This is a genomic window from Neobacillus sp. 114, from assembly GCF_030127045.1.
GTDB classification, from domain to species: domain Bacteria; phylum Bacillota; class Bacilli; order Bacillales; family Cytobacillaceae; genus Neobacillus; species Neobacillus rhizophilus.
On sequence record NZ_CP126144.1, the window covers coordinates 2,120,268 to 2,581,640 of the forward strand.

General features: G+C 40.3%; 404 protein-coding genes, 2 tRNA genes and 6 pseudogenes (2 of these 412 running past the window's edge). 335 read left to right on the top strand and 77 right to left on the bottom strand.

The annotated features are described in order from the left end of the window. The 9 genes from fmt to spoVM form a co-directional block, all read left to right on the top strand. Nucleotides 1-900 carry the 3' portion of a methionyl-tRNA formyltransferase gene (fmt, locus tag QNN06_RS10645; protein WP_213116375.1) on the top strand. Its footprint begins 45 nt before the window's first position, so only the last 900 of its 945 coding nucleotides appear in the window; the start codon falls outside the window, past its left edge; its stop codon occupies nucleotides 898-900. Nucleotide 901: 1 nt separating this feature from the next. Continuing rightward, entirely contained in the window at nucleotides 902-2,254 is a 1,353-nt protein-coding gene (gene rsmB / locus QNN06_RS10650; protein ID WP_213116374.1) for a 16S rRNA (cytosine(967)-C(5))-methyltransferase RsmB, read from the top strand. Nucleotides 2,255-2,257: 3 nt separating this feature from the next. Then, complete coding sequence (gene rlmN, locus QNN06_RS10655; RefSeq protein WP_213116373.1) at nucleotides 2,258-3,346, top strand: dual-specificity RNA methyltransferase RlmN; 1,089 nt, start codon at nucleotides 2,258-2,260, stop codon at nucleotides 3,344-3,346. A 4-nt stretch (nucleotides 3,347-3,350) separates the two neighbouring features. After that, the gene (locus QNN06_RS10660) at nucleotides 3,351-4,103 is read left to right on the top strand and encodes a Stp1/IreP family PP2C-type Ser/Thr phosphatase (protein WP_213116372.1); all 753 of its coding nucleotides are present in this window, start codon (nucleotides 3,351-3,353) and stop codon (nucleotides 4,101-4,103) included. Next, nucleotides 4,103-6,085, top strand: a complete 1,983-nt coding sequence (pknB, locus tag QNN06_RS10665) for a Stk1 family PASTA domain-containing Ser/Thr kinase (RefSeq protein WP_213116371.1) — start codon at nucleotides 4,103-4,105, stop codon at nucleotides 6,083-6,085. The genes QNN06_RS10660 and pknB overlap by 1 nt, the downstream gene beginning before the upstream one ends. Nucleotides 6,086-6,122: 37 nt before the next feature. Beyond that, nucleotides 6,123-7,004, top strand: a complete 882-nt coding sequence (gene rsgA, locus QNN06_RS10670; RefSeq protein ID WP_284037537.1) for a ribosome small subunit-dependent GTPase A — start codon at nucleotides 6,123-6,125, stop codon at nucleotides 7,002-7,004. Between the two features lie 2 nt (nucleotides 7,005-7,006). After that, nucleotides 7,007-7,651 (top strand): ribulose-phosphate 3-epimerase, encoded by a 645-nt coding sequence (rpe, locus tag QNN06_RS10675; RefSeq protein WP_213116369.1) that lies wholly within the window; start codon nucleotides 7,007-7,009, stop codon nucleotides 7,649-7,651. Between the two features lie 123 nt (nucleotides 7,652-7,774). Continuing rightward, complete coding sequence (locus QNN06_RS10680) at nucleotides 7,775-8,425, top strand: thiamine diphosphokinase (protein WP_213116368.1); 651 nt, start codon at nucleotides 7,775-7,777, stop codon at nucleotides 8,423-8,425. A 111-nt stretch (nucleotides 8,426-8,536) separates the two neighbouring features. Further along, a complete protein-coding gene (gene spoVM / locus QNN06_RS10685) occupies nucleotides 8,537-8,620 on the top strand; it encodes a stage V sporulation protein SpoVM (RefSeq protein ID WP_042356285.1) in 84 nt (27 codons plus the stop codon). 145 nt (nucleotides 8,621-8,765) lie between these two features. On the opposite strand, the gene rpmB is transcribed toward spoVM, so the two are convergent. Beyond that, nucleotides 8,766-8,954, bottom strand: coding sequence for a 50S ribosomal protein L28 (gene rpmB / locus QNN06_RS10690; protein ID WP_007087786.1), 189 nt, complete (start codon nucleotides 8,952-8,954; stop codon nucleotides 8,766-8,768). Between the two features lie 286 nt (nucleotides 8,955-9,240). On the opposite strand from rpmB, the gene QNN06_RS10695 reads away from it, so the two are divergent. The 40 genes from QNN06_RS10695 (at nucleotide 9,241) to rseP (ending at nucleotide 49,841) form a co-directional block, all read left to right on the top strand. Then, a complete protein-coding gene (locus tag QNN06_RS10695; protein WP_213116367.1) occupies nucleotides 9,241-9,603 on the top strand; it encodes an Asp23/Gls24 family envelope stress response protein in 363 nt (120 codons plus the stop codon). A gap of 15 nt (nucleotides 9,604-9,618) precedes the next feature. Then, nucleotides 9,619-11,301: a DAK2 domain-containing protein gene (locus QNN06_RS10700; RefSeq protein ID WP_284037538.1), complete on the top strand. Its 1,683-nt coding sequence runs from the start codon at nucleotides 9,619-9,621 to the stop codon at nucleotides 11,299-11,301. A gap of 113 nt (nucleotides 11,302-11,414) precedes the next feature. Continuing rightward, nucleotides 11,415-12,077 (top strand): L-serine ammonia-lyase, iron-sulfur-dependent subunit beta, encoded by a 663-nt coding sequence (gene sdaAB, locus QNN06_RS10705; protein WP_284037539.1) that lies wholly within the window; start codon nucleotides 11,415-11,417, stop codon nucleotides 12,075-12,077. A gap of 27 nt (nucleotides 12,078-12,104) precedes the next feature. Further along, a complete protein-coding gene (gene sdaAA / locus QNN06_RS10710) occupies nucleotides 12,105-12,989 on the top strand; it encodes an L-serine ammonia-lyase, iron-sulfur-dependent, subunit alpha (protein ID WP_284037540.1) in 885 nt (294 codons plus the stop codon). Further along, entirely contained in the window at nucleotides 12,986-15,034 is a 2,049-nt protein-coding gene (gene recG / locus QNN06_RS10715) for an ATP-dependent DNA helicase RecG (protein WP_284037541.1), read from the top strand. The genes sdaAA and recG overlap by 4 nt, the downstream gene beginning before the upstream one ends. A gap of 325 nt (nucleotides 15,035-15,359) precedes the next feature. Beyond that, entirely contained in the window at nucleotides 15,360-15,926 is a 567-nt protein-coding gene (gene fapR, locus QNN06_RS10720) for a transcription factor FapR (RefSeq protein ID WP_213116362.1), read from the top strand. Nucleotides 15,927-15,938: 12 nt separating this feature from the next. Continuing rightward, entirely contained in the window at nucleotides 15,939-16,940 is a 1,002-nt protein-coding gene (gene plsX, locus QNN06_RS10725) for a phosphate acyltransferase PlsX (protein ID WP_284037542.1), read from the top strand. A gap of 13 nt (nucleotides 16,941-16,953) precedes the next feature. After that, the gene (gene fabD, locus QNN06_RS10730; RefSeq protein ID WP_284037543.1) at nucleotides 16,954-17,901 is read left to right on the top strand and encodes an ACP S-malonyltransferase; all 948 of its coding nucleotides are present in this window, start codon (nucleotides 16,954-16,956) and stop codon (nucleotides 17,899-17,901) included. Further along, nucleotides 17,898-18,641, top strand: coding sequence for a 3-oxoacyl-[acyl-carrier-protein] reductase (gene fabG, locus QNN06_RS10735; protein ID WP_284037544.1), 744 nt, complete (start codon nucleotides 17,898-17,900; stop codon nucleotides 18,639-18,641). The genes fabD and fabG overlap by 4 nt, the downstream gene beginning before the upstream one ends. 65 nt (nucleotides 18,642-18,706) lie before the next feature. Continuing rightward, on the top strand, nucleotides 18,707-18,940 hold the full coding sequence (acpP, locus tag QNN06_RS10740) for an acyl carrier protein (protein WP_213116358.1): 234 nt from the start codon (nucleotides 18,707-18,709) through the stop codon (nucleotides 18,938-18,940). Nucleotides 18,941-19,092: 152 nt separating this feature from the next. Then, a complete protein-coding gene (rnc, locus tag QNN06_RS10745) occupies nucleotides 19,093-19,839 on the top strand; it encodes a ribonuclease III (RefSeq protein WP_213116357.1) in 747 nt (248 codons plus the stop codon). Between the two features lie 51 nt (nucleotides 19,840-19,890). Continuing rightward, the gene (gene smc / locus QNN06_RS10750) at nucleotides 19,891-23,457 is read left to right on the top strand and encodes a chromosome segregation protein SMC (RefSeq protein WP_284037545.1); all 3,567 of its coding nucleotides are present in this window, start codon (nucleotides 19,891-19,893) and stop codon (nucleotides 23,455-23,457) included. Nucleotides 23,458-23,474: 17 nt separating this feature from the next. Continuing rightward, nucleotides 23,475-24,461: a signal recognition particle-docking protein FtsY gene (gene ftsY, locus QNN06_RS10755; protein ID WP_284037546.1), complete on the top strand. Its 987-nt coding sequence runs from the start codon at nucleotides 23,475-23,477 to the stop codon at nucleotides 24,459-24,461. A 136-nt stretch (nucleotides 24,462-24,597) separates the two neighbouring features. Then, a complete protein-coding gene (locus QNN06_RS10760) occupies nucleotides 24,598-24,930 on the top strand; it encodes a putative DNA-binding protein (protein ID WP_213116354.1) in 333 nt (110 codons plus the stop codon). A gap of 12 nt (nucleotides 24,931-24,942) precedes the next feature. Then, nucleotides 24,943-26,295: a signal recognition particle protein gene (gene ffh, locus QNN06_RS10765; protein ID WP_213116353.1), complete on the top strand. Its 1,353-nt coding sequence runs from the start codon at nucleotides 24,943-24,945 to the stop codon at nucleotides 26,293-26,295. A 244-nt stretch (nucleotides 26,296-26,539) separates the two neighbouring features. After that, nucleotides 26,540-26,812, top strand: coding sequence for a 30S ribosomal protein S16 (gene rpsP / locus QNN06_RS10770; protein ID WP_213116352.1), 273 nt, complete (start codon nucleotides 26,540-26,542; stop codon nucleotides 26,810-26,812). A 13-nt stretch (nucleotides 26,813-26,825) separates the two neighbouring features. Further along, nucleotides 26,826-27,056, top strand: a complete 231-nt coding sequence (locus QNN06_RS10775; protein WP_213116351.1) for a KH domain-containing protein — start codon at nucleotides 26,826-26,828, stop codon at nucleotides 27,054-27,056. A gap of 82 nt (nucleotides 27,057-27,138) precedes the next feature. Next, complete coding sequence (locus QNN06_RS10780; protein ID WP_213116350.1) at nucleotides 27,139-27,528, top strand: YlqD family protein; 390 nt, start codon at nucleotides 27,139-27,141, stop codon at nucleotides 27,526-27,528. Nucleotides 27,529-27,534: 6 nt separating this feature from the next. Continuing rightward, nucleotides 27,535-28,053, top strand: a complete 519-nt coding sequence (rimM, locus tag QNN06_RS10785) for a ribosome maturation factor RimM (protein WP_213116349.1) — start codon at nucleotides 27,535-27,537, stop codon at nucleotides 28,051-28,053. Continuing rightward, nucleotides 28,053-28,793 carry a tRNA (guanosine(37)-N1)-methyltransferase TrmD gene (trmD, locus tag QNN06_RS10790; RefSeq protein WP_213116914.1) on the top strand — a complete coding sequence of 247 codons (741 nt, stop codon included), beginning with the start codon at nucleotides 28,053-28,055 and terminating at the stop codon, nucleotides 28,791-28,793. The genes rimM and trmD overlap by 1 nt, the downstream gene beginning before the upstream one ends. A gap of 142 nt (nucleotides 28,794-28,935) precedes the next feature. Beyond that, a complete protein-coding gene (gene rplS, locus QNN06_RS10795; RefSeq protein WP_213116348.1) occupies nucleotides 28,936-29,280 on the top strand; it encodes a 50S ribosomal protein L19 in 345 nt (114 codons plus the stop codon). A 156-nt stretch (nucleotides 29,281-29,436) separates the two neighbouring features. Continuing rightward, a complete protein-coding gene (lepB, locus tag QNN06_RS10800) occupies nucleotides 29,437-29,997 on the top strand; it encodes a signal peptidase I (RefSeq protein ID WP_213116347.1) in 561 nt (186 codons plus the stop codon). Between the two features lie 42 nt (nucleotides 29,998-30,039). After that, nucleotides 30,040-30,909, top strand: a complete 870-nt coding sequence (gene ylqF / locus QNN06_RS10805) for a ribosome biogenesis GTPase YlqF (RefSeq protein ID WP_217032878.1) — start codon at nucleotides 30,040-30,042, stop codon at nucleotides 30,907-30,909. A gap of 56 nt (nucleotides 30,910-30,965) precedes the next feature. Beyond that, nucleotides 30,966-31,763 (top strand): ribonuclease HII, encoded by a 798-nt coding sequence (locus QNN06_RS10810; protein WP_217032876.1) that lies wholly within the window; start codon nucleotides 30,966-30,968, stop codon nucleotides 31,761-31,763. Nucleotides 31,764-31,972: 209 nt separating this feature from the next. Then, nucleotides 31,973-33,133: an ADP-forming succinate--CoA ligase subunit beta gene (gene sucC, locus QNN06_RS10815; protein WP_284037547.1), complete on the top strand. Its 1,161-nt coding sequence runs from the start codon at nucleotides 31,973-31,975 to the stop codon at nucleotides 33,131-33,133. A gap of 23 nt (nucleotides 33,134-33,156) precedes the next feature. Next, nucleotides 33,157-34,059 carry a succinate--CoA ligase subunit alpha gene (sucD, locus tag QNN06_RS10820; RefSeq protein ID WP_213116343.1) on the top strand — a complete coding sequence of 301 codons (903 nt, stop codon included), beginning with the start codon at nucleotides 33,157-33,159 and terminating at the stop codon, nucleotides 34,057-34,059. 82 nt (nucleotides 34,060-34,141) lie between these two features. Next, nucleotides 34,142-35,020, top strand: a complete 879-nt coding sequence (gene dprA / locus QNN06_RS10825; RefSeq protein ID WP_213116342.1) for a DNA-processing protein DprA — start codon at nucleotides 34,142-34,144, stop codon at nucleotides 35,018-35,020. 317 nt (nucleotides 35,021-35,337) lie between these two features. Next, entirely contained in the window at nucleotides 35,338-37,416 is a 2,079-nt protein-coding gene (topA, locus tag QNN06_RS10830; RefSeq protein WP_213116341.1) for a type I DNA topoisomerase, read from the top strand. A 151-nt stretch (nucleotides 37,417-37,567) separates the two neighbouring features. Next, nucleotides 37,568-38,872 (top strand): FADH(2)-oxidizing methylenetetrahydrofolate--tRNA-(uracil(54)-C(5))-methyltransferase TrmFO, encoded by a 1,305-nt coding sequence (gene trmFO, locus QNN06_RS10835; protein WP_284037548.1) that lies wholly within the window; start codon nucleotides 37,568-37,570, stop codon nucleotides 38,870-38,872. 326 nt (nucleotides 38,873-39,198) lie between these two features. Then, entirely contained in the window at nucleotides 39,199-39,741 is a 543-nt protein-coding gene (gene hslV, locus QNN06_RS10840; protein WP_213116339.1) for an ATP-dependent protease subunit HslV, read from the top strand. 19 nt (nucleotides 39,742-39,760) lie between these two features. Further along, nucleotides 39,761-41,164 carry an ATP-dependent protease ATPase subunit HslU gene (gene hslU, locus QNN06_RS10845; protein ID WP_213116338.1) on the top strand — a complete coding sequence of 468 codons (1,404 nt, stop codon included), beginning with the start codon at nucleotides 39,761-39,763 and terminating at the stop codon, nucleotides 41,162-41,164. An 89-nt stretch (nucleotides 41,165-41,253) separates the two neighbouring features. Next, nucleotides 41,254-42,033 (top strand): GTP-sensing pleiotropic transcriptional regulator CodY, encoded by a 780-nt coding sequence (gene codY / locus QNN06_RS10850; RefSeq protein WP_213116337.1) that lies wholly within the window; start codon nucleotides 41,254-41,256, stop codon nucleotides 42,031-42,033. A gap of 192 nt (nucleotides 42,034-42,225) precedes the next feature. After that, nucleotides 42,226-42,930 (top strand): 30S ribosomal protein S2, encoded by a 705-nt coding sequence (gene rpsB, locus QNN06_RS10855; RefSeq protein ID WP_213116336.1) that lies wholly within the window; start codon nucleotides 42,226-42,228, stop codon nucleotides 42,928-42,930. 256 nt (nucleotides 42,931-43,186) lie between these two features. After that, nucleotides 43,187-44,071 (top strand): translation elongation factor Ts, encoded by an 885-nt coding sequence (gene tsf / locus QNN06_RS10860; protein WP_213116335.1) that lies wholly within the window; start codon nucleotides 43,187-43,189, stop codon nucleotides 44,069-44,071. 118 nt (nucleotides 44,072-44,189) lie between these two features. After that, a complete protein-coding gene (gene pyrH, locus QNN06_RS10865) occupies nucleotides 44,190-44,915 on the top strand; it encodes a UMP kinase (RefSeq protein WP_213116334.1) in 726 nt (241 codons plus the stop codon). Next, entirely contained in the window at nucleotides 44,915-45,472 is a 558-nt protein-coding gene (gene frr, locus QNN06_RS10870) for a ribosome recycling factor (protein ID WP_213116333.1), read from the top strand. The genes pyrH and frr overlap by 1 nt, the downstream gene beginning before the upstream one ends. Nucleotides 45,473-45,720: 248 nt before the next feature. Then, nucleotides 45,721-46,497 carry an undecaprenyl pyrophosphate synthase gene (locus tag QNN06_RS10875; RefSeq protein ID WP_213116332.1) on the top strand — a complete coding sequence of 259 codons (777 nt, stop codon included), beginning with the start codon at nucleotides 45,721-45,723 and terminating at the stop codon, nucleotides 46,495-46,497. A 32-nt stretch (nucleotides 46,498-46,529) separates the two neighbouring features. Then, nucleotides 46,530-47,318 carry a phosphatidate cytidylyltransferase gene (locus QNN06_RS10880; protein ID WP_213116331.1) on the top strand — a complete coding sequence of 263 codons (789 nt, stop codon included), beginning with the start codon at nucleotides 46,530-46,532 and terminating at the stop codon, nucleotides 47,316-47,318. A gap of 30 nt (nucleotides 47,319-47,348) precedes the next feature. Next, entirely contained in the window at nucleotides 47,349-48,491 is a 1,143-nt protein-coding gene (gene dxr / locus QNN06_RS10885) for a 1-deoxy-D-xylulose-5-phosphate reductoisomerase (protein ID WP_213116330.1), read from the top strand. Nucleotides 48,492-48,578: 87 nt separating this feature from the next. After that, the gene (rseP, locus tag QNN06_RS10890; protein WP_213116329.1) at nucleotides 48,579-49,841 is read left to right on the top strand and encodes an RIP metalloprotease RseP; all 1,263 of its coding nucleotides are present in this window, start codon (nucleotides 48,579-48,581) and stop codon (nucleotides 49,839-49,841) included. A gap of 286 nt (nucleotides 49,842-50,127) precedes the next feature. Here the strand turns inward: rseP and QNN06_RS10895 are convergent. Beyond that, nucleotides 50,128-50,337 (bottom strand): annotated as a pseudogene (locus QNN06_RS10895) (transposase); the annotation flags it as partial. 400 nt (nucleotides 50,338-50,737) lie between these two features. Between QNN06_RS10895 and QNN06_RS10900 the strand changes: the two are divergent. The 50 genes and pseudogenes from QNN06_RS10900 to QNN06_RS11145 all read left to right on the top strand — a co-directional run bounded on the left by QNN06_RS10900 (nucleotide 50,738) and on the right by QNN06_RS11145 (nucleotide 105,718). Beyond that, nucleotides 50,738-55,063 (top strand): PolC-type DNA polymerase III, encoded by a 4,326-nt coding sequence (locus QNN06_RS10900; protein WP_213116328.1) that lies wholly within the window; start codon nucleotides 50,738-50,740, stop codon nucleotides 55,061-55,063. A 314-nt stretch (nucleotides 55,064-55,377) separates the two neighbouring features. After that, on the top strand, nucleotides 55,378-55,848 hold the full coding sequence (gene rimP, locus QNN06_RS10905; protein ID WP_213116327.1) for a ribosome maturation factor RimP: 471 nt from the start codon (nucleotides 55,378-55,380) through the stop codon (nucleotides 55,846-55,848). Nucleotides 55,849-55,886: 38 nt separating this feature from the next. After that, nucleotides 55,887-57,014, top strand: coding sequence for a transcription termination factor NusA (nusA, locus tag QNN06_RS10910; RefSeq protein ID WP_213116326.1), 1,128 nt, complete (start codon nucleotides 55,887-55,889; stop codon nucleotides 57,012-57,014). A 17-nt stretch (nucleotides 57,015-57,031) separates the two neighbouring features. After that, nucleotides 57,032-57,316 (top strand): RNase P modulator RnpM, encoded by a 285-nt coding sequence (rnpM, locus tag QNN06_RS10915; protein WP_213116325.1) that lies wholly within the window; start codon nucleotides 57,032-57,034, stop codon nucleotides 57,314-57,316. Then, entirely contained in the window at nucleotides 57,313-57,615 is a 303-nt protein-coding gene (locus tag QNN06_RS10920) for a YlxQ family RNA-binding protein (protein WP_213116324.1), read from the top strand. The genes rnpM and QNN06_RS10920 overlap by 4 nt, the downstream gene beginning before the upstream one ends. Before the next feature lie 20 nt (nucleotides 57,616-57,635). Next, nucleotides 57,636-59,942: a translation initiation factor IF-2 gene (gene infB, locus QNN06_RS10925; RefSeq protein ID WP_213116323.1), complete on the top strand. Its 2,307-nt coding sequence runs from the start codon at nucleotides 57,636-57,638 to the stop codon at nucleotides 59,940-59,942. Continuing rightward, nucleotides 59,942-60,220, top strand: a complete 279-nt coding sequence (locus QNN06_RS10930; protein WP_213141302.1) for a DUF503 domain-containing protein — start codon at nucleotides 59,942-59,944, stop codon at nucleotides 60,218-60,220. Before infB ends, QNN06_RS10930 begins: the two co-directional genes overlap by 1 nt. Before the next feature lie 17 nt (nucleotides 60,221-60,237). Beyond that, nucleotides 60,238-60,609: a 30S ribosome-binding factor RbfA gene (rbfA, locus tag QNN06_RS10935; protein WP_213116322.1), complete on the top strand. Its 372-nt coding sequence runs from the start codon at nucleotides 60,238-60,240 to the stop codon at nucleotides 60,607-60,609. 106 nt (nucleotides 60,610-60,715) lie between these two features. Continuing rightward, complete coding sequence (truB, locus tag QNN06_RS10940) at nucleotides 60,716-61,636, top strand: tRNA pseudouridine(55) synthase TruB (RefSeq protein WP_213116321.1); 921 nt, start codon at nucleotides 60,716-60,718, stop codon at nucleotides 61,634-61,636. A gap of 30 nt (nucleotides 61,637-61,666) precedes the next feature. Next, nucleotides 61,667-62,629 carry a bifunctional riboflavin kinase/FAD synthetase gene (gene ribF / locus QNN06_RS10945; RefSeq protein WP_213116320.1) on the top strand — a complete coding sequence of 321 codons (963 nt, stop codon included), beginning with the start codon at nucleotides 61,667-61,669 and terminating at the stop codon, nucleotides 62,627-62,629. A 159-nt stretch (nucleotides 62,630-62,788) separates the two neighbouring features. Then, nucleotides 62,789-63,058 carry a 30S ribosomal protein S15 gene (rpsO, locus tag QNN06_RS10950; protein WP_213116319.1) on the top strand — a complete coding sequence of 90 codons (270 nt, stop codon included), beginning with the start codon at nucleotides 62,789-62,791 and terminating at the stop codon, nucleotides 63,056-63,058. A gap of 220 nt (nucleotides 63,059-63,278) precedes the next feature. Continuing rightward, on the top strand, nucleotides 63,279-65,396 hold the full coding sequence (gene pnp, locus QNN06_RS10955) for a polyribonucleotide nucleotidyltransferase (protein WP_213116318.1): 2,118 nt from the start codon (nucleotides 63,279-63,281) through the stop codon (nucleotides 65,394-65,396). A gap of 116 nt (nucleotides 65,397-65,512) precedes the next feature. After that, nucleotides 65,513-66,460: a polysaccharide deacetylase family protein gene (locus tag QNN06_RS10960; RefSeq protein WP_213116317.1), complete on the top strand. Its 948-nt coding sequence runs from the start codon at nucleotides 65,513-65,515 to the stop codon at nucleotides 66,458-66,460. Between the two features lie 100 nt (nucleotides 66,461-66,560). Next, nucleotides 66,561-67,799, top strand: coding sequence for a M16 family metallopeptidase (locus QNN06_RS10965; protein ID WP_284037549.1), 1,239 nt, complete (start codon nucleotides 66,561-66,563; stop codon nucleotides 67,797-67,799). Between the two features lie 105 nt (nucleotides 67,800-67,904). Next, entirely contained in the window at nucleotides 67,905-68,147 is a 243-nt protein-coding gene (locus QNN06_RS10970) for a YlmC/YmxH family sporulation protein (protein ID WP_213116315.1), read from the top strand. 727 nt (nucleotides 68,148-68,874) lie between these two features. Further along, on the top strand, nucleotides 68,875-69,777 hold the full coding sequence (dpaA, locus tag QNN06_RS10975; RefSeq protein WP_213116314.1) for a dipicolinic acid synthetase subunit A: 903 nt from the start codon (nucleotides 68,875-68,877) through the stop codon (nucleotides 69,775-69,777). Further along, the gene (gene dpaB / locus QNN06_RS10980; protein ID WP_213116313.1) at nucleotides 69,774-70,373 is read left to right on the top strand and encodes a dipicolinate synthase subunit B; all 600 of its coding nucleotides are present in this window, start codon (nucleotides 69,774-69,776) and stop codon (nucleotides 70,371-70,373) included. Before dpaA ends, dpaB begins: the two co-directional genes overlap by 4 nt. 186 nt (nucleotides 70,374-70,559) lie before the next feature. Beyond that, nucleotides 70,560-71,609, top strand: a complete 1,050-nt coding sequence (gene asd, locus QNN06_RS10985; protein ID WP_284037550.1) for an aspartate-semialdehyde dehydrogenase — start codon at nucleotides 70,560-70,562, stop codon at nucleotides 71,607-71,609. 24 nt (nucleotides 71,610-71,633) lie between these two features. Next, a complete protein-coding gene (gene dapG / locus QNN06_RS10990) occupies nucleotides 71,634-72,878 on the top strand; it encodes an aspartate kinase (protein ID WP_213116912.1) in 1,245 nt (414 codons plus the stop codon). Between the two features lie 69 nt (nucleotides 72,879-72,947). Then, nucleotides 72,948-73,820: a 4-hydroxy-tetrahydrodipicolinate synthase gene (dapA, locus tag QNN06_RS10995; protein WP_213116311.1), complete on the top strand. Its 873-nt coding sequence runs from the start codon at nucleotides 72,948-72,950 to the stop codon at nucleotides 73,818-73,820. A gap of 132 nt (nucleotides 73,821-73,952) precedes the next feature. After that, nucleotides 73,953-75,620 (top strand): ribonuclease J, encoded by a 1,668-nt coding sequence (locus QNN06_RS11000; protein WP_254124405.1) that lies wholly within the window; start codon nucleotides 73,953-73,955, stop codon nucleotides 75,618-75,620. A 134-nt stretch (nucleotides 75,621-75,754) separates the two neighbouring features. Further along, complete coding sequence (locus QNN06_RS11005; RefSeq protein ID WP_284037551.1) at nucleotides 75,755-76,510, top strand: ClpP family protease; 756 nt, start codon at nucleotides 75,755-75,757, stop codon at nucleotides 76,508-76,510. Beyond that, on the top strand, nucleotides 76,507-76,725 hold the full coding sequence (locus QNN06_RS11010) for a YlzJ-like family protein (RefSeq protein WP_213116309.1): 219 nt from the start codon (nucleotides 76,507-76,509) through the stop codon (nucleotides 76,723-76,725). Before QNN06_RS11005 ends, QNN06_RS11010 begins: the two co-directional genes overlap by 4 nt. Nucleotides 76,726-76,866: 141 nt before the next feature. After that, nucleotides 76,867-79,215 (top strand): FtsK/SpoIIIE family DNA translocase, encoded by a 2,349-nt coding sequence (locus QNN06_RS11015; protein ID WP_284037552.1) that lies wholly within the window; start codon nucleotides 76,867-76,869, stop codon nucleotides 79,213-79,215. A 212-nt stretch (nucleotides 79,216-79,427) separates the two neighbouring features. Beyond that, nucleotides 79,428-80,153 carry a GntR family transcriptional regulator gene (locus tag QNN06_RS11020; protein WP_213116307.1) on the top strand — a complete coding sequence of 242 codons (726 nt, stop codon included), beginning with the start codon at nucleotides 79,428-79,430 and terminating at the stop codon, nucleotides 80,151-80,153. Between the two features lie 84 nt (nucleotides 80,154-80,237). Beyond that, nucleotides 80,238-81,323: a BMP family lipoprotein gene (locus QNN06_RS11025; RefSeq protein WP_213116306.1), complete on the top strand. Its 1,086-nt coding sequence runs from the start codon at nucleotides 80,238-80,240 to the stop codon at nucleotides 81,321-81,323. A 210-nt stretch (nucleotides 81,324-81,533) separates the two neighbouring features. After that, on the top strand, nucleotides 81,534-83,063 hold the full coding sequence (locus tag QNN06_RS11030; protein ID WP_213116305.1) for an ABC transporter ATP-binding protein: 1,530 nt from the start codon (nucleotides 81,534-81,536) through the stop codon (nucleotides 83,061-83,063). Further along, nucleotides 83,056-84,105, top strand: a complete 1,050-nt coding sequence (locus QNN06_RS11035) for an ABC transporter permease (RefSeq protein ID WP_213116304.1) — start codon at nucleotides 83,056-83,058, stop codon at nucleotides 84,103-84,105. The genes QNN06_RS11030 and QNN06_RS11035 overlap by 8 nt, the downstream gene beginning before the upstream one ends. Next, nucleotides 84,106-85,065: an ABC transporter permease gene (locus tag QNN06_RS11040; protein WP_213116303.1), complete on the top strand. Its 960-nt coding sequence runs from the start codon at nucleotides 84,106-84,108 to the stop codon at nucleotides 85,063-85,065. 155 nt (nucleotides 85,066-85,220) lie between these two features. After that, the gene (yfmF, locus tag QNN06_RS11045; RefSeq protein ID WP_284037553.1) at nucleotides 85,221-86,501 is read left to right on the top strand and encodes an EF-P 5-aminopentanol modification-associated protein YfmF; all 1,281 of its coding nucleotides are present in this window, start codon (nucleotides 85,221-85,223) and stop codon (nucleotides 86,499-86,501) included. Further along, nucleotides 86,501-87,796 (top strand): EF-P 5-aminopentanol modification-associated protein YfmH, encoded by a 1,296-nt coding sequence (yfmH, locus tag QNN06_RS11050; protein WP_284037554.1) that lies wholly within the window; start codon nucleotides 86,501-86,503, stop codon nucleotides 87,794-87,796. Before yfmF ends, yfmH begins: the two co-directional genes overlap by 1 nt. Before the next feature lie 60 nt (nucleotides 87,797-87,856). Continuing rightward, a complete protein-coding gene (gene ymfI, locus QNN06_RS11055) occupies nucleotides 87,857-88,579 on the top strand; it encodes an elongation factor P 5-aminopentanone reductase (RefSeq protein WP_284037555.1) in 723 nt (240 codons plus the stop codon). An 80-nt stretch (nucleotides 88,580-88,659) separates the two neighbouring features. Further along, entirely contained in the window at nucleotides 88,660-88,905 is a 246-nt protein-coding gene (locus tag QNN06_RS11060) for a DUF3243 domain-containing protein (RefSeq protein ID WP_213116299.1), read from the top strand. 155 nt (nucleotides 88,906-89,060) lie between these two features. Next, on the top strand, nucleotides 89,061-89,849 hold the full coding sequence (locus QNN06_RS11065; protein ID WP_213116298.1) for a DUF3388 domain-containing protein: 789 nt from the start codon (nucleotides 89,061-89,063) through the stop codon (nucleotides 89,847-89,849). A 20-nt stretch (nucleotides 89,850-89,869) separates the two neighbouring features. Then, complete coding sequence (locus tag QNN06_RS11070; protein WP_213116297.1) at nucleotides 89,870-90,781, top strand: helix-turn-helix domain-containing protein; 912 nt, start codon at nucleotides 89,870-89,872, stop codon at nucleotides 90,779-90,781. A 78-nt stretch (nucleotides 90,782-90,859) separates the two neighbouring features. Further along, a complete protein-coding gene (gene pgsA, locus QNN06_RS11075) occupies nucleotides 90,860-91,438 on the top strand; it encodes a CDP-diacylglycerol--glycerol-3-phosphate 3-phosphatidyltransferase (protein ID WP_213116296.1) in 579 nt (192 codons plus the stop codon). Nucleotides 91,439-91,464: 26 nt separating this feature from the next. Beyond that, nucleotides 91,465-92,721, top strand: a complete 1,257-nt coding sequence (locus QNN06_RS11080; RefSeq protein WP_213116295.1) for a competence/damage-inducible protein A — start codon at nucleotides 91,465-91,467, stop codon at nucleotides 92,719-92,721. 621 nt (nucleotides 92,722-93,342) lie between these two features. Beyond that, nucleotides 93,343-93,534 (top strand): annotated as a pseudogene (locus tag QNN06_RS11085) (recombinase RecA); the annotation flags it as partial. A gap of 59 nt (nucleotides 93,535-93,593) precedes the next feature. Continuing rightward, nucleotides 93,594-94,682, top strand: coding sequence for an endonuclease domain-containing protein (locus tag QNN06_RS11090; protein WP_217037245.1), 1,089 nt, complete (start codon nucleotides 93,594-93,596; stop codon nucleotides 94,680-94,682). A gap of 290 nt (nucleotides 94,683-94,972) precedes the next feature. Next, a pseudogene (locus QNN06_RS11095) lies at nucleotides 94,973-95,389 on the top strand (recombinase RecA family protein); the annotation flags it as partial. 331 nt (nucleotides 95,390-95,720) lie between these two features. Then, on the top strand, nucleotides 95,721-96,155 hold the full coding sequence (locus QNN06_RS11100; protein ID WP_372447569.1) for a recombinase RecA family protein: 435 nt from the start codon (nucleotides 95,721-95,723) through the stop codon (nucleotides 96,153-96,155). A 328-nt stretch (nucleotides 96,156-96,483) separates the two neighbouring features. Continuing rightward, on the top strand, nucleotides 96,484-98,043 hold the full coding sequence (gene rny / locus QNN06_RS11105; protein ID WP_284037556.1) for a ribonuclease Y: 1,560 nt from the start codon (nucleotides 96,484-96,486) through the stop codon (nucleotides 98,041-98,043). Nucleotides 98,044-98,132: 89 nt separating this feature from the next. After that, on the top strand, nucleotides 98,133-98,930 hold the full coding sequence (locus tag QNN06_RS11110; protein ID WP_213116292.1) for a TIGR00282 family metallophosphoesterase: 798 nt from the start codon (nucleotides 98,133-98,135) through the stop codon (nucleotides 98,928-98,930). A gap of 160 nt (nucleotides 98,931-99,090) precedes the next feature. Beyond that, the gene (spoVS, locus tag QNN06_RS11115) at nucleotides 99,091-99,351 is read left to right on the top strand and encodes a stage V sporulation protein SpoVS (RefSeq protein WP_038541258.1); all 261 of its coding nucleotides are present in this window, start codon (nucleotides 99,091-99,093) and stop codon (nucleotides 99,349-99,351) included. Nucleotides 99,352-99,837: 486 nt separating this feature from the next. Then, complete coding sequence (locus tag QNN06_RS11120; RefSeq protein ID WP_213116291.1) at nucleotides 99,838-101,574, top strand: 2-oxoacid:acceptor oxidoreductase subunit alpha; 1,737 nt, start codon at nucleotides 99,838-99,840, stop codon at nucleotides 101,572-101,574. Further along, nucleotides 101,575-102,441, top strand: a complete 867-nt coding sequence (locus QNN06_RS11125) for a 2-oxoacid:ferredoxin oxidoreductase subunit beta (protein ID WP_213116290.1) — start codon at nucleotides 101,575-101,577, stop codon at nucleotides 102,439-102,441. Between the two features lie 207 nt (nucleotides 102,442-102,648). Beyond that, nucleotides 102,649-104,193, top strand: a complete 1,545-nt coding sequence (miaB, locus tag QNN06_RS11130; protein WP_213116289.1) for a tRNA (N6-isopentenyl adenosine(37)-C2)-methylthiotransferase MiaB — start codon at nucleotides 102,649-102,651, stop codon at nucleotides 104,191-104,193. 1 nt (nucleotide 104,194) lies between these two features. Beyond that, on the top strand, nucleotides 104,195-104,650 hold the full coding sequence (locus QNN06_RS11135) for a YlbF/YmcA family competence regulator (RefSeq protein WP_213116288.1): 456 nt from the start codon (nucleotides 104,195-104,197) through the stop codon (nucleotides 104,648-104,650). A gap of 212 nt (nucleotides 104,651-104,862) precedes the next feature. Further along, complete coding sequence (locus QNN06_RS11140) at nucleotides 104,863-105,408, top strand: outer spore coat protein CotE (RefSeq protein ID WP_213116287.1); 546 nt, start codon at nucleotides 104,863-104,865, stop codon at nucleotides 105,406-105,408. 109 nt (nucleotides 105,409-105,517) lie between these two features. Beyond that, the gene (locus QNN06_RS11145) at nucleotides 105,518-105,718 is read left to right on the top strand and encodes a hypothetical protein (protein WP_213116940.1); all 201 of its coding nucleotides are present in this window, start codon (nucleotides 105,518-105,520) and stop codon (nucleotides 105,716-105,718) included. Between the two features lie 11 nt (nucleotides 105,719-105,729). On the opposite strand, the gene QNN06_RS11150 is transcribed toward QNN06_RS11145, so the two are convergent. After that, the gene (locus QNN06_RS11150) at nucleotides 105,730-106,287 is read right to left on the bottom strand and encodes a GNAT family N-acetyltransferase (RefSeq protein ID WP_213116286.1); all 558 of its coding nucleotides are present in this window, start codon (nucleotides 106,285-106,287) and stop codon (nucleotides 105,730-105,732) included. A 186-nt stretch (nucleotides 106,288-106,473) separates the two neighbouring features. Between QNN06_RS11150 and QNN06_RS11155 the strand changes: the two genes are divergently transcribed. From QNN06_RS11155 to QNN06_RS11175, 5 genes are all read left to right on the top strand, one after another. Next, the gene (locus tag QNN06_RS11155; protein ID WP_213116285.1) at nucleotides 106,474-107,217 is read left to right on the top strand and encodes a prolipoprotein diacylglyceryl transferase; all 744 of its coding nucleotides are present in this window, start codon (nucleotides 106,474-106,476) and stop codon (nucleotides 107,215-107,217) included. Beyond that, entirely contained in the window at nucleotides 107,210-108,625 is a 1,416-nt protein-coding gene (locus QNN06_RS11160) for a radical SAM protein (RefSeq protein ID WP_213116284.1), read from the top strand. Before QNN06_RS11155 ends, QNN06_RS11160 begins: the two co-directional genes overlap by 8 nt. Before the next feature lie 29 nt (nucleotides 108,626-108,654). After that, nucleotides 108,655-108,948 carry a hypothetical protein gene (locus tag QNN06_RS11165; protein ID WP_213116283.1) on the top strand — a complete coding sequence of 98 codons (294 nt, stop codon included), beginning with the start codon at nucleotides 108,655-108,657 and terminating at the stop codon, nucleotides 108,946-108,948. Between the two features lie 104 nt (nucleotides 108,949-109,052). Then, nucleotides 109,053-109,520 (top strand): flavin reductase family protein, encoded by a 468-nt coding sequence (locus QNN06_RS11170; protein ID WP_213116282.1) that lies wholly within the window; start codon nucleotides 109,053-109,055, stop codon nucleotides 109,518-109,520. Nucleotides 109,521-109,676: 156 nt separating this feature from the next. After that, a complete protein-coding gene (locus tag QNN06_RS11175) occupies nucleotides 109,677-110,207 on the top strand; it encodes an HXXEE domain-containing protein (RefSeq protein WP_217037242.1) in 531 nt (176 codons plus the stop codon). Between the two features lie 176 nt (nucleotides 110,208-110,383). On the opposite strand, the gene adhE is transcribed toward QNN06_RS11175, so the two are convergent. Continuing rightward, nucleotides 110,384-112,984: a bifunctional acetaldehyde-CoA/alcohol dehydrogenase gene (gene adhE / locus QNN06_RS11180; RefSeq protein ID WP_284037557.1), complete on the bottom strand. Its 2,601-nt coding sequence runs from the start codon at nucleotides 112,982-112,984 to the stop codon at nucleotides 110,384-110,386. A gap of 277 nt (nucleotides 112,985-113,261) precedes the next feature. Between adhE and QNN06_RS11185 the strand changes: the two genes are divergently transcribed. Beyond that, nucleotides 113,262-114,059 (top strand): ABC transporter ATP-binding protein, encoded by a 798-nt coding sequence (locus tag QNN06_RS11185; protein ID WP_217037240.1) that lies wholly within the window; start codon nucleotides 113,262-113,264, stop codon nucleotides 114,057-114,059. A gap of 31 nt (nucleotides 114,060-114,090) precedes the next feature. Here QNN06_RS11185 and hpaB read toward each other — a convergent pair whose 3' ends face one another. Next, the gene (hpaB, locus tag QNN06_RS11190; protein ID WP_284037558.1) at nucleotides 114,091-115,533 is read right to left on the bottom strand and encodes a 4-hydroxyphenylacetate 3-monooxygenase, oxygenase component; all 1,443 of its coding nucleotides are present in this window, start codon (nucleotides 115,531-115,533) and stop codon (nucleotides 114,091-114,093) included. Between the two features lie 254 nt (nucleotides 115,534-115,787). Between hpaB and QNN06_RS11195 the strand changes: the two genes are divergently transcribed. From QNN06_RS11195 to QNN06_RS11245, 11 genes are all read left to right on the top strand, one after another. Further along, complete coding sequence (locus QNN06_RS11195; protein WP_284037559.1) at nucleotides 115,788-117,131, top strand: S8 family peptidase; 1,344 nt, start codon at nucleotides 115,788-115,790, stop codon at nucleotides 117,129-117,131. A 219-nt stretch (nucleotides 117,132-117,350) separates the two neighbouring features. Next, nucleotides 117,351-117,485 (top strand): BA3454 family stress response protein, encoded by a 135-nt coding sequence (locus QNN06_RS11200; RefSeq protein WP_213116276.1) that lies wholly within the window; start codon nucleotides 117,351-117,353, stop codon nucleotides 117,483-117,485. 183 nt (nucleotides 117,486-117,668) lie between these two features. After that, a complete protein-coding gene (zwf, locus tag QNN06_RS11205) occupies nucleotides 117,669-119,171 on the top strand; it encodes a glucose-6-phosphate dehydrogenase (RefSeq protein WP_284037560.1) in 1,503 nt (500 codons plus the stop codon). A gap of 25 nt (nucleotides 119,172-119,196) precedes the next feature. Further along, the gene (gene tkt / locus QNN06_RS11210) at nucleotides 119,197-121,194 is read left to right on the top strand and encodes a transketolase (RefSeq protein ID WP_213116910.1); all 1,998 of its coding nucleotides are present in this window, start codon (nucleotides 119,197-119,199) and stop codon (nucleotides 121,192-121,194) included. A gap of 53 nt (nucleotides 121,195-121,247) precedes the next feature. Then, nucleotides 121,248-122,141: a phosphogluconate dehydrogenase (NAD(+)-dependent, decarboxylating) gene (gene gnd, locus QNN06_RS11215; protein ID WP_284037561.1), complete on the top strand. Its 894-nt coding sequence runs from the start codon at nucleotides 121,248-121,250 to the stop codon at nucleotides 122,139-122,141. Nucleotides 122,142-122,175: 34 nt separating this feature from the next. After that, the gene (gene fsa, locus QNN06_RS11220; RefSeq protein ID WP_213116273.1) at nucleotides 122,176-122,835 is read left to right on the top strand and encodes a fructose-6-phosphate aldolase; all 660 of its coding nucleotides are present in this window, start codon (nucleotides 122,176-122,178) and stop codon (nucleotides 122,833-122,835) included. A gap of 77 nt (nucleotides 122,836-122,912) precedes the next feature. Further along, nucleotides 122,913-124,250, top strand: coding sequence for a glucose-6-phosphate isomerase (locus tag QNN06_RS11225; RefSeq protein WP_284037562.1), 1,338 nt, complete (start codon nucleotides 122,913-122,915; stop codon nucleotides 124,248-124,250). Between the two features lie 243 nt (nucleotides 124,251-124,493). Beyond that, nucleotides 124,494-125,129, top strand: coding sequence for a sporulation-specific diadenylate cyclase CdaS (cdaS, locus tag QNN06_RS11230; protein WP_213116271.1), 636 nt, complete (start codon nucleotides 124,494-124,496; stop codon nucleotides 125,127-125,129). A 29-nt stretch (nucleotides 125,130-125,158) separates the two neighbouring features. Beyond that, nucleotides 125,159-126,484 carry a glycoside hydrolase family 18 protein gene (locus tag QNN06_RS11235; RefSeq protein WP_284037563.1) on the top strand — a complete coding sequence of 442 codons (1,326 nt, stop codon included), beginning with the start codon at nucleotides 125,159-125,161 and terminating at the stop codon, nucleotides 126,482-126,484. Nucleotides 126,485-126,518: 34 nt separating this feature from the next. Then, nucleotides 126,519-126,842, top strand: coding sequence for a 2Fe-2S iron-sulfur cluster-binding protein (locus tag QNN06_RS11240; RefSeq protein ID WP_213116270.1), 324 nt, complete (start codon nucleotides 126,519-126,521; stop codon nucleotides 126,840-126,842). A 481-nt stretch (nucleotides 126,843-127,323) separates the two neighbouring features. Then, complete coding sequence (locus tag QNN06_RS11245; protein WP_213116269.1) at nucleotides 127,324-127,806, top strand: CBO0543 family protein; 483 nt, start codon at nucleotides 127,324-127,326, stop codon at nucleotides 127,804-127,806. A 114-nt stretch (nucleotides 127,807-127,920) separates the two neighbouring features. On the opposite strand, the gene QNN06_RS11250 is transcribed toward QNN06_RS11245, so the two are convergent. After that, entirely contained in the window at nucleotides 127,921-128,415 is a 495-nt protein-coding gene (locus QNN06_RS11250) for a hypothetical protein (protein ID WP_213116268.1), read from the bottom strand. 286 nt (nucleotides 128,416-128,701) lie between these two features. Between QNN06_RS11250 and spxA the strand changes: the two genes are divergently transcribed. The 3 genes from spxA (at nucleotide 128,702) to wrbA (ending at nucleotide 130,946) form a co-directional block, all read left to right on the top strand. Continuing rightward, nucleotides 128,702-129,106, top strand: coding sequence for a transcriptional regulator SpxA (gene spxA / locus QNN06_RS11255; RefSeq protein ID WP_284037564.1), 405 nt, complete (start codon nucleotides 128,702-128,704; stop codon nucleotides 129,104-129,106). A gap of 158 nt (nucleotides 129,107-129,264) precedes the next feature. Further along, a complete protein-coding gene (locus QNN06_RS11260; RefSeq protein WP_284037565.1) occupies nucleotides 129,265-130,209 on the top strand; it encodes a ring-cleaving dioxygenase in 945 nt (314 codons plus the stop codon). Between the two features lie 71 nt (nucleotides 130,210-130,280). Next, nucleotides 130,281-130,946 carry an NAD(P)H:quinone oxidoreductase gene (gene wrbA, locus QNN06_RS11265; protein WP_284037566.1) on the top strand — a complete coding sequence of 222 codons (666 nt, stop codon included), beginning with the start codon at nucleotides 130,281-130,283 and terminating at the stop codon, nucleotides 130,944-130,946. An 85-nt stretch (nucleotides 130,947-131,031) separates the two neighbouring features. On the opposite strand, the gene QNN06_RS11270 is transcribed toward wrbA, so the two are convergent. Then, nucleotides 131,032-132,194, bottom strand: a protein-coding gene (locus QNN06_RS11270) for an IS3 family transposase (protein ID WP_284037567.1) whose coding sequence is annotated in 2 segments (ribosomal slippage) — nucleotides 131,032-131,915 and nucleotides 131,915-132,194 — 1,164 coding nt in all. Because the reading frame shifts where the segments join, the coding sequence is not laid out codon by codon here. Between the two features lie 161 nt (nucleotides 132,195-132,355). Here QNN06_RS11270 and QNN06_RS11275 point away from each other — a divergent pair. Both QNN06_RS11275 and QNN06_RS11280 read left to right on the top strand, forming a co-directional pair. Further along, nucleotides 132,356-133,630, top strand: coding sequence for a diguanylate cyclase domain-containing protein (locus QNN06_RS11275; protein WP_284037568.1), 1,275 nt, complete (start codon nucleotides 132,356-132,358; stop codon nucleotides 133,628-133,630). Between the two features lie 116 nt (nucleotides 133,631-133,746). Continuing rightward, nucleotides 133,747-134,379: an FMN-dependent NADH-azoreductase gene (locus tag QNN06_RS11280; RefSeq protein WP_213116263.1), complete on the top strand. Its 633-nt coding sequence runs from the start codon at nucleotides 133,747-133,749 to the stop codon at nucleotides 134,377-134,379. A gap of 157 nt (nucleotides 134,380-134,536) precedes the next feature. On the opposite strand, the gene QNN06_RS11285 is transcribed toward QNN06_RS11280, so the two are convergent. After that, complete coding sequence (locus tag QNN06_RS11285; protein ID WP_213116262.1) at nucleotides 134,537-134,848, bottom strand: winged helix-turn-helix transcriptional regulator; 312 nt, start codon at nucleotides 134,846-134,848, stop codon at nucleotides 134,537-134,539. A gap of 327 nt (nucleotides 134,849-135,175) precedes the next feature. On the opposite strand from QNN06_RS11285, the gene glpX reads away from it, so the two are divergent. The 6 genes from glpX (at nucleotide 135,176) to qoxD (ending at nucleotide 141,855) form a co-directional block, all read left to right on the top strand. After that, a complete protein-coding gene (gene glpX / locus QNN06_RS11290) occupies nucleotides 135,176-136,126 on the top strand; it encodes a class II fructose-bisphosphatase (protein WP_284037569.1) in 951 nt (316 codons plus the stop codon). Nucleotides 136,127-136,159: 33 nt separating this feature from the next. Further along, complete coding sequence (locus QNN06_RS11295) at nucleotides 136,160-137,578, top strand: MFS transporter (protein WP_213116260.1); 1,419 nt, start codon at nucleotides 136,160-136,162, stop codon at nucleotides 137,576-137,578. Between the two features lie 475 nt (nucleotides 137,579-138,053). Beyond that, a complete protein-coding gene (gene qoxA / locus QNN06_RS11300) occupies nucleotides 138,054-138,965 on the top strand; it encodes a cytochrome aa3 quinol oxidase subunit II (protein ID WP_284037570.1) in 912 nt (303 codons plus the stop codon). 64 nt (nucleotides 138,966-139,029) lie between these two features. Then, nucleotides 139,030-140,976, top strand: coding sequence for a cytochrome aa3 quinol oxidase subunit I (qoxB, locus tag QNN06_RS11305; protein ID WP_213116258.1), 1,947 nt, complete (start codon nucleotides 139,030-139,032; stop codon nucleotides 140,974-140,976). Continuing rightward, a complete protein-coding gene (gene qoxC, locus QNN06_RS11310) occupies nucleotides 140,976-141,572 on the top strand; it encodes a cytochrome aa3 quinol oxidase subunit III (RefSeq protein WP_213116257.1) in 597 nt (198 codons plus the stop codon). The genes qoxB and qoxC overlap by 1 nt, the downstream gene beginning before the upstream one ends. A gap of 1 nt (nucleotide 141,573) precedes the next feature. Then, nucleotides 141,574-141,855: a cytochrome aa3 quinol oxidase subunit IV gene (gene qoxD, locus QNN06_RS11315; protein WP_213116256.1), complete on the top strand. Its 282-nt coding sequence runs from the start codon at nucleotides 141,574-141,576 to the stop codon at nucleotides 141,853-141,855. 119 nt (nucleotides 141,856-141,974) lie between these two features. On the opposite strand, the gene QNN06_RS11320 is transcribed toward qoxD, so the two are convergent. The 4 genes from QNN06_RS11320 to QNN06_RS11335 form a co-directional block, all read right to left on the bottom strand. Then, nucleotides 141,975-142,244, bottom strand: coding sequence for a hypothetical protein (locus QNN06_RS11320; protein WP_284037571.1), 270 nt, complete (start codon nucleotides 142,242-142,244; stop codon nucleotides 141,975-141,977). A gap of 273 nt (nucleotides 142,245-142,517) precedes the next feature. Beyond that, nucleotides 142,518-142,940 (bottom strand): pyridoxamine 5'-phosphate oxidase family protein, encoded by a 423-nt coding sequence (locus QNN06_RS11325; RefSeq protein ID WP_213116254.1) that lies wholly within the window; start codon nucleotides 142,938-142,940, stop codon nucleotides 142,518-142,520. 13 nt (nucleotides 142,941-142,953) lie between these two features. Further along, nucleotides 142,954-143,982: a spore photoproduct lyase gene (gene splB, locus QNN06_RS11330; protein WP_213116253.1), complete on the bottom strand. Its 1,029-nt coding sequence runs from the start codon at nucleotides 143,980-143,982 to the stop codon at nucleotides 142,954-142,956. After that, entirely contained in the window at nucleotides 143,975-144,229 is a 255-nt protein-coding gene (locus tag QNN06_RS11335) for a transcriptional regulator SplA domain-containing protein (protein WP_213116252.1), read from the bottom strand. Before QNN06_RS11335 ends, splB begins: the two co-directional genes overlap by 8 nt. 194 nt (nucleotides 144,230-144,423) lie before the next feature. Between QNN06_RS11335 and QNN06_RS11340 the strand changes: the two genes are divergently transcribed. The 3 genes from QNN06_RS11340 (at nucleotide 144,424) to QNN06_RS11350 (ending at nucleotide 146,419) form a co-directional block, all read left to right on the top strand. Then, nucleotides 144,424-144,690, top strand: coding sequence for a hypothetical protein (locus QNN06_RS11340; protein ID WP_284037572.1), 267 nt, complete (start codon nucleotides 144,424-144,426; stop codon nucleotides 144,688-144,690). Between the two features lie 72 nt (nucleotides 144,691-144,762). After that, nucleotides 144,763-144,963 (top strand): hypothetical protein, encoded by a 201-nt coding sequence (locus tag QNN06_RS11345; RefSeq protein WP_284037573.1) that lies wholly within the window; start codon nucleotides 144,763-144,765, stop codon nucleotides 144,961-144,963. A 199-nt stretch (nucleotides 144,964-145,162) separates the two neighbouring features. Next, the gene (locus QNN06_RS11350) at nucleotides 145,163-146,419 is read left to right on the top strand and encodes an ATP-binding protein (RefSeq protein WP_213116250.1); all 1,257 of its coding nucleotides are present in this window, start codon (nucleotides 145,163-145,165) and stop codon (nucleotides 146,417-146,419) included. A gap of 134 nt (nucleotides 146,420-146,553) precedes the next feature. Here the strand turns inward: QNN06_RS11350 and QNN06_RS11355 are convergent, their stop codons facing one another. Beyond that, on the bottom strand, nucleotides 146,554-147,465 hold the full coding sequence (locus QNN06_RS11355) for a c-type cytochrome (protein WP_217037234.1): 912 nt from the start codon (nucleotides 147,463-147,465) through the stop codon (nucleotides 146,554-146,556). A 300-nt stretch (nucleotides 147,466-147,765) separates the two neighbouring features. Between QNN06_RS11355 and QNN06_RS11360 the strand changes: the two genes are divergently transcribed. The 4 genes from QNN06_RS11360 (at nucleotide 147,766) to QNN06_RS11375 (ending at nucleotide 153,674) form a co-directional block, all read left to right on the top strand. Beyond that, on the top strand, nucleotides 147,766-148,779 hold the full coding sequence (locus QNN06_RS11360; RefSeq protein ID WP_213116248.1) for an ABC transporter substrate-binding protein: 1,014 nt from the start codon (nucleotides 147,766-147,768) through the stop codon (nucleotides 148,777-148,779). Beyond that, nucleotides 148,772-150,868, top strand: coding sequence for an ATP-binding protein (locus QNN06_RS11365; protein WP_284037574.1), 2,097 nt, complete (start codon nucleotides 148,772-148,774; stop codon nucleotides 150,866-150,868). Before QNN06_RS11360 ends, QNN06_RS11365 begins: the two co-directional genes overlap by 8 nt. Continuing rightward, complete coding sequence (locus tag QNN06_RS11370) at nucleotides 150,847-152,181, top strand: sigma-54-dependent transcriptional regulator (RefSeq protein WP_284037575.1); 1,335 nt, start codon at nucleotides 150,847-150,849, stop codon at nucleotides 152,179-152,181. The genes QNN06_RS11365 and QNN06_RS11370 overlap by 22 nt, the downstream gene beginning before the upstream one ends. A 242-nt stretch (nucleotides 152,182-152,423) precedes the next feature. After that, complete coding sequence (locus tag QNN06_RS11375) at nucleotides 152,424-153,674, top strand: ATP-binding protein (RefSeq protein ID WP_217037231.1); 1,251 nt, start codon at nucleotides 152,424-152,426, stop codon at nucleotides 153,672-153,674. A gap of 480 nt (nucleotides 153,675-154,154) precedes the next feature. Here QNN06_RS11375 and QNN06_RS11380 read toward each other — a convergent pair. Continuing rightward, nucleotides 154,155-154,228: transfer RNA gene (locus QNN06_RS11380), tRNA-Arg, on the bottom strand. A gap of 211 nt (nucleotides 154,229-154,439) precedes the next feature. After that, nucleotides 154,440-155,183, bottom strand: a complete 744-nt coding sequence (locus QNN06_RS11385) for a YwaF family protein (protein ID WP_213116244.1) — start codon at nucleotides 155,181-155,183, stop codon at nucleotides 154,440-154,442. Between the two features lie 248 nt (nucleotides 155,184-155,431). Here QNN06_RS11385 and QNN06_RS11390 point away from each other — a divergent pair, with 248 nt between their 5' ends. The 3 genes from QNN06_RS11390 to mutL all read left to right on the top strand — a co-directional run bounded on the left by QNN06_RS11390 (nucleotide 155,432) and on the right by mutL (nucleotide 162,786). Continuing rightward, nucleotides 155,432-157,273 carry a M6 family metalloprotease domain-containing protein gene (locus QNN06_RS11390; protein WP_284037576.1) on the top strand — a complete coding sequence of 614 codons (1,842 nt, stop codon included), beginning with the start codon at nucleotides 155,432-155,434 and terminating at the stop codon, nucleotides 157,271-157,273. Nucleotides 157,274-158,185: 912 nt separating this feature from the next. Beyond that, a complete protein-coding gene (mutS, locus tag QNN06_RS11395; RefSeq protein ID WP_217037229.1) occupies nucleotides 158,186-160,828 on the top strand; it encodes a DNA mismatch repair protein MutS in 2,643 nt (880 codons plus the stop codon). Between the two features lie 20 nt (nucleotides 160,829-160,848). Next, on the top strand, nucleotides 160,849-162,786 hold the full coding sequence (gene mutL, locus QNN06_RS11400; RefSeq protein WP_284037577.1) for a DNA mismatch repair endonuclease MutL: 1,938 nt from the start codon (nucleotides 160,849-160,851) through the stop codon (nucleotides 162,784-162,786). 109 nt (nucleotides 162,787-162,895) lie between these two features. Here the strand turns inward: mutL and QNN06_RS11405 are convergent, their stop codons facing one another. The 3 genes from QNN06_RS11405 to QNN06_RS11415 form a co-directional block, all read right to left on the bottom strand. Beyond that, a complete protein-coding gene (locus tag QNN06_RS11405; protein ID WP_284037578.1) occupies nucleotides 162,896-163,720 on the bottom strand; it encodes a DUF4179 domain-containing protein in 825 nt (274 codons plus the stop codon). Next, complete coding sequence (locus QNN06_RS11410) at nucleotides 163,707-164,252, bottom strand: sigma-70 family RNA polymerase sigma factor (protein ID WP_213116239.1); 546 nt, start codon at nucleotides 164,250-164,252, stop codon at nucleotides 163,707-163,709. The genes QNN06_RS11405 and QNN06_RS11410 overlap by 14 nt, the downstream gene beginning before the upstream one ends. 77 nt (nucleotides 164,253-164,329) lie before the next feature. After that, the gene (locus QNN06_RS11415; protein WP_284037579.1) at nucleotides 164,330-165,196 is read right to left on the bottom strand and encodes a D-alanyl-D-alanine carboxypeptidase family protein; all 867 of its coding nucleotides are present in this window, start codon (nucleotides 165,194-165,196) and stop codon (nucleotides 164,330-164,332) included. Between the two features lie 659 nt (nucleotides 165,197-165,855). On the opposite strand from QNN06_RS11415, the gene QNN06_RS11420 reads away from it, so the two are divergent. Beyond that, nucleotides 165,856-166,308, top strand: a complete 453-nt coding sequence (locus QNN06_RS11420; protein ID WP_213116237.1) for a hypothetical protein — start codon at nucleotides 165,856-165,858, stop codon at nucleotides 166,306-166,308. A 289-nt stretch (nucleotides 166,309-166,597) separates the two neighbouring features. Here the strand turns inward: QNN06_RS11420 and mreBH are convergent, their stop codons facing one another. Beyond that, nucleotides 166,598-167,605 carry a rod-share determining protein MreBH gene (gene mreBH, locus QNN06_RS11425; protein ID WP_213116236.1) on the bottom strand — a complete coding sequence of 336 codons (1,008 nt, stop codon included), beginning with the start codon at nucleotides 167,603-167,605 and terminating at the stop codon, nucleotides 166,598-166,600. Between the two features lie 430 nt (nucleotides 167,606-168,035). On the opposite strand from mreBH, the gene miaA reads away from it, so the two are divergent. The 3 genes from miaA (at nucleotide 168,036) to spoVK (ending at nucleotide 170,480) form a co-directional block, all read left to right on the top strand. Then, nucleotides 168,036-168,992: a tRNA (adenosine(37)-N6)-dimethylallyltransferase MiaA gene (gene miaA, locus QNN06_RS11430; RefSeq protein ID WP_284037917.1), complete on the top strand. Its 957-nt coding sequence runs from the start codon at nucleotides 168,036-168,038 to the stop codon at nucleotides 168,990-168,992. A 27-nt stretch (nucleotides 168,993-169,019) separates the two neighbouring features. Continuing rightward, the gene (gene hfq, locus QNN06_RS11435; protein WP_213116235.1) at nucleotides 169,020-169,250 is read left to right on the top strand and encodes an RNA chaperone Hfq; all 231 of its coding nucleotides are present in this window, start codon (nucleotides 169,020-169,022) and stop codon (nucleotides 169,248-169,250) included. A gap of 279 nt (nucleotides 169,251-169,529) precedes the next feature. Then, nucleotides 169,530-170,480, top strand: coding sequence for a stage V sporulation protein K (gene spoVK, locus QNN06_RS11440; protein ID WP_213116234.1), 951 nt, complete (start codon nucleotides 169,530-169,532; stop codon nucleotides 170,478-170,480). 33 nt (nucleotides 170,481-170,513) lie between these two features. Here spoVK and QNN06_RS11445 read toward each other — a convergent pair whose 3' ends face one another. Beyond that, complete coding sequence (locus QNN06_RS11445; RefSeq protein ID WP_213116233.1) at nucleotides 170,514-171,122, bottom strand: trimeric intracellular cation channel family protein; 609 nt, start codon at nucleotides 171,120-171,122, stop codon at nucleotides 170,514-170,516. Nucleotides 171,123-171,285: 163 nt separating this feature from the next. Here QNN06_RS11445 and hflX point away from each other — a divergent pair, with 163 nt between their 5' ends. From hflX to glnA, 4 genes are all read left to right on the top strand, one after another. Further along, nucleotides 171,286-172,542 (top strand): GTPase HflX, encoded by a 1,257-nt coding sequence (gene hflX, locus QNN06_RS11450; RefSeq protein ID WP_213116232.1) that lies wholly within the window; start codon nucleotides 171,286-171,288, stop codon nucleotides 172,540-172,542. Nucleotides 172,543-172,556: 14 nt separating this feature from the next. Continuing rightward, entirely contained in the window at nucleotides 172,557-173,828 is a 1,272-nt protein-coding gene (locus QNN06_RS11455; protein WP_213116231.1) for a methionine gamma-lyase family protein, read from the top strand. Between the two features lie 532 nt (nucleotides 173,829-174,360). Continuing rightward, on the top strand, nucleotides 174,361-174,735 hold the full coding sequence (locus QNN06_RS11460) for a MerR family transcriptional regulator (RefSeq protein WP_213116907.1): 375 nt from the start codon (nucleotides 174,361-174,363) through the stop codon (nucleotides 174,733-174,735). 27 nt (nucleotides 174,736-174,762) lie between these two features. Further along, nucleotides 174,763-176,097: a type I glutamate--ammonia ligase gene (gene glnA, locus QNN06_RS11465; RefSeq protein ID WP_284037580.1), complete on the top strand. Its 1,335-nt coding sequence runs from the start codon at nucleotides 174,763-174,765 to the stop codon at nucleotides 176,095-176,097. A gap of 133 nt (nucleotides 176,098-176,230) precedes the next feature. Here glnA and QNN06_RS11470 read toward each other — a convergent pair whose 3' ends face one another. Next, on the bottom strand, nucleotides 176,231-176,650 hold the full coding sequence (locus QNN06_RS11470) for a hypothetical protein (RefSeq protein ID WP_213116229.1): 420 nt from the start codon (nucleotides 176,648-176,650) through the stop codon (nucleotides 176,231-176,233). A 239-nt stretch (nucleotides 176,651-176,889) separates the two neighbouring features. Here QNN06_RS11470 and QNN06_RS11475 point away from each other — a divergent pair, with 239 nt between their 5' ends. From QNN06_RS11475 to QNN06_RS11495, 5 genes are all read left to right on the top strand, one after another. After that, entirely contained in the window at nucleotides 176,890-178,149 is a 1,260-nt protein-coding gene (locus tag QNN06_RS11475) for a cation:proton antiporter (RefSeq protein WP_284037581.1), read from the top strand. Nucleotides 178,150-178,231: 82 nt separating this feature from the next. Beyond that, complete coding sequence (locus tag QNN06_RS11480; protein WP_213116227.1) at nucleotides 178,232-178,609, top strand: PepSY domain-containing protein; 378 nt, start codon at nucleotides 178,232-178,234, stop codon at nucleotides 178,607-178,609. A gap of 101 nt (nucleotides 178,610-178,710) precedes the next feature. Continuing rightward, nucleotides 178,711-179,187 (top strand): DUF2680 domain-containing protein, encoded by a 477-nt coding sequence (locus QNN06_RS11485; protein WP_213116226.1) that lies wholly within the window; start codon nucleotides 178,711-178,713, stop codon nucleotides 179,185-179,187. 74 nt (nucleotides 179,188-179,261) lie between these two features. After that, on the top strand, nucleotides 179,262-179,639 hold the full coding sequence (gene crcB / locus QNN06_RS11490) for a fluoride efflux transporter CrcB (protein ID WP_249366527.1): 378 nt from the start codon (nucleotides 179,262-179,264) through the stop codon (nucleotides 179,637-179,639). Between the two features lie 8 nt (nucleotides 179,640-179,647). Then, entirely contained in the window at nucleotides 179,648-180,010 is a 363-nt protein-coding gene (locus QNN06_RS11495; protein ID WP_217037221.1) for a fluoride efflux transporter FluC, read from the top strand. A gap of 125 nt (nucleotides 180,011-180,135) precedes the next feature. Here the strand turns inward: QNN06_RS11495 and lexA are convergent, their stop codons facing one another. Further along, nucleotides 180,136-180,759 carry a transcriptional repressor LexA gene (gene lexA / locus QNN06_RS11500; RefSeq protein ID WP_213116223.1) on the bottom strand — a complete coding sequence of 208 codons (624 nt, stop codon included), beginning with the start codon at nucleotides 180,757-180,759 and terminating at the stop codon, nucleotides 180,136-180,138. 159 nt (nucleotides 180,760-180,918) lie between these two features. Here lexA and yneA point away from each other — a divergent pair, with 159 nt between their 5' ends. The 10 genes from yneA to QNN06_RS11550 all read left to right on the top strand — a co-directional run bounded on the left by yneA (nucleotide 180,919) and on the right by QNN06_RS11550 (nucleotide 190,077). Further along, nucleotides 180,919-181,242, top strand: a complete 324-nt coding sequence (yneA, locus tag QNN06_RS11505) for a cell division suppressor protein YneA (protein WP_213116222.1) — start codon at nucleotides 180,919-180,921, stop codon at nucleotides 181,240-181,242. A gap of 14 nt (nucleotides 181,243-181,256) precedes the next feature. Next, nucleotides 181,257-181,904 carry a YneB family resolvase-like protein gene (locus QNN06_RS11510; protein WP_213116221.1) on the top strand — a complete coding sequence of 216 codons (648 nt, stop codon included), beginning with the start codon at nucleotides 181,257-181,259 and terminating at the stop codon, nucleotides 181,902-181,904. An 82-nt stretch (nucleotides 181,905-181,986) separates the two neighbouring features. Next, a complete protein-coding gene (locus QNN06_RS11515; RefSeq protein WP_213116220.1) occupies nucleotides 181,987-182,217 on the top strand; it encodes a DUF896 domain-containing protein in 231 nt (76 codons plus the stop codon). A 178-nt stretch (nucleotides 182,218-182,395) separates the two neighbouring features. Next, on the top strand, nucleotides 182,396-184,402 hold the full coding sequence (gene tkt / locus QNN06_RS11520) for a transketolase (protein ID WP_213116219.1): 2,007 nt from the start codon (nucleotides 182,396-182,398) through the stop codon (nucleotides 184,400-184,402). Nucleotides 184,403-184,604: 202 nt separating this feature from the next. Next, nucleotides 184,605-185,045: a sporulation inhibitor of replication protein SirA gene (sirA, locus tag QNN06_RS11525; protein WP_284037582.1), complete on the top strand. Its 441-nt coding sequence runs from the start codon at nucleotides 184,605-184,607 to the stop codon at nucleotides 185,043-185,045. 79 nt (nucleotides 185,046-185,124) lie between these two features. After that, nucleotides 185,125-185,337 (top strand): YneF family protein, encoded by a 213-nt coding sequence (locus tag QNN06_RS11530; RefSeq protein WP_213116217.1) that lies wholly within the window; start codon nucleotides 185,125-185,127, stop codon nucleotides 185,335-185,337. Nucleotides 185,338-185,506: 169 nt separating this feature from the next. Continuing rightward, nucleotides 185,507-185,767 (top strand): YneF family protein, encoded by a 261-nt coding sequence (locus tag QNN06_RS11535; RefSeq protein WP_284037583.1) that lies wholly within the window; start codon nucleotides 185,507-185,509, stop codon nucleotides 185,765-185,767. A 235-nt stretch (nucleotides 185,768-186,002) separates the two neighbouring features. Further along, a complete protein-coding gene (locus tag QNN06_RS11540; protein ID WP_213116216.1) occupies nucleotides 186,003-186,203 on the top strand; it encodes a cold-shock protein in 201 nt (66 codons plus the stop codon). Nucleotides 186,204-186,530: 327 nt separating this feature from the next. Beyond that, nucleotides 186,531-188,282 carry an ABC transporter transmembrane domain-containing protein gene (locus QNN06_RS11545; RefSeq protein ID WP_284037584.1) on the top strand — a complete coding sequence of 584 codons (1,752 nt, stop codon included), beginning with the start codon at nucleotides 186,531-186,533 and terminating at the stop codon, nucleotides 188,280-188,282. 1 nt (nucleotide 188,283) lies between these two features. Beyond that, on the top strand, nucleotides 188,284-190,077 hold the full coding sequence (locus QNN06_RS11550) for an ABC transporter ATP-binding protein (protein ID WP_213116214.1): 1,794 nt from the start codon (nucleotides 188,284-188,286) through the stop codon (nucleotides 190,075-190,077). A gap of 53 nt (nucleotides 190,078-190,130) precedes the next feature. On the opposite strand, the gene QNN06_RS11555 is transcribed toward QNN06_RS11550, so the two are convergent. After that, nucleotides 190,131-190,313, bottom strand: coding sequence for an aspartyl-phosphate phosphatase Spo0E family protein (locus QNN06_RS11555; protein ID WP_213116213.1), 183 nt, complete (start codon nucleotides 190,311-190,313; stop codon nucleotides 190,131-190,133). A gap of 254 nt (nucleotides 190,314-190,567) precedes the next feature. On the opposite strand from QNN06_RS11555, the gene QNN06_RS11560 reads away from it, so the two are divergent. Together QNN06_RS11560 and QNN06_RS11565 are read left to right on the top strand one after the other, a co-directional pair. After that, nucleotides 190,568-191,275 carry a cytochrome c biogenesis CcdA family protein gene (locus QNN06_RS11560; protein WP_213116212.1) on the top strand — a complete coding sequence of 236 codons (708 nt, stop codon included), beginning with the start codon at nucleotides 190,568-190,570 and terminating at the stop codon, nucleotides 191,273-191,275. 168 nt (nucleotides 191,276-191,443) lie between these two features. Further along, a complete protein-coding gene (locus QNN06_RS11565; protein WP_213116211.1) occupies nucleotides 191,444-191,923 on the top strand; it encodes a CcdC family protein in 480 nt (159 codons plus the stop codon). 438 nt (nucleotides 191,924-192,361) lie between these two features. Here the strand turns inward: QNN06_RS11565 and QNN06_RS11570 are convergent, their stop codons facing one another. Continuing rightward, entirely contained in the window at nucleotides 192,362-192,793 is a 432-nt protein-coding gene (locus QNN06_RS11570; RefSeq protein WP_217037217.1) for a DUF2621 domain-containing protein, read from the bottom strand. A 244-nt stretch (nucleotides 192,794-193,037) separates the two neighbouring features. On the opposite strand from QNN06_RS11570, the gene QNN06_RS11575 reads away from it, so the two are divergent. Beyond that, nucleotides 193,038-193,134: transfer RNA gene (locus QNN06_RS11575), tRNA-Sec, on the top strand. A 176-nt stretch (nucleotides 193,135-193,310) separates the two neighbouring features. Here the strand turns inward: QNN06_RS11575 and QNN06_RS11580 are convergent. After that, entirely contained in the window at nucleotides 193,311-194,864 is a 1,554-nt protein-coding gene (locus tag QNN06_RS11580) for an ABC-F family ATP-binding cassette domain-containing protein (RefSeq protein WP_284037585.1), read from the bottom strand. Between the two features lie 660 nt (nucleotides 194,865-195,524). On the opposite strand from QNN06_RS11580, the pseudogene QNN06_RS11585 reads away from it, so the two are divergent. The 9 genes and pseudogenes from QNN06_RS11585 to QNN06_RS11625 form a co-directional block, all read left to right on the top strand. Further along, nucleotides 195,525-195,755, top strand: a pseudogene (locus tag QNN06_RS11585) (restriction endonuclease subunit S); the annotation flags it as partial. Nucleotides 195,756-196,338: 583 nt separating this feature from the next. Further along, nucleotides 196,339-197,532, top strand: coding sequence for a CaiB/BaiF CoA transferase family protein (locus QNN06_RS11590; RefSeq protein ID WP_213116207.1), 1,194 nt, complete (start codon nucleotides 196,339-196,341; stop codon nucleotides 197,530-197,532). 15 nt (nucleotides 197,533-197,547) lie between these two features. Next, nucleotides 197,548-198,480 carry a hydroxymethylglutaryl-CoA lyase gene (locus tag QNN06_RS11595; RefSeq protein WP_213116206.1) on the top strand — a complete coding sequence of 311 codons (933 nt, stop codon included), beginning with the start codon at nucleotides 197,548-197,550 and terminating at the stop codon, nucleotides 198,478-198,480. A gap of 44 nt (nucleotides 198,481-198,524) precedes the next feature. Beyond that, a complete protein-coding gene (locus QNN06_RS11600; protein WP_284037586.1) occupies nucleotides 198,525-199,685 on the top strand; it encodes an acyl-CoA dehydrogenase family protein in 1,161 nt (386 codons plus the stop codon). A gap of 28 nt (nucleotides 199,686-199,713) precedes the next feature. Then, nucleotides 199,714-200,499, top strand: a complete 786-nt coding sequence (locus tag QNN06_RS11605) for an enoyl-CoA hydratase/isomerase family protein (protein ID WP_213116204.1) — start codon at nucleotides 199,714-199,716, stop codon at nucleotides 200,497-200,499. 12 nt (nucleotides 200,500-200,511) lie between these two features. Continuing rightward, entirely contained in the window at nucleotides 200,512-201,930 is a 1,419-nt protein-coding gene (locus QNN06_RS11610; RefSeq protein WP_213116203.1) for an MmgE/PrpD family protein, read from the top strand. A gap of 11 nt (nucleotides 201,931-201,941) precedes the next feature. Next, nucleotides 201,942-202,982, top strand: a complete 1,041-nt coding sequence (locus QNN06_RS11615) for a TRAP transporter substrate-binding protein (RefSeq protein WP_213116202.1) — start codon at nucleotides 201,942-201,944, stop codon at nucleotides 202,980-202,982. Nucleotides 202,983-203,076: 94 nt separating this feature from the next. Beyond that, nucleotides 203,077-203,583, top strand: coding sequence for a TRAP transporter small permease (locus QNN06_RS11620; protein ID WP_213116201.1), 507 nt, complete (start codon nucleotides 203,077-203,079; stop codon nucleotides 203,581-203,583). 1 nt (nucleotide 203,584) lies between these two features. Continuing rightward, entirely contained in the window at nucleotides 203,585-204,865 is a 1,281-nt protein-coding gene (locus QNN06_RS11625) for a TRAP transporter large permease (protein ID WP_213116200.1), read from the top strand. A gap of 92 nt (nucleotides 204,866-204,957) precedes the next feature. Here QNN06_RS11625 and QNN06_RS11630 read toward each other — a convergent pair whose 3' ends face one another. Then, on the bottom strand, nucleotides 204,958-205,860 hold the full coding sequence (locus QNN06_RS11630) for a LysR family transcriptional regulator (RefSeq protein WP_217037213.1): 903 nt from the start codon (nucleotides 205,858-205,860) through the stop codon (nucleotides 204,958-204,960). A gap of 311 nt (nucleotides 205,861-206,171) precedes the next feature. Here QNN06_RS11630 and QNN06_RS11635 point away from each other — a divergent pair, with 311 nt between their 5' ends. The 7 genes from QNN06_RS11635 to QNN06_RS11665 all read left to right on the top strand — a co-directional run bounded on the left by QNN06_RS11635 (nucleotide 206,172) and on the right by QNN06_RS11665 (nucleotide 218,663). Further along, nucleotides 206,172-207,617 carry a DEAD/DEAH box helicase gene (locus tag QNN06_RS11635; protein WP_284037587.1) on the top strand — a complete coding sequence of 482 codons (1,446 nt, stop codon included), beginning with the start codon at nucleotides 206,172-206,174 and terminating at the stop codon, nucleotides 207,615-207,617. A 226-nt stretch (nucleotides 207,618-207,843) separates the two neighbouring features. Further along, entirely contained in the window at nucleotides 207,844-208,917 is a 1,074-nt protein-coding gene (locus tag QNN06_RS11640) for a Wadjet anti-phage system protein JetD domain-containing protein (protein ID WP_284037588.1), read from the top strand. Then, nucleotides 208,908-210,422: a hypothetical protein gene (locus QNN06_RS11645; protein ID WP_284037589.1), complete on the top strand. Its 1,515-nt coding sequence runs from the start codon at nucleotides 208,908-208,910 to the stop codon at nucleotides 210,420-210,422. Before QNN06_RS11640 ends, QNN06_RS11645 begins: the two co-directional genes overlap by 10 nt. After that, nucleotides 210,419-211,165 carry a DUF6063 family protein gene (locus QNN06_RS11650; protein ID WP_284037590.1) on the top strand — a complete coding sequence of 249 codons (747 nt, stop codon included), beginning with the start codon at nucleotides 210,419-210,421 and terminating at the stop codon, nucleotides 211,163-211,165. The genes QNN06_RS11645 and QNN06_RS11650 overlap by 4 nt, the downstream gene beginning before the upstream one ends. Then, nucleotides 211,143-215,609 (top strand): coiled-coil domain-containing protein, encoded by a 4,467-nt coding sequence (locus QNN06_RS11655; protein ID WP_284037591.1) that lies wholly within the window; start codon nucleotides 211,143-211,145, stop codon nucleotides 215,607-215,609. The genes QNN06_RS11650 and QNN06_RS11655 overlap by 23 nt, the downstream gene beginning before the upstream one ends. 135 nt (nucleotides 215,610-215,744) lie before the next feature. Then, nucleotides 215,745-216,197: a S1 domain-containing RNA-binding protein gene (locus tag QNN06_RS11660; protein ID WP_213116193.1), complete on the top strand. Its 453-nt coding sequence runs from the start codon at nucleotides 215,745-215,747 to the stop codon at nucleotides 216,195-216,197. Between the two features lie 972 nt (nucleotides 216,198-217,169). After that, nucleotides 217,170-218,663, top strand: a complete 1,494-nt coding sequence (locus QNN06_RS11665) for a class I adenylate-forming enzyme family protein (RefSeq protein WP_213116192.1) — start codon at nucleotides 217,170-217,172, stop codon at nucleotides 218,661-218,663. An 82-nt stretch (nucleotides 218,664-218,745) separates the two neighbouring features. Here QNN06_RS11665 and QNN06_RS11670 read toward each other — a convergent pair whose 3' ends face one another. After that, the gene (locus QNN06_RS11670) at nucleotides 218,746-220,059 is read right to left on the bottom strand and encodes an MFS transporter (RefSeq protein WP_249366425.1); all 1,314 of its coding nucleotides are present in this window, start codon (nucleotides 220,057-220,059) and stop codon (nucleotides 218,746-218,748) included. Nucleotides 220,060-220,185: 126 nt separating this feature from the next. Between QNN06_RS11670 and QNN06_RS11675 the strand changes: the two genes are divergently transcribed. Beyond that, nucleotides 220,186-221,028, top strand: a complete 843-nt coding sequence (locus QNN06_RS11675; RefSeq protein WP_284037592.1) for a LysR family transcriptional regulator — start codon at nucleotides 220,186-220,188, stop codon at nucleotides 221,026-221,028. A 209-nt stretch (nucleotides 221,029-221,237) separates the two neighbouring features. Here the strand turns inward: QNN06_RS11675 and QNN06_RS11680 are convergent, their stop codons facing one another. From QNN06_RS11680 to QNN06_RS11690, 3 genes are all read right to left on the bottom strand, one after another. Continuing rightward, complete coding sequence (locus QNN06_RS11680; protein WP_213116190.1) at nucleotides 221,238-221,903, bottom strand: DUF3862 domain-containing protein; 666 nt, start codon at nucleotides 221,901-221,903, stop codon at nucleotides 221,238-221,240. Between the two features lie 286 nt (nucleotides 221,904-222,189). Continuing rightward, nucleotides 222,190-223,035, bottom strand: a complete 846-nt coding sequence (locus QNN06_RS11685) for a hypothetical protein (protein ID WP_284037593.1) — start codon at nucleotides 223,033-223,035, stop codon at nucleotides 222,190-222,192. 415 nt (nucleotides 223,036-223,450) lie between these two features. Further along, on the bottom strand, nucleotides 223,451-224,038 hold the full coding sequence (locus QNN06_RS11690; RefSeq protein WP_372447565.1) for a YczE/YyaS/YitT family protein: 588 nt from the start codon (nucleotides 224,036-224,038) through the stop codon (nucleotides 223,451-223,453). Between QNN06_RS11690 and QNN06_RS11695 the strand changes: the two are divergent. The 6 genes and pseudogenes from QNN06_RS11695 to QNN06_RS11720 form a co-directional block, all read left to right on the top strand. Next, nucleotides 223,995-224,806: pseudogene (locus QNN06_RS11695) on the top strand (SPFH domain-containing protein); the annotation flags it as partial. The gene QNN06_RS11690 and the pseudogene QNN06_RS11695 sit on opposite strands and share 44 nt — an antisense overlap. A 307-nt stretch (nucleotides 224,807-225,113) precedes the next feature. Beyond that, nucleotides 225,114-226,364, top strand: coding sequence for an allantoate amidohydrolase (locus QNN06_RS11700; RefSeq protein WP_284037594.1), 1,251 nt, complete (start codon nucleotides 225,114-225,116; stop codon nucleotides 226,362-226,364). Nucleotides 226,365-226,453: 89 nt separating this feature from the next. Next, nucleotides 226,454-227,806, top strand: coding sequence for an allantoinase (locus QNN06_RS11705; RefSeq protein WP_284037595.1), 1,353 nt, complete (start codon nucleotides 226,454-226,456; stop codon nucleotides 227,804-227,806). 406 nt (nucleotides 227,807-228,212) lie between these two features. Next, entirely contained in the window at nucleotides 228,213-228,881 is a 669-nt protein-coding gene (locus QNN06_RS11710; RefSeq protein ID WP_284037596.1) for a GntR family transcriptional regulator, read from the top strand. 287 nt (nucleotides 228,882-229,168) lie between these two features. Further along, complete coding sequence (gene allB, locus QNN06_RS11715; protein WP_284037597.1) at nucleotides 229,169-230,557, top strand: allantoinase AllB; 1,389 nt, start codon at nucleotides 229,169-229,171, stop codon at nucleotides 230,555-230,557. A 103-nt stretch (nucleotides 230,558-230,660) separates the two neighbouring features. Continuing rightward, complete coding sequence (locus QNN06_RS11720; RefSeq protein WP_217037190.1) at nucleotides 230,661-232,055, top strand: NCS1 family transporter; 1,395 nt, start codon at nucleotides 230,661-230,663, stop codon at nucleotides 232,053-232,055. A 242-nt stretch (nucleotides 232,056-232,297) separates the two neighbouring features. On the opposite strand, the gene QNN06_RS11730 is transcribed toward QNN06_RS11720, so the two are convergent. Continuing rightward, nucleotides 232,298-233,032 carry an SH3 domain-containing protein gene (locus tag QNN06_RS11730; RefSeq protein WP_213116184.1) on the bottom strand — a complete coding sequence of 245 codons (735 nt, stop codon included), beginning with the start codon at nucleotides 233,030-233,032 and terminating at the stop codon, nucleotides 232,298-232,300. Nucleotides 233,033-233,037: 5 nt separating this feature from the next. Then, the gene (locus QNN06_RS11735) at nucleotides 233,038-233,958 is read right to left on the bottom strand and encodes a hypothetical protein (protein ID WP_284037598.1); all 921 of its coding nucleotides are present in this window, start codon (nucleotides 233,956-233,958) and stop codon (nucleotides 233,038-233,040) included. Between the two features lie 313 nt (nucleotides 233,959-234,271). Between QNN06_RS11735 and QNN06_RS11740 the strand changes: the two genes are divergently transcribed. The 11 genes from QNN06_RS11740 (at nucleotide 234,272) to QNN06_RS11790 (ending at nucleotide 247,265) form a co-directional block, all read left to right on the top strand. Then, nucleotides 234,272-235,075, top strand: coding sequence for an enoyl-CoA hydratase/isomerase family protein (locus tag QNN06_RS11740; RefSeq protein WP_284037599.1), 804 nt, complete (start codon nucleotides 234,272-234,274; stop codon nucleotides 235,073-235,075). A 296-nt stretch (nucleotides 235,076-235,371) separates the two neighbouring features. Further along, a complete protein-coding gene (locus tag QNN06_RS11745; protein WP_254124848.1) occupies nucleotides 235,372-236,067 on the top strand; it encodes a DNA replication protein DnaD in 696 nt (231 codons plus the stop codon). 95 nt (nucleotides 236,068-236,162) lie between these two features. Then, the gene (locus tag QNN06_RS11750; RefSeq protein ID WP_213116181.1) at nucleotides 236,163-237,719 is read left to right on the top strand and encodes a spore germination protein; all 1,557 of its coding nucleotides are present in this window, start codon (nucleotides 236,163-236,165) and stop codon (nucleotides 237,717-237,719) included. Next, on the top strand, nucleotides 237,712-238,827 hold the full coding sequence (locus QNN06_RS11755; RefSeq protein ID WP_249366423.1) for a GerAB/ArcD/ProY family transporter: 1,116 nt from the start codon (nucleotides 237,712-237,714) through the stop codon (nucleotides 238,825-238,827). Before QNN06_RS11750 ends, QNN06_RS11755 begins: the two co-directional genes overlap by 8 nt. Next, nucleotides 238,824-239,891 (top strand): Ger(x)C family spore germination protein, encoded by a 1,068-nt coding sequence (locus QNN06_RS11760; protein WP_284037600.1) that lies wholly within the window; start codon nucleotides 238,824-238,826, stop codon nucleotides 239,889-239,891. Before QNN06_RS11755 ends, QNN06_RS11760 begins: the two co-directional genes overlap by 4 nt. 220 nt (nucleotides 239,892-240,111) lie before the next feature. Next, entirely contained in the window at nucleotides 240,112-241,440 is a 1,329-nt protein-coding gene (locus tag QNN06_RS11765; RefSeq protein ID WP_284037601.1) for a nucleobase:cation symporter-2 family protein, read from the top strand. Nucleotides 241,441-241,500: 60 nt separating this feature from the next. After that, a complete protein-coding gene (locus QNN06_RS11770) occupies nucleotides 241,501-242,112 on the top strand; it encodes a nucleotidyltransferase family protein (RefSeq protein WP_284037602.1) in 612 nt (203 codons plus the stop codon). Between the two features lie 166 nt (nucleotides 242,113-242,278). After that, nucleotides 242,279-244,351 (top strand): xanthine dehydrogenase family protein molybdopterin-binding subunit, encoded by a 2,073-nt coding sequence (locus QNN06_RS11775; protein WP_284037603.1) that lies wholly within the window; start codon nucleotides 242,279-242,281, stop codon nucleotides 244,349-244,351. A gap of 20 nt (nucleotides 244,352-244,371) precedes the next feature. Next, nucleotides 244,372-244,848 (top strand): (2Fe-2S)-binding protein, encoded by a 477-nt coding sequence (locus QNN06_RS11780; RefSeq protein WP_284037604.1) that lies wholly within the window; start codon nucleotides 244,372-244,374, stop codon nucleotides 244,846-244,848. Further along, nucleotides 244,833-245,702 carry an FAD binding domain-containing protein gene (locus QNN06_RS11785; protein WP_284037605.1) on the top strand — a complete coding sequence of 290 codons (870 nt, stop codon included), beginning with the start codon at nucleotides 244,833-244,835 and terminating at the stop codon, nucleotides 245,700-245,702. The genes QNN06_RS11780 and QNN06_RS11785 overlap by 16 nt, the downstream gene beginning before the upstream one ends. 768 nt (nucleotides 245,703-246,470) lie before the next feature. Then, complete coding sequence (locus tag QNN06_RS11790; RefSeq protein ID WP_213116174.1) at nucleotides 246,471-247,265, top strand: XdhC family protein; 795 nt, start codon at nucleotides 246,471-246,473, stop codon at nucleotides 247,263-247,265. Nucleotides 247,266-247,658: 393 nt separating this feature from the next. Here the strand turns inward: QNN06_RS11790 and katG are convergent, their stop codons facing one another. From katG to QNN06_RS11810, 4 genes are all read right to left on the bottom strand, one after another. Then, nucleotides 247,659-249,875: a catalase/peroxidase HPI gene (gene katG / locus QNN06_RS11795; RefSeq protein ID WP_284037606.1), complete on the bottom strand. Its 2,217-nt coding sequence runs from the start codon at nucleotides 249,873-249,875 to the stop codon at nucleotides 247,659-247,661. 569 nt (nucleotides 249,876-250,444) lie between these two features. Then, the gene (locus tag QNN06_RS11800; protein WP_284037607.1) at nucleotides 250,445-251,113 is read right to left on the bottom strand and encodes a TerC family protein; all 669 of its coding nucleotides are present in this window, start codon (nucleotides 251,111-251,113) and stop codon (nucleotides 250,445-250,447) included. Nucleotides 251,114-251,355: 242 nt separating this feature from the next. Then, nucleotides 251,356-251,487, bottom strand: coding sequence for a hypothetical protein (locus QNN06_RS11805; protein ID WP_261363766.1), 132 nt, complete (start codon nucleotides 251,485-251,487; stop codon nucleotides 251,356-251,358). A gap of 92 nt (nucleotides 251,488-251,579) precedes the next feature. Further along, nucleotides 251,580-253,010 carry a PQQ-dependent sugar dehydrogenase gene (locus tag QNN06_RS11810; RefSeq protein WP_284037608.1) on the bottom strand — a complete coding sequence of 477 codons (1,431 nt, stop codon included), beginning with the start codon at nucleotides 253,008-253,010 and terminating at the stop codon, nucleotides 251,580-251,582. Nucleotides 253,011-253,660: 650 nt separating this feature from the next. Between QNN06_RS11810 and QNN06_RS11815 the strand changes: the two genes are divergently transcribed. The 11 genes from QNN06_RS11815 (at nucleotide 253,661) to QNN06_RS11865 (ending at nucleotide 265,706) form a co-directional block, all read left to right on the top strand. Then, nucleotides 253,661-254,488: an electron transfer flavoprotein subunit beta/FixA family protein gene (locus QNN06_RS11815; protein WP_284037609.1), complete on the top strand. Its 828-nt coding sequence runs from the start codon at nucleotides 253,661-253,663 to the stop codon at nucleotides 254,486-254,488. Further along, a complete protein-coding gene (locus QNN06_RS11820) occupies nucleotides 254,489-255,523 on the top strand; it encodes an electron transfer flavoprotein subunit alpha/FixB family protein (protein ID WP_284037610.1) in 1,035 nt (344 codons plus the stop codon). It abuts the gene before it with no gap. A 258-nt stretch (nucleotides 255,524-255,781) separates the two neighbouring features. After that, complete coding sequence (locus QNN06_RS11825; protein WP_284037611.1) at nucleotides 255,782-256,321, top strand: GNAT family N-acetyltransferase; 540 nt, start codon at nucleotides 255,782-255,784, stop codon at nucleotides 256,319-256,321. A gap of 160 nt (nucleotides 256,322-256,481) precedes the next feature. Next, nucleotides 256,482-257,780 (top strand): hydroxylamine reductase, encoded by a 1,299-nt coding sequence (hcp, locus tag QNN06_RS11830; RefSeq protein ID WP_284037918.1) that lies wholly within the window; start codon nucleotides 256,482-256,484, stop codon nucleotides 257,778-257,780. 1,375 nt (nucleotides 257,781-259,155) lie between these two features. Beyond that, nucleotides 259,156-259,413: a TOBE domain-containing protein gene (locus QNN06_RS11835; RefSeq protein ID WP_284037919.1), complete on the top strand. Its 258-nt coding sequence runs from the start codon at nucleotides 259,156-259,158 to the stop codon at nucleotides 259,411-259,413. A gap of 164 nt (nucleotides 259,414-259,577) precedes the next feature. Then, nucleotides 259,578-260,840 carry an MFS transporter gene (locus QNN06_RS11840; RefSeq protein WP_284037612.1) on the top strand — a complete coding sequence of 421 codons (1,263 nt, stop codon included), beginning with the start codon at nucleotides 259,578-259,580 and terminating at the stop codon, nucleotides 260,838-260,840. 224 nt (nucleotides 260,841-261,064) lie between these two features. Then, entirely contained in the window at nucleotides 261,065-262,333 is a 1,269-nt protein-coding gene (locus tag QNN06_RS11845; protein WP_284037613.1) for a cytochrome P450, read from the top strand. A 132-nt stretch (nucleotides 262,334-262,465) separates the two neighbouring features. Beyond that, entirely contained in the window at nucleotides 262,466-263,206 is a 741-nt protein-coding gene (locus tag QNN06_RS11850; RefSeq protein ID WP_284037614.1) for an SDR family NAD(P)-dependent oxidoreductase, read from the top strand. A 13-nt stretch (nucleotides 263,207-263,219) separates the two neighbouring features. Then, entirely contained in the window at nucleotides 263,220-263,981 is a 762-nt protein-coding gene (locus QNN06_RS11855; RefSeq protein WP_284037615.1) for an SDR family NAD(P)-dependent oxidoreductase, read from the top strand. A 30-nt stretch (nucleotides 263,982-264,011) separates the two neighbouring features. Continuing rightward, entirely contained in the window at nucleotides 264,012-264,788 is a 777-nt protein-coding gene (pcaD, locus tag QNN06_RS11860) for a 3-oxoadipate enol-lactonase (RefSeq protein WP_284037616.1), read from the top strand. Nucleotides 264,789-264,899: 111 nt separating this feature from the next. Beyond that, entirely contained in the window at nucleotides 264,900-265,706 is an 807-nt protein-coding gene (locus QNN06_RS11865) for an alpha/beta fold hydrolase (RefSeq protein ID WP_284037617.1), read from the top strand. A gap of 96 nt (nucleotides 265,707-265,802) precedes the next feature. On the opposite strand, the gene QNN06_RS11870 is transcribed toward QNN06_RS11865, so the two are convergent. Then, a complete protein-coding gene (locus tag QNN06_RS11870) occupies nucleotides 265,803-266,723 on the bottom strand; it encodes a LysR family transcriptional regulator (RefSeq protein ID WP_284037618.1) in 921 nt (306 codons plus the stop codon). Between the two features lie 152 nt (nucleotides 266,724-266,875). On the opposite strand from QNN06_RS11870, the gene QNN06_RS11875 reads away from it, so the two are divergent. The 14 genes from QNN06_RS11875 (at nucleotide 266,876) to QNN06_RS11935 (ending at nucleotide 280,271) form a co-directional block, all read left to right on the top strand. Next, complete coding sequence (locus QNN06_RS11875; protein WP_284037619.1) at nucleotides 266,876-268,276, top strand: acetyl-CoA carboxylase biotin carboxylase subunit; 1,401 nt, start codon at nucleotides 266,876-266,878, stop codon at nucleotides 268,274-268,276. Nucleotides 268,277-268,392: 116 nt separating this feature from the next. Beyond that, entirely contained in the window at nucleotides 268,393-269,373 is a 981-nt protein-coding gene (locus QNN06_RS11880) for an NADPH:quinone oxidoreductase family protein (protein WP_284037620.1), read from the top strand. Nucleotides 269,374-269,701: 328 nt separating this feature from the next. Beyond that, a complete protein-coding gene (locus QNN06_RS11885; protein ID WP_284037621.1) occupies nucleotides 269,702-269,923 on the top strand; it encodes a biotin/lipoyl-binding carrier protein in 222 nt (73 codons plus the stop codon). Nucleotides 269,924-269,950: 27 nt separating this feature from the next. Next, on the top strand, nucleotides 269,951-271,237 hold the full coding sequence (locus QNN06_RS11890) for a CaiB/BaiF CoA transferase family protein (protein WP_284037622.1): 1,287 nt from the start codon (nucleotides 269,951-269,953) through the stop codon (nucleotides 271,235-271,237). A 71-nt stretch (nucleotides 271,238-271,308) separates the two neighbouring features. Then, nucleotides 271,309-272,907 carry an acyl-CoA carboxylase subunit beta gene (locus QNN06_RS11895; protein WP_284037623.1) on the top strand — a complete coding sequence of 533 codons (1,599 nt, stop codon included), beginning with the start codon at nucleotides 271,309-271,311 and terminating at the stop codon, nucleotides 272,905-272,907. A 271-nt stretch (nucleotides 272,908-273,178) separates the two neighbouring features. Further along, nucleotides 273,179-274,438: an LLM class flavin-dependent oxidoreductase gene (locus QNN06_RS11900; protein WP_284037624.1), complete on the top strand. Its 1,260-nt coding sequence runs from the start codon at nucleotides 273,179-273,181 to the stop codon at nucleotides 274,436-274,438. 27 nt (nucleotides 274,439-274,465) lie between these two features. Then, nucleotides 274,466-275,275 (top strand): alpha/beta fold hydrolase, encoded by an 810-nt coding sequence (locus QNN06_RS11905; protein WP_284037625.1) that lies wholly within the window; start codon nucleotides 274,466-274,468, stop codon nucleotides 275,273-275,275. Nucleotides 275,276-275,939: 664 nt separating this feature from the next. Then, complete coding sequence (locus QNN06_RS11910; protein WP_284037626.1) at nucleotides 275,940-276,386, top strand: riboflavin kinase; 447 nt, start codon at nucleotides 275,940-275,942, stop codon at nucleotides 276,384-276,386. 71 nt (nucleotides 276,387-276,457) lie between these two features. After that, nucleotides 276,458-276,640 carry an aspartyl-phosphate phosphatase Spo0E family protein gene (locus QNN06_RS31370; protein ID WP_481819246.1) on the top strand — a complete coding sequence of 61 codons (183 nt, stop codon included), beginning with the start codon at nucleotides 276,458-276,460 and terminating at the stop codon, nucleotides 276,638-276,640. Between the two features lie 123 nt (nucleotides 276,641-276,763). After that, on the top strand, nucleotides 276,764-277,045 hold the full coding sequence (locus QNN06_RS11915) for a hypothetical protein (protein ID WP_284037627.1): 282 nt from the start codon (nucleotides 276,764-276,766) through the stop codon (nucleotides 277,043-277,045). A 161-nt stretch (nucleotides 277,046-277,206) separates the two neighbouring features. After that, nucleotides 277,207-277,707, top strand: a complete 501-nt coding sequence (locus QNN06_RS11920; RefSeq protein WP_284037628.1) for a flavin reductase family protein — start codon at nucleotides 277,207-277,209, stop codon at nucleotides 277,705-277,707. A 150-nt stretch (nucleotides 277,708-277,857) separates the two neighbouring features. Further along, nucleotides 277,858-278,388: an NADPH-dependent FMN reductase gene (locus tag QNN06_RS11925; RefSeq protein WP_284037629.1), complete on the top strand. Its 531-nt coding sequence runs from the start codon at nucleotides 277,858-277,860 to the stop codon at nucleotides 278,386-278,388. Nucleotides 278,389-278,773: 385 nt separating this feature from the next. Beyond that, entirely contained in the window at nucleotides 278,774-279,910 is a 1,137-nt protein-coding gene (locus QNN06_RS11930; RefSeq protein ID WP_284037630.1) for a GerMN domain-containing protein, read from the top strand. 178 nt (nucleotides 279,911-280,088) lie between these two features. Then, nucleotides 280,089-280,271 (top strand): Fur-regulated basic protein FbpA, encoded by a 183-nt coding sequence (locus tag QNN06_RS11935; protein WP_284037631.1) that lies wholly within the window; start codon nucleotides 280,089-280,091, stop codon nucleotides 280,269-280,271. Between the two features lie 60 nt (nucleotides 280,272-280,331). On the opposite strand, the gene QNN06_RS11940 is transcribed toward QNN06_RS11935, so the two are convergent. Beyond that, nucleotides 280,332-280,763: a MarR family winged helix-turn-helix transcriptional regulator gene (locus QNN06_RS11940; protein ID WP_213116165.1), complete on the bottom strand. Its 432-nt coding sequence runs from the start codon at nucleotides 280,761-280,763 to the stop codon at nucleotides 280,332-280,334. 141 nt (nucleotides 280,764-280,904) lie between these two features. Here QNN06_RS11940 and QNN06_RS11945 point away from each other — a divergent pair, with 141 nt between their 5' ends. Next, nucleotides 280,905-282,416: an MDR family MFS transporter gene (locus QNN06_RS11945; RefSeq protein WP_249366422.1), complete on the top strand. Its 1,512-nt coding sequence runs from the start codon at nucleotides 280,905-280,907 to the stop codon at nucleotides 282,414-282,416. A gap of 280 nt (nucleotides 282,417-282,696) precedes the next feature. On the opposite strand, the gene QNN06_RS11950 is transcribed toward QNN06_RS11945, so the two are convergent. The 4 genes from QNN06_RS11950 to QNN06_RS11965 form a co-directional block, all read right to left on the bottom strand. Further along, complete coding sequence (locus QNN06_RS11950; protein WP_213116164.1) at nucleotides 282,697-282,939, bottom strand: hypothetical protein; 243 nt, start codon at nucleotides 282,937-282,939, stop codon at nucleotides 282,697-282,699. 27 nt (nucleotides 282,940-282,966) lie between these two features. After that, entirely contained in the window at nucleotides 282,967-283,401 is a 435-nt protein-coding gene (locus QNN06_RS11955) for a glycine/sarcosine/betaine reductase selenoprotein B family protein (protein WP_217037138.1), read from the bottom strand. Between the two features lie 34 nt (nucleotides 283,402-283,435). Further along, nucleotides 283,436-283,936: a redoxin domain-containing protein gene (locus QNN06_RS11960; protein ID WP_254124836.1), complete on the bottom strand. Its 501-nt coding sequence runs from the start codon at nucleotides 283,934-283,936 to the stop codon at nucleotides 283,436-283,438. 212 nt (nucleotides 283,937-284,148) lie between these two features. Next, a complete protein-coding gene (locus QNN06_RS11965) occupies nucleotides 284,149-284,646 on the bottom strand; it encodes a CcdC family protein (RefSeq protein ID WP_213116160.1) in 498 nt (165 codons plus the stop codon). A gap of 333 nt (nucleotides 284,647-284,979) precedes the next feature. Here QNN06_RS11965 and QNN06_RS11970 point away from each other — a divergent pair, with 333 nt between their 5' ends. From QNN06_RS11970 to QNN06_RS12050, 17 genes are all read left to right on the top strand, one after another. After that, entirely contained in the window at nucleotides 284,980-287,916 is a 2,937-nt protein-coding gene (locus tag QNN06_RS11970; RefSeq protein WP_284037632.1) for a fibronectin type III domain-containing protein, read from the top strand. 149 nt (nucleotides 287,917-288,065) lie between these two features. Continuing rightward, nucleotides 288,066-288,797 (top strand): rhamnogalacturonan acetylesterase, encoded by a 732-nt coding sequence (locus QNN06_RS11975; RefSeq protein WP_284037920.1) that lies wholly within the window; start codon nucleotides 288,066-288,068, stop codon nucleotides 288,795-288,797. Nucleotides 288,798-289,436: 639 nt separating this feature from the next. After that, nucleotides 289,437-290,792: a glycoside hydrolase family 28 protein gene (locus tag QNN06_RS11980; protein ID WP_284037633.1), complete on the top strand. Its 1,356-nt coding sequence runs from the start codon at nucleotides 289,437-289,439 to the stop codon at nucleotides 290,790-290,792. 100 nt (nucleotides 290,793-290,892) lie between these two features. Continuing rightward, nucleotides 290,893-293,505 (top strand): Ig-like domain-containing protein, encoded by a 2,613-nt coding sequence (locus tag QNN06_RS11985; RefSeq protein WP_284037634.1) that lies wholly within the window; start codon nucleotides 290,893-290,895, stop codon nucleotides 293,503-293,505. 205 nt (nucleotides 293,506-293,710) lie between these two features. Then, on the top strand, nucleotides 293,711-294,658 hold the full coding sequence (locus QNN06_RS11990) for a carbohydrate ABC transporter permease (protein ID WP_213116156.1): 948 nt from the start codon (nucleotides 293,711-293,713) through the stop codon (nucleotides 294,656-294,658). After that, nucleotides 294,658-295,494: a carbohydrate ABC transporter permease gene (locus QNN06_RS11995; RefSeq protein ID WP_213116155.1), complete on the top strand. Its 837-nt coding sequence runs from the start codon at nucleotides 294,658-294,660 to the stop codon at nucleotides 295,492-295,494. Before QNN06_RS11990 ends, QNN06_RS11995 begins: the two co-directional genes overlap by 1 nt. 50 nt (nucleotides 295,495-295,544) lie before the next feature. Continuing rightward, a complete protein-coding gene (locus QNN06_RS12000; RefSeq protein ID WP_284037635.1) occupies nucleotides 295,545-296,888 on the top strand; it encodes an ABC transporter substrate-binding protein in 1,344 nt (447 codons plus the stop codon). 70 nt (nucleotides 296,889-296,958) lie between these two features. Continuing rightward, complete coding sequence (locus QNN06_RS12005) at nucleotides 296,959-298,116, top strand: oligogalacturonate lyase family protein (RefSeq protein WP_213116153.1); 1,158 nt, start codon at nucleotides 296,959-296,961, stop codon at nucleotides 298,114-298,116. A gap of 20 nt (nucleotides 298,117-298,136) precedes the next feature. Further along, nucleotides 298,137-299,255 carry a glycoside hydrolase family 88/105 protein gene (locus QNN06_RS12010; RefSeq protein ID WP_213116152.1) on the top strand — a complete coding sequence of 373 codons (1,119 nt, stop codon included), beginning with the start codon at nucleotides 298,137-298,139 and terminating at the stop codon, nucleotides 299,253-299,255. A gap of 149 nt (nucleotides 299,256-299,404) precedes the next feature. Further along, entirely contained in the window at nucleotides 299,405-301,222 is a 1,818-nt protein-coding gene (locus tag QNN06_RS12015; RefSeq protein WP_213116151.1) for a sensor histidine kinase, read from the top strand. Beyond that, complete coding sequence (locus QNN06_RS12020) at nucleotides 301,222-302,799, top strand: response regulator (protein ID WP_213116150.1); 1,578 nt, start codon at nucleotides 301,222-301,224, stop codon at nucleotides 302,797-302,799. The genes QNN06_RS12015 and QNN06_RS12020 overlap by 1 nt, the downstream gene beginning before the upstream one ends. Nucleotides 302,800-302,879: 80 nt before the next feature. Next, nucleotides 302,880-304,196, top strand: coding sequence for a multi antimicrobial extrusion protein MatE (locus QNN06_RS12025; RefSeq protein ID WP_213116149.1), 1,317 nt, complete (start codon nucleotides 302,880-302,882; stop codon nucleotides 304,194-304,196). 65 nt (nucleotides 304,197-304,261) lie between these two features. Beyond that, entirely contained in the window at nucleotides 304,262-305,095 is an 834-nt protein-coding gene (locus QNN06_RS12030) for a sugar phosphate isomerase/epimerase family protein (protein WP_284037636.1), read from the top strand. Nucleotides 305,096-305,281: 186 nt separating this feature from the next. Then, nucleotides 305,282-306,823 (top strand): bifunctional GNAT family N-acetyltransferase/carbon-nitrogen hydrolase family protein, encoded by a 1,542-nt coding sequence (locus QNN06_RS12035; protein ID WP_213116147.1) that lies wholly within the window; start codon nucleotides 305,282-305,284, stop codon nucleotides 306,821-306,823. Between the two features lie 98 nt (nucleotides 306,824-306,921). Next, entirely contained in the window at nucleotides 306,922-307,548 is a 627-nt protein-coding gene (locus QNN06_RS12040; RefSeq protein WP_213116146.1) for a fumarylacetoacetate hydrolase family protein, read from the top strand. 135 nt (nucleotides 307,549-307,683) lie between these two features. Beyond that, entirely contained in the window at nucleotides 307,684-308,241 is a 558-nt protein-coding gene (locus tag QNN06_RS12045; RefSeq protein ID WP_261363775.1) for an MMPL family transporter, read from the top strand. Between the two features lie 235 nt (nucleotides 308,242-308,476). Then, nucleotides 308,477-309,049: a hypothetical protein gene (locus QNN06_RS12050; protein WP_213116145.1), complete on the top strand. Its 573-nt coding sequence runs from the start codon at nucleotides 308,477-308,479 to the stop codon at nucleotides 309,047-309,049. A gap of 65 nt (nucleotides 309,050-309,114) precedes the next feature. On the opposite strand, the gene QNN06_RS12055 is transcribed toward QNN06_RS12050, so the two are convergent. Continuing rightward, nucleotides 309,115-309,315 (bottom strand): hypothetical protein, encoded by a 201-nt coding sequence (locus QNN06_RS12055; RefSeq protein WP_213116144.1) that lies wholly within the window; start codon nucleotides 309,313-309,315, stop codon nucleotides 309,115-309,117. 218 nt (nucleotides 309,316-309,533) lie between these two features. Here QNN06_RS12055 and QNN06_RS12060 point away from each other — a divergent pair, with 218 nt between their 5' ends. The 6 genes from QNN06_RS12060 to QNN06_RS12085 all read left to right on the top strand — a co-directional run bounded on the left by QNN06_RS12060 (nucleotide 309,534) and on the right by QNN06_RS12085 (nucleotide 319,476). Beyond that, nucleotides 309,534-313,139, top strand: coding sequence for a bifunctional 2',3'-cyclic-nucleotide 2'-phosphodiesterase/3'-nucleotidase (locus QNN06_RS12060; RefSeq protein WP_284037637.1), 3,606 nt, complete (start codon nucleotides 309,534-309,536; stop codon nucleotides 313,137-313,139). Nucleotides 313,140-314,037: 898 nt separating this feature from the next. Continuing rightward, a complete protein-coding gene (locus QNN06_RS12065; protein ID WP_213116142.1) occupies nucleotides 314,038-316,434 on the top strand; it encodes a M14 family zinc carboxypeptidase in 2,397 nt (798 codons plus the stop codon). A gap of 168 nt (nucleotides 316,435-316,602) precedes the next feature. Beyond that, on the top strand, nucleotides 316,603-317,532 hold the full coding sequence (gene glsA, locus QNN06_RS12070; RefSeq protein ID WP_213116141.1) for a glutaminase A: 930 nt from the start codon (nucleotides 316,603-316,605) through the stop codon (nucleotides 317,530-317,532). 256 nt (nucleotides 317,533-317,788) lie between these two features. Next, the gene (locus QNN06_RS12075; protein ID WP_213116140.1) at nucleotides 317,789-318,892 is read left to right on the top strand and encodes an AI-2E family transporter; all 1,104 of its coding nucleotides are present in this window, start codon (nucleotides 317,789-317,791) and stop codon (nucleotides 318,890-318,892) included. Between the two features lie 212 nt (nucleotides 318,893-319,104). After that, nucleotides 319,105-319,248: a hypothetical protein gene (locus tag QNN06_RS12080; protein ID WP_213116139.1), complete on the top strand. Its 144-nt coding sequence runs from the start codon at nucleotides 319,105-319,107 to the stop codon at nucleotides 319,246-319,248. A 90-nt stretch (nucleotides 319,249-319,338) separates the two neighbouring features. Then, nucleotides 319,339-319,476, top strand: a complete 138-nt coding sequence (locus QNN06_RS12085; protein WP_213116138.1) for a hypothetical protein — start codon at nucleotides 319,339-319,341, stop codon at nucleotides 319,474-319,476. A 123-nt stretch (nucleotides 319,477-319,599) separates the two neighbouring features. Here the strand turns inward: QNN06_RS12085 and QNN06_RS12090 are convergent, their stop codons facing one another. Then, a complete protein-coding gene (locus QNN06_RS12090) occupies nucleotides 319,600-324,357 on the bottom strand; it encodes a LysM peptidoglycan-binding domain-containing protein (protein ID WP_284037638.1) in 4,758 nt (1,585 codons plus the stop codon). A 123-nt stretch (nucleotides 324,358-324,480) separates the two neighbouring features. On the opposite strand from QNN06_RS12090, the gene QNN06_RS12095 reads away from it, so the two are divergent. The 6 genes and pseudogenes from QNN06_RS12095 (at nucleotide 324,481) to QNN06_RS12115 (ending at nucleotide 329,908) form a co-directional block, all read left to right on the top strand. Further along, nucleotides 324,481-326,325: a C40 family peptidase gene (locus tag QNN06_RS12095; protein WP_284037639.1), complete on the top strand. Its 1,845-nt coding sequence runs from the start codon at nucleotides 324,481-324,483 to the stop codon at nucleotides 326,323-326,325. Between the two features lie 298 nt (nucleotides 326,326-326,623). After that, the gene (locus QNN06_RS12100) at nucleotides 326,624-327,412 is read left to right on the top strand and encodes a sulfite exporter TauE/SafE family protein (protein ID WP_213116136.1); all 789 of its coding nucleotides are present in this window, start codon (nucleotides 326,624-326,626) and stop codon (nucleotides 327,410-327,412) included. Between the two features lie 52 nt (nucleotides 327,413-327,464). Beyond that, nucleotides 327,465-327,758: pseudogene (locus QNN06_RS31375) on the top strand (C39 family peptidase); the annotation flags it as partial. A 168-nt stretch (nucleotides 327,759-327,926) separates the two neighbouring features. Next, a complete protein-coding gene (locus QNN06_RS12105; RefSeq protein ID WP_213116134.1) occupies nucleotides 327,927-328,214 on the top strand; it encodes a putative quinol monooxygenase in 288 nt (95 codons plus the stop codon). 138 nt (nucleotides 328,215-328,352) lie between these two features. Further along, nucleotides 328,353-329,615, top strand: a complete 1,263-nt coding sequence (locus QNN06_RS12110) for a flavin-dependent oxidoreductase (protein WP_213116133.1) — start codon at nucleotides 328,353-328,355, stop codon at nucleotides 329,613-329,615. Beyond that, nucleotides 329,615-329,908 carry a Dabb family protein gene (locus QNN06_RS12115; protein ID WP_213116132.1) on the top strand — a complete coding sequence of 98 codons (294 nt, stop codon included), beginning with the start codon at nucleotides 329,615-329,617 and terminating at the stop codon, nucleotides 329,906-329,908. The genes QNN06_RS12110 and QNN06_RS12115 overlap by 1 nt, the downstream gene beginning before the upstream one ends. A 131-nt stretch (nucleotides 329,909-330,039) precedes the next feature. On the opposite strand, the gene QNN06_RS12120 is transcribed toward QNN06_RS12115, so the two are convergent. Both QNN06_RS12120 and QNN06_RS12125 read right to left on the bottom strand, forming a co-directional pair. Continuing rightward, complete coding sequence (locus QNN06_RS12120) at nucleotides 330,040-330,714, bottom strand: YetF domain-containing protein (protein ID WP_213116131.1); 675 nt, start codon at nucleotides 330,712-330,714, stop codon at nucleotides 330,040-330,042. A 486-nt stretch (nucleotides 330,715-331,200) separates the two neighbouring features. Further along, nucleotides 331,201-332,958, bottom strand: coding sequence for a glycoside hydrolase family 27 protein (locus QNN06_RS12125; RefSeq protein ID WP_284037640.1), 1,758 nt, complete (start codon nucleotides 332,956-332,958; stop codon nucleotides 331,201-331,203). Nucleotides 332,959-333,158: 200 nt separating this feature from the next. Between QNN06_RS12125 and QNN06_RS12130 the strand changes: the two genes are divergently transcribed. The 15 genes from QNN06_RS12130 (at nucleotide 333,159) to kduD (ending at nucleotide 351,107) form a co-directional block, all read left to right on the top strand. Next, nucleotides 333,159-333,596 carry a universal stress protein gene (locus QNN06_RS12130; protein ID WP_213116129.1) on the top strand — a complete coding sequence of 146 codons (438 nt, stop codon included), beginning with the start codon at nucleotides 333,159-333,161 and terminating at the stop codon, nucleotides 333,594-333,596. A 661-nt stretch (nucleotides 333,597-334,257) separates the two neighbouring features. Beyond that, on the top strand, nucleotides 334,258-334,983 hold the full coding sequence (locus tag QNN06_RS12135) for a metallophosphoesterase family protein (RefSeq protein WP_213116128.1): 726 nt from the start codon (nucleotides 334,258-334,260) through the stop codon (nucleotides 334,981-334,983). Nucleotides 334,984-335,045: 62 nt separating this feature from the next. Continuing rightward, the gene (locus QNN06_RS12140) at nucleotides 335,046-336,014 is read left to right on the top strand and encodes an NAD(P)H-dependent flavin oxidoreductase (protein WP_213116127.1); all 969 of its coding nucleotides are present in this window, start codon (nucleotides 335,046-335,048) and stop codon (nucleotides 336,012-336,014) included. Nucleotides 336,015-336,072: 58 nt separating this feature from the next. Continuing rightward, on the top strand, nucleotides 336,073-336,396 hold the full coding sequence (locus QNN06_RS12145) for a hypothetical protein (RefSeq protein ID WP_249366418.1): 324 nt from the start codon (nucleotides 336,073-336,075) through the stop codon (nucleotides 336,394-336,396). A gap of 90 nt (nucleotides 336,397-336,486) precedes the next feature. Further along, on the top strand, nucleotides 336,487-337,131 hold the full coding sequence (locus QNN06_RS12150; protein WP_213116126.1) for a GntR family transcriptional regulator: 645 nt from the start codon (nucleotides 336,487-336,489) through the stop codon (nucleotides 337,129-337,131). Between the two features lie 173 nt (nucleotides 337,132-337,304). Then, nucleotides 337,305-338,726 carry an amino acid permease gene (locus tag QNN06_RS12155; protein ID WP_213116125.1) on the top strand — a complete coding sequence of 474 codons (1,422 nt, stop codon included), beginning with the start codon at nucleotides 337,305-337,307 and terminating at the stop codon, nucleotides 338,724-338,726. A gap of 102 nt (nucleotides 338,727-338,828) precedes the next feature. Then, a complete protein-coding gene (locus QNN06_RS12160; protein ID WP_284037641.1) occupies nucleotides 338,829-339,944 on the top strand; it encodes a M20 metallopeptidase family protein in 1,116 nt (371 codons plus the stop codon). A 200-nt stretch (nucleotides 339,945-340,144) separates the two neighbouring features. After that, nucleotides 340,145-342,136, top strand: a complete 1,992-nt coding sequence (locus tag QNN06_RS12165; RefSeq protein WP_284037642.1) for an alkyl/aryl-sulfatase — start codon at nucleotides 340,145-340,147, stop codon at nucleotides 342,134-342,136. Nucleotides 342,137-342,463: 327 nt separating this feature from the next. Continuing rightward, the gene (locus tag QNN06_RS12170) at nucleotides 342,464-343,690 is read left to right on the top strand and encodes an MFS transporter (protein WP_284037643.1); all 1,227 of its coding nucleotides are present in this window, start codon (nucleotides 342,464-342,466) and stop codon (nucleotides 343,688-343,690) included. Between the two features lie 103 nt (nucleotides 343,691-343,793). Next, nucleotides 343,794-344,702, top strand: coding sequence for a LysR family transcriptional regulator (locus QNN06_RS12175; protein ID WP_284037644.1), 909 nt, complete (start codon nucleotides 343,794-343,796; stop codon nucleotides 344,700-344,702). A gap of 160 nt (nucleotides 344,703-344,862) precedes the next feature. Beyond that, nucleotides 344,863-346,035: an acyl-CoA dehydrogenase family protein gene (locus tag QNN06_RS12180; RefSeq protein WP_284037645.1), complete on the top strand. Its 1,173-nt coding sequence runs from the start codon at nucleotides 344,863-344,865 to the stop codon at nucleotides 346,033-346,035. Between the two features lie 28 nt (nucleotides 346,036-346,063). Then, nucleotides 346,064-347,635, top strand: a complete 1,572-nt coding sequence (locus QNN06_RS12185) for a class I adenylate-forming enzyme family protein (RefSeq protein WP_284037646.1) — start codon at nucleotides 346,064-346,066, stop codon at nucleotides 347,633-347,635. A gap of 63 nt (nucleotides 347,636-347,698) precedes the next feature. Continuing rightward, entirely contained in the window at nucleotides 347,699-348,514 is an 816-nt protein-coding gene (locus QNN06_RS12190; protein ID WP_213116118.1) for a sulfite exporter TauE/SafE family protein, read from the top strand. A 935-nt stretch (nucleotides 348,515-349,449) separates the two neighbouring features. Further along, the gene (kduI, locus tag QNN06_RS12195) at nucleotides 349,450-350,280 is read left to right on the top strand and encodes a 5-dehydro-4-deoxy-D-glucuronate isomerase (protein WP_213116117.1); all 831 of its coding nucleotides are present in this window, start codon (nucleotides 349,450-349,452) and stop codon (nucleotides 350,278-350,280) included. A gap of 44 nt (nucleotides 350,281-350,324) precedes the next feature. Beyond that, nucleotides 350,325-351,107 carry a 2-dehydro-3-deoxy-D-gluconate 5-dehydrogenase KduD gene (gene kduD / locus QNN06_RS12200; RefSeq protein ID WP_217034150.1) on the top strand — a complete coding sequence of 261 codons (783 nt, stop codon included), beginning with the start codon at nucleotides 350,325-350,327 and terminating at the stop codon, nucleotides 351,105-351,107. 46 nt (nucleotides 351,108-351,153) lie between these two features. Here kduD and QNN06_RS12205 read toward each other — a convergent pair whose 3' ends face one another. Both QNN06_RS12205 and QNN06_RS12210 read right to left on the bottom strand, forming a co-directional pair. Next, nucleotides 351,154-352,419, bottom strand: coding sequence for an erythromycin esterase family protein (locus QNN06_RS12205; protein WP_284037647.1), 1,266 nt, complete (start codon nucleotides 352,417-352,419; stop codon nucleotides 351,154-351,156). A gap of 206 nt (nucleotides 352,420-352,625) precedes the next feature. Further along, entirely contained in the window at nucleotides 352,626-353,456 is an 831-nt protein-coding gene (locus QNN06_RS12210; RefSeq protein WP_213116104.1) for a chemotaxis protein, read from the bottom strand. A gap of 203 nt (nucleotides 353,457-353,659) precedes the next feature. Here QNN06_RS12210 and QNN06_RS12215 point away from each other — a divergent pair, with 203 nt between their 5' ends. The 5 genes from QNN06_RS12215 to QNN06_RS12235 all read left to right on the top strand — a co-directional run bounded on the left by QNN06_RS12215 (nucleotide 353,660) and on the right by QNN06_RS12235 (nucleotide 358,337). Next, entirely contained in the window at nucleotides 353,660-354,358 is a 699-nt protein-coding gene (locus QNN06_RS12215; RefSeq protein ID WP_217034147.1) for a pirin family protein, read from the top strand. 78 nt (nucleotides 354,359-354,436) lie between these two features. Beyond that, complete coding sequence (locus QNN06_RS12220; RefSeq protein ID WP_249366416.1) at nucleotides 354,437-355,264, top strand: GNAT family N-acetyltransferase; 828 nt, start codon at nucleotides 354,437-354,439, stop codon at nucleotides 355,262-355,264. A 167-nt stretch (nucleotides 355,265-355,431) separates the two neighbouring features. Then, nucleotides 355,432-356,148, top strand: coding sequence for a (Fe-S)-binding protein (locus QNN06_RS12225; RefSeq protein WP_213116102.1), 717 nt, complete (start codon nucleotides 355,432-355,434; stop codon nucleotides 356,146-356,148). A 40-nt stretch (nucleotides 356,149-356,188) separates the two neighbouring features. After that, nucleotides 356,189-357,613: a LutB/LldF family L-lactate oxidation iron-sulfur protein gene (locus QNN06_RS12230; protein WP_213116101.1), complete on the top strand. Its 1,425-nt coding sequence runs from the start codon at nucleotides 356,189-356,191 to the stop codon at nucleotides 357,611-357,613. A 4-nt stretch (nucleotides 357,614-357,617) separates the two neighbouring features. Further along, entirely contained in the window at nucleotides 357,618-358,337 is a 720-nt protein-coding gene (locus tag QNN06_RS12235) for a LutC/YkgG family protein (protein WP_284037648.1), read from the top strand. 115 nt (nucleotides 358,338-358,452) lie between these two features. Here the strand turns inward: QNN06_RS12235 and QNN06_RS12240 are convergent, their stop codons facing one another. The 4 genes from QNN06_RS12240 to QNN06_RS12255 are packed head-to-tail and all read right to left on the bottom strand — an operon-like array spanning nucleotide 358,453 to nucleotide 361,146. After that, nucleotides 358,453-358,752, bottom strand: a complete 300-nt coding sequence (locus tag QNN06_RS12240) for a hypothetical protein (protein ID WP_284037649.1) — start codon at nucleotides 358,750-358,752, stop codon at nucleotides 358,453-358,455. A gap of 16 nt (nucleotides 358,753-358,768) precedes the next feature. Next, nucleotides 358,769-360,025, bottom strand: a complete 1,257-nt coding sequence (locus QNN06_RS12245) for a cation:proton antiporter (protein WP_284037650.1) — start codon at nucleotides 360,023-360,025, stop codon at nucleotides 358,769-358,771. Nucleotides 360,026-360,032: 7 nt separating this feature from the next. Further along, nucleotides 360,033-360,533, bottom strand: coding sequence for a cation:proton antiporter regulatory subunit (locus QNN06_RS12250; protein ID WP_213116097.1), 501 nt, complete (start codon nucleotides 360,531-360,533; stop codon nucleotides 360,033-360,035). A gap of 52 nt (nucleotides 360,534-360,585) precedes the next feature. Continuing rightward, nucleotides 360,586-361,146 (bottom strand): tyrosine-type recombinase/integrase, encoded by a 561-nt coding sequence (locus tag QNN06_RS12255; RefSeq protein ID WP_213116096.1) that lies wholly within the window; start codon nucleotides 361,144-361,146, stop codon nucleotides 360,586-360,588. A 248-nt stretch (nucleotides 361,147-361,394) separates the two neighbouring features. Here QNN06_RS12255 and QNN06_RS12260 point away from each other — a divergent pair, with 248 nt between their 5' ends. From QNN06_RS12260 to QNN06_RS12280, 5 genes are all read left to right on the top strand, one after another. After that, complete coding sequence (locus QNN06_RS12260) at nucleotides 361,395-362,639, top strand: aminopeptidase (RefSeq protein ID WP_213116095.1); 1,245 nt, start codon at nucleotides 361,395-361,397, stop codon at nucleotides 362,637-362,639. 252 nt (nucleotides 362,640-362,891) lie between these two features. Beyond that, nucleotides 362,892-363,536: a GntR family transcriptional regulator gene (locus QNN06_RS12265; RefSeq protein WP_213116094.1), complete on the top strand. Its 645-nt coding sequence runs from the start codon at nucleotides 362,892-362,894 to the stop codon at nucleotides 363,534-363,536. 234 nt (nucleotides 363,537-363,770) lie between these two features. Continuing rightward, nucleotides 363,771-364,460 (top strand): CoA transferase subunit A, encoded by a 690-nt coding sequence (locus QNN06_RS12270; protein ID WP_213116093.1) that lies wholly within the window; start codon nucleotides 363,771-363,773, stop codon nucleotides 364,458-364,460. Beyond that, on the top strand, nucleotides 364,460-365,134 hold the full coding sequence (locus QNN06_RS12275) for a 3-oxoacid CoA-transferase subunit B (protein WP_213116092.1): 675 nt from the start codon (nucleotides 364,460-364,462) through the stop codon (nucleotides 365,132-365,134). The genes QNN06_RS12270 and QNN06_RS12275 overlap by 1 nt, the downstream gene beginning before the upstream one ends. 335 nt (nucleotides 365,135-365,469) lie before the next feature. Further along, nucleotides 365,470-365,793: a hypothetical protein gene (locus QNN06_RS12280; RefSeq protein WP_213116091.1), complete on the top strand. Its 324-nt coding sequence runs from the start codon at nucleotides 365,470-365,472 to the stop codon at nucleotides 365,791-365,793. Between the two features lie 168 nt (nucleotides 365,794-365,961). Here the strand turns inward: QNN06_RS12280 and QNN06_RS12285 are convergent, their stop codons facing one another. Then, on the bottom strand, nucleotides 365,962-366,846 hold the full coding sequence (locus QNN06_RS12285) for a LysR family transcriptional regulator (protein WP_213116090.1): 885 nt from the start codon (nucleotides 366,844-366,846) through the stop codon (nucleotides 365,962-365,964). Nucleotides 366,847-367,014: 168 nt separating this feature from the next. On the opposite strand from QNN06_RS12285, the gene QNN06_RS12290 reads away from it, so the two are divergent. The 4 genes from QNN06_RS12290 to QNN06_RS12305 all read left to right on the top strand — a co-directional run bounded on the left by QNN06_RS12290 (nucleotide 367,015) and on the right by QNN06_RS12305 (nucleotide 374,214). After that, a complete protein-coding gene (locus QNN06_RS12290) occupies nucleotides 367,015-369,903 on the top strand; it encodes a 2-oxoglutarate dehydrogenase E1 component (RefSeq protein WP_217034128.1) in 2,889 nt (962 codons plus the stop codon). Between the two features lie 190 nt (nucleotides 369,904-370,093). Continuing rightward, nucleotides 370,094-371,344 (top strand): 2-oxoglutarate dehydrogenase complex dihydrolipoyllysine-residue succinyltransferase, encoded by a 1,251-nt coding sequence (odhB, locus tag QNN06_RS12295; RefSeq protein WP_213116088.1) that lies wholly within the window; start codon nucleotides 370,094-370,096, stop codon nucleotides 371,342-371,344. 502 nt (nucleotides 371,345-371,846) lie between these two features. Further along, the gene (locus QNN06_RS12300; RefSeq protein WP_284037651.1) at nucleotides 371,847-372,416 is read left to right on the top strand and encodes a penicillin acylase family protein; all 570 of its coding nucleotides are present in this window, start codon (nucleotides 371,847-371,849) and stop codon (nucleotides 372,414-372,416) included. Nucleotides 372,417-372,465: 49 nt separating this feature from the next. Further along, nucleotides 372,466-374,214: a penicillin acylase family protein gene (locus QNN06_RS12305; RefSeq protein ID WP_284037652.1), complete on the top strand. Its 1,749-nt coding sequence runs from the start codon at nucleotides 372,466-372,468 to the stop codon at nucleotides 374,212-374,214. 61 nt (nucleotides 374,215-374,275) lie between these two features. On the opposite strand, the gene QNN06_RS12310 is transcribed toward QNN06_RS12305, so the two are convergent. Both QNN06_RS12310 and QNN06_RS12315 read right to left on the bottom strand, forming a co-directional pair. Then, nucleotides 374,276-374,521, bottom strand: a complete 246-nt coding sequence (locus QNN06_RS12310) for an acylphosphatase (protein ID WP_284037653.1) — start codon at nucleotides 374,519-374,521, stop codon at nucleotides 374,276-374,278. Between the two features lie 95 nt (nucleotides 374,522-374,616). Next, nucleotides 374,617-374,892 (bottom strand): YqhV family protein, encoded by a 276-nt coding sequence (locus QNN06_RS12315; RefSeq protein WP_213116087.1) that lies wholly within the window; start codon nucleotides 374,890-374,892, stop codon nucleotides 374,617-374,619. A 164-nt stretch (nucleotides 374,893-375,056) separates the two neighbouring features. Here QNN06_RS12315 and QNN06_RS12320 point away from each other — a divergent pair, with 164 nt between their 5' ends. From QNN06_RS12320 to QNN06_RS12335, 4 genes are read left to right on the top strand one after another with little or no spacing between them, the layout of a single operon-like run. After that, a complete protein-coding gene (locus QNN06_RS12320) occupies nucleotides 375,057-376,616 on the top strand; it encodes a spore germination protein (RefSeq protein WP_217034124.1) in 1,560 nt (519 codons plus the stop codon). Next, nucleotides 376,613-377,767: a Ger(x)C family spore germination protein gene (locus QNN06_RS12325; RefSeq protein ID WP_284037654.1), complete on the top strand. Its 1,155-nt coding sequence runs from the start codon at nucleotides 376,613-376,615 to the stop codon at nucleotides 377,765-377,767. Before QNN06_RS12320 ends, QNN06_RS12325 begins: the two co-directional genes overlap by 4 nt. Nucleotides 377,768-377,770: 3 nt before the next feature. Further along, on the top strand, nucleotides 377,771-377,989 hold the full coding sequence (locus QNN06_RS12330; RefSeq protein WP_213116084.1) for a hypothetical protein: 219 nt from the start codon (nucleotides 377,771-377,773) through the stop codon (nucleotides 377,987-377,989). Continuing rightward, nucleotides 377,986-379,089 (top strand): GerAB/ArcD/ProY family transporter, encoded by a 1,104-nt coding sequence (locus QNN06_RS12335; protein WP_284037655.1) that lies wholly within the window; start codon nucleotides 377,986-377,988, stop codon nucleotides 379,087-379,089. The genes QNN06_RS12330 and QNN06_RS12335 overlap by 4 nt, the downstream gene beginning before the upstream one ends. Nucleotides 379,090-379,145: 56 nt before the next feature. Here the strand turns inward: QNN06_RS12335 and QNN06_RS12340 are convergent, their stop codons facing one another. The 3 genes from QNN06_RS12340 to QNN06_RS12350 all read right to left on the bottom strand — a co-directional run bounded on the left by QNN06_RS12340 (nucleotide 379,146) and on the right by QNN06_RS12350 (nucleotide 381,557). Then, the gene (locus QNN06_RS12340) at nucleotides 379,146-379,910 is read right to left on the bottom strand and encodes a sulfite exporter TauE/SafE family protein (RefSeq protein ID WP_213116082.1); all 765 of its coding nucleotides are present in this window, start codon (nucleotides 379,908-379,910) and stop codon (nucleotides 379,146-379,148) included. A 124-nt stretch (nucleotides 379,911-380,034) separates the two neighbouring features. Continuing rightward, the gene (locus tag QNN06_RS12345; protein WP_284037656.1) at nucleotides 380,035-380,316 is read right to left on the bottom strand and encodes a hypothetical protein; all 282 of its coding nucleotides are present in this window, start codon (nucleotides 380,314-380,316) and stop codon (nucleotides 380,035-380,037) included. A gap of 14 nt (nucleotides 380,317-380,330) precedes the next feature. Next, entirely contained in the window at nucleotides 380,331-381,557 is a 1,227-nt protein-coding gene (locus QNN06_RS12350) for an MFS transporter (RefSeq protein WP_307852012.1), read from the bottom strand. A gap of 187 nt (nucleotides 381,558-381,744) precedes the next feature. Between QNN06_RS12350 and QNN06_RS12355 the strand changes: the two genes are divergently transcribed. The 6 genes from QNN06_RS12355 to QNN06_RS12380 are packed head-to-tail and all read left to right on the top strand — an operon-like array spanning nucleotide 381,745 to nucleotide 386,136. Further along, complete coding sequence (locus QNN06_RS12355) at nucleotides 381,745-382,512, top strand: phosphosulfolactate synthase (RefSeq protein ID WP_213116079.1); 768 nt, start codon at nucleotides 381,745-381,747, stop codon at nucleotides 382,510-382,512. Further along, a complete protein-coding gene (locus QNN06_RS12360) occupies nucleotides 382,497-383,030 on the top strand; it encodes a histidine phosphatase family protein (protein ID WP_213116078.1) in 534 nt (177 codons plus the stop codon). Before QNN06_RS12355 ends, QNN06_RS12360 begins: the two co-directional genes overlap by 16 nt. A 19-nt stretch (nucleotides 383,031-383,049) precedes the next feature. Then, the gene (locus QNN06_RS12365) at nucleotides 383,050-383,763 is read left to right on the top strand and encodes a phosphoadenylyl-sulfate reductase (protein WP_284037657.1); all 714 of its coding nucleotides are present in this window, start codon (nucleotides 383,050-383,052) and stop codon (nucleotides 383,761-383,763) included. A 29-nt stretch (nucleotides 383,764-383,792) separates the two neighbouring features. After that, nucleotides 383,793-384,962, top strand: coding sequence for a sulfate adenylyltransferase (sat, locus tag QNN06_RS12370; RefSeq protein ID WP_213116076.1), 1,170 nt, complete (start codon nucleotides 383,793-383,795; stop codon nucleotides 384,960-384,962). Continuing rightward, the gene (gene cysC, locus QNN06_RS12375; protein ID WP_213116075.1) at nucleotides 384,949-385,548 is read left to right on the top strand and encodes an adenylyl-sulfate kinase; all 600 of its coding nucleotides are present in this window, start codon (nucleotides 384,949-384,951) and stop codon (nucleotides 385,546-385,548) included. The genes sat (QNN06_RS12370) and cysC (QNN06_RS12375) overlap by 14 nt, the downstream gene beginning before the upstream one ends. 33 nt (nucleotides 385,549-385,581) lie before the next feature. After that, entirely contained in the window at nucleotides 385,582-386,136 is a 555-nt protein-coding gene (locus QNN06_RS12380; RefSeq protein WP_284037658.1) for a hypothetical protein, read from the top strand. A gap of 55 nt (nucleotides 386,137-386,191) precedes the next feature. On the opposite strand, the gene QNN06_RS12385 is transcribed toward QNN06_RS12380, so the two are convergent. Then, nucleotides 386,192-386,809 carry a YitT family protein gene (locus tag QNN06_RS12385; protein ID WP_213116073.1) on the bottom strand — a complete coding sequence of 206 codons (618 nt, stop codon included), beginning with the start codon at nucleotides 386,807-386,809 and terminating at the stop codon, nucleotides 386,192-386,194. Between the two features lie 348 nt (nucleotides 386,810-387,157). Between QNN06_RS12385 and QNN06_RS12390 the strand changes: the two genes are divergently transcribed. Then, nucleotides 387,158-388,627: a PAS domain S-box protein gene (locus QNN06_RS12390; protein WP_249366511.1), complete on the top strand. Its 1,470-nt coding sequence runs from the start codon at nucleotides 387,158-387,160 to the stop codon at nucleotides 388,625-388,627. 168 nt (nucleotides 388,628-388,795) lie between these two features. Then, entirely contained in the window at nucleotides 388,796-390,676 is a 1,881-nt protein-coding gene (htpG, locus tag QNN06_RS12395) for a molecular chaperone HtpG (protein ID WP_284037659.1), read from the top strand. Nucleotides 390,677-391,386: 710 nt separating this feature from the next. Here htpG and QNN06_RS12400 read toward each other — a convergent pair. Together QNN06_RS12400 and QNN06_RS12405 are read right to left on the bottom strand one after the other, a co-directional pair. Continuing rightward, nucleotides 391,387-392,244, bottom strand: a complete 858-nt coding sequence (locus QNN06_RS12400; protein WP_284037660.1) for an MBL fold metallo-hydrolase — start codon at nucleotides 392,242-392,244, stop codon at nucleotides 391,387-391,389. 72 nt (nucleotides 392,245-392,316) lie between these two features. Next, nucleotides 392,317-393,186 carry a cation diffusion facilitator family transporter gene (locus QNN06_RS12405; RefSeq protein ID WP_217034112.1) on the bottom strand — a complete coding sequence of 290 codons (870 nt, stop codon included), beginning with the start codon at nucleotides 393,184-393,186 and terminating at the stop codon, nucleotides 392,317-392,319. 378 nt (nucleotides 393,187-393,564) lie between these two features. On the opposite strand from QNN06_RS12405, the gene QNN06_RS12410 reads away from it, so the two are divergent. The 7 genes from QNN06_RS12410 to QNN06_RS12440 all read left to right on the top strand — a co-directional run bounded on the left by QNN06_RS12410 (nucleotide 393,565) and on the right by QNN06_RS12440 (nucleotide 399,179). Beyond that, nucleotides 393,565-393,675, top strand: coding sequence for a YezD family protein (locus QNN06_RS12410; protein ID WP_378581377.1), 111 nt, complete (start codon nucleotides 393,565-393,567; stop codon nucleotides 393,673-393,675). Between the two features lie 75 nt (nucleotides 393,676-393,750). Beyond that, on the top strand, nucleotides 393,751-394,470 hold the full coding sequence (locus QNN06_RS12415; RefSeq protein ID WP_372447563.1) for a phosphoadenylyl-sulfate reductase: 720 nt from the start codon (nucleotides 393,751-393,753) through the stop codon (nucleotides 394,468-394,470). Between the two features lie 34 nt (nucleotides 394,471-394,504). After that, nucleotides 394,505-395,554 carry a sulfate permease gene (locus QNN06_RS12420; RefSeq protein WP_213116895.1) on the top strand — a complete coding sequence of 350 codons (1,050 nt, stop codon included), beginning with the start codon at nucleotides 394,505-394,507 and terminating at the stop codon, nucleotides 395,552-395,554. A 27-nt stretch (nucleotides 395,555-395,581) separates the two neighbouring features. Further along, on the top strand, nucleotides 395,582-396,730 hold the full coding sequence (gene sat / locus QNN06_RS12425; RefSeq protein ID WP_217034110.1) for a sulfate adenylyltransferase: 1,149 nt from the start codon (nucleotides 395,582-395,584) through the stop codon (nucleotides 396,728-396,730). Nucleotides 396,731-396,741: 11 nt separating this feature from the next. Then, nucleotides 396,742-397,341 (top strand): adenylyl-sulfate kinase, encoded by a 600-nt coding sequence (gene cysC / locus QNN06_RS12430; protein WP_284037661.1) that lies wholly within the window; start codon nucleotides 396,742-396,744, stop codon nucleotides 397,339-397,341. 90 nt (nucleotides 397,342-397,431) lie between these two features. Next, complete coding sequence (locus QNN06_RS12435; protein WP_284037662.1) at nucleotides 397,432-398,160, top strand: sirohydrochlorin chelatase; 729 nt, start codon at nucleotides 397,432-397,434, stop codon at nucleotides 398,158-398,160. 176 nt (nucleotides 398,161-398,336) lie between these two features. Then, nucleotides 398,337-399,179 carry an aldo/keto reductase gene (locus QNN06_RS12440; protein WP_213116064.1) on the top strand — a complete coding sequence of 281 codons (843 nt, stop codon included), beginning with the start codon at nucleotides 398,337-398,339 and terminating at the stop codon, nucleotides 399,177-399,179. 53 nt (nucleotides 399,180-399,232) lie between these two features. Here the strand turns inward: QNN06_RS12440 and QNN06_RS12445 are convergent, their stop codons facing one another. Continuing rightward, nucleotides 399,233-400,474 carry an MFS transporter gene (locus QNN06_RS12445; protein ID WP_213116063.1) on the bottom strand — a complete coding sequence of 414 codons (1,242 nt, stop codon included), beginning with the start codon at nucleotides 400,472-400,474 and terminating at the stop codon, nucleotides 399,233-399,235. A gap of 183 nt (nucleotides 400,475-400,657) precedes the next feature. Between QNN06_RS12445 and QNN06_RS12450 the strand changes: the two genes are divergently transcribed. Then, a complete protein-coding gene (locus tag QNN06_RS12450) occupies nucleotides 400,658-401,086 on the top strand; it encodes a MarR family winged helix-turn-helix transcriptional regulator (RefSeq protein WP_213116062.1) in 429 nt (142 codons plus the stop codon). 39 nt (nucleotides 401,087-401,125) lie between these two features. Here QNN06_RS12450 and QNN06_RS12455 read toward each other — a convergent pair whose 3' ends face one another. After that, nucleotides 401,126-403,540 (bottom strand): cytochrome P450, encoded by a 2,415-nt coding sequence (locus QNN06_RS12455; protein WP_349654936.1) that lies wholly within the window; start codon nucleotides 403,538-403,540, stop codon nucleotides 401,126-401,128. Between the two features lie 434 nt (nucleotides 403,541-403,974). Here QNN06_RS12455 and aspA point away from each other — a divergent pair, with 434 nt between their 5' ends. The 4 genes from aspA to QNN06_RS12475 all read left to right on the top strand — a co-directional run bounded on the left by aspA (nucleotide 403,975) and on the right by QNN06_RS12475 (nucleotide 410,085). Further along, nucleotides 403,975-405,399, top strand: a complete 1,425-nt coding sequence (gene aspA, locus QNN06_RS12460) for an aspartate ammonia-lyase (RefSeq protein WP_213116060.1) — start codon at nucleotides 403,975-403,977, stop codon at nucleotides 405,397-405,399. A 223-nt stretch (nucleotides 405,400-405,622) separates the two neighbouring features. Beyond that, the gene (locus QNN06_RS12465; RefSeq protein ID WP_217034105.1) at nucleotides 405,623-407,107 is read left to right on the top strand and encodes an amidohydrolase family protein; all 1,485 of its coding nucleotides are present in this window, start codon (nucleotides 405,623-405,625) and stop codon (nucleotides 407,105-407,107) included. Nucleotides 407,108-407,217: 110 nt separating this feature from the next. Beyond that, nucleotides 407,218-408,786, top strand: coding sequence for a glutathione ABC transporter substrate-binding protein (locus QNN06_RS12470; RefSeq protein WP_284037663.1), 1,569 nt, complete (start codon nucleotides 407,218-407,220; stop codon nucleotides 408,784-408,786). Between the two features lie 78 nt (nucleotides 408,787-408,864). Next, nucleotides 408,865-410,085 (top strand): amidohydrolase, encoded by a 1,221-nt coding sequence (locus QNN06_RS12475; protein ID WP_213116056.1) that lies wholly within the window; start codon nucleotides 408,865-408,867, stop codon nucleotides 410,083-410,085. A 255-nt stretch (nucleotides 410,086-410,340) separates the two neighbouring features. Here the strand turns inward: QNN06_RS12475 and QNN06_RS12480 are convergent, their stop codons facing one another. The 7 genes from QNN06_RS12480 to QNN06_RS12510 form a co-directional block, all read right to left on the bottom strand. Next, the gene (locus tag QNN06_RS12480; RefSeq protein WP_213116055.1) at nucleotides 410,341-411,642 is read right to left on the bottom strand and encodes an SLC5/6 family protein; all 1,302 of its coding nucleotides are present in this window, start codon (nucleotides 411,640-411,642) and stop codon (nucleotides 410,341-410,343) included. Beyond that, the gene (locus QNN06_RS12485) at nucleotides 411,639-412,331 is read right to left on the bottom strand and encodes a response regulator transcription factor (protein WP_213116054.1); all 693 of its coding nucleotides are present in this window, start codon (nucleotides 412,329-412,331) and stop codon (nucleotides 411,639-411,641) included. Before QNN06_RS12485 ends, QNN06_RS12480 begins: the two co-directional genes overlap by 4 nt. Then, a complete protein-coding gene (locus QNN06_RS12490) occupies nucleotides 412,328-413,095 on the bottom strand; it encodes a sensor histidine kinase (protein WP_284037664.1) in 768 nt (255 codons plus the stop codon). Before QNN06_RS12490 ends, QNN06_RS12485 begins: the two co-directional genes overlap by 4 nt. A gap of 98 nt (nucleotides 413,096-413,193) precedes the next feature. Next, nucleotides 413,194-414,189, bottom strand: coding sequence for an ABC transporter ATP-binding protein (locus tag QNN06_RS12495; protein WP_213116052.1), 996 nt, complete (start codon nucleotides 414,187-414,189; stop codon nucleotides 413,194-413,196). Then, the gene (locus QNN06_RS12500) at nucleotides 414,189-415,205 is read right to left on the bottom strand and encodes an ABC transporter ATP-binding protein (RefSeq protein ID WP_213116051.1); all 1,017 of its coding nucleotides are present in this window, start codon (nucleotides 415,203-415,205) and stop codon (nucleotides 414,189-414,191) included. Before QNN06_RS12500 ends, QNN06_RS12495 begins: the two co-directional genes overlap by 1 nt. 16 nt (nucleotides 415,206-415,221) lie before the next feature. Beyond that, nucleotides 415,222-416,142 (bottom strand): nickel ABC transporter permease, encoded by a 921-nt coding sequence (nikB, locus tag QNN06_RS12505; protein ID WP_213116050.1) that lies wholly within the window; start codon nucleotides 416,140-416,142, stop codon nucleotides 415,222-415,224. Nucleotides 416,143-416,157: 15 nt separating this feature from the next. After that, entirely contained in the window at nucleotides 416,158-417,012 is an 855-nt protein-coding gene (locus QNN06_RS12510) for an ABC transporter permease (protein ID WP_249366509.1), read from the bottom strand. 341 nt (nucleotides 417,013-417,353) lie between these two features. Between QNN06_RS12510 and QNN06_RS12515 the strand changes: the two genes are divergently transcribed. The 3 genes from QNN06_RS12515 (at nucleotide 417,354) to QNN06_RS12525 (ending at nucleotide 421,491) form a co-directional block, all read left to right on the top strand. Next, nucleotides 417,354-418,931, top strand: coding sequence for a glutathione ABC transporter substrate-binding protein (locus tag QNN06_RS12515; protein ID WP_213116048.1), 1,578 nt, complete (start codon nucleotides 417,354-417,356; stop codon nucleotides 418,929-418,931). A gap of 83 nt (nucleotides 418,932-419,014) precedes the next feature. Further along, nucleotides 419,015-420,253, top strand: coding sequence for an amidohydrolase family protein (locus tag QNN06_RS12520; protein WP_213116047.1), 1,239 nt, complete (start codon nucleotides 419,015-419,017; stop codon nucleotides 420,251-420,253). Nucleotides 420,254-420,270: 17 nt separating this feature from the next. Further along, the gene (locus QNN06_RS12525; protein ID WP_213116046.1) at nucleotides 420,271-421,491 is read left to right on the top strand and encodes an amidohydrolase; all 1,221 of its coding nucleotides are present in this window, start codon (nucleotides 420,271-420,273) and stop codon (nucleotides 421,489-421,491) included. A gap of 178 nt (nucleotides 421,492-421,669) precedes the next feature. Here the strand turns inward: QNN06_RS12525 and QNN06_RS12530 are convergent, their stop codons facing one another. Beyond that, nucleotides 421,670-422,542, bottom strand: coding sequence for a LysR family transcriptional regulator (locus QNN06_RS12530; protein ID WP_213116045.1), 873 nt, complete (start codon nucleotides 422,540-422,542; stop codon nucleotides 421,670-421,672). Nucleotides 422,543-422,902: 360 nt separating this feature from the next. Here QNN06_RS12530 and QNN06_RS12535 point away from each other — a divergent pair, with 360 nt between their 5' ends. The 6 genes from QNN06_RS12535 to QNN06_RS12560 all read left to right on the top strand — a co-directional run bounded on the left by QNN06_RS12535 (nucleotide 422,903) and on the right by QNN06_RS12560 (nucleotide 429,983). Continuing rightward, nucleotides 422,903-424,081, top strand: a complete 1,179-nt coding sequence (locus tag QNN06_RS12535; protein WP_213116894.1) for an MFS transporter — start codon at nucleotides 422,903-422,905, stop codon at nucleotides 424,079-424,081. 529 nt (nucleotides 424,082-424,610) lie between these two features. After that, nucleotides 424,611-425,597 (top strand): cell division protein FtsZ, encoded by a 987-nt coding sequence (gene ftsZ, locus QNN06_RS12540; protein ID WP_213116044.1) that lies wholly within the window; start codon nucleotides 424,611-424,613, stop codon nucleotides 425,595-425,597. A 348-nt stretch (nucleotides 425,598-425,945) separates the two neighbouring features. Next, entirely contained in the window at nucleotides 425,946-426,941 is a 996-nt protein-coding gene (locus QNN06_RS12545; protein ID WP_217034098.1) for a DUF4822 domain-containing protein, read from the top strand. A gap of 125 nt (nucleotides 426,942-427,066) precedes the next feature. Then, nucleotides 427,067-428,524, top strand: coding sequence for a sensor histidine kinase (locus tag QNN06_RS12550; RefSeq protein WP_213116042.1), 1,458 nt, complete (start codon nucleotides 427,067-427,069; stop codon nucleotides 428,522-428,524). A 4-nt stretch (nucleotides 428,525-428,528) separates the two neighbouring features. Beyond that, nucleotides 428,529-429,227, top strand: coding sequence for a response regulator transcription factor (locus QNN06_RS12555; protein ID WP_213116041.1), 699 nt, complete (start codon nucleotides 428,529-428,531; stop codon nucleotides 429,225-429,227). A gap of 48 nt (nucleotides 429,228-429,275) precedes the next feature. Next, on the top strand, nucleotides 429,276-429,983 hold the full coding sequence (locus tag QNN06_RS12560; RefSeq protein WP_372447562.1) for an ankyrin repeat domain-containing protein: 708 nt from the start codon (nucleotides 429,276-429,278) through the stop codon (nucleotides 429,981-429,983). 147 nt (nucleotides 429,984-430,130) lie between these two features. Here QNN06_RS12560 and QNN06_RS12565 read toward each other — a convergent pair whose 3' ends face one another. Both QNN06_RS12565 and QNN06_RS12570 read right to left on the bottom strand, forming a co-directional pair. Further along, on the bottom strand, nucleotides 430,131-431,438 hold the full coding sequence (locus QNN06_RS12565; protein ID WP_213116040.1) for a cytosine permease: 1,308 nt from the start codon (nucleotides 431,436-431,438) through the stop codon (nucleotides 430,131-430,133). Between the two features lie 287 nt (nucleotides 431,439-431,725). Beyond that, on the bottom strand, nucleotides 431,726-433,435 hold the full coding sequence (locus QNN06_RS12570) for a PucR family transcriptional regulator (protein ID WP_213116039.1): 1,710 nt from the start codon (nucleotides 433,433-433,435) through the stop codon (nucleotides 431,726-431,728). Between the two features lie 253 nt (nucleotides 433,436-433,688). On the opposite strand from QNN06_RS12570, the gene QNN06_RS12575 reads away from it, so the two are divergent. From QNN06_RS12575 to QNN06_RS12605, 7 genes are all read left to right on the top strand, one after another. Continuing rightward, complete coding sequence (locus QNN06_RS12575; RefSeq protein ID WP_213116038.1) at nucleotides 433,689-434,594, top strand: oxamate carbamoyltransferase subunit AllH family protein; 906 nt, start codon at nucleotides 433,689-433,691, stop codon at nucleotides 434,592-434,594. Beyond that, the gene (fdrA, locus tag QNN06_RS12580; protein WP_213116037.1) at nucleotides 434,572-436,119 is read left to right on the top strand and encodes an acyl-CoA synthetase FdrA; all 1,548 of its coding nucleotides are present in this window, start codon (nucleotides 434,572-434,574) and stop codon (nucleotides 436,117-436,119) included. Before QNN06_RS12575 ends, fdrA begins: the two co-directional genes overlap by 23 nt. 2 nt (nucleotides 436,120-436,121) lie before the next feature. Continuing rightward, nucleotides 436,122-437,549: a YlbE family protein gene (locus QNN06_RS12585; RefSeq protein WP_213116036.1), complete on the top strand. Its 1,428-nt coding sequence runs from the start codon at nucleotides 436,122-436,124 to the stop codon at nucleotides 437,547-437,549. A 119-nt stretch (nucleotides 437,550-437,668) separates the two neighbouring features. Further along, nucleotides 437,669-438,844: an ankyrin repeat domain-containing protein gene (locus QNN06_RS12590; RefSeq protein WP_284037665.1), complete on the top strand. Its 1,176-nt coding sequence runs from the start codon at nucleotides 437,669-437,671 to the stop codon at nucleotides 438,842-438,844. A gap of 15 nt (nucleotides 438,845-438,859) precedes the next feature. Next, nucleotides 438,860-439,822 carry a carbamate kinase gene (gene arcC, locus QNN06_RS12595; protein ID WP_213116035.1) on the top strand — a complete coding sequence of 321 codons (963 nt, stop codon included), beginning with the start codon at nucleotides 438,860-438,862 and terminating at the stop codon, nucleotides 439,820-439,822. Nucleotides 439,823-439,900: 78 nt separating this feature from the next. Beyond that, entirely contained in the window at nucleotides 439,901-441,448 is a 1,548-nt protein-coding gene (locus QNN06_RS12600) for a xanthine permease (RefSeq protein ID WP_213116034.1), read from the top strand. Between the two features lie 89 nt (nucleotides 441,449-441,537). Continuing rightward, the gene (locus tag QNN06_RS12605; protein WP_213116033.1) at nucleotides 441,538-441,993 is read left to right on the top strand and encodes a nucleoside deaminase; all 456 of its coding nucleotides are present in this window, start codon (nucleotides 441,538-441,540) and stop codon (nucleotides 441,991-441,993) included. Nucleotides 441,994-442,042: 49 nt separating this feature from the next. On the opposite strand, the gene QNN06_RS12610 is transcribed toward QNN06_RS12605, so the two are convergent. Then, complete coding sequence (locus tag QNN06_RS12610) at nucleotides 442,043-442,915, bottom strand: alpha/beta hydrolase (RefSeq protein ID WP_213116032.1); 873 nt, start codon at nucleotides 442,913-442,915, stop codon at nucleotides 442,043-442,045. A 305-nt stretch (nucleotides 442,916-443,220) separates the two neighbouring features. On the opposite strand from QNN06_RS12610, the gene QNN06_RS12615 reads away from it, so the two are divergent. Beyond that, the gene (locus QNN06_RS12615; RefSeq protein WP_213116891.1) at nucleotides 443,221-444,519 is read left to right on the top strand and encodes a purine/pyrimidine permease; all 1,299 of its coding nucleotides are present in this window, start codon (nucleotides 443,221-443,223) and stop codon (nucleotides 444,517-444,519) included. Between the two features lie 47 nt (nucleotides 444,520-444,566). On the opposite strand, the gene QNN06_RS12620 is transcribed toward QNN06_RS12615, so the two are convergent. Next, nucleotides 444,567-444,905 (bottom strand): hypothetical protein, encoded by a 339-nt coding sequence (locus QNN06_RS12620; protein WP_213116031.1) that lies wholly within the window; start codon nucleotides 444,903-444,905, stop codon nucleotides 444,567-444,569. Nucleotides 444,906-445,386: 481 nt separating this feature from the next. After that, entirely contained in the window at nucleotides 445,387-446,802 is a 1,416-nt protein-coding gene (locus QNN06_RS12625; protein WP_213116030.1) for a sigma-54 interaction domain-containing protein, read from the bottom strand. 213 nt (nucleotides 446,803-447,015) lie between these two features. Between QNN06_RS12625 and pruA the strand changes: the two genes are divergently transcribed. From pruA to QNN06_RS12670, 9 genes are all read left to right on the top strand, one after another. Beyond that, nucleotides 447,016-448,560: an L-glutamate gamma-semialdehyde dehydrogenase gene (pruA, locus tag QNN06_RS12630; RefSeq protein WP_284037666.1), complete on the top strand. Its 1,545-nt coding sequence runs from the start codon at nucleotides 447,016-447,018 to the stop codon at nucleotides 448,558-448,560. Nucleotides 448,561-448,623: 63 nt separating this feature from the next. After that, on the top strand, nucleotides 448,624-449,826 hold the full coding sequence (locus QNN06_RS12635) for an ornithine--oxo-acid transaminase (protein WP_284037667.1): 1,203 nt from the start codon (nucleotides 448,624-448,626) through the stop codon (nucleotides 449,824-449,826). A gap of 67 nt (nucleotides 449,827-449,893) precedes the next feature. Beyond that, nucleotides 449,894-451,159 (top strand): Glu/Leu/Phe/Val family dehydrogenase, encoded by a 1,266-nt coding sequence (locus QNN06_RS12640; RefSeq protein ID WP_217034186.1) that lies wholly within the window; start codon nucleotides 449,894-449,896, stop codon nucleotides 451,157-451,159. A gap of 46 nt (nucleotides 451,160-451,205) precedes the next feature. After that, complete coding sequence (locus tag QNN06_RS12645) at nucleotides 451,206-451,460, top strand: biotin/lipoyl attachment domain-containing protein (protein ID WP_213116028.1); 255 nt, start codon at nucleotides 451,206-451,208, stop codon at nucleotides 451,458-451,460. A 350-nt stretch (nucleotides 451,461-451,810) separates the two neighbouring features. Continuing rightward, complete coding sequence (locus tag QNN06_RS12650; RefSeq protein WP_217034082.1) at nucleotides 451,811-453,253, top strand: amino acid permease; 1,443 nt, start codon at nucleotides 451,811-451,813, stop codon at nucleotides 453,251-453,253. Between the two features lie 82 nt (nucleotides 453,254-453,335). Further along, nucleotides 453,336-453,509, top strand: coding sequence for a hypothetical protein (locus tag QNN06_RS12655; protein ID WP_213116026.1), 174 nt, complete (start codon nucleotides 453,336-453,338; stop codon nucleotides 453,507-453,509). A gap of 225 nt (nucleotides 453,510-453,734) precedes the next feature. After that, on the top strand, nucleotides 453,735-454,082 hold the full coding sequence (locus QNN06_RS12660) for a PadR family transcriptional regulator (protein WP_213116025.1): 348 nt from the start codon (nucleotides 453,735-453,737) through the stop codon (nucleotides 454,080-454,082). Further along, on the top strand, nucleotides 454,063-454,701 hold the full coding sequence (locus tag QNN06_RS12665) for an HAAS signaling domain-containing protein (protein WP_213116024.1): 639 nt from the start codon (nucleotides 454,063-454,065) through the stop codon (nucleotides 454,699-454,701). The genes QNN06_RS12660 and QNN06_RS12665 overlap by 20 nt, the downstream gene beginning before the upstream one ends. A gap of 69 nt (nucleotides 454,702-454,770) precedes the next feature. Then, the gene (locus QNN06_RS12670) at nucleotides 454,771-456,231 is read left to right on the top strand and encodes a DUF4153 domain-containing protein (RefSeq protein WP_284037668.1); all 1,461 of its coding nucleotides are present in this window, start codon (nucleotides 454,771-454,773) and stop codon (nucleotides 456,229-456,231) included. 68 nt (nucleotides 456,232-456,299) lie between these two features. Here QNN06_RS12670 and QNN06_RS12675 read toward each other — a convergent pair whose 3' ends face one another. Then, entirely contained in the window at nucleotides 456,300-457,091 is a 792-nt protein-coding gene (locus QNN06_RS12675) for a TIGR00266 family protein (protein ID WP_213116022.1), read from the bottom strand. A 437-nt stretch (nucleotides 457,092-457,528) separates the two neighbouring features. Here QNN06_RS12675 and QNN06_RS12680 point away from each other — a divergent pair, with 437 nt between their 5' ends. The 4 genes from QNN06_RS12680 to QNN06_RS12695 form a co-directional block, all read left to right on the top strand. Then, nucleotides 457,529-459,277, top strand: coding sequence for a SulP family inorganic anion transporter (locus tag QNN06_RS12680; RefSeq protein WP_284037669.1), 1,749 nt, complete (start codon nucleotides 457,529-457,531; stop codon nucleotides 459,275-459,277). 24 nt (nucleotides 459,278-459,301) lie between these two features. Next, the gene (locus tag QNN06_RS12685) at nucleotides 459,302-459,658 is read left to right on the top strand and encodes an ArsR/SmtB family transcription factor (protein ID WP_213116020.1); all 357 of its coding nucleotides are present in this window, start codon (nucleotides 459,302-459,304) and stop codon (nucleotides 459,656-459,658) included. Between the two features lie 385 nt (nucleotides 459,659-460,043). Continuing rightward, nucleotides 460,044-460,244: a cold-shock protein gene (locus QNN06_RS12690; RefSeq protein WP_042463935.1), complete on the top strand. Its 201-nt coding sequence runs from the start codon at nucleotides 460,044-460,046 to the stop codon at nucleotides 460,242-460,244. Nucleotides 460,245-460,427: 183 nt separating this feature from the next. After that, a protein-coding gene (locus QNN06_RS12695) for an exonuclease SbcCD subunit D (protein ID WP_217034079.1) crosses the window boundary here: on the top strand, nucleotides 460,428-461,373 show its 5' portion. The gene runs 200 nt beyond the window's last position; only the first 946 of its 1,146 coding nucleotides appear in the window; its start codon is at nucleotides 460,428-460,430; its stop codon lies beyond the right edge, outside the window.

Below are 461,373 nucleotides of genomic sequence, written 5' to 3' on the forward strand. Positions count from 1 at the left end.
ATTTTAGGACAAATCATTAAAGATGGCTACGAGGTAATTGGCGTGGTAACCCAGCCGGACAGGCCCGTCGGTAGAAAAAAGGTTTTAACACCGCCTCCCGTTAAGGTAGAAGCGGTAAAGCAGGGCATCCCTGTCTTGCAGCCGGAAAAAATTCGTCATTCAGAAGAGCTCAGTAAAATCCTCGCTTTGAAGCCGGACTTAATCGTAACGGCAGCCTTTGGCCAAATTTTACCAAAGGAGCTGCTGGATGCCCCGAAATTTGGCTGTATCAATGTCCATGCTTCCTTGCTTCCGGAATTACGCGGCGGAGCTCCAATCCATTATGCTATTATGCAGGGGAAAAAGAAAACAGGCGTTACCATTATGTATATGGTCGAGAAATTAGATGCCGGTGATATGTTATCAAAAGTGGAAGTTCCAATTGCCGAAGATGATAACGTTGGTACACTACATGAAAAACTTAGTGCGGCAGGTGCCAAACTGCTTTCAGAAACGTTGACTAGGCTCCTCGAGGGCAAATTAAACCCAGTGCCGCAGAATGACAGCGAGGCGACCTTTGCTCCCAATATTAAGCGAGAACAGGAAAAAATTAATTGGGCCAAAACAGGCGCTGAAATATATAATCAAATTCGCGGCTTAAATCCATGGCCTGTTGCTTTTACGATATTAGATGGCCAGGTGCTAAAAATTTGGCAAGCGGAGAAAATTAAAAATGCCAAGCAGGACGTACCCGGGACAATCATCAACATTGAGCCGGACGGCTTAACGGTCAGCACCGGAGATGATACGGCGATTAAAATTATCGAACTGCAGCCATCTGGAAAAACAAAAATGGCCAGTGAGCAATTTTTACGGGGAGCGGGTTCGAAAATTTCAGCAGGCAGTAAATTAGGAGAATAAAATGACAACCAAAGCGAGAACGAATGTACGGGAAGCGGCAATGGATCTTCTTGTTACGATAGAAAAAAATCAATCCTACAGCAATCTTCTGCTTAATCATGCAATCAATAATAATCAAATTTCGCAAAAGGATATCGGCTTATTAACGGAATTAACCTATGGGACGTTACAAAGAAGAATGGCCTTAGATTTCTTTCTCAAGCCTTATATAAAAGACCATAAAAAATTGGCGGATTGGATTATTCATTTACTTAGACTTACTGTTTATCAAATGGTTTATCTTGACCGAATTCCTGATCGTGCTGCTATATATGAGGCAGTAGAAATAGCCAAAAAACGTGGACATAAAGGAATTGCAGGTTTGGTTAATGGTGTGCTTAGAAGCATTCAAAGAGAAGGACTTCCATCTTTAAATGAAGTTTCTGACCCAATTGAAAGATTATCACTGGAAACGAGTCACCCATTATGGCTTGTGGGCCGCTGGGTCAGCCAATTTGGCTATGATAAAACAAAAGAAATGTGTGAGATCAATCTGACGGCACCGATGCAAATTGCCAGAGTCAATCTCACCAAGATTTCTCGAGATGAATGTGCCCAGGTGCTGGAAGAAGAGGGGTTTGAAATTGAAAAAAGCCCGATTATTCCAGAGGCGATTAGGTCGTTAAAGGGAAATCTGGCTACTAGCATTGCTTTTAAATATGGAATGTTCACAATTCAAGATGAAAGTTCAATGCTTGCAGCCTATGCATTAGGAGCCGAAAAAAATGAATTTGTCCTTGATGCTTGTGCAGCCCCTGGAGGTAAAAGCACGCATATTGCTGAAAAGATGCAAAATACTGGCGAAGTGATTTCCGTTGACCTTCACCAGCACAAAGTAAGACTAATCAATGAAAATGCCCGCCGATTAGGGTTATCAAATATAAAGACAAATGTCTCTGATTCAAGATTGTTGCAGGAAAAGTTCAAGCAGGAAACATTTCATCGCATTCTGCTTGATGCACCATGTTCCGGGCTTGGGGTAATGAGAAGAAAGCCTGATATGAAGTATACCAAGACCGAAAAGGACTTAGAGCGTTTAAGCAGTATTCAACAAAGTCTATTAACATCTGTTGCGCCTCTACTGAAAAAAGGCGGTACCCTTGTATATAGTACCTGTACAGTAGATAAAGAGGAAAATGAACATACAGTAAAGACATTTTTAGAAAACAATCCGGAGTTTGAGGGAGATTTATCATTCAAAAACAGGATGCCAGAAGCGATTCAACCGCTCATTACCGGATTTGATTTACAAATATTCCCACAGGATTTTGGGTCAGACGGCTTTTATATAGCCGCTTTAAAAAGGAAGGTGTAACGATTGGAACAACTAAATACAGCAGAGAAGAATACAGCATTGGACAAAAAGAAATCGATTTACTCACTGGAGCTTCAAGATTTAAAGGAATGGCTGAAAGAGAATGGCGAAAAACCATTCAGAGCTGAGCAAATTTTTGACTGGCTTTATAAAAAACGGGTCACTACCATTGAGGATATGAGCAATTTGTCCAAAGGATTAAGAGAGAAACTGGACGCCGCGTTTCAAATTACTACCTTAAATACGGTTATTCAGCAAACATCCTCGGATGGAACGATCAAATTTCTGTTTGAACTTCATGATGGATATTCCATTGAGACAGTTTTAATGCGTCACGATTATGGAAACTCAGTTTGTGTAACGACTCAGGTTGGCTGCAGAATTGGCTGTACCTTTTGTGCTTCCACTCTTGGCGGCTTAAAAAGACATTTAGAAGCTGGTGAAATCGTTGCCCAGGTTGTCAAGGTCCAGCAAGCTCTTGATGAATCAGATGAACGCGTCAGTTCCGTTGTCATTATGGGTATTGGCGAGCCATTTGATAATTACGATAATATGCTGTCTTTTCTAAAAATTATCAATCACGAAAAGGCGTTAAATATCGGGGCTCGTCATATCACTGTTTCAACAAGCGGTATTATCCCGAAAATCTATCAATTTGCCGATGAAAATATGCAAATTAATTTTGCCATCTCCCTGCATGCTCCTAATACGGAATTAAGGTCAAGGTTAATGCCGATTAATAAAGCTTTTAAACTTGATGACTTAATGAAAGCAGTGCGGTATTATATCGATAAGACAGGCAGAAGAATAAGTTTTGAGTATGGCCTTTTTGGCGGTGTTAACGATTCTGTAGAGCATGCCGAGGAATTGGCAGAACTGATAAAAGGGCTTAAATGCCATGTGAATCTGATACCTGTTAACTACGTTCCGGAAAGGGATTACGTCCGCACGCCTAGAGAAAAGATTTTTGCTTTTGAGAAAACGCTAAAAACGCGTGGTATAAATGTAACCATTCGCCGGGAGCACGGCCATGATATTGATGCAGCATGCGGGCAGCTTCGTGCAAAGGAGCGAAAAGAGGAGACGATGTAAAGGTATGAAAGAAGTATTTCAAACAGACCGAGGGAAAGTGCGTCTTCACAATGAGGATGCCGGGGGAGTTTTTATTAACCTTGACGGGGACCGCCTTGCCATCGTAGCCGATGGGATGGGCGGCCACCGTGCGGGTGATGTAGCAAGTGAAATGAGCGTATCGCATTTAAAACAAGAATGGGAAAAAACCAAAGGAATTAAAGATGCCGAGACGGCCGAAACGTGGCTCGAGGAGCATATTAAAAAGGTAAATGAAATTCTTTTTGACCATGCCTTAAGTCATACGGAATGTGACGGAATGGGGACGACGATTGTCGCTGCCATCGCTACGAGTTTGTTTGCGACAATGGCAAATATAGGCGACAGCCGCGGTTATATTCTTAATGAATCTGGTTTTAAGCAAATTACCGAAGACCATTCCCTTGTTAATGAATTAGTCAGAACCGGGCAAATTTCCAAAGAGGATGCAGAGCATCATCCTCGTAAAAATGTATTGCTGAGGGCATTGGGGACTGAAAAAACAGTCGAAATGGATATTAAAACAATCACTTTCGAAGAAGGCGATTTACTCCTTTTATGTTCTGACGGTCTTTCCAATAAAGTCAGTGAAACAAGGATGAAAGATACGCTGTTAAGCAGCGGCCATCTTGAGGAAAAAGCGAAAACCCTTATCTCACTTGCAAATGAAAATGGCGGAGAAGACAACATTACATTGGCTATAGTAGAGTTTTTGGAAGCCAGTGAGGGTGGTATGTAATGTTGATTGGTAAAAGACTAAGCGGCCGCTATAAAATCATTGATATGATTGGCGGAGGCGGCATGGCCAACGTTTACCTTGCTCATGATATGATCCTTGACCGGGACGTTGCGGTTAAAATGCTCCGGCTTGATTTTGCAAATGATGAAGAGTTTATTCGGCGGTTTCATCGAGAAGCACAATCTGCTACAAGCCTTGCACACCCAAACATTGTCAATATATTTGATGTTGGCGAAGAAGATGATTTATATTATATCGTTATGGAATTTGTAGATGGGAATACATTGAAACAATACATACAGCAAAATTCTCCTCTTAAAGTGGAAGAGGCAATTGAAATTATGAAACAGTTGACCTCGGCAATTTCTCATGCTCATCATAACCATATTATTCACCGTGATATTAAACCGCATAATATTTTGGTAGACCATGATGGGAATGTGAAAATCACGGATTTTGGTATTGCCATGGCTTTAAGTGCCACAAGCATTACGCAGACTAATTCAGTTCTTGGGTCTGTCCATTATTTATCGCCAGAGCAGGCCCGAGGCGGTATGGCCAATCGAAAGTCAGATATATATTCGCTGGGGATTGTTATGTTCGAATTATTGACCGGCAGACTTCCTTTTTCCGGAGAATCTGCTGTATCAATTGCTCTTAAGCATTTGCAATCCGAAACTCCGTCTGTCAGAAGATGGAATCCAAACATTCCGCAGAGTGTAGAAAATATCGTCTTAAAAGCGACGGCGAAAGATCCATTTCATCGCTATAATAGCGTCGATGAAATGGAGGAGGATTTACGGACAGCGCTTGATCCGGATCGACTGTTTGAACCCAAATTTATCATACCGATTGATGATGAAGCGACAAAGGCCATCCCGATTATTACAAATGATAAGCCATTAAAAAACTTAGATGAAACAATTGTTCACACCAGTGAAAAAAATACTAGCGGTTCGGGTGGCACTTCAGATTCGAAACAAGGAAAAGGGGCAAATAAAAAGCGAAGAAAATGGCCAATCGTTTTAACATCACTTTTAGTTTTGCTGGTTTTGCTTGGACTATCCGCCTATTTTGTTCCGGGATTAATCTCAGCAAAGGATGTCAAGATTCCTGATGTCAGCGGAATGAAGGAAGACGATGCAATTTCAAAGTTAAGAACTCAGGGGCTGACTATTGATAAGAGAATTAAACTAACTGACGAAGAAATCGAAAAGGGCAGTGTTATTAAAACGAATCCCGAAGCGGATACAATCGTTAAAGAAAAATCAAAGGTAACACTTTATATTAGTACCGGAAAAGAAAAATATGAATTATCCGATTATGTGGGCCGGCAATACGATGATGTAATTCGTTTGTTAGATAATCAGAATTTTAAAGATATAAAGAAGACTGAGAAAAACGATGACAGCGAACCGGGAACGATTCTCAGCCAAAATCCTTCCGGCGGGAAAAAGGTAGTTCCAGAGGATACTGTTTTGGAATTTGAAGTTAGTAAGGGCCCGGAAAAAATCGTTTTATTGGATCTAACACAATATAGTGTAAAAGCTGCACAGGATTATGCGGCATCGTTCGGTTTAACGTTAGATGCTTCTCAGGAACAATATAATGAAACCATTCCAAAGGGTATGATCATTTCGCAAGAACCTAAACAAGGGACTCAGCTTCAAAAAGGTGATAAAGTCACCGTGATTGTCTCAAAAGGAAAAGAAGAAAAACCCCCTAAGGAAAAAACGAAAGAAGTTACCATTGATTACGAACCTCCTATACCAGGTCAGCCTGGACAAAAACAAGAGGTAAGGATTTATATTGATGATATGAATCACAATATGAGTGTGCCTGCGGATGTCTTCTATATTACAGAAACAACAACAAGGCAAATTAAATTGATTATTGTGGAAGGTAAAAAAGCCAGCTATCAGGTGTTTCGTGATTCAAAAGTTATTGCAGAAGAAACGATTAATTATAACGACGTAGAATAACTTTTTTAAATTAAATCTTTTTACAAGGAGGGCTGCTATGCCTGAAGGGAAAATTGTAAAAGCATTGAGCGGTTTTTATTATGTTCTTTACAACGATGATTTAATTCAGTGCCGGGGAAGAGGAGTGTTTCGGAAAAATAAAATCACTCCCCTTGTGGGGGATGAAGTTGTTTTTCAAGCGGAAAATGACCAAGAAGGGTACATTTTGGAAGTGAAGGAACGAAAAAATGAATTGGTTCGCCCGCCAATTGCAAATGTCGACTTGGCGATTTTGGTTTTTTCCGCCGTCGAACCTGAATTTAGTACCGTACTCCTGGATCGTTTCCTTGTCCTAGTCGAGTTTAATCAAATTGAGCCGATTATATGTATTACCAAAATGGACTTAACAAATGATGAGGAGCAGCAGAAGATTTCAGAATATGCCGCACACTATCAGGCCGCCGGTTATGAAGTGATTATGACATCATCCGAGACCGAAACAGGCATTGAATTATTGCATCCACATCTTGAGGATAAAATATCTGTTTTTGCCGGCCAATCAGGGGTTGGCAAATCATCTTTGTTGAATGTACTAAGACCCGATTTGGAATTAAAAACAAATGATATCTCTACCCATTTGGGAAGGGGAAAGCATACAACAAGACACGTTGAACTGATAAAAGTCGGCAATGGACTATTAGCGGATACACCAGGATTTAGCTCTTTGGATTTCACGGATATCGAAGCAGAGGAATTAACCTCCTGTTTTCCGGAAATCTTAAGGGCAAGTGAAAATTGTAAATTCCGCGGCTGCTTTCATCTGAGCGAACCGAAATGCGGTGTTAAACAGGCAGTAGAATCTGGTGAGATTCCAACGTATCGTTACGACCATTATGTCGATTTCCTCCAGGAAATTAAAGATAGAAAGCCGAGGTACTAGTTATGGTAAAAATCGCCCCATCTATTCTTTCAGCTGATTTTGCAAAATTAGGGGAAGAAATCTTAGCAGTTGAAAAAGGGGGAGCAGATTACATTCATGTAGATGTGATGGATGGTCATTTTGTCCCGAATATCACAATCGGTCCACTTATCGTCGAAGCCATTCGTCCGGTAACCAAACTGCCGCTTGATGTTCATTTAATGATTGAAAATCCGGACCAATATATTGAAGCCTTTGCGAAGGCAGGTGCGGATTATATAACGGTCCATGTCGAAGCATGCCGTCACCTGCACCGCACGATTCAAAACATTAAATCCTTTGGTGTAAAGGCCGGGGTTGTCTTAAATCCTGCCACACCTGTAGAGTCAATCCAGCATATTATCGGGGATATCGATATGGTACTGTTAATGTCAGTCAATCCAGGATTTGGCGGGCAAAAGTTTATTCCTGAGGTGTTGCCGAAAATCAAGAAAGTAAAACAAATGGCAGTGGAAAAAGGATTAGAAATTGAAATTGAAATCGATGGCGGTGTCAATCCGGAAACAGCAAAGCTATGTATTGAGGCCGGCGCAAATGTCCTTGTCGCAGGGTCGGCCATCTATAATCAAGAGGATTATGCGAAGGCCATTTCGCATATAAGAGGATAAAGAAAACTCGCCGATTGGCAAGCCCCAAAGGGCGCAGACAGAGGCGTAGTTGCACTTATACTTCACTATTAGCTAACAAAGTCGGCTTAACGCCGGCTTTTTGTTTATATAAAAGGAGTTAAGATGATGATTATTCATATACTCGCCGGAGGTCCGGAGGATCTTCTGCCCGATTTAACGGAATATATCGAAGAAGATGCAATATGGGTGGGTGTTGACCGCGGTGTATTTCATTTGATATCGAGAAACATTACACCAGCAATTGCCTTTGGTGATTTTGATTCCGTGACAAAAGCGGAATTAGCGGTTATCGAAGATAAGGTAATTAAATTAAAAAAATTTATTCCTGAAAAAGATGAAACGGATATGGAGTTAGCTTTAAACTGGGCATTAAAGCAACAGCCGGAGAAAATCCTTCTTTTTGGCGCCACAGGGGGAAGGCTTGACCATTTACTGGCGAATGTCCAGCTGTTAATTCATCCGCTAAATGCCAAAACTGAAACGGAAATTTTTCTGATTGACCGTTACAATATTGCTTTTTTAAAAGGGCCAGGCACACATACACTTAGAAAAATGAAGGATAAAAAATATATTTCTTTTGTGCCATTAACCCTAGATGTTTTCGGGATTACCCTGGATGGGTTCAAATATCCTTTGAAGAACCGTCATATTTCCCTCGGATCCACACTATGTATAAGTAATGAACTTATTAGCGATTATGGTACTTTTTCATTTTCGGAAGGCATATTATTAGTGATAAGAAGCCATGATTAAAAGCCTCGAAAAATCGGTACTGATTTTGTTCGTTTGAATAAAATGGTAAGGGCGTACGGATTTAGGGTAAAGAATAAAATGTTAGACGTGAGATTTGTGAGGAGGGACAGTATGAAATTTTATACAATTAAACTGCCGAGATTTTTAGGTGGAATTGTCCGAGCGATGATTGGCGTGTTTAATAAAAAAGAATAGGAAAAGGCCTCATTCCCCCAAAAAGGGCTTATTACCTTTCATAAACCTAAAGCACCCATTCGAATAAAATGGGTGCTTTTTATTTTTATTAATTAGGACAAAATAAAAGAAAATGAGGCTGTCAGATGACAGCCTCACTAAAAAATTATACGCGTTCTACTTTACCGGATCTTAACGCTCTTGCAGAAACCCAAACACGCTTTGGTTTTCCATCAACAAGGATACGTACTTTTTGTAGGTTAGCACCCCATGTACGCTTGTTAGCGTTCATAGCGTGAGAACGGGCGTTACCAGTAGTGGTTTTCTTTCCAGTTACTACACATTTGCGCGGCATTAAATTTCCCTCCTTAACACGAAAAGCTTAACCAGTATTCTTTAAGATACTAATCATATAGAAAAATGGCATAGCCAAATTTTCTGTCTTAAGATACCTTAATAATTTATCACACAACCATTATGAATGCAATAGCTTAGTTAAATGGTTTCAAGAAAAAAACCTTGACATTACCCTGAAATAAATGCTGTTATAGTAAACGTACCAGGAATGGCTTTCAATATTTAAGCTACTATAGTAAAATGACTGTAGTTAAGGAGCAATTTTTCAGGAGGGGGAACGATTCATGTCCATTGAATTAAAAACGAAGTACGGACAAATTGATATTTCAAATGAAGTAATCGCAACCATTGCCGGAGGAGCAGCGGTAGAATGCTATGGAATTGTCGGCATGGCCTCTAAAAATCAGATCAAAGATGGCATAACTGAAATTCTTAGAAGAGAAAATTTCACCCGCGGTGTCATTGTCCGCCAGGAAAATGAAGCATTACATATTGATATGTATATTATTGTCAGCTATGGAACCAAGATTTCTGAAATTGCTCACAACGTGCAATCAAAGGTTAAGTACACCCTTGATAAGACAGTTGGACTTGCCGTTGATTCGGTTAATATTTTCGTTCAGGGAGTTCGTGTGACGAACCCGTAGTAAGGAGTGAAGTTTGTGTCAATTACAGCATTAGATGGAAAACGTTTTGCCGAGATGATTATTCAAGGCGCCAATCATCTGTCAGCCAATGCTAAAATGGTAGATGCTCTTAACGTTTTTCCAGTTCCGGATGGCGATACAGGGACTAATATGAATTTATCCATGACCTCCGGTGCAAAAGAGGTTAAAAATAATGTTCAAGAACATATTGGAAAAGTTGGGGTTTCCCTCTCAAAAGGACTGCTCATGGGAGCACGGGGAAACTCTGGCGTTATTCTTTCACAATTGTTCCGCGGTTTTTCTAAAGCAATAGAAGCTAAAGAAATCATTAATGGAAAAGAATTTGCAGGAGCGCTTGAGGCCGGAGTTGAAACTGCTTATAAAGCTGTTATGAAGCCGGTCGAAGGAACAATTCTGACCGTTGCCAAAGATGCTGCCAAAAAAGCTGTGCAAACTGCGCAAAAATCAAATGATATTGTTGTTATTATGGAAGATGTTCTAAAGGAGGCTAAAGCTTCCCTAAAGCGTACGCCTGACCTATTGCCTGTCTTAAAGGAAGTCGGGGTTGTTGATTCCGGCGGGCAGGGGCTTGTCTGTGTGTATGAAGGCTTTCTTGCTGAATTAAAGGGAGAAAAACTGCCGGACTCACCAGAAGCCATGCCATCAATGGATGAATTAGTCAATGCCGAGCATCATAAAAGCGTTCAGGGCCATATTAACACTGAAGATATTGTATATGGCTACTGTACAGAGTTTATGGTCCGTTTTGAAACAGAAAAGATAGCAAAGCATCCATTTAATGAGACTGCTTTCCGCAATGATCTAAGCAATTATGGAGATTCATTATTGGTGATCTCTGATGATGATATTGTGAAAGTTCATATTCATTCCGAGCAGCCTGGTGAAGTATTAACATACGGTCAGCGCTACGGCAACCTTATTAATATGAAAATTGAAAATATGCGCCAGCAGCATTCCAATATTGTCGGAGAAACACATACTCCGCTTGCCGCTGCTGTGAAAGAAACACCAAAAGAAAAGCAGGAATACGGAATTGTCGCTGTTTCAATGGGCTCGGGCGTTGCCGACCTTTTCAAGAGCATCGGGGCCCATTCAGTCATTGAAGGCGGCCAGACGATGAATCCAAGCACAGAGGATATTGTCAAGGCTGTCAAAGAAGTAAATGCCAAAAAAGTATTTATTTTGCCGAATAATAAAAACATCATTATGGCAGCTGAGCAGGCTCGCGATGTATCGGATGAAGAAATTTATGTGATTCCATCCAAAACTGTTCCGCAAGGGCTTTCCGCTCTGCTTGTCTTTAATCCTTCCGCAGATGCCGAGGCAAATGCTGCTGCCATGACAGAGGCGCTAAGCCATGTGAAAACCGGACAAATCACCTTTGCGGTCCGCGATACACAAATTGATGGACTGGATATTGAAACTGGGGATTTCATGGGGATTGCCGAAGGGAAAATTATTGTTAAAAACAAAGATAAAGAAAAAGCAGCAGAAGACCTGTTAACAAATATGCTTGATGAAGATTCTGAAATTCTTACCATCATTTATGGTGAAGATGTGACAGAGGAAGAACTCAGCCAGCTTACCGAATTCGTTGAAGAAAAATTTAGCGATGTGGAAATAGAGGTTCATAATGGCAAACAACCATTATATTCTTATATCTTTTCAATTGAATAAATAACGGCTAAAATAGAAGGGGGTCCATAGGGACCACCCTTCTTTTTTTGGATAATATATACTAACTATTTTTTAATAAAGATAGAAAGACATAGGCAAGGGGGAATAGATTCATGAAGTATAGAAGTGTGTTTGATATCATTGGCCCGGTCATGATTGGCCCATCAAGCTCTCACACTGCCGGTGCTGCGAGAATCGGCCGCGTCGCTAGAAGTTTATTTGGCAGGGAGCCAAAATGGGCAAATATTTCGTTATACGGATCCTTCGCGCAAACGTACAAGGGTCACGGTACGGATGTTGCGATTGTGGGCGGATTATTGGATTTCGATACGGACGATAAAAGGATTATCAATGCTATTGAGATTGCTGAAGAACACGGAATGAAAATTCGCTTCATTGAAGAGGATGCTGTTACAGACCACCCCAATACCGCTAGAATCATAATTGGCGATCACAATGGGGAGCTTGAATTGGTAGGCATTTCCATTGGCGGAGGAAAGATTGAAATCATCGAGTTGAACGGTTTTGAATTGAAGCTTTCTGGCAATCACCCTGCCATCTTAGTTGTTCATAATGACCGGTTCGGTGCCATTGCAAGTGTCGCCAATACACTGGCGAAATATGAAATAAATATCGGCCATATGGAGGTTTCCCGTAAGGAAGTCGGAAAAATGGCCCTGATGACAATTGAGGTCGACCAAAATATTGATGATACCCTGATCGAGGAACTCGAACAGCTGCCAAACATCTTGAAGGTAACAAAAATTGTTGATTAAACATACACAGCGAAAGGGGGGCATTTTATGTTTCGTAATGTTGCAGAATTAATAGAACTGGCCAACAGTCAAAATAAAAAAATTTCCGAAATTATGATTGAGCAGGAAGTCACCGTAACGGGACGGTCCAAGGAAGAAGTAATCGGCTTTATGGACCGTAACCTCAAAGTGATGGAAGAAGCAGTTGAACGCGGATTGAAAGGGGTTACATCTGTTACCGGCTTAACAGGCGGAGATGCAGTACTATTGCAAAAATATATTGAAAAAGGCAATTTCTTATCCGGTGAAACGATTCTCGATGCCGTCAGCCGGGCTGTCGCAACAAATGAAGTAAATGCGGCGATGGGTACGATTTGTGCCACACCGACTGCCGGATCAGCAGGTGTCGTTCCGGGGACGTTGTTTGCTGTAAAGAAAAAGCTAAACCCAACAAGAGAGCAAATGATTTCGTTTTTATTTACCGCCGGAGCGTTCGGCTTTGTTGTCGCAAACAATGCCTCCATATCCGGTGCTGCAGGGGGCTGCCAAGCCGAGGTGGGATCTGCAGCTGGAATGGCCGCAGCGGCAATCGTCGAAATGGCCGGCGGAACACCGGAACAATGTGCCGAAGCAATGGCCATCACATTAAAAAATATGCTTGGCTTAGTTTGTGACCCGGTTGCCGGTCTTGTGGAAGTACCTTGTGTAAAACGAAATGCCATGGGTGCAGCCAATGCCATGGTAGCCGCAGATATGGCACTCGCCGGAATCAAGAGCCGAATTCCATGTGATGAAGTGATTGACGCAATGTATAGAATCGGCCAATCAATGCCAACAGCCTTAAAAGAAACAGCGCAGGGAGGGTTAGCGGCAACACCAACTGGCCGGGCGCTGCAGGCCAAAATTTTCGGAATGCCGCTTACAGAAAAGTGAATTCATATCTAAACCAGCCAATAACAGTTATAAAGGGCATTGGTGACGAAACGGCGGAAATTTTTTCAGAAATGAACATTTTCAACATTCATGATTTACTGGAGTATTTTCCCTATCGTTATGAGGATTACCGCCTTCGCGATTTGATGGAAGTACAACATGACGAGAAAGTGACGATCGAAGGGAAGGTTCAAAGTGAGCCTTCTCTTGTCTATTATGGCAGGAAGAAGTCAAAGCTCTCCTTCCGCTTTTTTGCAGGACAATACTTAATCAAAGTCGTTTTCTTTAACCAGCCCTATTTAAAAAATAAAATCACCATCAATGAAACGTTAACAATTACGGGAAAGTGGGATGCCCATCGGCAGACGATTACTGCCAGTGAACTCCAGATAGGGGAAAATGTGAAAGGTAAAGATTTTGAACCTGTATATTCTCTTAAAGGAAGACTGACAACAAAGGGCATGCGCAAATTTATTAACTTAGCTTTTCAACAATTTGGAGCGTATATTGATGAAACGCTGCCGGATTACTTCATAACAAAATATCGGCTTTTAAACCGGAGAGATGCCATAAAAGCGATGCATTTTCCTGGCGGCGGGGAGGATCTCAAGCAGGCAAGACGACGCTTTGTGTACGAGGAATTTCTAATCTTTCAGCTAAAAATGCAGGCACTTCGGAAGTTTGAGCGTGAGCATTCACCCGGAATCAGCCAAAACTATGACCTTGGGAAATTGAAGGAATTCATCGTCCGCCTGCCGTTCCCATTAACAAATGCCCAGAAACGAGTAGTAAATGAAATACTATCCGACCTTAAGTCGCCTTATCGAATGAACCGCCTTCTGCAGGGAGATGTTGGATCAGGAAAAACGGTGGTGGCAGCGGTTGGTCTGTACGCAAGTGTAACGTCAGGCTATCAGGGGGCGCTGATGGTACCGACGGAAATATTGGCCGAGCAGCATGCAGAATCATTGAAAACCTTATTGGAACCCTTTGGAATAAAATGTGAATTGCTGACAAGTTCCATAAAAGGAAAGCGCCGCCGGGAAATCCTTGAGCAGCTTACGGAGGGAAATATTGATATCTTAATAGGGACACATGCGCTAATTCAGGATGAGGTAACATTTAAGAAATTAGGTTTTGTTATTACCGATGAGCAGCATCGTTTCGGTGTGGAGCAGCGCCGTATCCTAAGGGAAAAGGGAGAAAATCCTGATGTGCTGTTCATGACTGCCACCCCGATACCCCGGACGCTTGCCATTACCGTTTTTGGCGAGATGGATGTATCCATCATTGACGAAATGCCTGCTGGCAGGAAAACAATTGAAACCTATTGGGCCAAGCCAGAAATGCTTGAACGGGTATTGGCATTCGTAGAAAAAGAATTACGGAAGGGCCATCAGGCATACGTCATTTGTCCATTAATTGAGGAATCGGAAAAGCTTGATGTGCAAAATGCTATTGATGTGCATGCAACATTAAGCGGCTATTTTCAAAATCGCTTTACAGCAGGGCTGATGCATGGGCGATTAAGCTCTGAAGAAAAGGATTCCGTTATGAAGGCGTTCAGTGCAAACGAGGTTCAAGTGCTCGTCTCGACAACTGTAGTTGAGGTTGGCGTGAATGTGCCCAATGCAACAGTCATGGTTATTTATGATGCAGAAAGATTTGGTCTCTCCCAGCTTCACCAGCTCCGTGGCCGTGTCGGCCGGGGAAGTGATCAATCCTATTGCATTTTGCTGGCCAGTCCAAAATCAGAGACAGGCCAGGAAAGAATGCGGATCATGACGGAAACCAATGATGGTTTTGTATTAAGTGAAAAAGATTTGGAGCTAAGGGGACCGGGAGACTTTTTTGGCAAAAAACAAAGCGGCATGCCAGAATTTAAAGTGGCTGATATGGTTCATGACTACCGCGCCCTCGAAACCGCAAGAAGCGACGCCGCCACCCTAATCCAGTCCGAAACCTTCTGGAAATCGGAAGAATATCAATTGTTAAGAAGCCAGCTAGAAGAATCTGGGGTCCTTGAAGGAGAAAAGCTGGATTAATTTTTTGCTGCGTACAAATTGCAACCGGTTGATTGGAGCGGAAGGGGCTCGACTCCTGCGGGAGTACGGGACAGGGGAGACCCCGCAGGAGCGCAGCGACGAGGAGGCTCCCCGAACCGCCCGCGGAAAGCGAGCCCCTCGGGACAGGCAAAGAGCAGCCTGTCCCTGCGATGATTATTCTAAAGGAGCTTTCCTTAGTGGAGCGTAAATCAACATCTCATAAGTAAAAAGCAGACTGCAGGAGAAAACTAATCCTTGCAATCTGCTTTTTTAAATTTTATACTACTCTTAGTACCTAGTCATAAGTTTTCGGACGGTGTGAAAAATGAGAAGAAGCAAAAAAGAACGTCAGCAGCTGCTTAGCTCAACCATTCAAGAGAATCCATTTATTACAGATGAAGAGCTTGCTGAAAAGTTTCAGGTAAGTGTCCAAACGATTCGATTAGACCGCCTGGAATTATCGATACCCGAACTTCGCGAACGAATTAAAACAGTTGCAGAAAAACGCTTCGATGATGAGGTTCGTTCCCTTCCGCTTGAAGAGGTAATCGGGGAAATCATTGATATGGAACTAGACCAGAGCGCCATCTCCATTTTTGATGTAAAAGAGGAGCATGTTTTTAAACGAAACCAAATTGCCCGGGGCCATCACTTATTTGCCCAGGCAAATTCGCTTGCTGTTGCTGTCATTAACGATGAATTAGCATTAACGGCAAAAGCCAACATCCAATTTAAGCGTTCCGTAAGATTAAATGAACGGGTCATTGCCAAAGCCAGGGTCATGAATATTGATGATGTGACGGGCCGGACGTTGGTCCAGGTATCAAGCTTCGTAAATAATGAACTTGTATTTACGGGTGATTTTCAAATGTACCGTTCGAAAAACAACTAAAGGATGAGACATATGAAACTTGCGATTGATGCAATGGGCGGAGATAATGCCCCAAAGGAAATCGTTTTGGGAGCCATGAAGGCGGTAGAAACCTTTCCAGACTTACATATCACCCTTGTCGGGGATGAAAATAAAATTAACGAAACTTTAAAGAAACATGACCGGATCACGGTTTTACATACGACAGAAGTTATTCTCGGAACAGATGAACCTGTAAGAGCAGTCCGCCGAAAAAAAACGGCCTCTATGGTTCTAGCGGCGCAACAAGTTGCCGATGGTGCAGCAGATGCCTGTTTGTCCGCAGGGAATACGGGTGCGCTTATGGCTGCCGGACTTTTTGTGGTCGGAAGAATTGAAGGAATTGACCGGCCTGCCTTAGCCCCAACTCTGCCAACCATAGGTGGGGAAGGATTTTTATTGCTTGATGTGGGCGCTAATGCCGATGCCAAACCGGAACATCTGGTGCAGTATGCCATCATGGGCTCCATTTATAGTAAAAAAGTAAGAGGGATTGAGAGTCCGCGTGTCGGACTTTTAAATATTGGAACAGAAGAGAAGAAAGGCAATGAACTAACAAGACATGCCTTTGATCTTTTAAAACAGGCCGATTTGAATTTTGTTGGCAATGTCGAGGCCCGTGATCTGCTTGATGGCGTCGCTGATGTCGTCGTAACGGATGGTTTTACAGGTAACATGGTATTGAAAACCATTGAGGGAACGGCCCTTTCCATGTTTAAAATGTTGAAAACAGCGCTGATGAGCAGTTTTACAAGCAAGCTGGCAGCAGCCGTTTTAAAACCGAATTTAATGCAGTTAAAAGGTAAGCTGGATTATTCAGAATATGGCGGGGCAGGGTTATTTGGCTTAAAGGCACCGGTTATTAAGGCGCATGGTTCGTCAAATGCCCAGGCTGTCTTTAGTGCCATCCGCCAGACAAGAGAGATGGTTACAAACGATGTAGTCGGCTTAATTAAACAAACAGTCGAAGCAAATAACGAAACTATAGTACGATAGGGGGATTCTTATTTTGAGTAAAATAGCTTTTGTGTTTCCTGGGCAAGGTTCCCAAACAGTTGGAATGGGTAAAGACTTGGCAGAAAAATATCCTGAAGTGATGTCCTATTTTAAAAAGGCGGATGAAACTCTTAAAGTCCCTTTAAGCCAGCTGATTTTTGAAGGGCCTAAAGAAGATTTGACACTGACAATTAATACACAGCCAGCCCTTTTAACAACCAGTTTGGCGGTCTTATCGTTCTTCCAAAATTCAGGGGTTAAACCAGACTTTGTCGCCGGTCACAGCTTAGGGGAGTATACAGCCCTTGTAGCGGCAGGCGTGATGAGTTTTGAAGAAGGCGTATATGCCGTTAGAAAAAGAGGCGAGTTCATGGAAAATGCCGTGCCTAATGGGGAAGGCTCCATGGCGGCAGTTCTTGGTCTTGATCGGGATAAGTTAGCTGCGGTAACCGAAGAAGTGACAAATGAGGGCAATCCGGTGGCCCTGGCCAATTTAAATTGCCCAGGGCAGATTGTCATTTCCGGATCCAAAAAGGGTGTTGAAGATGCAGGAGCGAAAGCAAAAGAGGCAGGTGCCAAAAGGGTCCTGCCATTGGAAGTGAGTGGTCCGTTCCATTCACCGCTGATGAAGCCTGCATCCGGACAATTGCGTGAAGTTTTAGATGGAATCGATATGAAAGATGCGGAGGTACCGGTAGTTGCTAACGTATCTGCTGAGCCGGTAACCTCCGCAGCTGAAATTAAGGATAAGTTAATTGAACAGCTATATTCACCTGTTTTATGGGAAGACTCTGTTCAAAAAATGATTGAATTAGGTGTCGATACCTTTATTGAAATTGGTCCGGGCAAGGTTCTTTCCGGCTTGATCAAGAAAATCGATAAAACGGTGAAAATCTATTCTGTATCAGATGAGGAAAGTTCACTCGCAGTAATCGACGCGTTGAAGGAGGAAAAGCTATGAGTTTAGCAGGAAAAGCTGCTCTTGTTACCGGTGCATCACGGGGAATCGGCAGGGAAATCGCTCTTGAATTGGCAAGGCAGGGCGCAAATGTAGCTGTTAATTTTTCCGGAAGTGAAGCTAAGGCAAATGAAGTTGTCGACGAGATTAAGGCGCTCGGCCAAGAAGCTTTCGCGATTAAATGTAATGTTTCAAATACTGAAGAAGTAAGTGAAATGGTCAAGGCAGTTATTGAGCAATTTGGCAGGCTCGACATCCTTGTTAATAATGCTGGAATAACAAGGGATAATTTGTTAATGAGAATGAAGGAAGAAGAATGGGATGATGTCCTCAATATTAATCTCAAGGGAGTCTTCCTGGTCACAAAGGCTGTTACAAGACAGATGATGAAACAGCGGGTTGGCAGAATTATTAATATTTCCTCTGTTGTCGGCGAAAGCGGAAATCCTGGACAGGCCAATTATGTGGCAGCGAAAGCCGGTGTGATTGGTTTAACGAAAACAACCGCAAAGGAACTGGCGTCCCGCAATATTACGGTTAATGCGATCGCCCCAGGGTTTATTACAACAGATATGACCGATAAACTGCCTGAGGATGTAAAAGCGGAAATGTTAAAACAAATTCCGTTAGCTAGACTTGGCGAACCAAAGGACATCGCCAAAGCCGCAACATTTCTTGCTTCCGATGATTCTGCATACATTACAGGACAAACGCTGCATATCAACGGCGGCATGGTAATGTAAAAAATAAAAAACAATTTGTATTCATCCAGGAAAATCACTATAATACTTGAGGGGAGGTGAAAGTGATGGCAGAAGTATTAGAGCGTGTAACAAAGATCATCGTTGACCGTTTAGGAGTAGACGAATCTCAAGTTAAACTTGAAGCGTCTTTCAAAGACGACCTTGGCGCAGATTCCCTTGACGTTGTAGAACTAGTGATGGAATTAGAAGATGAATTCGATATGGAAATTTCCGATGAAGATGCCGAAAAAATCAGCACTGTTGGTGATGCTGTGACCTACATAGAAAGCCAAAAGTAATCTTCTTGGAATAATTCCTAAAGCTCCGTTTTCAAACGGAGCTTTATTCTGTAATATAGAACTTGGCACAACAATTGCCAAGTTTCTTTGCGTTTTAAACGTAAATTACTTAAACTTAGGCTATGCAAATTGGAAACAAGGTGGAGAATTTAATGCGCAAGAACTGGAAGGAAAAAGAAATTAACAATCGCGCAAACGAAAAACAATTTAAAGAACTGCAAAATTCAATCGGTGTCATTTTTGAAAACGAAAAATTACTAAAACAGGCTTTCACCCATTCATCATATGTGAATGAGCATCGCAGAAAACCTTTTGAAGATAATGAGAGGCTCGAATTTTTAGGAGACGCTGTGCTAGAACTGACGATCTCCCAATTCCTTTTTAAAAAATATCCGACTATGACCGAAGGAGAATTGACCAAGCTTAGAGCAGCCATAGTATGCGAACCATCCCTGGTAGCATTTGCGAATGAACTTCATTTTGGCAAACTAATCTTGCTTGGCAAGGGTGAAGAAATGACCGGCGGCAGGGAGCGCCCTGCTCTTTTGGCCGATGTGTTTGAAGCGTTCATCGGCGCTCTCTATTTGGATAAAGGAATCGAAGTGGTTATTCAGTTTCTTGAAAAGGTAGTTTTTCCTAAAATTGATGCTGGTGCTTTTTCTCATGTGATGGATTTTAAAAGCCAATTGCAGGAGCTAATCCAAAGAGATGGATCGGGCATGATTGAATATTGTGTCCTTCAGGAAAAAGGCCCTGCCCATAATAAGGAGTTTGTCTCTAAAGTGACTTTAAACGGCGATGAGCTGGGAGTGGGTACAGGAAGGTCGAAAAAGGAAGCAGAACAGCATGCTGCTCAAATGGCACTACAAATGTTAAAAAATGAGTCAGCCCAGAATTAACAAAAAAAGTTTTTGAGGAGAAATCCCCGGGCATTTTAGGAGGATTAATGAATGTTTTTAAAACGGTTGGACATTATTGGCTTTAAATCCTTTGCGGAGCGAGTTGGCGTGGAGTTTGTCCCTGGCATTACCGCAGTGGTTGGTCCAAATGGGAGCGGCAAAAGTAATATTACTGATGCCATCCGCTGGGTGTTAGGGGAGCAATCGGCCAAATCACTAAGGGGAAGCAAGATGGAGGACATCATCTTTGCCGGCAGCGATACGAGAAAAGCGCTCAATTTTGCCGAAGTAACCTTGACATTAGATAATCAGGATCAGGGGCTCTCGATTGATTATAACGAAGTAAGTGTCACGAGAAGGGTGACTCGCTCAGGGGATAGCGATTTTTATATTAATAAACAGCACTGCAGGCTTAAGGATATTATTGATTTATTCATGGATTCCGGCCTTGGCAGAGAAGCCTTCTCAATCATAAGCCAAGGAAAGGTAGAAGAAATTTTAAACAGCAAGGCTGAAGACCGAAGGACTATTTTTGAGGAAGCGGCCGGGGTATTAAAATATAAAAACCGCAAAAAAAAGGCAGAATTTAAGCTTTCAGAAACCCAGGAGAACCTTAATCGGGTTCATGACATTTTATTTGAGCTGGAAAGCCAGGTAGAACCTTTAAAAATCCAGGCATCCATGGCCAAAGACTATTTGGAGAAAAAGGAAGAGCTTGAAAAATTCGAGGTTTCGTTGACGGTGTATGAAATCGAAGACCTCCATCAAAAGTGGGAAAGTCTTTCGAAACAGCTTGATGAGCATCAACACAAAGAACTTGGGATTTCTTCGGATTTGCAGCTAAAAGAAGCAAAGATTGTTGAAATAAGGGATCAAATTGCTGCGTTGGATGAGTCGATAACCGACCTTCAGAATGTCCTCCTTCATGCCAGCGAAGAGCTTGAAAAGCTTGAAGGGCGTAAAGAGGTTCTGAAAGAACGGAAGAAAAACGCATCGCAAAATAAAGATCAGCTCAAGCAAAATATTACTGATTTAACGAATCGTATCGCCGAGCTGTCAGGTGCCCGGGACTTGCAAATTGAGACTTTCAACACATTGGAGAAACAGGTTAAGGAATTGCAGGCCCAACTGAAGGAAAAGCAAGAGAAGCTTCATTTGTTTGCGGAAAATCTTGATGAGAAAATTGATAGCTTAAAGAGTGAGTATATCGACCTGTTAAATGAGCAGGCAGGTGCAAAAAATGAGTGGAAATACATCAACGAACAGCTTGAGCAGCAGGATCATAAAAGTACGCGGCTTGATGCGGAAAATGAAAAATTCCTGTTAGAACGGGAGGCGGCTCTTACTAAAAAGCAGCAGGTTCAATCTTCTTTAGTTGCTGTTCAGGCTAAGCTGGAAGCACAGGTCGTAACGTTCCGCGAGCAGCAGCGAAAGCTGGAGTCACTCAGGGCCAATTACCAAAAACAGGAGAAAACATTATACCAAGCATATCAGCTGCTTCAGCAGGCAAAATCAAAAAAAGAAATGCTGGAAGAAATGGAAGAGGACTTTGCAGGCTTTTTTCAAGGGGTTAAGGAAATCCTTAAGGAGCGTGGAAAAAAGCTTGCCGGCATTGAAGGTGCCGTTGCAGAACTCGTCACTGTTCCGAAGGAATATGAAACAGCCCTTGAAACAGCCTTCGGCGGGGCTCTACAGCATATCGTCGTAGATACTGAGGAAAACGCCCGCAAGGCAATTGGATACCTAAAACAAAATTCCTTTGGCCGCGCCACCTTCTTACCATTAACGGTCATTAAAGGAAGGCCCTTATCAGCGGCTCAATTGAATTTAATACAACACCATCCAGCTTTAATCGGAACGGCCGTAAGCCTCGTTCAGTTTGACGGGAAATATGCAGAGGTTATGAATAATCTCCTTGGTAATGTAGTCATCGCAAAGGACCTAAAAGGGGCTAATGAACTGGCAAAGATGCTGCAATATCGGGTACGCCTGGTAACCCTAGACGGGGACGTCGTAAATCCTGGCGGTTCGATGACAGGTGGTGCCGTCAAACAAAAAAGTTCATCTTTATTATCACGAAAAACAGAGCTAGAGGGTTTAAAAGAAAAACTGGTCATCATGGAAGATAAAACGGCTGATTTAGAGAAGACCGTTAAATCCCTGAAAGAGGAAGTGCAGACCTCAGAAGCTGCGCTTGAGGAAATCCGCAAATCCGGGGAGGATTTAAGACTATCGGAGCAGTCGATTAAAGGGGATTTACGAGAAGCGGAGCTTGAAGAAAAGAATATTAATGACCGACTGGCCATTTATGATTTGGAAAAGAATCAAATAGCCAAAGACCGTTCAGAACTTTTGGCAAGAAAAACGAAGGTGTCCGACTCACTCGAAACATTTAAAAAGACCATTGCTGACCTGGATCAGAAAATCCTGATCCTGACAAATCAAAAGACACAGGATTTAACATCCAAAGAATCGCTCACCACTGCGATAAATGAACTTAAGATTGAATTTGCCTCAAAAAATGAACAGTTTTTACATGCAAAAGAACGGCTCGAGCAAATGAAGCGGGATATCGTTGAAAACGAACAAAAGCTGACTATTTTCACCGAGGACCTGAATTTCCTGACAGCGGAAATGACCAACAGTTCAACCGGTGAGGAGCAGCTAGAGGAAGCCGCCAAACGCAAGCAGCAGGACAAAGAAAATACGCTTAAGCTGATTGCGGCCAGGAGACAGGAACGCCTAGAGCTGCAAGGCGACCTGGAGAATTTGGAGCTTGAAACAAAGGAATTAAAACGAGTTCATAAAGGATTAACCATCGCCATCAAGGACGAGGAAGTAAAAATGAACCGTTTGGATGTAGAGCTGGAAAACAGGCTGACGCACCTTAGAGAGGAGTATTTATTATCCTTTGAGGGAGCCAAGGAGCAATTCCCACTAACTGTTTCGGTCGAGGAAGCACGCAAAAAGGTGAAATTGATTAAGCTTGCCATTGAAGAGCTAGGCCATGTTAATCTTGGTGCGATTGAAGAATATGAACGGGTATCGGAACGCTATGAATTTCTAAGTGAACAAAAGGCTGATCTTCAAGAAGCAAAGGATACACTATTCCAGGTCATTGGAGAAATGGATGAAGAGATGAAGAAACGGTTCAGCCAAACCTTCGAGGGAATCCGGGAACATTTTGAACCGGTTTTTCGGGCGTTATTTGGCGGCGGCCGCGCAGACCTAATCTTAACAGAGCCAGAAGATCTCTTGAATACCGGTGTTGAAATCGTTGCCCAGCCGCCTGGTAAAAAACTGCAAAATTTAGGGCTTTTGTCTGGGGGAGAGCGGGCCTTAACGGCAATTGCTCTGTTATTTTCGATTTTAAAGGTACGGCCTGTTCCATTCTGTATCCTTGATGAGGTTGAAGCCGCCTTAGATGAGGCCAATGTCCACCGTTTCAGTCAATATTTAAAACGCTTTAGTAAGGAAACCCAGTTTATTGTTATCACTCATCGAAAAGGGACAATGGAGGGTGCCGATGTCCTTTACGGGGTGACAATGCAGGAATCCGGCGTATCAAAGCTTGTATCGGTCCGCTTGGAGGATACCAAAGAACTAGTAGAATCATAAGGTCAGGAAGTGAGAAAATGAGTTTTTTTAAAAAATTAAAAGAAAAGATTACAAAGTCGACGGATAATGTAACAGAAAAATTTAAGGAAGGACTCACCAAAACAAGGGACAGCTTTTCCGGCAAGGTCACCGACCTGATTGCAAGATACCGGAAAGTCGACGAGGAATTCTTTGAAGAGCTCGAAGAAATCTTAATCCAGGCGGATGTCGGTTTTGATACAGTTATGGAGCTGATTGATGAGCTGAAAATGGAGGTAAAGCGCCAAAATATTCAGGACCCTGTTGAAGTCCAAAGTGTCATCTCTGAAAAGCTGGTCGATATTTATAATTCCGGGGAAGAACAATCATCGCAATTAAATATACAGAAGGATGGACTGACGGTAATTCTATTCGTCGGAGTAAATGGTGTCGGTAAAACTACAACCATCGGCAAGCTTGCCTATAAGTTTAAGTCCGAGGGAAGAAAAGTAATATTAGCGGCTGGAGACACCTTCCGTGCCGGTGCGATTGATCAGCTTGAGGTTTGGGGAGACCGAGTGGGAGTCGAAACCATTAAGCAGGCTGAGGGCTCAGATCCGGCAGCTGTCATGTATGATGCCATCCAGGCCGCAAAATCAAGAAACGCTGATATTCTCCTCTGCGATACAGCCGGCAGATTGCAAAACAAAGTAAACCTGATGAAAGAGCTTGAAAAGGTGAAGCGGGTAATTGAAAGGGAAATCCCGGGTGCGCCGCACGAAGTTCTCTTGGTGCTTGATGCCACAACCGGCCAAAACGCACTCATTCAGGCAAAAACCTTTAAAGAAGCCACCAATGTAAGCGGAATTGTCCTGTCCAAACTCGACGGAACCGCCAAAGGCGGAATCGTCCTAGCAATCCGCAACGAATTGAAAATCCCCGTTAAATTCGTAGGACTAGGAGAAAAAATGGACGACCTGCAAGAATTCGACGCCGAAAAATACGTCTATGGACTATTCGCGGAGCAGATTGAAAAGTCTGAATAGAATAATGTCCAGCTTCAGCGCCTTTTCGAGGCGCTTCCGCTTTTCTTTTTGTAAAGATGTTTTGCTTGACACTAACTGTTCGCCCATGTAAACTACTTCGTAAAGGCTTTTCGCTTTACAAAAAGGGGGATGCAGCATGCTTGAAAAGACGACACGAATGAACTACCTGTACGACTTCTATCATTCGCTGTTAACGCCAAAGCAGCAAAGCTATATGTCTCTCTATTATTTGGACGACTACTCACTCGGTGAAATCGCCGAAGAATACGAAGTCAGCCGTCAGGCCGTTTATGATAATATCAAACGGACAGAGGCAATGCTCGAGGAGTACGAAGAAAAGCTATTATTATTTCAAAAATTTCAGGAACGCAACCGGCTCGTCAAGCTTCTGAAAGAACTGCTCGATGAAGAGCAGCCAAGCAAGCAGGCGATGCAAGCCACAATCGCTGAGCTGGAGAATTTAGATTAGGAGTTGGGATAAATGGCGTTTGAAGGATTAGCCGACCGACTGCAAAATACAATCCAAAAAATCCGCGGCAAAGGGAAAGTCTCTGAAGCGGATGTAAAAGAAATGATGCGTGAAGTGCGTCTCGCCTTGCTTGAGGCGGACGTTAACTTCAAGGTCGTCAAAGATTTTGTTAAAAAGGTAAGCGAACGCGCCGTTGGACAAGAGGTACTAAAGAGCTTAACTCCCGGACAGCAAATCATTAAAATCGTTAATGAAGAATTAACGGAATTAATGGGCGGAGAGCAAAGCAAAATTGCTGTGTCAAATCGCCCGCCAACCGTTATCATGATGGTCGGTCTGCAGGGGGCTGGTAAAACAACGACCTCAGGGAAGCTGGCTAATTTGCTGCGGAAGAAGTATAACAAACAGCCGATGCTCGTTGCTGCCGATATTTATCGCCCAGCCGCAATCAAACAGCTTGAAACACTAGGCAAGCAATTAAACATGCCTGTTTTCTCCCTTGGTGACAAGGTAAGTCCGGTTGAGATTGCCAGACAAGCTATCGTCAAAGCCAAAGAGGAGCATCATGATTATGTTCTGATCGATACTGCCGGCCGGCTCCATGTTGATGAGACCTTAATGAACGAACTAAAGGACATTAAGGAACTGACCAAGCCGGATGAAATCTTTCTAGTTGTCGATGCGATGACAGGTCAAGATGCTGTCAACGTGGCACAAAGCTTTAATGAACAGCTTGGCCTGACTGGGGTCGTGCTGACAAAGCTTGACGGTGATACAAGGGGCGGTGCTGCTCTGTCTATCCGGTCCGTCACTCAGACACCAATTAAATTTATTGGTATGGGTGAAAAGATGGATGCCTTGGAACCGTTCCATCCGGAGCGAATGGCATCACGAATTTTGGGCATGGGTGATGTGCTGACCTTAATTGAAAAAGCACAGGCCAATATCGACGAAGAAAAAGCCAAAGAGCTTGAGCAGAAAATGCGGACAGCGTCGTTTACACTTGATGATTTTCTCGACCAGTTAGGGCAGGTCCGCCAACTTGGTCCGCTTGACGAACTGTTAAAGATGATGCCTGGCGCTAATAAAATCAAAGGTTTGAACAATCTGCAAATCGATGAAAAGCAAATAGCCCATGTTGAGGCCATTATCAGGTCGATGACTAAACAAGAAAAGCTTCACCCCGAAATCATGAACTCAAGCCGCAAACGCCGGATTGCCGCAGGAAGCGGACGTACCGTTGCCGAGGTAAACCGTCTGTTAAAACAGTTTGAGGACATGAAGAAAATGATGAAGCAAATGACTGGCATGCAGCAAAAAGCCAAGAAAAAAGGCGGATTTAAATTTCCTTTTAAGCCGTTTTAATTCGAAATGCGGAAGCGCCTTGTTCAGGGGCGACAGGCATAAGACGAGCCTTCTTGACGGATTGGCTTATGACCCCGAGCCCCTAGGCGCTGGAGCTGGACACCAGTCTAAGTTCATGTTTGCATTCTGTTTTAATTCTGTAATATTTGGAAATAATAACTGTAAAGAAAAAACACTTTACAAATAAAAAAACAATTGGTATTATACTATCTTGTGTGAAACTATTCGGAGGTGCTTATTTAAAATGGCAGTAAAAATTCGTTTAAAGCGTATGGGAGCTAAGAAAACTCCTTTCTATCGTATTGTAGTAGCAGATTCTCGTTCACCACGTGATGGACGTTTCATCGAAACAGTTGGAACTTACAACCCAGTTGCTGAACCAGCTTTAGTTCAAATCAACGAAGAACTAGCTCTTAAGTGGTTGCAAAACGGCGCGAAGCCATCTGATACAGTACGTAACTTGTTCTCAAAACAAGGCATTATGGAAAAATTCCACAATGCAAAATTAAGCAAGTAATCGTGGAGAAGCGATGAAAGAACTGATCGAAACGATTGTTAAGCCCCTTGTTGATTTTCCTGAGGAAGTTCGGGTTGAAACCATTGAAGATGATACTCGAATTACCTATCACTTAACCGTCAATAAAACGGACATCGGTAAGGTAATTGGCAAGCAGGGGCGTGTTGCAAAGGCCATTAGGACTGTTGTCTACGCAGCAGGATCATCACAACAAAAGAAGATTTTCTTGGAAATTGGTGAATAGCTTTTTGCATCAAGAAAGAAAGGGAGGGATTAAAGTCCTCCCTTTTTTGTTAGTTGTTCAAATTTTTAAGGGGGCAATAAACATGCAAATTATTCAACACGTTGTGGTGAAGCAAGTCTTAACCGAAAAAAGCAAACAACAGCTTTTTGACAAGTATCATGCAAGGAAACGGCAGTTTGAAAAAGAATGCGACCAGCTTCAATTCGAATTAAAACGCTTGGAAAAATCGAAAAACTACCCTCAGGGCACACTAAAAAAGCACTTTGAAAAAGAAATTGAAATGAGACGGGAAAAAATAAAATTACTTGATTTTCAAATAGAACAATTACATATCCTACCAATAGGCAGTGAATTAAAGGAAAAGGAAGTCCAGGCTCTCATTGAGGTTAAAGCAGGGGACCTTTGGATTGACCAAGATTTACAGCCTGAGATTATTATTAAAGATGGTATCATTGAGGAAATTAGAAGGTGAGTACATATGGAAAGATGGTTCAATGTTGGTAAAATAGTCAATACCCATGGTATAAAAGGAGAAGTCCGCGTCATTTCGAAAACCGATTTTCCGGGAGAGCGCTATAAACCGGGGAATACATTATATTTATTTCAAAAGGCATCAAGCACACCGCTTGAATTAACCGTTAAAAGCCACCGCAGCCATAAAAACTTTGATTTGCTTGTTTTTGAAGGGTATGAAAATATTAACCTGGTGGAGAAGTTTCGTGAAGGAATTTTGAAGGTTCCGGAGTCACAGCTAAGTGAACTAGAGGAAGATGAATTCTATTATCATGAAATTATCGGCTGTCTCGTAGCCACTATAGATGGGGAAGAGATTGGAAAAATTACTGAAATCCTTACTCCGGGTGCGAACGATGTTTGGGTGGTCAAAGGAAAAGACGGAAAAGAGGTTTTAATCCCGTATATCCATGATGTTGTCAAGAAAGTGGATGTAAAGGAAAAGGTTGTCCTTATTGAACCAATGGAAGGACTTTTGTCATGATGCAAATCGACATTCTTACCCTTTTTCCTGAGATGTTTACCGGGGTACTTGGGAGTTCGATTTTAAGCAAAGCAGCGGAAAAGTCAGCTGTCCAATACAATGTCGTTAACTTCCGTGAATTCTCCGATAACAAGCATTCCACAGTGGATGATTATCCATACGGAGGCGGTGCTGGCATGGTTTTAAAACCGCAGCCGATTTTTGATGCGGTTGCCTCTCTTACAGAACAGGCTAACACCAGCCGCCCAAGAATCATTTTGCTTTGCCCTCAAGGGGAGCGCTACAGCCAAAGGAAAGCGGAAGAATTGGCCGGTGAGGAACATCTGATATTTATTTGCGGTCATTATGAAGGCTATGATGAAAGGATCAGGGAGCATTTGGTCACCGATGAAATATCAATAGGCGACTATGTTTTAACAGGTGGTGAGCTTGGTGCCATGGTTGTGATTGATAGTGTTGTCCGTCTGCTCCCCGAGGTGCTTGGCAATCAAGAATCCCATATTAAGGATTCGTTTAGTACAGGTCTGCTTGAACACCCTCACTATACAAGGCCTGCTGATTTCCGCGGCATGAAGGTGCCGGATGTACTATTATCCGGCAATCACAAGTTAATTGAAGAATGGCGCAATAAAGAAACCCTAAGAAGAACTCTATTAAGAAGACCTGACCTATTTGAAAAAATAGAACTAACACCAGACCAACAAAAGTGGCTGGAAGAAGTAAAAAAAGAATACGAGTAGTATTGCAGGGTCTTTAAGATTATGTTATGATATTTCTTGTGACTTGAGCTGAGTCTCTCAGTTTAATGTCTTATAACGATGTTCCGCTGCAATTGATAAATTCTTGGTATGCATGAGCGTCTGTTGGAAGGAGTTGAAAACGATGCATAAATTAATAGAAGAAATCACGAAGGAACAACTTCGTTCTGACCTTCCTGCGTTCCGTCCTGGTGACACTGTACGTGTTCACGTTAAGGTTGTCGAGGGTACTCGTGAGCGTATTCAGTTATTTGAAGGTGTTGTGATTAAGCGTCGTGGTGGTGGTATCAGCGAAACTTTCACAGTTCGTAAAATTTCTTACGGTGTAGGCGTTGAGCGTACATTCCCTGTACACACACCAAAAATCGCGAAACTTGAAGTGATTCGCCGCGGTAAAGTTCGCCGTGCTAAGCTTTACTACTTGCGTGAACTACGCGGTAAAAAAGCTCGTATTAAAGAAATTCGCTAATAAGAAAAAGAGAGCTTGCTCTGCAAGCTCTTTTTTTATCTATTAACAAATTATTAAATTTGATAAAAAACTTTAATCCCCTCGTGTTAATTAGTTGCAAGTTATGTAAAATAGGCTTTATAAGACATTTTTTACTGGATTGGTGGGGACAAAAGAATGGCAAAAAAGAAAAATGAATTTTGGGAATGGACAAAAGCGCTTTTAATTGCTGTCATCCTGGCAGCAGTAATTCGCTATTTTCTCTTTGCACCGATAGTAGTGGACGGCTTATCAATGATGCCTACTTTAAAAAATCAGGATCGTATGATTGTTAATAAGTTGAGTTATAAAATAGGTGAACCGCATCGATTCGACATCATTGTTTTTCATGCACCTGAGCATAAAGATTACATAAAACGGGTCATTGGTCTTCCAGGAGATAGAATTGAATATAAGAATGATACTTTATATGTGAATGGCAAAGCGTATAAAGAGCCATATTTGGATGAATATAAAAAACAAGTGGAGGACGGTCCATTAACAGACTCCTTCACATTGGAAGAAACACCGGTCGGTCAAATTACAGTTCCAAAAGGGGAATTATTTGTAATGGGTGATAACCGCCGCTTCAGCAAAGATTCCCGTCATATCGGATCCGTTCCAATGAGCAAAGTCATTGGCAAGACAAGCATCGTCTACTGGCCGCTAAACGATGCCCATATAGTTTCTGTGAAATAAATAATATTTTTGCAGAGTGTATAGTAAAAGGAGGTGACTGCTTTGACGATTCAATGGTTTCCCGGTCACATGGCTAAGGCTCGCAGAGAGGTCACGGAAAAATTAAAATTAGTTGATATCATTTTTGAATTAGTAGATGCCAGAATTCCATACTCATCAAGAAATCCGATGATAGATGAAATCATTCAACATAAACCGCGTTTGGTGTTATTGAATAAAGCGGATATGGCCGATAAGAATGTTACCAAGGAATGGATTGCCTTTTTTGCCAAAAAAGGTGTGAAGGCACTGGCGATTAATTCCCAGGCAGGAGAAGGAATGAAGGAAATTGCCAATGCTGCCCAGGAAATTTTGAAAGAAAAATTTGACCGCATGCGGGCAAAAGGAGTAAAGCCGAGAGCGATCCGGGCCATGATTGTCGGCATTCCCAATGCCGGTAAATCAACACTCATTAACCGCCTGGCGAAAAAAAATATCGCCAAAACTGGCAATACCCCGGGTGTGACGAAATCCCAGCAGTGGATAAAAGTAGGCAAAGAAATGGAGCTTCTAGATACTCCGGGAATATTATGGCCAAAGTTTGAGGATCAAGAGGTCGGCATGAAATTGGCGATCACTGGGGCAATAAAGGATACGCTCTTAAATCTGCAGGACTTGACCGTTTACGCACTGGATTTTTTAGAGCGAGAATATCCCGAACGCTTGACGGAGCGCTATAAGTTTACCGAAATTCCGGATGACGTTGTCCTTAAGTTCGACCACATCGGCAAGCTTCGCGGCTGCCTGATGGGCGGAGGAATGGTAGACTACGATAAAGTGGCGGAATTGGTGATCAGAGAAACCCGTTCCGAGAAGTTTGGTCCTCTATCATTCGAAAGGCCCAAGGATTTTCAAACAGAAAATGAAGAATAACGAAAAGCTCTCCTAATGGGGAGCTTTATTAACGCTAACCTAAAAGGTGAATAAGAATGAAACGTTTGTCGATTACAGAAATTGAAGAACAGCTGAATAACATTAAAGCAGATAACGACCCTTTCCTAATTAGTCTAGAAGGAGATGAGCGAAAAGGGGTGCAAACCTGCCTAGCGAGATGGAAGAAGCAGCGGGCCCAAGAAAACGACCTTGCGGAGAAATTTTTTGAAATGACGACCTTTGAGCGTAAATACCGCGGTCAAGGCTTTCAGTATATCGCTGGTGTGGACGAAGTGGGCAGGGGGCCGCTGGCTGGTCCGGTTGTGTCCGCAGCGGTCATTTTGCCGACGGATTTTTTCCTGCCAGGGATTGATGATTCGAAAAAGCTGTCTGAAAAAAAACGGCTTGAATTTGATGAAATCATTAGGAGAGAGGCGCTTGCATTCAGCGTGGCCATGGTTCATGCTCCAGTAATAGACGAAATCAATATCTATCAGGCAACTAAAAAAGCAATGAAATCGGCTATTGCAGGTCTAGGAACAAACCCGGATGTAGTGCTCATCGATGCCATGAAACTTGACACTCCTTACCTGACAGAATCGATCATTAAAGGGGACGCCAAAAGTATTTCGATTGCAGCCGCATCTATTGTGGCTAAAACAGCAAGAGATTCCCTTATGAAAGAAATTTCGGGGCGGTTTCCGCAATATGGTTTTCAAGAAAACGCAGGCTATGGAACGAAGGAACACCTGCTTGCGATTAACAAGTATGGAATCACTCCTTATCATCGTAAGAGCTTCTCACCCATCAAGGATACTTTGACAAATCAATTATCGTTTTCGTTGGGTACATAAATCTAGCTTAGGTGATTTATAATAAAACAGGCTGAATAAAGCCTGTTTTTTATTTTTGGAAAATAATAGTTTTGCATTATATAACTAATTATTTTCCTTGATTTTTATATAAATATTATTTATAGCATAATGGTGGACAAGGTTTGTTTCATTATATAAAATGTAAACGGAGTCAAATTTTTTGAACAGTTTGATTAGGAGGATGGGAAATGAATATCCATGAGTATCAGGGGAAAGAAATCCTCAGAAAATATGGGGTAGCGGTTCCGAATGGAAAAGTGGCTTTCACTGTTGAAGAAGCAGTTGAAGCAGCGAAAGAATTAGGCACACAAGTATGTGTGGTAAAAGCGCAAATCCACGCAGGCGGACGGGGAAAAGCCGGCGGTGTTAAGGTTGCCAAAAACCTTGATGAGGTTCGTACATATGCCAGCGAAATTCTTGGTAAAACATTGGTTACACACCAAACAGGACCTGAAGGTAAAGAAGTTAAGCGTCTCCTAATTGAAGAGGGCTGCGACATTAAAAAAGAATACTACATTGGATTAGTATTAGATCGTGCTACTTCCCGCGTGGTATTAATGGGTTCTGAAGAGGGCGGAACAGAAATCGAAGAAGTTGCCGCTAATACACCTGAGAAAATTTTCAAAGAGGAAATTGATCCAGTTCTTGGATTAATGCCATTCCAAGCACGTCGTTTGGCATTTAATATCAATATTCCAAAGGAATTAGTCAATAAAGCTGTTAAGTTTATGACAGGCCTTTACAACGCTTATATTGACAATGATTGCTCAATTGCCGAAATCAACCCGTTAGTTGTAACTGGCGATGGTAACGTTATGGCATTAGATGCAAAATTAAACTTCGATTCCAATGCACTGTACCGTCAAAATGAGGTTTTAGATTATCGTGACCTTGAAGAAGAAGATCCAAAAGAAATCGAAGCTTCCAAGTATGACTTAAGCTATATCGCATTAGACGGCAATATCGGCTGTATGGTTAACGGTGCCGGACTGGCAATGGCTACAATGGATATCGTTAAGCACTATGGCGGCGAACCGGCAAACTTCCTTGATGTTGGCGGCGGTGCAACAGCTGAGAAGGTTACGGAAGCATTTAAAATTATCCTTTCCGATCCAAACGTAAAAGGTATTTTTGTTAATATCTTCGGCGGTATCATGAAGTGTGATGTCATTGCTGATGGAGTAGTAGAAGCAGCAAAACAAGTTGGCCTATCTATTCCGCTTGTCGTTCGTTTAGAGGGAACAAATGTTGACTTAGGTAAGAAAATCCTATCTGAGTCAGGTCTTAATATCACAGCTGCTGAATCCATGGCAGACGGCGCACAAAAAATCGTTTCATTAGTGAAATAGGATCAAGAGAAAGGGGAATTAACGTGAGCGTTTTTATTAATAAAGACACAAAAGTAATTGTTCAAGGTATTACAGGCGGAACTGCCCGTTTCCATACAAAGCAGATGCTTGAATACGGTACACAAATCGTCGGCGGAACTTCACCAGGCAAAGGCGGCCAAGAGGTGGAAGGTGTTCCTGTTTTCAATACTGTGAAAGAGGCAGTTGAAGCAACAGGCGCAAATGCATCCGTTATTTATGTTCCAGCACCATTTGCTGCAGATTCCATTATCGAAGCGGTTGATGCTGAACTAGATCTTGCTATTTGTATTACAGAGCATATTCCTGTATTGGATATGGTGAAAGTTAAGCGTTACATGGAAGGCAAGAAGACTCGCTTAGTGGGTCCAAACTGCCCTGGAGTTATTACAGCTGATGAGTGTAAAATCGGTATTATGCCTGGCTACATTCACACTAAAGGACATGTTGGCGTTGTTTCCCGCTCTGGTACTTTAACATATGAAGCTGTTCATCAATTAACTCAAGCAGGTATTGGCCAGACAACTGCAGTTGGTATTGGCGGAGACCCTGTTAACGGAACAAACTTCATCGATGTATTAAAAGCATTCAATGAAGATCCTGAAACATATGCGGTTATCATGATTGGTGAAATCGGTGGAACAGCAGAAGAGGAAGCGGCTGAGTGGGTTAAAGCAAACATGACTAAGCCTGTTGTCGGCTTCATCGGCGGACGTACTGCACCTCCTGGAAAGCGCATGGGCCATGCTGGTGCGATTATTTCCGGCGGAAAAGGTACTGCTGATGAAAAAATCCGCGTTATGAACGAATGCGGCATGAAAGTAGCTGCTACACCTTCCGTAATGGGTGAAACTTTAATTGAAGTACTTAAAGAACAAGGCTTATACGAAAAGTGTAAGACTCACTAAAATACACCATGATCAACAGATAGTCCCTCATACTTTGAGGGGCTATTTCTGTTTAAAAAATTTAAAATGGAGGAAATTAACAGTGAATGAGTTTACTGAAAAACTAATATCCCTGCTTCATTATCCTGATATATCGTGGCATACGATCTATCAAATATTAAAAAGAGACCCGGGACTTGAATCTCTAAAATCCTATCAACAAACAGATCAATTGAGCATGTTCCCTCCTCCGGCCTCCGCCATTGCTGCATACCCTGCAACCGAACCCTTTTATCCCGAAATCATTTATGATCAAATCCGCCAATACAAAACAAATGATATCTCCGTCATCACCGTATTTGACCCGCTGTATCCCCGTTATTTAAAAGAAATTTATCAGCCTCCTTGGGCAATCTTCGCCAAAGGTGACTTATCTCTGCTTGAGAAAGAGCCGAAATTAGCTGTGGTTGGTTCTAGGCAAGCGACCCAGTACGGAAAAAATGCCATCCGTTTAATTTTCCCGGAATTAATTGATAATGGATTGCTAATTGTCAGCGGTTTAGCGAAAGGTATTGATACACTCGCCCATGAATACGCTATTAAAAATGGAGGAAAGACGATTGCTGTGATTGCCGGAGGCCTGTACCATATTTATCCAAAGGAAAATATGAATCTGGCATTGGAAATGATGAAAACACAGCTTGTACTGTCCGAATACCCCCCGGATACACAGCCGCAGAGATGGCATTTTCCAGCGCGAAACCGAATCATTAGTGGAATGTCCCGGGGAACATTTATTATAGAAGCAAAAAGGAAAAGCGGCTCATTAATAACCGCCAACTATGCCGTTAATGAGGGCAGAGACGTTTTTTCGCTTCCTGGAAGCATTTTTAATCCCTATTCAATCGGGGCAAATGAACTTATTCAGCAAGGAGCAAAACTTGTCACAAAAGCCGGGGATATATTAGAGGAAATAAGATAAAACTGTATTTTATTGAATAAATTTTTAATTTTTGCAGGGTTTTTTGTATAAATGAAGAAAAGTTAGGATAAAAAGGTTGAAATAATTTCTAATATGTATTACATTTTCCAACATAAGTTCAAAAACTAGAATGAGACAATACTATTGAAAGTATTATATAAATAATTTGGGATATGGGAGTTTTGGAAAGTATTTCTTGAAGCAAAGTTGTCATAACTAGAATTTAGAAAACTTCTCAAAAAAATCGAGCATCTTAGAAGCAGGCTTTTGCCAGATTCGAGGCGCTTTCACACTTTCCCTCTTAAGGAGGAACATACATGTCGGAGTTTCTTGTCATCGTTGAATCGCCTGCAAAAGCGAAAACGATTGAGCGATATTTAGGAAAAAAATATAAAGTAAAAGCATCAATGGGACACGTTAGAGATTTGCCGCGCAGTCAAACGGGGGTTGATGTTAACAACGGTTTTGAACCGAAATATATTACGATACGCGGGAAAGGCCCTGTTTTAAAGGAATTAAAGACAGCAGCCAAAAAAGCCAAAAAGATTTATCTGGCGGCCGACCCCGATCGTGAAGGAGAAGCAATCGCTTGGCATTTGGCGCATAGCCTTGATGTGGATATTAACTCGGACTGCCGGGTAGTATTTAATGAAATCACCAAGGATGCCATCCAGGAATCCTTTAAACATCCACGGCCAATCAATAAAGACTTGGTGGATGCACAGCAGGCCCGCAGAATTCTTGACCGCCTGGTGGGCTATAATATCAGTCCGCTGTTATGGAAAAAAGTCAAAAAAGGGTTAAGTGCGGGAAGAGTCCAATCGGTTTCTGTCAGATTGATTATTGACCGGGAAAATGAAATTAAAGCCTTCATTCCAGAAGAATATTGGACGATTGACGGCGAATTTTTAAAGGGGAAAGATCAATTCAGTGCTTCGTTTCATAGTCTTGTAGGACAGAATAAAACAGAAGTAAGCTCTGAAGAAGATGTGCAAAAGATTCTGCAGCAAATGGAGGGAAACAAGTTCACGGTCATTGCCGTAACAAAAAAAGAGCGGCGCAGAAATCCTGCCCCGCCATTTATAACCTCCTCCCTGCAGCAAGAAGCAGCCAGAAAATTAAACTTTAGGGCCAAAAAGACCATGATGCTGGCCCAGCAGCTGTACGAAGGAATCGAACTTGGCAAAGAAGGGACAGTCGGTTTGATTACCTATATGAGAACAGATTCCACCAGGATTTCTGAAATAGCTCAGGAAGAAGCGGCTAATTATATCAAGGCTGAATATGGGGAGCAATTTCTAAAAACAGAGCAAAGGAAAGAGAAGAAACAGACAAATGCTCAGGATGCGCATGAAGCGATTCGGCCGACCAGCACATTCAGAGATCCGAGCAGTTTGAAGGAGTTCCTTTCAAGAGATCAACTGCGTTTATATAAATTAATTTGGGAACGATTCTTAGCCAGTCAAATGGCCCAAGCTGTAATGGATACAATGAGTGTTGATTTACAAAATGGCAATGCGGTGTTTCGGGCTACTGGTTCGAAAATAAAGTTCCCCGGATTTATGAAGCTATATGTTGAAGGTACGGATGATCAAGTGGAGGAATCCAACAAAATGCTTCCTGACCTCAATGAAGGGGATGAAGTTTTCCAGAAGGATGTTGAGCCGAAACAGCATTTCACACAGCCGCCGCCTCGGTATACGGAGGCAAGGCTTGTAAAGACGCTTGAGGAACTTGGAATCGGCAGGCCTTCTACCTATGCCCCAACGCTCGATACCATTCAAAAACGGGGCTATGTAGCACTCGACAATAAGCGTTTTGTTCCGACGGAGCTTGGAGAAATTGTCCACGAATTAATGGTCGAGTTTTTTCCGGAGATTGTGAATGTGGAGTTTACCGCCAAAATGGAACAAGATTTGGATAATGTTGAAGAAGGAAAAACACCCTGGGTAAAGATCATCGATGAATTCTATCAGGATTTTGAAGTTCACCTAAAAAAAGCGGAAAAGGAAATGCAGGAAGTTGAAATCAAAGACGAACCTGCCGGTGAAGACTGTGAAAATTGCGGCAGCCCGATGGTGTTTAAAATGGGCCGCTACGGCAAATTCATGGCTTGCAGTAATTTCCCGGACTGCCGGAACACAAAACCGATTGTTAAAGAAATCGGCGTTACCTGTCCTACTTGTAAAGAGGGAACAATCGTTGAAAGAAAAAGTAAGAAAAAGAGATTGTTCTATGGCTGCAGCCGCTTCCCAGAGTGCGATTTCCTATCATGGGATAAGCCGCTTCCTAGAAACTGTCCAAAATGTGAGGGACTCCTTGTCGAGAAAAAACTCAAAAAGGGTGTCCAAGTCCAATGTGTATCCTGTGACTATAAAGAAGAACCGCAAAGCTAAGGAGTGGGAAATATTCCACTCTTTTTAATTTTTTTGAACATAAAACTTTTTTGTTTGTCATTCGTATAGTAAAATGCAAGATGGACTGAATTCGAGGGAATGGTAAAAAGTAAGGACATATTTAATATTTGAATGTTTCAGGAGGATTAACATGGATATAACAGTAAACGTTGTAGGTGCCGGTTTGGCAGGCAGCGAAGCAGCGTGGCAGCTCGCCAAGCGCGGTGTAAAGGTACGTCTTTACGAAATGAGACCAGTCAAACAAACTCCAGCCCATCATACAGATAAATTTGCCGAACTGGTCTGCAGTAACTCGCTTAGAGCTAATACATTAACAAATGCAGTCGGTGTATTAAAAGAAGAAATGAGAAGGCTTGATTCCGTTATTATCGCTGCTGCTGATGCCTGCAGTGTTCCGGCCGGAGGGGCATTGGCTGTTGACCGTCATGAATTTGCGGCAAAAGTTACCGAAATGGTGAAAAACCATGAAAATGTGACAGTCATCCATGAAGAAGTCACAGATATTCCGGAAGGACTAACGGTCATCGCAACTGGCCCACTAACAAGTCCGGATTTATCGGCCAAACTGAAAAGTTTAACAAATGAAGACTATTTATATTTTTATGATGCAGCGGCACCGATTATCGAAAAAGACAGCATTGACATGGATAAAGTTTATTTAAAATCCCGCTATGATAAAGGGGAGGCAGCATATTTAAATTGTCCGATGACGGAAGAGGAATTCGATCGTTTTTATGAAGCTTTGGTCTCAGCTGAAACCGTCCCTTTAAAGGAATTTGAAAAGGAAATCTTTTTCGAAGGCTGCATGCCGATTGAAGTAATGGCAGCAAGAGGGAAGAAAACCATGCTCTTCGGTCCATTAAAGCCAGTCGGGCTAGAGGATCCAAAGACAGGTAAAAGACCCTTCGCAGTTGTTCAGTTAAGGCAGGACGATGCAGCAGGTACACTGTATAATATTGTTGGTTTTCAAACCCATTTAAAGTGGGGCCCGCAGAAGGAAGTGCTTCAATTAATACCAGGTCTTGAAAATGCTGAAATTGTTCGCTATGGAGTAATGCATCGCAATACCTTTATCAATTCACCAAAAGTGCTAAAAGCAACTTACCAATTCAGAAACCAGGAAAATTTATTTTTCGCTGGACAAATGACGGGTGTTGAAGGGTATGTGGAATCTGCTGCGAGCGGTTTAATCGCGGGAATTAATGCTGCAAGGCTCGCGACGGGAATGGAAACTGTAGAATTCCCTGCTGAAACGGCAATCGGCAGTATGGCACGTTATATTACTTCTGCAAACCCGAAAAATTTCCAGCCGATGAATGCCAATTTTGGATTATTTCCAGAACTGCCTATGAAAATAAAAGGAAAGCAAGAACGGAATTTGCAGCATGCAAATAGAGCGTTGGAAACAATTCAGAACTTTGTGAAGGTTTTGTAAAATTTATTGCAAGGGCTATCGAATTGTGATACTATTTAGAAGCCCTTGTGATAGAAAATGTTGATAATTGTGAATGTTTTGTTAACATTTTCGATTCGTTATTTACAACTGGACAGGAATTGCGCAAAATACTAAGGGACTTATTCAGCTTTATTTTAGTGATTTTGTTATGTTCATAGCTGAGCAAAAGGTGAAGAAAAATGTATAGAAAAAAACATCCCGGGGTATAAATGAATACAGTTTTCATAATTATCTTGTAAGGGTTTTTTTACATACTTTGTTTTGAACTAAAAGAAAAAACTCCAAAAATGAAGGAGGATATCTTAATGGAACAATTTCATGCCACCACGATATTTGCCATCCATCATAATGGCGAATGCTCAATGTCAGGTGATGGCCAAGTTACCATGGGCAACGCTGTTGTGATGAAACATACAGCTCGTAAGGTTAGAAAGATATTTAATGGGAAGGTATTGGCAGGCTTTGCTGGTTCTGTAGCAGATGCTTTTACTCTTTTTGAATTGTTTGAAGGAAAGTTAGAGGAATTTAACGGGAATCTTCAAAGAGCAGCAGTTGAGCTTGCAAAAGAGTGGCGAAGTGATAAAGTCCTAAGAAAACTGGAAGCTATGCTGATTGTGATGAATCGTGAAAGTTTGCTGCTTGTGTCCGGCACAGGTGAAGTTATTGAGCCCGATGATGGAATTCTTGCAATTGGATCAGGCGGGAACTATGCATTATCAGCAGGTCGCTCATTAAAGAAATATGCCGGAGATCATTTATCGGCTAGGGAAATTGCGAAAGCATCGTTAGAAATCGCTGCTGAAATCTGCGTCTATACAAACCATAATATTATCGTGGAAGAGCTATAGCGGGAAGGAGCTAAAAATAATGGTCAGAACAACCAATTTAACCCCCCGGCAAATTGTTGAAAAGCTGGATCAATATATTATCGGCCAAAAGGATGCGAAGAAAGCCGTTGCGGTAGCCCTAAGAAACCGATACAGAAGGGGCCTTCTGGACGATAAGCTTCGAGATGAAATTATCCCTAAAAATATCTTAATGATTGGCCCGACTGGAGTTGGGAAAACGGAAATTGCCCGGAGAATTGCCAAGCTTGTCGGTGCACCATTTATTAAGGTGGAAGCAACGAAGTTTACCGAAGTCGGTTACGTCGGTCGTGATGTAGAATCCATGGTTCGTGATTTGGCAGAAACATCTGTCCGTCTTGTAAAGGAAGAACGGATGCTAAGCGTGAAAGAACGTGCTGAAGAAAATGCAAACAGCAGACTTGTTGACCTATTGGTTCCATCAGCAAAAAAATCATCTAACTATAAAAACCCGCTCGAAATGTTATTTGGCGGCGGGAACACTGCAAACGAGCAGGAAACACACCAAGAGGATTTTTCTGTCCAGGAAAAAAGAAAGATTGTCAAAGAAAGATTGGCTCTTGGTCAAATGGAGGATGAAATTGTCACGGTTGAAGTGGAAGAGCAGGCGCCTTCCATGTTTGACATGCTCCAAGGCTCAGGTATAGAACAAATGGGGATGAATATGCAGGATGCCCTAAGCAGCTTCATGCCGAAAAAGCGCAAAAAAAGAAAACTTACTGTTCGAGAAGCAAGAAAAGTATTAACGAGTGAAGAAGCTGCGAAGCTGATTGATATGGATGAAGTAACATCAGAAGCCATTTATCGCGCTGAGCAAAACGGAATCATTTTTATTGATGAAATTGATAAAATAGCCAGCAAAAATCATGGCGGCTCATCGGCTGATGTTTCCAGAGAAGGTGTGCAAAGGGACATTCTGCCAGTGGTTGAAGGTTCCACGGTGGTAACAAAATTTGGCCCGATTAAAACCGACCATGTCTTATTCATTGCGGCGGGTGCCTTTCATATGGCGAAGCCTTCCGATTTGATCCCGGAATTGCAAGGGCGTTTTCCAATCCGGGTGGAATTGACAAAGCTTACAGTCGAGGACTTCTTTAGGATTTTAATCGAACCAGACAATGCCTTAATTAAGCAATATCAGGCATTATTGGAAACAGAGGGTATACAAATTGAATTTTCTGACGAAGCTATTCGTAGAATAGCTGAAGTAGCATTTGAAGTGAATCAAAATACCGACAATATCGGTGCCAGACGGCTTCACACGATCCTCGAAAAACTATTAGAGGATCTATCCTTCGAAGCGCCGGATATTACGATGGATAAAATCACCATAACACCTCAATATGTTGACGAGAAGCTAGGCGCTATATCGAAAAACAAAGATTTGAGTCAATTTATTCTTTAAGTTCTTATCTTGTTACCTAATACGTTGCAAAAATCGTATTACCAATAAAAATTTAATAATGGTTGTAGTTATTTAGGAGGAAGAAACAGATGGATTTACTTACAAAAACAAGAAGAATTAATATTTTGTTGCAAAAGGCAGCAGGCAAACCGGTAAACTTTAAAGAAATGGCAGCAACATTAAGTGAAACCATTGAAGCAAATGTTTACATCGTCAGCCGCCGTGGGAAATTGCTTGGTATTACTATTTATCAGCAAATCGAAAACGAACGTATGAAAAAAATGTTCGAGGATCGTCAATTTCCGGAAGAATACACAAACAATTTGTTCTCAATTACCGAAACATCCCCGAATTTAGATGTGGATAGTCAATATACAGCTTTCCCTGTGGAAAATAAGGATTTATTCCAGGAAGGTTTAACAACAATTGTTCCGATTATTGGCGGCGGTGAACGTCTTGGTACTTTGATCCTGGCAAGATTGCATGATAAGTTCAATGATGACGATTTAATCTTAGCTGAATATGGTGCAACTGTTGTTGGAATGGAAATCCTTCGTGAAAAATCCGAGGAAATTGAAGAGGAAGCACGAAGCAAAGCTGTTGTGCAAATGGCCATCAGCTCCTTATCTTACAGTGAGCTAGAAGCCATTGAACATATTTTTGAAGAGCTAAACGGTAATGAAGGGTTATTAGTCGCTTCAAAAATTGCAGACCGTGTAGGAATTACCCGCTCCGTTATTGTTAACGCTTTAAGAAAGCTCGAAAGCGCTGGAGTTATTGAATCCCGCTCCCTTGGAATGAAAGGAACTTACATTAAAGTTCTTAATGACAAGTTCTTGGTCGAGCTTGAAAAATTAAAATCACATTAATGTTTTAATGGATTCCCGGCAGGAGCCGGGAATTTTTTTTGAAACAAAACCTTGATTGTTTAATGGCCATGTGCTATATTATTTCATGGTGTTATTACACACGCTTGTTGATTTAGGCAGATGGTGCTTAACTTTAAGTCCTGCTTAAAGATGAGATAAGCGGAGGAAAACAAACCATTAGGAGGAAAAAACATGTCAGTCATTTCTATGAAGCAATTGCTTGAAGCTGGTGTACATTTCGGACACCAAACTCGCCGTTGGAACCCAAAGATGAAGAAATATATCTTCACAGAGCGTAACGGCATCTACATCATCGACCTTCAAAAGACAGTTAAGAAGGTAGAAGAAGCTTATAACTGGGTTAAGGAACTTGCTGCAGAAGGCGGTACAGTCCTTTTCGTTGGTACAAAGAAACAAGCTCAAGATTCTGTTAAAGAAGAAGCAGCTCGTTCTGGTATGTACTATGTTAACCAACGTTGGTTAGGTGGTACATTAACAAACTTTGAAACAATTCAAAAGCGTATCGGCCGCTTAAAAGATATTGAAAGAATGTCAGAAGACGGTACTTTTGAAGTATTACCTAAGAAAGAAGTTGTTCAACTTAAGAAAGAACAAGAACGCCTTGAGAAATTCTTAGGCGGAATCAAAGATATGAAACAGCTTCCAGATGCATTGTTCATCATCGACCCTCGTAAAGAGCGCATTGCAGTAGCAGAAGCTAAGAAATTGAACATTCCTATCGTAGGTATCGTTGATACAAACTGCGATCCGGATGAAATCGATGTTGTTATCCCAGCAAACGACGACGCAATCCGTGCTGTTAAATTATTAACTGGCAAAATGGCGGATGCTATCTTAGAAGCAAAACAAGGCGAAGAAGTAGCTGTAGAAGCATAGAAAAGCGGAAGCGCCTTGATCAGCCCCGACAAGCATAAGACAAGCCGGCAGGAAGGTTGCTTTTTAACCTTCATGACGGATTGGCTTATGACCTCGAGGGGCTAGGCGCTGGAGCTGGACAGTTCAAATAGCCAGAACTAATAAAAGGTGATAAGAGGGAGACCCTTTATCACCTTTTTTTAGAGAATGAAAGTTTAACCCGGGTCTCATTGGTAAAGATATGAATACATAGTTAATTGAAGGAGGATATTAAATTATGGCAATTACTGCTCAAATGGTTAAAGAATTACGTGAAAAAACTGGCGCAGGTATGCTTGATTGCAAAAAAGCGTTGACAGAATCAGACGGTGACATGGACAAAGCCATTGACTACCTACGCGAAAAAGGTATCGCAAAAGCTGCGAAGAAAGCAGACCGTATTGCGGCAGAAGGCTTAACTTCCATTTCAACAAATGGCAACGATGCTGTTATCCTAGAAGTAAACTCCGAAACTGACTTCGTTGCGAAAAACGAGGGCTTCCAAACACTTGTAAAGGAGCTTGCTGAACATTTACTTAAGAACAAGCCTGCTACAGTGGAAGAAGCATTAACTCAAACAATGGAAAACGGCGCAACAGTTGATGCTCATATCAATGCGGCAATCGCAAAGATCGGCGAAAAACTGTCTCTTCGCCGCTTTACAGTAGTTTCTAAGACTGACAATGATGCATTTGGTGCTTACCTTCATATGGGCGGACGCATTTCTGTATTAACTGTTCTTGAAGGTACTACAGAAGCAGATGCTGCAAAAGATGTTTCTATGCACATCGCTGCGTTAAATCCTAAATATGTTTCTCGTGACCAAGTGTCTCAAGAAGAAGTTGAGCATGAGCGTCAAGTATTAACTCAGCAAGCCCTTAACGAAGGCAAGCCTGAAAATATCGTGACTAAAATGGTTGAAGGCCGCCTCGGCAAATACTTTGAAGATGTTTGTGTTCTTGACCAGGCATTCGTTAAAAATCCTGATCAAAAGGTTCGCCAATTTGTTGAATCTAAGGGCGCTACAATCCGTGAATTCATTCGCTACGAAGTAGGCGAAGGTATCGAAAAGCGTGAAGATAACTTTGCTGAAGAAGTAATGAACCAAGTGAATAAAAAATAGTCAATTATTCTCGGGCTAACAGGTTTGAAGTTTTTGTAATTGATGTTTGAATAGGGGACACGCTGTGTTCCCTATTTTTTAAGACGAAAAAAAGTTAGAATTTTTTATGGAGGTTTATATGAGCGGTCCTAAGTACAAACGCGTTGTGTTAAAATTAAGCGGAGAGGCTCTTGCTGGTGATTCGGGCTTTGGAATTAAACCATCTATCATCAAATCAATTGCCACTCAAGTAAAGGAAATTGCTGAGCTTGATGTAGAAGTGGCCGTAGTTGTCGGCGGCGGCAACATCTGGCGTGGTAAAATTGGCAGTGAAATGGGGATGGACCGGGCAACTGCCGATTATATGGGGATGTTGGCAACAGTAATGAACTCTCTTGCCTTACAAGACAGTTTAGAGCACTTAGGGATTGAATCACGGGTACAAACCTCAATTGAAATGCGCCAAGTTGCAGAACCATACATAAGACGCCGTGCAATCAGACACTTGGAGAAGAAACGGGTAGTCATTTTTGCAGCAGGAACTGGAAATCCGTACTTTTCGACAGATACAACAGCTGCTTTAAGAGCCGCGGAAATTGATGCGGAAGTTATCTTGATGGCGAAGAATAATGTCGATGGTGTTTATTCTGCTGACCCACGTGTTGATTCCAACGCTGTAAAATATGATGACCTTTCATTCCTGGATGTTTTAAAGGAAGGCTTGGCAGTTATGGATTCAACAGCATCATCCCTATGTATGGATAATGATATTCCACTAATTGTTTTTTCTATCATGGAGCAGGGCAATATCAAAAGGGCCGTTATGGGTGAAAAAATCGGAACGATTGTTAGGGGGAAAAACTAATGGCAAAAGAAGTCATCAATTCCGCAAAAGAAAGAATGACAAAAGGAATTCAAGCTTATACTCGCGAGCTTGCCAGCATTCGTGCCGGCAGAGCGAGTGCTTCGCTTTTAGATCGAATTACGGTCGATTATTACGGTGCGCCAACGCCTGTTAATCAGCTGGCGGGAATCTCGACTCCTGAAGCCCGGCTATTGGTCATCCAGCCATATGATAAAACGATCCTTGGCGATATTGAAAAAGCGATTCTGAAATCTGATTTAGGCTTAAATCCTTCCAATGATGGTTCCATCATTCGGCTTGCAATTCCTCAATTAACAGAGGAGCGCCGTAAAGAATTGGTAAAAGTGGTGAAAAAGGAATCAGAAGAAGCGAAAATCGCGATCCGCAACGTTCGCCGCGATGCCAACGATGAGTTGAAAAAGCTTGAAAAAAATGGTGAAATCACAGAAGACGCCCTGCGCGGTTACTCTGATGATATTCAAAAACTTACCGATGACCACATCCATAAAATTGATCAAATCACAAAAGATAAAGAAAAAGAAATTATGGAAGTGTAACTTAAATAGTTAAGAATGACCCTCTTTTTAGGGGGTTTTTTCACTATTAATAGAAAAAATTTAAAATACATAAGTTAGGATTGTTTGACATTATTCTTAATTCTTTCTATTTTACATAGTATGAAATGAGATATCTTTTTTCTTTTTTGGTATGATATAGGCATGCTGGATTCCAATCTATTACATACTATAACAAGTTCGATGAAGTTTATTATCGGAGGAAAGCTAATAATGGAGGAGCGCTTGCCATGTTAAATAAAATAAAAATCTGGAAGAACCAAAATAACTCTTCCACACTCCGAGATAAAATTGAAGGAATTAAAAAATTGCCGGTACCGGAACATGTGGCCATTATTATGGATGGAAATGGCCGATGGGCTAAAAAACGGGCACTGCCGCGCATTGCCGGTCATCATGAAGGAATGAAGGTTGTCCGAAAAACAACTATGCTGGCCAATGACCTTGGGCTAAAAGTGCTGACATTGTATGCTTTTTCAACAGAGAATTGGAAAAGGCCAAAAAATGAAGTGGATTATATTATGAAGCTTCCAGAGGAATTCCTAGGGACCTTCCTTCCAGAATTGGTGGCCAATAATGTTCAAGTGAAAATGATGGGCTATAAGCATCAACTGCCAAAACATACTTTAAATGCCATTGAAAAGGCGATGGAACAAACAAAGAATAATACAGGACTTGTATTAAACTTTGCTTTGAATTATGGAAGCAGGGCTGAGATTCTTGATGCGGTCAAGCAAGTCTTAAATGATTATAATAGTGGCATACTGAAGGAAACCGATTTAAATGAGGAGGCATTTTCCTCCTATCTAATGACTTCCAATTTCAAAGATCCTGACCTATTAATCCGGACAAGCGGCGAAATTCGCTTAAGCAATTTTATGTTATGGCAGTTAGCCTATTCGGAGTTTTGGTTTACTGATGTGTTGTGGCCTGATTTCAGTGAGGATCATTTGTTAGAGGCGATCGAGGTGTTTCAAAAGCGCCAGCGTCGATTTGGAGGTATATAAATTTGCAGTCAAAAAAGGTGTTGAAACAGTAAATGAAACAAAGAATTATTACAGGAGTCGTAGCAGCGGCACTTTTTTTGCCAATTGTATTTTACGGCGGGCTTCCGTTCGTATTATTGACTTATTTGCTCGCAACCATTGGACTATATGAACTATTAAGGATGAAGGGCTTGAGCATCTTTTCTCCATACGGGTTCCTTTCTCTGCTTTTCCTTTGGGTTATTTTATTCCCTGCACAATATAATGAAATAATGGCGGACTTTTACTATTCAAAAACGGAGCTAGGCATTGCGTTTATCCTATTGTTATTGACCTATACAGTCATTACAAAAAATAGTTTTACTTTTGAGGATGCCGCTTTTACAGTGCTTTCGGCAATTTATACAGGTATTGGTTTTTATTATTTCATGGAAACGCGAGAAGCTGGTCTTGTGTATATTTTTTATTCCTTATTCATCATTTGGGCAACGGACTCAGGGGCTTACTTTATTGGTAAGGCAATGGGCAAGAAGAAATTATGGCCGGAAATCAGTCCTAACAAAACGGTTGAAGGCTCGATTGGCGGTATTATTTGTGCCGCTGTAGTGGCTATTTTGTTTGGTGTTTTTGGCGAAATGAATGCAGGGATTGTAACACTAATAGGCATGACCATCGTTCTATCTGTTTTTGGACAAATCGGGGACCTTGTCCAATCTGCCTATAAACGCCATTTTAATGTAAAGGATTCAGGGACCATTTTACCGGGACATGGAGGCATTCTAGACCGGTTTGACAGTTTATTATTTGTGTTGCCATTATTGCATTTTTTCCACCTTTGGTAAAAAGGCTTTTCTTTTTAGGAGTTGACTAGTTTGAAGACAATTAGCTTACTGGGGGCGACCGGGTCCATCGGTACCCAAACCATGGATATTATCCGGGAGCACTCTGAAGAGTTTAAATTAGCTGCCATTTCCGTTGGCAAAAACATCGATTTAACGCGAAAAATAATTGCGGAATTTCAGCCTGAGCTTGTTTCTGTACAAACGATGGCTGATTATAATACATTAAAAGCAGAATTCCCGAAAAACAAGTTTACGTTTGGCGAGGAAGGGCTAATTGAGGCAGCGGTTTATGACAAGTCCGATATTCTTGTCAATGCCGTTCTCGGCAGCGTAGGGTTAAACCCGACTCTGCAGGCGATTGAATGCGGGAAAACAATAGCCATTGCCAATAAAGAAACGCTGGTGACGGCCGGACATTTAGTGATTGAAGCAGCGAAGAAAAATAATGTGGCACTTCTCCCGGTAGACAGCGAGCATTCGGCCATTTTTCAAGCGCTGCAAGGAGAGAAAGAGAAAAACATTGAACGCTTAATTCTAACTGCCTCCGGCGGCAGCTTCCGTGACCGCGCCCGCAGTGAACTAGAGAAAGTGACAGTTGAGGAAGCATTAAATCATCCTAACTGGTCGATGGGTGCGAAAATCACGATTGATTCGGCAACCATGATGAATAAGGGACTCGAAGTAATAGAAGCGCATTGGCTGTTTTCACTCAGTTATGAAAAAATTGATGTATTGCTTCACAAGGAAAGTATTATTCATTCCATGGTCGAATTCCATGATACAAGCGTGATTGCACAGCTGGGAACACCGGATATGAGAGTACCTATCCAATTTGCGCTCACCTATCCGGATCGTTTGCCTCTTACCACAGGGAACCGCTTAAATTTGGCGCAAATTGGCACCCTTCATTTCCAGGAAATGGACATGGAAAGGTTCCGCTGTTTGAAGTTTGCCTATGAAGCTGGGAAAATCGGTGGAACGATGCCAACTGTTTTGAATGCAGCAAATGAAGCGGCAGTCGCAGCATTCCTAGAAGGAAAGATTCGCTTCCTGCAAATAGAAGACTTGATTGAGCAGGCATTAAGCGCTCATCAAACAACCAAAAATCCGAGTCTAAGTGTAATCCAAGAGGTTGACAAGGAAACGCGACAGTTTGTAAATTCATTGCTATAAAGTTAATAAGCGCCTTGACCAAGGGCGACAGACAGATATTGAGGTCTAAAGGTACTTTCTAAACCAAATAAAAAGGTGGTTTTATTATTGAGTACAGTCATTGCCTTTATTGTGATATTTGGCGCACTCGTTTTTTTTCATGAATTAGGACATTTTATATTTGCAAAACGGGCAGGCATCCTTTGCCGCGAATTTGCGATTGGGATGGGTCCGAAGGTTTTTTCCCACCAAAAAGGGGAAACCACATACACTATTCGTCTATTGCCAATCGGCGGATTTGTTCGAATGGCTGGCGAAGATCCGGAAATGGTTGAAATAAAACCTGGCTATAGAATTGGACTATTATTTGATAAGAACGGCCAAGCAACCAAGCTTATCTTGAATAATAAAGAAAAGTATCCAAATTGCCGTATTGTTGAGGTTGAATATGCAGATATTGAAAAGGACCTAATCATCAAAGGGTACCCAGAGGATGACGATGAAAATTTGCAAACCTTTACGATTCATCCAAAGGCAGTCATTGTTGAAAATGGCGTGGCATCACAAATCGCACCATTGGATCGGCAATTTGCTTCTAAAACGTTAGGACAAAGATTTATGGCCATCTTTGCGGGCCCGATGATGAATTTTGTATTGGCATTTGTAGTATTTATTATCATTGCTTTATTGCAGGGAGTACCGACTAACGATCCGAAACTGGGTGAGATTACCTCGGATGGTGCCGCGAAGGCAGCAGGACTACAAAAAGGGGATATTGTCCAAAGTATCGATGGCTCTGAAATTAGCAGCTGGTCTGATGTTGTTGAAATTATCCGCAAAAATCCAAACGAAAAGCTTGATTTTTCAATTGTACGTAACGGAAAGGAAATGGATATATCAGTTACGCCTAATGAGAAAACGGTGGAAGGCAAAAAAATGGGGATTATCGGTGTTTACAGCCCAGTTGAAAAGTCGCCAGTCCAAGCCGTTACAGCAGGCGCCAAAGAAACCTATTTCTGGACAACGCAGATTTTTGTTATGCTTGGCAAATTAGTAACCGGACAATTTTCCATTGATGCCTTATCAGGCCCGGTCGGAATTTATGTTTCCACGGATGAAGTGGCCAAATCGGGGATCTTCTACCTCATGAAGTGGGCCGGAATTTTAAGTATCAACCTTGGGATTATGAACTTACTGCCAATCCCGGCATTGGACGGGGGAAGGCTGATGTTCTTCGCAGTAGAGGCAGTTAGAGGCAAACCGATTGACCGTCAAAAGGAAGGAATGGTCCACTTTATCGGCTTCGCTCTGCTAATGCTGCTGATGCTGGTTGTGACCTGGAACGATATCCAAAGATTTTTCTTAAAATAATAAAGAAGGGACCTTTATAAGGCCCCTTCAGATTGTCGAGAAAGGGTATTTTTCTCGGCATTTTTTTTGTCAAAACCTTAATTACTAAACTTTTATTGTTTATTCCTGCTAACTGGCCTGTTGATTTCCGCTCCAGGCACTCGCTTTCCGCGGGGAGGTCCTGAAGCCTCCTCGGCGATGAAAGCGCCTGCGGGGTCTCCAGTGACCTCTATATCCCGCAGGAGTCGAGTGCCCTCCGCTCCAATCAACAGGGGGGAAAATCAACCTAAGTATTGCAACACACATTAAACTTATGTTTATTGGGGTTTGCCTTTAAATGAGTTGAATCTGTAAATAATGCACGTCCCCCAACCATTTTGTGTTTCATTGCTAGAAGATTAATTTCAGCAAAAACATCCTGAAAGATATTAGTACCTTTAAAGAGGTGTTGACGATTCCAACTAATCGTAGAATGATGTGGAACTGCATCATGGAAGTTTAAGCCTAAAAACCAACGACATTTGGCTTAAAAAATAAATTCACTACTTATGTTATTGGAGTTGAAGGACTAATGGAAAACACCTGTTGATTTGCGCGGAAGGCACGAAGACTCCTGCGGGAGTACGGGGCAGGGGAGACCCCGCAGGAGCTTTAGCGACGAGGAGGCTCCCCGGCACGCCCTAAGGTGCGCGAAGTGCCTGGAGCGCCAATCAACAGACTTGTTGAAAAGCCTTATATTAATAACATTAAAACAAATTAACGCGATGAATTGTTAAAGAAATTGAGTGAAATTTTTTTGCTAAAAATGGATAAAGGTTTCTGTCGAATTAACCCGAATCTTTTCGGATGATATGGTATAATTACTTTCTGAAATAGACTAGATAAAAAGAATTTTGATAGAGGGGAGAGATGAGAGGATGAGCGAAAATGCCTTAGGCAAAAAAGAGCGATTCCAACTCTTGCTCCAGCAGCTGCAATTAACTGAAGATGCAGTCGTTATGCATTTCCAAAATGCGCAAATCGAAAGGCTACTGGTAGAAAAGAAAGCGAGAAAATGGCATTTTCAATTTTTATTGGATAAAGTCCTGCCATTCAATGTATTCACGCGGTTTACTGCCCAAATCGAGCGAACTTTTTCAAACATTGCAGCAGTATCATATGATATTAATGTTACCAATCAAGAAAACGCCTCAGAATTAATCAGCGAATACTGGAGCTATTGCATCCAGCAAATTGATGGAATCTCCCCGCCGCTCATTAAACTTTTACATGAACAGTTGCCTGTAGTAAGTGGCAATAAGCTTACCGTTTCGGTTAGAAACGAGGCAGAGGGATTAACCCTAAAACGTAAATATGGGCCATTAATCGGTGAGATTTATCAGTCCTTCGGATTCCCGCTGTTTTCCTTTGAGATTGATATAAAAAGTGAAGAACATAATGAGGAATATCAACAATTTTTACTTGCTAAACAAAAGGAAGACCAAGAACGTGCCTTAATGGCAATGATCGAAATGCAGAAACAGGATGCCGAGAAAGAACAGGGCGGCGGTGATATGCCGCAAGGTCCGCTTTCAATCGGTTTGACAATTAAGGATAACAGCGAGCACCGCAGCTTAATTGATATTGTCGATGAAGAAAGACGAGTTGTCGTCGAAGGTTATATATTTGATGCGGATATTCGCGAGCTGCGCAGCGGCCGCTCCTTGTTAACCTTTAAAATTACCGACTACACCAGTTCCATAATGGTTAAAATGTTCTCCCGTGATAAAGAGGACGCAAATGCTTTCCAACTTGTTAAAAAGGGAATGTGGGTAAAGGTCCGCGGCAGCATTCAAAATGATACTTTCGTTCGTGACCTTGTCATGATCGGTAATGATATTAATGAGATTAAGCCTGCTGGCCGGAAAGATACTGCTCCAGATGATGAAAAACGGGTCGAACTGCATTTGCATACCCCGATGAGCCAGATGGATGCCGTCACTCCTGTCGGCACTTTAATTGCCCAAGCCAAAAAATGGGGCCATAAAGCGATTGCCGTTACAGACCACGCCGTCGCTCAATCCTTCCCGGAAGCCTACAGTGCCGGGAAGAAGAATGATATAAAGATTCTTTATGGTGTTGAAGTGAATCTGGTCGATGATGGTGTACCGATTACCTTTAACGATGCCCACAGGCTTCTTGCTGAAGATACTTATGTCGTGTTTGACGTTGAAACAACCGGTCTTTCAGCCGTATACGATACGATAATCGAGCTTGCTGCTGTAAAGATAAGGAACGGCGAAATCATCGATCGGTTTGAATCGTTTGCCAATCCGCACCATCGCTTGTCAGCGACCACCATCAACCTGACGGGCATTACCGATGATATGGTGCAAAACGCTCCGGAAGTAGCTGAGGTTTTACAGAAATTCTTTGACTGGACTGGGGATGCGGTCTTAGTTGCACACAATGCTTCCTTTGACATGGGATTCTTGAATGTCGGTTATAAAAAAATTGGTATTGGAAAAGCCAAAAACCCTGTCATCGATACGCTGGAATTGGGCCGTTTCCTGTATCCAGAATTAAAAAACCATCGTTTAAATACCTTGGCCAAAAAATTTGATATCGAGCTGACACAGCACCATAGAGCGATTTATGATGCGGAAGCGACCGGATATTTGTTAATGAAGATGCTGAAGGATGCACAGGCAAAAGAGATAAATTACCATGATGAATTTAATGATCACATGGGAAAAGGAAATGCTTATCAAAGGGCCCGTCCGTACCACTGCACACTGATGGCGCAGACAGAGCACGGCTTAAAAAATTTATTTAAGCTCATTTCCATTGCCCATATTGAATATTTCTACCGTGTGCCGCGAATTCCACGGTCGGTGCTGCAAAAATACCGCGAAGGCATCCTTGTTGGTTCCGCCTGTGATAAGGGAGAAGTATTCGAGGGAATGATGCAAAAGTCTCCAGACGAAGTGGAGTCTGCAGCAGTCTTTTATGATTATATCGAGGTCATGCCAAAACAGGTCTATGCTCCGCTCCTAGAAATGGAACTGGTCCGTGATGAACGGGCGCTTGAGGAAATTATCGGCAACATCGTTGCGCTTGGAGACAAGCTTGGAATACCGGTTGTGGCTACGGGCAATGTTCACTACTTGAACGAAAACGATAAGATTTACAGAAAAATATTAATCAACTCACAGGGCGGTGCTAACCCGCTGAACCGTCATGAACTTCCGGATGTTCATTTTAGAACGACAAATGAAATGCTCGATGCCTTTTCATTCTTAGGCAAAGAAAAGGCAAAGGAAATCGTCGTCACAAATACAAATAAAATTGCGGATATGATTGACGTCATTAAGCCAATTAAGGATGATTTGTATACACCGAGAATTGAAGGTGCCGATGAGGAAATGCGGGAAATGAGTTATGCCATGGCCCGGAAAATATACGGCGAAGAGCTTCCAGAAATTGTTGAAGCCCGTTTGGAAAAGGAATTGAAAAGTATCATCGGGCACGGATTTGCCGTTATTTATTTGATTTCCCATAAGCTTGTTAAAAAGTCCTTGGATGATGGGTACTTGGTCGGATCGCGTGGATCGGTCGGTTCCTCACTTGTCGCAACGATGACGGAAATTACCGAGGTTAACCCATTGCCGCCGCATTATATTTGTCCATCCTGTAAGCATTCAGAGTTTTTTAATGATGGATCGGTCGGTTCAGGCTTCGATTTGCCTGATAAGGATTGCCCACATTGCGGCACAAAATATCGAAAAGATGGCCATGACATCCCGTTCGAAACCTTCCTTGGCTTTAAAGGAGATAAGGTTCCCGATATTGATTTGAACTTCAGCGGTGAATATCAGCCCCGTGCCCATAACTATACAAAGGTCCTTTTTGGAGAGGAATATGTTTACCGTGCTGGGACAATAGGTACGGTTGCCGATAAAACAGCTTTCGGATATGTAAAGGCCTATCAGCAGGATAACAATCTACAAATGCGCGGCGCCGAAGTGGAACGGCTTGCTTCTGGCTGTACGGGTGTAAAAAGAACAACTGGTCAGCATCCCGGCGGTATCATCGTTATTCCTGATTATATGGACGTTTACGATTTTACGCCAATCCAATTTCCGGCTGACGATCGAAATTCGGAATGGAAAACGACCCATTTTGATTTCCATTCCATTCACGATAACGTTCTAAAGCTTGATATTCTCGGACACGATGACCCGACAGTGATCAGGATGCTACAGGATTTGAGCGGTATCGATCCAAAAACAATCCCTACGGATGACCCTGAAGTTATGAAAATATTTAGCGGAACGGAATCCCTAGGTGTAACAGAAGAACAAATCATGTGTAAAACGGGAACGCTAGGCATTCCCGAATTTGGTACCCGGTTTGTTCGACAAATGCTTGAAGATACAAAGCCAACAACCTTCTCAGAACTTGTTCAGATTTCAGGTTTGTCACATGGTACGGATGTTTGGCTCGGAAATGCGCAGGAATTGATTCAGAATAAGACTTGTACCCTTAGTGAAGTAATCGGCTGCCGGGACGATATCATGGTTTACCTAATTTATCAGGGACTTGAGCCATCCTTCGCTTTCAAAATAATGGAATCCGTCCGTAAAGGAAAAGGATTGTCGGAAGAAATGGAAGCGGAAATGAGAAGGAACGAGGTACCGGAATGGTACATTGACTCTTGTAAAAAAATTAAGTACATGTTCCCGAAAGCCCACGCGGCTGCATATGTCTTGATGGCTGTAAGGATTGCCTATTTTAAAGTTCATCTTCCCCTTCTTTATTATGCTGCTTATTTCACTGTCAGGGCAGAGGACTTTGATTTAGAAACAATGACGCGCGGCTCTGAGGCCATCCGTGCGAAAATTGGCGAAATAAATGCGAAGGGTTTGGAAGCATCGAACAAGGAGAAAAACCTGCTGACGGTGTTGGAGCTTGCGCTTGAAATGACTGAACGCGGCTATTCCTTCCAGAATTATGATTTGTACAAATCGGATGCATCGGAATTTATTATTGAAGGAAATACGTTAATTCCGCCGTTCAACTCCATTCCTGGGCTGGGAACAAATGCTGCCGTAAATATTGTTAATGCCCGCGGAGATGGAGAATTTCTATCGAAAGAAGACCTCCAGCAAAGAGGGAAGGTTTCCAAAACAATCCTTGAGTATCTGGACAAGCAAGGCTGCCTAGGCGCATTGCCTGAGCAAAACCAGCTTTCGCTCTTTTAACCTTCCGCTTTTCTGACTCTAGCTTCAGCGCCTAGGGGCTCGGGGTCATAAGCCAATCCGTCAAGAAGGCTAAAGAACAGCCTTCTCGCCGGCTCGTCTTATGCCTGTCGCCCCTGTGCAAGGCGCTTCAGCTTTTGATAATATTTGCAACTAATTCATGGTTATGTTATAGTTTTATTGGAAATACTAAGACATACTCTCGTGTACAAGAGTGGGGATTCTCCCACTCTTTCGTGTTGTTTAGGATAGTTTTTCATCAGTATTTTAAACTTGCATAGCTACATAGAAGATATTGCTGGAAAAGGAGGTAGGGCATGAGTAAAGTCACCGAGGTTGTTGAAGAACTGGCTGCACCTATTTTTCAAGAGCTTGGCTTAGAATTAGTAGAAATTGAATACGTTAAAGAAGGAAAAAGCTGGTTCCTTCGCGTATATATCGATAAAGACACAGGCGTTGATATTGAAGACTGCGGAATTGTCAGTGAACGACTTAGTGAAAAACTTGATGAAGTGGATCCAATTCCTCATAACTATTTTCTTGAAGTATCATCGCCAGGTGCAGAACGCCCTTTAAAGAAGGATAAAGATTTTGAAAAAGCAATCGGGAAAAATATTTTTATCAAAACTTATGAGCCCCTTGATGGTGAAAAAGGTTTTGAAGGGACTCTCTTAGCTTTCGATGGTCAAACTGTTACAATCGAAGTGAAAATAAAAACCCGTAAAAAAACGATTGAAATTCCATACGAAAAAGTGGCAAATGCAAGGCTTGCTGTAACGTTTTCTTAAACTTAGAAAAATACAATAGAATAGGGGGAAATACTCAAATGAGCAGCGAATTAATAGATGCTCTTATTGTCCTGGAAAGAGAAAAAGGTATTTCCAGGGATGTTTTAATTGAAGCCATTGAAGCAGCACTTATCTCGGCCTACCGCCGCAATTTTAATCAAGCGCAAAACGTCAGAATTGATTTAAACCTGGAAACTGGTTCAATGCGTGTTTTTGCACGTAAAGAAGTAGTGGACGAAGTGTTTGATCCACGTCTTGAAATTTCCTTAGAAGATGCGACAAGAATCAATCCAAACTATCAAGTTGAGGATATCGTCGAAATGGAAGTTACACCGAAGGATTTCGGCCGAATTGCTGCCCAAACTGCTAAACAGGTTGTGACACAAAGAGTCAGAGAAGCGGAAAGAGGAATTATTTATTCTGAATTTATTGACCGTGAAGAAGATATCATGACTGGTATCGTCCAAAGGCTCGATTCAAAATTTATTTATGTCAGCCTTGGTAAAATAGAAGCTCTGCTCCCAATCAATGAGCAGATGCCAAATGAACGTTATAAGCCGCATGATCGAATTAAAGTATTTATTACTAAGGTAGAAAAAACAACAAAAGGGCCTCAAATATTTGTTTCAAGGACTCATCCGGGATTATTAAAACGTTTATTTGAAATCGAAGTGCCGGAAATCTATGATGGGACGGTAGAAATTAAATCCGTTGCCCGTGAAGCAGGCGACCGTTCGAAGATTTCAGTTCATTCCGATAACCCTGAGGTAGATCCAGTTGGATCCTGTGTTGGTCCGAAGGGTGCCCGTGTTCAAGCAGTTGTTAACGAATTAAAGGGCGAAAAAATCGATATTGTAAAATGGTCTGATGACCCTGTTGTTTTTGTCGCCAATGCGCTCAGCCCATCGAAAGTGCTGGATGTTTCAGTAAATGAAGAAGAAAAAGCGACGACGGTTGTCGTGCCAGATTATCAGCTTTCCTTAGCAATCGGGAAACGCGGCCAAAATGCCCGTTTAGCGGCTAAATTAACAGGCTGGAAAATTGATATTAAATCAGAATCTGAGGCTCGTGAAATGGGGATTTATCCTCGTGAAGAAACAATTCGTCTATTCGATGATGGGGCCGATACCGATTTTGACGATTTTAACGATGAAGAATTAGATTAGAGCAGAGGTGAATGATGGTGAACACAAGAAAAAAAGTTCCTATGCGGAAATGTGTGGCCACTGGTGAAATGAAGCCGAAAAAAGAACTCGTTCGCATCGTTCGCTCAAAAGAAGGAGATGTATCCGTCGATTTAACTGGAAAAAAATCGGGCAGGGGTGCATATCTTTCAAAGGAAAAAGATGCCGTCCTCTTGGCAAAGAAAAAGAATATTTTGGCAAACCATTTAGAGGTTACGATTTCCGAATCGTTATATGATGAGCTTTTAGAGTTGATAGAGAAGGAGAACGGGTCGTCTAAATGAACGAAAACCAATGGATGTCATTACTTGGACTGGCCAATCGAGCACGAAAAGTAATATCAGGTGAGGAGCTGACCGTTAAGCAAATCCGCAGTGGAAATGCGAAGCTCGTTTTATTATCCGCAGATGCATCTCAAAATACGACAAAAAAAATTACCGACAAATGTAATTCGTATGAGGTTCCAATTAAAATGGTTGAAAATCGTTACCTTCTTGGCCAGGCGATTGGCAAAGAGGCCCGCGTTGTGGCAGCCGTTTTGGATGATGGATTTGCCAAAAAACTTAAACAAGTGCTCGATTAAATCTTGCGGGGGTGAAAATAATGAGTAAAATGCGTGTTTATGAGTATGCAAAAAAACATAACCTATCTAGTAAAGAAATCATTACAAAATTAAAAGAAATGAACATAGAGGTTTCAAATCATATGGCAACTCTAGAATCATCAGATATTAAAAAGCTTGATGCTGCCTACAATAAAAAGGAAACTAAAGAGCAGCAGAAAAAGACTGGAAATACAGCCGAACAAAACCGAAACAATAACAATAACAATGGTCGACAAACTCAGCAAAAGGTTCAGACAAAGCCTCAGGTGCAGACTAAAACGACGCCAAAGGCTTATGAGGAAGATGATGAAAAACTTGTCGTGCCTTCCAAAGTAAAGGTTGCTCCGGGAGCACCAAAAGCCAAAGAAGGCAAAAAACATGAACAGGAATTTCAATCCAAAGAAAATAAAGCATTTCAAGCTGGGAAAAACAAAAATCGTCCCCATAATAATCAACAACAAAATCGTAATCATCAACAAAATAAGAAGCGGAATCATCAACAAAACCATACGCAGCAATCCCAAGCGCCGCAAAAGAAGAAAGAGAAGGAGCTTCCAGCTAAAATTACCTTCAGTGAATCTTTAACGGTTGCAGAACTGGCCAAGAAGCTGCACAGAGAGCCTTCTGAAATAATCAAAAAGCTGTTCCTGCTTGGCATCATGGCAACAATCAATCAGGATTTAGACAAAGATGCGATTGAATTAATTGCCGGTGAGTATGGTGTCGAGGTCGAAGAAGAAATTAAAGTTGATACGACCGATTTAGAAATTTACTTCACAGAGGATACAGCGGAAAACCAAGTGGAACGCCCTGCTGTTGTGACAATCATGGGACACGTTGACCATGGTAAAACAACCTTGCTTGACTCCATCCGAAATACAAAAGTTACCGAGGGAGAGGCAGGCGGAATCACTCAGCATATTGGTGCCTACCAGGTAATCGAAAACGGTAAGAAAATTACATTCCTTGACACACCTGGACACGCTGCGTTTACAACAATGCGGGCCCGTGGTGCGCAAATTACAGATATTACAATCCTAGTGGTTGCTGCTGATGACGGAGTTATGCCGCAGACAGTAGAAGCAATTAACCATGCTAAGGCAGCTGAAGTTCCGATTATTGTTGCTGTTAATAAAATGGATAAACCAGCAGCAAATGCCGACCGGGTTATGCAAGAGCTTACTGAGCACGGTTTAGTAGCCGAGGCTTGGGGCGGGGATACTATTTTTGTTCCGCTTTCCGCTAAAACAGGTGAGGGAATCGACAGTCTTCTTGAAATGATCCTGTTAGTAAGTGAAGTAGAAGAATATAAAGCAAATCCGAAACGGAATGCAGTAGGAACTGTCATTGAGGCTAGATTGGATAAAGGACGCGGATCCGTTGCAACCTTGCTTGTTCAGAATGGAACGCTAAAAATTGGCGATCCAATTGTCGTCGGTAATACATTCGGACGTGTACGGGCAATGGTGAACGATTTAGGACGCCGGGTTAAGGATGCAGGTCCATCTACACCGGTTGAAATTACCGGACTAAGTGATGTACCTCAGGCTGGAGACCGCTTCGTTGTATTTGACGATGAGAAAACAGCCCGTCAAGTTGGAGAATCACGTGCTCAAATCGCATTGGTTGCCCAGCGCGGTGAAAAAACCCGTGTCAGCCTAGACAATCTCTTTGAACAATTAAAGCAGGGAGAAATGAAGGATCTGAATGTCATTTTGAAATCAGACGTTCAAGGTTCTGCAGAGGCGTTAGCTGCTTCCTTGCAAAAAATTGATGTCGAAGGTGTAAACATCAAAATTATCCATAATGGAACAGGTGCCATTAACGAATCTGATATCACGCTCGCGGCTGCTTCAAACGCCATAGTCATCGGCTTTAATGTTCGTCCTGACGTGAATGCCAAACGTGCAGCAGATGCGGAAAAAGTAGATGTCCGTTTGCACCGCATTATTTATAAAGTCATTGAAGAGATGGAAGCGGCCATGAAGGGTATGCTTGATCCGGAATTTGTTGAGAAAGTTATCGGTCAGGCTGAGGTCCGCCAGACATTTAAAGTTTCAAAGGTCGGAACGATTGCCGGTTCATATGTAATCGACGGAAAAATTACCCGTGATAGCGGTATTCGTGTCATTCGTGATGGGGTTGTTATTTTTGAAGGTGAGATTGATGCCTTAAAACGCTTCAAGGATGATGCCAAGGAAGTATCCCAAGGCTACGAATGCGGTATCACCATTAAGAACTTTAACGATGTTAAAGAGGGAGATATTATTGAAGCGTTTGTAATGGAGGAAATCGAGCGGAAATGATAATCGGCGCCGCCGTTTGTGAATGCATCATTTACGATGCACATTCCTTAAAAGAGAAGCGAGCTGTTTTACAGCGAATTCTAACTCGTTTAAAACAAAAATTTAATGTGTCAGCAGCAGAGGTTGATTATCACGATGTCTGGCAGCGAACAAAAATAGCCATTGTCGCTGTTACAGCAGCGCGGGTCTCAACAGAGCATGAGCTGCAGAATGCATTAAAACTAATTGACTCATTTCCAGAGATAGAAAGAACAGTCACCGAAATGGAATGGCTTTAAATGAAGAGGTGAATTGAATGAGCCACAGACCAAATCGTGTTGGAGAGCAAATGAAAAAAGAACTGAGTGACATTATCGGACGCAAGATAAAAGATCCTCGGATTGGTTTTGTGACCGTTACAGACGTTCAGGTAACAGGCGATTTGCAGCAAGCTAAAGTTTTTATTTCGGTATTGGGTGATGATGAACAGAAGGAGAATACGCTTAAAGGCCTTGCAAAAGCAAAAGGATTTATTCGAAGCGAAATCGGCCATCGTATTCGCCTTCGCAAAACTCCGGAAATTATCTTTGAATTCGACGAATCCATTGATTATGGGAATCGCATCGAAACACTTCTTCATGATTTACATTCCGACGGAAGCCCGATGGAAAAAAATGAAGAAGAATAACTCATCTTATACCAAATAGTTTGCATATCCTCACAAATGAGGAAAATGGATAGACGAAAAAGTCTATCCATTTTTTTCGGGGATAACAGGAAAGAGGTTGTGAAAATTGGAAGGCATTTTACCATTATTGAAGCCGGCGGGGCTTACCTCTCATGATTGTGTTTTTAAATTACGGAAAATCTTAAAAACAAAGAAAATCGGTCATACTGGAACACTTGACCCTGATGTAACCGGAGTTCTCCCAATCTGTATCGGGAAAGCGACAAAAATAGCCGAGTATATTACAGATGCAGGCAAGGCGTATGAAGGGGAAGTAACCATTGGTTTTTCCACGACAACGGAAGATGCTTCTGGTGAAGTGGTAGAAAAGAAAATGGTTAACCGGACCATCAGCCGCGAAGAAATTCTAAAGGTACTGCAGTCGTTAACCGGCGAAATTGAGCAAACACCGCCAATGTATTCCGCCGTTAAAGTGAATGGGGTCCGTCTTTATGAATATGCCCGAAAAGGGATTGTGGTGGAACGCCCATCGAGGAAAGTAATGATTTATTCGATTAACCTTATGGATGAGAGGACTGAATTTGCTGGCGAAACCATCAGCTTCCGCTTTCGGGTTAGTTGCAGTAAAGGCACTTATATTCGAACCTTGGCTGTCATGATTGGTGAGGCCTTGGGGTTTCCAGCGCATATGTCGAAATTGGTAAGGACGCAATCGGCTTCGTTCACGCTTACTGATTGCCTAACGCTTGAAGAAGTGGAAAGGTTTATGGCTGAAGGGAGCATTTCACAGGTTTTACGACCATTGGAATCGGCACTTTCTCATTTGCCGAAAATGCGGATTAATGATAAAGTAGCAGAGAAAGTGAAAAACGGTGCACTTTTAGAAATTCCAGAGAATTTAAAAACTTGTGACGGACCTATTATTGCCGAAACGGCTGAAGGGCTGGCGCTTGCTATCTATGCAAAGCATCCCAATAAGCAAGGCCTCTTAAAGCCGATGAAGGTTCTAAGAAATGAACTCGAATAAAGGTTCCTGTATAGAAAAGGTGAGTTTCAGTTGGAAGTAAAAAGATTAAGTTTTCCACTAAATGTGTCAGATCTGCGGGCGCTGCCTCCCTTATCAATGGCCCTTGGCTATTTCGATGGCGTGCATCGCGGACATAGGCAGGTAATACTTGAAGCAAAGAAGCAAGCTGATGAACAAGGACTGTCAAGCGCAGTCATGACTTTTGACCCTCATCCTTCAGTGGTTTTAGGGAAAAATGAAAAGCATGTAAAATCCATTACCCCATTAGCAGAAAAAATCAAAATTATCGAGGGAATGGGTATTGATTATCTTTTTGTCGTTCACTTTACCGTTGAATTTGCCAATCTTCTGCCTCAAGAATTTATTGATCAATACGTCATCGGGCTGAATGTGCAGCACGCGACCGCAGGCTTTGATTTTACCTACGGCCGGATGGGCAAAGGGACGATGGAGACCATTCCATTTCACTCAAGAGAGAAATTTACCTTTTCTGTTATACCGGAATTTACCGAGGGGAACGAAAAGGTGAGCTCGACCAGAATTCGCCGACTTCTTAAAGAAGGGACTGTTGAGGAACTTTCGCACCTTTTGGGAAGGTATTACACAACTTCAGGGCATGTCGTCCATGGCGATAAACGCGGACGGACCATTGGTTTTCCGACGGCAAATATTGAATTAAATGATGAATACATTATTCCCCCTACAGGTGTTTATGCGGTAAGGATGATGGTTAGCGGCATTATGCATAATGGTGTTTGCAATGTTGGCTATAAGCCTACCTTTAATAAGGAGGCAGTCAAGCTGTCGATTGAAGTTCATTTATTTGATTTTCATAAGGATATCTATGGGGAGGATGCCGTAATTGAGTGGCATCTATTCCTACGAAATGAACAAAAGTTTTCTGGAATAGAAGAGCTTGTAAAGCAAATTGAAAAAGATAAAAATAAGGCTTTGGAATATTTTGCGGCAAAACACAAGCTACTTGATGTATAGAAGAAGAGAAGTTTTCCTATAATATATGATGGATTGAACTTGCATTTTGCGACAAAACATTGTATTCTTAAATACGTACTAAATGAACCTTTGCTTGGCAAGTCGAATCACCGACGCTTGCTCGGCATGAGGGGATTGAGAAATAGGAGGTGAACCTGGATGGCAATCACACAAGAACGTAAAAACGAAATCATCAATGAGTATAAAACTCATGAGAACGACACAGGATCTGCTGAAGTTCAAATCGCTGTCCTTACAGAATCAATCAACAATTTGAACGAGCACTTACGTACTCACAAGAAAGATCATCACTCACGCCGTGGTCTTTTGAAAATGGTTGGTAAACGTCGTAATCTTTTGACTTACCTGCGTAACAAAGATGTTCAACGTTACCGCGTGTTAATCAATAAGCTTGGTCTACGTCGTTAGTTTACAGAAGCGGGATTTTTCCCGCTTTTTTGTTAGCTTTTAAAAGTTATTGAATATTTCATACATAATTTTTAAGTCATGATTTTTTGTGCATACTAATACTAATTTGGTTTGACATCACAAGCGTTTTCGCTTTTTTATAGTTACATTAGAAAGATGATACCAGCGAATAGGTTTCGCGTCATCCTCCTAAGTGATTTAGATAGAGAGGGGTAAAAATATGGATCAGCAAAAACATGAGTATTCCATGGAATGGGCCGGCCGTAAACTGACGGTTGAAATTGGCCAGCTTGCCAAGCAGGCAAATGGTGCAGCCTTGGTCCGTTATGGAGACACAGCCGTTCTAAGTACGGCTACAGCGTCTAAAGAACCTAAAAACTTGGACTTTTTTCCATTAACAGTGAATTATGAGGAAAGATTATATGCAGTCGGAAAAATTCCTGGTGGCTTTATCAAGCGGGAAGGACGTCCAAGTGAAAAAGCCATCTTGGCAAGCCGTTTGATTGACCGGCCAATCCGCCCGCTTTTCGCCGATGGTTTCCGAAATGAAGTTCAAGTCATCAGCATTGTCATGAGTGTGGATCAGGATTGTTCTTCAGAAATGGCCGCTATGTTCGGGTCATCACTTGCTTTATCGGTATCGGATATCCCGTTTGAGGGCCCGATTGCCGGCGTCGTAGTCGGCCGCGTAAATAATGAATTCGTGATCAATCCAACGGTGGAGCAGGCTGAAAAGAGTGACATCCATCTAACGGTTGCCGGTACAAAGGATGCTATTAACATGGTTGAAGCAGGGGCCGATGAGGTACCTGAAGAAATCATGCTCGAGGCAATCATGTTTGGTCATGAAGAAATCAAGCGGTTAATTGAATTCCAAGAGAAAATCGTTGCTGAAATCGGCAAAGAAAAAAGGCAGATAAACCTGTATGAGCTCGACAAGGAGCTTGAAGCAAAGGTACGAGAAATGTGTGAAACAGACATGATCAGTGCCATTCAGGTTCAAGAGAAGCATGCTAGAGAAGCTGCCATCACTGATGTGAAAAATCGAGTATTGGCTCATTTCGATGAGCAGGAAGTTGCCGATGATGAGCGAAAACAGGTTAAACAAATTTTGGACAAGATGGTCAAAGGTGAAGTCCGCCGCTTAATCACGGTTGAAAAAGTCCGTCCAGACGGCCGAAAGATTGATGAGATTCGTCCTTTATCATCCCAAGTAGGGATCCTGCCGCGTACCCATGGTTCGGGGTTATTTACAAGAGGACAAACCCAAGCGTTAAGCATTTGTACCCTTGGTGCAATGGGGGATGTGCAAATTCTTGATGGTCTTGGGATTGAAGAAGAAAAACGCTTTATGCACCATTACAATTTCCCTTCCTTCAGCGTTGGGGAAACGGGACCAATCCGCGGGCCAGGCCGCCGCGAAATCGGTCACGGTGCTTTAGGGGAACGTGCCCTCGAACCGGTAGTTCCAAATGAAAAGGATTTTCCATATACAATCCGCTTAGTATCCGAGGTTCTTGAATCAAATGGTTCTACCTCACAGGCAAGTATTTGTGCCAGTACATTAGCCATGATGGATGCCGGTGTACCGATTAAAGCACCTGTTGCCGGTATCGCTATGGGTCTTGTGAAATCTGGTGAACATTATACCGTTTTAACGGACATTCAAGGGATGGAAGACCATCTTGGTGATATGGACTTTAAAGTAGCCGGTACAGCAAAAGGTGTTACCGCTCTGCAAATGGACATTAAAATTGAGGGTCTTTCCCGTGAGATTTTAGAGGAAGCATTGCAGCAGGCCAAGGTCGGAAGAATGCAAATCCTTGATTCCATGCTTGCTACGCTTGCTGAACCAAGACTTGAACTTTCACGTTTTGCGCCAAAAATTCTGACGATGGCGATTAATCCGGATAAGATCCGCGATGTTATTGGACCTAGTGGGAAGCAAATTAACAAAATTATTGAAGAAACTGGGGTTAAGATTGACATCGAGCAGGATGGAACCATTTTCATTGCTTCAGCTGACTCAGAAATGAATCAAAAAGCAAAGCAAATTATCGAAGATATTGTCCGTGAAGTTGTGGTCGGGCAATTGTATCTTGGTAAAGTAAAACGGATTGAAAAATTCGGTGCTTTCGTCGAAATCTTTGCTGGTAAAGACGGCTTAGTCCATATTTCTGAACTGGCCGAAGAGCGGGTAGGAAAAGTGGAAGATGTCGTGAAAATCGGCGACGAAATTTTAGTGAAAGTGACCGAAATTGATAAACAAGGCCGCGTTAATTTATCACGTAAAGCTGTCCTTAAGGAACAGAAGGAAAAAGCTGAACAAAATCAATAATCGTTCAAAAAGTCAGGAGGCCGCTCCTGACTTTTTCTTTTTCTATTGGCCTGCTTTATCATCGTTCTACCTTGTCCCTGCTCGTCATAATCTGTATAGAAGGGGGAAGAGGAAGAATGAAAAAAAAGATAATTATCGCGGTAATTGTGCTTGCTGCTTTCCTGATTGTAAATAGTCCAATTGTACATAATTATGTTTCCGCCTTAAAGGGATCAGCACTTCCAGCAGTAAAGGAGACGGATTCCTTATACCAAAGCATTGTAAAAAATGCGCCTGAATATGAGAAACCACCTTCAGATGCGAAAATCGATCCGGTTTGGAAGGCGATACCGGGATACAATGGCCTTGTAGTTGACCTAGCTGCTTCTTATCAAAATATGAAAAAGAAAGGCACTTTTGATGAGAAGAAGCTTGTCTTTAAACAGGTGAAGCCTAAAGTGCAGCTTAAGGATCTGCCGCCCTCACCTATTTATAAGGGGCATCCCGATAAACCGATGGTCAGCTTTATCATTAATGTTGCATGGGGAAATGAATATTTATCAGATATGCTGGCAACGTTAAAAAATCATAACGTATCGGCAAGTTTTTTTCTAGAAGGCAACTGGGCAAAAAAGAATCCTGAGTTGGCCAAAATGATTATCAGTGCCGGGCATGAGGTAGGAAACCATTCATATTCCCACCCGGATATGGCAAAGCTTACAGCTGCCCAGACCAGAGAACAAATGGTGAAAACCAATGAAATTATCGAAGCGGTAACTGATAAAAAGACAGAATGGTTTGCTCCTCCGAGCGGCAGTTATCGCGACGAAACAGTCAAAATCGCTGACGAATTAAACATGAAAACAGTCATGTGGACGGTAGATACAGTGGACTGGAGAAAGCCATCTCCAGACGCCTTGATTAATAGGGTTATGGGCAAGGTTAGCAATGGTTCGTTAATCCTTATGCATCCAACTGAATCGACGGCGAAATCTTTAGATCGATTAATTACCTTAATCGAACAAAAGAATTTACAGATTGGGACGGTTTCTGAATTAATGAGCGAGGAAAGGGTCATAAAATAAATTGAGGGAAGAAATACCTAAAAGTTGGAGAATATAGTGATTATAGGTATAATTAACAATTGGGAAGTAGCATCTGCTGTTTATAGACAGGAGGAAGTCGATGATTAACAAATACACGTGCCAAAATGGAGTAAGAATTGTATTAGAACAAATCCCTACCGTAAGGTCCGTTGCCATTGGTATCTGGATTGGAACGGGATCAAGAGATGAAAATCCTGAGACAAACGGGATTTCCCATTTCCTCGAACATATGTTTTTTAAAGGAACCACTACCAAAACTGCCAAAGAAATTGCGGAATCCTTTGACAGCATTGGCGGTCAGGTAAATGCGTTTACCTCAAAGGAATACACATGCTATTACGCTAAGGTACTTGATACCCATTCAAAGTTTGCTTTAGACGTATTGGCAGATATGTTCTTTAACTCTACCTTTGTGGAAGAGGAATTAAAGAAAGAAAAAAATGTGGTTTTAGAAGAAATAAAGATGTATGAAGATACACCTGATGATATTGTCCATGATTTGCTGAGCAGGGCTGTTTATGAAGACCATCCGCTTGGCTATCCAATTCTTGGTACAGAAGAAACATTGAACGCTTTTACAGGCAATTCGTTAAAGGAATATATCCATGAAAGATACACACCTGAGAATGTTGTGATTTCGATTGCAGGTAATGTTCCAGAAAGCTTCATTCAAGAAGTGGAAGCCTACTTTGGCTCCTACCAAGGCGGAAGCACAACAGTACAAGAAAATGTTCCTGTTTTCCATGCCAACCGGATCTCACGGAAAAAGGAAACTGAACAGGCGCACCTTTGTATCGGGTTTAAAGGATTAAAGGTTGGTCATGAAGATATTTATAGCTTAATTACCTTGAATAATATTTTGGGTGGAAGCATGAGCTCCAGATTATTTCAAGAGGTACGTGAGCAAAGAGGATTAGCTTATTCCGTTTTTTCCTATCATTCTGCTTATCAAGACAGCGGCATTGTGACTATTTACGGCGGTACCGGGGCAAAGCAATTAAATGTATTGTTTGATACTGTTCAGGAAACGCTTGATAAATTAAAACAAACAGGTATAACGGAAAAGGAATTAACGAACAGCAAGGAACAGCTGAAGGGCAGTCTTATGTTGAGTCTGGAAAGCACGAACAGCCGGATGAGCCGGAACGGAAAAAATGAACTTCTTTTAAAACGCCACCGCTCGCTTGATGAAATCATTGAACAAATTGATGCAGTGACAAAAGAAAGCGTAGACAAAATGGCAAGGGATGTATTTACCGATAAGTATTCCGTATCGTTAATCAGCCCTGACGGAGAATTCCCAACCAATTTAGTATAATTAAAGAAATAAACAGTTTGCCTCGGTGAACTGTTTTTTTCTTTATTCTAAATAAGGACTTCCCTCTATAAATATATAGTAAGTGAGGAATAGGGGGCGGCTTATATGAGGTTGAGTGAATTAAGCGGAAAAGAAATTGTCGATGTAAAAAAAGCAGAGCGACTTGGTGTCTTGGGCCAAACTGATCTAGAAATAAATGAAAACACAGGTCAGATCCAGGCGCTCTTAATCCCTTCCGTCAAATGGTTTGGATTGAGAAAGCAAGGGGATGAAATAAGAGTACCCTGGCAGCACATTAAAAAGATTGGATCAGATATGATCATCATCGATGTTCCGGAAGAAGATTAATATTGATGGTCCCTGCTAATGGGCCTGATGATTTCCGCTCCGGGCACTCGCTTTCCGCGGGGAGGTCCTGAAGCCTCCTCGGCGCTTTTTGCGCCTGCGAGGTCTCCAGTGACCTCTATTTCCCGCAGGAGTCGAGTGCCCTCCGCTCCAATCATCAGGGTATCCAAATCAACCTAAAGGATTGCAACACACATTTTGCATCGTTTCTAAGTGTGTTGCAATCTTTTTCATATTTTGGCAGTCTGCAGTCGAGTAGCGATTTTTCGCGTGGTACTAATTCATCTATAAAAAGGAAATTATTCACTTTAGCTATACTTTTTTTGCTGAAACATTTATTTCACCACTTATTTATATTATTTATTGTGAGTTAAATGTCCTAATTGAAAAACTGTTGATTGGAGCGGAAGGAGCGAAGACTCCTGCGGGAGTACGGGGCTGGGGAGACCCCGCAGGCGCTTTAGCGCCGAGGAGGCTCCCCGGCACGCCCGCGGAAAGCGAAGCTCCTGGAGCGGAAATCAACAGACCTATTTAAAGCCTCTATATTAATAACATTTAATAAGTAGAAAAAAGACAGCCTGAAGCCCAAGCAATTTAATTTGCTTGGGCTTTTTTGCATATTCCCGCGTGGAAAACTCACCGATTGAAACTTTCTTACATAAGATGGGGAAGTGATAAAGAACAAAGGAAAATTGAATGGATTCTTTAAAAAAAGAAGGTGAATGTTTTCATGCTGACAGGGATGCAGATAGCCGTTATTGGTGGAGATGCCAGGCAGCTGGAAATTATCCGAAAGTTAACGGAATTAGATGCTAAACTAGCACTGATTGGATTTGAACAGCTTGACCACGCCTTTACCGGTGCAGTCAAGGAGAAAATCTCCGAGGTTGACTTTTCGAATATCGATGCCATTATTCTGCCAGTTGCTGGCACAAATTTAGAAGGTCAAGTAGAGACGATTTTCTCCAACGAGAAAGTGGTCTTAACAGAGGATATTCTTTCGAAAACTCCTGAGCATTGTACCATTTATTCAGGAATCAGCAATTCCTATTTAAACGGGATTGTTGAGCAAACAAGCAAAAAACTAGTCCAGTTGTTTTCAAGAGACGATGTAGCCATTTATAATTCGATTCCTACTGTTGAAGGAACGCTTATGATGGCCATCCAGCATACTGACTTTACGATTCATGGTTCTAATGTAACTGTCTTAGGATTGGGACGGTGCGGTATGAGTATTGCAAGGGCGTTCCATGCATTAGGGGCAAAAGTAAAAGTCGGGGCAAGAAAAAGTGAGCATCTTGCTAGAATTACGGAAATGGCACTGACACCGTTTCAATTAAGCAATATCGAAAAGGAAGTGTCGGGTACAGACATTTTAATCAATACAATTCCGCTGCCAATTGTTAATGCAGCAGTAATTGCCAAACTACCCGCACATACCATAGTAATCGACATTGCCTCAAAACCGGGAGGAACCGATTTTCGTTACGCAGAAAAGAGAGGAATCAAAGCCCTCCTTGCACCCAGCCTGCCTGGAATTGTCGCTCCCAAAACAGCGGGGCAAATTTTAGCAGATGTCCTATCCCAGCTGCTTTCAGAGACAGAACCAGATCGAAAGGGGAATGGAAAATGAGTTTAAAAGGTAAAAGAATTGGTTTTGGATTAACGGGTTCACATTGTACGTATGACGCTGTTTTTCCGGAAATTGAAAAACTGGTGCAGGCTGGCGCAGAGGTGGTTCCGATTGTAACCTTTACGGTTAAAAATACCGATACCCGCTTTGGAAAAGGCGAAGATTGGGTCCAGCGAATTGTCGATTTAACTGGCAATAACCTAATTGATTCCATTGTAAAGGCAGAACCGTTAGGACCGAAAATGCCGCTCGATTGTATGGTAATTGCTCCTTTAACTGGAGTATCGATGAGCAAGTTTGCAAATGCCTTGAATGACAGCCCTGTTTTAATGGCGGCAAAAGCAACGCTTCGAAATCTAAAGCCGGTTGTCTTAGGTATTTCCACGAATGACGCTTTAGGGTTAAATGGGGTAAACTTGATGAGACTGATGGCCACTAAAAACATTTTCTTTATTCCTTACGGACAGGATGACCCTATTAATAAACCAAATTCGATGGTCGCGAGAATGACAATGCTTCCGGAAACAGTGGAAGCAGCAATGGAAGGTAGACAGATTCAGCCGGTATTGGTTGAAAGATACAAAGATGAGGACTAAATTCCTTTCCCTTCATTAAAAAAGGTTATTTCTTTCAAATAATATGATAAAATAAATTAATCTTTCATCAGTGGGTTAATAAGTTAATCCGCTGATGAAAACAATTCATAAAAATATTACTATACTGGCAGCAAAATAACTTAAACTTAAGGAATAACCGGCCAGTGAATAGGAAGGGGAACTAGAATGAGTCATCAAAATGGATTTCACGTCGCAGTTGTCGGAGCAACAGGCGCTGTTGGCCAACAAATGATCCAAACTTTAATGAAAGAAAATTTTCCAATTAGAGAGTTAACCCTGCTTTCCTCCGCTCGTTCGGCAGGAAAAAAGGTCGATATAAATGGCAGTGAATATACAGTGCAAGAAGCAAAGCCAGAGAGCTTTGAGGGTGTAGATATCGCATTGTTCAGTGCGGGTGGAAGCGTCTCCAAAGAATTAGCTCCTGAGGCAGCAAAACGCGGTGCAGTTTGCGTTGATAACACCAGTGCATTCCGTATGGACACCGATATTCCTTTAGTTGTTCCAGAAGTTAATGAAAAAGACTTATTTGAACATAATGGAATCATTGCTAATCCAAACTGTTCTACCATCCAGATGGTGGTTGCTTTAGAACCAATCCGTCAAAAGTTTGGCTTGAAAAAAATTATTGTTTCCACCTACCAAGCTGTTTCTGGCTCAGGTGCTGCAGCGGTGGAAGAACTTTTTCAACAGACAAAGGCAATTTTAAATGAAGAATCGTATGAACCACAAATTTTACCTGTGAAATCTGATAAAAAACACTATCAGATTGCTTTTAATGCGATTCCGCAAATTGATAAATTCCAGGAAAATGGCTATACCTATGAAGAAATGAAAATGATTAATGAAACCAAAAAGATCATGCATCTTCCGGAGCTTCAGGTTTCTGCAACTTGTGTCCGCCTGCCTGTAGCTGTGGGACATTCAGAATCTGTTTATTTTGAAATCGAAGAAGATAATGTAAGCGCCGCTGACATCAAAGCGCTTCTTAAGGATGCACCTGGAGTAATTTTGCAGGACGACCCGGAAAACCAAGTTTATCCAATGCCGGCTGACTGTGTTGGAAAGAATGATGTCTTTGTAGGAAGAATTAGAAACGACCTTGATGAACCAAAAGGATTCCACATGTGGGTTGTTTCCGACAATCTTCTTAAAGGAGCAGCATGGAACTCCGTACAAATTGCGCAAAGATTAGTGGAATTAGGGCTTGTAAAATAGAGAAGGCAGGTTTTGGTGTTTACCATGAAAATCATTGTTCAAAAATTTGGCGGAACCTCCGTCAAAGATGAAACTAGCAGGAAATATGCACAGGGACATATCGAAAAAGCATTGGCTGAAGGCTATAAAGTAGTCGTTGTCGTATCCGCGATGGGAAGAAAGGGCGATCCTTATGCAACTGACACGTTACTGTCCCTGATTGGCGGCAATACAAGTAACATTTCTAAACGTGAGCATGATTTATTGCTATCCTGTGGAGAAGTAATCTCTAGCATTGTGTTTACGAATATGCTGCTTGAGAGCGGTATTAATGCAACGGGATTAACTGGGGCTCAAGCAGGGTTTAGAACCAATAACGACCATACCAATGCAAAAATTGTCGAGATGAAGTGCGACCGCTTGCTTAGGGAACTGGAAAGCCATGATGTCGTCGTGGTTGCCGGATTCCAAGGAGCAGCAAAAAATGGCGATGTGACGACGATTGGCCGCGGCGGCAGCGATACATCCGCTGCTGCCTTGGGAGCAGCACTTAATGCTGAATGGATTGATATTTTTACCGATGTAGAAGGAATTATGACTGCTGACCCGCGCATTGCCGAAAATGCCCGGCCATTATCGGTTGTTACCTATACAGAGGTTTGTAATATGGCCTATCAGGGAGCAAAGGTCATTCACCCTAGGGCAGTTGAAATCGCAATGCAAGCAAAGGTTCCGATTCGGATTCGTTCCACTTATTCAGAATCCGAGGGAACATTAGTGACTACTTTAAATAAAAATAATCGCGGCAGTGACATCAAGGAACGGTTGGTAACGGGAATTGCCCATGTTTCGAACGTTTCGCAAATAAAGGTTTTTGCCAAAAAGGAACAGTACTACCTGCAGGCAGAAGTATTTAAAGCGATGGCAAATGAGAAGATTAGTGTGGATTTTATCAACATTTCTCCAAGTGGAGTTGTATATACGGTTACAGAAGAAATGACAGATAAAGCAATCCGGGTACTAAATGAATTGGGACACGAGCCAGAGGTTGAACGTCATTGTGCCAAGGTTTCCGTAGTGGGTGCCGGGATCGCAGGAGTGCCGGGGGTTACTTCAAAAATTGTAACTGCCCTTTCAAATCAAGGAATCCGGATTCTGCAATCGGCAGACAGCCATACGACGATCTGGGTCCTTGTCAAGCAGGAGGATTTAGTAAAATCAGTAAACGCCTTGCATAGTGCCTTTCACCTTGAAGATGAATCACTAGAATTAAATAGCTTGGATTTTTAAGAAAACCTTTTGAATAGGAAGTTGGAAGCACCAGATTTGGGGAGCGAAAGTTTCGAAAGGAGTAATAAAATGGTTCATTTCGGGCGAGTATCCACTGCAATGGTAACGCCTTTTGATAAGAAAGGGCATATTGACTTTGGCAAAACCACGAAGCTAATTAATTATTTAATTGATAATGGTACAGATTCACTTGTTGTGGCAGGTACAACAGGTGAATCACCAACCTTATCGAAAGAAGAAAAACTGGCATTATTCAGCCATGTTGTGAAAGCCGTAAATAAGCGAATCCCTGTTATTGCCGGAACAGGCAGCAATAATACGTACGCATCAATCGAGATGACAAAAAAAGCGGAGCAGGTCGGTGTGGACGCTATTATGCTGGTCGCACCGTATTACAATAAACCGAATCAAGAGGGTCTATACCAGCATTTTAAAGCAATTGCCGAATCAACTACCCTTCCGGTAATGGTCTACAATATCCCGAGCAGGTCGGTCGTGACAATTCACCCAGATACGATTATCCGCTTGTCAAAAATACCAAATATTGTGGCTGTGAAAGAAGCGAGTGGAGATTTAAATGCCATGACGCACATAATTGCTAATACCGATGATGACTTTGCATTATACAGCGGCGATGACGCAGTCACGCTGCCTGTGCTGTCCATCGGGGGCGCAGGGGTTGTTTCAGTTGCCTCTCATGTCATTGGCAATGAATTACAAGAGATGGTAAAAGCATTTTTTGACGGAGAAAATCAACTGGCAGCCAAATTACATCAGCGTCTGCTCCCGATGATGCAGGGATTATTTGCTGCACCAAGTCCAGCACCTGTGAAAACAGCCCTGCAAATCAAAGGCTTGGATGTTGGATCCGTCAGATTGCCGCTAGTGGGATTAACAGAGCAGGAACGTGCTAATTTGATTGAAATTTTAAATGAGAAATAAATGCGAAGAAACCAACCGCCAAAAGCTCGGTTGGTTTTTTCCTTTTTTACCATTGTAAAGGTTTTCCGATTTCAAGTATAATAAACCTAACTGATTTCGATCGGAGCAACTTAGGTTTAGGAGGAAAAGGATTTGATAAAGAAAAAAAATCAATCCATCAAGATTATTGGACTTGGTGGAATAGGGGAAATCGGAAAGAATATGTATTTGGTGGAAGTGGACAAGGACATATTCGTCATTGATGCTGGGCTAATGTTCCCCGAGGAAGAAATGCTGGGCATTGACATGGTTATACCTGATATTACCTACTTAAAGGAGAATAAGGACCGGGTTAAAGCAATATTTTTAACGCATGGCCACGAGGATCATATTGGAGCGCTTTCCTATATACTTCGGCAGATCAATGTGCCTGTCTACGGAATGAAACTGACACTTGCACTGGCAGGAGCCAAATTAAAGGAGCAGGACTTTAATGGAAAAGCTAACTTTATCGAAATAGATTCCAATATGGTTCTCGATTTAGATACTGTCCAAGTAAGCTTCTTCAGAACAAATCATAGTATTCCAGATTCAGTTGGGGTTTGTATCCACACTTCAGAAGGAATCATTGTTTACACGGGCGACTTTAAATTTGATCAGGCAGCCACCAGGCTTTATAGGCCGGAGATTGGAAAAATGGCAGCCATCGGTGAACAAGGTGTATTATGCTTGCTGTCAGACAGTACCGAAGCTGAAAAGCCGGGTTATACAACGTCTGAAGCGATTGTCGAGCGCGAATTGTCGAACGCGTTTTACAATGCACCGGGGCGGATTATTGCTGCCTGCTTTGCATCTGATATTAATAGAATTCAGCATATTTTTAATGCTGCCAAGGAGAACAACCGTAAAGTCGCAGTAGTTGGAAAAAGTCTTGAACGAATTTACCACATCGCCATGGATTTAGGTTATTTAGAGGTGGCGGATGATTTAATCATATCTATTGATGAGATTAAGAATTATCAAGACAAGGAAATTGCCGTCTTGATGACTGGGAGCCAGGGTGAACCTATTGAGGCTCTGCAAAAAATGGCCAAGCAGACACACAAGCTAATCAATATCCAGCCCGGTGATACTGTCTTGATAGCAGCCTCGCCGCTAAAGGGCAGCGAAGTATTTTTATTTAAAACAATTGATATGCTGTTTAGAGCGGGCGCTAATGTTGTTTCCGGAAAACGAACCATCCATGTTTCAAGCCATGGCAGCCAAGAAGAATTAAAATTTATGATTAACCTAATGAAGCCTAAATTCTTTATTCCTGTTCACGGCGAATACCGGATGTTGAAAGCCCATCGGAAAATTGCAATGGAATGCGGTCTTCGCGATGAGCAGATTTCCATTCCTGATCGCGGTGACGTGGTGGAGTGGAAGGATGGGAAGATTGCCATTACAGGTAAAGTGCCATCCGGAAATGTTCTGATTGATGGAATTGGCGTAGGCGATGTAGGGAACATTGTGTTGCGGGACCGTAAATTATTGTCTCAGGATGGCATATTAATAGTTGTCGTCACCCTGACAAAGCAGGAAAAGAAAATTGCCGCCGGACCAGAAATTATCTCAAGGGGATTTGTTTATGTCCGGGAGTCTGAAAAGTTAATGGATGACTCCACTAAATTAGTCCGTGATATCGTTGAAAGAAATATTGCCAAGGAAAGCTTTGAATGGTCCAGCTTAAAGCAGGAAATTAGAGATGAACTAAATCGCTACCTCTTTGAAAAGACAAAAAGACGGCCGATGATTCTGCCTATTATAATGGAAGTATAAACTTATAGGGGCCTGCCCCCGCTGCTTAAGATCCACGCAGCGGGGGAAAGGCCCTTTTTGATGTTTATTTTTCAAGCATGAATTTATTTCATAGGCAAATACTAAAAGATATCATGCTTGAAGGGAGTATTGGGATGAATAACAATTTTATTAGAAATGATGCGGAGAATCCAGGAGGCGCTGAGCCGCAAAAAGAGGAAAAATCTGCTTCTCCGTTAATAGAAAAAATACAGCAACTAGGTCAAACGAATGTCCCTCAATTATCCGCCGATTCAAAAATTCACTGTTTGACAATCGTGGGACAAATTGAGGGGCATATGGCGCTTCCACCGCAAAACAAAACGACGAAATATGAACATATTATTCCTCAGCTTGTAGCGATTGAACAAAACCCGAATATTGAAGGATTATTGATTATCTTAAATACGGTAGGCGGTGATGTTGAGGCGGGACTCGCCATTTCGGAAATGCTGGCCACTTTATCGAAACCAACCGTTTCGATTGTTCTTGGCGGCGGCCATTCAATTGGAGTTCCGATCGCTGTTTCCTGCACGTACAGCTTTATTGCAGAAACAGCAACGATGACAATCCATCCAATCCGCTTGACAGGACTGGTCATCGGTGTCCCTGCAACCTTTGAATATCTGGACAAAATGCAGGAGCGGGTTGTTAGTTTCGTAACCAAGCATTCAAAAATACCGGAAGAAACCTTTAAAGAATTAATGTTTGCTAAAGGGAATTTAACGAGAGATATTGGAACAAACGTGATTGGTGAAGAAGCTGTGAAATATGGGTTGATAGACGAAGTAGGGGGCCTCGGCTATGCGATGAAGAAACTGAATGAATTGATTGAGTTAAAAAAGGATGAAAATAAGGGACTGATTCAATGATTTTATATACGATGATGCCGCAGGAGCTAATATTCCCTTATGATGCAGATGCCTTCAAAAATCAGCAAACGATTTCCTACCAGGGCATCCCTTTATTGGTCGAGCAAACAGACCAGCAAAATTATCAAGTCATTCGAGTATTAAGTAGTGATCCGCAGCATTTTTTGAATGATCAGATTTGCCCTGGTGCAAAAATTTCTTTTTCTAATCTATAAGGATAAAGGAAAACTATTAACGCATTATGGTATAATAAGGGTAAAGAGACAAGAGCAGCCAAAATAAGGCTGCTTTTCTGCCTTTATCACAAAAAAGTCGAGGCATCATTAGAATAAAATCAATAATATAAAGGTGATTGAATGGCCAAAAAAAAGAAACGACAACCGAAAAGACGAGATACCCAGTTAAAACGGACGGTCCAATATGAATTATCGGCACTGGCAATCCTAGCATTAGCGATTATTTCAATTGCAAAGCTTGGGGCAGTCGGCAGAGCAACCGTCCTGTTCTTCCGTTTTTGGATGGGTGAATGGTATATGCTTAGTTTACTGGGGCTGGTTATACTGAGTATTTATTTAATGTGGAAAAGGGAGATTCCATTTTTCTTTCATATTAAAATTGTAGGCAGTTATTTTATTGTTTTAGCTCTTCTTCTATTGAGTCACGTTACATTGTTTGATTTGCTGAGCAATAATGGGAAATTTAAGAACCCCAGTGTCATCAACAATACATGGGAGTTATTCATGATGGAGGTCCGGGGGGAAACCAGTACACATGATCTCGGTGGAGGAATCCTTGGGGCCATATTGTTTGCTCTGTTTCATTATTTATTTGCAGAAACCGGTACAAAAATCATTGCCTTTATTTTTATTTTAGTAGGGTTTATTTTATTAACCGGCAAATCATTTGGCGATTTCGTAGCAAAAATCTTGATGGGGGTTTTTGGCTTTTCAAAAACCCAGTGGCAAGCCTTTAAAACGGATGTAGCCGAATGGAAAGAGAAACAGCAGGAAAGGCGGACCGAGCGTAGCAATCAAAGAAGGCAGGCCCAAGAAAACAGGCGGACTCAGGAGACTGCCGTAAATGTTCCCGAACCACGGGCGGCTACGGACGAAGCTGTCATCCCGGAACCGTTAATCTCCAATTTTGCGGACCGGGCATATCAGGAGGAGCTGCCTAGGGAAAGACCGCAGCGAGAGCCGGCAAAGAGCAGAAGGAGCAAGCAAGAGGAACCAGAGGAAGATATTACTCCACCTATCTCATTTGCTGAAGTGGAAAATGCCGCCTATGAATTGCCGCCGCTCAGGCTTCTGAAACTTCCAAAGAAAACCGATCAAAGCGGTGAATATGAGCTAATCAACAAGAATGCAGCTAAACTGGAAAGAACCTTTCAAAGCTTCGGGGTCAAAGCACGCGTCACTCAGGTTCACCTAGGGCCTGCGGTCACAAAATATGAGGTTCATCCTGATGTCGGTGTAAAAGTCAGCAAAATCGTCAGTCTCAGCGATGATTTGGCATTAGCACTGGCAGCGAAGGATATTCGAATGGAAGCCCCTATTCCCGGAAAATCAGCGATTGGAATAGAGGTGCCAAATTCGGAAATTGCCATGGTTTCACTGAGAGAGGTATTGGAGGCAACCCAAAATGACAAGCCGGATGCCAAGTTGATGATAGGTCTCGGCAGGGATATTACCGGCGAAGCAGTAATGGCTGAACTTAATAAAATGCCCCATCTGCTTGTAGCTGGAGCGACAGGAAGCGGTAAAAGTGTCTGCATCAATGGTATTATTACCAGCATTCTGATGAGGGCCAAGCCTCATGAAGTGAAATTAATGATGATAGATCCAAAAATGGTCGAGCTTAATGTATATAACGGGATACCCCATCTGCTTGCGCCAGTTGTGACAGAACCCAAAAAGGCCTCCCAGGCCTTGAAAAAAGTGGTCAGCGAGATGGAAAGAAGATATGAATTATTTTCTCACACCGGAACAAGGAATATTGAAGGCTATAACGACCATGTTAGAAAACATAATCTTGAAGAAGATGATAAGCAGCCGTTATTACCGTATATTGTCGTTATAGTGGACGAGCTAGCCGATTTAATGATGGTTGCCTCTTCAGATGTAGAGGATTCCATCACTCGTCTAGCGCAGATGGCCCGTGCGGCCGGGATTCATCTTATTATTGCGACCCAGCGCCCTTCGGTCGATGTCATCACCGGGGTCATCAAGGCAAATATTCCTTCACGGATCGCATTCGCAGTATCAAGCGGAACAGACTCACGCACGATCCTCGATATGGGCGGGGCGGAAAAGCTTCTTGGCAGAGGGGACATGCTTTTTATGCCGGTCGGTGCCACAAAACCGGTCCGCGTCCAAGGCGCCTTCCTCTCCGATCAAGAAGTAGAGGACACGGTTGAATTTGTTATCTCCCAGCAAAAGGCCCAATATCAGGAGGAAATGATCCCTGATGATATTCCAGAGGCTACTGGCGAGGTTGAAGACGAATTATATGACGAGGCAGTTGAATTGATTGTTGATATGCAAACAGCATCTGTATCAATGCTGCAGCGCCGCTTCCGGATTGGCTATACAAGAGCAGCAAGACTGATTGACGAAATGGAGCTCCGCGGAGTGGTAGGGCCATATGAAGGAAGCAAACCTAGGGCGGTCTTAATTACTAAGCCAAACGAAGAAAAAAGCTCATAAAAAAGAGTCTTAGGACTCTTTTTTTATTCTATTTTTATCGGGAATTGATAAGATAGTAATAGTGGTGAATAATGATTTTTATGATTTCGTCTTTTTTCGACAAAATTATGAATTTCTATTTATTTCTCACAGAAAACATGATAAGATTATTGCGATTAGTAGGAATGATATCAGAGGTCTGATGTCTAAGGAAAAGGCTGGAGGAAAGCAGCATGTCCATCAAGTCAGATAACCGGCATTTATATTTACAAGTAATCGATCGGCTTAAGCAGGATATTGATGACGGGATATACAAAGAAAAAGAAAAACTGCCATCGGAATTCGATCTTGCCAAGCAGCTTGGTATTAGCAGGGCTACACTTCGAGAAGCTCTAAGGATTCTTGAAGAGGAAAATGTGATTATCAGGCGCCATGGGGTTGGTACGTTTGTTAACGCAAAGCCATTGTTCACATCAGGGATTGAACAGCTTAGCAGTGTTACTGACATGATTAAACAGGCTGGCATGAAACCAGGAACCATTTTCTTAAAGTCGTCAACTCAAAGCCCAACGGAAGAGGATATACGTCGTTTCTCATGTTCCGCTGATGAGGAAATGGTCGTGATTGAGAGAGTAAGAACCGCAAATGGGGAACCGGTCGTTTATTGCATTGACAAGGTTCCATCACATATACTGCCGGAAACCTTTTTACATGGTGAAGAATCAATCTTCAACATTTTGGTAGAAGAGGCCAACAGAAGGATTACATATGCGGTTGCCCAAATCGAGCCAATTGGCTATCATGAGAAAATTTCCCCAATATTGGAATGTGATCCCGAAACTGCATTGTTGGTTTTAAAACAGATGCATTTCGATGAAATGGATGAACCTGTCCTTTTTTCAGTAAACTATTTTAAAGCGGACAAATTTAGTTTTCATGTTCTAAGAAAACGTGTTTAATTTTTTTTAATTGGCAATGAAAACGTAATCAGTCCATGCTTTAACATTTCTACTAACAAACAACATTCTTAGGGGGAAAATACCTTGAAAAAGCGTAAAGTTGGAATGGCGCTATCACTTGTTCTTGCTGCTGGAACACTATTAGGTGCTTGTGGAAAAAGTGATGACAACAAAGGAACTGAAACATCAAAAGGCGGAGAAAAAGGAAAAGCATTCTCTGTAGCAATGGTTACTGACGTCGGCGGTGTAGATGACAAATCCTTTAACCAATCAGCGTGGGAAGGTCTTCAAAAGTTCGGTAAAGATAACGGCATGAAAGAAGGAAAAGGCGGTTATTCTTACCTTCAGTCTAAATCAGATGCTGACTATGCAACAAACTTAAATACTCTTGCTCGCCAAGATTTTGACTTAGTATATGGAATCGGCTTCTTAATGCAGGCAGCCGTTGAAGAAATTGCAAAACAACAAAAAGACCATCATTTTGCAATCGTTGACGCTGAAGTAAAACAGCCAAACGTAGCAAGTATCCTTTTTAAAGAGCAGGAAGCAGCATTCCTTGCGGGTGTAGCGGCTGCTTTAACAACAAAAACAAACCATATCGGTTTTATCGGTGGTATGGAAATTCCAGTTATCGAGCGCTTTGAATCAGGCTTCCTTGCTGGTGTAAAAGCTGCTAAACCAGAAGTACAGGTTGACGTTCAATATTCTGGTGCATTTGACAAGGCAGAATTAGGGCAATCTATTGCATCCAAAATGTACTCTTCTGGTGCAGACGTTGTCTTCCACGCAGCTGGTGCTACTGGTAACGGTCTGTTCAAAGAAGCAGTTGACCGTAAAGCGAAAGAACCAAGCAAAGACTTCTGGGCGATCGGGGTTGACCGTGACCAAGCTGACATGGGACCAGACGTTGTCTTAACATCTGCATTAAAGCGTGTTGACGTAGCAGTTCAAGACTTGTCCAAAAAGTCAATGGATGGCAACTTCCCTGGCGGCGAAGTGGTATTATACGGTTTACATGAAGATGGCGTAGGTTTGGCACCAATTAACGCAAAGGCTCCAAACAAAGATGCGATTGATAAAGCGGTTAAAGAATATATTGAAAAAATCAAATCCGGTGACTTAAAAGTTCCTCAAACTCGTGATGAATTGAAAAACTTTAGTGCAAAATAAAACTACTAACAGGGAATAAGCGGATATTATCGAGATAATCCGCTTATTCCTTCTTAATGAAATCTTAATTGAAGTGCAGAAATGATTTTCTGCCTTTCAATTAAGGTTTTAATGGGGAGATATCCCTGTTTTTTAAATCTTGGAAAGGTCTGACCTCTTACTTTTATTGGTCGAAATTTCCATCACCTTTATTACAGGGAGTGAGAATAAATGGAATATGTAATTGAGATGCTTAATATTCGAAAAGAATTCGGCAGCTTTGTTGCTAATGATAACATTACTCTCCAATTGAAAAAGGGAGAAATTCATGCCTTGCTTGGCGAAAACGGAGCAGGTAAATCAACTTTGATGAACGTGCTTTTTGGTTTGTATCAACCGGAAGCAGGAGAAATTAGAGTAAAAGGAAAGTCTGTTAAAATTACCGATCCTAACGTCGCTAATGACCTTGGAATCGGAATGGTCCATCAGCACTTTATGTTAGTGGACACATTTACAGTAACTGAAAACATTATCCTTGGCAGAGAGATTACATCTGCTGGCCGGATTGACATTAAAAAGGCAGAACAGGAAGTCCGGCAAATTTCCGAACAGTACGGATTAGCTGTTGATCCACAGGCTAAAATATCCGATATCTCTGTAGGTATGCAGCAAAGGGTAGAAATATTAAAAACGTTATACCGAGGAGCGGAGATTTTAATTTTCGACGAACCGACTGCCGTGTTGACTCCACAAGAAATTAAAGAGTTAATTCAAATTATGAAAACTCTTATTAAAGAGGGTAAATCTATTATTCTGATTACCCATAAGTTAAAAGAGATAATGGAGGTCGCCGACCGCTGTACTGTTATCCGTAAAGGTAAGGGAATTGGTACGGTCAATGTCAGTGAAACCAATCCAAATGAACTGGCTAGCTTGATGGTTGGACGGGAGGTTGTCTTTAAAACAGAAAAGAAGCCTGCCGAACCAAAGCAAGAAGTGTTAGTGGTTAAAGATTTAACGGTGAAGGATTCACGTGGTGTCACGGTTGTTAATAGTTTGGATTTAACAGTTCGGGCCGGTGAAATTGTTGGAATTGCTGGTGTAGATGGAAACGGACAGTCAGAACTAATTGAAGCGCTTACAGGACTACGCAAATCAGATAACGGCAGCATTCAACTGAATGGAAAAGAATTAATTAACCATGCCCCTAGAAAAATTACAGAATCAGGGGTAGGCCATATTCCACAGGACCGTCATAAACATGGACTTGTGTTAAATTATCCAATTGCCGAAAATATGGTTTTGCAAACCTATTATCAGAAGCCTTTTTCTAAAAGCGGAGTATTGAATTTTAAGGAAATTTATAATAAGGCAAGAAAATTAATCAGTGAATTTGACGTACGTACACCAAGTGAATATACGTTGGCGCGCGCTCTTTCTGGAGGTAACCAGCAAAAGGCAATCATCGGCCGTGAAGTGGACAGGAATCCTGATTTGTTGATTGCCGCTCAGCCGACACGTGGCTTGGATGTGGGTGCCATTGAATTTATCCACAAACGCCTCATTGAGCAGCGCGATCATGGCAAGGCCGTCTTGCTTGTTTCTTTTGAATTAGATGAGATTATGAATGTCAGCGACCGAATTGCTGTTATTTATGAGGGGAAGATCGTTGCTGTTGTCAATCCAAAAGAGACAGACGAACAAGAACTTGGATTGTTAATGGCAGGATCGAATAGAAAGGAAGCGGGTGCAAATGTCTAAGCGCTTAACAGGTATCTTAACACCAATCATTTCGGTGTTATTAGGAATTATCGTAGGAACCATTATTATGTTAATCAGCGGATATGACCCGGTTGCCGCTTATACAGCACTTTGGAACGGTGCTTTTGGGGAAGTTTACTATGTTGGGGAAGTTATTCGCCAGTTTACACCGTATATTTTGGCGGGGTTGGCGGTAGCGTTTGCTTTCCGTGTGGGTCTATTTAACATCGGGGTAGAGGGACAATTTATTGTCGGTTGGCTGGCATCGGTCTGGGTAGGGGTTGCTTTTGACCTTCCAAAAGTCATTCATCTGCCGCTTGCCATCTTGGCAGCTATTGTTGCAGGTGCCCTGTGGGCCTTTATCCCTGGCTTTTTGAAGGCGCGTTTTCGCGTCCATGAAGTTATTGTCACCATTATGTTGAACTATGTTGCTTTGCATGTGACTAACTATATTATAAGAAATGTTTTAGCTGCTAAGAGCGGTGATAAGACAGAAATGATTCATGAATCTGCAAGCCTGCGTTCAGAATGGCTCCAAAGCCTGACAGATTATTCCCGTCTTCACTGGGGGATTATCCTTGCAATTGCCTGCTGTTTTATCATGTGGTTCTTATTAGAAAAAACAACAAGAGGATTCGAACTGCGGGCAGTGGGTTTTAACCAGCATGCAGCGCACTACGCTGGGATGAATGTAAATAGAAATATCATTCTTTCCATGGTAATTTCCGGTGCTTTTGCTGGTTTGGCAGGTGCAATGGAGGGACTCGGAACCTTCGGATATGCGGCCGTTAAAGGCGGATTTACCGGTGTAGGGTTTGACGGTATCGCGATTGCCTTGCTTGGTTCTAACACGGCATTAGGGGTATTCTTCTCAGCGATTTTATTCGGCGCCTTAAAAGTAGGGGCTTTAAACATGCCGCTTGAAGCGGGTGTGCCAAATGAACTCGTTGATATTATTATCGCACTTATTGTTTTCTTTGTTGCATCCAGCTATATAATCAGAGCATTTCTTGATCGAATCGGTAAGAAGGGGGTGAAGTAAGTGAGCTTAATGGACATTTTAACAATTGTTGTTCCATCTACACTTTTATGGGCTGCTCCACTTATCTTCACTGCGTTAGGCGGTATTTTCTCAGAGCGTTCCGGTGTCGTAAACATCGGTCTCGAAGGATTAATGGTTATTGGGGCATTTACTTCCATCGTGTTTAACTTAACATTTTTTGATACATTCGGAAATGCAACCCCTTGGATTGCCATCTTAGTAGCGATGGTCGCCGGTGCCATTTTCTCGCTATTGCATGCAGTAGCGTCCATCACTTTTCGAGCCGATCACACCGTTTCCGGTGTAGCTATTAACTTACTTGCAGTTGGTTTAACAATGTTCCTTGTTAAACAAATTTATGGCAAAGGTGAAACAGGGATTATTTCCAAGGGCTTCAGCAAAATTGATGTGCCTGTTTTAAAAGACATTCCAGTTATTGGGGAAATCTTTTTCCAAAATACCTATTGGACATCCTTTGTAGCGATTATCGTTGCCATTATTGCTTGGTATATTGTTTATAAAACACCGTTCGGCCTTCGTCTTCGTTCCGTCGGAGAGCATCCAATGGCGGCAGATACAATGGGAATCAATGTAACTAAAATGCGTTATTTAGGTGTAATGCTTTCTGGAGCACTTGGCGGAATCGGCGGAGCTGTCTATGCACAGTCCATAACTTCTAATTTCAGTCATGCTACCATCAGCGGACAGGGCTTCATGGCGCTGGCGGCCATGATTTTCGGAAAATGGCATCCGCTTGGAGCACTTGGAGCAGCTATTTTCTTTGGATTCGCACAAAGTATTAGTATCATCGGTTCAAGCTTGCCATTCTTAAAAGAAATACCAAACGTGTATTTGTTAATTGCTCCATACGTTTTAACTATTCTAGCCTTAACTGGATTCATCGGCCGCGCCGATGCCCCAAAGGCAGTTGGAACACATTATATAAAAGGAAGCAGGTAGATACTTGCTTGGACCCCCAGATTTTCTGGGGGTTCTTTTTTTAAGCTTGAATTGTACAGGTTTTATAGTATAGGTTTTATATGAAAGGAAAAAATATAAAGAAAAATGTTTTCATATCATATGTTAAGACCCTTTAACAGACAGGAGGAAGATAAATGGAAGCAGTCGTTGAAAAAATAACGCAAATGCAAGGCTATAAACTCCATGTTGTTGAAACTGATAAATATAAAACGAATACTCTGGTCTGGAGAATGAAAGCGCCATTGTCAAATGAGGATGTCACGAAAAGAGCGCTTTTGCCCTATGTGCTGCAGTCTAGTTCTGCCAAATATCCAACGACGACACAGCTCCGTTCCTATTTGGATGATCTATACGGAGCTACTCTTTATGTCGATTTAGGAAAAAAGGGCGAGTATCATATTGTCAGCTTTCTGATAGAAATTGCAAATGAAAAATTCTTGACCGACCCTAGTCCTTTATTGAAAAAGGGCTTTGAATTATTGGCAGAAATTTTGACGAAGCCCAATGTCTCCGGTCAGGCGTTTGATAAGGAAACAGTTGAAAAAGAAAAACGCACACAAAAGCAAAGAATTCAATCAGTGTATGATGATAAAATGCGCTACTCCAATGTCCGCCTCATTCAGGAAATGTGCAAAGGGGAGCAGTATGCTCTAGAGGTTAATGGCGAGGCTGAAGCAGTCGATGCAATTTCTCCTGAAAACTTATTCGAATATTTCCAGAGAGCCTTTAATGAGGATGAAATGGATCTTTACGTGATTGGCGATGTAAAAGAAGAAGAAGTGAAGACTATTGCAGAAGGGCTTCTGCAATTTGAAAATCGCACTCCACAAAAGGCTTCCGCTACTGAGGTTCAAAACAGAACAGAAGTAAATGAGGTTAAGGAAGTTCAAGATGTCAAACAAGGAAAATTAAATATGGGTTACCGAACAAATATCGTCTTTGGCAATCCCGATTATTTTGCATTGCAGGTTTTTAACGGCATTTTTGGCGGCTTTGCCCATTCGAAACTGTTTATCAATGTCCGGGAAAAGGCAAGTCTCGCCTATTATGCAGCCAGCCGGCTTGAAAGCCATAAGGGTTTAATGATGGTCATGTCGGGTATCGATAATAAAAATTATGATCAGGCTGTTAAAATCATTCGCGAGCAAATGGAAGCAATGCAAAAGGGGGACTTCACGGACGCCGAGCTAGTTCAAACTAAAGCCGTCATTCGCAACCAAATTCTTGAAACCATTGATACATCGCGGGGGTTACTCGAGCTTCTATATCATAACGTCGTTGCAAACCAAGATATTAAGCTCGAATCATGGATTACTGATATGCAGAAAATAACCAAAGAAGAAATTATCGCAGTGGCTAATAAGATCAACCTTGATACCATTTATTTCTTAACAGGAACGGAGGCGGGCAAGTAATGGAGAAAATCAGCTTTGACCAGCTTCAAGAAGAGCTTTATCACGAGAAAATGTCAAACGGCTTACATGTCTACATCTTACCGAAAAAAGGCTTTAATAAAACCTATGCAACCTTTACAACTAAGTACGGTTCGGTTGATAATACGTTTGTGCCTTTGGGAAAAGACGAATTTGTCAAGGTTCCTGATGGGATTGCCCATTTTTTGGAGCATAAGCTGTTTGAAAAAGAAGATGGCGATGTCTTTCAGCAATTCAGCAAACAGGGAGCATCGGCCAACGCCTTTACATCATTTACACGGACTGCCTATTTGTTTTCGAGCACCTCAGATGTTGAAAAAAACTTAGAAACATTGGTGGATTTTGTTCAGGACCCATATTTCTCTGACAAAACAGTGGAAAAAGAGAAAGGCATCATTGGGCAAGAAATCACGATGTATGACGATAACCCAGATTGGCGCTTATATTTCGGGATCATCGAAAATCTATTCCAAAACCATCCCGTCAAAATTGACATTGCGGGAACAATTGAGTCCATTTCCGAAATCACAAAAGAATGGCTGTATGAGTGCTATAATACTTTTTATCACCCAAGCAACATGCTTTTGTTTATTGTTGGAGCGGTTGACCCGGACAAAATCATGAAACAGGTAAAAGACAATCAGGCTAAGAAGGACTATAAGGAAATGCCTGAAATTAAGCGGAAGTTCGAAGAGGAACCCCTAAAGGCAGCGGAGAAAAAACAGGTTTTGCAAATGAATGTGCAAACATCAAAATGCTTGGTTGGTATTAAGGCGCTGCACGTGGATCAGCAAGGCCCGGAAATGTTAAAAAATGAGTTAACCATGAATGTGCTCCTTGATTTACTATTTGGGAAGAGCTCTGAAAACTATTACAAGCTATATAATGACGGATTGGTCGATGAATCATTCTCCTTCGATTATACGCAGGAGCAGGGCTTTGGCTTTGCGATGATCGGCGGCGATACGAATAATCCGGACCAACTAGCAGACAGAATCCAAAAAATCCTGTTGGATGCAAAGGGTGTCCAAACATTTACCGAAGAACAGCTAGAAAGGGCTAAGAAAAAGAAAATTGGTGCATTCCTGAGGGCGGTCAACTCTCCTGAATATATCGCAAACCAATTTACCCGCTACGCCTTTAACGACATGAACCTATTTGATGTCGTGCCAACACTTGAAAAAATCACTCTGGGAGACGTTCAGTCACTGGCTTCGGAAGTAATTGCCGACGAGCGGATTTCAGTCTGCCAGGTCGTGCCCAAAAATAAACAATAGAAATCCAGAGGCCTGCCCCCTAGGGATCAGGCCTCCTTATTTAAAGAGAGAGTGAACAATATGCATAAATATGTTCTTATTACGGGAGCGAGCGGAGGAATTGGCCAGGCGGTAGCTTACCAATTGGCAGAAAAAGGATATCATCTTTACTTGCATTACAATCAAAATGAAGAGTCGATTAAAGAGTTGCTGAACAAGCTTTCCCCCTTTAAGGGGGAGTACATACCGATTCATGCCGATTTGGCTGTGCCGGAAGGTTATTTAAAGGTTAGCTCGCAAATCTTTTCGCTGGATGCGATTGTACATTGCGGCGGAATGGGGCAATATGGATTGTTAATGGATTTAAAGCTGGACGAAGCGATGGCACTCATGAATGTCCATGTATTAAGTCCCTTAATGCTGACAAAAGAACTTCTGCCAAAACTTATCACTAAAAAATCAGGAAATATTGTGGTAATCACATCAATTTGGGGACAGACTGGTGCTGCCTGTGAAGTTGCCTATTCTGCCGCAAAAGGAGCGCAGATTTCCTTTGTGAAGGCCTTAAGCAAGGAAGTTGCATTAAATGGAATTCGTGTGAATGCCATCGCTCCTGGGGCGATAGATACGCCGATGATGGCCGGCTTTACGGAGGAAGAAACCGAAAGAATTGCCTTTGAAATTCCGATGGGCAGGCTGGGGCAGGCCGAAGAAATTGCTAAGGGCACAGCCTTCCTTTTATCTGATGATTCCAGTTATATGACAGGCCAGGTGCTTGCCATCAATGGCGGCTGGTATACCTAAAAATTCATATTTTCAGGATGTATAGAAATTGCCTCCGCTTTGCAAAATATACTTGTACCATCTTAAAAGGAGGCAAAATTATGTCTGTTTTAGATAACTGGAAACAATGGCAGGACTTCCTTGGGGATCGCCTAAACAACGCACAATCTCAAGGAATGAGTGAAGGAGCAATCAACACCATTGCTTACCAAATTGGTGACTATCTGGCAAGGAACGTTGATCCAAAGAATGAGCAAGAAAGAGTTCTTTCCGATATGTGGTCAGTTGCTGATCCACAGGAGCAGCAAGCCATTGCCAACGTAATGGTTAAGCTTGTAAAACAATAGTGTGTAAAGAGAGGAGAAATCTCCTCTCTTTTTTGATAGATATTAATTACTATTTGGACATGTTTTTTCTTTCATCTTCTATCAAAATCATTTATGATAAGGTTTAGGGCGTTTTGAAACTGAAAATGATTGATATCCTAAATGGGGGTTAAAGCATGAAGAAAGAATGGTATCTAGAATATGAAATTACAAAAAACCGTCCGGGTTTGTTAGGTGATATTTCATCCCTCTTAGGAATGCTTGCTATTAATATTGTAACTATTAATGGTGTCGATGAAGGAAGACGCGGCTTGCTTATACTGGCAAAAGATGATGATCAAATTAAACGTCTTGAGTCAATTTTAAATACTATGGACACAATAAAACTAATAAAATTAAGAGAACCAAAACTGCGGGACCGTCTTGCTGTCAGACATGGCCGCTATATACAACGGGACGCAGATGATAAAAAAACGTTCCGATTCATCAGAAGCGAGCTTGGGGTTTTAGTGGATTTTATGGCAGAAATATTTAAGGAGGAAGGCCACAAGCTGATTGGCATTCGCGGCATGCCACGTGTCGGTAAAACGGAATCACTGGTTGCCGCAAGCGTTTGTGCCAATAAGCGCTGGCTGTTCGTCTCATCAACCCTGCTTAAGCAAACGATCCGTAATCAGCTAATCGAAGACGAATACAATGCAAATAATCTGTTTATTCTTGATGGCATTGTTTCGACCCGCAGGGCAAATGAGCGGCATTGGCAGCTAGTCCGTGAAATTATGCGTCTCCCTTCTGTAAAGGTGATTGAGCATCCGGATATTTTCGTCCAAAACTCCGAGTATACGCTTGATGATTTTGATTATATTATTGAGTTAAGGAATCACGCTGACGAAGAAATTACATATGAGGTAGTTGATCAACACAATATGTTCTCCGGATCGGATTTTGGAGATTTTGATTTTTAAAAAATTGGAAGGTGTTAACGGTGACTGAATTAGGGAATCGATTAAAAGAAGCCCGTTTAGCCAAAGGTTTGAGTCTTGATGATTTGCAGTCTATGACAAAAATCCAAAAGCGTTATTTAGTTGGAATTGAGGAAGGCAACTATTCAGCCATGCCCGGAAATTTCTATGTGCGGGCATTTATTAAGCAATATGCAGAAGCCTTAAATCTAAATCCCGAAGAGCTTTTTGAAACGTATAAAAGTGAAATCCCGGCTTCTTATAGCGATGAACTGCCGCAGCAATTATCAAGAGTAACTACGCACAAGAAAATTTCACAAGGAAATTCGAAAATTTTTGATGTGCTGCCAAAGGTGTTAATTGGTGTTTTCGTCATTGGTATTGCTAGTCTTTTATATTATTTTTTCGCTACGAATGCGGGTACAGATTCAAATCAATCAACGAACAAGGATAATGAACAGGTAAAATTAGTCAAGAACGCACAGCTTGAAAAAGCTCAAGCCGAGGAAAAGGCGAAGGAAGAAAAAAAGAAAAAAGAGATTGCTAAGGAAGAACCAAAAAAGGAAGAAGCTAAAACACCTGTGGAGGAACCCCCGAAGCAAGTTTTATCAGTGGTACAAACCAGTGGAAGAAATTCGACTTATTCAGTGAATAATGCGGATAAATTCGTCGTCAAGATTGTATCGCGTGGCGTGTCCTGGGTTAGTGTAAGGAATGGCAAAGGAAAATCTTTCTATTCCGGAACACTGCAAGCAGGCGGTGTTGAATCCCAGACTATTGATTTATCAGCGGAAACAGAAGCTGTCATCACGATTGGAAGAACGTTGGATGCCGATATTTATGTAAATGATCAAAAGATCGAGTATGCAGTCGCACCAACTGAGAAGGTTCGTCAGGACATTACGATCCAATATGTTCCGAAGACCCAACAATAGTCATCCTTTCGATGGCTATTTTTGGCGTGTATTTTATAGTGCACTTAAAGCACGCTGGTTTTTTAGGAGGAAATTTTGATGAATATACCAAATAGAATTACCGTTTCAAGAATATTTTTAATCCCGATATTTATGATTATTATGTTGGTTCCTTTTGATTGGGGACAAATGTCCTTGCTTGGGGCGGACATGCCTGTTACACATTTTGTCGGGGCGCTGATTTTTATTTTAGCCTCCACGACTGACTGGGTAGATGGCCATTATGCCCGTAAGTATAACCTTGTAACCAACATGGGCAAATTTCTCGATCCGCTTGCCGATAAGTTGCTTGTTTCAGCTGCTTTGATTGTTCTTGTGGAACTTGGATATGCCCCGTCCTGGATTGTCATCATCATCATCAGCCGGGAATTTGCTGTCACAGGTCTCCGCCTCCTGCTTGCAGGAGAAGGAGAGGTTGTCGCAGCCAATATGCTTGGAAAAATTAAAACCTGGACACAAATTATTGCGATTTCCGCTTTACTATTACATAACATTATTTTTGCGCTGTTTCCTTTCCGCTTTGATATTCTGGCATTGTGGGTCGCGATGTTTTTCACGATTTGGTCAGGATGGGATTATTTTGCGAAAAATAGCCATGTGCTGAAGAATTCGAAGTAAACTTTGATTTGGAAGGGGCGATAGATGTGAATGCTGAGATTATTGCAGTTGGCTCAGAGCTTTTACTCGGGCAGATTGTGAATACGAATGCACGATTTCTATCTCAGCAATTAGCTGAGCTCGGAGTGGATGTATATTTTCATACGGTGGTTGGCGATAACCCTGACAGGCTGAAGGCAGCGATTGACATAGCCGAGAAGCGTTCGGAAATCATTATTTTTACTGGCGGACTGGGACCGACCAAGGATGATTTAACGAAGGAAACAATTGCCCGCCATATTGGTACAGAACTTGCGCATGATGAAACGGCATTAGAATCGATTGAGGATTATTTCAAACGAACAAACCGGGTAATGACGGAGAATAACAGGAAACAGGCATTGGTTTTGAAGGGATCTGAAGTTTTGCCGAATGACTTTGGCATGGCTCCGGGTATGGTGATGAAAACGGGCGGTCATATTTATATGCTCCTGCCAGGACCTCCAAAGGAAATGGAGCCGATGTTTTCCCGCTATGGCAGACAGGCGCTTGCTTCGGCAACCGGCTCGACGGAACAAATTGTTTCCCGAGTGCTGCGCTTTTTTGGGATTGGCGAGGCGGCCCTGGAAACAGAAATTATCGATTTGATTGATGCTCAAAGCAACCCGACGATTGCGCCGCTTGCAGGTGATGGGGAAGTGACGTTGCGCTTGACTGCAAAGCACTTGGATACTGCGGCTGCTGAGGCAATGCTGGATGAAGTTGAGGCTGAGATTCGCGGGAGGGTCGGACAATTTATTTATGGATATGGTGGCTCCTCGTTGTTAGAAGAACTGACTAAGGTATTAAAGGCTCGGCAATTAACCATTACAGCAGCTGAGAGTTTAACAGGCGGGCTGTTCCAGCAGGAGATTACCTCGATTTCTGGAGCAAGCTCTGTATTCAAAGGCGGCGTTGTATGTTATGCCAATGAAATTAAGCGGGATGTTGTCGGAGTTAGGCAGGAAACGCTTGATCAGCATGGGGCTGTAAGTGAAGAATGTGCCCGTGAGCTGGCGGAAAATTCGGCTCGGATTTTTGGGACTGATATCGGAATTAGCTTTACCGGTGTGGCCGGACCGGATGAACTGGAAGGGAAACCGGTTGGGACGGTTTATATTGGGATGGCTGTTGCTGGTAAGCCGACGGTCGTAGAAAAATTAACTCTTGCCGGTGGAAGGGCCGCAAACAGGGTGAGGGCTGTTAAATTTGGGTGTTATTATCTATTAAAGTTATTAAAAGCTAAACCACAGGATACCGTTTAGGTGTTTTGTGGTTTTTTTGTTTTTCGAAGGTTTGTGAAGGGCGGAGAATGTTTTCATGAAGGGTTTATTTCCCTGAGAGGCGCTTGATAGGCAAAAATGGTAAAAATTAGTGATGTATTTTTCCCGTAAAGGTGCTGTTGAGGAACTAGTGGTAAAAATAGAGCGATTATTTTACCCGTTTGACGTGAAGGAGATGGGCAACGGTAAAAATGAAGCGGTTATTTTGCCCGTTAGTCGTGAAGGGGAGGGGCAACGGTAAAAATAGAGGGGTTATTTTACCCGTTTGGTCTGAGTGAGGGGGCATTGGTAAAAATAGAAAGGCAATATTACCTAGTAAGCTGGTTGAAGGCTTGCATTGGTAAAAATACGAGTGAACTCTAGTCATTTTATAGTTTTCTGACAATTAGTGAATTTCCTTTGTTTATTCATAAACCATTATGAAAAATAAATTTTCTCAAGTGTAATTGTATTTTTCCTTACATAAATTACTTAGAAATAGGTCGAATAGATGTTCGCGTTTTTCCTCGACAAATTGCCCAAAAGAGGTTATATTATTAATAGGTTTCAATTAATAGATTCCAGCAATAATTTAAATTTATAAATAAAAAGGAGGAACTATTTGTGAGTGACCGAAAGGCCGCCTTAGAAATGGCGCTAAAGCAAATAGAGAAACAATTCGGTAAAGGTTCCATCATGAAAATGGGAGAGCAGCAGGAAACAAGGATTTCCACAGTACCAAGCGGCTCCCTAGCACTTGACGTAGCACTTGGTGTAGGTGGATATCCACGGGGAAGAATAATTGAAATTTATGGTGAATGATATCGTTAGCTGATGGAATGCTTTCTCCTATTAATTAATAAAGGAGAATAATCATGACACATATTTCAAGAAAATGGACAGATGATGAGATTGATTTCCTGATTAATAACTTCTTAACTATGACTGACCAAGAGATTGGGAACTATTTATCAAGAACGAAGGATGCAATTGAAAGAAAAAGAGCCAAATTAAAGTTAAATAAGAATGAGAAGCTTTGCCTTGACCAATCGACAATTAAAGAGATTCTTTCATCAAAATTAACTTATCAGGAAATTGCTGAAAGGTATCATATTACAAGAGAACAAGCTAGGAATATATATCGTAAATATGATCCAAAAGGTTATGTTGCAAAAACTAAACTCTGGTCAAATGAGGAAGAGGTATTTTTAATTAAAAATTATTTGACTATGGGTGATGAGAGCATCGCTTGTATTTTAGAAAGAAGCCCTTCATCAATTCTAAAAAAAAGATTAAAGTTGGGGCTACACAGGAATGATTTTCACATCGTTGAGAATCCTCCTGATAAGTATTGGACTGAAGAAGAAATAGAGTTTTTAGTGTCCAATATCGATATGTTAACTTATGAGGAAATTTCTCAAAAATTAAAGCGGTCGGTTAAAGCAGTAATGATTAAAGCTTCTAAATTAGGTTTAGTAACTAATGGATCGAAATGGTCCGAAAAAGAAGATTCTCTTCTCATGCAATATTCAAGAAAAACGATTGAGGAAATTGCATTTATTTTGGATAGAAGTCCGAAAGCCATTAAACATCGTTTGAATAAACTTGGAATTGCCCGCAAAAGTGGTCAAGATACTAGCCTTGAACAAAAAGTAGAGAAGATTATAAAGGATCTTGGTGTAAAGTATTTAAAACAAGTAATTTTAGGCTCTGATTTTAATTTTAAAGCAGACTTTGTAATTGGTACCATAGTTATAGAGGCTAATGGGGATTATTGGCATGGAAATCCGATTCTTTATCCAATTCCTAATGAAATGCAGAAACTTGCAATTGAAAAAGATCTGATAAAAAAACGGTATTTCGAGGAATTAGGATATAAAGTCTATGAAATCTGGGAATATGATGTTAATACTGATTTTCCAAAAGTGAAACGAAAAATCGCCCGCTTATTGGGAAACCAATAGGTTGAAAGGGGCAAAATCGGAAAACATCTCAGGTCATGAGAAAATTCCGAGGTAACTGGATGAATTAAAAAGCATTCAGCACCGTAACGCGTACCGAGTGAACCTACATAAATATGTAGAATATAATCTCGGCAAGAGTGTCCCTTCCCTAACAGAGTGAGCTGAGGGAGAATATGTACGCTGAGCTGAGCTGGAATGGACCAGCTGTAGTTACATGTCTAACCAGAGCGTGTAATGATGAGGGTGACCTCCAGAAGCAAGGATAAAAAGCCTTGTGTATAACAATACTGCCCGAATCATCTGGTAAAACAACCGTAGCCCTTCACGCAATCGCAGAAGTGCAGGCAAAAGGCGGACAAGCGGCGTTTATTGACGCTGAGCATGCCTTGGACCCTACTTATGCCCAAAAATTAGGCGTAAACATTGATGAACTATTATTATCCCAGCCAGACACTGGTGAACAAGCACTTGAAATCGCTGAAGCACTGGTACGAAGCGGTGCAGTTGATATCATCGTAATCGACTCAGTAGCTGCCCTAGTTCCAAAAGCAGAAATCGAAGGTGAAATGGGGGACGCCCACGTAGGTTTACAAGCCCGTTTGATGTCTCAAGCTCTTCGTAAACTATCAGGTGCAATCAACAAATCAAAAACAATTGCAGTATTTATCAACCAAATCCGTGAAAAAGTCGGAGTTATGTTCGGAAATCAACTCGTAGTTGCTTAATCTATTAAAAGATTAAGGAGTTTACACTGGGTTTCCCTTGCTAGTGATAGCATGCAAAATACCTTGTGAACCCAATTGCCTAGGGGTGTGATGGAAACATCGCTAACGGTGAAGCCCGCCACTAAATGGGTAATACCGTGCCGAGCCTTACATATGTGTGAGGAAGGTGTAGAGACTACCAAAAGGGGCTATTAAGATAGCTAACTGAGTAGGGTACGGCAGAGGATAGGCTGCTGCCGGAAGTGCAAGGCTCTCTAATTTAAGTAGAGATGAAGAGATAGTCCGTGCTATAGAAATGGTAAATCTATAGAATATGCCAGAAACAACTCCTGGTGGTAGGGCTTTGAAGTTCTACTCGACAATCCGTCTTGAAGTCCGCCGTGCTGAAACCCTTAAGCAAGGCGCTGAAATGGTTGGTAACAAGACAAAAATTAAGGTTGTTAAGAACAAAGTTGCGCCTCCATTCCGTACAGCTGAAGTCGATATTATGTATGGAGAAGGCATCTCAAAAGAAGGCGAAATCGTCGATATGGGTTCGGAACTAGAAATTGTCCAAAAAAGTGGTTCCTGGTATTCCTATAGCGATCAAAGAATCGGACAGGGCCGGGAAAATGCAAAACTGTTCCTAAAGGAAAACCCTGATATCCGCCTTGATATCCAAACAAAAATCCGTGAACACTACGGGTTGGATGGTGAAAAAACTGTCACCGAAGCGGATGACGATGATCAAATTGAGCTACTAGATTAATTTTAAAGAGCAAAGCCTTTTCTCTAAGGTTTTGCTCTTTTTGAAACAAATTGCATTTTTATTCAGTAATATACATAAAAATACTTCTGTAAAAACAGCCCATTTCCCAGTCACGTCATACTAAATTCGAAATATTTCAAAATGCCAATTGGACTAAACCTTGACAATGATTGGCACCACATTTACAATTAACATGTATATTTTACATTTTTGGAAATATTACATTGCGAAAAAGCCTTAGTGCTTGCTGTATGTTGAGTCTAAACAATGTACATGCCGACACTTAAAAAAATGTAAGAAAAGTTCATAGCAAGAGGAGGTGTAACGATTGGATTTAATTACTATCATCTCCATTTTGCTTGGCCTTATCGTCGGTGCCGTTGTTGGCTATTTTATTCGTAGATCCATTGCTGAAACAAAAATAGCAGGAGCTAATAATGCTGCAGAGCAAATCTTAGAGGATGCAAAACGCGATGCTGAATCCTTAAAGAAAGAAGCCCTGTTAGAGGCAAAGGATGAAATTCACAAGCTTCGTACTGAAGCAGAACGTGAGGTTCGTGAACGAAGAAATGAACTGCAAAAACAAGAAAACCGTTTACTGCAAAGAGAAGAGAATTTAGACAGGAAGGATGAAACGTTAAACAAGCGTGAAGTTCTTCTAGAAAAGAAGGATGATTCTCTAAATCAAAGACAACAGCATATTGAAGAGATGGAAAGCAAAGTGGACGAGTTGGTACGTACACAACAATTAGAACTCGAACGAATTTCGGGCTTAACTCGTGAGGAAGCGAAGTCGATCATTATAGATCGGACTGAGAATGAACTCGCTTATGAAACCGCGATGATGATTAAGGAAAGCGAAAATCGTGCAAAAGAGGAAGCTGATAAGAAAGCGAAAGAAATACTTTCCTTGGCTATCCAGCGTTGCGCAGCTGACCATGTAGCAGAAACAACTGTCTCAGTCGTAAACCTTCCAAACGACGAAATGAAGGGCCGTATCATTGGACGTGAAGGACGAAACATTCGTACGCTTGAAACGTTAACAGGTATTGATTTAATCATTGATGATACTCCTGAAGCTGTCATTCTATCAGGCTTTGATCCTATTCGTCGGGAAACCGCTCGCTTGGCGCTTGAAAAGCTTGTTCAAGACGGACGCATCCATCCAGCCCGGATTGAGGAAATGGTTGAGAAATCACGCCGCGAAGTGGATGAGTATATCCGTGAAGTTGGCGAACAGACCACCTTTGAAGTCGGCGTTCATGGACTCCATCCAGACCTGATCAAAATCCTTGGCCGCCTGAAGTTCCGTACAAGCTACGGTCAAAACGTGTTAAAACACTCAATGGAAGTAGCACAGCTTTCGGGATTATTAGCCGCAGAGCTTGGACAGGATGAAACACTGGCAAGACGTGCCGGACTTCTCCACGATATCGGGAAAGCAATTGACCATGAAGTGGAAGGAAGCCATGTCGAAATAGGTGTTGAGCTTGCGACCAAATACAAGGAACATCCGGTAGTCATCAACAGTATCGCTTCACACCACGGAGATACCGCACCAACATCGATTATTGCGGTCCTTGTTGCAGCAGCTGATGCCTTGTCAGCAGCAAGACCAGGTGCACGAAGTGAAACTCTTGAAAACTACATCCGCCGCCTTGAAAAGCTAGAGGAGATTTCTGAATCCTATGAGGGTGTTGAGAAATCCTTCGCTATCCAAGCAGGCCGTGAGGTACGGATTATGGTCAGACCGGAAGCAATTGATGATTTGGCTGCACACCGCCTGGCACGGGATATCCGGAAGCGAATTGAGGAAGAGCTTGACTATCCAGGTCATATTAAAGTAACAGTTATCCGTGAAACTCGGGCTGTTGAATACGCGAAATAAAGCGGTGCTTTTGCATCGCTTTATTTTTTTGCATAAAAAAATATGCTAAACTTCTAATTAACACATTTTATTTACGAAAGGGCAAAAACATGAACATACTTTTTATCGGCGATGTCGTCGGTTCTCCAGGCAGGGATATGGTAAAAGAATATCTGCCAAGATTAAAAGAAAAATATCGTCCGCAAATAACGATTATTAATGGTGAAAATGCCGCAGGCGGTAAGGGAATTACGGAAAAAATATACCGGCAATTTTTAGAGCAGGGTGCACAGGCTGTAACATTAGGCAATCATGCCTGGGATAATCGCGAAATATTTGAATTTATCGATCAGGCCAAATATTTAGTCCGACCGGCCAATTTTCCGAAGAACACGCCTGGTAAAGGAATTATTTTTCTAAAAATAAACAGCTTTGAAGTGGCAGTCATTAATTTACAGGGAAGGACATTCATGAATCCTATTGATTGCCCGTTTCAAAAGGCCGATGAGCTCGTTGCATTGGCGCGGACACGCACGCCATTCATCTTCGTTGACTTCCACGCTGAAGTGACGAGTGAAAAGCAGGCCATGGGCTGGTATTTAGACGGAAGGGTATCGGCTGTTGTAGGGACCCACACACATGTCCAAACAGCCGATAACCGCATTCTTCCAGGGGGAACGGCTTATTTAACTGATGTGGGCATGACGGGCCCGTATGACGGTATTCTTGGCGTGGAAAGGGAAGCGGTCTTGAAACGGTTTCTTACAAGCCTGCCTGTACGATTTGAAGTCACAACAGGCGGAAGAAATCAATTAAGCGCAGTGCATATGGTCCTGGATCAAAAAACAGGCCTTGCAAAAAAAATTGAACCAATCTTAATCAATGATGACCATCCATGGTATTCATAGGAGCAAACACTCTCGTTTGCTCTTTTTATATGCCTTATTTTTGTCCAAGCTGGAATATGTTATTTGATTCGTGAATATAGTAGCAGTGGAATGTTTTATACCTGATTGATTCATGAAACTGCTCATGCGGGATCGGGATTATTACAAGGGGGAGCTAGGAATGGAAATATTAAAAGTTTCAGCAAAATCTAATCCTAATTCTGTAGCTGGTGCACTTGCCGGAGTTCTGCGTGAAAGAGGTGCAGCAGAAATACAGGCAATAGGTGCGGGTGCATTAAATCAAGCCGTTAAGGCAGTAGCCATTGCAAGAGGATTTGTAGCGCCTAGCGGAGTTGACTTGATTTGTGTCCCTGCGTTTACCGATATTTTAATCGATGGGGAAGAACGCACAGCTATAAAATTAATTGTAGAACCGCGGTAGAAAAAAGCCGTGGGTATAAAAAATTCAAAATTTTTATCTGCCTGGTTGTTTTATACAAGCAGGTATTTTTGTGTTCTTGTTGAGAGAATTCATTGTTTGCTTACCATAATTAAAGAATACTATTCTGATATAGGAGAGAATGTTTTGGAAATGGAAAACTGGGGGCATAACCGTAAAGGCTGAAGAATTGGCAAAACTGTTTAAAAATACTGTAATTGCCCATTTATTCTTGATATTTTTAGAAGGTAAATCAAGTAATTTAAAATAATAAAAAAATATTCATATTTTAGACATTATTTCGAGCCAAAGGGTTGCATTTTTTACTTTATAGGTCTAGAATTGTAAGCGTTTAGTACATCTCCGTGACGCTAGTTTTTAGGCTTTAAAGCATTAAAAATCACAATTTCTAGTGGTTTACTCGGAAATGTGCTATAATCTACATGATTTTATTTAATTATCTTTTACATATCCAAAGGGGTGTAAGTCATGATTAAGCAACTTTCATGGAAAGTTGGCGGACAACAAGGTGAAGGTATTGAGAGTACCGGTGAAATCTTTGCAATCGCACTGAATCGCTTAGGTTATTACTTGTATGGTTATCGACACTTTTCATCACGTATTAAGGGCGGCCATACGAATAATAAAATCAGAGTAAGCACGACAGAAGTTCGTTCTATTTCTGATGATCTTGATATCCTAGTCGCTTTTGACCAAGAAACAATTGATGTAAACTACAAAGAACTTCACAGCAAAGGACTAATCCTTGCTGATGCTAAATTTGGTCCAACTAAACCTGAAGATACAGAAGCTTCTTTATTTGTAGTTCCATTTACGGAAATTGCAACAGAGCTTGGTACTTCATTAATGAAGAACATGGTTGCAATCGGCGCTACCGCGGCCGTTTTAGATTTGGATATCCAAGTCTTTGAGGAAGTTGTACGTGAAATTTTTGGCAAAAAAGGCGACCAGGTAGTTGCAAAGAATATGGATGCCATTAAAGCTGGCTTTGACAATATGAAAGATAAGCTTGGACAAGGCGTCGAGCCAATGCATCTTGAAAAAGCTGACGGCAAACACCGTATGTTTATGATCGGTAACGATGCGATTGCCCTAGGTGCTATTGCAGGCGGATGCCGTTTTATGGCTGCTTACCCTATTACACCTGCTTCTGAGATTATGGAATACTTAATTAAGAAGCTTCCTGCACTTGGCGGAACAGTTATTCAAACAGAAGACGAAATTGCTGCAGCTACAATGGCTATTGGTGCTAACTATGCTGGTGTTCGTACAATTACTGCCTCTGCAGGCCCTGGCCTTTCTTTGAAAATGGAAGCAATCGGCCTTGCGGGTATGACTGAAGTCCCGTTAGTTATCGTTGATACACAGCGCGGTGGTCCTTCAACAGGATTACCAACAAAACAAGAACAATCAGACCTTATGGCCATGATTTATGGAACACATGGAGAGATTCCAAAAATCGTTATGGCTCCAAGTACAGTAGAAGAAGCTTTCTATGATACAGCAGAAGCTTTCAACCTTGCTGAAGAATATCAAGTTCCGGTAATTATATTATCTGACCTGCAATTATCCTTAGGAAAACAAACTGTAGAACCATTAAACGTTGATAACGTTGAAATTCGTCGTGGTAAGCTGTTATCTGGCGATCTTCCAGAGATCGAAGCAAAAGGCTACTTCAAACGTTATGAAGTAACGGAAGATGGTGTTTCACCACGTGTCATCCCTGGTATGAAAAATGGTATTCACCATGTAACAGGTGTTGAACACGCTGAAACTGGTAAACCATCTGAATCAGCTGCAAACCGCTTGGCACAAATGGATAAGCGTATGCGTAAATTAGAAAATATTCGCTTTAATACACCTGTATATAAAAATGCGAAGCATGAAGAAGCTGACGTTTTATTCGTTGGTTTTAACTCTACTCGCGGTGTTATTGAAGAAGCAATGGGACGTCTTGAAAATGACGGTTTAAAAGTGAACCATGCCCATATTCGCTTAATTCACCCATTCCCAACTGATGAGGTTCTTCCGCTTATTCAATCAGCGAAGAAGGTTGTCGTGTTAGAAAATAATGCGACTGGTCAATTGGCTAATATTATAAAAATGAACGTTGGACATGCAGACAAGATTGTAAAGCATGTGAAATATGATGGTAATCCATTCTTACCTCACGAAGTTTATACAAAAGCAAAGGAGTTGTTCTAAATGGCCACTTTTAAAGATTTTAGAAATGATGTAAAACCGAACTGGTGCCCTGGCTGTGGCGACTTCTCTGTACAAGCGGCAATTCAACGTGCTGCTGCAAACGTTGGTTTACAACCTGAAAATTTAGCGGTTGTTTCCGGTATCGGCTGTTCCGGTCGTATTTCCGGTTATATTAATTCATACGGATTCCATGGAATCCATGGCCGTTCACTGCCAATCGCACAAGGCGTTAAAATGGCTAACCGCGATTTAACGGTTATCGCTTCCGGCGGTGACGGTGACGGCTTTGCGATTGGTATGGGTCATACTATCCATGCAATCCGTCGTAACATTGACGTTACGTATATCGTTATGGACAACCAAATTTACGGTTTAACAAAAGGTCAAACTTCTCCGCGCTCAGCTGCTGGCTTTAAAACAAAGTCAACACCAGCAGGTTCCATCGAACAAGCGATTTCCCCAATGGAAATGGCACTGACTGTGGGTGCAACATTTGTTGCTCAAAGCTTCTCAACAGATTTGAAAGATTTAACTGCGTTAATTGAAGCTGGTATTAATCACAAGGGCTTCTCTTTAATCAACGTATTCAGCCCATGTGTAACTTATAATAAAGTAAACACTTATGACTGGTTCAAAGAAAATCTTACTAAGCTTAGCGATATCGAGGGCTATGATCCACATAACCGCGAAGCGGCGATGCAAACATTAATGAAGCATAAAGGCTTAGTAACTGGTCTTATTTATCAAAATACGGAGCAAAAATCCTACCAAGAATTAGTTCATGGCTACAAAGAAACTCCATTAACTCAAGCAGACCTTGAGCTTGATCAAAATTATTTTGATAAATTAGTTGCGGAATTCATGTAATGGTGAAGAAAATCCCGAGGCACTCCCTCGGGATTTTTTTTATAGAGTGTGATTGTCGAAAGGAGTCTAGATTTTCTATTGTTTTCAGGTTCGTAAACCTTTATACTATTATAATGTGCAGATGTATGGTTAATTCTATGCACAGTAAAAAATTAACATTCTTTATAATAATAGAAGTAATTTTTTTAAGAAAGGGGTTTAAACCACATGAACGAAAAGCAACGATTAGAAGGTCAGCAAGTAAACGCTGCTAATTCTTCGGACAAAAAATCCGCCAAGGATTACAGCAAATACTTCGAACAAGTAATTACTGGACCTTCTTTAAAAGATGCAAAAAAGCGTGGTAAAGAAGAAGTAAAGTACCAAAATGATTTTGCTATTCCAGAAGAATTTCGCGGAATGGGTAAAGGCCGTAAGTTTTATATTCGCACTTACGGATGCCAGATGAACGAACACGATACAGAAGTAATGTCAGGGATCTTTTTAGCTTTAGGTTATGAGCCGACTGACCGTACTGAGGATGCCAATGTTATTCTGTTAAATACTTGTGCGATTCGCGAAAATGCGGAGAATAAAGTATTCGGTGAGCTTGGCCACCTGAAAGCATTAAAAATGGAAAAGCCGGACCTGCTTCTCGGTGTCTGCGGCTGTATGTCACAGGAAGAGTCAGTCGTTAATAAAATTTTAAAAACATATCAGCAAGTAGATATGATTTTTGGTACTCATAATATTCACAGACTGCCTAATATCCTTCATGAAGCGTACATGTCTAAGGAAATGGTAGTAGAAGTATGGTCCAAGGAAGGCGACGTAATTGAAAACCTTCCAAAAGAACGCCGCGGCAATATCAAGGCATGGGTCAACATTATGTACGGCTGTGATAAATTCTGTACGTATTGTATCGTTCCATTTACACGAGGTAAAGAACGCAGTCGTCGTCCTGAAGAAATCATCCAGGAAGTGCGCCAGTTAGCAGCACAGGGCTATAAGGAAATCACCTTACTTGGTCAAAACGTGAATGCCTATGGAAAAGACTTTGAGGATATGAAATATGGACTTGGAGACCTGATGGATGAAATCCGTAAAATTGATATTCCAAGAGTTCGTTTCACAACAAGCCACCCGCGCGACTTTGATGACCATTTAATTGAAGTCCTAGCACAGGGCGGCAATTTGATGAATCATATTCACTTGCCAGTACAATCGGGCTCAACTGATGTATTGAAAATTATGGCTCGTAAGTACACTAGAGAACAATATTTAGAGCTAGTTAGAAAAATCAAAACCGCAATTCCGGATGTCGCATTGTCAACAGATATTATTGTCGGATATCCAAACGAGACCGACGAACAATTTGAAGAAACAATGTCACTTTACCGTGAAGTAGGTTTTGAAATTGCTTATACGTTTATTTACTCTCCACGTGAAGGCACTCCAGCGGCCAAGATGGAGGATAACGTCCCAATGGAAGTAAAGAAAGAACGTTTACAGCGTTTAAACAACCTTGTAAACGAGCTTTCTGCTGAGGCTATGAAAAAATATCAAGGCCAAATTGTCGAGGTACTTGTGGATGGGGAAAGTAAAAACAATCCGGATGTCCTTGCCGGCTATACAAGCAAGAACAAATTAGTCAATTTTATTGGTCCTAAGTCAGCGATTGGCAAAATTGTAAAAGTAAAAATTAATGAAGCAAAAACATGGTCATTAAACGGAGAAATGGTGGAAGAACTAGAACCAGCAGAGGTGAACTAAAGTGGCGAAGTATACAAAAGACGATATCGTCGCTCGTGCAAAAGAATTGGCTCGTATGATTGCAGATACCCAGGAAGTGGATTTCTTTAAACGGGCAGAAGCGCAAATTCATGATAATCAAAAGGTGAAAACATTAATTGCTGATATTAAGGGATTGCAAAAGCAAGCCGTTAACCTGCAGCATTATGGAAAACCGGAAGCCTTAAAAAAGGTTGAAGATAAAATCGCTTCAATCGAACAAGAGCTGGATGACATTCCAGTTGTTCAAGATTTTAAGGAATCGCAAATCGAAGTAAATGAATTGCTTCAGTTAATTGCAACAACAATTTCAAATACTGTCACAGATGAAGTCATTATTTCAACAGGCGGAGATGTTCTGCTTGGGGAAACGGGCGCCAGCATGAAAAATGGCGGCGGGTCTTGCGCGGGACATGATGATTGCGATCACGAGCATTAAAAATGTAAGCCGGACTTTCTGAAGTCTGGCTTATTTTTTTCCTAATATGGATTCCTCCGCAAAAGACTACCCCCTTAAGGCACACACCTAGACATCCCGCATAAGATGAATCATGACTAAACTTTTATCCAGTATTCGCAGATTTAGATATCACACTAGTATAGACATTCGCATAGGATGAAATGAAACTGAATGAGGAGGGTTCGCGCAAAATGGGAGAATATAGAGAGATATTTGCGAAGGCCGTAGTAGCGAAGGGACGGAAGTTTACAAAGTCCAATCATACGATTAGCCCGGCACACAATCCATCCAGCGTTCTCGGCTGTTGGGTTATCAACCATAAATATAACGCGAAAAAAGTTGGTAAAACAGTTGAGATACACGGACATTATGACATCAATACTTGGTACTCCTTTAACGATAACACAAGAACAGAAGTGGTTACGGAACGGGTCCAATACACAGATGTCATTAAGTTAAAATACCGTGACCATGACTGCATGGACGACAGTGAAATTGTAGCAAAAGTACTGCAGCAGCCAAACACCTGTGAAGCCGTCATTTCCCCAAATGGCAACAAAATCATCGTTCATGTCGAAAGGGAGTTCTTGGTTGAAGTCATTGGCGAAACCAAGGTTTGTGTCCGCGTAAATCCTGAAGGATGCAAAGACAATGATGATGAATGGGGCATGGATGTTGACGACGAGGAATTCGAGGAATTAAGTCCCGATTTCTTAGTAGGTGGCGAAGAAGAATAACTTTAACTAGGAGGTTTTTGCTTCCTAGTTTTTCTTTTTTTCGAGAAATGTTTAAATGTATGTTTACCAGTTAAAATCAGCATGCTAATTTCTAGGAGGTGGTAATCACTTGGAACCGAAACAACCGGGAAATAGCAATATGACTGATTTTGATAAGTTAAATGACCGAATCATTGCGGAAAGTCCAACCGGACCCATGTTAGTAATTAAAACAAATTTGGACCCAAAGAACGTTACCGAAAATAATCCTTATTATCATAATGAAAAGGCAAAGGATCCGAAGGAATTTAAAGACTACTTTGAAGAATGAAAAGAGCCAGGTTACTTATTTTCCTGGCTCTTTTCCCATTCTGGCTTTAGTATCGATAATACATATGTATCATGAATATGATTGCTTTGATGCATATAGCCCCGTAGAATGCCCTCTTTCGTAAAGCCCATTTTTTGAAGCAGGTTGACCGAGGCTACGTTTTCGGGATAGACGATGGCCCCGATCCGATACAGATCCATTTGCGTAAAACTAAACTGTAATACTTCTCTAATGGCTTCAGTCGCATATCCTTTTCTCCAATAGGCAGGATTAAGTTCATAGCCAATTTCGGCCCGTTTGTTTTTCAATTGCAAGTTATTAAGACCAATGGTTCCAATAATCTTTTGATTTTCCTTCAGCTTAATTCCCCAGCGGATTCCCCGTTTATCTTGATAATTCTTTTGAAACAAATCAATTAATTTCATGGCCTCGGCCGGCAGGGTAAACCGGTCGGTTCCGTAGAACCTCGTTACTTCATCTCGCGAAAATATTTCAAACAAACTGTCGACATGGCGATGGGTGAGTTTGATTAATTGTAATCTTTTTGTTTCAAGGATTGGAAAGTTCACAGATTCACCTCGGATAAAACTTGTTCAAAAACTTGTTCATCTATCAGTTTATATCGAGGATCGAAAAAAAGAAAGAAATACAACAACGTTTAGAAAATTTTAAAAAATATGATAAATTTTCCCTATGGTTCTGTTAAGATAAAGAAGAAAACATGGAATATTCTTTGAAAGGAGCATAACGTATTAGTGAACTTCCCTTTCTATATTTTTGGCATTCACCCCCATCTATTATTAGAATCATTAGCCTATTTTATCGGCTTCCGCGTTTATTTATATACACGAAATAAAGAAAGAATCCCAATGGATAAAGCCCTTTGGGTAATTGTTGGGGCAATCTTAGGCGCTGCTTTAGGCTCCAAATTCCTCTATTGGCTTGAAGATCCAAAGAAAACGTTGGAAAATTGGCATAATCTTATTTATTTAATGGAAGGAAAAACAATCGTCGGCGGATTACTAGGCGGGCTGATTGGAGTTGAAACAGCCAAAAAATGCATTGGCTGGACGCGCTCGACCGGCGATGACTTTGTTTTGCCATTGGCTGTTGGTATGATGATTGGCCGAATTGGCTGTTTTTTAACCGGCTTAGATGACCACACTTATGGGACGGCTACAACTTGGATCACCGGGGTGGACTTTGGTGACGGAATAAAGCGGCACCCCACACAGCTTTATGAAATAGCTTTTTTGGGTGCTCTTGCCTTCGCACTTCTTCAGCTAAAGAGAAATAGTATCGGCTGGGAAGGCCTGCTATTTCAGCTGTACATGCTTGGTTATTTAACGTTTCGGTTCATGATTGATTTTATTAAACCAACCCCGCACCCATATTGGCTTTTAAACAATATTCAAGTGGCAAGCTTGCTGGGGATCTTGTATTACATATGGCTCATTAATAAAAAACAAACAGAGAAGAGGAGTGAAATTCATGCCTAACCGGCCGTATTTATTTTATGAATTAACAAACAGCATCTGCTCGACCTGTCATCGTAAAGTGGAAGCCAAGGTCATCATTGAAAATGAAAAGGTTTATTTGGTTAAGCATTGTATGCAGCACGGCAGGGAAAAGGTTTTGATTTCAACAGACGTCGATTATTATAAGTGGTGCCGTGAATTTATTAAGCCCTCGGAAATGCCATATCGCTGGAATACGCCAATTAAATATGGCTGCCCGTATGATTGTGGCCTATGTCCGGACCATGAACAGCATAGCTGTTTGACATTATTAGAGATTACCGAGCGATGCAACCTGAAATGCCCAATTTGCTATGCGGATTCCTCGCCGAATAAAGGGACCTTCCGCAGCATAGAAAAAATAGAATTTATGCTAGATAGCATTATTAAAAATGAGCGTGAGCCTGATATCGTCCAAATTAGCGGCGGCGAACCAACGATTCATCCGCAGTTCTTTGACATCCTGGACATGGCAAAATCACGGCCGATCCGTCATATAATGGTTAATACAAATGGGCTCCGAATTGCCAATGACAAGGAATTCGTCAAGCGCCTAGCCTCGTATTCTCCTGGCTTTGAAATCTATCTTCAATTTGACAGCTTTGAAAAAGAAGCATTGGAGGAATTAAGGGGAGTAGATTTACGAGATATTCGTCAAAAGGCGATTGACCATTTAAATGAATTTAATATATCTACTACACTTGTTGTCACATTGAAAAAGGGATTAAACGACCATGAAGTAGGCAAAATCATTCAATATGGGCTGCAGCAGCAATGTGTCCGCGGGGTGACCTTCCAGCCGATTCAAGCTGCAGGTAGATTGGAAGAATATGACCCTTCTGTTAACCGCTTAACGCTGAGTGAAGTGCGGCAAATGATTATCGACCAATCGAATGTGTTTGGTTCAAAGGACATTATCCCTGTCCCATGCCATCCTGATTGCCTGGCAATGGGCTATGCCTTAAAGCTTAATGGGGATGTGACGCCGCTAACAGGCTTAATCGATCCGAATATTTTGCTGGAAGGCGAGCGCAACACCATCGTTTTTGAACAGGATGATAACATTAAAAATATGATTTTTAAATTGTTCTCATTGAACCATTCTCCGGATTCCTCTGCCTTGTCCTTGAAGGACTTACTATGCTGTCTGCCAAAGGTGGCAATGCCGGGAGAAATCGGATATGACAACGTCTTTCGGGTGATTATTATGCAGTTCTTGGATGCACATAACTTTGATGTCCGTTCCGTTAAAAAATCCTGTGTCCATATCGCCCATCCGGATGGCCGGATTATTCCGTTTGATACGTACAATTTATTTTATCGGGATAATAAGGAAGAAGAATTGAAGAAAATTCAGCAGGAACTGGAAGAACGTACATTTAATAAATAGCACCTTCATAATTAAAGGGGGAGACTGGCATGGTCCAAAATCAAGGAAACACTTCGAAGGATGGAAGTTTAAAAGACCTTTGGCTTGGGATAGGCATCACCATCGGGATCTATCTTATGGGCTTATTGATTTTGTTTGTCTTTTCCCCGATGTTTTTTGCATATTTATGTATAGCCGCCGTTGCCTTGATTTTGATTCCGATCATTTGTTTTTCGAAGGGACGGAAGCGGATGGGCCAGGGGGCTTTGATTGGCCTCGGAATTAATATTCTATTATTTACAGCTTGTTTTGGGATCCTGATTTCCGGGCTGGGTGGTTTATAGAATAGGAGAAGCAGGTGCTTTTTTGAGGTGCCTGCTTTAACATTCATTTATATTGGTTTTGCAACATAGTTATAAATTAATGTGGAAAACTGGGAGGGACACTAATGGATGATCGTTTATTTCGAAATGCGATGGGGAAGTTTGCAACAGGGGTAACAGTGGTGGCAACAGAGGTGGATGGCAAGGCTCACGGAATGACGGCAAATGCGTTTATGTCTGTATCGCTAAACCCAAAACTTGTTGTCATATCAATCGCGGAAAAAGCATCTATGCTTGAAAAAATCAAAAAAAGCAACACATTCTCTGTGAATATCCTGTCGGCTGACCAGCAGGAGTTGTCGATGATTTTCGCAGGGCAGTTGAAGGAGCATCGAGAAGTTGTATTTGATCGGCTTGGCGGGGTGCCAGTTATTGCCGGGGCACTGGCGCAGGCTGCATGTGAAGTAACAGCTACACATGTGGAAGGGGACCATACACTATTTATAGGTAGGGTAATTGAAATTTCCGTTGAAGAATCTAACGCAGACCCGCTTATTTATTTTAGCGGGAAATACAGGTCTCTATCAGAATAGGATATAAGAATCAAAAAATGGATTAAGCCAGCCTAATTCAAACCGCTTGTTTGAAGGGGTGGCTTTTTTTGTTTTGGATAATTATCTCAATTTGATATAGAAATTTGATATCATAGTTTTTGAGAAATAAGTCATTTAGTTAGAGGGAGGAGGAAGATGACATTAACAATTCTTATCTGGGCGGTCGCAAGTGTCTTCATCATCCATGATTTTGAAGAAATAATCGTCATGGAAGGCTGGCTGAAACGGAACGAGAAGGATATTTTAAAGGTCTTGCCAAAAAGGTTCCATAACTACTTTATCCGTGTCTTTCCACGGCACACAGCCGGTTTTGCTTTGGCTGTATTATTTGAGTATATAGGTATTTTGCTGACTATTATTCTGGCAATGGGCGGGGCAGCAAAGCATTGGACTTTAATCGGAATTCTTTCAGTCGTTTCCATTTTGTTTATTCATTCATTTACCCACATTGGCCAGGCTATCATTCTTAGAAGATATACTCCTGGTGTAGTCACGGCCGTTATTTTATTGATCCCGTTTTGTCTATATTTCTATCAATTTGCTTTAGAGATTGAGGCCATTGATTGGCCAATGATTTGGATTAGCATCCCGGTTGGCGTCATCTTAGTGGTTTTCTTTAATCAAGTAGGGCTAATATGGGGGAAGAGACTGGAAACATATCTTTAAATCTATAAGAAAATTTGAGATTTTTATTAGAAATAGGTATATTTCCAATACTCGGACTCGACTTCGGAAATATATCTGCGAATTCCCAAACTTATCTGCGAATCGTTATTATTGGATAAAACAATCCAAAGAAAGTGCCTCAAATCCCCACTTGAGGCACCTCCCATATATAAAAATTATACCCCTTTATAAGCTTGACGCAGGATTTCCATCAGTTCTCTAGTTAATGGACGCTTCGGATTGACGTTTGTATCAGGATCATGGAAGGCATGTAGGGCCATCTCAGTAATCTTGCTTTCATATACAGGTTGGCTAACGCGGCATTCCTCAACGCTTAACGGCATATCGAGCTCTCTCGCTAGGTTGATAACAGCTTCAATCAAGCTTTCAATACCTTCTTCCGTTGTCCGTGCCGGAAGCTCCAGCATTTTTGCCAGCTCAGCATAACGTTTATCGGCCTTATAATACTCATAGCCGGCAAATGGAGTGAATTTTGTCGGCTTAACAGCATTAAAGCGAATAACAAGCGGCAGGAAAATCGCGTTTGCGCGACCGTGAGCGATATTGAACTCGGCTCCAACGGCATGGGCAAGACTGTGATTAATTCCTAAATAGGCGTTATTAAATGCAAGACCCGCAATCGTTGAAGCGTAATGCATTTTCTCGCGGGCCAGCTCATCAGAACCGTCACGGTACGCCCTTGGCAAATACTTAAATACTAGCTGAATGGCCTTAATAATCTGTCCATCTGTAAAATCATTGGCAACGACTGAAACAAAAGCTTCAAGAGCATGTGTTAAGACATCCATTCCAGTGTCTGCCGTGATTTCCTTCGGAACAGTCATCGAGAACTGTGGATCGATGATCGCTACATCCGGTAAAAGTTCAGGATCGGAAAGCGGATATTTAATATTCGCTTTTTTATCCGTGATGACGGCAAAGGAGGTAACCTCCGAACCGGTTCCGGAAGTAGTCGGAATCGCGATAAACTTTGCCTTCTCGCGAAGCTTCGGATACGTCACAACTCGTTTTCTAGGATTAAGAGTTTTCAGTTTCAGAGTGTTAAAGTTTGCTTCAGAATCCTCGTAAAATAACCACATCGCTTTTGCTACATCAAGGACAGAACCGCCTCCTAAGGCAATGATCATATTCGGCTTAGCGTGTCTCATCAGTTCAGCACCCGCCATGACCGTTTCGATGCTAGGGTCCGGTTCCACCTCTGAAAACACCTCATAGTGGACAAAATCAGGTCGTTTTGTTAGAAAATGGAGTACCTTATCGACATAACCGTTTTTCACCGAACTTGGGCTCGTGACAATAAATGCCTTTTTAATATCCGGGATGATTTCCAATGCCTGAACAGAATTCTTACGATAATAAATTTGCGGCGGTGTCCTTAGGATTTGGGCGTTATTATTGCGTTTGGCGACCTTTTTAATGTTTAGTAAATGCATGGCGCCGACATTGACTGAAACGGAGTTGCCTCCATAAGTCCCTGTACCGAGAGTTAGTGTCGGCAGTAAATCGTTATAAACGTTTCCAGTTGCCCCTTGGGCGGAAGGAGTATTGATAAGGATTCGTCCTGCTCTCATTCTCATTGCGTACTGTTCAACAATCTGGTCATTAGCCGTATGAATGGAAGCGGTGTGGCCGAGTCCGCCGTATTCTAATATTGCTTCTGCAAGGTTAAGAGCTTCTTCCGTACTATTTGCTTTATAGCAGGCAAGAACAGGGCTTAGCTTTTCACAGGAAAGCGGATATTTTGGTCCAACACCTTCTAATTCGACCACTAAAACCTTGGTATCAAATGGGACTTCGATTCCGGCCATTTGGGCAATTTTAAAGGCTGGAAGACCGACAATCATCGGATTGAGGAATCCGGTTTCTTCTTTTATCGCTACTTTTTCTAACTGTTTCCTTTCCTCCTCATTTAAAAAGTAACAGTGATTGGCGATCATTTCCGTAATGACTTCGGTATAGATTTCTTTATCGATGATTAAGGCTTGCTCAGAGGCACATATCATTCCATTATCATAGGTTTTCGACATAATCAGGTCTTGGACGGAGCTCTTGATATTGGCAGTTTTTTCGAAATAACAAGGTACATTTCCTGGGCCGACACCAATTGCCGGTTTGCCGGAACTATATGCGGCTTTCACCATGCCAGAACCGCCAGTCGCAAGAATTAGCGATACCTTTGGATGCTTCATTAACATATTGATACCATCTAGAGTGGTAGTTTCCAGCCATTGAATACAATTTTCAGGAGCGCCTGCACGGACAGCGGCTTCTCTTAGAAGTGCAGCTGTGAACCTTCCCGATTTCTGTGAAACAGGATGAAAGGAAAAAATAATCGGATTTCTTGTTTTCATAGAAATAAGAGATTTATAAATGACAGTGGATGTTGGATTTGTTACAGGCACCAGCGCGGCGATGACCCCGACAGGTTCGGCAATTTCATAGCTGCCCTCATGATTGTTTTCACTGATAATGCCGACCGTTTTCAGATTTCGAAGGGTGTGATAAATCATCTCTGTTGCAAACATATTTTTTGTGATTTTATCTTCGTAAAGGCCTCGATTCGTTTCCTCAACAGCCATTCTGGCAAATTTATCGTGGTTCTCGAGTGCAACAATTGCCATATGCTTGACAATTTCATCGACCATTTCCTGCGTAAAGCTGCGAAACTCCGTAGCTGCCTGAGCCGCATTAGCTGCTAATCGGTCAATCATCGAAACTGTCTGCTGTTGCTGTAACATTTTTTCTTCCACTGCCATTGATTGTTCCTCCCCATAAATATTTTATTGTGAATGATTGAACAAGGGAGAATTACTATTTTCCTCCCGTTCAATCTGTTATCAAATATAGCAATTGGGAACCGAGAATTTTGTAGAATTATGCTGCGAAAGTTGGGGAAACCCTTATAAATAGAATAGTTTCAAAGAATGTTCATAATTGCTATTTTTGAAGTGGAAAACACTCTAAAATTTTTATTTTCTAAAAATTTTGATACTATATAATGTATCAAGGCAATCATAAGAAGGGAGTAAAATAATGATTCTACAACTAGAGGACGTTTCGCTCAAACGGAGCGACAAGTGGATTTTAAAAAATGTCAATTGGCAAATAGAAAGAGGGGAGCATTGGGTTTTATTCGGTTTAAACGGTTCTGGTAAAACAGCCATCCTCAATTTGCTGAACGCCTATAATTTCCCGACAAAGGGAAGAATTAATGTTTTAGGAATGGAGTTTGGGAAAACCTATCTTGCTGAAAAGCTGCGCAAGCAAATTGGCTTTGTTTCATCCTCACTTCAGGAAAAATTTCATCCGGGAGATAATGCCTTTGAAGTGGTACTAAGCGGAGCATTCGCTTCCATCGGTCTCTATGAAAATCCAACAAACGAAATACGAATAAAGGCCATTTCCCTACTTGAGGAGCTTGGCTGCATCGATTATGCCAACCGAAATTATGAAACTTTATCACAAGGGGAAAAGCAGCGGGTGTTGATTGCCCGCGCGTTAATGGCTGACCCGTCTTTGCTGATTCTAGATGAGCCAACGAACGGTCTGGACTTTATTGCCCGTGAAAAACTATTGGAATCAATCGAAACGATTGCCAAAAATCCAAATGCACCAGCCATCATTTATGTTACTCATCATGTGGAAGAAATTCTGCCTGTATTTAATAAAACCTTATTGCTGAAGGATGGGCAGGTTTTTGCAGCAGGAAACACCGGTGAAATGTTATCGAGCGAGAGCCTTACCCAATTTTTCAATCTCCCGGTTCGGGTTTCTTGGGAAAATGAAAGACCATTTCTGTCAAAGTTGCAGGTGACACATCAAAATAGTTAGAAGAATAGGATATCCCGTATGGAGGGATATCCTATTCTTTTAAATCAAGCATATCTTTAATTCGCTTGCAATACTCCTCTTTTGGATAGGTTTGATACAAACCGCTAGACAAGCGGACAGGGTCGCCGAAGAAGTACCGTTCATACTGGGTTTGCCTTGTGCCAAATGAGCTCATCGTCAGGTCCCAGGCCAATCGAAAAAGCTTCACACGGTCCTCAGCATGTTTGCTTGAGCCTTTCAGGTAAATGTCCAAATCTTTTTTTAGAGGTGAAGCAAAATCCTTTTCCGTTGGTAAGGTAATCATTCCGCTCGCACCAATTAATTGAATGATTTCACTGAATCTAGGATAAATTTTTGGAAAGACATTACTAGCAACTTTAAGGGGGATGAGACTTGGCCTCATATAACCACACTCATCTAATGCCGCTTCTTCCTCTGACTTAAGTAAAAGTGCCTTCATCGTTTCAAGACCGATGATGATTTCAGAAAGCTTTTCCTGTATATGCTGATATCCGTAAACATTTATGGTATCCGCCAAGGTTTCAGCAAGTCCCAGAAGAAATTCAGTTTTCACAGTCTGCCTTGTAATGGCCTGATGGTAGGCATGATTATGAAATGAGCTTTTGAGCATGAAGTCATTAGCCGCACCCACATTTTCGTAAAAAAAGACTCTCTCCCATGGCACCAGGACATGATCAAAAACCAAAATAGTATCCATTTCTTCATAGCGCGAGCTTAGCGGATAATCAAAGGAAGACTTGCCACCCACGAACGATTCCCGACAAATAAATTTTAAGCCTTCCGTATCGGAGGGGATGGAAAAGGCATAAGCATCCGTCTCATTCATAACACCGCCAGCTGAATAAACAAGGACCTCGTCGGTTAAACCTCCTTGTGTCGCTAACAGGCGGGCACCCTTAATAATAATTCCATTTTCATTTTTTTCAACAATCTTGGCGGCAATAGGTTCTTTTGATGTTTCAAAGTAGATTTGCGACCGGTTAACCTGAGGGGTTATAAAAGTATGGGTAAACGAGAGATCTTGATTCTTTGCTCTTTCATAGAGGGAAATAATATTTTCCGGAAAGCAATTCTCACTCCCTTTTAAAAATAAGGCGGAGGAGGCAAAGGCCATAACGACTGAATTCATATAATCCGGACTTCTACCCATCAGCCCATTGGTATGCCTGGCCCAAATTTCAATCATTTCCCGCCTTCTTTTTAAATCCTCTTTCGTCAATGGCTGTAAATAGGATAGCCCAATCCGTTCTCCCGTTTCTGGAGATAGAAAGGTTAGCTTTTCTTTCAGGGTCGAATCAAACTGCAAATCATATAATGATGCTTTACTTTGAATTAGACCTCTAAATGCAGGATGTTCAGAAATATCCCCTTCCAATAGTTCTCCATCCAGCCAAATTTCTTTGTTTAACCGATTCATTCGCTCGATAAATTCTTTTCCGTTAATTGCTCCCATTTGACCACTCCCTAATACATGGAGCATTAAAAGTTTTGTAATTTATTTTATTGGGAAAGTGTTTGTCCTGCATGGGTTATCCAAACAATTGGACGAATTTGGGTATCGGTGGAAATTTTAGTGGGGGATTATTCAAAAATAGGGAAAAAGTGGTGTGTGAAAAGATTGTAATGAGGACTTTAGTCGAATGTCTACAGTCCTTTAAAAATAATATAATGAAAATTGAGAAAAAGAGAAAGGGAGAGGTTGAAACGATGAAGAAGAAGATTGTTGGAAGCGCTTTATCTGTTGCTTTAGGAGCTTCGGTTATTTTTAGCGGAGGGATTTCAAAAAGCAGTGCTGCACCTGTGGACAAGGAATACATAGTTGTTTTTAAGTATCAATCCCAGCTGCCAGCCGGATATGAAAAATTAATTAAGGATGCCGGCGGGAAAGTGACAGGTAAACTGGATAAACTAGGGGCTGTTGAAGTAAGTTCAACGAATACTGCGTTTTTGGACAAGGTGAAAAAATCGAACCTAGTTCTGGATGCTGGGGTTGAACATACCATTTACCCTGAAAAACCAGTTTATCAGGAAGCAGTTACACTTGACGATATAACTGACGGAGCAGATGTCTATAAAAATTATCAGTGGGATATCAAACAGGTAACGAATAATGGGGCGTCGTGGAATCTGGCTGGAGGAACCGGCAAGACAGTTTCCGGGGATGACATTGTTGTGGGTGTTATTGATACGGGTATTGACTATAACCATCCAGATATTAAACCCAATTATGCCTATGGAAAATCATTTGTTCCGGGATATCCAGATGCTATGGATGAAGATGGCCATGGAACTCATGTTGCTGGTTCAATTGCCGGTAAGGGGAGAATTTTAGGAATTGGACCGGATCTGAAAGTAGCAGCCTACCGTGTCTTTGGACCAACAGGCGGTGCTGAAACTGCTCATATTGCAGATGCTTTGATGACAGCAGCTGATGACAATGTTGATGTAGTGAATATGTCCCTAGGCGGGTACGATTGGTTCCAAGACCCTGAGTATGCTACAAAAGATGTTGTAGCAGATGTTCGCTTATTTAACCGTGCCATTCAATACGCCATCCAAAAAGGGGTAACAGTTGTTGGATCTGCCGGTAATAATGGCGTAGATATTAGCAGTCCGGGAAAATTAGCTGGTGATGACAAAGGTGCTGTTCACAGAAGCCCAAGCAGTCAAACCATGATTCGGGTTTCAGCGGGTGGAGCTCTAAAAAATCTAGCATTCTATTCTAATTACGGCGTAGGAAAAATTGATGTAATGGCACCAGGCGGTGATCTAGGGCCAAATTATGATCCTGCTACAAAAACAGGAAGAGACAATTCTTATCTTTGCTATAGTTCTGTACCGGGAGGGTATTCTGGTTATGCCGGCACCTCAATGGCTTCACCAAAAACAGCTGCCTTAGCGGGAGTAATCATTGCGAAGTACGGAAAAGACGTTCTTAAACCTGCGCAAGTAAAACAAATCATCCAGTCTTCAGCGGAAGATGTGTTCAAACCAGGCTATGATGAAAAGGCTGGGTTTGGATTAATCAATGCGGTTAGTGCCTTAAAATAATAATAATGAACCAAAAAAAGCGATCGGTTTTGATCGCTTTTTTTTATTATTTCCAAATCACACGCCGACAAAAAAAATATCTCAAATTCGAGATACTTCACTTGACGATAATTTATGTAAGAGATATTATGGTTACGTAAAGTAACCAAGGATATTTTAAGTTCCTTTTAAATAAAAGTTATCAAAGTGTGGAATTTAAAAAGGTTAGGGGTGAAACAAATGATAGAAGTGACAGTGAAATTAAATTATAAAGGAAAAAATTATTTAACCAATGTAATTGTCAACAAGGACACACCTGAAAAACAAATTTTGCATATCGCACAAGAGCAAATTAAGAAACAATGGCTAAATTAAAAAATGAATCTCCAGATCTTTAAATGAAAAAGGGACAGAAGGCCTTGAATGAAAAAAGAAGTTGGAGAAAAAGCTGTAGTTTATATTTGTTGGAATGGCAGAAGCTGTCATTTCAATCAATCGTCATAAAAAGATTATCACGAAAGTCCACAGGTAGAAAAGACGAACATGGGGGAAAGAAGCATGGAATCAATGACCTTTGTCTTATTTGGAGCAACAGGGGATTTAGCAAAGAGGAAAATTTTCCCTGCACTATACAATTTGTATGTTGATCAAAAATTACCAAAGTCCATTTCCATTATCGGACTCGGTAGAGGAGATCTATCCCACCGAGAATTCCAAGAAAAAGTAAAAGAATCTGTCTTGGATTTTTCACGCCGCTTAGAACATGATGCAGCGAGTATGGGAGAATTTTTAGATGACTTCCGCTACAGTAAGTTGGATGTTAACCGCAAAGAAGATTTTCAAGCTTTACTTCAGTTAGTGAAGCAGCGTGAAGAGGAGCTAAATTTAGAAGAAAATCGGATGTTTTATCTTTCAGTAGCACCAGAGTTTTTTGACACCATTGCCTTAAATATAAAAAATAGCGGGCTTGGTCAGACAAAAGGCTGGAAAAGATTAATCATTGAAAAGCCATTTGGCCATGATCTCCAATCTGCACGTGAACTGAATGAAAAACTAAGCCGTGCCTTTGCGGAAGAGGAAATCTATCGAATCGACCATTACTTAGGTAAGCCAATGGTTCAAAATCTCGAAGCTTTGTCATATGCAAACCCGATTCTACAGTCCCTTTGGAGTAAAAAACATATTGCCAATGTCCAAATTACAGCAAGTGAGACGGTTGGGGTAGAAAAGAGAGCAGGCTATTACGATCATGCAGGAGCAATACGCGATATGGTTCAAAACCATTTGCTGCAAATTCTGATGATGACAGCGATGGATACACCCGAAAAAATCAATGCTGCAGAAATAAGAAAGATGAAGCAGAAGGTCATGGAGTCACTGCGTCCTTTAAAAGAAGAAGATGTTCAAAATGATATTGTCCGCGGGCAATACATTTCTGGAGAGGTAAATGGTCAGTATGTACCTGGGTATTTAGGAGAGCCAGGAGTCAATCCTCCTTCCACCACAGATACATTTGTTGCTGCTCGTTTGTGGATTGATAATCCATCTTGGGCTGGGGTTCCTTTTTATATCCGCACAGGAAAGAGAATGAAGGAAAAATCAACGCGGATTGTCATCGAATTCAAAAATAATGCGAACCACCAATATAAAAATTCTCAAATGGATCCTAACTTATTGGTTATTGAAATCAATCCTAATGAAAATATTTCTTTCCAATTAAACAGTAAAAACCCATTGAACAATGGAAAAGTAGAACCTGTTAAGATTGATTTTTCGAAGGAACAAACAGAATTTGGAGTACCTGAAGCGTATGAAAGACTTATTTATGATGCTTTTAATGGAGATTCTACTTTCTTTGCTCATTGGACGGAAGTTGAATTGTCATGGGAATGGGTTCAGCCGATTCTGAATGCATTCGAGGACAATCGAGTACCGCTCTATGAATACAATTCAGGTTCTTATGGTCCTGTTGCAGCTGATTTATTGCTTTTGGAAAATGGCTTTAAATGGTGGCTCAATGAAACAATTCAAGAAAGCAAGGAAAAGGTACTACACACCTAAGAATATCCAGGAGGAAAAATAAATGATGTCACAAAACATTGAAAATCTATCCGTTACTACCATTCGTACTTTATCAATTGATGCAATTAATGCAGCAAATTCAGGTCATCCTGGTCTCCCGATGGGGGCAGCGCCAATGACGTATGCATTATGGGCAAATCATCTTCAACACAACCCTGAAAACCCAAAATGGTTTAACCGGGACCGCTTTGTTTTATCGGCGGGCCATGGATCAAGTTTGCTGTATAGCATGCTTCATTTAGCCGGCTATAATGTCACCATTGATGATTTGAAAAACTTTAGGAAGTTAAACAGCAGAACGCCAGGTCATCCTGAATTCGGTCATACACAGGGAGTAGAAGCAACCACAGGTCCATTAGGCCAAGGAATTGCAAACGCAGTTGGAATGGCAATGGCAGAAGCACATTTAGCAGCAAAGTTTAATAAAGAGGGACATCCGGTTATTGATCATTATACTTATGCGTTAGTTGGTGATGGCGATTTAATGGAAGGAATCTCCTATGAAGCGATGTCGATGGCTGGTCACATGAAACTTGGGAAATTGATTGTACTATATGATTCAAATGATATTTCTCTGGATGGGGAGTTAAACGTTTCGTTCTCTGAAAATATTGAGAAAAGAGTAGAATCAGCACACTGGCACTATTTAAGAGTAGAAGATGGAAATGACATCGAAGCCATTTCTGAAGCCATTGAAGCAGCCAAACAAAATACAGATCAGCCAAGCTTGATTGAAATCAGAACGATTATTGGATATGGAAGTCCAAAGGTGGCGGGAACAAATAAAGCACATGGAGCACCACTGGGGGCAGAAGAAGGAAAAGCAACCAAACAAGCCTATAACTGGCTTTATGAAGAAGATTTCTATGTTCCAGAAGAAGTAAAAGAGCATTTTGCACAATTAAAGCGTAAAGGGATTGATGCTGAACAAAGCTGGATGAGCTTGTTCGAATCCTATAAGCAAGCCTACCCAGAATTAGCCAATCAATTAACAAATGCTATAGAAGGAAAAGTTTTGATTGATGCAAAAGATATTTTAACCTTTGATACAGGAAAAGCTGTTTCAACACGTGTGGCCAGCGGAGAAGCCATCAACCATTATGTGATATCTGTTCCAGCGATATTTGGTGGAAGTGCAGACTTATCCCATTCAACGATGACGGAAATAAAAGGGGAACAAATTTACGCCGTTGAATCATACGGTGCGCGCAATGTTTACTTTGGAGTTCGTGAACATGCAATGGGCGCTGCAGCCAATGGTATGGCCTATCATGGCGGTATAAAACCTTTTGTAAGTACATTCTTTGTCTTTAATGATTATCTTCGTCCGTCTATCCGCCTGGCGGCATTATCAAAGCTGCCAGTGACCTATGTATTTACACATGATTCCATTGCAGTTGGAGAGGATGGGCCTACACATGAACCGGTTGAACATCTGGCAGCACTTCGTTCCATTCCGGGCTTAACGGTTATTAGACCAACAGATGCAAATGAAACAGCAAGTGCTTGGGCATATGCACTCCAGCAAACAGAGGGACCTGTTGCATTGATTCTTAGCCGCCAAAACTTGCCAGTGTTTAATGAAACAAAAGCAAATCTAGAGAACCTATCTAGAGGAGCTTATGTATTAGCAGAAACAACTTCATCACCAGATGTCATTTTAATTGCTACTGGTTCAGAGGTGACCTTAGCAGTGAACGCAAAAGCAGAACTTGAAAAGGAAAATATTTCTGTTCGCGTTGTTTCAATGCCAAGTTGGGAATTGTTTAGCCAGCAAGCTAAAGAATATAAAGAAGCGGTACTCCCTTCATCGAATTCAAAACGTGTTGCCATTGAAATGGGTATTTCACTTGGCTGGGAACGGTTTGTTGGATTTGAAGGAAAAATCCTTTCAATTGAGACATTTGGTGCCTCAGGCGATGGAACTGCAGTCATGAAAGAGTTTGGTTTTACTACAGATAATGTAGTCCGTATCTCAAAAAGCGTCCTAAATCCTTCCTAAGAAGGGTAAATAAAATATAGCAAAATATTCATATTCAATTGGAGGAAAACATAATGAAGGTTGGACTTATTGGTTTAGGAAAAATGGGCTTAAACTTGGGACAAAATTTAATCGACCACCATCATGAAGTGGCAGCATATGATGTAAATCCAAGTGCAGTAGAAAATATGAAAGAATATGGAGCTGTCGGTGTATCAAGTTATAAAGAACTCGTTCAGTCCTTAGAACATCCAAGAATTTTGTGGATTATGGTCCCTCATGCGGTTGTAGATTCCGTAATTGGTGAAATCACACCATTTTTGGAAAAGGGGGATATTGTGATCGAAGCAGGTAATTCCCATTATAAAGAATCAATCCGCCGGTATAATGAACTGGCTGCACATGGTGTAAGGTTTATGGATGCAGGGACATCAGGCGGTATGGAAGGTGCTCGCAATGGAGCTTGTTATATGATCGGCGGAGACCCTGATGCCTGGGAGGTGGTGGAGCCTATTTTTAAAGATACTGCTGTTGAGAATGGCTTCTTATATGCGGGTAAAGTTGGCAGCGGGCATTTCTTGAAAATGGTTCATAATGGCATCGAGTATGCCATGATGGCTGCGATAGGCGAAGGCTTTGAAGTGCTGGAGAAAAGCGAATTTGATTTTGATTACGAAAAGGTCGCAAGAGTTTGGAATAATGGATCTGTTATTCGTTCATGGCTGATGGAATTAACCGAAAATGCATTTTCTAAATACCCAAACTTGGAAGAAATTAAAGGGATTATGCATTCCTCAGGTGAAGGAAAATGGACAGTAGAAGCAGCATTAGATCTTAAGACTGCTACGCCAGTTATTGCCATGTCATTATTAATGCGTTATCGCTCCCTAGAGGATGACACCTTTACAGGAAAAGTGGTAGCGGCGTTAAGAAATGAATTTGGCGGACATGTTGTCGAAAAGAATTAAAAAAATACTAAATTAAATCTGGAGGAAAAATACCATGAAATTTTTTATTGATACTGCAAACTTAGATGAAATCAAAAAAGCCTATAAGATTGGCGTATTATCAGGTGTAACCACCAACCCTTCTTTAGTAGCGAAAGAAGGCGTCAAATTTGAAGATCGGATTGCTGAGATTCTTAATGCCGTACCAGAGGTAGAGTCTGTCTCCGCTGAAGTAACACCTAATGCTTTGACAGCGGAACAAATGATTGCGGAAGCAAACGAGCTCATCAAAATTAATGGCGGCGATAAGAATATAACCATTAAACTTCCAATGACATTGGATGGCTTAGAGGCATGCCGTTATCTAACTAAAAAAGGTGTTAAAACGAATGTTACCCTTATTTTTAGTGTGAACCAAGCATTATTGGCTGCACGCGCAGGCGCAACTTATGTTTCACCATTCTTAGGCCGATTAGATGATATCAATGAAGATGGTGTCCAACTTGTTGCGAAAATTGCTGAGTTGTTCCGAGTTCAAAACTTGGATGCACAAATCATTGCTGCATCTGTCCGCCATCCAGACCATGTTACTCGTGTAGCAATGGCTGGAGCTCATATTGCAACCATACCATTTAAGGTTATTGAACAATTATCAAAACATCCTTTAACAGACCAAGGACTTGAAAAGTTTGCAGCTGACTGGAAAACTGTATAAAAACGATTAAAAGCCTAAGGGCGTTATTTTTCGACTTAACGCCCTTACATAAATAAACTGAAGAGGAGAACAAACGTATGTCTATTACTTTTGATTATTCTAATACATTATCTTTCATGCAGCAGCATGAGGTAGATTATTTAAGTAATTTTGTAAAAGCTGCCCATGAAATGCTTCATGAGAAAAAAGGACCGGGATCTGACTACCTTGGTTGGGTAGATTTACCGCATAACTACGATAAAGCAGAATTTGCGCGTATCAAAGCGGCAGCTGAAAGAATTCGCAGTAATTCAGATGCTTTAATTGTCATAGGCATCGGTGGCTCCTATCTTGGTGCAAGAGCAGCCATTGAAGCATTGTCCCATACGTTTCATAACCAGATGGATGATAAAACAGAAATTTATTTTGCCGGACAAAATATAAGTGCAACTTATATTTCCCACTTGTTTGATGTGCTGAAAGACAAGGACATTTCCGTCAATGTCATTTCTAAATCAGGAACAACTACAGAGCCCGCCATTGCGTTCCGGATTTTCCGTGATTATATGGAGAAAAAGTACGGGAAAGAAGAAGCAAAAAAACGTATTTATGCGACAACGGATCGTGCGAAAGGGGCTTTAAAAACTCTTGCTGACGAGGAAGGTTATGAAACCTTTGTTATTCCTGATGATGTTGGGGGCAGATACTCCGTATTAACTGCAGTAGGATTATTACCGATTGCAACTGCTGGCTTGGATATTGATAAAATGATGGCAGGTGCTGCCGCTGCTGCGGATAAGTATAATAATCCAAACTTGGCAGAAAATCAAAGTTATCAGTATGCTGCTGTCAGAAATGCCCTTTACCGAAAAGGAAAATCAATTGAACTATTGGTGAACTTTGAACCATCCCTTCATTATGTATCTGAATGGTGGAAACAGTTATTAGGCGAAAGTGAAGGAAAGGACCAAAAAGGACTTTATCCAGCTTCTGTCGATTTATCCACTGATCTTCACTCCATGGGACAATATGTACAAGAAGGACGCCGTGACCTTATTGAAACTGTTATATCCGTAAAAGCACCTAAACTAGATATTACACTTAAGGAAGAGGCCGCTGATCTGGATGGCTTAAACTATCTTGCTGGTAAAACAATGGACTATGTCAATAAGAATGCTGCACAAGGTACGGTTTTAGCCCATGTTGATGGAGGAGTTCCTAACCTATCCGTAGAGCTGGATCAATTAAATGAGTATACCTTCGGTGAAATGGTTTATTTCTTCGAAAAGGCATGTGGAATAAGCGGTTTGCTAATGGGAGTTAATCCTTTTGACCAGCCAGGAGTTGAAGCATATAAAAAGAATATGTTTGCACTTCTGGGCAAGCCAGGATTTGAAGCGGAAAAAGCAGAATTACTAAAACGCATTTCTAAATAATTGGAACATAAGAAACATCCTTGTCTTAATTGAAGATAAGGGTGTTTTTAATTATTGGTTTGGTTTTAAATTTCCGATTTATATAAACAAAGTAACTAACAAATACTATTTCTAAATTAAAATGGAGATTTTGTTATTTCAAAACAATCTTATTTGTTTTTTTTAATATATGCTTTTGTTTTGGGCATTTTCCACTATACATATGTAAGTCCTGAAGTAAAAACGGATATGGAGTGATTGTAAATGGACAGCAATAATTGTGACTTTTCACCTATGAAACAAAATTTAGAAGATGGCATTCAACAACTGATTCTTATGCTCCAATCCAATTTAGAAATTCTGGGCAACGAAAATTTTTGTGTATTGGGAAGTCTTGAGGATGTTAAAGAACATCTAATGGAAATTGAATCAATGGCTGCTTCTTTTTATTTGAATTGCTATTTATCATCTTTTACAGACACTTATGAACATTTATCCACTGCTGCTCAACACCTATCGAAACACAGGCATGGCGCCTTAATTGTTGTTGAACGTTGTGATTTGGTCGAGCCTATTATTCAAAAAGGTACAACAATAGGAGCAATAGTAACACCTAAATTATTGGAATCGATTTTTTACCCGGGCAATCCACTGCATGATGGGGCTGTTTTAATTCGGGGAAACCACGTTGTATCGGCAGGAAATGTCCTTCCATTAACAACAATTATAATTGAAGAAAAAAAACTTGGAACACGGCATCGAGCAGCTCTTGGTATTTCAGAGCGAAGTGATGCGCTAGCATTGGTTGTATCCGAAGAAACGGGAAAAATTTCATTTGCATTAAAAGGGAAGCTATATCCAATTAACACAACTCAACCCATTAAATTTGAACTTCATTAAAGATCTATTAAATATTAAGGAGGTTCCTTGTGATTAAAAAACTATTTTTTATCTTTATTTTAGTTTTTATGATTTTAATGATTCCCATTTCAACTTATGCCCAAGTAATCCATGAAGTGAAATATGGCGACAGCCTGTCCAAAATTTCGAAACAGTACCAAATTAACAAAGACAATCTGGCTGAGCTAAATGGTTTAGCTAAAAATGCCCAACTAGTCCTAGGTCAAGCATTGTTAATACCCGAGGCGAACTATATAGTTCAACCTGGTGAAAGTGTTTGGGAAATAGCTAATCGTCACGCCATTAGTGAGGAAACATTGATGCGGCAAAATGGTTTAAAAAGTCGTGTGATTTTTCCAAGACAGAAATTGAGTATTCCTCGACCGCCGAAAATGAACATTTGGACAGGTACCTACTTTGTTCCAAAAGATAAGAATTCTAATGCTTGGATGCTGAAAAATTATAAAAGTACTCTTAGTAGTATTTTCGTGTTTGAGTATCGCTCTGACGAACAAGGAAACATCATCGAAACGCCTGAAAACCAGTCACATAAGATTGCGTGGAAAGAGAACCTCCCGCCATTCGCAACTCTTACAAATCTAAGCGAAAAGGGATTTGATCCGAATCTTACTCATAAATTAATAAGCACTCCTTGGTTAAGGCAGAAATTTGTTAAAAATATTTATGCTCTTTTAGATAGTCATGACTATAAAGGAATAGTCATTGACTTTGAACAAGTAAAGACAAAAGATCGGGCGAACCTTAACCAGTTTATTGTGGAATTAGCTGCAAAGCTGCATCCAGCAGGAATGGAAGTTATGATGGCGGTGCCTCCAAAAGAAGGAGATCAAATTCCAGCTTATTCTACAGCCTATGATTACCGAACGCTTGGGAAATACCTAGATAAAATGTTTTTAATGACTTATGATTGGCATTGGCCAGGGGGGCCCTCAGGTCCGATTGCTCCAATAGACAAAGTAAAAGCAACCCTTGATTATGCCGTTTCAGTTGTAGATAAATCAAAGTTGATGCTTGGAATTCCTCAATATGCCTATGACTGGGTTATCGGAACTAATAAGCGATCAGGCTCTGCTTATTCCACCCAACATGCCATTGACTTGTATACTGGTTATCAAAGTCAAGTTCACTATGATGAAAATGCTGCTGCGCCTTGGTTCCGTTATATTGACAAAAAAGGAAATCACCATGAAGTATGGTTTGAGGACCCACGAAGCCTGCTTGTTAAGTTCCGTCTTGTTCGTCAATATGGATTAGCTGGAATGGGCTGCTGGCATCTGGGTCTAACTATGCCCCAAACAGAAAAAATGCTGCTTGAGGAATTTAATGTGCACTAATCATTAATTTGAAAACCGCCAAGGAGGTACAAAAATGCCCAAAATCACTGTTTTGGGACATGGGACTTTTGATGTTGAACGTGGGAAAAAGTTGGTACTAGCATTAGAAGATAACGGTGTAAAAATCCTGCACCAATGTGGTGGGAAGGCAAAATGTACAACCTGCAGAGTAGAAATATTGGGGGGGAAATATTGCGATTTAACAAATGTTGAAAAAAATGCATTTTATGAGAAGGGAATTTTTGATGATCATTTACGTCTGTCCTGTCAAATCCGCGTTGATGGAGATTTAGAGGTACGGCCAATAATGACGGTGGAAAATTCCGGGATGAATGAAGGTCCAAGGCCTGAAGGTTGAAAAATTTAAGTTACAAGCATAGGTAGAGTCAAAATGAGAAGAATTAGAAAAAACCCTTAAATAAGATTCAATTGAGTTAAAAAGAGCTGCTTAATTATGTATGAAGATTTACAAAGATAGTTTAAAAGTGAGTTAAAAAGGCAAATTTAAAAACAGTAAAAAGCTAATCGATACTTCGGTTAGCTTTTACCATTATGAAACTAAGGGATATTGAGTATATTCCTCTTCAATTGAATTTAAAGTTTTGAAAGTTTCTACTACCTGTATGTCACCACTATAAATGCTCCTAAAAACAAGAAATTTTGTGGCGAAATATGCCCTTGTAATCACTAGATGACTGTTAACGTGTTTCTAGATATGTATTCCTTAATTAGGATATCAAATAAGAGTGAAGGAAATAATCTAATAACGAATAATATTTATGGTGTGTTATGGAAAATGTATTAGTATAACTATTACCTATTTGAAAGGAAGAACATATGTGGAAAAAAAGTTGTTAAACTTACTTACATCATTATGCCTCGTTTCTCTTCCCTTTTTATTCAGAGGATCAAAAATGAGAGAAAATCTAGTTATTTTTTTCTCAAAAGGAGTTATTGCAACATTAATTGATGCCTATGTTGTAGGGACAAAGAGAATTGAATACCCTGTTCGTCCTTTTCCTAAAATTTTTAAAACAAACATTATTTATGACATATTATTTTTTCCGATTTTAAGTGTAATCTGGGTTAAAATGTCATATAATGACAACTTTTTGAAAATCCTTTTAAAAAGTTTAATTTTTAGTGTGCCTATGAGTATCGGTCAATGGTACTTTGAAAAGAATTCCCGACTATTTAAATGGAAAAAATGGTCACCGTTTCATACTTTCGGAAGTGTAAGCTTTACTTTGTTTACTATAAGAGGATTGGTTGGATTAATAAAGAAATTGGATAAATTAAAACATCCAAATATAGCCGAATGATAAAGGTTGATTTTATGAAAACCTATGTTTTATCCTTGTGTTTACAGGAACAGAGCCATTACCCTACAGTAATTGCTCTGCTCTTTAAGGATTAAGGATTTTCTTTTTTGTTCTTCAAGCTATATTTTCCCTTAGAACCTTGAAGTGAATTTCTTCATCACTTACATTTAATAATCTTTCCAGTACAGCTAATTTTACCTTTAACTCTTTCATTTCCAATCCAGTAAATACATTTTCCTTTTTTAAGTTATTGATCATGTCTGTTACCATGTGTTTAAAAGATTGCGATTCGACTAATAAATAACGAATTAATTCAATTGCAGCTTCTTTTTCTTGTTTATTTTTGACGGCAAAAATACTTTGGATCTCAGGCTCTATAATGAAAAGAGACTGTAAATCTTCCGAAATTCTGATACTAACGTAACTTTTTTTAGTACCATAATATTCGTCTTCTCTAATCCGAATAAGATCTAGGCCAATCTTAAATTCATAATAGGAAGTACTCTTATCAAGAGAGCGGAAGCCGTTAATTACAATGTTTGATTTTTTATCAATAAAAATTTCTTTTTCAAATCTAGTTTGAATTACTTTGGATTCTAACATATTCATTTTCTTTCCCTCTTTCCAAAAATAGTTTTATATTAAAAGTAACATGTATACTAAAAGTAACCTAACTACATTATAGTAAACTTGGTTAAATAAATCAACAAGGTTGTCTGAGATTTTGTTAGGAAAGCTTCCTTCTATTTAAATTATTATTTATCATCCTTTCCTTAGTTCAATAGTTGTTGACAAGTGGGGAAGATGATATATAATAAAAATATCCTTAATTCAAGATATTTTAATTCAAGAAGTTTAAAATTTTGATTAAAAAGGTAAAGAGGAAGTGTTTAAAATGGTAACTTTATATCTTTCACCAAGTTGTACCTCATGCCGAAAAGCGAGAGCTTGGTTTGAGGATCATCAAATTCCTTTTAAAGAAAGAAATATTTTTTCTGAAAAACTTACAACAGATGAGATTAAGAATATCCTTCAATTTACAGAGGAAGGAACAGATGAAATTATCTCGACAAAGTCAAAAGCTTTCCAGAAGTTGAATGTAAATATGGATTCTTTATCACTTCAAGAATTATATAAAATTATTGAAGAAAATCCTGGGTTATTAAGAAGACCATTAATCCTAGATGAAAAAAGATTTCAAGTAGGTTTTAATGAAGAGGAAATACGTAGTTTTCTGCCACGTAATAGGCGTGTATTCCAACTTGATGAAATTGGTAGCTTTTATAAAGAAGTTCAATAAAATATTTTTTTAATAAATATCTCGAAATCGAGAATATCAATTCAAGAATAACTTAAATAAATCTACAATAAATTGATATCATAATTAAAAAGGAAGTATCGGTGAGATTTTTGAAATCGAACGACCTAAATAATCCATTTAAGAATGGAGATAAAAAAATGCAAAAAACTGCTGGTATTCATCATATTTCAGCGATGGTAAACGATGCCCAACGAAATATTGATTTTTATGCAGGCGTCCTAGGGCTTAGGCTTGTTAAAAAAACAATAAACTTTGATCGACCTGAAGTGTACCATCTATATTTTGGCAATGAATCAGGTCAACCAGGTACTGTCATCACTTTTTTTCCATGGGCTAAACAATTAAAAGGTCGAATTGGTATGGGGCAAGTTGGTGTAACCAGTTATATCATACCGAAGGGTTCAGTTCCATTTTGGGAGAGTCGATTAGGTCAATTCGGAGTTGAGTTTACTTCATCCACTCGATTTGGTGAAAAATATTTAAAATTTAACGATCCAGATGGGCTGCAACTTGAACTGACTGAACGAGATGAAGGACCCATGAATACTTGGAACTTTGGAGGAGTTCAAGCCGAACATGCCATTAAAGGTTTTGGTGGTGCTGTTCTGATTTCGGCACAGCCTCATAAAACGACGGACGTGCTAGAAAATACTTTGGGATTGGAATGTATTGGGCAGGAGAATGAATTCCTTAGATTTAAATCTGAAGGACATCTTGGGAATACGATAGATATTCAATTAAATCCTTCAGTCAGAGGGCTGATGGGGGCTGGAACGGTTCATCACATAGCATGGAGAGCAAAGGATGAAGAAGATCTTCTAAGATGGAGTTCACTTCTCCAAGACAAAGGATACAATCCAACAGAAATTCGTGATCGAAACTATTTTAAAGCAGTGTATTTTCATGAAGAAGGGGGGATCCTCTTCGAAATAGCGACAGACCCGCCAGGTTTTACGGTTGATGAATATGCAGGTGAACTGGGAAGAAAGCTGATGCTTCCATCGTGGTTAGAGTCAAAAAGAGAAGAATTAGAAAAAACCTTACCGCCTGTGAATGTTCGTGTACTGGAAGGAGATAAATAAAAAAGGATTCTAATGAGTAAAAAATCGGGAATAATAAATTTAAAAGAATGACAAAATAGGTGGTGTGACAAATGGGGTTCTTATCTAAATTATTTGGAAGTAAATTAGAAAAGGAGACAGAAAAAATGACAAATGTAAAATTAGCAGTAATTTATTACAGCATGGGTGGAACAAATTATCAACTAGCAAGATGGGCTGAAGAAGGTGCTAAAGAAGCTGGTGCAGAAGTAAAGGTATTAAAAGTACCAGAATTAGCTCCACAATCAGCTATCGAAGGAAATCCGGTTTGGAAAGCTACAGTTGAAAAAACAAAGGATGTACCAGAAGTGAAATTAGAAGACCTAGAATGGGCAGATGCGATTATTTTCAGTGTGCCTACTCGATTCGGTAACATGCCATCTCAAATGAAACAATTCCTAGATACAACTGGTGGTCTTTGGTTTAATGGGAAGCTAGTGAATAAAGTTGTTAGTGCAATGGCTTCAGCACAAAACCCTCACGGTGGACAAGAGGCAACCATTTTATCACTTTATACAACCATGTATCATTGGGGTGCAATTGTTGCTGCTCCTGGTTATACTGACCCTGTAACATTTGGTGCAGGTGGTAATCCATATGGAACAAGTGTGACAGTTGGACAAGATGGAAAAATGATTGAGGATGTTCAAGCCGCTGTAAAACATCAAGCTAAGCGTACAGTTACAGTTGCAGAATGGGTTAAAAAAGCAAATCAATAAACGGAATAAATAGAATAAATAGAATAAAAAGAGCTAATCAAAGGTGAACTGACCTATTAAAATGAGACAACGAAAAAGCACCAATTTATGCTGCCTGTTCCCTAAACTCAATAGGGGACAGATAGTTTAATTTTGCCTGAAGTCGTGTTTGATTATAATGATTGATGAACTTCTCAACTCTTTCGATTACAATAGAATTTGTAAGAAACTCTCTTCCTTGAGAGTAGAATTCTTCCGACTTTATGGTGGAGTGGAAGGATTCAATAACGGCATTATTCAAGCAATTGCCTTTCCTAGACATGCTTGTGGTAATGCCTTTTTCTTTTGCTATTCTTTGAAATGAATGGGACGTATACTGAGCTCCCTGATCGCTATGTAATATTAAGCCACTCGTATCACGGCCTTCTACAGCGTCTTTTAATGTGTTTACCACTAAAGACACATCTTGGCTGGTACTAATTCGGTATGCGATTATTTCATTATTAAATAAATCCATGATTGTACTTAAATACAACATAGATTGGCCGAATGGCAGATAAGTAATATCTGTAACCCATTTTTCATTTGGTTTAGAAGAAGTAAAATTTCTATTTAAATGGTTAGGGACTACTATCTTAATTTCTCCAGCTATATTATTCTTACGTTTAGGCTTCACCTGGCATTGGAGATTATATTTTTGCATAATACGTTGGACAGTATTTCGGTTAACTTTCCTTTTATAATCACGTAATAACCAGGCTTTAACTGTCCGATGACCAATTAAAAATTTATGACGTTTACAAATTTCAGTGATTTGTATTTCGAGTTCAGTTTTACCTTTTGGACCTTGATTCCTCCATCTATAGTAAGTTGATTTCGGGATACCTAGGCACCTACAAAGAAAGGTTACAGAATATTTTTCCTTTAATTTTTCAACTAAGGTGACTACAGCTTCTGGAACCAACTCCTCTCGATTTCTTGGTACTTTTTTAAAATTTCTAATTGTGCCTTTAAATACTCATTTTCTCTCTTTAATTTTTCCATATCAGATAATTCTTCGGGACCCTTCCCATAACTGTACTGTTTACCAATCCCCTGTGCCAAACGATATTTTTGTCCTTCACGATACCACTGCATCCACCTTTTGACCTGAGTAACATTTGTTATTCCAAATTTGTCCATAATCTCACGGTTTGAATACTCACCACTTAATTTCATCTCAATAACAGCCATTTTAACTTCTTCTGAGTAAGCATTTTTCTTCCCCATAAGAAAACACCTCCTGAGTTACGTATTATTTAAATACGATCCAGGGGGTGCTTTTTCCTTTGTCTTATTTAACTAGGTCTCTTCAAAGGGTAATGATTGGCTCTTTTTCTAATCTTGTCACACTGTACGGTTTATAGGAATAAAAGAAATGGGGAAATAAAATGACTAGTCTATTATTAGATAATCCGAAAATTGGAGAAGAAGCACTTGAACTAATTTGGGAGAATACTAATGATGCGATTTTTTTAATTGGCCAAGATGGAGAGATCCTACATGCAAATCCGACTTTTACTGACCTACTTGGCTGGACAATTGAGGAAATGAAAGGGCTGATTCCACCCCCAGCCTTGCATACCATGACGAAAGAACAACATGAAGCACTGTTAAATACATTAAGGGAAGGAGAAAATATTAATTATAGTTTTACAAAAAGAATGTGTAAAGATGGGGAAATACTAGATATTTTAGCAACCTACCGACCAATCAACAAGGGTGAGGTTCTTGCTGTAGGAATGTATAAAGACTTTACCGAACAGATGGAAATACAACGGCAGCTGGAGGAAAGTGAAGTCTGTTATCGAAAACTTGTTGAATTTTTACCAGAGGCAATAATTGTTCAAAATAACCATCATATTGTTTTTGCAAATCCAGCTGGAGTAAAGTTTTTAGGACAGGACAGTTTAAAGTACATAATCGGTAGATCAATTTGGGAGTTTATTGATGCTGAAAATAAAGAAAGTATCCAGCACCAGTTAACAGACATGGTGGTAAAAAGTGATGGCGCGAAACCAACTCCAATTATAGAGAGATTGGTAGGATTTGAGAATAAGGATTTTTTTGCAGAAATTACAGCCATCCCGATGGTTTATAATGGAGAATCAGTCATGCAAATTCTCTTTAAAGATATCACGGCTCGAAAATTATACGAGGAAGAGTTGGAGAATTTGGCTTACCACGATTCGCTTACTGGCATAAGAAATAGGCTAAGCTTCAACGAATTGATGGGACGATCGATTGTGTCTGCAAGTGAAAAGGGAGAAAAGTTGGCCTTATTGTACATGGATTTGGACAAATTCAAAGAAGTAAATGATACATTAGGGCATGATGTAGGAGATGAGCTCCTTATCCAATTTGCTAATAGGTTAAAAAATAATGTAAGAGGAAATAGTATCATTGGCCGTATAGGAGGCGATGAATTTTTAATCCTATTAAAAGATATTAAGGATTCACAAAGTGTTAAACAGGTTGCGTTAAGGCTGCAAAAAACGCTTCAGCAGACGTATCAAATTAAGGGGCATTTCATTAATACAACTGCAAGTATAGGTATTTCTATTTTTCCAAAGGATGGAATGAGCAGTGAAATACTTATAAATCATGCTGACCAAGCTTTGTATTTAGCTAAGGAAACGAGAAACCAATTCAAATTTTATAATTAAATTAGGAAATATCTACTAGGGAAATTTCATTGACAACAATACTATATCAATATATTATCAATTCGAGATATTTTAATTTAAAATATTGAAATTAAAGGTAAAAAGGAGAATTATATATGAATATATTAGTTGTTAAAGCAAATAACCGACCAGCTTCGGATGCAGTTTCAAGTAAAATGTATGAAACTTTTATGGGAAACTTAGAGGGTGTAAATGTATCAACTTTCGATGTTTTTGCTGAAGATATGCCTTACATTGGCCAAGATTTATTCAACGCTTTTGGTAAACTAGAATCAGGAGAGGAAATGACGGATCTAGAAAAACGTCTTCTTGCTGCGAAGCAAAAAGCAATGGATGCTCTTACAGCAGCTGACGTAGTTGTTTTTGCATTCCCACTATGGAACCTAACCATTCCAGCACCATTACAAACGTTTATTGATTACGTATACCAGGCTGGTTTTACTTTCAAATACGATGAAAATGGTCAAGCCGTACAATTAATGACACACAAAAAAGCGATCATCTTAAATGCACGCGGCGGCGTTTACTCAACACCTGAAGCAGCACCTATGGAAATGTCTGCAACTTATATTAAAAACGTTGTTGGTGGCGTATTCGGCATGGAAATTGTAGATGAAGTCATTATTGAAGGTCATGCTGCAATGCCTGCTCAAGCAGAAGCAATTATAGCTGAAGGTCTTGAAAAAGTAAAAGAAGCAGCAAAGAAATTATCAGCAGTAGCTGTTTAATCATAATGAAATAAACAATTTAAGATATAAAATAAAGGAACTTGGATACCAAGTTCCTTTATTTTATATCTATTTAATTCTAAAACAGAAAGAATGTTTATCGTGACAATAAATAAAAACCTCTTCAATAAAATGTATAATTGAAGAGGTTTTTAATTTATAACCATTTATCTGCCCATGCCTCTAAGGCCTTGAGCGATCTTCCTAATTCTGTTCCTTTTTTGGTTAATGAATATTCGGTCCGTACAGGACGGTCTGCAATGACATTTCTTAATACAATGCCATTGTCCTCAAGCTCTTTCATCCGTTCGTTTAATACTCTTTTGCTTAAATCTGGTATAAAGGCATGGATTTCACTAAATCTTTTCGGTTCCTCCATTAGTGTATGGACGATTAAACCCATCCATTTTTTTCCCATAATATGATAGCATTCTTCAACTTTGTTGCACAATTTATTTTCTGTATCCATTTATAAACACCTCCAAATTGTTTCTAGGTTATTTTTAATAACTTTAATTTAATATTATCAGAATCAGTTGTTAAAATAAAGTATTTACTGGATTTAAATTACCAAACACACAAGTTCTGACGTTATTCGTTCACGAATTCGACACAAATAAATTGACAGCTTAAAAATAAAAAGTTATTATGGTTACATAAAGTTACCTAGTAATTAATGCGAAGTGTGTTGGTTGAAATGATAGGAAAAGTAGGTATTGTTTTTTTGTATTATATCTTGAATTCGAGATTATTGAATTCGAACAAATATTTTCAGAAAATTTGGAGGCGTTTTGAAATGGATAGAAGTTTATCAATGGAACTTGTTCGTGTAACTGAGGCTGCAGCACTTGCTGCCGGACGGTGGTTAGGAAGAGGGAAGAAGGAAGAAGCGGATGCTGCAGCTACACAAGCTATGAGAGAGATGTTCAATTCTATTCAGATGAAAGGAAAAGTTGTGATCGGAGAAGGTGAAATGGATGAAGCACCGATGTTGTATATTGGTGAACAACTAGGAACCTGTGAAGGGGTAGAAGTTGATATTGCAGTAGACCCATTAGAGGGAACCAATATTGTTGCTGCAGGTTCTTCGAATGCTCTTGCTATTATTGCAGTTGCAGAGAGAGGTCATTTATTGCATGCTCCAGATATGTATATGGAAAAAATTGCTGTTGGACCTGAAGCAGCAGGGAAAATTGATATTAATGCACCCGTCTTTGAAAATTTAAAGGCTGTTGCAAAAGCAAAAAATAAAAACATTGAAGATCTGGTTGTAGCAATATTAGATCGAGAAAGACATGAAAAAATGATTCATGAAATCCGCCAATCGGGAGCAAGAATCAAACTGATGCAAGATGGAGATGTTGCGGCAGCAATAAATACAGCATTTGATAATACAGGTGTTGATATCATGCTTGGTTCTGGAGGTGCGCCGGAAGGGGTAATAGCAGCAGCAGCACTCAAAAGCTTGGGAGGAGATTTTCAAGGAAAGCTAATCCAACAAACTGAAGAAGAAAAAATTCGTTTAAATAAGATGGGCATTTCTGATTTTAATAAAGTTTTGTTGATGGATGACATCGTAAAAGGCGATGATGCCTATTTTGTTGCAACAGGTGTGACCGATGGTGAGCTATTAAGAGGAGTGCAATATAAGGGGAATATTGGCACAACTCATTCGGTTGTTATGCGTGCTAAAACAGGGACAATTCGTTTTATTGAAGGACAACACAGTTTGAATCAAAAACGATAATCGTTTTCGGATGAAAAGAATTGAGGGATTAAAATGATTCAAAGTACCAGTCATAAAATGAAAGATTCTAAACCAATCTCCACTAATAGAAAGGTCAAAGAATTTGGATTTAGAGATAAAATTGGCTATATGTTTGGGGATTTTGGGAATGACTTCTCTTTTGTTTTAGTAAGTTCATTTTTAATGGTATATTATACAGATGTTTATGGGATTAGTGCCGCTTTTGTTGGAATACTCTTTTTAGTTGCACGATTATGGGATGCCATTGCTGATATCACCTGGGGAAGGTTCATTGATACAAGAAAACCCGGAAAACATGGTAAATTTAAACCCTGGATTTTTAGAATGTCACTTCCACTTGTTATTTCTGGAATATTAATATTCATACATATTCCAGGAATGTCAAACGGGTTTTATGAAGCCTATGCATTTGTCACATACATCTTATGGGGAACTTTATATAGTACTGTTAATATTCCTTACGGTTCAATGGCTTCAGTGATTACCAATGACTCTGTAGAGCGTACAGCGCTATCAACATACAGAACGATGGGGGCAATGCTGGCAAGTTTAATTATCAATGGAGTTGGACCCATAATCATATTTACAGATAATAAAGCAAGTGCCAATGGATTTTTATCGGCTGCTGTAATATTTGGGATTTTATCTTACGCGTGTTACCTAGCATGTTATAAATTATCTACTGAACGGATTGTGTTGGATGAAAATGAAGTGCCTAAAGGTAAGTTAGGTAATACAATAAAAGGGCTCTTAAAAAATAAACCTTTAATATCAATCCTTGGAGCATCATTAATATTCATGATGAGTACGATGCTGATTGGTACAGTTAATGTGTACTTGTTTAAAGATTATTTTAGTAATACTGCAGCATTAAGTGTTGTAGGGGTTATTCAAACGGTCACAGTATTCATTGCCATTCCAATTGTAAAGCCATTAGTGAGTAAATTTGGCAAAAAGGAAACGGCAACAGTAGGAATGTTGCTTTCTGCTGCTGTATACATTCTTTTATTCTTACTTCCAACTTTAACCGCAACTCAATATATTGCGCTAACAGCAATTGGGATGTTTGGATATGCCTTCTTTAATATTATGATATGGGCTTTTGTCACAGATGTAATCGATTACCATGAATTTTTAACTGGACTAAGAGAAGATGGGACAGTTTATTCTTTCTATTCTTTTGCCCGCAAAGTGGGACAAGCATTGGCTGGTGGAATCGGCGGTTTTGCCATTACAGCCATAGGATATAATGCTGCCAAGGAAGTTCAAACAGAGGGTACACTTAAAGGAATATATACATTGGCTACCATCGTACCTGGTGCCATCTATCTATTGATTTTCTTTATATTAGTCTTTCTATATCCATTAACAAAACAGCGCATGAAACAGCTTAGCATTGTTTTAGCAGAACAAAGAAAGGCTAAAAAATAAATGACATACGACTTTAATGACGGCGAAATTATTCGCCGTCATTGTATTTAAATAAATAAAGGATTCCATTTCCTCAACCTTGTCTCCGTCCAATTTCCCATTCGTCATTTTATAACCTGCTACTAAATTTCCCACTAATTGTTCCAGTTGTGAATAAGACCTTCGATTTCATTTCCTTCCTTCTTTATATTCCCTTTTCTAACCGTAACATAAATATGAAGGAAATTTAAGGGTGCTTTTCCATAATCCTTAAACTACCCGCTAACCAATATTAAAAATATATTAAAAAAGCAAATGTATAGAGCCTACCTTTACAAAATGTCGAATTCTTTTTGAACATTTAGTGACAAATCTTATGAATGGGTGTCTTTTAATAATGTTTGGTATTAAGATAGTTACTAATGATGTGATGTAAATCACAAACAAAAAATTTTTTTAACATGACATTTTTTAAATAAAAGAAAGGGGTACTAGCATGAAAGTAAAATCGGCATTATTACTGCTTGTTTTAACTATTGCCACAGTGCTAACAGGATGTGAACCTCTTATGGTTCTTGATCCTAAAGGGCCGCAAGCCGAAAGGCAAGCCCACGATATTTTGTTATCTATTGGGATCATGTCGTTCATAGTAATTGTAGTTTTCGCTATTTTGATTTATGTGCTAATTAAATATCGTGCCTCAAAGGCAAGCCCAGATTATGAACCGCCTCACATTGAAGGAAATAAATGGGTTGAGCTGATTTGCGTCGGTATTCCTGTCATTATTGTTACTTACTTTTCAATCGTTTCAGTTCAAAGTAACAATATTGTAGAAGCAAAACCAATAAAATATCAGGATAAAGATCCTTTAGTCATTTATGCATCCTCTTCTGACTGGAAATGGCATTTTAGTTATCCGGAACAAAATATTGAAACGGTGAACTATTTGTATATTCCAACAGACCGGCCGATTGAATTTAAGCTTTATTCCTACGGACCAATCACCAGCTTCTGGATTCCACAACTTGGCGGACAAAAATACGCCATGTCCGATATGGTGACGACACTGCACTTAGCTGCTGATGAACCGGGTGAAATGATGGGCCGTAACGCGAACTTCAGCGGTAAAGGTACTGCTGAAAATACGTTTAATGTCACAGCAATGTCTGAAAAGGATTTCGATAAATGGGTAAAAGACGTAAAGAAAACGGCAAAACCTTTATCAGAGAAAAACTTTGATGAGTTATTAAAACCAGGACACCTTGGACAAATGACATTCACAGGGACTCATTTAAAATTTAGTCCGGCACCAGAACACGATCACAGTCCATCTGCCAAACCAGAGGAAGGTCAAACTGACCACTCAAAAATGGATATGGATATGTCAGACCACCAAAATCATGAGTAATTGTTAATGGGTTAATGAAACGAATTATTGAAAAAATTAATCTCTCGAAAGGAGTTAATAAAGGATGGAGTTCTTTGAACGTTTTGCCATACCAAATCCAAGTCTTGCAATCTATGCATCTATGGTAGCGATTGGCCTAACAGTGGTTGCCATTATTGCAGGCTTAACCTATTTCAAAAAATGGGGATATTTATGGCGCGAATGGTTAACAACAGTTGACCATAAACGGATTGGGATTATGTATTTACTCTCTGCCTTAATTATGTTATTCCGCGGCGGCGTGGATGCGATTATGCTGCGTGCCCAGCTGGCTGTACCTGATAATAAACTGCTTGATCCTCAGCATTACAATGAAGTTTTCTCAACACACGGGGTTATCATGGTCATGTTTATGGCAATGCCATTCATCTTTGCTTTCATGAACTATGTTGTTCCATTACAAATTGGCGCCCGTGATGTGGCCTTCCCAAGATTGAACGCATTGAGCTTCTGGTTGTTCTTCTTTGGTGCGATGCTGTTTAATATCTCTTTTGTTATCGGCGGATCTCCTGATGCAGGATGGACTTCTTATTTCCCGCTCGCAGGTAATGATTTCAGTCAACATGTCGGAACGAACTATTATATGATTGCGATTCAAATATCCGGTATTGGGTCACTAATGACCGGTATTAACATGATTACAACGATCATGAAAATGAGAGCACCTGGCATGACCTTAATGAAAATGCCGATGTTTACATGGTCTGTTTTAGTAACAAATCTTATCATCGTAACGGTTTTCCCTGTCATTACAGTTGCGCTTGCGATGGGAACCATGGACAGATTGTTCGGAACTCATTTCTTTGCAACGACAAATGGCGGTATGGATATGCTCTGGGCCAACCTATTCTGGGTTTGGGGACATCCTGAAGTTTATATCCTTATATTACCTGCATTTGGTATTTACAGTGAGATTATCTCAACCTTTGCAGGCCGTAACCTTTATGGCTATAAATCAATGGTTGCATCCATGGTTATTATCTCAGCACTATCCTGTATGGTTTGGGCGCACCATTTCTTTACGATGGGGCAGGGGGCAGTTGCAAACAGCTTCTTCTCCATTACAACAATGATGATTGCCGTTCCAACAGGTGTTAAGATTTTCAACTGGTTATTTACGTTATGGAAGGGGAAAATACGATTTACCGTTCCAATGTTATACTCTCTAGGGTTTATTCCGCTATTTGTAATCGGCGGGATGACAGGGGTCATGCTAGCGATGTCAGCTGCTGACTATCAGTACCATAACACAATGTTCTTAGTAGCTCACTTCCATAACACAATTATCCCGGGTGTAGTATTTGCTATGCTTGCTGGTCTAACCTATTATTGGCCAAAAATGTTTGGCTTTATGTTAAATGAAAGAATTGGGAAATGGTCATTCTGGACGCTTACGATCGGATTCTGCTTAGCGTTCTTCCCAATGTATATTACTGGTTTAGATGGTCAGGCACGCCGTATGTACACTTATTCAGAAGCAACAGGTTATGGACCATTAAATATGGTTTCATTCGTTGGTGCAGGTGTTATGGCCATCAGCTTTGCCTTAATTGTCTATAATGTTTATTACAGTGTTCGTTATTCACCAAGAAACATTGGTGCGGATCCATGGGATGCACGTTCGCTTGAATGGGCAACACATACTCCAGTACCGGAATACAACTTTGCCGTCGAGCCACAGGTTGCTTCTAGTGAAGGATTCTGGGATGCTAAGAAAAAAGGTCATGCGCTGTTTCCGGGTAAAGTGGAAAAAATTCATATGCCAAATAACAGCGGAGTTCCATTTATTATGGGCGCGATCTTCTTTGTGTTAGGATTTTCACTGGTCTTCTCCTTATGGATTCCGGCAATTCTTTCACTAATTGGTATTTTGGCATGTATGGCTCTTCGCTCATTCGAACAGGACCATGGCCGTTATATTTCTGTTAAAGAAATAGAAGAAACTGAAACAAAACTGCGAGGTGCTAAATAATGAAAGTCGATCACTCGCTGCCATTAGAATATGGTACAAAACAAAATGGACTGAATATTTTTGGCTTTTGGGTTTTCCTTGCAGCTGAAATTATGCTGTTTGCTACACTGTTTACCTCTTACTTTACGTTAGAGCATAGAACCGGAAGCGGTCCAAGTGGTACAGAGATTTTTGAAATAGCTCCGGTTATAATAGAAACACTTTTGTTATTAACAAGTAGTTTTACCATCGGACTTGGCGTTCACGCAATGCGTCTAGGACGCAAAAAAGCAATGATGACTTTCTTTGTGATTACACTTCTTCTTGGTCTAGGGTTCTTAGGCTTTGAAATTGATGAGTTCATCACTTATATCCATGATGGTGCAACATTGCAGACCAGCGCGTTTACAGCCATGCTGATGACTACATTAGGAACTCACGGACTGCACGTTACCTTCGGATTATTCTGGGGAACAGCTATCCTTTTGCAAGTGAAAAAACGCGGCTTAACGCCTGAAACTGCGAATAAATCCTTTATCTTTTCACTTTACTGGCATTTCTTGGATGTTGTCTGGATCTTCATCTTCAGCTTCATCTATTTGAAAGGAATGATGTAAGATGAGCGAATTATTCCCACGAAAACAAATAATAGGTTTTGTCTTTTCCTTAGTTCTAACGGCAGCTGCTCTTGCAGTCTATTTCTTGAAACTGTCCTTTGCACAAGGAATGGTTGTCCTAGTTGTCACAGCATTTGTTCAGGCTCTTCTGCAGCTTGTTGTGTTTATGCACGCTGGCGAATCAGAAGATAAGTGGGTAATTTATGGCAAGGTGTTTTTTATGATTGCCATGGCCCTGATTACCGTTTTTGGAACATTACTCATTTTCCTTTGGGATATGTAAATAGAATGAAGAAGGGAGCGTCTTTAGAGACGCTCTCTTTCTTTAGCTTATAGGAAATAATAAATTCAACTACGTCTCTGTCTTCGTCCTATCGAACTCGCCATTCGACGAGTTTTCATTTATCTTTTTACTAAATATAATCTCGGTTTCATTGGCATTGGCGGGATTTCCAATCCCTTGTCTGTTTTTTCTACCATTTCCTCTGTCGCGATAAAAAACATTCCCATCAGAAAGAACATCACCGCTCCAACAATGGTTCCAATCCCAATCCCGGTGATCGGCATTAAACCGCTTACAATTCCGTATAAAAAAATCATGATACCCGTTAGTAAGGTAATACTGCCGGCCCATTTTGTTGCATGTAATATTTTCATTCGCGAATTCATCATTACGACCTCCTTGGGATGGGGATGATTTACACTTCCAAATCTCTTATACTATATATTATTCACCGAGTTCACAAAATTGTCAAAACTTTGTTCACAAAATTGTCAAAAAATATTTCGGATTTGTCACAAATATATGGTACGCACTGAAAACTACAAATAGGATTCAGTTACACGACTGAATCCTGTTACTATTAAAGTCTCTATTTAATATAAAAGTTTAGTGAGTCAAGAACTTCCTATTTATGTGGATAAGGGTAACCTTTGTGGTTAAGTTTACAAATTCAATTCTTGTGATGGTTCACCGTTAAGATTCATAATACGAACGGTTTCTGGTTTTATCTCAAGAAAAATATAGTTCGGATCGTCAGGGCCGTTGAACCATTGACTAAATGACTCTTCCCAATATTGTTGTTTCAGCTGATTAGAATCATTAACAGCGGTAGTTCCGGATATTTCAACATAGGAATCAGTTTGTCCTTTTTTTTCATAACCCAATAGAACAGATACGTTCGGATTTTTCTCAATTTCCCCGATTTTTTCAGTATCCCTTTTTGTTGGTGTATATAAGGTTAATTCGTCGTTATAAAAAGTCATATACCGGGAATGGGGTTTATTATTTTCAACTGTCGAAAGAATGCCCGTTTTGTGGTCAGAGATAACCTTCTGGACCTTTTCTTTTAGATCTGAATTTGTCATGAAATCTACTCCTTTAAGTGAAATACTCAATTTTCGCTTCAGGGAAATAATTATGGATATATGAACCCAAGGTATCCTTGATATCCTCTTGCTCTTGGTCGGTATACACGTACTTTCCGATCCCATAGCGACCCCATTTCCATTTCCGTTTCGACTCATCCAATTCCAATTTCGTCATTGGATAGTTTTTTTCTATGACCTTTTTTGCCGGTTTGGTAAAGCGATGTTGAATCAGCTCGAAGGTTAAGTCCCTTTTCGCTGTATCTGGAAGTTCGGCCTCTAATTTTTCAAACATTTCCTTATAGCCTTCCTTCCAGCCGTCATGTAAATAGATAGGGGCGATAATAAAACCTAAAGGAAATCCTGCATTTGCGACTTTTCCAGCCGCCTCAATTCTTTCGTGCTGGCGGGAGGTGCCTGGCTCAAAATTTTTGATGATATAATCGTCGTTCATACTGAACCGAAAGCGTGTTTTCCCGTTATGTTTAGCATCGAGCAAATGATCAACATGGGCGAACTTTGTGACAAAACGAAGCTTTCCATATTCAGATTCACCAAAAAACTCAATCGCTTTTTTTAAGGTATGGGTTAAATGATCCACACCGACGATGTCCGAAGTACAAGATGCTTCAAACCGTGTAGGTTCCGGAGCACGTTCTTTCATATAGTTCTCGGCTGCTTCAAAAATATCATCAATGTTGACATACGTGCGGATATAAGGCTTGCTGCCCATCGTCGTTTGCAAATAACAATAATGGCAATGACCCATGCAGCCAGTCACAAAGGGAATCGCATATTCTGCTGAAGGTTTGGAGGTATCAAATTTCAGCGTTTTTCTTACTCCGACGACGAGTGTTGATTTGGCGACACGATACCTCTGAAAGTCATTCTCCCCGGGTAAATTCCGAATTTGGTTATGGGAGGTGGTTTGCCTTATCTCAATCCCCATATTCTCAAATTTGGACACAAGCTCTTTTCCAAGTGGATAGGTCAATGCATCGGGTTCTACATAGACAAGTTGAGGGACAAAGGGTTTAACCATAATAACCCTCGATTTCTGTGTAGCCGAATGCTTCCTGAAAGGCATTTTCTGCCTCGGAAGAAGAGCTAAAAACTGCTACTTCATCATTTAATGGATAATAGGTTTCATACACAAACAGCGCCAAATCACCTGGTGACTCAGGATTTTGGACAACCGCTGCTTCTTGGACATTGGCCACATCCTGTGCATGAGGATTGCGGATAATTACATATACTATTTGTCCCGGTTGAAAGGATTGAATCGACATGGTTTCATCCTTCCTTTCCTAAATGTCGTTTATTAACATATCCATGCTAATCCTTCATTATTTTCTCCAAATTAAAATAAGTTATTTCTATTAAAGAAATACAAAAAATCCCTATTTTGTGAAACAATAATGACCTTTTTCCTCCGTCTAATACAATGCTGTAAAAAGCAATAGAGAAATAGGGGGAAAACAAAATGGAGAAGTTTTTATTATCAATCGCAGCATTAACCATGACTATTGGACTTGCTGCATGCTCAAGTAGTGACGAGGCAAAAACGCCAGAGAAGGAAAAGAAAAATACTGAGGAAGCAGTAGCACCCAAGACGGAAGTAAAGAAGGAATTAGTTAAATTTTATACGGAGCTTGGTAAGAAAATTAACGCGAAAGATGTGTCTTTAGATACATATGTAGCGAAGGCATCCAAGGAAGACGCAAAGCCAGAAGACCTGCCAACTGTTTAGGATAAAGCAGATGCAATTGCAGCTGCAGCAGCAATTGCCGCTGAACTAAACAGCATTCAAATTCCAGCAAAGTTGAAGGACCATCAGGCAGAGCTTGAAGCCGTCCTAAAAGAATTTGCAGCGTCCTATCAGGCAAAAGCTGATGAATTGAAAAAAGAAGCCCCAAATTTTGAAGCAGCCGACGCAACCTTTGAAAAAGCTGACGAAGCACTTGGAAAGGTATTTGAAAGTGAGAAGTTATTGCCGCCTAGCTTGGGGAATCAAGTTAATTAACCATAATTATAATGACAAGCCGGATTCATTTCGGCTTGTTTTTTCTTTGTTTAAATATTCTTTCATTGTTTTATAAAACTAATATGGGAATTCTATTTCGTCTGTGATAATATCTTTTTAGATTAACCGTTTTAAATCCCAAAAACCAAATAGTGATGCAGCATATATAGAAGGAAATGCAGATGAAGGGGAATTCTTAATGATTAATGAAAGCAGTAATATGCTTTTTAACTTATTGGTTATCATAATCGCAATGATTGTTCATCAATTCTGGAATGAAAGTAAGCCTGAAAGTCCATTTGTAAAAAAGTATGGAATTCTCGCCACCTATGGAATCGCTATATTGTTTTGTATGGTATTTTCCTTCTATAAAGATAATGGTTTGAATTTTGATTTGCGGAGGATCCCTCTTTGGTTGGGTACCTTGTATGGCGGCCCTTTTATCGGATTTTTACTCGCAATCGAAACTATCTTCATTAGAATTATTCAAGGTGGTCCGGGTATACTCGGTTCTATTATTAGTACAGTTTCACTGTTTCTCATTGGTCATTTTGTTAGACCTATTTATTTTCGATTGAAAACTTTTAATAAAGTGTTTTTGGCTGCCGGCATTAATATGCTTTTTTCGGTTATTGTTCTTTTTTATGGATCTGACCACCTTATTCAATCAGATACCATAAATTTTTCGATTAACTATCTCATCGTGAACCTTTTAGGGATCATTCTAGTAAGTTTATCTGAGGAAGCGATACGGAAAAATTATCGAAAGCGGATGGAGCTATTTCAAGCGGCCAGGCTCGAGACGGTGAGTCATTTAGCAGCTGCAGTCAACCATGAGGTTAAAAACCCGTTAACCACTGCTCGCGGGATGGTGCAATTACTGAAATATGACCAAACCATGCCTCAGGAAAAAAGAGACTTGTTATTTCAATTAGCTCTAGATGAAATCGACCGCGTTGACCGGGTCGTAACAGACTATTTAACATTTGCCAGACCTTACCCTAACCAAATGGAAAAAATGGATATAGAAGTTTCCATAAAGGAAGCGGTTTCGATTATGGAACCATATGCCAATCAGTATAACGTCCAGATCTCCAATCATCACTCTAGCTGCCAATGTTATGTACTTGGAGAACCAGCAAAAATGGTACAGGCCTTGGGGAACATCTTAAAAAATAGTATTGAAGCCATACCGAATGGTGGAGATATCACCATTAAAACTGATCTCAAGGATAGGGAATGTCATATACGCATACTGGATAATGGTATTGGAATGAGCAGAGAAGTGCTCGAAAGGCTAGGCGAGCCCTATTTTACCATGACGGGAAACGGAACTGGGCTGGGGATGATGGTGGTTTACAGAATCATTGAAAGTATGAATGGCAAAATTAAGATTCATAGTTCACCCGGTAAAGGTACAGAAGTCATCCTTTCTTTACCGGCAATCTTAGGATAAATTTCAAAATGGCGGATTCCCAATTTAAAAGTCAATTGAAATTTAAATTTACTACAATAAAAAACATCCATTAAAAAGCTCTTGAATCCATGATTCAAGAGCTTTTTTTGTCCTAGTTTTTTTGCGATCATCAATTACTTTTTACTGCTTTTTAATTCATAGGGTACATCTGCAGGAGCATCTCCTAACGGCCAATCGTTTGCCTTTTCAGCAAAATCAGGGCGTTCTTTCGCAAGGATAAAGCCTGCAAGGTCCGCAGCTTGTTGATCGCTTAAGCTGCCCTGTTTAATACCGCCCATTTCCCCAAGAGGCATATTTCTTTTAATATAACCTGCTGCTGTTGAGATTCTTCCCATTCCGGCTCCGATATTAAAGGATTTATCTCCCCAAAGTGCCGGACCAGTTGTAGGGCCGGTTCCAGAACCATCTGCTCCATGACATTGTGAGCAGGATTGCTGAAATTGCTTTTCACCATTTGCAAGATCTGGTTTTGGAACGTTTTGCATTGAGTTTTTCACAACCCAAGGTCGTTCTTTTATACCAATTGGCACATCTGTAGAAATATAGTTTAAGTAGGCAACCATCGCCCGCATTTCATCACTAGTTGCTTCCAGCGGCTTACCATTCATACTTCTCTTGAAGCAGCCATTGATTCTGTCTTCGATTGTCAATACTTTACCGGCCCGCGGATTATAAGCGGGATAGACTGCTGTAACACCCGTTAAAGGGGACGTTGCATCCGTTCCGGCCGTACCGTGACAGCTTGAACATGCCAAATTATTGCCTACATTGTTAGGAACTACGGTATTGGTTTCATGCATTAATTTATATCCATATTTAATAGAGTCACCGAGGGGCCCTTCTGGTACTTTATCCAGACTAGGCGGCTGATACGATTTCATGGCTGTTTGTTCTACTGTTGCTTCCTGAGTTTTTGTTGATTGCTTAGCTTCAGCCGGCTTGTCAGAATTGCATCCCGCCAGTAGGAATGCACTGGCTACAATTGTCAGGACATATCCTTTTTGAGTCTTGGTTAACTTAATCATTTTTCCCACTCCTAGTTTCATTTATTTATCTACAATTACTATTAATGCAATTTCCGTGCCAAATCTTTGCTCTAGGATATTAACGGGTTTAAAAAATTTTTTTGCCAACATAGCCATGACAAAAAGTCACAGTGTGACAATTTGTCAGGCTTTTAAAGGAAGACCCATCCTACAAAACATTTATTTGAAGGAGCAGAGGCTTGCTTGTATTGTTCATAAAGTTCTCCTAATTACTAAGGTAGTAATGTTATTTTTTTCGATATAGTTATAAAAAAGAAGACAAAAGTGGAGGCAAATGAAGTGAAAATTAAATGGTATCTTTCTATCCTAATCATCCTTACGATTTCCGTCTTCATTTATCACTATGTCGAAACCAATGAGCAGCCGTCGTTAAAAATCGGCATCGTTATGATGGGAGATAGCCGAAACGAGAAGTTTTCCGGGTTGCAACAGGGACTCCAAGATCTCGGCTATAAGAAGAAAGAAATAAACTTTATTTTAAAAAATGCGAATGACCAAGAGGGACGATTAGAGAGACAAATTAAAGATTTGTTAAAGGATCGTCCCAATTTAATTGTCACTCTTGGCGGGATTGAAACCACTACATTAAAAGCTGAAATGGAGAAACAGCATCTTAACATTCCTATTGTTTTTGCGGGAGTGGCAGCACCGAGGGAAATTGGGTTGATTCAAGACTATCAATCTCCCGGGGGACTTTTAACTGGGGTCAATAATTATCATACAAAGATTTCGGGCAAACGCCTGGAAATATTGCATGACTTAGTTCCGTCAATTAATCGAGTTCTCGTTTTATACGATGATGAGATTGAAATAAGCAGAATCAGTTTAAAAGAGACGGTAGAAACAGCAAAAATACTTTCTATACCAATTTTACCTGTAAATGCGGCTGAATCTGATTTTTTGCAGAGCCTGCAAAAGAGTGTAAGGCCGAATGATGCGATATTAATTTTGCCAGGATTTCGCATTGAATCAGCTACAAAGGAAATTGTCGCGTTATCCCAAAAATACAAGATTCCGACAATGGGAATCTATGAGCATGAGGTCGAGCAGGGCTTTTTAGCCAGTTATGGGGCAAGCTTTTTTGATCAAGGATACCAAGCTGCAAGGTATGTAAGCTTAATTATCCAAGGAAACTCACCAGGAGACCTTCCAGTTGAGGTGCCAGACCGGATCCGTTTTATTATTAATGATCAGGTGAGAGGTAAATTAGGATTTTCCTTAAATAAAAATATTGGGAGCATGGCCGAAACGATAAACCCAGCAAAAGGGGAGGGGTTGGAAAAGAATGAGTAGAATCAGAAATACTTTTATTAATTCCATCCCTATTCGAAACAAGGTCCTAGTATTTGGATTAATCATGTCCTCTGTGCCTCTCTTGCTAATCAGTTTTTACTATTACTCTTTTATAAAAGCAGATTTAGAAGAAAGAATCATAGATAAACAGAAACTGATACTCGAGAATCTCTCTAATCAAATTGAAATGGAGTTTGATCAAACGATTCAGCGAATCCAAGTATTTTCTTCCTTTAAAAATCTTCAGATGGAAAAAGATACTTTATACGAACTTCTTGTAAAAAATGACTCAATAGAGGAAGTTGTTGTCACAGATAAAAATGGAACGGTGGAGAAGAGGGTTTCCCGTTACAAATTGAATCGCCCAGAGAAAAATGAAAACTGGTTTACGAAGGACATGTGGTCTGCCTTTCAGAAGAAGGAAAAAATCTACGGGGGAGTCGAGTTCAATCAGTTCGACCAACCGGTGATAAAGCTGGCGGTTCCCTTTTACGATAATGGTGAGAGAAAGGGTATTGGCGTGGTGGTACAATTGCAGAAAATCATCGGGCAAATTTCCTCTCTTCGTCCTAACGATTCTGCGTACCTTTATTTAGTCGATCGAAATGGGAAAGTGATTGCCCATCAAGACTATCGTAAGTTGTGGGCAAAACAGGAGCCGGTTAACCCAAAAGAGGTATTAGGGGTAAAAACAAAAATAAACGAACTTGACTGGACACTTGTGATGGAACAGCCGAAAGATACAGCCTATCAACCCATTTATCATATGATGAAAAGCGGGTTTTGGGCAGCTGCCCTAGTTACCTTAATTGTTAGCTTTATTAGTGTTTATGCTGGCTTTTATTTTACAAAGCCGATAATTATATTAGAGAATGCAATGAGAAAATTAACAATTGGCTCCAAAAATAAACCAGTAGAAATTACAAGAAAAGATGAGCTGGGACAGCTAACAGCATCGTTTAATGAAATGAGCAAGGAGCTTGAGGATAAAACCATCAGGCTGGCACAGGAAAAAGAACGACTAGATGTTGTGGTCAGCGGAATAGGTGCCGGACTGGCACTCATAACGAACCAATATGCCGTCACGTGGATGAACCCCATTTTGAAACAATGGTTAAAAGACGACCAGGTTTCTCTTCCTTGTTATAGGTTAATAGGCGAAAAAAACTTACCATGCGAAAATTGCCCCTTGCCTTGCCCAGAGAAGGAGACTGCAGTAGATAAAGTAATGAATTTGAAATTCGATGCCGGGACAGATAGGATTTTTAGACGACGTGTTTTTCCTCTAAATCATGCAATTGCTGGAGAAGGGGAATTCCTAATTGTGATAGAGGATATTACCGAGCAAAAACATATGGAGGAAAAAATCATTCAAACGGATAAACTCGCAGCGTTAGGGCTCATGGCATCCAGTTTTGCCCATGAAGTGAATAACCCGCTTACAACAATAAATGTTTACGCAGAAGACTTGATGGACCGTATCCAAGATGATGAACAAATCGTGCATGAAGAAGTATTTTTATATTTGAAGAAAATTAAAGAAAATACAGAGAGATGCAAAAGAATAACTGGAAATCTCCTGAATTTCTCCCGAAAATCAAATTGGACATTGTCCCGTATAGATTTGTCTGAAACGATTCAAAACAGCATTAGTTTAGTTGAATATTCGTTAAGAAAAAATCACATCAAGCTGGAAGTAGAGATGGGGGAAAACCTTCCGAATATTGCTGGAGACAGCATCAAACTGATGCAAGTGCTTGTCAATTTAATCAATAATTCCGTTGATGCCATGCCTGATGGCGGAATAATTAAGATTGGAGCCAAAACAGACAACATGAATCTTGTATTAATAGTTTCTGATAATGGAAGTGGCATTTCAAAAAGAATTCTCCCGAAAATTTTCGACCCTTTTTATACAACCAAACCGGTTGGTAAAGGGACAGGACTTGGTTTATCCGTTTGTTATGGGATCATCCAGCAATTCGGGGGAACGATTGAAATCGATAGTGAACTGGGAATGGGTACCACTATAGAAATTCACATTCCTGTTGGGAGGGAAGAGAAGCGATGGCTGCAGCAAAGCTCTTAATTGTTGACGACGAGAAGGATTTACTTGAGCTTCTGGTTCGTCGATTAAAACGTAAAGGATATGAAGTGGAGAGTGCAGAAAATGCAGAAGATGCGTTATCTAAATTAAAAAAACAATATTATGATGTGGCGGTTTATGATATAAGGCTCCCAGGGATGGACGGAATTTCCCTTTTAAAAGAAACAAAGAGATTACAGCCTGAAACAGAAATCTTAATGCTGACCGGCCATGGAACGATTGAAACAGCGATTGAAGCCATGAAGTTTGGCGCCTTTGATTATATCACCAAACCGTATAATCTTTCAGAATTAGAGCTGACCATTGAAAAGGCCAAACAAAGCAAACTGTTAAAAACGAAGAATGATAGTATGAGGAGAATTATCAAGCAGCAAAATGAATTTCATATTATCGGGGAAAGTCCAAATTTCAAGCAGGTATTGGACTTGATCAGAAGAATTGCAAGCAGCGACGTTCCTGTTTTGATTGAAGGGGAAAGCGGTACTGGCAAAGAGTTATTTGCCAAGGCTCTCCATTATTGGAGCATTCGTTCCGAAGAGCCGTTTGTGCCGGTGAATTCCGGGGCATTGCCGGAACAGCTGCTGGAAAGTGAACTATTTGGCTATGTAAAAGGAGCGTTTACCGGTGCAAACCAGGACAAAAAGGGGCTTGTAGAGGCCGCGGACGGGGGGACCTTGTTTTTGGACGAACTTGGCGAAATGCCGCTTTCTGTACAAGTAAAGCTATTAAGATTTTTGGAATCCGGAGAATTTAGAAGGGTTGGCGATATCAGAGAGAGGCGCGTAAAGGTACGGGTAGTTGCCGCGACCAATCGGGAGATGGAAAAGGAAATAGCGGAGGGCAAATTTCGCGAGGACCTTTATTATCGTTTAAACGTAGTAAAGCTGGTGATTCCTCCGCTTAGGAAACGGAAAGAAGACATTCCATTGTTAATTGATTGTTTTATTAAACAATCAAGGACACCCCATAAAAAGCTGTCTCCTGATGCGATTGAGGCGCTTTGCTGCTACTCCTTTCCAGGGAATGTAAGGGAGCTGCACCATGTTATCGAGAGGGGATTGCTCTTATCGACAGGTGAATGTATTGAAACACATGATCTGCTGCTTCCCGTTGACAAAAGACCAACAGAGCTGGAGGCCTCTTCTTATTTTACATTAGAAGAACTAGAAAGGAAGCATATTGCATCTACTCTGAAGAAACAAAATTGGAATAAGACGAAAGCAGCCGATTCACTAGGGATTAGCGTGAGGAATCTTTATCGAAAAATTGAACAATATGGATTAAACGGGGAATGAATAGGGCAAATTGTCAGTATCCTTACAACAGAAATGGCACCTAATGGAAAGTAGGTGCCATTTTTTGAATTGAAGCGTTGAACCCATTCCAGCATATCAAACCATTCCATAAAAATTACTCTTCTAGATTTTAAAAAATTTCATTATTTTCAAAAACTAAGTCGACAAATTTTGAAAAATTTAAAGTATAATATGAATATTATTAATAGAATTTTGGTAACGGTATACGAAAGGTAACGAAGATGAGTATCGTAAAGGATTTTTTGCTACAGCTGACTCTTACGGTCATTCCCATATTTATTTACTCTACCTTTATTACGGAAAAGGTAAAGAGCGAAAAAAATAAACATGTCATAATGACCATTTTGTGGGGGATTTCAATAATACTTTGCATGTCCTTTCCAGTGAGTTTTGGTCAAAATGCCAGGTTGGAGTTAAGAATTATCCCTCTTCTGTTAGGAAGCCTATACGGAGGATTTTGGCCGAGTATTTTCCTCGCGGGCCTAATCCTACTGTATCGACTTAATTTCGGCATCAGCGTGGGTTTTTATAATACCGTACTTGTCTTATTGATATCACTTCCTTTTATATTGTTTTTTCAAAAGTCTTTCAAAAAGGCGAAAAAAGATAAAAGGGTTAAAATTGCAGTGGGCCTTTCCGTTTACTACTGTTTAATTGGCCTTACTGTTTTTGGGATGTTAAGAGGTTTTACGTTTGAACATCTTAAAGTACAGATGATTCATTTGATTTTTGCTGTCGTATTTACCTGGTCCTTCACTTTGTTAATTGAAAAAATCAGGGAGATCCACCAGCTGCGGCTAGAGATGCAAGACTCAGAGAAATTACGAGTAATCAGTGAGTTAACAAGTGTTTTTGCTCATGAAATTAGAAATCCGATGCAGGTGACTCGAGGTTTTCTGCAGCTTCTTGACGAACCCAATTTGGCTCAAAAGAAAAAGGAATACATCCAGCTATCCATCGAAGAATTAGATCGAGCCAATGAAATTATTAATGATTTCTTATCTTTTGGGAAACCAACCATCCATAACGAAATAAGAGTTGATGTAGGAAACCAATTACATCGTGTGGTTAATCTTATTCACAGTTACGCCCTTGGCTATAATGTTGAGATAAAAACGGATATTTATGAAAATGGTTGGATTTATGCTAATCCTCAAAAATTAAACCAGTCCTTGATTAATATTTTGAAAAATGCAATCGAGTCGATGCCGACCGGTGGAATGGTGTGGATTTCATGTGTTTCAAATGAAGATGGGTATATAAAAATTAGCATTAAGGATCAAGGAATCGGGATGAGCCAAGAGCAAATCGACCGGCTTGGCTCTCCGTTTTATTCCTTAAAGGAAAGCGGGACGGGACTCGGAATGATGGTAAGCTTTCAAATTATCAGTTCTTTTAAGGGGAAGATCCAAGTGAAAAGCGAAAAGGGAGTGGGGACAGAATTTATTATTCTTTTGCCTCAGATAGCCTAAAGCGAAAATAATATTTGGAAGGATTATTAAACCAAGCCGGATTTTTTCCGGCTTGGTTTTTTAGTAAAAATGAAGGGACAAGTGGATTACATTCAATTTTGCAGGATTAAACACACTAATCAAAACAACTACCTTCATTTGATAATTAGACAGAATACCGAATTAATTTTTGTCCTAACAGATTTGTTTTTTGTACTTTGTTATAAAACTCTCAATAGTTATGATCTCTTCCAAGGCATGGAACATAAACATGACAGGGAACAACCAGATTATGTTTTCAATATTAATAAGTTCATGAAATGTTTCAATCATAATATTCCTCCTGACCTGATTCGGGAAACCGAAGCATGTCTAATAATCTATTTTTATGCCATGAAAGGAATTTCATTACTTATATGTTGAACACGCTAACTGAGTGATAATGGAAACTAAGAGAGCAAAACAAAGACACCCTTGCAGCGGCAAGGGTGTCTTTACGTACGTCCCGAAGAGGATTCGAACCTCCGACCTACAGTTTAGGAAACTGTTGCTCTATCCTGCTGAGCTATCGGGACAAATTTACAACTGAATATTTAGTTCCATCACACAAAAAAGTGTGGCTAAATCCCGTCCTGACCTCAGTAAGCTTAATCAAGCAGCAGTTCGGTCAGTAGGCTGAAGCATATTCAAGGGAGCGGATTCGAACGTGCTGAGCTATCGGGACATTTAAAATTAAGGAACGTTTATTATTATAATTCGAACTTCGAAAAAGGTCAATAATGAAGTTTAGCGAATTGGTAGTTCCTTAATTCTTTTGGTGTTTCCGTTTCCTTTTTCACGGAAGATTAACCAGACGATTAGGCTAAGTGAGATTAACAGCGCTTCAAGCGATAAAATATAGTATGGGTATGGCCCCAAGACGTCTAATAAACTTGCTGTTTTCGGTTTATGGCTTAAATACATATAATTTCCGCCGACTAGTTTATTGATCCACATGATGATTGGCATTAACACATTTAAGAAAACAAAAAGCTTTACGACAGACCAAATGGTAGGCCGGTAGCCCCTAGCCCATGTAAAGTAGAGCACCACCCAAATATCCATTAAATGTGTGTAAAAGAAATGAAAGAAACGAAAATGCGGGAAGTCAAAGTTTAAGGCTGGGGTGAAAATGGCCTGTGACGCTCCCAATAGGGCTGTGAACAACAAAATTTCGTATATGATTTTCTTCCTAGTTAATAACAAAAGAACAGTTAAAATTAAGCTGATGCTGCAGAGTTCTAATGGAATAGCGTGACTAACGTCCCAGTCTCCGTTTATATACATCCAGAAATGATAGGTCAGTTCAATTAAAATTAACGAGACCGCTGCCCCAATCTCCGCCTTTCTCCATTTGTTGTTGTCGAAAAATTTTTCCCGATTTACAAAAATTGCAGTGGATCCTAGAAGTAAGATGGCAATGATCATCCAATGACTGTTTGAGAACATTTCAAAATCAAAGTCTTTATAGCTGCCCCCAAACCAATCCATCGACACCATCTCCTATTTCCATTCGATTTTAAACACTTCTAAATATATTATGACCGTTTTATATGCTGCATGTAAGGACCTATCGGTTTGCAAATTATTACAAAATTTTACAAAAAATATTTAAGTTTTGATCAAAGGTCTTACTTCTTATAATTTTTTGAAAACGCTACCAAAGTTATGGGGATTAAGTACCTTTTGACTATTGGAAAATTTTGATATGTTTGAATAGTACGATTTTATTAGGAGGGATGCTCTTGTTAAAAGTATTATCAAAAACGGGTCTAACATTGGCGTTGGCAGGAAGTATCGCATTGGCGGGATTCCAGCCGGGCGGGGAAGCAAAACAGGCTTCTAGTACATATGGTTTAAGTTTGGCGCATTATGTAGGTGCGTCTCCGGAACTAGCTGAAAAAGCTAAGAAGTTGGGAAAAGACCTTTCAAAGGTTGACCCTGCAGAAAAGCTAGCTAACCAAGGGACAAAATTCCAGCAGGCTGGTGACAATCATGTTGCTTACCGTGACGCAAAAGGTGATGTGCCAGTACTTGTTATTTTGGCTAAATATAAAGATGGTGACGAGCCGATTGGGGACCTGCCAGGACAAGTGCCGGCGCATTACTATGAGGATTTGATTTTTGGTGATGAATATAACCCTTATGAGTTAGATTATTTTAAACAATATGCGGAATTTAATGGTGTGAAAGCTCCGACTGATCGCACTATGCATAATGCTTATAAAGAATCGAGTTATGGCAAAGTGAACCTTGTTCGTAAGGAAAACACAGAGTTTGTTTGGGTGGAACTGCCTAAAGGTGCTTCCTACTATTTAGATCAGGAAGGTACGTATGCTGAAAGTGGTAAATATGTTTTAGGTAATGTGAATGGTGATGCCCACACAGGTGAATTTATCCGTGACCTGTTAAAGGCTGCTGATGACCAAATTGATTTTTCAAAGTACGCAGTAGATGGAGAGGTTCCAAATGTATTCGTTATCCATGAAGGAACGGGTGCGGAGTGGAGCGCTGACCCTGCTCAATTTTGGTCACATAAATGGAGTCTATTAAGTGCGTTATATTATGGGAAATACTATGAAACTGGTAAACCTGCTGATGTTTATGCTGGGATGAGCCAGCCTGCGTGGATTAATAAGACGGTTGCGGAGGACATGACGTATGATGGAGTCATCGTCAATAACTACAACATCCAACCGGCCATCGGCGGGAACGTCGCTGGATTTAACGAGGCTACTGGTGGTTACGACGAAGCAGCGAAAACGGGTCCATATCCTGCTACTGCCGGGGTTTATGCCCATGAATTCGGCCACGCTTTAGGATTGCCGGATTTCTATGATACAGCATACTCATCTGAAGGAGTAGGAAACTATTCCATGATGGCAGGTGGCTCTTGGATGCGTTATCCAGATAGTGGGGCTTATTCCGGAAACTCACCGACTCACTTTGATCCTTTTTCAAAAGTATTCTTAGGATGGGCTGAGCCGATTGAGGTTAAACTAGGGGATGCTGTTAAGGAAATCACGTTGCCAGCAATTAATAAGGCTGCTGCTAATAACGGTATTGTAAAAATGGAAGTCCCAAGTTCCAATGGAACAGAGTATTTCTTGTTTGAAAATGTCCAGCAGGACGGATTTAACAAAGGGTTAATTCGCCAAGGTGCTGATTCCCATGGTTTAGTAGCATGGCATGTTGACGAAAATATCATCAGTCTCTATCAGACTGCAGGTTTCCGTCCGAATAACGTCGAAAACTGGATGAACAAACGCTTCCAATCCAACCAGTCATCGAAAGCTAGCGACGGTACAGTTGTTACTCACTATGGATTATCTGTCGTGCAGGCGGACGGAAAATATGACTTAGAGAAAAATAAAAACCGCGGTGATGCTGGGGACTTCTTTAAGACAGGTTCCAAGATTACACCAACCACCTCTAATGTCCATACTGGTTCGTATTATTTCTGGAAGGGTAACAGTGCAACACCGGCCGATTCTGGAATCCATGTAACCGATATTAAAGAAAATGCAGATGGGTCAATTACGGCGAAGTTCTTCTATAATACTAATGAAAGTACAAGATAATAGAAAAGGAGGAAACCTGGGCAATTTTTTTAGCTCAGGTTTCTTGCGTTTTTCATAATATTAGTTTATTAAAAAAATGAGCTAATAAAATTTAAGTAATAAATTATGAAAATGTAGACTACAAAAATCAGGTGAAGTTTCTAATAAAGGTTATTGGAGCCCGAACCTAAGAAAAATCCGCCAGTTCGGTAGCCAATAAAGGGTATGGGAGCCCGAACCCAAGAAAAATCCACTAGTTCGGTAGCCAATAAAGGGTATGGGAGCCCAAACCCAAGAAAAATCCACCAATTCGGTAGCCAATAAAGGGTATTGGAGCCCGAACCCAAGAAAAATCCACCGGTTGGGTAGCCAATAAAGGGTATGGGAGCCCAAACCCGCAAAAAATCTGCTGGTTCAGTAGCCAATAAAGGGTATTGGAGCCCGAACCCAAGAAAAATCCGTCAGTTCGGTAGCCAATAAAGGGTATTGGAGCCCGAACCCAAGAAAAATCCACCAGTTGGGTAGCCAATAAAGGGTATTGGAGCCCGAACCCAAGAAAAATCCGCCAGTTCGGTAGCCAATAAAGGGTATTGGAGCCCGAATCCAAGAAAAATCCGCCAGTTCGGTAGCCAATAAAGGGTATTGGAGCCCGAACCCAAGAAAAATCCCGCCAGTTTGGTAGCCAATCAAGGAGATTGAAGCCTAAACCCAAGAAAAATCCACCAGTTCGCTAGCCAATAAAGGGAATTGGAGCTCGAACCCAAGAAAAATCCGTTGGTTCGGTAGCCAATAAAGGGTATTGAAGCCCGAACCCGAAGAAAATCCGCTGGACCGATAACCCAGATAGTTTTTTCTACCAACAAATAATCCCTTCATTTATGATATAATTGTTTGTCGAAGATAATCGAAAGTTTTGAAACGGTGGAGGAAATTATGACAGCATACACGCCGATGATACAGCAATATTTAGCAGTTAAGGCAGATTACAAGGATGCCTTTTTATTTTTTCGCTTAGGCGACTTTTATGAAATGTTTTTCGAGGATGCCATTAATGCATCCCAGGAATTAGAGATTACATTAACCAGCCGCGAAGGCGGTACAGAGGAACGGATTCCAATGTGCGGCGTTCCTTACCATTCAGCTGCCAACTATATTGAACAATTAGTTGCAAAGGGCTACAAGGTAGCAATTTGTGAGCAAACAGAGGATCCGAAGCAGGCCAAAGGGGTCGTACGCAGGGAAGTGGTTCAGTTAATCACCCCGGGAACGGTGATGGACGGCAAAGGGTTAACAGATAAAGAGAACAACTATATTGCCTCAGTTACCGCTTTCGACGATACCACATACGGACTAGCATATAACGATATTTCTACAGGTGAAAGCAGAGTAACTCTACTGACCAATTTTGACGAGGTCCTGAACGAGTTAGCAGTTTTAGGCGCCAAAGAAGTTGTCGTCGCAAGCAATTTTGACGGTGAACTTCAGAAGAAGATGCGCGAACGCGATGTACTGGCCATTTCTTTTGAGGATAATAGTTCAATAGAGATGAATTTTGCCAACCTTCTTGAAGATTTGAACCAAGATAAATTGAAGCAAACAGCAGCAAGGCTGTTTCACTATCTATACCGGTCGCAAAAGAGAAGCCTTGACCATCTTCAGCCCGTCACAACCTATCAAATCCATCAATTTATGAAAATTGATTACTATTCGAAGCGCAACCTGGAATTAACCGAGACGATTCGCTCGAAAGGGAAGAAAGGGTCGTTATTATGGCTGTTGGATGAAACGATGACAGCAATGGGCGGCAGGACATTAAAGCATTGGATTGACCGGCCGTTGATTGACCGTGAACAAATAGAGCATCGCCATTCATTGGTGGAAGTTCTCATGAACCATTATTTTGAGCGTCAGGAGCTTCGTGAAAAACTAAAGGAAGTTTATGATCTGGAACGTTTGGCGGGTCGTGTTGCCTTTGGTAACGTGAACGCCCGTGATTTGGTGCAATTAAAGTATTCGCTCCTGCAGGTACCATTTTTAAAAGAAATTCTTCTCAACATGCAGGATTCCAGGGTAAACGAAATCGCGGAAAAATTGGATCCGTGTGAGGAAGTTACCGATTTATTAGAGCAGGCGATTGTCGAGAATCCACCGATTTCGTTAAAAGAAGGAAATATCATCCAGGACGGCTACAATGAGCAGCTTGATCAGTACCGTGATGCTAGCCGCAACGGCAAAACGTGGATTGCCCAGCTGGAGCGGGAAGAGCGCGAGAAAACCGGTATCAAATCCTTGAAAGTCGGTTACAACCGTGTGTTTGGCTATTATATAGAAGTAACAAGAGCGAACCTGCACCTTCTGGAAGAAGGCCGTTATGAGCGGAAGCAGACTTTAACAAATGCGGAACGCTTTATTACTCCTGAACTAAAGGAAAAAGAAGCATTAATTTTACAAGCGGAAGAAAAAATTGGCGAGCTTGAATATGAGTTGTTTACGGAAATCCGTGAAACTGTAAAGGAATATATTCCACGTCTGCAAGCTTTGGCGAAAACTGTGAGTGGTTTAGATGTCCTGCAATGCTTTGCACAAGTGAGTGAAAATCGCCGATATGTGAAACCGCAGTTTTCATCAGAACGCCGTGTCGTGGTGAAGGATGGCCGCCACCCAGTTGTGGAAAAGGTGTTAAATACTCAGGAATATGTACCAAATGACTGTTTTATGGACAGCGACCGTGAAGTGCTGTTGATTACAGGTCCGAATATGTCAGGTAAAAGTACTTACATGCGCCAGATTGCGTTGACATCAATCCTAGCGCAAATCGGTTGTTATGTACCGGCATCTGAAGCAGTTCTGCCGATTTTTGACCAAGTATTTACCCGCATTGGAGCAGCAGACGATTTGATTTCCGGGCAAAGTACCTTTATGGTGGAAATGCTTGAAGCCAAGAATGCAATCGCCAATGCCACGCAGAACAGCTTGATTTTATTTGATGAAATCGGCCGCGGGACATCCACTTATGACGGGATGGCACTAGCCCAGGCGATCATCGAGTATATTCATACCCGTATCGGGGCGAAAACGCTATTTTCTACGCACTATCACGAATTGACGGTATTGGAAGAAGAGCTTTCCAAATTGAAAAATATCCATGTCAGTGCGATTGAGCATAATGGCAAGGTTGTCTTTTTACACAAAATTAAGGAAGGCCCGGCAGATAAGAGTTACGGAATTCATGTGGCACAGTTGGCCGAGCTTCCGGCTGAATTAATTGCAAGGGCAAATGAGATTTTGACTGCTTTTGAACAGCAACCAGGAGGTCCTGGGGAAGTGAAGGAACAACGAGTGGCCGTGGCTGCTCCTGCTGCAGTTCAGGAATCAAAAGCAGCGGAGGCTGACCAAGTGGTTCCAGATCATCTCACTCAGCTCTCGTTCTTTGATGAACCAAAGGAAACGAAGAAACCGGAGCTTTCTACCAAAGAAAAGAAGGTTCTTGATAAAATTAAGGAACTGGATTTATTGGATGTTACCCCACTTCAGGCGATAAACGTGCTGTTCGAATTGCAGAAGAAATTAAAGTAGTTTTTAAGGAGGCGGAAAAGATGGGGAAGATTATCCAGCTAGATGATGCCCTTTCAAATAAAATAGCGGCGGGAGAAGTAGTCGAACGCCCCGCCTCTGTTGTCAAAGAACTGGTGGAAAACGCCATTGATGCCGGCAGTACGGTGGTTGAAATTGAGGTCGAAGAAGCGGGACTCGCGAAAATCCGCATCACCGATAATGGCAATGGAATAGAAGAGGATGACGTGCTCCTCGCTTTCCAGCGACATGCCACGTCAAAAATAAAAAATGAAAATGACCTGTTCCGCATTCGGACGCTGGGTTTCCGCGGTGAGGCCCTGCCGAGTATCGCCTCTGTTTCGAGACTTGAGCTGAAAACCTCAACCGGTGAAGGTGCTGGGAATCGAGTGGTGATCGAAGGCGGAAAGGTTGAAATTTTTGAAAAAGCTTCAAGCAGACGGGGAACAGACATCACCATCACCGATTTGTTTTTCAACACGCCTGCACGTCTGAAATACATGAAGACGATTCACACAGAGCTTGGGAATATCACCGATGTTGTTAACCGACTAGCGCTTTCTCATCCAGAAGTAGCTTTCCGCTTGATTCACAATGAGCGAAAACTGCTGCAAACAAACGGAAACGGCGATGTCCGCCAGGTTCTTGCGTCCATTTACGGCATGAGCATCGCCAAACAGCTGGTGCCGATTTCGGGTAGCTCGCTAGATTATAAAGTAAGTGGATTTGCTTCCATGCCTGAGGTGACAAGGGCTTCAAGGAACTATATCTCGACGATGATTAACGGCCGGTTTATTAAAAATTATTCGCTGGCTAAGGCGATTACCGAAGGGTATCATACGCTGTTGCCGATTGGCCGGTATCCAATCGTGCTTCTCAATATTGAGATGGATCCGCTGCTCGTCGATGTGAACGTCCACCCGTCGAAAATGGAGGTCCGCTTTAGTAAAGAAGCAGAGATGAACGAACTAGTAACTTCTATAATAAAAAATGCATTTAAATCGAAGATACTGATTCCAACGGCCTATACGAAAAGAGAGGAACCTAAAACAGAGCAGACGGCTTTAGCGCTCGATGAGGGGACCTCTCCTGCTCGTTCTTCCTCTGGATTTGGCGGGGAGCGTGGCGGGGAGCGGCCGACTGCTGTTGCTGAGCCATTTTTTACAAAAATTAAAGAAGAACCCGTTCGGGAAACTGGCTTTTCGAATATGAAAGAAGAATTCGTCCCGCAACCTGAAGTTGGAATACCTTTTTTTAGGGAAATTGAAAAAGATAAACCGACTAGTGAAAGGGAATATGATTCATTTGAAGATGAGGAAATTCCTCAACACGAGCCTGAGGAATACCCTGAAGTGGAGCCGGTTGTAGACACAGAGAGCCGGGTCCCACGGTTGTATCCAATTGGACAAATGCACGGAACGTATATATTTGCACAAAATGAGAATGGCTTATATATCATCGACCAGCATGCGGCGCAGGAACGGCTTAAGTATGAGTACTTCCGCGAAAAGGTCGGCCAGGTCGCACCGGAGCTGCAGGAGATGCTGGTCCCGTTGACTTTTGAATATTCAACAGATGATTATATTAAAATTACCGAGCATAAGGACGAACTTGAGAAGGTCGGTGTTTTCCTTGAAGAGTTCGGAATCAATAGTTTCATTGTCCGCTCCCACCCTCAATGGCTGCCAAAGGGGCAGGAGAAGGAAATCATTGAGGAAATGATTGAACAGCTGTTATTAATGAAAAAAGTGGATATTAAAAAACTCCGCGAGGAAGCGGCTATCATGATGAGCTGTAAAGCCTCCATCAAAGCGAACCGCCACTTAAGGGATGATGAAATCCAAGCGCTTCTCGACGATCTGCGAAAGGCATCAGATCCATTTACCTGCCCGCACGGCAGGCCGATTATTGTTCATTACTCGATTTACGAGATGGAGAAGATGTTTAAGCGCGTGATGTAGGATATTTTTGGAAATATTGTATTTATGAGAAAAGCCTTGGATTTTTTAATACCAAGGCTTTTCTTATTGAAGAATCTTGCTGTCATAGTAAAAAGATTACTGTATTTTTTTATTTATTCTTTTCTAAATTTATAGCCTGGTTATCGATATTTTTTGCAATTCCAGTTAGTTTCTCGATGGAGGCTGTACCAGCTAAAACGAAAGTAAATTTATTTCTTTTCCATGTAATATAATTCGTTCTGTTTTCTTTGTCGGTTTGGCTGAATTGATAGGAGAGCATGTCAGCCTTTACTCCACTTATATCAATGGTGGGTCCGATTACTGGATTTACACTTTGACCCTCAAACTGTGGAGAATTAACGGCATATGGAACAACACTCAATACGACATCTTCACCGTTTAAAGATCCCATTTCGATAATCTCGAACTGCTTTTCACCGTGTTTATCTACCCTAATAGTCAAGTGGTCGGCATTCCTGTCCAGGTGGGGAATCTTCATTCTAATATAACTCTCAACTTCTTCTGTATAATCAGTAAAGATCTTTACTTTAACGGAGTCCCCTTCGGTATTAAAGGGACCTTTTTCCCCGTAGTGAAACTGGGAACCCCTTAACAAATGCGGATCTTCCTGCTCCTTAGATACATCTTTATAAACAGCAGAAAAAATGAAGTTTAAACCAGGCACTTTGATGAGCATGTCAGCCATAGCGGGAGAAGCAAATCCGGATCCGAGTATCCCTACGCCCAGAAAACCTGCTGCCGCAGCAGAGTAGAGCCACTTTCTGCTCTTCTTTTTTAAAGGCTTATTTTCAGTAAAACCAGGCAGGTTGGCTAATGCCTGATCAATGCCCTTGCTAAAAGCTGCTGGTACAACAGTATTTCTCTGTTGATTAACAAATGCATTCAGTTCTCGGTCCAATTTAGATTCTTTCATTTCTTATACCTCCCGCTTCTGTATCGTTCGATAGCCATTTTTCAAGCTTTTTTCTGGCACGGCTTAATCTGGATTTAACCGTTCCTTCGGGTTGATCAATGATTTCAGCAATATCCTTAATGGATAGGTCCTGAAGATAATAGAGTGAAATGACAACCCTATATTCGCTTTCGAGTCTGCTTATACCATCTCTCACATCTAACTTTTCTTCTATAGAAGCTTCAGGCTGCTGTGTATTTATATCCAAATTCAAGGGAACAACCTTATTTTTTACTTTTAAAAGACGCATGCACTCCCTTATTAAGATTCTCGTAACCCATGTCTTAAAGTATCGAGGCTCTTTTAGTGTATGTAGGGAAAGATATGCCTTCACAATCGTTTCCTGAGCAGCATCCAGGCTGTCAGTTTCTGATTTCATAATCGTGGAGGCTATTCGGTAGAAGCTAGGCTCCATTGCTTTGATGAGGCGTGTAAAGGCTTCGTGGTCGCCCTTTTGTGCCCTTAGAACGTCAAGTTCCATTTGTGAATCCAATTCCTTACACTCCTTTCTTTTTTTACATTTATTTGAGCAAATATAGGCAACAAATGGTTCCCGTTAAATTAAAATTTTTATGGGGAAGTAGAAAAACCCTTATTTAATAAGGTTGTTGAGTCCTTCCAAACACCATCCTGTGAAGATTTTAAAACAACAGCTATATATTCTTTTCCATTTCGTTCTGCAGAAGAGATGAGACAATAGCCTGCTTCATCCGTAAAACCAGTCTTTATTCCGTTCGTTCCTTTAAAATAGTAGGTGCTATTAGAATCAAGAAGCTTATTCGTATTTTGATATGTAAGGAGTGGATTTGTAAAGTTTTGTAGGTTTACAATTTCTTGAAAGTCTTTATGTTTCATAACTGCTTTAGAAATTAGAGCTAAATCCTCGGCAGTAGAATAATGTTCGGGATGGTGAAGCCCTGTTGGATTCATAAAATGAGAATGATTGGCTCCAACTTCTTCAGCCTGTTGATTCATCATGGCAACAAAATGATTGATGGCTTCCTCATCTGAAATATTTGGCGTACCCAGGTGTTTTTTACCAATATGAACAGCCACTGTTCTTGCGGCGTCATTCCCCGATGGAAGCATCATTCCGATTAATAATTCTCTTAGTGTAAGGGTTTGTCCTTCCTTCAGCCAAGCAGTACTTTCCCCAGGAGATCGAAAAGATACCTCTTTTCCAACCTTTACCTGTTCATTTAAATCTCCATGTTTGATTGCAACCCAAGCGGTTAAAACCTTAGTTGTACTCGCAGGAAAAAGTTTCTCACTTTCATTTTTCGAAAATAACACCCGGCCTGAGTGAAAATCCATCAAAAGGGCTGCTTCCGCCCTAATTGGTAAATTCGGCTGCTCCGGTCCGTTTGAACCCTTTACCCATACTCCGAACAGACAAAGTGTTGAAACTAGTAAAACAGGAATCTTTTTAATAATCATGATGAAGCTCTCCTTTAAACAAAAATATAATTCTGTTTAATTAGAGCCTAAGATGGGGATTTTGGTTCCCATATGTATAAAAATATTTCGCGCTGTTAAATTAGATAATAAAAGAGAGGGAAATTTGGATTTGCCCCCCTTCTTCTGAAATTTGATTTTACATTAATAGACATTTCGAAATGGGACGTATGGCCCCAGGTATGGAAATGCGGGTGGATACCCGTAAAGTGTGGGTACCAAGTGATAGATATGATGTCCAATGTGAATGGTATCATAGTTGTGCTGTAAGGGTTGGTTCCAGGGACCAACTATAGGTGCATGTACACCTGAATAGATTGCCCAATTTGGTCCGGTTATGATATGGGTCATGCTATCACCAACTTATCTGTTTTTTTCATTATATGTATTTATGAGAATGCCCGCCAAAAAAACTAAGGTTCAATTCGGGGGGGGGATGGTAAAAATAGAGCCGTTATTTTACCGGAGAACTGTCCTTTAGCTGAAAATAACCTATAAGTTGCCGATTGCCAATGAAATAGAAACCCAAAAAGATTGCGAAATTTGCAACAAAATAACCTTAAATCGTATTGGAATGATTTAACATTGGTGAAATAATTATATTGTAAGGATTGACCATTTGAAAAAATGGGGGAGAGGCCTTGATTGCCTATAGTCTATTAAGTATATTTTTACCTGCAGTTTTGCTTATTTTTATTGTTGTTTCTGTAGTGAAATATAAAGACAAGGGGGGAGAGGCAGTGATTCGCCATCTTTACACGTATTTGGTATTATTTGCAACCCTGATGATGGTCATCGGAGGCGGGATATCGATTTTTATGGCGGCAGCTGATTTGATCAGTCCGCCAAGTTATTATCAAAGCTATGATGATTACAAAATGATGAAAGAAAGCGGTAAGATTCCGAACGAAAATGGAGAAAAATTGACAGAAAAAGAACTGCGCGCGAATTACGAACAGGCCGTCGAAGATCAAAAGAACCAAACACGGGGACAGGCAAAGAACCAAATCATCAAAAGCCTGGGATTCATTATTATTCCATTGCCTATTTTTCTGTATTTTAATAGTTTACGAAAAAAACAGAATGATATCTAAATTAAAAAGCCGCATTCTCCTTCAATAGTTGAAGGAATGCGGCTTTTTGCATGAAAAGTTAAAAACTTGAGTTACTTATAATGGATTTCTAATAATTTATATGGTATCTCAACAAAATTTGCATCAGTTGGTGACTTCAAGATTGAGATTCCAAATATATCTACGAAATTTTTCAATATATCTACAATTCTCAGAATATATCTACGAAATATTCCAATATATCTACGATTATCAGATTATATCTACGAATCCCGAATTTTCGGCCTTGTAAGAACCGCCGATTTTAAATTTATTTCACCGCAACCTGAATCTTACTCATATACTGCAGTGCCTTACCAGTGCCGATTGCGACTGACTCAAGCGGACTAGGTGCCAGCTGGACAGGTACAAAAATTTCACTGCTCAGCCATGCCTCCATCCCGTTCATAAGCGCACCGCCGCCCGTGATAATTACACCGCGATCGACGATATCACCGCTTAACTCGGCCGGGCTATCTTCAAGTGTGGCGCGGATGACCTCTAAAATATGCAATAGTGATTCCTTCATCGCCGCGCGAATTTCGTAGGATGAAAGTTTAATGGTTTTTGGCAGACCAGTCAACAGGTCGCGGCCGCGGACATCCATGAACTTTTCCTCATGGTCGATTAATGCATAACCGATTTCAAATTTCACATTCTCAGCCGTTCTTTCACCGATTAGCACATTGTACTCTTTGCGGACATACTGAATAATATCATCATCGAGACGGTCGCCGCCAATTTTTATAGAATGATAGGCAACCACGCCGCCGAACGAAATAATTGCCACCTCTGTGTTGCCGCCGCCGATATCCACGACCACATTGGCAACCGGCTCGTCGATCGGCATGCCTGCACCAATTGCCGCTGCTACCGGCTCCTCAATCAAGGTAATTTTCTTGGCTCCGGCGTTACGGACGGCATCTTGAATCGCCCTTCTCTCAACACTTGTCGAACCGGAAGGAATACAGACTACAACATTCGGCTTCCGCATCGCAAAGCCAATCTTTTTAGAAGCCATTTTCAAGATTTGTTTAAGCATTTCTGTTGTGACATCAAAGTCAGCAATGACACCATCTTTTAACGGACGTATCGCCACGATTTTTTCGGGTGTTTTCCCAATCATTTCTTTCGCTTCTGTACCGACAGCGACGATATTTTTCGAAACGGTATCTATTGCCACAACGGATGGCTCGTTTACGGCAATCCCCTTATTTTTGCTATAAACCAATGTATTTGCAGTACCTAAATCAATTCCAATATCAAAAGTAGATAACATTCTATTCACCTAATTTCTAATTTTTCTCCATCCAATGACAAAATGCGATTATTTTTTACAAAATATCTTACGAATAAGCCTATCATGAATGTGGGGGTAGAAAGCGCTTTGTAAAAAAACCGTTATCTTTTTGTAATTACACGAAATGTAATTCTTACATTTGAAATATAAATTCCTCTTCAAAAAGTGCATAGAAAAGAATATTATTGTATATACTTATTTGATGTTCTACTGCTTTTAAAAATTATGTTACGATAAAGGAGAAACGCCCCTAACAGGCGTCGATTGTAAATGAAAACTCGTCGATGGCGAGTCCGATAGGACGAAGACAGAGGCGTAGTTGAATTTATGCGTTAAGAAAGTAAAAAGCTTTCGATAGAAAGTTTATACTTTCTTATTAGCTAAAAAGGGATAAGGCAGTGTGAAAAGATTGGAATTAAATCAGAAATTATTAGTGATCATCGGACCAACTGCTGTAGGAAAAACAAAGCTGAGCATTGAAATGGCTAAATGTTTTAATGGCGAAATCATCAGCGGGGATTCGATGCAAATTTACCGCGGCATGGATATTGGAACGGCGAAAATCAGGAAAGATGAAATGGAAGGGATTCCGCATCATTTAATTGATATAAAGGAGCCGGATGAAAATTTTTCCGTTGCTGAATTTCAAACCCTTGTTCGAGCTAAAATAAAGGAAATTGCCGAAAAAGGGAAACTTCCCATCATTGTTGGCGGGACAGGGCTTTATGTTCAATCTGTCATCTATGATTATCAATTTTCCGATGCTTCTGGAGATGACGAATTCCGCAGGCTGCTTGAGGAACGTGCGAATAGAGAAGGGAATGAGGCTCTCTATAAGGAACTCATCGAGGTTGACCCAGAAAGTGCAGCTGAGATTCATCCAAATAATCTCAGAAGGGTAATTCGTGCTCTTGAAATCTTCCATCTTACAGGAAAAACCAGACAGGAATTTCAAAAGTCTCAAGTGCCGGACCTGCTTTACCAAACCGCCCTTGTCGGATTAACGATGGAGCGTGATAAACTTTATGAGCGAATCAATGCCCGAGTCGATTTAATGATGCAGGAAGGGCTATTTGAAGAAGTAAAGGGATTGTACGGACAGGGCTTGCGAGATTGCCAATCCATTCAGGCAATAGGCTACAAAGAGATTTATGACTATCTTGATGGTAAAATATCATTAGAGCAAGCTGTCGAGAACCTAAAGCAAAACTCGCGGCGTTATGCCAAACGGCAGCTGACATGGTTTCGAAACAAGATGGAGGTTGAATGGTTTGATGTGACAAATGTGAACAGCTTCGCAAAAAAAATCATGGAAATTTCACAATATGTTGAAGGAAAGCTTCAAGTAAAATCGAATACATATTAGTAGAGATAAAAGAGGAGGATATACAAAATGAAAACAACAATCAATATTCAGGACCAATTTTTAAACCAATGCAGAAAAGACAATACCAATGTAACGGTATTCCTTTTGAATGGATTCCAATTACGAGGCCAAATCAAGGGCTTTGATAATTTTACGGTGTTGTTTGAATCAGAGGGGAAACAGCAATTGGTTTATAAGCATGCCATTTCAACCTTTGCACCGCAAAGAAATGTGCAGTTGGACTTGGAAAATCAATAAATCTTCACCCGTGGGCCCATACATTTGGGCTCTTTTTTTGCTAATAGGAAAGCATAAATTCAACTACGCCTCTGTCTTCGTCCTCACGGACTCGCCAATCGGCGAGTTTTCTTTTATTTTTTTCAAAGGAAAACTTTTTTAATGAATTTCCCGAACGGTGAATACAAATAGAATGAAGGATTATGATTTTCTTGAAATAACTCACCACAAACAAGAAAGGCATAAATTTCCTGCAAGCTATTTTACGTATCCTGGTTGCGTTTAGGAGAGGTGAAGGCTTTGGATCAACCGATTCGTATGAAAAGCAATGGCCAAATAAGTGTTTCTCTCAACTCCCAAAAAAGAAAAACAGTAACGAAAACGTTAACTGATTTTCAAGTTGCTCCAAAGGTTATTCCCCCTGAGCATTCCGCCTTAAAGGAAATCGAAGAGGAACTTGGTGCTTTGGTTGGCATGGACGAAATGAAACGAACGATAAAAGAAATTTATGCATGGATTTATGTCAATAAAAAGCGCGAAGAAATGGGTCTCAAAGCAAAAAAGCAAGCCCTTCATATGATGTTTAAAGGTAATCCGGGAACGGGGAAAACCACAGTCGCACGGCTGATTGGCAAGCTTTTTCAAAAAATGAACGTGCTAACGAAGGGACATTTAATCGAAGCGGAGCGGGCTGACCTCGTTGGGGAGTATATCGGCCATACAGCACAAAAGACGAGGGACTTGGTAAAGAAAGCTCATGGCGGGATATTGTTTATTGATGAAGCTTATTCCTTAGGACGCGGCGGCGAAAAGGATTTTGGCAAAGAAGCGATTGATACTCTCGTGAAGCATATGGAGGATAAACAGCATGAGTTTGTCCTCATTCTAGCCGGCTACTCAAGAGAAATGGATTATTTTCTATCGTTAAATCCAGGGCTCCATTCCCGTTTTCCACTAGTGATTGATTTCCCGGATTACAATATTGAACAATTAATGCAAATCGGGGCGAAGATGCTGGTGGAAAGGGAATATTCGTTAAGTCATGAGGCAGAAAAGAAAATAAAGGATCATTTAATATGGGTGAAGTCTGTCTTAAGTCCCAATCATTTTTCCAACGGGAGATATGTCCGCAACATCATTGAAAAATCGATTCGGGCCCAGGCGATGAGGCTGTTATTGCAAAACAGTTATGACCGGCACGAATTGATGACGATCCGCAGTAATGACTTGGTGTTTGAGGAGGATGGATAAAAAAATCGACGGGGGAGAGTCCCTCGTCGATTTTTAGTTCATTCGCTGTAACCCGCGTGTTGGCAGTTTCCAGTCATATGTGTAGGAAAGAACGCGAAGCGCAGTTATGATAATAAACAATGTATACAATTCCCATGCTTGTGTAGCTAGTTTAAGTCCGATGACGACCCCGGCAAGAATCGCCCAAACTGCGTATATTTCGGAACGCAGCACAATCGGCTTTCTGCCAGCCAATAAATCACGGATGATTCCGCCGCCGCTTCCTGTTAAAACAGCCGCTACAATCACAGCACTCAGCGGGTGATTCATATTTGCCGCATAAATGGCACCTTGAATAGCAAATGCTGACAGCCCAATGGCATCAGAGAAATTACCCCACTTTTGCCAATGTTTTAAAAGATTAGTTGGAAATAAGAATACAGCCGTAATCGATAATATAGCAATTTGAAAAAATAACCCCTGTTCCCAAATAGCTGAAACGGGAACTCCTATTAAAAGATTGCGAATCGCCCCGCCGCCAAAAGCAGTGACAATTCCCAAAATATAAACTCCTAAAATATCATATTTTTCTTCCATGGCCACAATCGCGCCACTGACCGCAAAAGCGATGGTGCCGATCATGCTTAATACTTCCCATGCCATTTCGTTCAGCTTCTCTCCGATGAATATTCTTTTTATAAACAAACAATAAAATTTTATCACGTTACTCCAAAATTACAATAAAAAAGTATTGGGAAAATTAGAGTATCGGAGTGTTTTTTGTTAAGATGGAAATTAGAGCTTTAACGGAAAGGAAGGATGCCGTTTGGAACAAAGAGAAACAAAGGAAAAAGCCATTCTGGTCGGCTGCCAAATCGATGATGACGACCTAAGGTTTCAATATTCAATGGATGAGTTAGGATCCTTAACGGAAACGGCGCAAGGAGAAGTATTGGCTTCGCTTGTCCAAAAGAGAGACCGTCTCCATCCAGCAACGTACATAGGTAAAGGAAAAGTGGAAGAATTATCGGCGCTTGTGGCCGAATTGGAGGCTGACCTGGTCATTTTCAACGATGAGCTCTCTCCAAGCCAGAAACGGAATTTGGCTTCCGGAATTGAGGCGAGGATCATTGACCGGACCCAGCTGATTTTAGATATTTTTGCACAAAGAGCCCGCTCCAAGGAGGGGAAACTTCAGGTAGAGCTTGCCCAGTTACAATATATTCTGCCGCGTTTGGCCGGACAGGGTACGGCGTTATCACGCCTTGGTGGTGGAATCGGTACAAGAGGCCCAGGGGAAACAAAACTGGAGTCAGACCGCCGTCACATCCGCCGCCGCATTGACGACATCAAAGGCCAACTTTCGGTGGTTGTTCAGCATCGCGAGCGTTACCGTGAGCGTAGGAAGAAAAATAAAGCCTTTCAGGTTGCGATTGTCGGTTACACGAATGCCGGGAAATCGACTCTTTTTAACCGGCTTTCCGAGGCAGATTCATATGAAGAAAACCAGTTATTCGCCACGCTTGACCCGATGACGAGAAAGCTTATTTTACCAAGCGGCTTCTTGTCATTAATTACTGACACCGTCGGATTCATTCAGGACTTGCCGACAGCGCTGATTGCTGCCTTCCGCTCAACTCTTGAAGAGGTGAAAGAAGCCGATCTGCTGCTTCATGTCGTCGATATGTCGAACCCGGATTATTTTCAGCATGAAAAAACGGTGATTAAACTTCTTGAAGACTTGGATGTCAAAGATATCCCGCAATTAACCGTTTATAATAAACGGGATCTTCAGCATCCCGATTTCGTACCGACCGCCGACACGCCGACAGTGTTCATCAGCGCTTTTAATGAAGATGACCGTCATGCGTTAAAGGTGAAAATCGAGCAGCTTGTCGTGGGCATGATGGAACCATATGAAGTAATGGTGCCTTCAACAGAAGGAAAGCTCTTGTCGCAATTAAAAAATGATACGATTCTCAGGGAACTTACCTTTGATGAAGAAACTCAAGACTACCGTTGCAAAGGATATTCCCTAAAGGACCATCAAATAACAGGCCAATTACAGAAATTCAATGAATAAAGGGAGTTAACAGCATGTTTCAACACTTGAAAAATGGGGAAAAGCTTCAGCCGATTGTAAAGGAAGTCGAAAAACAAATTGCTGAAGTCCATAAAGGAATCGAGGAACGCATTGAATCCAATCAGTTCCGAGTTTTACAAAGCTTTCAAAAGCACCGGGTAAGTGATTCTCACTTTATTCCTTCTACTGGGTATGGTTACGACGATATCGGCCGTGATACATTGGAATTAGTGTATGCGGATGTTTTCGGCGGTGAGGCCGGACTGGTTCGTCCACAGATTATATCGGGCACTCATGCCATATCGATTGCATTGTTTGGTGTGCTTCGCCCCGGCGATGAACTTTTGTATATTACCGGAAAACCTTATGATACCCTTGAGGAAATCGTCGGAATCCGCGGGAATGGCGTAGGTTCCCTGAAGGAATTTGGGATTTCGTATGACAGTGTATCGTTGATAGATGAAGGCGGGATTGATTGGGAAGGAATTGCTCGAAAGATTAAACCTAATACGAAAATGATTGGCATCCAGCGTTCCAAAGGCTATGCGGTCCGACCATCGTTTACGGTTGCTGAGATAGGCGAGATGATTAGTTTCGTTAAGGAGATTAAGCAGGATGTTGTCGTGTTTGTTGATAACTGCTACGGAGAATTTGTTGAGGAAATAGAGCCGTGCCATGTCGGTGCTGATTTAATGGCGGGGTCATTGATTAAAAATCCAGGCGGCGGCCTAGCTAAAACCGGCGGCTATATCGTTGGAAAAAAACAATGGGTCGAAGCTTGTTCTTATCGGATGACATCTCCGGGAATTGGTGCCGAAGCGGGGGCTTCACTTTATAGTTTGCAGGAAATGTATCAGGGCTTTTTCTTGGCGCCGCATGTGGTCGGGCAGGCTCTGAAAGGTGCGGTCTTTACTGCTGCCATGCTGGAAAGGCTGGGGATGAATTCTTCTCCACGCTGGGATGCGCGGCGGACAGATTTGATCCAATCCGTTCAATTTGATGACCGGGATAAAATGGTTGCCTTCTGCCAGGCCATCCAGTTCGCCTCACCTGTGAATTCTTATGTGACTCCGCATCCAAGCTACATGCCTGGTTATGAGGATGATGTAATTATGGCAGCTGGAACCTTCATTCAAGGTGCGAGCATCGAGTTGACGGCAGATGGCCCGATCCGCCCGCCATATGTCGCTTATGTGCAAGGCGGATTAACCTATGCCCACGTGAAAATGGCTGTATGTTTGGCTTTGGATCATTTGGTTGAGAAAGGGTTACTGGTGCTAGAGTAGGGGAGGATAGGGAAGGACAGCGGGTTGGGCTTTGAGGAGGCTCCATAACGCCCGAAGCAAAGAAGATAATACCAGTTCAGTTGTTATGGAGGCTTCATAACAACTGAAGCAAAGAGGAATATACCAGTTCAGTCGTTATCGAGGCTCCATAACGCCCGAAGCAAAGAAGATCATACCAGTTCAGTCGTTATGGAGGGCTTCATAACGACCGAAACAAAGAGTGAAATATCAATTCAGTGGTTATAAACGCTTCATAACCCCCGAAACAAAAGAAAAATTCCCTATCCAGTAGTTTTGACCGCTTCATAACTACTCAATAAAAGAAATTCGTTTGGGTTCGGTCGTTATCAATGAATCATCACTCCTCTTGCCAAGGTTTGTAACCAAAATTACAATAATAAGAAACTACTAAAAAACCATGTTAGATTATCTTACATATCATTGACATATTTCCTAACACCAAATATAATACAAATATAAATTAGCAAAAGGGAGGAGAAAATTGGTGAGTGGAAAAGAAATTCGCCGATCAATGCCGTTGTTTCCCATTGGTACAGTGATGCAGCTGACCGAACTTACCGCCAGGCAAATTCGCTACTATGAAGAACACCAATTGATATCTCCGGCACGTACGGAGGGAAACAGGCGACTTTACAGCCTAAATGACATTGACAGGCTATTGGAAATAAAAGACTTAATTGACCAGGGAATAAATATGGCTGGCATTAAGCAGTTATTATTGGTCAAAGAACAGCAAGAGTCGCTACTTGAACAGCAAGCGAAAAGTGCAAAGCGCGAGGTTACCGATGATGAGCTGAGGAAACTTCTTCGCAATGAACTGATGCATTCAGGCAGACTGAATCGTTCGTCTTTAAGGCAAGGAGATCTTTCACGCTTTTTTCATTAATTTTTATAAAAATTGGAGGAATTACAAATGCCGAAGTACACAAGAGAAGATATTCAACGCTTGGCTAAAGAAGAAAACGTTAAATTTATCCGCCTTCAGTTTACGGATATTCTTGGAACTATTAAAAACGTGGAAATTCCAATCAGCCAATTAGAAAAGGCACTTGATAACAAAATGATGTTTGACGGCTCCTCTATCGAAGGGTTCGTACGTATTGAAGAATCTGATATGTACCTGTACCCAGATTTAAACACTTGGGTAGTATTCCCTTGGACTGCTGAAAAAGGGAAAGTGGCCCGCTTAATCTGTGATATTTACAATTCAAACGGAACACCATTTGCCGGGGACCCGCGCAATAACTTAAAGCGTGTATTAAGGGAAATGGAAGAGCTTGGCTTCACTGACTTCAACCTTGGGCCTGAGCCAGAATTCTTCTTATTTAAATTAGACCAAAAAGGCGAGCCAACATTAGAGTTGAACGACCAAGGCGGATACTTTGACTTAGCGCCTACAGATCTTGGTGAAAACTGCCGCCGTGATATCGTACTTGAGCTTGAAGAAATGGGCTTCGAAATCGAAGCATCCCACCACGAAGTAGCACCTGGTCAGCACGAAATCGATTTTAAATATGCAGATGCTCTTACAGCATGTGACCAAATCCAAACTTTCAAGCTAGTTGTAAAAACAATTGCCCGCAAGCACGGCTTGCATGCAACCTTTATGCCAAAGCCATTGTTCGGCGTTAACGGTTCCGGAATGCACTGCAACGTTTCCTTATTCAATAATGGCAAAAATGCATTCTTTGAACCAACAGGCGACCTGCAAATGAGCGACACTGCCCGTCAATTTATCGCAGGTGTTCTAAAGCATGCACCATATTTCACGGCAGTAACTAACCCAACTGTTAACTCTTACAAGCGTTTAGTTCCAGGTTACGAGGCACCTTGCTATGTAGCATGGTCTGCACAAAACCGTTCACCGCTTGTCCGTATCCCTGCTTCCCGAGGCTTGAGCACACGTATCGAGGTTCGCAGTGTTGACCCTGCGGCAAACCCGTACTTAGCGTTGGCGGTCATTTTAAAAGCTGGTCTTGATGGAATCAAAAACAATTTAACACCTCCAGAACCAGTTGACCGGAACATCTATGTTATGACGAAGGAAGAAAGAATCGAAGAAGGCATCATTGATCTTCCTGCAACATTGGCAGCAGCACTTGAGCTATTGAAATCAAACGAAGTTATCGTTTCTGGTTTAGGCGAGCATATCTTCGAACACTTTGTGGAAGCAAAAGAGATTGAATGGGATATGTTCCGTACCGTTGTACACCCTTGGGAACGCGAACAATATATGAGCATGTATTAATACCTTAATCTACTATTAAAGCATCAGCAAAACACTCAGTAAATATTGTACTGAGTGTTTTTTATTATCAATTTTTTAAGAATAGTCTTTCCTCTATAGTTTGGTACATATCAATACAGAAATAATGAACAATCTATTTCAATAATCGTATGTCCCCTTCAGAATAATATCTAAAATAATTACAGACTTCTAACTGATAGTCTTCTCCGTTGGGAATATTTTCAAAGGTATGCTTAAATTCTTTTTCGCACTGGTCGCCATTAATGACGATACTATCAACATATTCAGTGCGTAAACCAAAATGGCTCACTTTTATGATGGAATACCTAATCGGCCATGAATGATCATAGGTACATTGGGTGCCAGTCACTGTGACGGTGTTGTTGTCTATCGAAAATTTTGAAGTGAAAAAATATGGCACATCCACGCACAGCCGCCATTGATAATGATCCCCCTTTTCTTTCTTCCTTTTTACCCTTTGTGTCTGGAACAAGCCTAGTAAGAATGTATATAGGAAAGTGAGTATTCTCTTCCTAAAAACTTCCATAGCCATTTTATTTCCTCACTTTCTGATTTATATCCTACTATATTATCTGCACTGCCTCGAACAGATGGAACGGCATTATCCCAGCTTGTCTAAATGTTTCTAATAAACTTTGCCCTTTTTAAGACAAACCTTTCCCCTTAAATACTGACGAGCATATATTGATTAATAAATAAAAAGATAATGCGGAATCTACAAGGGCATTTATAGTTGGTTGGTGGTTTTAGTAAAAAAATGGAGGGAGAGAGATGTTTACAATTACACAAGTACAGGTTAGCCATTTTTTGTTTGCAATGGGCTTTTTACTAGCTACTGCTCATATCCTTGGCTATCTTTGCGAACGTTTTTATATACCAAGAGTAATAGGGGAGGTTGGAGCGGGGATCATTCTAGGTCCAAGTTTGTTAGGATATTTTTATCCAAACATATTTGATTGGATGTTTAATGGATTTCCTTTGGAGCATCAGCTGTTCGGTTTAATTTATCAATTGGGATTAATTCTGTTGATGTTTGTGTCAGGCTTAAAATTCCATACGGAATTTAAACAAGAGGACTTGAAAATAACAACGGCCATTACAATTGGTTCAAGTGTTCTTCCATTTATTTTAGGCTGGATTATTACCAACTTTCTTGATATGTCTAGATTTGTGGGTGAGGTCGGTAACTTGCTGGCTTTTAAATTAGTGGTTTGTATTTCAATCGCCGTCACGTCTATACCAGTCATTTCAAAGATATTTATTGATTTGGGGATAATGAAAACAAGGTTTGCGAAACTTGTTATTATTATAGCAGGGGTGCATGATATCATTTTATGGATAGTTTTGGGCGTGGCTACCAACCTGGTTGCCAACAATAGTAAGACACTGTCTTTTAATGATATATTTTTAAGCATTGGAACCATCTGTCTGTTCCTGGTCGGAATGCTGTATGTGTTAAGAATCCTTTTTAAATACTTTACCATCCATAACCGAAACATTTTCTTTCGATCTTCCAATTTAGGTTACCTATTATTTATCTTATTTATAGCATGTGTCTTGGCCTATCTGTTTCAGGTTGAAACCATTTTCGGAGCTTTACTGGTTGGTATAGCGGCGAAAATTTATCTCCCGCAAGAAGTATCATCGAAAGTGGAAGAAGGAGTATCAAATCTATCCTTCTCCTGGTTTATCCCTATTTATTTTGCCACGGTTGGGCTGCAGCTCGATTTAGCAAATTCATTTGATTTCATTTTCTTCGTACAATATCTATTGCTTGCCACCTTTATTCAAATAACCATCGTTTACTTTACATGCCGATTAATAAAACTCAATTCACTGACCAGCTTGAATTTCGGCTTTGCCATGAATGCCAGGGGTGGTCCTGGAATCGTCCTTTCAACAGTGGCTTATATGTCTGGCATCATCAATCAGGAATTTTTTGCTATCCTCATTCTCCTAGCTCTTACAACCTCATGGATAACCGGTACATGGCTAAGATTTTTAGTGAAAAATGAATGGGATTTGATGTGAGTCTTTGAAAATATTCTCAAAACATGAATAAGTTTTAAACTCTTACACAAGATATAAAAAAATAATTAGGGAGTGTAAGAGTATGAAGAAATTAATATGGTTAATTGCGTTACTATTAACAATTAGTTTTGCTGCAAAATTAGAAAACGCCTTTGCTGCAGTCAAGGATGGGCAGCCAAAAGAACAAAAACAAATTTCAGAAAAAGAGGCTGGAGAAATTGCCCTACAGAAAGTAAAAGGCAAGATTTTAAGCGTGAAATTGGAAGAAGATGATGGCAGGAATGTCTATGAGGTAATGGTGAAAACAAACGAAGCCATTTACGAAGTTGAGATTGATGCTGCAACTGGCAAGGTTTTGGAAATTGAAAAAGAAGGCCGGCATGACAATGGCCGTGAGGATGAGGATGGTCATGACGATGATGATGGCCATGACGATGATGATGGCCATGGAGACGATTAAATCCACACTCATGAAGGTATTGAAATAATTCTTCAAGCTGCATATCAATTTAGATGTGCAGTTTTACATTTTTAAGTCATTTATTTTTAAGGAGAAAAGAAATGATAATAAAATATGTAAGCATCGTCGTTTTGTTTCTAAGCTATTCGCTCATGCCCTTCCAAGCCTCTGCCAAAATGGAGTCCTTTAATAAAGAAAAAACTGTCGAAGATACTGGTTCAAATAAGGAAAGTTTAAAGAAAGAAAAGAGTCCAGTCAATAAACAACCGAAAGAAGATACGGATGATCCAGAAAATGAAAATGAAATGGATAACGACTTAGACTGCACAAAGGATATTCGATTTACGGAAGCCCAAAAAAAACGTCTTGATCAAATTTACCATCAGATTTATATGGATTATATTTCTTTGATTGAAACCTATGCTTGGGCGGGAGCGTTAACTCAAGATCAAAAAACCATTCGATACAACATGTTAAAAAACTATATTCTTACTTTTCAAAAAAGAAATTATAAATGGTGTAGTGAATACGAAGAAGACGAATGGGAGGAAGAATGGTATAACAGCGATAATGATTAAAGTTCGTTTTGATAATAGTCCAAGTTAGCATTTTATTTCATAGCATTGAATATATTGGGAATAAAAAAGAAGTGATGGAAATGGTCTATCTGGCTGTTGGATGCGGAGGAGTAATCGGTGCGGTATTTCGGTTTTTATTAGATGGTTTGATTTCCCGTACCGCACTCCCTCTTTCCTCGGGTATATTATTTGTGAACATGATCGGCTGTTTTATCATTGGATTCACTTTATCATTAAATCCAAACCGTTTCTCTTCGTTGTTTAAACTTGGATTTGTAACTGGATTCCTAGGCTCATTTACAACTTTCTCCTCTTTCAGTGTGAAAACAATTGAACTTTTTCTGAAATGGGGTATTCAACCAAGCATTGTTTACTTGGCACTAACAATAATTGCAGGTTATGGATCTGTAAAAATTGGACGTGTTATCGCATTGAAAATAGAGAAAGGGTAATTTTGGCTATGATAATAACACTGTTGGTTATTGGTGCAGGAGGATTTCTTGGTGCTATTTCTCGTTATCTACTTAGTACCTTTTTCTTTAAATGGAATATTAATAAAATCCCACTGGGCACTCTCATCATAAATGTCTCAGGTTCGTTTGCAGCAGGAGTTCTTTTTGCAAAGGACAACATATCAGAAACACAAATAAATTTCCTGATGATTGGCTTTCTTGGGTCCTTTACTACTTTTTCAACCTTTAATTATGAATTGCTGCAGCTTGGGGAAAGTAACGGAAAGGTTCATTTTTTGATTTATGGAGCTGCCATGTACGCAGCCAATATTTTGGCGGCTTATCTTGGATATTCATGGTCAAATAACTAGAGTGATAAATAAATAGAAAAGATGGACTTCCTCTTTCGAAGCGTACGCTGTCTAGTAAACACCTAAATTTTGATTAAAAAAAGCCAGCAGTTATGCTGGCTTTACCGTACCCCTATGGAGTGTTTTTAATGAATTTGTCTATATACCCCAATTACCTTCCCCAAAATGGTAACGTTGTTTAAAATGATTGGATCCATAGAAGAGTTTTCCGGCTGCAGGCGGATGTAGTCTTTCTCCTTGAAGAATCTCTTACAGGTAGCCTCGTCTTCTTCGGTCATCGCAACAACGATATCCCCGTTGTTCGCAGACGGCTGCTGTTTTACAATAACGTAATCTCCGTCAAGAATCCCTGCTTCAATCATACTTTCTCCCATGATTTCAAGCATGAAGACATTCTCGCTAGAAGGAGCTAGTCTTTCGGGAAGAGGAAAATATTCCTCAACATTTTCAATGGCCGTAATCGGCAGTCCGGCAGTAACTTTACCGACAACTGGGACATTTACAACATGGTTTCGAGGGATATGAGCAGCTTCATCCGCTTCCAGGATTTCGATAGCCCTTGGTTTTGTTGGATCCCGTCTAATTAAACCCTTGCTTTCTAATCTGGCTAAATGCCCATGTACAGTAGAACTCGATGCTAGTCCGACTGCTTCGCCAATTTCCCGAACAGATGGCGGATATCCCTTTGTTTTCACTTCTCCTTTTATGAAATCAAGGATATCCTGCTGCCGCTTTGATACTTTTACCATGATAAATTACACCTCGCCTGGTTAATGTTGTCTTTATTATAACATGTTCGCATAATTTATACAAACATAAGTTCGAATAATGCTTGACAACAAACAAACGTTCGGATTATAATCAAATCAAATAAAACGAACATACATTCTAATCAGGGGTGTTTTATAATGAAAAAAATATGGAACCAATACTCATACGCTATTATTCTTCTATTATTAAGCTGCTCATTAGCATTTGTATTAGCATTTCAGCAAAGTCCGAAAAATCAGGATAAATATTTGAAAGTGACTGTAGCAGACGGAGACACACTATGGGAAATTTCCCAAAAGTATGCTGGCGAGCATTCATTATCAAACAAGGAATTCGTCAACTGGGTGAAAAAACATAATCGGGATGTTGGGGATGAAATTTTTCCAGGTGAAGAAATTTTAATTCCGGTTAGTAATGAAGCACCCGCAGAAAGGGAATTAGCAAGTGCATTAGAGAAATAGGAAGGACCTAAAAAATGAACGCAATCATCTACTGCCGAGTAAGTACGAATAAGGAAACACAGGAAACATCATTGAGACGCCAGGAAGACGAGCTAGTCCAGCTCGCCAACCGATATCAATTCCATATCGATTCAATCATTAAAGAGCAGGCGAGCGGCTATGATTTAGAAAGAGATGGTATCCTGCAACTTTTGGAGCGCATTAAAGATAAACAAGTCCAGGCTGTACTAATCCAGGATGAAACAAGGCTCGGCCGAGGGAATGCCAAGATTGCCATCCTGCATTGCATTTTAAAAGAAGGAATTAAACTATACAGCATTTCGCATAATGGTGAATTGCAGCTTTCCGAATCGGATTCAATGGTCTTAAAAATCGTCAGCATGGTGGAAGAGTACCAGCGCAAGCTTCATAATGTAAAAATAAAACGTGGCATGAAGCGGGCAGTTGAAAAAGGCTATAGGCCGGAAAAAAATTTAAAAAATCTAGGCGAACATTCGGGACGGGATAAAATTGAAGTACCTGTCCAAGAAATTGTCAGGTTGAGAAAAAATGGCCTGACCTTTTCGGAAATTGCCGCAACATTAAGAGGCTTTGGCTATAACATTTCGAAAGCCACTGTACATAGAAGATACCAGGAATTCATAGAAGAGCAGGCGGAATAAACCTTCATCCTTGCCAGGTGGATTCTTTTCTAGTACAATCTTGTCTTAATGTTAGCAGTTTTTTGGAAAGGAATGTACTTGAATGCTATCCAAGGAAAAAATGGCCAGAATCAATGAATTGGCAAGGAAAAAGAAAGCGACAGGTTTAACAGAAATCGAAGCAAAAGAGCAGTCATCACTTAGAAGTGAATATTTAGCTGCTTTTCGATCGCAAATGCTGGATACCCTGACAAATACAAAAATAATTGATCCACTTGGTAATGACGTTACACCTGAAAAAATAAAAACCAGGAAAAAAAATAATCTTCATTAAAGCATCTGGGAATACAAGTTATTTGTATTCCTTTTTACATATATAGCGCTTTCATGTGTCAAAATATATAATAAAGTGAATTTTGCTACAAAATACGTAGTAATTTGTTGAATAAAAATCCACAGCACTATAATATTAAAGTTGTTTGTATTTTCCGAAGAAGGAAGGTTGTAAAAAGATGTTTAACACAATTGATGATTTATCTGTCACCACGATTCGTACGCTTTCAATTGATGCTATCGAGAAAGCAAACTCTGGACACCCTGGAATGCCGATGGGTGCTGCTCCAATGACCTATACATTATGGACAAGATTTATGAACCACAACCCTAAAAATCCACATTGGTTCAACCGTGACCGCTTCGTATTATCTGCAGGTCATGGATCTGCATTGCTTTACAGCATGCTTCATCTATCCGGCTATAATTTATCCATGGATGATTTAAAGCAATTCCGCCAATGGGGAAGCAAAACTCCAGGACATCCTGAATATGGCCATACTGAAGGAGTAGAAGCAACGACTGGGCCGCTTGGTCAAGGGATTGCTATGGCAGTGGGAATGGCTATGGCAGAACGCCATGTTGCTAGCGTTTATAACAAAGACAAATATGAACTTGTGAATCATTTTACATACAGCGTTTGTGGAGACGGCGACTTAATGGAAGGCGTATCTGCTGAGGCTGCATCACTTGCCGGTCACCTAAAGTTAGGCCGTTTAGTCGTATTATATGATTCAAATGATATTTCCTTAGACGGAGATTTGAATAAATCTTTCTCTGAAAGTGTGAAGGAGCGCTTCCAATCTTACGGATGGCAGTATCTTCGTGTCGAAGACGGTAACAACTACGAAGAAATTGCTAAAGCACTTGAAGAAGCAAGAAATGATTTAGACAGACCAACCATGATTGAAGTAAGAACAGTGATTGGTTACGGTTCACCTAACCGTGCCGGCACATCAGGTGTTCATGGGTCACCACTTGGTGCAAATGAGCTAAAGCTTACCAAAGAAGCTTATAAGTGGACTTTCGAGGAAGATTTCCATGTTCCACAAGAAGTTTACGATAACTTCCAAAAGCTTATCGTTGAAAATGGTGAGAAAAAAGAAAAAGAGTGGAACGACATGTTCGCTCAGTATAAAAACGAATATCCAGAGTTGGCTCGCCAGCTTGAACAAGCACTAAATCATGAACTTCCTGAAGGATGGGATAAGGATGTTCCGGTTTACACTGAAGGCAAGGGGCTTGCAACTCGTGCTTCTTCAGGTGAAGCGCTAAATGGCATTGCCAAGAACCTGCCGATTTTAATTGGTGGTTCTGCTGACCTTGCCGGTTCTAACAAAACAATGCTTAAAGGGACAACAGACTTCATGCCAGGCGCATATGAAGGCCGCAACATCTGGTTCGGCGTTCGTGAATTTGCAATGGGTGCTGCAATGAATGGTATTGCTCTGCATGGCGGGGTTAAAGTTTTTGGAGGAACATTCTTTGTATTCTCTGATTATCTTCGTCCGGCAATTCGCCTTGCAGCAATAATGGGTCTACCAGTTACTTATGTATTTACACATGACAGTATCGCAGTTGGGGAAGATGGACCAACTCACGAGCCAATTGAGCAACTTGCGGCATTACGCGCAATGCCAGGACTATCACTAATCCGTCCTGCTGATGCCAATGAAACAGCAGCAGCATGGAAGCTTGCAGTAGAATCAACAAACAAGCCGACAGCTTTAGTATTAACTCGTCAGGACTTACCAACATTAAAAGATACAGATAAAAATGCATATGTTGGAGTTTCTAAAGGAGCATATGTGGTTTCCGCAGCAGGAAAAGATACTCCAGATGCCCTATTACTAGCAGCTGGATCCGAAGTAAGTCTTGCAGTGGAAGCACAGAAAGCACTTGCTGGTGAAGGAATCCAGGTTTCTGTAGTCAGTATGCCATCATGGGATCGCTTTGAACAGCAATCACAAGAATACAAAGACTCTGTCCTTCCAAAGAGCGTGAAGAAGCGTCTTGCTCTGGAAGTCGGAGCATCCTTCGGCTGGCACAAATATGCTGGTGATGAAGGTGACGTATTAGCTATCGATCATTTTGGAGCATCTGCACCAGGTGAAAAAATCATGGAAGAGTTCGGATTTAGTGTGCCAAACGTCGTTGCTCGTGTGAAAGCACTTGTACAAAAATAATCAAATGACGAGGGAGAGGGGAAATTCCGCTCTCTCTTTTTTATGGAGGAAATCCGTCAGCTTCTATCGAAATAAATTACTGATATAGCACTCTAATTGCAAATCGACAAAATAAGTGAAAGTTTTTGCCGCGATAAGACAAATGTTTCTTTGCCGATTCTTTATAATAGATAAAAGGATTGTCAGCGGAGGAGAGGTTGGAATGAGGAAATATCAGCTTTATTTAATAGAAGATGAATTTGCCACCCATTACTTCGGACGAGAGCGGTTGTTTTTTCAACTATTCCAGGAACATCAGCAAGCACGGGGCGAGCTTCAATTTATAACAAAAAAACAAATTGTCTATATAACAAAGAAAATAGAAGTATTAAAAATCCACCAGCTGATTCAAAGACAGCTTGGAAAAATAAAGGGCTTTAAAGCAGACCATGGTGCATATACGATTGATCTTAGTGGAAAAATAAGTAGGGCAAAATTGGAAGTCTACCAGGATTTAATCTCGCTGGAGGCACATGGAAGCTATGAAGCGGAGACAGCGTTTTTTGAAGTGCTGAGAAAGTGTGAATCCTCCTTTTTGGCGATTGACCTAGAACATGAGCGGTTTGGCTGGTTAAAGCCGATTAAAGAAAGAAAATATGTCTAATTAAAATCGAATATTGTCTAATTTCGTTTTATTTAGTACACTGTTGTATGGTAGACAACATGAAGGAGGAAATTATAATATGATGTACGTTCTAGTTGGTATACTGGCACTTGTAGCTGGTGTAGCACTAGGATTTTTCATTGCTCGCCGTTATATGATGAGCTATTTAAAGAAAAATCCGCCAATCAATGAGCAAATGCTTAAAACCATGATGATGCAAATGGGTATGAAGCCTTCACAGAAGAAGATCAACCAAATGATGCAAGCCATGAATAAGCAAACTGGGAAGTAAAACGTTGTTATATCAAGGTTTTTCAGATGGTTGAGAGTGATTTTTAAGAATAGGATAAGTTAAAGACTTAATCCTTCATCATAAATTCTTATAAAATTGCTTAATCCTTCAATATTTCAACACAAAACCACTTTTTCGGATGAATGATTAACCGAAGGGTGGTTTTTTTGTGCTATTAGAAGATGTAATTGAAGAATATTTGTACCATTGTTTAGTAAAAGGTTTCACCGATAAAACCATGAAAAATAAACGTCAGGATTATAAACAATTACTTCAATTTCTTAAAGAAAAAAGGGCAGTAACAGAACTTGAAAGTATAACCGTGTACGATTTAAAGGATAGATTGCTTTTCCGAGTTTTGATGCAAATGGGTATGAAGCCTTCACAAAAGAAGATCAACCAAATGATGCAAGCCATGAAAAGCAAATGAAATAAGAATCCTTAATTCAAAGCCACTTTTACCGGTTGAAAAAATTAGCCGGAAGGGTGGCTTTTTATTTTATTTTTTAGATGCTTGCTTTTGTTATAGAAGCGTGTTATACTAGTAAAGAATTATTTTTGTTCGGTGTAAAGGATAGTATAAGGAAAACTTTTCGTCTTGATGATCACTGAGAGCAAGGATAGTATTAACATTGTGTGTGTACACACACCAGGAGGCAACAAAAATGGAAAACGGTAAAGTAAAATGGTTTAACAGCGAAAAAGGTTTCGGATTCATCGAGCGCGAAGGTGGAGACGATGTATTCGTTCATTTCTCAGCTATCCAAGGCGAAGGTTTCAAAACTTTAGAAGAAGGTCAAGCAGTGACTTTCGATGTTGAGCAAGGACAACGCGGACCTCAAGCAGCTAACGTTCGTAAAGCTTAATTAAACCAAAAACAAACAGGCTCTGTAAAGGGTCTGTTTTTTTATACATAAAAAAACCCCTATTCACGAATGAATAGGGCCATGAAAACAGTAAATCAAATGGTAAACCAAGTGTATCATATAATCTTGAAATTACCTAGTTTTTTCGAAAATTTGTTACTAAGTACACTCATAATAGCGTTGAGTGTCTTTTTTATTGCGTTAAAGCGTTAATTTCTTAATCTTCCTTATTTTAGAAAAATTTGATAAAATAAATCTTCGTCAGGCTAAATATTTTTTACCAGTAATGAACGGTACATGAATTTGATCCGTTTTGGGGGAGGTTATATGAAGGTTTTTTTGGAGCTAGGCTGGTTTTTTAAACAAGAGAAAAAAGCATACATATCAGGGGTATTCTTTTTACTAGTAGTGGCTTTTTTACAGCTTGTGCCGCCAAAGGTCATCGGAATTGTGGCGGACCATATAAATGACGGAACCGTGACAAAAGGACTACTTGCAGAATGGGTCGTTGTTCTGGTTGCTGTCGGACTTGCTACCTACATCCTAAGATACTATTGGCGGATCATGATTTTCGGATCCTCAGTAAAGCTAAGCAAAATTTTAAGAAATCGTTTATATCATCATTTTACAAAAATGTCCCCTGCCTTTTATCAAAAAAGCAGGATTGGGGATTTAATGGCACATGCTACCAATGACCTTCAAGCCATCCAGCAGACAGCAGGGGCGGGGGTTTTGACTTTAGTAGACTCATTGTCAACCGGTGGTTTTGTTATTCTGACCATGGCTTTTACAATCAGCTGGAAATTAACGCTTATTTGTTTAATCCCGCTGCCATTTATGGCGATGCTGACAAGCTGGTTTGGTACCATGCTGCACAGAAGCTTTCATAAAGCCCAGGAAGCTTTTTCATCCTTAAATGATAAAACCCAGGAAAGCATTACAGGAATAAAGGTCATCAAGACATTTGGCCAGGAACAAGAGGATATTGAAGACTTCAGAAAACAATCAGATGATGTCGTTCAGAAAAATATCGTCGTCGCCAAAATCGATTCCCTCTACGATCCGACTATTTCCATCATCGTCGGAATTTCCTTTTTCCTATCCATTGTATTCGGTGCAAAGTATGTGCTGAATGGTGAGTTGACGATTGGTCAATTAATATCTTTTACTACTTATTTAGGTTTATTAATCTGGCCGATGCTGGCATTCGGATGGTTATTTAACATTGTGGAGCGCGGCCGGGCTTCCTATGACCGTGTTGCAAAGCTCCTTGGCGAAAAGGTCGAAATAACGGACCAAAAACAAGCGACGGAAATGGTACCATGTGGTGATGTAGAGTATCGAATCCATGAATTTGCGTATCCGGGCGAATTGCAGCCAATACTTAAAAATATTCAGTTTAGATTAAACAAAGGGGAAACTCTGGGGATCGTTGGAAAAACAGGCGCCGGAAAAACGACACTATTAAAACTCCTGATTCGCGAGTTTGAAGGGTACAATGGGGAAATCCTGTTTGGCGGCGCGGCTCTACAGGATTATAAACTGGAAAAATTAAGAGAAGCCATTGGTTATGTACCGCAGGATCATTTCTTATTCTCTGCTACAGTTGCGGAGAACATTGCCTTTACGAATCCATCAGCGGACTGTGTAGAAATTGAATTGGCAGCGAAATTAGCTAATATTCATGAAGATATTCTCCAGTTTACGGATGGGTATAAGACAATCGTCGGTGAGCGGGGAGTGTCGTTATCAGGTGGGCAAAAACAGCGAATTTCGATAGCAAGGGCACTTCTGATGAATCCGGAACTGCTGGTGCTTGATGATTCCTTATCGGCCGTTGATGCGAAAACGGAGGAAGCGATCCTTTCGGCGCTTAAGGAAAATCGTGAAGGGAAGACAACCATCATTACGTCCCACCGATTAAGCGCCATTGCGCATGCCAACCTCATCCTGGTTTTAGAAGACGGAAAAATCATCGAACGAGGAACACATGAGGAATTGATGGAGCAGAACGGCTGGTATAGGGAAATGTATTTACACCAGCAGCTAGAAGAGCTGGTCGAGCATGGGGGACATTAATATGGAAGAAAAAGTTCAATTATCGGAACGTGAACAAAGAAAAGTCTTATACCGTCTCCTTTCCTATACAAAACCGCATAAAAGAACGATTACGCTTGCCTTCGTCCTGCTGCTGTTAACAACAGTGGGGGATATTGTCCTGCCGATTCTCGTCAAAATCTTCCTAGACGATTATTTAACACCGGGGAATCTGGAGTTTAAGCCATTGTTGCTGCTTGGCTCTTTGTATATGGGAATCCAGATCGTGAAAGCGATTCTCTTGTTCTTTCAATTGGTGAAATTTCAGGAGATTGCCCTGTATATCATCCAGCAGCTTCGAATCGATGTTTTTTCAAAAGTGCAAGCATTGGGATTGAAGTATTTTGATAAAACACCGGCGGGGAGTATTGTCTCACGGGTTACCAATGATACGGAAGCAATTAAAGACATGTTTGTCACGGTGCTGGCAACCTTTATTCAGAGCGGTTTTTTGCTGTTTGGTATTTTCATAGCCATGTTTATCTTAAACGTGAAGCTAGCCTTGCTATGTGTCATCATCATTCCGATTCTTATTTTTGTTATGGTCTTATATCGAAAGATGAGTTCGCGCTTTTATTTGGAAATGCGGGAGCGGTTAAGTCAGTTGAATGCCAAATTAAACGAATCGCTGCAGGGGATGGCGATTATTCAGGTGTTTCGTCAGGAAAAGCGCCTTCGCAGTGAATTTGGTGATATCAATGAGCAGCACTATAAGGCGGGGATGAAGAATATTAAAATAGACGGTCTATTGTTAAGGCCTGCTATTGATTTAATTTATATTTTTGCCTTAATCATCGTGCTTAGTTACTTTGGGATTACTTCCTTTAATACTAGTGTGAAAATTGGTGTCATATACGCATTTATCAATTATCTGGATCGTTTCTTTGAACCGGTAAATCAGATGATGATGCGCCTGTCTCTATACCAGCAGGCGATTGTGGCCGGCTCACGGGTATTTAAATTGCTCGATGAAGACACCTTGGCACCTGCCCAGAAGGAGGAAGGTGCAAGCCAGATTGAAAAAGGGAAAGTAGAATTTATGAATGTGAGTTTTTCCTATGACGGAAAACGCGATGTCTTAAAAAATATTTCCTTTGCCGCTAATCCAGGTGAAACGGTTGCGTTAGTCGGACATACGGGAAGCGGGAAAAGCTCTATCATCAATCTGATGATGCGGTTTTATGAATTTGAACGCGGTGAAATTTTGATTGACGGGGAATCCATCCGCCACTATTCAAAGGTTGAGATACGCAAGAAGCTTGGTCTAGTCCTTCAGGATCCGTTTTTGTTTTACGGGACCGTAAAGGATAATATTCGTCTTCATAATACCGACTTGACTGACGAGCAAATTGAAGAGGCTGCCCAGTTTGTTCAGGCCAATACGTTTATTGAGAAGCTTGAGGATGGCTATCGGCATAAGGTAGTCGAGCGAGGCGCCACTTTCTCAAGTGGACAGCGACAGTTAATTGCATTTGCAAGGACGATTGCGGCGAATCCAAAAGTTTTAGTTCTTGACGAAGCGACTGCCAATATTGATACAGAGACGGAGGAAGCAATCCAGACGGCCCTGGCAAAAATGCGTAAAGGCCGGACTACCATCGCGATTGCCCACCGTCTATCCACCATTCAGGATGCCGATTTAATCTTAGTCTTGCATCAAGGCGAAATTGTAGAGCGTGGGAACCATCAGGAGCTTCTGGCGCAAAAGGGACTCTATCATAAAATGTTTCTGCTGCAAAACGGGATGGTAGAAAAGATGGAGGATGTCATCAACTAGAAGAGAAAACAAATAAAAGAAGCCTGGGTTGCCAGGCTTCTTTTATTTGTAGGTTATTGAGCAACAAATGATGATGGGACTTTTTCTATATATGCTCGATTATATTCATTTATTAAGTGGTCAAGCTCCTGACTGTAGCGAATGGCAATAGAGGAGGTTAAACCGTTTTTGGTCGCAACTTTATAAAGTTCAGCACGCTTTTTTTCAATTAAAGTAACTATATCTTGTTTAACCACGGCTGATATCCTTTCTGGAAAAGTCCCGAAATTTTACTTAAAGGTCTGACTTCTAAACTATTAAATGGAAACTGTTTTACTAGTATAACCTAAGTTGTAAATTATTTCAAAGATAATTTGTAAATAAATATCCATCTAAAATGGCGATATTTGCTAATATCAATGATAGACACAAAATATTCATGATAATCATTATCTTTTAGCCTTTAGTTTTGTTAGAATGAAAGGGTATCGACTATAGTGGGAGTGTTAATATGGCAGATGTGAATTTATTTTTAGCGCTGGGGGCAGGGTTTTTAAGCTTCATTTCTCCATGCTGCTTACCGCTTTATCCTGCGTTCTTGTCGTATATTACGGGGATGTCAGTGGGTGAATTAAAAAGCGAAAATGCGATGCTGACGAAACGGAGCCTTTTACATACATTATTTTTCCTGATTGGTTTTTCCGTTATTTTTATTGCGATTGGTTTTGGTACATCATTCGTTGGCAGCTTCTTTCAGGAATACAAGGATTTAATCCGGCAGCTAGGCGCCATATTTATCGTTTTCTTCGGATTAGTGATTGTCGGCATTTTAAATCCAGAATTTTTGATGAGGGATCGACGTTTTGAATTTAAAAACCGTCCATCCGGTTATATTGGCTCGATTTTAATTGGGATGGCGTTCGCAGCAGGATGGACTCCTTGTACTGGTCCGATTCTTTCATCGGTTATTCTGCTTGCCGCGTCCAATCCAGGTTCTGGCGTTTTATACATGACTGCCTATTCGCTTGGCTTTGCGATTCCGTTCTTCATTTTATCATTCTTTGTCGGCCGGATGAGTTGGATCAAGAAACACAGCGTTAAAATTATGAAAATAGGCGGCACCTTAATGATTATCATGGGGGTTATGCTTTTCTTTGATTGGATGACAAAAATTATTCAAATCGTATCGCCACTTTTCGGCGGCTTTACAGGATTCTAAAGACTTCATGAAACCATTTTTGATTTTGTTAAAAATGGTTTCCTTTTTTTGGACTAGTTTCCTTGTGCATTCAATTTTTCCACGAGGATAACAGTAAAAATCTTTATCCCATTTTCATAATTATGAAGTATAATGGGAAAGTAAATTAAAGGGTAAGGAATGAATCCAATGAATTACGTTCTTCTTTCAACGATTGGTGCCGTTTTTATGGGCACTTTAGCATTTTTTGTACGAATGAAAGCTGCCGCAAAGCCCACCAGTGTAAAAAAGATTATCTTACCGCCAGTATTTATGTCGAGTGGGGCATTAATGTATGTAGTTCCGCAATTCAGATTAACGCCAATGGAAATACTCGAGGCTGTGGTGGTGGGGATGTTTTTCTCCATTTTCCTGATTAAAACATCGAAGTTCGAGATTCGTGACAATGATATTTATTTAAAGAGGTCAAAAGCGTTTGTCTTTATCTTAGTCGGCCTGTTACTTATTCGAATCGTTTTGAAATCCATTCTAAGCAGCACGATTGACGTCGGCCAATTAAGCGGCATGTTCTTCCTGCTGGCATTTAGCATGATTGTGCCTTGGCGTGTTGCGATGTATCGGTCTTATAAGAAGCTTTATAAAGAGCTTCATGGAATAAAATTGTTGTAGTTTATGGAACACTGGCTTTTAAGGGCCAGTGTTTTTCTAATTTAATAGAGGTCTACGTGCCTGAAAAGGATGAAAGTGCTAAAGAAAGGTCACGTAGGAAAGGTCTACGTACCCGAAAAGGGTGATTAGGCTAAGTAATGGTCACGTAGGAAGGTTCTACGTGACCGAATAAGGTGAAGGTGAGAAGGAAAGGTCACGTAGAAGGGTTCTACGTGACCGAAAAGGGTGAAGGTGAGAAGGAAAGGTCACGTAGAAGAATTCTACGTGACCGAAAAGGGTGAAGATGCGAAGGAAAGGTCACGTAGAAGAGATCTATGTGCCCGAAAAGGGTGAAGGTGAGAAGGAAAGGTCACGTAGAAGGGTTCTTCGTGTTTGAAAGATAAATGTGATCAGGAAATGGTTATGTATAAAAACAAAAAAACCGTTCCTAAGAACGGCCTAAAATAAATGCTCATACGGAGCAACATCAATTTTATTCTCAAATAGCTTTTTTCGTAAAAACTTATGATCCCTTTTAGGAGTAGCTTGGATATAGCCGCGAATGACCAATTCTTCTGTAATTTTTGAAGCTTTTTCATTTAGGGCAAGCTCGCCAATCTTTCCGGCGATTTTGTGCCGCGCGACATCACGGAATAATTCTGGAACAGGGCTGACTAAATCCTCAAGCAACGCTTTTTCCTCAGGCCCCCATAAATGGCGGGATTCATTAACGTAATGCTCCTCCCAATCCATATCAGACTTGCCATCTTCTTTCGGAAGCTTTTTTAAAAATTTACGGAACATAAAAAATCCGCCAATGCCAAATGCTCCTATTAAAAAGAATGTCCAAAAAAGGATAAACCACAAAAACCAACCTTGAAGTTGAAACATGTTATTTCACCTACATAAACGTTATATTCATCCTTCATTATAGTCGGTTTTTAAGGGAATTGACAAGTTATCATAAAACGCCGATAATGGAAAAGTCTATTTGATAAGGCAATTATTAAAGTTTGCTTCTATTAAGAAAGTTGTCGAAAAAATGACAATACAAGCCAATCTGTTGATTAATACTATATTCCAAGGTAATATAATATTACGAAATACGTGTTGTTAATAACTTTATTTTTATTACGGGGCTGGATGGGGTACTGGTGTCCTCCACAGTCTTCAAAACTGCTTGAGACCTGCGTGCCAGGTCTGGTGGGTTCGATTCCCACGCAGTCCCGCCATACAATAATTCATTATTAAAGCAATAATTAGAAGTCGCTCTTGTTTTTTAAACCGTAATTAAAATTAATTATATCTGTTCGCTAGAGCTCGCTTAATTCATTACTTTACTGAGTCTGTCTACATAAAAAGGGGTACCCAAGTGAATTTTTTTCATTGGGTACCCCTTAATCTTTATTTAAAACACTTTCGTAGTCCAATCCTCACAATTCCAAATATCGGTCGCAATTTCACGATAGAAATCTGGTTCATGGGATACCATCAAGATGCTTCCGCGATATGCCTTTAAAGCACGCTTCAATTCTTCTTTTGCGTCAACATCCAAGTGATTTGTAGGTTCGTCTAGAATTAATAAATTCGTTTCTGTATTAATAATTTTACACAAGCGAACTTTGGCTTTTTCGCCACCAGAAAGGACTTCGATTTTACTTTCAATATGTTTCGTCGTTAATCCACATTTTGCAAGAGCAGCTCGGACTTCAGCCTGATTCATACTTGGGAACTCGCTCCAAATCTCTTCAATACAAGTGTTGTAGTTAGACTGTTTAACTTCCTGCTCGAAGTAACCAATATGTTGATATTCACCACGTTCCACTTTACCTGAAATTGGATCAATCAATCCAAGAATACTTTTTAAAAGAGTAGACTTACCAATACCGTTTGCACCCACGAATGCAATTTTTTGTCCGCGTTCCATTTTCAAATTCAGAGGGCGAGAAAGTGGTTCATTGTAACCAATAACAAGATCTTCAGCCGTGAAAATATAACGACTAGCTGCACGAGCTTCTTTGAAGTTAAACTCTGGTTTCGGCTTCTCTCTCCCCAATTCGATAACTTCCATTTTGTCGAGCTTCTTCTGACGAGACATCGCCATATTACGAGTTGCAACACTTGCCTTGTTACGAGCAACAAAATCCTTCAAATCAGCAATTTCTTGTTGTTGACGCTTGTAAGCGGACTCTAGCTGTTGCTTCTTCATTTCATGAATTTTTAAGAAGTTATCATAGTCACCAACATAGCGATTTAACTCTTGGTTTTCCATATGATAGATTAAGTTTACAACATTGTTCAAGAATGGAATATCATGTGAAATCAAGATAAATGCATTCTCATATTCCTGTAAATAGCGCTTCAACCATTCGATATGCTGTTCATCCAAATAGTTCGTAGGCTCGTCTAGTAATAGGATTTCAGGTTTTTCTAGCAAAAGCTTAGCTAGCAAAACTTTCGTACGTTGCCCACCGCTAAGATCATCTACATCTCGATCGAGTCCAACATCGTCTAATCCTAGACCACGAGCAACTTCCTCAACTTTTGAATTAATTTGATAGAAATCATTACTATCTAGAGTTTCTTGTAGCTCTCCAACTTCTGCAAGCAGTGCATCGATATCAGCACCTTCATCACCCATTTTTGCATAAAGTTCATTGATCTCTGCTTCAGCGTCAAATAGATATTGAAAAGCAGTACTCAGAGCGTCACGCATCGTAGTACCTTTTTGAAGTACAGCATGCTGATCTAAATAACCTACACGAACTTTTCGTGACCACTCAACTTTCCCCTCGTCGGGTTGCAACTTCCCAGTAACAATATTCATGAAAGTAGACTTACCCTCACCATTTGCCCCAACTAGTCCAACATGCTCTCCTTTTAAAAGTCGAAAAGACACATCATTAAAAATCGCACGATCACCGAAACCGTGACTTAAATTTTTTACGTTTAATACACTCATTTTTTTAACCCCTTATCTAATATCACATGTGGATATCTTACTAGATTTTAGCTGCTTTTTCTATCTTAAAGTTATTTTTGTGAAAAATGTAAATTCGATTTTGGGGCTAAATTGAAGTCTGCCCCCTTCTTATTTAAATTAGATTATTGAATTATACTAACTTGGGCGTATAACAATTGGGTAAGTCTATTATACAACCGAACCTGGAGGCAAGATATGAGTTATTCTCATTTGGGAATAACTTTATAAAAAACGAAAGAATTGGTTGAGTTCTTAATTAAAATCTTTTTAAAACAAGTGTAAACTCATTAACACCCCATGTGTTGCCACATACACTCTGCACATGTGGAATGTGGAAATTTCTAGTGTTTGATGGTGTCATATTTGGAAATATGAAACCAATTGGTAAATTCCTTTAAATTAAGTTATCAAAAAATACCTAGAAGAAATAAAACCTATCCTCTAACTTCATAACTGCTTGAGGCATACGTGCCAGGTCTGGTGGGTTCGATTCCCACGCATTCCCGCCATTAAGTCAATTGTATTGAGTGTTTAGCAGCTTTCCTTTGATTAAAGTTTTTACATATTCCTTCACAGTTTCAAACTTATCTACTGTAAGACTGTAAAGAACTTTTCCTTAAAGCTCCGAATAATTTTTTATCGGAGGTTATTTTTATGGAAACGAATGGGTTACTTCAACAACAAGGTGGTTCTAGAACCTATATGTACTTTTCAAAATTAATTGAGTTCGAATCTGAATTTCCAATTATTGAAGAACAGCAAAGGATTGCTGAATTTATAAAAATACTTGATAAAAAAATACAAAAAGAAATTTTAAAACATCAATTAGTTAATCAAAAACAAGCCTTCATGCAACAAATGTTTATCTAATGTAAACAGCACCTTCCAAACTAAATGGAATGGTGCTTTTCCTGTTTCAAAATAAAGCTCCTTGATGAAGCAGTTCACCTCACATGGTTAAGCGGCAGCTTTTTTTAAGGCAAAAATGATTTATAATCAATGGATTAATTGTTAGATATCCCCTCATATTAAGATAAATTTCCGTCCAATCTAATACCGAGACAACGAAGAAACCAATTCCAAATACTGTTTAACTCCTCATGCACACCATGTACTTATGATTCCCACACTTGAAATAGGAGGTTTGATTAGTTCTAATATTATATTTCTAAATCATGTTTTACCATAAAATTCATAAATGTATGATCACACATTGTTTATCAAATTTGATTCCTAGTACAAATAAACGTAGGTTTATATAAGCTATAGAAAATCTTAATAATGATAATAGAAATTATATCTTAGACTTATATTTTTCTGAATGTTATAAATAGTATAACTATTAGGGGTGTTTGAAATTAAGTTAATTCAGAATAATAGGGAAGAAAGTAATGAAATTACAAACTGTATTAGATTTAAAGATATATAAATTTAACGAAAGGTGATGCAAACAATGTCAAACATTCTTGAAAATATTACGGTGATCGATTGGACGCAAAATGTTGCAGGACCTTATTGTACCCAGTTATTGGGAGACCTTGGAGCAACGATCATTAAAATTGAACGTCCAGGTACCGGAGATGATACTAGACAATGGAATTCGCCTTCATGGGAGGATGAAGCGACCGCTTTTCTTGCATTCAACAGAAATAAAAAGAGTGTCTGTATAGATGCAAATGATTCAAAAGGCCAGGAAGTCATAAAAAAATTAGTGGAACATGCGGATGTATTCATTCACAGTTTAAAACCAGGCAGCGCCGAGAAGCGTGGACTAGGATATGAACAACTAGCAAAAATTAACCCTTCATTAATTTATACCTCAATCAGTGCATTTGGTGAATCAGGTCCATTACGGGCATATCCAGGTTATGATCCTCTTATTCAAGCATATACGGGAATTATGAGTGTTACTGGAAACCCCGGTGATGATCCTGCTCGAGTTGGGGTTTCTATTATTGATATGGCAACTGGTATGTGGGCACTTACCGGCATTCTTTCTGCGATTATAAATCGTTCAAACACGGGTAAAGGTTGTTTAGTTGGAGCGAGTTTGCTAGAAACAGGATTAGGATGGATGAACTTACCTTTGACGAACTATATGGCTACGAGGAAGGTCCCTGAGAAGTTTGGTACTGGTACGGCCATGGTAGCTCCATATGAGGCTTTTCGAACCAAGGATAGCTGGGTTATTATAGCCGCTGGTAACAATCGTCTCTTTTCATCTTTATGCCATGCCCTTGGTATACCTGAGCTATTAAATGATCCGAGATTTGAAAGTAATAAAAATAGAGTTGCAAATCGTAAAGAATTGCATCAGACCGTAGAAGAGCGCTGCCTTGGGTTCAATACTACATCAATAATAAAAATTCTCCAACAAGCAAATGTCCCTTGTAGTCCTATTAATTCGACTAACGATGTATATGAAGACGAACAAATTAATTCATTAGAAATAATAAAGAAAATAGATGGATTCAGAATTTCAAATTTTAAAATAATTGATCTACCTATCCGCATCAATAATCAAAGAAGTACTTTCCGTTTGCCGCCACCTTTGCTTGGTGAACATACCGAAGAGATTTTAAAGCAAGCTGGATACAATTCAGAAGAAATTGAATTACTTAAAACTGAAAAAGTTGTTGGAGGGTAGGAAGGAGAACAAAAAGTGGGATTACCTAAAAGTGTCGTTATTTATGAAGTTGGCCCCCGAGAGGGATTCCAGATAGAAGATGGCCTTATTTCCACGAATGATAAAGTGAAATTGGTTAACGGTCTTAGCGAAACCGGACTCACAAGCATCGAAGTAACTTCCTTTGTTAGTCCGAAATGGGTACCCCAAATGGCAGATGCAGAAGAAGTATTATCCCAAATAAAAAGGAAAGAAGGGGTATCGTATAGGACTGTATATCTTAATATAAAGGGATTACATAGGGCATATCAGAACAGTGTGACATTGGATGGAGTGTTAATGCTTACGGCAAGTAATACGTTCTCAAAAAGGAATACGAATAAAGACATTAAAGAAACCTTATCAACTATTCCTTCCTGGATTCAAGCATATAAGGAATATAAAATTCCGGTAGAACAGATTGCAGTTATGGCAGCATTTGGCTGTAATTTTGAAGGGGATATAGAACAACGGAAAATATTGGATATTCTAAGGCGAACCGTCCAAATGGCAGAGGAAAATGGGGAAACAATCCAAAAATTTAAGTTGGCTGATACCATGGGGTGGGCGAACCCGCAACAAATAAAAAACATGATCTATACGATAAGAAATGAATGGCCACAAATTAAAATTCTTTTGCATCTTCATGATACACGTGGTCTCGGAATGGCTAATGCTTATGCAGCAATGGAGGAAGGAGTGAATGAATTTGAAACCGCACTTGGCGGGTTAGGCGGCTGTCCATTTGCGGCAGTCAAAGGTGCTGCTGGAAATATTGCCACAGAAGATTTTGTCTTTATGTGTATGGAACTAGGTATCGGCACAGGGATCAATCTTGATTTATTAATTGAAAACGTTTCCGCGGCAGAAATGATCGTTGGTCATTCACTGCCAGGACATCTTTTAAGAGGGGGACTTCTAAGAAGATAGATTCATTATTTAATATTTTCATATTAAGAATGGGAGGATTTAAGGTGAACTTTGAATTTAATGACTTACAGAATGAGATTCGTTTAGGTGTGAGGTCTTTATGTTCGCGATTTGATTTGAACTATTGGAGCAATTGTGATAAAGAGGGTGTGTATCCAGAGGAATTTGTAAGATCAATGAGCGAAGCAGGATGGTTAGGAATACTTATTCCAGAGGAATATGGCGGGGCTGGTTTGGGTATGACAGAGGCAGCGATTGTATTAGAGGAGATTAATCGTTCAGGCGGCCTCGGAGCGGCTTGTCATGCGCAAATGTATACTATGGGCTCTGTTCTTAGGCATGGAAGTAAGGAACAAAAGGAAAAATATTTACCGTTAATTGCAAACGGAACCCTGCGTTTACAGGCCTTCGGTATCACAGAACCCGATGCTGGTTCGGATACAACTAAGATTAAAACGTTTGCGAGAAAAACAGATAATGGATATGTCATTAATGGGCAAAAAATCTTTATTTCTCGTTATCAGCATTCGGACATGATTTTATTGCTTGCACGGACAACACCATTAGAACAAGTAAAAAGGAAAATTGACGGGATGAGTCTTTTTTTAATTGACTTAAGAAAAGTAGGAAGTGCAATTGAGGCCAAACCGATCAAGACCATGATAAATCATGAGACAAATATACTTTTTATAAATGAATTGGAAGTACCCGAGAACTGTTTAGTAGGCGAGGAGGGAAAAGGGTTCTACTACTTACTAGATGGAATTAATGCAGAGAGAATTTTAGTTGCAAGTGAATGCATAGGGGATGGAAAGTGGTTCATAGAACAGGCAGTAAGATATGCAAATGAACGAGTCGTTTTTGATCGTCCTATTGGGAAAAATCAGGGTATCCAGTTCCCTATTGCGAAAGCTTACATGGCTGTCCAAGCAGCTGAAACGATGAATTTTAAAGCAGCATCAAAGTTTGATAACGGACTTCCTTGCGGAGAGGAAGCGAATATGGCTAAATATTTGGCATCAGAGGCATCCTGGGAAGCTGGAGACGTAACGATGACTACATTTGGTGGATACGGAGTAGCAGAAGAATATCATATTGAACGGAAATGGCGAGAAACTCGTTTATTCCGTACGGCCCCGATCTCCAATAACCTAGTATTGAGTTATATTGCTGAGCATAGTTTGAAATTACCAAGATCTTATTAATTTGGGCGGAAAAGGAGAAAAAAATAGAATGAGTGACCTTCTAATAGAATATAAGGGAGCAGCAAATGAAATTTTGACGGTTACGCTTAATAGACCTGAGGTTATGAATGCATTAAATACACAGCTTTTTAAGGAGTTACTGCAGCTTTTTAGAGAACAATCACATAATGAGGATCTAAGATGTATTGTTTTAACCGGAGCAGGGGAAAAGGCTTTCTGTTCAGGTGGGGATTTAAAAGAAAGAAATGGCATGTCAGATGAAGATTGGAAGAAGCAGCATCATTTAATAGAAGAATTGTTCCTATGCGTTAGAGATTTTCCAATCCCAGTGATAACGGCAGTCGAGGGTTATGCATTTGCGGGTGGATGTGAACTAGCGCTTATGAGTGATTTTATTATCGCTTCTGAAACGGCTAAATTTGCTCTGACTGAAACAACCAGAGGTATTATGCCAGGCGGAGGGGGATTGCAAAACTTGCCAAGAAGCATAGGGATACGAAGAGCTAAGGAAATGATTTTTACAGGCCGGCAGATTGACGCTCAACTTGCCTATGAATGGGGTTTAGTCAATCGTATTGTTTCAAAAGGGGAAGCTATGAAAACAGCGCTAGAATTGGCTGTCCAAATAGCAGAAAGTGCCCCATTATCTATAAAAATGGCAAAAATGGCCATGAATAGAGGAACTGAAGTAGATTTCCATACCGCTTATGCTCTTGATATTGCTGCCTATAATGTGTTGGTTCCAACCGAGGATAGGTTAGAAGGGGTAGCAGCATTTAATGAAAAAAGAAAACCAAAATGGAAAAACAGATAGGAGGGTTGATGAATGCCATCTTCCCTAATAGATAGATTAGTAGAATATATAACAACATGCCATTATCAACAATTGCCGGAAAAATTGATATTACAAGCTAAATATGCCATTTTGGACACTGTTGGTGTTGCTGTGGCGGGATGGAACGAACCCGTTGTTCAGATTGTAAAACGCGGGTACATGTCAGAGAATCCATCTAAAAAAGCATCGCTTTTAGGAGAACCAAGTTTTACGGAATTGGAATATGCGGCGCTTATTAATGGGACAGCGAGTCACGCCTTAGACTATGATGATGTATCTCCTAGTATCCTTGCTCATCCAAGTGCACCGATTCTAGCAGCAGTCATTCCGCTTGCAGAGCATCTACAGTGTTCGAGTAAAGATGTCATAACTGCTTATGCTATCGGAACTGAAGTAATGATAAAGTTAGGACTTGTCATGGGGCACAAGCATTATGACTTAGGATGGCATGCTACAGATACGCTTGGGACCATTGGAGCTGCGGCTGCTTGTGCCTACCTCATGAATTTAAATCGTGATCAGATTGCCCATGCAATTGGAATCGCATGCTCGATGTCCGGAGGGTTGCAGAAAAATTTTGGTACGATGACTAAACCGTTCCATGTAGGACTAGCTAGTTCACATGGTCTTCAAGCAGCATGGCTAGCTAAACAAGGGTTAACCGCAAATAAGGATGTTTTTGAAAGTAGAGGCTTTTTCTTTTCATTTAGCGGTGGAATGGAAAAGGTGAATTTAATAGATGGTATTCAGTTTGGAAAACCGTATAGCATACTAGAAGCAGGTCTTTCTATTAAGAAGTTCCCATGCTGTTACCTCACACATCGAATGATTCAAGGGGCGTTAGATCTAAAGGACGAGTTTCAACTTGAATTAAGTGATGTAATGGGAATAAAAATTGTAACGCCGCCAGCCGGGCTGGTCGCATTAATACATCATCTCCCGAAAACAGGCTTACAAGGAAAGTTTAGTGCTGAATATACCGTGTTAGCTGCAATCAGAGATGGTCATGTAGGATTATCTACGTTTGAAGATGATCAGGTACAAACGCCTGAAATTCAACAACTTTTACCACAGGTTAAAGCCATCGAGGAGGAAGGTGAGATACTTCTAGGGCATGATTTAGAAAAAAATCCAATCCAGATTCTTGTCACAACGAAGAATGGAATATTGAAAAAAGACATTTTGCTTACACCAGGGTCTAAGGAAAGCCCGTTAAGTCAAGAGGATCTTCGTTTGAAATGGCAGGACTGTATCGCTCATTGGATAAAGAAATCAGGTATAGATAATTCCGCTTATCTGGGTGAAAGGGCTAGTAACCTATTTAATAAAGGTTTATTAATAGAGGATTATGATAAATTTGGTAGCTGGTTGATAGAGTTACGTGAATTTCATTTAATTAATAAAAAATAGGGAGGCTCAATATGTTTAAATTTTGGAATAAAAGTATACTAATTGGTACGATTTTGCTTCTCATCCTTGCAGGATGCGGTAAATCCTCGGAAACCTCCTCAAAACAAAATGGGGACGCACAAAAAGAGATGGATGTACGAATTTCCTATAATTTGCCAGCCGAACATTCTACAGGGATTTATTTTGAAGAGCTAGCAAAGGAAATTAAGAAAAATACAGCAAATACCTCTATTAAATTGAATCCTCAAACCTTTCCAAACGGTCAGTTATATAATGACCAACAATTACCAGATGCGGTAAGTAACGGAGCGGTTGAAATTGGACAATTAAACGTTGGTTTTCTTGCAGGGGAAGATGCAGAGCCTCTGCGTATTGTTGACTTACCTTTCCTATTTGATTCATGGGAAGCAGAGTGGGCAGCTGAGGATGGGGAATATGGAAAACTATTTGGTAAGCAGTTAGAAAAGTATAACATGAAAATGATTGGCTTTGCACAATACGGAACGGTGGAATTATATGCGAATAAGACAATAAAGCTGCCTGAAAATCTAAAGGGATTAAAAATGAGGGCATTTGGCAAAGGGAACGCCCTTATGTTAGAAGAAATAGGGGCATCGCCCGTTAGTATGAGTTCCCAAGAAGTTTATCAGGCCATGCAGCAAGGGACCATAGATGGATACTCAACTGGACCATCATCTGTTGTAGACCGGGGACTTACCGAGGTAACAAAATATGGGACTGATATGCAAATACATTACCTTCCCTTCCAGTCGGTTGTAAATATGGATTGGTGGAATAAGCTTCCAGAGGATGTACAAAATGCAGTGCTAAAAGCTTCCGAGACAGCGCAGAAAGCTTCTCGCGAAAAGGCTAAAAGTGATGCTGAAGAGTATCTACAAAAACTTTCCGCTAAGGGATTGGAGCTTTATAAACCATCTGCGGAAGATCGGAAGAAATGGGTAGATTCAGTAAAGGGCCGTTATGATTATTATTTAAAAAAATCAGGGGATACGGGGAAACAGCTATATGATGCAGCTCAAAAGGCAAACTAACACGAATCAGTAAATTGCTACATTCATTGAATAATAGGTACGGGAGGATGGATCCTCCCGTACCAAAACTTTAAACAAGGAGGGTGAAAAGCAAATGCATTTTTTCTTAAAAATGATCTATAAGGTTCAACATACTTGCGTCTATATTTCAGCATCTTTAATGGCAATTTTAGCTATTTCTATTTTTTATGATGTAGTAGCCAGGTATATTTTTAATTCTCCTACAATCTGGGCAAATGAAGTATCAACCTATATTTTACAATTTATTGTGTTTTTCACAATGGGTTGTATTCAAATGGAAGGAAAGCAGTTGCGTGTAACGTTTTTAATCGAAAGATTGAAGGGGACTCCACGAAAAATTTTGGAAGCCTTTTCAGCGTTTCTAATTCTCCCTTACTCCATTGTACTTGTAGTGTACGGATATCAATATACCAAAAATGCTTTTAGATTAGGTATGGGGTCACCTACCCTCCTTGAAATCCCTTTATGGATACCCTATTCATTTATCTGTATTGGTGGGGTTCTTCTTGTAATTGCAGCGGTATGTTCAGTAATCCAAGCTTGGATGCCAGAACAGCTTAAAACGGAAAGGAGTGTATAAAATGATCTCTTTAACATCGATACTTATATTGCTAGCTGCTCTATTGATTTGTTTGATCTTAGGTGTACCTATTGGGTTTTCACTAGGACTGTCCGGTTTGTTAACAATCCTTTTTACGGTAGGCGATCAGTTTATGATTCAGGTACCTATGACTCTATACAAGTCATTATCTGAATTTGTTTTTGTAGCCATCCCACTATATATTCTGATGGGGGAGATTTTATATCAGGGTAAAAGTGGAGAACGCATATTTTGGGTAGCTAATTCTTGGTTACACCGAGTTCGTGGAGGAACCGGTGTTGCTACTGTTGCAGCTTATACCTTTTTTGCTGCCATTGTTGGATCGAGTATGACTTCCGTACTGACAATTGGAAAAATCGCTATTCCTGAAATGAAAAAACAAAAATATTCCAAAGGACTTACCTATGGTCTTTCGGCTATCGGTGGTTCGTTAGGTATCCTTATCCCGCCTAGTATTCCGCTTATTCTTTATGCATCATTAACTAATACATCACCGGGTAAGCTATTTATGGCGGGTATTATTCCCGGATTAATTTTGGCTTTTATTCTTTCCATTTGGACGGCGATGAAAGCACCTCGGGGTCTCAATATTGATTCATCTCATTTGACTAGTGATCGACTGCGTAACACGCTTAAAGCTCTTCCTGATATGTTGCTGCCAGTGGTTGTTCTTGGTGGAATTTATAAAGGAATTTACACACCTACAGAAGCAGCTGCAGTTGGTGTGATTTATGCCTTAGTTTTAACAGTCTTTATTCATAAAAATTTAAGTATTAAGGACTTAGGGAATGTTCTAGTGGAATCTGTAAAAACAACGGCTATGCTTCTGAGCATCGTTGTTGGCGCACTTGTCTTTGGTGCCGCTCTAACTTTAGTGGGTCTTCCAAAGTATTTATCAGATGTTCTTATTGGACTATCAGTAAGTCCATTACTGGTCCTGCTCATTATGAATATCATCTGGATCATTATGGGTATGTTTTTAGAGGTAGTTTCTATATTATTAATTACGACACCTATCTTTTTTCCGATTGCAATGGCTATGGGATATGATCCTGTTTGGTTCGGAATTATTATGGTATTAAATATGGAACTTGCTGTAATTACTCCACCTGTGGGGATGAACCTATTTGCAATCAAATCTATCATGCCCGAAGAACCTTTAGAATTAATCATGAAAAGCGTCTTGCCATTCGCGCTTTTTGCTGTACTAGTACTTGTTATTGTTTGGATTTTCCCTTCAGTAGCAATTGGCATTCTGTAATGGTATAAAATATAAAGTTCATACACTTTAATGTGGATAATTTCGAGGGTTTTTCAAGAATATTATCCACATTTTTTTAATTTAGTCTTCTTTTAACCGGTGTATTTCGAATTGGTAACTATTTTCATAATGTCGATAAAGGAACGCGCTGCTTTAGAAAGATACCTTCCATTCTTGTAAACAAACACGACTTTTCTCTTATGGTTGTTAGCCAAACGAACTGGCAAATAAACTAACGGTTGGGGAGCCGGCGTGTTTTTTATTACCATACCCGGGACGAAGGTAATTCCCATCCCTGTTGATACTAGAGAAAGACAAGTCAATATATTAATACTTTCGAATATAATCGTTGGTTCAAAACCAGCCTTTCTACATAGATTCTCCGTTTCTATTCTAAATGAAGACTCTTTTTTTAATAGGATAAAGAACTCTTCTTGAAAATCACTCAAATTCACCTTTTTAGATTTGGCTAGAGGATGTGAAGGAGGAACGGCGAGATAAACATCGTCTTCTAGTATGGTTTCTATTTCAAGTTCTTTATGTGTTATGGGCATAGATTGTAAGCTAATTTCAACCTGCCCCCGTAACACCAGTAATTCTAGGTTGGGAGCATTATCTTCAAGGAGGACAAGTTCTATTCCAGGATATTTATATTTAAATGCTGAAATGGCTTCAGGTAATAAGTATGCACCTGTTGTTGCCAAACTCCCAATACACAACTGACCTTTCTGCATATCGGTTACATCATCGATTTGTTTTTTTAACTGATTGAATTGATCATTTATTTTTAAGGCGTGTTCAACAAAAACTTTTCCTGTATAGGTCAGTTGTACTTCACCATGACCTCTATTGAATAATTGAGTACCAAGCTCATTTTCTAGTTTCATAATTTGATAACTTAAGGAGGGCTGCGCCATATGAAGTTTTTCCGCAGCTTTTGAAAAGTTTTTCTCATTTGCTAGCATAATCACATAGCGAAGGATTTTGGGTTCCAAGACTCTCACCCCACACCTATAGAATTTAGATATATATTAATCAAAATTTTATCTTAGACTCTGTGGAAATACAATGAAATGAAATTAAATATTTATACAAATCGGAATATTTAATCTCTTATGGAATTTACTAAAGCCACTTTTGAGTTTTACTGCCCATTTTGAATCCCCCAGCTGCAACAGTGTTTTTCACTGTTCGTTTTTCCCCTCATTTCAAGTATAATGACTATTATTCAGATTATGCATATGATATTTCTTCGAGAGAAATCCTATATATAAGCCGGATAATACATAAAAAACGAGGTTAATACATGAGTGAAACTAGTTTTGAGGTTTATAATTTAAGCGATGAAATAAGAAGATCTTTAGAGGTATTAAAATATGAAGCTCCGACAGAGGTTCAGGGTAAAGTCATTCCGTTAGCATTGGCAAATCAAGATCTTGTTGTAAAATCTCAAACAGGCAGCGGCAAGACTGCGTCTTTTGGAATACCTATTTGCGAACTGATCCAATGGGAAGAAAAACTGCCACAGGTCTTAATTCTTACACCAACCAGAGAATTGGCAGTTCAAGTTCGCGATGACATCACGAATATTGGAAGGTTTAAACGAATCAAAGCAATGGCTGTTTACGGAAAAGAACCTTTTACGAAACAAAAAGAAGAATTGAAACAAAAAACCCATGTAGTTGTTGGTACCCCAGGACGAGTTATGGATCATATTGAAAGAGGGACCCTAGTTCTAGATAAAATAAAGTATCTCATTATAGATGAAGCTGATGAAATGCTTAATATGGGTTTTATCGATGAAGTAGAAACAATTATCAATGAACTCCCTTTAAACAGAGTAACAATGGTATTTTCGGCAACATTACCTAAGGATGTTGAAAAACTCTGCCATAAGTATATGGAAAATCCTATTAATGTCGAGATTGAGGCTGCCGGTGTCACGGCGGATACAATAGAACATCGTTTAATTGAAGTGACGGAAGATGAAAAAATTCCACTCCTTAAGGCCGTCACTGTCGTTGAAAATCCAGACAGCTGTCTTATTTTTTGCCGAACTAAAGAACATGTCGATACTGTCTATGCCAAATTGGAAGAATCCGATTATTCTTGTGAAAGACTCCATGGCGGATTAGAACAACAAGATCGGTTTGCCGTAATGGATGGTTTCAAAATGGGAAATTTTCGTTATTTAGTTGCCACCGACGTAGCAGCACGAGGGATTGATATTGATAATGTGACACTTGTTATCAACTATGATGTTCCAATGGAAAAAGAGAGTTATGTCCACCGGACAGGCCGAACCGGTCGCGCAGGAAATGAAGGAAAAGCGATTACGTTTGCGACACCTTATGAAGGAAAATTCGTTAAAGATATTGAACGGTATATTGGCTTTGAAATACCAATAATGGATGCACCTAATCCGCACGAAGTTGCTGATAAAAAAGCTGCTTTCGAGGAAAAAATCAGCGGCCGACGGGTCGTAAGAAATAATAAAACCGCCAGAATTAACCAAGATATCATGAAACTATATTTTGGCGGTGGAAAAAAGAAGAAGCTTCGAGCAGTAGATTTTGTTGGAACGATTGCGAAAATTCCTGGAGTAACTGCCGATGATATTGGGATAATTACTATCCAGGATCAAATGTCCTATGTTGATATTCTAAATGGAAAAGGCTCTCTCGTTTTACAAGCCATGGAGAATACAACCATAAAAGGGAAGAAGCTAAAAGTTAGTAAAGCCCTAAAATAATTATACACTGAATTCCAGTGCCTGACCTCCGACATTTTAAGCGTTACTGCGCCGGGGGTCAGGCATTATTTTTCGGTGAATTTTTCACTGATGCGTTTTTTTGTTTATTCAATCTATTATTTTAGAAAAATTTCATTTACGAACAATCACGCAACTAGTTTATAATAAAAGGATGTCCAAATAAGGTATTCGGAGTCTATTCATGACTCTAAGAAGATATAAGTAGGTGAGTACAATCGACATCATTGAAACAAGGGTAAGAGGATTTATTAGCGATATTCAACACCCTAAACAAAAAAAGAAAATTAATAGTAACGATTTAGAATTTCAGTTGCGCAAGCTAGTGGATGATTATTTTGAAATGGACGGCTATTCGTTGTTTTATCGCGCAATTGAAACATTGCAAGCGGAGGGACAGCTAATCCCTATTCAAAATAATCAATACAATGGTAAAACCCCTGCTCTTGCCTTATATTACTGGGTAAATATAAAAGTTCAGGCCGACAAATGGGATCGTCTTGAGATGATGAAATTAAGTGACCGGTTTGATTTTTCCTATTATGAACGGCATCCCGAATGGCAGACGAAAGAAGAGTGGCAGCGAATCCAGAATGTATATTCGTTTCTAAAGTCCAGCCAGGAACGGGAAATTGTATCATTCGAAGAAAGAAGCCTGGAGCTCTTTGGCCATGAAAAATTCTTATTGGATAGTGATCAATTTCCTGATGGAAAAGGCTTTTTAACGAGAATCGGAATATCTGAGGACCAACTTAAAATGGTGAAGTATGGGGAGCCTTTTGTATTTTGGATGAAACAAGGGAAAGAAATAAAAGATATTCAGAGAGTACTTATCGTCGAAAATCTATCGTTCTTTCATACTTCTATTAAATTATTGGAAGCGAATCAACTCGATTATGAGCCAGAACTCATTATTTACGGGGAAGGCACGAAAATTGAGCAGAGCTTTTCCTTTTTCTTTCGAATGTTTCCGCCAAAATCCTATCTATTCTACTACGCAGGTGATCTTGATGCTGCTGGCTATGGTATCCTCATCAGGCTGATCGAAAAATACCCGGATTGCAGCCTTCAGCCTGCCTTAAAAATTTATCGAAAAATGCTGGAATGTATAGACCAAAATAATGACCAGAAAATGGGGCAAACGCAAAACCTGAAATACCGTGATTTATTTTTTCAATGGTTTACAGATGAGGAGCAGGCATTATTACAGCAATTATGGCAGGAAAACAAGCGAATCCCGCAAGAGGTATTAACGATTGAAACATGGAGGAGATGGATGTGAACGAATCATGGGAAGGTTTTGCCCAGCGGATGCAACGATTAAATCCACTGTTTGAGCTTGGCAGGGGAATGGAAGTAGGGGAGCTGAAGCCTTATGTCCAAACGATTCTCATGCAAGTGCTCCTGACCATCTTTTACCGGGAACTAAATGATGATGATCATAGACGCAAATCCGATATCAAGTATATGGTAGAGGATTCCATTAAGCAAATGAAGCTGCTGGCCGACGATAAGCAAATAGACCGGATTACAAGCGGGCTATTATATCAAGGAAAAGAAGAGTATAGCCAACCGTTTGAAGCTTTATATTACGATGAAATAAAACAATCATGGGAAACTCAGGTCTTTCGTTATGTCACGATGGATGAAATATATACGAATTTAGAGTTGGGCGGATCGATTGTTTATAAACTTACGGATGTCTCTCAGGAAATGATTTTTATGAGCAGGGAAATGGCCGAAGAATTCTCCATCACAATCGAACAGCTTTATAGTATGCAGCTAATTAAGAATGGTAATTTTCGAAAAGCTACCCGAAACCTCGATCACCTCATTTCACGCGTAAATCGCTTAATGGCAAAGGAATTCACTTTCCAAAAGGAAATGATCAATAATCCTAAAATTTTGCTGATGGAAGAAGAATGGCAAAGGGCCGACAATCGGGTTGAAATTGAAAAGCAATTTGAGGAAGAAAAAAATCACTTTCGGACCATTACTAGGATGATAGAGAAATCGAAACGAAGAAATGATGAGGATCATCCTATCCAAAAAGAATTGTTTCTGCTCCAAGAAAAAATTGGCCATACAAGGCAGCTGCATGACCGTTTTGCTAAGCTAGTCATTCAAAATATCTCCTATGAGATGAAATTAAAAGCGGAGAATCCCTCCTTGTTTTGGGAAACCAGTCTGGTTTCATTTCGCGAACATTTTTATGAAAATTGGTTAATGAAGGAAGGGATCAAAAGTTTCGAGACGATCGAAAGAGTCCTTTCTCCCTTATTTTCACCGAAGAATGAATTTATTCTGCCGCTTGATTGGATCTGGGGTGAACAAGAATTTGATGAAAAACAACTAACGGATGCTGTAATCGAAGAAGAATCAGAAGAAAGCATTACTCGATTGCGAGTGACGAACTGGGAATCTGTTGTTAAGGCCTGGAGTTATGTTTTTCAGCATTTACAAACATACGGAGAGTTCTCATTAGCTGATTTATCCACGCTTCCATTAGAAGTACAGGATTTATGGTTTGAAGAATCTGAATCGATTGATTTATGGATGATGTTTGATAAAAAGCCGCTGAAGGTTCAAGTACTGCATCGGAAAGAAGAAACATTAAGTGACGAGCGGGAAATTCTTCTTTTTAAACTAATGCAGGAATATCCACAATTTCAAGTGTTTGAGGGCTTGAAAATCTTTACCATGTTTGATCATCGCGCGGAATCTTTTCTTTGGTATCAAACGAAGATTACCCCGTTTAAGATCTGTGTATTGGAGGAAAAAAGATGAATGCAGAATCTATTAAAAAAGCATCAGCCGTCTATTTTACTCTATTAAAAGAAAAAGTAATTGACGAAAATAGCGAACATTTCGAGACGTATTTTGATCCGGAAGTGAGACAGACCGTTCTTTTATTAGCAGACGAATCAGGTACATATATTATTGAATCGCCGAAACGGATCCATTTGGTTGTCCAGCCCACTGGCTCGATCTTTGCGACAAATTTTACGCATCTGAAAGACAAGCATAAGCAAATCGAATCGAAAAAGCACTTTCATCTTGTTAGTATTGTCATCATGGCTTTTTTGGCGGCCATTGACAGCAATCAGGCTGCTAAAATCCGTACCAAGCGGGAAGGAATTAGCTATTACTCATTAGAGCGTCTTGTCAACGATCTTATCATGAAATGGGATAGCATTCTTAAAGCGAAACCTGCCTTCGGAGAAGAGGAAAGAATTGATATGAAGGATGTTGTGACAACCTGGAAATACATGGAGGTTGAAACGGATGATTATGGGGCTAAAAAAGGCAATAGACGAACCAGAATCGGTTTAATTGCAAGCAGCATGCGCTTATTAGAGACAGAGGGACTAATTATCATTCTGGACCGGGATGATATTCCAAAAGCAATTCCGAAACAAGAGCTGTTTGAGCGAATTGAATACCTCTATCACGATTATGATCGTTATGAATTATTCAAAAAACTAATGACTACGGAGGAGGAGGAGCATGCCGAAAATCCATCGAATTAGAATTGTAGGCCTGAAGTATGATGGCATGCAAAAGCAATATAAAGATACCACCTTTCACTTTCATAATGGCGAGACATCCACAAATGGCCTTATTGCGATGATGAATGGAGGCGGGAAAGGGGTATTTCTGCAAACCATCTTCCAAATTCTTAAACCTGGAACCTCATGGGGAAAACAAAACAATCGTTATTATCAGCAGTTCTTTTTTAATAATAAAGAGCAATTTATTCCTTATACCTTTCATGTTCTCATTCAATGGGAATTGGACGGTTCAGACCGACGGCATCTGGTAACGGGAGGAATGTTCTCAGCCGAACAGCGGATTTCGATGAATGAAGAAAGTGGTAATGATCGCAAAACCTTGGAACAGGAAGCGAAGATCGTCCCTAATATTACGTTTTATACAAGAGAATTTGAACGGAAGGAAGAGGTATCGCTAGAGCATATTCCATTATTTGAAAATGATGTGGTTGCTGATACTGAAAGCCTGAAGGACTATTTAAAATGGAATGGCTATGATGTTTACCGAGATACAAAGAAACACTATCGCATTCTTGATACATACGGAATTAACCGTAAAGATTGGGATATTATGAAGGACATTAACAAGGATGAAGGCGGCGTTGGCAAATACTTTGAGGGGGCCGAGGATGATCATTCCCTATTCCAAAAACGTATCATTCCTACGGTTAGTCAAGTTTTGCACCGGACAGAAGAGCAAAAGAACGATCTTGTCGAGATTTTCAAAAGTCAGGCGAGTATCGCGAAAGATTTGCCTATTCTTCTAAAAAGAGAGCAAGCACATAAGGAATTTTTAGAAGACATTGTCCCTTTTGAAGAGAACCTAGCTAAAGGAGCAGAACATAAAGACATTGTGCAAGCAAGTATAAAAGAAGGTAGACAACTGTTAGGTGCTTTAGAACATTTAAAGCAATCGGAAGAGGAAATGCTGCTTGTTTTAAAGGGAGATATTGAAAAATTAACGATAAGGCAAGCTGATTTACGCTTTCAAAAAGACAATCTAGAATATGCAAAAGCTCACCGAGAGGTACTGGATTGGGAGAAGAAGTTAGGAGAAGAAAGGAATAAGCATACTTCCTTACAAGCAATAGTTCAGGAAAAACAAGAACGAAAAGAACAGCTAGCTTTTCAGGTATTATTAAAAGAATGGAGTGAAAACGAGCAAAGTATTCGCGCTCTTTCACAGCAGATTGCGACATTAGAACAAAATAGCGGTTTAGAGCAAGTAAATCAACGAATGGATGAAATCAAAGAAGAAGCAGGAAAGCAATGGGATCAGTCTTATCTTTCCATTAAAGAAGCTGTTAAGCAGTATCTGGGCTATCAAAAGTTCTTGAAGAAAAAAGGAAACGACCTGTCGCAGCAGGAAAAACTAAAGACTGGTGAGATTGCTCGGCTTAGTACGGAAATTGATCTCCTATATACACAAATGCATACATTTGAGTCTAAGGAAGAAAATCTCATAAAAGAATTTGGTGACCGGATAACCTATGATTTAAAGGGATTTATCGAATTTCTTTCTAAACAAATTGATAACAAAAAGGTCTCTATAGAAGAGTTGCAAGCAAAAGATAAAGAATCTAGTGAAGTGCAAAACCAATTAGCCACTGCTCACGGTACGCTTGTCCAATCGATTCAGTTTTCGGAAGAAAAATGTGAAAAATTAAAGGAAGCAAATGCAGAGCAAACACAAAAAGAAGCAAAACTGTTGGATCGGCTTCGTGGATTATTAGAAGATGTCGCTGCACCACTAACTCATGCGCTTCTTTCGAAATATGTCATCCAGATTGAAGACATACTAGGCAATAATAGAGAACAAGGTGAACAAATTAAAAAAGATCTATGGGAAATACAACTGGATCATTTCTTAAATGATGAGCACTTCTGGATACCGAATAAAGATGTGAAAGAATTAAAAGAATGGATTGATGAAAAGACTGGAATCGATGTGTTTTATGGAACGCAATTTCTCCAATCTTTAAGTAAAGAAGAACTTGCGAATTACCTTGAGACATATCCGCTCCTTCCATATGGGTTAGTCGTTAGCGGGCAGCAATGGCAAAAGATTAATCAGCAGGTTCTTTCTAGTAGAATGTTTAAAAGTCCAGTTCCGATATTTTTACGTGAGGAAATGAACAGTGAAAATCACCAGCCAACCTTTGTGATTATTAACGGAACAGAGAAAGAGCTATTAACCGATAAAAATCAATTTACCAACTGGAAAATTAGTATTGCTAAGCAAATAGAAGAAAAGAAAGAAACACTTATTGAAATTGAAAAAACAGAAACGTCCTTACGTCGTATTTTAAAAGAAATGGATCGATTTTTATCACACGAGCTTGCGGTGGATATTGAGAGAGAGCTCAATCAGGAACAGTTCACTCTTCATTCTATGAAGACGAAATTACAGGAAATCACAACACAGCAGCAAAAAGAAAAAGAATTACAGCTGCAGCTAAAAGAACAGATTGAGGCTGCAAAAGAAAAAATCGAAAAGCTTACAAAAGATGTAGAAACTTTAGAGGAATTTGATCGTGAAAAGTTAATTCATCAAGAAAATAAACGTGTGAAGTTTGAGAAAGAGAAACAAAAGGAAGCTTCAGTTTTAGCGCAGCAGGAAATAGGAAAAGAGCACCAAAATATCAGTGACCTGCAAACCAAGTGGCATCAAACGTATTTAGAATGGAAGGTTACGACCGAACAAACGATTAAAGAGATTGGCGTCTTTATTGAAACAGCGGTATTTCCTTCTGATGAAAAAGCAGAGCAGTGTGAGGACATCCCACGGTTGTCATTTCATTTATTAGAGGAGCTAAATAGCAGTATTGAAGAGTTAAAACAGCTCCAAAAGTCAAAAGAAGAACAAGCAAGAGAATTGCTGGTTATTCAAGCAAAAAAAGAAACAGAACAAAAGCAGCAAAATAAATTAGAGAAAAAACTAGATACCTATAACAAGGAGTGGAAAGACGCTCCTGAACCAGATGAACCTATAACCATATTAGAAAATATGCTGCAAACAGCCCAAAAGGAAGCAAAGACTGCGGAAAAGGAAGAACGGGAACAAGGAACGGCTGTAACCGTCGCAGAAACTTCCTTGAAGCATGCAATTGTTCAGCGTGATAAGTCAGGAAAGAAAGTGGCCAAACATGAAAAGCCGCCTGAAGAATGGGAAGGGCTTGACTTAGAAGTAAAAGGAGTAGAAATACAAGACCAAACGAAACTAACGATAGAGGAAGTAAAGCAGGCTGAAAAGCGCCAAAAAGAAATAGACTCCAACATTGCAGGTTTCGAAGGGGACTTGTTAACCTTATCCGTGGTCCTTAAGGAGGAAGCGGCAGCATTTACTGATATGGATGTAGAAAAAGTCAGGAGTCAAGGGAAAGCGTGTATCATATCCTGGTGTGAAAAACATCAAGTGATTCAGGAAGAAGGCAAAGAGAAGCATGCGAAAATCGAACAATCCTTACGTAATGTTAAGCAAACGATTGAAGGAAAAGATTGGGAGATTCGTTTTAAAAATGAAGTATTAACAACACTAGACCATATGGATACGAGGCATTATTCGCATATTCAAAGCATCGTTAAAAATATGAAGCGCTTCTCACAAGGTGGTTTGGAACAATTAGAACGTGACAAAGAACGGGCAGAAAAGGCTCAAAACTTCTGGGCCAGCCGGGCAAGCATGAAGGTGATGAGTATTTCAGAGGCGATTCGTTCCATGATTGCAAAAATGAAGCTGAAAAATGAACGAGGATCCTTCCCGCTTGTGCAGCTAAAAGAAGATATTTTACCTAAAAAGCCCGAAGATATCGAGCCGCTGCTGAAGCAGCATTTTGTCACTGCCATCAACAAAATTACCAAACAATTTGATACGATTGATCATAATAATCTTGCTGTAGACCAAGAAATAAAACAACTCATTAGCGATGAGCAGATTTTGTTTGTATCCCTACGAAATCGATATCCTGAGCTTCTTGTCTATAACATGCGAACGGATAATGCCTTTATGTACGGAAAACCGCAAAGAGAGCATTATTCAACCTGGCAGACCATAAATCAGGGCTCAAAGACGAAATCAGATGGCAGTGGAGGACAAAAGCTGTCTGCCCGAATGGTTATGATGATGATGTTATTGTCAGTTAAAAATGAGTCAGACCAAAGCTGGGTTCCTTTAGTCTGTGATAATCCGTTCGGACAAGCCGCGTCAGCACACGTCCTTGACCCGATCTTCTCTGTCGCCGAAAAACTGAAGTTCCAATTTATCGTCGTCACTCCGCCCGAACTGGTGAAAACGGAAATCAGCCGAAGATTCGATGCCTATTATAAATTGGACTTCATTCGTGAAAAAGGAAAAGAAATTGTATCGGACACAATTGTTCCAGCATATCGGATTTATCAGGGGACTGAAGCAGCTCAGGTATGATGATATATTGAAAAATACTTCTAAACCATTTATAATTAGTAGAATATTAACCAGGCATCAATATCAATTGTTTCATTTCGTTTAATTTGTTATAATTAAGTGTTTTTAACATTCTTGAGGGGGAAAACCATTAATATGTCAGTAGAAATTGGCAGCAAAGTACAAGGTAAAGTAACAGGCATTACTAATTTCGGAGCTTTTGTAGAATTACCGGATGGATCAACAGGTCTTGTGCATATCAGTGAAGTAGCGGATAGCTATGTAAAAGATGTAAATGACCATCTTAAAATAGGCGACCAAGTTGAAGTAAAAGTAATTAGTATGAAAGACGGGAAAACTTCCTTATCCATTAAAAAGGCAGTTGATAGACCCGAAGGACAAAGCTCTTCTTATTCTCAACGCCCATCACGTCCGGGTGGTAGAGGGGATAATCGCTCCAAAGACTTTCGTTCAAAAGGTAATTTCAAGCCAAAGGAAAGTTTTGAAGATAAAATGGCTAAATTTTTAAAGACTAGTGAAGAAAATTTGTCTACCCTAAAACGTAACAGTACTGCAAAACAGGGCGGTAGAGGTGGAAGACGCGGATAATTTGCTGCGATTTTTATCTTTCATCATATAGGTAAAGAGGCTGACCCAAAAGGTTGTTGAATGACGACACTTTTGGGTCAGCTTTTTATTTGGCTCTTTTCTAAATGAATGTTGCTTTCCGAATATAAAAACTGCTCCAAGTAAGAAGGAATAACTTATTGCTTGGTTATATGCGACCGAACACTCGGAAAAATAATATGTCCAGTCGCATATAGCCTCCGTTGGCAACGCAAAATGCTCTTGAGTTTAGGGTTGGCGAGTAAAATCTTGATTTGGGCGAGTAAATCATGAAATTAGGCGAGTAAAAGTCAAAAGTTGACGAGTAAAACCCCAAATCCAGCGAGTAAATTTTAAAAAGGTATTATTAAGATCTCATATGTTACCTAAGCCAGGCTCTCCGCCGGGCTTTTTGCTGTGAATTCCCGCCTGTAAAATAGCTTGGAAAGTAAATCAGGTATTTTGAAAAGTATTTGGCCAGAAAGTGTAAGTAAAATCGTAAAAATGGAAAGTAACTGCCCCCAATTGGAAAGTAACCACTCCAAATCGGAAAGTATATCCAAATATATGGTAATCACCCCAAAAAGGTAATTGAAAAGTTACCTTTTTAGGGTGGTTTTGCTGCTTGTTCCCCAATTACGGTCGGCAATAGCTTCCATTGGTTACTCAAAATGCTCTATTAAACTAATTTCAGACGTCAAACTCATACATAATTGCCTTGGGAATTTAATGGGGATAATATTGCGAATGGGTCAGTGAATTGACCTGTTTTTTCCCTTTTTGAATCTAAAAGTGAACCCGTTAATTTACGAAAACAGCTTTTTATTTTTATTCTAATGTGACAAGAACGAATTAGATTCTTGAGACTCGGCAGAAACCTGCGGAAATTTGTTGAATATAGAGGAATTTTAGAAAATAAAGAGAATTATTTAGTTTATTCGGAAAATTCCTAATAAAGAAGTGGGGTTGTATTAAATGTTTGTCTCAGAACAATTAGAAGAACATGTAAAGCTGCAGCCGGACAAGGTGATTACCGCTTATCAGGGCAGGGAGATGACCTACGGCCAATTATACCAGCAGGCGAAAAATTTAGCAGGGTATTTCCAGGGGAAGGGCTATCAAAAAGATGACATCATTGCGGTTTATCTGCCCAACTCTGATTATTTTGTAATCTGTTATTATGCCTGCCAGCTGGGCGGATTTTCGGTCATGCCCGTCAATACGAAATTAACTGCACCGGAAGTGGAGTATATTTTCAGCCATTCTGAAGCGAAAGCGATCATTTATGATGTAAGGTATGAAGCCCATTTGAATCAGATTGGCTCTACTTTAGAGCAGTTTAAAGACCGTTTAGCAGTTGGAGGTGAGGATTCGTTCCTGGCAGTTTTAGCAGACGACAAAATCCCTTTTCAGCCTGTAAAGATAGATCAGAATGATACAGCGGTTGTTTTTTACACATCCGGAACGACTGGCAAGCCAAAAGGGGTTATGTTATCAGCCGGAAATGTCCGTGCGGCTGCTCAAATTTGGTCAGATGTTATGGAAATATCCGCAGCTGACCGTATGCATATAGTGACCCCACTGTTCCACTGTGCTGCGAGCCATTGTTTTACCGTTCCTACTATTTATAAGGGCGGGACAGTGGTGATTGAGGAGGCTTTTTCACCTGAGCAAACCTTGAGAACAATGGAAAAAGAGAAGGTGACAATCTTCTTTGGGGTTCCGGCCATTTATAGTATTCTCTTAAATACTCCTAAAATGGCGAATACTGATCTATCTGGACTGCGCTTGTTCACTTACGGGGCCGCTCCTATGCCATATGAACTGGTTCGTACTGTAAAGGAACGCTATCCTGATGTAAAAGTACAAAACTTATATGGGCAGACAGAAAATTCACCTGGCGCCACAACCTTAAAAGACCATTATGCTCTGGACAAAGTGGGTTCTGTCGGCGAACCTTTGCCAGGTCTCGAGGTCGAGGTCGTTGATGAGTTTGGCGAGCCAGTGCCAACCGGGGAAGTAGGAGAAATTGTTGTCAAAGGGCCGCTTGTGATGAAGGGTTACTTGAAAAATGACGAAGCCACCCGGCAGGCATTAAAAAATGGCTGGTTATACAGCGGAGATTTAGGCCGCTTTGACCAGGATGGCCTGTTATATATCGTAGACCGGAAAAAGGATATGATTAACCGGGGCGGCGAAAACGTCTATCCCGTCGAGGTCGAAGAAGTCCTATACCAAATTCCGGAAATCTTGGAGGCTGCGGTAGTTGGTGTCCCGCATCCTATTTACGGTGAAGTCCCCAAAGCGTTTGTGGTACCTAAAGAAGGAAGGACTCTTACAGAAGAGGACGTCCTCACCTACTGCAAAACAAAACTGGCTAAATACAAACTACCCGTAGAACTAGACTTTCTCGATACATTACCACGCAACGCCAGTGGAAAAGTCCTGAAACACGTTTTACGGGGATAAGCATGGAGGAAGCAGAAGAATGGTTTTCTGCTTCCTTACTACTTTTAATTGAATAGTATGGGCGATTGTTAGCCCAATTATATTATTTAACGAGAGTATGCTGTTCAATTATCTTTATTTGCTTATTGAATGATAGATGTTTTGGCAATGTAAGGGAAGTTAAGCTAGCCATAATCGCAAGTGCAGCAGCAGTCATAAATGAATATAAATGAGTGCCAAAAGCATCGTATAACCAGCCGCCAAGAAACGAACCCAGGGCTGCCCCTATTTGATGTCCGAAGTATGCCCAGCCATTTAAGATGCCAAGCAAACGTGTTCCATAAAGATCACCTAAAATAGCTGTAGACATAGCAACAGATCCTGACCATACTAATCCTCCGCTAAATGCTACAATAAAGAGCTGCCAATTCGTAGCTGCAAAAACTAAACCTAAAAACCCAAGGCCGCGAACAAAATAAACTAAAAATAAAATATTTTTTCTAGGGAAACGATCTGCGATGTGACCTAAGACAAATGTACTGAACATGGCAACAATGCCAATCATTCCAACACCTAAAGAAGCAGCCATTGGCTCAAAATGATGATCCATTAACATAGGCACCCCGTGAGAACCTAATAGATTCATCCCAAACCCACAAGCGAATAAGCCTAGAACGATTTTCCAATAAGCGTTTGTCTTTACTGCATCTCTCAAATTAATTTCTGGTGGTTCTTGTTTTTCTAGACTGCCGACAGGTCCTATAATGTCAGCCCCTTCTGGAACATTCTCTCGCATAATAAAAATGGCAGAAGGAATAGTGATACTGATGAATACACCTGCAAATATTAGAAGAGTGTGCTGCCACCCTACAAGGTGGATTAGCCACGTTTCTAGAGGCGTCATAACGGCAATACCTGCCATTCCACCCGTTGCCAGATAAAAAAGTGCTTTACCTCTTTGTCTAACAAACCATTTACTGATAATAGGAGATAATGAGACATTGCTTAAAAAGGAAAGCCCAAGCGATAGAAAAACACCAAAAGAAAGTAGAAAAGAAACAAGTTCTTTGCTGTTGACCGTCCACACGATTGATAAACAAACAATCGTTAATCCCGTTAAAATCATAAAACGCGTACTTAAAGTTTTCAAAAGAAGTCCCGCGATTGGCATTCCGATCCCATAAACAATCATCCCAATGGCAACAATGATCGAAAGCTCAGTTCGAGACAGATCTAAATCATCCATAACTGGTTTAATAAAAGGGCCAATTCCCATCCGCATTCCATTCGAAAGCAAAACAATAATGGTCGCAGATAAAACAATATACCAACCATAATAAGGACGTTTGTCGTTATCCATGTTCAATACTTCTTTGTTTTTCGCTAAAGGAAGCGAGTAATGTTGTTTTCTAGCCAATCCCATACCCTCCTGTTTCCCCTTCTCCATAGAAAAAATTATAATACGGTATAATTGATAAGAAAAATATATTTGTATTATTGTAGGTATAAGAATTTCTTATATCAAAAGGTGGTTTTTGAATTAATGGAGCTTAGACAGTTAACTTACTTCATCGAAGTGGCAAGACTAAATAATTTTACAAGAGCAGCCAAACGGCTAAATATAGCTCAACCGGCTCTCTCACAACAGATAGGTAATTTGGAACAAGAACTAGGCGTAAAACTATTTAAACGAACTGGGCGAGGAGTAGCATTAACAGAGGCAGGGGAGCAATTCTTTATTGGTGCTGAAAAGACTTTAGCTGAAGCGCAAAAGGCAAAAGACTCAGTTAAAGAGGTTATAAACGACCCGCACGGCACCATTATGGTAGGAGCGCTAGAATCCCTAGTACAAACTAGGCTGCCAAAGTTGCTCGTAGAGTTTGGTAAAGTGTACCCTGGGATTAAAGTGTTTATAAGGGAGAATACGACTGAACCGCTGTTAGATGCTCTGAAAAAGGGAGAATTAGAGCTCGCCTTGGCCCACGGCTTGGATGTTAAATACTCACAACATTTACTAAATTTAGTTACGCTAAAGGGGATTTGCTCCAAACCACTATATCAAGATGAATTGGTTTTGGCTGTCGCCAACGGACATCCAATGGAAAAGAAAAAAACAATTTCCATAAATGAGCTTAGAGAAGAATCGTTCGTATCCTTTAAAGAGGGGTCCGGAATCCGTGCGCAACTAATTGCGGCGTGCCTTAGAGAGGGTTTTGAGCCACTAATTGCATACGAGTGCGCCTCTCCCCGAACACTGGTGGCAGAGGGACTAGGAGTTTCCGTTCTTCCGCGTTTAATGGCGGAGTCCCCGGGACCATCAATTTCTATTTTAGCTTTAGACCCTCCTCTTTCACGCTGGGTTTCTGTCTTTTACTGTGAGGGATGATATCTATCACCGTGCGCAAAGATTTTTTTGGGTTTTGTGGAGAAATACCTTGCTTCTGAAATGGAAGGCTGAGAATCCGGATTGAGGTAATGGCCGCCATAAATTTTATATAAAACCCCTAATTAAAATTCTAGGGTTTAATACAAAATTATTTTGAAACGACCAAAAATAATAAGCCCCAAATCAGAGGGGGCTTATTATTACTTCAATTATTCTAGACCAAATTGAGATTTATTCTGCAGCTTGTTGCCTTGGAACATTAACGAAACATTTGCTCCAATACTACCTTTACCTGGATATGAGTACATGATGGTATGGAATTGTGTACCCTTTTCTCCAGATTCTGAAATAATTTCGCCTTCACCACCGACAATGGCAATTACCTCTTCTAGTGTCATACCATTTTGGATTTTATTGAACTGATCTATTGAAATTTCAACTCCTGATCCTCCACCTAAACCAAACTGTGCCTTATTAATTAACTTCCCACCTTGGAACATCATACTAGCACTTGACATAAATCCATCTGTTTCGAACTCATACATGACTGTGTGGAATTGAGTACCTTTTTCACCGGATTCAGATAGAAGTTTTCCTTCTGCTCCAACTACTTTTACAACTTCCTCATATGTCATTCCTTCTTTAATTTGTTCAAATTTTTCTTTAGTAAGGACACCTTCTTTTGCAGCAGGTTTTTCTTCTTTTTTTGTTGATTCTGCTGGCTTGCTAGTTTCTGCAGGTTTACTTGCTGTAGTTTCCTTATTTGTGTTTGTGGAAGCATTGTCATTTCCACCACTAGAAGCAATCGCCCCGATTATTCCTAAAATAACTAAAGCAATTACTCCTAAACAACCAAACTTAAAGAACTTTTTCATACTAAACTTCCCCCTTATTACTGAATTATGGAGAAATTATAGCATGGTAAAAAGTTTGTAGAGTAACCAAAAATGGTAAATCTATGACAAATTAAATTTATTGGATATGAAAATACAAAATCAACAAGAAAAATTAGATTCATTATAAAAGCAAAAAAAGCATCCATACAACGAATGTTCGTTTAAGAGCAAGGTCAGTCCCCAGTTTCTTTAGTACATTAATCTGGAGGGGGACTGGCCCTCAGTTTCTGGTGTATCTTTTTGTTGAAAAGTTATTCAATGATAATTAAATTGCGCATTTAAAATAATCATAATTCAGAATATCTACGATGGAATTGTTAGATGTAGATCCTGATACATCATATTTTTCATAGAGTTCGTCATAGAAACGCTGACTAAATTTATTGAGCAAAATGCCATAAAAGTAGGAGATTGGATTTCTGACAGCTTTTGTGAATTTTAATTTGCGAATTAGCTGTTTAAAGCCTTCAATGGCCACATCAAGCATCTGCTCTGTTTTGTTTTCTCTGAAATATTTATAGGCAGCAATTTGTGTCATATGCCATAATTCCTCAATGGTCTTAGCATCTGAATAGAAATACTTAACCAGCTTGACGAACTCTTTTGGAACATGATTGCTAACATAGCTATGATCTAATTCCAACGGTTCTTCTTTACGTTTTTTATTCTTTTGATCTTTTTCTGTTTTTAAAAGATTACTAGTTTCTATTGGCTGGTTCATTTTTTCCGCTTTAGGTGGTTCATTTACAGGAAAACGATTAAAAACATATAAGTTGCAAGTCTGTGAACCGTTTTTTCTCTCTGTTTCGTAAACGGTGATGATTCCGAATTCTTTTGCTTTTAAGATCATCCGTTTAAAGGTTGAACGGGAAATGCCATTTTCGTGGTATTCCTCGTTTATGGACTTCAGGATGGTACCGATTTTGGCATTGCAGACACCAGGGATTTTGGCGGCAAATCGAACGAGTCGCTTTAAGCCTACGATTTCGCCTTTGGAGAAGTCGGCCTTGTGCTTAAGCAGCCACTGTTCGAAATGGTGATTAAATTGGGCGAGACTAGTAAATTGAGAAAACTCTTCAAAGTGTTCAATACTGCCTGATTTTAAACTCATTTGTATGCGCCACCCTTTATAATCTGTTTATTAGGCCAGTTCCTCGTTAACACTCAAGGTTCTGGCACTTTTAAGATATCGGGTTTGGCAGAGTGAGTCGAATTCACTCATTTCCAATTTGGAGCGAATTTAGGTAGGAAAATGCGATTTTCGGCTCCAAATTGGAAATGAGAAGGCCAAATTCGTGATTTTCGTACCGATTTGATAGTTTTTGATTTTGGGGAGGAAAATGGCAGGAAAGGGGGAAATGGAACAAGAAGTAAACAGGAATGGGAAGAGGTTAACAATATCCAGGGTGCTGAGACTGAACTTTTTTTATTAACATGTGTGTAAACGAAAAAAGGAGTTGTTGTGGCGGTAACTCCTATTGTTTATTGACCTAACTGCTTAGTTGAACAAGAAAAATAAAACCATCCTATATCGAATGGTCTTTATCTTTATCATAATTTGGTGATGTACTAGAGTGTGTTAATATGCGGTCTAATACTTTTTTAGTAATTGGCATAAAGTAATTAAGGGTTAGCCCCCCTAAACAAACGGTTAATAAAGTTCCCACGCCAATGGGTCCATTAAAAATCATTGCCATAATCAAAAATACAAGGTAAATCAACGTTCTCGAAAAAAATAGATTTGTTCTAGTTAATTCTTGGATGATTAAGGTCAATCGGTCAATTGGAATCGGGGCAAAATTTGTGTCTAAATATGTTGCCGTTCCTAATCCTATCACAACTAAGCCGATTCCAAAACAAACAACTTTGCTGTACCACAGTTCGGGTGTTATCAAATTGTGCAATAGAAATAACCACATATCAATACCAATACCGGTTATTAATGCTGTTAACAACCCCAAAACCTCTGGTCTTTGTCTTTTTAAAAATGAATTACAACCTATCAATATGAAAGCTATTATGATTTCCCAACTTCCTACAGTAAGCCCCACATTTTGGGACAGTCCTGTTGTTTTCCGAGACGATGGCGAGTATGATATCGAATCGCAAATCATTCCCTTCTTGTCGACTTTAAAGGGTTTCAAATTCGGCTTCAACAGCGGCATGCGGGTGGAAGTGCTGTTTGTGAACACCAAGGAATTTGTCGTGAAATGGGGTACGCAAAACGCGATTAATATTCCGGCGCCGGGGCTTCCGGGCGGGATGCCAATCCGGGCAAATGGAACGTTTAATTTTAAAGTAGCAGATTATATAGCATTGATTGATCAAATTGCCGGCGTTCGCGAGCAATACTTGGTGGAGGATGTCAAAATCCGGATTTCTGCTGTCCTTGACCAGCTGTTGATGAAATGGATTACAAGGGAAGGAAAGGATATGTTCAATCTTCAGGCCAATTCCTTCGACATTTCCAAAGGTATTCAAGAGGATTTGGATATGCAAATGATCAAAAGCGGTATTTCGGTCACGGGCTTTAATGTCATGAGCTTTAGTTATCCAAAGGAGATTCAAGACCGAATTACAAAAAATGCTTCGCATGGCTGGTCAGCGATATAGGCCGATATCAGCAAATCGAGTTATCGGACGGCATGGCCTCGGGTAAAATGAGCGGCGGCGGGGTGGCATCGGATATGGCCGGCATGATGATGGGGATGAATATCGCTGGTAATATGATGAACCAAATGAATCAGCAGCAGCCCCATAACCAACCGGCACCGCCACCACCGGCAGAAGGCCAAAAGCGGCCGAACTTCTGCCCTAATTGCGGTGCAAAAAACGAAGGTGCCAACTTCTGTTCAAACTGCGGACAAAAACTTGTTGGATAAACCATGGAGAAGGTTCTTCCATTTTGAAATGGAAGAAAGGCAACTGACCCTGTAATGATATGCTCCCCTTAAAGAATACAGATATTAAAACAAAAATCTGTCGTTCATTTAGGGGAGTTTTTTTGCAGACACAATTATCCTGTTCCTAACATAAACGCCTAGGTTAATTTATCAGAAAACTCTTGCTATTTAGAATTTAAGGTGCTAAAATTACCAGTACAAATATAAGAATTCGGAGAAACGGTGTTTCGTAATAAGCAACATCCTAATAAGTTGAAATCATTTTTATATTTAAGGAGGAACTAGGTTGAGTAAGTGTACGGGACAAATCAACGGCCGGAGAATTTCTGAAAGAATAGAAGAATTGGCGTCGATTTCAGAACCGTCAGATGGTGTGACACGGATATCTTTTACAAAGGAATTTCAGGCAGGTCAGGAATTGGTTAAAAAATGGATGATTGAATCCGGGATGACGGTCCGGATTGACAATCTAAATAATATGATTGGCCGCTATGAAGGGTTAAATCCGATTGCACCTGTATTAATTATTGGTTCCCATTTAGATACTGTTATTGATGGAGGTAGGTATGATGGGGTGCTGGGGGTAATTTCTGCTATCGAAATTGTAACCGTTTTATATGAAAATGCCACAAGATTGGAGCATCCAATTGAAGTGATTGCCTTTAGTGATGAGGAGGGTGTCCGTTTCCATACCACATTTTTAGGCAGTAAAGCAGTCGCTGGGACTTTTTCTGAAGCGATGTTGGAATTGAAGGATGATGCGGGTATTTCTTTAGCTGGAGTTCTGCAAGAATTAGGATTACAACCACACCACTATCAAACTGCCGCTAAACGCCCAAAGGATGTCTTAGGCTATCTTGAACTCCATATTGAACAAGGTCCAACTCTTGAGGCTGAGGGCCTTCCTTGTGGAATTGTATCAGGAATTGCTGGAGCTTCTAGGTACTCCTTTAAAATAACCGGTTTTGCCGGTCATGCAGGGACAGTTCCGGTTCCATTACGCCAGGATGCTTTATTGGGTGCATCAGAATTAATTTTAGAAATAGAAAGATTGACCAAACAAAATGCCCCAATTGTAGCTACTGTCGGTAAGCTTAAAGTGATGCCTGGAGCATGCAATGTAATTCCGGGAGAAGTGGTGGGTACGCTAGATATTCGAGATACAGATACACATAGAAAAAATGATGTCATTTCATCGATTTTTAATGCAGCGGACGAAATTTGTGAACGGCGCAACTTAACTTTCCATGCTGAACTCATGTTGGAATCAGCGCCAACCCCTTGTGATGACAGCATTAAGGCGGCAATTGAATCTGCTATTCTTGCAAATGGCATCAAACCCATTTCTTTAGTAAGTGGTGCAGGACATGATGCGATGGAAATGGCGAATATAACAAAAATCGGTATAATCTTTGTCCGCTGCAAAAAAGGAATTAGCCATAATCCTGAGGAATTTACATCCGATAAAGATATGGAAATTGGAGCAAAGGTATTGTTGGATACTGTTATTCAATTAACAGTTCATGATATGAATTAAGAAAACCTTGAATATATAAAAAAAGGCGGGTTGATTTTACTGAATTTTCCCCCTAGTAAAATACTATTGAGCCGAAAGGAGATTTATCTATGTCCTATGATTTAGTCATTAAAAATGGAACCATTGTAACCCATGATCGTATTTTTAGAGGTGATATTGGAATAAAAAACGGAAAAATTATGGAGGTTTCAGAAGAAATCCTTATAGAGGGAAGCTCAGATAACACCATTGATGCAGAGGGGCTTCATATCATCCCGGGATTAATTGATACGCATGTGCATTTCAATGAGCCTGGACGAACTGAGTGGGAAGGTATTTTGTCGGGTAGCAAAAGCTTAGCCGCCTCTGGTGTAACTACTTTTTTTGATATGCCATTAAACAGCAATCCTCCGACTGTTAATAAATCGGGATTTGATGCAAAACAAGAACAAGCAGAAGAAAAATCGGTAATCGATTACAGGCTCTGGGGAGGATTAGTGCCGGAAAATGTAAGCGCTTTAGAAGAGTTGGTGCAGTGTGGTGTAATCGGCTTCAAGGCATTTATGTCACCAAGCGGTATTGATGATTTTCATCATTCAGACGATGTGACACTTTTTAAGGGTATGAATGAAATTGCCAGGCTTAATTCCATATTAGCTGTTCATGCTGAAAGCACGGTTATAACAGAACAATTAGCTAATCAAAAGCAGCAGGAAGGGAAAATAACAGCAAGGGATTTTTGTGAATCACGTCCAATTATTTCAGAAATGGAAGCAGTCAGAAGAATTCTATCATATGCTGAGGCAACAGGTTGCAAGCTTCATATTGTTCATGCCAGCAGCAGTAGTGTGGTAAGACTTGTAACAGAAGCAAAAAGAAGAGGGGTTGATGTAACGGTTGAAACATGCCCTCATTATCTCTCTTTGACGGTTGATGATATTACAGAATTAGGCCCGATTGCCAAGTGTTGTCCCCCTCTTAGGGTTCAGGAAGAGGTTGAAGAATTATGGATATCGTTAGCAAATGGGGAAATTGATGTGATTGGTTCGGACCATTCTCCTGCCCCCCCATCCATGAAAACTATGACAGATGGCAACATATTTAAGGCATGGGGTGGGATTAGCGGAGCTCAATCGACCTTATCAATTTTATTAGAAGAGGGCTACTGGAAACGAAATATTCCATTACAAAAAATCGTAGAAATAACCTCTACGAATCCCGCTAAAAGATTTGGCTTATACCCATCCAAAGGCACGATTTCGGCGGGAGCTGATGCCGATTTCTCAATCGTTAATTTACATGAGAATTTTCAATTAAAGAAGGAAGATCTATTTTATCGACATCCTCATTCACCATACATTGGAAAGTCTTTTAGAGGTAAAAATGTTATGACACTTGTTAAAGGAACTATTGTATTTAAGGATGGCGAAATCATCCCAAAGGAAAAAGTAAAAACAAATTAGAGAAAATATTTCAGCTAAATGCAAATCGTTAGCACTGATTCGAAAACACCTCATGCTGTGGAGTAGTGAATGCCCGTTAATCCAACTGCTCCATAGCTATGAGGATTTTTTGTTTTCTAACTAATGATTTATGCATGAATTACAGCTTTATATTAATATTGAATTTTTATGGATTCCTGCTTCTTCTTTTTTATGAAAATACATATCAAAAAATATATTATAATAATAATCTGATTTTTCAGAAAATGGTTGTTAATCCAATAAAAATATTGTAAGCTTATTGTATTAGCGATTGTATACAATCATGTTTGCAATAAATTATACAAGAGAGTATGCTTTATTGGGAATTTTTTGTATGCAATCTAGAATTCATTAAAGTTCTATCAATGAGAGAAAGGAAATTTCGATGAACACGAAGGAAATAGAAATTTACAAAAAAATCAAACAGGCAATCATTCAACAAAAATTACGTCCCAATATGCAATTGGTTGAAAAAGAGATTGCAGAAGCATTTGGGGTAAGTCGAACTCCGGTTCGAAACGTGCTTCGCAGATTGTCCTATGAACGGCTAGTAAAAATAATTGAAAATAAAGGGGCATTTGTTACATGTTCATCAATAGAAGAGGCAAAAGAAGTATTTGAAATGAGACGAATCCTTGAATCTAGAGCAGTCCGCAATGCTTGTCGTTTATCTTCAGAAGAACAACTTCGCGAACTTGAAAAGATGGTTAAAGAGGAATTAAGTACATACCAGCATGTTGACTATGTTGAAGCCATACAAATGTCCGGGGAGTTCCATTTAAAGATAGCTGAGATGGCAGGTAATTCATATTTTTATCGGTACCTGGAGGACTTAATATCCTTAACATATGTTATTATTTCAATTTATGGACGGGGCCAAGAAGAAAAAAGTGCCTGCCTCCATCATCTTGATATCTTCAATGCTATTAAAAAAAGAGATGAGGACCTGGCTGAAAAAGTAACCCTGGAACATTTAAATGACATTGAAGATAACCTTCGCTTCCATGAGAACCTTCAAATTCCAACAACATTATCAGAAATATTTCACCCATAATTATTTATTCCCGCATATTTGTAATCGCTTTTACCACCAATTTTAATTGAATTTCCATTTTACAAAATGTTTTCATTCTTAAACGATTAATTCTTCTCCTTCATACCTATAGGCAGGTACTTAATTTTGGGGAGAAGAATGTCATTACTGACCCTTTTGGAGGTGATGTAAAGGAAAACGTTCATATGAAAATATGTCTCTTTTTCACCTATTTCTTAAAACATCGTTGCTTATCAAGCGACAGTGGCGATTTGTGACCTATCAAACTTTATTTTGGGGGAATTTACATGAAGTATGATCTTGTTATTAAAGGTGGCAAAGTGGTTTTCAGGGACGAAGTAAAGAGCGTCGACATTGCCGTAAAAGATGGAAAAATCTCCGCTATTGCTGAAACAATTGATGATGAAGCTTTACGGATTATTGATGCAAAAGGCCAATATGTCATGCCAGGTATGATTGACACACATGTCCATATTTGTGAACCAGGCCGGACCGAATGGGAAGGATTTGTGACAGGAACTAAAGCATTAGCTGCCGGCGGTACCACATGCTATGTAGATATGCCACTAAACGCTCTTCCTGCAACGGTTGACCGTAAATCGCTGCAAATAAAATTAAATGCAGCAAAAGGGAAAAACTATGTGGATTATGCTTTATATGGAGGACTTGTTCCTGGCAATCTTGAAAAGTTAGAAGAGCTTTCTGAAGAAGGAGTGGTAGCATATAAGTGCTTTATGGCCACATGTGGATCAGAGCTGCCAGATGATTTCAAAAATGTCGATGATTATACATTATTTATGGGGATGAAGAAATTAGCCGAGCTCGGGGCTGTATTGTCCATCCATGCCGAAAATGCTGAGATGACTGACCGGATGGGACAGGAAATGATGAAACAAGGCAAAACCAGTGCAACAGATTATGTTGCTTCACGCCCGGTTTTTACAGAAGTGGATGCGGTAAAACGGGCATTATTTTTTGCAAAAGAAACTGGTTGTAAACTGCATTTTGTCCATGTCAGTACAGCTGAAGCGGTAGAAGAAATTACGAAGGAAAGAAATAAAGGAATGGATGTCACTCTCGAATCGTGTCCGCATTATTTTACCATTACAACAGCACAATTTGAGGAAATTGGCCCGGTCGCCAAATGTTCACCACCATTACGGGACGAAGCAGCGCAAGCGAAGCTTTGGGAGAAATTAATTGAAGGAAAAATAGATATGTTAACATCTGACCACTCGCCTTGTCCGCCTGAAATGAAATTTAGTGACAGCAATAATATTTTTGAAGTATGGGGCGGAATTACGGGGTGCCAAAACAATGTCGATCTTATGTTTGATGAAGCGGTTCTTAAGCGAAATGTCCCGGTAACCGATTTTGTCCGCATGATTGCCTATAATCCAGCCGTGCGCTTTCATTTGCCGACTAAGGGAGAAATTGCAGTATCAAAGGATGCAGATCTCATCTTTGTAGATCCAAATCAATCCTATATTGTCCAAAAGGAGGAGCTATATTACCGTCATCAGCATAGCCCATACATCGGGAGAAAAATTAATTGCCGTGTCACCAAAACATTTGTTAGAGGAAATCTTGTTTTTGATCTTCATGAAGGTATTGTGGGGGATCCTAAAGGGCAATTAATTACTTACCATAGCAAGGCTGAACTATTAACGCCATAGACGAGAATATATAATATCAACATCAAAATCTTCTAAGACCTAACTTATGAACTGATGCTTTATCGGTAATACGGTAAACAATATTAAAGGAGTTGGGTATACAATGTCGACAAATTTAGAAAGCAGCGTTACACAAGGAGCACAGACTCTTCAATCTACTGGTGTAGATGAATCACTAAATCCAAAAGCAGAGAATGAGAGAACGGTAGGTCCGGTTTCCTATATGTTTATGTGGATTGGAGACGGCGTTAATTTAGGCAATATGACGCTTGGAGCCAGTTTGGTTGTAGCGGGGGTCGCAACACTAAACATTATTCAGACATTTGCCGCGGCCATCATAGCCATTGGCATTATTTCAATCATTTTTGCTTTAAACGACAGGGTCGGATATAGAACTGGAATTCCCTATGTTGTACAGCTCAGAATGTCCTTCGGGCATAAAGGCTCCGTCATCTCGTCTCTTTTGCGCGGTATCCCCGCAATCGTCTGGTACGGTTTTCAAAGCTGGGTTGGCGGCACTGCCTTAAACGAAATGGCGAAGATTGCTACGGGCGGATCTTTTGATAGTGTACCCATCTGCTTTGTAGTGCTTCAGCTGGTGCAAATTGTGCTTTCAATGTACGGCTTCCATGCGATTAAATGGGTGGAATCGCTTATATCTATCGTCATTATGCTGGCGCTTGTTTATGTATTTTACCTTCTACTGGCAGACCATAGTGCTGTTATTACACAAAAATGGGTTAATACAAGCGGCACATGGGGCCTGCCTTTCTGGGCGCTCATCATGGTGTTTATGGGCAATTATGCGGCTATCTTTTTAAGCGCAGCAGACTATTCAAGAGAGCTGAAAACCGGTATCAGTGACAAAAAACGAGGGTTATTGTACTTTTCTCCGATTTTAATCGCGTATGGTTTTGTAATTGCAATTGGCGCAATGCTTGCTACAGTAACCGGCAATTCCAATCCTGTGAAAGCGTTTGCGATTGTGGTGGATAACTCTTATATTACATTTTTTGTATCGGCATTTATTGTTATGGGAGCGATTGCAGTAAACATGGTGGCCAATATTGTTCCGCCTGCCTATGTGATTACATTGCTTACCAAAGCGAAATTTAAACTTGCTGTTACCATAACCGGTTTGCTTGCGTTGTGCTCATTCCCTTGGGTGCTCGTTCAGGATTCCTCGTCAAAGGGACTAGGAATTTTCATTCTAATCTATTCTGCATTTTTAGGCCCAATCGTATCGATTTTATTAATTGAATATTATATCTTTAGAAAACAAAAAGTAAATATTCCAGATTTATATAAGGAAGAGGGTCCATTTGCCGGATATAATCCTGCAGCGGTGCTTGCCATGTTAATTGGGGCCGGTGCGGCCTTTTTGAAAGTCGAGCTGGCATGGATTATCGGCGTGGTTGTTGCTGGTATTGCCTATATTCTTCTTACGAAGTATGCGTTTAAAGATTCAAAATTCAAAAAGGGAACGATTTTTGAGTAATAGTGCAACTAACTTATAGACGAGTTGATGAGCAAGGGCACACCAGAGCAACTTGCACGGCTAACAAAAGCATTTCTTAAAATGAAGAAATTCGATATTGTGGAATTACAGGAAGCATACAAGTGAAAACAAGCTATTTAATTTAAGTAAGAAGAAGAGTAGAGCAATACCACTCTTCTTCTTGTTTATGCCATCTCATTTTCCCATATTTTATAGAAGATAGCTAATATCCTCTTAATCTATTATTTTTCCCTGACAATTAAGGCCGAAATCCAGCCTTCGACCCCGTTTGCGGTTTCCACTTTTAGCCACTTAATTCCTTTGGAATCCACTTGTTCTTCATTCAAAAAGTGGATGATTTCTCCATTTGTAATCGTGTAAAGACGTGCTGCGGTCAGTGTGGGAGCTTCCCGAATATTTCCGCCCTCTTTATATTGCTTATTTAAAATAAATTCTTTTTGATTAGGGGAAGCCACGGTTGTTTGTACGGGTACAGGTTCTTGGTTTAACCAAGCTTCAGCTTTCTTCCATTTTTCTGTATACCACTTATTTGGATTGCTGATGATTGCCGCTGTCAGCAAAATTACTAATGTGGTAGCAGAGTAGAAGGTCCATCTTTTCAACCTTGTCCTATTCCTTTTCCGTTTCGTAAAAAGCTGAATGATTTTGTTGAAAAAACCTTCGAACAAGGCAAACATTCCTTCAATAAACTCAATCCAAACAGGTATGCCAGCTTCTCCTGCTTCCCTCCGTCTTCTTTGCATCGTGCAAATAAATGCCATGAATGGATAAGAAATGAGAAAAAGCATTTTTTTCAACAAATGGGCCGTCAAGTTTAAGAGGGGAGGAACAACATACAACAAAATTAGCCTTACGAAATGCAGGAGCACAAAGAGAACCAAAAAAATACGCAACCATTCCGGCAGGGCAGAGATAGGTGACCAAATCCAAAACAGCTGTTTTAAAATGGATTCCACAATCGCTAATCTCCTTTATTTAGATAGGATTGAAGTTCTTTCCTTGGACTATCAATCTGTTTTTTTCTATTGCTATTTTCCAGATTAACAGGGAGATAGGGGAACAGTTTTTTTAGCTTGGCCAATCTTTGTTCTGCCTCAAACTGGTCAATAGAGTGATCGTTGATCAAGTTTAAAAGCTGTTTGTTTACCTCATATTTGAAGGCTCGATTTTGGTTAAATTCCGAATCCACTAACCGCTTTGCCATTTCATTCTTTTCTCCAAGCTTCCCTGCTGTGATAAAATCACCCGCTTGAAGGGCCTCTTTAATGGAGGCCGATATCCGGCGCGCTTCCTCCAAATCGAGAGCCTCTTGATAGGCCGATATTTCTGCGTTCCGGTCTAAATCGGCAATCGCCTCATCATGGTACTGGTCCCGAATACCTTGCCGGGTCAAAACACGAACATTTCGAACCACAATCCCAGCCTCTCTTAACACCTTAACCAATCTTGATGTTTGAAAAAATTCTTCAATATGTCTGGCAAAACTCAGTTCCTCTTCGATAGGATAAAATCTTGCTTCCGATTCCACCCAGAAGGGCAGATGATTGTTGAAGATCTGGCCAATTTCCCCTGCATTTTGTTGAACTAACAATTCGGGGTGTTCAACGGCAATATCGATAGATAAATTGACAGAAAAGCTTCTTCCTCTTGTGGCCGAGGGAACTTCCTCATTATAGGTGAAGGTCTGCTGCTGCATATTGACGGTATAAACTCTTTTATATTTTCCAATCCGCAATTCACTACGTGTCAAACGCTCTCCATTTTTAACTGCAAAGTGTTCGTTGTCGCTATTAACATAAACAAAGGCATAAGACATAGACGACGCCGGCGGTTTTTCCAAAAAGCTAAATTTCACGTCCTTAATGTCTTCAATAAAATTCATTAGGTATCTCCCTCCCGGTTAAGGTCACTTATACTTGTCTACATTCTATGCAGATAATCGGCAGAAAAGCCCCTATATCTTTGTTATAGGAAAAAGGTACCCAATACTTAATGATAAACAGAATGTTCCTTTATTCCTTTTTTGAGTAACGAGTACAGAATCTATTTTTTAATAAGCATTTGGACATAGATTAATTAATAAATACTTTCTATTTGATAATTATCAGAAAATTATGTATATTATAAATGGAAGTGTTTAATAAAATAGTAAAATGGTATTTATTATTTTTATTAGAAAAAGAGGTGTTCAGGCAATGCAAAATGAAACAGCGCGTTTTGAGACGATTACATGGGAGAAGAAGGGGGAAATAGGTTTATTGACCTTTAATAGGCCCGAAAAATACAATGCCATCTCGTATCAGCTCATGGATGAAGTGGCAGCTGTGTTGGACAGTTTAAAGTACGACACGGACTGTAGGGTTTTGGTGCTTACGGGTGCGGGTAAGGCATTTTGTTCAGGGACTGATTTAAAAGAACAGCGGCAATTTGAAGGAAACATAAAAGATAGAGCACCTCAGCTTTTTGATTCACAAAAAAGGTTGTCCGATTTAATTGTTAGGTTTAGACAAATTCCGCAACCGGTTATCGCTGCGGTAAACGGGGTGGCAGCAGGCGGTGGGATGTGCTTTGCTTTAGCTTCTGATGTGAGAATAGCCGGTCCAAATTCCAGGTTTATTGCCTCCTTCGTGAACGTTGGTCTTTCCGGGGGTGAGTTGGGTGCCAGCTATTTTCTGCCACGTTTGGTCGGAATGTCCCGGGCCTCAGAATTGCTGTTAACAGGGCGCGAAGTTTTAGCTGAAGAAGCACTGCAAATCGGTTTAGTATCTCGGCTAACTGGAGAGGGTGAGGTCCTTCCGGTAGCCTTTGAAATGGCTAATTTGATGTTGGAAAAATCAGCTCTTGGCTTGAAAATGACAAAAGAAATATTAAACACAACTCTTGAAAACGATCTAGAGGCCAGTCTTCAAGTCGAGAACAGATCGCAAGTGTTGTGTGTCTTAAGCGGAACATTCGAAGATGCAATCAAACGGTTTGAGAACCGAAAAAACAAAAAGTAAACAGAATATTGTAAAGCCACGCATATGTATAATCGAAAACTATCAATCTAAATTTTAATAAAAAAGTGGGTATTAGCTAGTTTAGGCTGTCGACAATGTTGACAGCTATTTTTTTACAATAAATCTTTTTTGTTTTTGGCAGCAAAACCGCTTCAGCAAATTTACAGATCTTTTACGTATCAGGAAATTATTTTTCAAAAAATATCCACACATTTTGAAAAAACACCATGACCGCATTCTTCATTAAACACTAAATATTATGTAAAGGATTTTTTTTGTAGGAAGGACAGTGTTTGATGATGGCAAAGTATCGAATGGTTCGTACAGACTTTTGGTTCAATCCGATTGTTTTGGAAGAGATGACCCCGGAGGACAGGTATTTTTATCTCTATCTCCTTACCAATCCACAAACAACTCAAATTGGAATCTATAAAATTACGAAAAAACGAATGGCCTTTGATTTGGGCTATTCGATTGAGACTGTTCACTCCTTAATGGAACGATTCATCGAGCATCATAAATTGATTCGTTACAATCCTGAAACGAGAGAGCTCGCGATTAAATACTGGGGGAAAGATAACCTGCATAAGGCTGGAAAGCCAGTCATGGACTGTATTTTTTCAGAATTAAAGGAGGTCGAGGATTCCACGCTTATTTATTATGTTTTGGAATCCATACAAAGAGAGGAAATCCGCAGCCTCTATGAATCTTTTTGTAAACAAGACGAGATGACTTTTGTCAATGAAGTTAGCGATCCGGATGAAAATGATACATATATCGATGAGGAATACGAAGCGATAGACGATACGTTCACGCATTGTTATACGATAGGTGGGCAAAAAGAAAAAGAAAAAGAAAATAAAAAAGAAAAACAAAAACAAAAAGCTTTGCATCTCACTCCACATACAGCGAATAATCAAAAAACAGATGATGTCAAAGAAAAGAAGGAGCACCTTAACAGATTCGGTTACTCTTGCAAAATGGACCCGTGAAAAACAAGGAATATAAAATGTGGTTTTTCAGTTAATGCAGGATATTCTAGCCAATTTAGGAAAGTATAAGAGAAAAACTTCCAAATGGTGCTAATATGGCTAATCTTTTTAAATCAATTAAACACATTATTAACAAAAAAAATATACCAACTAACCAAAAAGACCACCAAAGCAGCCTGGTAAAACGTGAATATAGCAAGGACCAAACCGAAGACTGGGAAAAGGAACTTACTAAATCAAAGGATTATCAAAAGAGCTATTACTTTAATCAAAAGTCAGGAAAGAAATTTACACTCACGTACTTTTCTACACTTGTTGAAGAAAAGGTGATGGATAATAATGCTGTTCCCCCTCTACTCGAGGGTGAGTTTTACACAATTGCCGATGTTAAAAAGCTTCTTCCTATAGCAGATGTAGAACTATCGAACAGCTCTAATGATATCCCGGAAATGTTGATGAAAGGTTTTGTCATGCTTACCTTAGAAGGGGAAAAGGAGTTTGCCTTCATCTCCTCACCTAAACAAGTTGTCCGGTCGGTTTCTGCACCAGAGATTGAATTTAGTGTTGTAGGTCCTAAAGAAGCCTTTGTAGAAGCCATTGACCAAAACATAAATATGATCCGAAAGCGTTTGCCAATTAAGGAACTCATCGCGGAACAATTTATAGTTGGAAAATTATCGTTAACCAAGGTATGTGTCCTGTATATCAAAGGGATTACGAATAAGGAAATCATTAATACTGTCAAACAGCGGATTAGCGATCTTGAAAAGGATGAAATCGCTGACAGTTCCTATTTTACTCAGATTATTTCAGATAATGGGAATTCTCCTTTCCCACAGCTGCTTGATACAGAAAGGCCAGACCGGGTGACCTCCAGTTTGGCTGAGGGAAAAGTGATTATTTTAGTTGATGGCTCGCCGCATGCCTTGATTGGGCCAACTTCTTTGACAGAGTTCTTTAACTCTTTCGAAGATTATTTTCTTAACTGGATTCTTGCAACCTTTATTCGATTAATACGTTTATTTTCCGTTATCTTCTCGATTATGGTTACACCTCTTTATGTGGCAGTGGTGACTTACCATTATCAAATGATTCCAAAAGACTTATTAATTACGTTAGTTACCTCAAGGCGAGTTGTACCTTTCCCGCCCATTCTTGAGGTCTTGTTTTTAGAAGTAACGATTGAACTTCTAAGGGAAGCAGGGGCAAGGCTTCCAACCAAGGTGGGCCAGACAATCGGTATCGTAGGCGGAATTGTCTTGGGGACAGCATCAGTGGAAGCCGGGCTTACAAGTAATGTTCTGTTAATTTTAATTGCCCTTGCTGCATTAGCTTCCTTTACCACACCTGTCTATCAAATGAGCAATACCATCCGGATTCTGCGTTTTCCGTTTCTGATCATGGCTGAAATATGGGGGTTAGTAGGGATTACGATTGCTTTTTGTTTTTTGCTTACACATTTGCTGCGGCTTACATCGTTGGGCTTCCCCTTTATGGAACCAGTCTTTCCGCTAAGAGTGAAGGATTTTAAAGATGCTTTATTCCGTCTGCCTTTCAAGAGTCAGGCGAAACGTCCGCAGTTTCTAAGGACCAAAGACTCCACCCGGTTCAGCAAGGAGAAGGCTAATAAAAAGAAGGACATTGATGAATAAGGAAGGAAGAGGAGTAATGATTCAGGGACCCGTCCAGGAGAGACTCCAAATATCACCATTTATGGCCGCCTATGTCATCATTTCGATGCAGATTGGAATAGGAGTTCTTGGTTTTCAGCGCATTATTGCCAAAGATGCTGGCACTGATGCCTGGATATCGGTTATTGGGGCAGGATTAACCATCCACATCATCGTGTGGATTATGTATAAGATTTGTGAGACTGTAAATGGGGATGTACTGGATGCCAATGTTTATTTATTTGGAAAAATAATCGGCAACAGTATAAATACCCTCTTTATTTTTTATTATACAGTTACTTGTGCAGCGGTACTTGGCGGCCTGTTTGAAATTATTCGTACTTGGATGTTTCAAAGTTTAAGCTCGTTTTGGTTCGCAGCTGTATATTTACTTTTAGGAATCTATATCGTATACGGAGGCTTTCGGACCGTAGCCGGAATCTCCTTTTTTGGACTAGTTATACCTTTTTATTTACTTTTTTCTTTCGGATTTGCCTTACAGTATGGGGATTTTACCAATCTATTGCCATTATTTGATCATTCCTTTATTCAACTAGTAAAAAGCGGCTACCATATGTCACTGAGTTACCTTGGCTATGGCATTTTATTGTTTTTTTATCCTTTCATTAAGAAACCTGAGCAATCAAAAAAATTTGTTCATATCGGGCTTTTGGCAACCACTTTTATTTATGCTGCTTTAGCAGTTATTACCTTTGCCTATTTTCCTCTTGGTCTGCTTGAAAAATCGATTTGGGCAACATTGGAAATGTGGAAAATTGTCCGGCTTCCGATTCTAGAAAGGTTTGAGTATTTGGGAATTGCCAATTGGGCTTTGATTTTACTCCCAAATATTGCCCTTTCTTTATGGGTAGCCAGCAGAGTGACCAAACGCATTTTTCATATTAGTCAAAAAAAATCGGTTATTTTTATTGCGTTGGCATGTCTGATTATTGTGGTGCTCATTTCTACTAGAGAAAGACTGAACGTTCTTTTCGACTATACGGCACTTGTTGGCTTTGCCTTAGCTTATGTTTACACACCGCTGCTATATTTTTCACTACTGATTAAAAAGAAGGTGAAAGCGAAGTGAAAAAGAGCCACTTTATCGTTGCGGTATTGTTTTGCATGACAATCCTGTCTGGATGCGTGGATAGAAAAGTGATTGATGATGTAAATATTGCCACTGGGATCGGGATTGATAAAAGTGGTAACCAGTTCCTTGGAAGTATCATGATCCCCGTGTTTAAGCCAGACAAGTCATTCGGGAATTTTACGTTTGTCTCCAAAGGAAATGTTATCCGGGATTTGGTATCTGAAATGCAGAAAAAGGCATCACAGCCAATTGTCAGTGGAAGTCTTGATATTGCCCTTTTTGGCGAGGATGTCGCACGTGAGGGACTAATTAAAACTCTAGACGTCTTTTTACGGGATCCAAGCGTGGGAGCAAGGGTTCAGTTGGCTGTAGTAGATGGGAAAGCGGTTGATATTTTTAAAGGAAGATACGGTGACCGCGGGAACTCCCAATACCTGACACAGTTACTAGAACATAATATGAATCAACAAAATTTGCCTATAACTAATCTTCATCGTTTTTTGGCAAATTTTTATAAAAGAGGGCAGGATCCATATTTACCAATGCTTAAGAAGAGTAATCATAATTTAGTGACCATAACTGGATTAGCCCTTTTTAAAGATGAAAAGGTTGTCGATATTCTCCATGAGAATAAAATGTTTTACTTCAAACTCCTTGTTGACAATCACATATTGGGGGTAGTTAAAGTAAAGGAGGCTCATGGTGAATCTACTGTCAAAAGTATTGGGTTAAAGAAAAAAATGAGGCTGATAAGAAGGGACCCCTATACATTCTCGATCAAGATTAAATTGAAGGGAGATCTCACCGAACACCAGGAAAGGATGCTTAAGGAAGGTGAGATACGAAAAGTTGAGAAGCAATTGGCAAAACAAATCGCTCGGGAATGCAAAATGTTAATTGAGGATTTTCAAAGAAAGGGCATTGACCCAGTCGGCTTTGGCCACTTTGCAAAGTCTAGGACACGAAATTTTGATTTTAAAAAGTGGAATACGGAATATAAAAATGCCAAATTTAAGGTTACCGCAGATGTTCATTTGATTGGACACGGTGTAGTTGAGTAACAAATATTTGATAGGTTCCTTATTTTAGTTAAATGCTCATTTTTAATCTTAATGTTGTAGAACGGTATAACTATTATTATCAGAAATATAATTTAAAGAAAAAATTATTAAAAATCTTTTGAAAAGGGGGAGCACAGCAATAGGAAAGATTTAAAGAGTATGATCATACGTCCTGAAAATTATTTCTGCTCAAAAAGTCGTTACCAAGGGAGGCAAAATAATGGAAAAGTTAACTCCATGGAAAATTGGTACTTTAGGTCTTCAACATGTATTGGCCATGTATGCTGGGGCCGTTATCGTTCCCCTTATTGTTGGACCTGCGGTAGGTATGACCCCGGAGCAATTGTCTTTCCTTATTTCTATCGACCTGTTTACCTGCGGAATTGCCTCATTACTTCAAGTAGTGGGAGGAAAGTATTTTGGAATTAAGCTTCCAGTTATATTAGGGTGTACTTTTACGGCAGTTGGACCGATGATTGCCATTGGGAAACTTCAGGGCATAACCGCTATTTATGGTGCCATCATCGTCTCCGGGATCATTGTCATGATACTTGCTCAATTTATGAGTAAAGTAATGAGGTATTTTCCTCCTGTCGTAACAGGATCTGTTGTAACAATTATTGGGATATCACTCATTCCTGTAGCGATGAACAACGTTGCAGGAGGAGTAGGGGCACCGGATTTTGGGAGCATAAGAAATTTATTTCTGGCGGCATTGACTCTAGCCCTCATTATTTTTATTAACCGCTACCTATCAGGCTACATGAGAGCTGTTTCTGTTCTAATTTCCATGATCTTAGGTACTCTGGTTGCGATGGGGATGGGAATGGTGAATTTATCATCAGTTAGCCAGGCTTCCTGGTTTCATATGGTGCAGCCGTTTTACTTCGGGATTCCCACTTTCCATATAACTGCTATCTTAACGATGATTCTCGTCGCCATCGTAAGCATGATTGAATCAACAGGTGTATTTTTGGCATTGGGGGATGTCTGCGAGAAGAAACTGGAATCGTCTGATATCAAAAAAGGATTGAGGGCAGAAGGTTTGGCTAGTTTTATTGGAGGAATCTTTAACGCTTTTCCATACACGACATTTTCCCAAAATGTGGGGTTGGTCGCCCTTACGAGAATAAAAACACGCAATGTCGTCATTGCCGCCGGTGTGATTCTGATGATATTAGGATTGGTACCAAAAGTGGCAGCGCTTACATTGATTATCCCAAATCCTGTTCTTGGGGGAGCAATGATTGCGATGTTTGGTATGGTAATTTCTTCTGGTATCAAAATGCTTTCCCGTGTCGATTTCCAAAGAAATGAAAATTTGCTGATTATAGCGATTTCGGTAGGAATTGGGTTGGGAGCCGCAGTTATCCCTGATGCATTTGCTAAATTGCCCGAGGGATTGCGTTTGCTTTTCCAAAACGGGATAGTAATTGGAAGTTTTACCGCTATTGTGCTTAACCTATTTTTAAATAAACGGGAAGAACAAAAGAATAATGATATATTAGAAGATCTCAAATCGGATCATTCGGCAGACGGAAGTATTTGAATAAATAAATCCGAAGGATCACTGTTCATTTTTGTGATCCTTTACGTTTTATTCTAGGAGGTGACCAATATAGAAGCTATCATCCTAGCAGCTGGATATTCCAGCCGGGCGAATGCCTATAAAATGACTCTGCCACTAGGGCATATGACCGTATTGGAGCAAACGATTTCTAAATTTGAAGGAATAATTAGCAGGGCTATCGTTGTAGCGGGGTTTCAGGCGGAAATCATCCTGGAGGAAATAGTAAAAATCAGCTGTAAAAATACCTATTCATTTGAGATGAAGTTTGTTTATAATGAAAACTTTAACCAAGGAATGTTTAGTTCCATCCAAAAGGGCTGCTCTGAAGTAAATGCCCAAACCATCTTACTAACCCCGGGAGATTGTCCGCTTGTTAAAAAAGAGACCGTTCATCTAATTGCAAAACACAAAGGGGATGTAGTTATTCCCAGCTTTAATTATAAAGGTGGTCACCCTATTAAATTATCAAGTGATGTGAAAGGGAAAATTCTTGAAACCGATCCAAAAAGCAATTTACGGATGGTCCTCGCCAATTTCGATAAGAATTATCTGAATGTAAATGATCCGGGTGTTTTAATGGATGTCGATACGCCGGAGGATTACCAAGAAGCCATGGATTATTTTAAAACTAAAATGGCTTATACAACGTAATGGGGGCAAAAATGAATCATAAAATATCATTCTTATTTATAAAATTGTAGGAAGAGGTTTCTATTAATAAATAATGAGTCGAAGGGTGTTGTTGTATGTAATGAGTCTCAAAGACATAAGCACCGCAGTGCCCAAAAAGGACCATAGGGGTAAAGTGTCGGGCCAGTTGGCTTATATTAGTGATGTGAAAGTGGAAAACATGGTTTATGGCGTTTTGGTTCGTTCGCCCATTGCTTATGGAAAAATCAAATCCATTCAATTGCCAAACTTTCCTGAAGGGTATGAAGCGGTTGGGGCAGAGCAGATCCCCGGTCCAAATATTGTGAAAATTATTCAAGAAGATCAGCCCATATTTGCCAATGAGTGGGTTAATTATATTGGGGAACCGATTCTTATGCTCGTTGGAAAAGAGCTGGATATCCTGTACCGTTTGCTAAATGAAGTGAAGATTGAATTTGAAGAACATCAGGCTATTTACACATTGGATGATGCCATCAAACAAAAATCAGCACCCGGGGTTACCATGGCAAGCTATGAATTTGGAGAAAGCTTAGAGGCGATTAGAACGATCGAGCAGGGAGCCCACAAAATCATTGAAGAAGAATATTCAACGGGTTATCAGGAGCATGTCTACTTAGAGCCGCAAGGAATGCTCGGCATCTATAAGGATGATGAAATTGTTGTCCAGGGCTCGATGCAATGCCTTTATTATATAAAAACTGCGTTAATAAGCGCTTTAGCCTGCGGTGCTGATGAAGTCAGGGTGGTTCAAAGCCCTACCGGCGGAGGTTTTGGCGGCAAAGAAGAATTTCCTTCGATGATGGCGTGTCACGTCGCGGTTGCGGCAAATGCCGTCAAGAAATCGGTGATGCTTGTGTTCGACCGCTCTGAAGATATGGTGGTAACGACGAAAAGGCATCCAGCCAAATTCAAATATCGAACGGCTATTGATGAAGAAGGAAATATTTTGAGCATGTGTGTGGATGTATTTCTTGATGGAGGAGCAAATGCTGGATTAAGCTCAGTCGTGCTGCAGCGTGCCTTATTAAACAGCGCAGGCGTTTATAAAATTCCACATTTTCATGCAAAAGGTTATGTCTTAAAAACCAATACGGTTCCGAACGGTGCCTTTAGAGGCTTTGGTGCTCCACAAAGTTTTGCTGGAATTGAAAGTCATATCGGCCATATTAGTAAACTATCAAAACTAGACCCACTTGACTATAAACGAAAATACCTCGTCAAACAAGGAGACCCCACCATTACCAAAGGCCAATTCCGCGACCCAATCTTAATGGAAGACATGATTGAGGATTTGCTTAATGAGTCAGATTTTAAAAAGAAAAAAGGGGAGTTCCAGCGTTTCAATCAACAAAATCTGCGCTATAAAAAAGGCATCGGAACTTCGCTGTTCCTCCACGGCTGCGGATTTACAGGCAGCGGGGAAAGAGATCATATTAAAGCAACAGTCAAGCTGGTTAAATCAAAGGATGACAACGTTATACTAAAGATCTCCAATTCTGATATGGGACAAGGAATTTATACAACGCTGAGTAAAATTGTGGCCCAAGCACTCGATCTCCCGTTTGACAGAGTTTTGTACCCTGACCCCGATACAAAAGAGGTTCCTGACTCCGGTCCAACTGTAGCCTCCCGGACGACCATGATTGTCGGGAAATTGCTTGAACGCGCAGCCAAAAAGCTGAAGGCGCAGTGGCAAACCGGGGTGGAGCAGGAAGTGGTGGAGAACTATGTTCACCGTGAAATGATCCCGTGGGATGAGAAGACCTTTACGGGGGATGCCTACCCGGCTTATTCCTGGGGCGTTAATATCGTAGAAGTGGAAGTGGATACGTTAACAGGAAATGTAAAGCTGGAAAAAGTATACGGCAATTATGAAGTGGGTAAGGTCATCGATGACCGGATTATGAAAGGCCAAATTGACGGCGGCTTGGCTCAAGGGTTAGCGTACGGGTATTTAGAAAAGATGACGTCAAAGGAAGGAAGAATCCAACAAAAAAGCATTTCGGATTATGGACCGCCGACTTCCATGGACGTGGTTTCTATCGAAAGTAAGGTCTTTGATAATCCTTATGCAGATGGTCCGTACGGGGCGAAGGGTGCAGGAGAATTGACGTTAATCGGCGGCGCTCCAGCGGTTCAAGCGGCGATCGAGGATGCACTGCAAACGTCTTTTCAGCAAATTCCCATTACACCGGAAGTCATAATCGAAAGTCTATGAATGAGAGCAGGTGAACAAGGTTGATAAAATTTACGCTTAATGGAAGATTGGTAGAAACGGATGCTCCTCCCACAGCAAGATTACTAGATTTTATTAGAAATGAGTTTGCGTTAATCGGAACAAAGGAAGGCTGCGGTGAAGGAGAATGCGGAGCCTGCAGCGTGTTTGTCAATAATCTTCTGCAAAACAGCTGCCTTATTCCAATTGGTTCGATTGATGGAGCTGATATAGTAACGATAGAGGGGATTATGAATACAGAACAATTTAAGATTTTAGATGAGAGCTATTCCAGTGCCGGAGGCGTGCAATGCGGTTACTGCATTCCAGGGATGGTCATGGCCAGTGCCGCTTTATTATCCAAAAACCCTCATCCTTCGGAGGCTGAAATTCGGGAAGGGATTTCCGGAAATCTGTGCCGGTGTACGGGCTACAATATGATTGTGGATGCGATCATCCTAGCAGCGAAAAAAGGGGACGGCTTATGGCAGAAAAAATAACCACATATCGCTTCGATCGTTTAGACCAAACGTTGAGCCAATTGAATAAAGAAAACTGTTCCATTATTGCCGGAGGCACCGATGTCATGGTTCTTCACAAAAGTCGAAGGGGAGTCCCTCCGAAAATCCCGAACCCAGTAATTTTTATTGATCATCTATCTGAACTAAAGCGGGTATATCAAAATCAAAAGGATCTCCACATCGGTGCCTGCTGCACCTATAGTGAATTACTTGAACACCCGTTAATCCCTCTTCCCTTAAAGAACGCAATTAAAACGATTGCAGCACCGGCGATTCGAAACAGGGGGACGTTGGGAGGAAATATTTGCAACGCTTCTCCGGCTGGTGACACACTGCCATTATTATATGTATACAACGCCAAGCTTTTGCTGCGGTCCGTTAATGGTGATCGGGTAGTAGCGATTAGCGATTTTATACAAGGGGTACGTAAGGTTGGCCGTCAACACAATGAAATTTTGACGGAAATTATCTTGCCATCCGTACTCGAAGAAGGTTCACATGTTGTTTTTGAGAAGGTGGGCAACCGCAACGCAGATGCCATTGCTAAAGTGGGGTTTGCAGGACTTATCCGGATCAATGATGCCCGAATTGAAGATGTTCGCTTTGCCTTCGGGACGGTCGGCCCTACGATGGTCCGTTCCGTTGATATTGAGAAGAAGTTGCTTGGAAAACCCATACCATTAGCAGATACAGACATCGCTGATGTTGTCGCAGCCTTCGATAAGATCATTAAGCCAATAGACGATCAGCGCTCCACTGCTTTATATAGAAAAAAAGTAGCTTTAAATCTATTAAGATATTTTCTAAGTTCGAAGCAATATCAACCGAATTAATTTTTTCAATAGAGTATACGGAAGCGGTTAAAGGTCGAATGCGACTGGAAGGGTTCGGTCGCATAAAAGCAGTGATCTAAAGAGGCATTCGGTCGCATAGAAAGGCTCTATGCGACCGAACCAGTAATCTAAAGAAGCATTCGGTCACATAGAAAGGCTCTATGCGCCCGAACCAGTGATCTGAAGAAGCATTTGGTCACATAGAAAGGCTCTATGCGCCCGAACCAGTGATCTAAAGAGGCATTCGGTCGCATAGAAAAGATCTATGTGCCCGAACCAGTGATTTAAAGAAGCATTCGATCGCATAGAAAGGCTCTATGCGCCCGAACCAGTGATCTAAAGAGGCATTCGGTCGCATAGAAAGGCTCTATGTGCCCGAACCAGTGATCTTGAGAAGCATTCGGTCACATCGAAAGGCTCTATACGCCCGAACCAGTGATCTAAAGAAGCATTCGGTCGCATAGAAAGGCTCTATGTGCCCGATTCAGTGATCTAAAGAAGCATTCGGTCGCATAGAAAGGGCCTATGCGCCAGAGCTAGTGATTTAAAGAAAAGTTCAGTCGTATAGAAAGGGCCTATGCGCCCGAACCAGTGATTTAAAGAAGAGTTCGACCACATAGAAAGGCCCTATGCGCCCAAGACACAGAATTTTTCCATTCCATTCGTCGTTTAGAAAAGCAAATAGGAATTCTTTTTCGGTTATACATTAATTAGGAAAAAACAATAATCTTTTAGAAAATAGCCTTTCAATAAAGGGGGGAGCTACTCATGCTATTGATGGAAAAAGTGGCCAAGTTGAACCGTCAAAACGAAACCTTTGCACTAGCTATGATCATTGAATCAAAAGGCTCAACACCCAGGCACGTCGGAAAAATGATTGTATACCGTGATGGTTCGATTGAAGGTACTGTCGGAGGGGGATTGGCCGAACACTACATTATCGAGGAGAGTGTAAAGGCTCTCGAAAAAGGTCAATCGAAAATTGTTGAATACAAATTGAACAGACATGCAAAAGATGGAATTCAAATGAGTTGCGGCGGAACGTTGCGGGTGTTTATTGAAGTTTATCAAAGCAGGCCTGAACTCATTTTGGCGGGAGCCGGACATCTGGCGCATGCGCTGTCAAAGCTCGCAGACTTCCTTGAAATTCCTTACAGCGTAGTGGATGATCGGGTTGGTTATGCAACAAAGGAACGCTTTCCCAATGCCACCAACATTTTTGTGAATGAAGATATAGGAGAAGCTTTGCGAGAAGCTAACCCAAATGAAAAGTCTTATGTCGTGATTGTGACTAAAGATGGCGATGATATTGTATTAAAAACGGCACTGCAATATCCGATTGCGTATGTTGGCATGGTTGCCAGCAAGCGTAAAACCATCACCATACTTCAAAAATTAAAAAGTGAAGGGATGAGCGAAGAACTTTTGGAGCGAGTTTCTTCTCCAATCGGATTGGATATTAGCTCGGAAACAACACAAGAAATTGCCATAAGTATTATCGGGGAAATCATTAAAGTGAGTAAGGAAACGAAGCCTATTAAAGTGAAACAATTAAATAGATAAAGTGATGTATAGGAATTTTATGTGGGGTGGGTTCGATTCCAGCGCAGTACCTCAAATAAGTATTTTTTTAACAAAAGGCTCTGTAATTAATTTTTGATTTTCATGAAGGTATGAGAATCATAGGCGGAGAATTTCCGGCTAATGTATATAGAGGAAGCTTAAGAAGCAGATATAGGCGGAGAAATTCCGATTAACTTCTCTAAATAAGACAAAATTTAAAGATTTGGATCATATAAACGGAAAATCTTCCTTCATTTTAAAGGAAATATGGGTATCTCCCAATATAAACGGAAGTTTTCCGTTTATTTTTCAAACACAGTGAAATCAACATTCTGTAATAACATCCTAAAGAAACCGCCGTCAGTGTGACGGCGGTTTCTTTACTTTATAAACTTACTTCGCTGCTAATTGACCTTTCTTAAGCTCAGCCGACTTAAGATCGTAGCGATCTGCATTCATGACCTTAACCCAGGCAGCGACAAAGTCATTCACAAACTTTGCCTTGTTATCATCTTGAGCATAAACTTCAGCAATAGCACGTAGAACGGAGTTTGAGCCAAACACTAGGTCCACTCTAGTTGCAGTACGGATTACTTCACCTGTTTTACGATCACGTCCTTCATAGGCGTTGGCTCCTACAGGCTTCCACTGCACTCCCATATCAAGCAAGTTAACAAAGAAGTCATTCGTAAGTTGGCCTACACGATTAGTGAACACACCGTGCTGTGTGCCGCCATGGTTTGTACCCAGAACACGCAAACCGCCAATCAGGGCAGTCATTTCTGGTGCAGTAAGGTTTAGTAGTTGTGCCTTGTCTACTAGAAGCTCTTCAGGACTTACAGTAAAATGTCCCTTCTGATAGTTGCGGAAACCATCAGCGATAGGCTCTAGTACCGCAAAACTTTCTACATCCGTTTGCTCTTGTGTTGCATCGCCGCGTCCCGGAGCAAAAGGAACCGTTACATCAAAGCCTGCATCTTGTGCAGCTTTTTCGATTGCGGCACTACCGCCTAATACAATCAAATCGGCCAAGCTGACTGGCTTATCTAACTCTTTTTGAATGCCTTCAAGTACTTGTAGCACTTGTGCAAGTTGTTCCGGCTGATTCACTTCCCAATCCCTCTGTGGAGCAAGACGGATACGGGCACCGTTTGCACCGCCGCGATGGTCTGAACCACGGTAGGTACTAGCAGAAGCCCAAGCAGTTGTTACGAGCTTGCTGATTGTAAGTCCTGAGTCTAAGATTTTTGCTTTAATCTCGGCCACATCAGCATCTGTTAATTCATAATTACCAGCTGGTACAGGATCTTGCCAGATAAGCTCTTCTTCTGGAACTTCCGGGCCTAGATATCTTGAAGCAGGACCCATGTCACGGTGTGTTAGTTTGAACCAAGCACGAGCAAATGCCTCTGCAAACTCTGCTGGATTCTCATGGAAACGACGAGAAATTTTTTCATAGATTGGATCATAACGCAATGCCATATCTGAAGTGAACATCACTGTCGGAACGCGCTTGGATGAATCCTCTGCATCCGGAGCAAGGTGTTCCTCGGCAGGATCTACAGCAAGCCACTGGTAGGCACCGGCAGGACTCTTTGTAAGCCACCAAGTATATCCAAACAATAAATCAAAGTAACCATTATCCCACTGTGTTGGGTTAGCAGTCCAAGAACCTTCAAGACCGCTGGTGATGGTGTCACGGCCTTTACCGCTGCCGTATGTACTTAACCAGCCTAAACCTTGCGCTTCAATAGGAGCAGCTTCTGGCTCAGGACCAACATGGGATGCATCTCCTGCACCATGTGCCTTACCAAAAGTATGTCCGCCAGCAATTAGTGCTACTGTTTCTTCGTCGTTCATTCCCATACGTGCAAAGGTTTCGCGAATGTCGTGAGCCGAAGCAAGCGGATCTGGTTTGCCATTTGGACCTTCTGGGTTAACATAGATAAGTCCCATTTGAACAGCAGCAAGTGGATTCTCAAGATCACGTTCGCCTGTGTAACGATTATCACCTAGCCATTCCTTTTCATTACCCCAATAAATATCTTCTTCTGGATGCCAAATATCTGCGCGGCCGCCTCCAAAACCAAATGTCTTGCCGCCCATTGATTCAATCGCGACATTACCTGCTAGAATCATCAAGTCGCCCCAAGAAATCTTGTTCCCATACTTCTGCTTAATTGGCCATAGCAGGCGACGTGCCTTATCAAGGTTACCGTTGTCTGGCCAGCTGTTCAGCGGAGCAAAACGCTGGTTGCCAGTGCCGCCGCCACCACGGCCGTCACCAGTACGATAAGAACCTGCTGAGTGCCAAGCCATACGGATAAAGAAAGGACCATAATTTCCATAGTCAGCAGGCCACCAATCTTGACTGTCTGTCATTAGGGTCTGAAGATCCTGCTTAAGAGCAGCGTAGTCTAATTTATTAAATTCTTCTACATAATCAAATTCTTCACCCATTGGGTTAGATTTTCTGTCATGCTGATGGAGAATATTCAAGTTTAACGCGTTTGGCCACCAGTCTCGAGTTGACGTACCACTTGATTTGACACTTGTAGCCCCGCCGTGAAAAGGGCATCCCTGGATAGTTCCATTGTTTTTAGCATCCATGTTATTAATCTCTCCTTTTGTATAAGTTTAGAAGTATTATAATTATATATCTAGTTTTAAACTAGAATTATAATAATTATTATGTAGTCATTATAATAAATTATGAAACAAATTGAAAGCAAATAATAAATATAATTGAAAGAAAATTTCGAAATAAATTTAGTGAAGGAGGAAAAACATATAATAGCAACAATAAACCAATCATAAATTTTGAAAAGGAATACTAAATATTGAAGTTTCATAGGTAATGTAAGTAAAATCTGAGTTAGGGTTGTGAAATACATGACAAAGAGGAAAAATTAAATATTTGAGAAATACTAAATTCATGATCCAGGGCACCCGGACTATTATATTAGCTGTTCTAAAAAAAGTAGAGGAGAATGAAAATAATAATTGTAAATGAGAATGTAAAAGAGCTCTTAGAAGAATCATTTCAGTGATAATTACATTGAATAAAAGGGTTTTATGAAATTATATATTTTCCTATATTACCATTATAATGAAATGGAATGATATTAGGCAAGTAATAGCATCGAAAAAGCACCGATGTGAACGGTGCTTTTTCAAGATTATATTGTGGCTTTTGCTTCTTTTGCCATGTTGTTCTTTACAAACACTGCTACCACCAAAATGATCGCCATCGCAATTGGAACAACTAAATGAAGTGAATCCGGAATTAAGATGTGGAACTTTTCTAAACCTTTATCTTCAACCATCATTTTACCGGCAGCATAGGTTAATAATCCTGCACCGGCATAAACGATGATTGGATATCTCTCCATTAAGCTCGTTAATAATTTGCTGCCAAAAATAATGATTGGGATCGAGATGGCAATTCCAACAGCAATCGGCAGAATTCCTTCTGCAACGCTTGATAACGCAATAACATTATCAATAGACATGGCGAAATCGGCAATCGCAATCGTTTTGATTGCACCCCAAACTTTATCTGATGGTTTGATATTCGGGTCATCTTCTTCTTTTTGTGCGATTAAATTATAACTGATCCGCAACAAGATTAAACCGCCAACTAATTGCACGAATGGTAAATCTAGAAACTGAATTAAAACAGTTGCTGCAACAATCCTTAAAACAATAGCCATTAATGTTCCTCCGAAAATGGCTCGATTTCTCATATGAGGTGGCACTTTGCTGGCAGCTAATGCGATAACTACCGCATTATCACCCGATAACAAAATATCGATTCCTATTAAACTTAAAATTTGTAGAACCGTCATGTCTTATGATTCCCCCGTGTTTATGTATTTTTTTGAACATCTATAATATTGATATATCATATCTTTTTTGATTTAGGTAGAAAACATTATGAACTAAATATGGAAAAGTTTTGCCAAATCTATTTTTTGAAATATATGGACAACGGTTAAACAAAAAATAACCCTGCAACAGCTGGGTTATTATTGTATAAGATGAAGTTTATCTTTAAAAAATTAAATGTACAACCTTGTTATACAATTACTTATTTCTTTCCTTTTATTTCGTCTTTATCCGGATAGTCATATCGCTTATGGTTAGAATCACCTTCACCTTTTTCATTCGACTTTTGTCCGCCTAATTTTACATTCGGGTATATCTTTGTATTTTCATCCATTTTTTTATCACCTCCAAATCTTTATTCTGTTCAAATTCCAAACATTTATGTTTAACAAGTCTGTAAGAGCTAAGATTCCGCATAACCTTGAATCACGGAACAATTTCAAAAACACTACCTTGGTTAAAATCAGTGACTTTCATAGAGCTATTAACCCCTAAATATAGTCTGGTTTGATCCAGATTCGTCCCTAAACTAACATAATAAGCTGATTGAGACTCAAAATTATAATCGGCTTCAATAACACTAAAATCATTCAGTTTACCGTCTGTTCTTACTCTGGTATAAGCTAAAACCCCTCTAACTGGCGGCCCGGATTCTTCATTTCGGGCAAGGTCGGTAAACACAACGCTTCCCGTTAAATTTGGGATTGCATTTCCCATATAGGCTTGCACTCCTGTAAGGGCAGTTCCTCCAAACTTATCGGGGCGAGGATCTTTATGGTAATAACTAGTTAGAGGCGGAAGACGCCTCACTGAAGTGGTTACTGCTTCATTGTAATAAGCAATTGTTTTTTCATCTATTGTTGGATTTCCTGAGCAGCTGCGAATAATCGAAGTAGGAAAAACACCTTCCCACCCTCGCCAGCCAAGGTTAATCAATCCTCCTTGGTCAGGTTCGATATTTCTTAAGGAAGCTTGAATAAGCTGCGTAACCGGTATTGGTTTATAATGAGCGAATGAAAAAATCGACTCTGCAAAATCCTGACCGACATTTCCAACATATTTAATATATTGATTATAAAACCTTTGAAATGAAATGCCTGGAATATTGCGAACTCCTTTGACAATGACCGTAAGTGTTTGCTGAATAGGTACGGCAAGTTCATCAAAACGTGTGACTACTGGTGGATTTAAGATAAATGTATCCTTAGCGACGTCAATTTCAATTATTTTACCGGCTATTTCCATATTATCTTGACTTAAATTAAACGGATCATATCCTGCGCCGCCATCTCCGGTTGTTAATACAAGTTTTCCTGTTTCAGGTGAGAAGTTTAAGCTATTGACACCATTATGATTGAAAAATGGTCTTCTTAAGTTAAGTAACGTCCGTCGTTTTTGAGGCCGGCCATTCGATTGTAAAATCCATTCTTCCACTGTATCAATATGATCATATTGAGTTTCTCTATTTGTCCACCTTAGATTTAAAGTTTCGGGATCACACGGGTTAGGGTTAAAATGTTTAGAAAGTGCACCCGGACCTTGTGTTCCAGCTACTGAATAATGAAGATAAAACAGACCGTTATAATAAAATTGGGGATGAAACGCTAACCCGACCAAGCCCCGTTCATCATAACCACCTCGAGAAACACCTGGTTCAGAAGTTCCTAGCTTTATGATTTGCGGGCGTATATCTAAAAAAGTCCGTAAACTACCGTTTCCTATGTATATGATCTCTCCTACCTGGGTGGCAATAAATAATCTTTCCATTGAGTCACCCGGAAGTATAGCTGTTTTCAAGACGGTGGGTAAATTTATCTTATTAACAATGGGCAGTAAATTAACCTTCACTTTTTTCACCTAACTATACACTCCTCTCCTGGTTTTCTTGTATAAAAATATGATTAGAACTGGTCTATTAGTACCAAATTAGGGCAGACCAAAAAAGGCGGCAGACCGCCTTTTTTTGCCCCCTGTTGAAATTTTTTTCTGGACATGAATATTCTATATTACGCTCCAAGACAAATGTTTCGAAAGGGTGACAATGTTGGCAAAAAAATCGAACAACAACAAAAAGCAGAACAATGCAACATCTAAAAATAGCAATAATAAAAATAATAATTCCAAAAAGTCAAACCAAAAGAATAAGAATAAATGAATGATAAATGCTTTTATTTTGTAAAGAATAGAAGAAGGAGTCTTGTTTAATGGGATCTTTTCTACAATAATTACGAAAACAGCAAATAAATATTTATAGCTTGGCAGGAGATGGATTTCTCCTGCCGTTTCTTTGAATTGGAGAATATTTAATGCTCTGAAATTGGCATGACATCCTGGCATCCAAAAATCAGCGAGGATTAATAAGATATTTATCCGAAAATTCGAATGTTAGGACATCTCTGTTAATAAAGTAATGGTAACGGGTGAAAAGCTTTTTAGAACCGAGAGATTCATATAGAAGGTTAATTAATGGCCCTGCCATTTGCTTTTACAATAAAAGGAGGGATTAAATGCTGCACATTGTAGCTTGTATCAAGCAAGTGCCTGACACCAAAATTATCAAGATGAATCCAAAAACAAACACGATGGACCGACGGACAGCGCCTGCGATCTTGAATCCGTATGACGCCCATGCTGTTGAAGAGGCGGTTCGAATAAAGAATAGATATGGAGGACATGTTTCTGTTGTGACGATGGGGCCACCTCCTGCTGTTAACGCGATTAAAACGTGCATTGAAATAGGCGCCGACGAGGGTTATTTAATTACGGACCGACGGTTTGCCGGGGCAGATACATTGGCAACAAGCTATGCTGTGACAAAAGCGATTGAAAAGATTGCAAAAATAAAGCCAGTAGATTTAATTATCTGCGGAAAAATGTCCATCGATGGAGATACCGGGCAAGTCGGACCTGGAATAGCAAGAAGGCTCGATATTCCACCGCTGACTTCGGTGAACAAGGTGGAGGAAATCAATCAAGAAGAAGGAACTGCCATTGTCCATCGCAAGTTAGAGGAAGGCTATGAAGTCGTAAAGTCGACCTTGCCGTGCTTGTTTTCTGTTGAGAAAACAATCAATGAAGTGCCATACTCTCCGCTTCCAAACATGCTAAAGGCTGCCAGATATAAACCCCATATCTGGTCGGTTGATGACCTGGAGGATGTAGATATTAAGCAGCTTGGTTTAAAGGGCTCGCCAACGATTGTCTCCAAGGTATGGGCTCCGCAAAAACCGGCAGGGGGAACGTTCTTTGAAGGCAGTCCAGCGGCACAGGTAGAGCAATTGCTCTCTGTCCTTTTTGAAAAGAAAGAACTCTTTGAAACAAAGGGGGAAGTGTAATTGGATTTCCAAGATTACAAAGGTGTTTGGGTGTTCATAGAACAAAAAGATGGAGTGGTTGCTTCTGTATCCCTTGAACTATTGGGTGCCGGCAGAAAGCTGGCAGATAAACGGGGAGTAGAATTAGCGGGTATTATAATCGGAGAAAATGTTAAGCATTTAACAAACACTGTATTTGAATACGGGGCAGATACCGTGTATGTCTATGACCAAGCTATCTTTAAACATTACCGGACAGAGTCTTATATGAAGGCACTGCTGGATTGCAGCGATAAACATAAACCTGAAATTATCCTGTTCGGGGCTACGTCGACTGGAAAAGATCTGGCAAGCGCGGTAGCCACCGACCTGCCGACAGGTTTGACAGCCGATACGACGGAGCTGGATGTGGAAGAGGAAACAGGGTTATTGCTCGCCAGCAGGCCAGCTTTTGGCGGAAATATTATGGCAACCATTCTTTGTAAAAAATACCGGCCGCAAATGGCGACAGTCCGTTCCAAAGTCATGAAGGCGCTGCCTCCACAGCCAGGGAGAACAGGCAAGGTGGTTGAAGAAACAATACTATTAAAAGAAGAAGATATCCGGACAAAAGTCTTGGAGATTGTAAGGGAAACGTTAAAGAAGGTAAGAATCGACGAAGCGGATATCATTGTTGCCGGTGGAAAAGGATTAGGGAGTTACGAGGGATTCCAGTTAATCCACCATTTGGCGGAAACGCTAGGAGGTGCGGTTGGCGCCAGCCGGGATGTAGTAGAAGCGGGATGGATTGACCATGCCCATCAAGTAGGGCAAACTGGTGTGACGGTAACGCCGAAAATTTATTTTGCGATTGGAATTTCCGGTGCGATTCAACATATCGTCGGAATGAAAAATTCCGGGTTAATCATTGCCATCAATAAGGACAAAGAAGCCCCAATTTTCCAAAACTGTCATTATGGAATTGTAGGCGATGCCTTTGAAATCGTTCCTGTACTAATCGAACAGTTTAAAAAGGCTCTATCCAGAGAGAAGGTAAGCAGTACCAGCGAAGGCTGATGTATTGGTGCCGGGCCGGTACTGGCAGGAATCTGCCTTGCTATACAAATTTAGCTTTTTTATTAAGAGAATCCCATAATAAAGTGGGGTTCTTTTTCATTTACAGCCGTAAATGTTTTTGTATCACTAACGGAATTGAAATTTAATAACTGCCAAAGGCATTATATTTTTAAAGCCAATGGAAACGGAAGTAGATGGTATAATTTTTGATGTATAGCACTGACTTTGTATAGTGATAAGTAAAGGCGGGAGAAAAAATTGAATTTAAATTATGAAATCCTATCTATTGAAAGGGCTGAAGATTGCAGGGAATTATGTAATGAACTTATGGCCTTTCAAAAGTCAAAGACAAAGATTAAAGCTGAATTGTTTGACACCATGAATTTTGAAACACGAATGATTCCTTCTTTGAAAAGTGCAATTTACAATCATATTGTGGTTGCTAAAGATGCTGATAAGATAATTGGCTATGCTTACTCGAACATCTCTCCCAAAGAAGTCTATTCCAATGATTTTGCCACTTTTTTTGATATGTTTTCTGTTGCTAGAAAAAATGTAGGTTGTCTATCCCAGTTTTATATTAAAGAAGAATATAGAAAATACGGGATTGGCTCAACACTTTTCGAAATGTCAATGCGTTGGCTGCATCAATTTGAGGATGTCGAGGATTATTTTATTTTTGTTTCGAATGGCAATAATGATGCGTTGGAGTTTTATAAACGAAAAGGATTTGTTTTTAGCCATGAAATTTTGGATGGTTTTATAACAGTTTTACGAAACAAAAATGAAGAAAGCTGAGTATTAGATACACGGAAACTCTCCTTGAGCAGGAGAGTTTCTTGAATTTTTTCCTATTTACAATTGACAAAAAAGTGAACTGTGATTTATATCACATAAAAAAATAGGGTTTGTTGGATATTCTAGAACTAGACCAATGGAAAGAAGGAAAGTGAAAAAAATGTCTATGTTCTGTTATCAATGTGAGCAAACACCATCAGGAGGATGTAATGTGATTGGTGTTTGCGGAAAAGATGAAACCATCGCGAGTTTACAAGACACAATTATCTTTGGATTAAAGGGGATTGCTGCTTATCGGACACATGCAAACCAACTTGGTTTCACAGACCCGTTTGTTGATGCGACAACGCATGAAGCCCTTTATATGACATTAACCAATTCAAACTTTAATGTTCAGGAACATATCGATATGGCCATGAAAGTGGGGCAATCCGCCATCCGCGTGATGGAGCTGCTTGATGAGGCCCATACTAAACGGTTGGGAATTCCGGAACCGATTCGTGTCAGTCAAAATAAAATTGAAGGAAAAAGTATCGTTGTGACGGGGCACAATCTATTTGCTTTGGAAGAATTACTAAAGCAAACAGAAGGAAGGGGAATCAATATATACACACATTCCGAAATGCTTCCTGCCCATGGTTATCCGGCATTAAAGAAATACTCTCACTTAAAAGGGAATATTGGAAAGGCATGGTATGATCAGCGAAGGCTTTTTGAGAAATTCCCTGGTGCCATCTTAGCAACAACCAACTGTGTCATGCCAATTAAAGGAACTTATGCTGATCGGATGTTTTCCTATGAAGTCGCTGGTCTTGAGAATGTTCAAAAAATCCTTAACGAAGATTTCACGCCACTAATCGAAAGAGCACTTGAATTACCGGAAGCAGAGATTGACTCAGAAGAAACTTTACTGACAGGATTCCACCATGAAACCGTTTTAGGATTGGCACCAGAAGTAATCGCAGCTGTAAAGTCCGGCAATATTAAACGATTCTTTGTGATTGCCGGCTGTGATGCACCTGGCCAAGGCGGCATTTATTATCGTGAATTGGCCACTTCATTGCCTCAAGATACCGTTATTTTAACAACATCATGCGGCAAGTTCAGATTTAATGACGTGGATTATGGGGTAGTTCCAGGAACAGATATTCCTCGCTATATTGATTTAGGACAATGTAATAATTCCGTTTCTACTATAAAGATAGCAAAAGCATTAGCAGATGCATTCGAATGCGAAATCAATGAACTTCCAGTCAGTATTGTATTATCATGGTTTGAACAAAAGGCAGTAGCCATTCTATTAGGGCTCTTCAGTTTAGGAATTCAGGATATTCGGATTGGGCCAAAAGCGCCTGAATTTATTTCTGAAGGTGTATTAAATGTTCTTCAAGATACGTTTAATTTGAAATTAATCGGCTCAGCAAAAGAAGATATGGAAGCAATGTTAAGTCTTTCCTAAAAATTTATATTATGGAATTGTTGGTGATGCCTTTGAGATTGTTCCTATACTCATCGAACAGTTTCAAAAGGCTTTATCCAGAGAAAAGGTAAGCAATACCAGCTGAAGCTGATGAAAAGATGCTGGGGAGAGATACATAAATCAGAAATTCTCAAAAAGGTAGAGAAAAAAGGTGGCATACAACCGCCTTTTTTTGTCTCTTATGGAACTATTTTAAAAAGAATAGAATAAGTGAACCTAAACAGATTCCCTTAAAGCGGTTAAATATAGAGATATCCTAAAATTAACCGCTATGAAAGGGAATTTTTTTATAAAACCAGAGTTAATGCCCTTGTTTTTATGATAATTGTTGTTCCTTCTCCTTGTATATGACTATTATTCTCCACTTCCTTTATTATGAATACTATTTAGCTGCCACATTTATTTGTCTCTTAAGATGGAATTCTGAAAAAGTTTAATGAGAAATATCATATTTCCAAGGAATTTGATAGACTGTTGAACCTGAAGTATTGGGGACGCAAATTGCCATGTTTTGCTCACTGACCAGGTATCACGTGACCCTGCAGGACATCAATGAAGAAGGCTGAATGTTGAGTAGAAGAAGGAATATATTCACATTTTAAGTGAAAAGTGTTTTTTAAAATTCAAAGGAAGATAGTGAATCAAAAATGCATGTTTAATAACAAAACAATTTATGAAAAACGAGGTACTCAAGAGGAGACCTCGTTATTTGTCGTTCCCAAATGAATTGGCCTTTGATATGCCGTTTTAGGAATTTGAGGGTGCCTTTGGTGTTGTTTGTGAAGGGGGGCAACCTAGATGTACCCTCAGTTAATATAACTCGCACTTATATAGATATAGCAGATCAGTATTTTACACAGAAAATACATATATGTTTATATATTAATTAAGTATAAAATTTCAAACTGTTTAGAAAATTAAATCTAATCTATAACCCAATGTTTTTATGGTATAAGTCGAACTAGGAGGCAATATTGAGGGATCTGTATGGAATATTACAATGAAACAGGGGAGTTGCTTATGTAAATGATGAAGACGGTGATACCGATTAGGGAACCTTGCTGGTTTGGTGTTTGCTACTTGCACTGGGTCTAAGTGCGAACTAGTAAAAACTACAAAAATGAAAGGTGAGGCATGAACATGGAGATTCATAGTAGAAACCGAATACTGATGAAAGCTCTTATTCTATTGTTTTCGACAGCGCTACTTTCCGCTTGTACTAGTAATCCTTCCGGAGGAAGTGAAAACCAGCACATAATGTGGCCTTGGGAAAATCGAACTGGAGAATTCGAACAAAAACTTGCAGCTTTTGGGATCGGTTCCCGCTCATACGGGAATTTCCTTAGGAAGTTCCGTGTGCTTGGTCCTGCGTTCGGAGATGGTTCGCATCGTGGACCGCAATACGGAAGACAACACTTCTGAGTGCCGAATATCCGGTGTTATCTTATCGTCCAGCTTTATTGGTCGGGAAAACCAAATTGAAGTAAAGCTTGAAACAGGGGGTTTGTTAACCGTAAATGATAACTCGCGGCGACGGTTTAAGGCAGGAGAAAGTCTTCTGCTTGCATTCGACCCAGAAGCTGCAGTCATTGTTCCAGAGCGTGCAGGATGATTATTTATTCACGGCTGATTTGGATATGGAAAGGGGGATCTAACTGGACAATAGGTCGTAACAAACGAATTGGGAAACTGCAACCAAAAAGAAGAAAACGCTACCATTGAGAAGCAAAAGCGTGTCAAGGGGATATATTCCAATTTTGAAGGAGTGAATTGTATATGCGCTGGGGAATAGTTGTATTTTTGTTTATGGGTATGGTGATAAACTTTGCTGACAAAATGGTTGCAGGGTATGCAGCAGTTCCGATTATGAAAGAGTTTAATCTATCCTATACTCAATGGGGATTGGTAAGCAGCAGCTTTTTTTGGCTCTTTATGGTTGCGGGAATTTTCGGATCGGCATTAGCCGACCGAATCGGAACCAAAATGATGTTGACAATCATGCTGATTGGCTGGTCGGTCATTCAGTCCGGCGCATTTCTCCTTACGGGGTTATACAGTCTGATTATCATGAGAGTGGCGTTAGGCGCTTTCGAAGGACCGTATTCTCCCACATCGAACAATCATGTAAGCAAGTGGTTTCCGCCGGAACGCCTTAGTTTTGCCGTTTCCATCGTCAATGCCGGAGGTGTAGTAGGCAGTTTGATTTTGGCTCCTTTGCTCGTTCTTGGTATTCAGGAAATGGGTTGGCGGCCTACGTTTGGTGTTTTAGGTGCGATTAGTGCAATTTGGGTTATCTTGTGGATATGGTTAGGAAAGGATAAGCCGGTTTCGTTGGACGCCGGGACGACGGGAGTAAAAACAATGCCGAAATTGAAATGGTCAGAAATCTATCCTGTATTACTGTCTCGTCCCTTTTTAATGATTTGTTTGATTCTCTTTTCGACTTATTGGGTTTTGGTGTGGACACAGTCCTTTTTACCTGCCTATTTGCTGAAAGTGGTTCATTTGACACCGATGGAGATGGGGTATTTTTCATCCGTCCTAGGGGCTTCGTATGTTGTGTTAACCATGGTAATTGCCTGGTGTTCCGATCGATTATTCCAGAAACATAAGAGCCTGCGCAAAGCGCGAGTCATGGTGGCCGGTATCGGTGCCGCTCTGTCAGGTATCTTGTTCTACTCGATAACTCTAACCAATAATCCCATCTATATCCTTATCGCCATGATTTTAGCTAATGCGATGGTAAGTTCCGTGTTTGTCCTGTGGGTGCCGATTGCGACGAGCTTGCTTCCTGAAAGAAAAGGATTAATCCTCGGTGTGGGGACGGGTTGCGCCCAATTCGCAGGGGTTGTAGGACCCCTTGTGACCGGAATCGTTGTCCAAATTGCCGGTACGAATGAAGCGCTTGGATTTAACTATTCAATCCTCTTTATGGGCTCGCTATTATTGTGTTCCGGTTTAGTTTTCTCTTTATTCTGTAAGCCTGATTTGCATATGAGAAAGATTGTACATCATAGTGAAGAATTGTCAATAGGGTAAACTAGAGCAGGTTATTGTTTTCCAAGTTAATTCTATACCTAAATTTAAGTGATAGATAGTTCTTAATAGTATATGATACCATTTTGAATTAAGCGAGTAGGAAGAGAAAGCCACAAAAGCTGAGGTGAGATCCGGATACGACCATTAGAATTGGTCATCTAGGGTCTCCCCCTGTTTGTTACTGCCAAAGTAGCAAACACGGATTTTTAGAGGGAGGGAAATGTATGAATCTTGAGAATATTGGTGTATCCACTAGTAAATGTCCATTTCACAGCGCGGGAAGCGAATTTAATCCCTTCGACCAAACCTATTGGGCAGATCCCTATCCTTTTTGGGAAAATGCTCGACAAAACGAACCCGTGTTTTATCACCCCGATTTGAACTACTGGGTTGTGACTCGCTATCCGGACATAAAGAAAATTCTTGCTGAGCCGGGTTCGTTTTCATCGAAGATTCTTAAGGAAGCCATCCGTCCGATATCCCAACGGGCCATCCAAATCCTTAGGGAGGGCGATGTCAACCCGAATGGTACTGTCACCAATGATGATCCTGAACATAAAAAAATTCGTAGACCGATTAACTATGCGTTTGTTCCGAAGCGGGTGAATGAAATGGAGCCGAAGGTGCGGGCTCTCGTTACTAAATACATTGATCGTTTTATTCACAAGGAAAAAGTCGATTTAGTCGCTGAAATGTTTTTTGAATTTCCCGCAGAGGTTCTCTTTGAATTCCTGGGTTTTCCGAAACAGTATATGTCTGAAATTAAGAAACTCTCCGAGAAGCGTCTATTGTTGAATTTTGGTAACCTTACGGCAGAAGAGCAAGAGATGGAAGCCCATGCGACAGTTGATTTTTGGAGATTAGCTAAAAACATGGTAGAAGAGGTCGCAGATGCCGAGGTTATACCGGATAACTTCTTAGGAGACTTGCTCCGTTATAGGAATGGGGATGATAACATATTAACCTTAGAAGAAATCGCGGGAATCTTATACGGTCTCCTGTTTGCGGGCCATGAGACGACGACGAACTTAGCGGGCAACGCCATTCGCACCTTGCTCACCTTACGGCATACCTGGGATGAGATTTGTGCTAATATTAGCCTCATTTCGAATGCGGTAGAAGAAGTTTTGCGCTACAATCCGCCTGTCTTCTACTGGAGGCGGCGTGCACTGAAATCAGTAAATATTGGTGGTGTGGAGATTCCGGAAGGTGGAAACTTACTGTTGGTCATGGCTTCCTCCGGCCATGATGAAGCCATGTTTGAAGAGCCGGAAAAGTTCGATATTCACCGTAAAAATACGAAGGACCACTTAGGCTTTGGCTTTGGAAAACATTTCTGTATCGGTGCTCCCCTTGCCCGCATTGAGTTGCGAGTGATTCTCGAAGAATTTGCCAAACGGCTGCCAAATCTCCAGCTTGTTGAGGGTGAAATAAAACCTATCGTTGTAAATCTGTTTGCACGTGGACCGAAAGAGCTTTGGGTTAAATGGTAGGGCGTAAGGTCATAGACAATTACCTTTATTAACAAAATATATAGAATCTTCAAATAAACGCAAATGGTTTAAGTGTCTTATCAATTCAAAATATTTGACTGGATACTAGTTTATAAGAGGAGGTTAAAAAGTATGAATGTAACAGAGAAGGTAATTGTCATTACGGGTGCAGCAAGTGGGATTGGTCGAGCGACTGCATGTAAATTTGCCCGTGAAGGCGCGAAAGTGGTCGTTGCTGACCTTAACGAAGCCGGCGGAATGGAAACAGTTGATTTGATAAAAAAAGCAGGTGGAGAAGCAGCGTATATCAAAACCGACGTGGCAAACATAGAAGATGTTGAAAAAGCAGTCAATTTTACCGTGGAGAAATATGGAAGCATAGACATTATGTTTAATAACGCTGGAATGGGTGGAAGAGCCCCACTGCTTGAGCATGATCCGGAGATTTACGATTGTGTTGTAAAAGTAAACCAGTATGGTGTCTACTATGGCATTTTAGCAGCAGCACGCAAAATGAAAGATCTTGGCATCCAAGGAGTAATCGTCAATAACGGTTCTACATTTGGTTTTCTTGCATCTGATGGAGGAATAATTAGTTACCATACATCCAAAGCTGCTGTGAAAATGATGACACAATGTGCTGCGCTAGAGCTGGCACCATACGGTATTCGTGTTGTCGGGGTAGCACCAGGATACGTCGATACACCCATCAGTAAACTGCCTAAAGATAGGGCTTCAGGTAAGCACATGCGAAATGAGCTTATACAACCGGAAGCTATTGCTGATGCTGTTTATCTCCTTTGTCAAGATGAAGCAAATGTTATAAATGGAAGTACCGTTATGTTAGATGACGGTTACGCTGTATTTAAGTAAGGAGGAAACTTAGGTGGAATTTGCAGATAAGGTAGTAATCATTACAGGTGCAGCTGGAGGAATCGGTAAGGAGACAGCTCGCCTTTTTGCCAAGCAAGGGGCAAAACTAGCATTGGTAGATTTATATCAATCCGAACTGGAATCCGTGGCGTCGGAACTAGAATTAGAAGATTATTTGGCGATAGGAGCCGATGTTTCAGATGAGAATCAAGTGATAAACTACGTTCAGGCAACAAAAGAGAAGTTCGGCAGGATTGACATATTCTTTAACAATGCCGGCATTGTAGGCAAATTGGCAAGAATGACAGAAATCACAGCTGAAAATTTTGATAAGGTTATAAATGTAAATCTAAAGGGTGTTTTTTATGGTTTAAAGCACGTGTTGAAAGTCATGCAAGAACAAAAATCAGGAAGCATCGTGAATACTTCGTCTGGCCTAGGATTGCACGGAGGTGTCGGACTAGCAGCCTACGTGGCTGCTAAGCATGGAATCATTGGGCTTACGAAAACAGCCGCTCTTGAGTCGGCAGGTTTGGGGGTTCGAATTAACGCAATCTGTCCATCTGCTGTTTATACGCCTATGGTGAATATAATCGAGGAGTTTCATTCACCGGAAAGCGCAGAGAAGGCAAGGGAGCAATCCGAGCAGCGTATTCCCTTGAAACGTTATGCCAGGCCACATGAAGTTGCAGAGCTGGTATTATTCTTGTCATCCGATAAGGCATCTTTTATAACAGGATGTGAATATAAAATCGATGGTGGGTTGCGGGCGTAAAAAACACTGTAGAATATAAGGTGATGGAGTATGAATTTTATAAATGTAAACGGAGCCAAATTGCATTATCGTTTTGACGGTGCTGTGGATCGGCCTGTCTTGGTTCTCTCCAATTCGCTGGGAACCGATCTTACCATGTGGGATTTGCAGATACCGGAATTCACAAAACATTTTCGGGTGTTGCGCTATGACATGCGTGGGCACGGTGCGTCAGAGGCAACCCCTGGGCCTTATACGATAGAGCAGTTGGCATTGGATGTAGTGGGCTTGTTGGATGGTTTGGAAATTGAACAGGCAAATTTTTGCGGCATTTCGATAGGTGGAATGGTCGGTATATGGCTGGCCAGGCATGTTCCGGAGCGCCTGATGAAAATCGCCCTTTGTAATACTGCGGCATATAAAGGGCCTGCTGAAATCTATGATACTCGTATTGCATCCGTTCGTAGTGGCGGTATAGATGCTGTAGTCAACGGAAGTTTAAAGACCTGCTTTAGTGCGTCCTATCACGATAGGGCACCAAGTGAGGTGGAAAAGTTAAGAAGCATGGTATTGGCAACGTCACCGGAGGGTTACACAGCTTGCTGTGCAGCAATAAGGGACATGGATCAAAGGGATACAGTTTGCCGTATATCTGTTCCGACATTGGTGATTGCGGGCAGTGAAGATTTATCCATGCCTCCGAGCGTCGTGCAATCTCTAGCTGAAGAGATTCCTGGTTCTAGTTATCTTGAATTGGCGGCTGCTCATTTGTCGAACATTGAGGCTGCCGGACCATTCACAGCCGAAATCATTAAATTCATGCGTTAATTTGATTTCTTGGTCCTTTTGAAGTAATAGTGAGTCTTTTGCTCTTCACATGTGCTATTGGGGGTTATCTCTACAAATCTACCAAAATATGAACGAATCAGGAGGGATACAATGTTTCAAAGTAAATACGTAATGGTGGGGAATATACGAACTCACTATTTAGAGGCTGGTCAAGGAGAACCGTTAATGCTGCTGCACAGCGGGGAATATGGAGCAAGTGCGGTAAACAGTTGGGAGTACAATATCGAAGCACTTAGTAAACACTTTCATGTGTATGCTCTGGACATGGTTGGATTTGGGTACACGGATAAATTGTTCAGTTTTGATGACGCGCAAGGCTTTCGAATGAATCATATCCGGGAATTCATGCGGGTGATGTGCATACAAGAAGCCTCCTTTATAGGAAATTCAGTGGGGGGGGGAATGATTTTAGCGGCAGCTGCACAAGATCAACCGTTCCTGCCGATAAAAAAGCTAATCACGATTAGCGGGGGAGGACCAATCAACCCCGACGTTTTTGAAATTCTGAATAACTATGATTGCAGTAAGGAGTATATGGAAAAAATCTTGGATCTCCTTTTTTATGACGATAAGTGGAAATCCGGAGAGTATTTAGAAAAAAGATACGCGACAAGTTTAATTCCCGGCGTTTGGGAAGCCGCCACAGCTGCTCGCCTAAAATCGCCTGCTGCAAAACAAAGGGAGCACCATATTCCCGATTATGGAAAGATTAAGGTTCCTGTCCTGATCTGCGCGGGAGAAAACGATACTTTAAAGTTCCCAGATTACGCACAAAAATTACAGAGCAGCATACCGCATGCTATAGTTCGGGTGTTTAAAAATAGCTCCCACTGTGCACATATTGAGGATGCAGAAGCATTTAATGAAATAGCCCTTGATTTCCTATTAAACAATTAAAAAGAGAGTACATTCCGTCTTTTTATCGGAAGTTAAAAGCTGACTTCAGAATTGATCTGAAGTCAGCTTTTTTTCTGGCCACGTACCCAGATTGCCCTAGAAATCTACAAAGATGGTTGATTTTAAAACTTTGATGAATTCTCTACTAATCGTTGAGAGATACTGGTTTTTCAACTTGATCCAGCCAAATTGAGCCCTCATCTCCTCTCCGGAGATTGGTAAGGGTAGAATTTTCCCCGTAAGGACATAGGGGTCATTTTTTAATTCCAAATCCGTATAAAATCCAATACCTACACCCTCGGCTATAATACGTTTGGAGGCTTCCGTATTTCCCGTTGTCAAAAGAATGTTGGGTTCACCGTACTTTCTTAGCAATCCTGTTATTTTATGATACATTTTAAAATCGGAGTTAGAAATAACGATCGGATAGTTAAGTATTTCTTCGGGTGAAAGGGAATCGTTACGCGATAAAGGGGAGCGTTGGCCTACACATGCGAAAGTCTTAAAGTCGTGCAATTTCTCAAAGGATAACTTGTCTGAATTTTTAAGATTATTTTGATCACAGCTTCCAATGGAAATGATTCCAATCTCGCTTTTTCCATCAAGTACATCGCTCTCAATCTGAAATGAACCTTGTACAGAAAGTTCGATCTTTACCAAGGGAAACTTATTTTTATACACGTCCAAAGTTTTAGGTAAGACACCCATACATACGCTTGGAATAACAGAAAAGGAAAGTGTTCCGTTTAATTGGTCGGATTCTGCATTGGAAACCTCTTTCAATTCTTCAAGCTTGCCCAAAATCTCTTTTGCAATTTTGATAGCTTTTTTTCCATCTTCCGTCGGTTGCGTACCAAATCTTTTGGAACGTTGAAATAATTTCGTATTCATCTCTTCTTCAAGACTATCAACAGCTTGACTGATGCCCGGCTGTGAAATGTGAAGTTGCTCTGCTGCTGATGATATAGATCCACATTTCGCTATTTCGATTAAGTAGATTAGCTGTTCAATACGCAAGTTATCACACCTTATAAGTAGTATTTATATAAATATTCAATATTATTATTTTACATTATATCTCTTTTTACGTATAAATAAAGTTGTAATATTAAAAATTTTTCAAATGTTTTTATCCTTATTAAACCAAAATAAAGAAAGAGGTGTTGCAAATGAATCTAGGTACACAACGGACCGTTAAATTAGATCGCAAGTCAAGAGGAATTCATCAATTTCATAAAGTAGTAGTGGCGAATCGAGGCGATGTGACCAGGCGTGTTATCCGTGCACTCCGCACGCTTGGCATCCGTTCTGTGGCCGTTTACTCCGAGGCTGATGCAGAGGCCCCGTATCTTGCAGAAGCGGATGAGGCGTATCTGATAGGAGAAGCCCATGCTCAAGCCAGTTATCTGAACCAGGATGCTCTATTAAAAGTAATTAAAGATTCGGGAGCAGATGGTGTTCACCCAGGATATGGGTTTCTGTCTGAGAACACAGAATTTGCTGCACGTATAGAAAGTGCAGGAGTACGTTTCATAGGACCGGCACCCCGTTGGATTGACGCAATGTCCCACAAGAGTCAGGCACGGGAATTGATGTCCAAATATGGTATGCCTATTGGGCGTGGATCGGGCATTCTTAGTGATAATCAAGAGGAAATCATCGCGCAAGGACGTCGAATTGGATTTCCGGTGTTGGTTAAACCCGCTGGTGGAGGCGGCGGAATCGGCATGCTTCCTGCTTATGACGAGGAAGAATTGCTAAAAGTAGTGGAAAAAGCCCGTTCCTTGGCATATAGATCATTTTCAAACAATCAAGTTTACCTTGAAAAGTACATGGTTCAGCCGCGCCATATTGAATTCCAGATTCTTGGCGACCAACATGGAGGGGTACAGCACCTGTTTGAAAGAGATTGCTCCGTACAGCGACGTCACCAAAAAATCATCGAGGAAGCACCGGCACCTTCTGTAGATCGAAAAGAAATGGATGGGTTGGCGCAACAAATCATAAAAGTGCTTCAAGACATTGGATACGACAATATTGGAACAGTTGAGATGCTGCGGGGAAGTGACGGTTCCTATAGCTTTCTGGAAATGAATACCCGTCTGCAGGTGGAGCATGCTGTTACGGAAGAGATTACGGGAGTAGATCTGGTGGTAGCACAAATTCGTTCCGCTGCGGGTGAAAGGTTATGTGATATTGTCCCAAAGCAAATCGAGCGAAGAGGCCATGCCATCGAGGTAAGGGTGTACGCGGAAGATTCAAAGAAGTTCTTTCCATCTCCAGGTAGACTCAATACATTTCGTATGCCCAGCGGAAAGGGCATTCGTGTAGAAACGGGATACGCAGAAGGACTGACAATAACTCCCTTTTACGATCCAATGATCGCTAAAGTAATTGCCCATGCGGAAAACCGTGAAAAAACAATCGGAATCTTAATAGATGCACTGAGGGAATTTGAAGTCTCTGGAATAAAGACGAATATTCCTTTTCTGCTCGATGCGCTTGCCTCAGAACAGTTTAGGGCTGGCCAGGTGCACACGGGTCTTGTCTCAACTATATTGTCTACTTAAGGAAACAAAAGAAGACAGATGTCGACATAAGGGATGCTTATATTGTTATAGTATTTTAGTATTTTACATTGAAACTTTATATGTGTTTTTATAGATTCAAAAGGAGGTAATCATGAATGCGTAGTTGGGTAGTTACTGAAATTGGGAATCCAAGTGATGTTTTGCAAATCAGAGAGGTACCTAAACCCAGTTTAGGAACGGGAAAGGTATTGATAGAGGTTAAGGCAATGGCATTAAACTTTTTTGATATCCTGCTGTGTCAAGGGAAGTATCAATCAAAGCCGCCGTTGCCGTTTACCCCGGGTGCTGAAATTTCCGGGATAGTCCGTGCGGTTGTTGAGGGCAGTTCATTTGTTGTTGGGCAGCGGGTACTTGCCAGGCCTCAGTTGCCTGCTGGTGGTCTTTCCGAATGGGTAACTGTTTCAGAAGAATCCGTTTTCCCGATACCTGAATCCATGTCTTTTGAAGAGGCAGCAGCCATGTTTATCACTTATCAGACATCTTATTATGCACTGCACAAACGAGGAAATCTAAAAGCTGGTGAAGTACTGCTTGTACATGCGGGATCTGGCGGCGTGGGTTCCGCAGCGATTCAGTTGGGACGGGCAGCAGGGGCACGAGTGATTGCAACCGCAGGTGGACCTGAGAAGACACAGATTTGCAAGGATCTGGGCGCTGACGTGGTCATCGATTATCTCACGGAAGATTTCGTCGAAATCGTCAAAAAAGAAACAGGAGGACGCGGAGCAGATGTGATTTGCGATCCGGTTGGTGGTGATACCTTTGATCGCTCCAGAAAGTGCATTGCATTTGACGGTAGACTGCTAGTTATTGGTTTTGCCGGGGGGCGCATTGCGGATGCACCGACTAACCATGCACTTGTTAAGAACTATTCTGTAGTTGGGGTCCATTGGGGATTATTCTGGGACCTCTTCCCTGAACAGGTTAGTGAGATTCATAGGAACCTTCTGAGCCTATATGAACGTGGGGATATACGTCCTCTAATTTACAATCTTGTGTCATTCGATGAAGTACCGCAAGCTTTAGATCTTTTAGGAAGCCGTAAAACCTGGGGCAAGTTAGTGGTAAAGCCGTAAGTAAAGTGAGTAATTTAGCAAGATCGTGATAACATAACAAAAGGAGCTATGTGCAGGAGTTGCACATAGCTCCTTTTTTCATAAAATGGTAGGTTTTTCACACCGCTAGGGACTTGTTGATTCTGCAAGCCGAACTACCATGAAATAGTTTTGAGAATCTCTTAAAGAATGAAGGGGGTGTTTTGAGTTAGATCAATCATAACTCATGCTTATATTGATATTGTAAATTCGTATTTTACATGGAAAATCCTTATATGTTTAAATTATATCAAATAAATAAAATACTAACTATTTAAAATATTAACTCAATTAGAAGGGTGATGCTAACATGGCACTTATCGAAGTAAGAGCAGAAATATCAGGATCTGTTTGGAAAATTGAAACAAAAGCAGGACAGCGGGTGGAGGAAGAGGATGTTTTACTAATTATGGAATCAATGAAAATGGAGATTCCGATTATGGCGCCCGCTGCAGGTGTTGTCAAGGAAATCAAGGTAATGGAAGGAGATACCATAGCAGAGGGTAATCTGGCAGTCGTTTTGGAGGAATAAAAAACTTTAAAGGAGAGGTAGATGCAAATGTCTCAGAAACATCAAAATGCAGGTATCGACAAACAATCCGTACTGCAGCTAAATAAGTCGGAAGGTCCTTTGACCGGCTATCGTGTGCTGGAACTCGGTTCAACTATTGCTGGTCCGTTCTGCGCACGCCTGTTGGCTGACTTTGGCGCAGAGGTCATAAAAGTAGAACCACCAACCGGTGACCCCGTTCGAAATATGGGGCGTCACGCCGACGACGTTTCGCTTTATGCTGCTTCTATTCTTCGTAACAAGCGACTAATTTCTGTTGATATGAAGTCCATCGCTGGTCAGAAACTTATACGCGAACTGATGAACAAAGTCGATATCGTGATCGAAAACTTTCGCCCCGGCACGCTGGAGCGGCTAGGACTGGATTATGAGGAAATCTCAAAAGATAACCCAGGTCTTATCATGGTGCGCATCAGCGGGTACGGTCAATCTGGCCCCTACAGTCCTCGCCCGGGTTACGGTGTCACTTGCGAAGCAGTGGCTGGCGTAAGACACATGGTAGGGGAACCAAATCTGCCTCCGGCACGTGTGGCACTTGCCGTCACTGACCATCTGACCGCCGTTTACGCTGCTTTTGGTTCGATGATGGCACTTGTTGATCGGGAAAAGACGGGAAAAGGGCAGGTGATTGACGCATCTTTGTATGAAGCCGCATTCAGCCTGATGGAGCCACACGTTCCAGCTTTTGAACAGCTTGGTATCGTACCCAAAAGAGTTGGGGCAAAGCTGCCAAACACCGCTCCCAACAGTCTTTATCCTACTAAGGATGGCGAATATGTGTTAATCGCCGCAAACAACGATGCCATCTTCCGTCGCCTTACAGAGGCAATGGTACAACCGGAGCTTGCAGATGACCCGCGTTACAGTACACAAAGGGCAAGGTCGGTGCGGGTAGATGAAGTAGATGCAATTGTGTCAGCGTGGTCAAGAGAGCGCACGGGCAAAGAAATTGAAGCCATTTTACTGGAAGCAGCGGTACCAACCTCGCGTGTGTACACGATTGCTGATATTTTTGCTGACCCGCATTTCAGGGCGCGTGAACAGCTCGTTGAAATGCCGCATGAAAAATTTGGAAAATTGACCGTTATCGGGGTAGCACCAAAGCTTTCTGCCACACCCGGGGCCATTTATCAGCTTGGCGGTGAAGTAGGACGAGATACACGCAGTGTGCTGGCCGGTTTACTGGGCTTGAACGAGTTGCGCATCGCAGAGTTGGAATCCCAGAATGTTGTTTATTCAGCGGAAATGGCAAAAAATGTCCATGCTGCCAAGTAACGAGAGAGTATCCTGATGGACAACACGTTGCTAAAAAGTAGAGAAATTCCAAAGTTAAAGGAGAAAGATAGATGGAAAAGATTGAAGACAAGAAAACGGAAGTAGCATTGGATTGGACCCCAGAACTGGAGGAGCTGAGGTATCGACGCAAGGAAGCTGATGGACTGGGCGGGCCTGATGCGATTGCCTATCAGCATAGCAAAGGCAAGCTTACTGCCCGTGAGCGGATTGATCTCTTATTTGATAAAGATAGTTTTCGCGAACTGGGGAAAATTGCGGGTAAAGGCAAATACAACAAGGATGGAGATTTGGAATCTTTCACTCCGTCCAATGCTATTACCGGCACAGGTCGAATCGATGGGAGAAAGCTTGTCGTAACAAGTGATGATTTCACAATACGTGCCGGTTCTTCCGAGTCTGCCGTTTCCGAGAAATGGGTCTATGCAGAGCAAATGGCACATGAAATGGAGATGCCGCTCGTTCGGTTAGTAGACACGGCTGGCGGAAGTGTCAAAGATCTTGAAAAACTGCAAGGAACCAAGATTCCTGGTTATTCCTCGTGGACGAATATTTCTATTTTGGGGCGTGTCCCCGTTGTCGGGGTTGCGTTAGGTGCTTGTGCAGGTCTTGGTGCGGTTAAAGTGGGACTTTCGCATTTTTCTGTGATGGTGAAAGATATGAGCCAGGTCTTTGCTGCAGGTCCGCCGGTGGTGAAGCAAGGTCTTAATCAGGATGTGACCAAGGAGGAATTGGGAGGTTCGTATGTTCACACCCGGCTAAGCGGCGTAGTCAATAATGAAGCTGTCGATGAAGTTGATGCATTCCGCCAAGTACGTCAATATCTCTCTTATATGCCTCGAAATGTTTGGGAAGTCCCTGAACGTAAGACTACTGATGACGACCCGTGGCGTGTCGATAAAGAATTAAACTCAATCATTCCGAAAGACCGGCGAAAAATCTACAAACCTAGGAAGATTCTAGAAACCGTGTTCGATAAAGGATCATTGTTTGAAATTTCAAGGTACTTTGGGGGGGCCACCATTACGTGCCTGGCGCGGTTGAATGGTTATACCGTAGGTGTGATGGCGAACGATCCGATTGTTATGGGGGGAGCATTAACCCTGCAGGCGGCGCGGAAAATGGAGAGGTTCGTTGACTTGTGCGATACCTTCCATATCCCGATTATTAATTTCGTCGATCAGCCAGGAGTGATGACGGGATTGGAAGCCGAACGCAACGGAACCATGGCTGCGGCCATCCGGGCGATAGCAGCGATCGAACAGGCTCAAACTCCTTGGTGCTCGATCATTGTCCGCCGAGCTTTCGGAGTCGGCGGAGGTGCGCACGGGCCAAAACAAGGGCCAGAAGGTCGCTCACTCAACCATCGGTTTGCTTGGCCGTCGGCGCGCTGGGGCTCAGTTCCAATTGAGGGCGGAGTGGCCGCAGCTTATAAAAGGGAAATTGCAGAAGCAGCCAATCCGGATGCACGCCGTGAAGAGTTGGAGCGATACTATCACAAGCTTGCTTCTCCGTTCCGTACCGCTGAAAAATTCGGAATTGTGGATATTATTGAGCCGTGCGAAACCCGCGCCGTACTGTGCGACTGGGTGGAAGATGCTTACGAGCTAACGAAACGCCAGGTTGGATTACGCTGCCGAACTATGCGTTAATCGAGATAAAAACACGGTGCCTGACACATAGCCTCATTGATGCAAGATTCCTGTAACACAAGATTAGGGGAGAGGACAAAATTTTTAACCACCAAATTTAAAGGATTTACAAAATGGAACACACCCTCTGGGAACTGGATCAGGGAAAATATATGTTAAGTTAAACTTTATGGACAGTCCCCATTAAGGGAATAGACAGCTTTGTAGGTGAGTTGTATCATACAACTAGACTGACCAACTGTAAAACTAGTAAATTCAGGAGGAAACCATTATGAAGTTTATTGCCTTTCATTTCATGCCGTATCGCTCATTACCTTCAGACTTTGAAGAAAAGTACCCTAGTGTATGGGTAACACCGCCAAAGACACTCTTTGATCCTAAGCTAGGACACGGCATGTATCATGACTATCTGGATGAATTGGAGTATGCGATTGATTTGGGCTTTGATGGCGTCGGTGTCAATGAACACCACAGCAATGCCTATGGGATGATGCCATCCCCGAATCTGATGGCATCCATTTTGTCTAGGAAAATAAGAAAAAGCGACAAAACCAGCCTACTCATACTCGGAAATAGCTTGGCTGCATACAATCCTCCCACACGCGTAGCCGAAGAAATGGCCATGCTGGATGTCTTGTCAGCCGGAAAGCTGATTGCCGGATTTCCGGTAGGCACCTCCATGGATCAAAACTACGCATATGGAATTAATCCGGCAGAACTGCGGGAAAGATACTACGAAGCACATGACCTGATTATGAAAACGTGGAAAAGTGACGATGTCGTCATGTGGAATGGAAAGTACCATCAATTGCGTTACATTAATCCATGGCCGCGCCCGGCTCAACGGCCGCATCCGCCGGTCTGGATTCCTGGCGGCGGCAGTGTGGAAACTTATGATTTCTGCATAGAAAACCAATATTCATTCTCCTTTCTAAGTTACTACGGCCATAAGTATGCCAACAAGGTGTTGGGACCGTTCTGGGAGCGTAACGATGAGTTAGGTGGGGATAGGAATCCATATAAAACAGGAATCTGCCAATTTATTTTTGTATCTGAGACTGACGAGCGAGCCCAACTAGATTATGAGGAACATATCCGCTACTTCTTCGATAAGTGTATGCACCTTGATCGTCGATTTGCCGAAGCACCTGGTTACCGTACAGTCAAGAGTTTGCGAGCAGGACTTCGCTCCCAGTTTGACGGATCTAAAAAAAGACCGGGAGATATGCTCAAAGACGGTACGATGACCTGGCAAGATTTGATTGATGAAGGTTTTATCGTGGCGGGTTCACCGGCTACAGTTCGCGATCGGTTGAGGGATGTACTGCAGAATCTGCGGGCCGGAAACGTTATCTGCTTATTGCACGCCGGTTCCATGCCTCATTGGCTTACACTGAAAAATATGCAGCTCTTTGCTGAAGAAGTGATGCCATATCTTAAAGATATTCACAGTGATTGGGATCACTCGCATTATTGGCCCAAAGGGTTTGCTGAAGATAAGGCACAAGAAGCGGTAACACAAACGAAGTAGCCATTTCAATGGATGAGGAGGGAAAACATGGCACAGCCGATCAGTAAAATTATTAAAATAAATGAAAACGTTTCTTTTGAAGTGAAAATCGCGGGGCACGGAGAGCCAGTTGTGTTCTTGCATAATATAGAAGGGTTAAAGTGGAACCGGTTTCTCGATGAACTGTCCGATCATTACCAAGTATATGCACCTCACTTACCTGGAACAGGGGACTCGACAGGGCTTGAGACAATCCGGGACTTGTGGGATCTAATTCTCTGCTATTACGACTTGTTCGATGAACTCGGACTTGACTCTGTCCATGTCATCGGCCATTCGCTGGGCGGCATGATTGCAGCGGAACTAGCGGCGACTGATCAACGAAGGGTGAAGCAATTAGTAGCTATCGCTCCGGCAGGACTGTTTAGGGAAGATCATCCGATTCCGGATATGTTTGCCATGTTGCCGGAGGAACTGGGTAGACTCGTCGTACTGGATCAAGATTCACCTGCAGCGCAAATGATGCGCTATGTTCCGGAGGACTTCGAGGAGCGAACGGAAATGATGATCCAGCGGATCCAAAACCAGGTAGCGGCTGCTAAGTTTTTATGGCCTATCCCCGATAAAGGGTTAAAGTCACGAATACACCGGATTAAAGCACAAACGCTGTTAATCTGGGGCAAACAAGATGGACTAATCCCAGTCGTATATGGGGAAGAATTTCATCGCCGCATTGCCAACTCGAAGTTGAAAATCATTGAAAACGCTTCACATCTTGTCGATGTTGAACAGACAGAGGAAGTGATCGCCTTCATTCGAGACTTTCTAAAAACCAGCGGCGTTGCTTTACCTCGGTAAGCCGATACTCCTTTGGAGCCTGTACTGTTCATTCTCCAGGAGGGAGTGAAAAGGTAGCAGGCAAAAAGGCAGCCGGAGAAACTTTATTGCAAGCTGCTGCAAATTATATATGTACCTATGCAATCCCGGTGTTGGTGTACGTAGAGAACTTCCTTCCTGTTGTATTGTGATTTGCCAATAATGCCGCGGGAAGGAAGAGACTGAACTGGCACATCATGATAAGTGCTGTTCGTTTCGAGAGGGATTCTAAGAAAAATTAATCATATTTCAGCAGCGGCGGCGTGTTTGACGTAATATGAAGAATTACTGAAAGCGTCGACCAAGGGAATTAAGCAGTGTTAAGTATAAGAACGGAATACCCTTGCTCTAATTCTAGTCCATAACCTTGACTCCTGTTACTCGATGAACTTCTAGAAATTTGGACGCTGAATTTGTGATTTATTCCTCCTTATATTGAAATTCCCTTTGGAAGTGCTTGTGCTTGCTAGACTTATTTCTTCTCTAATTATTATTAATCCTCTCTATCATTATCCGCTAAACCATACTATGTATAAAAGTGATTACTGTAATAGGGTCATTAATTTTGAATTATTCTATTATGATTCGTTTAACAGCTTAATGGTTTCATGGTTAAATCTATAGGAAAGTAAGGTGAAAGCTGACAGTGGTAGAGAATTTTATACCTAATTTTTTTGAAGGAAGAGTAATTCATGGACGTAAAATAGGCAGAACAATTGGTTTTCCAACTGCAAACCTTCATTTAAATCAAGAACTGGAAAAGCAGTTTTTAAAGGGAGTATATGGTGTTGAAGTTTATCATAAAGGATCTATTTATCATGGAGTAATGAATATTGGTGTGAGACCAACATTCAAAGACATAAAACCAAGTATTTCTGTTGAGGTCCATATTCTTGATTTTAAACAGGATATTTATGGTGATTGTATAGGTATAGAAGTGGTGTGTTTTATCCGAGAAGAAGTACCTTTTAAGTCAAAAGATCAGCTTATACAGCAACTTAACAAAGACATTGAACAAGCATGGAAGATGTGTCAAGTTAGGGGAAAGTTTATAAAAAAGCCAGTGTTAAAGAATAATGTTACTTATATTTAAGATGAATGCTTGGCAATTTATAAGTTTTTTTGCTTCGGGTATTAACACTTTTATTATAAAAGGAATATAAGATGATTTTAGGGAAGGTAGTAGCTTTAAAGAATAGTATAAATGAATATCGTCAGAACATGATTGAATTGGCCGGAAAGAGGGGACTATCAGATCCACAAGTAATAAGAATTAGTCAGCAGTTAGATGAAGAAATCATTAAGTGGCAAAAATTCATACATGAGATTCACAAGATTCACACCTAGTCAAAAGAAAAGTTACTTAATAAGTTGTAAGGCAAATTTGCTGCGAGCATCATTTATAAAATGGTGACTGTAGGTTAAAAATATTAACTTTTATAAGGTCTTTAGAAAGTTAAAGGAGTTTTTATGGAGAAATTTCAGACCAATATATATCTTAATATGCCAGATTTGCATTTTTCTAGGTTCTGTGAAGAAGAATATAAAGTAAATAGGGGTATTTACAACACAATAGAACAGTGGTTTTATAATCAAGGGGTTCATAACATTATAAACCGCAGAGAAGTAATTTTGAATTTCTTTTTATTTGTTAGAACAAGCCAAAATAGTAATAAGAAAATTAAGTTTGGTCATGGGGGACTAACAGATCTATTGAATAGATTTTGGTGTGAATACAAAGTTGCTCAATAAATAAGTTAAATCTTTTATAAAATAAATGTTAATGGAGAGAGAGGAGCTTTTGGACATCAATTAAGCTAAGATGTATTCGGGAATTAACGAAATCAATCCACAACAATATGTATCTACCGGTTGAACTCTATAAAATAAAATAAGAAAAGAGGAGTTTTATAGTGTCAAAGGAAAATAGTCAAACCTTGTTCAAGGAAGTAATGGGGAATTATCCAACTGGAGTAACTGTAGTGACTACAACAGATAAAGATGGAAATCCCGTTGGTTTAACTGTAAATTCATTTGCTTCTGTTTCGCTCGATCCTCTTCTTGTACTCTGGTCAATCGATCACAAAGTTACTACTCTTGATTCTTTTATAAATGGAGGGAAATTTGCTGTACACATTTTAGCTGGTAATCAGCAAGATTTATGTAAGAACTTTTCTAGTAAAAATGTAGATCGTTTCAGTACATGTCAATGGCAGTTTTCAGAACAGAAACTTCCAATCATTGAAGGAACTTTTGCAGTTCTTCAATGCAACACATTCAAGACAGTAGAAGCTGGAGATCACACTATTTTAATTGGTGAAGTGATAGATATTCAGATTGAAAAAAGAGAGCCTATGCTATATCACCGAAGACACTATAGTTCAATTCCACCAGAGTTTTATATAACTGTTTAATGATTGTTCATCTTTCTGATTAATTAGCTTATTAAACTTCGATTGTTAATAAAAATTTCAAACTAAAAATATTATCGGGTTATTTTCTGTTCGTTTATAGAAAATTAAATTGGAGCTTTTCCCACAGAAGGGAGAGGAAGATTACTTTCTATGAAATTATTAGGTATAAGCGGGACTATAGTTGGCTCGAAAACTGAGATTGTCACCGAGGAAATTTTGGATTATGTTATAAAAATTGATCCGAGCATAGAAACTGAAGTTTTAAATTTAAAAGCTTTTGATATTCAATTTTGTGACGGCCGAGAATCGGAAAAATATAACGAAGACACCAAGAAAGTAATTAATCTTATATCTAATGCAGATCTTTTTATTATTGTTACACCGATTTTTCACGGGACTTTTAGTGGGGCGATGAAAAACGTTTTTGATTTAATTTCCCCTCAGGTAATGAAAAATAAAGTGATGGGATTCGCTATTGTAGGGAATAATTATAAACATTATTTAATGGTTGAAAATCAACTCAAACCACTTGCAGGGTATTTCGGAGCTTATGTAGCTCCCAATTATGTATTCGTTCATAATGAAGATTTTAAGGATAACAAAATTACCAATCAAGAATTATTAAACCAAATCGCTGAATTCAGTAGTGAAATAATAAATATGAAAAAATTATTACAATAATAATGTATATGAATGATTCAAAAGGCATGCATAAGAGGGAAAACTGGGTGCCTTTTGTATTTTTATTACTCATTTACAGGAACGAGTCTTTCACAAAATTTTCATATAAATATCTATTAAACCCAGATTGCCAAGAAAATAATAATTCTTGGCAATCTTTTTTTATTTTCCTAATCCTTCGGGGAGTGGATATTAATCCAGTTCTGTTTTTTATACGCAATCAATATTTTATATCCAAAGGAGAAGAAGTGTAATGCTCATGTTTTTTCCTGATTTTAAGAAGCGTTTTATTAGATATGCTATATTTGAATGCAAAATTGAATAATTTAAAGAAAGGCGGATTTTGTAACATGGTTAATGAAGAAATGGAAAAGGGGATATGGATATGAAAAAGATGATCGTCTTCTTTGCCGTCGTTATTTTTATTGGAAACCTCGTGGGTTGTGGCATACAATTCGGAAATAATAGCCCCGAAAACAATAACAGCAAGAACAATAGCACTGCCAACAATAATGATAAGAACAATAATAGCACTTCCGACAATAATAAGGGTGAAAAAGAACCAACGACAAATTCAGAAACCATTAATGATTATTATCCAATAAAGAAAAATACTCGATATATATATGAAGGAACAGGAAACGAATTTGCCTCTTATGAAGTTTACAATGATTATATTTCTGAAGAAAAAGTTCAACAAAGAATCGATAATGGCGGTACGGTTATGGTCAATGTATTGGAACTTAAGGATGGCAAGCTTACGAAAGTCTTCTCAAAAGGAGAGACCTACTACAGAGAAAATCTGTTAAAAGCTAACAATGATGAAAAAGAAGTCATTTTGATGACCCCATTAGCAAAGGGGACTACTTGGACATTAAAGGATGGAAGAGTGAGAACGATCTCGAATACGGAAGTAGATATTACAACGCCAACAGGTAAATATAAAGCAATCGAAGTTACTACAAAAAATACAAAAGATAAAACCATTGATTATTATGCTAAAAACGTTGGTTTAGTTAAATCTATTTTTGTATCTGGCGGTACTGAAATTTCCTCCACGCTAACTAAAATGGAGGAAAATGTGCCTTTGGTTCAGATCATCAACTTTTTTTACCCGAATATTGATGACGGAAAGCTTTATATTAAAAGCAAGCAAATAAAGTTTTATACCAATGACATTACGAGGAAAGTTTTGGCGGAGGCATACAAGGAGCCAATAAACAATCAATTGGGAGTTGTTTTTTCGAAAAATACTGAGATTAACAGCTTATATTTAAACCAAGATGGAATCGTGTATATCGATGTGAATCAGGCCTTTAGGGATGAAATGTCTGCTGGAGCAGCATATGAAGAAATGCTACTTCAAAGCGTTGTCAATACAGTAGGGCAATATTATCAAACGGCAAAAGTATACCTCACCATTGACAATAAGCCCTATGAATCGGGCCATATCAGCATGAAAAAAGGAGAGTACTTTAAGGTGCAAACTCAGAACTCCATAGAGATGAAGGATTCTCACTAATCTACTTTAGTAAAGACCGGTACACCCGGTCTTTTTTTATTGGTGCAACGCCAGAATGGTGGTGCCCCTCCGTAAACATTTTTTAATTCATACTTTACAGATAGGAATTATCAGTTTATAATAAAATTATCAACTAACCGGTACTGTAAACTTTTGTAAAACCAAAGGAGTGTTTCTAATGAGAAATAACGACGAAAAAAAGCGACAAAAACTTATTAATAAACTAATTTTCATTAACGTATATAATAAAGAAGATCAACAGCTTTATGGAATGACACTAAGAAAGCTAGAATCTGAATACAGAAGATATAAATTAGTAAACCATCCTCACGGTGAGTTCGGCTCTATTCAAATAATATAGGTTTTAAATTTTTTAGACTGTACGGTGTTTCCGCACCTGCAGTCTTTTTTTCTGCCCACCTTAATCCTCTTTCAAATGCTCCACAAGCCTGCTAAGCAAATCGCTTAAAACCATTATTTCTTGGTCATTATAAATATGATAAGTCTGGGCATTAAAATCGTTTCGTAAAGAACTCAATTGCTCATAGACTCGGAGTCCTTCCTCCGTTATTTTCACACGAGTTCGTCTTTTATCCTCAGGGTCTTGATATAGTGTTACTAAATTGGATTGCTGCAACCGGTTGATCATTCCTGTCATATTTTGTTTCGTGACAAGCATTTCATCTTTAAGTTCACCGATGGAAATACTTCCCTTTTGAATGATGGTCCTTAGAATCACCCATTGCTGTATGCTGGTCAATCCAACATCGGAGACCATTTTTGCTCCATATCTGCTTAATAAATTGGATATTCTCATAAAATCTAATGTAATGTTTGTTTTTAAATTATCCATATAGACCTCCGTTATATTGACTATTTATAATTTTAGTCAAGTTGTTGACTAAAATGCAATGATAACTTACACTATTTTAGTCAACAACTTGACAAACAAGGAATTTTCTCGATTTATGCAGATTATAAGGAGACATGAAACATGCCAAAAACAACTACGAATCGTAAAATGGTTACTGTTGCGATGCTGGTTGCGATTTTGCTCGTCGCCATTGATGTTACGGTTGTCAGTACCGCAATGCCGCGGATTGTCAGTGACCTTAGCGGGTTAAGATTAATCAGCTGGGTGTTTGCCATCTATACTCTCACCACGTCTGTAACAACACCGATTTACGGAAAATTAGCTGACTTATTCGGCCGAAAGAAAGTTTTTATGACAGGGGTTATTTTGTTTGTAGCTGGCTCGATGTTGTCAGGAGCTGCTCAGACGATGCATCAATTAATTTGGTTCCGTGCTTTTCAAGGAATTGGAGCAGGTGCGGTGATGCCGTTAACCTTTACGATTATCGGTGACCTTTACCCTGGAGAGCAGCGTGCAAAAATGCAGGGAGTTTTTAGCTCAATTTGGGGAATTGCGGGACTTCTCGGTCCATTGGTAGGCGGATTCTTCGTCGACCAAATCAGCTGGCGGTGGATTTTCTACATTAATTTACCGGTTGGGTTAGTGTCCATAGTCTTAATCACCTTCTTCTTCCACGAAACAGTTGAATTGAAAAAGGAACGTAAAGTTGATTATCTTGGGGCCGTTACGTTTACAATCGGGATTTCGACTCTTTTATATGCATTGCTAAATGCGGGTCCAGGGCAAAAGTATGCATGGAATTCAGCTGCAATTTATATGCTGTTTGCTGTTGCGGTGATCTTTATTGTGCTGTTTGGCTTTATTGAAACCAAGGTGAAGGAACCGATGCTTCCGCCATCGTTATTCAAGATTCCGGTCATTCTTGTTTCAAATTTTATCGGTTTTCTGGTAAGTGCTGTACTTATAGGAGTGAATGTTTATTTGCCAATGTGGATTCAAACTATTCTTGGACATAGTGCGACAAGCTCAGGGCTTACACTGATGCCAATGTCGATTGCATGGCCTTTAGGTGCCACTTTTGCCGGACGTTATATGTACAAAATCGGCTCCAAGTTAACTGCAGTCATTGGTGCTGTTTTGATTGCCCTTGGCGGAACATGGTTATTGGCTGTGGAACTTGATTCCCCATATTGGTATTTTGTAGGGATTATGATTGTTATCGGTCTTGGTATGGGTTACGCGACAACCCCGACAACTGTACTTGTTCAAGCAGCAGTAGGCTGGCAAATGCGTGGGGCGGCAACTGCTTCTAACTCATTTACCAGGTCAATCGGACAAACGGTAGGAATTGCTGTGTTTGGAACTATTTTTAACAACTCACTCATTCAGTTTGGAAAAGAACATTCAAACGGAGCATGGAGCGGAGGCGGCAATATTAACAGTCTCTTAAGCTCAGAAGCTGTCAATAAACTTCCTGCAAACGTCATGACGTTGATTCAAGAGGCTCTCGCTCATGGTATGCACCTTGTGTTTATTCTCGTGTTCTTTATCGCAATTGCAAATTTACTGGCTACTTTCCTCCTTCCTTCACACAAGAAGGTAATGGAGCAGCAAAAGCAGGTTCAACACTAAACGAAAAAAGCCGCTATTTTTTGGCGGCTTTTATTGTCGAGAAAGGGTCTTTTTCTCGGCAATTTTTTATTTTGACTAATCTAAATTACCTTTTTATTATTGATTGTCCCTGCTAAATTGCTCGTAGATTTCCGCACCGGGTATTTACTTTCATCGGGAAAGTCCTGTTAAAAGAGGAGGTAGTGCCCGAATCCCGGTTAATCGCAATGCTTGAACCCAACAAGTTGGAGTCCGAAATACAACTTGAAAAAGGGCCGGCAGCTGCCGACCCTTCTTTGATTCAATTATATGTTGGAAAATGAGCATCATGAATGTGCCCCGGCTCTTGTCTTTCATTTAACTCTGCCAGTGCTGCTAGTAATACTTTCATTTGTGTTACTTTATCATGAGGCTTTCCCAATGAATGGCCGAATTCAAACCCAACTGGATGGATCGCACGAGGTGGTCTCATCAAACTGGATTGTTCAACGTCCAACGTAATTAATGTAGTAGGAATTCCCTGTGATTCAATGCCGCGCTGCACTGTAACTACAGTGCGATGACAGAGCGGTCAGCCGGCAGTTAAAAGTACAGCGTCCGCTTTGGAACGGACAACTTCTTTTACCAGCGCGGGAATGGTTTCATTATTAATTTTATTCAATCTCATGGAATAGCCCATCATGGTTAGATGTTTTTCTGCTACTCCGCCAATGTCTCCATCCTCAACCATTTCCCTGAGGCGGTCGATAGGGAAAACGCAGTTAATATCCTCATTAGGAGCATCTGTATTATAATGCTCCTTTGGGGCTGCATGGGTGACCATTAAGTCCTTGGAATCAATATCTCCTGGAATAATGCGGAAGGTCGCATCTCCTTCTGAGGGATTCGTGTTAAAAGGTTCCTGCTCCTTCAAATGTACCCCAGAAGTTGAAACAATCATAATGGTCATTTCATGAAGCGGTTTACTGCTAGGTGTATATGGGATGGCTTTTCTTGAGAGTTCCATACCCATCCTCCTTATTTTACTCTCTTAAAATCATTTAAAGCTTTCGCAGAATATCAAACAACTCTTCATTATCAGGCTGCCGATCAATTGGATGGACATCAATCCACTGGACGATTCCTTCTTTATCAATGATAAACAGGGCACGCTCAGAAGCCCCATATGCAGCCTCGCCTTTGTTTTTGCGAAGGACACCATATTTCTCCGAAACTTCTCCATGCGGATAAAAATCGGAACAAAGCGGGTAAGAAATGCCGCCAATTGATTTTTGCCATGCGTCATGACTGTGGACACTATCAACTGAAATACCCAAGACCTGGGTATCGAACTCTTCAAAACGAGGTAAATCATCCTCGTAAGAAGGCATTTGCGCGCCTCAAACTGGGGTCCAATCTAGTGGATAAAAACAAAGAAATACATTTTTTGTTCCGCGGAATTCGCTCAAAGTAACCCTGCGGCCGCCATGTGCTTCCAAAGTGAAATCAGGTGCCTGGTCACCAACCTTTAAGGTGCTGGTTTCAGTAGCTCCTTGTGGCATGTAAATCTCTCCTTTCCTGTGATGTTTCACGAACACTTTTCATTATTCCCATGTCCAATCTGCCTTATCCCAAAATTAGTTAATGGCAGAAAAATAGGCTTGTCCTGGTATTGTATCGAACTAATACTCGCCGATAATTAGATGAATAAAGTAAAATAAACTGGGCACGACATTCATTGATAAAATGTCCTGCCCAGATTGCTAAGATAAAGTTATGCTTTAATCGTTACGATCTCTTCGCCAAGCATTTGTGACTGTTTTACCTTTCTAAATTTAATAAAGGAAATAATTCTCCAAGGAACAACATAGCCAACAGCAACTGTAAAGAAAAGCATACTTAAACTGATTGGATCGATGCCGGAAATAAATTGTCTTAAAGCGATTCGAATTACTAGAACGGCAATCAATGCAATAAAAAAGGTTTTATTTTTTTGTGCATAAATCTTTCCGTCCTGACGAATTTCATAGTTGGTTGTAAAAATAAGCGGAACTGCAAGCAATACTCCGATTAAAGCTGCAACGCCAACTTCCCAAACTTTTAAGTGCAATTGAAATTGTAAAAGTGCGGAAAACCCCGGAAGTAAAAAGAGCATCGGGAGCAATATTTTGATCCCCGACCCTTGAACCGGACGAACCATCGCCCTCGTACGTCTCCAAAATACCAATCCAAAAATCACAAAAAATATTCCATACATTGCTAATCCGTTCATCTTTCATTCTCCTTTTCTGTGAGCTTATTTTCAATTTAATTTTGTTTTTCTTATTTACAACTTGATTATAAGGTCACCGGAAATTCAAATATAGTCACCTTCGTCAATAGTGATATATGACTTTAGTCATTATTTTTGAAATTTAGAAGGCATTGGGCAAAGAGGACACTGAAAAAAACACAAATTCATAAAGAAATTTTAGAAAAATCTAAAAATATTTGATTATCTTAGAAAGCGGTTTCAATTATAATGGTTAGCATGTTAAAAGGAAAAAGGGGGGAAGGAGGGAAAAAAAGTTGTTTCACAAAAATCATATGAAAGGTGGAAACATAGTTGAAGAGATTTAAAGTAGGTATCTCTACCATTCTAGGATCGTTACTAGTATTCAGCCAGCTAGGTGCAGCAGCACATGCCGGAAAACCATCTTCCGGAAGTGCACCTGCATCGCCTGTAAACCTACAAGTCCCAAACCTTGCTAATGACGAGGACAGTATCACCCTTGTGTGGGAAAAACCAGAGGATTACAGCTCTATCGTAGATTTCAACGTTTATATGGATGGCAAGAAAATTGGCAGCGCCCAAAAAGATAATGGCGGCCCTGCAAAAGCCTATATCGATAATTTCTATAAGAATATCGATAAGGACGGTTTCCACGTAGATATTCTGATTCATAATTTCACCGTTGAAAATCTTAAACCAAACAAATCGCATGAATTTTATGTGACATCCGTCAATGCGGAGGGTGACGAATCTGCTCCTTCCAACAAAATTACGGGAAAAACTACTCCTGTACCGGAGGTTTTTAATATTGTTGATTTCGGGGCGACGCCGAATGACGAAACAAAGGATACTAAAGCGATCCAGGCTGCAATTGATGCAGCAACACCTGGAGCGAAAGTATTAATTCCGGACGGGAAATTTATCTCCGGAGAAATTTGGCTAAAATCTGATGTGACACTACAGGTTGATGGGTATTTGCTTGGTTCACCCGACGCTGAAGACTACAGCCGAAATTTCTGGCTTTACGACTACTCAACGGATGAACGATCTTATTCCTTAATTAATGCTCATACGTATGATTACGGAAGCCTAAAGAATATCCGGATTGTCGGCAAAGGAACGATTGATGGGAACGGGTGGAAGCAGGACCCTAGTTCTCCAACAATCGACGAAGCAGGAAATGAGCTTCCCCTTTTAATGGCAGGGAGCAACACTAAAGTTACAGGGAATGTTTCAGTAAAAAATGGAAAAATGAGCCCGTTAAATCATGATGAAGCATTTGGGATTTTGGCAGCAAACCAAACGTATGCAGCTCAAGTAGACGGAATGAATGCAAAATCTGCCTATTCTACTCGTTCCAACCTGATTACTGTACGTGGTGTCGACGGCATGTACTACGAGGGATTCACCCAGCTCAACCCGTCCTTCCATGGAATTGTGAATCTTCACAGTAAAAATATCGTGGTAAATGGGACAACGGCTAAAACATACGATGCCAATAATGCCGACGGCTTTGAGTTTGGTGATTCGCAACACATCATGGTTTTCAACAACTTTGTAGATACCGGAGATGACGCAATAAACTTTGCAGCAGGCATGGGACAGGCAGCCGCAGGAGAAGAGCCAACTGGAGAGGCTTGGATTTTTAACAATTATATCCGTGAAGGTCATGGCGGAGTGGTAACTGGAAGCCATACTGGAGGCTGGTTCCAGGACTTTTTAGTAGAAGATAATATCATGTATAAAACAGATGTCGGCTTGCGCGCCAAGACAAACACGCCAATGGGGGGCGGAGCAAGAGAAATCCTGTTCAGAGATAATGCTTTAGAAGGCATTGACGGGGATGGTCCGTTTGTTTTTACTTCCTCCTATGATGATCCGAATGCAGCTATTCTGTACGAGCCGGCCCAGCAAATTTCTCAATTTAAGGATATTAAGGTCGAGAATACGACAGTGCGTAATCAAGGCGGCAGTAAGAAACAGGCAATCCTTGTCCAAGGTAATAATGATGTAGGGGAAGTCTATCACGAAAATATTACCTTTGAAAATGTTAAATTTGACAATGTTTATTCCGTTAAAATGGATTACGCAAAAGATTTTACTTTTAAAAATGTATCTTTTACAAACGTCAAGGATAATGGCGGCAACCCATGGAGAATTACAAATTCAACGGGACTTGTCTTTGAAAATACTACAGGGGCACCTGAAGATGCTGCTCAAAGACCAGAATGGTCTAATAGCAAAGCTGTAGAAGCAGTATCGTCAGAGGATGGGAAGAGCGTTACTCTGAATTGGGACGGAGCCTCCGACAATACTAGGGTCACAGGCTACACCATCTATAAAGATGGAAAGAAAATCGGCACAAATTACACCACCACCAAAGACTCAAGCTACACTGTGTCCGGTTTAACGCCAGCTAAGGAGTATACCTTTAAAGTAGAAGCTGCCGATGCAATAGGAAATCGTACTTCTGATGGTCCAGAAATTGCCGTGAAGACTAATGGAACAGCAGATGTGACAGCGCCGGTGGTTCCTGAGAACACTCAGATCAAAGAGCAGCAAACCACTATTTCAGCTAGCGAAACCTTTAGTGGCAAAGCAGCAGAAGTGGTTTACCCAGGATTCACCTGGGCATCACTAGATTGGGAATCTGCGAGTGATGATACCGGCATCGCCGGCTATAATGTTTATGCAAATGGGGAACTGCATGGGTTTGCGGAATCCAGCAATTATACCTTAACCAATCTTCAGCCAGGTACAAAATATTTGGTGGAGGTAGAGGCTGTCGACCTTGCAGGTAATAAATCAAAATACGGATCCTCTTTGGAAGTTGAAACCGCTGTTCCGTACGCAATTGGTGCTCCATCATTTGCCGGTGGGTTAAAAGCCGAGATTGGAACGGATGGTACCAGCGTTTCACTTTCCTGGAACAAGGCTACTGCAAAGAATCAAGATGTGATCGGGTACCGCGTTTATGTAAACGGGCAGCCAATTAAGTCAGAAGGAGCTGTATTTACACCAATTAATGCGGAATTGACAACAGCTGAAACCCATTATACCGTTACGGGCCTAAAACAAGGCAAAAAGTATACATTTAAGGTGGAAGCTGTTGGAAAAGGAATCAAGTATTCAAAAAGGGAAAGACTCTCTGATGTGATTCCTAACGGCCTTGAAAAAGTTTTTGGATATCGCTGGAGCGGGTTTGGACCAAGTGCATCGGCTCATTTAGTGCCTGGTAAAGCTATTAGTGAGCAGGCGAAACAAAAATAATATGCTCGCAGAGAAAAGAACAGGGTGTAATTTTTCTAAATTATGCCCTGTTTCTACCAAACTTGAATTCGTGGAGGGGTTTTATGAGAAAAAAACTAAAAGAAAGGATGTTATTGGTAATCTTGTTTTTATTAGTAGGTAGTACTTTTATGGAAAATTACCCATCTAAAGCTGCTAGTGATGGTAACATCCACAAGAACCGGATCACTGTTTATCTCGCGGGCGATTCAACAGTTTCTAACTATGCCGATTCGTTAGCGCCAAGGGCTGGCTGGGGACAGGTGTTTAATCGATTTTTCGATGATAAAATTGTCGTCAAAAATGAGGCCTCCTCAGGGAGAAGCTCAAAAAGCTTTATCGATGAAGGGAGACTCGATTCCATCTTAAATCAAATTGAAAAGGGGGATTACCTTTTCATTCAATTTGGACATAACGACGAGAAGATGGAGGATCCGACTCGTTATACAGAACCGTATACCACTTATAAAAGCTACTTAAAGCAGTACATTGATGGTGCTAGGGCAAAAGGAGCTAAACCCGTCCTTGTGACTCCAGTAGAGCGCCGTAGTTTTACGGCAGACGGGATGGCCCGTGATTCCCATGGTGAATACCCTGCTGCGATGAAGGAGATTGGTCAGGAAGAAAATGTACCTGTTATTGACCTTACTGCTAAAAGCAAGGCGTTATTCCAGGAGCTTGGGCCAGAAGGGACTAAGGATATTTTTCTATTGCTAGATCCAGGCGAAAATGTGAACTATCCAAATGGTGTGCAGGATAATACACATTTTCAAGAGGCTGGTGCAGAACAGATAGCCGAGCTTGTCCTTGAGGGCATCAAGGAATCTCATTTAGTGCCTCTGCGTAATCACATTTTAAAATAGGTACTTTTTGATAATTTACTGATATGTACAACCGAACGCCTGGGGGGATTTTTCAAACGGTAACTAATAAAGGGTATGGATGCCCAAACTCAAGGAAAAGCCGCCGGAGGGTAACCAATAAGGGGTATGGGTGCCCGGCCTAAGGAAAAAACAGCCGGCAAGGTAACCAATAAAGGGGATGGGTGCCTGAACCCAAGGAAAACCCGTTGGCTAGGTAACCAATAAAGGGAATGAGTGCCCAAACCCAAGGAAATCCCGCCGGTAGGGTAACCAATAAAGAGTATGGATGCCCGAACCCAAAGAAAACCCGCCGTTAAGGTAACCAATAAAGGGTATGGATGCCCGAACCCAAGGGAAACCCGCCGGTAGGGTAACCAATAAAGGGTATGAATGCCTGAAGCCAAGGAAAACTCGTCGGCAAGGTAACCAATAAAGGGAATGGATGCCCGAACCCAAGGAAAAGCCGCCGGCAAGGTAACCAATAAAGGGAATGGATGCCCGAACTCAAGGAAAAGCCGCCGGCAAGGTAACTAATAAAGGGTATGGGTGCCCGAATCCAATGTTTATGAGAACATCTTTAAATAAAATGCACCAGGATAGATACGATACGACTGCAACTTATGTAAAGGAAGGAAAAAAATGTTTACCATTGGGACATCAAGTATTTATGATATCAAACAATATGGCGCGATCAGCGATGGAAAAACGATTAATACCACAGCAATTTCATTGGCAACTGAAGCATGTGCAAAAGCGGGCGGCGGGACTGTTTATGTGCCCGCTGGACGATTCTTGACGGGAGTAGTCATTTTAAGAAGCAATGTTCATCTATATTTAGAGGCAGGCTCCATTTTAGTGTTCAGCCCTGATGAAACAGATTACCCAGTCGTCGATTCCCGCTGGGAAGGTGTATCGAGGCAAGTCTACACCTCTTGTATTTATGCTGAAAATAGTGAAAATATTTCGGTAACCGGTCGTGGCACGTTGGATGGCAGCGGACATTTTTGGTGGAGCCTGTTTCGGAAAAAGGAAAATCAATTCCCAAGGCCGAAACTGATTGGCTTCGACCATTGTAAAAATGTCCTGATTTCTGGAGTGAAACTGATGAACTCTCCAAGCTGGACCGTTCATCCACTTTGCTGTGAAGATGTCACCATCCACAATATTCGGATTCAAAATCCAAGCGACTCTCCTAATACGGATGGGATTAATCCGGAATCCTGCCGAAACGTCCGTATTTCTGATTGCCATATTGACGTTGGCGATGATTGTATTGCCATAAAGGCAGGTACAGAGGAAACAGCGGAGCGGGTACCTTGTGAGAATATTACCATTACCAATTGTACGATGATTCATGGCCATGGCGGTATCGTATTTGGCAGTGAGATGAGTGGAGATATCCGGAATGTCACAGTAAGCAATTGTATATTTGAGGGAACAGACCGCGGGATCCGTCTGAAGTCAAGAAGGGGCCGGGGCGGAGTGATTGAGGATGTTCGAATCAACAATATTGTCATGAAGGGGGTAATCTGTCCTTTCATTGCCAATCTATATTACTTCTGGGGTCCACGCGGCGAGGAGAAATATGTATGGGATAAAAATCCTTACCCGATTACAAAGGAAACACCGGTGTTTAGAAGAATTCATTTTTCCAATATTACAGCCCGTGACGTAAGTGCCGCAGCTGGTTTCCTTTATGGTCTCGCTGAAATGTATCTAGAAGATATTACGTTTGATAATGTTTCTGTTTCAATGGCTGAAGAAGCTGAACCAGGAATGCCAGCGATGATGGCGGAACTCGAGCCAATGAAACAAAGGGGTTTTTATTGCTGCAATGTTTCGAATATTCGGTTCCACAGGGTAACAGTCAGCAATCATGAAGGACCAGCTTTCTATGTGGAAAACGGTAAGGATGTAGAAATAACCGGATGCAAATCCAAAAATGCTCTTACAAGCGACCCGCTTTTTGTATTTAAGGATGTTGCCAATGTTTAGACAATTATCTTTTCATGCCTAGCCAAATGGGTAGGCAAGACACATCTTCTTTAGGTGGTATTCTATAAGACTATTAAATAGTAAAAAGGGAGTGAACATATTGACCGCACTATCAAAATTCCGGAGTATTGGTCTTACCTTACTTATGGTTTGCAGCAGTATTCCGGCCGCGTTTGCGGAAGAAACAGGAACTGAACAGCAGGCTTCCAACAAAGAGAATCTAGTATGGCAAAGCGTAACCTTTGGACAATCGACCGATTTAAACTTTGCCGCGAATGTGCTGCCTGAAAAGATAGGAACAAACTATGCAGCGCCGGAAAAACCGGGCACGATTGAGGGCAAAATTACCTTGGAGAGCAGGGGAGGCAAGTTAGCGCCAGGACACGATGGGCTGACCTACTATTTTACAAAGCTTAATCCTAACCTTGATAACTTTGTCCTGGAAGCGGACATGACTATTGAGCAATTTGGACCTGAGACAGGGGCTGGACCCAATGGTCAAGAAAGTGCCGGAATTATGGTGAGGGACACGATCGGTGCACCGCGCCAAGACCCGATGATCCTTGGCTATGAAGAGGTTCCTGCTGCCTCCAATATTTTTGGAGTCGGTATGATGCGGAATGGTGTAGCCCCTATTTACAGGACAGGTGTCGTTTATCCATGGGGGAATCTCGGAAGCCAATTAAAAGCCTCTCCTTTTACAACGGATTCACAGTATAAACTCCCCAATGGAACACCTGTAAAGGTAAGGCTGGAGAGGACGGACACTGAATTTATCATGTCTGCTACTTTTACCCATTTGGCTGAGCAAAAAACATTTGAACAAAGAGTAAAAGGCGCAGACTTTGTCCAAGTGATGGATAAGGATAACATGTATGTTGGTTTTTATGCGGCCAGAAATGCTAAAATGACCATTCAGAATGCAAAGTTGACTCTGAGTGAGGCCCATACTGTGCCTACACCTCCTGCTGAACCTGTACCCGCCAATCCAGCTATTAATATCGTTTCTGCACTTGAGTCTGGTTCAGAACATTATGACTTTAAAGCAATGGCAAATTATAAAGGTACCGTAACAATTAAAAAAGCCGGTAAAGAAATAGTAAGTGCTGCTGAAGTTCAAAAAGACGAGGTCTATTCGTATAATACAACTTTGGACCAAGACACCACTGATTTTACTGTTACCTATACTCCAAGTGAAGGACCTTCAACATCACCAATCACCAAAAACATCACAGTAACGAAGAAAATATACACAAACGGAGCCGGTCTGTATGTATCGCCAAACGGAACTAGTTTGGCTAAAGGGACAATAGATGACCCAGTAGATTTAGAAACTGCGATCAAATTCGTCATCCCTGGTGAAACCATTTATATGCGCGAAGGAACCTATACTCCTGCTTCGATCATTAACATTAAGAAGGAATATAGCGGCAGCAAAGATAAAATCAAAACATTAATGGCCTACAATGGTGAAAAAGTCGTGATCGACGGACAAGGGAAACTTGGCAGCGTCCTGCAGTTAAATGGAGATTACTGGCGCTTGTTTGGTATCCAGATTACGAAGGCTGTATCAAGTGGAATGAGAGTCAGCGGTGACCACAACGTGGTCGAGCAAATGCTGTTCAACTATAACGGAGATACCGGCCTGCAAATCAGCGGCAGCGGGTCCAATCCTGATTTCTGGCCTAAGTACAATTTGATTTTAAACTGCGAATCGCATGATAATCGCGACCTTTCTGATGAAAATGCAGATGGATTTGCGGCCAAACTGGGTGTTGGGGTTGGAAATGTCTTTAGAGGAAACATCGCCCATCACAATATTGATGATGGCTGGGATTTATACAACCGCACGAATGAAGGCGCCAATATGCCGATAACACTGGAAGGAAACATTGCCTATTCAAACGGTAAACTGAGCAATGGCTACAATAAAGATGGCCATGCCGGCAATGGGTTTAAGCTTGGCGGGGAAGGCTTGCCGGTGGATCATATTGTCCGAAATAATATATCCTTTGACAATAACATGGACGGATTTACCGACAATTTTAATCCGGGCAAGATGATTGTCGAGAACAATACTGCCTTCAACAATAAACGCTTTAACTATGTGTTCAGAATCAATCCATACTTCACTGCACAAGAGCAGGGCACTTTTAAAAACAACCTTTCGGTCCGAACTGCTTCCGGTGCTGTTAAAGATTTTATTTCCGGTAATTGTGATCTGACGAACTTCTTCTATGATGGGGTAAAAACAGCAAACAGCGAGGGAACCACTGTAACTGAAAAAGACTTTGTCAGCCTCAATATTCCAGAAAAGTTTGATAGAGACTTCGATGGCAATATTGTGTATGGCAATTTTCTTCGGATAGCTCCTGATAGTTTGCTAAATAAAGCAGGAGTTGATAAAGGGTTCGTCGGGGCACTTCCAGCAGATCCTGTGTCGATTAGGGTAGTAGGACCTGCCACTCTAAGAGAAGGCGAGTCAGCGAACCTTGTAGTCAAAGCCACATTCTTTGATGGCTCTGAAAAAACATTATCTTCCGGTGCTCAGTTTACTAGTGGAAATAACTCCATTGCAGAAGTGGACAGAACTGGTCATCTTCAAGCAAATGAGAAAGGCAAGACGAATGTTTCCGTTACGTACCATGGATTGGAGGCCAAGCTTGCTATCCATGTTAAACAAATGCCGCCGGGTCTTAACAAGAAACAATAAATAGTGATGAAAAGGCAGCTAATTGGAGCTGCCTTTTTGATTGACCTTTGATAAAAGAATTTCCATCTTTGCTGTATTTCTAAAAGAAAACGAATTCTAAAAAACTATAAACATCTAAAAATATCTAACAATCTCCTAAAGATATTGAATTCTTCATGTAAGCGGTTTCGATTACAATAAAATACAAGAAAGGAGGATCCATACAATGAACCTAAGGCAAGAGTTGGAAGTACCAGCTGTTTCTACAGAGAAAAAGAAACCATTGAAAAAATTCAAAATAGATAAATGGATTCCTTATTTGTTTATACTCCCCTCTACATTAATGATTGTAACATTTTTGTTCTATCCTATCGGGACAGTATTTTACTATAGTCTTCAGCACTATGATATCTCAGCACCGTTCTATAACGCTTTTGCTGGGCTAGACAATTTCAAGAAGATTTTTACCGAGGATAAATTATTTTTTCCAAGTTTGCTCACCACTTTAAAATGGGTGGTTTCAGAGGTAGGCTTACAGCTAATCTTTGGCTTAACAGCAGCACTTCTTCTCAATCAAAAATTTAAATTTAGAGGAATGGTAAGATCAGCTGCCTTTATTCCGTGGGCAATCTCGGGTGTGTTAGCCTCTGTCATGTGGTCTCTCATGTTTAACGAGCATATGGGTGTCATCAATGATCTTTTTATGAGATTAGGCATTATCAGTGAAAGCAAAGCATGGCTGGCTGGTAGCACTAGTGCCTTTATATCGGTCGTTATTGCAGAGTTGTGGAGAGGGATTCCTTTCTTTGCCATTACTTTACTCGCTTCACTTCAAAGTATTCCGGAAGAACTGTATGAGGCGGCAAAGGTAGATGGTGCTAATAGGGTGAAAACGTTCTTATATGTGACATTGCCGTCATTGAAAAATACTATTGTCTTGACAACTTTACTTCGTGTAATTTGGGAATTTAATAACGTGGACCTTCTATTCAACCTGACAGGGGGAGGTCCGGCACACAGTACCACCACCTTGACGATGTACATTGCAGAACAGGCAGTACACGGATCGAATTTTGGCTATGGATCGGCGCTAACTGTTGTAGTCTTTGCTATATTGCTAGTCTTTGCCATCATTTATTTACGCATTACAAGATATGATAGGGAGGGTAACTAATGATCAAAACAAAGAAAAGAGTTGACCGGCTGCTAACATTCAATCTCCCGCTTCTGGTGATGCTCATCTTTACTCTCTTTCCGTTATACTGGACCATCAATACAGCTTTTAAGCATGAAGGAGATATCATCAAACGCCCGCTTGGATATGTACCAGCGTCCCCGACCATCGATAACTTTGTGACAGCCTGGACAAATGTTGGTTTTTCCACTTACTTTAAAAATAGTTTACTAGTAGGTGTTTGCACAGTTTTTATTGTCTTAATTCTATCAACACTATCTGGTTATGCATTAAGTAGATACAAATTCAAGGGAAAACGGGCATTTCTGCTGATGCTTCTATGCACGCAGTTTATTCCAAGGTCCATGCTCATTATCCCGCTGTTTATTATCTTTAAATTTTTAGGCTTAATCAGTAACCCGCTTTCCTTAATAATTACCTATGCGGCGGTTGAAATTCCATTTACGACTGTATTAATGAATGGTTTTATTTCAAATGTCCCACGAGAGCTTGAGGAAGCAGCAATGGTTGACGGATGCAATAAGCTGCAGGCCATCCGCTATGTCATCTTCCCACTGTTGGTTCCTGGGATTGTTGCCACAAGTGTGTTTACCTTCATTTACACATGGAATGAATTCTTGATTGCTTTAATGCTGACAAACCAGCAGGGCAAGTTCACGCTGCCAGTCGGCCTCAGTTACATGATGGGTGAATTCAATATCAACTATGGTGCTTTAGCAGCTGGAAGTGTAATCGCTTTAATTCCGGCAGTCATTTTGTTCGCCTATGCGCAAAAGCATTTGGTCAATGGCATGGGTGGGGCTGTCAAAGGCTAATCTAGGGTTTAATATTAAAATTATATAACAATATGTTAAGGGGGATTTTTGTGTACACAAAGTTTTTCAAAACGGTTGCCGCTACTTCAATGGCTGCATCGTTACTGTTAGCAGGCTGCAGTTCCGACTCCGGCAGCAGTAAAGAAGCCAATACAAAGGAAAAGAAAGAAGATCCAAATGAAAAAGTTACGTTAACGTTCTGGGATGAAAATGCCGGGCCGCAGCGTACACCAATCTGGGAAGAGTTAATTAAACGATTTGAAGAGAAAAACCCTAACATTGACGTGGAATATGTCGGGCTGCCAAAGGATTCTGCCAAAGCAAAGTACGATGCATCGATTGCTGCAGAAGACACACCTGACGTGGGCAGTGTTCAAACAAGCTGGCTTCCTGAATTTGCGCTCCGTGAAGCATTGCTGCCACTTGATTCTTATTTTGATAAATGGGATGAAAAAGGCAAGATTAATAAAGGCGCGGTAGCTTTTAACAAGGAAATCGTTGTCGACCACAAATTATACGGGGTTCCTTATACCCAAAATCTTGACATCTTATGGGTGCGCCCTGACTGGTTTAAGGAAAAGGGAACTAAAATTCCTGAGACTTGGGATGAGTTCTTCACAGCAGCCCAGCAGCAAACTGACAAAGCAAACAACCGCTATGGTTATACTATCCGCGGCGGCGCTGGCGGATCATTCCAATTACAACGTTTAATGTATGCATACTCTGGGGAAAAGGACTACATCAAGGATGGCAAAAGTACCATCAACAACAAAAAGCATGTTGAATTCTTGAAAAAGTATTTTGCACTCTATAAGCAAAATACTCCGCAAAGTGATATTACCAACGGTTATAAGGAAATGATTGCTGGCTTCGATACAGGTGCTGTTGCTATGGTTCAGCATAACATTGGTTCTTTTGGTGAGCATAAAGAGGCATTACAGCCAGACCAGTTCCAAGCGATTCCACTTCCAAAAACTGCTGATGGCAAGTATGTGGCAGAAGGTGGTAACACAATCGGAATCAGTGTCTTTAAAACAACCAAGCACCCTGATGCAGCATGGAAACTGGCAGCATTCCTGAACTCAAAAGAAAGCCAATCTTACTGGAATCAACAGGTTGGACAGATTCCTACCAACTCTGATGTCTTAAGTGAATCTTGGGTAAAAGATTCTCCACATATTCAAACAGCATTTAAAGTCTATGATGACAAGGAAACAATCCTTTACGAGCCGCCGTTCTATCTTCCTGAGTACAGATCGATTCTTGATACTGTCGTGGACCCTGGAACACAGGCTGTAATGAGCGGAAAAATGACAGTAGAAGAATTCTTAAATGAGTGGGCAAAAGCAATTGAAGATGCTCAGAAGAAATATGATGAGCATTTCAAGAAATAAACAATAAAAATAAAGCCGTCTAGAAACTTACTTTCGAGACGGCTTTACCTCTTCTAAGGTGGTGAATAGGTTGATAGGTAAAGAGTTTCCCTCTGAAATCAAAGAATACGTAGATGAGAAGACTGGCAAGACTGTTTTGCAGCTAACATCTGATGGCTCTAACAATTATCATTTTTATTTTACAGATAATTCTTTCACGCTAGGAGACGAGGAGATTTACTTCCTTTCTGACCGTTCTTCCAAGACTCCGAGAATCTATAATCTATTTAAAATGGATTTGAATTCAGGGCTCATTGTTCAATTAACGGATGAAATAGATGGGATTGAGCCCGGCAGCCACACGAAAACACCGGACAGCGAGTTAGTTGTTTATGTTACGGGAAAGGTGATAAAAAAACTAAATACAAGAACATCGGAAATCCAAGTTATTTATGAAGAGAGAAACGATGTTCACCTCGGCCATCCACATATTTCACCAGATAAAAAGTATATCGGTTTGGCCAGGAATGAACGGGTTCCTATTCCTCGGGGAGCTAACTACAAAGGGTTCAAAGAAACGATGTTTGCTACAAAAAAGGGCTGGATTACCCTCATAAGCCTCGATGGCTCAAAGGTAATCGATGTCTTTGAAGATACCCATTGGCTGGGGCATTTTCAGTTTTGTCCGACAGACAGCAGTGTTGGGATGTTTTGTCATGAAGGGCCGTGGAACCTTGTACACCAAAGGATGTGGCTGATTGATCTCACAAGCAGAAGTGTGCAGCCTGTTTACCGCCAAGGAGAAGATGATTGTATCGGTCATGAATTTTGGACGACAGATGGAAAGATATTTTTTGACAATCGCCGAAAAGGCCACGATGGAACTATTACAGTACATAAAACCCAGGCTACCGTCGAAAAAGTAGAAACCGATCAAGTTCCCTTTATTGGCCTGGCAGACAAGAATGGTACCATTCTCCGGACCGTTGATTTGCCTTATTACTGCAACCATTATCACAGTAATAGGGAAAATACCTTATTGGTTGGGGATGAAGTAGAGGACCTAGTGTTAATCAACATTGAAAGAGAAGAAGCTTCCATTGAGACGCTATGTACCCATATGACAAGCTGGAATACCCAGCAAACACATTGCCATCCAACCTTCAGCTGGGATAATGAAAAAATCTTATTCACTTCCGACCGTGAAGGTACGACAAATCTTTATTTAGTTGACATTTTAAATCCATAGGATTAACAGGAGGTACAAGCATGAAGAGTTATTCAGAGACAAAAACAACTGATGTAACAGCAGAACTTGCTCTTGCAATGGCTGAGAAGGCGTCAAAAACACTGATGAGAACATTTACTCCGGAAGAACTGCCGCCTGCCAATGTGTGGCACTATCACCAGGGAGTTTATCTTTACGGGATGCAGCGTGTTTGGGAAAAGACGCAGAATCAGGAGTATTTTGATTATCTAAAGAGCTATTTAGATAATCTTCTGGACGAAGAGGGCAATTTTCTATTCGAGCGGGATCAGCTGGATTCGATTCAAGTAGGGATATTATTATATCCTTTGTTGGATGAGACAAAGGATCAACGCTATAAAAAAGCTGCCGATAAGTTAAGATATCTATATTATACATTGAACAAAACTAAAGAAGGCGGATTCTGGCATAAGGACAAATACCCTTATCAAATGTGGCTGGATGGTTTGTATATGGCAGGTCCGTTTGCTTTAATGTACCAAAATGCCTTTAACGAACAAGGGTTAGATGACATGGTTTTATATCAGGAAAAACTGATGCGGAAAAATATGAAGGATGAAAAAACCGGACTCCTTTATCATGCCTACGATGAAAGCAGAAAGATGCCTTGGGCAAACCTAGAAACAGGCTGCTCTCCCGAGTTCTGGGGACGGTCGGTTGGCTGGTATGGCACCGCTTTAATTGATATCCTCGATCATCTTTCAGAGGAACATAGCGGAAGAGAAGAATTGATAGAATCCTTGCATAGCCTAATTAAAAGCCTTGTAAACTATCAGGATGAAAAGACTGGATTATGGTATCAAATTGTAGATAAAGGTAGCAAAGAGGATAACTGGCTCGAATCCTCCTGCTCCAGCTTATTCATTTATACCATTGCCAGAGCAGTTGAAGAGGGGTATGTCGGTAAAGAATACCTTGAAGCTGCTGTCAAAGGATACCAAGGATTATTAAACAAAATGATTGAAGTCGATGGTGATTTATTAACGATGAAAGGAATTTGTATCGGAACTTCTGCAGGTGTGTATGACTACTATGTTTCTCGTCCAGTGTCTGAAAATGATCTTCATGGTGTTGGTGCCTTTATTTTAGCAAGCATGGCACTTGTCAATATCATTAAATAAGCGCAGGGAACCCATAATTTTGTTATGGGTTCTAGCTGTGTCATCTAGGAAGTTTTTGGATGCGTGGGAAGACCCATTTACTAGTTTAGTAAAATATTGTATTTTATAATAGGATTTAGTATAAAAGGAATGGAGAGGAGGGTGCAGATATGAAAACGCTTCCTAGTTTACCTATGAGAAACAAACTTGTCGCATTTATAAAAAAGTATTTTCTATTCTCCCTTCGATCCACGATTATTTCGTTATTTCTGCCAGTCATCATTTTTTTTATCGCATTTACGGGCTGGATTTCCTACCAACTGGCTGTAACCCAGCTCGAGGAAAACGCCTATAAAAGTGTCGATGATACAGTATTTCAGACGAAGGCTTATTTGGAAAATAGATTATATGATATATTTGAACAGCTGGTTGCCTTCTCTAATGATCCGAAGACACTGGATTTGATTAACTCAGAATCTTCAGAAGTAATGCCTGAGGATTATATTAAAATAAACAATTCGCTAAAAGTGATTCATTTGAACTTTAACTCGATTATTGATTCTATTCTGGTGGATATGCAAAATGGAAAGTTTACGTTATATCGAAGCGATTTCCGGATGAAATTCAATCAATTTCCATATAAAAAATATGGAGAACTTTATCAAGGCAGCAAGGAAGGGTTTTATTGGCATAATGAGCATCCCGATGATATTTTTGCCAGTGATTCAGAAGTAGTAAGCGTTTTTAAGTTGATCGGTAATGGCAACTCGAAAGCGAATGGTATTTTACTCTTTAATTTAAGAAAAGAATTTTTTGAAAACGTTTTAAATAAATCTTTGATTGGGGACCATGGTTACCTCACCCTAGTAAGCCCTGAAGGAGCCTTCAATTCCAAAGCAGTGGCAAAGGAATACAGCTTGAATTCAAAAGAATTAAATCATTTGCAATCGTTAAAGGAAGAAAGAGGCCGATATGAGTTTCAAAATACAGATGGGAAGAAGATGACGATCATTTATGATACGATGGGTGTCAATAAGTGGAAAGTGGCGGCTGTTTTCCCCACAGATGAGATTTTAAAGAAAGTCAATTATATTAAAATTGTAACGGTTGTTGTCATTCTCATTTTAACTGGAATAGCCATCTTAATAGCCAACTTTTTCTCAAAATACATAACAAATCCGGTCTCTGCTCTAGTATCACAAACAAAACTCATCAATGAGAAAAATCTACAATTGGCTTTCTCTCACAATGGCCCTCGAGAAATTGGAATCTTAGGAACGGCATTGGATGATTTAATGGTTAAAATCAATAGTCTATTAGACCAAATACGGCTTGAACAGGACGAAAAGCGGCATCTAGAATTCTCAATTATGCACGCCCAAATTAATCCCCACTTTTTATATAATACCCTTTATTCCATAAAGGGCTTGTCTGATATGGGAATGAATCAGGAAGCTAGCAGCATGATAACAGCTCTGTCCAACTTTTTTCGAATTAGTATTAGCAGGGGGAAAGAAATTATCAGTTTGGAGGAAGAAATTGCTCACATCCAAAATTATCTGATTATACAGGAAATGAGATATGGAGATAATTTCTCCTATGAAATAAATGTCGATTCTAATCTATTACAATATAGAATTGTTAAACTTACCCTGCAGCCTCTGATTGAAAATGCCATCTATCATGGAGTCAAGCAAAAAAGAGGCAAAGGGAAGATTACGGTAAAAGGGTATGAAAATGAGGATATTATATTCCTTGAAGTGATCGACAATGGTTCAGGTATCGACACCGAAAAATTAACTGCCATTAGGGATGAACTTTCAAACAAAAGTAGAACTTCCGCGATTATTGGCATTGGTCTTAGAAGTGTTCATGAAAGAATCCAGATGCACTTCGGGGAGGCCTACGGGTTAACTATTGAAAGCGAGCTGGGGGCAGGGACAAGGTCCATTGTCAGGATTCCTAAGACGAAGGGAGAAGTTAACTAATGTATAAGGTAGTAATAGTTGATGACGACCGAATTATCCGCAAGGGGTTATCCAGTGTGATTCCTTGGACTGAGCATGGGTTTGAACTGGTGGGTGTTGCTGGAGACGGTGAACAAGGTTTAGAAATCATTGAGGCCACAGAACCTCATATTGTCATATCCGATATCCAAATGCCGTTTATGGATGGTCTTGAAATGACAAAGGCGATCAGGGAGTTTAATCCAAAAATAAAAGTCATCTTGTTGACGGGATATGAAGATTTTAAATATGCACATGAAGCTATACGATTAAGGGCATATGATTACTTGCTAAAGCCTGTAGAAACTAGTGAACTACTAGATAAGCTAAAACAAGCAACGGCTGATTTTGATTTTCAGAGACGAACAGAAAACCATCTTAACGAAAGCCAACATTATATCCAACAGCAGTTTCTAAAAAAACTAAGACTTAACAAGGTAACAGATGAAGAGATTTACAAAGAGTTGAGTTTAGTAGGAATAGAGCATAGTGGGTCACCCATTACAGCTCTATATGTCAAAATGGACCAAACAGATTTTGGCCCTCAGTCAAATTTGGAAACGATGAAAGAACATATGATGGATCACTGTAAAAGCATGCTCAATCTCTTCAACATGGATGGCTGCGTCTTGAACGATGAATCCAATCATTTTACCATGTTTCTTTTTGGTTCAAATCAATTGGTTGATAATTTTATTCATTTTATTTCCAATGTGACAAGTGAACTCCTCTCGACCATAAAGGAAACGTTTAATACGACCATTACGGTTACGAGAGGGAGAGTATATGATGAACTTTCAGGCCTTTCCTGCTCGTATCAAGAAGCAGTTAAAGCGATGGAATTCCGCCACTTGATTGGTATCAATCAAGCTTTTTCCATCGATGATATTGAATCTTCCGATTGTAACGAGGTGGTTGCCCAGCTAGCCATAGAAGAGGATCTTTTCCAATATATTTCACTGGGGCTTCCGGAAAAAGTTACGGAACTATTGGACCTAACAAAGGAACGTTTAACAAATAATAAAGCATCCTTACAGGAAGTGACCCTGCTTGCTATCAGGATCATCAGTTTAATTTTCCATGAATCATCCAAAATCGCGAAGACCTGGGATTATTCAAGATTTGAGAATGCCGAAAGCAAAGTAGTAAACATGCAGACGATCGATGAAATTTTTTTAGAGATTAAAATCATTGCAGTAGATTTATCTGAGTTTCTCAAAAGGATCAATACCAATCAAAAGCACTCGCTCGTTGATAAAGCCATTGATTTCATTCGTGAACACTATCATGTGGCTAATCTAAATCTTCAAACGGTATCCGAAGAGGTTCATGTCAGTTCAGCCTATCTTAGTAACCTCTTCAAAGTGGAAAAGGGCTTTAACTTTGGCGATTTCCTCCTTGAAACGAGGATGAAGAGAGCGATGGAGCTTTTTCAACAAACAGATTTAAAGACTTATGAGGTGGCGGAAAAGATAGGGTATTCCAATCCCCAATATTTTAGCAGCAGTTTTAAAAAATACACGGGGTACTCCCCAATTGAATTCAAAAAACTAAAGTAGGCATATAATTCGTGCTATCCGGATAAAAATAAATGACTCTGTAATTACCGAAATATAATGAAAGGAGTAGTGAAATTACATTGCCTCAGATCTTTAAGGATTCTAGCTTTGTACGAATCCTTATATTTTTTATTCCATTGGCCGTTTCTGCAAGCCTAACATCCATTTCTCATGTGATTATTAATGGAACATTGAGTAGAGCAGATCATGCGGAAGTCATTATTGCAAATTATGCTATTGCCTTTTCACTATTTGGAATTCTCGAACGGCCGGTCTTGGCGTTTAGGCAAACGAGCTCCGCTTTGGCAAAAGGGCAAGCTTCCTTTAACAAAATTGCTGCCTTTTTTATAAAGGTCTCTCTCATTATTACAGCCCTTTGTGCCATCATTGGTCTTACACCGATTGGAAATTTAGTGTTTAGGTACGGGTTTAATGCGGAAGCTGAATCAATGTCATCCTTGAAGTTAACCTTTCTTGTCCTTTCAGGGGTCATTTTATTTTCCGGACTCCGTTGCTTATATCAGGGGGTCATCATTAATAAGCTAGAAACTAAATGGTTAACGATTGGAGTCATTATTCGATTAGTATGCATGTTTGCTATTGCAGCTTTTTTAATTTTATCCAATCAGGCCAATACGAGCGCTGCAGGTGCAATGATTTTTTTGACAGGAATGGGAATCGAGTGCTTCATCAGTGTCTGGCGCGGGAATTCCATTATGAAAGGGTACGTCAAGGAACCTGATACTGCCCTAAGGCAAAAAGACATTTCTGCCTTTTATTTTCCGTTGGTTTTTTATTTGTCCTTTCAGACCATCTTAATTCCGATGATTTATGCGTTTCTTGGCAAAATTCAGGATGTTCATTTAGGGATTGCCTCCTTTGCATTGGCTTTTAGCATTACTAACCTGATTCTCAGTTTTTTTATGTACACACACCAAATTGTTCTGCAATTTTATGAACATAACAAACAGACAGTTTTAAGATGTGTGATTGTTTTCAGTATTGTTCCATCTGTCTTTTTGGCTAGTCTTAGTTTCACTAGCGCCGGCCCTTGGTTTATGGGCACGGTATTAGGGGCGGAAACGAAATTGGCGGCCGAAAGCCTCGATGTATTAAAATTCTTTATCTTTAAGACCATGGTCTTCCCGTGGGTTGATTATTTTGGCGGGATTCTTATGCTCCAAAAGAGCACAAAATCTCTTTTGAAACCGCAAATTTTTAATATGATCGCTGTTATCCTGATGATTATTCCATTGGTGTATTGGTATCCAGGGTTGAATGGCAAGGCAGGAGCCATTGCAGCTTCCACAGGCGAAATCATCGGTCTATTGGCTGTTTCCTTCGTCGTTACCCGCAGAGGAAAGGGAAAGCAAATAGAGGGACAGAAAGTAGTTTAGAGAATTGTTCACGTTAACATTTTTGAAGACAGTGTTTGGCTATAGAACGAAAGAGGTGGATTAGTATGAATTTAGGGATTCGGGCCCATGACATCGAAGCAAATTCATTAGAAGAACTGGTGACAAAAATAGCGGATAAAGGGTTGAGTTGTGCTCAGTTGGCATTAAGCAAGTCATTGCCATTCCTTTATCCAGAATTAGGCAGTCTATCTCCAGGCCTTGCCCGCCATGCCGGTAGAGCTTTTTCTGCCAGGGGAATTCAGCTTGCCGTCTTAGGTTGTTATTTTAATATGATTCATCCAGATTTAACAGAGAGAAAAAAAGGCCTTGCCCGTTTTAAAGAACATATCCGATTTGCAAGGGATTTTGGCTGCAGCATCGTCGGGACAGAAACGGGCAATGTCAACGCAGAGATTGTTTACACTAAAGAAAACTTTAAAGAAAAGCCTTTTATGGAGGTAGTTGAAACTGTCTCAGAACTCGTAAAAGAGGCAGAAAAATTTGGTGTCATTGTGGGGGTTGAGGCGGGAGTAAATCATCCTGTCTATTCTGTCCAAACCTTGAAGCGTCTTTTAGATATGATTGACTCGCATAATTTACAAATTATTTTTGATCCTGTGAATCTCTTAACCATTGATAACTATTTACAGCAGGATGAGATATTTGAAGAAGCATTTGCTTTGTTGGGAGACAGGATCGTTATTTTCCATGCCAAAGACTTTATCATTGAGGGCAACTCTTTGAAACAAGTGCCAGTAGGACAGGGGTTGTTACATTACGATAAGTTGTTTAACTTATTAAAGCTCAAAAAACTATATATCAATATTCTGATTGAAGGAACTAAGGAACCTTTTATTGATGAAAGTATCCTCTATTTGAGACGGATATACGAAAAATAGAAAATTAATAATGAAGGAAAAAGAAGCTGACTAAATGGTGGGAATGACACCATATTTGTTTAGCTTTTTCTGTGTACTTGAATTTGACTTTGAAATAAGGGCATCCTAAATCAAAAATGCAATTTAAGATAAGGATTTTTTTATGGAACTTCATAGCTTTACTTTGAGAGCAGGGGTGTGAAAACCATGTCAGAGACAGATATGTCGAAATACGAGAAGAAAATTGAGATTCGCAACATCTTTATTGAAGACATAGATGAAATTATTGCGCTTGGTAGAGTTTGCTTCCCCAACATGGACCCATGGAAGCGGGAGCAACTGCTTAGCCATATTCGAATTTTCCCTGAAGGTCAAATTTGTGTGGAATATGAGGGCAAAATCGTAGGGTCCTGTTCAAGCCTTATCGTCAATTTTGACGAATACGACGACCAGCACACCTGGGATACCATTACAGACCATGGGTATATCACTAATCACGACCCAAGTGGACTTAATTTATATGGAATTGAAGTGATGGTCGATCCCGAATATCGGCGCATGAAATTAGGTCACCGTCTTTATGAGGCGCGAAAGGAGCTAGCCGTTCGTTTAAATCTAGAAAGCATCATTATTGGCGGACGAATCCCAAATTATCACAAATACAAGGATGAAATGACAGCAAGGGAATATGTGGAAGAAGTGGAGAAGCACAATATTTATGATCCTGTGTTATCCTTTCAGCTTCTGCAAGGATTTAAAATTAAACGGATAAATACGAGCTACCTCCCAGACGACAAAGCGTCTGATTCAATGGCCACTTTGATGGAATGGAATAATGTCGATTATCGGCCCAAATCTAAGCGTATTTATCGTACATCATTCCCCGTTAGAATTTGCGTCGTCCAATATATGATGAAGAAAATTGACTCTTATGAAGATTTCAGTACACAAGTGCAATATTATGTGGACGTAGCCGCCGATTTTGGTTCCGATTTTGCGGTGTTTCCAGAAATATTCACAACCCAATTGATGTCCTATCTTGAAGAAAAACGGCCAGACCGGGCAGTAAGGCGACTGGCGACCTTTACAGATCAATATATAGAACTGTTTACGCAGCTTGCTGTAAGATATAACATCAATATAGTCGGCGGAACTCATTTTATCGAAGAAGATGGAGATATTTACAATGTCGGCTTTCTTTTCCGCCGGGACGGCACAATTGAAAAACAATCGAAGCTTCATGTGACACCTAACGAGAAAAAGTGGTGGGGAATCGCTGAAGGAAATGAGATCAATGTATTTGATACAGATTGTGGAAAAATTGCAATTCAGGTATCCTATGACATCGAGTTTCCTGAACTCTCACGAATTGCAGTTGAACAGGGTGCTAATATTATTTTTGTCCCATTCAGTGCAGAAGATCGGCAAAGCTATCTTCGCGTACGCTACTGTGCCCAGGCCCGTGCGATTGAAAACCAAGTTTATACTTGTATTGCCGGAACTGTGGGCAATTTAACACATGTAGAAAACATGGATATTCAATATGCTCAATCTGGAATTTTCTCGCCAGCCGATTTTGAGTTCGCAAGGGACGGGATTGTCGGGGAATGTGATGCTAACGTTGATACCGTCGTTGTTGGCGACGTTGACCTTGAGAAACTGAGACGCTCTCGGAATTCCGGTTCGATGCGACAATTACGTGACCGGAGACATGATTTGTATCGAATAGAATGGAATGGCTTATCTTAAAAAATAAATTTAAAGGTGCATACTACTACGGGTGATGAATAATGCCATGTCAACTTTAAGAGTAAGTTTTAATTTTTACTATAAAACGAGGGATTGTCATGAATAAGATCTCTAATATCTACTGCGTCGGTCGAAACTACGCTGAGCATGCTAAGGAGCTGCAAAATGAAGTGCCGACTTCTCCGATTATTTTTTCCAAACCTACTCATGCCTTGGTGGAACCTGTTGGTGAGGAAATTTTACTGCCTGGAAATCGAGGTTCTATCCATTTTGAAACAGAAATAGTAATAAGGATAGGAAAATCATATGAAAAAGGGATTAGAGTAGAGGAAATAGTCAATAGTATGGCCATTGGCATCGATTTTACCTTACGGGATGTTCAAAGTGAACTCAAGAAAAAAGGCCAGCCATGGCTATTGGCAAAAGGATTTCCAAACTCAGCTATTGTGAGCAAATTCATCTCCTTTCCTGGGATAGAAGAAATGAAGAAGACCGAATTTTCTCTTCTTATAAATGGTAAAAAGGTACAGCATGGGAACATAAAAAATATGATCTTTGATTTGCAGACCATAATTGATTTCATTGCCCTAAACTTTGGATTAGGGGAAGGGGATCTAATCTTTACGGGTACTCCTGAAGGGGTTGGACCAGTTAGGGACAAGGATCATTTATCATTACTTTGGGGAACTTCGGTTCTAGGTGAAAGTATTATAAAACTAAATTAAATTACTTAACAGGCTCTAAGGAATACCTTTGGGCCTTTTTTGACAGTTTTTTAAGCCTACGTATGGACTAGGACTATTCTTGTCTTGCTACCTATTGAAATATCACCGTACAATAGATTTAGCTTGTACGATATATTGAGCCGTGATTTGAACAAAGCAACCGCGATCGTTATTATCGGAGTATTACTAGTCTTATTCTTAGTCATACGTTCGTTCTGGACACCAGTTTTTATCACTGCGTCCCTTTTAGGAGCATATTATACTGCGATGTTCATCATTAACTATATTTTCATAGATTGGTTGGGATATGCTGGTATTTCTTCCTTTGTTCCATTCTTCTCTTTCATCATCATTGTAGCCTTAGGTGTGGACTACAGTATATTCTTAATGATGCGCTATAAGGAATATCAACATCTGTCACCAAAAGAGGCAATCGTTTTGGCTTCCAGAAATACAGGTGGAGTCATTATTTCGGCAGTAATTATACTCGGCGGCACCTTTGCTACACTAATGCCATCCGGAATTATCCTGTTGGGTGAATTGGCAATTGCCGTCATCACAGGTCTCGTCGTCCTATGCTTTATTCTGCTTCCTGTCTTCTTGCCAGCGATGATTGCCCTGCCAGAGGCCCTTGCCCATTTATTTTCTCGTAAAAGGGAAGATGAATTAAGCCTGGAGGAAAAAGTAATCTAATAAGTAGGTAGAGGATCCCGATGGCAAATGCTATCGGGATCATTTTGTAACCATTATTACGACATTTTTTGATCAGGTGATAGGACTTTTTTAGTAAAAACCATGATTAATGTGGATTTATGTAATAATAAGCAGGAATTTAAGTTTTAAAAAAGAAATATAAAAGATATGTTGAAAGATAAGGAGAAAAACTGTTTTCAACCATTCTATTAAGGTTTGAGAGAAGGTGTATGATATGATGGATCATTTTTTTGCAGACTATAAAAAATTTATTGTAGTACCGGAAGATGAAAAAAAACGCAATGAAGTATTTGATCACAAAAACTATGCAGCATATTATATACTAACACTGTCTTTATTTGATCCACGAGTATCGTGCTGGAGAGACGCGGGTAAATTTGAAATAGATATTGATAAAAGTATCGAAACGGTCTTAAAGGATTTCAATGAAAAGCAGCGTGAGAGGTACCATCTTCAATTACTAGAAGTAGATAAGGAGAAAAACTATTTTATCTTAGCCCTTTCTTCAAAAGTAAAATTTACATCAGAGGAAGAAAAGGAAAGCATTTCTTTTATTATTGATAGAATATTAACAAACCCTTTTTATGTTAGGCAAAGCTGGTTCAACCTAATTGGTGAAAAAGGAAGAATCGCGCGTAAACTATTTAGCTGTTCGTTTAAGGAATATGTGATTGAAGATTCAACCAATCCAAATAGGGACGAAAAATATGAAAACATTAGTGAATTTCCTAAACCAAATGGAGAAATTAAACTGCTTAAAAATCCTTTGAAACGAGATATTCTCTAAGAAAGGGTACCTAGATAATGATGAATTATCTAGGTTTTTTTGTATATGGAAAAAAATAACTTATGTTACTCTTTTTCTGAAATTACCCACCCATCAGGTGTCTTTACAATATGATAAACATCTTCATTGAATTCTTTTCGTAATTCTTTATATTCCTCATTTTCGATTTTAACCTGTGTTTTTTTTATATGTTTTACCGGAATTTCCGGTTTCTCAACTTCAAACACCAAATCTTCAATCATAAAATAGGTTCTTTTACGTTTCATAAACGAATTCCCCCTTTTAGGTTTCTTATGTATAGAATTTGCCAAAAATGAATAAAACCCTATAAATCAAATGTAAAAAATTTGTAAACAGCGCAAATTTACACTACTTTAACAGAATGAATACAAGAATTAAACATTATCTTGTTAAACTACTAACAGCAGAAGTTCTAGTAAAATCTGCTTTCAAAAAACTACTTTCACAAGAAAGGTGAATTAGAATGAAAAAAAGAAACATTCTTAGGCCGAAAAATATTCTTTCAGCTTCCTTAGCTATAACGATTATGACAGTACCACTGCTTTCCACACAAGTAAATGCAGCAGAATTACAAAATAAAAACATACCAGTAAACGTTCTAGCAAAGCAATCCAATAAAGACCTTGTAAATTTACGTCTCATGGAAACGACTGATATTCATACAAATCTATTAGCCTATGATTATTTTAAGGATGGCCCTTATGAGAAGGTTGGATTGGCTAAGACTTCAACACTCGTAAAACAAGCAAGACAAGAAGTAAAAAATAGTATTTTAGTAGACAATGGAGACTTAATCCAAGGTACTCCTCTTGGAACTTATAAAGCAAAAATTGAACCAATAATTGAAGGTGAACTACATCCTGCCATTAAAGCCATGAACAAAATGGGTTACGATATGGCTACACTCGGAAACCATGAATTCAATTATGGCTTAGACTTTCTAGATGAAGTATATGATGATGCCAACTTTCCCGTTATAAATGCAAATGTATATATTGATGATCATGATCAAAATCCAGAAAATGATATTAATAAATATACTCCATATCGCATTGTCAATAAAAAGGTAATCGATGAGAGTGGTAAAACGCATGTGATAAAAATTGGATATATCGGTTTTGTTCCGCCGCAAATTAATGATTGGGATCAATCTAATCTTGATGGAAATGTCATCACCAAAAATATTGTTGAAACGGCAAAAAAGTTCGTCCCACAGATGAGAGAACAAGGTGCTGATATCGTCATCGCTTTGGCGCATTCTGGATTTAGCAGTGATAAGGCAAGTACGGAAAATGTGATTTATTCGTTAAGTGAAGTACCTGGCATAGACGCTATTACTTTTTCTCATACTCATAAGTTGTTCCCTGCTAAAACGGAAGCAGCTCTTGACAGTTCGTTTTTAGGTGCTGACAAAAAACCTTTACCGGGAGTGGATAACGCAAAGGGAACCATTAATGGCGTTCCTGCAGTACAAGCAGGTTACGGCGGTGGTTCTTTAGGACTAATCGATCTTCAGCTGAAGAAAGAAAAAGGCAAATGGTCTGTAGTTAATTCGCAATCCTCCACCCGTGAGACCTATAAGGATGTAAAGGATCCTGCTACTGGTAAGACGAAAACAGAGAGCACTGTGGAGCCCGATCCAACTATTACCAATCTGTTGAAAGCCGATCACGAGGCGACCGTTAACTATGTAAATACACCAATCGGTAAAACGACTGATGATATCCACAGTTACTTTTCATTAGTTCAGGATGATCCTTCTATTCAAGTCGTGACAAATGCTCAAAAATGGTATGTCGAAAAATACATCGCCCAAAGTAAACCAGAATATAAAGACATTCCAATCCTTTCTGCGGGGGCTCCATTCAAGGCTGGTGGCAATGGGCCGGCAGAATACACTGAAATTAATAAAGGGGATTTAACCATCCGTAGCGCTAGTGATTTATACCTTTATGACAACACGTTAAAGGCGATAAAGGTAAAAGGCTCAGTAGTTAAAGAATGGGTTGAAATGTCGGCTGGGAAATTCAATCAGATTGATCCTGCAAAAACGGACGAGCAACAACTTTTAAACTCGACGTTCCCAGGTTTTAACTTTGATGTCATTGATGGTGTACACTATCAATTTGATATTACAAAACCTGCTAAGTACGATTCAGCTGGTAAACTGATTAATCCAGATTCAAGCCGTGTTATTAATTTGACTTATAACGGCCAACCAGTGGATCCAAATCAAGACTTTATTGTTGTGACAAACAACTACCGCGCAGGTGGCGGCGGAAACTTCCCTGGTCTAAAAGGGAGTGAACTAGTAGTCGACTCTGCGGATGAGAGCCGTCAAATTCTAATGGATTATATCTCTGAAATGAAAGAGATCACGCCTACTGCTGATAACAATTGGTCGATTGCTCCAATCGATGGGGATGTAAATGTTACGTTTACAACATCTCCTAATGCAGAAGGCTATATAAACCAAGGCAGCAATATCACTTATACAAACAAAACAGACGACAAGGGTTTTGGAATCTTCAAATTAAATCTTAGTCCGATAAAAGTACAATTACTAGGCTTAAACGACTTACATGGGCAGCTTGATACCAGTACAAAAGTTGGAACAGAGCTAGCTGGGAATATGAAGTACACAGCTGCGGCGATGAAAGTTCGTAAAGCAACAAACCCTAATACTCTTTTAGTTCATGCTGGTGATATGATTGGCGGCAGCCCGCTCATCTCCGCTCTTTTCCAAGATGAGCCGACTGTTGAAGTGATGAATGCGATGCATTTTGATGTTGGTACACTAGGGAATCATGAATTCGATGAAGGAATCGCAGAATTACAGCGCATGATCCATGGCGGCGACCATCCAAAAGGTAGTCCTGGTTATAAAGGAATGGATTTCCCGGTAGTAGCAGCGAACGTGTATGATAATTCAACCGGAAAATTAATTACCGAACCTTATGCAATAAAAGAAATTGGCGGCAAAAAGATTGGGTTTATAGGTGTTGTGACGCAAGAAACACCTAATATGATTGTTACTAAAGGAAACGAAAATCTTCAAATCACCGATGAAGCAGAAGCCATCAACAAATATGCTGCTGAATTAGAGAAGCAAGGTATCAAAGCGATCGTCGTTCTGGCACATAATCCAACAACACAGACAGGTAGTTCAGATTCCTATGATGCTTCAAAAATTGCTGAAAATATCGATGATGAAGTAGACGTTATTTTTGCTGCTCATAACCATGTCGGGGTTAATAAAGTAGTAGATAACAAGCTTATCGTCCAGGCTTATTCATATGGCTCTGCTTTTTCCGATGTCGATCTTGAACTTGACCCAGTAACCGGGGACATTGTGGACAAGAAAGCAGAGATTGTAACGGTATTCCAAAAAGATTACCAACCGGACCCAGAGGTATCTGCGATCATGCAGAAGTATGAGGAAAAGATCGCTCCAATTAAAGCAGAAGTTGTTGGAGAGTCTAAAACAATTCTAGACAAAGCTTATCCTAGTGCAGTAACAGGTGATTTTGCACTTGGAAACTTGATTGCGGATGGAATGAAGGCCGAAATGAATGCGGACTTTGCCTTAATGAATGGCGGCGGTGTCCGTGCAAATCTTGATGCGGGGACAGTAACGTTTGGCGACCTTTTCACTATCCAGCCCTTCGGGAATGTGTTAAATAAAGTAAAGCTTAGCGGTTCAGATTTGGAAACTGTTCTAAATAACCAAATTACTCCGTTTACTGAGACAGATGGGACACAAACATACAGGTTAGATTTTCATGTTGCAGGTTTTAAGTACACATGGGATGGAAAAACAGGTAAAGTAGCTGACATCTTCTTGCCTGATGGTTCAAGGATTGACAAAAATAAAGAATATACAGTGGTTGTTAACAACTATATGTACGGTAATGTCAAATATGGTATTCAAGACCTTGCTACAGACTTAGAGGTTGGCCCGGAAGATCTTCAGGGGACTGTTAACTTTGTAAAAACACTTCCGAAACCATTTGAATATAAAGCGGAAGAGCGCATTAAACAATTAATTCCATTGGCTATTGCACAATAAAATGAACAAACTCAAAAAAGTCTTGGTTTAGCAGCTCCTAAACCAAGCTTTTTTTGACTGTTGTTCAATCCTGAAGGCTCAACAGAAATGTAACTAAATACTTCCATTTCCTTTCCTATATTCAGGGAAATAGTAGGATGCTGTGGAAATTACTTGATAGAACTTTACATTAAATTAATCATATTTAATAAAACGCTTATAAAATAAAATGAGTAACAATGATTGATTAAGGGGGAATTTGTATTAATGTTAAATCAAAACGTTCTTTATAATAATAAAAAATATATTCTCCTTTATGAGTACACTTCGGGTTTTTGCGAAATAAAAGAAGTTGATTCTGCTGATTATTATAAAATCGAATTAGTACATAAATCGGAATTAAAATTTCATCCTACAAATAGTTTTAATCTATAATTTTTAAAGACTAATGAGGTGTTTGGAATGGAAACTATCTTTTTATCTATCTATTTAACTACGATTATTTATACTCTTCTATATATTAACTTACCTATTATGCATGGCGATGACTACAAGGGGATGGATTATTTTCACAATAATGATTGGGTTGAATGATTGATATTTGAGACAGGAATCCAGTGTTCCAGTGCTTGATTTAATTGTGTGGGGAATTTGCTGCCTGCGTCCAGACCAATAGATGGAGCTTGAGTCTTAGACTCGGGCTTCTTTTTTTTCAAATGGTTAATTATGGAATTACCTCCTCCTTGCTCAAACATTAGTGGTGCTAAGCAGCGGAAACGCCTGTTTCATAATAATAGATACTAAATCCTATTCCGTTCACTTACAATTCAGGAAAATAGTAGGATGTTATTTTTATTTATTGATAATAGAATAAAAATACTATAAAAGTAGTAAATATACATAATTGGGGGGTAAATCAATGAAAAAGAACAAAAAGAAAAAAGCCGCAGCAAGCTTGTTGATTATTAGTCTAGTTTCCACTGTTCCATTTTCAGCTGGTTATGCTGAGGGGAACAAGTGGACAAACGTTAATACATATGAAGAACAAGATGGAAGCAAGTTTAATAGTGAGAACTATGATTTTGTTAAGTTCTCGCAAATCGGCACGAAGCTGAAAGATATTGAGAAACAATCCAACCGTGTGAAGGTTGAAGTCCGTGGAACATCTGCAGATGGGAACCCTCTTTATGTTGTCACCATTGCAGACCCAACCACACAAGGGAAATTTGGTAAAATACAAGCTTTACGGAAACAAATGTTTAAAAATCCAAGCAAGGCTCAAGACTGGATTGCCGCCAACCCGGATTTTAAAGTTCCGATTATGATCAATGGTTCAATACATGGAACAGAGTTTGTAGGAAGTGATGCAGTTCTTCAGTTAATTGAACGCTTTGCGACACAGGATGATCAAGAGACCAAAGATATTTTAGCTAACAATATACTAATTTTTAATGTTGTCCAAAATCCTGATGGCCGTGTCAATGCTACCCGTTTTAACGGTGAAGGAATTGATTTAAACCGTGATTTTATTACGCAATCACAGCCGGAAACCCAGGAAACGGTTGAGTTGATTAAAGAATGGAATCCGATGGTATTCCTTGACACACATGGTTATGTAAAAAATTATGCTCCAAACCATCAAGGCTTAATCGAACCTTGTACACCACCGCATAATCCGAATTATGAATATGATTTGTATAACAAATGGGCATTTCAGCAGGCTGAAGCAATGGAAGCCAACATCATGGCCGATAAAGCTACTTTTAAAGGGAATTTGTATAAGAGTATGGAGGGTGTTTATGTTCCTCAGCGCGATGACTCCGCCGGCTGGGACGACTATCCGCCAATTTTTACTCCAATGTATGCAATGTACCATGGTGCCTATGGTCATACATTAGAAGCACCAACAAACGATTGGGATGGTGTTCGCTGGCAGTATGATGCCATTATGGGTGCACTGAAATTTGCTACGGAGAATAAGCAAGCAATGATTACCGATCAAATTGAAATGTTTAAACGTGGTATCAACTTTGACCATCCGTTCCATAAGGACGGCTTTTTCCCAAAAGCATACATCCTACCGGTTAAAGAACAGGATCCAACTGTAACGGATAAAGCCGTTAAGCATTTGCTGAAAAACGATATTGAAGTGGTACAAGCCGCAAAAAGCTTCACTGTTGATGGAAAAAACTATCCAAAAGGAACCTATATTGTAAAAATGGATCAAGCCAAGGCTGGTTTAGCTAACACGATACTATGGGATGGAGAGGATATCTCAAACGATACACCAGCAATGTATGATATTTCGGCATGGAGCTTACCAGAGCTTTGGGGCTTTGAAGCTATTTCAACGGAAAATGATGTGAATGTAGTTACAACTAAAGTTAATCAGGTTACAGAACAAGGTGCGGTTACCGGAAAAGGACCATTTGTTATACCGAATAGTTCTGTAAAAGCTGTTAATCTAGTAAATACACTACTTCAGCAAGGCGTATCTGTGAAGCGTGATGAAAACGGTGACTTTTATGTAGAGGCAGCAGCTAATCAAATTGGTGCAGCGGTCAAGGCATCTGGCATCCAAGTTGGAAGCACTGAAAAGGTACCAGCAAATGCCGCTAAACTATCGAGCTTAAAAGTGGCAATCTTGAAGGACGGCGGCATGGGAAAACAACAGTCCCACAGCGGTACAAAGCTGGCACTTAAACGACTTGGTTTTGCTGTAACCGAAGTGACGCCTGTAGAAGTTGCTGAAAATGGTTTAAGTGGATTTGATGTATTTGTATTTAGCGGAACTGAAAGTCTAATCGCCCTGCCAGATAGATTATCAGCTGCTAATAAAGAATTTGGCTTCCAAGCTGCCAGCCAATTTGATTCTTTTAAAAACAATGTTTCTGATTTTGTAAGTAAGGGTGGAAAGTATATTGCGGTTGGTGCAGGGGCATCGAGCGCAACCAAAACCCTAGGGCTTACTGATGATACCATTAATACCGCCGGATCTAACAGTAACGGAATCGTAAAGGTGAATTATTCGGGAACTGGGGTAGCTGCCGGTTATGACCAGGATGATCTTGGTTTTGTTTACCGCCCGGTTTGGTATACTGGTACAGGCAATGATGAAGTAATTGCTAGTTTAGGAAGCGAAGATGATTTCTTTATGGCTGGCCATTGGATTAATAAAAAAGCGGAAGCAAAGGGTCAGGCTGTCATTGTGAAAGAGCAGGATAAAGATGTAACACTAATTGGATTGGAAGCTGGTTTCCGTGATCATACAGATTACTTGTTCCGACTATTATCCAATGCCATTTTTGAAAAATAAAAATGAAGTAGAGGGCCTGGCTTAAAATATGAGTTAGGCCCTTTTATATGTAGTGTTAAAAAGTGTTCAGGTTAAAAGTTTATATAATTACCACTTTGGTTAAAACGCAGCAAAAAACTAATGAATGACAGTCACTTCATTCGCCCATACTACTACGGGTGATGCAGAATGCCATGTCAATCAAGTGACGAATTGCGGCAATTGGTGGAAGAAGCAAAACGATGCACAAAAGAGGGAAAGGTCGCAGATTATATTCCTGAATTGGGTAAAGCAAATCCAAATGCCTTGTCGATTGCGATAAACTATCCTGACGGAAGATGTATCTCAGCGGGAGATATTGATAAGAAGTTTACGCTGCAAAGTATTTCAAAGGTTATTAGCTTAGCTCTTGTTCTAATGGAACATGGCTTTCGCTACGTGTTTGAACGGGTTGGGATGGAACCGACTGGAGACCCGTTTAATTCGATTGCCAAGTTGGAAACCATGGCTCCGGCCAAACCATTAAACCCGATGATCAATGCCGGGGCCCTTGTTGTCACTCATATGATAAAAGGGGGTTCAGTGGAGGAGCGGTTCAATCGATTATTAGGCTTTATTAGGGAATTGGCTGGCGCCCCTGCTATTGGCTATAGCGAAAAGGTAGCCCGCTCAGAGTTTGAATCGGCGAATTTAAACCGGGCATTATGTTATTTTCTCAAGCAGCATAAAATCATCACTGAGGATGTCGAAACATTATTAGATTTATATACAAGACAGTGTGCGGTGGAAATGAATTGTCTGGACTTGGCGAGAATCGGTATGATTTTTGCGATGGATGGAGTGGATCCTCTTAACGGGAAGCGAATTTTGCCTGACGATGTAGCAAGAATTTGCAAAACCTTTATGGTTACGTGCGGAATGTATAACGCATCCGGCGAATTCGCAATAAAAATTGGTATTCCTGCTAAAAGTGGTGTATCAGGCGGAATCATGGGGGCGGTTCCAGGTAAATTTGGAATTGGCATTTTCGGTCCAGCATTAGATGAAAAAGGAAACAGTGTGGCCGGACTTAAACTTCTGGAACTTTTGTCAAGAAAATATCAGTTGAGTATGTTTTAAAGGGATTCCTTAAATGAACAATAGGGACGGTTCTTGCATTTGATACGCTAGAACTTTCCCTATGTTTCATTATTTGTAAGATGTGGTGTAATAATATATAGCAGTTTCTGCGATAAGTAGAGTCGTGGATCCTATATCAGCAATCATTTTTAAAAAGAACATAGAAAAATCTATTAAAATCCCTATGAATATACTGTATATTATTCCAATACTTTGATATACTTTAACCCAAATATAGAGGCAAGGGGTACAAACCGTGTCAAAATCAAAATTACAATTCTGGCTCATTCAAATTTTGCTTATTTTATCAATTATTTTCGTTTCAACAAAAATCACCTTTATGTTTAAGCCGATAGGAGTCTTTTTCTCAACGGTTTTCTTTCCAATTCTGATCACTGGATTTCTTTATTTCCTTTTAAATCCGTTAGTGAATTTTCTCGAACGTAAAAAGCTGCCAAGAATAGCCTCGATTCTTATCATATATGTCGGGTTTATTGGCCTCCTTGTGTTGGCGATTAGCAGCTTGGTTCCAATTGTTTCTAAACAGGCGACGGACCTTGCCAACAATTTGCCGGTCTTTGCCCATGAGATTACTGAGTTTTTAAAAAATATGGTTAAGTCTTCAGAGTTTAAAAGCTTTCGGGATACTCAGAGTGAAATTATTGATACGGTACAGCAACGGTCAATGGAATTTGCAAATACATTGCCAAAAACCCTGACGAATGCACTATTGAGTTTGTTTGGAATGGTCACCAATCTAGCTATTATACTTGTCACAGTACCATTCCTATTATTTTATATGTTTAAGGATGGTCATAAATTTCCAAAAGCCGTTTCAAAATTTTTTCCGTCAGGTTACAGAGATGAAGGCCTAAAGATTTTGAAAGAAACAGGGGAGACATTGTCTGCCTACATCCAGGGGCAGGTTATGGTTGCCCTGGCAGTCGGAACCTTGTCTTTTATCGGTTATTTAATCATTGACATGCCATATGCGTTAATCTTGGCGCTTATTGTAGCCTTCACCAATATCATCCCATATGTTGGGCCAATCATTGGCGGTACTCCCGCTGTGCTTGTTGCATTCTTTGATTCTCCAACAAAAGCTTTACTGGTCATCGTCGTCATCCTAGTCGCCCAGCAAATAGAAGGAAACTTCCTGTCCCCGATGATCTTAGGAAAGTCATTGGATACGCATCCAGCAACCATCATCATTATTCTATTGGCCGCAGGCAATCTGGCAGGAGTACTTGGAATGGTATTGGCTGTCCCAACCTACGCCGTTTCAAAAGTAATTGTTTTAAACCTAGTCCGATTTTTGAGAGCGAGAAAAGCTGCAAATAAGATCGTAGAGGGAACTTGAGTCTTAGACTCAGGTTCCTTTTTGAAACAGGGGTGAAACACGGGGACGGTTCTCGTGTGTCAGAAAATGAGACGCAAGAACCGTCCCCGTGTTTCAGGAATATTTTATATATGTAATTTACATATAAAGGTGGTCTGTTGTATAATAGGTGTAAATTACATATATAAGTAGGAAATGGTATTAGGGAACTTACATCGAATGGAGGCTTTTTTATGAGTGATCAAGAAGAAATTTTGCTTTATAAAACTTCTCGAATCCTTAATAAAGACACAAGCATGATGAGGTTAAACGATATTATTGAGGAGCTGGTAAATATTATCGAGTTAAACGCAAAGAATAGCAAAAATACTAATTGATTATAACTTTGTGGTAGCTGCTTGTATCGAATAATCTGAATAGATCGGGTGATAATAATCCCATGATTCTTTTAAACAAGGAGTGGGATAATGTATCAAATAGCTGATATCACAGAAAATCAGAAGGAAATGATAAAGCAGCTTGAACATGAATTAGGCTTAGTGTTAATTGCATACGACGATAAAAACGGCGGGCAGATGAAGGAATACAGCAAGGACCTGAAGTAATAACAAGGAACCTATAGAGTGGACATTTTGAAAAAAGTCACCCTATAGGTTTTTTTGTGCAGAGTGAAACATGGGGACGGTTCTTGTGCATCATGCTTGTGATGCAAGAACCGTCCCTGCGTCTCATCCTGGGATTTTTAAAGTTTGTCCCACATAAATTGTGTCTGTTGTTAGGCCGTTTAGTTCTTTAATAGCGGTGACGGTAGTGTTATACCGTTTCGCAATGGCTGATATGGAATCACCGGACACCACTTTGTACGTAATGACTGTTGAATTCACTTGTGTAGTGTTTGTGGTCGTGATTTTTAAAGTTTGCCCTATATAAATCGTATCAGTTGTTAACTGGTTTTCTTCTTTAATGGCTGTCACTGTCGTATTATACCGATTTGCAATGACCGATAATGAATCGCCCGACACTACCGTATAGTTCACGGTGGTGGCGGTCGCAGCAGGCGCCGGCGTAGGTGCAGGTGTTGTATTCGTCCCTGTTGTGTTCGGTAATGTTAATGTCTGGCCAACATAAAGAGTGTCGGTAGTCAATTTGTTGATTTCTTTAATTTGGCTGACAGTTGTATTGTATCGAAGGGCAAGTGAATATAAATTATCGCCCGCAACAACTGTATACGATACATAAGATGGAGCAGGTGGACCAGCCGCTTCCAAAGGTGGAGGAGTCTGAGTTACAACCACGGTTGTCGGAAGCGTAGTCGCATAACTGTTCCAAACCTCTTTGTTTTCCTGTCCGATACTCCAGTTTCCAACACCGAGCAAATTATATTTACTAATCAGCAGTAATTTTTGCCGAATCGATTCCTCGTTTTCGTACCAGATGCTATAGGTACCGGCAGTCAAAGTAGTACCCCCAACAACCGGCTTTGGGTCTCCGTCTCTAATGGTAATAATGGCTTTTGGCGTTTTACTTACTTCATCAAAAACAACCGTTCCATTATATTGTTTAATTAATTGTTCCACCTGCCAATTTGAAATTCCAAAGCCTCCATAGGTTTGTCCCTGAATCCAGTAGCGTCCATATTGAGCAATACCAAGTAAAATTTTATTAGAAGCAACATTTTGATTAAGGGCATATTGAATCGACCTTTCCACCCAAGGGAGACTGGCAACAGGGCCTGCTTCTCCACCCGGATAGCTTTCGTCGTAACTCATGATCATTATATAATCAGCATATTTCGCTAAGCGGTTATAGTCATACGAACCATGCCAGCCTGTCGTCCAGCCATTAGGATTTGCCGCAACCGCCACTGAAACTTCCTTCCAGGCTGGAATCTTTTCCCGTAATAACCGAACAAATTCTGTATAGTTGGCCCGGTCCACTTCCGTGACATTTTCAATATCCACGTTGACACCATCCAAGTTAAAGCGGGCAACGGCATCGGCAATCTGTTGGGCGGCAAGTTCTTTATTGGCGAGCATAGCACGGCCGAGATTTCGATCCCAATGATTACTTAAGAATGGGACCACCCGGATTCCTTGCAAATGCATCGCTGAAATGAAGGCTGGGTCCAAGCTGTACGTTAGTTTCAATGTACCGTTGGCATTGATATCAAAATAACTTGGCGACACGGTATTGACGGAACTTGCGGTTTGGTTCACCATCGAGCCGTAATCTTGAGTATTGCCAAAATACATATAGCCAAGATTGACTACTTCACTTGCCATTACTGGTAATCTCAACAGCTGATTTGGCTGAATGGCATCATTGGACAACTGATTCAGTGCCATTAATGCGTCAACCGTGGTGTTATAGCGTTTGGCAATCGTATACAGGGTTTCGCCAGCTGTAGCTGTATGGCTGTAAAGTGGAACCGAGGCTAAGGTACTGATATTTCCTGCAAAGTCCGTTTGATATACAGAAGCCGTCGCGGCGCCGGTCATATCTGCTTGGTCTAGATAGAATTTTAAGGTATAAAAACCTTCCGCGTCCGCTGTCCCAGAAGTGCTCATTAACTCTGCCCCATTTGTGTTGCGAATGGTTGCATAAACGACAGAATAGGGTTCTGCTGTGCCAAGCATCGTATAAATCGGACGTTTATTTTCAAAACCAAAGCCGTTTTTGGATATGACTGGATTTGGAACAACGGTATCTTTTACAACAGTTGAAGTTTGAACGATACTTGCATTTCCTGCTTTATCAATCAGCATGATTTCCAGCGTTAAGTTTCCATCTTTCAAACTGGCTAAATCAAAGTTGAGATTAAATTTGCCGTTTGAAATCATGGTGTTTTTGACTATATTGGTGGTCCCATCGCTAACGGTGGTTTTAACCGAAGCACCTTCTTCCACAGAAGAACCACTGACAGAAAATTGATTTTGATTTAACAGATTCACATATGGTGCCATGGTTGTTACTGGCACTTCCGGTGCAGTTGTATCCTTTGTTATGGTCAGAGGCTGAAGCTGGCTCCTGTTCCCGGCAGCATCAGTGGCCACAACGGCTACTATAATATCCCCATCCTTCAGGCTGCTAACATCAACAGGCAGAGAAAAATTGCCTCGCGAATCCGTTACGGTAGTTTTAATCAGACTGGTTACACCGTCTGAAATGGTCAAGTCCAGTGTGATAAGCGGTTCAGCAGTACCACTTAGTTTATAGGTGTTGACGTTTCCGCTAAAAATACTTGAAGGCTGGTTAAATTGGATACTCGATGGACCGAGCGTATCTTTGTTCAGCGTCTTGACGGTCAATGGGCTCATATTACCGGCTTGGTCGACTTGGGATATTTCGAAACGGATATCGCCATCATTTAAGTTGGACAGGTCTGCGGGAATGGTGTATCCGCCAGTTTCATTCACCTGCCCGATTGTTTCAACGCTTTTGCCTGTCCCGTCGAAGGCTTTGATGTTCACCTGTGCATTTGGTTCGCCAGTTCCGTTTAGTAAAAATGAGCTCTTGTTTTCCAGATTTATAAAATTGTTATTATTTAAGATTGGTGCAAGGGGAGCACTTGTATCTTTCGCAACAGTCATTTTTCCAGCTGGGCTTTTGATACCCGTTGGACTTGTTTGCACAGCCAAAATGTTGAGGGCACCATCCTTCAGACCAGTTACATCCACATTAGCAATAAATTCGCCGTTTGCATTCGCAACAGCAGTTGTTGTAATGGCATTACCTAAAGTCCCATCTGAAACAGATATGTCCACTCTTGACCCCGGCCGGGCAGTCCCGAATATCGGATAATTTGTAGCTGTTTGGCTGTTTATTACTTTCGCATTTCCGATCAGCGGTGCATCCAGACTAGTGTCCTTTGTAATCGTCGTTTGTCTGATGGCGCTAATGTTTCCCGATGGATCGATAGCCCGTGCGGTGACGGTTAATTGCCCATCATTTAGAGAAATCAAATCGGCATTTGCACGAAATTCACCTATTTCATTGGCAATTGCTCTCATCGTTACATTTGGATGGACACCGTCTGAAACGGTCAAATCCACGAAAGCTCCAGGGTCAGTTACTCCAAAAAGGGTGTAATTTTTTACAGTCTCAATCGTTACTTTTACGGTACCATCTAGAACAGGTTCATTAACAATGGTATCTTTCGTGACAATTAATCGGCTTTCTGGACTTCGGTTTCCTGCCTGGTCCGTTGCTACAGCGGTAATTGTAATTGTTCCGTCTGATGAGCTGGAAGTGTCAACTTTTGTTTCAAACCTGCCGCTGACATCAGCTTTTATTTGAAGCAATTTTGCTGGACTGATTCCATCTGATAGTGTTAGATAGACGGTTGCGTTTGCTTCAGTAGTCCCTGAAATGGAAGTACTTGCCTGATTGATTGAAGTAATTTTACTAATTGAGTTTAGTAAAGGTGCTGCAGGTGCTGTTGTATCGGCAGTGACTGTGCTGCCTGCTGAAATTGTTAGGATCTGGCCGACAAAAATCAAATCGCTTGTTAATTTATTTGCTGCTTTAATTTGATCCACAGTCGTGTTAAATCGTTTGGCAATAAGTGATAAAGAGTCGCCTCCTACAACTGTATAGGTTGTGGTGGTTACTGGAGCAGGAGGAGTCTGCTTCTGTACCGGTTCCGGGCTTTGAACGGTTTGTGTCTGCGATACTATTAAGACTTGCCCGACATAAATGCTATCAGTAGTTAAATGGTTTAGATTTTTAATTGTATCCACGGTAGTGGCGAATTTTTTTGCTATTTGATATAACGTATCACCTGCTGCAACTTGATATGTACTCGTTGTAGTTGTGGTGTTTTCCACCGTAGGGGCAGGTGTTGGAGCAGGCGCGGGTTCCGGAGCAGGTGTCGGCGCTGGTGCAGGTGTAACAGCTGTTGTTTGCTCAACAGTCCTTGGAATCCTTATTTTTTGTCCAATCGAAAGGAAATCGCTCGGAAGCTGATTATAAGAACGAATACTATCAACGGTTGTGTTAAACTTCCTCGATATCGAATATAAAGAGTCACCTGCAACGACGGTATATGTATAAAAAGGCAGGTTTAATACCTGGCCTACATAAATGGTGTCGGAAGTTAAATTGTTTGTAGTTTTAATAGACGATACTGTTACATTAAACTTCCTTGCAATTGAATATAAACTGTCGCCAGCCTGGACTTTATACACATCGTATTGACCGGTTTGCTGAGTCTGAACAGCGATTGTAGTTTCTGCACCTGCCCTTGTAATGTTGGAACCAAAATAAATAGTCGTTACCAAGAGTGAACCAGCCATAACCTTGGCCGCATTAATATTTAAATAAGGGAATCTTTCCCTGATTAAATGATCGATTTGTACTTGGAGAGTTTTTTTTCTGAAATCCGAGGGTCCCAGTTCATTCGAAAACTCCTCCAAATAAGAATCGAGGTAAACCACTAACGTAAACCCGCCTCGTTCTTGAAGCAACTCATATCTTTTAATCTCCACTTAACCACCTCCATTTAATAAAATGAAACATGAGGACGGTTCTTATGCATCATTTTGATGCATAAGAACCGTCCCCATGCCTCACCTTAAATAAAGATTTAAGGCAAAGGAGATTTATAACGCATGGAGAATTTTCTAAGATATGAATTAAGAAGACTGGCTTCTAGTCGAGATGAGTATGAATTGATTGTCCATCTTGATAGCCAATTAACGGAGTTTGCAGGTGAATTGGGGGCAATTCAGAGGGATAGGAAAGATATTACTTCGTTGGCTAAACAGCTTTTAAAGGATCGGTACCCTTATTTAAAAGTAACAGTGATTAAGGTCATTCTTGGAGGAGTGGCAGCAGCCTCGATTCCGCTGACACATCATTCAACAGCATATGCGGAGGATTCCAACGGAAACAATCCTTCACAGATGGCGCACGCAGACTCTATCTATTATCACGTTTCAGCCGGAGATACTCTATGGGGATTATCCGTTAAGTTTGGAACGACTGTTGATAATATCAAGAGAGCAAACCACCTGACTACTGATAGTTTGAGTGTAAATCAGCTTTTAATCATCCCGAAGGCATTTCACACAGTAGGTACAGGGGATTATTTAACTGTTCTTGCCAAAAAATATGGAACGACAGTTGAGGGTATCAAGCTGGCAAATAATCTAAACAGTGATGCCACATTTCTTGGGCAAACACTAATTATTCCCTTCTTAATAGGTAGCGGACCGACAATTGGGCAGGCCCAAGAGGTAATTCAGGCACCACCCCAAAACCCAACTATTTCAACATATACGGTTGTTTCGGGTGACAGTTTGTCTGTTATTGCAAAACGGTTTGGTACGACGGTTGAAGTGCTAAAAAGCACCAATCAATTAACATCCGATTTCCTCAGAGTTGGACAAATTTTATCGATCCCCCAAACTGCTAATGAAGTTCAAAAGCCTGTATCCGAACGTCCCCTTGAATCAGTACCATCGCAGGAACCAGCGAATGTTCAATATACCGTTGCCGCAGGAGACACTTTATGGGGAATTTCTGCGAAATTTACAGTAAGTTTAGATACATTGCGAATAGCCAATAAATTGCCAAATGATTTGCTACACATCGGTCAGACTCTAATCATTCCAAATGGGCAAGCGGGTGTTACAGCCCCAACAGTTTCAACGGAACCAACTGCTTCCTCCAATCTCGAGGAAACAACGTATACTGTAGTACCAGGGGATACTTTATTTTCGATTGCAAAGCGGTACAATCTTACAGTCAATCAATTAAAACAAGCCAATCAATTAACGAGCGATAATCTCCATGTTGGCCAATTACTAACTGTTCAGATGGCATCGGCAGCCAAGGACACTGGAAGAGGCGGTGCAGTGACGGCGCCTGATCCTGCTCTACCCGGGCCATCTGCAGCTCCCGGTATCGATTTGGCAACGATTCAAAAGAATCTACAGATACTCGGCTACTATACCGTCCCAACTATGACTGGAAGCTATGATGCCACAACAACACAGGCGATCAAAACCTTTCAGGCAGATTACAGTCTTCCTGTGACAGGGACAATCAATGAAGCAACAAATACCGCCATTAACCACGCGGTTATTAAGAAAGAATTAGTCACGGACACAGCTAAATATCGCGGTGTTCCTTACAAGTGGGGTGGTGTGACCCCTAATGGCTTTGATTGTTCGGGATTTGTCTATTACATGTTCAATCAGCATGGTGTAAACATGTCCCGCAATACTTCTGAAGGACTTTTTAAAACAGGGACACCCATTGACCGGTCTCATTTACAGCCTGGAGATTTGGTTTTCTTCGCTGTTAACACACCTGGAACCATTTCACATGTAGGTTTTTACTTAGGGGACAACCAATTTATTTCTGCGACCAGCTCCAATGGGATTGCTATTCAACCATTAGATAGTGGATATTGGGGGAAATATTATGTCGGTGCTAAAAGAGTATATTGAGGCGCGGGGACGTTTCTCATGCATCAAATTGATGCACGAGAAACGTCCCCATTATTATTGGCTTTTTAATCTCCCATCCCCAGAATACACATAATTAAACAAGCTAATCGAATAGGTAAACAGTAACTAAGTTACGAATGTTTTGGTTAATGGTAAAATATTAATGAAAACAGAAAAGTTCTTACTCTCGATGAAGAAAAATAAAATATGAAAGCAAGCAGGCCCTAAAGGAACTTTCCATTAGTGCAATATTTAATTTTTCGCCAAATGGAATATTGGCGGAATTGAGGTCGCAAATATGTTCGCTAATTTATTTTTATTGAGTTTTGTAATAGGTTCCAATTTAATTATCGGAATTTTATTAGGGTTGTCGGGGATTTCTGGTTTTCTCCTGCCTTTGATTTATGTAGGTGTTTTAAACATGCCCGTGCATGATTCCCTTGCACTTAGCTTCTTATCCTTTTCAGTCTCAGGCATCATCGGTGCCTATTCCTATTGGAAATCCAAAAACATGGATTTAAAATTGGCACTTTACTTGAGTATTGGCAGTCTTCCCGGTGCCTTTTTGGGTGTGCAAATTAATGTGATGATTTCGGATTTCCTGGCAAAACTCCTTCTTTATATTTTCGTCTTGTTTGCAGGCTTATCCATCTTATTGAAGAAAAATAAAAAAAACACAAATGCACTAAATGGCAATAGCCATTCGAAAATTCTTGATCATTCATTAATGGTTGTTTTGCTCGGTTTCATTACATCTGCCATTTGCTCATTAACAGGAGCAGGCGGTCCTATTTTACTAGTGCCGTTATTAGCAAGTCTTGGGATCAATATTAGGGTGGCAGTAGGAGTGAGCCTGCTAAACTCCGTCGTCATTGCCATTCCGTCTATTTTCGGATATTTTGCCCATGCAAGTACGCTAAATACACCCTCGTTAATAATCGCTAGTCTAATAGGGACAATTGTCGGGATTGTAACAGGCGCCCGCTTCGCTACGAAGGTGCCTATTCACCAATTAAAAATGGCCATCGCCATCATCACCATCCTTTCATCAGTTTACATGCTTGTCATGCTAAAAATGGGGGCCTAATGGATAAGAGGGGGTAATCCCCCTCTTTTTTATATAACGAGATTTAACAGGACAGGGTATTGACTCTGTTTATTATATGCTTAACAATGGGTCCCCTGTATGGGTTATTATCAATTCGAGATTTGCCTCTCTCCCTCAAAGTGAATATTCGACTTGGAATACAGCATCAGGGAAAGTACAAATTACCTATAGAGAGCATAGTGTTTTATTAGTAGGCTATGACGAAAATAATGTTTATCTCAAAGATCCATTAGCGGAACAGCCGTATAAATCTGTTCCAAGAAATAGTTTTGAAGAATCATGGATTCAAATGGGGCAACAAGCAGTAAGTTATCAACAAAATTAATTATCTGAGTAAACGCGGCGGGAAGAAACTGCCGGGTTTTTATCTACCTAAAATATTTATAAAAGTATCCAAAATTAGTCGATAACTTTTATTTTTATAATAGTGCTAGTATTGTTATATTGAGGATGGAAATTCGTAAAAAAATTTTATAAAAAAGGAGCAAATAGCATGATTAGGGTTGTGTGCAAATCTAAATTAAAACCGGACGTAAACGTTGAGGAATATCTTAAATTGGCGAGTGAAGTGATTACCGAATCGAGAAAAGAAAAAGGCTGTTTCATGTATACGCTTCATGGTGATATCAACGATCCGACCATTTTCGCTACAATTGAAGAATGGGAAGATGAAGAAGCTTTGAGACAGCACGATAATAGTGAACACGTTCGGAGAATTGTGCCAGAACTTAGGAAACGACGAGAAAGTACAGAAATGAATATTTATAAAGTATTAATATAATCATTTGCAGGCCCACTATTAAGTGGGTCTTTTTTTAAAATGGCAGGGTGAACAAATATATTGATATATTTTTATTTTGTTGCAATAATTAAGAAATATCAAAATACTAAAGCAGTATTTTTTATAGGAGGGAACGCAATGTCAGAGATAAAAACCGCACTCATTGTCGGCGGCGGAATCGGCGGCCTTGTAACGGCACTTAAACTTAATCAAGCCGGAGTGTCTGTCCGCGTTTTCGAGAGTGTAGAAACGATAAGAGCGCTGGGAGTGGGGATTAACCTTCTACCACATGCTGTCAGGGTCCTCACCGAGCTCGGCCTCGCAGATGAACTTGAAAAAACTGGCCTGCCAACCGCTGAACTCATGTATGTTAACAAATTCGGCAAGAAAATTTGGCAGGAACCACGTGGTAAAGCTGCCGGCTATCATTGGCCGCAATATTCGATTCATCGCGGACGCCTGCAAATGCTGCTGTTAAATGCTGTCATTCAAAAATTAGGGGAGGATTCAGTTTTAACCGGACATCATTTGCAATCGTTTGAACAGACAGGAGACACGGTGACGGCTAGGTTCATCAATCGAAAAACAGGAGAGTCTCTTGGCTCTTACAATGCGGACTTGATGATTGCCGCCGATGGCATCCACTCGGTTGTCCGAAAAACGTTTTATCCAAATGAAGGTCTGCCAAAATTCAGCGGCCGGATCTTATGGCGTGGAATTACCGAAGCTGATCCATTTTTGACCGGAAGATCAATGATCATGGCGGGTTACCAAGATCAAAAGTTTGTCGCCTATCCAGTTTGTCCGGAAACCGCAGCAAAAGGGCGCTCTTTGGTTAACTGGATTGCAGAATTGGCGATTGAAGATGAAATGCCTGACCGTGCCGACTGGAATAAAAAAATTGATAAGGAAAAATTTGCTCCGCAGTTTGCAGCATGGGATTTTGGCTGGCTGAATGTTCCGCAGCTAATCGAGGAAACAGATGCAGTGTATGAGTTCCCAATGGTTGACCGTGACCCGCTTCCCGCTTGGACCTTCGGACGTATCACGTTGCTTGGAGATGCAGCCCATCCTATGTACCCAATCGGCTCCAATGGTGCTTCACAGGCGATTTTGGATGCAGATGCCCTAGGAGAGGCCATTTTAGCAGACCTGACTGCAGAACAGGCATTGAAGGCATATGAAGAAGCCAGAATAGAACCAACTGCCAACATTGTTATGGCAAACCGGAAAAATGGGCCTGAAATGGTCATGCAAATCGTCGAAGACCGCGCACCTAACGGTTTTGCCAATTTAGATGATGTCATTTCCCAGCAGGAATTACAGGATATCGCCAATCAATACAAGCAAATTGCCGGTTTTGATCGCGAAAAATTAAACAGCAAGGCGGGGAAACGGTAATGGTAGAACACATTGTTTTACTGAAATTCTCACCAAAGACAACTATAGAACAAAAGCAAGAGACAATTAGCCGGACACTGCTGCTAAAAGAAGTAATCCCCGGTATTATGGATATACAGCAAGGAATCAATTTTTCAAATAGGAGCAAAGGTTTTGAAATTGGATTAACGGTCCGATTTGAAGACAGAACGTCCTTGGAAAACTATGGACCACATCCGGCACACCAAGAGGTTTTCGCCTATTTACAGGAAATTGGGGTCGAAGACATCATTGTCGTTGATTTTGAATTTTAATATTTTTTTAGCATTATGCTTTAATGCTTAAACGCGTTTTAGTATTTAAGAAAACAAAATTATAATTTGCGATAAATATATGTAAAGGACCCCTAGAGGTCCTTCTTTCATTTTACGTTCTCTGGATAAATTCAATATTTTTGCAAATAAAGAGACTTCCCAGTTTGCCATTCAGCGTAACAAACTTCCTTGGGATTTTTAACCCCGCCTTTATCCAACTCCTTATAAAGCCAATTCTCATCTAACCCGGCTTGTTTAAGGTTCTCTTCTAAAATTTCGCCGTCACTGATAATGGTAAGTGGAATTGTTTTCTGTTCCGCTTTGATTTTTAAATCCTTGCATGTTGGAGTATCCGCCTCTGGCTTCTTCAGAATACTAATTCCGCCGCTGTTTTCATAAATGGCATACTCTACCTCTTCGAGAGAAAAAACGTCTTTGGAACGCAGGAACTGCTTTAATTGATCCAAATCCAACCGGTTCTTTTTCATTTCTCTCCAGTCAATCTTCCCTCTGTTAATAATCATCGAAGGCTTACCCTCAAAAAACAAGCGTAATTTCCGCGATTTCTGTGTAAGCAACTCTGTAATATAAATAAGGAACCCCCACACACCAATAGCTAGAAGGACTTTCAAAATGCCGGCACCATCATCAAAGACCGCACTACTTAATAAATCACCTAGGACTAATGCTGAAATAAAATCGAATGGAGTAATTTGACTTAATTGGGTTTTTCCTAAAAATTTTACAGTAATAAAAAGGGCAATATATCCAATTACCAATTCAAAGATAATATCCACGTAACTCATAAGCTGCCTCCAATTTATTCATACTGTAATGTTATGGACATCGGGGCTATTTCCTAAACGAGAAATTCATGATATTAGGGCAATTGAACTAGTTTTGTTCAAAACAATTTAATTTTAGAAAATTTAAACTAAAATAGAGGAAATAGAAAAAATTTACAGAATTAAAACATAAACATGTTAATAAAATGTACAAATTGGGTTTTAGAAACATGTAAGCGCTTTATTGGTGACGCAATGAGAATTTGGGTGCAAGGGATTTATTAAAAAAACACTAAAAGAGGTGTATGAAATGAAAGTAAGTCCACTTGAGTTTATTGAATGCGTTGAACTAATGGTAGCAGCTGAGGAAAATCGGTTAATATTAGACGGAACGACGATAAAAATTTTTGGTGAAGAAGTGGAATTCTAAAATTAAACCAGCATGTTCGAGTAGCAACATCATAACTAAAAGCCGCACAATTCACAGTGCGGCTTTTAATATAGAGATCAAGCTGTTCTATAGAATTGATATTTATCCCTAATCATACTAAAGAGTTTTAATAAGATGATAACAGCAATAAATAACATCATTGGAACGACAACTAGCACGAAGGATTGGCTGTCTGTTTGAGCTTTAGGAGACTTTGTACTTTCCCCAACTGCATTCCTTCCGGCTACGACATACGAATAACTGCCGCCGTCACGGAATGTAGCAGTTTTATCCTCAAAATTAGGTTCTGTTAGTTTTGTTGCAATAGGAGTATAGTCGCTGCTGAATCCAAATCTATTGATGGTTTTACGATAGACGGTATAGGACTTCGCTCCATATACAGGATTCCAAGTAATTGTAACGGAATTTTGATTATTCCTGTCAGCCATGACCCAATCTGGGGCAGCAGGAACTGTTGATATATTTGCATTATAGGGAGTATATCGGTCTCCACTCAATGAAGTGGGAATTACATGAACCATACGAGAAGCATGAGTGGAAAGTTCTGTGGTGAATCCTGAATCCAGGCTGCCTAAATCCTGATGGCTCCACATATCATGTACCATTGCTGAGCCCTCGACCCCCAAATCTGCCCATTTCACACTTACGTTTTGTGAAGCTGGTCCGGTATTAAAGAGTCCGATAGTGTAAGAGCCGTCCGGTAGTTTTTGATAGAATACTTGAGAGGCAGCGGTTTTGTATAGACGTTTCCCTGCTGCTCCACTTTGGTTGGCCCCAATAATTTCGTCATTTGTCAACAAGCTGATCCCGTAATCGTCTAGCTTTGTCAGGTCGTTCCCAATCACAAACTGGGATGCCGCAATCGCCCACAGAGATACATAAGTTCTTTTTTCCTCCTCTGTCAGGCCATCCTTACTTCCATTTGCCACATTAAGTGAATCAAAATCATTCCACCCGCCAGGACCTGCATGTTCGTGCCACTCTGCGGCATCATCAAATCTTCTAGACACCTTTTTCCAGTTTGTGAGAGTTGGCTTTCCATATGCCTCTACGTCGTGATCGGTTCGCCAGCCATTCGATAATTCCCTCCATGTAGAAGCATGTTTGATATCAAGATTATTGGACAGCTCCACATGAATCGGTCGTCCAGTTTTCTTCAACGCCCTTGCCCAGGCCTCGACATCTTGAATATCCTGGTTGCGGACACCATCAATTTTTAGATAATCCACCCCGTAAGAAGCAAACAGCTGAGCCCACGAATCAATATACTCCTGTGCCCCCGGCTTGGAAAAATTAATGGCATACATATTCTTGAAGTTAAAATTCACTTTTTGCCCTTTCCTGAAGTTCACAATATCTTTAGCGTGATAGGGCGTTCCCTCAATCGGCGTGTTTTGATCCACCGCACCTTGTGGAATACCTAGCGTAACATAGAGACCAAACTTTAAGCCTTTGTGGTGAATATAATCTCCAAGTGCTTTCATCCCGCTTGGAAATTTCTTTGGATCTACTACCCACCGACCATATTTATCAACGGTTGTGGTCCAATCAAGCATATAGTAATCATCCAAGTTAACATATTGGTATCCGTGCGACTTGAATTTTGCAGCCATTACATCAGCTGCATCTTTGATGTTTTGCTCCGTCGGTTTTTTCCGAATCGAGCTCCAGCTGCTCCAGCCCATAAATGGCCGGTCGGCTAAACTATTATAGGAAGAAGCTTTTGCCTCTTCTATGTCAAAAATGGATACGGGAAAATTTCCACAAAGTAAAAATGAGAATGATAGCAAAGTTGTAATAATTTTCTTAAGCATAGACATTTCCCCTATAAGCAGATAGGTATTAATAAATCTATAATAATACAGAAAAGTCTATATATTAATGAACAATATGTTCCAGCAAAATATGAAAAAATTCACATAATGTTCTAATCCACTCACGATCGGAAGTGTGAAAAAGTTATATAATAAAAGTGAATAAATGGTATTTATACCAATATGAGGGGGATAAGTAAATGCTGACTGATTATTCAAGAATCGTGGTTCCTTACGATCATTCCGAATTAAGCAAAAAAGCTTTAAAAATGGCAATGAATCTAGTAAAGCAAGACGAAAAAATTGAATTATATGTTGTCATGGTTATTCAACCGGAAATTCAGCTAGCTTACCATTATGCAGTTCCGATACAAGATCGGCGCGAGGAACAGTTTAAAGCGATCGAACCGATTCGCGAAGAAATAAACCAAGAGCTGCTTAAGCTTCCAAATAAGACAAGAACATTTGTGTTGGAAGGGGATCCTGCAAGAACCATTATCGATTTTGTTAGAAAGAATGACGCCGATTTTATTGTCATGGGAAGCAGAGGATTAAGCGGACTGAAGGAACTGTTCTTGGGAAGTGTAAGTCATTATGTAGTACAGAAGGCCAATTGCCCGGTTCTGATTGTAAAATAATTTCTAACCTATAATAAAAGGTTGTTCTTAAGTTCTTGGGAACAACCTTTTTATATTCATCTTAGCTAAGCTTACTAAAAAAGATGGTGAATCTTCAGAGAATTTAGAAAAACATTCTGAACTTTCAAGAAATTATGACAAGGATTTCCGGTGATATAAATAAACATGTTCACACGAATGACATATTTTATCAAAATCTTTGTTTTACATTTCGACACTCACATACAAAGTTCTTGTTTTTTTCTTTCTAATGATGGTGGTTCCTAATAGAATAAAGAATAAATTTGTAAAAAAAAGGTTAAAGTAGTCGGAATATTTAAATTTTAATAAACTGCGAAGTTTGTTACAATGAAAAACATGAAGGAAGGTCGGGGAGTTTGAAATAAAAGCTTTTTAAGAAAACTTATTTGTTTTGAGGGAGGGGTTTATATGGTATTCAAGGTAGCATTTTGGAGATTGTTAACAAAAAACCAGAAGTTACGATTGCTAATGCAAAAAGCTCATATAGAACATCATTCTGCTGGGCCCCGTGAATTATAGGGGTTCTTTTTTTATGTGTGTGCGTACAAAAATAAGAATATCAAAGGAATTTCCGTACTTGTTATTGAACTTAAATTAGTTATAGATGTAATGGACAAGTCGATAATTATGGGGTGAAACCTTGAGGAAAATTGTGATATCTGATATTCATGGCTGTGCAGCGGAACTGGATCAATTGATAACAAAAACTAATGCACAACCGGAAGAGGTAATTTTTTTAGGTGACTATGTCGATACAGGCCACGACAGTATGGCTGTACTTGATAGAGTACAAGAATGGTGCAGTCAAGGGGCAACTGCTTTGCTTGGCAACCATGATGATATGTTTTTGCAATGGCTAGCTGAAAAAGAAATTATCTTTTATTATGGCAGGGTTGGCGGAATAGCGACGATAAATAGCTGTTTACATAGACTTGGTATGGATCGGGTTGAATACTCAGAATTGCTGAATGACATGAAAAAGGAAAATGACATAAGAAACATCATCCTAGATCATTTTTCTTCGCAAATTTCATTTTTACAATCTCTCCCTTTATTTATCAAGGAACAGGATTTGATTTTTGTCCATGCAGGAATCCATCCGAAAAAAGGTCTGGAAAAAACTACAAAAGTGGAGTTTCTAAATATTCGGGATGAATTTATTTACGAATATCAGCATCCTGAAACGGTCATTTTTGGCCATACTCCGACCAGAAGGATCCATAAACAAAACAATGTTTATTTTGGTCCAAACCGGGTAATCGGAATCGATGGAGGCTGTGCTTTCGACGGCCAGTTAAACGCATTAATCATAAAGGATGGAAGTTTTGAGACGGAATCTGTTTTAAAAATAAAAGAAGGAAAATAAACATTATTTGGAGAATTAAATTTTAGTAGAATGTTAAAAATTTGAATGGAGGGACAAGGAAAATGCCAAATATCCCAACAGTACTGAAGGACTTGCGTTTACCTGTAATCGGTTCACCGCTTTTTATTATTAGTAATCCAAAATTGGTCATTGCTCAATGTAAAGCTGGAATTGTCGGCTCTATGCCGGCCCTAAATGCGAGACCGGCCTCACAACTTGATGAATGGCTGCATGAAATCACCGAGGAACTAGCAGCATATAACGCTCGTAATCCGGAGCGGCCTGCTGCACCATTTGCCATTAATCAAATTGTGCACAAGTCCAATAATCGCCTTGACCATGATGTGGAAATGTGTAAGAAGTATAAGGTTCCTATCATTATTACGTCGCTTGGGGCACGTGAAGAAGTAAATACCGAAATACATAGTTACGGAGGTATTGTGCTGCACGATATTATTAATAATACATTCGCACATAAGGCAGTTGACAAAGGTGCGGATGGGTTGATTGCCGTTGCCGCAGGTGCCGGTGGTCATGCTGGTGTGAAGAGCCCGTTTGCCTTAGTTCAGGAAATCCGTGAATGGTACGATGGTCCGGTTGCTTTGGCAGGTTCGATTGCTACCGGCAGTGCTGTACTCGCCGCTCAAGCAATGGGGGCTGATTTTGCTTACATTGGTTCGCCATTTATTGCCACTCACGAAGCTAATGCTGTAGAAGAGTATAAGCAGGCAATTGTAGATTCCACATCTGACGATATTGTCTATAGCAGTCTGTTCACAGGTGTTCCAGGAAACTATTTGGCACCATCCATACGTGCGGCAGGGTTAGATCCTAATGCGCTCCCTGAAAGTGACCCGTCTAAAATGAGTTTTTCAGACGGCAGTTCGAAACCGAAGGCATGGAAGGAAATTTGGGGTTCTGGCCAAGGAATTGGCGTCATTAATAAAGTTAGCGGTGCTGGAGATTTCGTTGACAAGCTTTATCAGGAGTATATGGCAGCGAAAGAGAGACTAGGTCTGGTTGTTGTTTAATGGCAGGATAAAATTAAAGCGGAAAAACTGACACAACTTTTGGAGTCAGTTTTTTTTATTGAATATCCATATTGCGAACAATGGACTGGTTATCATTCATAATCTATTGTATCAACTAGAAAAGGTGTTCAATATGAGAAACATGAATGAAGTGCAAATACAACCTATTATTGGGCAGGCATGGACAGGTAAACATGTTATCCTGCTTCATTGTACAAATAATAATCAATTCCTGCAGCTTTATAAAAGCTACCACGCACCGATTGAGCCCCCCCGGCATAATTGTGCAGAAACTTTATCACAACTTTTAAGTATCGGCTATTCTGTTGCGGCTATTACACCCATTTCTTCCAATCAAATTCAATATGTGCTGGTACTTTGAGATAGACCTGGGCATGCAGCGTGGGTCTTTTCTTATTCCGCTAGTTTATATACAATATATATAATAAAGAATGTATTGGAGAAATTGATTATGGAATATTTATCACTGAAAGACCATGTTTATAATTATATTGTTGATCAAATCAACAGTGGGAAATTGCTTGCAGGGGCAAAGTTAAATGAAAACAATATTTGCGAAAGCCTTCAAGTCAGCAGGACCCCAGTAAGGGAAGCACTCATCCAACTAGCGTCGGAGGGGCTGATTGATAATGTACCAAGGAAAGGGTTTGTCATAAAAAGTCTTACAAAGCAAGAGGCTGAAGAAACCTATTTTATCATCGGAGCATTGGATGGTCTCGCTGCTTCCTTGGCTGCACCGCTTTTAACCGAAAAGCACTTGAGTGAAATGGATTTCTACATACAGAGTATTGATTTGGCGCTGAATACCGAGAATTATCGAATGTATGATAAGATGCAAGAAGCTTTTCATAGTGTCTATTTATCTGTTTGTCCCAACAAAAGCTTAGTCAACCTTTTGCTTCAATGGGAAAAGAAATTTTTGAAAAATTTAGGGGAAAACGGCTCACAGGAAGGCTTGAAAGAAAAACTAATGCAAACCAATAATGAGCATCGAAAAATGCTTGAGCTTTTTAAAAGTAAAGATACTGTTGAATTGGAAAGAATATTGAAAGAAGTCCATTGGAACCCTGAAAAGGTGGAAAACCTGCCACTATAAGAAGAAAAACCCGAAAGATTTTGTTGATTATTCGACAGAATCTTTTTTTATTGACAGGAAAAAATAAAATATATAATATAAAGTATACAAATAACTGAATATTTGAAAAGGTGTTTAAATTGAAAAGGGTTTATTTTATTAAACTATTAAATTAAAAAAGGGGAAATTTATCTATGGCAAATAACACCAATGACCTTCAACGCGGCTTAAAACAGCGGCATATTACGATGATTTCCATTGGCGGAACAATCGGTACAGGTCTGTTCCTTGCTTCTGGTAATGTCGTTTCGAAGGCCGGAGCCCTAGGCGGCCCGATTGCCTATTTAGTGATTGGGATTTTAGTGTTTGTTTTAATGAAAGGTCTAGGCGAAATGTCTACCTTCATGCCTGTTCCGGGTGCCTATACATCCTATTCGGGGCTCTTTGTTCATCCTGTATTGGGCTTTATGGTAGGCTGGAATTTATCCATCAACGGATTCCTCGGCCTTGGCGCTGAAATCGTTGGGGGAGGAATGATTCTAAATCAATTTTTTCCTAATGTACCTCCTTCTGTCTTCTGTATCATCATTTCATTATTGATATTGGCCTTGAATTTAATCGATGTAAAATCATACGGGGAAGCAGAATACTGGTTTGCCGGCATCAAGGTTGTTGCTATTATTATCTTCTTAATTGTTGGTGTGTTAATGATTTTTGGATTGATTGGACATCAAGGATTTATTGGATTATCCAACTGGACAGACAAGTCCATGTTCCCTAACGGATTCGCAGCAGTTATTTTGATGATGACTGGCGTTATCTGGTCATATCTTGGGGTTGAAACCGTTATTACTGCATCTGGAGAAACAGAGAATCCTCAGAAAAATGTACCTAAAGCGATAAATACTATTTTCTTCCGGATTTTGCTTTTTTATGTTGGTTCCGTGACTGTCATGGGATTGGTTGTTCCTTACAAAGAAGTAAGCGTTTTAAATAATGGATATGCTGGTCTATTTGGGTTGGCAGGCGTTCCCGGCGCTGCCACCATAATGAATATTGTCATTCTGACTTCACTCGCATCTGCGGCAAATTCGATGATTTATGCCATCAGCAGAACGCTGGTCGCCTTGTCAAAAGAAGGAAAGGCTCCAAAAGCTTTGGGTAAAGTAAATAAACGCGGGATCCCGATGAATGCGGTTATTCTGACATTGTTCCTTGGACAAGTTTCTCTGATTACAAACTTCGTTTCACCAGATAAGGTGTTTGTATGGTTAATCTCCATCGCTGGTTTCAATACATTACTTGGCTGGTTCGGTAGTTTTCTTTCGCACTATAAATTCAGAAAATGGCTGGTGTCAAATGGCGGTTCTGTGGACAAACTAAAGTTCAAAACGAATATTTATCCACTTCCAACCATTATTTGTTTAATCGCATTAGTTGCGATTGCCTCTTATACGGCCTATAGTCCTGATACAAGATTTTCATTCTATATTGGAGCACCAATGCTAGTCTTGTACGCCATTATTGGTACCATCTTGTATAAAAAAGGAAAACTGAAAGATCCGGACTATAAGCCTTTCTTAGAGGCCCACATTAAAGAAACAGAAATAAAATAATGAATCTCACAAATTTTCATATTAGTAATGTGTAAAGGCGGGTCCCTAGTTGCTAGTATGTAAACTAGGGATTCGTCCTTAAATGGAGAGGAGAGAAACAGATTGGAAAAGAAAAACCTTGAATTGGCGGTGCAGCTTCGTCATGAATTACATGCACATCCTGAATTATCCAATTATGAAGTATGGACTAAACAACATTTAATTGATTTCCTAAAAGCAAACACAAAACTTGAAATCGTTGACCGGGGCCGCTGGTTCTATGCCATCTATCACTCTAATGTTGGAAAAAGAAACGTTGCCTTCCGTGCGGACTTTGATGCCCTCCCAATAGAGGAAACTATTAATCTTCCATACGGTTCTCAAATTCCTGGAGTGTCACACAAATGCGGACATGACGGGCACTCCGCAACTCTTGCTGGATTTGCGTTGGAAATCGATCAAAAAGGATGTGACAACAACGTCTACTTCTTATTCCAGCATGCGGAGGAAACAGGCGACGGTGCATCCGAGTGTGCTGTTTTTATCAAGGAAAATAACATTGAAGAAATTTTTGCTTGGCATAATATGAGCGGTTTTAAACACAATTCCGTATTGGTCATAGACGGAACAGCCCATTGTGCATCCAAGGGAATAAGCATACATATGGAGGGTGTACCTTCTCACGCCAGCGAGCCGGAGAAGGGAATCAATCCATCCTTTGCGATTGCCAAGGTCATCGATGCCATTCCTGGATTCATTGATCCTGATGTGAACGAAGGCATTGTTCTATGTACGATTGTTCAAGTGGATATCGGCGCCAAAGCATTTGGTGTTAACGCCAGCAAAGGTGTGCTTAGAATGACAATTCGTGCTCTTTATGAAGAAGAAATGGATAACCTTCAGAAGAATCTTGAGGAAGTTGCCAAGGCCGAAGCGGAGAAGTATGGTTTGAAGGTCAGCTTCGAATACCAAGATGAATTCCCTGAAACAGCGAATGACAAAGAAAGCTCCGATAAGATTCGTCAGGTTTGTAGAGATAAAGGATTTGATTTGATTGAGCTAGTGGAAGCGTTCCGAGGTTCCGAAGATTTTGGTCATTACACAAAACTCACCAAGGGAGCCTATACTTATATTGGAAACGGGGAAGATTATCCGAACCTGCACAGCTATGAGTATAACTTCCGTGATGATATCATTGAGACAGGTGTGGAACTGTTCAAAGGTTTAGCGGATTTGTAAAATTTAATAAAAAAATTAGAGGGTGTCCCAAAATATAGTTTGGGCCCTTTTTTGATTTTTATATAAATAAATCTGAAGTTACCATCAATAATAGTAAATTTACTTAAAAATATTTTAATTATAAAATGAATTTAGATAATTTCAAAAATTAAGGTAGCAACTAGAAAAGAAGGATATTTTAAAAGGGAGGTTATAACAAATTGTCGAAAAAGTCGTTTATGAAAGGTACGGTATCGGTTCCAGTTGCCTTTATGTTATTGCTAGGTTCAACTAATGCAAGTGCTGACACAAGTAAGCCGATGCCCGCTTCTAGCACTACCATCCTGGCCAATAAGGCAGTTTACAACCAGTTGGATTTTTCAAACAAGCAAGATTTTGATGATGCTCATAAAGGATTTATTTCGCCTTTACAAATGGATCCAATAAAGAATCCGGCTGGGAATGTGATCTGGGAAAGCAATCAGTATTCGTTTATAAAAGAGGATGTCCCGGCAGCGCATACGGTTAACCCAAGTTTATGGAGACAAGCCCAATTACAAAATATTTCCGGTTTGTTTAAAGTCATCGATGGGGTCTACCAAGTTCGTGGACAAGATTTATCTGTCCTTACCATTGTCGAGGGAAAAACAGGATTAATTGTTTTGGATACCCTTTCAACCGTGGAAACGGCTAAAGCGGCAATGGAACTTTATTTTCAACATCGTCCTAAAAAACCAGTAAGCGCCATTGTCATAAGTCATAGCCATGTTGACCACTTCGGAGGAATTAAAGGGGTATCTCAATATGCTGCCGATCCAAAAAAAGTTCCCATTATTGTACCGGACGGATTCAATAAAGAGGCACTAAGTGAAAACGTTCTTTTAGGCACCATCATGTCCCGGCGGGCGGGCTACATGTTTGGTAATCTCTTGCCTGCCAATGAACAAGGTTTTGTCACTTCAGGAATCGGACCGGGATTAAGTAATGGAACCTTCAGTTACATGCCTCCAACAGTGGAGATAAAAGATAACGTGCAAACAATGGAAATAGACGGGATTACTTTTTCGTTTCTATTAACACCAAACACGGAAGCACCTGCTGAAATGCACTACTATATTAAAGATTATAAAACACTGGTGGTAGCAGAGAATACAGGACACACCTTACACAATATCTACACGTTAAGAGGTGCCAAGACCAGGGATACATTAAAATGGGTAGAAGCACTTGATGAAACAATCGATTTATATGGTAGTGAAGATATTGAGGTCATGGTGACAGCTCACTCCTGGCCAACATGGGGTAAAGATCGTGTGTTCGAACAACTTAAAAACCAGCGTGATTTGTATAAATACATTCATGACCAAACAATCCATATGGCTAATTTAGGCTACACCGCAGATGAAATTGCTGAAAAAATTAAACTGCCAGAAAGCATAGACAAGGTTTGGGCGAATCGTGGCTTTTACGGGACACTAAAGCACAATGTAAAAGCGGTTTATAACTATTATTTAGGCTATTTCAGCGGCAATCCTTCCGATTTGGACCCGTTGCCTCAGGAAGAAGCGGGGGCTAAATATGTTGAATACATGGGCGGCGAAAAAAATGTTCTTAAACAAGCAAAACATGATTATGCCAAAGGTGAATACCGCTGGGTAGCACAAGTGTTAAAGCATGTGGTGATGGCAGACCCCAAAAATAAGGAAGCAAAGGATTTACTTGCCAAAGCATACGAACAGTTAGGATATGTGGCAGAATCCTCTGTTTGGAGAAACTTTTACCTGACAGGGGCCCAGGAGCTAAGAAATGGAGTGGCAGAATCGAAAGGCTCAGGCGGCATGATGAATCTCGATACGCTTCTGAACATGCCGATGGATGATTTCCTAAACTTAGTCTCGATTAAGTTAAACGGAACGAAGGCAGAAGGCAAAAATATGACTTTTAATGTGTCGTTCACAGATTTAAAAACGAACTATACAATTACCTTAGGAAACTCTGTTGTCAATTATAAGAAAGGTCAAACGGCATCAATGCCTGATGCCACGTTAGTATTAGATCGAGTAACATTCTATCTTATCGCTCTAGGAAAAGAAGATTTGGATAAAATGGAGGCTTCCGGAAAGGTATCCGTTACGGGAAACAAGGAACAATTTAAAGAGTTTTTATCTTTACAGGATAAATTTGATCCTAAGGTAAATATCGTGACACCATAAATATTTATATATGTGCTGGTTCCGAATCTATGCGGAACCAGCCTAAACTTAAATTTGATTGAATGATTATCTATCAATTTAATTTATATCATCATAATAATCGCTTAATTTTCTTAAATTTATTTTATGATAATATTAATCCTAAGATTAAGAATATTTCCAACTATTAAACTAGCATAATCAATCAGATGTATCAACTTTGTTCAATTAGCTAGTCATTATTTATAAATTGAAAACGCTTACTGCTAGCCCCGGTTTTAGTGAATTGTGGCCGCAGGTCTACTAATGTTGTATTTCAAACTGAACTAAAATGGAGTGAGAGTGGAAATGGAGATGTATGCAAATAAAAAACGGAAAATAATCATTAGCGGGCTTTTATTTGTAGGAATGGTTTTAAGCTTTTTTGACAGAGTCGCCATTAACGTTGCGGTAATCCCAATTGGCGATGAGTTTCACTTAAACACCTCTCAGACAGGTTTGTTGATCAGTATATTTTTCATTAGTTACTCGCTCATGCAGCCGCTTGGCGGATGGATGACGGACAAGTATGGTGCGAGAGTCATGATTACATTATCCCTGTTTGGCTGGTCTTTGTTTACCTTAATGACTGGATTCGCTTGGTCCTTTGTAACTTTATTATTCATTCGCTTCATTTTCGGATTGGGAGAGGGCCCTTTTTATCCAGCCAGTATGTCAACCATCCGGGATAATTTTCCACAAGAAGAACGCGGCCGGGCCAATTCCTTTTTCCTATCTGCGCAAAATATAGGCGGAATCCTAGGTACAGCCCTTGCTGCTGCGATGATTGCTGCATTTGGATGGAGAGGCATGTTTTCTGTTGCAGGTATTTTGGGAATGATTGTTGCTATTGGATTTTGGTTTATCTTAAAGCCTAAAAAAGTACAGAAAACAAACGTCATCCTAGCGCGAAAAAAGGTTCCTTTAAAGCAATTATTAAAAATAGATAATATATGGAAACTCATCTCTTTTAAATTCTTATTCAATATTATTAACTATGGATTAATTACATGGATGCCAATCTACCTGGTAAAGGAAAAAGGAGTGGATTTAGTTCATGCCGGAAGTTTACTGGCCATCCCTTACATTCTTGGGTTCTTTATGTTTAATGTGAGCGGATTGGTATTGGATAAATGGATGGTCGGTCGTGAGAAATACTTGGCTGCTGCCGGTGCACTTTTATGTGCAATTTTCCTATACTTTATGGCAAATGCTACGTCAGTTACACAGTTTATTACGTATCTTACGTTAAATTCCATCGCTCTTTCTTTTTTCGGAACCGTTCTTTATACGATTATTATCAAATATTCACCAAAGGAACTTACCGGTTCGGTATCTGGTGTTGTCACCTTTGCAGGTCAAATTGCCGGCGCGGTTTCTCCAACAGCAATTGGCTTGATCATTAGCTTATTTAAGGGCTCCTATAATGCGGCTTTCTGGTTTTTAGTCATTTCAGCGCTACTAGCTATGGTTATTGTCATTTCGATTACATCACAATCATCAAAGGAATTTGAAAATGAAACTGCGGCCATTTAATTCTATTAAGCCAAATCCATCTGGCTATGCTTAAACTCTTTGATTGAATGGGCTTACAATTCGCGGTATGATTCTAATATGAGAAATTGAAGGGGAATCATCCATGAATATTGAACAATTGGAATATATCATTAAAGTCGCTGAAACGCGTTCGATTTCTACCGCCTCGGAAAGCCTTCATATTTCCCAGGCCGGTATCAGTATGGCGATTACTAGCTTGGAAAAAGAACTAGGAATCAAAATATTCAAACGGTCGAGATTGGGGACGATTCCGACTGAAGAAGGCATGGACATCATTCAAAAAGCCTATGAGGTAATGAGTAAGCTTGAGGAAATGAAGGACAGTGCCCAAGCACATTCGGACACGATTGAAAAAGAATTGCGCCTTTCCTCTACACAGGGCCTGTTTCTGACGGTCCTTCCCAAATCATTGGCTTTATTTAAGAAGAAGTATCCCGAAGTAAGAATTGTTATTGATGAAAAAGGCGGCAAAGAAATTATCCAAGATGTTCTGCAAAATAAAATAGACATCGGGTTGTTAAATATGCCTAAAGAAAATCCTAAAGAGGATGAACTGGAGTTTTGCAAACTGATGGAAGCAAAGGTGGTTGTAACTGTAGGCAGGAACTCTCCCTTAGCCGGCAAAAAAAGTATCACACCCCAAGAACTGCAGGATCAAACCCTGGTTTTCTACAATGGGCCAAATATGAAAGCATATCTCGATGATTTTTTCGCAAAATACGGAGAACTGGATGTTTTGTTTTTAACCAATAATACAGAAGTGATTAAAAAAACAGTTGCCGAGGGATTGGCGATTACCCTTTCTTATGAAATCGGAATCAACAGCGACCCGTATTACCTCAGCGGGGAGCTTGTGCCTATTCCATTGACGAATTTTCATCATGATTTAATGGAACTAGGATATGTGCGTTCAAAGAAACAGCACTTTTCCAAATCAGCCAAAGAGTTTATTAAATGTCTTGAAGTATACACTACGACCTTAAAATACTAGTTTCCTATTAATGATAGGGGACTAGTTTTTTTTATATTAAACATAAATTTTATTTAAGTGATTATAATAAATGGTTATTTTACTTAAAAATAATTTATAAATATAATTAATTTAAGATTTAAAATATTAAATAAAATTCATTCTGAAAGAAGGGGAGTAAATGTTAATGACTTTGGGAGAAGATTTGAAAACGGTTCATAGGAAATTGCGCGATTTCATTCAAAATGAATTACTTCCATATGAACGAGAGCAGCGCCTAAATGCGGAAGAAGACATCCCGATGGAGTCGATTAAATGGGTCAGAAAAAGATCTAGAGAGTTAGGGTTCTATGGAATTAATTTGCCAAAGGAATATGGAGGCCGGGATATAAGCTTAAAAGGGCTCTGTCTGTTGAAAGAGGAATTGGCCCGATCCGGTTCTGTTTTATGGGGCCAGGTACTTGGAGAAATCGGTGGACCGCTCCGAATTGGCCAGATGCTCGAAAGCTTTACAAAAGAGCAAATTGAAAAATACGTCATCCCGGTAGTTACGGGAGATATCGGATGCTGTTTCGCATTGACAGAGCCAAATGCCGGTTCAGATGCGTTTGCCATTGAAACAACGGCAGTTAGAGATGGAGATGACTACATATTAACAGGGAAAAAGCATTTTATCAGTGCTGCCCCATATGCTGATTTTGTTATTGTCATAGCAAAAGAATTGGTAGAAGACGAGAAACCTAGAATTACAGCTTTCCTAGTTGATAAAAAGACACCGCTAAATGACGGTTTTGAACTCGGAAATATCCAAGTTCCGATTTCAGGAGAACGAATTCATGCTGAATTATTTTTCAATCAGTGTCGGGTGCCTGCCACAAATATTATCGGTGCACCGGGAAGAGGCTTGTTGCTGGGCTTAAAGAGAATCAATACGAATCGCGCCTCTCATGCTGCCAGTTTCGTAGGAATGGCTCAGCACCTTCTTGATTTAGCAGTGGAACAGGCCAAAAAGAGGGTTCAATTCGGCCGCCCAATTAGTGAATTTCAGGCAATTCAGCACATGCTGGCGGAAATGGCCACGGAAATCTATGCGGCAAGAAGTATGGTTTACGATGTAGTTGAAAAAATCGACCGGGGAGAAGAAGAGCGGGCAGGAGCTTCCATGGCAAAGTTGTTTGCATCTGAAGTAAACAATCGTGTCGCCGATAAGGCCATCCAAATATTTGGATCCCAAGGCTTGGTGAAAGGGCACCCGGTTGAAAAAATGTACAGAAGTTCGCGGATGTACCGGATCCTGACCGGAACTTCGGAAATTCAAAAAAATACAATTGCCAAGGAACTTTTGAAGGATTAATTCAATTTTTAAGGAGGGACGACTTATTATGCAGCAGACGACTTTTCAGGCATTGCTCCTTAAGGGATTAAGGAGATTCGCAGAACTCCCAGCAGTCACACTACTGCCTTCTGAGGAAACGATAACATATCGGGAGCTGTTAGAAAAAATAGAGCTTGTTTCAACCTATTTACACAATTTAGGTGCCAGAAGGGGGACCCATATCGCTACCCTTATTTCCAATAGCTTAGAAGCGGTTATCTTCGGGCTGGCTGTCCAGCGGCTTGGCGCAACCTTAGTCCCGCTCGGCGAAAAGCTGGGAACATGGGAAGTTGGTTTTATTTTGCGGGAAGCAAAACCTAAATTGGTAATCATGGCAACAAAGCCACATGTTACGACCATTCTCGAATACTTAGAGGAGGCAAATGATCCGAATGTTCATGTAATCGGGATTCCGGGCTTTGGTGTCGACTATCCAGAAAAATTTATGATATTCGAATGGCCTGTAGAAAAAAAGGATTTGGATTTCCCTGTATCGGCAGGGGAAGATATCGCGCTTCTTTCTTACACTGGCGGGACAACAGGTACACCAAAGGGCGTTATGCATTCCCAGGCAGGTTTGGCAGCGGGCATCCTTTCTGCTGCTATTGAGGATCCAATAGATGACCGTGACCGGTTGCTGTTAAGTACACCTATCGTTCATGCGGGCGGTTCCCTGTTGTGGAGAGCCCTGATTTCCGGGGTCCATGTTTATGTCATGCGTGCTTTTGATGCAGAATATTTTATCAAGGCCATTAAAAAATATCAGATTACTACTACATTTATGGTCCCGACCATGCTGTACAGACTTCTCGACCAGGTGAAAATCATGGAATATGATGTCAGTTCCATGCGCAATATCTTTTATGGTGCTTCACCCATTTCACCGAAGCGGCTTAAGGAAGCCTTCGAAGTGTTTGGGCCGATTATGCGCCAGCAATACGGAATGACAGAGTGTAATATTGTAATTTCTAGACTGTCAAAAAGCGCCCATGTTTGGGCCTATCATAATAACCAGGAAGTTTTGAAAAGCTGCGGCAAACCGTGCCTGTTTACTGAAGTTCGAGTAATTGACGATAACGGACATGATGTGGGACAAAATGAGATGGGAGAGATTATTGTAAAATCACCTTCCATGCTGGTAGGCTACTACCAAAGGCCGGAGCAGACCCAGGAAGCCATTCGTGGTGGCTGGTTCTACACGGGAGATATCGGCAAGTGGGATGAATATGGATACCTTTATATTGTCGACCGAAAGAAGGATATGATCATTTCCGGGGGCATGAATGTTTATTCCTCAGAAGTTGAACGGGTCGTCAATCAGCATCCGGCCGTAGCCATGAGTGCGTGTATTGGTGTTCCACATCCGGATTGGGGGGAAGCAGTCTGTGTCGTTGTGTCAGGAAGAGCAGGAAGCAGCTGTACGGAGGAGGACATTATTCAATTCTGTAAGGAGCGCACTTCAAAGTATATGGTGCCGAAAGTGGTATATTTCCAGGAGCAGTTTCCACTTACGCCAATTGGAAAGATTGATAAGAAAGAATTGAAGAAAATGTATGCCCAAGGTTTACTAACCATTTAAATAGAATGAAAACTGGGAATATGGTTTTATTCCCAGTTTTTAATTCGTAAGGGAGGCATAAGAATGGATATCTCAACAGGCCTCTTGCTGCTATTAGTTGGAATCATTGCTGGAGGATACGGAACCATTGTAGGCGCCGGCGGCGGGTTTATTTTTGTACCGGTGCTATTGATGGTTTTTCAATTAAAACCTGCGGTTGCAGCCGGCTCAGGTTTAGTAATTGTCTTAATCAATGCTATATCTGGCGTTGTAGGGTATGCAAGGAAAGGACAAATTAATTATTGGATGGGAATGACACTCGCCATTGGAGCATTGCCCGGGTCACTCATCGGGTTTTTGCTGCTGCAATTATACTCTTCGAATTTTTTTTATATTCTTTTTGCCAGTATCCTAGTTTGTTTGGGCATTTTCTTAATGGTGAAAAATACTTCGGTTCAATTAAATAGGAAACAAGTTTTATTGGAGGGGGAAAGGGATGGTCTATCTTCACGAAATGCAGAGTTCGAATCAGTAGACATACCCAGTGTTCAGTCAAAATGGCTGCTTCCTTTAGGTTTTTTAATGGGTATCCTCTCAAGCTATTTGGGAATTGGAGGAGGCTGGTTACTTGTTCCAATTTTAATCTATTTGTTTCACGTTTCTACCCACCAGGCGACAGCAACATCCATCTTTTCATTATGCATATATTCATCAGCAGGCGTTTTTCTTCATTTTTATTATGGCAGTTTTGATTGGTTTACGATCGTCTGGGGAGGGGCGGGGGTTACCATCGGTGCACAGTTTGGGGTCATCATGGCACAAAAAATCCCGGGTAAGATTGTCCTTCAAATGTTGTCGGTATTACTTATCATCATTGGATTTCGCATGTATTTAAACTAAATTGATAAAAAATTTAGGAGCGGTCAAAGTCTTGGCGGCTGCTTTTTTTAAACAAAATTTCTATGCGTCTGTGCCTTTTTTTTCAAGAGTAAGGTGGCATATAAGGACTCTATGCGCCCGAACCAGAGAGAGTAACAAGAATACGGTAGCATATAAAGGCTCTATGCGCCCGAACCAAAGAGAGTATCAAGAGTATGGTAGCATATAAGGGCTCTATGCGCCCGAACCAGAGAGAGTATTAAGAGTACGGTAGCATATAAAGGCTCTATGCGCCCGAACCAGAGAGAGTATTAAGAGTACGGTAGCATATAAAGGCTCTATGCGCCCGAACCAGAGAGAGTATCAAGAGTATGGTAGCATATAAGGGCTTTATGCGCCCGAACCTGAGAGAGTAACAAGAATACGGTAGCATATAAAGGCTCTATGCGCCTGAACCAGAGAGAGTATCAAGAGTACGGTAGCATATAAAGGCTCTATGCGCCCGAACCAGAGAGAGTAACAAGAATACGGTAGCATATAAAGGCTTTATGCGCCCGAACCAAAGAGAGTATCAAGAGTATGGTAGCATATATGGGCTCTATGCGCCCGAACCAGAGAGAGTAACAAGAGTACGGTAGCATATAAAGGTTTTATGAGCTCAATCCAGAGTACTTCATAGGTACGGTCACATATATAGACCCTATGCCGCAATGCAGAAGACTCCTATTCTCTTGCTGAATTCATAAAGAAAGAAAGAGCCAACAGAAGAAAAAATGTTAACGTTAACAATAAGCGTTTACATATATTACTAGATTTGATAGACTATAAAGGAATGGAAATGTTAACGTTTGCAAAATGGCGTGACAGTACGAAGCATCCGCGTTTCACAAAACCTATCGGCAAAGAGTCCGGCAGGCTTTGAAAACTATAAATTATTGACGAAGGAGTAATGAATAATGGAAACTCGTTATGCAATTCACCCCGAGGATATGAAGAAATACACAACGGAAGAATTAAGAAGGGAGTTTTTAGTGGAAACCCTATTTGAGCTTGGGCAGGTCCACTTAACCTATACACATAATGACCGGATGATTTTTGGAGGGGTCACGCCTGCTGAACAAGAATTGACCATCAAACTTGATAAAGAGCTTGGCGTGGAGTATTTCCTTGAACGTCGTGAGCTGGGAATTATCAACATCGGCGGCGATGGTGCAGTTATACTTGATGGCGTGGAATATGAGATGCAGGGAAGAGACGGCCTGTATGTCGGCAAGGGAACAAAGGAAGTCCTGTTCCGTTCAAGTGATGCAAACAATCCGGCCAAATTCTATATCAACTCGACTCCAGCACATCATACCTATCCTACAGTCAAAATTGATATTAACAAGATTGTTCCCCTTGAAACGGGCGAGCCGGGTACATTAAATGAACGGAAAATTTATCAGTATGTTCACCCGAATGTTTGTGAGTCCTGCCAGCTGCAAATGGGGTTAACGATGCTAGCACCGGGCAGCGTTTGGAATACCATGCCATGCCACACCCATGAACGGAGAATGGAAGTCTACCTGTATTTTGATATGGAACCTGAAACGCGCGTTTTCCACTTTATGGGCAAACCGGATGAGACAAGACACTTAGTGTTGAAAAACGAGCAGGCGGCCATTTCTCCTAGCTGGTCCATTCATACAGGTACAGCCACAAGCAACTATACGTTTATTTGGGGTATGTGCGGTGAGAATATCACCTACACTGACATGGATTTTGTAAAAATGGAAGATTTACGCTAGTTTTTACGGGAGTATGAAAATATAAAAAAGCGGAGGCTAATGATATGACGAATAATCTAAGATCCTTCTCTCTCGATTTTTTCAGTCTAGCAGGAAAAGTCGCCATCGTTACAGGGGGGAATAAGGGACTTGGGCAGGCGTACGCCGTTGCCCTTGCAAAAGCCGGGGCCGATCTTTTTGTGGTGTCCCGCAGTGAAGATTGGCAGGAAACAAAGGAGCTAATCGAAGAGACAGGTCAACGGGCTGTCTTTTTCCAAGCAGACTTAAGCGACAGGGATAAAGTCAAGCAGGCAGCTGCAGAATGTATGAAGGAATATGGCAGGATTGATATTCTGGTGAATAACGCTGGTACTATCCGCCGTGCTCCTCTCTTGGAGTATAAGGAAGAGGATTGGGATGCCGTAATGGAAATAAATCTTAATTCCATCTACTTGCTCAGCCAGGAAGTGGCGAAGGTCATGGTCGAGCAAAGATCCGGGAAGATTATCAACATTGCCTCCATGCTGACATTCCAGGGCGGCAAGTTTGTTCCTCCCTATACAGCCAGCAAGCATGCTGTTGCCGGCCTGACTAAGTCGTTTGCCAACGAACTTGCCGAATATAATATTCAAATTAATGCGATTGCGCCAGGATATATTGCGACAGACAACACAGCGCCAATTCGGGCGGATGAAAAACGCAATGCGGAGATTCTCTCCCGCATCCCTGCCGGACGCTGGGCGGACCCGTCTGACTTAATGGGTGTGGTCGTATTCCTTGCAAGTGACGCCTCTAATTATATGAATGGCCATATCTTGGCGATTGATGGCGGCTGGTTAGCAAGATAATATCGAAAATATATAAAGAGGCCGCTCGTGGATGAGCGGCTTTTTATTATACAAACACTGTTTCGACCGCAAGTGGCTCAAGTGCAGTTGTAGAATTGATATAGATAAAGGCGTCATATCGTTCCGCCATTACAGATGGTACATAGTTTCCATAGTGTTCATACCTGGGATCATAAACAACTCCGATTGCACGATGGCCAATCCTGCTGGAAAAATGCTGCCGAATGGTTTCGTTGAAAAGAAGCAGTTTGTCGTGATTTCCTGCTTCGTGCATCAGGTCCTCCCAGCTTCCTTTTTGTGCGGGTGGAACAATCATTCTTTTAAAATCTACCCCCCATGAATCTGCTGCAATAACGGTCCCGCTATGGGTCCCAAATCCAACGATATAGACATTTTCCAGTCCTTCCTGTTCCCTTAATAGCTGCCCTACATTCACTAGTCCTTCATCTGCCATGTCTGTTGCTCTTGCGTCACCGACATGGGTGTTGTGCTCCCAAATGATGCCTTTTGCGTTTTTACCATTATAGGAACTGATTTTATTGATGACCTCAACCATGTGTCGGTCACGGATATTCCAGGACTCATTATCATTTACGACCATCGTCCGGTAATAGTTTTCGGCGTTAGCTGTGACGATTGCATTTACTTCCAAGTTTAATTGGCTTTCTTTAGAACTTGAATATTTCTTTTTGTTTGTCATAATATCTGTCAGAAGATTAATGACCTTATCATGGCAGTCTTCTGCATAAAAGGAAGCTGATACACCGTAAATTTGCCCCTCGCGGTTAAAGGGTTCAAAGCAGGCAAAGGCTTTTTTTGCTGCTTCAGCATTGGCAGGGTTTGTTTTTTCAAGGTACTTAATGATTTCGTCCATCGATTCCCATAAGCTATAAACATCGACTCCATAAAATCCAACCCGTTGGTCTGTTGGCAGGTCATGATTGTAGTCCTTTAACCATTCAATCAAACCAATAATTTCTTCATTTGCCCACATCCATGTCGGCCAGCGGTTGAACGAGGCTAAGACCTTGCGGGCATTCGTATATTTGTTATCGTAACTTTTGATATAGCGGTTAACCTCTTGGCAGGCCGGCCAATCACCCTCGACAGCAATAAATGTGAAGCTTTTTTCTTGGATCAGCCTTTTGGTAAGCTCCGCGCGGATCTTGTAGAATTCAGAGGTTCCGTGGGAGGATTCACCTAATAATACGTATTTCTGGAGATTAATTTCGTTTATTAACGCCTGGAAGTCATTCATCTCTTTTAGTGGAATGGCGTGATTTTTAATGGCCCGAATTTGGTTTTCATTCATCTGAATATTACCCCGATTGTTTAATTGTATGTTGACATTATTGTTATTTTTTTCAGTTTGGATTTGTTTTATCCGAGAACAAGCTTGAGTTTGTTACAAAAGGTTTATAACACCTGAAGGAGGAAGCAAATAAAAGGTCCGGTGGTTATGAAAGGCTCATAACGACCAAACCTATGAAACAAAGTAAATTTACGGTTCACTACAAACTACCGATTATTTATATGCCTCCACGTCCGAACCAATCCATCCGCAATCCCTTCAATTACATCCTTGTCTCTAAAATAACTCGTATGGCACAAAGGGTTCCAGCTTGTTAAAATATTTCCTACGTTCACCTGCCTATCCTCCGTCACCGCATTTTTATAAATGTCATTGATCGGCTGTAATGGATAGCCAAGAATATCGTCTTTGTCATAAAAATTAATCCATTCACCTTTTAGGCCAGGATAGAATTCTTTCAGTTTAGGAGAAGGGATTTTAATGGGTCGGTCAAAATTATAATAACGCAGGCTCCACAATGGAAGGGTCGTACCTAATGTATAAAAAAGCGTAATGGTGTCACCGTTTTCTAATGGTGAAAATTCATTTTGCCTATTCTGTAAATCATAGAAGTAATTACTGGTGATGACCGACCCTAAACTATGGGAAATCACGCATAATGGGGCACTCCCGCCTGCATTATTAGCAAGCTCATGGAGATTTTCAGCAATTTTTTCATGGACTCTTTCGTAATTATGCTTTGCCGACTCCACAGGCTGATAGGCGATGACATCTCCCAAATAATGAATAATAAAATGACGAAGTTTTTGATAATCCAAATTGTGATTCAAAACGATTTTTTCATAAAGTTCTTGCTCTCTGTCCTCTAATACCTCCGACCATTGTATTGGCTGGAATATCAGCTGGGAAGAAGGGTCTGTGACCAAATTTCCTAATTTCTTGGAAAAATTCTTTTTTAGCATGCCAATCATACCTGAAGCAAAGTTCTTATCTTGTCTGCCTATCCCATGAATAATGGCAACAGCTATTTTCTTCACGAAAGTCCACACCCCTTTAATGAAAGCTATAAGACAATATATTTAATTTTTTTCAAAATAAGAATGCCTTTATATCCGTTCGTTTTAAATCCTGTGAGGATTTTGGAGGATTTGACAAACAGTTTGAAAAGTACTAGAATTATCTCGAATTCGAAATGATTTAAATTGAGGTTTTATTTGAGGCAATGAAGGAGGCCAATGACATGCTCAGAAAATTAGATAACGAAAACATGGGAAGAAGTAATTTAGGCTGGCTAAATAGTATTTTTCATTTCTCGTTTGCAGAGTACTATAATCCGAAAAATATCCATTTCGGGCAGTTGAGAGTCATCAATGACGATTTGATTGCACCCGGTACTGGTTTTAATCTTCACCCGCATAAAGAAATGGAGATTGTTTCTTATGTGGTGAATGGAGATCTTACACATGGAGACAGTATGGGAAACAAAAATACGGTTACGCGCGGCCATGTCCAATATATGAGTGCGGGGACAGGTGTTTTCCATAGCGAGCACAATCTTGGCAGCGAGACATTACGATTTTTGCAAATCTGGATTCTCCCAGATAGGGCGGGGTATGAACCGAACTATGGAGATTACCGATTTAATTGGGAAGACCGGCACAACCAGTGGCTTCATATGGTTTCAAGTAAGGAAGGGGATGCCCCAATCAAAATAAACCAGGATGCAAATATCTATTCATTGGAACTTGAAGCAGGCAAAGAAATCAGTTTTCCAGTTAGTGAAGGAAGACAAGCCTATTTGGTGCAAATCGAAGGAAACTCTACCATAAATACTTTAACTTTAAATACAAGAGATGCTCTTGAAATTGTTGAAGAGGATATTCAGATTAATTCAAATGAAACCTCCCATATCCTGCTAATAGAAATGAAAAAAGGCTGAGACACGAACTCAGTCTTTTTGGTATACTCAAAATTAACTTATGGGTATACAAAAATTTTTTAGAAAGCAGGGAAATTTTTGAAAGAAATAACAGAAACGATTTCTTTACGAACAATAACTACACCCGAGGAACTGGCTTTGGTCACCAACCTTGAACGGATTGTTTGGGGAGATGATGATCCCGTCCCTGTCAACCATTATGTTGCAGTAGTAAAAAACGGAGGGCTGGTCATAGGAGCTTTCTTGGATGAAAAACTAATTGGTTTCCAATATAGCTTTCCGGGATTTAACGGATCGAATGTCTATTTATGCTCACATAGTATGGGGATACATCCTGATTATAGAAGAATCGGGATCGGTGAAAAATTAAAACGAAAGCAGCGGGAAGTTGCTTTGGAAAGAGGCTACAAGCATATTGAGTGGACATATGATCCACTTGAAACCGTAAACGGATATTTGAATTTAAGCAAGTTAGGCGGGGTTTGTAGGAAATATATTGAAAATTGCTATGGGGATATGCCCGACGTTCTTAATGCAGGAATGCCGTCTGACCGGTTTTTAGTGGAATGGCGAATTGCCGAAGAAAGGGTTGAAGTGATCCTTGATGTGAACGAAACTGGTGACGTCCCACGATTGATAAATGTGATCTATGACGAGCAGGGATTTCCTGTGCCAGAGTCCGTACACCTTGATTACGGAAATAATGCAGAGCTTTTATACGTTCCAGTTCCGGGTAATATCCAGGAAATTAAAATTCAGCGGATGTCTCTCGCCTTAGAGTGGAGGATGCGGACGCGGGAGGTATTCACCCATTACTTTAATAGAGGCTGGATGGCAACAGCCTTGAGGAAAAGTGATCAATCATCAATCTATTATTATGTGTTGCAAAAGACAAAAAAAATTTAATAGTCCAAATTTAAAAGCTGTCTCGGTTTCATTTGAGACGGCTTTTTCTACATTAGGTTAATAATTTCATATATAACAGTTCAAAATAAACTGAAATATATTATAATAAAACAAAAACAGATCCGATTCGCAACAAATTTTTCGGACAAAGGGGATGGCATACAACAATGAGAGTGAGTCTATTTGCAACCTGCTTGGTTGATATGTTTCAGGGCAATGTAGGGAAAGCAACGGTTGAACTGCTCGAGCGGCTAGGCTGCGAGATAGATTTTCCAGAATCACAAGTCTGCTGCGGACAGCCGTCATATAATAGCGGGTATATAAAAGAATCGAAGGAAGCCATGAAACGGATGATCGAAACGTTTGAGGATGCTGAATATGTCGTATCTCCCTCCGGTTCTTGCGCGTTTATGTTTAAGGAATATCCTCATATTTTTAAAGGCGACCCAGTTTGGGAATCGAAAGCTAGGAAATTGGCGGAGAAAACCTATGAACTTACTCAATTCATTGTAGATGTTTTAAAGGTCGAGGATGTCGGGTCCACATTTGAAGGTAATGCTACCTATCATACCTCCTGCCATATGACGAGATTGCTAGGAGTAAAGGAAGCACCAATGACACTATTAAAAAATGTAAAAGGTTTAAACTTTACTGAATTGCCTGGCAAGGAACAATGCTGTGGCTTTGGCGGGACCTTTTCTGTAAAAATGGCACAAATCTCTGAGCAAATGGTCGACGAAAAAGTGTGCCACGTTGAAGAAACGGGTGCGGATTATTTGATAGGCGCAGATGCCGGCTGCCTCATGAATATTGGCGGCCGTATCGATAGAAAAGGAAAACCAGTTAAGGTTTTGCATATTGCTGAGGTATTGAATAGCCGTTAATAGTTGTTGCTAGATTGATAGAAACGAGGGGGATTTTTGAATGGCTATGAAAATTGGCAATGAACAATTTAAAGAACGTGTCGATAAGGGAATCCATAATGACTTTATGCGCGGAGCCGTTTCCAGCGCTCAGGACGGAATGGGCATGAAGAGACAACTTGCGGCCAAGGAGCTGGGGAACTGGGAAGAATGGCGTTCGCATGGGGAAGAAATTCGCCAGCATGTTCTTGAACATTTGGATTATTATTTGGAGCAATTAAGTGAAAATGTGGCAAAGCGGGGCGGTCACGTCTTTTTTGCTCAAACGAAGGAAGAAGCCGTTGAATATATTCGTGGAGTGGCTAAACGGAAAAATGCTAAAAAGATAGTGAAATCAAAATCGATGGTAACCGAAGAAATCAGCTTAAATCAGGCGTTGGAGGAAGAAGGCTGCGAGGTTATTGAAACAGACCTTGGCGAATACATTCTCCAAGTGGATGATCACGATCCCCCTTCCCATATCGTTGCCCCTGCTCTACATAAAAATAGAGAGGAAATCCGTGAAGTTTTTGCAAAAAAACTTGGTTATAATAAATCCTCAGAACCAGTGGAATTGGCTGGACACGCCCGGCAAATGCTGCGCGAGGAATACCTGTCTGCTGATATTGGTATCACCGGCTGTAATTTTGCTGTGGCAGAAACAGGCTCTATTACTCTAGTTACGAATGAAGGCAATGCGGATTTAGTTACGGCATTGCCAAAAACGCAAATAACCGTGATGGGAATGGAAAGGATCGTTCCTACCTTTGAGGAAATGGAAGTGCTCGTTTCTTTATTAACAAGGAGTGCGGTCGGGCAGAAACTAACTAGTTACATTACTGTGTTGACTGGACCTCGTGAGGAAATGGATGTGGACGGTCCTGAAGAGTTTCATCTGGTAATCGTGGACAATGGCCGTTCCAATATTCTAGGCGGGGAATTCCAATCAGTCCTGCAATGTATTCGCTGTGCGGCCTGTGTTAACGTATGTCCAGTTTATCGTCATGTCGGCGGACATTCATACGGTTCCATTTATTCCGGACCAATAGGGGCTGTGTTGTCTCCATTGCTTGGTGGTTATGACGAATACAAAGAACTGCCTTACGCATCGACACTTTGCGGGGCCTGCACAGAGGTTTGTCCTGTAAAAATTCCGCTGCATAACCTGCTTCATAAACATCGGGAAGTTATCGTGGAAAGGGAAGGCAAAGCACCTATTTCGGAAAAGCTGGCCATGAAGGCTTTCGGTTTAGGAGCAGCGTCACCGACCTTATATAAAATTGGCTCGAAAATTGCACCAACGGCGATGAATCCATTTACAGTTGGGGATAAGATTTCGAAGGGACCTGGTCCATTGAAGGCTTGGACAGAAATTCGTGAATTCCCTGCACCGAATAAAGAGAGATTCAGAGATTGGTTTAAAAATCGCGAGAAAGGGGGCAAATAGAACGATGACTGGTACAATCCAAAATCGCGATGCATTTTTAAATAAAATTGCCGGACAGCTTGGACGTTCAAGAATCACCACACCAGTTGAGCGCCCTCGATGGAAATTCCGTCCGCAGGATGAGGTATTTAAAGGCGCATCCCAGGATGAATTATTAGAAGTGTTAAAAGAGCAGTGTAAAAGGATTCATACAACGATTTATACCACTGATCTTATCAATTTGGGCTCCACCCTCAATGGAGTGGTAGCTGATTTTGGTGGAGGTCCAATTGTGACTTGGAAGGATGAGCGGTTTGCGGAATGGGGCATTAATTCCCTAATGAAGTCAGAATGGCCATCACAGAATATTGATGTCTTTGAATGGGATTCTGCAAAAGGAACAGAGAACATTTCAAAAGCGGAAAACGCCAATATTGGCATCACAATTAGTGAGGTCACGCTTGCTGAATCTGGTACAGCTGTCTTATTTAGTGACGAGAATAAAGGCAGGACAGTAAGCTTTTTACCTGCTGCTTCGGTAGTCCTTATTCCAAAAAGCTCGTTAGTCCCAAGAATGACACAGGCCGCTCAAAAAATGCGGGAAATCCACGGAAAAACCGGCCGCGTCGCGTCATGCATCAATTTTATCACTGGACCTAGCAACTCAGCGGACATTGAGCTGAACCTTGTGGTTGGGGTCCACGGACCGGTGAAAGCGACTTATATTGTTATTAATGATCTTTAAGTTTAAAAATCTGCCTCGGGATTTATTTGAGGCAGATTTTTATTTCTTGGGGGATAAATGGGGTTTGTCTTTAAATCCCATCTTTACCAAGGGTACCTATCTAACCTGTCGATCATTACCTTTTGTATTGTTTATTCAATATAAAAACACTCGCCCCAAGCGTAATAACTGAAATAAACTTACTTGCCAAAATTAAGTAGGTCGTTGTTTGATTATTCAACGTGACATTTGGCAGTTTGACCAGGGCAATGACGACAAGAATGCCGAAGGATAATATGGCAAACGCATAGTTATAAGCCTGGTTAATAATGAGATAGCAGCGTTCCTCCTTCTCACTAGATAAGACAAAGACAAGATACGCCATGACAACCAATAAGACATATGTTAACAATGCAATTGCTAACTCAATGCCCACTTATACGAGGCCTCCTTTAAAAGGTGTTGTTTTGATCCTCTACTGACTTTTGTGGGACAGGGGTGAGTCGTTTTTTTGCTTTGTCCTCCCATTTGAAAAATCTATTCAAAAATTTGTATATAATCTTAGATTCCTTCGCCAGCAACGGCCCGAGGATCGCCAAAATTAAAACGTATACTGCGGTAAAGGGTTTGAGAATGGGCATCAGCCCTCCGGCAAGTCCCAAATTAGCAACAATGATCGAAAATTCGCCTCTTGAAACGATTGTCAATCCGATATTGGAGGAAGCTTTGTGTGATAAACCAGCTTTTCTCCCGGAAATCATTCCAGCTACAAAGTTGCTAATGATTGTGAGAATCACGGCACCTAAAGCAAGCCATATGGCGCCACCTAAGCTAAATGGGTCAATGCTTAACCCGAAACTGAAGAAAAATATGGCACCAAAGAAGTCTCTAAAGGGAATAACCAAATGCTCGATTCGTTCACGGTGTTTTGTTTCTGAAAGGGCTAAACCTAATAATAATGCGCCAATCGCTTCAGCGACATGGAGTTTTTCAGAAAAGCCAGCTACAAAAAACAGCAAGGCAAAGATGACGAGGATAAAGATTTCATTTGATTTAATATCTAACAGTTTGTTTAGAATCGGGGTACCTTTACGGGCGATAACGAAAAATAGCAGCATGTAACCCAGAGAAATGAGAACCGAAACGATCGTACCTAATACGGTCGTGGAACCGCCTAACAAGAGTCCCGACATGATGGAGAGAAATAATGCCAGGAATATATCATCAAAAAGAATGATCCCTAGAATCAATTCTGTTTCGGAATTGGCCGTTCTTTTTAAATCAACCACCACTTTAGCCACTATCGCAGTGGAAGAAACGCTTAAGAGTCCTGCAATGATTAACGTTTCCATTATCGGAAAACCTGTAGCAAATCCGTAAATCAGGCCAAGGAAGAAATTCATCGCTACATAAATTGTCCCGCCAACAACAATTGATCGTCCTGAGCGTATTAATTTTCCGACTGAGAACTCAATTCCCAAATAAAATAATAAAAACAAAACACCAATGCGCCCGAAAAACTCGATGATTTCTGCGCTTTCAATAAATGTGAAATCAAATATACCAATTTCAGGGGCATGGGGGCCAAGTGCCATCCCTAAAAGGATGAGAAATGGGATGAAGGAGAATTTTAATTTGGTTGCCAGAAAGGCGGTTAGAGCAACCAAGACCAAAGCTGTTCCGACTTCAAAAAGTAAAGTGTTAGTCATTCTAGTATCACCCGTCCCTTCTTGTGAGAACTTCTTTTACGAACATTTTTACTTGCTTACGCTGTCCAGATACGATCACGGTATCACCTTCCTCTAAAATTGTTTCAGGTCCAGGGGTATGAATTTCTTTGTGATTCTTTTGTTTAATGATAGCGACGATATTGACTTCATATGATTGACGGATATTGAGCTGCCCGATAGTTTGGTCCGCTGCTTCTGACCCGTCTTGTACTTTAAACCATTCTATAACCAATTCATCAAAGGCCATTTCGATCGTTTCCAATGCCTTTGGAGCATACGTCATTCCTCCGATAATTGCAGCAATCTGTCGTGCTTCGGCATCATCAAAGGAAGTGCTGGCAATTGCCTCCTCGTAATCATCTTGGTCAAAATAATAAAGATCCCTTCTGCCGTCATCGTGAATAATCACCACGATTTTATCCTTGTTTTTGGTGATGACTTCAAATTTTTTCCCAATTCCCGGCAGTTCGATTTCGCGAACGTTCATTTTTTGATTCCTCCTCTAAAAATTTGCTTCATGGATTAAGCGGGTTTTGACATTATAGATTTACATCAATTTCAGTTTTAATTTTCTCCTCTTTAGAGATGCCAAGATATTTTAGAGTTTCAGATGGGGTTGAATGATTAAAATGTTTTTGCAAAAGGGAGATGGCCACCCCGCGTCTATACGCATGATATCCAAATGTTTTCCTCATTGAATTGGTCCCGATTTTCCCCTCAATACCAATGGCTTCAGCTGCCTGATGAATGATTCGATAGGCTTGTTGGCGAGTGATAGGCTTTTCTGTTTTATTGGATTTGAACAAATAGACTTCCGTGTCCAGTTGGTTGGTTTGGACATAATGGAGGAGGGCTTTTTTGACCTTTTGGTTAAGGTAAACCTCCTTGTTGATATCGTGGTGTAAATACTGATAAAAATTCTTCGCCGTGTGCTCGTTTTCTAAAACATCGGCCACCCTAATTTCCAGCATTTCGGTAATTTTCAACCCAGTGTTAATCCCAAACACAAAGAGAAGATAATCACGCTCGGAATGCTTTTTTAAATATTTCTTAATTGCATTGATTTGCTTAACATCCCTTAATGCTTCAACATATTCCATGCTAAACGCTCCTTAATCCATGTTACATAATAGTATTGTATCATGATATTATGTAACATACAAAAAATCTGCTTTTAAAACCACTATAGTTTTTGGTTAGTTTACAGATATTTTAATTAAAATAAAAACCTGATAAGCAAAAATCATTAAATGCCGTCGTGCCAACAGCTGCATAGTCCCTAGTTGCATCTTTTTCTCCCAAGTATGCTACTATAATATCGTGACAAAAAATTCCGGGAGGTAAATATATGGTGCTGCCTAATTTTGAAGAGAACTTACATAAGTATGCAAAGCTTTTAGTGGCGAAAGGGATCAATGTTCAACCAGGGGATTGGGTGAAAATGACCATAAACGTAGATCAGGCGCCTTTAGCCCGCCACATCACGAAAGAGGCATATGCCACGGGGGCTGAAAAGGTTATTGTCAAATGGTCTGATGATGAAATTACAAAAGAACATTACTTGCATCAACCAGTGGATGTATTGACCAACATTCCTGACTATGAAATTCAGGAATCTGAAGACCACGTATTAAACCACCGTGTCAGCCGTCTTTCCATTCTTTCAAGCGATCCGGGCTTGTTGAATGAAGTCGACCCGGCTAAAGTGGCGGAGTATCAAAAGGTTGCTGGTAAGGCATTCCATGCCCAACGCAAGGCGACCCAGAACGATGATTTAAAATGGACGGTTGCTGCTGCTGCCGGAGCGGGATGGGCGGCCAAAGTATTCCCTGATTTGGCCACCCCTGAAGAACAGGTAGATGCCTTATGGGATCAAATTTTTAAAACCTGCCGTGTATACGAAGATGACCCGATAGCTGCCTGGGACCAGCATAAAGACAAATTGAACGAAAAAGCTGACAAATTAAATGAAATCCAATTTGAAGCACTCCACTATACGGCACCTGGCACCGATTTAACGCTCGGCCTGCCAAAAAGCCATATTTGGGCATGTGCGGGAAGCCAAAACCCAAAAGGAGAAGAATTTATTGCCAACATGCCAACGGAGGAAGTGTTCACGGCTCCTGATACTCGCCGCATGGACGGGGTAGTTCGCAGTTCTAAACCATTAAGCTATGCGGGGACGTTAATTGAAGGAATTGAAGTCCATTTTAAAGACGGGAAAATTGTCGATATCACTGCTGAAAAAGGTGGAGATGCCATCAAGAAGCTTGTATTCGACAACGAAGGCGGAACAGGTCTTGGTGAAGTTGCGCTTGTGCCAGATCCATCACCGATTTCTCAATCTGGGATTATTTTCTTTAATACTCTATTTGACGAGAATGCTTCGAACCACTTGGCAATCGGCTCGGCCTACCCGACTACGATTGAAGGCGGAACAAAAATGAGCCAGGAAGAGCTGCAGCAAAACGGGATGAATACATCAACTGTTCATGTGGACTTCATGATTGGCTCTAACAAAATGAATATTGACGGCATCAAACAAGACGGTACCGTCGTGCCAATCTTCAGAAATGGTGATTGGGCTATCTAAAAAGGTAAAAAGGGTCCATGAGGCATAGCTGTTTTCCGGCAGCTACTGTTTCTTGGACCCTTTTGTATACATCCATGACTCCTTAGTTTTCCAAAATTACCCTAACAGTAAATGAGTGGTTGATTAATCTTTGTAATTATCCGAATACATCTATATTACTTTTCAACAAATTTTTGTATAATAGTTGTGAAAACAGATATTTTTCTAATATTGAAAACGAGTATTTATTATAGAACGAGAGGGCAAAGACAAATGTCTATGACAAAGACCGATAAAGTATATATACAATTACATGAGAAAATTGTTAAGGGAGTCTTTCGCCCTGGTTCAAGATTAGTCATTTCACAAATAGCTAAAGAATTTAATGTAAGTGAAATTCCAGTACGTGAGGTTATTCAGAGACTAGCCCAAAAAGGATATGTTAAATTGCATCCCCATGCAGGGCCAACAGTAACTAGCTTAACAGAAGATGAGGTAAGGCAAATCTTTGAAATTCGAGCCAATCTTGAATCATTAGCAACAAGACTTGCTATTGAACACATCTCAAATGCTCATATAAAAGAACTGGAACTTATCATAGAAGAGTCAATCGGAATTTGTGAAGAGGAAAATTTTGAAGGGTATTTTCATATAAACGAAACCTTTCATAATTCCTTATATAGACATTGTAATAATCAAATGCTCGTTAAAATGATTAAAGATATAACTAGTCTAGCGGCAAGGTATCCAATTTACTATCAGGATAAAGAGACAACGCAAAAGTCACTTAATGAACATAGACAAATTTTGAAGGCGGTTTCTGAACGAGATGGAGATTTAGCTGAACAACTGACAAAAAATCATTTACTTGGGGTAATTCCTAAAATAACTGAAATTGTACGGTCGATGGATATTTAACAGGTTCTTAAATTGGAGTAAAAAATAATTTAAATATCAGTGAAGCAAGAAAAAGTCCCCAACCGTGGGGACTTTTTTTTCGTTACTTGAAGCTACTCTTAGCGTATTAGCAAAAAATATACGATTGACTCAAATCATATATTATTTTAAAATTAAAATATCTAAAATTTTAAAATTATCAAACTCCTCCACTCTAGGTCAGAGTGGGCTTGTTAATGAAAAGGGGGAAGAAATTTGCATTCTGAGTTGGAGAATCCGATTAAGACGAATGTTCAATTTCTATCAGTTGACGAAGCGATTAAGCAAATTCCAATGAGTGCGACGATGTTAGTAGGGGGATTTGGTGCAACAGGGGTTCCGGAATATTTACTGCAAGGAGTAATCGATAGAACGCAACTTCAAGATCTAACCATCATTAGCAACAATATTACAAAAGAGACGAATTTGAATGTTCTATTTCAACAAGATCGGATTAAGAAAGCGATTGGGTCGTATTTTACCACCAATAAAGAGGTGGTTCAGGCTTATAGGGAAGGCCGAATAGAAATTGAATTATTACCACAAGGAACCTTTTCGGAAGCTATTCGATTAGGCGGATCAGGAGTTCCTGCCTTTTACACTCCGACAGCAGCTGGGACAGAACTTGCAATAGGGAAAGAGACGCGGACCTTCAAGGGGCGGGAATATGTTCTTGAACAAACCCTGTTTGCCGATGTTGCCCTAATAAAGGCTTATAAAGCAGATAAGGCTGGTAATCTCATATATAGGAAGTCCGCTCGAAATTTCAATCCAATCATGGCAATGGCAGCTGATCTTACAATTGTTGAAGTAGGAGAAATCGTTGAAATAGGTGAGCTTGATCCAGAATCTATTGTAACTCCTTTTGCATTTGTAGATATTGTGGTTAAAAGGGAGGAGCTGTAATGGAAAAATCAATGAAAGAGTATATTGCATGGCGTTGTGCACAAGAATTAACATCAGGCATCGTTAATCTTGGAATTGGTATTCCTACTCTAGTTGCTGATTATCTTCCACAAGGTCTGGTGACGCTCCACTCGGAGAATGGGATTCTTGGGGTGGGACCAGACCCTAGTCCGGATCAAATCGACCCTGATTTAGTTAATGCCGGAAAAGCTCCGGTTACAGTTTTGCCTCATGTATCCTATTTTGATAGTTCCATATCTTTTGGAATGATGCGGGGTGGTCATATAGATACAACCGTTATTGGAGCACTGCAAGTATCGGAACAAGGTGATATCTCGAGTTGGGCAATACCAGGAAAAGATGTGCTTGGGGTTGGCGGCGCTATGGATTTAGTAGTCGGGGCCAAAAGGGTAATTGCTGCCATGACCCATTTGAATCAAAAAGGTGAGCCAAAAATACTCCGTGAATGCACGTTCCCACTTACTGCTAAAAAAAGAGTCGATACCATTATCACAGAGTATGCCGTTTTTAAATTTCGAGATCAGCAACTTTGGTTAGTGGAAATGAGTGATGAAATCACAATGGACCAACTAAAAAAAATAACACCTGCCTACTATGAAATAGCAAGTGATTTTAAAACTTTTAATAGGAAAGAATTGATAAATCAACGTTAAGCGTATCTCAAGTTTAGGTGAGGCTATAGACCTCACCTATTTTTTTTGTAATAGATTTGGCTACTGTTGTTAAAGCCATTTTTTATAATTTATTGATATACATTTTTTTACAAAAAAATCAATTCCAACAAATTATAATTAATAGCACTTGTGAAATCGGGGAAGGAATTCGCCATCAAATATTTCGAATGGTATGATGGAGCGGATAAAACGCCGGAAAATCGGCCATAAGTATTTACTATTTTTCTAAATGATCATTTTTTTTGGATAGGGGTTGGTTAAGCGGTCTTGAATAATAAGGCATCTTAATAAAATTTCTATTGGAGGTGTTGATATTGAAAAATAAAACAAATGAAATTGAGTGTCTTGTTTGCAATGGTACCCACTTTCGAAAAGGATATATTGCGGTGAAATATGAAAGGTACCATGAGAATTATAAAATTAATGAGGCTGCTGATGCTGACTTAGAGTTCTTACTGGAATCTGAAGAGGAACATCCATTAAAAAACATTCCGGAGCAATCAAATTTATTTACCTACATTTGTGAAGATTGTGGTTTCATCATGAATTTCATCCAAGAAAAACAAGTTGAAAGTAAAAAGAAAGAACGGCTTAGAAAACAAAGACAAAAAATGTATGATTGGACAAAATTTAAATAAGCAAGCACCATTTAGGCACTCAAACTGTTTGAGTGTTTTTTTATTTATCGGCATGGTACATGGCTAAGGAGCTTCCGGATATGCCATTGACAGTTTTAACAAACTCCATAAAATAAAAAGATTCAGACCAAATTAGTCTGAAATCTTTTTATTTAGCACATCTAATAATCAATGATTTTTCCAATCTAAATTTTCGATGAAATGTACGAATGCTTTTACAACATTCCATTCCATTGATTCCTTATGATAGTACATCCAAGTTCTTCGCAATAGAGGATTTCCTTCTTGATCTGTTAATGGGATTTTGTAAATGTCTTCTATTCCGTCAAGTACCCTGCTGGATAAAATGCCATATCCTAACCCATTTATAACCATCTCTCTACAGGTATCAACTTGGTCGACTTCAATACTAATAAAGGGTGCTTCCGCATAATTTTCGGCCCACCAATGATCAATTATTGATTTTAGGAGGTAATCCCCTCGATAATCGATTCTTGGAAGACGTGGAAGATCCGTTATATCAATCTTTTTCGTGGAAGCGATACAGATGGTTTCCTCAAATAATTGATGTATTGATAGCCCCCTCCAGCCATAGTCTCCTCGAACAAAACCGATATGAACATCCTTATTGTGTATGAGCTGAGTTACGTCTCTGCTCCATCCTGTTATCACTTTGAATTCCACATGGGGATATTGATTTTTGAATAATTTCAAAAGATATGGAAGTTCATTATTCGCGAAATAATTGGATACCCCCAATTTCAATGTACCTGCCACTTCATTCTTTTCGTTATTGCTCATATTTTGGACATTTTCTTTTACTTTTTGAAAATGGGCTAGTGCCTCCTCAGCACAATGGACCAGATATTCTCCCTGAGGGGTAAAATGTACACCCCGGCTTTCACGGGTTACGATTTTAACACCCAGCTCTTCCTGCATATGTTTTAATCGGCTCGTTAACGCAGGTTGAGTCAGAAATAATAGACGAGCTGTTTTCGTTAGATTTTTTTGATTATATAGCACCTTCAATATTTCCCAATCACGATAATCCATTGTTCCACCTATCTATCTGATATAAATAATTTTTATAATAAAATATAATTTTTTAGCATTTTATTTATTTCAATTATTACATTATCCTTATCCATAGGCAATTGATAATTATTACTATTTATCTATTTAAATATAAAACATAAGAACTGAATCATGGGGGTATTGTAAATGGGAGTAAACGACAACCAACCAAATCCATGGAAAAAATTTATTGGTCCGAACCTTGGATACGTGATTGAACAATATGAACGGTTCACGAACGGAGAAGAATCCATTGATCTAAATTTAAAAGAGCTTTTCATTAAATGGGGCTCACCTTTGTCCTATGAAACAAATCAAATGAAAGAAACCATTGGAAATGTACCTGATCTTCCTTCAGCAAGTATAGAGAAAGTATTGAAAGCGGCCAAACTGCTTGAAAACATTCGTACAAATGGCCATTTGGCAGCAAACATAAATCCTTTGGAGGAGAATCGAAAGGGTCAAGAGTTGTTCAATCCTGTAAAACATGGAATAAGTGAACAGGATTTGAAAGCGATACCAGCTAAATTGGTTTGGGAAGAGGCACCGAAAGATGTTGAAACCGCATTTGAGGCCATGAATCGTTTAATGGAACGCTATACATCAGCCCTTGCATACGAGTTTACGCATGTTAGTGATTCGGAGGAACGAATTTGGCTGACTCAGATGGTGGAGACGGGTTCCTTACAACGCTCCTTATCTAAAGAAGAACGAACAAACCTATTAAAGAGTTTGACAGAAGTTGAGGGATTTGAACAATTTTTACACAAAACCTTTGTTGGTCAAAAAAGATTTTCCATTGAAGGTGTAGACATGCTTGTCCCAATGCTTGATGAAGCAGTGCGTGAAGGTGTCGAAGAAGGAGTCTGCAACGTCGCAATTGGGATGGCGCATCGCGGACGTTTAAGTGTTCTCGCACATGTGTTAAAAAAACCATACAGCAAGATTTTCTCTGAATTTCAGCACTCCCACGCCAAACAACAAGGTCCGTCAGCAGATTTAGTCGACATTAGCGAGGGCTGGACAGGGGATGTGAAATACCATTTAGGACGCAATCGATTCGTTGAAGGCACTGGTACCCCTCGCACTCGTATTACCTTGGCGAATAATCCAAGCCATCTTGAATTTGTCAATCCGGTAGTCGAAGGTTTTGCAAGGGCAGCCCAAGAGGATCGAAAGAAACCTGGTTATCCGGAGCAGGATATTAAAAAGGCGTTTGCGATTTTGGTCCATGGCGATGCAGCCTTTCCGGGCCAGGGAATTGTAGCGGAAACTTTGAATTTAGGTGGATTAAAGGGATACCGAACAGGAGGAACCATCCATATTATTGCGAATAACATGGTCGGCTTTACGACAGATAGCCACGACTCTCGTTCAACTCGATATTCCAGTGACTTAGCAAAAGGATTTGAGATTCCGATTGTACATGTGAATGCAGATGAGCCAGAAGCATGTCTGGCAGCTGTTCGCCTTGCTTATCAATACCGTGCTCGTTTCCAAAAGGATTTTGTGATTGATTTAGTCGGTTACCGCCGTTTTGGCCACAATGAAATGGACGATCCTGCGGTCACCCAGCCACAGGTGTACAAAAAAATTGCCAAGCATTCAACTGTAAGAGCATTGTATTCTACTCAACTGTTAAACAACGGAACACTAAATCAACAAGAAGTTGAACAAATCAATCTTAGCGTGCAGGAACTATTGCAGACTGAGTATGACAAAGCGTCAGAGAAGAAGCAGAGTGAACCACCGGCAGAAGTAGCGGTTCCGGGTGTTATAGCGAAAGGAATTCCACCTTTGGAAACAAAAGTACCGCTTGGCACTCTTCAAGAAATAAATCGTGAATTGCTAAAATGGCCAGAAGGTTTTCATATTTATCCAAAATTAAAGAAGATTCTTGAGCGCCGTGAAACAGCTTTGGAAGAGAACGGAAAAGTGGAATGGGCAGTAGCAGAAGTGCTGGCTTTCGCGACGATGTTACAAGAAGGCACACCGATCCGTCTTACGGGTCAAGACTCCGAGCGCGGAACGTTTGCGCAGCGGCACATTGTTCTTCATGATGCAGAAACAAACCAAACGTATTCACCACTGCACCATCTTCCGCAGGCAGGCGCTTCGTTTGCGGTTCATAATAGCCCGCTATCGGAAGCGGCAGTAGTAGGTTATGAATATGGATATAATGTATTTGCACCTGAGACACTTGTCATGTGGGAAGCGCAGTATGGCGACTTTGCCAACACGGCACAACCGCTATTTGATCAATTTGTTTCATCGGCAAGAGCAAAATGGGGGCAAAAGTCAGGGCTTACTCTGCTTCTGCCGCACGGTTATGAAGGCCAAGGCCCTGAGCATTCCAGCGCTCGTCCGGAACGCTTCTTGCAGTTGGCGGCTGAAAACAACTGGACTGTTGCCAACCTGACAAGTGCGGCCCAATATTTTCATGTTTTACGGCGTCAGGCAGCCACTTTAGGAACAGAATTTGTTCGGCCATTAGTGATTATGACACCGAAGAGTCTGCTTCGTCACCCGCAGGTCGCTTCTTCTGCTTCCGCTCTTAGCGAAGGTAGTTTCCAAACGGTCATTGAACAGCCGCAACTCGGAAAAGCGCTAGATAAAGTAAAACGATTAGTATTAACAACTGGTAAGATGGCCATCGATTTGGCAGTTGAGATCGACTCAAGTAAAGAAAATCGTAACTTGGATGAGATACACATCGTACGTATTGAACAGTTGTATCCATTCCCACACGAAAAAATAGAAGCAATCATCAAGCGTTATCCAAACTTGAATGAAATTTTTTGGGTACAGGAAGAACCGAAGAATATGGGAGCGTGGCATTATATTGCACCAACCCTTTTTGAACTTGCATCGGGCAAACTGTCAGTCGGCTACATTGGACGTCAGTACCGTTCAAGCACGGCAGGCGGAGATCCACTCGTTCATAAAACGGAACAAGAACGCATTGTCCACCAGGCATTAAATTCTAAGAGTTTAGTAGATACACAGAAACAAAAAACACAATTTGTTACACGCTGAAAATGAAAAGAGTCTATTAGCAAAACTTTAATGGACAAAACGCTGGTGAATGCAGAGGAAATTGTCCAATAGAAACGTTCTATCGGACAAAACATCTGGGAATTCCATGAAAAATATCCATAGAGCCACACTATTTGGCAAAATTCAAATTAATAGCCTGACGTAACAAATACCTAGGAGGATTTGACACATGATTGAAATCAAAGTACCAGAGCTCGCGGAATCCATTTCAGAAGGAACCATTTCACAATGGCTCATTAATATTGGAGACAAAGTCACCAAGGGTAATAGTATCGTAGAGTTGGAAACGGACAAAGTAAATATTGAATTAAATGCCGAAGACTCAGGGGTTGTCACTAAGCTATTAAAAGAGCCTGGTGATACAGTAGAAGTTGGCGATGTTATTGCCATTATCGAAGAGAATGCAGCTGAAGGAACTGCACCGGCTGCTCCGACAGCAGCACCGGAAAAACCGGCACAAGAAACAAACAATCAACCAATCACCCAGCCTGAGCCGGAACTTTCTCTAGCCGCCCGTCCGATTGCTTCACCAGCGGCAAGAAAATTGGCAAGAGAGTTGGGAATTGATTTACACCAAGTAAACAGCAGTGACCCGCTTGGCAGAATTCGTCCAGATGATGTGAAAGCACATACGCAAACACCAGCAGTTCCGGAAGCACCAAAAGTAGAAAAGGCAAGCCCAAAACCTGCCGCACAACAAATAGATGTTGAGTTTGATAAACCAGTAGAACGTGTAAAAATGTCCCGCCGTCGTCAAACGATCGCTAAGCGCTTAGTGGAGGTCCAGCATACTGCTGCGATGCTAACTACTTTTAATGAAGTGGACATGTCCGCCATTATGGATTTACGTAATAAGCGGAAGGATGCATTCCTTGAAAAACATGGTGTTCGTTTAGGGTTTATGTCCTTCTTTACAAAGGCCGTGGTTTCAGCCTTAAAGCAATACCCTCTTTTAAATGCTGAAATTCAAGGCGATGAATTAATTCTTAAAAAGTTTTATGATATCGGAATTGCCGTAGCAGCCCCAGAGGGTTTGGTTGTACCAGTTGTCCGTAATGCCAACCAGAAAAACTTTGCCGAAATCGAGCAAGAAATCAGCACTCTTGGTAAAAAGGCTCGTGATAACGCCCTTACTTTAAATGATTTACAAGGCGGAACATTTACGATCACAAACGGTGGAGTTTTCGGTTCATTAATGTCAACACCGATTTTGAATAGCCCGCAAGTGGGTATTCTCGGAATGCATAAAATTCAAACAAGACCGGTTGCAATTGATGCAGAACGAATGGAAAACCGTCCAATGATGTATATTGCCTTGTCTTACGATCACCGAATTGTAGACGGAAAAGAGGCTGTCAGCTTCCTGGCAGCAGTAAAAGAATTATTGGAAGATCCGCACTCTTTATTATTAGAGGGATAAAAAATAAAAGACTTGCAAGGTGTGTTCTAACTCAGGGCACACCTTTTTCATGTGTTTTGTTCGGGATGATACTGAGCGATCACTCCCGTTTTTTAGAGAAGAGAAGATAATGGAGAAAAAATTAGGGCTTTACTTGGTAATAGGAAATATTCGAAGCGAGATTGACTTCTTCTAGTTGTTTTTGTATCTAATAAATTTATATAAAAGTACGTCCCTAATTAAGAACAAAACTTTTGTCATCCAATTAATCATAAATAATACTTATTTCTGTAGATTAATGTATATTTAGGTAGTGAAATGTCGGATGATTTAGATTAATAACACTCGAATTGTTCTTTATAATGAATATTATGTACAAGTTCTTTTAATGTTAAGAGGGGGAGAAAAATGAAAAAAAAAAGTTTTATCCAGCCTGGTCCTTAGTACGGCCCTATGTGCATCGTCATTATTTCCATTTACAGCGCAGCAGGCAGCATTCGCAGATAAAAAAGAGTCACCTGGAGTGGGTGTAGTTAGGGATAACTTTGATGTACCAAAGATTTCCGCTAATACAGATGCGCAACTTTTTGAAAGATTGGGTTATACAGTAGCTACGGACCGTTTATGGCAGCTTGAAATTATTAAACGCGGTGCGAAAGGGTCATTAGCAGAAATATTCGGCCAAAGTTACATAGCCGCCGACAAAAAGGTAAGACTACAAGGTTACACTGAAGACGAGTATAATCAGATTTATGCTTCTATGGGCCCAAAAGAACAAGAAGCGATTAGATCCTATGTAAAAGGGATTAATACAAGAATAGAAGAATGGAAGAGTAATCCAAATACTCTCCCTCTTGAGTTCAAAGCATTAAAGATTTTGCCCACGAATTGGGAGATTTCTGACTCCCTTGCAGCAGGGACTGCCATGATGCGTCGTTTCGGCACTATTGGCGGGTCAGAACTTACGAGGCTAAAAGATTTGCAGAAACTTATAGCTGCCCACGGACAAGTCGAAGGCTGGAAAATTTTTAATGACAGGTATTGGGCAAATGACCCGACCGCTCCGACCTATGTAAATAACGCTGCAGAGTAATAATAAAAATAAAGCAAGAATTTTTGATGAAAAAACAGCAGAGCAATATTTGGCCGGCCTTAAGAATGTTTCGGAGCAAGTCTCATCTTTTAGGAATTTAGAACAAAAAGCCGATAACGAGGCAAAAAAATTAGGTTTAAGTGCAACAGCTCAACTCGCCAGTTTCGCGTGGGTCGTTTCCGGGGATAAAACGCAATCAGGCCGCCCGATGTTATCTGGGAATCCACAAATGGGATTCGATTATCCTAGTATTGTTTATGAAGCGCATTTAACTGGAGGCTCAGGTTATGATGTTGAGGGCTTTAACGTTGTAGGTATGCCGGTAATTGCCATTGGGATGAACGACCATTTGGCATGGTCCTTTATGGTTGGTATGGGTGACAATGTTGACATCTATCAAGAAACACTAAATCCAAACAATAAAAACCAATATATGTATAAAGGAAAATGGGTTGATTTCGAAAAACATGTTGAAACGATATCAGTTGCAGGTGGAGGCTCTGTTCAATACACAGTTTACCGTTCGGTACATGGTCCTGTAATTGCTCCTGTAGATTTTGACCCGAACGTTTATACAGGTGACAAGGTATTTACCTGGAAATCAGCACATTGGATGAAGGATGCCGGCAGTATCGGTGGATTTTTAGAGTTGATGAAATCTAGTTCAGTCAAAGACCTTATTAAAGGATCAAAAGAGGTTTACACATCCCTTCATATGGTCGGTGCAGATGATAAAGGAAATATAGGCTATACACAAGCTGGATTAGTGCCGGTCCGTCCGGCCAACTCTGATTTCCGTCTTCCATTAAGTGGTGAAGGGGATATGGAGTGGACCGGAGAGTATCTACCAAATCCTGTTGCTATAAATCCTGAGAAAGGGTTTGTAACCGGCTGGAATGGCAAATCCACGCCATCATCTAACAATCCCGATTCCCGTTATTTTGGTCCATATAATCGTGGGCTCTGGCTAGAACGCGAGTTAAAAGATATGAAAAATATGACTATGGAAGATATGCTAAAGGTCCAAAAGAAAATTGGGACCGAGATGGGAACATCAGGAGGACTATATGAAGCTGGTATTCTCATTACTGACCTATTACCGCTTTTGGATAATGCCCTAAAAGGTGTTCCGAAAGAGGATGCTAACTATGAAAAATTGAATAGTGCATATCAATTGCTAGCAAATTGGAATGGGCATGGTATTGATGATGTAGTTACCAGTACCCAGCTTAAACCGGAACAATTAATATTTGATAAATGGATTGCTACATTATTGAGTAGTGTGTTTGATGATGAATTAAAGGGCTTGGTTACATTTACCTCTACTGAAGACGATCGGATTAATATGCTTTTACGCGCTTTGAATGAACAAACATTATCGTCGCGGAACTATTTTGACAACATCAAAACACCTGAAATTGAAACTAAAGAGCAGCTCGTTTTACAAAGCTTTATAGGTGCACTAGAGCAGCTTTCAACTCAGTTTAAAACTCATGATATTAGTAAATGGCAGTTATCCAGACCAAAGACCAGCATAACTCATCCATTATTCAATAAGATTGGTGAATTCCCGACTCAAACATCAGGAACCTATTCCTTTATGGTAAAATTCGTCGAAAAAAATGCCAATAGTAATGGGATTACTGTTCCGGTAGGAATGAGCCGCTGGCCATATGGAATCAATGCTTATATTGGTTTGAACCAAAGTGGAACTCCAGATATTACTAATCCAAATTTATGGAAAATGTTAAATCTTTATCGGAACTATGAATACCGTCAGATGAGTAATTTTAAATAGTCATACAATTTAAGTTGAACCAGTCTGACCCAAAAGCTGTTTGAATAACGACTCTTTTGGGTCAGTTTTTATTTCCAATCTTTAAGCATTTTGTAGCCATAATGCAGGCTGTTTCAATTTTTCCACGATTACCTGATAGAAAATGTTCCATATTTTCCTGCAGCCCTTCTGCCTCAATTTCTACTGTTCCATTTTCCAAATTCCGCACCCATCCGTAGATACCATAAAAACCTGCTTTTCGGAGGGTGAATTGCCTAAAACCCACACCTTGGACAAGCCCGTTTACGACAATTTTATACCGAATCATTGTTATTTTAGACCCCCTTTAATTCCATTCGAAGAATCTGTGAATTATATATTACTTACTCACGAAACGGCAAAAAGTAATTCATTTTTAGTTATCTACCATTTCACCCCAATTAAAATACAGCTTACCCCAAGAAAGATCCACAATATTTTTACAATCGATAATTCTCCACCTGCCATTCCAAGAACGCCGATGGTGGTTGTCAATATGAGGATCACTGGCCCGACCAGTGCAAGTGAACTATTTACGATTAGAGCTTTTTCAATTGAATTAAATTTTATCATCAGCACAGCAGCAAATATTTCGATACTGCCAGACAAGACCCTCAACATAGCCATGGCCAAAACAGCTTTTTCAATAAAAATAAACATATGTAACCCCCTGAAAACAGTTAGTCATTCTCATTATATGAAGACAATCCGTATACAAGGACAAGTTTTTAAAAATACCAAAAGGGATAATTTTCAACTACTGGGTAATATTAAAAATGGTTTTGAAATATCCACGGCCAAAATTATTGACACGGAGGACTCCAATGAAGAAATTAAAAAAATTGAAATCCTCTAAAGAAAAATCCCTATCAAGTGATGAGACACATAAGGAAATTCAAGCTGATTTAAAGGATAATATAGAAATTTTAAAAGAGCTGTTTCAGGATTGTACCGATGTTGTCTTCCGTCCGTTGATTGCCGGCAACGTCCATGCCTATTTGCTGTTTGTAGATGGCTTTGTAGATACGAAAGCAATTGAACTTCATGGGTTAAAACAACTGATAGAAGAAAATGAAGTGAACCGGATTACAGCAGATTTTTTAACAGAAAGAGTTATTTCGATCAGTTCTGTATCTGAAACAATCAAATTGGATGATGTGGTTAAAAACGTATTGAAAGCCAATACCGTACTTTTGGTTGATGGGCTGACGAAGGCGATAATTTTTGATGCTAAAGGGGGAGAAAGAAGAGGGGTTTCAGAGCCCACTACAGAATCCGCCGTCCGTGGACCGCGTGAAGGGTTTACCGAAATATTAAGGGTAAACACGGCTCTGGTCCGCCATAAGATCCGCTCCAATCGATTAAAAATTCTTTCAAAAGACGTCGGAGAAGAAACCCAAACGAACTTAGCCATTTTGTATGTGGAAGGTTTGGCGCCCCCGGAATTAGTGGAAGAAGTCCTCTCAAGGGTTGAGCGAATAAAAATCGATGGGATATTAGAAAGCGGCTATATTGAAGAGTTCATTGAGGATAGTGCTTGGAGCATGTTTCCCCAAATCCAAAACACCGAGAGACCTGATACAGTGGCTGCTAACCTCCTCGAGGGCAGAATTGCCATCATCGTTGACGGGACACCTTTTGTATTAATTTTGCCGGCAACCTTTTGGCAGTTTTTTCAGTCAAGTGAAGATTATTACGACCGGTTTCATATTTTTATTTTTTTAAGGTTGCTCAGAATTTCCTTCGTGTTTATTGCCATCACATTACCGGGTATTTATGTCGCTGTAACCACCTATCACCAGGAGATGATTCCCACTTCGCTTCTTTTATCGATTGCCGCAAGCCGGGAAGCCATACCGTTTCCCATGTTTGTAGAAGCATTGATTATGGAATTGGCGTTTGAAGCATTGCGGGAAGCGGGAATTCGACTTCCACAAATTGTCGGACAGGCAGTAGGGATTCTTGGTGCTCTGGTTATTGGACAGGCGGCTGTAGAAGCCGGTATAGTTTCCGCGCCAACGGTTATTATGATTGCGCTTACGGGCATCGCATCATTCACAATTCCAAGGTACAATATGTCCATTTCTGTACGGATGCTCCGCTTTCCGCTGATGATTCTAGGCGGTATGTTTGGACTGTTTGGTGTAGTATTGGGATTCCTGATTATTTTGACACATTTATGCAAATTACGGTCGTTTGGGATTCCATATTTTTGGCCTATCGCCCCAATGTCATTTAAAGCTCTAAAGGATACCTTAATCAGGGTCCCATGGTGGGCAATGAACGAGAGACCAAATCAGTTGGTAAAAGAGGATGTAATCAGACAAGCTGATCATTTAATGCCTAGCCCTCCAAAGGCTGGCGAAGAAGGGAGTCCCTCATGAAGAAGGCCCGGATTTTATTATTGATCCTGTTCCTTCTCATACCACTAACGGGCTGTTGGGATCGAACGGAAATAAACGATTTGGCATTTGTAGTTGGAACGGGAGTTGATAAGGGCCCGAAGCAGCAATACCGTTTTTCGGTGCAGGTACCCTTGCCAAGCTCTTTAGGCGGAACAGGCTCGAGCGGGGGAGGCGGCGGGACTAGCGGTGAGGGGCCTTTTCTTATCGCAACCGGGACTGGTCGAAACATCAGGGAAGGTGTTGAAGACATCCAGGCAAGATTATCAAGAAAGCTTTATTTTGCTCACCGCAGGGTCTTGGTAATTGGTGAGGATCAGGCAAAAGAAGGAATAAGGGAAATTCTTAATGCTGTTTTTACCCAGCCTCAGTCAAGATTATCAACCTTTCTAATTGTTTCAAAAGGAGAGGCTGTTAAAATGTTAAAAGCCCAGCCGCGAATGGAACTATCGTCCGCTGAAGCGATGCGGGAAATGGCCAAAGCAGGTGCGAACTTGACCGTGATGGATGTCCTGCAAAATTTAGACCGGCAAGGAAAGTCTCTGATCATTCCGATGGTTGAACCAACTGGGACATTAAAAAAGGAAAGGGATGGAAAAGAGGTACTAATGGGCAGATTTGCTGTGTTTAAGGCTGACAAGCTTTCCTTCTTTACAAGTAAAAGGGAATCTCACGGCATCTTATGGCTGCTCGAACGGATGAAAAAGAAAAGCTATTCTTTTTCCGTTTCGAAAAATAAGGAAATGACAGTTCATATTAACGAAAATAGTGTCCACCCAAACTTAAAAATAGTGAATGGGAACCCTGAATTTGCCGTTTCCGTCAGGGTAACAGGGCATCTGGTGGAAAACGAAGCAAATTTACGAATCGAAGACCCAGCAACCTATAACAAAATTATTGAAAATATGGAAGAGAAAATAAAGAATGATATCCATTCAATATTAAAACGTGCTCATACACAAGGTATAGATATTTATGGATTCGGATGGTTTTTATTTAAACGTCATCATCAAAAATGGGAGCATGAGTGGAAGCAGAATTGGAAATCGATGCTGCCTCACTTAAAGGTAACGGTTATGGTGGACGCCGATATTCAAAGAACGACGAATACCGGGAATGTGGAAAGGAACTAACGTATGGATATAGCGATTGTTTGGTTATCTCTTACCATTTATGTTGTGATTATTTTCAAGGCGAAAATTATTGATAAAAAAGAGCGTAAATGGGTGTTCCTGTTCATTATTTTAACTGTCGGATGCACTGTTTTGACGGGACTGCATCTTTCATTAAATAGTGTTACCGTATTTTTAAATGATTCATTTGGAAGGCTGTCAAGAATGGTTGTGAACATATGAAGGAAAAAATCTCCAATCTTCAGTTAATCTTTTTAATCGCAAACTTTATTATGAGTGCAGCCATAATCAGCCTGCCGCAAATCATCGTTCATACGGGACGGCAGAACGCTTGGCTTGTCCCGATTCTTTCATTTCCATTTTTTCTATTGATCATTTATCTGATTTTTGGAAAGAAAGGGAAGGCGGAACGGTTTGAACATCTTTTTGCCATTGGGAAAAAAGGGAGCCTTTTGGAAAAAGGGATCATCATTTTATTTTTCTTTTTAGCTTTATTCGTTTTTGTACGTGATTTACGGGCGCTTGTTGATTTTGTGGCATCCGTACTTTTGCCAAACACCCCTATTAATATGTTAATGGTTCTTTCGACCTTGGTCATCATTTATATCAGCATGGCTGGAATAGAGGTGATTGCAAGAATTAATGCCATCCATTTTTTTATTCTCATCATTGTGGTCCTTTTCCTGCCATTTCTTTTGCTAAACGAACTGGATGCGGGAAATTTGCAGCCGCTCCCTGGCCTGCGCTCATTTAAAGCATTAACGAAATCTGTTTTTATATCCTTCTCCTGGATAGGGGAACTGTTTTTTTTCATTCTGATTATCGCAAATGTGAACCCGCTAAAGGCAGCCCGAAAAGCAGTAATAACCGGTACAGCTTTGGGTGTGTTTCTGTTTTTGATTGTTCTTATTTTAAACATCTCGGTTTTAGGAACAAAAATAGTCCGGGAGGCAGCCTATCCAACCTACGTACTTGTCCAGCAAATCAACTTAACTGATTTTCTTGACCGGCTGGATTTAGTCATTGTGTCAGTATGGATCCCGGTTTTATTCTGCAAAGTCGCCTTTCTAATGTATGCGATTAATTTTTGTTTTAGTTATTTCTATAAATCCAATACAAATAAATTTCTTCCGCCTATTGCGTTAACTCTCGGGTATTTGTCGATTTTATTGTTTAAAAACAGCATGGAACATATCCATTTTTCCTTTTATGCCTGGAATTCACTAGGAATCTTTTTGGAAGGATGCATTGTTATTTTATTTCTTTTTTTGAAAAGAATGGTTCTTAAAAGGAAGGAAGCTAAACCAGCTAATACGTCTTAAATGAGGAAAGAAACACGGTATAAACACCGTGTTTCTTTATGGGATACAACTTGTTGTTAGATTAATTTGATACCACTAAATAAAATCATTAAAGCCATGATTGTTCTTAGTGGTTTTGCAGGAAACTTTGATGATAATGTACTTCCAATTAGAACCCCAGGGATGGAGCCTAATAACAGATTCAGTGTTAATAAATAATCGACATTGCCGATTCCGGCGTGCATAAAACCCGCTGCGGTAACTAATAAAAATGCATGGGCTATATCAGTTCCAACCAGTTCCGACGAACCCATCCGGTACAAGTAAAGCATCGCTATGGCAAATAATGATCCAGAACCAATAGAAGTTAATCCGACTATAAAGCCTAATACCGCTCCAATTGTAATAGTTAGTGCCTTTTTTTCCTCCTGGGGTTTCATCTGCATAGGATTCCACTCAATTTTCTTTTTCATAAAGGTTTTAAATAGGGTGGCCGCCGCAACCAAAATAAGTACATATCCAAGGGCATGCTTGATAATCTGCTCCTGGTTATGGAAAAAGGAATCAAATAAATGAAGCAGTCCAACCGCTAAAAGGGCGCTGGGGATGCTGCCGATGGCAAGATACTTAACAAGTTTAAGATTGATGGTTTTCTGCCGCCAATGCTGGATGGAACCAAATAGTTTTGTAATCGAGTTATAAAATAAGTCTGTACCAACTGCTATCGAAGGACTGATTCCTAATAAAATGAGGATTGGTGTTAAAAGGGCAGCCCCGCCAACCCCAGTTAATCCGACCATAAAGCCAATGAAAAGCCCCATGATGATAATGCCGACACTCATAGGCAAACACTCCTATTTCTCTAAACTGCATTTCATCAATAAAATATGAAGTAGTCAAATGCCTTGTCAGCCCATTTATTCAAATAAAAAAGAGGACAACAGCCCTCTTTTGCGAAAAATATTATTATTCTTCTTCTTCCTCACTCAATTTAATTTTCTTACAGCCAACATATAAACAAGAGAAAATATCAACCCCTGGTTTAGCTTTTGTCATTCCTTTAATATAAGGGGTAACAAGATCCTTAAAGTCGAGTCCGACCCCCTCTTCCTCCAAAATTCCATACACGAACAGTTTTTTCTCATCAAATAAGAAGGCAACATTGCCGACTGCCTTATTGGTGGAATCGACAACATTTAGGACTTGAAAATGAGGAGTGATGACTTCAGGTGAAAAATATATTTGCACTGTTTTCAGCTCCCTTACGTAAACTGCAATTTTTCAAATAGCGTATCATTTTCCTTTTCCTTCGAAGACTCTTTTTTCGCCACATGAATCAGAACCATACATAGCAAAGCGCAAATGAGGGTTAACCCGGCTGTCGTTAAAAACATTCCGGACCGTGACCAATCCATTAATTTACTAAAGATGGGCGGCCCAATGGCAACTCCTAAGAAACGGACCGAGCCATATAAGGAGGTGACGAATCCTCTCCTGTCTGCCGGAACCGAGCCGGTAATAAAGCTGTTAATGCAAGGCAGCACAAGCCCTGTTCCGATACTGCTTATAACAAGTACAGAAAAGAATGGAACCAGCTTTTTAAAGAAAATTAACGATGCAAATGAGCCGGTCATCAAGAGAAGTCCAATAATAATCAATGCTTTCATCAGCTTCATTCTCTTGCCGATTTTACTTCCTGTGATGTAAGAGGTTGTGGTCATAAATAAAAGTGGGATGGCCAGGATGGCCCCCTTTAATATTCCATCAATTTGATAGTCCTTTTCAAGAATATCTGAAATGTAAAATAAAATGCCAAATAAAGTAAATAAGCATACAGCTCCTGTCAAGTAAGCGGCAAATAGCCAGCGGCCTTCAGTTTTAAAAACAGAAACAAGGCCTTTTACATATTTTCCAACTGGCGGCGGCTCTTTTTTTGTTTTCTTTTCCTTGATAAAAAAGATCGTTAATAACACGGATAAGAAACAGAAAATCGGAAAGGCAAAGAAGGCGGCGTACCAGAAAATGAGGGCCAATAACGAGCCGATTATTGGACTAATCACTTTGCCAAAACCGTTTGATGCTTCTACTAACCCTAATACCTTACTTTGTTCTCCGCCTTTAAATAAATCTCCTGTTAACGCCATGGCAATAGGCGCTGTTCCCGCTGCGCCTATTCCTTGCATGATTCTGCCGGCAAGAATCCAAGTATAGGAGCTGCCAAACCACGCTGCTGAAGCTCCTGCTAAAAGCCCGCCGATACCATATAAAATGAGGGCCGGGATGATGACCGCTTTCCTTGAAAAACGATCAGAAAAATACCCTAATACCGGAATCGAAATGGCTGCTGCAATCGAAAACACCGAAATAACCAAACTTACCTGGAATTGAGAAATATCTAACTCCGATTTCATTTTTGGGAGGATTGGGATTAACATTGAGTTTCCTAAGACTAAAATCATCGGGATTGAACCAATTGCAAAAATCGTCATGCCTTTGTGTTTTTGTTTAGGCAATGGAGTGCACCCCTATCGTTGAAATAAGCTATTTTAGTGTGTGATTGCGGACATCAGTTTATACAAGGCGAATGCCTAATTTCTATGGAAAAGGCCCATTATCTACACATTCACCCAGTTTTTGAATAATCTATCCTAGAAAAAAAGAGGAGGCGTAATGCCTATGGATTTTTTAACACTTCCTGAACGGACTTCCGGCAGCCGAACTTATGGATTAACCTCTGTCGCCGACTTCGGAACTCCTATGGGAGAATTAAGGAATATATTGGCCGATTACAGCCATATCATTGACATTGCCAAAATTGGAATTGGTTCTGCGTATGTCACCCCCAATTTAAAGAAGAAGGTGGACCTGTATAAGGAATACGGAATCAAGCCTTATTGTGGAGGCACATTATTTGAAAAATGTTATTACCAAAACAAAATCCCGGAATACCTCTCTTATTTATGTGAACTTGGGATTGAATGGGTTGAAGTTTCAAATGGGACCTTGGATATTCCACTTGACCAGAGGCTGGAATTGATTTATTTTCTAAAAAATAATTTTAACGTGATTGCCGAGGTGGGATCGAAGGATACCGAGAAAGAGATGCCCATTTCAGAATGGAGAGCAGAAATCAAGCAATTGCTTGAGGCAGGTTGTCAATACGTTATTACAGAAGGGCGTGATTCCGGGACTTCCGGCATTTATGAAAAATGCGGTACGGTTAAGTCTGACCTGATTCAGGAATTAGTCAGAGATTTGGATCCGAATAAGATTATTTTCGAGGCGCCATCAGCAAAGCATCAAATGTATTTTATTAGGGAGTTTGGGCCTAATGTAAATTTGGGTAATGTGAAGCTTTCGGATGTTTTAATGTTGGAGGCGCAGCGCTGCGGCCTGAGAAGTGAAACATTTTATATGGAGGCACAGGAATGCAAATTACCTTAATCCGCCATTTGCCTACCGAATGGAATAACAACAATATGCTTCAAGGGAGAAGGGATATCGGAATTTCTCCGTTAACTGAGGAATTTCGCAAAGGCATTGCTGAAAACAAAAGCATGTTGAATGGTCTTGCTCCTTTTGAAGTTGTTTTGGCCAGCAGTTTAAAAAGAACACGACAAACAGCACAATGTTATGGGTTTCAGCCTGAAACCGAATGCTTATTGGATGAATTGGATTTTGGCCCATTTGAAGGCCAGCCAAAGGCAATGTTGATTGAAGCATTTGGAGATGCCTGGTTAGAGAACCCAAGCAAGCTGGTGTTAGGTGAAAGTATTCATAACCTTGAAAAACGCATTTCCATGTTCTTGGAGAAATATCGGGAATATAAAAACATGTTAGTATTTGGCCATGGCTGTTGGATTCGAGCTATGATTTCCTTTTCAAAGCATGGTCATATTGATGAGATGAACAAAGTATTATTGGAAAATAACTCCTTTGTAACGTTAACGATGGATTCATAATTAATTTGGAGGGGTGGGAATGGCTTCGATACTTACGTATGAAAATTGGGACGAACAAAAAATAGCAGAAATTAGCGGCCAAAGCAGGGATTATTTCGATATTTTAAAGTGGGCATATCAGGAATATGATGGCGAGGAAATTGTTTACGCTTGTAGCTTTGGAGCAGAAGGAATGGTGTTAATCGATTTAATTCATAAAGTTAATAAACAGGCAAAAATCATCTTCCTGGATACTGGCCTTCATTTCCCGCAAACGTATGAATTAATAAATCAGGTGAAGGAAAAATACCCTTCATTTAACATCACAATGTTAAAACCGAAGCTATCTTTATTGGAACAGGCAAAGGAGCACGGTGAAGAGCTTTGGCGTCATAATCCAAATTTGTGCTGCCAGATAAGAAAAGTTGCCCCTTTAAAGGAGGCGCTGCAGGGCGTAAAGGCATGGATTTCAGGGCTCAGAAGGGAACAATCGGCTATAAGGAGCAATACTCAGTACATCAATAAAGATGAAAAGTTCCATAATATCAAGATTTGTCCGCTTATTCATTGGACTTGGGATGATATATTGACGTACATCGACTTAAACAAATTGCCTTATAACCCATTACATGATAACGGTTATCCAAGTATCGGCTGCGCACCGTGTACCCAGCCGGTTACTGATTCTGGTGACCAGCGGGCGGGTCGCTGGGCGGGACAATCAAAAACGGAGTGCGGACTCCATTTAACTTAGAGATAAAGAAATTTGGGGAGGTAAAACCGTTGAATAAGAGAATTCCCCATGGCGGGAAATTAGTCAATCGAATCAATTTAAATTGTGTAGTGGACTATACTCTCAATTATGTTGAACTCGATAAATTGGAATTAAGCGATTTGGAGTTAATCGCTAACGGTGCTTACAGTCCAATTGAAGGTTTCATGGGAAAAGCCGACTATGAGTCGGTTGTACACAAAATGAGGCTTGTTTCGGGACTGCCGTGGTCACTGCCGATTACTCTGGCAGTCCACCAGACCAAAGCGGCCGAATTAACAATCGGTGAGACCATTAACCTCATTCATAATGACAAGGTTTATGGTGTCATGAAGGTAACCGAAAAGTTTTCACCAGATAAACGGATAGAGGCTGAAAAGGTATTCAAGACAACGGAACTAGCCCATCCCGGTGTAAAAAAACTTTTTGAACGTCCCGCTGTTTATCTGGCCGGACCTATCACACTTATAAAAAGACCTGAAAAAGGCCAGTTTGAGGATTTTTATTTAGACCCTATACAAACAAGGGAAATGTTCCAGCAATTAGGCTGGAAAACAGTTGTTGGGTTCCAAACACGTAATCCGGTACACAGGGCTCATGAATACATTCAAAAGTCGGCACTGGAAACGGTTGACGGGCTGTTCCTTAATCCTCTTGTCGGCGAGACAAAAGCAGATGATATTCCGGGCGAAATCAGAATGAAAAGCTATCAAGCCTTACTTGAAAATTATTATCCAAAGAACCGGGTGTTCCTGTCCGTTTTCCCGGCAGCGATGCGATACGCCGGACCGCGGGAAGCGATTTTTCATGCCCTTGTCCGGAAAAACTTCGGATGCAGCCATTTTATTGTCGGAAGAGACCATGCTGGGGTAGGAAACTACTATGGCACTTATGATGCCCAAAAAATATTTTCTAATTTTTCCGAAGAGGAGCTTGGAATCAAGCCGCTGTTTTTTGAACATAGCTTTTATTGTAAAAAATGCGAGAACATGGCTTCTGAAAAAACCTGCCCGCATGACAGGCAATATCATGTCATCTTATCCGGAACTAAAGTCAGGGGGATGCTCAAAAATGGCGAGCAGCCTCCAAAGGAATTCAGCCGTCCAGAAGTCGTTGAAATCCTTATCGAGGGGATGAGGGAAGTCTACAAACTAGAAGGTGTAGGAAATGGGGAAAAGTAATCATCTTACCTGGCACCAATCAACGATCACAAAAATAGACCGGCATCAGAAGAATGGACATAAAAGCTGTGTGCTTTGGTTTACAGGCTTATCAGGTTCAGGAAAATCTACGCTGGCAAATGCCGTAGACCAGGCACTTTTTAAAGAAGGCTTTAGAAGTTATGTATTGGATGGGGATAATATTCGTCATGGTTTAAACAAAGATTTAAGTTTTGGTGTTAGTGACAGGAAAGAGAATATCCGCCGAATTGGGGAAGTGGCAAAACTATTCGTGGACAGTGGTCAAATCGTTTCTTCAGCCTTTATTTCCCCTTTTCTTGAGGACCGGGCGCAGGTTCGTAATATGTTTGAAAACGGGGAGTTCATTGAAATTTACTTGAATTGCCCGATTCAAATCTGTGAAGACCGGGACCCGAAAGGTTTGTACAGAAAGGCAAGAATTGGAGAAATCCCCGAATTTACCGGTATCTCCTCACCATACGAAATTCCCGACAATCCAGAAATCATTATTGAAACAGGTCGAATGTCGATTGAAGAATCAGTAAAAGAAATTTTAGAGTATTTAAAGGAAAGGAAGATCCTTTAACAGGTCTTCCTTTACCTTATTTGGGGGGCTACCGTGAAAAAAGGAACAAATAATATTTCAGGACAAAATCCCCAATCAATTTCAACTCAAAATTATTCTAATACAACGAAATTAGTACTAGGATCTCTCCTTGCTGGAATCGCAGCCATCCTGCAGGCCGCCGGATTTTTTACAGGAATTGGCTATGCCTTCAGTATGTTAACTACACTGCCCATTGTTCTTGCTTCCATGTTGTCTTTAAGGATTGGGTTCATGTCTTATGTTATTACCGTTTTTCTATTGGCTATTATCCAGCCCAGCGAGTTGTTAGTATTTCCTTTTACAACAGGGCTATTAGGAATTTCCATGGGGGGCGCATTCAAGTTGTGGAAAAGTTGGATTTCTATCACTTTTGCCGGCGGAATTGGTCTCTCGATTGGAATCATGTTTTTGCTTTACGTTCTTCGGTTTCCGGTTTTAGGGCCAACGATCTCATCTATATTTAATTTTAAAACTTCCGTAATAATTTTCCTGTTCTCTTTGTTCTACAGTTTAATCTGGATGGGTCTAAGTAAGCGGGTTTTTGTAATTTTATCGAGGTATTTATAGATTTAATGGACTATTTGAAAAAGAGGCTGCCTAAACAAGACAGCCTCTTTACTCTTTAACGTCTTCGCCAATTGGCAGAAAGGAAAAGTAATCGATTAAATCTTAATTCATAAATAAAATCAATAATATTGGTTGAAAAGAATTGACAAACAATGGCGTACACGACAATTTTATAATCAATGACCAACGCGGTTAATAAAAATATCATCATATTGATGCCCATCATCACTTTTCCTGGACTCCAATTTTTATAGGCGGCTATCATTAGCGCAGGAATGACCATCCCGCCGCTTGATGCCCCTGCACGAATCAAAAGACCAACGCCGATGCCAAAAAAGATGCTGCCGCAAACCATATCAAACAACATATGAACGTGATGATGTGGTATTTGGGTCGTAATCACGCTAACAACTGTTGAGGTAGTAGCGACTGATAGAATGGTTCGAAATGTCCATGTATAGCCAAAATATTTTAGCGCAAAAAGTAAGAAGACAATATTGGCCAGCCATAGGGAGAAGCCAAGCGATAAACCAAACCAATAATTCATTAAGATGGCCAGTCCTGCCGCACCGCCGGAAGGGATGGAATGGGGAAATAAAAACAGGGACATTGACAGACCTTGCAAGGTTGCCCCAAAAAGCAAACATAGGTAAATTAACAAAGTTTTTTTCATTATTTAAAAGAAATAATCTCTAAAAATTTTCGTCATAACATTCACTGTTATTCCTCCCTGGACTTGCCTTTCTTGTCCATTTTATGAGTTGAGAAAAAAGAATATGTGGGAATATTTTGTGAAAAAACAAAGTTTTCCCAATCTACCGATGTTTTAAATTGCAATATTAGGATTGAAAATCAAAATTATTAAGATTAATATTATAGTAAGATTAATGACTATTATCATATGAAATAGTGAAAATGAACTAGTGCACCTAGACCTTTGACATGCCAAATCGGAAGTAGGATCATTTGACTATTTCTAATTTGGCTTTTTTATAAATAATGAAAGGAACTTTTGATCGTGATGCAAAGTTCTATAACTGATATTAAAAAGGAAAAGCGGATCTTGTTAGAAAAGCATTTAAATGGCAGCCTGAATAGCTATCAGTCTCTGTTCGCATGCGATTCTGATGCCATTTATGCAATGGATTTAGATGGTTATTTCATTCCATTAAACCCTGCTTGTGCGCTCATTTTTGGATATAATTCGGACGAATTTTCAAAATTAACGTATATGAAAGTCATGAAATTGGAGCATCTCGATCGAGCCATTTCATTTTTTTACAAGGCAATTGACGGCAAATTGCAGAATTTCGATTGTCAAATCGTTCATAAAAGCGGGAAATTAATTGATTTAAATATGACAAATTATCCGATTGTCATCGATGGTGAAATTGTAGGCGTTTATGCAGTAGCAAAGGATATTACGGAAATCAAACAAAAGCGAAAAAAGCTTATGGAAGATATTCAGCAGCGGGAGAATACCTATCGGGATATTGTAGAGCATTCACCTGATGCAGTCGCGATTGTTAAAGATGAGCTAATCCTTTTTGCCAACGATACTGCCGTGGATTTAATTGGTGCGAAGGATAAAAATGAAGTGATTGGAAAAAGCATTTACGATTTTTTGGACAGCCCTTACTCAGACATTGTGAAACAACGGGCCAAGAAGGTTGAAAACGGCATGGCTGTTGATTTTATCGTGGAAAAGCTGGTCCGTATGGATGGCACGATTATTGAAGTCGAAGTAAAAGCTATTCCAGCCATTTATCAAAACGAACCTGCACGTCATATTATCATTCGGGACATAATGGAGAAGAAAAGAACGCAAAAATTGCTTCTCCAGTCTGAAAAGTTAACGGTGGCCGGGCAGCTTGCCGCTGGAATCGCCCATGAAATAAGAAATCCATTAACCGCTATAAAAGGCTTTATTAAGCTAATGGATACAGGACGTGAATTTAATTCTAGTTATTTGGATATTATCAATTCTGAAGTGAACCGCATCGAACTGATTCTGGGTGAATTGTTGCTGTTAGCGAAACCGCAGTCTATGAAATTTGAAAAACGTGATTTGCCGACCATTTTAGAGCACGTTAAAACGCTTGCTGATACACAGGCGATTATGAGAAATATAGGTATTCATATTCTTTACCTGACAGAAATCCCTGAAGTTTATTGCGATGAAAACCAGCTTAAGCAAATGTTTATTAATTTCCTCAAAAATTCTGTTGAGGCCATGCCTAAGGGTGGAGAAATCATTATAGAGGTTCAATGTACAGATTCTAATCAAATAAAAATTCGGTTTATTGACCAAGGGTGCGGTATCCCGAAAGAGCATCTCGAACGAATAGGCCAGCCATTTTTTACAACCAAGGATAATGGAAATGGATTAGGTTTGATGATTAGCATGCAAATTATTGAAAATCACAATGGCACGATGCATATCTCTAGTAATGAAAATGGAACTACGATGGAGATATTACTGCCAATTTAGTGAATGTTAGCGGACGGAGGGAAGACCGTCCGTTTTTGTATTGACGAGAATTTCATTTTATGATATTTAAATATTTGTTAGCACTCATTTCAATAGAGTGCTAATCATTTGATTTATTGACCTCCTGCAATTATGATGAGAAGGGTAAAAATGGAAGGAGAATTGGGTATGGAAACAAAACAATTTAAAGCGGAATCGAAACGTTTGTTGGACATGATGATTAATTCGATTTATACGCATCGCGAAATTTTTCTGCGTGAGTTAATCTCCAATGCGAGTGATGCGATCGATAAAATCTATTACAAAGCATTAACGGATGATTCCTTGTCATTCGATAAAGACAATTACTACATAAAGATAATCGCTGACAAAGAAAATAGAACCTTACGATTAATCGATACTGGGATTGGGATGACTAAGGAAGAATTGGAAAATAACCTTGGTACGATTGCTAAGAGTGGATCTTTAGCGTTCAAAAGCGAGAATGAATTGAAGGATGGCTATGATATCATTGGCCAATTTGGCGTTGGTTTTTATTCAGCGTTTATGGTTGCCGACGTCGTAACAGTCATTAGTAAGGCTTTAGGTAGTAACGAAGCCTACAAGTGGGAGTCACATGGTGCCGAGGGATACACCATCGTTCCATGTGAAAAAGAAACAGTCGGTACTGACATTATTTTAAAAATCAAAGATAATACCGAAGAAGAAAATTATGATGAGTATTTAGAGGAATACCGTTTAAAAGCAATTATCAAGAAATACTCTGACTTTATCCGCTACCCTATTAAAATGGATGTGTCGAAAAGCCGTCTTAAAGAGGGCAGCGAAACGGAATATGAAGATTATCAAGTTGAAGAAACCATCAACAGCATGGTGCCGATTTGGCGGAAAAATAAAAACGAACTGACAGTGGAGGATTATGAAAATTTTTATGCGGAAAAGCGTTACGGCTTTGACAAACCGCTGAAGCATATTCATATCAGTGTGGATGGGGCGGTCCGTTATAACGCGATTCTTTATATTCCAGAAAACATGCCGTTTGACTATTATTCTGCAGAATATGAAAAGGGTCTAGAGCTTTATTCGAGCGGTGTTTTAATTATGAACAAGTGCGCCGACCTCCTGCCTGACTATTTCAGCTTTGTTAAGGGAATGGTCGACTCAGAAGATTTATCTTTGAATATTTCACGTGAGTTGCTCCAGCACGACCGTCAATTAAAGCTAATAGCGAAAAATATTAACAAGAAAATCAAGAGTGAGCTAGTAAGCTTATTGAAAAATGAACGGGAAAAATACGAGCAGTTTTATCAGGCATTTGGCCGCCAGTTAAAGTATGGCGTCTATAGCGAATTTGGTGCCCATAAGGAAGAATTGCAGGATTTATTGATGTTCCATTCCTCCAAAGAGAAGAAGCTCGTAACGTTAGATGAATATGTTTCTAGAATGCCGGAGGACCAAAAATATATTTTCTACGCCACTGGCGGAACCAATGAGCGAATCGAAAAGCTGCCGCAAACGGAGTTGGTTGCAGACAAAGGCTATGAAATTCTGTATTTCACAGATGAAATTGACGAATTCGCCATTAGAATGCTAATGAGTTACAAAGATAAAGAGTTTAAGTCCGTTTCTAGTGGTGATTTAGGCTTTGAAGCAGATGAAAAGTCTCAGGATTCGGCAGGAGAAGAGCAGGATAACAAAGAACTGTTTGATTATATGAAGGAGACCTTGGCTGGCAAAGTGAAGGATGTCCGTATTTCTAAACGCCTGAAGTCGCATCCAGTTTGCTTATCAACAGATGGAGAAGTCTCTATCGAGATGGAAAAAATCCTAAATGCAATGCCGAATAACCAGGGAATTAAAGCTGAGAAGGTACTAGAAATCAATGCAAATCACGAGGTTTTTGAAGCCTTAAAAGAATCATTTGCCGGAGACAAAGACAAGCTGACATTGTATACACACCTATTGTATAATCAGGCACTACTAATTGAAGGCCTGCCAATTGAGGATCCGGTTGAATTTACGAATAATATTTGCAAAATAATGGTGTAATGGATGATGAAAGGATTGCCGTGATACGTGATGCGGCAATCCTTTAAATTTTTCTCCATTTTTAGAGTATTGGCCGGATCATAGACAAAACCAGTCGGAAAACAGACGAAAATGTCCTTGATAGGCCGGATCAAGGACAAAACCGGTCGGAAAACAGATGGAAATGTCCTTGATAGGCGGGATCAAGGACAAAACCGGTCGGAAAACAGACGAAAATGTCCTTGATAGGCCGGATCAAGGACAAAAACGGTCGGAAAACAGATGGAAATGTCCTTGATAGGCGGGATCAAGGACAAAACCGGTCGGAAAACAGACGAAAATGTCCTTGATAGGCCGGATCAAGGACAAAACCGGTCGGAAAACAGATGGAAATGTCCTTGATAGGCGGGATCAAGGACAAAACCGGTCGGAAAACAGACGAAAATGTCCTTGATAGGCGGGATCAAGGACAAAACCGGTCGGAAAACAGACGAAAATGTCCTTGATAGGCAGGATCAAGGACAAAACCAGGAGAAAAACGGAAGAAAATGTCCTTGATAGGCCGGATCGAGGACAAAAACGGTCGGAAAACGGAAGAAAATGTCTTTGATAGGCGGGATCAAGGACAAAACCGGTTGAAAAACAGATGGAAATGTCCTTGATCACCTTTTAAAACCCAATATTTCCGCAATAAACCATAAAGTATCTATAGGAAGCTCAATATATACACGTTAATGAATATTTCCATCCACATATTTTCCGTAATCCGGAATCGCTAAGCTGTCAAAATTATTTACCAGCCTTTGCAGTCCGCTGGTTAATGCCTCGCCTGCGAGCGGAGTACCATGCCCTGTTATCGCTGTCGAAGGACTTAATTCAGCTAGCTTTTTAACTGAGTCCCAAGCGGCCCTCCAATCAGTTGTGAAGTATCTAGGCGGACCGTTTACCTCTTCCTCCTGGGTAATGACCTTATATAAAGAATCCTGTTTCACATTTATGAAAGCATCTCCCGCAATCAACGCACGGTCCTCATCTCTAAAAAAGGAAACATGTCCAGGTGTGTGACCTGGAGTGTGGATCCAGCGGAAACCAGGCATATGAGGGACGCTGCCGTCTGCAGGAAGTTTTTCAACATGGTTACCCAGGTTAATTGGCTCATTCGGAAATAACGGTGACATCTTCGCCACCATCCCGCCTTCCACACTGGAGTCGGGCTCAGGATAGCTCCTTTGCCCGGTTAAATAAGGCAATTCAATTTCATGGGCATATACCGGTACCTGCCAATGATTCACCAGTTCGATTATTGCTCCAACATGGTCAAAATGACCATGCGTTAAAATAATCGCTTTCGGGCGGTAACCCTCGCCAAACCGTTCCTCTGCTGCCCCGATAATTTCATCTGCTGACCCCGTCATACCGGCATCCACTAAAACAAACTCGCCATTATCAGGGTTACCTACAAAACAAATATTGACGATTTGGATGGTATAAGAAAATAAATCCGGCAAAACCTGAATCCCGATTCCACTACCAATAGAAGTGGCTGGAATCAATTTATAGTCACTTCCATATGACATTTCTTTATCCATTAAACGATCCCCTTATCAATTTCCTAATTTTAGGGATAGTTTTCCTTTGTTTAAAGCAATTATTCAATCAGCTTAGTTAGGCTCCACATGGACATTAACATCAAACACATCGTGTTCCTTGATTAAGGCATTTTCCACCTTTGTGGCAACATCATGTGCTTCCCGAATATTTAGATTGGAATTCACGAGGATTACCACATCCACGACAGCGCTATTGCCATAATTCCGTGCTTTGATGTCCTTTATTCCTTTAACGCCCGAAATCTCTTCAATTGTATTTTTAAAAAAAGACATCTCCTTCACATCAAAACCATCGGTTAAGCTGTGGGATGCATCGCGAAAAATATCCCATGCCGTATTACAGATAAGAAGTCCTACGATTACTGCTGTAATTGGATCTAGCCATGGCAGATTGAATTGAGCGCCAATAATTCCTGCAGCAGTTCCGATGCTCACCCAGGCATCAGAGAGATTGTCTTTCGCGGCAGCCATTACCGCCTGGCTGTTAATTTTTGCAGCAAGCTTATGGTTATAGCGATAGACAGCATACATGACTGCACCACAAAAAATTCCGGTTACGGCAGAAAGGGGGTCTGGCGACTCGCTCTTTCCATTGATGATGGTGGTAACCGCATCATATAGCACCTCAATACCCACGGCCATCATGATAAAAGAAGAAACCATGGAGGCAACAGTTTCCGCTTTCCAATGACCATAAGGATGGTCCTTATCTGCGGGCTTTTGTGAAAGTTTTAGGCCGATTAACACAACAATAGATGCGATTACATCCGTACTGTTGTTTAACCCATCGGCCTTTAGTGCCTCCGAGTCGGATGCATAACCAACTGCCAGTTTTAAAATGGATAGAAAAATGTATGCCAAAATACTGATATATGCGGCTTGTTCCCCTTTTTTTAGTGCTAAATACTTTTCATTTTCCATATGTATTGCCCCTTAGCTTTTTGTTCCCTTCATTATCTTAGCAATCTATTATTATGTGGGTCTAGAGAAACCTTTTTAGTCCGGACTTAAAATTCTTATATCAGGAAAAAAAGTTTAGTACGGGCAAAATAGACATCTGCTTTAATGAAAAAATAGTTAAAATATTTTCATCATTTATATTGACAAATCCCTATGTGTCTAGTAGGATTAATTTCATCAACTATATATATAAATTCCTATTGGTCTAGTGGGATTAATATTAAGAAATAGAAACAGTAAAATGCCTTTCCTGGAATAGGAGGAATTTTTTAGGAAAAGGGGGCGAATCGGCTGAAAACACCAGATGAATGGCAAGAAATTGCGGCACACCTTAGGCCGATGCTCGAATCAATCAAATTCGGATCGATTACACTGGTTGTCCAGGACGGTAAGGTCGTGCAAATTGAGAAAAACGAAAAGGTTCGTCTTCAATCGAATAAAACACGCTGACTAGACAAACTAGAGGCGGTCTTCACCATTAATGGTCGAAGGCTGCCTTTTTTTAAAAGGAATAAGGAGGCTTGCATGATGACAAACGCAGTGACATATGAAAATTGGTATTCCATTTCTGACTCTTTTTCGATTCAAGATGAAACGAAAGGCGCTAAAGCAGTATTGGAATGGGCTTATCAGAATTATTCTGACAATAAAATTGTTTATGCTTCGAGCTTTGGGGCGGAAGCGATTGTGTTGATTGACTTGATTGCTCAGGTGAAACCTGATGCGCACATCGTTTTCTTGGATACAGATCTTCACTTTCTAGAAACCTACGATGTTATCAAAAGGATCGAAGAACGTTTTCCATCATTGAAAATCGAGAAGAAGAAACCTGCATTAACTCTTGATGAACAGGCTGCTCAATATGGGACAGCATTATGGAAACGCGACCCTAACCAATGCTGCCAAATCCGAAAAGTCATTCCTCTTAGGGAAACTCTTACAGCAAGAGAAGCTTGGATCTCTGGTCTTCGCAGAGAACAGTCACCGACAAGGAAAGATACTGAGTTTGTTAACAAAGATGAAAAATTTAAAAATATTAAAATATGCCCGCTGATTCATTGGACATGGGATGAGGTATGGTCCTATATTCGGGAAAAAGACCTTCCATATAATGAGTTGCATGACCACAACTACCCAAGTATTGGCTGCTTCCCTTGTACGCAAGCAGTTGCCGGTGACGGTGATTCCCGTGCCGGACGCTGGTCCGGCAGTAGTAAAACCGAGTGTGGATTACACTCATCGTAAGGGGGCGGTCAAAACGATCACAATCATTGCTATAATGATAGGTTTGTTTTTTGCAGTCAATATTGGGGCCAGCGGGGCAGCTGCTTCGATGGGGATATCCTATGGTGCCGGCGTTGTCAAAAAACAACTGGCTTTATTCCTTTGTGGAATTGCGGTGTTCCTTGGTGCATGGCTTGGCGGCGGCGAGGTCGTAAAGACCATTGGCGGCGGAATCGTTCCAAGCAGTACCTTTACAAATGCCATTGCTTTAATCGTGTTAGCTTCAGCAGCTATGTCGCTTTTTTTAGCGAACATTTTTGGAATACCACTCTCGACAAGTGAAGTAGCAGTGGGCGCCGTCGTGGGGGCGGGGATTGTCTATCAATCCGTTTTTGTCGGCAAGCTCCTCTGGATTATGGTGTTTTGGCTGTTAACTCCAATTGCAGCTTTCGTGCTGGCGATCCTTGCTGCTAATTTTTTAAAAATCAAACCTATTAAAAAAATTGTCGAGAAACCAAAAGCAGGACCTCTTCTTGCAGTACTTGTCGTCTTAATGGGATTGTTCGAAGCCTTTTCGGCAGGAATGAACAATGTGGCCAATGCCGTTGGCCCCCTTGTTGCCGCATCATTAATGTCTAAAGAGACAGCTGTCCTTTGGGGAGGTTTGGCCGTAGCACTTGGTGCATTCCTGCTCGGCCACCGAGTAATTGAAACCAATGGGAAGAAAATAACAAAGCTTCGCTTGGAAGAGGGATGTATCATATCCGGTACTGGAGCCAGCATCGTAACGGCTGCATCGCTCTTTGGAATTCCAGTTCCGCTTACGCAAATTACGACATCTTCTATTATTGGAATTGGTTTTGCAAAATACGGAAAATCAGTCTTGAAAAAGGGTATTGTCGTTCAGCTTCTGACGGTCTGGATTGTTTCACCGGTTATTTCAATGGTGCTCTCATACACCATTATTCAATTAGTGATAGTTCGGAACTTTTATCCGATTATTGTCATGGCAGGCGTCCTTATCTCTGTTTTTGGAGTGCTGTTTTTAATGAAACGAACTTCATCCGCATCGATTGGTGCGCCTACCGATATTGCAAATAAATAAAAACAAATAGAAGGGTTGATAACAAAAATGTCATTTTTACCAAAACCTCACGGAGGCAAACTTATTCAAGCTTTTGATCCAAACTATGATTTATCCAATGCAGCAAAAGAATTAGAAATTGATGCGATTGCTTTAAGCGATCTTGAACTTATTGGAGTGGGAGTTTTCAGCCCGTTAAACGGTTTTCTTGGTAAAGAGGATTATGAATCTGTTGTCAGCAATATGCGTTTAGCCGACAATACGATTTGGTCCATTCCAGTAACTCTTCCTGTATCCTATGAAATCGCGGAATCCTTAGTAGTCGGTGAAGAAATTAAATTAAAACACAACGATGAAGTTTACGGTGTAATTAAGGTTTCTGAATGGTATGAGCCGGATTTAAACAAAGAAGCAAGAGAAGTTTATAAAACGGAAGAACTTGCTCATCCAGGCGTTAAGCGGCTATTTGAAAGAGGACCTGTCTATGTGGCAGGGGAAGTTGTGCTTGTTAAGAAACCTGAAAAAGGCGTGTTCGGTGATGTCTGGTTCGAACCAAATCAGACTCGCGCCTTTTTTGAAGAGAAAGGCTGGAAAACAGTTGTTGGTTTCCAAACAAGAAATCCGATTCATCGTGCGCATGAGTACATTCAAAAGGCTGCCCTTGAAACGGTTGATGGCTTGTTCGTGAACCCGCTAGTCGGTGAAACAAAATCTGATGACGTTCCAGCTGATGTACGTCTGAAAAGCTATCGTGTTTTATTGGAAAACTATTATCCAAAAGAACGGGTCCAGCTAGGCGTCCACCCAGCTGCAATGCGCTATGCAGGTCCAAGAGAAGCTATTTTCCACGCTCTTGCCCGCAAAAATTATGGCTGCACACACTTTATTGTCGGCCGTGACCATGCTGGGGTAGGAAACTATTACGGAACCTATGATGCCCAGTATATTTTCAGCAATTTTACTGAAGAGGAACTTGGTATTAAACCATTATTCTTTGAACACAGCTTCTTTTGCACAAAATGCGATGGTATGGCATCTGACAAAACTTGCCCGCATGGCAAGGAAGATCGTGTAATCCTGTCGGGAACAAAAGTTAGAGAGATGCTCCGCTCAGGAGTTCTTCCGCCAGCAACCTTCAGCCGTAAAGAAGTGGTTGAAGTCCTGATTGAAGGAATGAGAGAAAAAGCGACAGTATAAGGAGTAGGAGAATGAGCAAATCATCGAATATTACATGGCATAACGCTACCATTACAAAAGAAGACAGACGTGCGCAAAACGGTCATGGAAGCTGTACACTATGGTTTACAGGGCTATCTGGTTCTGGGAAATCAACAATTGCGAATGCAGTTTCAAACGAATTGTTTCGGCAGGGAATTAACGAATACGTTCTTGATGGAGACAATATCCGTCACGGCTTAAATAAGGATCTTGGTTTTTCTGAAGAAGATAGAACAGAAAATATCCGCCGCATCGGGGAAGTGGCAAAGCTGTTTGTTGACAGCGGTCAGATTGTCACTACTGCGTTTATTTCACCATTCCGTTCCGACCGGGACAATGTCCGTGCGTTATTTGCAGAAGGGGAATTTATCGAGGTTTTCATTGATTGTCCTCTTGAAGAATGCGAACGCCGTGACCCAAAACAGCTTTATGTTAAGGCTCGCAAAGGTGAAATTAAGGATTTTACGGGGATTGATTCACCATACGAGTCACCGGGAAATCCGGAAATCCTCATCCGCTCTGATTTGGTGACAGTTGAAGAATCAGTGGAACAAGTGTTAGGATATTTACGGGAAAAGAATATTATTTAATAAAATAGCTTTTTTAAAAAGAAGCGGGTACTATGAAATCACATAGTACCCGTTTGAGTTAAAAAGCAAAATGTGAAAGGAGCAGCCAGCATGAAAGCAATTCTCTACATTGGACACGGTACTCGCTCAAGGAAAGGGGCGGATGAGGCAAGGACGTTTATCCAGCGGATAATGGCCCGAATCGATGTGCAAATTCAGGAAATGGGTTTTCTGGAGCTGGCTGAGCCACTGATTGAAGATGGTTTCAGGCATTGTGTAGAAAGGGGTGCCACCGAAATAACGGTTGTTCCTCTTTTTCTGCTTGCCGCGGGGCATATAAAAGAGGATATACCAAATGCATTGGCAGGGCTTCATGAAAAATATCCTCATGTTAAGGTAAATGTGAAGGATCCTTTTGGGGTACAGGGGAACATTCTTGATGGTTTAGCAGATCTTGTTAATGAAGAGGCAGGGACGCTGACAGCTAAAGACAGCATCTTGCTTGTCGGCAGGGGGAGCAGCGACCCGGATATATTAGCGGATTTTGCAAACATTGTTGATGGAATCCGAAATCGTCTAGGACTTAATCGTGTTTCTGTTTGCTATTTAGCTGCCGCTGAACCCAGGTTCGATGAGGGATTGGAAACTGTCTGCAACGAGGCAGTGGGCCGGGTCATTGTCGTTCCTTACTTGCTGTTTTCAGGACTTCTATTAACGGAAGTGGTCCAAAAAGTGCGGAAAAAGGAAAAAGAAGGTTACTCGATTATACATACAGGTCAATTGAGCAGGCACCATGTTATTGAAGATGTCATTATTAAGCGGGCAATTGAAAATGAATAAGTTTCCTTTTTTCAAGGATTCTCAGATATATTCAGAAATTCGCAGATATATGAAAATGCTTCCTAAATAAGCTTTTTATTGGATTGATTTTTCTAGTTGAGATAGAATTTTCATTGGGTATAAGTGCCATAATAGGTTGGTATATGCCTAAAATTCCATGAGGAAAGGTGACCGCAATGGTAAAAAGCTTAAAAGATACAACTACATTACATAATGGTGTTGAAATGCCTTGGTTTGGCCTTGGTGTTTTTAAAGTGCAGGAAGGTTCAGAGGTAATTGACTCTGTAAAGGCAGCTATCAAAAATGGCTACCGCAGCATTGATACTGCAGCGGTTTATCAAAATGAAGAAGGTGTCGGTCAGGGCATTAGAGAGTCCGGTGTTTCTCGTGAGGAGTTATTCATCACTTCAAAGGTATGGAACTCTGATCAAGGTTACGAGTCCACACTTCAAGCATATGAAACTAGTTTAAATAAGCTGGGACTAGATTACCTTGACTTATACCTCATTCACTGGCCAGGCAAAAACAAATTCAAAGAAACTTGGAAAGCCCTTGAAAAATTATATAAGGATGGACGCGTTCGTGCCATCGGTGTCAGCAACTTCAAGGTCCATCACTTAGAGGAACTATTAAAGGATGCCGAGATTAAGCCGATGGTGAATCAAGTGGAATATCATCCACATTTAACTCAAAAGGATTTACTTGCTTTTTGCCAAAAAGAAGGGATTCAATTAGAAGCATGGTCGCCGCTTAAACAGGGGAAATTATTGAATGATCCTAATTTAAGTGATATTGCTCGTAAATATGGAAAGTCAGTTGCCCAGGTCATCTTACGCTGGGATTTACAATCAAAAGTAGTGACTATACCAAAATCAATTAAGGAACAGCGTATCATTGAAAATGCCGATATTTTCGATTTTGAGTTATCAACAGAGGACATAGCAAGAATTGATGGCTTGAACAAAGATGAGCGGGTCGGCCCAGATCCGGATGATTTTACGAATGGATTTACCGAATAAAGAACACAAAAAAAGCGAACAGCCGTAAAACTGTTCGCTTTTTTACGTTTAAATTAATGCCCTAACTCCACATCGTCGACGTGCTTGACATGGTGCCGATTCATGAAAATAAATATAACAGAAACAAGGACAAATCCAGCACCTACAATAAAAGGTGTTGATGGTGTATAAATTTCGGCAAGCTTACCTGCCGTATATGGTGCAATTGCACCCCCTATAAAGCGAAGGAAGCTATATGCGGCAGATGCAGTCGAGCGTTCTACCGGGGCAGAGTTCATAACAGCAGTGGTAATAAGCGTATTATTATTCCCCAGTAAAGCCCCAGCAAAAATAACAGCCGCAATAATAACCCATTGCGTTGATGTCCAAATACCCATCGCTAAAAGGACTAGGGCAAATAATGTTAACATTGCCCCCATAGAATTGATGGTTCCAAACCTTTGCTGAAGCTTTGGAGCAGTAACAACTGATGTAATGGCAAGTAAAATACCCCATCCCAGAAACACATACCCCAAGCCATGTTCGTCAAGACCCATTACAAATGGAGCGTAGGCAAGGAGGGTGAAGAAACCAAAGTTATAAAGCGCCGCAGCAATACCAAATACCAATAATGAACGATATTTTAAGGCGCGGAATGGATCAAGCAAGGAAGTTTTCTTTTGTTGTGTGCTCTGCTGCTGATGTGTTCGCGGCATTAATATCAAAAGTCCAACGAAGGCTACAATCATAAGTGTGGCAACACCGAGAAACGGACCTCTCCAGGAAATGGCCCCAAGCCAGCCTCCAAGTAAAGGACCTACAGAAATCCCTAAACCAATAGCAGCTTCGTAAAGGATGATGGCTTTTGCGGTCCCGCTGTTAGAAAGAGAGACGATCGCCGCCAAGGCAGTTGCGACAAACAGTGCGTTACCAAGGCCCCATCCGCCGCGAAGGCCAACAAGTGTCCAGATCCCATTTGAATAGCCGCCAAGCGCTGAAAAGACAGCAATTATGATAATTCCGGCAATTAGTGTCCATTTAATGCCTAGTCTTGATGATATCGTGCCGGTGATTAACATGGCAACGGCCATAACAGCATTATAGCTTGTAAAAAGAAGTGTAACCTCACTGTGAGAAGCATGTAATTGGTTAGCGATTGCAGGTAAAATCGGGTCGACAAGTCCCAAACCCATGAAGGCAATAATGCAGGCAAAGAAGACAGCCCAGACGGCCTTTGGTTGCTTAAGAAGATTTGATTCTTCTATAGAAGACATGCTAGTAGTTCTTGGTACAACAGTTTGTGATGTTGATGACATCTGAATCCCCCTTGTTTTATCTTTTCTTTGTAAGTATTAAAAATAGTTGTATAATGAAACTATATATTTGTATTATACAACCATTTTTCACTACGTCAATAGTGAATTCGCCTATAAGTTATAATTTTGGGCGCTCTTATGATATCATAAGAACAAGAAATGACACCTTGAGAGGTGATAATTATGTCTGAAGAATCCCTTGAAACGATCGAACTTGAACTGGCCATTATGATTCGCCGTATCACGGCCTACTCTTCTCATAAAAAAATTGGCAATCTTGATCGTTCCGCTTATCTTCTACTACATCAAATCGCAACAAATGGACCAGCAGGAGTGAAAACATTAGCAGGACAATCCCAACTGGATATTTCCACAATAAGCAGGCAGGCATCCGCATTAGAACAAAAAGGCTTCCTATATCGAATTCCTGATCCAACAGATGGAAGGGCATATTTCTTAGAAATTACTGAATTGGGTTTAAGGAAATTAAGGGAAGAGAGACAAACGAGGAAGATAAGGGTAGGAGAAGTGACAAAGGACTGGTCTGACGAAGAACGGGCCACATTTGGTAAACTTTTAACAAGATTTAATATTGCAGCCATTCAAGAATAAAAAAGAGGATTGACCAGGTCATCCTCTTTTTTAATTCTTTTAGTGTGTCTCATAAGGCGCTAATAGCTCTAAAAATTTTTCAAATGGCATTTGGCAGGCTGGGTATTTTTCAAGTAAATCCAGCATCGTAATGCCTTTTTCTACAACGTGAACCTTATAGGCATCTTCGTTTATAAGTGTTTCTAATTCTTTTTGATGAGGCGGGCATACGGTATGTTCAGCCAGCTCTTGAAGCTGCGGACGGGTAACAGTTTCTTCTAAATTAACCTTTAGACTCAGTAAGTCGCTGACCCGGACAGGGAAATCTAGTGGCAGCCGGGTCGCAAATTTCGGGTTTCCACTCAAGACAACCTGTGTATTTGTATCTAATGCGAAGCGGTTAAGAACACGTTCAACCGTCTTAAATGAATTGCGCGTTTTCACAGTCTGGACCGCAGTACCGCCTGAACCATGCTCTGTGGTCTGTACTTCATCGACAAATTGGATTGTCAATGCCTGATTCGATTCTTCTGATTTATTTTCAACTTTAAGCCCTAATGCCTCAAACACATTTGGCCATAATTGTTCATGCCAATCTTCAAACTGTTGATCAAAATCACTGCTTGCATCACCTTGGCCTTTTGGCGATATTCTGTTGGCACCTTTTTCAGCAAGCTTTTCGTCAATCAAATTAGGAACACTTTGATAAGTGTTCGCCCAGTTTGTATCTCCGCAGCCAAAAACAGCGTAACGAACACCATCGAGCATCTCACCTTCAGACTCTTTCATCCACTTGACAAACTTTCGAGCGTTCTTTGGCGGATTGCCATTATAAGAGGAAGTGACAATTACAGTAACTCCTTCTTTCGGCAATACGCCAACGTATTCATCAAGCGGAGCTATTTCACTTTTGAAACCTTTAAAACGAGCACTTGTTGCCAAATCTTTTGCGATTCCTTCCGCAGTCCCCATATTGGAACCGTATAGAACAAGTAATGGTGTATTATTTCCTATCGAAGAATCGTATTGTTGATTAGCTGATTTTAAGACAGAAGAGCTTTTTTCTTCAGCAGGTACTATAAATGATTCAACAAGACGTTTATCACGCAGTTGGACGCTCATCGTGAAATTTTCAGGCTTAAGCGTCAACGTTTGCTTAATTTTTAATTGATAGTTCGTATGGTCAATTAAGTCAAAGTTTTGCAAAATCATTCCTATTAATAATGTTGCCTCGTGAAGGGCAAACTGCATTCCGATACATGCACGTTGTCCATTGCCGAATGGTTTATAAGCATCATGCGGTATTTTTTTCGGGTCTTCAAACCGTTCGGGACGAAACTCTTCAGCATCTTCACCCCAAGCTTCTTTGTCGCGGTGCAGCTGAGGGAGGAGAATGGCAACCGTCTGCTTTTTATTTATCTTATATTTTCCTCCAAGAACCAAATCTTCCTTGGCATATAGGGTAAATTGCGGTGCTGTCGGATAAAGCCGTAACGATTCATTTAAAATCATCCGAATATACTTCAGCTCCAAAACTTGTTTAAAGGTTGGAACTGCTCCTGTCAATACACTGTCAACTTCCGCACGGGCTTTTTTCAGGATTTCCGGGTGCTTTAACAGCAGGTAAAGCGTAAAGGACAAAAGACCGCTGGTTGTTTCGTGTCCGGCAATCAGGAAGGTGATGATTTGGTAACGGATATTTTCATCATCGAGCATTTCGCCTGTTTGCGGATCTTTAGCACTTAGCATCCGAGCAAGCAAATCTGTTTCCCCTTGATCACCGCGTTCCTTCCGTTCAGCGATTAGTTTGTCTACCAAGGAAAACATCGCTTGGATGTTCTTTTGGTATTCCTGTCGTTTTTTTACCATGAATTTATCTTGAATCGGGAGACGGGTCCCTTTATGCATGGCTTCATCTAGGGCATTCACCATATTGATAATAAACGGGTCATGCGTCTCACGGTAGAAGCTGTTGAAACGATAGTTAAAGCCGCACAAGCCAATCGTATCAAGCGTAAGTCTGGTCATATCATCCGGTACATCAATACTATCATTTGGATTCAGCCGTGCCCATTTTTGGACGAGCTGGCTTGCTATGTCTACCATCATGGAGTGATACCCTTTCATAGCTGACAGACTAAACGAAGGCATTAGAATGTTATGGGCTTTTTGCCAGTTTGGCTCAGATGTTTTACCTGTAAATAGCCCATCGCCAGCGAATTCGCGGACCTGATGGAGGCCGCCGAGCAAACTTTTATCAAATTTTCCGCTGTTCAGAACCTCGCCGGCCCATTTATGGCCGGAAACAAAAATGGTAGAAAATCCGCCGAAAAATTCCATACGAAAAATCGGACCGTATTTTTCCGCGATTTTCCATAAGGAGAGTGTCGGGGCCTCCTTATCAATCAAAGGCATGTTGCCAAGTGGGCCATACGTTTTCGGCTGCGGTATCGCAGCAATTTCGGAAGTAGACATATTTGTTTTTACAACCTTCCTTTCTCCTCGAGAAATTTAATTTTTAAATAATTTTAAAATAATATTTTAGAAGATTATACCATGTGTATAATACGAATATAAAGCATTTGATGAGTAAATATTCAGACAAATTTCTACATTTTTTTCATTTTTGCTTTTTACGAAAATAGGCTGAAAAACAAACAAATTATTGAAAACGGTTTCAAAAAGGAGTATATTATAAAGAGAGTGAAGTGATATTTTAGAAGATTATAGTGTCCTCTTAAAAGTGGTTGTTGATCAGGTGATATTTTTTTAAAATAATATTTTTGAAGAATTTTTGTTTTAAGAATGAAATTATAGCAGGAATGTAATACAATAACTTTGTAAATGTTATTATATATAATAGGATTCTATTAAAATAGAATGCCTAAATACAAAGGTGAGGTAAGAAAATGGAAGCGAATACAACAAGGGTTGAACAAGACTTCTTAGGAAAAAAAGAAATACCGGAAAATGCTTATTATGGGATTCAAACATTACGGGCCGTTGAAAATTTTCCGATTACAGGATACCGAATCCATGAGGAATTAATTAAGGCATTAGCAATGGTCAAGAAAGCAGCAGCTATTGCTAATATGAATACCAAACGTTTATACAGCGGACTTGGGGAAAAAATCGTTCAGGCAGCCGAGGAGATCATTGAAGGGAAGTGGCATGACGAGTTTATCGTCGACCCAATTCAGGGTGGTGCCGGGACATCCATGAATATGAACGCAAATGAGGTGATCGGCAACCGCGCACTTGAATTGCTGGGACACAAAAAAGGGGATTATAAGCATTTAAGCCCAAATAGCCATGTCAATATGTCACAATCGACAAATGATGCCTTCCCAACGGCAATCCATATTGCAACACTAAATCTATTGAGCAAATTATTAGAGACAATGCAGTACATGCATAGCGTTTTCAAGGCAAAAGCAAAGCAATTTGAAACAGTAATCAAAATGGGCCGAACTCACCTTCAAGATGCTGTACCGATTCGCCTCGGCCAGGAATTTGAAGCGTATTCCCGTGTACTTGAAAGGGATATGAAGAGAATTTCTCAATCGCGGAACCATTTATATGAGGTAAATATGGGGGCAACTGCAGTTGGAACAGGATTAAATGCTGACCCTCAGTATATTGAAGATGTGGTAAAACAGTTGGCCGAAATCAGCGGGCTGCCATTGGTCAATGCGGAGCACCTGGTGGATGCCACCCAGAATACCGATGCCTATACGGAGGTTTCTGCCGCTCTAAAAGTATGTATGATGAATATGTCGAAAATTGCTAACGATCTACGCCTGATGGCTTCGGGACCACGGGCAGGTCTGGCTGAAATTTCACTGCCGGCACGCCAGCCTGGATCTTCCATCATGCCGGGTAAAGTAAACCCAGTTATGCCGGAACTGATTAACCAAATTGCTTTTCAGGTGATTGGCAATGACCATACCATTTGTCTGGCATCGGAAGCAGGGCAGCTTGAGTTAAACGTAATGGAGCCTGTTTTAGTCTTCAATCTGCTGCAATCCATCAGTATCATGAACAATGGTTTCCGCTCATTTACTGACCACTGTTTAGCTGGCATTGAGGCGAATGAAGCTAGATTGAAAGAATATGTTGAAAAGAGTGTCGGCATTATTACCGCAGTAAATCCGCATCTTGGTTATGAAGCAGCGGCAAGAATTGCAAGGGAAGCGACTTTAACAGGGAAATCTGTTCGTGAGTTGTGCCTGCAGCATGATGTTTTAACTGAGGAAGAATTGGATCAAATCCTTAATATTTATGAAATGACAAAACCGGGGATTGCCGGAGCGGCACTTTTAGATCGAGATTAAAACCCAAAGAGCGAACAGTTAGCGAACTGTTCGCTTTTTTTATATTTAAAATTGGATGTATTAAGAGAGGTTGTCTAAAAGCTGACAACCTTTCTTTTTTTAACTTGAAGTAAATATTCTGCTGCAATAAAGTAGAAAAATTTAAAAAAAGGGTAATAATTCCGAAAATGGGGGCATCGAGAGTTTTTTATAATAAAGGTAAAAGGAAGAAAGGAGAAAGTGGATGAAGACAAAGATAAAGGGAAGGTATGTCATAGGCTATGACGGGGAAGACCATGTTATCATCGAAAATGCTGAAGTTGTTTATGAACAAGACACTATTATATATGTCGGTAAAAATTACACAGGTGTAATAAATGAAATAATCGATGTAGGGAATGCCGTCATTAGCCCTGGTTTTATTGATTTAAATGCGTTAGGAGATATCGACCATGATATTTTACACCTCGAGGCCAGTACAAACAGACAGAAAAACTTGCTCTGGTCCGCGCAATATATTAAGGACGGATACCATGAAGTGATGACCGCTGAAGAAGAAGCTTTTAAATCTCTTTATGCCTATACGCAGCTAATTCTACACGGGATTACAACGGCGATGCCAATTACGTCAGTCTTTTATAAAAAATGGGCTGAAACATATGAGGAATTAGCAGCAGCTGCAAACCATGCCGGAAACCTTGGGTTAAGAATTTATCTTGGTCCTAGCTATCAATCTGGGATCAGGGTGGTACAACCCGATGGTACTATCAAGCTTTATTTGGATGAAGAAGCCGGTAAAGAGGGATTAAAACGGGCGGTTAGATTTGTGGAGGAATTTGACGGTGCTTTTGATGGGCTAGTTCGGGGCATGCTTGCACCTGAACGGATAGAATGCCAAACAATCGATAGCATGGCACAAACGAAGTATTTTAGCGAGAAGCTGGGAGTTCCAATAAAACTCCATGCGGCACAAGGAACTTTTGAATATCATACCATTGTGGATAAATATGGGGTCACTCCAATTCGCTTCTTATACGACCTTGGCTTCTTAGGGCCCAAAACTGGGATCCCACACGCTCACTATATTGCCGGATATAGTGAAGCGAAAGTTGGTGAAGGGAACGATATCGCACTCCTGCGAGAAACCGGGACGACAGTGATTCATTGTCCGTTAATTATTGGCAGGCACATGTCAGCTTTAGAGTCCTTTGCGAAATATAAAAGAGCAGGAATTAATATAGCGCTCGGAACGGATACCTTCCCTCCGGATATTTTCCAGAACATCCGGACCGGAAGCATGTTTTCTCGTTTTATTGAAAAAGAAGTCAAAGATTCAACATACGCTGATTTCTTTAGGGCAGCAACACTCGGTGGTGCTAAATTCCTCGGCAGGGCCGATCTCGGCAGGCTCGCTGTTGGTGCGAAAGCTGATATTATTGCGATTGATTTGGATGGATTTCACATGGGGGTTCTGGATGACCCAATTCGCACGATGGTCGTAGGCGGAACTGGAAGAGATGTGAAATTATCTATCATCAATGGCAGAATTGTCATGAAGGATCAGCAAATTCCAAACGTTAATTTAGAAGAAATTAAATTCAAAGGGCAACAATATTTTAATAAAATGAGAAAGGGATATATGGAAAGAGATTATCAGAAGCTTCCGGAACGACAATTATTTCCAACATCCTTTAGAGTTGTAGAATCTATTAAAAATGAAAGAAAGTAGTAAAGATATTAAAAAAGGAAGTAAAGATATTTGAAATATTATTATCTGAATATTTTTTATAATTAGACAAAGGTTAAACCCTTTTAAAAAATATTCAGGAGGTAAGATTGATGAAGGGAAATAGGGGGGTAGGAAAATTCTTTATCGTCATGTTCATGATGATGGTAATCATGGCAGGTTGTTCTACCAAAAAAGATGTTAGCAGTGACACCAAAAAAAGTGACTCAGCCGCTAAAGAAGGGGGAACTTTGGTCGTTGCGCGCTTATCTGATGCTGAAAATTTGGACCACCATTTTATGTCTACCATTAATGCCGCAAGTATTACTCATCGGAAGATTTATGAGGGTTTAGTTGGCCGTGATAAAAATGCTCAAATAAAGCCATTGCTAGCGGAAAAGTGGGAGCAAAAGGACGATACAACCTGGGAGTTTACCCTAAGAAAAGGTGTAAAGTTCCATGATGGAACCGAATTTAAGGCAAATGCTGTCAAAGCTACCTTTGATCGTTTATTAGACCCAAACGTTGGTTCACCGAGAGCGGTTGTATTTAAAATGGTTAAGGAAGTAAAGGTTATTGATGATTATACCGTACAGTTTATCTTATCTGAGCCGTTCTCTCCGTTACTCTCTATCTTAGCGAGCCATGAAGGTGGTATTATCAATCCAAAAACGATTGAAAAATATGGCAAGAAAATTATCCAAGAGCCAAATGGAACAGGTCCATTTGTATTCGAATCCTGGACACCGGGTCAAGAAATTGTCTTAAAAAAGTACAACGATTATTGGGGAGAAAAAGCAAGGGTGGATAAAGTCGTATTCAAGGTTGTTCCTGAAGAAACGACAAGAATATCGATGCTTGAAACGGGAGAAGCTCATATAGCTGAACCGCTTTCCGTACCGATGATGGATACAGTAAAAACTTCAAAGGCTGTCGATGTTTACCGTAGTGAAGGATATGGAACAGAGTATATTGGTTTTAATGTTCAGAAGAAACCTTTTAACGATGTTCGTGTTCGAAAGGCTATATCCTACGCTGTTGAAATGGATTCCATTATTAAAGGTGTATATAACAATGTTGGGAAAAGAGCGAATTCCTTATTGGGCTCTAAAGTATTTGGCTACAATGATACAATGAAGGCCTCTGAATATAATTTAAATGAAGCGAAAAAGCTGCTTGCAGAAGCAGGCTATTCGAATGGATTGGAAATAACTCTTAAAACAATGGATAGCAAAGAGCGAATCAATATGGCCGAAGTTCTTCAATCTCAATTAAAAGGGATCGGCGTTAAGGTTAATATTCAAGTATTGGAATATGGAACATTTGTAGAGCAAGTAAACAAAGGTGATTCAGAAATGTTTATTATCAGCTGGAGAAATGCTACTGGAGATGCTGATTATAATCAATATAATCTTTTCCATACAAGTTCCCAAGGTGGGGCAGGAAACACCTTTTTCTACAGCAACAAAGAGGTTGATAGTTTAATTGAAGCAGCTAGAAGAGAAAAGGATCAAGAAAAACGCAAGGAGCTTTATGCACAATCACAAGAATTAGAAATGAAGGATGTAGTGTATATTCCAGTCCGTGTGATAGAAAACCTAGCAGCTGTCTCAAAAAATGTAGAAGGCTTTGCGATAAGCCCGTCAGGCTATTTAGAAATAAACGATGTATCTATTAAATAACTTTAAGGCAGATAAAAGGGATATCTCTGTGGGGTACCCCCTTTTATCTTTTGCTCTGAAAAGAAAGGAAGTTAGAGAATGAATAGAAGTTTTTGGTTAAAGAATGTTCGTTTGGAAACAGGTTACATTAAAGAGAACGGAAGAGTTGTAGGGACACAAACAGGGCTATTTCAGTTATTAATTGAAAATGGCAAGATTACGACAATAATCGATGCATCAGAGACACTCTTGAATGAATTACCCGTGATGAACGCGGAAGGCCTGCTTCTCATCCCATCCTTTGTTGAAAAGCATGTTCATTTAGACAAAACCTATATGGGAGATCGCTGGAGGGCCTGTATACCAGCATCAGGTGTGATTGAACGATGTGAAATAGAAAAAAATATTCTTACTTCTATATCATCCAGCACGAAGGATCGTGCGGAAGCACTGCTTGAGGTGTTATTATCTTATGGCTCGACTCATGTCAGAACGCACGTGGATATTTATCCAGAAGTAAGCTTGCAGAATTTAGAAGGAGTAAAACTAGCTTTAGAAACGTATTCGCATAAATTAAGTTCCGAAATTGTAGCCTTTGCCCAGCACGGCTTGCTACGGCCTGGGACAGTTGAACTCGTTAAAGAAGCATTAAGAAATGGTGCCGGAATTGTGGGTGCTGTCGACCCTGCAACTGTTGATAATAATATCGAAGCATCATTAGTACAGTTAATGGATTTGGCAGTTGAGGCAAATGCCGATATCGATTTGCATTTACACGACCCTGGACACTTAGGAACCTTCACGATGAAACGGCTAGCCTATTTAACGAAGCAGGCAGGCTGGGAGGGAAGAGTTGCCATAAGCCATGCATTTGGCCTTGGAGATGTTTCGCAGGGAGAGGCCGTAGAAATGGCTGAGATTTTAAAGGATGCAGGAATATCGATTGTGACCAGCCTGCCAATCGGCCGCAACATACCTCCTGTTCCGCTTCTTACTGAATTTGGAGTAGAAGTGGCTGTGGGGAATGATAATATCTTTGATTCATGGTGGCCAACTGGTAACGGGGATGTACTTGAAAGAGTGGGCAGATTAGTAGAAAGAAGCCGCTGGACAAATGAAGTTTCCTTAGGGCAAGCACTTAAATATATTACCGGCGGTTTAACACCGTTGGACAAAGAAGGTAATCAGATTTGGCCAAAACCAGGGAATACCGCCAATATGATTCTGGTTGAAGCGAGCTGCTCGGCCGAAGCTGTTGCAAGAAGAGCCAAGCGGAAAGCGGTTTTTTATAATGGAAACATCGTATCTGGCTCACTTTAAAACACAAAATGAAACATAACAAAAAGGGGATGACACGGTCATCCCCTTTTTGCAGTTCCTGGAAAATACTTTACCGCTTTTATTGTCCGAAAGTTCACCCAATTGAAGACCCCATCCAAATAGAGAAAAAATGTCCTTTTTTCCAGGTTCTTGCTTCAGGTTGTGTTGGTAATAGGTCATGGCTTAACATGGATAAATCTTCGAATAGGGATTGTGATTGTCCCAATGCAGCTCCCTCCAAAAGTCGTAAAATACCTAAGATTTTATAGGTGCTTTTTTTAAAATGTATACAAACAAACAGATGACACCCGATATAGCAAAGCTAATCCAAATCGCTTTCAGGTCATTGGTAAATGGAATCAATAAGAAGCCCCCCGCTGCTCCAATCAATGAGGAATATGGTATGACCACGGGAATGGGCTTGCTGCTAAGAATGATGTACAGCATTGGAATAATTATCGAGGCATAAATATTTCCGAAAAAGAACAATAATTTCAATGGATTCGGCGTAAGAATACTGACTATTACTAGCAAACACACACAAACTATTCCAGAAAAAATATAGGAGTATTTCCATCTTTCATGATTCGTTAATGGCCGAAACAATTCCAACACATTTTTTACAAACAAGGTAGTAGTTGCGTGCAATTCAGCATTTATCGCAGAAGAAATTGCGCTAAAACAAAATAATACAAATAAAATAATCAGCATTGTGGACTGAATCTTGTCAACTAATTCAAACAAAAGCGAATATATATTCTTATAGCTTCTACCGAACATAATAATCATTAATAAAGATGATAAGGCAAGAGGGATGGTTGCCCAGATCCCCCCCGCTAAAGAAAAGGTCATTGTTACTTTTTCTTTTTGAATTATAAATACTCTTTGCCAGGTGGCACGGTCCATCATAATCTGTCCAAAGAAGATTAAAAGGGCGGTAAATATAAACCATATCGCATCCATATTTTTGAAGTATAAAATATAGGGATGGTAAAGCTTTATTCCGTCATATACTGGATGAACCCCTGCTTGAATATAAAAATAGACAGGAATCAGGAGGACTGCGCCAAATATTAAAGCTACATTAACGCCGGAAAACTGATGAATTCGCTGCATTCCGCTTACTCCACCAACAAAAAAACAAAAGCCCATAAACAGAATCATCCCGATAAATACGGGAATAGGGAAAATAATATGTATGAGAATCCCTGCACCCATTGCTTGAATAAAAAGCGAATAAAAGCTCGTAACCAAAAGAATAAACATTATATACCAATATCCGCTAGGAGTCAGCTTTTGCCGCATCACATCCCCAATCGTTTGTTCATTGTGAAAATTGTTTCGGATTTTTTTTGCTAAAAATCCAAATAAGACAAGAGCAAGAGCCCCCATTAACGAATAACCAATGGCACCGGTTATTCCGTATTTTACTAGTGTTTCAGGTGCAGAAAGTATCGTATTTCCGGTAATCCAGCGTGCCAATAAGCTAACAACTCCAAAGCTTACTCCTAATTTTACAGCACCACTAATGTAAAATTGATAATCCTTCCTATTCAACGCAATGTCTCCTTCAGTCGATAGTCACGTGGGGAATATCCAGTTATTTTACGGAAAATTTGACTAAAATAATGCTGACTGTTAAATCCACATCTGTCTGAAATAGTATTAATACTTAGTTCTGGATTTTCTATTAACATTCTCTGAGCTTCCTTTAATCGATAGTCATTTAAATATTCTGAAAACCCCATCCCAACTTCCTCATGAAATTTTCTGCTAAAATAAGCTGGATTTATATGAATTTTCGAAGCCAAATAATTCAATGTCAATTTCTCACTATATTCTTGGTGAATAATTTGCAGGGCGTTCATGATTGGTTCAGAGTAACGTCCTATACGTTCGTATCTTTTTAACACTTCAAGTAATTCATCTTCAATAACCGGCTTAGTAATGTAATCAACAACCCCAAGTCGTATCGAAGTTTGAGCATATTCAAAATTTTGAAAAGCTGTTACCATAATGATATCCATTTTATGAGAACGAGTTAGTTCCGCGGCTAATTCTAATCCTGATTTTCCCGGAAGCTGAATATCCAAAAAGGCAAGCATGATATCATGTTGTTTCAGAATTTGAACAGCCTGGGATGCATCTTGTGCTTTGAAAAATTTCCATGTTGGAAATCTTTTTTGGATTAAGTATTCAAGCTGCTCTAACTCTAGCGGCTCATCATCAACTAACATGATATTCATAATCGTTTATCTCCTTGATTTTCGTTCTTATTTACATATGGAAAAACAGCCAAAACGTTGGTTTTATCATTTAAAGATGTTAATTGAATAGAAGTATGTTCAGGTGAAAATAAAAGCTCCAGTCTTTTGGCGATATTCTCTAATCCCAGTCCCCCCTTATAAGGCTGGTCTTCATGTTTTTCACTGGAACTGTTCCATACCGTTACATGTACATACTTCTCTTTCTTCTCAACAATTATTTTTAAGAACGCTTCTCCAGCATATTTTTCAAATGAATGCTTAAATGCATTCTCCACAAATGTCTGGATTAAAAATGGGATAATAACGGCCTGTCCAACAGAAGGATCCATAGCGATTTCATAATGGAGTCTGTCCCGAAACCTTATCTTTTGAATTTCCAAGTAATATTTAATATAAGTCAGTTCATCATTGATCGTTATAAAGGGAGAATTCGTTTGATACTTAAATTTAAGCAGCCTTGAAAGAGCTTCAATAGAACGTATTAATTCAGTTTTACGTTCGAGCCTTGCCAAACTTAATATGGAATTCAATGTGTTAAAAAGGAAATGCGGCTGTATTTCCTGATTTAATTGATTATATAGGGCAGTTTGAAGTTCTCTTTGCAACGCAATTTCCCGTGTTTGTTTTTCCAAAAGGTCAATCCGTTTTTCGAAGATGAATAAAAACAGCAGTGTGAATGCACCTAATAAAGGTGCAAGCACACAAAACATAATATAAAGGGAGAAAGCATCCATCGAAAGCATATAAAGTGATTCTCCTTTACATGGCGAAAAGGGAGTATGACTAACTCCCTTTTTTAATATAATATTTTATACTTATTTTTTATTATTTGAAAATATTTTTATTTTGCAAGTTCATCCGCGTAGTGACAGCTGACAAAATGATTTTCCCCTAATTTTCTAAGGGCTGGTTCCTCATTATTACACTTTTCTGTTGCAAACGGGCAACGTGTATGGAACCGGCATCCGCTTGGCGGGTTAATAGGGGAGGGGACATCACCTTTTAAAATGACCCGCTCTCTTTTCAACTCCGGGTCAGGTACCGGAATTGATGATAATAATGCTTTGGTATAAGGGTGGAGCGGTGAATCAAACAAAGCTTTTTTCTCAGCAATCTCGACTACCTTTCCTAAATACATCACCATGACTCGGTCAGAAATGTGCCGTACCACACTTAGATCGTGTGAGATGAAAAGAAAAGTGAGCTGAAACTGATTTTGCAGCTTTTTTAATAGGTTAAGAATTTGTGCCTGGATCGATACATCCAAAGCTGAGACAGCTTCATCACAAATGATTAATTTCGGATTCACCGCCAGAGCCCTGGCAATCCCAATCCTCTGACGTTGGCCTCCGCTGAACTCATGAGGATATCGATCTAATGCTTCTGGCGGGAGACCAACATACCCGAGTAATTCCAACATTCTTTCCATTCTTTTTGGTTTTGGAACGACCTCTTGAATGGCCATCGCTTCATTCAAAATTTGTTTTACTGTTTGTCTTGGATTAAGAGAGGCGAAAGGATCTTGAAAAATTACCTGCAGGTCTCCTCTTAACTTTCGCATTTCTTTTTTGTTTAAATCCAAAATATTTTGTCCTGAATAATAAACCTTGCCATCTGTTGGTTCATCAAGCCTTAAAATTGCCCGCCCGGTGGTAGATTTGCCGCAGCCGGATTCGCCGACAATGCTTAAAGTCTCACCTTCAAAAAGATGGAAAGAAACATCGTCAACTGCCTTTACATATGACTTTGGTTTAAAAAGGGAGTCTGATTTGACAGGAAAATACTGCTTTAAATTTTCTACTTGTAATAATAGCTTTTTCTCGGCTTGTGCCTGCATTATTTTACAGCCTCCTGTTGTTGGAATTCTGTCCATTGACTTGTATACATCCAGCAGCGGACCTTTACACCATCCGGCTGTGCTGCGAGTTCTGGTTGACGCTCATGGCAAATTGGCTGTTTAAAGGGACATCTGGATGCAAATCGGCAGCCAAGAGGCATATTATAAGGACTTGGGACACTGCCTTCAATGGTTTTCAATTCATCTTGATCCTCATGGATTTTAGGTAATGAGGCTATTAAACCTTGCGTGTAAGGATGTCTTGGATCCGAAAAAATCTTATTAGTTGGAGCATGTTCTACAATGTTACCGGCATACATGACGGCAACTGTATCACAGGTTTCAGCAACAACACCCAAATCATGGGTAATCATAATAACGCCCATGCCAAGCTTTGTTTGTAAATCTTTTATCAATTCTAAGATTTGCGCCTGAATAGTTACATCCAAGGCTGTTGTCGGTTCATCCGCGATTAACACCTCAGGAGTGCAAGCTAGTGCCATTGCAATCATGACACGCTGCCTCATGCCACCGCTTAATTGAAAAGGTTCCTGTTTTGCTCTTTTTTCAGGAGAGGGTATACCAACTAACTTCAGCATTTCTACTGCTTTGTCCCGTGCCTCTTTTTTACTCATCTTTTGATGGAGTCTTAATGCTTCGGCGATTTGTTCTCCAACAGGGATGACAGGGTTTAACGAGGTCATCGGTTCCTGGAAAATCATCGAGATTTCATTCCCGCGAATTTTCCTCATTTCATCTTCTGAAAGGGAGACTAAGTCTTTACCTTTAAACAGAATCTGCCCGCCGGCAATTTTTCCGGGAGGGGAGGGGATTAACCTTAGAATGGAAAGAGATGTCATACTTTTTCCACAGCCGGATTCACCTACAATCCCTAATGTTTCGCCCTTCCTTAGTGTAAAATCGATGCCGTCTACGGCTCTACTGACCCCACGCTTCGTGTGGAAATGTGTTTTTAAACCTTTCACTTCTAAAATCGGTCTGTTTTCAGCATTCATGACCGTTCACCACCTTTTAATTTAGTTCAATCCGTTTATTAAAGAATCGATATAGTACATCAACACATAAATTCACGATAACGAAAACTAGCGAGGCTACTAATACTCCTCCTTGTACCATTGGAAGATCGCGCATCCTGATCGAATCTACGATCATCCTTCCTAATCCATTAATAGCGAAAATCGACTCGACTAAAACGGTACCGCCAAGCAATGCGCCAAACTGTAGGCCAACAACGGTGATCACAGGAATTAATGCGTTACGTAATGCATGCTTATAAACGATTACTCGCTCACGAAGACCTTTAGCACGAGCAGTTCTAATATAATCCTGACGAATAACTTCAAGCATACTTGATCTCGTCATTCGGGCCACAATAGCTGCGCCGCCAGCACCTAATGTAAGAGCTGGAAGGATCACGTGAAGAATGCTTTCCCATCCGGCGACTGGCAGTATCTGCAATTTTACAGAAAAGAAATACATCATCATTAAACCGAACCAAAAGCTTGGTAATGAAATCCCTAATAATGCGACAATCATAACCGTTGTATCTGTTAGGGAATAAGGTTTAACTGCAGATATGATGCCAGCAGCCATCCCTAGAACGATCGTAATGATAATACTGAAAAAGGCAAGCTCCATAGTTATTGGTAATCTAACCAATATTTCCTCTAGAACGGGCTGGCTATTTTTAAGGGACACCCCAAAATCACCACGAAAAACGTTCATCAAGTAATCAAAATACTGTACGTATAGTGGTCTATTTAACCCTAATTGCTCCCGAATGGCTTCAATGGTATCTTTTGAAGCACCTTCACCAGCAAGCAATACAGCGGGGTCCCCCGGAACAAGCTGCATAATAATGAACACTACAAACGTTACCCCAATAACCACAGGAATTGTTTGCATTAAACGGCGTAAGATAAACATTAACATCGTTGGTCAACCTCCCTATTTCTTCATTCTTGGATCAAATGCATCTCGTAATCCATCACCAAAAATATTAAAACCTAAAACTAGTATAGAAATGGCCAGCCCTGGAAAAATAGCGATATAAGGTGCTGAGAATAAGAAATCCCTTCCGTTGCTTAACATGGTCCCCCACTCTGGAGATGGAGGCTGGGCACCAAGCCCAAGGAAGGATAGGCCAGCTGCTGAGAGAATGACTGTTGCTAGTCTAAGTGTCCCTTGTACAATAATAGGTGACAGAATATTCGGTAATATATGTTTAAAAATAATTGTTATATCATTCGCTCCCAGCGAACGGATGGCATCAATGTACTCAAGCCGCTTTACTTCTAAAGTCGAACCGCGAACAATTCGGGCAAATAACGGAATCGAGTATGCTCCTACTGCAATGGTTACATTTGTTAAGCCTGGTCCAAGTGCACTGATGATTGCCAATGCTAGTAAAATTCCAGGGAAAGCTAGCAGGATATCCATGATTCTCATAATCGTAGAGTCAATCCATTTTCCATAGTAGCCCGCAACAAGTCCAAAAATAATACCGAAAAAGGCACCGAAGATTACCGCAGTGAATCCAATCCCCATTGACAGTCTCGATCCAAAAAGAATCCGACTTAAAATATCTCTTCCTTTATCATCTGTTCCCATCCAATGATCTGGGGACGGGGGTATTAATTTATTTTCCAATTTAATTTCGTATGGATCATAAGGAGCAAGTAATGGTGCGAAGAGTGCAACTATTATATAGAAAAGTATAATGATAGCACCAACCATTGCCGCTTTATTTTGCATTAAAATGGAAAGGAAATCTTTCAGTTTAGATTCTTTTGGATGATTCATAGTTTGTGTTACTACAACTGTTTGTTTTGTTTTTGCTTCAAGTGTCATGCAAAACCCTCCTTAATTATTTTATTTGAAAGAATGCTGTAGTTTCTGGTTGTCATGTTCCTCCTTATGAAAGCTAATTTTTTTATGTGGAATAAGTACAAAATTATCAAAATTTAAGTGAAAGTAAATATTTTTTAAATTGTTTGTCAAAATAGTTAAAATTTTAGTAAATATTCTGTAAATATTTCAAATCATCATCTTCTATAATGCAGATAAGCAAATTTAGAGGCAGGTGAAAAAACGGATACAGCTTAGATATAGAATTTAAATAACATCATAAAGGGGAAAGAGATATGGAGAAAAAAAGTCGCACCATTAAAAATGGCATTCTATTTGTTTTAATAGGATTAATGCTGCTGTTTGCTCAAGCTTGTTCAACGAAATCAGCTAATACCAACGAAACAGCAGGGAAGAAAAATGAAGTTAAAAAAGGTGGAATACTTACTGTAGTTCGTCTTTCTGATGCAACGAAATTAGACCCACATTTTATAACCGATATTCCTTCTGCTAATGTTGTTTATCAAAAGGTATATCAGGGACTGGTTGTACCAGACAAAGATTTTAAAATTCAACCACTGTTAGCAAAAGAATGGAAGGTCGTAAATGATACAACTTGGGAATTTAAATTAAGAGAAGGTGTTAAATTCCATGATGGAGCATCATTTAATGCAGAAGCTGTGAAGGCAACATTTGATCGTTTATTAGATCCAAAAACGGGGTCGCCACAGCGTACGAAATTTGCCATGATTAAAGAAGTAAAAATTGTTGATGATTATACCGTTCAATTCTTGCTTGACTATCCATATGCCCCACTTCTATCTATATTAGCGAGCCAAGAAGGAAGCATCATTAGTCCAAAAGCATTGGCTGAAAATCCAGAAAAATTAGCTGAACATCCAGTTGGAACTGGCCCGTTTGTTTTTAAAGAATGGAAAAGCGGCCAAGAAATTTCACTTGTGAAAAATGAAAATTACTGGGGGAAAAAACCAAATATCGATGGGGTAGTATTTAAAGTTGTTCCAGAAGATGCAACTCGTCTAGCCATGATTGAAACGGGCGAAGCGCATATCAACGATCAAGTCCCTGTCACTGAAATTGAACGGATTGAAGCTTCTGATACAATGGAGCTTTATCGCACTGAAGGACTTGCTGTTGAATTCCTCGGCTTTAACGTAAAGAAAAAACCATTTGATGATGTAAGAGTCCGTAAAGCAATCAGCCATGCGATTGAAAGAGAAGCCATCATTAAAGGTGTTTATAATAATGTGGGGACCCTTGCTAACGTGGCCATGAGCCCTAAAGTGTTCGGTTATAGCGACAAGGTAAAGCCGTATGATTATGATTTAAATGAAGCCAAAAAATTGTTAAAAGAAGCAGGCTATGAAAAAGGGTTAGAGATTACCTTAGTTACCAGCGATCGTAAAGAACGTATAAATATGGCTGAAGTTATTCAATCTCAGTTAAAAGGGATTGGGGTAAATGTGAAGATTCAAGTGATGGAATATGGCGCATTTATTGAAACTCTTAATAAGGGACAACATGAAATGGTCATCAACGGATGGGGAAATGCCACTGGCGATGGAGATTATAACCAATACAACTTATTCCATACTTCTTCACAAGGTCCTGCAGGGAACCATTTCTACTATAGTAATCCTGAAGTAGACAAATTGATTGAAGATGCGCGTAGAGAAACTGATGAGAAAACACGCTTAAAACTGTATGAAGAAGTTATGCAAAAAGAAATTGACGATGCAGTTTATATTCCAATCCGCAATTACGAGTACTTAGCAGTAAGTAATAAAAATGTAAGTGGGTATTGGTTAAACGCTTCAAACTACCTAATGATTGATGATGTAGTTATTAAGTAAAAAGCTTGATTGAATGTTGATGAAGGAAAAGTACTTTTTTACAAAAGTGCTTTTCCTAATTTTTTTTCATAGGAGGAAATGAAATGACGACTTTTTGGTTAACAAATGTTCGTTTAGAAAAAGGCTTCAAATATGAAAATGAACGTATTGCCGCTACTGAAACAGAAATTTGCCATTTGAAAATTGAAGGAGGCAAAATCACCGAAATCACTAGTGAATTGCCTAACTTGGGTGAAAAGCAGGTTGATGCGAAGCAGCAGCTATTACTGCCATCCTTACGAGATATGCATATTCACATTGATAAAACCTATTATGGCGGACCTTGGAAAGCGTGTACTCCAATCACAAAAGGGATCTTTACCAGATTAGAAGAAGAAAAGGTGCTTTTGCCAAAGCTTTTACCAACTGCACAGGAACGCGCTGAAAAAATGATTGAATTATATATTCGGAATGGGCATACCCATATCCGCACCCATTGTAACGTCGATCCGGTCATAGGATTAAAAAATTTGGAAGCAACTGTGAATGCTTTGAAAAAATATGAGGATGTCCTAACCTATGAAATCGTCGCCTTCCCGCAGCATGGACTCCTTAGGAGTGATTCTGTTCAATTAATTCGCGATGCGATGAAAAATGGAGCTACCCTCGTAGGGGGTGTTGACCCGGCAACGGTTGATAGAAATATTGAAAAATCATTGGCGACGATTTTTGAAATTGCTGTTGAAAACGATAAGGGTGTCGATATTCACCTTCATGATCCTAACACATTAGGTGCATTTACTTTTGAAAGAATGGCTTACTATACGGAGCAAGCCGGGTTAAAGGGAAAAGCAACCATCAGTCATGGGATAGCACTAGGCGATTTATCGGGGGAAGCACTCGTTGAAATGGCGGCTATTTTAAGAGAACAAGAGCTTGATGTGACAACAACTGTACCGGTTAATCGTCCTACTATACCAATTCCGACTCTTGATAAATTGGGTGTTCCGGTTTCCGTAGGCCATGATAGCATCACGGACCACTGGTCTCCATTTGGCACTGGAAATACTATTCAAAAGCTTGGAACCCTTGCTGAGAGGTTCCGATTGAGTGATGAATACTCTTTATCAACTGTCCTAAAATATGGTACTGGCGGAGTGACGCCTCTAAATGAAAGAGGCGAACGTGTCTGGCCAAAGGTTGGCGATGACGCAACCATGATGTTTGTAAATGCATCTTGTTCAGCAGAAGCAATCGCAAGGCGGGCCACTGTAGAAGCACTATTTTTTAAAGGGAAAAAGGTCGAAAGTAAGCTAACGGAAACAAATGAAGTAAGAGTGTAAACGAGGGGGAAATGAAGATGTCTGCTCCATATTGGTTAACAAACGTTCGATTAGAAACTGGCTATCAACAGGATGAGAAAGGTGACTACGAAACAAAAACATCACTCTTCCATTTGAAAATAGAGGATGGGAAATTTGTTGAGAAAAAAGACGCTACTTTTGTCATCCCATCCGGGGAAATAAAAATAGATGGAAAAGGTTTATTAGCGATTCCAACCTTTAAGGAGATGCATAATCACCTTGATAAAACCTATTTATCTCTCAACTGGAAGGCTCCCATTCCAGCAAAAAATTTAACAGAACGATTACGGCTGGAAGCTATGGAACTGGAGCATTTGGCTTCAACGACCAAGCAGAGGGCTAGTGCGATGATTGAGCTACTTCTTTGCCAAGGTTCTACGCATATCCGGACTCATGTGAATATTGATCCCTACATCGGATTGAAAAATTTGGAAGGCGTGAAAGCAGCGCTAGAAGATTATTCCGATAAATTAACCTATGAAATTGTTGCCTTTCCACAGCATGGACTTTTAAGGGACAACGTTATTTCCTTAATGAAGGAAGCCATGAGAAATGGTGCAAATATTGTTGGCGGGCTTGACCCAGCAGGTATTGACCGTAACATAGAAAAATCTTTATATGAAGTAATGAACCTAGCAACAGAATTTGATGCTGACGTGGATATACATTTGCATGACGGCGGTCATGTTGGCTATTATACGGTAGATAAATTAGCTGAATTGGTTGAAGAGGCAAAATGGCATAATCGTGCAACCGTCAGTCATGCCTTTAGTTTAGGGGACGTGCCGATTCCACAGCAGGAAGAGATTGCTGAAAAGCTTAGCAATTTAGGGATGTCGATCATGTCCACGATTCCAATCAACAGAACGCTCCCTCCAATTGATTTATTAGACCGAAAAGGGGTTAATGTCTATTTAGGCTGTGATGGTTTTTATGATTCATGGGGACCGTTTGGAACAGGTGATGTACTGGAAAAGGTGACTCGCTATGGTGAGTTATATCGCAAAAGCGATGAACTGTCCCTGTCTCAATCGTTAAAATACGCAACAGGCGGACCAACACCATTAACGAAAGATGGGGAAGTGGCTTGGCCGCTTGAAGGAGACGAGGCCAACCTTGTACTTGTTAATGTATCTTGTACGGCTGAAGCGGTTGCAAGAACTCCGAAACGGGAGGCTGTTATTTTTAGAGGGAAAGTGGTCTCGGGACAAATTTAATCATTCAGGATGATAATATTCTCAAAAAGAAGAAGCCCAGAAAATGGGCTTTTTTTTGCTAATAAGTTAGTTGAATTCAACTACGCCTCAATCTTCGTCTTATCGGACTTGCCAATCGGCGAGTTTTCATTTAATCGTCTCACATATATAGGAGAAAAAAATTTAAAAATTTAAAATTTTACCTCTTTTTTAATAAATTTACAAAGTTTTGAGCTGTCTTTGATAAGTAATGATTTTTCAGCCATATTAATCCGACAGAGGAGGACAGCTTAGAACTTGGAATTTGGTATGATTGTATTGGATATCCTTTATGCAGTTTAAGCATGGTTTCTGGAACAATGGATGCACCAAAACCAGATGAGACCAAATCCATCAATAGAGTAATGTCTGAACACTCACCAACAATGTTAGGATGTTTTTCGTACCGAGAAAATGCCTCCAAAATTAAATAATGCACACCTAATCCTTCCGTACTTGGTAAAATGAGCGGGTAGTTTTGAAGCTCTCCAAATGAGACCTCATGAACTAACGGTTTCTGTTTTTTTGATGTTATAAAATAAAATGGTTCTGTTTGAAGGTGAAGAACTGAAAAATCATCTAAATTGAGCGGCATTCGAATGATTGCCAGCTCCACCACCCGGTCTTTGACTAGCTTACAAAGATGAGAGGATTCATTTTGTTGAATTTTATATGTAACATTTGGGTATAGTTTTTGAAACTGATGGAGTATTTCAGGTAATTCGACAACAGAAAATGTATTGATTCCTAACGATAGTCTCCCTTTTGTCCCATTTCCTACTTCCTTCACTTCCATTTTGGCTTCTTCCATTAACTGGGTCACTCGCAAAGCGTATTTATATAAGGCTTTCCCCGCTTCGGTTAATTCAAAAAATTTTCCATTTCTCTCTACTAATTTTGAGCCTAGTTCCTCTTCCATTGTTTTTAAATGTTGACTTAAAGGGGGTTGAGAGATATGAAGTCTTACTGCGGCAGCAGAAATTTTTCTTTCCTCAACAATGGCTATAAAATATCGCAGCTGTCTTATGTCCAACGCTAAAACACTCCTTGTATTATATGAAAAACTTAAGTAAAATTTATTTTTTTTATATTTTTAATATGGTTGTTCCCATGTTAGCATATTTCTATCAGGTAGGAAAAGGATTACTAGTGATATCTGATCTCCGCAATTTTTCCGTCCTCGATCAATAAATGGTAACATTCCGTATTTGTACCCGTTATGATGCTATCCTCTGATGAAACCATTACAGACGATTCCACTTACATGACACAGGATTCAAAATAAGCATTCTGTATACACCATTTTCATGAAGAATCAAATATTATTTTTTCGAGCAAAAGAGGAGAAAAATCCGTGCCAAAAAAATCTGCATTTCCACTTTTACTGACATATATGTTTCTTGCGATGCTTGGCATTGGTCTTGTTATTCCGATTCTGCCTGAACTGCTAAAAGAATTCGGAGCCGGCGGAAAAGCAGCGGGATATTTAGTATCCGCCTTCGGTTTGACGCAGTTTTTGTTCTCGCCAATTGCTGGCGAATTCTCAGACAAATACGGACGCAAGCCGATGATCGTCGTTGGACTGTGCTTATTCGTCATTTCCAACTTACTGGCTGCTGTTGCAGATCATTTCTCGCTTTTTCTTGTTTCACGATTAATTGGCGGTATGGGTTCTGCTGCCTTGGTTCCCTCCATTATGGCTTATGTTGTGGATATCACGACAGAAGAACAGAGGCCTAGAGCGATGTCATTTCTAGGCGCTTCGATGTCATCCGGTTTTATTATTGGTCCGGGTTTGGGAGGATTGCTTGCTGAGTTTGGAACTAGGGCTCCTTTCTTCGGGTCTGCAAGTATTGGTCTATTGTCGGTGATCTGTTGTTTGCCATTTTTACCGGAATCCCAATCTGTAGAGGCCCGTCACATGCATCTGAAATCGAAACCAAAGAAGGAAAATATTTTTCGTCAGCTTGCACAATCGGTTAAATCTCGCTATTTTACTCTATTGTTAATGATATTCGCTCTTACATTCGGACTTACTCACTTTGAGGCGATATACCCGTTGTTCGTTACCCAGAGCTATGGATTTACAACTAGAGAAATTTCCATCTTGTTCATGGTTTGTTCCTTGATCGGTACATTCAACCAAGTGATGCTGACTAACCGGCTTACACAAAGATTTGGGGAAAAGCCAATTATTAGCAGCATGCTCTTGCTATCGGCAATATCTCTTGTGTTCTTGCTATTCTCGGGCAATTTCTTTTATGTAATGGTCATTACGATGTTGTTTTTTACATTTAATAACATATTGCGGCCGACGATTAACACGCTGCTTTCGAAGGAAGCTGGAAATGAACAAGGATTTGTAGCAGGGTTGAACAATGCCTATATGGGTCTCGGACAAATTTTTGGGCCAGTGCTTGCGGGGTGGTTATTCGATATTCATATCAACCTGCCTTATCTATTCGGAGCATTTGTGTTACTGGTTAGCAGCTTTGTTTCCGTTAAGTGGGTTGGAAGTAAGAATGGAGAAAGCCCTACAGAAAATAAAAGATTAAATGATCAAGCTTTATAGAAATATTTACTAAATTACTACATCCGTAACAAAGGGAATGAAACATATCCTATCATTAAAAATTGTTTTTATAGAATAGCCGCATTTTCCATGGAAAATGCGGTTTTGCTTTATAGGAAAGCAAATGAAGAGATTGTGATTACATCTTATTGGTTACTTATATGCAAAACTTAAGTAAAACTTAATTTTTTTATATTTTTCTTAAAGTTTTTCCTATGTTAGCATAGAACTATATGTATTTAAATTGTAATAAATTGTCTATCGATTTAAGGGCGAAAGTACCTTGTAATCAGAAGTAGGGATTCCCTTTTTTGGGTGTCGAATCCTTCCGGCTTTTTTTAAAGAGTGGCAGGATTCAATGAAAGGCATTGTCGTTAGCATCTTCCTTTACGGGACTGCTAGCGACAATGTCTTTTTCTTTAGCTGGATCTAAATAAAAGCAAGAACCGACTTTTTGAATAAAGAATAAGATTCTGATATTTGAATGAATAGTTTAAAAAAGGGTAATTCGATGAACTAGGAGGAACATATGATGGAGTTTGTTACAAAAGTAAACTCATTAGTCAACATTAAAGTAATCGGCGTTGGCGGTGGGGGGAATAACGCTGTTAACCGTATGATCGAGCATGGAGTTCAGGGTGTAGAATTTATTGCTGTTAATACAGATGCACAAGTTCTTAAATTATTAAACGCTGAGATCAAGATACAAATCGGTGAAACATTGACAAAAGGATTAGGATCAGGGGCAAATCCAGAAGTAGGTAAAAAAGCAGTAAAAGAAAGCCAAGGGAAGATCCAAGAAGTATTAAAAGGCACAGACATGGTATTTATTACAGCTGGTATGGGCGGCGGTACAGGAACGGGTGCTGCCCCTGCTATTGCTCAAATTGCCCGTGATCTGGGCATTCTGACCATTGGAGTTGTAACACTTCCATTTTCGTTTGAGGGCCGTAAACGTGCAAAACAAGCAGAAAGCGGAATCGCCTTAATGAAGAAAGCAGTGGACACATTAATTGTTATTCCAAACGATCGATTATTAGAGACTATACATAAAAATACACCCATAGTTGAGGCATTTCGTGAAGTGGATAATCTTCTTCGTCAAAGTATCCAAGGTATTTCCGATTTAATAGCTGTACCTGGTTTAATCAACATTGATTTTGCTGATGTACAAACAATCATGTCCAATAAAGGAACTGCCTTAATAGGAATTGGCATCGCAACAGGTAAAGACCGCGCTGCTGAAGCTGCAAAGAGAGCTATTTCCAGCCCGTTACTTGGTACTTCTATCGATGGAGTTCAAGGTGTGCTAATGAAAGTCACAGGGGGCACAAATTTAAGTCTTTACGAAGTACAAGAGGCGGCAAACATTGTTACTTCTACGGCAAGCTCCGAGTTAAATATGATTTTCGGTTCTGTTATTAACGAACACTTAAAAGATGAGATTATAGTAACCATCATTGCTACTGGCTTTCATGATCAGGAGCTTCCATTAGTAATGTCTTCCAGCACTTAAATTACAGGAATGGAAAAACCATTTCCTCCATGGGTAATGGGATAATGCGATAAACCATTTGTATAGGATCCCCTCAAAATAATTTTTGAAGGGTTCTAAACTATTTCATCCTTTTTTAATGTATTCCAGAAGCCTGCAGCAAGGGAAAGTGCTCGAGACAGGTTGCAATGAATTTGAGTTTAAGATATCAAACTAAAAAGTTAAGAATTTGATAATGGTTTTTATACGAGGAGTTAAGTTCTGTAAGGTACAATCAATGTACGTCGACGAAGTCAAAAATCAAGAATACAAATGAAACAATACCTTTTAGGACCAGTAAATAATGTTATTGAATTAGGGGATGAAAAAATGATCAAGAAAACAAAAATATTAACACCTTTACTCGGATTGACATTAGCATTAACAGCGTGGGGCACAAGTATGCAGGTCAACGCAAGTGAACAAAAGAATGCAACAAAAACAGAACAAACGAAAACAAATAAAGCTCAAGATTCAAATAAAAAACACCAATCTGAAAATAAAATGACTAAAGGTCAGGAAATGGCTAATATTCTTAGCAGCACAAATTGGCAAGGTACAAGAGTATACGACAAAAATAATAATGACTTAACAAAAGAGAATACAAATTTCATTGGCCTTGCAAAATATGATGCTAAAACAGGCAGATATGAATTTTTTGATGCTAAAACGGGTAACAGTCGTGGGGATAAAGGAACTTTCTTTATCACAAATGATGGGAAGAAGAGAATTTTAATTTCAGAATCAATGAAGTACCAAGCAGTTGTTGATATGACAAAACTAAATAAAGATGTTTTTACTTATAAAAGAATGGGAAAAGATGCTAATGGCAATGAAGTAGAAGTATTCGTTGAACATGTTCCATATAAAGACAAAGAGCTGTCTTTTACTGATCCGGACAAGCTGTTGGATACTACTACAGGAGATATTGTTAAAAACATTGATGGAGATAAAATTTTAGGCAGCACCCTATGGCACGGAACAAAGGTATTGGATGAAAACGGCAATGATGTAACACAATATAATTCGATGTTTATAAGTCTGGCAAAATTTGATGATAAGACAAATAAATATGAGTTTTTCAATGAAGAAACTGGCAAAAGCCGGGGTGATTATGGATACTTCGATGTGGTACACGGAAATAAGATAAGAGCCCATGTTTCAATTGGAGCTAATAAGTATGGTGCTGCTCTTGAACTTACAGAGCTTAATAAAAATAAATTTACTTATAAAAGAATTGGTAAGGACAAAGATGGCAAGGACATAACTATATTCGTTGAACATGAACCTTATAAAGGTGATTTTAAACCAAAATTTAGTTTTTAAAAGCAGTTAATATACAAATGGGTGGGAAATAAATGAATTAAAAACAAGGTTGTCTACAAAAGGTGACAACCTTGTTTCCTTTACGGTAAAGTTAAAAAAACTGTACCTCGGCAGGAGGCACTCTCATGTCTATTCGGTGGCGATTATTAATTTCACATACAACGATGCTAATCGTGACGCTAGTACTTTTCTTAATAAGCGCCTTGTTGATTCCAGTGGCAATTACAGGGGATATTCGAAGTATTAAAGATTTGTATACACGTCAATACGCGCTTAAGCCATTAACAAAACCAGAGGAAAATGTATTTCTAGATGTTAAATATTTAGCGAAAAAACAACCAAATCAATTATTAAATGAAACCACACTTAAACAATTTGATCAAAAGTTAGATCCAGTATCCTCTGGATTAATCATCCGTAAAGGAAAAAAAATTGTCCACTCATCAAAAATTTTAAATTCTATAAAGGATGAAAAAAAACTTCCTTCTTTTGAACCGGAAAATATTAAAGTACGAGAAACGATCAGTATAGATCATCAATTTTTTTTATATGTAAAGTTCGATTTTTATTTTCCGGATCAGGAAGAAGGCAGTGTTATCATTATGAGGGAAGTTAGTCCTTTTGTTGAACTGTCAAGAAGCTTATTTCCATTAATATTTGGGGCACTTTTTCTTTCTTTAATTCTTGTAAATGGTTTATTAAGTTATTTTGTCTCTAGGAGTATTATTAAGCCATTATTTTCTTTGAAAACTGCAACAGAACAAATGGGTGAAGGTAATTTAAACGTGAAGATTGATCATGCGAGGCAGGATGAAATTGGTCAACTTAGTTATGAATTTGACAAAATGAGGAAAAAACTTAAGGATTCAATAGAGCTTCAGCTTCAATATGAAGAAAGCAGAAAGGAGTTAATTTCCAATATCTCACATGATTTAAAAACTCCAATAACGGCTATCAAAGGTTATATTGAAGGAATACAGGATGGAGTTGCAGATTCGCAAGGGAAAATGGAGAAATACCTCTCAACAATCAAACGAAAAGCGACAGATATGGATCAACTAATTGATGATTTATTCCTTTTTTCTAAATTAGATTTAAAGAAGCTGCCATTTTACTTCGAAGGCATTGAAATTAACCGTTTTATCATAAATTTTGTTGAGGAAGCAAGTTTTGATTTAGAGGAAAAAGGTATTCAAGTTAATGTTGAAAATAGGACGAAAAATGAAGTGAAGGTGATTGCCGACCGTGATAAATTAAGGCGGGTAATGACAAATATCATTAATAACTCCGTAAAGCATATGAAAAAGTCAGAAAAAAATATATGTATTAATATAAATGAAGAAGCAGATTTTGTTGAAATTGAAGTCCGTGATAATGGTTCCGGAATCGAGGAGCAGTCTCTTCCATATATTTTTGACCGTTTTTATCGTGTAGATACCTCAAGAAATAAATCAACTGGCGGGAGCGGACTTGGACTTGCGATTGCAAAGCAGATTATTACGGAGCATGACGGAGATATTTGGGTGGAAAGTCAAATAGGGGTAGGAACGAGTATCTTTTTTACGTTGAAGAAGTCAATTTAGAGTGGTGAGTACATTGAAAAAAATTTTAATCATTGAAGATGATCTTGATATTGGGGAATTGCAACAAGACTACCTTGAGATTAATGGATATGATGTTGAATTACAAACCTCAGGCAAGGAAGGATTAAAACGTGCACTAAATAAAGAGTATGACTTATTAATTATCGATATCATGCTTCCAGAGGTGGATGGGTTCGAAATTTGTAAACAAGTAAGAGCTGTAAAGAATATCCCCATCTTAATTGTCTCGGCCAAGAAAGAAGATATTGATAAAATAAGAGGCCTGGGGCTTGGTGCCGATGATTATATTATTAAACCTTTCAGTCCAAGTGAGCTAGTTGCCAGGGTAAAGGCCCATTTGGCACGTTATGAGCGTTTAATAGGAAATATGGATACAGCCAAAAAGGAAATAAGAATCCGAGGGCTTGTCATTGATGAAATGGCGCGAAAGGTTTATGTGAATAATCAAAAGATCTCTTTAACTGCAAAAGAATTCGACTTATTACTTTTCTTAGCTCAGCACCCAAACCGGGTCTTTAGTAAAGAAGATCTCTTCGAAAGCATTTGGGGATTGGATTCATCTGGGGATATTACCACTATCACGGTTCATATCAGGAAGATTCGCGGAAAAATCGAAAATGATCCCTCGAATCCTCAATTTATTGAAACAGTTTGGGGTGCGGGATATATGATGTCGGTTTAATCGAAGGATGACTTTAATTTTTTTAGAAAAATTTGATAGGATTTGATTATGATACTTATAAAACGATCTATTTGTATAATGTTATTTTTTTTAGTAGGTTGTCAAAACCCAATAATATTGGAAAGTTCAAATGAAAATCAGATTGTAGAGGCGGATAGTATGAAAGAACAATTTTTTAAAGCTGTAGAAAAGGGGAATATAGCCGAGATTAATAACTTAATAAATAAGGGAGTAAATATAAATAGCCAGGATGGTTTGGGAAGGACAGCAATCATGATTGCTGCCTATGCTAATGATGTTGAAACAGCCAAAGCCTTAATTGAAAAGGGGGCTGATGTTAATATTCAGGATAAAATGAAAAATAATCCCTTCCTTTATGCTGGAGCAGAAGGGTATATTGAAATATTGCAACTGACAATCGAAGCAGGCGCAAACCCCAAACTCCTTAATCGGTACGGCGGCACAGCTTTAATCCCAGCCTCAGAGCACGGATTTGTTGAAGTTGTGAAAGAACTCCTAGAAAATACAGAAATAAATGTTAATCATGTGAATAATTTAGGATGGACAGCATTAATGGAAGCTATTGTACTTAAAGACGGGGGAAGGAAACAGCAGGAAACCATTAAGCTATTAATAGAACATGGGGCTGATGTAAACATACCGGATTCTGATGGTGTCACACCTCTTCAACATGCAAAAGAAAGAAATTTTTCTGAAATTGAAAAAATTCTCCTGCAAGCGGGTGCAAAACGGTAGAAAGACATTAGTTTTTGAGAATACTCATCTACAAAAAAGGCGAGACTTTTTTTAAAAAGTCCTCGCCGTTTTTTAAAAATAAATAATATTTAAAATTATCTCAGTATAGAGGCTAATTCTCTTTAGTGTGCAATCACGTATAATTACCTAGACAGCATTCTTTTTTGCACTTTCTAAATTCTTGGATTTCACCAAAAGGCTGCCAACGTAGTAGAACAATGCAGCTGAACCTATACCGAATGCCACAACGGAAAGCTGTGGAGCGGAGAAATTGACCATCAGTGCAACTATGGCTGCCATTCCCCATGCTACAAACGCCAGCGGTTTCCATTTAGCCGAATCAACAGCTTGGTTCCTGCGGAGGATTAGTTGGTCCATGATGATGATTGTAGCGATTGGTGGAACAATTAAGCCTAAAAGCTCCAGCCAGCTTTGGAAGGCGCTCCAAATCCCGGAAACAGCTGCAATTATTCCAATAATCCCCAGAATAATTGTCAGCAATCTCATACTTTTTCCGGTCATATGGGAAAAACCGACGGCTCCATTATATAAACAGTGTGTACATCCAACTCCCAGATTAATAAACACGAATATGATAGACAACATGGAAAGCAGCGGTCCTTGTCCAGATAAAATTGGCATAAAGTCCCCGCCGTTCGTTACAGGGTTTTGAATGACACCTGTCGCAACGATAATTGCACCAACCACTTCGGCAATGAACTTCCCAAATGGAAAGGCTGTAAATGCAGCTAAAAATCCTTCACGCCCATTTTTGGACCATCGCGTAAAGTCAGCGGTCATCGTGCCGGAATCAGCGAAAGTCGCAAATACCAAGGTGACTGCAGCGCCAAATGACATTAGGCCCGCACCGGCAATTGGTTCAAAATTAAAAATATCTGGATTTCCCGTTTTAATCGAGAAACCTATTGCAACAAAGCCCAAAATGAGATATAGCGGTGCCGCAATCCATCCTAATATGGTTAACGCTTTAATTCCAATAAACGTTGCGGCTACATAAAGAACTCCACCTAGCAAGGTCATTAACAACATCGGAGCACCAAATGAACGGGCCATGGTATCCCCTGTAAGGCCTGTCATCAAGGCAAACCAACCAACAACAACTGTTGAAAGTAATCCTGAAACAGCTATATACCCAAGCCGTCCAAAGGTTTTCTGGGCGGCCATTGCAAAGTTTTCTCCAGTTTTTCCTGCCAAATAACTTAATGAGCCGACAATCAGGCATAAAAGCAAGTTTCCGGTCAGAATTGCGGTAACACCCACTTTGAATCCAAGCATGGCAGTAATTACGCCGCCAATTACAGCACTTGTTAAAACCATTGGAAATCCAAACCAAACGGCTGCAACGGAAGCCAGTGATTTTCTATATTCTTTTGGTACAGGAGTGGTTTCAAACTCTGGATCCAAAAGATTATTATCCATATTATTAGTAGACATACATTTCCTCCTAACAATTTTAATGTTGGTATATTTATTTGATTGTGTTATTCCCACCGCCTTTACTTTTTTAAAGCGCTTTCTATAGGATCCTTATTCTTATTTTAAAGTGGAAAATTTTAACGGTCTTTGGATATAGCAACTAAAAAACTACGATAACGCTTATGCATTCCGTACAAAGGTTTGTGAAAGAACTTTGAAGTTGCATGCAAAATAAAAAAAATAATCCCTGCTGTGCAAGGAGTATAAATTCTGCTTGCACAGCAGGGATTGAGTTTAATACTTTTTTATGAATCTATTTGAAGTTTTTTGTTTAGCAGTCTGTATATTTTTAATGCTAATTGGATTTGAAGCAGTTCTTCTGCATTTTTTAAATCACTGTTCAAGATTTCTTTAATTTTTTCAATTCTATATATGAGAGTATTACGGTGCAAAAACATTGCTTTCGCAGTTTCACTAATATTAAGGTTATTGTGAAAATAATTCTCTAAGGTATTAATATAGCCGGTACCATGGAATTTATCATGCTCATATATTTTCCCGAGCCGTTTCATGAAGAAGTCTTCCAGCTCCATATCTTTTACGTTTGAATCCAAAAAGTGATAGATGCTATGGTCTTCAAAATGCGAGATACCCCCACGGTCATCGAACTTTTGCATTAGTCTTATGGATTCATTGGCTTCAGAGAAGCTCTTATGCAGGGACTGTATTCTTTCATACTGTCTGCCAATTCCAATTAAGAAAGTCGAATTTTTAATATATTTTCCTAGAACATCGTAAATTTTTTGGCCATATTGTTTCGCTTCATTTACGGAAATGGGTGCTCTATTTTCGTGCTGTCCAATCAAAATAATAATTCGGTTATTACGGTGAAAGCAGGTAACTTCTCCATTTGAATAATTAGAATGCTCATAAACTAAATCCACGCATTTTTTTGATCTGTTCTCCACTTGAACCCTTCTAGCGACCAAATCCTCAAATTGATTCTGATCATTGGAATCTATATTAATCACCATACTATGGTACTTATATTGTGAATTTAATCCATGCATTTCACTTAAAGTCTGAATGGATTCAGTTGAGGTGATTTTTCCAGTGAGCAAATCATCAAAAAAGTCCTGCCTAATTTTTAACTTCACTTCCTCAATTTCCTTCGCTTTAATTCTTTCTAAGGCAATGTTCGTTGATGCTTGTTCCAAAATGATAAAGTCAAACTCGGTTAACTCACGTACAGTTTCCCAAACGATGATATACCCGTAAATATTGCTTGCTGCAGCTATGGGCAGAATACGGCATTTTATTTCTATATCCTCTAAACGGAATATTCTTTTAATTGATTTTTTCATATCACTTATATCTTCAGGTATAGCGTCTATGAACTCTTTAGGAAAGGAAGGTCTATTTTTAATTAAATCAAAACAATACGAAAGCGGTACTTTGTTGTTGATGTGCTCAATTGCGTTCACCAGCTTCCAATCTTGATCGACTATGATTACCGGATTACCAATTGTCTCTGACAACATGGAGGAAATCCGCTCAATTCCTCCGCCTTCAAGTGTAATTCTGAAGAACAAACTATGCATATCCAAAGTTTTTCTATTTAATAAATCATACCTGCCTGATGCTTTCTCATTGATAATCGAAATGACCCTTGAAAGGGTGTATTGATAGGGAAGCTCTATAAGCGGAAAACCATACTCATTCGCTTTATCAATCATATTTTTCGGAAGTGTATCGAAGTAACGTTTCATTTTCACGATCAGTCCAGCACAGTTAATTTCAGCAAGCTCTTTAATGATTCTGTTTTGTAATTCCTCATTATCCTTGAAAATATAGCCAGTCGATAGCAGCAATTCATTTGGTGAAAGCCAGTCGAAAGCATCGGGATTTTCAATAATATTTACGATTGAAATTTCATTGTTAATTCCTTTTTCTCCCGCAACAATCTTTATGCCATCAATTGCTTTTATATTAAATAGTTCTTTAACCGTAAGCAAACTTCTCTCGCTCCTTTGTCAAAATTTAAACACAATCCATTATGCAAGTTGCACAATTGAATAGATAGCTTTTTGGATTTTATAAACGATGACGGTGTTATGCATTATATCTAGAATAATCATGTAAGCTTCATACTTTGTCAAATGAAAATTGTATAAAGCTTTCTCAAGAATAAGTTCATGATTTAAAAGGAGGCAAGTTTTGTCCAATTATAAATTAGGCTCCCTGAGTCAGATTTATGAGGTGCTTTAAGTGTTAAAAACAGTATCGGGTGATGTTGAATTTTTACAGAAGTTGAATAGCTCAAAATTCACAGGAAGTGTTCATAGTACATTTAATCGGACATTTAATATTAAATGTCATCAAAATGGTGAGTTATACACCATTGCTTGCAGAAACGTAGATAATGGACCCAATACCTTAATTATCGATGTTGATAATATTAGGCCGATGGAAATTGCAGTAAATGATCAAGTATTTACTAAGAAGAATATTTTGCACATTGGAAATAAGCTTGCCATTTCTTTTAAAAACGTTAATAAATGGGTCAGTGTTGTTCCCGGATATCCTTCGAATGAAGAAATTTTGAATCAAAATTTAAAAAAGTTGAAGAAATTTATCGACATTCATGGGAAAAGTGGCGGAATAAAAAAACACGAATTACCCAATAGCCTATTTGAAGCTAAAATGTCCAGCATGCTCGAACTGCGAACTAATTTACTTTTAGACGAATTAGCGGAAGATCGAATGTCATCTGCTTTAGAACATGCCATTTCGATTATTGGTCTAGGACCAGGGCTCACACCATCAGGGGATGATTTTCTAGTTGGGCTATTTACCTCTTTTAGTATGTTGAACGGTCCATTCTATGGAAGAAGGTCATTCTGTGAAGATGTCGTTAGCAAGGCCAAAACCTTAACGAATGACATTAGCTGGATGGCATTGCAGAAAGCATCCACAGGTAAAGTGAGAGAGTCTATCATTTTGTTACTCAACGCCTTGCTCGGTGAGAATGAAGCAGACTTATTTCTCTCTTTAAATAAAGTATTAAACATCGGATCTTCATCCGGTACTGACATCGCATTAGGTCTTGTCGGCGGATTGGAGGCCAATATAAAAGCAGGAGGAAAAGTATATGTTAGTACAAGCATTGATTAAACCTAACACGTATTTCGATTCGGTATCATTAATGTCGCTATCTACTAAAGCGAATCAAATTGATGGTGTTGAACAAGCGATTATCGCAATGGGTACTGAAATGAACAAAGAGGTAATGAAAAATGTCGGTTTAATGACACCGGAAGTCGAGGAAGCCGGAGCAAGTGATTTGATTATTGTAGTGAAAGCTGAAACTGAGGAGCTCTTCGAAAACGCTTTCTTGAGCATAAATGAATTATTTACTAAAAGGGATTCAGGCAAAAAAGGAAAAAGTGATATTAAATACTCTACTATTTCCTCAGCTGTAGAAAATAATCCGGATGCAAATCTAGCGATTATTGCTGTGAATGGGGCTTACGCTGCTAGAGAAGCGAGAAAAGCTCTTGAAAATAACCTGAATGTCATGATGTTCAGTGACAATGTCAGCGTCGAAGACGAAATTGCTTTAAAGAATTTAGCGCATGAAAAAGGATTATTAATGATGGGTCCTGACTGTGGTACAGCGATTATCGGAAATACTGCCCTTTGCTTTGCAAATGCTGTTAGAAAAGGAGATATCGGGATTGTTGGTGCATCAGGTACCGGGTCCCAAGAAGTAAGTGTTCGTATCCATGAATTTGGCGGCGGGATCACTCAGTTGATTGGAACCGGCGGAAGAGACCTTAAAGAAGAAGTTGGCGGAATCATGATGCTTGATGGAATCCAAGCGCTAGAAGATGACGAGGAAACAAAGGTTATTGTACTTGTTTCGAAGCCTCCTGCACCAAGTGTGGAAGAAAAAGTGCTAGCGAAAATTAAAACATGTAAAAAGCCTGTTGTCGTTTGGTTTATTGGCGGCGATGAGGAGAAAATTACTGCAGCTGGCGGTCATTTTGCCAAAATGTCAAAAGAAGCAGCACTTAAAGCGGTTTTACTTGCTGGTGCAGATGAGAGCAAACTTAATAAGCGTGCATTAAACATTCCGTTAATTGAAGATGTTCGTACTAAATTAAAGCCAGAGCAAAGATATATTCGCGGTTTATTCAGCGGCGGTACACTTTGCGATGAGGCAATGCACGCAGCTATGGAGAAATTCGATAATGCTTACAGCAATATCGCAAGAAATCCTGAGTATCGTTTAAAAGATCGTTATACAAGTCAAGAGCATACATTCATCGACTTTGGTGATGACGAATATACACAAGGCAAGCCGCATCCAATGATTGATCCTTCTACACGTCTTGACAGATTTATGCAGGAAGCAAAAGATCCATCCGTTGGTGTTATTGTAATGGACTTTGTATTAGGTTACGGTGCTCACGAAGATCCGGTTGGAGCATTCCTTCCTGCAATCATGGAAGCTAAACTGCTGGCAGAACAAGAAGGAAGACATTTGGAGATTATTGGGTATGTTCTTGGTACAGAATTAGATCCGCAAGATTATGAAGAGCAAATCAATAAATTATTGGCTGCAGGTGTCACTCATGCAAGCAGCAGCCAGAACGCAGGTTTATTAGCAAGAGAATTTGTTGTGAAAGGAGAATAGCCATGAGTAAAATTAACGAACTTTTTAAAGGTAAACCAAATGTTATCAACGTAGGTATTGAGTCATTCAAGGAAGATTTAGCGAAACAAGGTGCAGAAGTCATTCATTTAGAATGGACACCGCCTGGAAGAGGAAATCATGCGTTAATTGCAGCACTTGATAAATTTGAAAACCCTGCCATCATGCAAAAAATTGAAGAAGCAAATAAGTTGGCGGTAGAAAGAATTATAAATTCTCACCCGATTTTAATCGGTTATGACCAAGCGATTAACTGCGTACCAGGTATGACGAAGAAAACCATTCTTCATGCTGGCCCGCCTATCACTTGGGAAAAAATGAATGGCCCAATGAAGGGTGCTGTTACCGGCGCACTGGTATTTGAAGGTTTGGCAAAGGATTTAGAAGAAGCAGCTGAACTTGCAGCATCTGGTGAAATTACTTTCGCTCCTTGTCATGAACACAACTGTGTAGGTTCCATGGCAGGTGTTACTTCAGCATCAATGTTCATGCACATTGTTGAAAACAAAACGTATGGCAATATTGCCTATACAAACTTAAGTGAGCAATTAGCAAAAATCCTTCGCATGGGTGCTAATGATCAAAGTGTCATTGATAGATTGATATGGATGCGCGATGTATTTGGTCCTATTTTAAGAGATGCTATGAAATTGAATCCAGAGGGCATTGATTTGCGTTTGATGCTTGCCCAGGCTCTCCATATGGGTGACGAGTGTCATAACCGAAATGTTGCTGGTACAACTCTATTAATTCAAGCATTAACACCTTATATTTTACAAACAGATTATACAATCGAGCAGAAAAAAGAAGTATTTGATTTCGTAGCCAGCAGTGATTATTTCTCTGGTCCAACATGGATGGCAATGGCAAAATGTGCTCTTGATGCTGCTCATGGCATTGAAAATAGCACAATCGTAACAACGATGGCCCGTAACGGTGTGGAATTCGGTATCCGTGTAAGCGGTATGCCAGGAAATACATGGTTTACAGGCCCTGCACAAAAGGTTGTTGGTCCAATGTTTGCTGGATACAAGCCGGAGGATTCTGGACTTGATATTGGTGATAGTGCCATCACGGAAACATACGGTTTTGGCGGATTTGCAATGGCAACGGCTCCAGCAATTGTTGCGCTTGTAGGGGGTACAGTTGAGGATGCTATCGGTTTTTCAACAAAAATGAAGGAAATCACGACAACTCAGAATCCGAATGTAACAATCCCATTGCTTGATTTTATGGGTCTTCCAACTGGAATTGATGTTAGAAAAGTTGTTCAAACAGGAATAATGCCAGTCATTAATACCGCCATTGCGCATAAAGAAGCAGGCATCGGAATGATTGGTGCAGGTATCACTTATCCGCCGGTAGAAGCTTTTGAAAAAGCAATGTTGGCATTAAACGAAAATATTCATTAATCAAATATGCTTTTTGGGGGAGATTGATGTCCCAAGTTTTATTCTTGGTTTGGGAACCTTCCCCCCCAAAGCCCCATAGGAAATTGTGTGACAGGACATAAGAACGGGAGCGATTGTAGGTGGACAATAAGTCTTTAAATATGGAATTGATCCTTGCTAGTGAACAAGGAGATGTCAATACTGTACAAAAATTGCTCGAAGAAGGAGCAAGTGTTGATTTTAAAGATGAAAATGGCCGGACAGCATTAATGGCTGCAACTCAAAAAAATCAAGTAAATACAGTGAAACTGTTGTTGGAAGCAGGCAGTGATGTTAATACCAGAGATATTACACAGCTAACACCTTTCATTTGTTCTGGTGCAAATGGCTTTCATGAAATTCTTAGCATGATGCTGGAATATAGTGCAGACCTAAAAAGTGTCAACCGTTTTGGCGGTACAGCCCTATTGCCTTCAAGTGAGAAAGGCTATTTAAAATCAGTGCAAGTTTGCCTTGATGCAGGAGTTCCTGTCAATCATGTAAATAATTTAGGCTGGTCAGCACTTCTCGAAGCCGTAATTTTAGGCAATGGGGGCCGTTTATACTCGAATATTATAGAAGTTCTTGTAGAGGCTGGGGCTGATGTGAATTTGCAGGATAGGGACGGAAAATCATCCCTGCAGCATGCCGCAGAGTTAAATCAGGAAAGAGTAGTTAAAATTCTTAAAAAAGAATATCAAGAGGATAACCAAGTAATTCAATCAGCTAAAAAGCTATATAAAGAAAATTGCTTTGAAGAGGCAATCCTAGTAATCAATCAAGCTCTTTCAGAGGAACCAAACAATCTTGATTATCATTTCTACAAAGGTTATAACCTCCAAGAATTAAAGCGGTACGAAGAAGCGCTTGAGGAGTATAACAAAGCTTTAACATTCAATACCAATGATTTAGATTTCTATTTCTACACAGCAAATTGCTTAAGATTAATGAACAAGCCTGAGGAAGCGCTTACAGAATATGATAAAGCTTGTAAATTAAACCCTGACGAAACGTTTTACCTTTACCACAAATCCAATTATTTAAGAGAATTGGGCAGACATGAGGAAGCAGTACGGGAAATGAATAAGCTGCTTGCAATGCAGCCACAACGCTATGATTTCTCCTTCCACAAGGCTAACAGTCTAAGATCATTAGGAAAACATGAGGAAGCGATCGAAGCAATTGAGAATGCCATTAAACACGACCCGTTGAACCCTTTATATCATCTTCATAAAGAGCAGTCTATTGAATTATTAAAAAAAACAACAAGTAGTTAGATAGGAGCATACGCCGTGGAAAAATTAGTTATTGTAGCAATTGGGGGGAATTCTTTAGTCCGGGAAAATGGACGTGATTCCGTTCAGGATCAATATGAAGCTGTTAGTGAAACAGCTGTAAACATCGCTGATATGGTTGCGGAGGGCTTCAATGTGGTAGTTACACATGGAAATGGCCCGCAAGTAGGGTTCGGTCTTAGAAGATCGGAAATTGCGAATGAAGTTGCTGGAATGCCATCAGTCCCTCTGGTCAATTGCGGCGCTGAAACTCAAGGCGGAATCGGCTATCAAATTCAACAAGCTTTGATTAATGAATTTGCTAAGAGAGGCATGAACAAAAAAGTTGCTACGGTTATTACACAGGTTGAGGTAAGTCCTGATGACCCTAATTTTAAAAACCCTACAAAGCCGGTAGGATCCTTCTTTACTTTTGAACTAGCAGAAGAAATGAAGAAAGAACATCCGGATTGGATCTTAATTGAAGACTCAGGCCGCGGCTATAGAAGAGTGGTTCCTTCGCCGAAACCAATAAATATTGTTGAAAAAGATGCAATTAAAACATTAATAGAGGCTGGATTTGTTGTCGTTGCTGTTGGCGGCGGAGGAATTCCTGTTGTTAAAACGGAAAATAGATCATACGAAGGCATTGATGCGGTTATCGATAAAGATTTTGCAACAAGTTTGTTAGCAGAACAAATACAGGCAGAAACCTTAATTATTACGACTGGCGTGTCCAGAGTTTGCATTCATTTTGGTAAACCAAATCAAAAGGCACTTGAAAATATTTCAATTGAAGAAACAAAACAGTATGTTGCAGAAGGACACTTCCCTCCAGGCAGCATGCTTCCCAAAATTGAAGCAAGTTTAAACTTCTTGGAAAAGGGCGGTTCCAGGGTCATCATCACAAACCCTGAGAGTCTAAAGGATGCTATTCAAGAAAAAGCAGGTACCCATATTGTTAAAAAAACAACAACTTAATGGGTAGTAAATGGAATAAGCCAATTTAGAAAAGGTTTAGCTGTATTAAAAATTAATACATTTTTGAGGAGAATTTACATGGCAAATGCAAATATATCTTTATGGAAAAAAGGAGACTTTGCTGCTTCCTTCGGTTTGTTCGTTAATGTTTTGACAGACTTTTTGGTTATGATCTCACTATTAATTGGTGTAGTTGGTATGCCAAAAGAGTTTGTTTTTAAACAAATTGTTCCTGGCTTTGGACTTGCTGTGCTTCTATCTGGCATTGTATTTGCTTATTTTGGCTATAAATTAGCTAAAAAAACAGGCAGATCAGATGTTACCGCACTACCATCAGGTTCTAGTTCACCTGGTATTTTTCTTATCGTATTTGTAATTATGCTTCCTCTATATCATCAAACAAAGGATGCTGCTTTTACTACAACAGTGGGTGTGCTTTGGTGCTTCTTTGAGGCAACCATGCTAATAATAGGTGCATTCCTGGGCGATACTCTTAGAAAGTTTGTCCCAAGGACTGTATTACTGGCAGCCTTAGCAGGTTTGGCTTTTGTATTCTTGGGTATGAACCCAATGCTGCAATCTTTTGAAATGCCTATAGTGGCATTTGTTGCAATTATCATCATCTTCATGAACTGGTTAAGTAAACATCCAATATTAAAGAAAATACCTACAGGTTTATTATTGATTGTAATTGGAACGGCAATTGCTTGGATAGCTGGATATCAAAATCCTGCCGACGTTACTGAAGCTCTAAAATCATTTGGCTTTAATCCTCCCATGTTGCATTTAAATGGACTTTTCGATCATATTGGCGCTGCGCTGCCATATTTATTGACGGCTGTACCTCTAGGATTGGCGAACTATATTTTTAATCTGGAAAATGTTGAAGCTGCTGCTGTTGTTGGGGATGAATACAAAACTAGAGACGTAATGCTAACAAATGGTATTTGTTCAGCGATAGGCGGCCTTTGTGGAAACCCATTCCCGGTAACTGTATATGTAGGTCATGCTGGTTGGAAAGAAGTTGGTGCAGGTATAGGCTATTCTATTGCTAGCTGTGCAGCAATATTTGTATTATCGATTTTAAGTCTTATGGGTCTGTTACTGGCTGTTATCCCGATTGCGGCGATTGTTCCTATGCTCGTGTTTATTGCGATTGTATCAGGGCATCAAGCTGTCAAAAACAGTCCGCAATTTGAAGCCCCTGTAATCTTTGTATGTTTCTTCCCATGGGTTGCTACCTGGGCGCTTACTGCTGTTAATAATGCAATTTCAGCTACTGGGATGACGGTGGGGACTGCTGCCGGTCAAGTTTCTTCACATGCCCTGCATAATGCTGGACTTTTCTACGATGGCTTGGTTGCTCTGGGTAATGGTGCACCTATTACTAGTGTTCTTTGGGGTTGTATTGCAATCTTTACGATCCGTAACACACCTATTGGAGGCGTAGTAGCTGCAATGCTGGGGGCCATTTTAACATTTGTTGGTGCCATTCATACAAACACTGTCGGACTCGCCCAACCAACTGCTATGCCTTTCGTTTGGGGATATCTACTAATTGCAGGATTTTTAGCGTATAAACTCTATGTAAACAAGAAAGAAAACATTGGTCCTGTTACAGAGTAAAAGTGAAAGTGTTCAGGAATATAAATTAGATGACTTCCAAATTTAGTTATTCAAAAAATTTTTATAAACAAAACTTGGAGGATTTGGCTATGGAAAAATATATTAAAATGGCTGTTGATGCAACGATTGAAGGTATGAACAATAAGATCGGCGGACCATTTGGTGCCACAATTGTACGCGATGGTGAAGTCATTGCTGCAGTAAGCAATACGATGATGAGAGATACTGACCCTTCTGCACATGCAGAATTGGTTGCGGTAAGAGAAGCTTGTAAAAAATTAGGGACTTTTGATTTATCAGATTGCGTAATGTATGCAACTTGTGAGCCATGTCCAATGTGTGTGGCTGTCATGATTTGGGCGGGGATTAAAGAGGTATATTACGTTAATACAAAAGAAGATGCTGAAAAGCATGGATTCTCCGACATGCACCTGCGCAAATATTTAAAAGGTGAAGATGATAGCGTTATTAAAATGGTAAAAGTAGAACAAAGAGATGATTGCGATAACTTATTTGAGCACTTCCATAAGCTTAACGAGAAGTAATAAAAAATATAAAACGTCTGGTAATCAGTACCAGACGTTTTATATTTTTTTACATGTTTAGGTGGGAGTGCAGGAAATCAACAACCTGTTGAAGTGCATTTTGAACAACTGGATTATGAAAATCTTTATCGAATACATGTTCTCCGTTTGGTATGGTTATTAACTTTGCTTCGACAGATTCCTTTATAATTGCTGCTCTCATAAAGACAGACTGCTCGTATGGAACATCCATGTCTTTTGTCCCGTGCAGCATTAGTGTTGGGGGATAGTCTTTAGTAACATTGTGAATTGGACAATATTTCTTGAGCCCTTCTTTGTTGCTTTCTTGCATCGTGCCAGTGATTAAATTAATCCAAGTACCTTGCTGTCTGCCATGTACATAAAGAAGGAACCGCTCTTCCACAGAGGCTTCGGTAAGTGTCTTATCTGAAATAAGAGTATTTGCTACATTTTGTGGAACCATGTCTTTTTGACAATAATATTTGCTTGGTGAAGTTGCCCATTTACCTAAAATGTCACCATATCCATAGAAGGAGACAATTGCGCTTGGTTTATTTTTAAAGGTGCCGGTACTTAGTGCTAAAAACCCGCCAGCGGAACTACCAACTACAGCGATTTTTTTTGGATTAATCGAGAACTGTTCGGCTCCTTTTGTGATAATCCAATCTATTGCGTCTTGAATGTCCTCGAGAATTTTCGGCAGCTTCGTTTCTGGTGCCAGGCGATAATCGATGGAAAACGACGCGAACCCATTGTTGGTATATAACCGGATCATATCGTCACTAATTTCTTCTCTTGTTCCCCAAATTAATCCCCCGCCATGAATATAAACCACAACAGGTGCATGCTCTCGATTTGTTCCAAAGTAATCTGCTTTTAGTTCAAAAGAATCATTCTGCTTATATATAACTGTTTGCTTCATCAATTTGCACGTCCAATCATGAAGTATTGAGAACGTGCCAAGTTTATCAAAGAATGTAAAAAAAGTCATTGTGTATGTTGCCTAACAAAAATACTGATATTTTGGATTAGTCGTACAAAGACGGATTTGTGCAATGTGTCTAAAATGAAGATATAGTCAAGATGTTGGAACACTGATGAGCTTTCCATTATTTTGTTGTTGCGTAATAAAGATTGCTTGAATGGATTTGTCCGGCACTTTTCTTTAGATGGTGCCGGACTTTGAATTCTAATAAAATTATTTTTTGGAGGTAAGCTGCTTTGCAAATGAGTAAAAGTAATAATTTCTTTAGTACCCTTCAATGGTTTATCTATTTACTCGCAAATTCGATTGCGCTTCCGATTGTGATTGGAAATGTATTTCACCTTTCTGATGCAGCAATTTCGGACCTTATGCAAAGAACGTTTTTTATTGTCGGATTAAGCTCTTTTATTCAGGCAAAATTTGGCCATCGATTTCCAATTGCAGACGGACCTGCTGGGTCCTGGGTAAGCATTTTTGTTATTTTCGCAGGAGTTGGCGCGGAGCAGGGGTTAACAATGAAAGAAACATTACAGACTCTTGAAGCTGGATTAATTTTAGCAGGAATGCTGCTATTGTTATTAGGCGTGTCGAAATGGGTCCGTCATTTGTTATTCCTCTTCTCTCCATTGGTAACTGGTTGTTTTCTTTTTATTTTGGCTATCCAGCTAAGTGGTGTATTTATAAAAGGAATGGTATCCATAAATCCTCTTACAGGCCAGATTGACAAGCTGAGTTTCTTTGCTGCAATACTAGTATTTTTCCTTATCATCTTCCTTTCCACAAAAGGAAAGGGCTGGCTGAAAAGTTACGCAATTTTAATAGGTATATTATGCGGTTGGGTGCTGTTATTAATATTCGGTAAGAGTTCACAGTCTATATCCTATTCAGCATCATGGATTAAATTTCCTGAGATATTTCCTTGGGGATATCCACATTTGACAAGTGGTATTTTGATTACATCGATACTATTTACCTTTTTACTCATTTCAAACACATTTGCTGCTATCAGTGCTGCAGCGGATACAATTCCAAATCAACAAACATCATTAGAAGTTAGGCTTTATAAAGGAACATGTGCTGGGGGACTTTCTCATATTTTATCAGCCGTATTTTCAACTATTGCCGTTGTACCGCTTCCGGCGACTGCAGGGTTTGTTAAGATAACCAAACAATACAGGATTTTTCCATTCGTTGCAGCATGTGGGGTTTTAATGGCCTTTTCCTTTTTTCCTGGAGCAGTGAGTATGTTGGCATCGCTGCCATTATCTGTTGCAAGTGCTGCGCTTTTAGCAACACTAATTGATATGCTGGCAATTGGTATCAGGTCATTGATAAAGCACCCATTAAACGATAGGAATATAGCCATTATTGGAATTTCACTCCTATTAGGGATTGGAACAATGTTTTTACCTGCAGATGGCTTAAATGGACTTCCGTACGTGATTCAAAATTTGGGTAAAAATGGTTTATTAGTCGGGACTTTCATGGCGATCTTACTTGAACAGATTTGGAAAGAAAAACAGCCATCTACCACTATGTGATTTTATTAGAAAAAAGCGTGCAAAGAATTTTTGAACGCTTTCTGCTGTTATTTGTCATTTTTCTTCTCATTGCTTTTATCGCTAAGCGTGCGATAAATCTGCGTATACATGCTGCCTTCTGCTATATTTTCAAGAAAAAACGGTCCAATTAGTTCCAGATATTCTTCATCATCAAACATTTTCTTATTTTGCCATTCCATCTCCGCTAACCCGTCGTAAGTAGAGAGCAATGCATATGTATGATCGTTTCCAGAAATTGGAGTTAGAATCTCAACCTTATGGTTATAATTTTCCATTCTAAATTTTTTTATTTCTCGTAAATTTTCAATACCTTCTTTAAATTTATCCTGTTTAATCGTGAATGTCTGGTGGACAATAACCGCCATTGCATTACCTCCAATCAAGTAAATAAGAAGGCAGTCTCGAAGGCTAATGGATCAAAACCCATGTGAGACTGCCTCTTTCTATTTTGGACTAGTTTATTGATAGCTTTCCCAATCCGTGTAATGGCCGCTGCCTTGACATCCCGGACATTCAAACGAATTAAAATATGCAAATTCATTGTAAGGGTAAACGGTGTAGCCTCGGCCAAAACAATCTGGACATTTGCCTTGGTCTTTCATAGTGGAGAGATGATTTTGATAGCGTGTTTCTCTCCATTGATTGAATGAGCTGAGTAGTCCCATTTTTTTCACCTCAACGTTTTTATTTAGTATGGGGTAAAAATGGAATAATTATGCTTTTATTTTTAAAAAGGTAACAGCTGCTGCAAATACTTTTATATAATAATATTTTTATGTAAAACAAGCCCTGTTTGTGAATGCAAAAAAGCGGTAATCCCGTTCATTACCGCTTTTTTTTTGAATATTAAATGCTGAGATTTAGTTTTTTCATCCGATATTGCAGGCTTTGCCGGCTTAGGCCTAGCAATTTGGCACTCTTTGAAATATTGTTGTTATTCTTTTTCAACACATGCTCGATGTAGGATTTTTCAAATAGCTCTAGTTGCTCCTTAAGAGGTATCGCAATATCTGCCTGTTCATTAATATAGGTATCAACTGTGGAAAGAGGTAGCATTCTTTCCTTCAATTGCATTTTATTGCGGTATTGATACGGTAAATGGGAGTACTTGATGATTTCTTCATCCATCATGATGTTCAATGCAGCTTCAATGATATGTTCAAGCTCGCGGATGTTACCGTGCCAATCATATTCAAAAAATGATTGCTTAACCTCATCAGATAATCCTTTAACATTCATTTGAAAACGTTCATTATATTTTTCGATGAAGTGCTCCACCAATAATGGAATATCCTCTTTTCTTTCTCTTAATGGCGGGATGAAAATCGTTACCACCCCTAGCCGATAATATAAATCTTTTCGAAGATTGTTATTGGCGACAGCATCAATCGGATCCTCGTTGATATTGGCGATTACCCTGACATCAACAGGTGTATCCTTTGTATCGCCGATTCTACGGATCATTCGTTCCTGTAGAACACGAAGCAGCTTTGCCTGAAGGTTCATATTTAAAGAGTTAATTTCATCAAGTAACAGTGTGCCGCCTTCAGCCTGTTCAAATAATCCCGGTGAATCAACAGAGCCCGTAAAAGCTCCGCGTTTCGTTCCGAAAAGAAGGCTTTCAATTAAATTATCAGGCAGGGCAGCACAGTTTTGCGAAATAAATGGACCGGCCAGCCGAGTGCTGGCATTATGAATACTCTGCGCAAAAAGCTCTTTGCCTGTACCTGTTTCCCCAACGATTAATACATAGGATGCAGTCCGGCTGGCACGTTTCGCTGCTTCGATCACTTCTTTAAGGGCAGGGCTATTCCCGATGATATTATCAAAGGTATATCTGGTGCCGCTTTTATTGGTATTTCCTTTTATCAGGCGTTCGAGTTTTGTTACGTCATTGGCAATTTCTACTGCGCCTTGCAGATTTTCATTTTGATAAATTGGGATAGTATTATTGATGGTCGTAATTTCACGGCCCTTATTATTAAAATAGGTTTGCTTGACATTACTGGTTTCCTTGCCATCCTGTAGAGCTTTTACTAGTGTACTAGATTGATTATCTTTAAATTTAAAAACATCCAGCAAATTCTTATTGATCACTTCCTGAATATCCATCGACTCTATTTGCATCATTTTTTTATTGTAAACGATTGTTTTCCCCGTATTATCGACGGCGTGGACACCTACGTCGACCTCGTCCAATATCCTTTTGTACATGCTGTTTATATATTGCAGCTGTTGGATTGTTCTTTTTGTATTTTCCATGACGTTTTCTCTCCTTGCAAATCCCTTATGCACTAATTTAATCAAAAATCAGACTATAATGCAAAATAATTTTGCGTAAATTCTTAAATGTATGCAAAATAGCAAAAAAAATTGGCGTGTTTTTTATATTGAAACGTTGATAAACTGCAAAAAAATAGTTGGCACGGAACTTGCATATTAATAGTGTGTTACAAACAAAGGAGGTTTAATTACATGCAATCGTATACACACGAACCACTTACGAATTTTTCTGAAGAAAAAAATAAAAAAGCATTTCAAGATGCACTTGATCTTGTTCAATCACAGCTTGGCAAACACTATCCAGTCGTAATTGGCGGAGAGCTAATTACAACCGACAAAAAGATTGCGTCTATCAATCCAGCAAATAAGGAAGAAGTTATCGGTACCGTTTCGATGGTTGACCTAGAATTAGCTGAAAGTGCTATGCAAACAGCATTAACTACTTTTGAAACATGGAAAAACTGGGCTCCTGAACATCGTGCCAACATTATATTCCGCGCTGCTGCCATTCTGCGCCGCCGCAAGCATGAGTTTTCCAGCTACATGGTGAAGGAAGCAGGGAAGCCATGGAAAGAAGCCGACGCTGATACTGCAGAAGCTATTGACTTTTTAGAATACTACGGCCGACAAATGCTGAAAATCAAAGATGGCTTTCCTGTAAACAGCCGTTTTGGCGAATTTAATCAGTTCCATTATATTCCGCTTGGGGTTGGTATCATCATTTCGCCATTCAACTTCCCATTGGCGATTATGGCAGGAACAACAGTAGCTGCAATCGTTAGCGGGAACACTGTGCTTTTAAAGCCGGCAAACTCAACGCCAATCATTGCTGCAAAATTTGTAGAGCTGATGCATGAAGCAGGTCTTCCTAATGGGGTATTGAACTATGTTCCGGGCAGTGGCGCAGAAATTGGTGATTACTTAGTCGATCATCCAAAGACACGCTTTGTTTCCTTCACTGGATCCCGTGAAGTTGGCTGCCGCATTTACGAACGTGCAGCTAAAGTTAACCCAGGACAAATTTGGCTGAAGCGTGTGATTGCGGAAATGGGCGGTAAAGATACAGTTGTTGTCGATAAAGATGCAGATTTAGATTTAGCCGTGTCTTCTATCGTTTACTCAGCTTTCGGATTCTCAGGTCAAAAATGTTCTGCAGGATCACGTGCTGTTATTCACCAAGATGTTTATGATGAGGTTCTTGAAAAAGTGGTTGCACTTACAAAGACATTAACGCTTGGCAGCCCTGAATCACTAGATACTTATATGGGACCTGTCATCGATGAAAGATCTTTCAAAAAAATTATGAGCTATATTGAAATTGGCAAACAAGAAGGCAGACTCATGACCGGTGGTGAAGGGGACGATTCCAAAGGTTACTTCATTCAGCCGACCATTTTTGCCGATGTTGATGAGAATGCCCGCATTATGCTTGAGGAAATATTCGGGCCGGTATTGGCTATCGCTAAAGCGCGTGACTTTGACCATATGATGCGGATTGCTAATAACACCGATTACGGCTTAACAGGTGCATTGGTTTCCAATAACCGTGAGCATATTGAGAGAGCACGCCGTGAGTTCCATGTTGGCAATCTCTATTTCAACCGCGGCTGTACAGGTGCGATTGTCGGCTATCAGCCATTTGGCGGATTTAATATGTCAGGAACGGACTCCAAAGCAGGCGGCCCTGATTATATAATTCTTCATATGCAGGCAAAGACGACTTCAGAAACGCTGTAATTTTAAGAGGATAGCAAGGGGGGCTCACAAGCCTCTCTTGCAAAAATAAAGGGAGGACATAAAATGACTATGACATCAATTAAATCTACTGAAATTATTGAACAAACACATAAATTTGGAGCTAATAACTATCATCCGCTGCCAATCGTCATTTCCAAGGCGGAAGGGGTTTGGGTGGAAGATCCTGAAGGAACACGCTACATGGATATGCTTAGTGCGTATTCTGCAGTAAACCAGGGCCATCGTCATCCAAAAATCATTCAAGCTTTGAAAGACCAGGCAGACCGTGTAACTCTAACATCACGCGCATTCCATAACGACCAGCTGGGCCCTTGGTATGAAAGAATCTGCAAGCTGACCAACAAGAACATGGCACTTCCAATGAACACTGGTGCAGAAGCAGTTGAAACGGCGTTAAAAGCTGCACGCCGCTGGGGTTATGATGTGAAGGGCATTGCAGAAAATCAGGCAGAAATCATTGCTTGCACAGGCAATTTCCATGGCCGGACAATGGGTGCGGTTTCCTTATCTTCCGACCCAGAATATAAGCGCGGTTTTGGCCCGATGCTTCCTGGCATTAATTTAATTCCTTACGGTGACCTTGAGGCGCTAAAGGCAGCGATTACACCAAACACTGCAGCATTCTTAATGGAACCGATTCAAGGTGAGGCGGGAATTATTTTACCTCCTGACGGATTTTTAAAGGCTGCTTCAGAACTATGTAAAGAAAACAACGTCTTATTTATTGCTGATGAAATTCAAGTTGGCTTAGCCCGTACGGGTAAAATGTTTGCCTGCGATTGGGAAGAGGTTGAACCAGATATGCTTATTTTAGGTAAGGCATTAGGGGGCGGAGTATTCCCAATTTCCTGCGTGGTTGCCAATGCCGATGTTTTAGGTGTATTTAATCCAGGATCGCACGGTTCCACTTTTGGCGGTAATCCGCTTGCTTGTGCGGTGTCCCTTGCAGCACTTGATGTCATCGAAGAGGAAAAACTGCCTGAACGTTCACTTGAATTAGGAAAATATTTCTTGAATCAATTGAAGAAAATCAGCAATCCGATGATTAAGGAAGTCCGCGGTAAAGGATTGTTTATCGGGGTGGAACTAACAGAAGAAGCAAGACCATATTGTGAACAGTTGAAAGAAGAAGGCTTGTTATGTAAAGAAACGCATGATACAGTAATTCGTTTTGCACCGCCGCTGATCATTTCCAAAGAAGAAATCGATTGGGCAGTTGCAAAAATTCAAAAGGTTTTAGGTTAATTAATTATAAATAATTTAAAAATTTGACGAGGTGTCTTCCATGTCTGTTAATGCAGTGGTAAATGAAATGACAAAAGAGCAGCAAAAGGAGCAGGAGTCATTAAATTTGTTTTACTCTACACAAACAGTAATACAAAAGGCTTTGGCAAAATTGGGTTACCAAAACGAGATGTTTGACTTATTAAAAGAACCATTAAGATTGTTGACAGTCCGCATACCAGTCAGAATGGATGACGGTTCAGTTAAAGTATTTACCGGTTATCGCTCCCAACATAATGATGCGGTTGGTCCAACTAAGGGCGGCGTTCGCTTCCATCCGGAAGTGAATGAAGAAGAAGTAAAAGCATTGTCCATCTGGATGAGCTTAAAGTGCGGGATCACCAATCTTCCTTATGGCGGCGGTAAAGGCGGCATCATCTGCGACCCGCGGAAGATGTCTTTTCGAGAGCTTGAAAGATTGAGCCGCGGCTATGTTCGTGCGATTAGTCAGATTGTTGGTCCGACAAAAGACATTCCGGCGCCAGATGTTTATACGAACTCCCAAATTATGGCGTGGATGATGGATGAATACAGCCGTTTACGCGAGTTCGACTCACCAGGATTTATTACCGGTAAGCCAATCGTATTGGGCGGTTCCCAAGGGCGTGAAACAGCAACGGCACGCGGCGTAACCATTTGCATCGAAGAAGCGGTCAAGAAAAAAGGTATTGAACTGCAAGGTGCTCGGGTAGTTATCCAAGGTTTCGGAAACGCGGGCAGCTATTTAGCTAAATTCATGCATGATGCCGGTGCAAAGGTTATTGCTGTTTCCGATGTTTATGGTGGAGTCCATGACCCAAATGGTCTTGACATTGACTACTTGCTTGATAGAAGAGATAGTTTTGGTACGTTCTCACAGCTCTTTAAAGAGACAATTACCAATAAAGAACTGCTTGAATTAGAGTGTGACATCCTTGTTCCTGCTGCCATTTCAAATCAAATCACTGCGGAAAACGCAGCCAATATTAAAGCAGCAATCGTAGTGGAAGCTGCCAATGGTCCGACAACTCTAGAAGCAACGAATATTCTGACTGAACGCGGAGTCCTGCTTGTCCCTGATATTTTGGCAAGTGCAGGCGGTGTAACAGTTTCCTATTTTGAATGGGTGCAAAATAATCAAGGCTATTATTGGACTGAAGAGGAAGTAGCCGAGAAACTTAAAAAAGTAATGGTTGACTCTTTCGAAAAAATCTATCGGACAGCAAAGGAATATCAAGTTGACATGCGTTTGGCCGCCTACATGACAGGTATTCGAAAAATGGCGGAAGCAGCACAATTCCGCGGCTGGGTGTAAGAAGCTTTCAAAATCGGACGAAATCTTAGATAAGGAGAGAACAAAATTGATTTTTAAGGATGAAACTATTTATAGTCCCTGTTCAGGCACTGTTGAAAAAGTTGTCACAAAGGAAAACAACCACGTGTATGAATGGGAGAAACTATTTCTAGTAAGAGCAGAGAACGGTGCCATTGTAGAGATTTCGTTCGGTATAAGCGGCTATGTAAGATCCATTTATGTAAAGAAGGGACAAAAGGTGGATCCGCAAACCAAGTTAGGAATCATCCAAGATGATTTACAAATTACCGGCTGCGATTAATAAAAATAGTTCATTTTACATCCATTTAATACTCTTCCCATTTTAGTGGGAAGAGTATTTTTGCATCTGGAGCGCAAAATATTTAATATTATGCAAAAAATTTTGGCGCTATAATTTCGAAAAATGTTCAAAATTTAAGCTTTTTATTTTGGCATGAAAATTGCAATTAAATATAACGTAAAAATAGTGATAATTTTAGAAAGATTTGCCGGTTGTATAAAATTTTAAATTCGCTTATTCTTTCTTGTGTGACAGAAAAGTGAAGGTAGCTTGGCAGTCACATTTTCTCCTATTTTTACAATCACATCAATTTGAAAGCGTATACTTCAATGGGAAAGAGGGGAAATTTCATGCAATTACCTGAAAACAATCAAACCCATGAACTGCAAAGAACGATGAAGTCCCGCCATCTGTTCATGATTTCGCTGGGCGGAGTCATCGGTTCAGGTTTGTTCTTAGGATCTGGTTATACGATCAGCCAGGCAGGGCCGACAGGAGCAATTCTTTCGTATATCGTCGGCGGTTTCATAATGTTTTTAACCATGCTTTGTCTTGGTGAGTTATCTGTCGCCATGCCAGTATCGGGATCGTTCCAAACTTATACTACTAAATTTATTGGACCGGGGACAGGATTTGCTCTTGGTTGGTTATATTGGTTAGGCTGGGCTGTTACTGTTGCTCTTGAACTGCTATCAGCAGGACAACTGATGCAGCGTTGGTTTCCGCATGTAGATGTTTGGGTATGGAGTGCAATTTTTGCCATCGTATTATTCGCTCTAAATGCTTTATCTGCTAAAGCTTTTGGTGAAGCAGAATTTTGGTTCTCAAGTATAAAAATTTTAGCTATAATCATGTTTATCGCACTAGGCGGCGCTGCCATGTTTGGCCTGATTCATATGAAAGGCGGACATGCTGCCCCATTCTTATCGAACTTTACAGCTCACGGTATAATGCCGCACGGCTTTACTGCTTTAATAATTACCATGATTGCAGTTAACTTCTCGTTCCAGGGAACCGAATTAATCGGGATTGCTGCCGGAGAAAGTGAAGAGCCGGAGAAAACCATTCCAAAATCGATTAAACAAACAGTTTGGCGTACTCTATTCTTCTTCGTGTTAGCAATCTTTGTCGTGGCCGGGTTAATTCCAATGGAAAAAGCAGGTGTGGTGGAAAGTCCGTTTGTTGTGGTATTTGACAGCATCGGTATCCCATATGCTGCTGATATTATGAACTTTGTAATCCTAACAGCTTTACTTTCTGTAGCAAACTCAGGTCTTTACGCTGCAACCCGGATGTTGTATGCAATGTCAAAGGAAAAGATGGCCAGCCCTGCTTTAACAAAAGTAACCAAGAATGGTGTTCCATTTAACGCGCTTGTATTAACACTTGGGATTGCATTACTATCTTTATTATCAGGCTTTTTTGCTGAAAAAACTGTCTTTGTTTGGCTTTTGTCAGTAGCTGGTTTAGGAGCACAGGTAGGCTGGATTTCCATCACTGCTTCACAAATTGCCTTCCGCCGTAAATATATCCGTGAAGGCGGTAAAGTGGAGGATTTGAAATTTAAAACACCACTATTCCCAATCCTGCCAATTATTGCATTAACTTTAAACGTTGTGGTATTGTCCAGCTTGGCATTTGACTCAGAGCAACGCTTGGCATTGTATCTTGGTGTTCCATTTGTTATCGCCTGCTACCTGATTTATCATTTTAAAATTAAAAAGAACCGCGAGCAGGACGGAACAGAAGAGCAAGAATTACAACTTCAAAATGATAAAAAAATGGTTATTTAATTCTTATAACGCTTGGGCTTCGAAGCGTTTTTTCGTGGATAATCTTTTAAAATCGCCAAATACTACTTATGAGGTGATATCGATGGGAAAGTGGAATGAGCAAGCTGCACCTAATAACAATTTACATCCAAAAACAATCAAGACAAGTAACTTGGTGCAGAGTGACACGGGATATGGATTTTCCGAGGAATTGTCAGATGGCGGCGAACGTGATGAGTATATTGAGCGTCAACAAGATGATTTTAAAATGAAATAATGGACATAGGGAGTGGCGATTTTTTTAAATCGTCACTTTTTTAGCTAATAAGTATAAACTTTCTGTCGAAAGCTTTATACTTAACGCATAAATTCAACTACGCCTCTGTCTTCGTCCTATCGGACTCGCAAATCGGCAAGTTTTTATTTATCTAAAAACCCTTTACAAGGCAAAAATTATCATGTAGAATTTCTATATACCTAATAAATCTAGGTAGGTGAAAAAATGTTTAACCGCGAACTGGTAAAGGGAAGCACATCGTTAATCTTATTACAATTATTAAACGAACGCGACATGTATGGATATGAGCTGGTAAAGGAATTAGAGCAGCGCAGTGAAAATGGTTTGAGTGTAAAGGAAGGGACGTTATATCCCGCGCTCCATAAGCTAGAAAAGCAGGAATATATTGAATGCTATTGGCAGGAGCAAGAGAAGGGACCGGCCCGTAAGTATTATCGCATCACTGAAGCTGGAAAAGAAGTGCTCGCAGAAAAAACACGAGAGTGGCAGGACTTTGTAAAAGTAATGAATAAGGTTATTGGGAGATCGAAGCATGGAACAGCTGAAGAATAAGTTTCTTAATGAATTGTCCCAAGAACTCGGTACTCACTATGATAAAGAAAATATTCTTCGAGAATACGAGACCCATATTGATGAAATCATCTTAGAATCCTTTGAAGAAACGGATCATGGGAAGCTCGAGGACCTTTTATTCACAAGGCTCGGAAGTCCAGAAGAAATAGCTGCCGCTTGGCAGGAAGAACTTTCCGTCACTCCAAGCAATATGAAATGGCTATTCATTCTCCTCAATATTATTTTTTTTGCAGGAGGCAGTTTTCTGACGCTTATACATAATTTGTACCAATGGTCGTGGCTGACATCAATTTGGAATCATCTAACATCCATTCCCGCTTTAATTGCCTTCTTGTATTTGTTTTTTTGGGCATTATTGGGGTATGAAATGGGCAGAGGCTTTGGACATGGCGGACGAAAGCTGCTCAGAAAAACATTTCTTTTATCGCTCATTCCTAATTTAATTTTAATGATGTTAACTGTTTTCGAAATCATACCACATTCATGGTTTGCTCCTTTATTAACGAAAACATTTATTATTGCTTGTATCATTTTTACGATATTTCTGTACCCAATAAGTATGCTTGGCTATCGATGGGGGAGGAAAGCGTCGATATAAGCAGTTTTTTTTGCAATATTACCTAGAAATACGATGTATATAGAAAAACAATGTAAAAGAGGGATGAATATGGAAAGCAAAATGGCAAAAATGGATTGGTTGTTTTTAGGTTTGTGCTTATTGCTTGGGATTTTGGCTGAAGAATCATTTTTCCGCGGGCAAATAGGGATTTCATATTTGGTGTTTCTTTTCGCGTTTTATGTGGTCTTTTTTTGGCGGTACCGGCGCTTTTCGTTTACCCACCAACGATTCGGTTACCTGGTTCTATGCTGCATCTGGCTTCTTGCCGCAAGCTACTTTTTGAATGATAATATGTTTTTTAATGTATTAAACATTATAGTGATACCTGCACTAGTTGTTTTTCATATAGTCATTGTAACAAGTCCGAAAAGTATGCAGTGGAATAAAATTTGGTTTATACCTTATTTGTTTTTTAGACTGTTAGATGCAATCAAATATAATGCGGCAATGACTAAGCTGATTGGAAGCGGTGTAAAACGAGGTGTGGATGAAGATAAATTTATCATCTGGAAAAAGGTTTTCATCGGTATTCTGATCTCAATCCCAGTCCTATTTGTGGTCTTAAGTCTTCTTATGTCGGCGGATACCCAGTTTGAACGGATTATGGGCGGTATTCCGAATTGGTTTAATGCATTTGATGCGGAAGGCATGATAAGGTTAATCGTCATTCTCATTTTTACTGCAGCATTCTTTGGGTTTATGCAGGTCTTGATTAAAAAGCAAATTGAGGTGATAAAGCAGCCTGAGTTCCAACAGGGCTTGAAAGTGGATGCGATTATCACCATAACAGTTCTTTGTTTAATTAATATCGTTTATCTAGTATTTACCGTAGTTCAGTTTAAATATTTCTTCAGCGGAACCCTTCAGGGTGATTATACCTATGCCGAGTACGCTAGAAAGGGTTTTTTTGAACTGTTATTTGTCACCATCATTAATTTATCGATCATTGTGGTTGTGTTGACTTTCGTGGGCTTGACATCTCATTTTATAAAAAGATTTACGCAAATCCTGCTGACACTTTTGGTGTTTTCAAGTGCTGTGATGCTATGCTCCGCGTTTATCAGGCTAAGTATGTATGAAGATGCGTATGGATTTACCTTTATAAGAGTCATGGCACACTCGTTTATGATATTTTTAGTGTTTATTTTTACCTATACATTGGTGAAAGTTTGGATAGAGCGGCTGTCGTTATTTCATTTTTTCTTTATTTCATCCTTACTTTATTACACAGTCATGACGGTGATCGATCCTAATCAAATTGTCGTAAGTAAGAACCTCGACCGGTATGAATTAACAGGCAAAATTGATGTTCACCACTTTGACAGCCTGTCCTATACCGGTGTTCTGGGGTTAATCGACCTTTACGAAAAAGATAAGAATATTGAAAGTTTGACGCAAATTTTAGAAGTCAGGCAGAAGGAGGCCCTAACAGAGGATGCATCTTGGCAGTCCTATAATTTAAAAAGAGAGCAGGCATTTATGGAGCTAAGAAAGCTTAATTTCAAATAAGACGAAAACCGGGCTGGGAGGCCCGGTTTAGTTTTAGTAAATTTTCTATTAGTTAATGAACAATTTAATTAATCGCCATTAAACATATCAAAAAGACCGCGGGCGATGCTGCCTTCATCCTTGCTGCCGCCTCGTGCTGGTGCTGCAGCAAATACCCGGCTTGCCAGCCTGCTGAATGGCAGCGACTGAATCCAAACTGAGCCAGGGCCGCGCAAGGTTGCGAAGAATAAGCCCTCGCCGCCGAACAATGCAGTTTTAACGCCTTTTACAAACTCTATATCATATTGGACATCACGAGTCATCGCCACTAGGCATCCAGTATCAACCCGTAAACTTTCACCGTGACCGAGCTTCTTTTCAATAATGGTACCGCCTGCGTGAACAAACGCCATTCCGTCGCCTTCGAGCTTCTGCATGATAAAGCCCTCGCCGCCGAAGAAGCCGACGCCAATTTTTCGCTGGAACTCAATGCCGACCTGAACACCTTTTGCCGCTGCGAGAAATGCATCCTTTTGACAGACAATTTTGCCGTCAAACTGACTTAAATCCATCGGAATGATTTTTCCAGGGTAAGGGGAAGCAAAGGATACATGGCGTTTGCCTGCACCTGCATTCGTGAAGGTTGTCATAAATAAGCTTTCACCCGTTAACACGCGTTTTCCCGCTGAAAACAGCTTGCCCATCAGGCCGCCGCCACTACCGCCAGAACCATCACCAAAAATGGTCTCCATCTGAATATCGTCATCCATCATCATGAAACTTCCCGCTTCTGCGATAACTGTTTCCTGCGGGTCCAGTTCCACCTCCACAAACTGCATATCATCACCGTAAATTTTAAAATCAATCTCGTGGTTATTCATAACGGATTCCTCCACTTTTAAAAATTAACACCTATCTATATTTTAAAGGAAATAGGAAAAAAGTGCTAATCTTATCAAGGGACAAAATAAAAAAGACGCCTGAAAGATCAGGCGTCTTTGCGTATTGCGGCGAAAAAACCACACTCCACATTGTGTGCTCCTAGAAGGAATGTTTCTCGTCTTATGCAATTCAGCTCATCGCTATGCTATTGTACCATAAACGAAAAAAGAAAACAATTGTATATTTTTTAGCTAATAAGAATAAAATTTTTCCAAATTTTATTCTTAACGCATAAATTCAACTACGCCTCATGAACCGTCCTATCGGACTCGCCAATCGACGAGTTTTCATTTAACAATTACTATTGATTATATTTATCTATTATTGTATATTCAAATAATCAGATATACAAAAATATGTGATAAGAAGGGTGAGTATGTTTACAGATAAAAGATTCCATCATTATTCTTTAAAGAGTGTACCAAAGGATCTGCTCTCTGGGTTGATTGTCGGGGTGATTGCGATCCCCCTTGGTATGGCCTTTGCCATTGCTTCAGGAGTGAAGCCAGAGTATGGAATCTACACGACCATTGTTGCCGGGATTCTTATCTCCTTATTCGGCGGCTCCAAGTATCAAATTGGCGGCCCAACAGGTGCATTTATTCCGATTTTGTTCGGAATCGTCATGACGTATGGCTATGAAAACCTGCTGATAGCGGGTTTCATGGCTGGAGTAATCCTTGTCTTAATGGGGGTATTTAAGCTTGGTTCGCTGATTAAATATATCCCAAGGCCTGTTACCATCGGCTTTACCGCAGGTATTGCGGTAACCATTTTTACAGGACAGATTGCCAGTTTCCTAGGTTTAGAGGGCATCAAAAAGCATGAGGAATTTATTTTAAACATTAAGGAAATTGTTGTGCACCTTGGGTCTACGAATATTTTCAGTATTTTAACAGCAGCGATCTGTTTGGCAACGATTATCATATCACCTAAAATCGCGCCAAAGGTACCGGGCCCTTTAATCGGTTTAGTCGTATCAACGGCTGCCGCTTCCTTGTTTTATCCTGGACAGGTAGCAACCATTGGTACGGCGTACGGTCAAATTCCTAGTACTCTGCCCGCACTGCATCTGCCTGAGCTAAATATGGATATCATCCTAGAATTGATTAGGCCAGCCTTTATTATTGCCATGCTCGGCGGGATTGAATCGCTTCTTTCTGCCGTGGTCGCAGATGGGATGACGGGCAGTCGTCACAACAGCAATAAAGAGCTTGTCGGGCAGGGTATTGCCAATATGATTACGCCATTATTTGGCGGGATTCCAGCGACAGGTGCCATTGCCCGGACAGCAACAAATATAAAAAATGGAGCAGTTTCACCGTTATCAGGGATTTTTCATGGAATTGTGGTTCTGCTTGTGTTAATCTTTTTTGCACCATATGCATCGTTTATTCCTCTTGCCAGCATGGCACCGATATTAATGGTCGTTGCTTGGAATATGAGCGAGCGAAAGGTTTTTGCCCATATTTTTAAAACAAAATCAACGGACTCACTTGTTCTTGTAGTCACATTTTTATTAACAGTCTTTGTGAACTTGACCGTGGCGGTGGAGGTAGGATTGGTCATGTCAGCCATTCTGTTTGTCAAACGGATGAGCGACGTGATGATTACGGCCAAAGCGCTGCCGAACCCGCAAACCAATCGCGCCAAGGTGGAAACTGGGATGGTGACCGATACACATGACTGTCCGCAGATTAGCATCTTTAATATTGAAGGACCGCTGTTCTTTGGTGCAGCCCTTACATTTGAAGAAACGATCATGAATACCATTAATTATCGTCCGAAGATTCTGTTGTTGCGGATGGGCAGGGTTCCATTTATGGACACAACCGGGGAAGCGAATTTGGCAAGTATTGTACGCCACTTTTCCAAAAATGGTATAGTATTAATATCAGGAATAAATCCGCAGCCGGAAAGTGTACTGAAAAAGACGGGGTTATACGAGGTTGTAGGCGATGAACATTTCTTTGCCCATACAGGTGAAGCCATTCAATATGCTTTAAAGGAAATAAATCAAAACAAATGCCTGGGCTGTAAGCATTTTGCATTTAGAGAATGTAAGAAGCTTTCCGGTACTGAGGCAAAAGAGGGAAGCAGACAGAAATTAACGGCTACCTTCTAGTTTTGTAGTAAAGGTGATGATGAATTGAATTTAGAAATGCAGCGGTTTAAAGCAGAATTTTTTAAAGCTTTGGCTCATCCATTAAGAATTCGTATTTTAGAAATTCTCGCTGAGGGAGAAAAAAGTGTCAATGAAATTCAGACACTTGCGGGTAGTGAAGGCTCGGCTGTTTCACAGCAGCTGCAGGTACTAAGGGCGAAAAACATTGTTACCGGCACCAAGGATGGAAACAAAGTTATTTATACATTAAAGGATTCCATGATCATTGACCTCTTAGCAGTAGCAAGACAGATTTTTAACAATCATTTGGTCAATACCATCACTATATTGGATAAATTTAAAGAAGAGGAAGAAGTACCAGCAGTTACGCCGAAGAATTGAATTCTTCGGTTTTTTCTATTTAAATAGTAAACCTGTCACGACTTTTCCAAAAGGACAGCCCAAATATTTTTCTTCAAAAAACGACATATGATTCTTGTTTTCCTCCTTACCTGATAGATTAATATGCAAATTATTATTGTGAAAATAATAAAATATCATGGGATTGGCGAAAATGATGTCAGTTTATGTCGTCTTGCCCTTTCTTGACATACCTACTAAATAATGATAAATTGTAAACAGCCGTTGCACGAGATTAGATTTATGTAATATGCTTGATCAAGGTTTTGACCGAAGTTTGGATGAAGTAATGAGTAAAGCTATCTGCGTTGTAATTTGGTGAATTTTACACATGGCTTTTTTCAAGCCAATAGGAGGATTTTTTTTTATGAAAAACGGTAAAGTAAAATGGTTTAACTCAGAAAAAGGTTTCGGATTCATCGAAGGAGAAGACGGAAACGACGTATTCGTTCATTACTCTGCAATCCAAACTGAAGGTTTCAAAACTTTAGAAGAAGGCCAAGAAGTTTCTTTCGAAGTAGTTGAAGGAGCTCGTGGACCACAAGCTGCTAACGTAACTAAGAAGTAATTTTATCAAACTAACTATAACAGTCCGGTACTTGTGCCGGACTGTTTTTTATTGTCTCCGCACACAATGGATATTATCCCCCCAGCTTCCAAAAAACATAACCCATTTCCAAGGCCAGCCTGCTATATATTTTGCTATAATAATAGTATTGTATAAACGTATTTAAAACATGGAGTGATGCAGATGAAATTTATTCATACCGCTGATTGGCATTTAGGGAAATTGGTACACGGCGTTTACATGACGGAAAATCAGCGCGAGGTTCTACACCAATTCGTGGACGTAGTAGCGGAGGAGAAACCAGATGCAGTTGTCATTGCCGGTGATCTTTACGACCGTTCTGTTCCTCCTACCGATGCCGTTGAACTTCTCGACGAAATCCTTTTAAAAATAAATGTTGAATTGAAAACCCCGATTGTGTCCATTGCCGGAAATCATGACAGCGCGGAGCGCCTTTCGTTTGGCAGTTCATGGTACAAGCACAGCCAATTTTATTTATCAGGCAAACTAACGAACAGCTTTGATCCAGTCCGCATTAACGGGGTAAACTTTTATCTCGTACCGTACGCAGAGCCCGGGGTCGTACGCCAGCTTTTAGGGGATGATTCCATCCACTCCCATCAAGAAGCTATGAAAGCGATGATTGGCAAAATCGAAGAAACTTTAAACCCGAATGAACCAAATGTTTTGGTTGGACATGCTTTTGTTTTAGGCGGAGCTCAATCCGATTCTGAACGAATCTTATCCGTGGGCGGCTCAGGGTGCGTCGGCGCAGAATTGTTTGAACCGTTTTCTTATACCGCATTGGGCCACCTTCACAGCCCTGATGCTATTAACCACGAAAAGGTTAAATATTCTGGCTCTCTGTTAAAATATTCTTTTTCCGAAGCCAAACAAAGAAAGTCTATTTCCATCATTGAAATGGATGAGACGGGAAACTTTGAACACCGTTATCGTTCTCTTACTCCTTCACATGATATGCGTGAGATTGAGGGATATCTCGAACAACTGCTCGACCCGCAATTTTATGAGAAAGAACGGACCCAAGATTATTTAAAAATTAACCTATTAGATGAAGGTGCTCTTATTGACCCTATCAACAAGTTGCGCCAGGTTTACCCGAATGTGC

Excerpts from the sequence above, each read along its gene's own strand:
- QNN06_RS12040 (WP_213116146.1), top strand. The coding sequence starts at position 306,922 with ATGAATAAGATCTCTAATATCTACTGCGTCGGTCGAAACTACGCTGAG.
- codY (WP_213116337.1), top strand. The coding sequence starts at position 41,254 with ATGGATTTACTTACAAAAACAAGAAGAATTAATATTTTGTTGCAAAAG.
- QNN06_RS12245 (WP_284037650.1), bottom strand. The coding sequence starts at position 360,025 with ATGACTAACACTTTACTTTTTGAAGTCGGAACAGCTTTGGTCTTGGTT.
- QNN06_RS12115 (WP_213116132.1), top strand. The coding sequence starts at position 329,615 with ATGGTAGAACACATTGTTTTACTGAAATTCTCACCAAAGACAACTATA.
- QNN06_RS11530 (WP_213116217.1), top strand. The coding sequence starts at position 185,125 with ATGATGTACGTTCTAGTTGGTATACTGGCACTTGTAGCTGGTGTAGCA.
- QNN06_RS11060 (WP_213116299.1), top strand. The coding sequence starts at position 88,660 with ATGTCTGTTTTAGATAACTGGAAACAATGGCAGGACTTCCTTGGGGAT.
- QNN06_RS12265 (WP_213116094.1), top strand. The coding sequence starts at position 362,892 with ATGTCTATGACAAAGACCGATAAAGTATATATACAATTACATGAGAAA.
- QNN06_RS11995 (WP_213116155.1), top strand. The coding sequence starts at position 294,658 with ATGATCAAAACAAAGAAAAGAGTTGACCGGCTGCTAACATTCAATCTC.
- QNN06_RS11390 (WP_284037576.1), top strand. The coding sequence starts at position 155,432 with ATGCTCTTGTTAAAAGTATTATCAAAAACGGGTCTAACATTGGCGTTG.
- QNN06_RS11635 (WP_284037587.1), top strand. The coding sequence starts at position 206,172 with ATGAGTGAAACTAGTTTTGAGGTTTATAATTTAAGCGATGAAATAAGA.
- QNN06_RS11455 (WP_213116231.1), top strand. The coding sequence starts at position 172,557 with ATGTTTCAACACTTGAAAAATGGGGAAAAGCTTCAGCCGATTGTAAAG.
- rpe (WP_213116369.1), top strand. The coding sequence starts at position 7,007 with ATGGTAAAAATCGCCCCATCTATTCTTTCAGCTGATTTTGCAAAATTA.
- QNN06_RS12230 (WP_213116101.1), top strand. The coding sequence starts at position 356,189 with ATGGCTATGAAAATTGGCAATGAACAATTTAAAGAACGTGTCGATAAG.
- tkt (WP_213116910.1), top strand. The coding sequence starts at position 119,197 with ATGTCACAAAACATTGAAAATCTATCCGTTACTACCATTCGTACTTTA.
- QNN06_RS11685 (WP_284037593.1), bottom strand. The coding sequence starts at position 223,035 with ATGAGTTTAAAATCAGGCAGTATTGAACACTTTGAAGAGTTTTCTCAA.
- QNN06_RS11460 (WP_213116907.1), top strand. The coding sequence starts at position 174,361 with ATGCCGTTGTTTCCCATTGGTACAGTGATGCAGCTGACCGAACTTACC.
- rnc (WP_213116357.1), top strand. The coding sequence starts at position 19,093 with ATGCGCAAGAACTGGAAGGAAAAAGAAATTAACAATCGCGCAAACGAA.
- QNN06_RS11955 (WP_217037138.1), bottom strand. The coding sequence starts at position 283,401 with ATGGAACTCTCAAGAAAAGCCATCCCATATACACCTAGCAGTAAACCG.
- QNN06_RS12315 (WP_213116087.1), bottom strand. The coding sequence starts at position 374,892 with ATGTTTATTTTTATTGAAAAAGCTGTTTTGGCCATGGCTATGTTGAGG.
- QNN06_RS11385 (WP_213116244.1), bottom strand. The coding sequence starts at position 155,183 with ATGGATTGGTTTGGGGGCAGCTATAAAGACTTTGATTTTGAAATGTTC.
- QNN06_RS10780 (WP_213116350.1), top strand. The coding sequence starts at position 27,139 with ATGCAAATTATTCAACACGTTGTGGTGAAGCAAGTCTTAACCGAAAAA.
- fsa (WP_213116273.1), top strand. The coding sequence starts at position 122,176 with ATGAAATTTTTTATTGATACTGCAAACTTAGATGAAATCAAAAAAGCC.
- katG (WP_284037606.1), bottom strand. The coding sequence starts at position 249,875 with ATGGATGCTAAAAACAATGGAACTATCCAGGGATGCCCTTTTCACGGC.
- QNN06_RS12600 (WP_213116034.1), top strand. The coding sequence starts at position 439,901 with ATGGCAAATGCAAATATATCTTTATGGAAAAAAGGAGACTTTGCTGCT.
- QNN06_RS12260 (WP_213116095.1), top strand. The coding sequence starts at position 361,395 with ATGGTGCTGCCTAATTTTGAAGAGAACTTACATAAGTATGCAAAGCTT.
- QNN06_RS11625 (WP_213116200.1), top strand. The coding sequence starts at position 203,585 with ATGATCTCTTTAACATCGATACTTATATTGCTAGCTGCTCTATTGATT.
- QNN06_RS11540 (WP_213116216.1), top strand. The coding sequence starts at position 186,003 with ATGGAAAACGGTAAAGTAAAATGGTTTAACAGCGAAAAAGGTTTCGGA.
- QNN06_RS11660 (WP_213116193.1), top strand. The coding sequence starts at position 215,745 with ATGTCAGTAGAAATTGGCAGCAAAGTACAAGGTAAAGTAACAGGCATT.
- fabG (WP_284037544.1), top strand. The coding sequence starts at position 17,898 with ATGAGTTTAGCAGGAAAAGCTGCTCTTGTTACCGGTGCATCACGGGGA.
- QNN06_RS12035 (WP_213116147.1), top strand. The coding sequence starts at position 305,282 with ATGTCAGAGACAGATATGTCGAAATACGAGAAGAAAATTGAGATTCGC.
- QNN06_RS11945 (WP_249366422.1), top strand. The coding sequence starts at position 280,905 with ATGCCAAAAACAACTACGAATCGTAAAATGGTTACTGTTGCGATGCTG.
- dapG (WP_213116912.1), top strand. The coding sequence starts at position 71,634 with ATGAAAATCATTGTTCAAAAATTTGGCGGAACCTCCGTCAAAGATGAA.
- aspA (WP_213116060.1), top strand. The coding sequence starts at position 403,975 with ATGGAAGCGAATACAACAAGGGTTGAACAAGACTTCTTAGGAAAAAAA.
- hslV (WP_213116339.1), top strand. The coding sequence starts at position 39,199 with ATGGAACAATTTCATGCCACCACGATATTTGCCATCCATCATAATGGC.
- QNN06_RS12095 (WP_284037639.1), top strand. The coding sequence starts at position 324,481 with ATGGAGAATTTTCTAAGATATGAATTAAGAAGACTGGCTTCTAGTCGA.
- QNN06_RS11140 (WP_213116287.1), top strand. The coding sequence starts at position 104,863 with ATGGGAGAATATAGAGAGATATTTGCGAAGGCCGTAGTAGCGAAGGGA.
- QNN06_RS12180 (WP_284037645.1), top strand. The coding sequence starts at position 344,863 with ATGTTAATGACTTTGGGAGAAGATTTGAAAACGGTTCATAGGAAATTG.
- QNN06_RS12690 (WP_042463935.1), top strand. The coding sequence starts at position 460,044 with ATGAAAAACGGTAAAGTAAAATGGTTTAACTCAGAAAAAGGTTTCGGA.
- QNN06_RS12635 (WP_284037667.1), top strand. The coding sequence starts at position 448,624 with ATGACTATGACATCAATTAAATCTACTGAAATTATTGAACAAACACAT.
- QNN06_RS12105 (WP_213116134.1), top strand. The coding sequence starts at position 327,927 with ATGATTAGGGTTGTGTGCAAATCTAAATTAAAACCGGACGTAAACGTT.
- wrbA (WP_284037566.1), top strand. The coding sequence starts at position 130,281 with ATGGGGTTCTTATCTAAATTATTTGGAAGTAAATTAGAAAAGGAGACA.
- QNN06_RS11805 (WP_261363766.1), bottom strand. The coding sequence starts at position 251,487 with ATGGATGAAAATACAAAGATATACCCGAATGTAAAATTAGGCGGACAA.
- adhE (WP_284037557.1), bottom strand. The coding sequence starts at position 112,984 with ATGGCAGTGGAAGAAAAAATGTTACAGCAACAGCAGACAGTTTCGATG.
- QNN06_RS11675 (WP_284037592.1), top strand. The coding sequence starts at position 220,186 with ATGGAGCTTAGACAGTTAACTTACTTCATCGAAGTGGCAAGACTAAAT.
- asd (WP_284037550.1), top strand. The coding sequence starts at position 70,560 with ATGAGTCATCAAAATGGATTTCACGTCGCAGTTGTCGGAGCAACAGGC.
- QNN06_RS11925 (WP_284037629.1), top strand. The coding sequence starts at position 277,858 with ATGAAATTATTAGGTATAAGCGGGACTATAGTTGGCTCGAAAACTGAG.
- QNN06_RS11090 (WP_217037245.1), top strand. The coding sequence starts at position 93,594 with ATGACACATATTTCAAGAAAATGGACAGATGATGAGATTGATTTCCTG.
- QNN06_RS11935 (WP_284037631.1), top strand. The coding sequence starts at position 280,089 with ATGAGAAATAACGACGAAAAAAAGCGACAAAAACTTATTAATAAACTA.
- QNN06_RS11165 (WP_213116283.1), top strand. The coding sequence starts at position 108,655 with ATGGTCCAAAATCAAGGAAACACTTCGAAGGATGGAAGTTTAAAAGAC.
- QNN06_RS12465 (WP_217034105.1), top strand. The coding sequence starts at position 405,623 with ATGAAGACAAAGATAAAGGGAAGGTATGTCATAGGCTATGACGGGGAA.
- QNN06_RS11650 (WP_284037590.1), top strand. The coding sequence starts at position 210,419 with ATGAATGCAGAATCTATTAAAAAAGCATCAGCCGTCTATTTTACTCTA.
- QNN06_RS11940 (WP_213116165.1), bottom strand. The coding sequence starts at position 280,763 with ATGGATAATTTAAAAACAAACATTACATTAGATTTTATGAGAATATCC.
- dpaA (WP_213116314.1), top strand. The coding sequence starts at position 68,875 with ATGCTGACAGGGATGCAGATAGCCGTTATTGGTGGAGATGCCAGGCAG.
- QNN06_RS12385 (WP_213116073.1), bottom strand. The coding sequence starts at position 386,809 with ATGAAAAAAACTTTGTTAATTTACCTATGTTTGCTTTTTGGGGCAACC.
- spoVM (WP_042356285.1), top strand. The coding sequence starts at position 8,537 with ATGAAATTTTATACAATTAAACTGCCGAGATTTTTAGGTGGAATTGTC.
- QNN06_RS12130 (WP_213116129.1), top strand. The coding sequence starts at position 333,159 with ATGCTGACTGATTATTCAAGAATCGTGGTTCCTTACGATCATTCCGAA.
- QNN06_RS11790 (WP_213116174.1), top strand. The coding sequence starts at position 246,471 with ATGCTATTGATGGAAAAAGTGGCCAAGTTGAACCGTCAAAACGAAACC.
- QNN06_RS11895 (WP_284037623.1), top strand. The coding sequence starts at position 271,309 with ATGGAAAAGATTGAAGACAAGAAAACGGAAGTAGCATTGGATTGGACC.
- QNN06_RS11295 (WP_213116260.1), top strand. The coding sequence starts at position 136,160 with ATGATTCAAAGTACCAGTCATAAAATGAAAGATTCTAAACCAATCTCC.
- QNN06_RS11740 (WP_284037599.1), top strand. The coding sequence starts at position 234,272 with ATGCAAAATGAAACAGCGCGTTTTGAGACGATTACATGGGAGAAGAAG.
- QNN06_RS11900 (WP_284037624.1), top strand. The coding sequence starts at position 273,179 with ATGAAGTTTATTGCCTTTCATTTCATGCCGTATCGCTCATTACCTTCA.
- htpG (WP_284037659.1), top strand. The coding sequence starts at position 388,796 with ATGGAAACAAAACAATTTAAAGCGGAATCGAAACGTTTGTTGGACATG.
- QNN06_RS12335 (WP_284037655.1), top strand. The coding sequence starts at position 377,986 with ATGAAGGAAAAAATCTCCAATCTTCAGTTAATCTTTTTAATCGCAAAC.
- QNN06_RS11470 (WP_213116229.1), bottom strand. The coding sequence starts at position 176,650 with ATGGCTATGGAAGTTTTTAGGAAGAGAATACTCACTTTCCTATATACA.
- QNN06_RS11850 (WP_284037614.1), top strand. The coding sequence starts at position 262,466 with ATGAATGTAACAGAGAAGGTAATTGTCATTACGGGTGCAGCAAGTGGG.
- QNN06_RS12655 (WP_213116026.1), top strand. The coding sequence starts at position 453,336 with ATGGGAAAGTGGAATGAGCAAGCTGCACCTAATAACAATTTACATCCA.
- QNN06_RS12545 (WP_217034098.1), top strand. The coding sequence starts at position 425,946 with ATGATCAAGAAAACAAAAATATTAACACCTTTACTCGGATTGACATTA.
- pcaD (WP_284037616.1), top strand. The coding sequence starts at position 264,012 with ATGAATTTTATAAATGTAAACGGAGCCAAATTGCATTATCGTTTTGAC.
- QNN06_RS12390 (WP_249366511.1), top strand. The coding sequence starts at position 387,158 with ATGCAAAGTTCTATAACTGATATTAAAAAGGAAAAGCGGATCTTGTTA.
- QNN06_RS12520 (WP_213116047.1), top strand. The coding sequence starts at position 419,015 with ATGACGACTTTTTGGTTAACAAATGTTCGTTTAGAAAAAGGCTTCAAA.
- QNN06_RS12330 (WP_213116084.1), top strand. The coding sequence starts at position 377,771 with ATGGATATAGCGATTGTTTGGTTATCTCTTACCATTTATGTTGTGATT.
- QNN06_RS11485 (WP_213116226.1), top strand. The coding sequence starts at position 178,711 with ATGATAATAAAATATGTAAGCATCGTCGTTTTGTTTCTAAGCTATTCG.
- QNN06_RS12320 (WP_217034124.1), top strand. The coding sequence starts at position 375,057 with ATGAAGAAATTAAAAAAATTGAAATCCTCTAAAGAAAAATCCCTATCA.
- QNN06_RS11365 (WP_284037574.1), top strand. The coding sequence starts at position 148,772 with ATGAGTAGAATCAGAAATACTTTTATTAATTCCATCCCTATTCGAAAC.
- QNN06_RS11020 (WP_213116307.1), top strand. The coding sequence starts at position 79,428 with ATGTCCATCAAGTCAGATAACCGGCATTTATATTTACAAGTAATCGAT.
- qoxA (WP_284037570.1), top strand. The coding sequence starts at position 138,054 with ATGAAAGTAAAATCGGCATTATTACTGCTTGTTTTAACTATTGCCACA.
- QNN06_RS11745 (WP_254124848.1), top strand. The coding sequence starts at position 235,372 with ATGATGGCAAAGTATCGAATGGTTCGTACAGACTTTTGGTTCAATCCG.
- pyrH (WP_213116334.1), top strand. The coding sequence starts at position 44,190 with ATGAGCGGTCCTAAGTACAAACGCGTTGTGTTAAAATTAAGCGGAGAG.
- dapA (WP_213116311.1), top strand. The coding sequence starts at position 72,948 with ATGGTTCATTTCGGGCGAGTATCCACTGCAATGGTAACGCCTTTTGAT.
- QNN06_RS11800 (WP_284037607.1), bottom strand. The coding sequence starts at position 251,113 with ATGACGGTTCTACAAATTTTAAGTTTAATAGGAATCGATATTTTGTTA.
- QNN06_RS10880 (WP_213116331.1), top strand. The coding sequence starts at position 46,530 with ATGAAACAAAGAATTATTACAGGAGTCGTAGCAGCGGCACTTTTTTTG.
- nikB (WP_213116050.1), bottom strand. The coding sequence starts at position 416,142 with ATGTTAATGTTTATCTTACGCCGTTTAATGCAAACAATTCCTGTGGTT.
- QNN06_RS12665 (WP_213116024.1), top strand. The coding sequence starts at position 454,063 with ATGGAACAGCTGAAGAATAAGTTTCTTAATGAATTGTCCCAAGAACTC.
- QNN06_RS11905 (WP_284037625.1), top strand. The coding sequence starts at position 274,466 with ATGGCACAGCCGATCAGTAAAATTATTAAAATAAATGAAAACGTTTCT.
- QNN06_RS11620 (WP_213116201.1), top strand. The coding sequence starts at position 203,077 with ATGCATTTTTTCTTAAAAATGATCTATAAGGTTCAACATACTTGCGTC.
- QNN06_RS12680 (WP_284037669.1), top strand. The coding sequence starts at position 457,529 with ATGTTTACAGATAAAAGATTCCATCATTATTCTTTAAAGAGTGTACCA.
- QNN06_RS12285 (WP_213116090.1), bottom strand. The coding sequence starts at position 366,846 with ATGGATTATCGTGATTGGGAAATATTGAAGGTGCTATATAATCAAAAA.
- QNN06_RS11240 (WP_213116270.1), top strand. The coding sequence starts at position 126,519 with ATGCCCAAAATCACTGTTTTGGGACATGGGACTTTTGATGTTGAACGT.
- rpsP (WP_213116352.1), top strand. The coding sequence starts at position 26,540 with ATGGCAGTAAAAATTCGTTTAAAGCGTATGGGAGCTAAGAAAACTCCT.
- QNN06_RS10875 (WP_213116332.1), top strand. The coding sequence starts at position 45,721 with ATGTTAAATAAAATAAAAATCTGGAAGAACCAAAATAACTCTTCCACA.
- QNN06_RS12170 (WP_284037643.1), top strand. The coding sequence starts at position 342,464 with ATGGAGATGTATGCAAATAAAAAACGGAAAATAATCATTAGCGGGCTT.
- QNN06_RS11475 (WP_284037581.1), top strand. The coding sequence starts at position 176,890 with ATGTTTACAATTACACAAGTACAGGTTAGCCATTTTTTGTTTGCAATG.
- hslU (WP_213116338.1), top strand. The coding sequence starts at position 39,761 with ATGGTCAGAACAACCAATTTAACCCCCCGGCAAATTGTTGAAAAGCTG.
- gnd (WP_284037561.1), top strand. The coding sequence starts at position 121,248 with ATGAAGGTTGGACTTATTGGTTTAGGAAAAATGGGCTTAAACTTGGGA.
- QNN06_RS12615 (WP_213116891.1), top strand. The coding sequence starts at position 443,221 with ATGAGTAAAAGTAATAATTTCTTTAGTACCCTTCAATGGTTTATCTAT.
- yfmH (WP_284037554.1), top strand. The coding sequence starts at position 86,501 with ATGGAGAAAATCAGCTTTGACCAGCTTCAAGAAGAGCTTTATCACGAG.
- ftsZ (WP_213116044.1), top strand. The coding sequence starts at position 424,611 with ATGATGGAGTTTGTTACAAAAGTAAACTCATTAGTCAACATTAAAGTA.
- QNN06_RS12205 (WP_284037647.1), bottom strand. The coding sequence starts at position 352,419 with ATGAATGAAAACCAAATTCGGGCCATTAAAAATCACGCCATTCCACTA.
- tsf (WP_213116335.1), top strand. The coding sequence starts at position 43,187 with ATGGCAATTACTGCTCAAATGGTTAAAGAATTACGTGAAAAAACTGGC.
- QNN06_RS11885 (WP_284037621.1), top strand. The coding sequence starts at position 269,702 with ATGGCACTTATCGAAGTAAGAGCAGAAATATCAGGATCTGTTTGGAAA.
- QNN06_RS11445 (WP_213116233.1), bottom strand. The coding sequence starts at position 171,122 with ATGGCATGGGAAGTATTAAGCATGATCGGCACCATCGCTTTTGCGGTC.
- mutL (WP_284037577.1), top strand. The coding sequence starts at position 160,849 with ATGGGGAAGATTATCCAGCTAGATGATGCCCTTTCAAATAAAATAGCG.
- QNN06_RS12650 (WP_217034082.1), top strand. The coding sequence starts at position 451,811 with ATGCAATTACCTGAAAACAATCAAACCCATGAACTGCAAAGAACGATG.
- QNN06_RS11590 (WP_213116207.1), top strand. The coding sequence starts at position 196,339 with ATGTCAAACATTCTTGAAAATATTACGGTGATCGATTGGACGCAAAAT.
- QNN06_RS12610 (WP_213116032.1), bottom strand. The coding sequence starts at position 442,915 with ATGAAGCAAACAGTTATATATAAGCAGAATGATTCTTTTGAACTAAAA.
- QNN06_RS11975 (WP_284037920.1), top strand. The coding sequence starts at position 288,066 with ATGGAAAATTACCCATCTAAAGCTGCTAGTGATGGTAACATCCACAAG.
- QNN06_RS11735 (WP_284037598.1), bottom strand. The coding sequence starts at position 233,958 with ATGAATTTTATTGAAGACATTAAGGACGTGAAATTTAGCTTTTTGGAA.
- QNN06_RS12500 (WP_213116051.1), bottom strand. The coding sequence starts at position 415,205 with ATGAATGCTGAAAACAGACCGATTTTAGAAGTGAAAGGTTTAAAAACA.
- QNN06_RS11605 (WP_213116204.1), top strand. The coding sequence starts at position 199,714 with ATGAGTGACCTTCTAATAGAATATAAGGGAGCAGCAAATGAAATTTTG.
- kduI (WP_213116117.1), top strand. The coding sequence starts at position 349,450 with ATGGAAACTCGTTATGCAATTCACCCCGAGGATATGAAGAAATACACA.
- QNN06_RS12065 (WP_213116142.1), top strand. The coding sequence starts at position 314,038 with ATGAAAAAGAACAAAAAGAAAAAAGCCGCAGCAAGCTTGTTGATTATT.
- QNN06_RS12140 (WP_213116127.1), top strand. The coding sequence starts at position 335,046 with ATGCCAAATATCCCAACAGTACTGAAGGACTTGCGTTTACCTGTAATC.
- QNN06_RS12475 (WP_213116056.1), top strand. The coding sequence starts at position 408,865 with ATGAATAGAAGTTTTTGGTTAAAGAATGTTCGTTTGGAAACAGGTTAC.
- QNN06_RS12015 (WP_213116151.1), top strand. The coding sequence starts at position 299,405 with ATGAAAACGCTTCCTAGTTTACCTATGAGAAACAAACTTGTCGCATTT.
- QNN06_RS11260 (WP_284037565.1), top strand. The coding sequence starts at position 129,265 with ATGCAAAAAACTGCTGGTATTCATCATATTTCAGCGATGGTAAACGAT.
- lepB (WP_213116347.1), top strand. The coding sequence starts at position 29,437 with ATGGCAAAAAAGAAAAATGAATTTTGGGAATGGACAAAAGCGCTTTTA.
- topA (WP_213116341.1), top strand. The coding sequence starts at position 35,338 with ATGTCGGAGTTTCTTGTCATCGTTGAATCGCCTGCAAAAGCGAAAACG.
- QNN06_RS11815 (WP_284037609.1), top strand. The coding sequence starts at position 253,661 with ATGCTGCACATTGTAGCTTGTATCAAGCAAGTGCCTGACACCAAAATT.
- QNN06_RS11560 (WP_213116212.1), top strand. The coding sequence starts at position 190,568 with ATGGCAGATGTGAATTTATTTTTAGCGCTGGGGGCAGGGTTTTTAAGC.
- QNN06_RS11225 (WP_284037562.1), top strand. The coding sequence starts at position 122,913 with ATGTCTATTACTTTTGATTATTCTAATACATTATCTTTCATGCAGCAG.
- QNN06_RS11350 (WP_213116250.1), top strand. The coding sequence starts at position 145,163 with ATGATTAATGAAAGCAGTAATATGCTTTTTAACTTATTGGTTATCATA.
- pnp (WP_213116318.1), top strand. The coding sequence starts at position 63,279 with ATGGATCAGCAAAAACATGAGTATTCCATGGAATGGGCCGGCCGTAAA.
- zwf (WP_284037560.1), top strand. The coding sequence starts at position 117,669 with ATGGAATCAATGACCTTTGTCTTATTTGGAGCAACAGGGGATTTAGCA.
- QNN06_RS12030 (WP_284037636.1), top strand. The coding sequence starts at position 304,262 with ATGAATTTAGGGATTCGGGCCCATGACATCGAAGCAAATTCATTAGAA.
- QNN06_RS11375 (WP_217037231.1), top strand. The coding sequence starts at position 152,424 with ATGAGTATCGTAAAGGATTTTTTGCTACAGCTGACTCTTACGGTCATT.
- QNN06_RS11580 (WP_284037585.1), bottom strand. The coding sequence starts at position 194,864 with ATGAGTGTATTAAACGTAAAAAATTTAAGTCACGGTTTCGGTGATCGT.
- QNN06_RS11980 (WP_284037633.1), top strand. The coding sequence starts at position 289,437 with ATGTTTACCATTGGGACATCAAGTATTTATGATATCAAACAATATGGC.
- QNN06_RS11930 (WP_284037630.1), top strand. The coding sequence starts at position 278,774 with ATGAAAAAGATGATCGTCTTCTTTGCCGTCGTTATTTTTATTGGAAAC.
- QNN06_RS12150 (WP_213116126.1), top strand. The coding sequence starts at position 336,487 with ATGGAATATTTATCACTGAAAGACCATGTTTATAATTATATTGTTGAT.
- QNN06_RS12625 (WP_213116030.1), bottom strand. The coding sequence starts at position 446,802 with ATGGAAAATACAAAAAGAACAATCCAACAGCTGCAATATATAAACAGC.
- QNN06_RS12185 (WP_284037646.1), top strand. The coding sequence starts at position 346,064 with ATGCAGCAGACGACTTTTCAGGCATTGCTCCTTAAGGGATTAAGGAGA.
- QNN06_RS12360 (WP_213116078.1), top strand. The coding sequence starts at position 382,497 with ATGCAAATTACCTTAATCCGCCATTTGCCTACCGAATGGAATAACAAC.
- QNN06_RS12235 (WP_284037648.1), top strand. The coding sequence starts at position 357,618 with ATGACTGGTACAATCCAAAATCGCGATGCATTTTTAAATAAAATTGCC.
- QNN06_RS12365 (WP_284037657.1), top strand. The coding sequence starts at position 383,050 with ATGGCTTCGATACTTACGTATGAAAATTGGGACGAACAAAAAATAGCA.
- QNN06_RS12640 (WP_217034186.1), top strand. The coding sequence starts at position 449,894 with ATGACAAAAGAGCAGCAAAAGGAGCAGGAGTCATTAAATTTGTTTTAC.
- QNN06_RS11320 (WP_284037571.1), bottom strand. The coding sequence starts at position 142,244 with ATGATGAATTCGCGAATGAAAATATTACATGCAACAAAATGGGCCGGC.
- QNN06_RS11565 (WP_213116211.1), top strand. The coding sequence starts at position 191,444 with ATGAATTACGTTCTTCTTTCAACGATTGGTGCCGTTTTTATGGGCACT.
- QNN06_RS10810 (WP_217032876.1), top strand. The coding sequence starts at position 30,966 with ATGAAACGTTTGTCGATTACAGAAATTGAAGAACAGCTGAATAACATT.
- QNN06_RS11665 (WP_213116192.1), top strand. The coding sequence starts at position 217,170 with ATGTTTGTCTCAGAACAATTAGAAGAACATGTAAAGCTGCAGCCGGAC.
- sirA (WP_284037582.1), top strand. The coding sequence starts at position 184,605 with ATGAGGAAATATCAGCTTTATTTAATAGAAGATGAATTTGCCACCCAT.
- QNN06_RS10760 (WP_213116354.1), top strand. The coding sequence starts at position 24,598 with ATGCTTGAAAAGACGACACGAATGAACTACCTGTACGACTTCTATCAT.
- hpaB (WP_284037558.1), bottom strand. The coding sequence starts at position 115,533 with ATGGGAGCAATTAACGGAAAAGAATTTATCGAGCGAATGAATCGGTTA.
- QNN06_RS12050 (WP_213116145.1), top strand. The coding sequence starts at position 308,477 with ATGATGGATCATTTTTTTGCAGACTATAAAAAATTTATTGTAGTACCG.
- nusA (WP_213116326.1), top strand. The coding sequence starts at position 55,887 with ATGAGCAGCGAATTAATAGATGCTCTTATTGTCCTGGAAAGAGAAAAA.
- QNN06_RS12175 (WP_284037644.1), top strand. The coding sequence starts at position 343,794 with ATGAATATTGAACAATTGGAATATATCATTAAAGTCGCTGAAACGCGT.
- plsX (WP_284037542.1), top strand. The coding sequence starts at position 15,939 with ATGAAACTTGCGATTGATGCAATGGGCGGAGATAATGCCCCAAAGGAA.
- QNN06_RS12400 (WP_284037660.1), bottom strand. The coding sequence starts at position 392,244 with ATGGATAAAGAAATGTCATATGGAAGTGACTATAAATTGATTCCAGCC.
- QNN06_RS12100 (WP_213116136.1), top strand. The coding sequence starts at position 326,624 with ATGTTCGCTAATTTATTTTTATTGAGTTTTGTAATAGGTTCCAATTTA.
- QNN06_RS11750 (WP_213116181.1), top strand. The coding sequence starts at position 236,163 with ATGGCTAATCTTTTTAAATCAATTAAACACATTATTAACAAAAAAAAT.
- ymfI (WP_284037555.1), top strand. The coding sequence starts at position 87,857 with ATGCATAAATATGTTCTTATTACGGGAGCGAGCGGAGGAATTGGCCAG.
- qoxD (WP_213116256.1), top strand. The coding sequence starts at position 141,574 with ATGAGCGAATTATTCCCACGAAAACAAATAATAGGTTTTGTCTTTTCC.
- QNN06_RS11545 (WP_284037584.1), top strand. The coding sequence starts at position 186,531 with ATGAAGGTTTTTTTGGAGCTAGGCTGGTTTTTTAAACAAGAGAAAAAA.
- QNN06_RS11480 (WP_213116227.1), top strand. The coding sequence starts at position 178,232 with ATGAAGAAATTAATATGGTTAATTGCGTTACTATTAACAATTAGTTTT.
- QNN06_RS10970 (WP_213116315.1), top strand. The coding sequence starts at position 67,905 with ATGAGGTTGAGTGAATTAAGCGGAAAAGAAATTGTCGATGTAAAAAAA.
- lexA (WP_213116223.1), bottom strand. The coding sequence starts at position 180,759 with ATGGTAAAAGTATCAAAGCGGCAGCAGGATATCCTTGATTTCATAAAA.
- rimP (WP_213116327.1), top strand. The coding sequence starts at position 55,378 with ATGAGTAAAGTCACCGAGGTTGTTGAAGAACTGGCTGCACCTATTTTT.
- QNN06_RS10775 (WP_213116351.1), top strand. The coding sequence starts at position 26,826 with ATGAAAGAACTGATCGAAACGATTGTTAAGCCCCTTGTTGATTTTCCT.
- hcp (WP_284037918.1), top strand. The coding sequence starts at position 256,482 with ATGTCTATGTTCTGTTATCAATGTGAGCAAACACCATCAGGAGGATGT.
- QNN06_RS12055 (WP_213116144.1), bottom strand. The coding sequence starts at position 309,315 with ATGAAACGTAAAAGAACCTATTTTATGATTGAAGATTTGGTGTTTGAA.
- QNN06_RS11550 (WP_213116214.1), top strand. The coding sequence starts at position 188,284 with ATGGAAGAAAAAGTTCAATTATCGGAACGTGAACAAAGAAAAGTCTTA.
- QNN06_RS10920 (WP_213116324.1), top strand. The coding sequence starts at position 57,313 with ATGAACGAAAACCAATGGATGTCATTACTTGGACTGGCCAATCGAGCA.
- rplS (WP_213116348.1), top strand. The coding sequence starts at position 28,936 with ATGCATAAATTAATAGAAGAAATCACGAAGGAACAACTTCGTTCTGAC.
- mutS (WP_217037229.1), top strand. The coding sequence starts at position 158,186 with ATGACAGCATACACGCCGATGATACAGCAATATTTAGCAGTTAAGGCA.
- yneA (WP_213116222.1), top strand. The coding sequence starts at position 180,919 with ATGAAAAAAATATGGAACCAATACTCATACGCTATTATTCTTCTATTA.
- sat (WP_217034110.1), top strand. The coding sequence starts at position 395,582 with ATGTCATTTTTACCAAAACCTCACGGAGGCAAACTTATTCAAGCTTTT.
- QNN06_RS12675 (WP_213116022.1), bottom strand. The coding sequence starts at position 457,091 with ATGAATAACCACGAGATTGATTTTAAAATTTACGGTGATGATATGCAG.
- hfq (WP_213116235.1), top strand. The coding sequence starts at position 169,020 with ATGAAAACAACAATCAATATTCAGGACCAATTTTTAAACCAATGCAGA.
- QNN06_RS11705 (WP_284037595.1), top strand. The coding sequence starts at position 226,454 with ATGTCCTATGATTTAGTCATTAAAAATGGAACCATTGTAACCCATGAT.
- QNN06_RS11495 (WP_217037221.1), top strand. The coding sequence starts at position 179,648 with ATGATAATAACACTGTTGGTTATTGGTGCAGGAGGATTTCTTGGTGCT.
- glnA (WP_284037580.1), top strand. The coding sequence starts at position 174,763 with ATGCCGAAGTACACAAGAGAAGATATTCAACGCTTGGCTAAAGAAGAA.
- QNN06_RS10960 (WP_213116317.1), top strand. The coding sequence starts at position 65,513 with ATGAAAAAAAAGATAATTATCGCGGTAATTGTGCTTGCTGCTTTCCTG.
- QNN06_RS12110 (WP_213116133.1), top strand. The coding sequence starts at position 328,353 with ATGTCAGAGATAAAAACCGCACTCATTGTCGGCGGCGGAATCGGCGGC.
- QNN06_RS10660 (WP_213116372.1), top strand. The coding sequence starts at position 3,351 with ATGAAAGAAGTATTTCAAACAGACCGAGGGAAAGTGCGTCTTCACAAT.
- QNN06_RS11890 (WP_284037622.1), top strand. The coding sequence starts at position 269,951 with ATGTCTCAGAAACATCAAAATGCAGGTATCGACAAACAATCCGTACTG.
- crcB (WP_249366527.1), top strand. The coding sequence starts at position 179,262 with ATGGAAATGGTCTATCTGGCTGTTGGATGCGGAGGAGTAATCGGTGCG.
- QNN06_RS11355 (WP_217037234.1), bottom strand. The coding sequence starts at position 147,465 with ATGATTAAGTTAACCAAGACTCAAAAAGGATATGTCCTGACAATTGTA.
- QNN06_RS11325 (WP_213116254.1), bottom strand. The coding sequence starts at position 142,940 with ATGACAAATTCAGATCTAAAAGAAAAGGTCCAGAAGGTTATCTCTGAC.
- qoxB (WP_213116258.1), top strand. The coding sequence starts at position 139,030 with ATGGAGTTCTTTGAACGTTTTGCCATACCAAATCCAAGTCTTGCAATC.
- QNN06_RS12495 (WP_213116052.1), bottom strand. The coding sequence starts at position 414,189 with ATGCAGGCACAAGCCGAGAAAAAGCTATTATTACAAGTAGAAAATTTA.
- acpP (WP_213116358.1), top strand. The coding sequence starts at position 18,707 with ATGGCAGAAGTATTAGAGCGTGTAACAAAGATCATCGTTGACCGTTTA.
- QNN06_RS12225 (WP_213116102.1), top strand. The coding sequence starts at position 355,432 with ATGAGAGTGAGTCTATTTGCAACCTGCTTGGTTGATATGTTTCAGGGC.
- rbfA (WP_213116322.1), top strand. The coding sequence starts at position 60,238 with ATGAGCCACAGACCAAATCGTGTTGGAGAGCAAATGAAAAAAGAACTG.
- QNN06_RS11765 (WP_284037601.1), top strand. The coding sequence starts at position 240,112 with ATGGAAAAGTTAACTCCATGGAAAATTGGTACTTTAGGTCTTCAACAT.
- QNN06_RS11680 (WP_213116190.1), bottom strand. The coding sequence starts at position 221,903 with ATGAAAAAGTTCTTTAAGTTTGGTTGTTTAGGAGTAATTGCTTTAGTT.
- pruA (WP_284037666.1), top strand. The coding sequence starts at position 447,016 with ATGCAATCGTATACACACGAACCACTTACGAATTTTTCTGAAGAAAAA.
- QNN06_RS11415 (WP_284037579.1), bottom strand. The coding sequence starts at position 165,196 with ATGATTATTAAAAAGATTCCTGTTTTACTAGTTTCAACACTTTGTCTG.
- rpsB (WP_213116336.1), top strand. The coding sequence starts at position 42,226 with ATGTCAGTCATTTCTATGAAGCAATTGCTTGAAGCTGGTGTACATTTC.
- tkt (WP_213116219.1), top strand. The coding sequence starts at position 182,396 with ATGTTTAACACAATTGATGATTTATCTGTCACCACGATTCGTACGCTT.
- QNN06_RS11030 (WP_213116305.1), top strand. The coding sequence starts at position 81,534 with ATGGAATATGTAATTGAGATGCTTAATATTCGAAAAGAATTCGGCAGC.
- QNN06_RS11570 (WP_217037217.1), bottom strand. The coding sequence starts at position 192,793 with ATGTTTCAACTTCAAGGTTGGTTTTTGTGGTTTATCCTTTTTTGGACA.
- cysC (WP_284037661.1), top strand. The coding sequence starts at position 396,742 with ATGAGCAAATCATCGAATATTACATGGCATAACGCTACCATTACAAAA.
- glpX (WP_284037569.1), top strand. The coding sequence starts at position 135,176 with ATGGATAGAAGTTTATCAATGGAACTTGTTCGTGTAACTGAGGCTGCA.
- QNN06_RS11065 (WP_213116298.1), top strand. The coding sequence starts at position 89,061 with ATGAAGAAAGAATGGTATCTAGAATATGAAATTACAAAAAACCGTCCG.
- qoxC (WP_213116257.1), top strand. The coding sequence starts at position 140,976 with ATGAAAGTCGATCACTCGCTGCCATTAGAATATGGTACAAAACAAAAT.
- splB (WP_213116253.1), bottom strand. The coding sequence starts at position 143,982 with ATGGTTAAACCCTTTGTCCCTCAACTTGTCTATGTAGAACCCGATGCA.
- mreBH (WP_213116236.1), bottom strand. The coding sequence starts at position 167,605 with ATGTTATCTACTTTTGATATTGGAATTGATTTAGGTACTGCAAATACA.
- QNN06_RS11710 (WP_284037596.1), top strand. The coding sequence starts at position 228,213 with ATGAACACGAAGGAAATAGAAATTTACAAAAAAATCAAACAGGCAATC.
- QNN06_RS11865 (WP_284037617.1), top strand. The coding sequence starts at position 264,900 with ATGTTTCAAAGTAAATACGTAATGGTGGGGAATATACGAACTCACTAT.
- QNN06_RS11015 (WP_284037552.1), top strand. The coding sequence starts at position 76,867 with ATGGCCAAAAAAAAGAAACGACAACCGAAAAGACGAGATACCCAGTTA.
- QNN06_RS12405 (WP_217034112.1), bottom strand. The coding sequence starts at position 393,186 with ATGGAAAATGAAAAGTATTTAGCACTAAAAAAAGGGGAACAAGCCGCA.
- QNN06_RS10680 (WP_213116368.1), top strand. The coding sequence starts at position 7,775 with ATGATGATTATTCATATACTCGCCGGAGGTCCGGAGGATCTTCTGCCC.
- odhB (WP_213116088.1), top strand. The coding sequence starts at position 370,094 with ATGATTGAAATCAAAGTACCAGAGCTCGCGGAATCCATTTCAGAAGGA.
- QNN06_RS12215 (WP_217034147.1), top strand. The coding sequence starts at position 353,660 with ATGCTCAGAAAATTAGATAACGAAAACATGGGAAGAAGTAATTTAGGC.
- QNN06_RS11275 (WP_284037568.1), top strand. The coding sequence starts at position 132,356 with ATGACTAGTCTATTATTAGATAATCCGAAAATTGGAGAAGAAGCACTT.
- QNN06_RS11645 (WP_284037589.1), top strand. The coding sequence starts at position 208,908 with ATGGATGTGAACGAATCATGGGAAGGTTTTGCCCAGCGGATGCAACGA.
- QNN06_RS11110 (WP_213116292.1), top strand. The coding sequence starts at position 98,133 with ATGAACATACTTTTTATCGGCGATGTCGTCGGTTCTCCAGGCAGGGAT.
- rpsO (WP_213116319.1), top strand. The coding sequence starts at position 62,789 with ATGGCAATCACACAAGAACGTAAAAACGAAATCATCAATGAGTATAAA.
- QNN06_RS11880 (WP_284037620.1), top strand. The coding sequence starts at position 268,393 with ATGCGTAGTTGGGTAGTTACTGAAATTGGGAATCCAAGTGATGTTTTG.
- QNN06_RS11195 (WP_284037559.1), top strand. The coding sequence starts at position 115,788 with ATGAAGAAGAAGATTGTTGGAAGCGCTTTATCTGTTGCTTTAGGAGCT.
- QNN06_RS11845 (WP_284037613.1), top strand. The coding sequence starts at position 261,065 with ATGAATCTTGAGAATATTGGTGTATCCACTAGTAAATGTCCATTTCAC.
- dpaB (WP_213116313.1), top strand. The coding sequence starts at position 69,774 with ATGAGTTTAAAAGGTAAAAGAATTGGTTTTGGATTAACGGGTTCACAT.
- QNN06_RS12010 (WP_213116152.1), top strand. The coding sequence starts at position 298,137 with ATGAAGAGTTATTCAGAGACAAAAACAACTGATGTAACAGCAGAACTT.
- QNN06_RS12565 (WP_213116040.1), bottom strand. The coding sequence starts at position 431,438 with ATGTCTACTAATAATATGGATAATAATCTTTTGGATCCAGAGTTTGAA.
- QNN06_RS11125 (WP_213116290.1), top strand. The coding sequence starts at position 101,575 with ATGGCCACTTTTAAAGATTTTAGAAATGATGTAAAACCGAACTGGTGC.
- QNN06_RS12290 (WP_217034128.1), top strand. The coding sequence starts at position 367,015 with ATGGGAGTAAACGACAACCAACCAAATCCATGGAAAAAATTTATTGGT.
- QNN06_RS11615 (WP_213116202.1), top strand. The coding sequence starts at position 201,942 with ATGTTTAAATTTTGGAATAAAAGTATACTAATTGGTACGATTTTGCTT.
- QNN06_RS12510 (WP_249366509.1), bottom strand. The coding sequence starts at position 417,012 with ATGAATCATCCAAAAGAATCTAAACTGAAAGATTTCCTTTCCATTTTA.
- QNN06_RS10965 (WP_284037549.1), top strand. The coding sequence starts at position 66,561 with ATGATTAACAAATACACGTGCCAAAATGGAGTAAGAATTGTATTAGAA.
- QNN06_RS12485 (WP_213116054.1), bottom strand. The coding sequence starts at position 412,331 with ATGAATATCATGTTAGTTGATGATGAGCCGCTAGAGTTAGAGCAGCTT.
- QNN06_RS11250 (WP_213116268.1), bottom strand. The coding sequence starts at position 128,415 with ATGAATATGTTAGAATCCAAAGTAATTCAAACTAGATTTGAAAAAGAA.
- fdrA (WP_213116037.1), top strand. The coding sequence starts at position 434,572 with ATGTTAGTACAAGCATTGATTAAACCTAACACGTATTTCGATTCGGTA.
- pknB (WP_213116371.1), top strand. The coding sequence starts at position 4,103 with ATGTTGATTGGTAAAAGACTAAGCGGCCGCTATAAAATCATTGATATG.
- QNN06_RS11160 (WP_213116284.1), top strand. The coding sequence starts at position 107,210 with ATGCCTAACCGGCCGTATTTATTTTATGAATTAACAAACAGCATCTGC.
- QNN06_RS11965 (WP_213116160.1), bottom strand. The coding sequence starts at position 284,646 with ATGAACGGATTAGCAATGTATGGAATATTTTTTGTGATTTTTGGATTG.
- QNN06_RS12060 (WP_284037637.1), top strand. The coding sequence starts at position 309,534 with ATGAAAAAAAGAAACATTCTTAGGCCGAAAAATATTCTTTCAGCTTCC.
- QNN06_RS12310 (WP_284037653.1), bottom strand. The coding sequence starts at position 374,521 with ATGATTCGGTATAAAATTGTCGTAAACGGGCTTGTCCAAGGTGTGGGT.
- QNN06_RS12450 (WP_213116062.1), top strand. The coding sequence starts at position 400,658 with ATGTCTGAAGAATCCCTTGAAACGATCGAACTTGAACTGGCCATTATG.
- yfmF (WP_284037553.1), top strand. The coding sequence starts at position 85,221 with ATGGAAGCAGTCGTTGAAAAAATAACGCAAATGCAAGGCTATAAACTC.
- spxA (WP_284037564.1), top strand. The coding sequence starts at position 128,702 with ATGGTAACTTTATATCTTTCACCAAGTTGTACCTCATGCCGAAAAGCG.
- QNN06_RS10695 (WP_213116367.1), top strand. The coding sequence starts at position 9,241 with ATGTCCATTGAATTAAAAACGAAGTACGGACAAATTGATATTTCAAAT.
- QNN06_RS12605 (WP_213116033.1), top strand. The coding sequence starts at position 441,538 with ATGGAAAAATATATTAAAATGGCTGTTGATGCAACGATTGAAGGTATG.
- frr (WP_213116333.1), top strand. The coding sequence starts at position 44,915 with ATGGCAAAAGAAGTCATCAATTCCGCAAAAGAAAGAATGACAAAAGGA.
- cdaS (WP_213116271.1), top strand. The coding sequence starts at position 124,494 with ATGGACAGCAATAATTGTGACTTTTCACCTATGAAACAAAATTTAGAA.
- QNN06_RS12420 (WP_213116895.1), top strand. The coding sequence starts at position 394,505 with ATGATAGGTTTGTTTTTTGCAGTCAATATTGGGGCCAGCGGGGCAGCT.
- QNN06_RS11170 (WP_213116282.1), top strand. The coding sequence starts at position 109,053 with ATGGATGATCGTTTATTTCGAAATGCGATGGGGAAGTTTGCAACAGGG.
- QNN06_RS12080 (WP_213116139.1), top strand. The coding sequence starts at position 319,105 with ATGAGTGATCAAGAAGAAATTTTGCTTTATAAAACTTCTCGAATCCTT.
- QNN06_RS12490 (WP_284037664.1), bottom strand. The coding sequence starts at position 413,095 with ATGCTTTCGATGGATGCTTTCTCCCTTTATATTATGTTTTGTGTGCTT.
- sdaAA (WP_284037540.1), top strand. The coding sequence starts at position 12,105 with ATGTTTCGTAATGTTGCAGAATTAATAGAACTGGCCAACAGTCAAAAT.
- spoVS (WP_038541258.1), top strand. The coding sequence starts at position 99,091 with ATGGAAATATTAAAAGTTTCAGCAAAATCTAATCCTAATTCTGTAGCT.
- trmFO (WP_284037548.1), top strand. The coding sequence starts at position 37,568 with ATGGATATAACAGTAAACGTTGTAGGTGCCGGTTTGGCAGGCAGCGAA.
- QNN06_RS12125 (WP_284037640.1), bottom strand. The coding sequence starts at position 332,958 with ATGCTTAAGAAAATTATTACAACTTTGCTATCATTCTCATTTTTACTT.
- rpmB (WP_007087786.1), bottom strand. The coding sequence starts at position 8,954 with ATGCCGCGCAAATGTGTAGTAACTGGAAAGAAAACCACTACTGGTAAC.
- QNN06_RS11515 (WP_213116220.1), top strand. The coding sequence starts at position 181,987 with ATGCTATCCAAGGAAAAAATGGCCAGAATCAATGAATTGGCAAGGAAA.
- smc (WP_284037545.1), top strand. The coding sequence starts at position 19,891 with ATGTTTTTAAAACGGTTGGACATTATTGGCTTTAAATCCTTTGCGGAG.
- QNN06_RS12585 (WP_213116036.1), top strand. The coding sequence starts at position 436,122 with ATGAGTAAAATTAACGAACTTTTTAAAGGTAAACCAAATGTTATCAAC.
- QNN06_RS11175 (WP_217037242.1), top strand. The coding sequence starts at position 109,677 with ATGACATTAACAATTCTTATCTGGGCGGTCGCAAGTGTCTTCATCATC.
- QNN06_RS11720 (WP_217037190.1), top strand. The coding sequence starts at position 230,661 with ATGTCGACAAATTTAGAAAGCAGCGTTACACAAGGAGCACAGACTCTT.
- sdaAB (WP_284037539.1), top strand. The coding sequence starts at position 11,415 with ATGAAGTATAGAAGTGTGTTTGATATCATTGGCCCGGTCATGATTGGC.
- QNN06_RS12190 (WP_213116118.1), top strand. The coding sequence starts at position 347,699 with ATGGATATCTCAACAGGCCTCTTGCTGCTATTAGTTGGAATCATTGCT.
- QNN06_RS12440 (WP_213116064.1), top strand. The coding sequence starts at position 398,337 with ATGGTAAAAAGCTTAAAAGATACAACTACATTACATAATGGTGTTGAA.
- QNN06_RS12355 (WP_213116079.1), top strand. The coding sequence starts at position 381,745 with ATGGATTTTTTAACACTTCCTGAACGGACTTCCGGCAGCCGAACTTAT.
- rsgA (WP_284037537.1), top strand. The coding sequence starts at position 6,123 with ATGCCTGAAGGGAAAATTGTAAAAGCATTGAGCGGTTTTTATTATGTT.
- QNN06_RS11120 (WP_213116291.1), top strand. The coding sequence starts at position 99,838 with ATGATTAAGCAACTTTCATGGAAAGTTGGCGGACAACAAGGTGAAGGT.
- rsmB (WP_213116374.1), top strand. The coding sequence starts at position 902 with ATGACAACCAAAGCGAGAACGAATGTACGGGAAGCGGCAATGGATCTT.
- QNN06_RS11035 (WP_213116304.1), top strand. The coding sequence starts at position 83,056 with ATGTCTAAGCGCTTAACAGGTATCTTAACACCAATCATTTCGGTGTTA.
- QNN06_RS11875 (WP_284037619.1), top strand. The coding sequence starts at position 266,876 with ATGAATCTAGGTACACAACGGACCGTTAAATTAGATCGCAAGTCAAGA.
- QNN06_RS12535 (WP_213116894.1), top strand. The coding sequence starts at position 422,903 with ATGTTTCTTGCGATGCTTGGCATTGGTCTTGTTATTCCGATTCTGCCT.
- QNN06_RS10900 (WP_213116328.1), top strand. The coding sequence starts at position 50,738 with ATGAGCGAAAATGCCTTAGGCAAAAAAGAGCGATTCCAACTCTTGCTC.
- QNN06_RS11510 (WP_213116221.1), top strand. The coding sequence starts at position 181,257 with ATGAACGCAATCATCTACTGCCGAGTAAGTACGAATAAGGAAACACAG.
- QNN06_RS12415 (WP_372447563.1), top strand. The coding sequence starts at position 393,751 with ATGATGACAAACGCAGTGACATATGAAAATTGGTATTCCATTTCTGAC.
- QNN06_RS12525 (WP_213116046.1), top strand. The coding sequence starts at position 420,271 with ATGTCTGCTCCATATTGGTTAACAAACGTTCGATTAGAAACTGGCTAT.
- QNN06_RS12250 (WP_213116097.1), bottom strand. The coding sequence starts at position 360,533 with ATGAACGTTCGCGAAATCGAACTGCCGGGAATTGGGAAAAAATTTGAA.
- ftsY (WP_284037546.1), top strand. The coding sequence starts at position 23,475 with ATGAGTTTTTTTAAAAAATTAAAAGAAAAGATTACAAAGTCGACGGAT.
- QNN06_RS11335 (WP_213116252.1), bottom strand. The coding sequence starts at position 144,229 with ATGTCGATTCAATCCTTTCAACCGGGACAAATAGTATATGTAATTATC.
- rimM (WP_213116349.1), top strand. The coding sequence starts at position 27,535 with ATGGAAAGATGGTTCAATGTTGGTAAAATAGTCAATACCCATGGTATA.
- QNN06_RS12120 (WP_213116131.1), bottom strand. The coding sequence starts at position 330,714 with ATGAGTTACGTGGATATTATCTTTGAATTGGTAATTGGATATATTGCC.
- QNN06_RS12515 (WP_213116048.1), top strand. The coding sequence starts at position 417,354 with ATGGAGAAAAAAAGTCGCACCATTAAAAATGGCATTCTATTTGTTTTA.
- QNN06_RS12620 (WP_213116031.1), bottom strand. The coding sequence starts at position 444,905 with ATGGCGGTTATTGTCCACCAGACATTCACGATTAAACAGGATAAATTT.
- QNN06_RS11785 (WP_284037605.1), top strand. The coding sequence starts at position 244,833 with ATGGCAGAAAAAATAACCACATATCGCTTCGATCGTTTAGACCAAACG.
- cysC (WP_213116075.1), top strand. The coding sequence starts at position 384,949 with ATGGGGAAAAGTAATCATCTTACCTGGCACCAATCAACGATCACAAAA.
- QNN06_RS12325 (WP_284037654.1), top strand. The coding sequence starts at position 376,613 with ATGAAGAAGGCCCGGATTTTATTATTGATCCTGTTCCTTCTCATACCA.
- QNN06_RS12670 (WP_284037668.1), top strand. The coding sequence starts at position 454,771 with ATGGAAAGCAAAATGGCAAAAATGGATTGGTTGTTTTTAGGTTTGTGC.
- QNN06_RS12470 (WP_284037663.1), top strand. The coding sequence starts at position 407,218 with ATGAAGGGAAATAGGGGGGTAGGAAAATTCTTTATCGTCATGTTCATG.
- QNN06_RS11840 (WP_284037612.1), top strand. The coding sequence starts at position 259,578 with ATGCGCTGGGGAATAGTTGTATTTTTGTTTATGGGTATGGTGATAAAC.
- QNN06_RS11200 (WP_213116276.1), top strand. The coding sequence starts at position 117,351 with ATGATAGAAGTGACAGTGAAATTAAATTATAAAGGAAAAAATTATTTA.
- QNN06_RS12660 (WP_213116025.1), top strand. The coding sequence starts at position 453,735 with ATGTTTAACCGCGAACTGGTAAAGGGAAGCACATCGTTAATCTTATTA.
- QNN06_RS12445 (WP_213116063.1), bottom strand. The coding sequence starts at position 400,474 with ATGTCATCAACATCACAAACTGTTGTACCAAGAACTACTAGCATGTCT.
- QNN06_RS12340 (WP_213116082.1), bottom strand. The coding sequence starts at position 379,910 with ATGAGTGTCGGCATTATCATCATGGGGCTTTTCATTGGCTTTATGGTC.
- QNN06_RS11340 (WP_284037572.1), top strand. The coding sequence starts at position 144,424 with ATGGAGAAGTTTTTATTATCAATCGCAGCATTAACCATGACTATTGGA.
- miaB (WP_213116289.1), top strand. The coding sequence starts at position 102,649 with ATGAACGAAAAGCAACGATTAGAAGGTCAGCAAGTAAACGCTGCTAAT.
- sucC (WP_284037547.1), top strand. The coding sequence starts at position 31,973 with ATGAATATCCATGAGTATCAGGGGAAAGAAATCCTCAGAAAATATGGG.
- QNN06_RS11100 (WP_372447569.1), top strand. The coding sequence starts at position 95,721 with ATGCCAGAAACAACTCCTGGTGGTAGGGCTTTGAAGTTCTACTCGACA.
- QNN06_RS12155 (WP_213116125.1), top strand. The coding sequence starts at position 337,305 with ATGGCAAATAACACCAATGACCTTCAACGCGGCTTAAAACAGCGGCAT.
- infB (WP_213116323.1), top strand. The coding sequence starts at position 57,636 with ATGAGTAAAATGCGTGTTTATGAGTATGCAAAAAAACATAACCTATCT.
- QNN06_RS11990 (WP_213116156.1), top strand. The coding sequence starts at position 293,711 with ATGAACCTAAGGCAAGAGTTGGAAGTACCAGCTGTTTCTACAGAGAAA.
- QNN06_RS12435 (WP_284037662.1), top strand. The coding sequence starts at position 397,432 with ATGAAAGCAATTCTCTACATTGGACACGGTACTCGCTCAAGGAAAGGG.
- QNN06_RS11280 (WP_213116263.1), top strand. The coding sequence starts at position 133,747 with ATGAATATATTAGTTGTTAAAGCAAATAACCGACCAGCTTCGGATGCA.
- QNN06_RS11690 (WP_372447565.1), bottom strand. The coding sequence starts at position 224,038 with ATGATTTGCGATTCGATATCATACTCGCCATCGTCTCGGAAAACAACA.
- QNN06_RS11010 (WP_213116309.1), top strand. The coding sequence starts at position 76,507 with ATGATTTTATATACGATGATGCCGCAGGAGCTAATATTCCCTTATGAT.
- QNN06_RS11005 (WP_284037551.1), top strand. The coding sequence starts at position 75,755 with ATGAATAACAATTTTATTAGAAATGATGCGGAGAATCCAGGAGGCGCT.
- fapR (WP_213116362.1), top strand. The coding sequence starts at position 15,360 with ATGAGAAGAAGCAAAAAAGAACGTCAGCAGCTGCTTAGCTCAACCATT.
- QNN06_RS12020 (WP_213116150.1), top strand. The coding sequence starts at position 301,222 with ATGTATAAGGTAGTAATAGTTGATGACGACCGAATTATCCGCAAGGGG.
- QNN06_RS11405 (WP_284037578.1), bottom strand. The coding sequence starts at position 163,720 with ATGAAAGAATCTAAATTGGACCGAGAACTGAATGCATTTGTTAATCAA.
- QNN06_RS11655 (WP_284037591.1), top strand. The coding sequence starts at position 211,143 with ATGCCGAAAATCCATCGAATTAGAATTGTAGGCCTGAAGTATGATGGC.
- QNN06_RS12560 (WP_372447562.1), top strand. The coding sequence starts at position 429,276 with ATGATACTTATAAAACGATCTATTTGTATAATGTTATTTTTTTTAGTA.
- QNN06_RS11915 (WP_284037627.1), top strand. The coding sequence starts at position 276,764 with ATGGAGAAATTTCAGACCAATATATATCTTAATATGCCAGATTTGCAT.
- ffh (WP_213116353.1), top strand. The coding sequence starts at position 24,943 with ATGGCGTTTGAAGGATTAGCCGACCGACTGCAAAATACAATCCAAAAA.
- trmD (WP_213116914.1), top strand. The coding sequence starts at position 28,053 with ATGCAAATCGACATTCTTACCCTTTTTCCTGAGATGTTTACCGGGGTA.
- QNN06_RS11610 (WP_213116203.1), top strand. The coding sequence starts at position 200,512 with ATGCCATCTTCCCTAATAGATAGATTAGTAGAATATATAACAACATGC.
- QNN06_RS12275 (WP_213116092.1), top strand. The coding sequence starts at position 364,460 with ATGGAAAAATCAATGAAAGAGTATATTGCATGGCGTTGTGCACAAGAA.
- allB (WP_284037597.1), top strand. The coding sequence starts at position 229,169 with ATGAAGTATGATCTTGTTATTAAAGGTGGCAAAGTGGTTTTCAGGGAC.
- QNN06_RS12410 (WP_378581377.1), top strand. The coding sequence starts at position 393,565 with ATGCTCGAATCAATCAAATTCGGATCGATTACACTGGTTGTCCAGGAC.
- QNN06_RS11185 (WP_217037240.1), top strand. The coding sequence starts at position 113,262 with ATGATTCTACAACTAGAGGACGTTTCGCTCAAACGGAGCGACAAGTGG.
- QNN06_RS12455 (WP_349654936.1), bottom strand. The coding sequence starts at position 403,540 with ATGTCTACTTCCGAAATTGCTGCGATACCGCAGCCGAAAACGTATGGC.
- QNN06_RS12255 (WP_213116096.1), bottom strand. The coding sequence starts at position 361,146 with ATGGAATATGTTGAAGCATTAAGGGATGTTAAGCAAATCAATGCAATT.
- QNN06_RS11370 (WP_284037575.1), top strand. The coding sequence starts at position 150,847 with ATGGCTGCAGCAAAGCTCTTAATTGTTGACGACGAGAAGGATTTACTT.
- QNN06_RS12350 (WP_307852012.1), bottom strand. The coding sequence starts at position 381,557 with ATGACGATTTTTGCAATTGGTTCAATCCCGATGATTTTAGTCTTAGGA.
- QNN06_RS12085 (WP_213116138.1), top strand. The coding sequence starts at position 319,339 with ATGTATCAAATAGCTGATATCACAGAAAATCAGAAGGAAATGATAAAG.
- QNN06_RS31370 (WP_481819246.1), top strand. The coding sequence starts at position 276,458 with ATGATTTTAGGGAAGGTAGTAGCTTTAAAGAATAGTATAAATGAATAT.
- QNN06_RS11285 (WP_213116262.1), bottom strand. The coding sequence starts at position 134,848 with ATGGATACAGAAAATAAATTGTGCAACAAAGTTGAAGAATGCTATCAT.
- QNN06_RS12550 (WP_213116042.1), top strand. The coding sequence starts at position 427,067 with ATGTCTATTCGGTGGCGATTATTAATTTCACATACAACGATGCTAATC.
- glsA (WP_213116141.1), top strand. The coding sequence starts at position 316,603 with ATGCCATGTCAATCAAGTGACGAATTGCGGCAATTGGTGGAAGAAGCA.
- pgsA (WP_213116296.1), top strand. The coding sequence starts at position 90,860 with ATGAATATACCAAATAGAATTACCGTTTCAAGAATATTTTTAATCCCG.
- QNN06_RS11755 (WP_249366423.1), top strand. The coding sequence starts at position 237,712 with ATGAATAAGGAAGGAAGAGGAGTAATGATTCAGGGACCCGTCCAGGAG.
- kduD (WP_217034150.1), top strand. The coding sequence starts at position 350,325 with ATGACGAATAATCTAAGATCCTTCTCTCTCGATTTTTTCAGTCTAGCA.